This window comes from Flavobacterium sp. (assembly GCF_039595935.1).
Classification (GTDB): domain Bacteria; phylum Bacteroidota; class Bacteroidia; order Flavobacteriales; family Flavobacteriaceae; genus Flavobacterium.
This window is the reverse complement of the sequence record NZ_JBCNKR010000006.1, coordinates 2,808,087-3,164,631: the sequence shown is the minus strand read 5'-3', so window position 1 is coordinate 3,164,631 and position 356,545 is coordinate 2,808,087. Positions and strand designations below refer to the sequence as shown.

Below are 356,545 nucleotides of genomic sequence, written 5' to 3'. Positions count from 1 at the left end.
CTGATATCCTTTTGCTTGTAATAAAATCAAATAATGAAATAACAAATCAGCGCTTTCGCTAAGGAATAAATCGTCGTTATCATCTTTTGCTTCAATAACTACTTCTACCGCTTCTTCACCAACTTTTTGTGCAATTTTATTGATTCCTTTTTCGAATAAAGAAGCAACGTAACTTTTCTCAGAATCAGCATTTTCTCTACGTGTTTTAATCGTATTTTCTAAATGAGAAATAAAACCATAATTCGCCTCATTTGGTTCCTGCCAGCATGTATCTGCACCTGTATGACAAGTTGGCCCAACAGGTTCTGCCTGAATTAAAAGCGTATCGCCGTCGCAGTCATTTTTTATACTTACTAACTTTAAAAAGTTTCCACTCTCCTCGCCTTTCGTCCAAAGTCTTTGTTTTGAACGGCTAAAGAAAGTTACTTTTTGAGTTTCTATTGTTTTTTGAAGCGATTCTTCGTTCATATAACCCAACATCAAAACGTTTTTAGTTTCTGAGTCTTGAATTATCGCCGGAATCAATCCGTGTGCGCTTTTGATATCGATATCCATTTTAATTTTAGATTTTAGAGTTCAGATTTTAGATTCTCTGAATTCTTGTTATTTTAGATTAAATCTTCTCTTTCTTCTTGTCTCTTTCTTCTTTTACAATCTCACTTCAATTCCATTCCCTCTCAATTCCTGCTTCAAAGCTTTTATCTCAATTTCTTTAAAGTGAAAAACACTCGCTGCCAATGCCGCATCTGCTTTTCCTTTTTGAAACGAATCTACGAAATGCTGTATATTTCCTGCACCGCCCGAAGCAATAATTGGAATATTTACTAATTCTGAAAGTTTTGCCAAAGCTTCATTTGCAAATCCGTTTTTAGTTCCGTCGTTATCCATTGAAGTGAAAAGAATTTCTCCTGCACCGCGTTCCGCAACTTCAACGGCCCAATCAAATAAGTTTAATTCAGTTGGTACTTTTCCACCAACTAAATGCACAATCCATTGTCCGTCAATTTGTTTGGCGTCGATTGCAACTACAACGCATTGACTTCCAAATTTCTGCGCCAAATCGTTTATCAATTGCGGATTTTTTACTGCTGATGAATTGATAGAAACTTTATCTGCTCCGTTATTCAGCAGAATATCAACATCTTCCACGGATGAAATTCCGCCGCCAACTGTAAACGGAATATTGATTTTTTCCGCCACACTTCGCACCATATTTACAAGTGTTTTGCGTCTTTCTTCGGTTGCCGAAATATCCAAGAAAACCAATTCATCTGCACCTTCAGCCGAATAGATTTCTGCCAATTCTACAGGATCACCGGCATCGCGCAAGTCAACGAAATTAACGCCTTTTACCGTTCTTCCGTTTTTTATATCTAAACAAGGTATTATTCTTTTTGCAAGCATTTTTATTTGTTGTTTCACAGAGATTCGCAAAGATTCTCAGAGCTACGCAAAATTTTGTGAATCTTTGCGTTTTGCTTTGTGCAACTTTGCGGAATATCTATTTATTTAAAATATAGTTTTCAAGTTGCTTTAATGTAATTCTTCCTTCGTAAATTGCTTTTCCGATAATAGTTCCTTCACAGCCTAATTCTGCTAATTTTGGTAATTCGTCAAAAGTTGAAATTCCGCCGGAAGCGATTAGTTTTACGCCTTTTGCTTTTGCTAAAATTTTACTGTACAAGTCAAAACTTGGCCCTTGCAACATTCCGTCTTTTGCAATATCTGTACAAATAACATACTGCATTCCTTTCGATTGATAATCCTGAATAAACGGAACTAAATCTTCATTTGACTCTTCTAGCCAACCCGAAACCGCTATTTTTTCATCTTTTGCATCAGCGCCTAAAATGATTTTTTCTGAACCATATTCTGAAATCCATTTTTCGAAAATGGTTCTGTTTTTTACAGCAATACTTCCGCCGGTAATTTGGTTGGCACCGCTTTCAAAAGCAATTCTCAAATCATCATCTGATTTTAATCCGCCACCGAAATCAATTTTCAGACTTGTTTGCGTTGCAATTTGTTCCAAAATCTTATAGTTGACAATTTTGCTTGATTTTGCACCGTCTAAATCTACTAAATGCAGATATTCAATTCCGTGCGCTTCAAATGATTTCGCCACTTCAAGCGGGTTTTCATTGTAAATTATCTTGGTATCATAATCACCTTTGGACAAACGAACGCATTTTCCTTCAATGATATCTATGGCTGGTATTATTCGCATTTAATTTTAGATTTTAGATAAACGATTTTAGATTTTTGATTCTCCAAAATCGATTAATATTTTTATTGAATTTTTGAATTTTGATATTTAAAATTGGACTTTGGAATTTAAATTTTGGAATTTAATTTAAGAAAGTTCCTCAGAATCTTTTCCCCAACATCCCCGCTTTTTTCTGGATGAAATTGTGTTCCGTAGAAATTGTTTTTTTGCAATGCAGATGCGTATTCAACATCATAATTGGTTTTTGCTACAGCAAATTCGCAATTTGGTGCGTAAAAACTATGAACTAAATACATAAATTCATTTTCAGAAACATCTTTAAATAAATCGGTTTTCAAATCATAAATCTGATTCCATCCCATTTGAGGCACTTTTACGTTGTTGGAAAATTTCAAAACATCAACGTCAAAAATTCCTAAACCTTTGGTATTTCCTTCTTCGGTTTTATTACACATTAACTGCATTCCAAGACAAATTCCTAAAACAGGCTGTTTCAAATTCGGAATTAGGTTATCCAAACCGCTTTCACGAAGTTTTGTCATTGCCGAACTCGCCTCACCAACGCCAGGAAAAATAACTTTATCAGCCGATTTAATTTCTTCACGGTCATTACTTAAAATGGCTTTAAACCCCAGCCTTTCAATAGCAAACATAATGCTTTGAATATTTCCTGCTCCGTAATTTATAATTACTATTTTCATTCTATTTAGTTGTTGGTTGATGGTTATTGGTTGATGGCTAACAACTATCAACCAACAACCATAAACTTTAAAGCATTCCTTTCGTCGAAGGCAAAATCATTTTTTCGGTATCTCTTTTTACGGCTACTTTTATGGCTTTCGCGAAAGCTTTGAAGATCGCTTCAATTTTGTGATGCTCGTTAATTCCTTCTGCTTTGATATTTAAGTTGGCTTTTGCTCCGTCTGTAAATGATTTAAAGAAATGATAAAACATTTCAGTTGGCATTTTCCCAACCATTTCACGCTTGAATTCCGTTTCCCAAATCAGCCAGTTTCTTCCTCCAAAATCAATTGCAGCTTGCGCTAAACAATCATCCATTGGCAAGCAGAATCCGTAACGCTCAATTCCTAATTTATTTCCTAACGCTTTTGCAAAAACTTCACCTAAAGCAATTGCAGTATCTTCGATTGTGTGGTGTTCATCGACTTCTAAATCGCCTTTTACAGTGATTTCTAAGTCCATTTGACCATGACGTGAGATTTGGTCTAACATGTGGTCAAAAAAAGCAATTCCAGTGTCTATTTTGCTTTTTCCAGTTCCGTCAAGATTTAGATTGATGTAAATATCCGTTTCATTCGTTTTTCTTGTAATTGAGGCTGAACGCGCTTCTAATTTTAAAAACTCATAGATTTTCTTCCAATCCATTGTTTGTAAAACGATTGTCTCGTTTAATTCTTCACGTTTTGATGAAATTTCATTGCTTCCAATTCCATCCGTATTGTTCATAAAAATAGCTTTTGCACCCAAATTTTTAGCCAGTTCTACATCTGTCAAACGATCTCCTAAAACAAAAGAATTTGCTAAATCATATTCTGGATTATTCAAGTATTTAGTCAGCATTCCAGTTCTCGGTTTTCGTGTTGGCGCGTTTTCTTCCGGAAAAGTTCTATCGACGAAGATTTCATCAAAAACAACTCCTTCGTTTTCAAATGCTTTTAGAATAAAATTTTGGGTTGGCCAAAAGGTATCTTCTGGAAAACTATCTGTTCCTAATCCGTCCTGATTGGTTACCATTGCCAGTTCATAATCTAATTCATTAGCAATTTTAGCCAGATATTGAAAAGCTTTCGGATAAAATTCCAGTTTATCCAAACTGTCCAATTGGTAGTTTTCAGGTTCTAAAACAATCGTTCCGTCACGATCGATAAAAAGTACTTTTTTCATATTTTTTTGTTTTGCCGCAGATTTCATAGATTAATATGATTTTTTTTAGCCACAAATTCACGAATTCCTCTAATTTAATTCGTGGCTAAAAATCACGCACAGAAAGAAATCATTTTAATCTTTCTAATCTGTGGCTAATAATTTCTAGTTCAATAATTTCAATTCTCTAATTACAACCGTATTTTCTTCTTTTGTTCCAATTGTAAAACGAAGGCAATTTTCACATAAAGGCTGTGTTGTTCTGTTGCGAATAACGATTCCCTTTTCGATTAATTGATCGTATCTTTTATTCGCATCATCTACTTTTGCCAAGATAAAATTAGCTTCTGTGGGATATACTTTCTCAACAAAATCTACTTCAAGTAACACTTTAAGCAATTCTTCTCTTTGCTCAATAATAGAAGCTATTTCTTGTTTTATTTTATCTGAATCTTTTAAACGCTCCTTAGCTTTTTGCTGCGTTAATTCGTTTACGTTATAAGGCGGTTTAATTTTATTTAAAACCGAAATTACTTCTTCAGATGCATAGCAAATTCCTAAACGAATTCCAGCTAAACCGTAGGCTTTTGAAAGTGTCTGCGTAATTACTAAATTCGGATATTCATCAATTTCTGTCAGCCAGCTTTCTTTATCCGAAAAATCAATATAGGCTTCATCAATTACAACTAAACCTTTAAAGTTTTGAAGCAGCTTCACCACACTTTCATCTGAAAAAGAATTTCCTGTTGGGTTATTTGGCGAACATAAAAAAATGATTTTTGTATTCTCGTCAACTGTTTCTAAAATCCTTTCAACTTGTGGCTGAAAATCATTTGTCAGCAAAACTTCTCTGTTTTCAACAGCGTTGATGTTTGCCAAAACACCATACATTCCGTATGTTGGCGGAAGCGAAATAATATTGTCTTTTTTAGGTTCGCAGAAAGCCCTGAAAAGTAAATCTAAAACTTCATCACTTCCGTTTCCTAACAAAATCTGGCTTTGTTTCGTATTATTGTTTTTGGCTAAAATAGCTTTAACTGAATTCTGCTGCGGATCCGGATAACGATTCACACCATTTTGATATGGATTTTCGTTGGCATCCAGAAAAATCATATCGGCTGTGTCAAAATCCTCAAACTCATCTCTCGCAGAAGAATACGGTTTTAAAGATTTTACGTTTTCACGTGTTATTGTATTTATATCGAATTTCATTTTTTTATTTTTTAAGAAGAAAGAAACAAGATTCAAGAAGAAAGACTTTATTAAAATCTTGGTTCTTGCCTCTTTCATCTTTCTTTGTCTTTTATTTTAAACTCTTCAATCTTAAGGTTACTGCATTTTTATGCGCTCGTAATCCTTCGGCTTCAGCCATCAATTCTATAGCTTTTCCAATATTTTGAATTCCTTCTTTAGAAATTTTCTGAAACGTCATTGATTTCATGAAACTATCTAAGTTTACACCGCTGTAATTCTTCGCATAACCATTTGTTGGCAGAGTATGATTGGTTCCTGAGGCATAATCTCCCGCACTTTCTGGAGTATAATTTCCGATAAAAACTGAACCCGCATTTACAATTCCATTGCAGTAGAAATCATCGTATTCTGAACAGATTATAAAGTGTTCAGGACCATATTCATTGATTAAATCTAAAGCAATCTGATCATTTTCAACATAAATTAATTTCGAATTTTCGATTGCTTTTTCAGCGATTGCTTTTCTTGGCAGTACTTCTAACTGTGATTGGATTTCTTTCTCAACATCATCAATTAGTTTTTTTGAAGTAGAAACTAAAATTACCTGACTATCTGTTCCGTGTTCTGCCTGCGATAATAAATCCGAAGCTACAAAAGCCGGAACTGCAGTATCATCAGCCACAATTAATAATTCTGATGGGCCGGCCGGCATATCGATTGCCACTCCAAATTGCGTTGCCAATTGTTTTGCCACCGTCACAAATTGATTTCCTGGTCCGAAAATCTTATATACTTTTGGAATTGACTGCGTTCCAAATGTCATTCCGGCAATGGCCTGAATCCCTCCAACTTTTAAGATTTTTGTTACTCCGCATAAATTTGCTGCGTATAAAATCGCTGGATTTATTTTTCCTTTTTTATCTGGCGGAGAACACAATACAATTTCTTTACAGCCCGCAATTTCTGCAGGAACCGCCAGCATTAAAACGGTTGAAAATAAAGGCGCTGTTCCGCCCGGAATATACAATCCAATTTTTTGAATTGGTCTTTTTTCCTGCCAGCAGTTTACACCATCGATCGTTTCAACTTCAATTTTGTTAGTTTTCTGAGCGCTGTGAAATTTATAAATATTATTTTTTGCTAACTGAATTGATTCTTTTAATTCATTCGGAATCAAACTAATTGCTTCTTTTATTTCTTCTTCGGTTACCTGATAATTTTCTAACGAAATTCCATCAAAAATTGAAGTATATTTTGCCACAGCTTCATCTCCTTTTTTCTGAACTTCTTTGAAGATTTCTTTTACTGTAACTTCAATATCATCAATAGTTTGGGTTGGTCTTTTTAATATTTCAGACCATGTATCTGGTTTTGGATTGTTTATTTTATTCATATTTTTATGCTTTTTTTTGCTTTAGGCTATAAGCTGTAGGCATTAGGCTTTATTATCGTTGTGTTTTTTTAACGCAAAGTTCGCAAGGCTTTTTTCTCTTCTTTATATTGAAAAATATTAAGTTCGCAAAGCTGTTGTCTTCAATTGAAATTTGATGTTCTTCATGCTTAAAGCTTAAAGCCTATTGCTTACTGCCTAAAGCGTGCGAAGCACTTTAAAGAACCATTTTCTCAATTGGGCAAACTAAAATTCCTTCTGCTCCTACTTCTTTTAATTGGTCGATTACATCCCAAAAAGTGTCTTTGTCAATTACAGAGTGCACACTGCTCCAGCCTTCCTGAGCTAATGGCAGAACGGTTAAGCTTCTTAAAACTGGAAGGATTTTTCCAACTGCGTCGATTTTCTCATTTGGAATATTCATTAAAATATACTTTGAATTTCTTGCTCTTAAAACAGACTGAATTCTGAATTTTAACGTGTCAATGTGTTTTTGAATTTCAGGAGAAACTTTAGGAGAAACTGCCAAAACTGCCTCACTTTTCAGAATAACTTCAACTTCTTTCAGGTTATTTTTGAATAAAGTACTTCCGCTTGACACGATATCAACTATAGCATCTGCAAGACCTATATTTGGTGCAATTTCTACAGAACCTGAAATTTGGTGAATATCAACTGTAAGTCCGAAAGAGCTGAAATATTCGGTTACCGTGTTTGGGTAAGAAGTTGCGATTCGCAGATTTGCCAAATCTTGTATTGAATTGTATTCAAATGTTTTAGGAACCGCTACTGAAACTTTACATTTAGAGAATCCTAATCGCTGTACGACTTCGATATTTTTTCCTTTTTCTACCAAAAGGTTGTCGCCAACAATAGCTAAATCTACTACTCCGTCGATTAAGTATTGCGGAATATCTGAATTTCTAAGGTATAGAACTTCAAGAGGAAAATTTGAAGCTTCGGCTTTTAACTGATCGATTCCGTTGTTAATTGAAATACCACAATCTTTCAGGATTTGAATACTGTCTTCGTTTAAACGACCAGATTTTTGAATTGCAATTTTTAAAGTACTCATTTTTTAGTTGTTGTTTGATTAATAGTTTGAGTACAAAGAATTGGTATAAAAAAACCCGTTTGATGTACTCAAACGGGTTTTAAAATATGATGATTTACACGCATACCATTAACACATCGCTTGAGAGCAATAATGTAAATGATGATGATGTAATTGATTTGAAATCATTGTTTGGTTTGTTTTATAATTCTTTGATTCGGATGCAAATATACTAGTTAATTTCATAAAAAAGCAATTTTTAATATAACTTAACGATAGTTTATTGTTAAAAAAAATATGAAGCCGCTTTTCTATTGAAAATTTTCAATTTACGATAACGTTTTCAAATCCTCATTAAATCCTAAAGTTACGGTTGTTCCCTGTCCTATTTCGCTTTCGATTTTAAACTTAATATGAAGCAGTTCAGTAATTCTTTTTACAATAGACAATCCTAAACCAACGCCTTTAATTTCAGGATGATTCGTATGATTTGCTCTAAAAAACGGATTGAAAATCATTTCTAAATCAGCTTTTGCAATACCAATTCCTTTGTCTGAAATTTTACAAATTATACTGGCACCTTCTTTAAAAAGAAGAATTGATATTTCTTCACCCGCATTTGTATATTTAACAGCATTTGAAATAATATTTCTAAATATGGTTATTACTAAAAAATTATCAGATTGAATGTAAAAATTAGTTCCGGCATCAAATTTTACGTTTAGGTTTTTGGCTTTAATTTTCTCTGAATTTAAAGTCAGAACGTCTAAAATTACCGAATTTAAATACACCGTTTCTTCGTTAACCTGCTGTTTTTGATTCTCAAATCTTGCCATTGTCAATAGCTGATCTACGAGCATATTCAAATGATCTACTTCATTAATACAATAGTTAATTTTATCTTCGTATTCCTTATTATCTCTGGGTTTACGAATAAGCACTTCAAGTGTTCCTTTAATGACTGTTAGAGGCGTTCTTAACTCATGCGAAGCGTCAGATGTAAACTGTTTTTCACGTTCTATAGCGTCTTCAATTCTGTTTAATAAATTATTTATGGTATCAGAAAGTGTATACAATTCGTCACGTGTTCTGGGCAGAGGAATCCTGGCTTTTAAATTGTCTTTTGTAATAACTTCTGAAGTGTTTATTATTGCATTTATCGGTTTAATACTTCTGCCGGCAAAAAAACGGGCAATAAAAAACAATAAGATTAAAATACCCAGAAAAGATAAACTCATAATATCAAAAAGGTTATTTAAAACCATTTTTGAATCAGCTAATGACATTGCTATGATTATATATCCAAATTTCTTGTTTTGCACATTTAGTTCAACCTGAATCTGACGAATGGCATGATCTCCCATTTTGGTATCAAAAAGCTGATTATTCATAACCGAATCATGAAATTCGAGCGTTTGGGTTTTTAAATTAGGCGCTTTTTCAATAATTTTTTTATTTAAATCCAAAAACTCAACAAATACCGGGTTTACATCTACTGTATTGTGTTCACGTTCATCCCATTCTTCTTCATCAATAAGAATCACTTTTCCGTTTTCGACTTTGATTTCGTCTAAATGATTTTGAATTTCTACTTTGATTTTTTCATCGATATGACTGTAAACGGTATGTTTTACAATAGAATATATAACCGAAAACACAATCAGAATAAGAAGTCCGGTCGTTATGATATAATTTAAGGCAATTCTGTTTTTAAAGGAAAGTGGATTCATTTATAATTCGTTAGCAATATAACCTACGCTTCTTATGGTTTTTATATAATCTTCTTCAATTTTCAGGTTGAGTTTTTTACGAATAGCATTCATAAAAACATCAATAACACCGGTATCGTATTCAAAATTAATTTCCCAAACATCTTTTAAAATTTGGTTTCGGGTGCATACTTTTCCTTTATTTCTAATTAAATACGTCAGTAATTCAAATTCTCTTTGCGTTAGAGCAATTTCTTCGTCATTTTTTAAAACAATATGTTTAGAAAGATCAATTGTTATGGTACCTAAAGTAAGCTTTTCTGTTCCTCCTTTATGACGAAAATGCACTTTAATTCTTTCAACCAGTTCTTCAAAACTAAATGGCTTTTTGATATAATCATTGGCCCCGGCTTTGAGTCCTTCGATAGTTTCCTGAACTGTATCTTTTGCGGTTAAAAAAATAATTGGGGTTTTGCTGTCTTTAATTCTAATTGCTTTGCATAAATCAAGTCCGTTAATTTTAGGCAGCATCCAATCAAGTAAAATCAAATCAAATTTATGATTTTGAACTAATTCAAAACCTTTTGAACCATCATTTGCCGTTGTAACCAAATAGCCTTCTTCGCGAAGTCCTTGTTCTAAAAACTGAACAATTCCCAGTTCGTCTTCAACAATTAAAATATGCATATCGTTTATTTTTACTCCAAGATTTGTATCTCTTTTATTCTTCAAAGATAGAAATTTAAAGCTCAGAAATGACTTAAAATCACATCAATAGATCAAATCACTACTTCTTAAGCAAAGATTAAGTTTAAGCTAAGCAAGGTAAAAGCCTAACTTAATCTGGCATTCATAATTCGAAATTAATTTTGTAAAAAATAAACACCATGACTTTTTACAAAAAACTTTCGCCTTTTTATAATCTTGCAATATTCTATTTTTCAATAAGTTTGATGCTTAGAATTGTATTATTATTCCATCCTATAACGCAGAGTTCTTTTAGTTTCCTCGAAAGCTTAAAGATTTTTGGTTTAGGACTGATCTCAGATTTTTTTGTTTTTGTAATTGCCTCGGCTTTTCTTTGGCTGTACCTTATTTTCTTATCAAATTCAAAATACAATAAACCGTCTGGTTATATTATTTTGGGATTTTTAATCGCTGCTTTTTTATATGTTTTATCAGGAAAAAGCATTTTTGATGAATATGGAGGCGCTTTACCCCGAATTGTTTTAATATTTATCGGTTTAAAAACTGCCCTTTTTACCCTTTTTCTTTTTCTGCCAGAATGGCGAACAAAGTTTAGATTCTGGCTTTTTTCTTTTGTGATATTTTTATACGTTTTGCTGATTCTCCAAAACGGTTTAAGCGAATATTTTTTCTGGAATGAATTTGGTGTAAAATATAATTTTATTGCTGTAAATTATCTTATTTATACCAATGAAGTTATTGGTAATATTATGCAGTCTTATCCGGTAATTCCAATATTTTCAGCACTGTTTCTTGTGAGTGGTATTGCTTCGTATTTCATTATAAAAAGATCTAAGAATTATATTGATCAAATTCCTTCTTTTAATGAAAAAATCCAGATATCTGTTTTTTACAGTCTTTTATTTATAGTATCACTTTTTGCTATTCCTAGTTTAGCCAAAACAGAAAATTCAAAAAATGTGTTTGTAAATGAACTGCAGTCTAATGGTTTGTACAAATTTTTTCTGGCTTTTGAAAACAGTAAATTAGACTATTTTAAATTTTATAAAACCATGCCAAATCAGGAAGCTTTTGCTATTTTACAGAAACAGTTTCCTGCTATTTCGGGAGAAAATACAATGCAGAAAATCTCTAATGATTCTGTAGAAAACCATAAAAATGTTGTTTTAATTACCATAGAAAGTTTAAGTGCCGATTTCATGAAAACGTATGGAAATGAAAATAACATAACGCCGTTTTTAGACAGTTTATCTCAAAAAAGTCTTCAGTTTACGAATTTGTACGCAGCCGGAAACCGTACGGTGCGCGGACTTGAAGCTGTAACTTTATGTATTCCGCCAACTGCGGGAGAAAGTGTGGTAAAAAGAGATGATAATAAAAACAAATTTTCTACAGGAGCCGTTTTTAAAGACAAAGGTTATAATGTGAAATTTATGTACGGCGGAGATGCTTTTTTTGATAATATGCAGGATTTTTATACTGGCAACGGTTACGAAATTGTCGACAAATCGAGTTTTTCTCCAGAAGAAATTACTTTTTCTAATGTTTGGGGCGTTTGTGATGAAGACATGTACAATAAAGCGATCAAGATAATGAATGGCGAAGCCAAACAGAAGAAACCATTCTTTAATCATATTATGACGGTAAGTAATCACAGACCGTTTACGTATCCGAATAATAAAATTGATATTCCGGGCGATATTAAATCCCGTGACGGCGGCGTAAAATATACTGATTATGCTCTTAGAAAGTTTTTTGATATGGCTCGCAAACAGCCTTGGTTTAATAACACGGTTTTTGTAATTGTTGCTGATCACTGCGCTTCAAGTGCTGGAAAAACGGAACTTCCGCTGGATAAATACAGAATTCCGGCTTTTATTTATATGCCTAATGAAAAACCTGAAAAGTTTAATAAATTAATGTCGCAAATTGATCTTATGCCTACGCTTTTCGGTTTACTGCATTTTGATTACAACAGCAAATTTTATGGTCAGGATGTTTTTAAACCTTCTTATAAATCAAGAGCTTTTATCGCTACTTATCAGGATTTAGGTTTAATAAAAGATAATGTTTTGACAATTTTATCTCCAAAGCAACAAATAAAACAGTTTCAATTAAAATTAAAACCTGAAGCAGGTATTTCTCCTGAATATCAAATACATTATGATGAAATTCCGCTGAAAACAGTAAACAAAGATTTAGTAAACGAAACTATATCCTACTATCAGTCAGCTTCGTATGTATTAAAAGAAAAAGAATATCAATTCAAAGACTTAAAAAAAGATAAGCTTTATGCCAAAATAAAATAAGCATATTAAAAAAGCCTCAAATTCTGTGAACTTGAGGCTTTTGTTTATTAAAGTGAAATGAAAATTAATCGTTTTGATTTTTCATTCCGAATAAATTTCCATTTTTGTATAAGATCAAATCGTCTCTTAAAGCCTGATTGTTTCTTTGTGTAACGGCAGAAGAATCTAAATCACTTAAATCTGGTTTTCCTGCATTTACCCACGCAGTGTACCAAAAACTTGCTGTAGCTTCAATAGCTTTTCTCATTTGGCTTTCAACCATTCCGTTCAATTGTTCGTGTAGTTTTTTAGCATAATCATCAGAGAAAACAGCCGTATTGTATTTTGTTTTCGTTACGTTACCATTTGCATCAAGTACAAAAACCTGATTTTGAGGTGTTGCTGTTCTTAACTTTTTGTCAATATCCAATAATGGCTGAGCTAAACTGTGTGTATCATTAATCATATCCCAAATGGCTTTATGAACATCTTCATAATAATGCGCCTGAGGAACATTTAATTTATAGTTTTTAACAAATAATTCAGGAAGTCTGCTTTCCCAAAGAGAATGAATTCCTTTTTGATCAGTCAATTGTCCGTCGTGATTAGCAGAAGTATGCAAAGGCATGTGTGCATCACCAATATAATGACCTAAATCTGCAGCAAGAAATAAAATTTCTGCTCTGTTTTTATTTTTAAAAGCGTTAGTTAACTTTGCCATCATATCTTCAATATACCATGGCAAAATTCCGTTATCGCTTAAAAATTTAGCATCGTATTTTTGCTTTGCTTCTTCTAATGTCTGCGGATAAGTATCAGCTGCACCGAAGTTTTCCATGTCAAAATAATGTCTCGGACCTTCTTCTTTATAATTTAAAGCATATTTACGAATGTCCGGAACAGAAGCTTCTTGTGTAATAAAATCAATGTGATTGTAAAAAAATACCTGAAGTTGTTGTGGTAATGCCATTACGGCTGCTTTGTTGATTCTTTCATGGCCAACAATTCCCCATGACAGGGTAAAAAAACCAATGATTAATACGAAGAATGTAATTAACCTTGGTCTCATTTTGAAGTTTTTCATTTGTATTTGTATTTGGAAGGCAAAGTTACCTTATTTAAAGATAATTTAAAAGACATGCCTTTAAGATTATTTTAATTTAATTATTATAATTTTTTAAAGCATATATTAGATATAAGCTTAAGTTCGATTTTTTTCTTCGTATGTTTGTTAAGACATTAAATCTTACAAATATGCGCCTTAAATTTTTGATTAAAATTTCTATTTTTTCCCTGCTTTTCGTATCAATATCTTATGGACAAGTTGAAGATATTCAGTTAAAAAACGTAAGCGATACTATTTTAAACCCGAAAAGAGTTCTTAAAATTTCCGATCCGTTTGATGGAGTAAAAACAATGCAGAAATTGTTTCCAGGAAAAATTTATAATCTTTCTGACCATAATACTTTTATAAGCTGGAATTGCAAATCTTGCAAACCTTCTTCTTTTACTGATGTGAACGAAGTCGAAGGCGATCAGTTATTTCCTTACGGAAGCGGCGTTGCAACCAGACTTCTGGCTAATATTGATTATTCTGATTCTAAAGAAAACCAGTTTAAATTATTATTTTTTAATCATTCTTATTATGATGCGGATGGTTTACAAACCGGACGTTTTTCCGGCGGTCTAATAGGCGTAGCAAAATTTGCCAAAAACGGAAATATCTGGGAAATGAGATCTTTTCAGCCCGCAGTTGCAGCATTTGGCGCTTTCTCACAGGCACCAAAACCCAAACTTGTGGAAATTGGCGAAGATCAGTTTGCTTTTACTTTATTGCATGTTAACGGAGGCGCTGGCGGACCTTTTGAAGGATATCTTTATCTTGTAGCCGGATTTGAAGGCAAATATCAATCAATATTAGAAGTTCCTCAATATCAACTTACAAATGTCGCAAGCATAAATATTTCAGGATTTTACACGGTTGTTAACGATAACACTAAAAAGCATTTTAGAGATATAATCATCAAAACAAAGGGCTCTTTTGATAAAGCAGCACAAGCAAATGATGAATTTGAAGCGCCAATCCCAGATGAAATTGCAGCAATGGCAAAAACAAAAAAGTCCTTCAATTTTGAAATTGAAAGACGTTTTTCGTTTAAAGGAAAATCATATAAAATGATTGATAAACCAATCGTAAAATTCACAAACGTAAAATAATCTAAGCCAGATAAATAATAGCAGACAAGCTTAATCCTGCGATAAATATCCAAAGAAAAACACCTTGCAGTAAAGGCTTTACTCCTACTGATTTTAAAGTATTTACATTTAAAGTCGCACCAATTAAAAACAGTGTTATAGTTAATCCTATTTTAGCTAGGTTTACAATATGCGGCGTAAAAACACCAACTTGCGGAACATAAGAATTTATAAGCATGGCTAAAACAAACAAACCAATAAAATACGGAATTTTGATTTTGGAGTTTTTATTTTTGAAAACAACTGCTGTTAAAAGCGAAATTGGAATTATCCATAAAGCTCTTGCTAGTTTTACGGTTGTGGCAATCTGCAAAGCTTCTGCGCCGTATTTATTGGCCGCGCCAACAACAGAACTTGTATCGTGAATGGCAATTGCACACCATAATCCGAAATCTTTTTGAGATAAACCCAGCTGATGGCCAATAAAAGGAAAGACAAAAAGTGCAATTGAGTTGAGAATAAAAATAACGCCTAAAGCAATTGATGTCTGGTTTTCATTTGATTTTATTACAGGAGAAATTGCTGCGATCGCACTTCCGCCGCAAATTGCAGTTCCGCATGAGATTAAGTGCGATGTTTTTCTCTCGGTTTTTAACCATTTTCCTAAAAGAAAACCGAAAGTTATTGTACTGAAAATTGAAAAAACAGTTAGAGCGAAACCTTCTTTTCCGGCAGAAAACGCGTTTGAAGCATTCATTCCGAAACCTAAACCTACTACTGAAAACTGTAATAAAAATGTAACGGCTTTATGGTTGAATTCTAAAAATGGATTCCCAAAAACATTTACCATTATAACGCCAAGTAATAAGGCTGCTGGCGGCGAAATTATCGAAAATAAACACAATATTATTATGACTGCGAAAATGAATTGCTGCAGAAAATGATTAATTTCAAATAATTGTGAAGTGGTTTGTTGTTTTGTTTTCAAAATAGAGTAATTGATATTTACTCTGCAAAGTTGCAACGATTAAATGGAAATCGCCAATCGCAAAATACAATCGGCTATAACTTCAAGTTATAATGATTGGCAATGTTTTGAATAAACAATTCTGATAAAGGGTCTGATTTTCCTAATAAAGTAATAATATAAAAGTATCTTTCTACAGATAATTTTTCGACATCTAAAACAATCAATTCTTTGTTTTTCAATTCTTTACTTACAGCATGAATCGACATAAACGCAAAACAATCCGAATTCAAAAGATAGGATTTTATACTTTCCGTGCTTCCTAACTGCATTTCGATTTGTAAATCTGAAAATTTTAAACCTGCGTTTTTCAATGCAAATTCTATAACTTCAAGTGTTCCGGAACCACGTTCACGTGTTATAAATTTCATTGATTTTAAATCGTTTAACGAAATCTCATTTTGCTTTACAAACGGATTTTTACTGTTACAGACTAAAACCAATTCGTCTTTTAAAAACGGAATATATTTTATGGATTGATTTTTTGACTGTCCTTCGACAATGCCAATTTCGATTTCTTTATTGATCAAAGCATTTTCAATTTGTTCTGTATTTCCATTTAACAAATTGACTTTTATGTCTTTTTGCTTTTGATGAAAACGTGCCAAAACGGGAGAAATGATATATTGGGAAATTGTCGTACTTGCTCCTAACCGCAGTAAACCTTGACGTTCGCTGATAAAAGAGCTCATTTCAAAATCGATTTCTCGGTAAATTTCGAAGATTTCTTTAGTATGTTTTAGCAGAATTTCTCCGGCCGGAGTTAAGGCAATTTTAGAACCGTTTCGTTCAAAGAGTTTGGTTTTATAGGTTTCTTCGAGTTCCTGAATGTGTTTTGAAACTGCCGGCTGTGTAATATACAATTCACTTGCAGCCTTAGTAAAATTAAGACGGAGCGCAACGGTATAAAATACTTTTAGCCTGAAATCCATATTATTATTTAATGTGAAACACTGATTTCACGAATTTACACGAAATTAAATTTAGTATAGTTAGTCCCCTACGGGACAAATTTATTTGGTGGTCATATTTTTTTCTACCGATATGAAACTCCTAACGGAGTTTTTTTTATGTAGAATTCTTGATAGAATTTTATTTCATGAAATAGCAAAAACATGTAATGAAAAAATTAGCAAACCATATAACGAAAAAAATCTCGTAGAGATTAAATATCGGTAGCAAAATCAATATTTTATGCTCATTTTGTCCCTTAGGGACTTTATAGATTAACATTACAAAAGCCCATTATATTTTCTAACAAACCATTCTGTTGTCAATAAAGCCGCAATTAAGATCAATAACCAAACCCAATCAATTATTGGCGTTTTTGTAGAAACGTTTTTCTCTATTGATTTGTATTCTTTGTTTTCTAAAAGTGTATTAATCAAATCATCTGCCTGATTTTCAAAATAGGCTTTTCCGTTGGTTTGTAACGCTAATTGCTTCAATTTCAAAACATCCGGATTTACGAATTGTTTTTCGATATCAAAATCTAAAATTTCAAAATGGCTTGAATATGATGTATTTGAATTTAATTCTTTTACTGTAAAATTATATTTTCCGGCTGTTAATCCTTCTAAATTTACTGAGAATGAATTGTTTCCTTTTAATAAATCGTAATTTTTAACCTGCTTGGTTTCAGCATTTGTAACTGTGATTGTTAATCTTGCTTTTTCGTCGAACTCATAATTCTTGTTGAAATACTGTGCGTTGATCACAATTTCTTCTCCAGAATTATAAAAACTTTCATGTGAAACTACCAAAGATTTTTTTGAAGCCGATGTTGCTAAATACTGAATTATTTTGTCTACAAAAACATCATATTTTTCAAATGACTGATTATCAATATGACTTTGCAAACGCCATTTCCAGCTGTTTTCTCCTAAAAGAAAAGCAGTTCGTTTGCCTTGGTTTTCGGCGAATGCCAATAAAGGCGCATTTGTAGAAACATTTCTGATTTTTGAAGAAAGTAAAACCGATACATTTCCGTTTGTAGAAATGGTTCCGAATGCATTTTGTAATGGCGGGAAATTTTCAAAACCAATATTATCAATAGCAAACAGATTAAACTGCGGTTGAAATTCTGATAAATAATCTTCGATCTGTCCGCTCATTTTGAAAATCAGATTGTTTTGCTGCTGATTTAAAAAATTAAAATCGGTACTGTTTCCTGTTATGATTAAGGTGTTTCTTCCTGCAATTTTGTTGTTGTCAAAAATGGGTTTGAAAGCAAATGTCGGCTGATACAAAACCAGAACAGAAGCTTCTTGTAATTGATTGATATCATTTGGTTTAACCAAAATCACTTTACGCTGTGCATTAATTTCAATTGAGCGTTTTAAAGCTGCAATATCAGGATGATTTATCGCAGAAACTATTGCTATTATTGATTTTTGATCGATGATTTCGACTGCAAAATTTTTGATGTTATTGTAGCTGTTTTTTTCTTTTGATCCAGATGAAATATTGGCTCTAAAAATCTGCAGTCCTACTTTATCAGCTGGTAAAAGTAAATTTAAAGAAGCTGTTTTTTTGGATGGTGAAAATGAAACTTTTTCTTTTGCTACAATAGAATTTCCTTGTGAGATTGTAAAATCAGCAGTTGTAGGTTTGTCTCCGGCATATTGCAGAAAAACTTCTACCGGAAATTTATTTTTATGAAAGGCGTATTTGTTTACGTTTAGCTGATTTATTTTTAAATCAAAAAACGTGGTTGTATCTCCTACAACCAAAGGATAAACTTTATTAGCAGGATCGAATCTGTAAACGTAGTCGTTTCCTGTAGTTTGATTTCCATCGGTAATAATTACGGTTGGGAAAGTCAGGTTTTTGTTGATGCTTTTTAAATTCCTGGCAACTTCATCCAGATTAGTTTGTTTTCCTTTGAAATCAAATTTATCTGAAGTTTTGAATTCGTCGTCGAACTGATAAGACTGAATTTCGAATTTTTCTTTTAATGCCGGATTTGAAATCAGTTTTTGATATAACTCAACTACTTTTTTATCTGATTTTAAAGCTGTTATCGAACTTGAATTATCTACCGCAATTGCTAATGGCGTTTTGGTAATTTCAAGAGAACTTTTAGATATTATCGGATTTATCAATAAAACCAATAACCCAAAGATGGCAAGAAAACGTAAAAAAGCCAAAAACCAAATCAGATTTGATTTGTTTTTGGCTTTGTAAAAATATTGAAAGTACGACAAACCACCTGCTATTACTAAAGAAAGTAATAATAATAAAATTGTGTTTGTAGTCATATTTATTTTTAGTTTTTGGTTGTTAGTTTATGGTTTATGGTTGTTAACTATAAACTAAAAACCATCAACAATCAACTTATTAGGTAAGCATTCCTCCACAAACATTTAGAACTTGTCCTGTAACGTATGCACTCATGTCTGAAGCTAAGAAAAGACAAGCGTTTGCTACATCTTCCGGGCTTCCGCCGCGTTTCAACGGAATACCTTCTCTCCATCCTTTTACTACATCTTCTGATAATTTTGCCGTCATTTCAGTTTCGATGAAACCTGGTGCGATTGCGTTGCAGCGAATGTTACGAGACCCTAATTCAAGAGCTACAGATTTTGTAAAACCAATTGCTCCTGCTTTTGAAGCTGCGTAATTTGTCTGACCTGCATTTCCAGAAACCCCAACTACTGAACTAATATTGATAATAGAACCTGCACGTTGTTTTAAGAAAGTTTTTTGGATTGCTTTTGTCATATTGAAAACAGATTTCAAGTTAACATCAATAACCTGGTCAAAATCAGCTTCAGACATACGCATTAATAAGTTGTCTTTTGTGATTCCGGCATTGTTAATCAAAATATCAACTGTTCCAAAATCAGCTAAAACAGCGTCAACAAAAGTCTGCGCTTCATTAAAATCAGCTGCGTTAGATTGGTAACCTTTTGCTTTTACTCCTAAAGCATTTAATTCTGCTTCAAGTGCTTCTGCAGATGCAGCAGATGAACTATATGTAAATGCTACGTTTGCTCCGTGTTTAGCAAAAACTTCTGCAATTCCTTTACCAATTCCGCGGCTGGCGCCAGTAATGATTGCTACTTTTCCTTCTAGTAATTTCATATTAAGGTATTCGTTTTTATTTTTTGAATTACAAATATAGAGTATTTGGGCATTTAATAAAATTTGAATTGTAAAAAACGTAAGTAATTTTCTTTTATCAGAAATAAAAAAAAACAGCTCAATAAAAAAATTGAACTGCTTTCCTCAAAATAAATAAAACTAAATTTTTATACGTGATTTTGCTTTGTAATATAAAATATCATGATAAGAACTGCCGACATAAATAGCATTCTATAAATTGCTTCTTTAAATAATGTTGTGCCGTTGATTTTATCTTCTCTTCTCATTTTTATCATTTTAATAATTGCTAATGGAATCATTATTGAAATAGAGAGAATTAAATAACCTGTAACATATTCTGGAAAAAACCATGATAATACCAGAAGGACTAAACCCCATAAAAGGAAAACAATGTTTGTCGATGTTATATATTTTTTCATGAATAATTCTATTTTAGAAACCACTTTAAGTCTTAATAGAAAAAAACAGCTCAAATGAATGAGCTGCTTCCTCCAAAATAAAAATTAAAACTAAAAATTACTATAATTGATATGTTGTGATTCTAAAGTTACTTGCAGCGCTTGTAAGCGTGTAAACGGTGTTAGAATAGGTAATTTTAAATGATTCTTTCTTAATGTAAAGACCAGCAGCGTTGAAAAACTGATCGTCAAGATTTTTCAGGAATGCCGGAGCCGGAATATACGCCGCACCATTATCCCATGAATCATGAGTAAACAAAATGGTTTTATTTGTATCATCAGCGCTTGTGGTAAAGTTGTGGTACAAACTTGGTTTTCCGCCAGAAAAACGATATTCAATGTAATTACCGTAAGGAGAGTTGAAATAAATTTGAACTCTGCTTATTTTTTGGTTTGCAGGTAATGTTGCATTTACTTCATCTAACAATGATTTAGCTAATGTTGAAGTAGTTGGCGCTGTATACAGGTTGGCAGCAATATATCCTAAAACCATTTGAGGTTTAGCATCTAAGAAATTCTTGTAATCGTCTGTTAGAATTAATGGTTTACTAGAATATTTAATTGTTGCTTTAACTCCGCCTGTTCCGGTTGCAGTAAAACTTCCGTCAGCATCATTGTATACAAATGTTGTCAGCTTCTGTCCTCCTACTTCTACAGCCGGGCTTACTACAATTCCGGTTGGAGAATATCCTACTCCTAAATTATAGCTTACCGAATAACCGCTTTCGATAGAATTTGACTCTGCAAAACGAGTTACTTCACTAAAAGAAAAATCAAATTGATGTGTAGTTGTTCCGTCAGTTGTCTCTAATAATCTGAAAAGTGGTCTTTCTTCGCTTCCAATAACGTTTTGTTCCATTACCAGATTTTGAGACAAATTTGTCCAGTCATCTGCAGTTGCTTTTACAAAACGAATTTCAGTTCCGTTTCTGTTTGCTTTAAAAATGATTTCGCCATTTTCTTGTCCGTAGTATAAAAACTGAAAATCTCCTAAATATCCTTTTGCTCTTAATGCCGGAATTGGATAATTATCAGATTCTGATAAAAGGTGAATTCTGTTTTTTGTTGTAAATGTCAAACTTACAGTACTTCCTAACTGAATCGCATATTCACTTTCGTAAACGTTAGTATCAGCATCAAAATCTGAAGCCATTTCTACAGTTCCGTCCTGAGCAAACTTAAATAAGTGTGTATATCCTCCTAAAACTGTATTATCTGTAAAATAAACTGCTTTCCATCCAAATTGAGAAGAAAGTAAAGCTTCGCTTAGTTCAGATTTCTGAGCGTTTAAACGTTCAGTTGGCGTTTCATTAAATAATTGTTCAGCATCTGTATTATCATTACAGGCGCTTAAATGCAGTATCAGAATAGCTGCAAATAAATACTTAAATATGTTTTTTATTTTCATGATACTTCTTTTAGTTGTTTATTACACTTGTTGTGTTTTTCTCAGCTTCGTCTCTTAAAGCATAAAAATCCATATTGAATGCTTCTTTGAAATATTTCACTACAAGAGCTTCTTTTGTTTTCAATGCCTGATAAGCAAAAGGGCTTTGAATTCCGTCTAAAAATTCCTCATATTGTGCTTTTGTATAAATTAAAATCATTGAAGCTGTTTCAGCAAAATCCTCATTAATATTTGATCTGGCGTAACTTGTAATAAATCCGATTTCGTTAGATTCCGGAATATCATAGTTATACCAGTCTGCAGTATATCCTACAGGAGTTACTGCTGCCCACGATTTCTCATCAAAAGGTTTATTTTGATTTAAGATATGGATGTACTCGTGCTGAATGGTATGGATAAATTCAGAAACATTATCACGATCAGATTTATCAATATAATCTGTTTCAAACAATGTTACTCTTTGTCCGCCTTCGGCAAGACCTAAAGTTCTTGTTCCTACGCTGTTTAAGTTTACTCCTCCAACTAAAACAATTTCTCTTGGCGCAATTTTTTTAACAAAATCTGCTCCTCCAATTGTTGAGTAGCTTTTCAGCCAGATTTCTTCAACGATTTCTAGTGCCGGTTTTACTTTATCTACTGTTGGCGGAAACAAATAACGGCTGTTATCGACTGTATTTTGGTTCCATTTGTATTGTACATTGATATTGTAAGGATTCAAATAAGTAGTTGTAATCCAGTTATCAAGAGCAGTTTTTGTTGGCTGTGTAAAATCTAATTGACTTTCTCCCGGCTGATCATCGCTTGCACACGAAATTAGAGCTGCAGAAACCATAGCCATAAAAGCAAATTTATTGTATTTGAATAGTTTCATAAGTTTTTAATTTTTAAGATTATCTAGGATTTAATTCAACTCCAGTGTTTGATGCATGCAACGGAATTTGTAATGCTCTTCTGTTGTCGTCTTTTACTAAAGTATTTACTGGTTTGTTTGCTGTTTCGTGGTTGACAACTATGTTGAAACGTTTTACATCAAACCATCTCATTCCTTCGTGTACAAAATCTCTTCTTCTTGTTTCTGCAATTGCTTTAATGTAAGATGTCTGCACTGGTGTTAACGTATAAAATGGTGTGAATTCATCTGCAATTACAGGATATTTTGCTACAACTTTTGCTTCTGTTAATTTATCAGCAGCAACATACCCAACAGTTCTTGTTGATAAGAAATAATCTAATTCATCATTTGCAAGTGCGATATCTCCTTTCATAACGTGAGCTTCGATTCTGTTTAAGAAAAACTCGTCGTTACTTAATAAAACTTCTGCAACATATGGATCCCCAATTCCTGCTGTTACATTCGAATATTTGAAATATTCATAAAATTTAGGCATAAATACCGTTATACTGCTGTTTGATGAATAGAAATTATAATACCAAGGTTTTAGGTATGGGCTTGTTGCTGTACCAAAAATCTCTGGGTATCTTGCTCCTGAAAGATAAAAACGGTTTGAATAGTAAGATCTGCTCACGATTGAATTTGCTGAAACGATTAATAAGTTTGTTTCGGCATTACTATCTGCATAAGCTAATCTCTGATCTACAGCACTTAATAAATCATAAGATGGAAAGTCTCTTAATTTTCCTACTGGTTTAGAACCTAAATCTGCTGATAACTCTATAACTCTGTCCCAATCTCCTTTTACTAAATAAAAACGGCTGGCAAAAGCTTTTGATGCGTTTACATTGAAGTGGAATTTTGGTTGTTTGTAGTTATTAGTAACTAATTTTAAACCGTCTTCAATATCTTTTTCAATAAAATCAAAAACTTCTCTTACTGTGTTTCTTTTGTATTTTGTGATCAATTCTGTTTCCGGTTTTGTAACGTACGGAACTCCTAAATCTGTAGAAGCTGTAGCCGGATTATAACGTTTTGACCAAAATGAAACCAGCATAAAATGAGAATATGCTCTTGCCATTAATGCTTCTCCTTTTTGTGGATTTAAACTTGCAGGGCTTCCTAAGTCTTCGATTGCTTCTAATGCTTTATTAGCGTGAGCAATAGCTCTGTAACATGCATCCCAATAGTAAGCCTGAGTATCTATATCTGTAGTTTCTGTCTGCATTTCCCAGTTATAGTTCTGCTCATTTTTTATAAGAGTCTGAACCATTCCACTGTCAAAAACATTATCCGACATTGTTTCAGCAATATCAAAATAACTCATTTGCGGATAGGCTTCAACTAACAATTCTGAAATTTTTTCAGGCGTGTCAATTTCTGTTCTGTTATCTGGTTTTTCCGAAAGGAAATCATCACAGCTAGTAATACTTATTAGTATTAATAGGGATAAAGCTATTTTTAAGTTTTTCATGTTTTTGACTATTATAATGAAAGGTTTAAAGTAAAAGTGTATTGAGATGTAACAGGTAAAGCAACTCCTCCTGAATTACGGAACTCAGGATCCTGACCGTTTAATCTCTTATCTGAATAAATTAACCATGGGTTAACTGCAGAACCTTTTAATGTAAAAGTACTTAGTCCCAGTTTTTTCTTGAAATCTTTTGGGAATTCCCAGCTTAATGAAATGTTTTTCAAACGAATGAAATCTCCATCTGCAATACGAGCATCTGAATAGTTGTATGTATTGTATGCTCTTGCTAATGTACGCTCTCCTCCATAGTTTGCATTTAAACGTCTGTCTGCAATAACCGGAACGTTTGTAAAGTTTTCATCTCCAGGGTTAATCCAACGATTTGTGAAATCTTTTGTAAATACAGTTAAATCATCATAAGTACTGTCATACACAGGGTTTAAACGTACTTTGTTTCCTCCAGAACCTACGAAAAACACGTATAATGACCAGTTTTTGTATGTAAATGTATTGGCTAAACCAATAGATTTGTTTGGTTCGATTGATCCTTCGTATTTCAAGTATTTAGTAACATCTAAATTGTCCTGAAAGTTGGCATCTGTAATGTTATTTTCTGCACCCGGCTGTAAAATAAAAGTTGGTAAACCTTGATTATTTAAACCTGTAAACTGGTAAGAATAAATTGAATTTCTTGGATGTCCTACTGTATTTCCTCCGTTAGAATCTACTAAATCAAATGCTGTTGGTGTGTTTTCTAACTTAGTAATTTCCTGGTGGTAAACAGAAAAGTTAAGAGATGTTGACCATTTAAAATCTTTACCGTCAAAGTTTTTAGTTGTAATTCCAACCTCTAAACCTTTAGTTTCCATATCGGCATTGTTACCTTGTCTAACTCTTTGTCCTCCAATACCTGAAGTAATTACGTAATCAACCAGGTCAAATGCTTTACGACGGTAAACATCTGTTGTTAATTGTACTCTGTTGTTGAACATTCCAAGATCCATCCCGATGTTCGTTTCGAATTGTTTCTCCCAAGTTAAATCACCGTTTTGTAATTCATCAATTCTGATAGAAGTTTCTCTGTCATCAAGATTAAAACGATCTGTAACATAACTTTTGTAAATCGCTAAAGAGTTTGTAGCCGGTCCAGCTGTAGCTGTTAAACCGTAAGAAGCTCTAAATGCTAATGTATTGATAGATTCAACGTCTTTCATGAATTTTTCTTCAGCAACATTCCATTTTCCACTGAAAGTATAGGTTGGTAACCATCTAGATGAATCGCTGTTTCCTTGTCTGTTAGATCCGTCATAACGTCCTGTAACAGAAGCTGTATAACGACGATCGTATGTATAACCTACTTTTCCGAAGAAACCTACTGTTCTTTCTTTTTCTTCATTAAATCCATAGTAAGAATCTCCTCCGTTGATGATTTTTTCGATAATTCTAGGATCTGTAAATGCTGTTAAACCTCTGTCGTATTGTAAACCTGCTGCTGTAAACTGATCGCTTGTTCTGTCTACAACTCTCATCTCTGTACCAAATAAACCTTCTACTTCGTGTTTATCTGCAAAAATATTTCTGTAATTAACACTATTTCTTAAGTTATAAGATGTCATGTCGTTTGTGAATTTTCTTAAGAAACCTCCATTTGGTAAAACAGAAACTTTTGGTGCTGTTAAATCATTTGGATCTTGGTATAAGAAAATATTTTCATCTCTTACTAAAGTATTTACACCATCTTCTCCATCAGGAGTTCCAGCTTTATACGCTCCAACTACGTTTGAGTTTTCTAAGATTTTGTGCTCACGGCTTGTGTTTGCATAACGAGCAGAACCTGTTAAGTTATACGTTAAATGCGGCGTAATTTTGTAATCTAAATCTAATTGGAAACGAATATCTTTTACTTCAATTTCCATAAAGTTGTTTGCCAATTCGTTGATGATGTTCATCTTAGCCCAGTTGTTTCTGTAATACTCTAAGTTTCCGTTATCATCATAAGGTCTTAAAGTTCTGCTTGTATTTAATACATAGTTGAATGGGTTGATGTCGAAATCACGAGTTACTTTACCAAAAACAACGTCTTTTTCACTTTCGTAACTTCCAGGAGCTCCCTGATCACGAACAGATGCCAATGTAGATAAGGTAATATTCAATTTATCATTTACATAAAATGTTCCTTTGATGTTACTTGAAATTTGTTTTACATCATCAGCAATAGTCCATCCCGGATCTGTATAATATCCTAAAGACGCATAGAATGTGTTGTTTTTTCCACCACCAGAAAAACTTAAAGAGTGGTTTTGTGTAATAGATGGCCTAAACAAAACATTAAACCAATCTGTATTGGCTAACTCGTATTTTTTCAAGAAATTATTACGGCTAACAGGATCATTATTAACTAAATATCCTCCAGTTTCAGGTACATAAGTATTGATTGCTCTTCCTAAAATGTTATATGCTCCACCATATCTTCCATTTACTGTTGAAGGCAAATCTAAATACCCTTTTTGTTCCATTTCTTTTAAGATACTCATAGATTCCTGAGAATTTAAAATATCATATTGGCCATAGTTTGGAACTGTTCTTACTGTCTGTTCTAAACCATACGTGATTTTTAAAGGAGCATCTCTACGTCCTTGTTTTGTTGTCACAACCACTACTCCATTTAATGATCTTGAACCATAGATGGAAGTAGCCGATGCATCTTTAAGGATTTCAATACTTTGAATATCGTTTGCATTTAAACCTGCTACTGATGAACTTAATAATGTTTCTGAGTTTCCAGATGCTAAATCTGCAAATGACATGTTGATGATATCTTCCTGAACAACACCATCAATTACCCATAAAGGTTTTGTATCTCCAAAAATTGAAGATGATCCACGAACTGTAATTTTTGGAGCTGTACCAAAAGTTCCTGTTACGTTTTGTACCGTAACCCCTGCCGCTTTACCTTCGATCATTCTGCTCACATCAACAACCCCGTCAACTTTTAATTCTGCTCCGGAAATTTTGCTGATTGCTCCTGTAAAAGTTCTTTTGGATGTTTTTTCGTAACCTGTAGTTACCACAACCTCTTTTAGGTTTTGCCCTACTTCACTAAGAACAATAGTTGGTGTTACATTTTCAATACCAATTTCTTTCGTATCCATACCTACGTAAGAAATAACAAGTCCTGTTGAGTTTGCCGGCATTTCGATAACGAAATTACCATCAAAGTCTGTTAACACAGCCACTTTAGTGCCTTTTGCCATAACTGTTGCACCCGGAAGTGGACTTCCTGACTGATCTGTTACTTTTCCTTTGATGATTGGACCTGCAGTTAATACTTCAAAAAGTGATTCATGATTGTCACCACTTGCAAAAGGATCAGTTGTTGTTTTCTGCAAAATAATTTGATTACTAACTTCAGAAAAAGTGATATTAAAAGGCACTAAAATTCTGCTCAGAATACTTGAAAGTGTTTCCTGATTTGCCTCAATACTTACTTTTTTACTCAACTGAGGAAGTCTTGAATTATACGAAAATTTTACATGCGCAGACTTTTCAATTTTAGACAAAGCATTATCAAGAGTCAAATTTTCAACTGTAATTGTAACTTTGGTATCTAATTTTTTTGCCCATTTACATTATTTGCCATTGCAAAGCTTGAAAACACAAGTGCCAAGACAAACTGAAATAGTGTTATTTTCATGATTCTATGGAGTAATCGTTGTTTAACAACTGGTTTTTTCATAATTTTGATTTGTTTTGATTAATACTGATTCGAGTGTATTTTAAGAAACAATTGAATTGCTCTTTACAGAGAGAAATTCAACTTTATAAGTGTCGATAATGTTACAGCATTTCGGCACTTTTTTTTATGGTATTCATTTTTACATAGGCATTTTGGTTGTTTTTGGTTGAGTTTAGTTTTTGTTTATTTTGGCGAATTATTAAAAGAAATAAATTACATTTTTCCTGAAAAATGAAAGGTATTACTTGAAAAATTTATGTATTAAAAACAAGAATCTTTTCCGTGCAATTACAGTTACACCAAAAGAAATTAATTACAACCGTCTGAGGTAATAATTATCTGGTTTCCATTCATCTCAAAACTGGTGTTGTTACCAATACTTTTACAAACAATTTTTAATTTTTCTGTTAAAGGCTGGTCACTCAGTGATGTTGTTAAATGGCAGTCTGTCAACTTGTTTTTTGGATAATCGATATTTACTAAATAAGCCTGCTCGATAGTTTCAAAAATTTGAGATACCGGAATATCATTAAATTCAAAACTCAACTGCTCTATATTCCCTACACTTTGAACCAAAACGGCATCTTGTGTAATGTTTGTAATTTTATTGAATTTCAAATCACTTCTCTGAAAACGCAATGCCTGATTAGGAAGCAGTACTATTTCTTCATTCTCGGATTTTGAAACAAGGTCATTTGATTTAACCTTAACTTTACCGGTGCGAACAAGAATTTCAACATCAGGTCTGTCTGAATAAGCCTTAACTCTAAAACTAGTTCCGACTACTTTTGTTACAATTTCGTTTGCATAAACGAAAAAAGGCTTCTGGGGGTTTTTACTAATTTCAAAGAATCCTTCTCCTGATAAGTATACCTTTCTTTCGTTTCCGGTAAAGATCTTAGGATAACTTAATTTACTTTCGGGCTGTAATAAAACAGAACTCCCGTCTGATAATGTGATAATTTGCGGTTTATTTGAATTATTGGTCTGTTCAACCAAACCTTCGTTATTTTCTTCAATAAGTTCTTTATAAGTAACTATCTGAGTATCTGCTTTAAAGTAATTGGTATAAAACCAGGCAGACATTAAGCCGATAAGCAATGCTGCAGCAACTCCAGAAAGGAATTGTCTTCTTATTGATCTAACTTTAAGATTTTGTAAAGTTTCCTGATTTTCTTTTTCGCGAATTTTATTCCAGGTTTCCTGCAACGCTCTGTGAATATCAGAATTCGAAAGTTCGCTTTCCTGAACTTTCATCGCCAAAAGCATTAATCGTGCATCTTCAACTAATTTGGCACGCTGGCGGCTTTCTAAAGTCCATTCTTCCCAACCATCTTCATCGATTTTAAATAAAACCCACGATTGAAATGATTCGTCAGATAAAAAATCTTCTATTTCGGTATATTTATTACGTTTTTGCATCTAAAAATAAGGTTACAAAAACATAGAGGACAGTTTTCTTATTATATACTCACCAAATTAAGATTTTTTTTAAGTTTTCTTAACTTTTTCTAAAGAGTGCTTGAAAATAGTAGTATTATTAAGGCTAAATTACCTTTCCATTCTTTACGAAGTGTAAGCAAACCACGATATAAAAGGTTACTTGCCGACTGATAATTAACATCAAGCATTTCGGCAATCTGCTCGACAGATAAACCTTGATGGTAGCGTAAATAAAGTGCTTCTTTTTGTCTTGGAGGTAATTCGTTAAGTAATTTGTTAAGATAAATTACTTTTTCTTTAGTTGCATAATCGTCGTCTAATAGTTCATTTTCTACCGAAAATTCTAAAAGAAACGCTATAGCATCTGTACTTGCTGTTTTTCTAAAAATATGATCTCGTTCGAACAAACGGGCTATTCTTTTACGAACGCTTGATAATAAATAAGCTTTTACCACAACAGATTCCTGTAAGGAACTGCGGTAAACCCAGATATCTGTAAAAACATCCTGTACGCAATCCTGAACCTTTTCAGCATACGGAGAAAGTGAATTTCCATAACTAACAAGATCACTGTAATATCTTTCAAATAAAAGTGAAAATGACTTCTCATCTCCAATTCTTAAATTATTCCAAAGTGTAATATCATCTATTGAACTGACTGGCAAGATTCGGGTTTTCATAATCGCGGGGGGCTTATAAATGGATAAAAAAGACAATATCTCTTAATGCATAGAATACATTATTTTAACATTATCATTTTATTTTGTGCGATAAATATATAAAAGCAAATATTTAAAAACAATTATTTTACACAAAAGAGGCAGTTTCTTAATACAAGAAACTGTCTCTTTTAATTGCTATTACTGGGTTCTTAAGGAAATGTTAAAATTACAATCTGTATAAAAACCACATCATAATTAATAGGATTATACTCTATTAAACATATCAAGTTTAAGTATTAAAATTATTTAATGATGCATAAAACACAAAAAAAGCCCTGCTTAAATTCAAGCAGGGCTTACTGTATTTCAACATAAAAATTTATTCTTAAAATGCCACATTCCATCTAGGTAATTTTGCATTTTCATTTAAGAAATTTTGCAAAACCTGTCCTTCAACTGCCGTTGGAATTGCTTTTACATCTGCATTAAAAGTTTCGTACCAAACTACTTCAAGAACAGATATATTTTCTAATTTCATTTGTGCCGGCCAAGAATATTTTCTTCCTGTTTTAGCAAACTGATGTCCGTTTACTATCTTATCATATAAGCCGCCGTTTTTTGTTTTTAAAGTTCCGTCATTTTGAACAGTTCCTGTAGAACCCACCATGATTAATTCTTTTGAATCACCATCAATTTCATAAACTACAAAAATTCCAGCGCTTCCTTCCGGAGCATTGCAAACTTCTTCTAAACTATCATTTACAGTAAAAGTAAAACTATTACTTGATTTAAACTTTTCTAATTCTTTATACATATTTCTTTTTTAAAGCTTCTAAGATACTGAGGTTCTGAGATGCTAAGTTTTTTTCATTTTCGCCTCAGTCTTTAAAATGTAAAAAAGTCTCAACAAAATATTGAGACTTTTTTGGAATTTATTATTTTGAGACTTGAAGATTATCCAAGTACTTCTTTTACTTTTTTACCAATTTCAGCTGGTGAATCAACAACGTGAATTCCGTTGTCTCTCATAATTTGTTTTTTAGCAGCAGCTGTATCATCAGAACCACCAACAATAGCACCTGCGTGACCCATTGTTCTACCTGCAGGAGCAGTTTCTCCAGCGATAAAACCAATAACTGGTTTACGGTTACCATCAGCTTTTACCCATCTTGCAGCATCAGCTTCAAGCTGACCTCCAATTTCACCAATCATGATGATAGCTTCAGTTTCAGGGTCGTTCATTAATAATTCAACAGCTTCTTTAGTTGTAGTTCCAATGATTGGATCTCCACCAATACCAATAGCTGTAGTGATTCCTAAACCTTGTTTTACAACCTGGTCAGCAGCTTCGTAAGTTAAAGTTCCTGATTTAGAAACGATACCAACATTTCCTTTTTTGAAAACGAAACCTGGCATAATTCCAACCTTAGCTTCTCCCGGAGTAATAACACCTGGACAGTTTGGTCCAATTAATCTAGAATTTCTTTCTTTAACATAATTATTTGCTTTAATCATATCTGCTACAGGAATTCCTTCTGTAATAGCAATAATTACTTTAATTCCGGCATCAGCAGCTTCCATAATTGCATCAGCAGCAAAAGCTGGCGGAACAAAAATGATAGAAGTATCTGCTCCAGCTTGGTCAACAGCATCTTTTACTGTATTAAAAACCGGACGGTCTAAGTGGCTTGTTCCACCTTTTCCCGGAGTTACACCTCCAACAACATTAGTACCGTACTCAATCATTTGAGAAGCGTGGAAAGTTCCTTCACTTCCTGTAAATCCCTGAACAATTATTTTGGAATCTTTATTAACTAAAACACTCATGATATATATTTTATGTAGTTTTTAAAATTGTGTTGCAAAAATAAGGTTTTGTAATGTATTTTGTCTCTTTTATTATCAAAAAAATATTAAGAAAATTGACTCATCTGATAACCTCTGTAAAGTTTGTCGTCTTTTATCTGCCAGATAGTAGAAAAATGTGCCAGTAACATCTCTTCGCGAGGATTCTCGATTGTTTTTACATAATGAGAATAACGTACTGAAACCAAGTCATTTTCGGCTATAATATGACTGATTCTAACTTTAGAACGTACATATGCCCTGCTTAGTTCGTTCGCCATTTCAACTATCGAATCATAATTCATTTCGATAAATCCTTTACTACTATTCCATTCAATGATAACATCAGGATGCAAATAGGTTTTTAGAACTTCGCTATCAATTAAGGCATCCGACTTATAAAATTTTTGAACAAACTCTTTTATAGACATATTACTTCAATTTATTTAGAATTTCAGGAATTTTCTTAATATTGGCTAATTGTTTCAACTGTTCTCTTGATTCTATTGCCGGAGTTCCAAAATAGGTTTTTCCGCCTTCAATTGATTTTGTTACGCCGCTTTGTGCCAAAACAACAGCTTTAGTTCCGATAGTTATACCGCTTGTGCTTCCAACTTGTCCCCAAATCGTAACTTCGTCTTCTATAACAACACATCCGGCAATACCTGTTTGAGATGCAATTAAACATTTTCTTCCTACTACAGTATCGTGGCCTATATGTACTTGGTTATCAAGTTTTGCACCTTCTTTAATAGTCGTATCACCGGTAACTCCTTTGTCTATTGTACAAAGAGCACCAATTCCTACGTTGTCTTCTATCACTACTCTGCCGCCAGAAATTAACTGGTCGAAACCTTCCGGACGTTTTTTGTAATAAAAAGCATCAGCTCCTAAAATAGTTCCCGAATGTATAATTACGTTATCACCAATAACAGTATGATCGTAAATAGAAACGTTTGCATGAATCAAACAGTTTTTACCAATCTTAACATTATTTCCAACAAAGGTATTAGGCTGAATTATAGTTCCTTCCCCAATTTGAGCAGATTTAGAAATCGCTGCATTAGAAGATTGAAAAGGTCTGAAATGTTTAGTAAGAGTATTAAAATCCCTGAACGGATCATCAGAAATTAAAAGGGCTTTACCCTCTGGACAGTCAACTTTTTTATTAATTAAAACAATAGTTGCTGCAGACTGCAAAGCTTTGTCATAGTATTTTGGGTGGTCAACAAAAACAATATCACCTGGTTCTACCACATGAATTTCGTTCATGCCTAAAACCTCAAAGTTTTTATCACCAATAAATTCGCAGTTAAGCAAATTTGCAATTTCTTGTAAAGAATGACTCTTTGGAAATTTCATATATTATAATTAGAAAATTTGTCAATTAGAAAATGAGTCAATTAGAATATGAATATACAAATTTTTGTCGATTCACAAATTTTCTAATTGACTCATTGTCAAATTATCTTAATTAAAAATTATTCTTTTACACGCTCCATGTAAGAACCTGTAGCCGTGTCAATTTTAATTTTGTCTCCTTCATTAATAAACAAAGGAACGTTAATATTAGCGCCTGTTTCTACTGTAGCATTTTTAGTAGCATTTGTAGCAGTGTTTCCTTTTACACCTGGCTCAGCATAAGTAACTTCAAGAATTACAGAAGTTGGCATATCTACTGATAATGGCAAATCTGTTTCAGTATTAATCTGAACCATTACGTTTGTTCCTTCTTTCAATAATTCCGGAGCATCCAAAATATTTTTGTTTAAAGAAATCTGCTCAAACGTCTCAGCATTCATAAAGTGAAATTCATCACCTTCTGGATATAAAAACTGGAATGTATGTGTTTCAACACGAATAACGTCAATTTTGTGACCTGCAGAAAAAGTATTATCTAATACTTTTCCAGAAGTTAAACTTTTCAACTTTGTTCTTACGAAAGCTGGTCCTTTTCCAGGTTTTACGTGAAGAAATTCAATAATTTTATAGATATCGTGATTAAATTTAATACACAATCCGTTTCTAATATCTGATGTAGATGCCATTTGTTTTTATTTTAGATTTTTGAATGTAGATTTTAGATTTAAAAACTGATCTACATTGTATTTTATAATATGATTAAAATTTTATTTTACAGCTTAGAAATCTAAAATCAGAAATCTAAACTCTAAAATTAATAATTACCTGAATAACCTTTCATAATTCCTCGTGATGAGTTTCTGATAAAATCAAGAATTTCATCTCTCTCAGGAGTAGCTTCCATTTCTGCTTCAATAATACTTAAAGCTTGTGTTGTATTGTAATTCTTTTGATATAAAATTCTGTAAATTTCCTGAATTTCTCTAATTTTTTCAGTACTAAATCCTCTTCTTCTTAAACCAACTGAATTGATACCTACATATGATAATGGTTCTTTAGCTGCTTTTGTGTAAGGCGGAACATCTTTTCTAACCAAAGATCCTCCAGAAATCATAGCGTGATCTCCAATATGAATAAATTGGTGAATTGCTGCCAAACCTCCAATTACGGCGTGATTACCCACAACTACGTGACCTGCCAAAGCAACTCCGTTTACAATAATGGCATTGTTTCCAATTTCACAATCGTGTGCAATGTGGGCATAAGCCATAACTAAACAATTGTTACCCAGAATAGTCTGTCCGGAAGCAATTGTACCTCTGTTTATAGTAACACATTCTCTAATTGTACAATTGTCTCCAATAATTGCCAAAGAATCTTCTCCACCAAATTTTAAATCCTGTGGTACAGCAGAAATTACAGCTCCCGGAAAAATATTGCAATTTTTACCAATTCGAGCTCCTTCCATAATGGTCACGTTTGAACCAATCCAAGTACCATCACCAATAACAACATTATTGTGAATTGTTGTAAATGGTTCGATTACAACATTTTTAGCGATTTTCGCGCCAGGATGAACATATGCTAATGGTTGATTCATCTATGTTTTATATTTTAAAATTAAAATAATCTAATTTGAAGGCAACAAACCTAAACAATAAATTTGATTATTTATTATTGTTTTCTTGCAATTTGTGCCATTAATTCTGCTTCGGTAACTAATTTTCCGTTTGCGTAAGCATTTGCCTGCATGTGGCAGATTCCTCTTCTGATAGGAGAAATCAATTCGCATTTGAAAATTAACGTGTCACCTGGCAATACTTTATGTTTGAACTTAACATTATCGATTTTCATGAAATATGTTAAGTAATTTTCAGGATCCGGAACTGTACTTAAAACTAAAATCCCTCCAGTTTGTGCCATCGCTTCAACGATTAAAACTCCCGGCATTACCGGCGCTTCAGGGAAATGCCCTACGAAGAAATTCTCATTCATAGTAACATTTTTCAAACCTACAACGTGACGATCAGACATTTCTATAATTCTGTCAATCAACAAGAATGGAGGTCTGTGAGGAAGCATTGACATGATTTTGTGAATATCCATCAATGGCTCCTGATTTAAATCATAAACAGGAACATGGTTTCTTTGTTCGATTTTAATGATTTTTGCCAGTTTTTTAGCAAACTGTGTATTTACGAAATGACCTGGTTTGTTTGCAATGATTTTTCCTTGAATACGAACTCCAATTAGAGATAAATCTCCAATAACATCAAGTAATTTGTGTCTTGCAGCTTCGTTTGGATAATGCAAAGTAAGGTTATCTAAAACTCCGTTTGGTTTTACAGAGATTTCTTCTTTACCAAAAGCTTTCTTTAAACTAGCCATTGTAGACTCTGAGATTTCTTTATCTACATAAACAATAGCATTATTTAAGTCTCCGCCTTTAATTAAACCGTGCTCTAATAATGATTCTAATTCGTGTAAGAAACTGAAAGTTCTTGAACTTGCAATTTCTTCTTTAAAATCAGAAAGGCTTTTAAGTGTAGCATTTTGAGTTCCTAAAACTTTTGTACCAAAATCTACCATTGTAGTAACCTGATATTCATCGCTAGGCATAACAAGAATTTCACTTCCTGTTGCTTCATCAGTAAATGAAATAACTTCTTTTACAACATAAACATTACGCTGTGCGTCTTGCTCTTCAATCCCTGCTTTTTCAATCGCTTCAACAAAATATTTTGATGAACCATCCATAATAGGTAGTTCAGAGGCATTCAATTCAATAATAATATTATCCAAATCGCAGCCAACTACAGCAGCTAAAACGTGTTCTGGAGTTTGTATTTTAACACCTAATTTTTCTAAATTAGTTCCTCTTTGCGTATTAACAACATAATTAGCGTCAGCCTCAATGACTGGCTGGCCTTGCAAATCTACTCTTACAAAAGTGAAACCATTATTAATTGGAGCTGGTTTAAAAGTCATTGTAACTTCTTTACCAGTGTGTAATCCAACTCCTGTTAGTGAAATTTCATTTTTGATGGTTTTCTGTTTAACCATTATTTCCATTTTTTGGGTTTATTATTTGTTTTTTTAATTCTTCAACTTCAGCTACTATCTTAGGAAAGTTTTTAAAGTGAACATACGATTTATTAAAATCACTATATCCAAGAGATGGTGAACCTTGTAAAACTTCATCATCTTTAATGTTTCTTGCAACTCCTGACTGTGCCTGAAGTCTCACATTATTTCCTATAAGTAAGTGGCCTGCGATACCAACTTGTCCGCCAATCATACAATTTTCGCCGATTTTAGTAGAACCTGCAACCCCGCTTTGAGCAGCAATTACAGTATTTTTACCAATTTCAACATTATGAGCAATTTGTATCTGATTGTCTAATTTAACTCCTTGTCTGATAATCGTAGAACCCAGAGTTGCTCTGTCTATTGTTGTATTAGCACCAATATCAACGTTATCTTCGATAATAACATTTCCAATTTGAGGTACTTTACTATATACACCTTCCTCGTTTGGAACAAATCCAAAACCATCTGCGCCTATAATTGTTCCTGAATGAATTGTGCAATTATTTCCAATTACAGTTTCTGAATAAATTTTTGCGCCGGCAAAAATAAACACATTATCACCAATAACAACATTATCGCCAATAAAACTGTTTGGATATATTTTTACATTATTTCCTAAAACTACATTGTTTCCTACGTAACTAAAACTTCCTAAATATAGATTTTCTCCATGTTTAGTTCCTTCAGACATATAGGATTGCGGTTCTATTCCGCTTTTATTCAGTTTTACCTGATTGTAAAAATGCAATAGTTTAGAGAAAGACGCATAAGCATCTTCAACCTTTATTAATGTAGTAGAGATTTCCTGTTCAGGGATAAAGCTGTCGTTAACAATTGTAACAGTTGCTTTTGTTGTATATATAAAATTGATATACTTGGGGTTAGCCAAAAAAGTAAGAGATCCTTCTTCCCCTTCTTCTATCTTAGAAAGCTTAGAAACTTCTGCGTTGGGATTTCCAACAACTTCTCCTTCTAAAATTCCTGCTATTTGTTCTGCTGTAAATTTCATCGCGACAAAAATATAAAAAATAGATTTTAAATGTTAATTTTAGATAAGTTGTTTTGGAAAACAGATGTAATATTTTGTCACCAATTTAGATAACGATTTCAAATTCAACTGATCAGAAGCTTCAACAACGTCTTCAATTGTTTTATCTTTTTTCAAAATTCGTATTGGTTCAGCAGCTTTACTATAGGCCTGATTCTTAATTTTCCCTCTAAAAATAAAATAACCCGCATCTAATGCTGAAATATTGTGTGCTTCTGCAAATTCTTCTTTTAAAGACTGCGATTCTTCCATCGGAATTTTGTCTGCACTTAATTTAATTTTCAGCAAATCTCTGTTAATAATCATTTTACTTAAAGTAGAAAGAATGAAATCACTATTTCTTTGCCATGCTTTTAAAGCACTTATAATATCAAAGTCATCTAGTTGAGAGAACAAATCCAGTTTTTCAGCATCAAAATCTTCAAGTGTAATTTTGTTTTGCATAAAATACATAAGCGGTTCGCTGCAAGGCAGTTTAACACCTTTTAGAGTTAGTTCTTTAGCTCTTTTTAGTACTTTCATTAAAATTAATTCGGCTACCAGACTCGTTTTATGCAAATAAGCCTGCCAGTACATTAATCTCCTCGAAAGCAGAAATTTTTCTACAGAATAGATTCCTTTTTCTTCGATAACCAAAACATCATCTACTACATTCATCATCTGAATCAAACGTTCAGAATTCACATTTCCTTCTGCAACTCCGGTATAAAAACTATCTCGTTTAAGATAATCCATTCTATCCATATCTAATTGACTTGAAATCAATTGCAACATGAATTTTCGATGATATTCTCCTCTAAAAACCTGAATTGCTAAACTTAATCTTCCTCCAAATTCATCATTCAGCCTATTCATAAACAATAATGAAATAGCTTCATGATTTACATCTTCAACAATGCTTTTTTCCATAGCATGCGAAAATGGCCCGTGCCCAATATCATGCAGTAAAATCGCAATCAACAGAGCACATTCTTCATCATTTGAAATCGCAACACCTTTAAAACGAAGGCTTTCAACAGCCTTTTGCATTAAATGCATACAGCCCAGCGCATGATGAAAACGTGTATGATTTGCACCCGGGTAAACCAAATACGACAACCCCATTTGCGAAATACGTCGCAAACGCTGAAAATAAGGGTGCTGGATTAAGTCGTAGATTAGTTCGTTCGGTATTGTTATAAACCCGTAAATTGGGTCATTAAATATTTTTAATTTGTTAATTTGAGTCACTCGTTGGTTATTTTTTGGTCAACAAATATAAGTAAATAAGTATAAATTCATTTCAGTTTTTAACTTAAAAAGTTGATATTTACTATAAGTATTTTCTTAAACATTAAAAAAGAGCAAAAAATGAATTTAAAACTTTTTTAAAATGATCATTCTTAATTTTATACTATTTTTAATACTTTTTAAGTTCTATACTTTTAAATTGCATTAAAATTAAAATTGCTTATGGATAAGATAAAAATACTTTGGGTTGATGATGAAATCGATCTTTTAAAGCCTCATATATTATTTCTCGAAAAAAAGAATTACGCTGTTACTACATGTAATAATGGCCTTGACGCTATTGCATTGTTTGAAGAAGAAAATTTCGACATTGTTTTTTTAGATGAAAATATGCCCGGAATGAGCGGTTTGGAAACGCTTTCTGAAATGAAAGAAAAAAATCAGCTATTCCGATGATTATGATTACTAAAAGCGAAGAAGAATATATAATGGAAGAAGCCATTGGTTCTAAAATTGCTGATTATTTGATAAAACCTGTAAATCCGAATCAGATTTTATTGAGTTTAAAGAAAAACCTTGACGATTCGAGATTAATTACCGAAAAAACAACATTAGATTACCAGAAAGAATTTCGTAAAATTTCTATGGAATTAGCGATGGTTAATTCGTATGAAGACTGGGTTGAATTGTATAAAAAACTGCTTTTTTGGGAATTAAAACTGGAAGACATCAACGATCAGGCGATGATTGAAATTCTTGAATCTCAAAAAGTTGAAGCCAATTCTCAGTTCGGAAAATATATCGAAAGAAATTATGAAGACTGGTTTGCTCCAAAAGCTGATAAACCTATTCAGTCTAACACTCTTTTTAAGGAATTAGTTGTTCCTGAAATCAAGAAGAAAGACAAACCAATTTTGTTTGTTGTAATTGATAATCTACGTTACGACCAGTGGAAATCTTTTGAAACTGTGATTTCAAACTATTATAAACTTGAAAAAGAAGTTCCTTACTATTCTATTCTTCCAACAGCAACGCAATACGCCAGAAACGCTATTTTCTCTGGCTTAATGCCTTTGGAAATGGAAAAACAATTTCCGCAATACTGGAAAAATGATGTAGAAGATGGTGGAAAAAACCTTTATGAAGCTGAATTTCTTTCGGCACAAATTAAACGTTTGGGATTAAACATTAAAGAAGATTATTTCAAAATTACTAACTATTCCGGTGGAAAAAAACTGGCCGAAAACTTCAAAGCTTTAAAAGGCAATGATTTAGTAACGGTTGTTTACAATTTCGTCGATATGCTTTCGCACGCTAAAACCGAAATGGAGGTCGTAAAAGAACTGGCTTCTGATGATAAAGCGTATCGTTCTTTGACTTTGAGCTGGTTTAAAAATTCGCCTTTATTAGAAATTATTCAGCAGGCACAGCTTTTAGGCTTTAAATTGATTTTAACCACAGATCACGGAACAATTAATGTAAAAAATCCGTCGAAAGTTGTGGGAGATAAAAATACAAGTCTAAATTTGCGTTACAAAACCGGACGTAGTTTAACATACGAACAAAAAGATGTTTATGTGGTTAAAGAACCTAAAACAATAGGTTTACCGGCTATAAATATGAGCAGTTCGTTTATTTTTGCCAAAAATGATTTTTTTCTGGCTTATGTAAACAACTATAATCATTATGTAAGTTATTATAAAAACACATATCAGCACGGCGGAATTTCGTTAGAAGAAATGATTATTCCGTTTTTGGTATTTAACCCTAAATAAAGTTTTCAGTCTCGGTTTTCAGTTTACAGTGAGTACTTGAAATTGATTTAAAAATAGATTTTGCCACAGATTAAAAAGATTAACACAGATTAAAAAATTCTTTAAAATCCTTTAATCTGTGGCAAAAAAATAATTTCGCTTTCGCGGAAGACAATTGAATAAACAAAAAGTTTTCAGTCGCAGTTTTCAGTCTCAGTCTGGAAACTGAAAACCGCGACTGAGACTTATAGATAAATAAAAACACAATGAACATCGTTTTTTCATTAGATCAAATAAAGGAAGTTGCCCAGCAAATTTTAGATTCAAATCCTAAAAAAATCATTCTTTTTAACGGCGAAATGGGTGTTGGAAAAACCACTCTCATTAAACAATTATGCAAAAATTTAGGAGTTGAAGACGCAACCAGCAGTCCAACTTTTTCATTGGTAAATGAATATTATACTTCTAATAATCAAACTGTTTATCATTTTGATTTCTATAGATTAAATAAAGAAACAGAAGCGCTTGATATGGGTGTGGATGATTATTTATATTCCGGAAACTGGTGTTTTATTGAATGGTCTGAAAAAATTGCAAGTTTACTTCCGGAAGATACTTCAACTATTACAATTGAATTATTGGCGGATGGAAAAAGAGAATTAAAATTAGCTTAAAAAAACTCTGTGAACCTCTGTGATTTTTTTGTGAATCTTTGTGGTAAAAATTTACACCAAGAGAAACGAAAAATAACTTAACATTAGAGCTTTAGTATTAGCAGAATTTTTGCATTAATTTTAAAACTTTTTACGTAATTTGTACCCTTAATTTTTTGCACAGTCCATGTCAATTACCTTAACTCCATTTACAAAACAACAATTAATACCACAAGAAGAAAAACTTGAGGTTGGTCGTTTTAAAAGAGAACTTTTCATAGGAATTCCTAAAGAAACAAGTTATCAGGAACGTCGTATCTGTTTAACGCCAGATGCCGTAAATTCTCTGACATACGAAGGTCATCGCGTGATGATCGAATCTGGAGCTGGAGAAAGTTCGAGTTATACCGATAAGGAATATGCAGATGCCGGTGCAGAAATTACAAAAGACACCAAAAGAGTTTTTGGATGTCCATTTTTATTAAAAGTTGAGCCGCCTACATTGGCCGAAATTGAAATGATAAATCCTGAAACGGTTATTATTTCTGCTATTCAATTAAAAACAAAAAAAGAGAATACTTCGAAGCTTTAGCACAAAAAAAGATCACAGCTTTGGCTTTTGAATATATTAAAGACGAAGACGGATCTTATCCTGCTGTAAAATCCCTTAGTGAAATTGCCGGAACTGCTTCTATCCTTATTGCTGCAGAATTAATGATTACTGACGAATTTGGAAAAGGACTTTTATTTGGAAACATTACCGGAGTTCCTCCTACCGAAGTTGTAATTTTGGGTGCCGGAACTGTTGGCGAATTTGCTGCAAAAACCGCAATTGGTCTGGGAGCAAACGTGAAAGTATTCGACAATTCGATTACAAAACTTCGTCGTTTACAAAACAATTTAAACCAACGAATTTTCACATCAACCATACAGCAAAAAGCTTTATTAAAAGCTTTAAGACGTTGTGATGTTGCGATTGGTGCAATGCGAGGAAAAGAACGCTGTCCAATTGTGGTTACTGAAACCATGGTTGAACACATGAAAAAAGGCGCCGTAATTGTAGATGTAAGTATCGATACCGGCGGATGTTTTGAAAGTTCTGAAGTTACAACTCACGAAAAACCGACATTCATAAAAAATAATGTTTTGCACTATTGTGTGCCAAATATTCCTTCACGTTATTCTAAAACAGCCTCATTATCAATAAGTAACATCTTAACACCTTACCTGCATCAGATAGCCGAAGATGGTGGTTTAGAAAGCGCTATCAGATGTAATAAAGGGCTTAAAAACGGAATTTATCTGTATCATGGAATTCTAACAAACAAGGCTATTGGCGACTGGTTTGACCTGCCAGACAACGATATTAATTTACTTGTATTTTAAAGGAACTTTAATGTACCTTTGCAAAAATTTTATTTCATGAAGTTCGTACATCGTTTTGCATATTATTTGATTGGTCTCGTAATGGGATGTTTTATTGTTTCTGGATTTTTTATTGGTAAAGATACCCGCTGCAATTATTTTCCGAATGCCCGAGTTTTAAACAATCTAAGAACTAAACCTTTTCAATATTCTGACAAAGCTGTTCAGACCTTAAATGAAAAATGGGTTGATACGGCTGATGTAAAAAATACTTTAACATACGGTGATGTTGATTTTGACCAAAGCAATATTCCGTACAAAAAAGGGAAATTGTACACAATTGAAGGAAAAACAGTTAAAAACCAAGAAATTACACTTAAAGTAGTGAATTACGAAGACAAAGCTGTTTTAGAAGAAATCATTAAAAAATAATTCCTAATTTATTTTTTGGCTCATGAGCAAAACCAATAGAATCTTCTTTTATGATAATCCATACCCGCTGGGTCATACTTTAGAAGAATTTGTTTGGAGTGCAAGAGTCGATCCTGAAAGAGGATTATTATTTGATTTTCACCTGATAACCGATTCTTATTATGCCGAAGATGATTCTGATGATGATGAAGATGTTGAGTCAGATTGGAAAGCAAAAATAGTTTGGGGAAATTATCACAATTGTATTTTATCCTCAACCGAATGGCATTCAGGCGGAATCGTGATGGGAACTCCGGAGAATAAATTTGATTTTTCTAAATTTAATCATGGAATTCTAACTGCTGATAAATTTCCTTTAGAAGATAATTTCGATTTTCAGGATTTAGCTTTTTATATCTATTTATTAGGACATGACAGCTGCTGCGACCATAAAATAGTTTTAGACAGAAATGCTGATAATACTTTCGAAATTTCCTGGACTGGCAAAATTGCCCGAACGTATTATGGCGATTATGAATTCAAACATTCGTTTGAAGCCAATATCAGCAAAGTAAAATTTGACGGAATATATTTTAAGTACGGTCTTAGTTTAGAAGAAAATCTAAAAATCCTTCAGGATTGCACAGTAGATCCAAGTATTTTTAAAATTGGAGATAACAAATTTGAGGTTCTAAATTATTAGAATAAAATAGAACCTGATTTTGTATTACCACTCAATTTCTTTAAGTCCTTTTGATTTCAGGAAAGCATTTGTTTGGCTAAAATGCTTATTTCCAAACCAAAAACCTCTATTCGCACTTAAAGGAGAAGGATGACCTGATTTTAAAATATGATGTTTTGAAGAATCGATCAATGCCGCTTTCTTTTGAGCAAAACCGCCCCAAAGCAAGAAAACAACATTTTCTTTTTCGGCAGAAATTTGTTTGATAACAGCATCGGTGAATTTTTCCCAGCCTTTTCCCTGATGACTTCCAGCTTCAGATTGTCTAACCGTTAAAGCAGCATTTAAAAGAAAAACACCCTGATCTGCCCAGCGTTCTAAATTTCCGGTTGGCGGAAGCGGCTTACCAAGATCGGTTTCTATTTCTTTGAAAATATTATATAACGAAGGCGGGAACGGAATCCCATCATTAACTGAAAAACATAAACCATTGGCCTGATTTGGACCATGATACGGATCCTGACCAATGATAACCACTTTAACCTGATCAAAATGACAATGATCAAAAGCTGAAAAAATCTGGCTTCCTTTAGGATAACAAACCTTAGAAGCATATTCTGATTTTACAAAATTAATTAACTCGTCGAAATAAGGCTTTTCAAATTCTTCTTTCAAAACTGGCTTCCATGAAGAATGCATTTTTACGTCCATGTCTTTTTTTTTGCGAATTTCAGAAAATTTTAAGTAAAATCATACTTTAACAAACAATAAAATTAGATTAAAACTTTACAGTGTTCAATTATACATTTTCGTATTTTTGCCTGTACTTTCTTAAAGAAATTAAATGATTAGTATTACCGATAAAACATTACAAGACTTACAATTTCCAACTGTTCTTGAAACCATCTCTGATGGCTGCAACACCGATATTGGAAAAGAAAAAGCTTTACAAATAAAACCATTTAGAGACAAAGAAGAACTAATGTCGGCTTTAATGCAGACATCTGAATATGTGTCTTCTTTCCAAAATAACAACGCAATTCCAAATCATGGTTTTGATGCTATTTCGCATGAAATTAAGTTTTTAGCAATTGAAGACAGTTTTCTTGAAGTAGGAAGTTTTAGAAAAATTTCTACACTTTCTTCTACTACAAATGTACTTTTGACTTTCCTTAAAAAGTTTGACGATTATTATCCAAATCTAAATGCAAGAGCGTCGAGAGTAGAATATACAAAAGAAATTGTCACTTTAATTGATGCGATTGTAGATAAATATGGTGAAATTAAAGACAACGCCTCGCCTGCTCTTTTGAGCATTCGCCAAAACATGAATTTGGTTCGCGGAAAAGTAAACCAAAGTTTTGGAGTTGCTCTTACACAATATAATAGCTTAGGATATCTTGACGATATTAAAGAAAGTTTTGTTCAAAACCGAAGAGTTTTGGCCGTTTTAGCCATGTACCGCAGAAAAGTAAAAGGTTCCATTTTAGGAAGTTCAAAAACAGGAAGCATTGCTTACATTGAGCCCGAAGCTACTTTAAAATATTCTCGCGAACTGGCAAATCTTGAATATGAAGAAAAGGAAGAAATTACAAGAATTTTAAAACAGCTTTCAAATGCTGTTCGACCATTTTTACCTTTACTTATTGAATATCAGGATTTTTTAAGTGACATTGATGTCGTTGCCGGAAAAGCTAAATATGCAAATCGCATAAACGGAATTTTGCCGACAATTACAGAAGAACGCCGATTATTTTTTAGAGAAGCGTATCACCCAATTTTGTATTTGAACAATAAACAAAAACAAGAAGTTACGCATCCGCAGACTATTGAACTAAAACAAGAAAACAGAATTATTGTAATTTCCGGACCGAATGCCGGAGGAAAAACCATTTCGTTAAAAACAGTTGGTTTATTACAATTAATGCTGCAAGCCGGAATTTTAATTCCTGTTCATGAGCGAAGTGAAACTTTCTTGTTTGACAGAATTTTAACTGACATTGGAGACAATCAATCTATTGAAAATCATTTAAGTACATATTCATATCGTTTAAAAAACATGAATTATTTCTTGAAAAAATGCAACAAGAAAACCATGTTTTTAATTGACGAGTTTGGTACAGGTTCAGATCCTGAACTAGGTGGAGCTTTGGCAGAAATATTCCTTGAAGAATTTTACTATCGTGAAGCTTTCGGAATTATTACAACGCATTATGCCAACCTAAAAATTCTGGCAAACGAGTTACCTCATGCAACAAATGCGAATATGATGTTTGACGAAAAATCTTTAGAACCAATGTACAAATTGGCTCTTGGTCAGGCGGGTAGTTCGTTTACATTTGAAGTGGCACAAAAAAATGGTATTCCGTTTGGATTGATTAATCGTGCGAAAAAGAAAATCGAAGTTGGAAAAGTTCGTTTTGATAAAACTATTGCCAATCTTCAAAAAGAAAGATCGAAGCTTGAAAAAACTTCTCTTAATTTAAAAGAAGAAGAAACTCGTGCGCGCGAGGAAAGCAAAAAGATGGAAAACATCAATACCAGAATTCAGCAGAAACTGGAAAGTTATCAGGAATTGTATGACAGCAATCAGAAAATCATTTACATAGGTCAAAAAATCGATGATATTGCTGAGAAATATTTTAACAACAAAAACAAAAAAGAACTTATTGGTGAATTTTTGAAAATTGTTGAAATTGAAAATTCTAAGCGTAAAAAAGCAACTCCTAAAGAAGTTAAAGCCAAAGTTGAAAAACAAAAAGAAGTTCTAGCAGAAGTAAAAGTAAAAGTTGAAGAAATACGTCAGGAGAAAAAAGAGAAAAAACTTAAACCTGTTGTAGAAAAACCGAAACCAATATTAAAAGTTGGTGACAGAGTTAGAATGCTCGACGGAAGATCTGTTGGTAGTATTGATTTAATTGAAAAAAATAAAGCAACTGTTAATTACGGAATTTTTACTTCGAAAGTAAGTTTGGACGAATTGGAATTGGTAGAAGCAGTTAAGAAATAAGTTTTCAGTCTCAGTAACAGTTTTCAGTCTTAAAAAACAGTGTTTTTTAGCTAAAATTAAAATAAAGCGATTTAAGGGGTGATTTTTAAAATTACAACTGCAAAGATGTAAAAAAATCAAAAATCGTTTAAAAATAATTTATTGAAGCCGATTTTGATTCATAAAAACTATACTTCTTTTAAAATTTATAACAAAAATAAATAGTAGTAAAAATATTACAATTTAAGTTTTTTGTTTTTTAGTTTTGTCATTGCGAGGAACGAAGCAACCACACTAAGCATTGATAAACAAAAAGTTTATCAAATTAAGTTATTGTTTCTTCCTCTAATGTCTTAACAATTAAAATATGAAACCTGGATTTGTTTATATAATTACAAATAAATATCAAACTGTTGTATATACTGGTGTAACCTCAAATCTGCCTAAAAGAATTTTAGAGCACAAAAACAAAAAATATCCAAAATCATTTTCAGCTCGTTATGATGTAAATATTTTAGTTTATTATGAACAGTTCCAATGGATTGAAGATGCTATTACAAGAGAAAAACAAATTAAAGCAGGATCTAGGAAGGCAAAAAATAATTTAATTCGATCAATGAATCCAACTTGGAAAGATTTATTTGAAGAAATTGAAGATGTAATGATTATATAAAAATCAAATTGAAAAACATCGTGAGATTGCTTCGTTCCTCGCAAAGACACACACGCAAGGTCATTGCGAGGAACGAAGCAACCTCACTAACATGAACAACTATAACATATGAAAACTCAAAATCAGATTGCTTCGTTCCTCGCAATGACTGCCGAAAACAAAAAAATAATTCTCTTTGATGGTGTCTGCAATTTATGCAACGGAGCGGTTCAATTTATCATCAAACATGATAAAAAAGATATTTTCCGTTTTGTAGCATTACAATCTGATTTGGGAAAAGCAATCTGTGATTATATTGGTGTTGACCAAACAAAAATCGACAGCATTATTCTATATAATCCGGGAGTCGCTTATTATTACAAATCTTCGGCTGTATTAGAAATTGGTAAAGATTTAGGTGGAGTTTATAGCTTTTTTTCAGCTTTTAAAATTTTACCCGAAAATCTTCGAAATTACATTTACGACTATATTGCAAAAAATCGTTACAAATGGTACGGCAAAAAAGAAAGCTGTATGATTCCTACTCCGGAATTAAAAGCAAAATTTCTTTAAATTCCTATTTTTAGACAATATTGTCATTTCGACGAAGGAGAAATCTCCGCAAGTAACTCCGTAACGAAAACCCAATCTTTGTCGAGCTTCTCACGAGATTTATCCTTCCTCGAAATGACAAATAAAAAATCCCAAATTCGCAAAATCGGAATTTGGGATTTTTTTATTGAAAATTATCAGATCTTATTATCTAATTAATTTTCTATACTTAATACGTTTTGGAGTTAAATCACCACCAAGACGTTTCTTTTTATTTTCTTCATAATCAGAGAAACTTCCTTCGAAGAAATAAACTTCAGAGTCTCCTTCAAAAGCTAAGATGTGCGTACAAATTCTGTCTAAGAACCATCTGTCGTGCGAAATAATTACGGCACAACCAGCAAAATTCTCCAAACCTTCTTCAAGTGCACGAAGTGTATTAACATCCAGGTCGTTCGTAGGCTCATCCAGTAAAAGTACGTTTCCTTCTTCTTTCAATGTCATTGCTAAGTGTAAACGGTTGCGTTCTCCACCAGAAAGCATCGAAACTTTTTTGTTTTGCTCTCCACCACCAAAATTGAAACGAGATAAATAAGCTCTTGAATTAACTTGCTTACCTCCCATCATAATTAATTCCTGACCGTCAGCAAAGTTTTCCCAAATAGATTTATTCGGATCAATATTAGAATGTGACTGATCTACGTAAGCAATTTTTACAGTTTCTCCAACCGTAAATTCACCGCTGTCTGTAGCCTGCTCGCCCATAATCATTTTGAAAATTGTAGATTTACCAGCACCGTTTGGCCCGATAATTCCAACAATTCCGGCTTGTGGCAAAGTAAAGTTTAAGTTATCGTACAATAATTTGTCTCCAAAAGCTTTGGCAACATTTTTTGCTTCGATAACATTTGTTCCTAAACGAGGACCATTCGGGATATAAATTTCCAGATTTTCATCTAGTTGTTTTTGGTCTTCATTTAATAATTTGTCGTAATTCTGTAAACGAGCTTTTTGTTTTGTCTGACGACCTTTTGCTCCCTGACGAACCCATTCTAACTCGCGTTCTAAAGTTTTTCTACGTTTAGAAGCTACTTTTTCTTCCTGAGCCATACGGTTTGATTTTTGATCTAACCAAGAAGAATAGTTTCCTTTCCATGGAATACCTTCTCCTCTATCCAACTCAAGAATCCAGCCAGCCACATTATCAAGGAAATAACGGTCGTGCGTTACAGCAATAACTGTTCCTGCATATTGTGCTAAGTGCTGCTCTAACCAAAGAACTGACTCAGCATCAAGGTGGTTGGTAGGCTCATCCAGAAGTAATACATCTGGCTGTTGTAATAATAAACGACATAAAGCTACACGACGACGCTCTCCTCCTGAAAGGTTTTTGATAGGAGTATCTCCATCCGGAGTACGAAGCGCATCCATTGCGATTTCTAATTTGGTATCGATTTCCCAAGCTCCAAGTGCATCAATTTTATCTTGTAATGCCGCCTGACGATCCATCAATTTATCCATTTTATCCTGATCTTCGTAATATTCCGGAAGACCGAATAAGTCATTGATTTGGTTGTATTCCTCTAAAACTGCCATAGTTTCTGCAGCTCCTTCACGAACTACTTCGATTACAGTTTTAGAATCATCAAGAATTGGCTCCTGCTCTAAATATCCTACAGTGTAACCCGGCTGAAAAACAACATCACCCTGATAGTTTTTATCTACACCTGCAATGATTTTTAAAAGAGAAGATTTTCCAGAACCGTTAAGTCCTAAAATACCAATTTTTGCTCCGTAAAAGAAACTTAAATAAATGTTTTTAAGTACCGGTTTGTCTGCTCCCTGATAGGTTTTACTCAATTTTTGCATTGAGAAAATTACTTTCTTATCGTCTGACATATTATGTTTATTGTTTTTAGTTTATTGTTTTTATTAATTTTTGAATATTGCAATTGATTTTTACAATTGACATTGAATAGAATTAAACTCTGCCTTTTAAAGCATTAAAAACCCAGGCATTAGCAAGAAAACCAACACCTGTAGCAGCAAATCCCCAGCCAGATACTTCACTGTATCTAAAAGCCCCAAGACCTATAAGCAACAATCCCATAAGTACCATTATAAAAGTAGCCCATCCTAAAACGGTATTTTTATTCATTCCCATAATTGTGTAATTAATTTTTTAAAGCAGTAATTTTTTTAGAAACGCAAATATCGTGAATTTTAATGGCTTAATTAAATATTTTATAAAGCATTTCTTTAAGTAAATCAGATTGTGGTAACGCATTGGCTCCTACTCCTTTACTTTTAACATCAATATCACGTAAAGCGCCAACAATCTGACTCACTTTTCGCATTGGGTAATTTTTTATAGCTAAATCATATTCTTTTAGAAAAAAAGGATTTACACCTAAGGCACTCGCTACATTTTTAGGATTTTTATCTTTTAATCCATGGTATTTTAAAAGCTGAACAAAAAATCCAAAAACCAATCCGGTAGTCATTACAAGCGGATATTCTTTAGGATTATGAGCAAAATTCTCCGCTATTTTGTAGGCTTTTAGCTGATTACGTTCTCCAATTGCTTTTCGAAGTTCAAATACATTATAGTCTTTACTGAAACCAATATTTTCTTCAATATGCTGAGGCGTAATCATGGTTCCCTGCGGTAAAATGATTTGCAGTTTTTCTAATTCGTTATTGATTTTACTTAAGTCTGTCCCTAAAAACTCCACCAGCATAGCGTTTGCTTTTGGATCGATTGTGTATTTTTTTCCGGCCAGAACGCGTTTAATCCAGTCTCCTACCTGATTCTCATATAACTTTTTACTCTCATAAACAATTCCTTTTTGCGCTATAAGTTTAGTAACTTTTTTACGTTTATCAAGGGTTTTATATTTGTAACAAAAAACTAAAACTGTTGTATCCAGCGGATTCTCAACATACGATTCTATTTTATCAATTGTTCTTGACAAATCCTGAGCTTCTTTTACAATAACAACCTGACGATCAGCCATCATTGGGTAACGTTTTGCTGTCGAAACTATTTCATCAATGGTTACATCTCTTCCGTAAAGAACCGTTTGATTGAAACCTTTTTCTTCTTCAGCCAATACATTCTGTTCAATATACTCAGACAGCTTATCTATATAATAAGGTTCTTCACCCATAAAAAAATAAATAGGTTTTATATCTCCTGCCTTAATATCATTAACAATTTTTACAACTTCGTCCATTCAAATATTTTTGTTTCAAGTTCAAGGTTTCAGGTTACAATTCCAAAACTTGAAACTTTAAACCTGAAACCTCAAACTATTTTATATTTTTGCTTTATGCTAAAACTAAATTTCCCTACTTATACTTTCCGATTCAAAAATAGCGAAAATAAAGTGTCTATTTTTGATGAAATCAGGAAAAAATTTATCATTCTTACTCCCGAAGAATGGGTTCGTCAGCATGTAGTTCATTATTTAATTAATGAAAAAAAATACCCAAAATCGCTTATCAATGTTGAGAAAGTTTTAACTATCAACGGATTAAGAAAAAGATACGATGTTGTAGTTTTTAACCCGGATGGTTCTATACATATATTAGTTGAGTGTAAAGCACCTGAAGTAAAGATATCACAAGCCGTTTTTGACCAGATTGCCCGCTATAACATGACTATGCAGGCACGGTTTTTGAACGTTACAAACGGACTGAATCATTATTATTGCCAAATGGACTTTGAAAATGAAAAATATCAGTTTTTACCAAGCTTACCAGATTACCATAATATTAAATAATTAAAAGAATACTTTTGGATAAAATAGCAGTTGTCATTTTAAATTGGAACGGAGTTAAATTGTTGGAGCAATTTTTACCTTCGGTTCTGCAATACTCTAAAGAAGCCACTATATATGTTGCTGATAATGCATCTACAGATACTTCTGTAAATTTCGTTAAAGAAAATTATCCTTCAGTAAAAATCATTCAAAATAATGGAAATCATGGTTTTGCTAAGGGCTATAATGATGCTCTTCAAAATGTAGATGCCAAAATTTATGCTTTGGTTAATTCTGATATTGAAGTTACAGAAAACTGGTTAAAACCTATTATTGAAACTTTTGACAGAGAAAAACAAACAGCCATTATCCAGCCAAAAATTCTCGATTTTAAAAATAAGGAATATTTTGAATACGCGGGAGGTGCCGGTGGTTTTATTGATAAGTATGGTTTTCCATATTGCAGAGGCCGAATTTTTGATACTTTAGAAAAAGATAACGGACAGTATAATGATAATTGTGAATTATTCTGGGCATCGGGAGCTTGTTTTTTTATCAGAAGAGAGGTTTATCATCAATTAAAAGGTTTTGATGAAGGCTTTTTTGCTCATCAGGAAGAAATTGATTTATGCTGGCGTGCTTTGAATGAAGGACATATTATAAAATACAATTCAGAATCAGTAGTTTATCATGTTGGAGGAGCAACTTTACAACAAGGAAATCCGAGAAAAACGTTTCTAAACTTTAGAAATTCTTTATTAATGCTCGTTAAAAACCTGCCTAAAAAAGGAATGTTTTCTGTGATTTTCTTCCGAATGGTTTTAGACGGAATTGCAGGTATCCGTTTTCTTACACAAGGTAAATTTGGGCATACTTTTGCTATTTTGAAGGCACATTTTTCTTTTTATTCGCTATCTTTAAAATATCTTAAAAAACGTAAAAATTCTCAAATAGACCAATACTATAGTGTAAAAAGTATCGTTTACTTGTATTACGTGAAGAAAATAAAGGTTTTTAAAGAAATCTTTAACAGTAATCAAAATATTAAAAACTAAATTTGTAATCAACGTTTAATTAAATATAATACCTATGAGAAAAATAGTTATCGCACTATCAGTATTAATGGCCTTAACTTCGTGTGTATCGAAAAAGGAATATGCGGCACTAGAAGCTAAGCAAAAAGAGACACAAGATTTATTAAACTCTTGCACAGTTAAATTAAACTCTTGTCTTGAAGAAAAAGCAGGATTAGCAGCAACAGCTGAAAGCTATAAACAACACAATCAAGATTTAATTAACAGCTCTAAAGACCTAACTGTTTTAACTACTAAAGGTGCTGAAAATCTTGAAAAATCTCTAGAAAGTTTAAAAGAAAAAGATTTAAAAATCTCTAGACTTCAGGATGCACTTACTAAAAAAGACAGTGTAACTTTAGCATTAGTTACAAGTTTAAAAGGTGCAGTTGGAATCAACGATCCGGATATCGAAGTAAATGTTGAAAAAGGAGTTGTATTTATTTCTATCGCTGATAAATTATTATTTAAAAGCGGAAGCTACGAGGTTAGCGACAAAGCAAAATCTGTTTTGGCTAAAGTAGCAAAAGTAGTAAACGACAAACCTGATTTCGAATGTATGGTTGAAGGTCATACTGATGATGTTCCTTACAAAAGCAACGGAGTATTGTTAGACAACTGGGATTTAAGTGTTAAACGTTCTACTTCTATCGTTCGTGTCTTAACAAATGACTTAAATGTTAACCCTGCAAAATTAATTGCTGCTGGTAGAAGTTCTTATGTACCATTAGTAGCTAATGATTCAGCAGAAAACAAAGCTCGTAACAGAAGAACTCGTATCGTTGTTATGCCGAAAATTGATCAGTTCTATGACATGATCGAAAAAGAAATGAAAAAACAAGCTAAATAATAGCAGCTTTCTCATAAAGAAAAAGCAGGTCGATTGACCTGCTTTTTTTATGTATTCGTAATTTTTTTCTAATATCCAATTAGACACAAATTAAGAATAACATTATTTTTATTAACTAACTAAATTTTAACTATACTAAAGTTAGTCATAATTTTTCAACTTTTATATGATTTCAGTATTTTTTTACAGAATATCTATATCGCCTTTTCCTTCTCTCACAATAACTGGTTCATATTCTGATAAATCAATAATTGTTGAACCTACATTATCCCCGTAACCTCCGTCAATTACAACATCTACTAAATTTTGCCATTTTTCAAAAATCAACTCAGGATCTGTAGTATATTCAATTACATCATCTTCATCCCTTATAGAAGTAGAAACAACCGGATTTCCTAACTGACGTACTATTTCCAGAATAATATTGTTATCAGGAACACGAATACCAACTGTGGTTTTCTTTTTAAATTCTTTAGGAAGATTATTATTTCCGGGTAAAATGAAAGTATAAGGTCCTGGTAAAGCCCTTTTTAAAATTTTAAAAGTCGAAGTATCGATTTGACGAACATAATCTGATAAATTGCTCAAATCATGACAAATGAATGAGAAATTTGCTTTCTCTAATTTTACTCCTTTGATTTTTGCAATTTTTTCTAACGCTCTCGAATTGGTAATATCACAGCCTAAACCATAAACAGTATCAGTTGGATAAATTACCAAACCACCATTCTGAAGCACTTTTACAACTTTTGCAATTGCAGCTTCACTAGGTTTATCCGGGTATATTTTTATGAATTCAGCCATTTTATTTTTGTTTCAAGTTTTGTTTGTTTCAAGTTTCAAGTTCTATGCTATCAGTCTGAGCGAAGTCGAAGCCCACGTCCTATTGGAGCGCCCTTCGACTATGCTCAGGGTGACAATCTTTTTCAAAACCTAAAACTTTTATTTATCCTACGACATCTAATTTAGCAAATCTTAAGAGAAGTTTTTTAATTCCTCCTACTTCAAATTTAATTTCAGCTTTTTTATCGGCACCAACACCTTCCAGATTAATAACTTCACCTTTTCCAAAACGTTCGTGCATTACGACATTTCCAACTGTAAGCTTGTTATCAAATAAATTAGCATTGCTATTTGTTGGAGCATTTCCAGAAACTGGTTTTAGTTTTCTAATATTTAAGTCCGGTTTCGGATTATTATCTGTAACATGTTTTGGCGGGGTTCCGCTTACTGGTTTAGCCAATCGCAATTTTGATTTATCTACATCACCAAAAATATCACCATCGATAGGCGATTTGTATCTGTAATTACTTTCAGCAGGCGTTAAATATTCTAAATACTGTCCGTCAATTTCCTCAATAAAACGAGAAGGTTCACTATCAGTCAATTTACCCCAACGGTAACGAGATTGTGCATACGTCAAATAAGCTTGGTGTTCGGCACGAGTTAAGGCTACATAAAACAAACGACGTTCTTCTTCAAGTTCGCTTCGTGTGCTCATACTCATCGCACTCGGAAACAAATCTTCTTCCATACCTACAACAAATACATGCGGAAACTCAAGTCCTTTTGCTAAGTGAATCGTCATCAGCGCCACACGATCTTCGTCGGTTGTATCCTTATCTAAATCAGTGGCAAGCGCTACGTCTTCCATAAATTCAGACAAAGCACCTCTTGCACCATCAATTTCTCTTTGGCCTTCGGTAAAATCCTTAATACCGTTTAAAAGTTCTTCGATATTCTGAATTTTAGCCATTCCTTCCGGCGTGGCATCTTTCTTTAATTCCTGAACCAAACCTGTTTTTTTGGCAACGTGATCAGTTACATAAAATGCATCCTGATTTTGGTCGATAACCTGAAAACTCTGAATCATCGTTACAAAATCTTTCAGTTTGTTTTTAGTTCCGGCATTCAGTTTTAAATCAATTTTATCAATATTAACCATCACTTCCCAAATCGAACGTTTGTAATGATTGGCAGCAATCGTTAATTTCTCTACAGTTGTATCTCCAATTCCACGCGCCGGATAATTGATAACACGTATTAAAGCTTCTTCATCTTTTGGATTGATTACCAAACGCAAATAACACAAAACATCTTTTATTTCTTTACGCTGATAAAAAGACAAGCCTCCATAAATTCTATACGGAATATCTCTTTTTCTCAACGCATCCTCCATTGCACGCGATTGTGCATTGGTGCGGTATAAAATTGCAAAAGCTCCATTATGAAGCTGATTTTGCATTTTCTGTTCAAAAATTGTACTGGCAACAAAACGACCTTCTTCTGCATCGGTCAAACTTCTGTGGACTTTAATCTTTGGACCAAATTCATTAGCTGTCCAAACAACTTTGTCTAATTTGGTTTTGTTATGATCCATAACCGTATTAGCCGCTTCAACAATATTTCGTGTCGAACGGTAATTTTGTTCTAATCGATACATTACAACACCTTCGTAATCCTTCTGGAAATTCAGGATATTATTGATATTTGCTCCACGAAACGCATAAATACTCTGTGCATCATCACCAACCACACAAATATTCTGAAACCTGTCTGATAAAGCCCTAACGATCAAATACTGAGAGTGATTCGTATCCTGGTACTCATCAACCAAAATATAACGAAAACGATCCTGATATTTTGCTAAAACTTCTGGAAAACGAGTTAATAATTCATTGGTTTTCAACAACAAATCATCAAAATCCATTGCTCCGGCTTTAAAGCAGCGCTCTACATACTGCTGATAGATTTCTCCCAAACGAGGCCTTTTTGCCATTGCATCGGCCTCTATTAATTCCGGATTATTGAAATAAGCTTTTACTGTGATTAAACTATTTTTATAACTTGATATACGACCTAAAATTTGCTTAGGCTTATAAATATCTCGATCCAGCTGCATTTCTTTAATAATAGCAGAAATCAATCTCGCCGAATCCTGAGAATCATAAATTGTAAAATTGGATGGATAACCTAAATGATCCGCTTCCGAACGAAGAATACGGGCAAAAATAGAGTGAAATGTTCCCATCCAAAGATTTTTAGCTTCAGAAGCTCCCACGATATCAGAGATCCTGTGTTTCATTTCACGAGCCGCCTTATTGGTAAAAGTCAGCGATAAAATATTGAAGGCGTCAATTCCCTGAGCCATCAAATAAGCAATTCTAATTGTTAAAACACGGGTTTTTCCCGAACCTGCACCAGCAATAATAATCATTGGCCCGTCTTTCTGTAAAACGGGTGCTCGTTGCGCTTCGTTGAGCTGGTCAATATATTTCTGCATGTAAATTTTCTCCTTTTATGCAAAAATAAGAATTATAGATTTAATAAGCTACTATCCCGATAACTATCGGGACTGAGGTTCTAAGGTTCTAAGTTTTTTTCATTTTTTGAAGCCAAACAAAAGGCCTTTTTTCTGGCATGGGTTCCCGCTTTCGGCTTTATCTCTCTGGTTCTCTACGAGGATATCCTCAATCGGGGCTAGGCTCAAGCAATTGGATTTTTAATATAAATTGCGAGAAAATTCTTTAAAAATAATATATTTGCTGAATATTTTGATAGCAATGAAAATAGTACTAACAGAAAATGCTGAAAAAACTTATTTTGAAATCGTAAATAAATTTTCAAAAACTAAAGCTGTTTTATTTTCACAAAAGACTATTTCAATTCTTGATATAATTAAAGACAACAATCATATTGGTTCAAAATATAAAAAAACTTCTTATAGAAAAATAAAAGAAATCCTTTGAATTTAGATATTATACTTAGCTCTTAATTTTTCTTTAAAATCAGAAAGATCAACTATCCTTCCGGCTTTTATATCATCTTCACTTTTCTGTAATTCCTGCATTAAAATTTCTTCAGGAAATAATATCGTAGTAATAAGTTTAACTTCTTGATGTGTAAAGCTTTTTGATCTAAGTTTTCTGTAATATGTAGCATGTTTTAAACCTAATTTTTGCATAAAAAATTCAGCTTTATAGTAAGATTTACCTATTAATTCAGGTAAACTATTAATGTAATTCTCGTAATTTTCAACTATTTCTATCATAAAATGATACTTTTAGTATTATTATTTCACAAATATACTCTAACAAAATGATAATTGAAACAGAAATTAAGTTAAAAATAATTCCTCATTTTAGAATCTTATTTAAATATATTCTTGCATATAATTATATAAAAGAAGAATCAAAAATATGCCGTTAGGCATTAAATATCGGTAGAAATTATTAATACGAATAGATTAAGCGTGCCGTAGGTACGCAATATTATTGTTATTGCGTACCTACGGCACGTCAATGAAATTAAATTCTATTTAGCTACCGATATTTAGTGCCTAACGGCACAAATTTTACATCTTTATTTTATAAGTTATTTATAAAAAACATCATAAGCAAATCTAATAAGCGTTCCCACAACCACAACCAAAAAGAAAATTCTAATAAAACCGTTTCCTTTATTGATTGCCACTTTTGCTCCAAGCCAGCCGCCCAATCCGTTACTTACTGCCATTGGAATTGCGATTGCCCAAATGATTTTTCCTTTTATCATAAACAGGCAAATCGAACCAAAATTCGTTGCCAGATTTACCATTTTAGCATTTGCAGAAGCGTTTAAAAAATCGAAACCTAAAAGCGCAATAAAACCTACAACTAAAAAACTGCCTGTTCCGGGTCCTATAAAACCATCATAAAAACCAATTATTATACTCATCAAAACAGCATAGATTATTTGCTTTGTTTGCGAATGATCTTTAGCAGCATGCTGTCCGAAGTTTTTCTTTGCATAAGTATAAATAAACAGTAATGATAAAACCACAAGCAGAAGCGGTTTCATAAAATCATTACTCACAAGTGTTAATATCGCTGAACCCAAAAATGCCGACGGAAATGCCAAACACATCATCAATAAAAGCAATTTCCTTTCTATGGCTACTTTTTTTAAGTATTGAAAAGCCGCAAATGCAGTACCGCTGAAGGCTGGAATTTTTAAACTTCCAATAACGGTAGAAACCGGAAGATTTGGCAATAAAATTAATCCCATTGGAGTTTGGATTAATCCGCCGCCGCCTACAATTGCATCAATAAATCCAGCGGCAAAAGCTGCTAAACAAAGAAAAAATATTATATATGAGTCCATTAAAACAATATTACATTCATTAAAAAGCAAAGTGCAAAAGTAAGTTTTAGTATTTGTTTATTCGGATAAATTTAAAGTGGATTTCTCACCAAAAAGTATATTTTTGCTAAAAAATTTTACCCAAATGGATTTTACCAGAATTATCGAATTAGCAAGTTATACATTGCCGGCAATTGTTACCGGATTTGTAGCCTACAGTTTTTTTGAACTGCATATTAAAAACAATGATAAAAAACGTGCTTTTTTATTAAACAAACAAGCTCATAAAGAGTCATTACCAATACGTTTACAGGCTTACGAGCGTATGACATTGTTTTTAGAACGTATCAATCTAACGAAATTATTGATTAGAGTTTCTCCAATTTCTCAGAATAAACATGACTACGAAAATTTCGTAATCGATCAAATCGAACAGGAATTTGAGCATAATTTAACTCAGCAAATTTATATGTCTGAAGAATGCTGGACTATTATTACGACAGCAAAAAACACAACGATTCAAATGATTCGTAAAGCTGCTATGAGCGATCGTGTTGAAAATGCTGATAAACTTCGAGAAGTTATCTTGAATGATTTACTGGAAAAACAATCTCCAAGCAACGCCGCTTTAAGTTTTATTAAAAATGAAGTTGCAGAACTTTGGTAGAATCAAATTTTAGAGTTCAGATTTTAGATTATTGAGGGTATATTTCCATCCCAAGAACAATCTAAAATCTAAATTCTGAAATCTAAAATCTTAAATCAATATCTTATTATCACTCATAACCTCAGATTTATTCTGAGCATATTCATAACCTTGTTTCCACCACTCTTTCATTATTTCTTTATTAAAAATCAAAGCGTTATCAGTTAATTTTGTAGGCGTGTAATATAAATTAAGTTTTACATCTTTACTATTTGCCATAAGTTTTCCTATAGCAATATCATGTTTTTCGACCTGATCTAAGGCAATTCTAAACAAATCAATCATCAGTGAAAATGGATTTTTTCCAATCACCATTTTACTGGTATTGACTTCTGTTTCCAAAATAATTACATCAATTTCAGTTGCACCGCGATTGATAGCTTCACGAATTGGAACTAAACTTGAGAAACCTCCGTCACCATATTCATAATTGTTTTTGGTAGCCAGACTCATAAACGGAATATAATTACTCGATATCCAGGACCATTCACAAAATTCTTCGTAAGTACAATCTTTAACGGATTTATATTCAGCTTCGTTTTTTGTTAAATTGGTTACGGTAATTACAACATCACAATGAAGCTTTTTCAGCTTATTAAAATCGGTTAGAGAAAAGTTATTTGTAATGTATTTTTTCAATCCTTTACTTTCTCCAAAGGTTCTTTTTCCTCTAAAAAACTGACGCAAAACGTTAAAGTGATTAATAGTCACAATATCAATTCCGTCCTTTACTTTTACAACAAAAGGGCAGATATTGAAAATCTTACTCATGCTTACGTTTGTATATACGGAATGTATTTTCTTGATGTGACCGAGAGCTAAATGCGGAATTAAAAGACTTCCTGTAGAGGTTCCGATGAATAAATCGTATTCATGTCGTTTTTCTTCTATTAAATACTGTGCAACTCCTCCGGCAAATGCGCCTTTACTTCCGCCGCCAGAAATAACTAATGCTCTCATAAATTTTATAGTAGGTTTTGTTTTTGGATTTTTTTTAAGAGGAAAGATAATAGAAACAAGAGACAAGATTTAAATTCAGTCTTTATCTTGCTTCTTTATTCTACCTCGCTCTACTCTTTCAACAAACGATTCAATTGAAATTGTTCATCGGGGTTCAAATTAGGCAAAATTCTATTAAATGAAGCACGCATTTCTGAATTTTTCAATAAAACTCTGATCGAGTCTCTTCCAAATTTTGAAAACTGCCACATATGGTGCGTTGTAGCGTTTACTAAATTGGTTAAAACTTCATCATTTATAAACTTAAAAGCAATGAGTTTTTCTAAAGCATTCTGGCGTGTTGTGGCTTCGTATTTTGTGGTCGAAAATGCTACTAATTCATTCACAAGTTCTTCAGGATTATCGCTGTAATTCATTGTTGATAAAGCAAGCGACAACCATAATGTTCTCAGATTATAATCGTTAAAACCAATCCAGTTTTTCGATTTATCCAGATATTCTGTTCTATGACTTGGAAAGTTTTTCCATAAATAAAACAATGTAATTTCCTGTGTTTCATATGATTTATCATCCAGAAGCGTTTCATATTCTGTTCTAAAATCTTCGGGAATTGTCGATAAAGTTTCTGCCAGAGTCTGTCGCAATTGCAGGCTGTTTTGGTGAAGTGCTTTTAGTAATAATTCTTTTTTATTTTCATATTTTTCGTTTTGAATCTGAGAAATAACTGCTTCTTTTACAGAATAATGAATATCTGAATCTAAAGTTTCTTTGAAAAAATTTATCTTTTCATTTAAAGGCGTTTTCTTCAATTTATCCACTTCTAAACGCACTTGAATAGCTTTGTTTTTACTTAGTAAGGCATTTGCCGTTGAGGTATCAAAAGCAGTTGATTCCAGCCATGTTTTTTGAAACTGAACTAAATCAAAATCAGAAACTTTTTTTACTTCATCAAAGAAATTTTGTGTATTGACATTCTTAAAGGCGTATTTTTTTAAATAATTTTTTACTGCTTTTTTAAAAGCTTTATCACCAATTGATTCATGCAAAACAAAAAGCGCCCAAGCTCCTTTTTCATAAAAAGTAAGCGAACTTGCTTTGGCATTCAAAACCGGAATTGTATCGGTTCTTGATGCAAATTTTATCTGCTGTGCTGTATCATATAATTTGGCGTAGAAATAATCATCTCCAAAAATTGATCTTTCTGCCAGCAAAGCATAATAAGTCGCAAAACCTTCCTGAAGCCAATGATGTGTACTGCTTTCGGCTGTAATTAAATCACCAAACCAATGATGTGCTAATTCATGAGCGTCGACATTTGTATAATTTCTGTCTAAAAATGCGATATCATCAACCACGTAGCGGGTTGTAAAAAGTGTAGTCGTTGTGTTTTCCATTCCGGCATATAAAAAATCACGAACCGGAATTTGTCTGAATACTTTCCACGGATATTTTACGCCAATTTCTTTCTCCAGAAAATCAAAAATACGCTTAGAATAACGATAAGTTGATTCAAAACGCGCTGTATCTTTATTCTCTAAATAATATTCTAAAGGGATTTTTGATTTAGACTTAAATTCTTTTTTATCATATTTTCCAATGGATAGAACCAATAAATAAGAACTCATTGGATTTTCCATTTCGTATTGCCAGTGCACAAGATTATCTTTCTCGGTTTTACTTTTTAAAACTCCGTTTGATACAACCTGATAGTCTTTCTTATAAGTAATTCCGAGATTGAAGATTACTTTTTCGTTTACATCATCAAAACTCGGAAACCAGTTACTGGTATATCTTCCCTGCCCTTGCGTCCAGATTTGAATATCATCATTTTCTATGTTTACAAAATACAACGCTTGTTTTGGTTTTGCATTGTAGCTGAATGTCAAATGATTATTCCCTTTTTGAAAGTGATTTATTATTTGAAGTTCTTTTCCTGTATTCACAAAAACTGCCTCTTTTCCGTCTATTTTAACGTTTGAAAACTGCATGTTTTTTGCGTCAATTTTTATGGTATCAATAGGTTGTAGAACTTCAAAATTATAATCAACCTCTCCGAAAATTATTTTTTGGGTCTCAACTATCTTTAATTGGCCTGAAACAGATTTAAAATCAACATATTGGGTTTGTTGGGCGAAAACAAAGGTGGTTATTAAAAGAAAAATATATTTCATTGAAAAAAAATTAGTGGCAAAATTCAAAGTTACAAAGGTTTCATAAACAAATCGAATGAAATTTGTAAGTTTACCATACAAAAATAAACAAACGTGTCTACACCTAAAAAAGCTTTATTTAACTGGAGCAGCGGAAAAGATTCTGCTCTGACTTTATATAAAATTCTTCAAAATCCGGAATACAAAATTGAATATTTATTGACGAGCGTCAATCAGCAATACCTCCGAATTTCGATGCATGGTGTTCGTGTTGAATTATTGCAGGCACAAGCAGAAAGCATTGTGATTCCATTAAAAATCATGCAGATTCCTGAAATGCCAACCATGGAAGTTTATGAACAAGTGATGATGGATACATTAACCCAATTAAAAAATGAAGGAATTACACATTCTGTCTTTGGGGATATTTTTCTGGAAGATTTAAGAAAATATCGTGAAGAACAGCTTGCCAGAATTGGTTTTACGGGTGTTTTTCCTATCTGGAAAATTCCTTCTCACGATTTAATTCAGGAATTTATTTCGCTTGGTTTTAAAACCATAGTGGTTTGTGTAAACGAACGTTATTTAGATAAAAGTTTTGTGGGTCGAATTATTGATCAGAGTTTTATTGATGATTTGCCTGAAAATGTAGATGTCTGCGGTGAAAATGGAGAATTTCATACTTTTACTTTTGATGGTCCGATTTTCTCAAAACCTATCGATTTTGAAATTGGAGAAATCGTATATCGTAAATACGAAAAACCTAAAAATACAAATTCATCAGATACAGCCTGTGATACAAGTGCTCCTGACGCTTTTGATTATGGATTTTGGTATTGTGACCTTGTTTAATTTACCGATTATAAAATAAAAACATGTCATTAAAAGAAACTACAGATGTAAAACTAGTTCTTCGCTTTTTAGATGAAATAGGTATTACAGTTATTGAAAAGGATTTGGGCGACACTTTTTTACCCGGATTAGACTTGGGTTCTAATTGTATTTATATCGATTATGATAAATTACTTTATCCTGGAGATATTTTGCATGAAGCCGGACATTTGGCCGTTACCACATCTGCAGAAAGAAAACTTGTGGGCACAAATGAAATCTCAACCGACTGGCCAACGCAGGGAGAAGAAATCGCAGCTATTTTATGGTCATTTGCCGCTGCAAATCATTTAGAACTGCCTCTAGAATTTGTATTTCACCCTAATGGTTATAAAAATGATTCTGAATGGCTGATTTCTAATTTTAGCAATAAAAATTATTTGGGTTTACCCCTTTTAGAATGGATGGGTTTATGTCTGGGAAATGAGCGTGCGGAAAAAGAAAATAAAAAAGCTTTCCCGGCCATGCAGAAATGGCTTCGGGATTAGCTTTTATTCTTCATACATTTTCAGCAGGTTTGTAACCGTATTTAAGTTTCGCATTGTTCCTATTATATTGAGTTTTTTCTCAATATATTTGAGTTCCAATCTGGTTTTTCCGGCTCCAATATTATATTTAATAAAAATTCGGTTTTCGTCAATGCTGGCTTCGTCCGGTTTAAACTGACTGATTTTTAAATCGTGTATATTTTCTTTTTTTAAGACAATAGAAGAAAAAACAACATACAGTTTTTTCTCGTCAATTTCTTTTTCTTTCAAATACGGATTGTTTGTAAAACACAATTCAAGATCTTTTTTTGAAATTACAACAACAGGAACTTCATGCCCAAAAACCTTAAAAATTTCCTGTTTAATCATAAAACCCACTTTTGGCGCATCTTCGTCACTATCTACAAAAACATTTCCTGATTGCAGATAAGTTCGAACATTTTTAAAACCAAGATTTTCCAGCATTGATTTCAAAGCTTCCATTTTAATCATGTTGTGTCCGGAAACGTTAATTCCGCGTAAAAGTGCTAAATGTGTTGCCATTTTTTAATTTTTATTCAAAGATAAATAATGCAAAGTATATAGTTTTAAAAACTATTCATCATCTTCACCAATTTCAATATCAAATTTGGTTAAGAAATCATTCAGACGTTTTTTGTATTTTGCTTTGGCTTCAACTACAATTACGTCAGTTTCTTCATTTGTTTCGATTGGGTCTAGATTAAACTCATTTTTAACCCATTCCTGAAATACTTCTTTGTTTTCACTTTCTTCGTAATATCCTTCATCCTGATAGAAATAAGCCTTATCAAAATCAACTGAAATTTCAGTATCTAAAGTCAAAAGATGAATTAGTTTTCGGGTATTTTCTGCTACGACATGAATTCCGCCTTCGTCTCCAAAAACAACTATCGGACAGTTATTCAAATCTTTATCAATAAGCCAGTAAGCATACGAACTTCCTGAACCATTTGCGCCGGCAAATTCAATAAAACTATTATAAAACTCTTCTTTTTCAGACCAGGATTTTATACCTGTTTTATCATTCCACACCAATAATCCAAAACATTCAGAATAAGTATCTGATCCGTATTTTTGATCAAATTCATATAATTTCACCAAATCTTCCGGTAAAGCATAACCGCCAAACTGAACCGAATATTCTTCTAAAGTAAAAGTGTTGCTATACTCCTGATACTCTCTTTCATCTTCTTCTTCGTCTTCAACAACTTCTGCAGTAAGCATTTCAAAGGCATTTACTGCTGTACATTTTACGCAGAACATCTCAATTCCGGGTGCAGTTTCATTATTTGCCCACTGAAATTTTGGATTTCCGTCATCATAAAGGTATTCCAGAACAAGCGTGATTTCTTCATCATCATGGCACCATAAAGCACGCATTCTGATATTGAAACCATTTCCTATTTCTTCTGAAATCTGACTGTATTTTTTGCCTTCATATTCAAAAGGAAGAAATTGATATAACGTATTTCCAATATTTCTGATGATTTTTCCTTCGCTCAAAAATTCCTCATTTTCAGACAATTCCTCAATCATATTTATAAACTGATTTCGAAAATCAGCATACATATATTTATCTTTTTTATCGTGATCAAGAATAGAAAGCCCTTTTTTGAAGGCATCCAGATAATCATTTCCTAGTATTTCAGTGCCATACTTTGTATATTCAATAAACGAATCATCAACAATATCAGATAAATTATTGGTTGAAGGAAAGTAGTTTTCGAAAGTTAAAAGATTTCCGTCAGCATCACTAACGTTACTGCAAATCATCACATCTGGTCTGTTTACATTAATGATCGCCTGAATATCGGTAAAACGTTCAAAATGCATTGGCATATCATCGCTGTAAATTAATCTGGAAACAACATCGCCTTTTACGAAAAGTTCTCCGTGATTGTATTCACCAACAATAGTATCGCATTTTAAACCGCCGCCTAAATAATGTACGCTTCCAAACAAATGTATGTTTACTGCGGATGTTTCTCCCAAAACAATTAAAGCAGGAGAATTATCTGTATCGTAAGAACTTATTAGTTTTTTTACCTGAAGATTTCCTTTAAAAATAAATCCAAGAATGAAAATATCCTGATGTTCTTCTGTACTGAAATCCATCTCAAATAAATCCATTTCAACATCTTCTTCTGCTAAAAGAAATATTGGATTTTCTTCATAATCCGGAAAACGCCAGGTATCTTCAAAAACATTGTAGATTTTTTGATTGTCAAAATTGGTAAGTTCACCAATTATTTCGTGAGCTGCGTGACGATTTATAACTTTAAAGGTAATACCTGAAAACTCAAGGGTTTCAAAAGGAACTTTTTCTATTTTACTCATTTTTTTAGTGGCATATATTTCAACAAATCTAATAATTATCTTTATTTATTAAAATAATTCTGACTTCAAATAATAAAAAAACTCTGCCGAAAATGCAGCAGAGTTTTTCAAGTATTTATAGTTTAGCAAATTCAAAAAATTATTTCGTTTTTTCATAAACCAAGTCCGGACCGTCACAATTTCGCCATGTGCTGGTTAGATCACCGGCGTCGTTGATAAATAATTCTTCACTTAAATTTCCGGTACAGCTGCCAATAATAGTACTTGTACTGGCATACGTTAACTGAAAATGAGGTTTGTTCTGAATTTCTACAATCGAAAAAGTTCCTGATGCTGTAGTCGTTACACCATTTTGCGTTCTGGTTTTTACAAAAGTATTATCTCTTTTAAAGTCATAAAACTCTTGATATTGCGGTTCGCCAATGATATAAATAGCCTGAATAAAAGAACCAGTCATACTCGTTAATTTCCATTTTCCGTAATAAGCAGAAGAATTTCTGGAATCGGCATCATCGTTTGAACAGGAAAGAATACTAAACATTAATATAAAAACTGCGGTAATTTTTTTCATTTTGCTTTATTTTAAGGTTTATCTAATTAAATAGATAAGTTTTTTCTTAAAAGGTTGCTTATCTGAGTAATAAATTTTCAAGACTATCTCGCTTTCAAATTTCCCAATTAAAATTTATCTTCGCTTTTTTAAATAGAGAAAAGAGTAAAGAATAAAGAAAATAGAGATAATCTAGTCTATTTTCTTTATTCTTTACTCTATATTATCTAAAAATCTAAAATCAACAATCTAAAATCTAAAATCCCAACTCCCTTCATGTCTAATAATCTTCTTGAAACTCCTATCGAATACTTAAAAGGTGTTGGCCCGAGTCGTGGTCAATTGCTTCGTAAGGAATTAGGAATTCATAAATATGGAGATTTAGTCAATTTTTACCCAAATCGATATATTGACAGGACACGGTATTATAAGATCAATGAGTTACAGAATACTGGAACTGAGGTTCAGATTATTGGGAAAATCATCAACATCAAAACAGTTGAATTTGCTAAGAACAAAAAGCGTTTAGTTGCCAGTTTTGTTGATGAAACCGGAATGATTGAACTGAACTGGTTTCAGGGTCATAAATGGATTCGGGAGAGTTTAAAGCTTAATGAACAGTTGGTTATTTTTGGAAAATGTTCTCTGTATGGAAGCCAGTTTAGTATGGCGCACCCCGAAATTGAATTATTGAGCGAGCACGAGAAAAGTCTTCGTTCGGCGATGCAGCCTGTTTATCCTTCTACAGAAACGTTGACAAACCGCGGAATTTCAAACAGAACCATCAACAAAATGATGGAACAATTGTTTATAGAAACTCAGGCTTTGTTTACAGAAACTTTTCCGCCTTATTTAATTGAAGAATTAAAACTGATTTCTAAAAGAGCCGCTTTATTCAACATACATTTTCCTAAAAGTGCCGATGCTTTGGCAAAAGCCCAATTTAGATTAAAATTTGAAGAATTATTTTTCATTCAGCTTCAGTTAATTACCAAAAATCTAATTCGGAAACACAAAATAAAAGGCCATCCTTTTACAAAAGTGGGAACGCTTTTTAATGAATTTTATCAAAATCACCTGCCATTTGATTTAACCAATGCCCAAAAAAGAGTGTTGAAAGAAATCCGCTCAGATATGGGCAGCAACGCTCAAATGAATCGTTTACTGCAGGGTGATGTGGGTTCAGGGAAAACAATTGTGGGTTTTATGAGCATGCTTTTGGCTATCGATAATGGATTTCAGGCTTGTTTAATGGCGCCTACAGAGATTTTGGCTAATCAGCATTTTCTTGGTTTGTCTGAATTTGCGAATACTTTAAATATCAATATTAAAATCTTAACCGGATCGACTAAAACTTCTGAAAGAAAAATTATTCACGAAGAACTCGAAAATGGAAGTCTGCAGATTTTAATTGGAACTCATGCATTACTTGAAGATAAAGTGCAATTTCAGAATTTAGGTCTGGCAATTATTGATGAGCAGCATCGTTTTGGTGTTGAGCAAAGATCGAAATTATGGAAGAAAAATGATATTCCGCCGCATGTTTTAGTAATGACGGCAACGCCAATTCCGCGAACTCTGGCGATGAGTTTGTATGGCGATTTGGATGTTTCGGTTATTGATGAATTACCACCTGGACGAAAACCAATCCAAACCGTGCATCGTTTTGACACTAATCGTTTAAAAGTCTGGAAATTCCTGCGTGATGAAATCGCAAAAGGAAGACAGATTTATATTGTTTATCCGTTAATTCAGGAATCTGAAAAAATGGATTATAAGGATTTGATGGACGGTTATGAAAGTATTTCGAGAGATTTTCCGCTTCCGCAGTATTCCATTTCAATTGTGCACGGAAAAATGAAACCGGCTGACAAAGACGCCGAAATGAAACGTTTTTCTGAAGGAAAAACCAATATTATGGTGGCTACAACGGTTATTGAAGTGGGTGTAAATGTATCCAATGCCAGCGTTATGATTATCGAAAGTGCTGAACGCTTTGGTTTATCACAGCTGCATCAGTTACGCGGCCGTGTAGGTCGTGGCGCAGAACAGAGTTACTGTATTTTAATGACCGGACATAAATTAAGTACCGACAGTAAAACCCGAATGGAAACGATGGTGCAAACCAACGATGGTTTTGAAATTGCAGAAGTCGATCTTAAACTTCGCGGTCCCGGAGATTTAATGGGAACGCAGCAAAGTGGTGTTTTAAACCTTCAAATCGCAGATATTGTTCGCGATCGTGATATTTTGTCTTTGGCACGAAACTATGCCATGAAAGTCCTTAAAGAAGACGCTCCTCTTCAAAAACCTGAACACGCTATTCTTAAAGCTGTTTTTATCGAATTGACCAAAAAGAAAAATATTTGGAATTATATTTCTTAAAGAGGCTAAGGTTCTGAGGTTCTAAGATGCTAAGTTTTTTTAGATTCAAAGTTACAAAGGCTCAAAGTAGAAAAGTTCATTCAAACTATTGTCATTCTGAGCGAAGCGAAGGTTCACAGAGCATAAAATCTTAGCATCTTAGAACCTCAGAACCTTAGAATCTTAAAAAAAAATATACTCCACTGCATCTAACTCTTAAAAAGTTATGAATATTCAGGTGACTAGATTTGTTGGGGGGCAAATGTTTTTATCGAATATAGTGATGCAATGAAGTACATATTTTTTTTCTTAATTATTTTTTTGGAGGACTTTTATCAAATAAACCACTGAATAATCCTTTGCTGACTTTATTTTTATCGTCTTTTCCGGTTGCAATTAAATGATCTACATATTCCATGTATGATTTTTTTCGCTCTTCTAAAAATCCGACTAAATATTCTTCAGAAGCAATTATGCCGCTGGTTTCTTCTATCTGCAAAAGTTTTCTGTATAACGGCTCTATAAATTTTGTAATAATAGGCTCAGGAACCGATTTTCTGGTTCCGAAATACCCCACAATATCGCCATTTTCATCGGCAACAATTTTAAAATCAGTAACTACCCAGTAATATCGGCCGGTTTTGGCCATATTTTTTATAATTACATGAATATTTTCACTTGATTTAATACTGTCCCATAAAAATTTGAAAATAACTTTTGGCATATCAGGATGTCTCACAATATTGTGAGGTTGTCCAACAAGTTCAAATTCATCATATCCTGAGACATCTATAAAATCTTCATTGGCATACAGAATTGTTCCGTTTTTATCTGTTTTACTAAGTAATACTTTATTTTTATTCCAGTCGACTTCGCGGTCTGAAGGAGTTGGCCGGTTAAATCTGGTATCCATAAATTTTCAATTAACAATTAATAATAATGGTGATTCTGCGTGTATTTTTGGAAGTTGGTTCTGAGAGAGTTTAATGCCTTGTATTAGTTGATTTTACATGAATATCATTCACTAAATCATCAATTTTTTTAGCACTGTCTCTCATCATGTCTAAATAAGTCAGCAGTTTGTCATTATCTGTATGACCTTTAGAAACATCAATTAACTTAAGAACAGAATTAACCGGAAGTTTTAAATCTAAAGTCGTTCTGTGCACAAAATCATTATATTCTTTAGTTGCAGTCATCGAACTAAATTTAGCCGAAGCCAGCTTCATGTTTTCTAACTCATATTCATCAGAAATTTTAGAAATATGATTATGGCTGTGTTCTTTAAAATAATAAGCCCAATATCCGTTCATAAAAAACACAACAGCCGCCAAAACGGTATGGATAATCAGCGTTTCGAGATCAAAATTTACCTGAGAAAAATACACCTGAAATCCGTTTGCATCATTGTAAATAAAGTTTTGGAGATAAGCCAAGCCCGCGTGATGCAGTACAACCAAAAGCGTAAGCGGAATCTGCAGTTTCCAGTTTTGATAAATAATCAGGATTGTACTGGCAATGAAAACCGTAAAATGCATTTCGAATAAACCATGCATCTGGTAAATATACTGCGCCATAAATATAGCCAGTATCACAGATAAAACGTATTGATAAAATTTCGAATTTTTAATAAAAAACTTGGCAGAATAATAGGCCAAAAGATTTAGAGTTCCTACTCCTACTCCAATTTCGAAAGTATCATATTTAAAAGATAATCCAATCCCGAGAAGGAAATAAACTGCAAGAACATAATTAATGATTGAATCTGATTTTTGTGTCATTGTAGACATAAAACTATGCAGATAATCTTGCTCATTTAAACTGGCTTTTGTTTTCATAGGTTTAATTTTTTAGTTAGTGGATAGATTTATTTAGTGCAATTTGGTAACGAACATCCGTAAGCTCTTAGAGCTAAAGCATTAAATGAGGGCGAATTTTTTTGTTTCAACAGCATGTCAATTGCCATTTGCGCATAATTACTGTTTGCATCTGTGCAATATCTTGTTTTATTGTAATTTCCACGGTAATATAAATTATGATCTGAATCCAGCAGCACTGCCTGCGGGGTCGAGATCACGCCGCATTTTTTGGCAATTCCTTCATCAAAATATACCGGAATCTGAGCTCCGAATTTTTGCTGAATTTCTTCTATGGAAAAATTTTTCTTTTTGTTTAAGACTACGATTTTAAAATTGACTTTGTCTCCATATTGTTTAATCAAATCGCTTACATGAGGAACATTGAACCTTGAACATGGACAATCCGGATTAAAAAAGTGAAAAAAAACAGGTTTACTGTCATAAGCGCAGCATTGCGATAAATCAATTTTTGAGCCCATCGCTATGGCATGATAATTTTTAGGAACTGGAGTTGGCAGGCTGTATTTAAATTCGTTTTGCCAAAAAAGAAACCCTATCGAAAAGAGTAATAATGTAAACCACAAAGCTAAGAGTATTTTTTTCTTCATATAATTTTTGTTTAGTAATTAAGAGCAAAAAATATAAACACTTGTTAATACAATTATTGATTAATTTCTGTGAAAACCTAAAAAAACAACACCTAATTCACTTTTTTAACAATAAAACTTACAACATATTCTAATAAACTATAGAGGAATTGACATTTTGTTTAACATAGTAATGTTACAAATAAATTCGATAAAGTGCAAAAAAAATCGGACAAAAGAGAAAAAAAAGTTACCATCTGAGGTATTCATTGGGGATAACAACTTATAAATAAAAAAACTTAAAATTATTTTCCAAAATCTAAAAACAACACAACAAGTTAATTATCAATTAAATAAATTAAAAACTTGAAATTATTTCAAAAAAATCAATTTTCATTTTAAACCTTTTTCTGAGAAGAATATCTAAATGCAAACTTTTGCATTTACAGCGAATAAAAATGACTTTGAAATTATTGTAATCCAAGTGTTAAATAAAAGCTAACGCCTTTTGGTTTCGGTACAAAAAGTTAAATTTGCTAGTTGCAAAAAACATAAATCAAAAACACATTCACCTAAATTTTATGAAATTAAAACATCTAATCTACGCCTTAATAATCATTGTTTTAGGAGGATTTATTACCTACAGAATAATATCCAACAAAGGCAAAAACGACGAATCGAAAAAGTTTGGCGATAAAGACAAACCAACAACCGTAACGGGACTTGTTGTTAAAACTTCGACTTTTGACAATAATTTATCTTTATCAGGCTCTATCGAAGCAAACGAACAAATCGAAATTCACAGTGAGGTTTCAGGAATTGTAGAAGGTATTTATTTCAGTGAAGGTACTTATGTAAATAAAGGACAAGTACTTTTTAAAGTGAATGACATCGAATTAAAAGCACAGTTAAGACAAGCTGTAACTAAAGAAAACTTAGCTGCCGAAAACGAAAGAAGAGCAAAACTATTACTTCAAAAAGAAGCCATAAGCCAGGAAGAAGCTGATGTCGCAAAAGCAGATTATGCTTCGGCACAAGCTCAAAGTCAATTAATTAGAGCACAAATATCTAAAACATCTGTAAAAGCACCATTTTCCGGAAAAGTGGGTTTACGTTCTATTTCACCGGGAACATATATTACACCAACAGTTGTAGTCGCAAAATTAGTTAATACAGGAAAACTGAAAATCACATTCTCAATTCCTGAAAAATATGCAGCAGAAGTAAAAAACGGATCTATAATTGATTTTACCGTTTCTGGTTCTGATAAAACCTACAATGCAAAAATCTATGCTATAGAACCTGAAATAGCTGTAGCAACACGTACGTTACAAATTCGTGCCATTGCTGATAATACCGACGGAAAACTTTTTCCGGGAACTTTTGCCGATGTAAAATTACCTTTAAACATTATTAAAGATGCAATCGTTGTACCTTCTCAAGCCATTGTTCCGGTACAGGATGGTAAAAAAGTATACATTGCCAATATAGGAAAAGCCAAAGAAGTTATGGTTGATGCAACAACAAGAACTGATGCTTCTATTTTAATTTTATCAGGATTAAAAGCCGGAGATACTTTAATAACAAGTGGTGTTATGTCATTAAAAAACGAAGCACCTATAAAAGTTAAAGTAAAATAGTCATAAAGCCGAAAGTCATAAAGTCACAAAGACTTGAATATAGATTTAAAGATGGCAGTAAGATTTAGCAATAAATCTGAAATCAACAATCTAAGATCTAAAATGACTTTAATATAGATTTAAAGATGGCGGTAAGATTTAGCAATAAATCTGAAATCTAAAATCAACAATCTAAAATCTAAAATCACAAATGAGTTTATCAACCACAAGTATCAGAAGACCTGTTTTAACCATTGTACTGAATTTATTAATCATATTATTCGGTTTTATTGGTTATACCTTTTTAGGTGTTCGAGAATTTCCCTCTATCGACCCGGCTCAGGTTTCTATCAGAACCAGTTATACCGGAGCCAATGCAGATATTATTGAATCGCAAATTACAGAACCTCTTGAAAAAGCAGTAAATGCAATTGACGGAATCCGAAATATAACTTCTTCCAGTAATCAGGGAAGCAGTAACATTACCATTGAGTTTAATCTTGATAAAGATTTAGAAGAAGCCGCAAACGACGTTCGTGACAAAGTTTCGCAGGCTATTAGAAGTTTACCGCAGGATATTGATGCCGCTCCGGTTGTATCAAAAGCAGATGCGGATAGTGATGCTATTATTTCGATGACAGTTCAGAGTGACACACGTAACTCTTTAGAATTAAGTGATTACGCTGAAAATGTTATTTCACAGAGACTGGAAACAATTCCGGGCGTAAGTACCGTTCAAATTTGGGGACAAAAACGTTACGCAATGCGTTTATGGATTGACCCTGTAAAACTTACCGCTTACGGCTGTACGGTTGCCGAGGTTCGTGATGCATTAAACGCACAAAACGTAGAATTACCTTCGGGAAAACTAACTGGAAATAATACCGAATTAACCGTAAAAACAATTGGTAACTTATCAAAAGCAGAAGAATTCAACAATATTATTATTCGTACCGATGGAGATAAAATCGTTCGTTTAAGTGATGTTGGAGGAGCTGAATTAGGCCCTGAAAATTTGGAAACAAAATTAAGCCAGTCAGGGCTTCCGTTGATTGGTTTGGCGATTGTGCCAATGCCAGGAGCCAATTATCTGGATATTTCAAAAGAGTTTTACAAAAAATACGAAGCGCTTAAAAAGGATCTTCCAAAAGATATCAAACTGAATATAGCACTTGATAATACTATTTTCGTAAAGAAATCAGTTCTTGAAGTTGCCGAAACCTTAGGAATTTCGATTATTCTCGTAATCATTATTATCTATTTATTCTTTAGAGACTGGGCAATTGCTTTCAGACCTTTGATTGATATTCCGGTTTCGTTAATTGCTACTTTCTTTATAATGTGGCTTTTCGGATTCTCAATTAATGTATTAACATTATTAGCCATTGTTTTAGCAACCGGATTGGTTGTGGATGACGGAATTGTGGTTACGGAAAATATCTTTAAAAAAGTCGAAGAAGGAATGTCACCTATCGAGGCTGCAATTAAAGGTTCGAATGAAATTTTCTATGCCGTAATTTCGATTTCGGTAACATTGGCAGCGGTATTTTTACCGGTAATTTTCTTAGAAGGTTTTGTAGGCCGACTCTTTAGAGAATTTGGAGTTGTAATTGGGGCCGCCGTTTTAATTTCTGCTTTTGTATCGTTGACTTTAACGCCAATGTTAAACGCTTATTTAATGAAAGGCGGAGAACAGAAAAAATCTAAATTCTACATTAAAACCGAACCGTTTTTCGAAAAAATGAACAGCGGTTATGCCGAAGCTTTAACGAAATTTATGGACAGAAAATGGATAAGTTTTCCAATTTTAATTGTATGTTTTGGATTGATTTATTTATTCTTTACAATCCTGCCAAAAGAAACTGCTCCTTATGATGACAGAAGTGCTGTAACCATGCGTATGACAACTCCAGAAGGATCTTCATACGAATATACAGATCGTTTTATGCAGGAAATCTCAAAATTAATTGATGATTCGATTCCGGAGAAAAAAGTAAGTTTGGTTATTACCTCGCCGGGATTCAGCTCAAACTCTGTAAACAGCGGATTGGTAAGACTTACATTAAAAGAAGTCGATGAAAGAGAAAAATCTCAAAAAGATATTGCTGATGAATTAACAAAATGGACCAAACAATATCCGAATGCTAAAACATCTGTAACACAACAACCTACAATTGCCGTAAACAGACGTGGTGGTTTACCAATTCAGTATATTATTCAGGCTCCGAATTTTGAAAAATTAAAAGAAAAAATTCCGGTGTTTATGGATGAAGTGGGTAAAAGCGATGTTTTCTCTACTACCGATGTGAATTTGAAATTCAATAAACCTGAAATCAACGTAAGCATCGACCGAGCAAAAGCAGAAAGTTTAGGAATTTCTATTATTGATATTGCGCAGACTTTACAGCTTTCGTTAAGCGGACAGCGTTTTGGATATTTCATCAAAAACGGAAAACAATATCAGGTTATTGGTCAGTTTGATCAAAAAGACAGATCAAAACCACTTGATTTAACTTCGATGTTTGTAAAAAACAAAAAAGGTGAATTAATTCAAATGGACAACGTGGTAAATGTTGTTGAGCAAAGTAATCCACCGCAATTATACCACAATAACCGTTACATGTCTGCAACCGTTTCTGCAGGTTTGGCACCGGGAAAAAGTATCAGCGACGGTATTCAGGAAATGGACAGAATTAAAGCAAAAGTGCTAAACGATACTTTTACAACTGATTTAAGTGGAGAATCAAGAGATTTCGTTGAAAGTAGTTCAAATACTTCATTTGCATTTGGATTGGCATTATTGTTAATCTTCCTGATTCTTGCCGCACAATTTGAAAGTTTTATTGATCCGTTTATTATCATATTAACAGTACCAATGGCGGTTGCCGGAGCTTTATTCTCGCTTTGGTTGTTCAATCAAACCTGGAATATTTTCAGTCAGATTGGTACTGTAATGTTGATTGGTCTGGTTACCAAAAATGGTATCTTAATTGTGGAATTTGCCAATCAGTTACGCGAACAGGGCAAACCAAAAATGGAAGCCATTCTGGAAGCATCAGAAGCACGTCTGCGTCCGATTTTAATGACGAGTTTAGCCATTGCATTAGGAGCTTTACCAATTGCAATGTCGCTTGGAGCAGCTTCTACAAGTAGAATTGGTATGGGAGTTGTAATTGTTGGAGGAACTATTTTCTCTCTTGCGTTAACTCTTTTCGTTATTCCGGCTATTTATTTTATGTGGTCAAAAGCAAGAAAACACTATCCGGAGTTTGACCGTATCGACGAATACGAAAGAGAAAGTAAATAAGAATGTATTAGTCCCGAGTTCAGAAATTAATTCAATAAAATTTCTGAACTCGGGACAAAAGAAAAACAATATGAATATTAAAAATTTATACTGCACTCTAATAGTTTTATTCTTCTGCATTGCAAAAACAAATGCACAAGATGTTTTGACTATTGAAGAAGCAATGAAAATCGCTTTAGAAAACAATTTTGAGATAAAAATTGCCAAAAATAATTCTACCATAAGCGAAACCAATGTTACAATTGGAAATGCAGGAATGCTGCCAACAGCAACAGCTTCTATCACTGATAATAACAGTGTTACAAATTCAACTCAGGTGCGTCAGGATGGAACTTCTACTACATTAAATAATGCCAAAAACAACAGTTTAAATTATGGTGTGAGTTTAGGCTGGACTGTCTTTGACGGAATGAAAATGTTTGCCAGATTAGATCAGTTAAAAGAACTTCAAAAATTAGGAGACGCAGAACTAAAAAGAACCATTTTGGTAAAAATAGGTCAGGTAAATTCTGCTTATTATGATTTGGTTCAGCAGCAGCATCAATTGGCTGCTTTAGACACTACAATTGTAATTTCTAAACAAAGAGTAGAATTGGCACAAAACCGTTTCAGTATTGGAAAAGCTTCAAAATTAGAAGTTTTAAATGCGCAGGTAGATTTAAATACAGATCAGGTTACTTTATTAAGACAAAAAGAATCGTATGCAAATGCTAAAATATTATTGAACCAATATTTAGCGCGTGATCCAAAAATCAATTTTACAGTTACAGATGTAGTAACGGTTGATAATAAATTAGTTCTGGCCGATTTATTAGATTTAGCTCAAAAACAAAACCCTGCTTTAGAATCGCAGATAATCAACAAACGAATTGCAGAACTCCAGCTTAAACAGGTAAAAGCTGACCGCTACCCTACTTTAAGATTAACATCGGGTTATAATTTTGCCGAAAGCCAGTCGAGTTTAGGTTTTACGAGTGAAACATCTTCCAGAGGTTTAAGTTATGGTTTTACAGCCAGCATGAACATTTTTGACGGGTTTAACCAGCATCGAAACGAAAAAGTAGCCAAACTTCAAATCGAAAATTCTCAAATTGCGATTGAACAGCAAAATATGATTTTAAACACGCAGTTAAGCACTGCTTTTCAAACGTATTTGACCAATTTAGAATTAATTGATTTAGAAGAAGATAATGAAGCTATTGCCAAACAAAATTTGCAGATTACTTTAGATAAATTCAGAATTGGAACTATCACAACACTTGATTTTAGAACAGCTCAACTCAACTATGTAAATGCCAAAGTGCGCTACAGCAACGCACAGTATGAAGCAAAATTATCTGAAATTGCTTTAAAAGAATTAGCAGGAAATATGAATTTTTAATTTTTTACCTAATAATTAAAAGAACTAGAAGCACTTACATCTAAAACACAACGCATTAGTTGCAACTCATCTTCATCTACTAAATCTCCTGAATCTGCGGGAAAAAAATCAGCTCGCAGATTCAGCAGATTTTTTTTCATTTTACAACAAATTAGGACGATTTTTAATTTAAATTTGTTTCCAAACAAATTTTAGATGATCTCATACAATACCAAAGAATGGTTTACATTTATATTCCATTTTCACAAATCAGACACAGTTAGAAAACTATTACCAATCATGCTTGCGATTGGTGTTTATGCTGCAACAGTTGGTTATCTGGAAGTTGAATATTTTAAAATTACCAAAAACGATTACATCCATAACATTCCTATTATGCACGGAATGCTGGGTTTCGTAATTTCGTTATTACTGGTTTTTAGAACCAATACCGCTTACGACCGCTGGTGGGAAGGCCGCAAACTTTGGGGCGGACTTGTAAACAGCAGCCGTAATCTGGCGATAAAACTTTCGGCTATTTTAAAAGACGAAAATGACAGAAGTTTTTTTAGAAAATTTATTCCACTCTATGCTGATATTCTGCACAAACATTTAAAAGATGCGGATACAAGTAAACAGCTTTTTGAAGATGTTGATTTAGAAATCGATCATCATAAACACAAACCCAATCAGTTAAAAAGAATAATGTATCATAAAATCAATGATTTATATGATGCAAAAAAAATATCGGGCGAACAGCTGATTACTTTAAATGACGAACTAACCGCTTTTACAGATATCTGCGGCGCTTGCGAACGCATCAAAAACACACCTATTCCCTACTCTTACAGCGCTTTTATCAAAAAGTTCATTTTCTTTTATACCATGACACTTCCGTTTGGGTATTCAGTAAGTTTAGGGTATCTGGTGGCTCCCGTAGTGGTTTTTATTTTTTACGTTCTGGCGAGTTTGGAGCTTATCGCAGAAGAAATCGAAGATCCGTTTGGAGATGACGAAAATGACCTGCCAACAAGAAAGATTTCAGAAAACATTAAAAAACATATTGAAGAGCTGATTTAGAGCAAAAAAGTAAATTCAAATTACTCAAAAAATAACGAAAAACAGTTGTAAAAAACGTCTATTTAAACAAAGCGGCAAGAAAAAACCAAATAATTTCTTTCTTACTACAACTGGCAATTCTTATATTTGTACCTCATAAAAGAATAAAACTAACATGAAAATATCTTACAACTGGTTAAAACAATTTATTAAAACTGACTGGACATCTGAACAAACTTCTGAGCTATTGACAGATTTGGGTCTTGAAGTTGAAGTTGTTGAAAAATACCAGTCTATTAAGGGCGGATTAGAAGGTGTTGTGGTAGGTCATGTACTTACTTGCGAAAAACACCCAGATGCTGACAGATTAAAAGTTACTACCGTAAATATTGGTTTAGAAGCTCCTGTGCAAATTGTATGCGGCGCTTCGAATGTTGCTGCCGGACAAAAAGTACCGGTTGCTACTATTGGAACCGTTTTATATGATAAAGAAGGCGTTGAATTTACTATTAAAAAAGGTAAAATTCGCGGACAGGAAAGCCACGGAATGATTTGTGCCGAAGATGAATTAGGTCTTGGATCTGGTCATGACGGAATTATGGTTCTGGATGAAAATCTGGTTCCGGGAACTAAAGCTTCTGAAGTTTTTCAGATTGCTGATGATGAAGTTTTCGAAATTGGATTAACGCCAAACCGTGCTGATGCGATGAGCCACTTTGGTACAGCGCGTGATTTAAGAGCCGGAATGCTTCAAAGAGGTGTAAATATCGAATTGATTACACCATCTGTAAGTAATTTTAGAGTGGATATGCGTACGCTTAAAATTGATGTGAATGTTGAAGAACCAACTTTAGCACCAAGATATTGCGGACTTACCATTTCTGGAATTACGGTTCATGAATCACCAAAATGGCTGCAAGACCGTTTAAAATCTATTGGCTTAACTCCAAAGAACAATATTGTCGACGTTACTAATTATGTTTTACACGAATTAGGTCAGCCTCTTCATGCTTTTGATGCTGCGAAAATCAGCGGAAAAGTAATTGTAAAAACATTACCGGAAGGAACAAAATTCGTGACTTTAGACGATGTTGAAAGAACATTACATGCTGAGGATTTGATGATTTGCGACGAAAAAGGACCTCTATGTATTGCAGGTGTTTTTGGAGGAAAAAAATCCGGAGTTTCAGATACAACAACCAGCATTTTCTTAGAAAGTGCCTATTTTGATGCCGTAAGTGTTCGTAAAACAGCAAAAAGACATCAATTAAATACAGATGCTTCTTTTAGATTTGAAAGAGGAATTGACCCAACAATTACAGAATATGCTTTAAAACGTGCTGCTATTTTAATTCAGGAAGTTGCGGGTGGAAAAATTACTTCTGACGTTGTAGAGGTTTATCCTAAAAAAGTAGAAGATTTTTCAGTTTTATTGAATTTCAGCCACGTTTCTAAAATAATCGGACAGGAAATTCCAAAAGATACTATCAAAAAAATACTGGTTTCTTTAGATATTAAAGTAAACAGCGTTTCAGATACAGGTTTAGGATTAACCATTCCGGCTTACCGTGTAGATGTACAAAGAGAAATTGACGTTATCGAAGAAATTCTAAGAGTTTATGGTTACAACAATATTGAGTTTTCTAAAAAATTCAATGCAACGGTAGCTAATTCTCCAAGAACGGAAGATTATAAAGTTCAAAACGTTATTGCTTCACAATTGAATTCTCAGGGATTTCATGAAATGATGGCCAATTCATTGACAACTGCTGCTTATGCAAAATTATCAAACGTTTTAAAAGAAGAACATAACGTTACGATGCTGAATCCTTTAAGCAGTGATTTATCAACAATGCGTCAATCTTTATTATTTTCTGCTTTAGAGGCTATTTCGTATAACATCAACAGAAAAAATTCAGATTTAAAATTATTCGAATTCGGAAAATCATATCATAAATACCTTAACGGTTACGAGGAGCACAAACATTTAACTTTGTCAATTTCCGGAAACAGAAACAAAGAAAGCTGGACAACGCCGCAAAAAGGAACTGATTTCTTCTTGTTAAAAGGATATGCAAAAGGTGTTCTGGCACGTTTAGGAATTGAAAAAATCTCAAACGCTCCTGTGCAGTCTGATGTTTTCTCTGAAGGAACTTCTATTTGCTACAACAATGATACATTAGTTGAAATGGGAGTTGTAAAAAAATCAATTTTAAAGCATTTCGGAATTAAACAAGATGTGTATTATGCTGATTTCAACTGGGATTTAATTTTAAAAATTATTACCGGAAAAATTAAATACACTGAGATTCCTAAATATCCGGAAGTTCGTAGAGATTTAGCCTTATTAATTGATGAAAAAACAACTTACGAAAGCATCTTTAATTTGGCAAGACAAACAGAAAAAGCGCTTTTAAAAGATGTTAACTTATTTGATGTTTATCAGGGAGATAAATTACCTCAGGGGAAAAAATCGTATGCTTTGAGTTTTACAATTCAGGATAACACCAAAACCCTTACTGACTCTCAGATTGATAAAATCATGTCGAAATTACAACAGACTTTTGAAACTGAACTTGGAGCAACTTTGAGATAAATCTTAAAAGTTCTAAATATAAAACCCGACAAGCTTTAAAACTTGTCGGGTTTATTTTTGGTTTTAGTTTTTTTTGCCTTCAGATCAATCAATTAAAGTTTAATGTTTTCCCGTAAAACTCGCAAAGAATTTCACAAAGATTTTGAAAGTTTTGTGACCCACATCTTAAAACATTTCTTTCTTTACGTAATCCTTTGCGGACTTTGCGGTTAATTATAACTTTTCAATAAAAACTGACGCAAAACCCTAACTAATTAAATATCTGTTCCAAATATGATCTCCTAGTTTTTGAATTCCGGTTCCCAAATTTTCTGTTTCCAGTTTTTGTCTTGAACCATCATCAAAAATAACCTCGAGATATATTTTTCCGTTTTCTTCGCACACATCCCAATTTCCGTTATCTCTTTGCGAAGACTGACTCGGCAGCGACAATCCTCCTCCGGAAACACTTCTGAATGATTCTTTTACATAAAGGGCACTAAAATCTGAATACAGATAAATAGCGTACTTTATTTCTTCATACCACCCTCCACCAGAATAATCTCTATCACTGTTTGCACGCTCCAAACGAAGCACTTTATTGGATAAAGTATTTATCATTTGATTGACTAAATAACTCATAATCTCATTATTAATGTTAATTATTGATTATCAATCATTATTTATAATGTAAGTTTAAGCTTAAACTGTTTGTTTTTGGACTTTAAACCAACACTGTAAAATTATTTAAATACAAAATGATTTGAAACGGTACTTTAACCCATTTTTTTGGATAAATTTACCTATAAAAAAAGGGTATATTTCCCCTTGACACCGTTTTGGCATTCAAATAATTTTGTCTGCTGTAACAATCAAAAAAAACTGTAAACTAAACCATTAACCAATTAAATTTTAAACAATCATGAAAAATCCACCAAAGCCAACTCAATTAATTACAAAAGAGTTTGCAAAACAATTGAATGCTAATTACAACAAAAAAAAAGGTACCACATTAACAACTGCTAAGGGAGTTAAAAAAGAAGATGCAAATGCAGTTTGGTACTCATTAGAAGCATTAGAGAGCTATATTCATTATATAAAAACGAATGGTGCACAAGAAGGATATAACGTAGACGGAATACGCTTTTATTTTGGCGTGTACCCAGACGACGAAAAGCATGGCGAAAAAGCCGGATTAACAACCTTATTCTTGGTTCCTACAGGGAAAAAGATCGAAGATAATACCGCAAAAGTTCAGAGTTTTGCTTTAGTTGCTGAACCAGCATCTGTTGACATTCAAAGCCTTGACCCTATGAATTACGGTAACATCGGCAGACCGCCAAGTTTAGTATATTAATAAAAAATATGTTTGAATTTTTAAGATCTTATATCATTTATTTAGCTTTATTATCAGGAAGCATCGGATTAATTTCAATGCATAAATTACCTGGTAAGAAAGCTAAATTTTTAGTAATTTTAATCTGGTTTTCTGCATTAATAGAACTAGTTGGATATTATTTTACTTATTGGACAGGCTTATTGAATTATTATGTTTATAATTTCTATATGTTTGTCAGTTTTACCGCCTATATACTCCTCATTCGAAGTCTTCTGCAAAAATTAAATTACAGAGCGACGGCGATTTTCTTTTTGGTACTATTTATTGTTTCCTTCTTTTTAAATATTATTTATTTTAAAGAAGATACCAATCGATCTTTTACATACAGTTTTGCTATAGGCGTAATGCTGGTTTTAATTTTATCCTGCTTATATTTGGTAGAGATTTTTAATTCAGACAAAATTTTAAATTTCAAACGATCTGTATTTTTTTGGTACGTTTTAGGAATATTGGTTTTCCATGTTCCTTTTACGCCATTTATGCTGGCTATAAATTGGTTCCTTATTAAACAAGACGAATCAGTATTCAGCCTGGTTTTGTTTATCTTAAATTTTTTGGCACATAGCTGCTATATTATTGGGTTTTTATGGAGCGAAAAGAAATACAATTATTAGTTATTTCATTAGGTATTGTTTTTTTTACTTTACTGGTAGTTGTACTTGTTCTTTTCTTTTATTTTTTAAAGAAAAAGAATAATTATCTGGTCGAAAAAATGGAAGCCGGAATGTATTTTCAATCAGAATTGGTAAAAACCCGTATCGAAATTAAAGATCAGACACTCTCTGAAATAAGTAAAGAACTTCATGACAATATCGGTCAAATTATTTCGGTAGGAATTATGCAGCTTAATATGTCTATAAGCAGCAAAAGTATCGAAGTAAAAGAATTAAAAGACCTTAAAGAGGTTCTGGCAAAAGCATTAGACGAACTCCGAATTTTATCACGCATCATAAACAAAGACAATTTACTGCAGAGCAATTTCTTAGAAGCCATAAAACAAGATCTGGAGCGTGTAAAAAAACTTAAAAAAATTCAATATCGTTATACCTTAACAGGTGAAATTCCGAAAATTGATCAGGAACACGATTTGTTTATTTACAGAATTTTTCAGGAAGCCCTGCATAATAGTTTAAAACATTCACGCAGTGATTTATACGAAGTAAATATTACAACAACCGAAACTCTTTTTCAGTTAAAATTTAAAGATTTCGGAATTGGCTACGATCCCAGCGAAGCAAATTCGGGATTAGGATTGTCCAACATGAAATTGAGAGCCAAACTAATTGGAGCTCAATTAATCATGGAATCAGATTCATCAGGAACTACCGTAACTTTAGACTACCCATTAACCAAAACCAATGAAACCGAAGACTAAAAGTAAAATTATTATTGTTGATGATCATCAGCTTTTTTCTCAATCGCTTGAGCTATTAATAAAAAGTTTTGGAGATCACGAAGTTATAGAACGTTTTGAAAACGGAAAGTTATTTATATCTTATTTAGAAGAAAACCCGGAAACACATATTGATTTAGTATTACTTGATGTAAACATGCCGGTTATGGATGGCTTAAGCGCTATGAAATGGGTTAAAGAAAACCGTCCGGATTTAAAAGTAATTGCACTTTCTGTAAATGACGACGAAGAAATTATCATCAAAATGATTACAAACGGAGCAAAAGGATATCTCTTGAAAGACACTTCACCGGAAATCTTTAAAGAAGCCATAGAATCTGTTATTGAAAAAGGTTTTTACTTTACGGAACTCGTTTCGGGAATGCTGGTTAACAAGGTTAACAAAGACGATAAAAAAATCAGTTTAAAAGAAAAAGAAATTGTTTTTATAAAACACGCCTGTACCGAAATGACTTATAAAGAAATAGCTTCAGAAATGTGCTTAAGTCCAAAAACCATCGATGGTTACAGAGAATCTTTATTTGATAAATTAGAGATAAAAACGAGAATTGGGTTGGTTTTGTATGCGGTAAAAAACAAAATTGTTTTTGTTTAATTAATACGTCAGGGCTGCAAAAACCGGGTATTTTTTTATTTTTTCTCTACCGTTAAGAAAAGCCAGTTCCATTAAAAAATTACATTGTACAATTTCACCGCCCAATTTTTCAACCAGTTCACAAACCGCTTTTGCAGTTCCGCCTGTAGCGAGAACATCGTCATGAATTAAAACGCGATCACCTTTTTTGATGGCATCTGTATGCATTTCCAAACTATCTGTTCCGTATTCAAGTTCGTATGAAGCCGAAATAGTTTCAAAAGGTAATTTTTTAGGCTTTCGAACCGGAACAAATCCTGCATTTAATTCCTGAGCCAACAACATACCGAAGAAAAAACCACGGCTTTCTGCTCCCACTACCTTATCAATTTTTTGATTTTTTAAAGAATTTACCAAAAGAGATAGGCATTCTTTTCTCGCTTCGACGTTATTTAAGAGTGGTGTGATATCTTTAAATAAAATTCCTTCTTTAGGAAACCCTTGAATATCACGTATATAATTTTCAATCTTCATTTTTTTTTATTTTTCTGTGTTTTTTTGCTTGTTTATCTCGTATTTATCTCTATATTTGCACCCGCAATAAGCAATCAACAAAGCTACGAAAAATTAGCTTAATGATAACAAAAAGGCCTCGTGGCGCAACTGAATAGCGCATCTGATTACGGCTCAGAAGGTTACAGGTTTGAATCCTGTCGAGGTCACTTCTCGGGACAAAAGATAAAAATCATCTTTTGTCCCGTTTTTTTTGCTTTTAACTGTTTGTTAATGAGATAAATAGACTCCACTATTTTGTTCACTCTAGCGGTTTGTACTTTATTTTCGTGAATTGTGAAATTTTCGGGGTAAACTAAACCAATTAGGCTTCTTGCATCAGATAAATCCCTTTTCAAATATGAATCACTAAGCTTGATAAGGTTGTCAACCCCCTTTATCAGTAGCTCTTCAATACTATGCTTATCTTTAGTAACTGTTGATAGCTCACGTTCAAGGTTTGCAATTCGTGCACCATAGTCATCTTTCATTAGCTTATAATCATCAGCTTCAATTTTTGATGTAAGGAGAAGATCTCTTGCATTGCTTAATCTGAGTTCAAAATCTTTTATCTGTTCTACAAGTCTTCTTTTCTGTTCGCCGGCATTATTTGCGATATCACGATGTGTTTCATATAAAATCGAACTGTATAATTTCTTAACTTCAGCTATAGGCTGATACTTATTAAGATCTTCAATAAAAAGTTCATTGGCGATTTCTGAGTTAATTCTAAACTTACATTGCGCTTCACAGTGGTAATAATGATAGTATTTGTGTCTTCCTTTACATTTACTTCCTTGCAGCTTCTTTTGGCACTTTGGACAGATAAAAAAGCCTCTTAACGGGAAATCAACGACAGTTTTAATTTTAGGTCTGTAAAGGCGTGATTTGCCATCTAAGATATCCTGTACATTATAAAAAAGGCCTTCAGAAATAAGTGGCTCATGCTGCCCTGTAACAAATCTGCTTTCTTCATCTTTATATTTCGGTATAAATATTTTACCGCAATAAACAGGATTTCTTATTAGGCCCCACATGTTATTTTTAGTTCTTTTAAATCCTCTTCTGCAAGCCATATGATATATCTGCTCTGTATTGAATATTCCTTTAGCTAATTCTTCAAATATCCAGCGCATAACAGAAGCGGCAGGTTCTACAAGTGCAATATATTTACTTCCGTCTTCTTTGGATTTATTAGCATATCCAAACGGTGCAATACCCATATATCTACCTTCTTTTTTCGCCCTTCTCATTCCATGAAAGGTATTTAAAGCCCTACGATCGTTTTCAACTTCAGGAGCCGCTAAGTAAAAAGCCAGCATCATTTTATTTTCTGGAATTGCCAAATCAAGAGGTTGCTCAATCGCTTGAGGTTCTACACCTAACTTTCTTAATAAACTTATCATCTGATAGGCATCTCCGGCGTTTCTGCTAAAACGATCCCATTTGGTAAACAAGACCAGATCAGTTGTGTTTTTCTGTTTTTTCAGATTCAGTAAAAGCTTATTCCATTGTGGCCTATTAAATGTCTTAGCGGAATGATCCTCATAAATAACGTTACGCACTTCAATATAATTTATTGAGCAATATTTCCTTAAAACTTCTTCCTGATTTCTTTGCGAATAACCTTTTTCTGCTTGTTCGTCCGTGCTTACACGTATGTATAAATCTGCTATAATACTCATGACTCCAAAAATTTAGATACGGCTACATGTGCCATTTTTCGTAAAAATAGCAAAATTTCAGTTGCTTCTTCGATTGTAACATTCATACCCTCAGAGTTTAACATATTCATAGCTTTCTCTGGGGTTATTTTCCCTCTTGTGTTTTCCTCTTCATCTTCCATCTCTAAAAATATTTTATATAAAAAAAGCCCTTATTAAGGGCTTTAGTTTTTTATTATTACATTACTCAAAAAAATAAATCTTACTCCCTTGTGTTTTCTTGAACGACCGCTCGTACTTTATATAACCATAAGTACTCAATTCCTGAATACATTTATGATAAGTGTAAGCTGAAGATATTTTTGCCAAAGGAGTTATTTCATGTCTATAGACCTGTATAGGATTCACGAAACCTTTTTCAACTCTATACTTTAGCAGTGCGGCATAAATTGCAATATGAGTGGAACTAATTCGAAAATCATTTTCAATTGCAGAAAAGAAGTCCAGTAAGCTTTTCAGATTTTCCATAGCCTTTATTTTATATTTTTCTGCATTTACTTTTGACTTTGATATCTTGACTTTTTAAACTTGATTGTAATTTGAAAGAGACTTCCCTTTTAACTCTAAACAAACTTTCAATTGTCACCTTCCTTAGGTTTTCATTGTAGATATTCAGACACTTATTTTGAGGATTAGCTTCGATATAGACCTTACATTCCTTTCCTTCTTTGGTTAAAGTCACTGCTTCTCTTCTCCCCTCTTTAAGAGAATCTAATAAAGAATTGATTTCCGATTGACCCGAAGTCTTCAGAAATAATTCAGATACACTTTTTTCAATGTTGAAGCCATATGATTCATGAAATTCTTTTAATTGATAATTATTATCAACTCCTTTTTGATTAAAGTCTAATTGTTTCCAAGTCCCTGCTGTTAAAACTGCTCTACCTGATAGTAATTCGTAAGCCTGCTCTGAATTAAAAGCTTTTACCTCATCAACATCAAAATAATATTGCCTAGTCTCATTATTACCATTCTGATGATGGAGATTAGAATTAAAACCTTTAAAATCATAATGTCCCTGGTCATTTTTTATAAAATGAAGAGAATGATTCATCTGGTCATGCTCATTAAGATAATAAGATATCGGAACAGTAAATTTATCCTGCCCCAGCCTCATATACCTATCAACTTTATTGTATGCATCTTTAAAGCCAGTACGTTCTAGATTATCTCTAAGCAACTGATTGCTTTTTAGCTCCTCTCTGCTTTCTTTTTGAGCATTGATTCTTTCTACAACAAGTTTAGTAATTAGTTTATAAAAATACTGCCGAAGCCTGTCCGGATAAATTTTCTTAATTAAAGTATTTCGTTCGTTTTTTATAATCTGCAATGCAGTACGTTCATCTAATTGATTTGTATTCTTATACTTCAATAAAATACTTTCATAGAATCTGAGTTTCTCTTTTAAAAGAGAATTTTCTAACGATGAACTTGATTTAAAAAGTTTCTTCAGTCGGTCTTCTTTAGAATTCCAACCAGCAATCTCTGACTCCAATCTATTCGCATGAAACTCATTATTCATAATTTCAAACTTTAGGGTTTAAGAATTTCTAAACAGATTTACCGGCCTTTCTTTTATGGGCGGCAGTTTTCTTTTCCCTTTGAACAGGTTCATCATCACTATCTTGATTCTGAGATTTATCTTTCGAAACTGACTTTTCTTTTGACTCCGTCTGTTTTTGATCCTTGCTCTCGCGATGATTAATCCTTTGTAAATTACCGTCGTAAACATTTACAGTTTTAAATTGTGGGTTTGCCTCTACATACTGTTTACTTTCAACTCCACTAACAACAAAAGTTACGGACTGAAGATTACCTTTTTTAAGTGAATTTAAAAGATCTTCTTTGTACTTAGGTGTTTCAAGTTCTTTTATAGAGTGCTTTGCCAAACTTGCTTCCAAATCGTATCCATAATTTTGATGGTAATGATTTATTTTAAAGTTTCCATTATTATCGGATTCCTTAAAGTCAATTTTGAGCCATGAATTATACACTTCACCTTCCTTAGTTTTAAGATCTTTATTTACAGAACGTCCTTCCATTAAATTATAGGCTTCTTTAAGAGTAATATTACTGCTGTTGTTATTAATATAAAAAGTCTGTTCTAATCCTTCTTTCGATTCTTCTTTTTTAAGGTTTACATGATAAGAATTAAAAAAGTACAGATCACTTTGGTCGGATTTTTTAAAATTCAATTCGGCAGTCATTGCATCTTTTCCATAAACACCTTCTTTTATAATCTTAAACTCTGTCTCTCCTTTTAGCATCTTTTCTTTCAGATCCTGATCGAACGTTTCTCCAAATCCAGTATATTTCAACTGATCTTTTAGGAATTCTAAATTTTTCTGATTCATGATAAATTATTTTAATGTTATTATTCTTTTAAAAGCTGTTAAGAACATCAAGATCAATTAGATCATTATTCTTGATGTCTATTTCTAATTGTCTGCCTCCATTCTTTTCAATAAGTTGAATCGTGAGGTATTTTTTCTCAGGGATAGTAAACTTTGATAAAGCATAGACTAAGTTCACTTCAGATTTATCTGGAATCAGCATGGAGTTGGAAGTTGAAAAAAGCGGAAGTATTTCTATTTCCTGTGAAGCAGTACGTTTAGATTTTCTCTGATCCCGAATAAAAAAACGAAGCTGGTCTATGTCGTAATTTATCTTTGAAGTATTACCTAAAACAAGTCTGAAGTAAAGAACATCCTGATGAATAAATATGCCGTTCACACTAAGATTAATATCAAATCTGGAGCTCTTTAAACCGCCTATTTTTTTCTTTTTAAACAAAGCAAGCTTTGAATACTGCTCAATTTTCTTTTGATTTTCATTATCGAGTGAAAACAAAATATCATTATTTACAATTGCACTATTGTCAGCTTTAATGTTTAAATCCGGGCATACCTCATCATAATTCAAAACAAAGACATACAACCTGCTGTCGGCTGTAACTACAGTAATATTGGTCTGTATAAAATTCTCTTTTGCAGCTTTAAGCAGTAAAATATTTTCTACTCCTTTCGCTTTTTGCATTAAGATATCCGGACTGCCCTTATCAATACTTTTTATCGCATAAGGAAACACTATGCTTGTGGTTTTAGAATAAGCAATCTGCACGTTTTTAAACTGATCATGATTGAAATCAACATCTCTGTTTATTAATTGTGCATAGCCTGAAAATACAATTAAAAGCAGGCAGACCAAATTCATCCAATTATTATTTTTCATTTTTTCAAGATTTAATTATTTCAAATTCTTTTGTTTTTCATCGTAGAGTAAAACCTGATATCCAGCCTTTACGACAACTTTTATAAGTTTTATCTTTTTGCTCATCAGGCTTTTTGCAGCTTCAATTCCCATCTCTGCAGCCTGTACCCCCCAAGAGTCAGTAACACCATTTAGTCCTAAAGTCTGAAGAGAGCGGTCTGCAGAGGTCTTAGCTACGTCTCTGCTTATTGCTCCTGGAATATAGATGCCGTCAATTCCATCCAAGTCGTAAACAGAGAGTTCAACAGGGAAAATTGAATTTCGATATTGGATATTATTGATTTTAACCTCCAGCCTTTCTCCTTTTAAAGATGCAATACCATACAAAAAAGTGTTCTTAGGAATAAGGATGCCCTGGAGAAATACGTCAGTTTTTAATCTTAATTTTATAATTGACCCGTTTATGATAGTTTGTGTCTCATGAATTATTGCTTCGATTGAATTCTGCTGCTGTTCCGAATCTAAATTTTCATCAACTGAATAAAACGAGTTTGATTTTAAAAGATTTGGAGATGGTGTATTTTGCTGTAGTGAAGTGGTATTATCTACATCTTTTTTACGATTAACAGTGAAAACTTTTCCTTTGTTTATCTCTGAAGCTTGCTTTAACTTTTCTTGTACACGTGATGGATGCTGAATATCCAGAATGTTTTCCAGCATACCACCAAGTTGTTTTAGTTCAGGATCAGGTTCCTGTGAAGTGCCCATTTGTGACATCATCTGCTCTAAGTTTTTTATCGCATCTGATTCACCTTTTGATGATCCATAATTTTCAAACTCCCTCATATCCTGACCATAATTTTCAGGGACAGCAGGCTGGCTGATCACTTTTTGAAGTACTTTAAGTTTTTCAAAAACTTTCTTTTCGTTTGCATCTTGATAAGAGGATGTATTAAATGAACTGTGTCTTCTACCGAAATCGCTATCCGTAACATCTATTGATCCTTCTAATGTTTTTTGATTTGAGTAATTAGGGTCTTTTTTTATTTGTTCCAGCAATTTGATGGAATCTACTGCCGCCTGGTCGTAGTAACTCATTTTATCGAGTGACGAATCTTCTTTAAATTTCGGAATGGGAAGATTAAAGTTAAATCCCTTTTTTACTTCCCTTTTTGCGGTTTCTGCTTCCATCCTTCCACCACCTAAAATGTAAAATAATATGGTTATAAAAGGAAGTGTTATAAGAGGCAGAACTAAAAGCATTTTTCTTCTTTTAGATTCTTTGAGTGATATTATTTTTTGCTCCATGACTTTACTTTTTAAAATTGATTTTTTTAATTTTTGAAATGGTTGCCCGGTTTTTATTTATTTCAGAATTTTTCTTTGAGAACGCTGCGTAAATGTTATAGAGAAAATACCCTCCCTCCAAAACAGTAAACAGAACCAGCAGATAAATGATGGCTCTTTTAGAAAGTCTGCCCGTCAAAAATTTCATTTTTTGCACCCACTTATCTTGTGCAGATAAATAATACTTATTGTAAATAAATGGCTCTTCTCGCTTTTTAATTAGTGGTTTCATAGCTGTCTATTTTCTATTTTCAACAGTCAAATCTTTGTTTTCGATGGTATTCCATCTCTCGATTAAGAAACCATGTGGATTGTTGTCGCTTCTAGATACATTACGAATGCTTCCTTGGGTTATAAGGCTTCTTTTCAAGATACTGGTAGTTCTTATTATGCTTTGTTTGGCATAGCATTGAAAGCGGTACGGGTATTCTTTGATATCTATAGTTATGCTGTCAATCTGGATTGTCTGGCTTATATTTCCTGAAATGATTCCAGAGTAGAAACCATTCTCTTTTAGATCATCATAAATTCGTTTTGCACTGTCATCAGCCAGATAAAGAGCTTTTGTAACATTGGTTTTAATTACTTTATCATCAGGATCAAGGGTAAAGAAAAATTTATGAAATGTTTTTACATGATCTCTTGCTTCCACAGGTACATTATCCCTTCTATCTGATGCATATGCTTCCATAGCTTTCCCATTGGCAAGAATATAAACCTTATCCTGCATCAGGGCAACAGACTCAAAGCTTTTATAAAGTGTGTAACAACAGATGATAATACATCCTGCAATTATCAGCATTGTAAATCCTCTAACATATCGGAATGCAGTATCTATATTTTTCATTTTAGTAAACATCTTTTATCTTTTTAGGTTACTATGAATTTCCTTTTAGCTTATCATTCATGTAATTTCCTCTCTCTTTGAAATACGGAGTATTACCAGCTGATGAGGACATGCTTTGTGACATTTGGCCTGCAGCATTTCCCATTGAGTCCATTACCATACCAGCGCCTTGAGAAGTTTTTGTAATAACTGAATTAGTAGTACTGCTAAACATACCAGTAACTTTCTGCCCTAAGGCTCCGCCTCCACCTGCGTGAACGATGTAATTAGCTACTGATGGGACAGTAAAATATCCGATGATCCCAATAATCATAAAAATGAGATATGACATATCAGTCCTGCTAAAGAAAGTATCACCAGTAGCTTCGACCTGTGATAAATCCAGCTTGAGCATTAGTTCCTGGATTTTACCGATGATGCTTCCAAAGATATTTGCAACAGGAAGCCATAAATAAATATTGATATATCTTGCCAGCCAAACAGTAAGTGTATGCTGAAATCCATCAAAGACCGCTATCCCAAATACAAGGGGTCCAAGTATTGAGAGTACCACCAATTGAAAAGTCCTAAGCGTGTCAATACACAAGGCAGCAGCTTCAAACAAGACTCGCAGTACTTCACTCATCCGCCTGCAAAGGGGAAACCTGCGGTTATGATGAAATCCTGCTTACCCTTTTAAAGGAACAGGTGCGCTCAAGCAAAAAAAACAAAATACTTATTGTGCTTCATACCAGTACCAGCCATGGCCCTAATTACTCCAAGAAATACCCCTCCCAGTTTGAAAATTTCAAACCGGTCTGCAGCAGCGTCGAACTTGGTAACTGCACACAGAATGAATTACTAAATGCTTACGATAACACAGTTGTCTATACTGACTTTATACTCAATTCCGTTATTAAGGAGCTGGAGCAGCTCAAAGAATACAACAGCACAATGATTTTTGTCTCTGACCATGGTGAATCACTTGGAGAAAAAAATCTTTATATGCATGGTCTTCCCCTGAGCATTGCCCCGAAGGAGCAGTATGAAATTCCTTTTATTGTGTGGGTTTCCCAAGGTTCTAAAAAACTTAAATCCAACCAGAACTTGACACAAGGCCATGTATTTCACAGCGTCTTGAATTTTTTGAATATCTCAAGTCCGGTTTATGATCAAAGTAGGAGCATTTACAAATAGTGACCGTAATGTTTACAACAAACAAAAAGTTGAATAAGCCTAAAAATGCGACAACATGTCATAATTCCAGCTGGCCGGAAACAGGAAAATAAAAATAATCTGCAATTGAAATTGATATGGATATAAAAGCTAAAATAAATAAACTAAGCCATGGCATAAGATTTATTATATCTGCGGCAGCGGCAGGAATTACAGCACTGGTTTTCGCCGGAGTTGACAAAACGCCGGTACATTGGATGGCAGTATGGCTTGCATTTTCCTTTACCCACTTATTTTTTGCATGGTTTACAATACTCACCTGTCACGTCCAGGAACTTAAAAAGATTGCAAAAGACCAGGATTCAAACAGGACAGTCCTTTCTCTGTTCATACTTTTGACAACAGCAGTCAGCCTGCTTGGCATCTTATTTCTATACATCTCAGCTGATGAAAAAACAGGCATTACCTTGCTTGCTCATATATTGATGACCCTCACATCTGTCGGCACGGCATGGGCGATTGTCCATACTACTTTCGCCTTTAAGTATGCACATTTGCATTATTGCCACAGTGGTCTTGATTTCCCAGGAGACCAGGAGCCGGATTATCTTGATTTTGTATATTTTTCTTTTGTTATCGGTACTACTTTTCAGGTCTCAGACGTAGCAATTCTGGAAAAAAAAATAAGGCGTACTGCCTTGGTCCATGGTGTACTTTCCTTTATTTTCAATACAACAATTCTGGCCCTGACAATCAATATCGTCTCCAGTATTGCCCAAAAATAAAACCTTTGCATTCGGGCTGAAGGTCAATACTTTCACTTAAAAAAAAATATAAGAACAACGCATTTTTTATAACTATTACTGAATCAAAAACATTTTACCTTTAACTGCCATGACTAGAGTCCTCCTAGCTGAAGATGACCACCGAATAGCTTCACTGATTAAAAGAGGCTTGGAGGAACATCTCTTTGAGGTAAAACATGTCGCGGAAGGTTTTCAAGCAATAAAGGAGGCAGTCGAAAATACTTACGACATTCTTATATTGGACATCATACTTCCCGATATAGACGGCTTTAGGGTTTCCGAGGTTCTGAGAAATCAAAAAATACTTATACCTATCCTTATCGTGAGTGCCTTGAGTTCGCCCCAGGAAAAAGTAAAGGGGCTTAAAGCCGGAGCCGACGACTATCTTTCCAAACCATTTTCATTTGACGAACTTCTGGCACGTATTGATGCACAGCTGCGCCGTGTCGAATTCTCGCGCGGCATAGTAGATTTTCAGATATATGCAGGAATAGAATTAAACATGAAAGAGCAGTGCGCCTCAAGGGATGGAAAACAGCTTAATCTTTCATCAAGGGAATTAAAACTTTTGATTTTCCTGATGAAAAACCGCGAAAAAGCATTATCACGGACCGCTATTGCGCAGGCTGTTTGGAATATGGAACTTAATATGGCTACAAATACCGTTGATGTTTACATCAATTACTTGAGAAACAAGCTGGATAAACCCTTCCCCGTTCCGTTAATCCATACCATAAAAGGTACCGGATATATGCTTAAGCATAAACTGTGAAACTCAAAATAAAATGAAATACTGATCTATCGTAAGAAACATAGCCTTTTTCTTTTAATTCTAAAATTTCAAAATAATTTCAAAAATTAACACTCTAAATTAAGCAAAATTCAGGATTAATTCAAAATTGAATTGTAAACTTAGTGGTTTTGGAAAATCCGATCCGTAGTTTCTAAATTAAGATCTCAATAGGGGCAGCTGTCTCTTTTAAATTTCTTAAATTTATTAAGTATATATCTGTTTTTCAATTGTAATTTAATTTTTTATATGAAAGTTCTAATTATAGAAGACGAGCAGGAAATAGCTCAGATAATCAAAAGTTATTTTAAGGACAACGGTATCCAATGCGAAACCGTGCATAGTTATGTGCAGGCCGTTCATAAAATCGATAATTACGATTATGACTGCATACTTTTAGATCTGGCCCTGCCGGATGGCAATGGCTTTGATATTTTAAAGGAACTCAGAAACAAGGATAAGACCGATGGGGTTATTATAATTTCAGCCAAGGAAACCCTCGAATCCAGAATTGAGGGGTTCAGCCTGGGAGCGGACGACTATCTCACTAAGCCTTTCCACCTTGCGGAACTTCTGGTGAGGATGCAGGCGCTCGTGAGAAGAAGGAACTTTAAAGGGATCAACTCAATTGTCTTTAAGGAAATCCGCATTGAGATTTTCACTAAGACCGTGCTTGTAAATGAAGAAAAAGTGGATTTGACAAGAAAAGAGCTCAACCTGCTACTTTTCCTCGTCGGAAATAATGACAAGGTACTCTCCAAGGCGGCGATTGCAGAACATATTTCAGGAGATATGGCCGATATGCTGGACAGCCACGATTTTATATACGCGCACATCAAGAATCTAAAAAAGAAATTGGCTAAAGCCGGATCTGGAGACTACATCAAAACAGTCTACGGTGAAGGATATAAATGGGGAAAATGAATAAAAATAAATTACTGCATAAAACAACACGGGATTTCCTTGCCCTGGCAGCCGTTACACTTTTTGTCTGTGCGCCTATATTCTATTTCGTAAGCCAGTGGCTGTATATTTATGAAACCGAAGAAGTGCTCCAGCAGCATAAAAATGCCTTTGTTAACCAGAGCAGTAAGAACTTTACAACTGACGATATCAAAACGTGGAACAGGTTCAATCTGCACTTTACAATTCTGCCCGACATGGGAATTACCAGAGACTCAATCGTAGGGACAACGATGGAAGACTCAATAGCGGAAGAGAAAGAACCATTCCGCATCATTTACGCACCTGTAGAAATTGCAGGCAGGAAATATACCTATACAGAGAAAATACATCTCTTGGAAATGGAGCGCCTTGTATACAGTATTGCCGGAATGTTTACTTTTATAATCGTAATACTTTTTATAGGCATTGTCTGGCTATCAAAAAAAACCGCTTCCAAACGCTGGAAGCCGTTCTATAATACGCTGGATCAGATTCATGAATTTGAGATCGATAAAAGCAAACCCCCTCATTTCGTCGAAACCGACATCGATGAATTTGAACGCCTCAATAAAAGCCTTGAAACACTCATAGAGAAGAATACTGCCATTTATAAGAGCCAGCGAGAATTTGTCGAGAATGCTGCGCATGAACTCCAGACGCCCCTTGCTCTGTTCCAAAACAAAATCGATGTATTATTTCAGATGCAGCTCAACAAGGAACAGACAAAGGTTTTGGGATCGTTAAGCAGGGATGTGGTCAAGTTAAACCGATTGAACAAAAACCTGCTTCTTCTTTCCAAAATTGAACACGAGATTTATCTTGAAAAAAATACAATTTCGATTAACGAGCAAATTGAAAAACACCTTGATTTTTTTACTGAACAGGCAAATCTTAAAAATATAGAAATAAATGTGCAGACTTCCGAAAAACTGCTGATAAGCGGAAATCCCACCCTTACGGAGATTTTAATTAACAACCTCGTACTTAATGCCATAAGACATAACCGCACTAACGGCACCATCATCATAAGGATAATGAAAAACGAACTGCTTGTATTAAATACAGGAGATGACAAATCGCTTCCAATAGACAAACTTTTTAATCGTTTCTTTAACAGCGGATCTTCTTCCAAAGGAAATGGACTTGGGCTATCCATAATAAAAAAGATTACTGAACTTAGCGGCTGGAAGATCAATTATTCATTTTACAATGGTTTTCATTCCTTCAGCATTCATTTCTGAAGATCGTTTTCATATCCTGAACATATCAAAAAATACGAATTTTACTACGATAAACTACAAGATTTCTTAATAAAAACCAAAATTCAGGATTAATACAAAATTGGGTTGTAAACTTTGTTGTGTTATTAATAGTTTATGAGTAAATTGTCTTTTAGAACCGGCAGGTACGCACTGCTGGTTCATTTTATGATCTGGTTTTTAATCGTTTCACAAATCCTAAGAATTGTTTTTTTTATCTGGCAGTATGATGAAGTTTCATGGAATATTGCAGATGTGCTGAGAACACTTTTAACAGGTTTGTTTTTTGACACCGGCACCATTATTTTCATTTCACTGCCCGGAATACTTTTTTATACTTTTATGCCTGATAAATGGGCCGGTTCTATTGCTGATCGAATAATAATCACTTTTTTCACTTCCTTAAATGTATTCATACTGGTATTTACATTTTTTGCCGAGCTGACATTCTGGGATGAGTTTAAGACGCGTTTTAATTTTATTGCTGTCGACTATCTTATATATACCCATGAGGTGGTTGCCAACATTCAGCAGTCCTACCCTCTGCCTGTACTGATTTCTGGAGTGCTCTTTCTCTCTGTGATGGTATTGTATATATTTTTTAGAAGCGGTGCTTTCAAACAGACATTTTCATCGTCGTCTGATATAAGACTTAGGCTGGCAGTGCTGGGCATATCTGCTGCAACTGCGGTGTTCTTTGCTTCGTTTATTTCCAATAGCCACGCAGAATGGTCTTCTAACAGATATAATTCGGAAATATCCAAATCAGGCATCTACTCCTTTTTTGCCGCATTTCGAAACAATCAGATGAAATATCCCGATTTTTATACCACAATTGACAATGACACTGCCTTTGAAATTGTCAAAAATAAACTAAAAGACTCAACAACCACTTTTGCCACAACCGGTTACTCAATCCATAGAAGCATTAAAGACAGCAAGTCAGCGTTGCAGCGTAAAAATGTGGTCTTTGTGCTGATGGAGAGCTTCAGCGCAAGCTTTTTGAAAGAATTTGGAAATAAAGAAAACATTACTCCCTTTTTGGACAGTCTGGCTCAGGAAAGCATCTTCTTTAACGATTTATATGCCACCGGAACCAGAACGGTTAGAGGAATGGAAGCGGTTACCCTGTGCATACCCCCGACACCTGGACAGTCAATTGTAAAAAGGCCAGATAATCAAAACTTGTATACAGTCAGCAATGTGTTTAACTCAAAGTCTTATGACTGTAATTTTTTCTATGGCGGGGACGGATATTTTGATAATATGAATTCATATTTCGGGGGTAATGGTTTTACGATATATGATAGGGGCCGGGGAAGCGTTCTGAGCGACAAAATTAAAACAGTCCGTCACAATATTTCTGATAAGGAAGTGACCTTTGAAAACGCATGGGGAATCTGCGATGAGGACATTTTCAATAAAATGCTGACCGTTGCTGACAAACAGTATAAGGATGGAAAACCTTTCTTTAATTTTGTCATGACCACATCCAATCACAGGCCTTTTACGTATCCTTCGGGTAAAATCGACATCCCCTCAGGAACCAGCCGCGAAGGAGCCGTAAAATATACCGATTATGCACTTAGACAGCTATTTGCCAAGGCACGCACTAAGCCTTGGTATAAAAACACCGTTTTCATAGTTATTGCCGACCATTGCGCCAGCAGCGCCGGAAAAGATGAAATCGATGTTGCCAACTATCATATTCCAGCCTTTATTGTTAATATGCCTGAAGGATATAATCAAAAAATCCAGAAACAATGTTCACAGATCGACCTCTGGCCAACGGTATTTTCATTGTTTAAGTGGCATTACGAATCTGATTTCTTTGGAAAAGATGTACTTGCGCCCGAATTTGAGCAACGGGCCTTTCTGGGTACATACCGCAAGCTGGTGCTGATGAAAAAAGAAAAAGTAATGATTCTTTCAGACCAGAAAAGACAGGCTTTCTATAACTGGAACAAATCCGACAATAGCCTTGTCAAGATTCCTATCGATAAATCTTTCCTTGAGGAGACCATTGCATGGTATCAGTCAGCAGATTATCTATTTACAAACAAACTCTTAAACTAATAATGACCTATATACATTTCATAATCAATCCCGTCTCCGGCGGAGCAAGGCACAATCTCTCAGAGTTTTTCATCAAGGAGTTCTTTCCGCCGGAAAAATATAAAATAAAGACAGATTACACCCTGAATAAAAAACATGCAATTGAACTTACCCAAAAAGCCGTATCAAAACATCCGGATATAGTTGTGGCCTGCGGGGGCGATGGAACTATTAATGAAGTAGCATCGTGTCTGTTGGGAACTAATATCAAACTGGGCATTATACCCGTTGGTTCTGGCAATGGCCTCGCTTCGCACCTGAATATACCCCGCGATGTTAAAAAGTCTCTTGAAGTAATTAAAAGTGGCAATAAAATATTGATTGATGCTGGAAAAATCAATCAGCACTATTTTTTCAGCAATACCGGAATCGGCATTGATGCAATGATCATAAAAAAATACGAACATTCTGCAAGTCGAAAACTCTATTCTTACATTAAGGCAGCTATTCTTTCGAGTTTTGAATACAGGACACAGCCGGCCGTAATTTCATTTGATGACAAAATCTTGAACTTAAAGCCATTTATGGTTTTTATTTCCAATTCAAATGAAATGGGATATGGCATGACCCTTACGCCCAATGCCATGCTGACTGATGGATTACTGGATCTTATTCTTATTCCTGATTTATCATTTGCAGAGAAACTTACTTTGGGATTTCATGTCCTGCGGGGAACTGTGGGTAAATTTGAAAAAGCCCAGCACCATCAGGTGCAGAATCTTAGAATAGCAATGCCCCTGAAAATCTATACAGACGCGCAGATAGATGGGGAACACTATAATCTTAAAACCAATTTTTGTAAAATTTCAATAATTCCAGGAGCACTAAACGTGCTTGTATAAAGGCTTAGTTTGGTTTTTCCAGATTTTCCTTCCCCTAGGGGAAGGTTATCTGGAAAATATTTTTTTAATCAGCCCAGATTGGAAATACAATTTCCACTTTGGTCATTTTGCGATGGAGACAGTTTATAGCGGTATTGAACATTCATCGGTTTCAAAGTCTAAAACAATCATTTTCTGATCATCTAAAAATATCAGGAAATCTAAGACAATCGCCTGATTTTCCTTTTCCTCCTCCTTACCATCCATTGGAAAAATAATTTGGACCAGTTCATCAAGCTTAAAGATTTTTCCCCTGTTATCCTGAAGAACTTGAAGGATCAGACCAGATATATTAATATTTTTTTTCATATTTAATTTGTCTAAAGTCAATAAAATAAGAAGTTTTGTATAGTACACTCTAAAATAAAAATAGCCGCAGTTTCTGCAAAACTGCGGCTGGGAATTAACTATTTAACCTTCTGCTGTAATCTTATTTGCTTCCATTTCTTTTCAAATTATCCTGCAGCCGCTCTTTGGCGGGTTTTCTTTTAACAGTTTGCTCATGTGGCCTGCTCATCATGTGGTACAAAATAAAATGCCTTGCCCTGATGAAAATTCCAAGAACCATGGCAAGTCCCAGAATTACAAGAATAATAGTCTTTCCAATATTGACTACGGAGTATTTATTTTTCTTTTTTACAGGCTTTCCCTTTTGCTTTCTTCCTGTTTTCTGCACATTTGGATAATATTTTTTATTCCTTTTTTTCATTTCCACTAAAATTCAAATGTGAGTTTTAAATCTTGTAAAATCAGCTTTCATGTGCCATAAACACTGACAAACCTGACTGATTGATAGTTCGCATTTTGCATCTGCAGATCGCATTGTAGAAGACAAAATCTATTGGAATTAGGCAAGAGTAATCCATGCTGTCCTGACCACCTGAAAATCCGGTTTAAAGATTTTATCTCGTCAGCAGCAAAAAATAGAATTTATAGGATATGAATTTAGAAACCCTTCCCCTTTTTTGTTAGAATTTCATTTTCTGAATGCGTACCGCATTTAAGATCGCGATAAGTGATACGCCAACATCAGCAAATACCGCTTCCCACATTGTAGCAAGTCCGCCGGCTCCCAGAATAAGAACTACTCCTTTGACAACAAATGCAAGTGTAATATTCTGCCACACGATTTTCTTTGTCTGCCTTCCAATGTTTATAGCCATTGGTATTTTCGATGGTTTGTCATCCTGTATAACTACGTCAGCAGTTTCAATAGTAGCATCACTTCCAAGTCCTCCCATTGCAATTCCCGCATCGCTCAAAGCAACCACAGGAGCATCGTTTACTCCGTCCCCTACGAAGGCAACTGTTCCATACTGCGCTTTGATTTCCTTAACCTTGTTTACCTTGTCTTCAGGCAGAAGATCTCCGTAAGCATTGTCGATTCCTAATTTATCAGCAACAAATTTTACAACACTGCTTTTGTCCCCGCTCAGCATTGTAGCTTTAATGTTCAGCTTGTGAAGAAGGTCAATTGTCTGCTGTGAATCTTCCTTGATACTGTCGGCAATTGTAATATAGCCTACATATTTTTTGTCGTAGCTCACTGCAATGGTTGTGTAAACTATAGTTGCTGGATCAACATCATAACTGATGGAGAACTTATCCATTAGCTTGAAATTACCTGCAAGAAGTTCTTTTCCGTTTATGACGGCCTTCAGTCCGTGACCCGCAATTTCTTCGGTGCTTTCCAATTTGATAGAACTGTCAACTTCACCAACAAATTCATGAATTGCTGTGGCAACAGGATGCGAGCTCTGGCTTTCCACGGCATTAACCATTTTTAAAATCTCATCCTTATCAAACTCCGGTTTGAAAACAGTTTCCTGAACCTTAAAGACACCCTCGGTCATCGTCCCTGTCTTATCCATAACAACGTTCTGGATTGAAGCCATAACATCCAGGAAATTACTTCCTTTGAATAGGATGCCGTTTCGGCTCGCTGCACCGATTCCGCCAAAATAACCAAGGGGTATTGAAATCACAAGTGCGCAGGGACAAGAAATTACAAGAAATACAAGTGCTCTGTAAAGCCAGCTGTTAAAGTCATAATTGTCTACAAAGAAATAAGGCACTAAGCATATTGCTATTGCCAGAAAAACTACAATTGGCGTATAAATTTTCGCAAATCGTCTTATAAAAAGTTCTGTCGGTGCCTTTTGGGCCGTCGCATTTTGAACAAGTTCCAGTATTCGGCTGAGTTTGCTTTCTGTATAAGCTGCAGTGACTTTTACCTGCGCCGCCACATTTAAATTAATCATTCCCGCCAGAACTGTCTCGCCTTTAGATTTGGTATCAGGCTTGCTTTCTCCGGTAAGCGCCGCAGTATTAAAAGAAGCGCCGTCAGTCAGCAATTCGCCGTCAAGTCCTAATTTCTCACCTGGCTTTAACTGGATAATATCACCAATTCCAGCTTCTTCTGCTTTTACCGTTTTAGGCTTTCCATCTACAAGTATGGTTACTTCATCCGGCCTCTGGTCCAAAAGGCTTTTAATGTTTCTCTGTGCTCTTGAAACTGCAAGTGTCTGGAATACCTCACCTACGGCATAAAAAAGCATTACGGCAACACCTTCGGGATATTCTTTGATTATGAATGCTCCGACTGTAGCTATGCTCATAAGCAGGAATTCTGAGAATACTTCGCCTTTTGTAATGCTTTTAAAGGCATCCTTAATTACTGGAAAACCAACAATAAGGTAGGCAATTAGATACCATACAAACCTTACCGCACCCGAAAACCAGGGAAGTTTTATCCAGTTGTCAAAAGTAATTGCAAGAAGCAGCATAACCAACGAAATAATGGAAGGAAGGAACATTTTAAAAGGTCCGCCTTCCACATTGCCGTGATCATGTCCATCATCATCGCTATGACCATGGTTGTGTCCGTCGTTTTTACTATGTGCATGATTATGGCCATCATTTGCACTGTGCCCTTTTACTAATTCCTTGGCGCCCGCCTTAACATACACTTTCTCTGTCTGTGTACAGCAGATTTGCTTTCCGTCTTTATCATATTTATGTTTATGTTCCATGTTATTTAATTTATAAGGTTAAAAAATACAGTATCGCCATCCATAAGATTTGTAATACCGATAAAAGGAAATCCATTGGTCTAGTTAGTCCTTTTTTTACTCTTAATTAATTTGTCTACTAGTTTTCTGTACCATGGAAACTGATTTATGGTGAAAATTAGCAGTATTATAAGCGTCGACGCCACCGCAATAACAAACATGTTTAGTGCAATAGCCATTCCAACTGCCGATGTCGTCCAAAGACCTGAAGCAGTAGTCAGCCCTTTAGGAAGATTTTTATCATCTCTGAAAATTAGTCCTGCCCCTATGAATCCAAGTCCAGTCGCAATTGCAGCCAGCATTCTGGCAATTGCTGACTTATCGGCGGTCAAATGGGCTGAAATCGAAACAAAAAGACACGAAGCGACACATATGCACGCAAATGTCCGTACTCCTGAATTTTGCTGTTCACGTTCCCTTTCAAGGCCTATTATCCCGCCAAGAAAAACAGCAAGCAGTAATTTGGCGGAAAGCAGCAGTTCAAACTCGATATCCATAGCAGACTAATTTTAGGTTTATAATAATTTACATTTCGTAATACTCATTATTTTTAGGCTTTACGGGTATATCCTGTGCACCTGTCATCTCAAGGAGGTTGATTTCAATGGTCTGCGCAAGTGAGGTCATTGGTGTATCAACAGGGGTATTTTCAAATGGATCCTGCATGATAATTGCAGTTTTTTCAATTGAGATAAACAGAAGCGGAATCATTATTGTCATAAGGACTTCTACGGCAAGCTGGGAATCTTCCAGCCCGAAAGGAAGTATGGCCGCAAAAACATATATTAGGGTATGCACCAGAAGACTGTAGGATTTAGGGAAAACAGTGTTTTTAATTCGCTCACATTTACCCATACTGTCACATAATCTGGCAAGCGTCTCATTTAACTGCACCTGCTTAAAATCTGAAATAATTCCTTTCTGTTCCAGAAGGGCAATATCATGGGAATGTTTGTCAAGAAGCGCATTTGGAATATTGGCTCCGCTGATCTTGTGAAAGTTAAGATAGGCCTGAACTTTTGGAGAAAAAGGCTGCCTGCGAAGCGCTTCGCCTAAGGCATAAACCCAGATGATCTGTCTTTCCGTGAACTGATCTGCAATTTGTTTATTATCTTTTGAAGTGAACTGCGTTACCTGTCTTATAAAAGTACGGGAATCGTTCACTATTGCACCCCATACCGTTCTCGCTTCCCACCATCTCTCATAGGATTGGGCTGTCCTGAAGGCAAGAAGAAGTGAAACGGCGGTACCCACTAAAGCAGGAATACTAAGCGGGAGGGCTATCTCCTTGAATATCGGCAGATTATCCAGCAGGCCTATTGCCGCTGCAAATACTACAATGAGAATTATCTGAGACTTAATCTGTTTGACAAAGTAAATTACCGATATTTTTTTATCTAACAACATTTCATTTAATAATTAAAATTCAACAATCTCTTTTAAAATTCTCTGCTTCTGCTACTTTTTTATGCTAAAACGATTTTAGGCATTTTTCACAGATTCCTTTTGCCAAGATCTGCACCTCATCAATTTGAAGACTTTCTTCCAAGCTTTTGGGCAGAATAATTTCGTCCCGGCAGGTTGTCTCATTGCACTTTTTGCAGTAAAAATGCAGATGTCTGTCATTGTGGTCATCTTCAACGCAGGATTCCGCGCAGAGTTTGTACTTAACAACATTTTCGTCAAGGATCTTATGGACAAGTCCTTTCTCCTGAAATGTCTGAAGAGTCCTGTAGATTGTTACCTTATCCGCTTTATGAAAAAATTTCTCAATTTCCGCCAGGGACAGTGCAGCGGTAACGGTTTCTAAATATTCATAAATCAGGATACGCATCGTCGTGAGGCGTATATTTTTACTTTCAAAGACGGCTTCTGTTGCTTTTTTCATATAAATTTTCACTTTAAAAAGTAAACCGGAAATAGATGCATTCGGCAGCTACTCTAGTAAATTTACGAAGCTTATTTTTAACTTCAGCTTAATTGGTTTAATTTTTAACAATCAAATCCGTACACATTGATAATATGAAGAGCAATTTAAATTAATACAGGTCCTGGATCGAGAACTAGGAATTAAAGAAGTAAGGGGGCAAATCTTTACATCCATAGTTTATCAATGGCAAACATTACTCTCAAACAGGAACCTGCATTAAACTCTTGGGATTTCTTAGTGCTCGTGCCCTCCTGAATTGCTCAGTTTAGCATTGACGAAAAAAGTGCCCTTGGTCACAATCTGTGTTCCTGAAGGTATGTCCTTAACAGGAGTTACAGCCGTGTATCCAAGCTCTGAAACTCCCTTATTAACCTCGACTTTTTCAAAGTTCATGCTTGTTGCTGCAATCTTCTTTTCCTCTTCCGGGCTGTGTTTTTCTCCAGCTTCAGCACCTTCGCCTCCTTCCGCTTCTTCATGCTCTTCGGGTTTTTTGTCAGTTTTTACAAAAATGTAGAACTTGCCGTCTGCCTCTGCTATGGCGTCATTTGGAACTGCAGCTGTAAGAGCTGTGCCGACACTAACCATGGCTGTAATATTCATTCCGTCGATAAGTCCTGTTTTATTACCTGTAACGGTACAGTGCACCGCCACAGTCTTGCTTTCATTTTCAAAAGAAGAACCAATATTGAACACCTTTGCTGTATAAGAAGCTGTCGGATTATTTGTCAGGGTAAAATTTACGTTCTGTCCCACCTTCACCATAGGAAGATCTTTCTCAAATACCTGAAGGTCTAAATGGATCAATTGATTGTCCACGATCTCCACAACAGGAGACGAAACATCAACATAACTTCCAATTTTGGCAAACTCGGCACTTACCGTACCGGTCACTGGACTTGTAACTGTTAATGCCGCTCTTAAATTCGACGCAGATACTGATGCTGGATTAATCCCCATAAGCTGGATCTGCTTTTGAAGCGATGCCTTACGCGCACGAAGTGCATTTACTTCCGCCGTTGCATTCTGCAGATTTTTTAATGCACCTGCATTTCCTGCCTGAAGATCTCTCTGACGCTGCAGTTCCTGCTCTGCGTTTGTAATTCTGCTGTTGATCGTAATGTACTCTTCCTGCTGCTGGATAAACTGCGGATTTTCGATAGTCGCAATAACCTGTCCTTTTCGAACATGATCTCCCAGCTGTACCTTTAAGGTTTTAATAACCCCTCCATAGAGTGAAGTTGCATTTGCTTTATTATTGTTAGGAACCCTTAAAGCTCCGTTGGCTTTTATTGCAGCAGTCAGATTTTTGCTCTCAATAGTTCCCAGTGTTATACCAACAGATTTAATCTGATCCTGGGTTAATACGGCAATTGTCGCAGCTTCTTCCTCACCATGTCCCTCTTCTTTTGCTCCTTCAGCCTGTTCAGTTTTGGCTCCTGTTTCGCTTTCATTGCTTTTTTGCCCGCAGCTTACAAGTGAGAAGACCGCCGCAGCCGCGATTAATAATTGAATTTTGACTTTCATTTATGCTCTATTTTAAAATTACCCTGTGAGATTGTGTTTCTCTCACAGGTTTTACATTATTTATTTATTATTGAAGTAATCAAACTGTACCGCAGAAAGGTTAAATTGATTTAAAACATCAAGATAATTCTGGCGGATCCCTACAGCCTGGCTTAAAAATTGTCCAAGTTCAGCAAAACTGATTTCACCCGAGCGGTAACTTAGTGTCGATGCTTTAATAATATCTTCAGCTTGTTTGAGACCTGAAGTCTCATAAAAATTAAGAAGCGAAAGGTTCTTTTCAATCTCAGCTGCAGAAGAATTCTTCTGGGTCTGAAGAAGCTGGGTCTGATAGGCAAGATTTTTTTCCTGTACTTCTTTTTCCGCTTTTGCCACCTTTACCTTGTTATGCGCCGATACGGCCCCGAAAAGCGGGAAGGATGCAGTGGCTGAAAACCCTGTGTAAGGATCATCCAAACCGTATAGCCTCTGACTGAAAACCCTGCCTGAAAGCTCTGGCATATTGCTGTTTTTCATAACTGAAACGTTGGAAGATGCTATCTTTACATTTTGCTCCTGTAATATTAAAAGCGGATGCAGTCCGTTGCTTTCGGAAAAATTGACTTCGGCCTTGCCAAGCGGCGCTTCCACAGGAAGCAGCCATTCATTAAGGTTTAAAAGCATCATAAGCTGCTGTTGCTGCACAGTCATGTCTTTCCTGTTCTGATCCGAAAAGGCTTTTAATTCCAGAAGTTTTGCATCCGCCGCAATCTTATCCAGCTGCGCCACATCTCCAGCTTTTAAACGCACTTCTGCAGTTTTTGACAGCAGTGTATAAATACTGTCCAGACGCTGGTACAAAAGCTGTTTGTCCTGCAGGTACCAAAGCTTGTAATATGCAGTTCGCACATCTCTTTTTATCGTTGCATTTAATAGTGCCGTATTAAGCTGGGTATATTTAAGCTGATCTTTGAAATAGCTTTTTCTTGCAGCATAAAGACCGGGCCATGCAAAACTCTGAGAGATACCTATTTTTAAAATTCCTGTCTTATCAGAAGGTCTTAAATCCTCGTTCTCCGCGAAGACACCCGTTTTAGGGATGTCAACGGCAGTTTTTACATTCAGCCCGGCAGCTTGGATTTCAGTTTTATTAATATCCAGCTGCTGATTGCTCTGCAGGGCAGTTTCAACAGCTTTGTCAATTGGAATCCTCTGCTGCGCATTTGCAGATCCTACACCTGCAAGTAACAAGATAAGTACAACTGTTGCATTTCTCATTTTAAATCGGCCTTTAAAGTCAAATTTAGTATTAAAGATTATATACAGTAATGGGAGAACAAACAATGTTAGGAATGTAGCTGTTACAAGACCTCCAATTACGACTGTTGCAAGCGGTTTTTGAACCTCTGCACCCGCGCTGCTGCTGATTGCCATCGGTAAGAATCCTAATGATGCTACCATTGCCGTCATAAGTACAGGACGAAGCCTTGTAATTGTTCCCTCTTTAACTCTTTCAAAAATGTCATTCATACCCTCCTTTTCAAGCTGGTTGAACGTTCCAATCAGTACGATACCATTAAGTACCGCAACTCCAAATAATGCAATAAATCCAATGCCGGCACTGATACTAAACGGCATGCCTCTAAGCATAAGGGCAAAAATCCCTCCTATGGCACTCATAGGTATTGCAGTAAAGATCAGCATAGCCTGTTTGAAAGAACGGAATGTGAAATAAAGCAATCCAAAAATCAAAAGAAGCGAAACCGGCACTGCAATCATAAGCCTTGCGCTTGCTGCCTGCAGGTTCTCGAACTGTCCACCATAAGTGAAATAATATCCTGGCGGAAGTTTCACCTTTTCAGCCAGCTTTTTCTGGATGTCCTGCACCACGCTCTGCACATCTCGGCCCGCCACATTAAATCCTATTACAATTCTTCTTTTACCAGCTTCCCTGCTGATCTGTGCCGGACCCAGTTTATAGTCAATTTTAGCTACCTGAGATAAAGGCACCTGAATTCCTGTATTGGTAGGAATCATAAGATTGCTTACATCGTCAATACTGCTTCTATGAACACTGTCAAGACGCACAACAAGGTCGAAACGTCGTTCGTTTTCATATACCTGACCGGTACTTTTACCCGCAAATGCAGTGCTGACAACATCATTTACATCTTCAATAGTAAGTCCGTAGTTGGCAATTCTGGTCCTGTCATATTCGATGTTGATCTGCGGAAGACCGCTCACTCTTTCAATCTGCGGCGAAGTTGCTCCGGGAACACTCTGGATCACCGCGCCCACTTCCTTGGCGTACTGTGAAAGCGTATCTAAATTTTCACCAAATATTTTTACCGCAACGTCCTGTCTAATACCGGTCATAAGCTCGTTGAAACGCATCTGGATCGGCTGGTTCTTTTCAAAGAATACTCCAGGAATAACTTCCAGTTTTTCCATTATGGCATCTGCAAGTTCGGCGTAGTTCCTGCCTGACTTCCATTCTTTCTGCGGTTTAAGCACCACCATCAAATCTGTGGCTTCAGGAGGCATCGGATCTGTTGGCACTTCGGCCGCTCCTGTTTTACCAACCACCATCTTAACCTCATCAAACTGCTTGATTATTCTTGAAGCCTGCATTGAGGTTTCAATACTCTGATTCAAAGAACTTCCCTGCGGCAGTATACAGTGAAACGCGTAATCGCCTTCCTGAAGCTGTGGAATAAATTCGCCTCCCATTCTTGTAAAACAGAATATAGCAGTCAAAAATATAACTCCCGTAACACCAACCACAACATATTTAATGTCGATTACCTTTTTAAGCAGCGGCTGATAAATACTCTGAATTTTGTTCATCATTTTATCACTGAAAGTCTCTTTATGCTGTGGTTTCTTAGATAAGAACAGCGCACACATCATCGGGATATACGTCAGTGACAAAATTAAAGCTCCAAATATTGCAAATCCTACAGTCTGCGCCATCGGGCGGAACATTTTTCCTTCAACGCCAACAAGGGTAAGGATCGGGATGTATACAATTAAGATTATGATTTCTCCAAAGGCCGCACTGGTACGAATCTTAGATGCAGACTCAAAAACTTCTTCATCCATTTCATCCTGAGTAAGATTTTTGAGTGACTTTCGCAGTGCCAGATGATGAAGCGTGGCTTCTACCACAATTACCGCACCATCAACGATTAAACCAAAATCAATCGCTCCTAGGGACATTAAATTGGCGCTCACTCCAAATACATTCATAAGCCCAAGGGCAAAAAGCATTGCAAGAGGAATAGCAGAAGCAACGATTAAACCTGCACGGAAATTTCCTAAAAATAATACCAGTACAAATATTACGATTAAAGCTCCTTCAACAAGATTTTTTTCAACCGTGCTGATAGCACGCCCTACAAGGTCTGTACGGTCAAGATAAGGCTCAATGACAACATCATCCGGTAGAGATTTCTGAATGGTTGGAAGTTTTTCCTTAATACGCTTAACCACTTCGTTACTATTTTCACCTTTCAGCATCATTACAACACCACCAACAGCGTCAACTTCACCATTATAAGTTAAGGCTCCGTATCGTACAGCTTTTCCAAATCTTACCTCAGCAACGTCACTTACATAGATAGGTGCTGCGCCCGTATTTTTAACGACAATCTTTTTAACGTCATCTAATGAAGTTACTAAACCGATTCCTCTAATGAAATATGCGTTAGGTTTTTTATCAATATAAGCACCTCCTGTATTCTGATTATTTTTCTGAAGTGCAGTAAAAATATCAGGAATACTGACCCCCATAGCTCTAAGTCTGTCTGGATTTACAGCAACTTCATACTGCTTTAATTCACCACCAAAACTGTTTACTTCGGCAATCCCTGGCGTTCCATACAATTGTCTTGCTACAATCCAATCCTGCATTGTTCGCAGATCTTTGGCGTTATATTTATTTTTACTTCCTTTTTTAGGGTGGATAATATATTGGTATACCTCACCAAGTCCGGTACTTACAGGAGCCATTTCAGGTGTTCCTGCGCCTTGCGGAATCTTATCAGCAGCTTCTTTCAATCTTTCATTGATAAGCTGTCGGGCAAAGTATATATCTGTTTCATCATCAAATACAACTGTAATAACAGAAAGCCCGAATCTTGAAATACTTCTGATTTCTTGAATTTTTGGAACAGTTGCTATACTCTGCTCTATTGGAAATGTTACGAGCTGTTCTACTTCCTGCCCGGCAAGTGTTGGGCAGCTTGTAAAAATCTGAACCTGATTGTTTGTGATGTCAGGTACGGCATCTATGGGCAGTTTTGTTGCGCTCCATGCGCCCCATATTATAAGAACCAAAGTCATTAAACCAATAATGATTTTGTTTTTGATACTGAATTTAATTATACTATCTAACACAATGTAATTAATTTTAACGTTTAGAAAATAATGTGATCACCAGTTGCTACCGGAGAAAAATTAGAATGTGCGTGAAGCATCCCTGAAATGAGTCAGAGATCAAACATATAGCGCCTACCAGGTAATTACTGCATACCAGCGATTACCAAGCATCAAACGCACAATTCAAAAAACTTAAACGAAAAATTTGGGTGGCTGCCAAATACTTCCAGTATAACTGGAAATTACCTGACAGTTTTTAATAACAGTATTTTTAACACTGATTAGCTGCGGAGGAGTATGTAATTCCGGCATCTTAAAACTAAATTTTACAGCCGAAACACTGCAGCACGAACATTGGCAGAAAGGACTGCAATGATCGTCCTTATCTTCACTGTGGCTATGCGCTATTTCTTTCTGCTGAGATCTCACTTCAAGACAGGTATTATATACATCACTGCATGGAACTGCAAGCAGCCCCAGAATGTATATTAATAATATCGTTGTTTTCCATCTCATACAGGACAAATTTATAAAATAGTTTGTGCAATCGGATTGCAAAGTCGCTTTTATCAAATTAATTTATTAGCAGACAATAACATAGTCTTTAATAAAGTTATAAATTATTTTTAAAAAGCCAAAACTAATTTAAGATTTAATTCGCCTTATGGAATTAAACATATCTATTTACTTTAAAAAAATACTGCTTTAACTAGTTGTATTTTTTTTATATCAACTAATAGCGCAAAGTTAAGATACAATTTTGTAGTAATTCTGTATTTTTGCTTGTAAGCTTATATAATTTGGTATTTTTCTCATTTAGGGCCTAATTACCTAAAAAAACCTCATCGTTCAAAGTTTTCATGAACACAATAAGGTCAGCCTTTTCTGCGTCGGTAAGAGGAATTCTTCTACCATTGGTTTTAATTGTTGGATCAAGATTACCAGAATCAAGAACACCATTATCAAAATAATCCAAAACAGATTTCAGGTCAGCAAACTGACCGAAACTGCCATAAGGGGCCGTAAACTCGATATTTCTTAAAGTAGGCACACGAAAGCTCATATAATCAGTCGCAAGACCCGTAACCCGCGCGCGACCTGCTTCATTAGTATTGGTGTTTATTGGAAAGCCTACATTTCTGAAACTCTGATCCGTAAACAATTCCCCACTATGACAACTTGCACATTTATCCTTAAAAATTTGATATCCTTTCATTTCATCATCTGTAAAGGAAGCTTCATTTCGTTTTACTCTGTCATATTTGCTATTGGCAGAAATTAGCGTATATTCAAATTGTGCAATACTTTTATAAATTCTATCTGGTGTGACATTCCCATCTCCAAAAGCTTTTTTGAATAAATCTTTATAAGTAGGATCCTCTTTAATTTTACCGATAACTTCCAGAATCGAAGAATCCATTTCTTCATGCGTTATAATAGGAACCAAAGGCTGATTCTCCAAGTGCAGTTTGCTTCCGTCCCAATTGTAAAACTTCAAAAAAGCCAAATTTTGAAGCGACGGCGTATTTCTCAGACCGACTCTGCCTTCAATACCGATCGCTTGTGGATTATGATCAGCAAAAGAATTTGCCTGAATATGACATGTAGAACACGAAATGGTATTGTCTGCACTAAATCTCTTTTCAGAAAACAATTTTTCGCCCAATTCTACACCATATTTTGTCGGTTTGTTTTGGCTTACAAAAGCATTTAATTCCGGAAATCCAGACGGAATAATTAAAGTAACTTCGGAATTTTCAATAGAGATCATATCCGTACCATCGCTGCTACAAGAGGTAAAAAACAAAAAAAGCAATATGAAGCCAATTATTTTTTTCATTTGAATGAACTTAAAAACAGAACCGTTTTTAATCAAACGGTTCTGAAATATGAATTTAATTTTCTACACTAGATACACTGAACATTCCTGTAATGTCGTTAGATCCGTTTCCACCCAAATTATCAACGAATTTTACCATTTGGGCAGCTGTATGAACATTTGGAGTCGCATTATCGTTCATTCCAGTTCCTGTTGAAAGTGTGATGGTATTTACTTTTCCGCTTAGTAATTTATCAAAATCTGCTTTGATTTTAATTCTCGGAGCTGTATTTCCAACAATTGCATTTTTAGAAAGGTTTAAAGTAATATCCCTGTAAGCATTAACACCTTGCGTGTAGTTTGGAGCAGTTCCCTCAACCGTACTTCCGGTATGGATAGACATCGTCTTATTATCGGCATCATAAAAACCTTCGACTTTTGTAAAACGGTATCCGCTTCCCCATTCCCACATCATTGCAGTATCATTTGCTCCGGCCGACGCGTAAAAATTAGGAAACCTTACCTGATCTAAAGTATTTTGTTCTGGTTTAATCCCCAATCCAAACTTAATTTGCTTGTAAGTCGCAGAGGGCACATTGCTTAGAACATAACTTAACGAAGTCAACTTGGCCTGATCGATTACTGTCGCACCTTTATCTAAATCATTTATGTTGTAAGGAACTTCATCTCCATTATCTTTTACAAGACGAATATTACTGATAACATATTTCAATTCCGAAAAATGATGTACTTGTCCTGCCGCTGAAGTATTTGTTGTGGTTGTTGTTGAAGCTGCATTTCCTAAAACTATTGTAGTGTTTTTGAAAGTGTTATTGAATTCCAATGTTAAATTGTTTGCAACCGGGTTGTCATCGTCACTTGAACATGATACGAATGCCAAAGAGGCAATTGATAATAAAAGGTATTTTTTTAAATTTTGCATTTCTTTTAATTTTTGTATTTCTATTTAATATTAAATCGATGTAATAAATTATAAATTGGTGGCGGTACAAAAATTTCTAAACAAAGTTCTAACAATCCAAATTCTTTATGAATCACTATTTTACTTGATTTCATAGCTTTTATAATCTGAATTATAAATTGAAAATCTGAAATCAAAACCATATCGATCCTTTTTCCAATGCTGGTCAATTCTAAATCGTCATTATCTGATTTTTCCAGTTCTTTTTTCAAATGACATTTACCATGACATTGCAGTTCTGGTTTGGCTTTATTGATACAAAATTCCTGTTCTATACTTTGCTGATTCAGTTTAAAGTGTACAATAATCAATGCCTGCTGGAAAGAAACCAGCAGAAAAATCAATGTCATTGTAATACTAAAAACTTTTCTCATTTTTATTAGAAATTGAATTCTAAAGAAGTAAAAATATTACGCCCCATTCTCGGAATATTCCCCCAATCGGCGTAGGTGCTGTAATATTCATTTAATAAATTTTCTGCTCCCATCTGAACTACGGTTTTTACTTTATTGATATTAAAAGAATAATTGGCTGAAATATTCCAGATGGTGTAAGGGGAAGTCAAATCTTCTCCGTATTCGGGACTATAATTAATCTGCTCAAAATCGCCATTTACAGAAGTCTGGATTCCGAAATTTTTATACATGTAATGAAGCGAAGTCTGATAACTCAACGGACGAATAAAAGGCAGATTTCCTTCTTTATTATCCGTTCCGCGTGCATAAGTTAGCGTTCCTTTCCAATGAAGATGCGCCAGAATATCATAACTTACATTCATAGATATATTCAAAAGTGTCGCATAATCTAATGAAGTATAACCTTTTACTCCAACCGACTGATAATTCATCGGACTTCCCATACTTAAAATTCTTCCAATGATATAATTCTCAATATAGAAGTAATTAATTTTTCCCTGAATACTTAATTTTTCGCTTTTAAATCCTGCGCTTGCATTTCCTTCATACGAAATTTCATTTTTCAAATTAGGATTTCCAATATAATCATAACGGTCAAAACTGTTGTAAATGTAATACCCGTATCCTTCAGAAACAGAAGGCGCTCTGTGTCCGTAACCCGTTCCTACAGAAAAATTAAAATGATCGATATCTAAATTATAACCAGCATGAAGACTTGGCAAAAACCTTGTTTTTTCCCGCGGAGCTCCAGGATGAAAAATCCAGTTGAATTCTACATATTTGGAATAGTTGTAATTTACTCCCAAAGAGCCGCCAACATTTACCTGACTTTTTTCAGAAAGACCCCAGGAATTATTCATAGAAAGTCCCGCATAACGTGTTGTTACCCAAGGCCAGCTGTAAGCAAACATCGTTCTTTTGCTTCTGTCCTGCGGATACATTCTCATTTCTGCAATTGAAAGGTTATCATAAGCATTCAATTGTATTTCAGACGAATAACTATTCTCTTTCAAATTGGCTCTTGAAACCAAACCATACGTTGTACTCCAGCCCGGCATATCCATATGAACCAGATTTTCAGGACGAGTTGTATCATCCATATAATGTTCGATGGCGTTGAAATAGATTTTAGAATCAATTAATTTTACCAATCCATCTTCAAATAATTGTTTATAAGAAGCCGATGTAATTAAGGCACGAGAAAGCGATAAATCCATTGGCAAAGCCGGATAACCTACATCTTTTGCCATATCAAAAATCGCGTCTAATCTTACCGATGATAAATCGCTTGTTTTATAAGCAAAACCCAATGAAATATTGAACTTTTTGTATTGCGAATGTTTTACTTCATTATCATTTCCATCATAATAATCATCTGCTTTTCGATATGAAATACTTCCTTCGGCAACAAATTTTTCTCCTGAATAAGCCACATTTCCAAGATTGAAAAACTGTCTGTTGTTAAATTCAAATCCGCTTTGGTACGCACCATTCCATTTTTTGGCAAGACCAAACGGAGTGCTTTTTCTTTTCAAATCGATACTTCCGGCAACAGTTGCGCCGTGAAGACTTCCTTCCTGTCCTGATTTTATATCAATTGTCGCAAGATTATTGCTTTCTACATACGACGTTATTGGGTCCATTTTATCAGTACAAGCGCCAAAAACATGCATTCCGTCAATCGTAACTGTCGAACGTTCTGTACTCATGTTGTTTAACAAAGGTTCCCATGCATAAGCGCCACGTTTTATAAAGCTGATATTATCAGAAGAAGACAGAAATTCATCTACTGAAACTGCCATTTTCATTTCGGTTTCGATTTTCTTTTTTGTTGCGTTTTTTACTGTTACTTCTTCTAAGTTTTTGATGCTGTCGTGTTGCGCGTGCGTATTTTGCGCTGTTGCAGACATTCCTAAAAAAGTAACATTAGTATATATTTCATGTTTTTAGAATAAAGTATCAATATAAAGTTCACTTTTAACGCCTTCAACTCCCGGCGTAAAATCTGTTGGAACAACAGTTCCTTTTATGATCAACCCATTTTGATTCATCATGATTAAATTCAAGGTCCAGTTTCCTGTCATTGTGTAGTTTACAACTCCGTGATACAAACCGTCATTTTCTTGTGTTAAATCCTTATTATTTGGCGAAGAATGATTTCCCATTGAAGGTTCGGGCATTCTTGGGTCTAATTTTAAAGTATAACCGCTTACTTCTGAATACGAAAACTGAGCTGGATCTGGAAAAGTTCCCGCAGAAAGGGTTGGTTTATTGTATTTATAAATACCAGCAGTCAATTTATTCTCGGAAACGGTTGGTTTTTGAGGCGAAACCAATGCAATAACATATTGTTCGTCATCTTTTCCTGTAAAGGTTGTCATATTCAGGTTTTTATTACTTTGCTTTTCAACCAAAACATCTTTACTAATATCAAACTTCTGATTATCAGCCGTAAAACTTACATATAATTTCCAGCTGTCTGCTGTAGTACTTTCATTTGTAAATACAGAATATCCGGCGAAATATTTATTTGCTGCATCATATTCTGGATTATATTCGTGCGGACAAGAAGTTTTGCTGCCGCTTGTATTACTTAGAATTGGTAAAAAAGTAATATCTGACGTACTTATATTCTGATTAGTCTGCGTATTTAAAACTTTCAAATGAAGTTCATTATATCCTTTATAAAAGGTTCCGTTTAAGGCTTCTACGCTTATTTTATAGTTACCGCTGTTAAACGAAACGGCTTCTTTAAACTCATAATATTCAGGAACTTCAGCGTCAATTTCGGCTTCGTAATCTGTTTTGTCGATTGTACAGGAAGTAATCACACAAAAAAGTGCGATCACTAAAATTTTAAAAGATTTCATTTGTAATGAATGTATAAAAACGGTTTAAAATGCAGCACATAGCCATCAGATTTTGAAAGCCAAAATGCCGTGAAATTTTAATGGATTTTTAAACTGAAAACTCCTTTCTAAAATGCATTTTCAATTATAAAAGAAAGATCAGTGCTTTTCGTAGTAAAGAATTATATGCGTCCAAAAACAGAAATCAATTGTATTAACTGAGTTTCTGAAATAAATTCAAATCATTGCTGACAGGAAAATACAACACATATTTATTGCATCATTGTATAATGATGTAACACTATTTTTAAAACAAAAAAATTGATCTGTAGAATTACACCAGCGGCGGGTGAAAAGTAAGGTTTGAAGCTCCAACAGGTTTCTTTTCGAATAAGAAAGAAGTATTTTCTTTTGATTCTATTGGAGATATGATATCTAAATTGATTTCAGCACTATTTTGAACATATACAAGCTCTAATTTGTCTTTTAGGCTGTCTTGCATTTTGCGTTCGTTATCAGAATATTTTTTGATGCTTTTTTGAAGCTCGCATCGCCCATTACAAGTGTTATACGTCAGTTTACGCTGTACACAAATAGTTTAAGAAATTTCTTTCTGATTTAATTTAAATGCAGTGTACACAAACAGGCTGCCAAAAGAAGGCGATAAAATTAAAATGGAAAGTACTATGACGATTGACCTTTTCAATTGGTTCTTGCTTATTTTGTCCGCAAAAATACGCACATTTTTGCATTTATCTCTGAATTTGTGAAATTTAAAATGTTTTTTTTACATAAACGTCCCCATAATTTATTTTTCGTACTGATTATCATTACAATCCAAATCCAAAAGTCCTTGCCCGCTATTTTCAAAGTGATTTGCAGTAGATTTTTTTAAGGCTTATATGATTTATCAAAAAATATTTTTAGTTTTGTCTAAAAATAAAATAATGTGCAATTTAAATATATTTTTAAAGAAGGCTTTTATATTACTAATCTTAATTATGGGACATGCTTCCTGCGAGTCCAGCTTTGTGGATGTGCCGGAAGATGATAAGCTTTTGGATGGACCTATCGATGGATTGTCATCTTCTGAATCTGTTCAATTTTTGAAAGGTGATCAGGCGGTAAATGAAGTTTTTAATAGAGGTTCCGGCCTTGGCACCACCTTTGTTAGCAACAGCTGTATAAGCTGCCATGCAGGAGACGGAAAAGGTCATCCTTTTACCAGTTTGGTTCGCTTTGGACAGATTGATGAAACAGGTAATAAATTCCTTAACATGGGAGGACCGCAGCTTCAAAACCGTGCTTTACCTGGTTTTATGCCTGAAGTGATTCCATCAGGCGCCACCTTCTCTACATTTATGCCTCCTGCCATTACAGGTCTGGGGCTTTTGCAATATGTTTCAGACGCAGATCTAATTGCTATGACAGATCCACAAGATGCGGATGGTGATGGAATTTCCGGGAATGTAAACTGGATTACAATACCAAATTACTCCCTTGCCTCACCAAATGTAATATCTAAAGAAGGCAAATATATTGGGAGGTACGGCAAGAAGGCTTCTGCATTTGATTTACTTCACCAGACTGTTAATGCCTACAATCAGGATATGGGAATTACATCTGTATTTAATCCTATAGATCATTATACTAATTTAGAAATTGATCCTGAAGTTTCCACTCCTAAAGTCAATGATGTTGTATTTTACCTAAAAACATTAAAACCTCCCATTCAAAGAAATCAAAATGATCCGGTTGTCATTCGAGGTAAAGATATTTTTAAACAAATAAGCTGCACAAGCTGCCATAAATCAGAATTAAAAACCAGTTACTCTCCCATAAACTCACTTTCCAATAAAACTTTTGCTCCATACACGGATCTGCTCCTGCATGATATGGGCGCTGGACTGGATGATGGCTATACGGAAGGAAGTGCAAAAACCTCTGAGTGGAGAACCCCGCCCCTCTGGGGCATAGGCCTTTCTGAGAATTCGCAGGGAGGTAATTTATTTTTAATGCACGATGGTCGTGCACAAACAATTGAACAAGCCATAGTAATGCATGGCGGCGAGGGACAAAAAAGCAAAAATGCATTTGAAAAGCTTTCCAAAGAAGACAAGCAGGCTTTGCTGAAATTTATAAAATCATTATAATATGGACAGAAAACAATTTTTAAAAGCGTGCGGTTTCGGTTGTCTTGCGGCAATATCTGGAACAACAATACTGAATGGCTGCTCATCTTCTCAAATTTCAAGAGAAATAAAGGAATCAGATCTTTTAGTCCCAATTTCTGATTTTATAGTTCAAAAAGGAGCAAAGACGCAATTCAAGAAATATATTGTCATACAAAATGATATACTTAAAGCTCCAATATGTGTCTTTAGATTTAGTGAAAATGATTATTCTGCCATATTTATGCTGTGTACGCATCAGGGAGCAGAATTACAGGTGTTTGGAGATAAACTTCAATGTCCTGCTCATGGAAGTGAATTCAACAGCCGCGGAGACCTTGAAAGCGGCCCTGCAAGTTCAGCCTTAAGAAAATTCCCTGTATCAATAGAAAATAATATCTTAAAAATATCTTTGAAATGAGATTTGAAATAAAAGTAATTATAGTACTGTTCACTGTACTCTTCTCTACATATTGCTCCGCACAGATCGACCCCAGCTTATTGAAAAGGATTCCAAAAGATACAGTAAAAAACATCTTAAACATGGATGCTCTTTACAACAGACCAGCCTTAAGTATAAATAAAACACCCATATCCATTGGAGGTTATCTCGAAATGAACTGGCAGAAAATGACTATCGATGGCATCTCTAAAGGTCATCAATTCCAAGCAAGAAGGCTATCTATTTTTATGTCTTCTGCAATAAGCAAAAGAGTTAAATTTTTGAGCGAGATTGAGTTTGAAGATGGCGGTAAAGAAATTTCAATCGAATTTGCTTCCGTAGATGTAGAATTTGACCCACTGATAAATCTTCGAGCAGGAATCATTCTAAATCCGATCGGGTCTTTCAATCAAAATCATGACGGCCCAAAATGGGATTTTACAGACAGACCAATATCAGCTACTCAGATGCTTTCTGCAACTTTCAGTAATGCGGGAGTTGGTCTTTTTGGAAAAGAATATTCCAAGAATTGGATGTTTGGGTATGAAGCATATCTGTCAGGAAATTTCGATAACTCTATAATTGAAAATACGGAAAATAAAACTTTCTTGCCAGCAGCAAAAGAAAACCCTGAAAGATTTGAAGAAATCAATAGTGGAGAACCCTTGTTTACGGGAAAAATTGCTCTGCGGAATTCTAAAGTCGGAGAACTTGGAATTTCTTATATGGACGGTATCTATAATAAATTTGAGGACGATGGCATTACAATAGATAAGAAGAGACGTGTATCTATTTTTGCTTTAGATTTTAATACAACGCTTCCAAGAATAAAAACTTTTATCACTTCTGAATTTGCATGGGTTTATGTTGATGTGCCTGACACCTATTCGCAGCAATTTGGCAAAAAACAAAAAGGAGGATTTATAGATATTGTTCAGCCTATATTGACAAAAACGATTTTAGGCTGGCAGAAAGCTGCGATAACTGTTGCATGTAGACTGGAATATGTAGATTGGAATGTTGGAAACTTTAAAGAAACGGACGGTAATATTGGGGAAGATTTGTGGAGCATAATGCCTGCTGTTAGTTTTAGGCCAACGTCCCAAACAGTAATCCGCCTTAATTACCGATATTTGAAACAACGGGATATTTTTTCCAACCCACCTACTATTACTGACGGGTTTAACTTAGGAATTTCAACTTACTTTTAAATATTTTGACAGAGAAATTAATCAATTTTTAACTTCAGTGGAACAACATCTAATAAGTAAAGGAAATATTTTTATACGAAAAATCAGAAAAATATAATCATCGCATTTTGACTAGAATAATCTTAAATATTTTATTTAATTTTGCTAAAAATACTGATCTAAATTCTTCATTTAAAGACCTGGTTGAATATTTAGATTTGATTTTTAATTTATAAATCGAGATCACTTTTTTTTTAACGATTTTAACATTTAACCCTCACGATACATACAAACCGTTTACTAATAAAAACTTAAAATAATTATCTTATAAATTAACTTGAAAGTAAGCCAATTTCTTCAAATCATCCAAAAAAAATGTTGAAATTTGTCCCGTCGGGGTCACAAAGCCAAATGGCGCCAATTGTCTTCAATTGGCGCCATTTTTTTTCATATATCCTCTAAATATAAGTTTTACTCGTTTTTACTAATTTGTTTTTTAAAACGTCAATGAAGACCTTAAAGGAAAATTTTACCAATAAAGGCGAAAACAATGCTTAAAAAAGAAATGCTAAATGTTAGATTTGAGCAAGCAAACTAAACCAAATTTTCCAATCCAAAAGCAGCTATTTGATCTATAATTGGTAAAGTCTTCAAACCCAGTTCTGTTAATGTATATTCTACTCTTGGAGGGATTTCAGGATAGGCCTTTTTACTGACCAGTTTGTTTTCTACAAGTGCATTCAATTCCTGAATCAGCATTTTTTCACTAATACCCACTACAGCTCTTTTAAGTTCACCATATCTAATGGTTCTGGAGTTAATCTGAAACAAAATCATCATTGTCCATTTTCCTCCCAATAAGCCTAATGATTTTTTTACGGGGCAATTTTCATCACAAGCATTAATAATTTTTGGATTTTTTATCATTGATTCTCAATATTTCTAACTATTTGGTAAGTACCCAACTAAAACGTAAGTACTTGTACAAAAGTAAGTTATTAATTAGTTTTACCAAAAAAATTAAAACAATTAAATAAAAAAATAAAATGAAAGTATTAGTATTTGGAGCCACAGGTTCACAGCAATTTCATGTAATTGGAGAAGCAAAAAATAAAGGCGCAATTGTTTATGCTGCTACAAGTTCAGAAAAAAACTTTTCAAAACTAGAAGACGCTGGTGCAATCCCTGTATTAGGCGATATGTCTGATGCATTAAAAATGAAAGAAATCACTAAGGAAATTGATGCTGTTGCTTTGCTGATTCCTGTTTCCTTGCCTAATCCGGCAGATGGATTTCAACTTGCAAAAAATGTAATTGATGCAGCTAAGGAAAATGGCGTAAAAATGATAGTTTGGAATACCAGCGGATTTCTGGCACCGCAAAAATTAGGAATTCCTATGGAAGATGTAAAGCTGGATACCAAGGAATATCTTCAAAATTGCGGAGTACCCTATGTAATTATTGAGCCATCTATTTATGCTGAAAATTTACTGGCTCCTTATACAACCGATTATGTAAAAAGTGAAAGAAAAGTAGCTTACCCAACTCCGGAAGATATGCCTATTGGTTATATTGCATCAAGAGATGTCAGCGCTTTTGTGGCAGAAGCTTTATACAAACCAGAACTATCTGGACAATCCTTTCTTGTGAGCGGTTTGGATAACCTGAAAGGAAATGGTCTTGCCGAAAAATTCTCTCTTGGTTTGGGCGAAAAAATTGATTTCTACGCAATGCCTCCGCAAGAATTCGGGGATAAATTAAGTATTCTTGTAGGAGAAGAAAGCGCCAGAGGTGTGCAAGGATATTATGAAATGTTGGCAAGTCTGCCAGTATATCCCACAAAATTTAATCCTAAATTGCAGGAGGTTTTAGAAAAACTGCCTGTAAGAATGACTCCAATAGAAGAATGGGTTAAAATTCATAAACATTTTTTTATTAACTAAATTGTAAAAAAAAAGCAGCAAGAATAGACTCTTTTTGCTGCTTTTTTATGCCTTAAATTCTAAAAGGACTTTGTACTTTAATGATAGAATTTATAAATTATTTTTCCAAAACTTTATTTATTACATATCGAAATCTTAAATACAGTAAGGCAGATGATGTTAACAACCCCAAAGTCAAACCGTACCAGATTCCCTTTACTCCTGCATTGAAATAAATGCCTAAAATGTAGGCCACAGGCAGGCCAATAAGCCAATAAGCAACAAAGGTTATCAAAGTAGGAACGTTTACATCTCCCATTCCTCTTAGTGTTCCCAGTCCAACAACCTGAGTACCATCAAAGAGTTGGAATAGCGCGGCAATTATCAATAATTGTGCAGCCAGCGCTACAACACTTGTATCATTTGTTATCAAATAAGGTAAATATTGATTTAAGAGTGTAAAAATTAGAGCAAAGAACATCATAAAAATGATAACTAGATGATAAGACGCATAAGCAAATTTCTGAAGTCTTTTGTAGTTCTGATTTCCAAAACTAATTCCAACTTTAATAGTTGCCGCCGATGCAATTCCCCCTGCCATCATGTAGGTCATTGCCGCAAGGGTTATTGCTGTCTGATGAGCAGCTTGCTCCGTTGCGCCTATATTGCCAGCCATTAAAGCCGCAACTGCAAATACTCCAATTTCAAAAACATACTGCATCGCTACAGGTAATCCTATTTTTACCACTTTTATAATTTTTGAAAAATCAACAAACTTAACAACGAAATGCTTTATGTAAACCCTGAAATTCTCTGATCGAAGTACATACCACATCATAACCAGCATCATTAAAACCCGATCTATCAATGTTGCAATTCCTACCCCTCGAACGCCCATTGGCTCAATTCCAAAAATTCCCTTTACCAAAATCACTGCTATAATTACATTGAGCACATTTCCCCATATTGTGATCGACATTGCTTGTTTTGTAAAACCCAGCCCTTCTGCAAACTGTTTAAAGGTTTGAAATACCATTAAAGGCAAAATAGATAAACTCAAAATAAGTAAGTAAGGTTTTGCCGTTGCAACCACCTGAGGATCCTGATCCGCATGCTGCATGGCAAACATAGAACCATAGTACACTACTAAAAAAAGAAATACTGCAGCTGCGACATTTAGCCATAAGCTGTTTGACAGAAGCTCAGCGCATTCCTTAAAATTTGATTTTCCATTTTCTTGCGCAATCAATGGTGTTAATCCGTACGCCACACCTAATCCTATGACTAAAACGACCATAAAAACAGAATGAACCAGTGAGACTGCCGCCAAAGAAATAGTTCCTGCATAGTGTCCTATGATGATGGTATCAAAAGTCTGTACCAGTGTATGTCCCAACTGAGAAATTACCACAGGTCCTGCAAGTGTTATTGTGCTTTGGTAATATATCTTATTGGATTTATATTTTTTGAGCATATTAAAAAATTAACTGCCTCAAGGCAGATTGAATGTATTGAAATTAGTATACTGTAAATTTTTATTTTTAAAGTATAACAATTCTTTTGTTGCAAATTTATCTCATTCTATAAAAAATCAACTAAAATGCTATGAAAATATACCATTTTGATAATCTGACAGGAACTGCGTGCTGGTAATTCCTGTTTGGGTTTTAAAAAACCGCATCATATGTCCGGGTTCTGAAAAATGAAGATTATAGGCAATCTCAGCGACATTCTTTCCTGAATGTATCAGATCATTTTTTATTTCGAAGAGCAGTCTTTGTTTTAAGAGTTCTGTAGCGGTAACATTAAACTGTTTTTTTACACACGTATTAATTGAAATCCTGCTCACATTTAATAAAGCTGCATAATCGTCAATTCTCTGCTTATCCCTGATATGCGTTTCGAGTAACTGTTTAAATTGGTATGCATAATTATTTTCAGCCCTTTCAATTGAGAGATTATTTTTCTGGGCATATATCCTGTTGAACTTCAAAAGCAGGTAATAAGTAAGAGAGCGGATGATATGAATACTGTCTGTCCTGCTCTCTACCAGCTCTGATTTGATTTCCATAAGCTGCTCAAGTGCTTTTTGCAGTTCTTCCTTTTCAATACTAATTATTAAAGGATAATTCAACTGATAAAAATAAAGAAGGCGATATGTAAAGAATTTATCTGAGAAAAAATCGTTTAGAAAATTTTCCTGAAAAACCAGAACAGTAAAATCCAATCCTTCTTTCTCCAAAGTCCATTTTCTTTTTTGAAAAGGAGAAATAAAAACCATCGTATTATCAGTTATATTGATTTTCTGCTGATTTAAAATCAGAGTTCCCTTCGCCTTTTTAAAAAGCAAAATTTCAAAAAAATCAGTGTTAAAAGTATCTCGCTCCAAATATCTTTCGCTTAGTACATCTCCATGCAATACATTAAGAAGCATCTCAACACCACATTCTGCTTTATGAAATTTTATTGTTTTCATTCCTTTCTCATTCCTTTTTAATCTCTTAAAATCGTTTTATTACTTTCAGCCTGCTTTAGTAAATTTACAACTTCATTTGCAAATAACTGCCAAATGCAAAAATGAGCCATAATAAATTACAGCCCATTTTATAAAATTGAGTTCTAAATTTATTTAAGAAAGCAGGTATTGATCAGTTGTCTGAATTTTAGCGTAAAAGAATTCTAATGCTGCTAAAAATGCATTGTGTACATCGACAGATTTTACTTTTTGTCCGCTAATCTGAAGGTCCATCGTAGCACAGGCATCGCCAATTACAGTACATTCAAATCCAAAATCAACAGCTGCTCTTGTTCCCGCATCTATACACATATGAGTCATCATTCCTGCAATAACCAAATGCGTTATTTCCTTTGACTGTAAATATTCTAATAGATCGGTGTCTCTAAAACTATTAGGAAATTGTTTAGTGATTACTTTCTCGCCTTGTAGTGGTTTTACATTTTCATGGATTTCCACTCCTTGAGTTCCAGAAACAAAAAAGGGAATGCCTGCGCCAGATATATGCTGTACATGAACAATAGTATCATTTTCTTTTCGGAAATGTTCCAGTATTTTTTTTGCATTTTCACTTGCCGGAATTGGATTTACAAGTACTAATGCGCCATTTTCAAAATATTCTTGCTGTATATCTATTAGTAGTAATGCCTTTTTCATTTTAATTAATTTTTTAATTTTTATATATGTCAAAATTAAAAACTCCTGAACCAATATCTGCTACCAAAACACTTTCAATACATGCCATTTTGATAAGCAAGATTTTCTATCTATGCAATTCTCAATTTCATAATCCTATTTTTACTCTTAAAACTTCAGTCCTAATTATAAACAAAAAAGAAGCCCTGCGTGTGTCAGCATCAACAGGGCTCCAAACTATCAAAATTTAAAAGAAACTTCTTTTGGTGGACAACCTTGGCTAATACAGTCCCTTAATAAATTGATAATTCTTTTCTAATGGGTTTTCTTTGTTATTCAATTCTTTAGACTTAATAAGCTGCAGTGTTATTGATTTTATTCTTATCAGAAAAACAATGGCAAGAAGCACAAAAATTAAAATCATAATGGAAAAAACTTGTATCATACTATTTTATTTTTAAGTTAAAAATCGATTAAGGCTGTCAATTATATTTACTATTATTATTTTCTAAACATTGAGCGGAAACGCTATGCGATCTCTCTATTATGCTCTTTGGTCTTTTTTTTGTTATACTTTCATACTTATTTACCTTGTATAAAATGCCTGTAACACACATAAAACTATTATTGGAACCAGATAACAGAAACGAATCATAGAGAATTGTTTTTTATTTTATTTTATGTTCAAAATATATTCCGCCAGCTGATCGAGTTTCTGCTGATCCAACTGAGATTCAAAACCTGGCATCTGTGGATAGTCGGGACGTTTTTTACCTGGATTTTTTATCCATTTCTGCAAATCAGCCACGTTACCTTTATAGATTTTCGCCATTTCAAAAACTGGAGGCCCGACTAATTTTTCATCTATTTTATGGCAGGAGGCACAATACTGGCTGAATACCTTCTGCCCTTTCTCTGCTTCTGACATATCTGCCGAAGCTGCTCCGGCTTCTTCTGCTTTCATTTTGGTTGCAGCTTTCTTTTTCAGGATTTGAAATTCATCGGTTTTAATTTTTACCAGTTCTTTATGTTTTTCCAGCGAATTTGCCCTGTAGATCTGCCTTCCTGAGCCCATACACAAAACCGTAATTCCAAGCAACATTGCTATTTTATAAAAGTCTTTTTCAATGTTTTCCTTTTCGCCTGTCAATCTCTTCCAAATAAGCCACATAGCAGGAACGGCGAATGCAACTCCGGAGAAAATCACCAAAATCAGGTTCCACCCCATACCTTTAGACGGTAATGTCAGCAATACAAGAGGACCAATCATACACTGGCATAAAGAGGCAGTTAATGCCAAAGAGTAGCCTTTCTTTTGAATATCGTATCGGGTAAATTCTTGATATATCTCTTCAAAGGGGTAACTCTTGCGGCTGTTGTACCAAAATATAAACAATCCCGTAACTGCCAGTGAAGACAGGATAAAATGCAGGTATCTGGGGAAAACATTCGGCAGAAACAATGCGTCTACAAAGCCTTTTACTAAAGCCCATTTTTCAGGGAAAAGCATTAGATTAATATTGGTCAGAAAGATAAATGGGATAAAAAGAAAGATAACAGTTGCCAAGGCCAGAATCGAAATATGAACCGCCTTGTGATTCTCCAAGGTTTCCCATGTATATTTGTGCAGGTAAGTGAGCAGAAACGCCACTGTAACGAGCGGTATTACCGCAATCCACATTAAACCGGTAAGAGCATTTGCCGAATAAAAGTAAATCGTATATAATACATTAATGCTCAAAAGAGGCGCAATTCCTAATACAACGGCTATACTTTTATTTACTGTTATGGTTTTGGCTATTTCGTGTGCCAGTATATCGTATTCTTTATTTTTAAGTCCTTTTATTTGGGCAATCAAAGCCAAAATAGAACCTCCAAGCATTAGGTTTACAAAAAGGATATGCAATAGAAATGACAGTACCAGAACAACTACAAAAAACCATTCAGGCATTGGCAGCGGCAAGGGAATATCTTTTGGAACGGGAACGTTGTTTTGCAACGCAATATATAAATTGATCATTTTTAAACTTTTGTTATTTTTTATTTGCTAAAACTGCTTTTGTATCTTGGAGTCCACTTACCTCTACACCTTCTGACTGTGCCCCTTCGAGAACATCTCCTGTATCCTGAATACTGCGGATATAGGTGGCCAAGGCTTCACTTTCTTCTTGGGTGCCAGGAAAAGGAGGCATATAGGTTCTTCCATTATGCATATTGGGTATATAAGATGCCATCGAGTTAATATCCAAAGGCTTTCCAACTCCATACATACGCTCAAAAACATCAACTACACTATTAACTCCCTGAGTGGTATGACAGCGGCTGCAGGCAATTGCAAAAACATTTCTGCCGGCTTCTACTTTATTCTCTGGCGTAATCTCGGTTACTGTGGTATAGGTCGCATTTTTAAGAAGCCCGTATTGCTGGTAAACAGGATAATCTTCCTCCAGTAATAAGTTAGAATACATATAACCTCCAATTACATAAGGTTTACGGACAAATTCACGCACCCTTTCAAAAAAACCAAGATATCCAAAAGCCATAACTACGGGAAACAATACCAAATAACTTCTAATCCATCTGGTTTTAAATAAACCTAAAACTGCCATTATCAGAGAAGACGAAATTCCAAATAGTATAAAATATTTCATTAAATCGTAATACTTATTGAAATCCATCGTACCCACAGCCGTGCTCATATTGGCAGTCATGGCCTCGGGAATTGCACGATAGTAAATTACTGCTCCCAAAAGCGAAATCGGAGCCCATAGAATAATCCACTTTGAGACATATTTCACCGCTTTGAGCCTTATATCCGTACCTTTTTTAAAGAATAGAGTTACCAGCATCTTTCCAAAACTTCCTGCTACCAGCATGGCTGTAGGAGTCCTAAACAATAACTGAGGCAGATAAATTGGATTGGTAAACCCATTGAGCAGACTCTTATGTGTATTCCAGTTTCCGGGATCCATCATAAAGCTCAAAATAGAAACAATAATTGCCATAGTAATCCAGGAGAATAAACTTAAAAACCATCCAAACCGGATGTGCAATAATTTAGCCCTCAGTGAGGTATTACTGCTCTTCCATGTCAAAAAATAAATCATGATCAAAATTACCTCAGTAACAAATACCAGCCATTCAACAAACCATGCCCAGTAAAAAACACGTATTAAACTTCCAATCGATGTTGGGCTTACAAGTGCAACGGAGAACCATATCCCCACTCCTGTCATTGCACCAAGTGTTGTAGTTATGATAAAAGCAACTTTCATCATATTATAGATTCTGTTGTCCCAGTCTAAATCTGTAATTTGTTCCCTGCCGCTATTCTTAACACCTTTCTGTTCCAGCCAGGTTATAAGAGGCATAAAACCCACAGCTAAACCATGATTAATCATCACGTGAATAATGGCAATGATGGCAATAAGCATCCTATTGTTGAGCCAGTCTAAATGAAAAATTGGAAAGTCCATAAATTATTCTGTTTTTTTTACTGCAAATTTCGGTCAGTAATCCAGAAATTGCTAAAAACAAAAAAGCAGGAAATTTTAATAAACGTTACTTCCAGATTCGTTAAAATCACTATTTACATTGCATTTTATTCTACTGAATTTAGCTTTTCACTCAATTGATTTTACTAGTTACACCTCATTATCAGATTGCTGGGCTGTATATTATTTTCCGTTTTATTATTAAAAATATAAAACACTAAAAAAGAATAATTTAAAATTCAAAATTCCCTTTTTAGTCATACTTCCTCCTGTTTACCCACCTCTGCTATTTTAATTAACGCAACTTGTTTGAATTCAGGTAATTTTGTATCTCTAAACTATCCTAATACAAGGATTAAAGGGGCTGCCACTTTACACTTCAGGAAAAAAATTAAATTTACGGACAGCTTTCAGGTAGGGAAAAAACCTCTTTTACTGTTTTATATAACAGTATAAAAAATAATAAACGGACATGCTGAACACCGTTTTACAAAGTAGGCACACTTAATCTAAAACAAAGAAATGGACAATCAACTCAGATCATTAGTAATGCTTTGCACAGCAGTATTATTGGTTTCTTGCAACAATGGTACAAAAACAGAAAAATCAAATTCAACTTCTATTCCTGCAGAAGATTTAAAACCGGTAGTGTCTCATGTAATGACGAAGGAAGAGCAAACCAGACTTACACCTGATGCTATCTTAGAGGATTTTATAGCAGGAAACAAACGATTTCAAAGCGGTGTAACTACGGTTCGCGACCATAGTAAACAAGCCCGAAAATCGGCACCGGGCCAGTTCCCAAAAGCTGTTGTACTAAGTTGCGTGGACAGCCGAGTACCAGTAGAAGACGTATTTGATCAGGGCTTGGGTGATATTTTTGTGGGACGAGTAGCCGGCAATTTTGTAAATGAAGATTTACTGGGCAGTATAGAATTTGCTTGTAAGGTATCAGGCGCAAAATTGGTTTTAGTGATGGGACACCAGCATTGCGGCGCTATAAAAGGTGCTATCGATGATGTAAAATTGGGAAATATAACTGCCATGCTTTCAAAAATAAAACCAGCTGTAGCAATGAGTCAGGATTTTAATGGTGAAAAAACATCTAAAAATGATAAATTTGTAAAACACGTTTCAGAAAACAACGTGCTTTATGCTATGGATCAAATTCGTAAAAAAAGTCCAATTCTTAAAGAAATGGAAGATGAAGGACAGATAAAAATTGTAGGTGTGTTTTACAATTTGACAGACGGAACCCTTGAATTCTTAAAATAATGAACAAGAAAAATTATGTACTAATCCTCGTTTTTGTAATTGGCGGTATACAATACGCAATCGCGCAGAATAATCGTATTACTACCAATAACAGCATTGGATGGTATAATTTTTTTGGAACATTCAAAATCTCAGAAAAATTTGGAATACATACTGAATACCAATGGCGCAGAAATGAAACCATTACCGAATGGCAGCAAAGTTTATTAAGAGTGGGCCTAAATTATAATTTAAATTCAAGAGTGCAGTTCCGGGTTGGTTATGGCTGGATCGAAACCTATCCTTATGGAGAAATACCTCTAAATGGCATGGGCAGAGATTTTACAGAACATAGGATTTTTGAAATGGTACAGCTAAGTCACAAAGAAGGAATTGTTGATTTATCCCATAGATTTATGTTAGAACAAAGATTTGTTGGCAGGTACAGTTCCATTAATGAGACAACAGAAGACGAATTTCCGCTCTTAAACCGAATTCGATATATGATTAGAGTTCAGGTGCCTTTAAAAGGAAATGAGATAAAAGACAAAACACCCTATTTAGCTTTCTATGACGAAATTTTTGTTGGATTTGGAAAAAATGTTAATATGAACGTTTTTGATCAAAACAGAATTGGAATTTTATTAGGCTATAGGTTTAATAAAAACATTAGAATTGAAGGTGGTTATCTAAATCAAACTGTACAGTTAGGAAGGCAGATAGAGGGTCAAAATGTTTTTCAGAACAATAACGGAGTAATTTTGAATACTAATTTAAACTTTGACCTGACTAAAAACAATAAATAAAACCATAGCAAATAGTCAATAATAATTAAGAAGGCTGAAAAAATTTGATTTTTCAGCCTTTTTTTCCTAAAATTATCAAGAAAAATTACTTCTGATTTTTTGCCAGATATTCATCTGGTTTTTTCATAAAGTCATCTTTACATACCGTTGAACAAAAACCGTATAATTTCCCTTTATAAGTAACAGTATCACTAACGCCATACTTGCTGACATCCATATTACAGCTAAAGTCTATGTTGCTGACATAGGTTAATTTATTGAGCGGGTTTTTAGGATCTTTATACATTGTTTCAGATTCCATAGTATGAGGATGATCATGAGGATGTGCTTTTTCCTCTTTTTTATTACAGCTTAACACAGCAGTAATAGTGGCAATTAGAAGGATTTTTTTCATAATAGTATTAAAATTTTATTATTTTTTACTAGTTTGATAATCTGCGGAACTGCTCGGGTGTCTTGTTTGTCTGTCTTTTAAAAAAAGTAATAAAATAGGACGCATTTTCAAAACCGAGCTGATCAGCAATTTCATTTATAGAATAATTGGTAAAATGAATAAGCCGCTGTGCTTCTATTACGATACGCTTTCGTATCAAATCACCTGCTGTATAATTGGTTACTTCCTTGCATATCTTGTTCAGATAATTCGGAGTTACATTGAGCAGGTCCGCATAAGCGGCAGGCATTTTTTTAATTTTAAAATCTTTATCGATGAGTTTCTCAAATTCTTTTATTTTCTGCTGTTTAGGTGAATTGTTTACCACAAACCCTGAGGGATCATAAAGCCGTTCCAAATCGAAAAGCAGAATATTAAGATACGATCGAAGCACTTTTGCAGATTCTCTGCGATGCAGATTAAACTCTTTGAAAAATATTTCAAGCAGATATTCCCACTTGTCTGCTTCCTCTTCACTAAGCCTGACAAATAACTTAGAGGTATCATCAAGAAATGAAAACTGGTCTAAAATGTTATTGTTGTAACGCAGGGAGAAAAAATCTTCTGTGAAACAGATAATTTTTCCTTTGGCCTTTCTGTTAATGTCTATAGAACTAATGCAGCGGGGCTTTATAACGATGACCTTGGCACTATCGAGACGGATTTTCTGATTGTCAATACTAATTTCCCCTTCTGCATCATCAATAAAGAGAAGCATGAAGAAATCCTGCTTGTGAGGATATTCCAAAAAAGGAAAACGTTGCAGCAGGTTAGCCGTTTTATCCATCCAGAAATGACTCTCATCACCTGTGAATAGACTCAGGTTGCGGTCCGGTATTTCTGATATTTGCATTTTTTTGATTTTATGATTAATACTAAAACGAGAATATTAACCCCATCTGGGAGGATGGTAAATCGAAAAAATGTAATCTGAATTTTGACTTTTGCTCTGCAGTGCAGGATACTTTTTTTTAAAGACAAAGCGCACTGCTTTGAATGAAAACTGATCTGGATGCTGCAAAAACAGCTGTACTTCTTTATAGGTTACCGTTGGATATTTCTGTTCCTGTTTGTCATTTGCTTTTAATTTATATTCGAGATAGCATTTTCCGTTGCAAATGGGGATTGTATCAAATCTGTTTATGCAGACATTTTTGACAATATAATCCTGATTGATGTAAAAATCACCAATAATCCAAGTACTGCCTGCATTTTGAAATGCGAGCAGCATAAGAATAAATAAAGTGATGTATTTTTTCATCAGTAGACTGTTATTTGGCCTCACTTTCTTCTAAAAGAGTTTTTACATCAGCAATTAGTCTTTTGGTTTCCTTTGGATTTGTGCCATCATAAACCCCCCGAACGTGCCTGTCTTTATCTATAAGCAGAAATCCGCCGCTGTGCACAAAACCTCCCGGCTCATTTTTATCCGGATATGCCGTTGCAAAATAGCTTTCGGTTGCAATTTTATAGATACTTTCTCTGTTTCCCGTAACAAAATGCCAATTCTCTTTTATGTCGTGATCCACCGTATAAGCTTTAAGCCGCGGTATTGTGTCATGATCAGGATCAATGGTATGCGAGAGAAACAATACCTCGTTATTGGTTTTGTAAACATCATACACTTTTTTAAGTTGTGTGTTCATTTTCGGACAGATTGAAGGGCAGGAAAGAAAAATAAAATCGGCTATATAAATCTTGTCGTCAAAAGTATTATTGGTAATTTTCAGACTATCCTGATTCGTAAACGAAAAGTCTTTGATACGCGGATACTGCGTTTCATTTCCTTTTACTATTGGATTTCCTAATATTGGAAGTTTCTCCTGAGCTTTCTCACATGATATTACAAGTAGAGAATGCAAAAGAATCAAAGCTATTTTTTTCATTTTTTATTATTTAAATATTTAACCAAGCAGATTATTTTATAAACTGCTGACTTGTTTGCATGTATAATTTCAATGAAGATTCATCAATAAAGTCCATTGGGTTTTTCAAATAAGGATATTGCAAAGCCTATAACAAACAACGCTAAATAAAGTTGTTGTTGTAGATTGATGAGGATATGACTTCATAAAGCCAACTGACCAAAACTTTTAAATTTTCTATGTTAATCTTTTATCTTATTAAGAATAAATGAATACAGAAAAATCAATTTAGTTCATAGCAATAGCGGTATTGTCAAGTTGCAAAAGGCAATGACAAATTTTTCTTAATGAATTTGAAAAGAAATTTAGATGTATAAATTAGTGGCGGGCGGGCGAAAAGTAGCAGAGGAAATTCCAATTGGTTTGCTTCTTAAAAAAGCAAAAACATTTTTGTGATATCCTACAGGAGGTAAAAAAGTAAAGTTTACTTCAGAGTTGCAGATATAGACAATCTCTACTTTTTCTTTAAGACTGTCCTGCATTTGTTTTTCGTTATCAGAATATTTTTTAAGACTTTTTTGCAGTTCACATCGACCATTACAAGAGTTAAAAATCTGTTTGCGCTGTACACAGATTGTTTTGGCAATTTCCTGCTGATTTAGTTTAAATGAAGCATATACAAACATGCTTCCCAAAGAGGGAAGAAAAATTAGACCACAAAGTACTATGATAATATACTTTTTCAAGATTGCCAATTTGTTTATAAATGCAAAAATACACTAATTTTGTTTTTATTCTGAAGAAACTTCTTGTTTCCTTTCAACAAAAAATATTGATCAACATTATAGAAATAAACCAATTTTTAACTCCGGTCAAACAACAATCAATAAGTATGGACTTCATACTTTTTCTCTCCCAAAAAGCTTAGACGAATGTGGAAAAATTTTTGCTATTTAATTATGAAATTTTTACTACAAAATTTGAGGAAGACTTATTTAACCAAATAAATAATCATTTTGTTCAAAAAGATTTCGAAAATCAAATAAATTTATTTTAAAATCCCAGACGATAATTCATAGAGCCAATGAAAGACAATTCTGCCTTAAGTATAACAATATTTTCAAATACTTCATAATAATTGTAGAATTGTCTCCCAAATTAATACCGCAAACAAATTGAGTTTTTATATTTTTTTACACCAATCCCCAACAGGACATCTAAACCAAATTTACAAAGCCAATGAAAGACAGACAACTACATATGCATTGGAATTGCAGCTATGTTTACTCCTTTCCATCCCCACCTGCTCAGAAGGACTCCTGCTGAAAGGCTCGAAATGCTCATGATAATGTAAACAAAAAAATCATGAAAAGCCTGGACTTTTTCTTTTTCATCTTCTCGATATACCTTTGACAATAAAGTTGAGCCGCCTACAAACATAAAGTTCCAGCCTATTCCAAGAAAGATAAGACCGGACACAAAATGAAGAAAATCAGTGCCTGTCAGAACCAGATATAAATGCAAAAACAGTATGCCTACACCAGACAGAATTATTCTGCCCGTGCCAAATTTCTCAATCAAAGTGCCGGTAAAAAAAGAAGGCACAAACATTCCAAGCACATGCCACTGTATCACAACAGACGAATCATCGCCGGAATAGCCGTAGTGGTGCATTGCCAAAGGTGTTGCGGTCATAATCATTATCATCACGGAATATCCTACTGCCGAGGATAATAAAGCCAAAATGGTTTTATTCTGTCCCATAATTTCCCCCAGCGGTCTTGATTGCTTAAACTGAAAATCCTTCTGCTGCGCCGTTATACGTTTTTTCTCTTTTAGACCAAAATTAACCAGAAAAGAAATGATACTCAAAAAAGAGATGGATAAAAAGGAATAGGCAAATGAAACCGCGCCAATATTCTGGGTAGATCTGGCTAAGGCCGGTCCCGCAATTGCGGCCACAACTCCGCCTCCGATCACAAATGATATTGCTTTTCCTTTGATCTTCTGAGGAACCGAATCGGCGGCTGCAAAACGATAATATTGTGTAAAAGCCTGGCAGACTCCTATAAGGGTGTTTCCTAAAACAAATAGAACAAATGAGTTTTTTAAAATAGCGTAAAATGAAAGCATTCCCGCAAGCACGCCGATGATTGTCCCAATAAGAAATGCTTTTCTCTGGCCCATCTTTTAATAATAAGAGAAGCGAGAATCATCATAAGAACGGTTCCAACTGAAATCATAGCAATGGGCAGCGTAGCCAGACTTTTCTCTGGCGCAATCTCTAAACCGACAAGACCAGATAAAGCCATAACCAATATAGAGCCCGTCTGAAAAAGAGCTTGGGCAGATGAAAACAATAAAACTGTACTCCATCTTTTCTTTATTTTATTCCTCATACTCTTTTTAAAATTAAATGACAGTTCCGCAAAAAGCGATTCCCCGCGATCATTGTTGTACCAGTTTTGCAGAGCAGCCTTTCCAGTTTCAAAACTGGCATTCTCAGCTTTCATCTTTTCCATAGGTTGGGATATATCTGGCGAAATTGTAGAAAAAACGGAAGGTGCCGATGGTTTTGAAGTAGGCGAAGCGGTTTTTGCACTTTCACCAAATGCCCGTGGCTATGCCGAATATGTAGCGGTGAAAGTTGATTTTTTAGCTAAAAATATTAGGAGAAAGCAAAAATAAGCAAAACGGTTAAGACCGTTCATATACAGTGGTTTATAAAACGTGAGGCAAAATTTGGAAGTAGGTGTCCGACAAGTTTTGGGCTTAAAATGACAAGGTTAGGTTACTAAATCGTTCAGGCAAATCGGTTTCTTACACCAATGCCGCCCCAACAGAGTTTACCGAAAAACTAAAGCAGTTTGGCGTTCACGAATTTGCCATTTTACTAACCGCCGGTTTTGCCGAAGATCAGAAAAACCACCAGTTTGAAGAGGTAACAAACGATCTGGAAAACCTTTTGGGAAGAAAACCTTTGGCATTGAAAGAAGCATTAAAAGAAATCTATGAGTTGTAACAGCCCATACGACCTCATTAATGGTAAAATCTTACACCACCACACTCAGCATTTGCCGCGTGTGGTGGTGTATTTTAGACTGTTTTTTTTTTGTTAGTTTTGCATATATAATTCATCTGACAGATTGATTAAGAATATCCAATATTTCTTCCCAGGTCAGATGCACATAAAAACGATGCAAGATTTTGAGTACATAAAAATTGTTCCTGACAAACGGCTCTCCGGTTTTGTGGAGAGTTTCCTGCTATGCGCCAATCATACCGATGAAGATAAAGAAGTCATTATTTTTCCCGATGGAAGAGTGGACATTATGTTTAGCTGTACAGATCAGGAACCATTGGTAGCCGAATTATTTAATCTGGATAAAAAAGCAAGGCGGTATATTTTCAAAAAGCAAACAAAGCTTTTTATGGTATGTCTTACCTTGCTCGGTGCCGAATACCGGCTCGGATACAACGGGACAGATTTTGGAAAAGATGAGATTCGGCTTCCCGCAGGTTTTTGGGATATTTCTAAAGAAGACCTTACAAGCTTAGATAGCTTTGCAGAAAAGGTTTCGGAAAAACTTTTGGAAATATTCCCGAAAAAGATGGATGAAAGAAAGCAACAGCTTTTTGAGCTTATCTATTCGTCAGGTGGTAAGGCGTTATCAATTACCCTTCTTACAGCAAGAAAAAACTCAAATGGCTAAAATCGCTTTTGGAACGAATTTTTTAATGACACAACCAAAGAACACTCCGTAAAAAATCAATTTAATTTTGACGATGGACATTACAAACCTTCCCGAAGATCTATGGGAACATAACGAAACTCATACTTCGGATTTGCAAATTTTCAATTACGAAGTGTATAAGAACGGTTCTAGAAACAAGATTGGCCTGAATAAAAATGTATTCAGTTTCTTATTGGATGGTCAAAAAAACATTCACTTTTCTAATGATATCATTTCAATCAATGAAACACAATCGCTACTTATCACATCTAATAATGTTTTGGTTACCGAACTGGTAGGTGTAAGCTCATACCGTTGTTTACTCTTCTTCTTTTCTCACAAAAACATCACCGATTTTTTATTGAAACATTCCCATTCTTTCAGTCAGAATGCCTCAGATAAAAAGATAACGGATATACCTTATTTCCTCTTAGAGAAAGACAATTTTATCATCCATTATATTCATTCGCTCCAACAGATTTTTGGTTTGCAACAATCTATCTCTCAAAAGATTTTGGAACTGAAATTTGAAGAAATAATGCTTTATCTGGCTGATAAATATGGGACGGTATTTTTAGATTACTTACATTATTTACTAATCAATGAAAGAGAATTATCATTTAAAATGGTAATTGAAAAGAACCTTTATACGAACTTGAATATTGACGAAATAGCCTTTCTGTGCAATATGAGTGCCTCTACTTTTAAGAGAAAATTTATAAGTATATACCAGAAATCTCCAGGGAAATGGTTTCAGCAAAAACGGCTTAACAAGGCCAAAGAATTGTTACATAATAACCAAGTCACACCTTCCGAAATTTTTATGGACTTTGGCTATGGCAGCTTGTCAAATTTTAGTGCAGCCTTTAAAAATGAATTTGGGTATAGCCCCAACCACATCCACTCTAATTGACCTCTTTTCATAACTTATTGAACCAAACTAATAAACGAAGCAGCGCTGGTTTTTTCTAATTTTGTCTGATTAAAGAATTGTTTAACTAAAAAATAAAAACAATGAAAAAATTAGGATTGTTAGTTCGGTTGGAAGCAAAGGTCGGCCAAGAAAAAAACGTTGAAGATTTTATTACAGGAGCATTACCGCTTGCTCTTGAAGAAGCCGGTACCGTTACGTGGTATGCATTCCGTATTGATGCTTCTACCTTCGGTATTTACGATACTTTTTCAAACGAAGAAGGCAGAGAGGCACACCTTGGCGGTAAGATCGCAAAAGCATTAATGGAAAATGCACCAGACCTATTGGCAACACCTCCGTCTATTGAAAAATTGGACATTTTAGCTGCCAAATAGCCTAAGATAATACCATTATATTTAAGGGAGGATTTTGCAAAAACTCAGCAAAATCCTCTCTTAATTGTTCAAAAAAATATCTTCTCTTCCTCATTTTTTACATATCTAAAAAATCAACCCAAAAAAGCTTACGTCCTTTGTGGAAAAAGCGGTCAAATTGACCACACTTTTTCAGCATAAAGTGACCATCGATTTCGGGTCAAACTGACCACTCCTTTTCAATTTAAACTGACCACCTTGTTTCGGTTCAAATTGACCACCAAACACTACTTCTTTTCATGCTGTTAAACCATGGATCTGTATAAAAACTACAGACTATGGCAAATAACAAACTAGACATGAACAAAATCAGAAAAGTCATTAAGTTGCACTGCAACGGCAAAAGCAAGCTGTTTATAAGCCGATATTTATCTCTTTCCAGAAATACTGTGAAAAAATATATCTCTTTATTTGAAGTGCTGGGATTAAGCCTGGAAACTGTCAACAAGAAAACTGACACTGAATTGGACGAGCTGTTTTCTCAGGGTCCGACAGAAGTTGTTTCCTCAAGAATCGAAGATCTGTATGCTTATTTTCCTCAGATGGAACGGGAATTAAAAAAGGTGGGCATCACCATACAAACTATGTGGGAAAGGTATATTGAAACCCATCCCGATGGTCTTAGAGTAACGCAGTTCAGGAATCGCTTCAGAGACTGGAGCAACAAGGTAAACCCTGTGATGCATATGAATCACAAGGCTGGCGATAAAATGTATGTGGATTATGCTGGAAAGACACTCTCAATTATAGACAAAAACACGTCCGAGGTTCAGGAAGTGCAATTTTTTGTTGCCATACTCGGTGCCAGCCAGTATACTTACGCAGAAGCTTCAATGAGCCAGCAGAAGGAAGATTTTGTAGCTTCGGTGGAGAATGCAATGCGCTTTTTTCAAGGAACGCCTGCCGCAATTGTGCCCGACAACCTAAAATCTGCCGTAGTCAGAACCAGCCGCTTTGAACCTACCATTAATGAAACTCTTGCAGATTTAGCTGAACATTATGAAACTACTATTCTGCCTGCAAGAGCATACAGGCCCAGAGACAAATCTTTAGTCGAGGGCGCTGTTAAGATACTTTACAGAAGAATTTATGCAAATCTGAAAGACTCTAAATACTTCAGCATAGAAGATCTGAACCAGGAAATATGGAATCTGCTCGATGCGCATAATAACAAGAAACTTACCGGAAGACCATACTCTCGTTTTGAACTCTTCATGGAAGATGAAAGGCATGAACTGCAGCCTCTTCCTCTGGAACGCTTTGAGATTAAATACCAGTCTCTGGCAACAGTAATGCAGAACGGGCACGTCCAGTTAAGCCAGGACAAAAACTACTACAGCGTGCCTTATCAATATTTAAAGAAAAAAGTGAAGCTGCTGTACACCAGCTCTACTGTCGAAATATACTTCAAATACAACCGTATAGCCACACACATGAGAAATCCAAAGCCCTACATCTATACCACAAATCCAGAACATATGGCAAGCACACATCAGTTTGTAGCGCAGTGGAATGCCTTAAGGTTTATTGAATGGGCCAACAGCATTGATCCGGCAGTAGGAGAATATATTATGCAGATAATAGAAAGCAGGAACCACCCCGAGCAGGCCTATAAAAGCTGTCTAGGCATATTGTCTTTTGAAAAGAAAGTAGGTGCAGAAAGATTAGCAAATGCCTGCAAACGTGCTCTGGACTTTAAGATTTATAATTTTAAAACCATACAGAACATCTTAGAAAACAGTCTGGATAAGATACCTATGGAACACGAAAAGGAAGAAGATCAGGATCTTCCCGACCACGGCAATATCAGAGGAAAAAATTATTATAACTAAAATCAATTTACAATGAATGAATCTACTGTAGCAAAAATGAAACAGATGAAGCTTCATGGAATGCATAACGCCTTCATGACAGCTATCGAGAGCGGTAAAACCGATCATTATACCATTGACCAGTTTATGTCAATGATAATAGATGCCGAATGGGATGAACGCCACAACAGGCGTATTGAACGCAGTATTACCAATGCACGCTTCCATTACAAATCAAATATTGAAAGCATCAATTTTGACCAGTCCCGGAACATTGACAGAAATCTTATACTCCGGCTTGCAGAATGCAGTTTTGTAGAAAAGAATGAAAATATACTAATCACAGGAAGCACAGGTGTCGGCAAAAGTTTTTTAGGAACAGCACTTGGTTATCAGGCCTGTATTGAAGGCTATAAAGTAAGTTATTTTAATACTGCAAAATTGTTTGCAAAGCTGAAAATGGCCAAAGCAGACGGTACATACCTGAGAGAACTGATGAAAATACAAAGGCAGGATGTTATCATACTAGATGACTTTGGACTCCAGGCATTGGACAGCCAGAACAGAATCACACTTTTAGAGATCATCGAAGACAGGCACAACAATGGTTCTATTATTGTAACCTCGCAGATCCCCGTTCAGGGATGGTATGACATAATCGGCGAGAAAACCATAGCAGATGCAATCCTTGATAGATTAATACATCAGGCCCACAGGGTTGAGCTGCATGGGGAATCAATGAGAAAGAAAAAAAGCATAATCAAGGAATAATTATTTATCTATATTTGAAACAATAATTAACACACGAAAAAAAGTAGTTTTTTAGGTGCTCACTTTGCACCGAAATTAGATGGTCACTTTAAACCGAAACGAAGTGGTCACTTTAAATTGGAAAACAGTGGTCAATATCACTGAGTTTTACACACAGCCAGTGAATCAGCCAATATCTCCTTAATGTGTATTTTCTCCAGATTGAGCAGGTCATAATACTTATTTAAAAACACTAATGCCTCTTTTCCTGTAAAGCCAATAGCTGCTCCCAGAGTCTCAAGAGTCTTCTTCTCGGCTATTTCTTCCGATAATGTCTCAATGGTAAATTTGCGGCAGTCTTTCCAGAGCACTTTATTCCAATGCCGCACATCACTTTTAACCGGCACTGAAGAAGGATAAAGCTGAGAAGCCAGTTCCCATAATTTATCTATGACATTATCCGAACCTGCACTTGGAAAAAATACCTGCTTATCTCCGAAATCATCAAGAATCGAAATTCTGCCGCCATCCACAGCATCAACAAGTGATGCATACAGCAGTTTATTTCTGATCGGATGCAGCACATTTGCAGAATACCATTCCGAACTGATCCATGAATGGCTTTTCGGTGAACGTATATTGGCAAGATTATATAAATCCTTCCAGTCACCTTTAGACTCTACGTAGGATAAAAACACAATATAAAGATTCGCTGCCCGAACCATTATATCACCGTTTATTTTTGATACAGGGTTTTCTTCGCCCATCAGACTGATGCCGTCTCTGGGTTCAGTCGGTTCAAACAGACAGCTGTTAATCACAAAAGGCAGATGTAAATCTTCAGTTCCTATCAGCGGAAAATCAAGATGTATTCTTGGAACACCAGAATCTAGTTCAAGAACCGATATCACCCCATTTTTAAGAGAAACAGGTATAATGATCTGAAGCTCCTCATCCTGGACCGCAATAAAATTCTTTGTGGAAGGCTTGCCGTTAATAACAAGATTATACGAAGAAAATGGCCAGCCCTCAAATTCAAATGTTTTACCCCTGCTGATTGTATAGGTATCGGAAGATAAGTCCAAGTCAATGTTTAACGAGCTGATTTCCGGAACATTTATTAAGGTATACGCAATTCCCTTTTCCGCCTCCTCGCAGGCAATTTCAGCAAGTTCCATTTTTTCAGCACTTAACGGATACTTAAATGCAGTCCGAAAAGATTCTTTGCCCATCACAGCGCCTTGTGACCTTTTTATGCTTTCCTCTGCCTGATCAAATGCATTATTAATTCCATTGATGATATCCTTTTCGCCTTTTCCGCTTCTGTCCAGCCAGAAGCTGAATTTATTGAAATTAATATCCTCGTTTTCATTTTTATAAAAACTTTCCACCTCAACAGATTCCGAAAGCAGATGGGTAGTCATAAAACCTGTTCCGAATCGTCCTGTAGTTTTATAAATCTGTCCTGAAAGTTCAGGATCACGTTCTTTATCTCCTGACGAATATTTGCGTATAAGGCCTCTTATGTGTTCATTGGTAAAATAACCTTTGGTATGGGAAAAAATAAACTCATCACCGCTTAGCTGAATCTTAATATCAACTTTTTCCCCATCTTCATTGCACAGTGCAGCATTGTCTTTAGCATTCTGCATCAGCTCCCATACCAGTCTTCTTGCAGTAAATTCTACATTAATTGACTGTCTTATGCTCATTAATTTTTCAAGAATAGATTTTGCTGTTATTTTATTGAGCTCATCTCTTTCAAACTTTGAAAAAATACCGTCTGCCATATCAAATTATAGTATTAAGAAATTGTATTAAACAGAAATTTATTATGAATTTAATTCTGCTTAAAAATATCAAAATTATCAATAGCTGCGGAGGCATTATCAGTTGATGAATAATATTCTGCACGGCAGAAATGTAAGAAATTCAAAAGGCTTTGCTCCTAAAGCCTTAATCAATAAGCAATAGCTGAAAAAGAACTGCCCTATACACTGAAAATTATCCGTTGAAAAACCGTATAAATACGTAGGGCATTCAGCATACGATAAACAAAAACATAATAAGCAGAACCAAAAACCTGTGGCTTCTCTTCACTGAAATCTTCACTAAAATCTTCACCAAAATCTTCACCAAAATCTTCACTTAAATCTTCATATAAATCTTCATATAAATCTTCATATAAATCTTCATATAAATCTTCATATAAATCTTCATATAAATTTTCCATTTAGATTTCCAAAATTCACAGTCTGATTTTATTTTCCATTCGGCATCCCGCTGAATCCAGATCAGCAGCAATAATCATCCGAATATGAAATTGATATGTCTTTTCAGCAGGCTGCCCAAATGCCCGACGGAGACGGTATTTAGTAAAGATCATTTTCATTCGAAACGGCATAAAAAGGCAGCCAAGATAGTGCCCGCCGTATGCTGCATGCGCATAATGGCGCCGCTTTCGCTTGCCACCCTTCGGGACTTATAGCACTCCACATCCTCATAACCGGCCACTTGATTCTTGCTTTCTTTTTTCCCGTTTTTTCTTTTGAAAACAATTTTTGGGAGTGCAGGGAGAAAGAAATTTTAAATAACAGTAACGCTAAAATTTAAAATCATGGAAATCACAGGACGTATTACAAAAGATGCATTAGCCCGTAAAGTGGGAAATAAAAAACAGGTCGTTAACTTCTCCATTGCCATCAATGACAGCTACAAACCCAAAGGAAGCACCGAGTACAAACAGATTACAACTTTTATCGACTGCTCGTATTGGCTCAATGCCAAACTTGCCGAATGGCTTAAAAAAGGGGCGCTAGTTCAGCTCTTCGGGCGTGTGGGGCTGAGTACTTATATCGGTCACGACGGCTCGGCTATGGGGTCTTTAACCTTTCACATCAACAGCCTTAAGATTTTGGCTTTTGCCAAAAAAGAGGACACATCTGCGAGCGCAGTTTCTGCACCTAAAAAACAAAATTCCTCAGACGATCCCGATGACCTGCCTTTCTAAGGCAGATACTAGGATTGTATTTATAAACGCCAAAAAATCACATTATGAAAGCCTTAGACAAAAACGAGTATACGGACTACGATGTAAGCCATGTATTCAACGAAATCATTTTAAGCCATTTGGATAGCTATAACGGAAAGAAAAAACAGCAGTTGAAGTCTTTCCTCGAAGACTTACAGAAAGGGGGCTGTATCAGCGGTATGATAGGGGAATTTATCTACCACAACGACTGCAAAGCTTTTTACATCAAACACCTTGAAGATTTGGAAGGCATCAAAGAGGACTTGGAAGAAGCATTCGGAGAGCCTGTAGCCAACCGCTATAAACTGCCCCACTATACTTTTTTATGCTGGCTCTGCTTTGAGGAGTACTGCTACGGCATTTACAGAGATGTCTTTGAACAATAGCTATTAATCAAACTTTTTCCATCATGAAACCATCTGACGACTTTAAAACTGCTATAGAGAATTATCTCAATACAACTGCGCAGGGCGATTCAGCCTTTGCCCAAAGCCTTGCCAAAGAAACCAAAAACATCGAGAGCTGTTGCAGTTACATTTTTGGCGAGGTCAAAAAAACAGGATTGTGCGCCTTTGACAATCAGGAAATCTTTGATATGGCACTCAAATATTATAACGATGACAGTATTGGTGCGCCTGCACCAATCAACTGTAAAGTGGTGGTAAATCAGCCTGTAAAGGCTGATTTATTCAGCTCTGCTCCTGAAATGACTCCGCAGGTCGCAAGACCTGAAACTGTAGTGTTGCATACAGCGAAACCCGTACAGCAAACCTTAACACTTTTTGACTTATGAAACCGCATACCGCCATAGAAAAACAGATAGTCGCATTAAGCGAATCCCTTGCGCCCATTACCCCCGAAATACACTCATGGGCAGAAAAGACCATTTTTCTGAAATGGGGCGTTTTATCACGTGGAAAATTTCACTGTCTGGACTGTGGAAACGCTTGGAAACCCGAATCCGAAAAACAGTCTGCGAAATTTACGGCTTGCTTAGCCTGTAAAGGAAAACTTAAAATACACGGTTGCAATCAATTGCATTTCAAGGAAATAGAATACAGCGCAGTAGTAACTTGTCTTTCGGATTTTCAAATAGTGCGCATCATTTGTTCGACCAAACAGATGAAGAAGAACTGTCTGTCCTCCTATTCCCATACCGAAGTGATGCAGCATTGGATAAACCCAAAAGGCGAAGTGCGCACCATGTCACGCAGTACAAATGTTTTTTCGCACGCATACGATGCATGGCAGTACTATTCGCCCCTTGAAATCCGCCCAAAGGATTTTCAGAACTCTCCCAAGTACCGAATCAACCCCTACAGGTTTTATCCACGCTTGAAAGTGCTTCCCGTATTGAAACGAAATGGCTTTAAGACAAGTTTTTATGAGGTAGCACCTCAGGTGTTGCTTTCATCATTATTAAAAGACCACTGTGCTGAAACTCTGCTGAAAACTAGGCAGATTTCATGGCTCCGCTATTACCTTGAATCTCCCCATCAGCATGTCCTGCGTAACTGGCAGGCCGTAAAAATATGTCTTAAAAAGAATTATACAGTTTCCGATTTTGGAATTTGGGAGGATTATATCGAACTTTTGCGTTGGTTTAAAAAAGACATAACCTCCGCCCTGCTCGTCTGTCCTGCTGATTTACACTTGGAGCATGACAGATTGGTGGAGAAAAAACAGCAGTTGCTGAGAAAAAAATATCTTGTGAAAATGCGTGCGGAAATAGAAAAAGCGCAAGGTCTGTATGCTGAGGAGAAAAAACAGTTTTTCGGGTTATGCTTTTCAGGGGCAGGAATTACTATTTCAGTATTGGAGAATGTTTCTGAATTTATGACCGAAGGCGACAGCCTGAGACACTGTGTTTTTACCAATGAGTATTTCAAAAAGATAGATTCCCTGCTCTTCTCTGCACGCATTGACAACAAACCAATCGAAACTATAGAGGTTTCTCTTTCTAAAATGGAAATAGCACAGTGCCGTGGTTTGAGGAATCACAATTCAAAACATCATAAAGCTATTTTCAGTTTGATGAAAAAAAACCTTTATCAGATTCGCTCCCGAATGAAAAAGAAGAAAGCAGAACAATGCTAAAAGCGGAAAAACCGAAGAACTTTCGGTTTTTCCGCTTTATAACATTTCAGACACTGAAATTTTCCTTGCTGATTTATAGCAATCTTCCTCTTAGATTGTTCAAATCAAAAAAAAATAATTACTGTTCAATAGCGTACTGCCTTCAATGCAGACTATTAAACAGGGGAAGAAAAATCCATTTCTAAATAAACTATGAAAAAATAACAATTTTAACATTTCATTTATAAACAGAGATATTTTTATAATTATCTTTGTTTACGATTTTACATGTCTTATGAAAAGATTCCACATCATAGTAATTATTACCTTAGGTTTCTTCTTGATGCCAATGGCTACTTTTGCTTGTGGAAAACTTTCTGGAAAGATTTCTTATACTAAAGAAGCTTCCAAAAATCATGACAATGATTGCTGCTCGAAAGATGGCAGTCATTCCAAAAAAAATAATGATGGCTGCTGCGGTCATAAATGTGGGCACAAGTCATGCGGTTGTGTCTCAATCTGTAACGGAGGAATTACTTTCTTTAACCAACTTGACTTTAAAAACATCACTATAAGTGTTTTTTCTAAAAAACAAAAATTCCACAGTTCAGAAACCTCCATTCTCTCTGGTTTCTATACTATCTGGCTTATCCCTAAAATAAGCTAAATACCTTTTTTGACAGCCATACGTGTGTCAAAAAAGGAAGCCTAACTGCTTCATTTTTTTATTTTTCGCTTTTTGTAGAATAATTCTCTATACAGTTCTTGTATGCAATTATTTCTCAAAAGCAATATTCACTTCAAATACATTTTAAAATGAAATCAATTCAAAAAGGATTGATGGCAATCACTCTATTGCTGTCAGTCATAGTGTTTGGCGCACCTATAAAAAATGCAAAAAACATAAATGCAAAAATTTATGGTAATTGTTTAATGTGCAAAACTGCTATTGAAAAAGCAGGAAACATCAAAAATATCGCTTCGGTAAACTGGAATGAAAACACCAAAATAGCGGCTATTACCTATGATGAGAAGAAAACAAATCAGGATGAAGTCCTGAAAAGAATTGCCTTAGCAGGATATGACAGCGACCAGTTCTTAGCTCCTGGTGACGCCTATGCAAAACTTCCACAATGCTGCCAATATGAAAGAACAAATATGGCGGCTCCAATAAAAAAATCCGAAATGGATATGGGTAAAATGGATCATTCACAGCATACAGCCGCAGTTCCTGCAGATGCACAAGAAAACAGTCCTTTTAAAGCAATTTTCGACAGCTACTTTGATGTAAAAGATGCTTTGGTGAAAACAGATGCTAAAACTGCCGCATTGAAATCTAAAGAGCTCCTTACTGCAATCAATGCTATTAAAATGGAGAACCTAAAGCCAAAAGAACATACTGCATGGATGAATGCAATGAAAAGTTTAGCTTCAGATGCCACAAATATTTCTGAAAACCAAGATGTAAAAAAGCAAAGGGAATCCTTTAAAAGCCTTTCCAAAAACACGTACGATCTTATAAAAACTGCTGATCAGCCGCAGCCGGTTTATTATAATCATTGTCCAATGGTTGATGCGAATTGGCTCAGCAAAGAAAGCGGCATCAAGAATCCGTATTACGGTTCACAGATGTTAAGCTGTGGATCAACTATAGAAACAATCAAATAATCCCAAATCAAAAAATGAAAAATATAATAACCGTTAGTTCAATGCTTGGAGTTTTAATTTTAGGGACCGTTTCGCTGTTTTCTTGCAGTAAAATGGATGATATGAATATGTCCGATCCAAAACTGAATATAAACTATCCTGCCGCTTATGTGGTCAATGGTCAGGACGGCACAATTTCAGTAATCAAATTGGAAACTAATGAAGTTACAGAAACCTTAAGCCTAATGGGCAGCGGCAACGATATGATCATGTGGCCGCACCACATTTCTTTACATTCCAATCATCTGGCTATCGGTGTACCCGGAATGGACTTCTCTGCAGGCCATACCGCAGGTATGGGAGGAATGACAGGTAAACTCCTTGTAATTGACCCAGCCAGTGGGGCAACAGTAAAAAATATCAGCCTGCCAATGATGAACCACAACACAATATACAGCCCAAATGGTTCAGAAATCTGGGTGCCGCAAATGGACATCAATGGAAAAGTTCTGGTTTATGACGCCTTAACATACGCATTGAAAAGCACCATTGCAGTTGGCATGATGCCCGCTGAGCTTACCTTTTCTTCTGATGGGACTAAGGCTTATATTGCTAATGGAGATGACAATACTGTGTCAGTTATAAATACCGCAACCAAGCAGGTTACAGCCACAGTTGCTGTGGGAAAAAACCCTGTGGGTGCCTGGACAGGAACTGACGCCAGAATGTATGTTGATAATGAAGACGGGCAATCTATCTCGGTAATCAATGTGGCAACCGATGCCGTAGGCCAAACCATTGATCTAGGATTTATGCCTGGAATAGCGTCTCACAATGGAAATAAGAAAGAACTTTGGGTAAGTGATCCTGTCAATGCAAAAGTCCATTATTGGACCTGGGACCAGACTAAGATGATGTGGGTTCATGGAGGTGTATTCACTACTGGTGCCGGTGCACATGCTATAACATTTACAGCAGATGGAAATACTGCCTATGTGACCAATCAGACCGCCAATACGGTCTCTGTTGTTAATGTATCAAACCATACGGTCTCTAAAACGATTAATGTCGGTAGAAAACCCAACGGATTGGTGCTGAAAATATAAATCTGATATAAAGGCATTTAAAAGGCAAAATAGAGATTGGATTTGCAATCAAAAAAAGAATAATTCTTATAACACTCAAACAAAGGAATGTTAGACAAAAAAACATTCATTAGAGATAAAAACTAAAAAAAATGAAAAAACTAATTTTCTCAACCCTTGTAATGGCAATTGTACTTACAGCTTGTAATTCAAAAAACAAAGAAACTGCAGCTCCTGAAGCGGCTTCCGGGACAGCTCAGAATGACTCGCAATTGTATGCCTGTTCCATGCATCCTGAAATTACAGGAAAAAAAGGAGACAAATGTTCCAAATGCGGAATGGAATTAACCGAGCCAGTAAAGGAAACGGCCGGAAAAAGTGCAGAAGTAGAAACAGCCCAGACTGCTCAAGGAACATTTTCTATAAACGAAATCGTGAGTAATTATCTGTCCCTAAAAAATGCATTAACCAAAGATGATACAAAAGGAGCTGCAGATGCAGGCAAGGCATTATATGCAGTTTTTAACAGTGTAAATCCCAATTCGATAGATGCGAAATTAAAAGCAGAATATCTTGATATTGCTGATGATGCCAAAGAACACGCAGAACATATTGGAGCTAACGGCGGAAATATTGAACACCAGAGAGAGCATTTTGCCGTGTTAAGTAAAGACATGAATGATTTGATAAAATCTTTCAAATCAGAACAAAAATTGTATCAGGACTTTTGTCCTATGTATGATGGCGGAAAAGGAGCTATTTGGATAAGCGAAACCAAGGAGATCAAAAACCCATATCAAGGAAAAAAAATGTTAACCTGTGGTTCTATGAAAAAAGAACTATAGTACAGCTAAGTACTAATAAATTTATCGGGCTGTTTACATAATGACCACTCAATTTTCTCGTGACTAATGATGTTCATAATTTATTGAAATGTATCTAATTTTTTTAGACTACGCCGTGCGATACTCTTTGCTGAATATTCACTTATTTCCCATGTGTTTATTGTGTAGACAGTCCAATAGATATTTAGAAAAAAAATCAATAGCAACCTATTTTTTAAACAATTTAAAATATAATTAAAATGAAAAATACAATTCTTTCAGCCATATTAATGGTATGCGTAATGGTTTCTGGCAATGCGCAAAGCAAAAAAACAGAAGCAAAATTTTCAACTCAGCAAATTGTTGCAGATTATTTAGCGTTAAAAAATGCACTCGCAAAAGATGACAGCAACGGGGCCGCTAAAGCTGGCAAGGCACTGTATTCGGCTTTCAAAACCACAAATGTAAAATCGATAAATCCAAAATCCAAAGCTGAATATCTTGATATAGCTGACGATGCCAAAGAGCATGCAGAACATATTGGGGCCAATGGCGGTAATATTGAGCATCAAAGAGAGCATTTCGCTCTATTGAGTAAAGACATAAATGATTTGATCAAAACTTTTGGAGCTGCAAAAACACTATATCAGGATTCTTGCCCTATGTATGATGGTGGAAAAGGAGCTATCTGGATCAGTGAAACAAAAGAGATAAAAAACCCTTACTATGGTTCTAAAATGCTTACCTGCGGTTCAATGAAAAAACAATTGTAAAATGAAACGGTTCATCAGAAAGATTCTTTTTATTGGGTTAATTATTTTTCTACTGATGCAATTGTATCAGCCTGCCCGCAATTCCGATTACGGGCAGGTTTTACCAATTCACATTTCAAAAGTCTATCCCATTCCCAAAAATATACAAACGATTCTTAAGACTTCTTGTTACGATTGTCACAGCAGCAACACGCAATATCCATGGTACTCCTACATCCAGCCGGCACGTACCTTTATGGAAGGACATATCAAGGAAGGAAAAGAAAATTTGAATTTCAGCCAATGGGGAAGTTATTCGAAACGAAAACAGGAAAATAAATTAGACCGAATTGCCAAGCAGATAAAAGCCAATCAAATGCCTTTGGCTTCCTATACGCTGATCCATAAAGATGCAGTACTGAATACTGTTCAGAAAGAACAGCTACTCAATTGGATTGAAAAAGTAAGTGATAGTCTTTCAAAAATAAATTAAATCTATGGTACACAAATTAATAGAATGGTCCCTGCGCAACCGTTTCATCATATTACTATTATCAGCAGGAATATTTGTTTGGGGTATTATCTCTATTCAAAAAAATCCTATTGATGCTATTCCAGATCTATCTGAAAATCAGGTAATCGTTTTTACAGAATGGATGGGACGTGCTCCACAGCTCGTTGAAGACCAGATCACCTATCCCTTGGTTACCAACCTTCAGGGATTGCCTAAAATTAAATATGTAAGGGCTGCTTCCATGTTTGGAATGAGTTTTATCTATGTCATTTTTGAGGATGATGTTGATGTATACTGGGCAAGATCAAGAGTACTGGAAAGGCTCAGTACAATTAGCAGCACCCTGCCCAAAGGAGTTGCACCGCAATTGGGACCCGATGGAACCGGAGTTGGCCATATACTCTGGTATACTTTGGACGCTCCCGGCATTGACCTTGGCGAACAAAGGGCACTGCAGGACTGGTATGTCAAATTTGCTTTGCAAAATGTCCCCGGAGTAAGTGAAATTGCTTCTTTTGGAGGATTTCAAAAAGAATACCAGGTTACCATTGATCCAAACAAACTGCTATATTATAAGCTGTCTGTCCCTGAGGTTATAAGCGCCGTACGAGCCAATAATAACGAAAGCGGCGGAAGAAAATTCGACATGAGTGATATTGGCTATATCATTAAGACATCCGGTTATCTGAAATCCATAAAAGAAATTGAGGATATTCCACTGAAAAACCAGAATGGTATCCCTATAAAAGTCAGCGATATAGGAACAGTCCAGATGAGCGGAGAAACCCGATTGGGAATCTTTGATCATAATGGTACAGGCGAAGCTGTTGGAGGCATCGTCGTGATGCGTTACGGTGAAAACGCCGATGCCGTTATTGATAATGTGAAAGAAAAGATGAAAGAAGTCGCAAAAGGGCTTCCTAAAGGGGTAAAATTCAATATTGTATATGACCGAGGGCATCTGATCAAAGAGTCTATTGATTCGGTTAAGCGCACCTTAATTGAAGAGATGATTGTGGTTTCGCTTATCGTTATTATTTTTCTTTTCCATTGGCGCAGCGCATTAAGTATCATAATCCAGATCCCAATTACAATTGCCGCGAGTTTCATACTTCTAAATGCCTTTGGAATATCCTCCAATATCATGTCCCTTACCGGTATCGCACTTGCCATTGGGGTAATAGTTGACAACGGTATTATTATGAGTGAAAATGCCTACCAGCATCTCTCACAACGGTATGCACAATGGGAATCCGAACAAAAAACTGAAACAAACTCTGATGAAAAGAATTAAAAATATATTTCGCAAAAAAACACAGTGGATATCCGAAGAGGAAAGGCTTAAAGTAATTGAGAAAAGCAGCAAGCAGGTTTCTCGCGGGGTATTCTTTGCCACCATAATTATAATTACTTCTTTCCTGCCTGTATTTATGCTTACCGGACAGGAAGGAAAGCTATTCCATCCCTTGGCTTATACAAAAACTTTCATACTGATTGTGGATGCCTTGTTGGTACTTACATTAGCTCCGGTACTGATCTCTTTTTTTATGAAAGGGAAATTCCGTCCAACTGATGCACATCCCGTAAATCGTTTTTTGGAAAAAGGTTATGAGCCTATCATACGCTGGGTCCTAAAATGGAGAAAAACAACCCTTACGGTTAATATTTTGGCGTTATTGATTTCCATTCCATTATTGATGCGGCTGGGAACAGAGTTCATGCCCCCACTGGATGAGCAGAGCATTTTATTTATGCCTGTTACCCTGCCTGATGTATCCAATGGAGAAATCAAACGCATCTTGCAGGTACAGGATAAAATAATAAAATCAGTTCCCGAAGTAGAAAGTGTTTTAGGCAAAGCCGGACGGGCTAATACAGCTACCGATAATTCCCCAATGAGCATGATTGAGACCATTATCATGCTAAAACCAAAATCAGAATGGCGTAAAGGAATAGACAAAAAAGACATTATTAAGGAACTCGATACCAAACTGCAGATCCCGGGTGTGGTAAACGGTTGGACACAGCCTATCATCAACCGTATCAATATGCTCGCTACAGGAATTCGTACCGACGTGGGTATTAAAGTCTACGGTCAAAATCTCGATACCATTGCGCGAGTATCAGAAAGAGTAAAAATGGCTTTAGAGGGAACCCCTGGAGTGTCTGACTTATTTGTGGATCCTATTACTGGTGGCAAATACCTGGATGTTGATGTCAATCGTTCCGAACTGGCCCGTTATGGACTCACTGTAGATGACGTAAACCAAACCGTGGAATTTGCCTTAGGAGGAGCGTCCATCGGCAATACCGTTGAAGGACGAAGACGATTTTCAATAAGCGTTCGTATGGCACAGGACTATAGAAATAGCGTAGAACGCATTAAACGCATTCCCCTGCAGTCTCCAACCTTTGGAGAGGTACCCCTATCTTCTGTTGCCGATATTAAATTCGTAGATGGCCCTCCAATGATTAGTTCAGAAAATGCACTCCTTCGCGGGGCAGTCATGTTCAACATACGTGATCGTGATATGGGGGGAACCGTACAGGAAGCTATGAAAAAATTAGAAAGTGCCAAAAATATACTTCCCGAAGGGTACTTTATAGAATGGAGCGGACAATATGAGAACCTGATCAGCGGAGAAAAGACCCTTAAAATCATTGCACCGATAGTATTGCTTATTATTTTCTTCTCCCTCTATTTTGCCTTTAATTCCCTTAGAGAAGCCTTCTTAAGTCTTATAACAGTGCCTTTTGCTTTGATTGGAGGTGCCTATATAATTTTTTTCTGGGATGTCAATCTATCAGTGGCAGTAGCTGTAGGTTTTATAGCCTTGTTTGGTATTGCCGTGGAAACCGGAATTGTGATGGTTATCTATCTCAATGATGCAATGGAGCAGCTTATCAAGGCCAAAGGTAATTCAAGAGAAACCATTACTAAAGACGATCTCAGAGAATATGTGGTACACGGCGCCGCAAAGAGATTACGCCCAAAACTAATGACCGTCTGTGTCTCATTATTTGGATTAGTGCCTGTCCTTTGGTCCAATGGTGTCGGAATGGATGTAATGAAACCAATCGTATTGCCTATGATTGGCGGCGTATTTACCTCTGCCGTACATATCTTATTAGTAACCCCGCTTATTTTCCTAATGTCTAAAGAATATGAATTACGAAAATATGACAAACTTGAAGTACATGATGTCAAACATTAAAATACTGGCAGTACTATTGCTTTTACTGCCATTACAGCTATTGAGCCAGACCCAACAGGTCTTGTCTCTTGATACAATCCTTCACAGGATTGATAAAAAAAACGTGCTCCTGCAAAGCTATAGCCTAAAGGCTGAAGGGTACAAATATAGTGCTGATGCCGCAACGGCATGGATGGCACCAATGGTGGGTGTTGGGACATTTATGACACCCTATCCTTTTCAGGAAGTTATGGATGACCGCGACAAAGGATCTTTAATGTTCAGAGTTGAACAAGATATCCCCAATATAGGAAAGCTAAACAAGAAGAAAAAATTTATCCAGTCCCAAGGAAATATTGAGAACGCTACGCGGACCGTTACCCTTAACGACTATAAAGCGCAGGCCAAACAGCTCTACTACAGCTGGATGGTAGCCGAAGAGCGAATGAAAGTTTTGGATCAGAACGAAAAGATAATGTTGACCATGAAAAAGATTGAGGAAGTACGCTATCCTTACAATCAGTCGCAATTGGGTAATGTATACAAGATTGACGCAAGGATTGAAGAGAACAAAAATATGATCCGCATGCAGGAAGGTGAAATCGCAAAAGCAAGAGCATGGCTCAACAGCTTGATGAACCAGCCTGGCAATGCTGATTTTTCAATCGACACAAGTATTATTCCTGTCTTCAACCCTGCTTTGCACGACACCACAAGTCTTGCTGCTGTGCGGGGAGATATTAAAAAGATGGATGCGGGAATTGAATCGATGCAGCTCAGTATTCAGGCGATGAAAGCGGAGAAAAATCCCTCTTTTAAAATCCAGTTTGACCACATGAATTCTTTCGATAAAATGATGCCCAAAGCCTATTCGGTAATGGCAATGATGTCTATTCCTATTGCTCCATGGTCATCAAAAATGTATAAATCAGATGTTAAAGCAATGCAATATAATGTACAGGCAATGGAGAAAGAGAAATCCGCCATGCTGCAGGAAACCCAGGGTATGTTATATGGTATGCAATATGAAATACTGACCATGCAAAAAAGAATCCAGGGACTCGAAACAAAAATAATCCCTTCAATGCAAAAATCGCTGGATGTAAACTTTCTGAACTATCAGGAAAACAAACTGCAGATTCCTGTAGTAATTGACTCCTGGGAAGCTTTAAATATGCTGCAGAATAACTTATTAGATGAAAAATTAAAACTATATCAAATGATTGTCGATTATGAAAAAGAACTCTATCGCTAAGTTAGTCGGATTGTTATTCGTTTCGATATTAGTATTGACAGCCTGTAACAAGAAAACAGAGCATAACAGTAAGCCCGCACATCAGCATAGTACAAATCAGGAATATACTTGTCCAATGCATCCCGAAGTTATTCAGGATAAGCCCGGCAGCTGCCCAATATGCGGGATGGAATTGGTTGCAAGACACACTCCTGGAACGGAAACAGCTATAGACAGCAGCCTGAAACACCTTTTAAAACCAGTTAACGAACAAGTTGTTTCAAACATATCTGTCATAAAACCTGACGAGGGTACTAAAATATTCTCTATGCAGGTACAGGGAATTATTACCTACGATACCCGCGAGCAGACCAGTATCTCCAGCAGGGTAAGCGGAAGGATTGAGCGTCTGCTGATTAAGTACAATTATCAGCCCGTAAAAAAAGGACAGTTAATCATGGAAATCTATTCCCCTGATCTGGCTGCCGCGCAAAGAGAGTTGTTATTTATTTATCAATCTGACCCAAACAATCCGATGCTTCAAAAAGCAAAAGACAGACTCTCTCTGCTGGGTATGCAACAGGGGCAAATTCAACAGGTATTAAAAACAGGTAAAATCTCCTATCGCATTCCTGTTTACAGTAATGCCACCGGGTACATCTTAGACAACACGGGAGCGGCAAATGCTTCTGCAACAGCTCCTGCGGCTTCGCCTCAAAGCGCACCGTCAGATGATGGTATGGGCGCAATGGGTTCAAGTAGCAGTGCAGCATCAAATAGCAGCGCATCTGCCCCTGCTTCCTCTGCTATTATGCTAAGAGAAGGACAATATGTTGGTGCAGGACAATCTCTTTTTACAATATATACCAACAAAAACCTTATCGCTGAGTTTGCTTTTGATCCATCGGTATCATCCCAGATTAAAAAAGGACAAAAGTTGGTGTTTTATGAACCCTCAGATAAGCAAACCGTGTATACTGGTACTATCGGACTCATTCAACCCGTCTTTAAAGAGGGAAGCAACTTTACCATAGCCCGAATTTATTTGCAGGATAATAAATTTCAGACCGGAAAATTAGTAACTGCAGCCATTCCTATTGTCAGTAAAGGCTGGTGGCTTCCACAAAGCGCCGTTCTTAATTTAGGAAATAAATCCATCGTTTTCAAAAAAGAGCAGGACGTGTTTGTTCCCAGAGAAGTTAAAACGAAAAATAATGGTGATGGAATGGTGCTAATAGACCAAGACATCAATAATTGGAATATCGCCAGTAATGCGGCTTATATGATAGACAGTGAGAGTTTTATCAAGACAGCTTCAGAAAATAAATTAAAAAATTAAGCCATGAACAATAAACTAATAATTCGTACTATTTTGCTCATTGCAATGGTTTTTCCACTTCTATTTACAGCATGTGCCCAAAAAGAAGAAAAAAAAACCAGTCAGGAAAAAGCTCAAACCTATACCTGCCCCATGCATCCGCAAATTGTAAAAGATGGCCCCGGCTCATGCCCGATCTGTGGAATGGATTTAGTGCCTTTCGAAAAAAACAACGCACAGGACTTTCTAACCTTGGGACCCAGCCAGCAGGCACTAGCTAATCTGACTACAATAACTGCTGGGGAAAATGAATTTTCAAATTCTTCTCATCTTAACGGACGTTTGGTTACTGACCCTGAGCAAACTATTTACATTTCAAGTCGTGTGGCAGGAAGGATTGAAGAGTTGTATGTAAAAGAAACTGGTGTTCCCGTTCGAAAAGGCCAGCCTTTGTACAAAATATATTCAGAGCAGCTTTCAGCCCTGCAGCAGGAGTACCTTCTAGCTACGGCGCAGGCTGCAAGCTTTACTGAGGATAAACGATTTGCCCAAATAAAAAATGCTGCAAAACAAAAACTATTATTATATGGACAATCTGAAGCACAGCTTAATGAATTATTAAAAAAACAAAAAGCTTCTCCTTATGTTGTTTATTATGCCCCGGATTCAGGAATAGTTGCAGAACTTTCCATAACAGAAGGCCAATATGTAGCAGAAGGAGGCTCTATTATGAAACTGGAAGATTATACCCGTTTATGGGTCGAAGCTGATGTCTATCCCGCAGATGCTGGTAAAGTTAAAATAGGCCAAAAAGTAAAAGTTATAGTCTCGGGTTATGAAGATCAGCCCCAAACAATGACAGTAGATTTTATAAATCCTGCCCTGCAGACAAGCAAACAGCTCATACAGCTGCGAGGTGCTATTGCCAATCCAAACAAGCAATGGCAGGCAGGTCAACAGGCAATTGTTTTACTGCCTTCATCAGAACAAAAAATGAAATTAACCATACCTGTAGATGCCGTAATAAGAGACGGCAGCGGTACACATGTGTGGATTGAAATTGAAAAAGGCAAATATCAGCCTAGAATGGTGGCTATTGGTTCTGAAACCTTCGATGAAGTCGAAATTACCAGTGGCTTAACAAAAGGTGATATTGTGGTTGCAACTGGCGCCTATCTCTTGTACAGTGAATTTATATTAAAAAAAGGCAAAAACCCAATGTCAGGAATGAAAATGTAATAATTAATCAAGCAAATAATGAAAGAATTAATCAAATCAGGAATCTCCATATTATCAATCTTGTTGCTTATTGCCTGTGGTAATAATGAAAACAAAAAGAAAGAGATTCCACAGAATAAGAAAACGTCAGTCGCAATTACTAAGGAATCCGAAGTAAAGATAAATGATGATCTTTTAAACGCAATTTACAGCCAGTATACTCATTTAACAGTTGCCCTTACTCAAGGTAATATCGCAGAGGCAAAACTGGCAGCTAATGCGATTGAGGCGGGAGCGCAAAAAATCAGCGCCAACAGTAATCTTGTTACAAGTGCTGGGGCAATCGTTTCAGCTCCGGATATTGAAAAGCAGCGAATAGCTTATTCTCAACTAAGTAATGAAATGGTTGGCTTGCTGAAGAAAGCAGGAATGGCTGACGCTGAGCTGTATGTGCACTATTGTCCAATGGCTTTTGATAATAAAGGGGCAGTATGGATTAGTACTACCAAAGAAGTGCGTAACCCTTACTTTGGAGAAAAAATGCTTAAATGTGGTGAGGTGAAAGAAACAATTAAATAATCAGAATCTAAGATTGAAGACGGTTTGTAATTATTTTTTAGTGTTAAACAATTGGTTGAAACAGCTGATGAGAAACAAGCCATTTGAAACAAGTTTAAAATACATATTAGCTTCAAAAAAAAACACTAACTTTCTATATACTAAACAAATAACACATCGTATCTAAAAAAACAACCTTATGACACATACCTATACAATATCAGGAATGACTTGCGATGGATGCCGCACCAAAGTAGAAAAAACATTAAATGCAGTCGAAGGAATAAAGGCAAATGTCACATTAGATCCACCGATGGCAACCATTACGATGGAAAAACATATTGCCACCGAAGAACTTCAAGCCGCATTAACTGCCGTTGGAAAGTACACCATTGAAATGACTCATGCTACTCATTCCCACGAAAAAACAGCTGAGAAATCATGCTGTAGTACTGCTAATGATCATCAACACAACAAGGATCATAAAAAAATAGCGGTACCTCATAATCATGCCGGTGGAAAATACTATTGCCCAATGCATTGTGAAGGTGATAAAATGTATGATAAAGCCGGAGATTGTCCTGTGTGCGGAATGGATTTGATACAAGAGCCAGCAGCTATTCAAGTACAGCAATATACCTGTCCGATGCATTCGGAAGTTATTACCAATGCGCCTGGTTCATGCCCAATTTGTGGAATGGACTTAGTGCCTATGGAGCCAACGGATACAGAGGAGAACAAAGTATATAAGGAGTTGCTGCAAAAAATGAAAATAGCAATACTCTTTACGGTGCCTATCTTTTTTATTGCTATGATAGAGATGATGCATGACAATCCATTATTGAAAATAATGGACGTTCAAAAATGGAATTGGGTTCAGCTGATTTTCTCACTCCCCGTGATGTTTTATGCCGGTTGGATGTTTTTCGTTCGCGGATGGAAATCAATTGTAACTTGGAATTTAAATATGTTTACCCTTATCGCAATTGGTACTGGGGTAGCATTTTTGTTTAGTATTGTTGGAATGTTTTTTCCGGATGTATTTCCGGAGGAGTTTAAATCGGAACACGGAACAATTCATCTTTATTTTGAAGCGGCAACGGTAATTCTTACACTGGTATTACTAGGACAATTGCTTGAAGCAAGAGCGCACAGTCAAACCAGTGGTGCCATAAAAGAATTATTGAAATTAGCACCTACCGAAGCTACTTTGGTTCTTGAAGGAGTCGATAAAATAATCTCAATCCATGATATCAAAAAAGGTGATTTATTACGGGTAAAACCCGGAGACAAAATTCCTGTGGATGGGAAGATAACCGATGGTGAAAGCACAATAGACGAATCGATGATTACCGGCGAACCAATTCCTGTGGATAAAAAAATGGGAGATGCGGTATCATCAGGAACCATCAATGGAAACAGATCATTTGTTATGATTGCCGAAAAAGTAGGTTCGGAAACTTTGCTTTCGCAAATTATACAAATGGTCAATAATGCAAGCCGTTCCAGAGCACCAATACAGAAACTAGCAGATAGTATCGCCAAATATTTTGTGCCGATTGTTGTTGTTATCTCTGTTCTTACTTTTTTCATTTGGGCAAAATTTGGCCCGGAACCGGCAATGGTTTACGGATTTATCAACGCCATTGCCGTATTGATAATTGCTTGTCCATGTGCACTGGGTTTAGCAACACCGATGTCTGTAATGGTAGGGGTTGGTAAAGGAGCACAATCGGGAATTCTCATAAAAAATGCCGAAGCCTTAGAAAATATGAACAAAGTAAATGTTCTGATTACTGATAAAACGGGGACAATTACCGAAGGAAAACCTTCTGTAGAGAAAATTGTTGCTTTCGAGTATTCAGAAGAGGAACTGTTACAATTTATTGCTTCTTTAAATCAATATAGCGAACACCCTTTGGCACAGGCCGTAGTGAAATTTGCAAAAGCGAAAAATGTCTCTTTGACAAAAGTCAATGATTTTGAAAACATCGCAGGTAAAGGAGTGATTGGAACTGCTATTGGTAAGAAGACGGCATTAGGCAATAAAAAATTAATGGAGCAAGCAGGGGCAATTGTTTCTGCTGTCATAGAAGAGAAAATTATTGCCGAGCAAAAATTAGGAAAGACGGTTTCTTACATCGCTGTAGATAAAAACGTGGTGGGATTTGTAACGATAACCGATGCCATAAAAGAAACCAGTGCTGCTGCTATAAAAGAATTAATGCGTCAAGGAGTTGAAGTAATCATGCTTACGGGAGATAATATAAATACTGCCAAGGCTGTTGCCGACGAATTGCATTTGACTTCTTTTCAAGCAGGCTGTTTACCAGAGGATAAATTAAAAGTAATCGAGAAATTACAAGCTGAAGGAAAAATTGTTGCTATGGCGGGTGACGGTATAAATGATGCGCCGGCTTTGGCACAATCGGATATCGGAATTGCGATGGGAACAGGAACAGATGTTGCAATAGAAAGTGCCAAGATTACATTGGTAAAAGGAGATTTGCAAGGAATTGTAAAAGCTAAAAACCTGAGCCATGCTGTAATGAGCAATATAAAACAAAATCTCTTCTTTGCTTTTATATACAACGTATTAGGGGTTCCTGTTGCAGCTGGAGTTTTATATCCGTTTTTCGGAATATTACTTTCTCCTATGATTGCTGCCCTGGCAATGAGCTTTAGTTCTGTATCTGTTATTGTCAATGCATTGCGATTAAGAAGTTTAAAACTCTAAAGAATAAATAATTTACTATACAAACAAAGATGACCAATCTAGGACAAATTATTCTGCAGTATAAAATTGATAACGAAAGTGTCTACAATACCTGGTTTATATATAACGATCAACGATTAAAGGCATTTCGCACTATAAGACGCGGTGTTCTGCAAGTCATTGAGGATATTAAAAGCAAAACCTTTCCTAATGATTTCAAAGAAAGCAGCCTAGAATTTGTACTGAGCTGCATTGCTGAACAAAAACAAGTCTTTGCCGGAGTTTCACATCCGTTTTACTGGAAACCCAAATTACGCATTCCAGATATCTATGAAAATCAAAACAATAAATTGGCTTTTGGTCAGTTTCTTGAAAATTGTATCAATGCCAAGTCTGAAGAACAGGTTGTAAAAGAAATCATAAGACTCGATGAATTAAAAATTAAAGGCTTAGGGCCAGCGGTTGCCAGTATTCTATATTTCATACACCCAACCTGGTTCCCACCATTCAACACTGCTATTCTAAATGGTTTTAATTTTCTTTTTAAAGACAAAAAAAAATTGGGAAGCTGGACAGAATATCTTAAAATAAGAGAAGTTTTAATGGAAACTAACAGTTTGCATAAATCTCAGCTCTCAAATGATTTGGGTGCCATCGCTGGATTGTGTTTTGAAATTGGAACTCAGAAAATGCTAATAGGCAATGATGAATATTTAAGCGAAGTAGAACGTGCAAGATTCGAAAAAAACGTACACAAACGTCAGAAAGAAATACTTGACGAAAAACTAGAAGAAAATCTGCATAGTGAAATGCAGTACCATTTATTAAAAATTGGAGTTTCATTGGGTTTCGATGTTACTCCGGCAAGCAATGATAAAAGCAAATCGTTTGATGGGCAGAATTTCTCCTTTATTTCACTTGGAAAATTCCCTGAGCTGCCTACTGACAAGGACACTCAAAATACCATCAAGTTAATTGATGTGTTGTGGTTCGAAAAAGGCACAAACAAAATTATAGGAGCCTTTGAAGTAGAAAAGAGCACTAGTATCTATTCGGGCATACTACGGTTGTCTGACCTATATTTTACTATTTCAAACGGACAGGAAGTTTTTTATATTATAATTCCAAATAATCGGGAAAAGGATTTAGTCCTTCAACTCAATAGACCTGTTATAAAAAACTCTAAAATGAATATTAAGTATATCCTGTTTTCTGAACTAAGAGCCAATTGTGATGCTATATGCAAATTTGGCAGCGACCATTCGATAATGGAAAAAATATCAAAATCAATTTAAAATTAAAAACTATGAAAAAAATAATTCTGCTAAGCTTCATTATTATGCAATCGTTATCAATTTCTGCACAAGAAAAAATTCAAATTAAACTTACCCCTGCAAGTCCCTCTGCATCATTTCAACAAGAAATCGGAAGTTCTACAGTCAAAATATCCTATAGCAGACCCTTAGTAAGAGGGCGAAAAATATTTGGCGAATTAGTGCCTTTTGGTAAACTCTGGCGAACAGGCGCCAGCGATTGTACGACCATAAGTACTAATGAAGATATTGCTTTTGGAAACAATATTTTAAGAGAAGGAACTTATTCTGTATTCTCAATTCCTTCAGAAAATGAGTGGACTATAATTATCAATAGTGATATTACTTTACATGGCGAAACTGGTTATGATGAGAAAAAAGATGTTATGCGTTTTACCGTTCCCACAGAAAAAACGATTGGTTTTTATGAAACTTTTACCATTGAATTAAATGACATCAACAGTAAAGGAGAAGGCTTCCTTAAAATAGAATGGGAAAACACAATGGTTAAAATACCTATGAAAAGCAAAGCTGACAAAGAAATTTTAGCCCTAATTGACAAATATATTATTAAAGAAAAAAGTCAAAATGCTACTTTATTGTTTCAGGCAGCAAATTATTATTCAGCCACGTGCAGAGCAAACAACCAAGCAGTATCGTGGTTAGCTGAAGCTGAAAAATTAGATCCTGAAAATTTTTATTATCCGACTTTAAGACAGAAAATCTCAGTAGAACTCAAGGATTATCCCAATGCCATCGAGGCTGCAAAAAAAGCCCTTGCAATTGCAGAACAGAAAAAAATGAAAGGCACGGAAAAATTAAAAAACCAGCTTGAAGAGTTACAATTATTACTTAAAAGCAAATAAATATTAAGCTATTACAATATCACATTGAAAAATACAAGCGCAGAAAAAATCCCCGCCACTTAAGCTAATGCTGTATTATATTATAGTGCCATTAGATTTGTTTTGGAGGAAAATTTATTAATCTAAATAACTTTTAAAGGAAAAAAATCATGAAAATGGAACACACAACACAGCAGCATTCAAAAGAGAAAAACCCAAAAATGTACAAAAAATTAGCATTTATGATCGTATTGTCATTTATTGCTATGTACATCCTAATGTACTCGATGGTAGATGTTTTTGCTAATGTCATTCCCAATGTAAATCAATTTTACATGGCAGGACTAATGACTATGCCGATGCTCATAATTGAGATTATTGTAATGGGCAGTATGTATATGAATAAAAAGTGGAACATGGCATTACTTGCCATAGGCGGCCTTGCTGCAATTATTTTTTTTTCCTGCATCAGACTGCAAGCGGCTGTTGACGATAAAGAGTTCTTAAAATCAATGATTCCACACCATGCAGCGGCAATCCTCATGGCCAAAGAGGCTTCCCTTCAAGATCCAGAAATAAGTCAGCTTGCACAAGACATTATAAAAGCACAAGAAGCTGAAATTGCGCAGATGAAAGCCAAGTTGGGTGAAATGAAAAAAAAATAACAGAACAATATTCTATAAAAATAGCAATATGAAAAATATACTTACAATACTAGTTTTTATCATGCTTCCTGTCCTAATTTATGCTCAGGATATGAAAACAATGGAAATGGATAAAAAGCCTTCGAAAGAAGAGTCAAATCCCACTACGTATACTTGTCCAATGCATCCCGAAATTCATGAAGCCAAACCAGGAAACTGCCCCAAGTGCGGTATGAAACTAGTTCCGGAAAAGTCAGACAAGCAAACAAAAACAGCAGAAAATAAAGCCACCAAGCAAACTGACCAAGGTAATAAGACACTTCAGGACGGCAATAGTAGTTCTATTTCTCAGAAAAGAGCTGAAGAAAATACTTCGCCACCGCGTGTAGTCCGATATGACCTGTATATAAGAGACACAATTGTAAATTTTACAGGAAAAGCAAAAAGGGCCATTGCCGTTAACGGACAAATACCTATGCCTACTTTGACCTTTACAGAAGGAGATACTGCGGAAATCTATGTTCACAATGAGCTGGATGAAGATACTTCCTTGCATTGGCATGGCTTATTCTTACCCAATCAATATGATGGTGTGCCAAATCTAACTCAAATGCCAATTAAACCCCATACGACGCATCTGTATACTTTTCCCATTATTCAGCATGGCACACACTGGTATCATAGCCATACGGAACTTCAGGAACAGATAGGCATGTACGGTTCGTTCATTATGAATAAAAGGACAGATGATCCGACCTTTCGCAAGGGAATCGATGATTTGCCTTCCGTTCCCATAATACTAAGTGAATGGACAGATATGAAACCTGAAAATGTACATCGATTACTGCACAATGCATCAGACTGGTTTGCTATTAAAAAGGGCACTACACAAAGTTATGCAGAAGCTATAAAACAGGGGTATTTCAGCGACAAAATAAAAAATGAATGGAAGCGAATGAATGCCATGGATGTCAGTGATGTTTATTACGACAAATTTTTAATCAATGGGAAAAATGAAAATCAGCTTTCCCAATTTAAAGCAGGTGATAAGGTCCGATTACGGGTTTCCAATGGAGGTGCATCAACCTACTTTTGGTTAACCTATGCCGGTGGGAAAATTACGGTTGTGGCAAATGATGGGAATGACGTAGAACCCGTTGAGGTTGATCGACTAATTATTGCAGTTTCTGAAACCTATGACATAGTTGTTACTATTCCAGCTGATAAAACAGCTTATGAATTTTTAGCAACACCCGAAGACCGAACAAAATCTACGTCCCTTTACATCGGAAGCGGAATTAAGCAATTAGTAGCTCCTTTGCCAAAACTTAAATATTTCGAAGGAATGAAAATGATGAACGGCATGATGAAAATGAATGGCGATCTGGATGACATGGGAATGAGCATGAGCCTTAATAAGATGGATATGAATGTAGTAATGTATCCTGAGATTACAGGTGAAACAAAGCCTAAAACCAGTACAAAGATGGAAGGAATGAAAATGGATGCTGAGCAATATAATGCCAATGCACTTTCGGATATTACAACACTAAATTATGCAATGCTTAAATCACCTACAAAAACTACGCTTCCCGAAAATGCCCCTGTTAAAGAACTAAAATTTGAACTTACGGGGAATATGAATCGATATGTATGGAGTCTGGACAATAAGGTGGTTTCAGAAGCTGATAAAATATTAATTAAAAAAGGTGAAAATGTACGTATAATTTTGCATAATAATTCTATGATGCGCCATCCAATGCACTTGCATGGACATGATTTCAGGGTTCTTAATGGACAAGGAGAATATGCACCATTAAAAAATGTGATTGATATAATGCCTATGGAAACCGATACTTTGGAATTTAATGCCAATGTTGATGGAGACTGGTTTTTTCACTGCCATATTTTATATCATATGATGAGCGGAATGGGCAGGGTTTTTACTTATGAAAATCAGCCGGCCAATCCTGAAATACCAAACCCAAAACTAGCACAGCGAAAACTTTTTGCCGACGACAGAAAATTCCACTTTATGGCAGAAAATGATTTTGCCACCAATGGAAATGACGGTGAAGCAATGTATCAAAGTACACGCTGGAGCATTGGAACCGAATGGAGGTTAGGATACAATGACATGCATGGTTATGAAACAGAAACACATATTGGTCGATATATTGGAAAAATGCAATGGTTAATGCCTTTTATAGGATTTGACTGGAGATATAGAAGAATGGGAGAAGATATACAAGAAAATAATCTTTTTGGACAAACCAATACTAAGGATAAACGTGCAGTGGTAAGTCTAGGGGTTAACTACATCCTACCTATGTTAATAGTAGCACAAGCTGAAGTTTTTACCGATGGTAAAGTCAGATTACAATTTGAACGTAAAGACATTCCCGTTTCTAAACGGCTTAGAATGAATTTGATGTGGAATACAGACAAGGAATATATGGCAGGACTACGCTATATAATTACCAGATGGGGTTCTTTGTCTTCACACTATGACAGTGATATGGGCTTTGGTGCAGGATTTATTTTAAATTACTAGCTTATAAGTACAATAGTAAATTATTGTAAGACCAAATTCTAGAATTAAGATTAATCGGTTAATATTGAAGGATATCAATTTTTTTAAATTGTCTTTCATTTGAACGGTGTGGAAGTCCATTCAAATTAATGATCGAAATTGAACCAGTATGAAAATCTAATAATACCAATTTTAAATTTAAAATTGGTATTATTAATAACAAATAACTGCAAATGCTGAACATCTTTCTAATTATGGGTTGTTCAGTTTGTATTGTATTTATATAATATCAGCTAACGATAAACCATGTAATTATTGCTTTATACATTGGTTTGATAAAACTAGCATTCGGGTAACAAACAATATTATAAAACCATATGCATCGAATCTTTTTCTTAGCCGATGCCTTCATCTTCATAAAAATAAATCTTTATATTTTTTTTTATTTAAATTATTATCGTAATATTGCAATATAAATATAAAACGATGGGAGCAACAAAAACAGATCACTTTACAGAAAGCCAGAACGAGCTGGCTGTTTTAGCAAAAGCATTAGGCCATCCTGCGCGTATTGCTATTATGGAATATTTATTAAAAGTGGATGCTTGCATCTGCGGAGATATTGTAAACGAACTTCCCCTTTCACAGCCGACCGTTTCACAGCATTTGAAAGAATTGAAAAATGCGGGACTGATTAAAGGAAGCATCGAAGGAAATTCTATCTGCTACTGCATCAACGAACCTGGACTTGAAAAGATAAAAGGTTTCTTTGAGCATATATCAGATCATTTGGCAAAAAAGCGAAGTGAATGCTGCTAATCTATAAAAATATGGAAATCAGAAAACTTTCGGATAAACACTGGGATCAGGTAAAAATAATTTACCAAAAAGGGATAGATACCGGCAATGCCACTTTCCAGACCAGCGCCCCTTCATGGGAAGACTGGGACCAGTCACATCTTAAGTCATGCCGGGTTGTGATGCAGGAAGATGGCAAGGTAATTGGCTGGGCTGCCCTTACACCTGTTTCTTCACGCTGCGTTTATGCGGGGGTTGCAGAGGTGAGCGTATATGTGGATCCAGCACATTCAGGAAAAGGAGTCGGGCTTACCCTTTTAAATGAACTTGTCCGACAGAGCGAAACAGAAGGAATCTGGACGCTTCAGGCAGGAATCTTTCCTGAGAATACAGCAAGTCTCCGCATCCATGAAAAAGCAGGCTTCCGAATACTTGGAACAAGAGAAAAAATCGGAAAACAGAATGGTATCTGGAGAAATACTGCGCTTCTTGAAAGAAGAAGCTCCGTTATTAATTAATAAAAAATATAGTTTAACTAAATATAAAAAATTATGAAACTTTCAGAAATTAAAGAAGTGCTTAAAACAGTGGAAGCTGTAAATTTTGAATTGCCGGACGGCACATTTGTACCAGAATATTTTCACGTAACTGAAGTAGGCTTGGTTACCAAAAACTTCATCGACTGCGGAGGAACAGTAAGAAAAGAAACAGTTGTAAACTTCCAGCTTTGGGATGCCAACGACTACGAGCACAGGCTTAAACCTCAGAAACTGATCCACATCATTGAGCTTTCAGAAAAAGTCTTGGGAATTGAAGACAATGAAATTGAAGTGGAGTACCAGAACACTACAATCGGGAAATACGATTTGGATTTTAACGGCAAAAACTTCACTCTGCTTAATAAACAGACAGCCTGCTTAGCTCAGGAGCAGTGCGGTATTCCATCTGATAAGCCTAAAGTAAAATTATCTCAGCTAAATACTGATAATGTTTCTTCATGCACTCCGGGCGGAGGATGCTGCTAATCATTAAACAGATAATCAATAAACCTTTACAGCCAAAAAACTATGTTATATCCACAAATTGAGAATACCGTTAAATCATTTGATTTTAAGCAGATCTCTGAAGATCGCAAAGCAGTCCTGCAGCCATTAATCGACTTCATTCAGACCAAAGTGGACAGTAAGCTGGAAACCAGACTAAACCTGATCTGCACGCATAATTCCAGAAGAAGCCACTTATCGCAGGTTTGGGCGCAGACTGCCGCCGCCTATTACGGCATCAAAAACGTTTCATGCTATTCAGGAGGAACCGAGGCTACTGCCCTTTTCCCGATGGCAGCGGAGACTTTGAAGGATTCAGGATTCAACATCAAAACCCTTTCAGAGGGTTCAAACCCCGTTTATTCAATAAAATATTCAGCTGACGAACTTCCTGTTATCGGTTTTTCCAAAACCTATGATGATGATTTCAATCCTGAAAGCGGATTTGCCGCAATAATGACCTGTTCGCAGGCTGACGGTGGATGCCCGTTTATAGCAGGCGCTGAGAAAAGAATCCCGATCACTTTTGAAGATCCAAAAATTTCCGACGGAACGCCTCAGCAGAAAGAAACTTATCTGGAGCGCAGTCTGCAGATTGGAACTGAAATGTTTTACATATTCTCACAAATAAAAAAATAAAATGTCAGCAAATAACTGTGCACCAGCTGTCGGACGCAAAAAGTTAAGCTTCCTTGACCGCTTCTTGACCCTTTGGATTTTCCTTGCTATGGCTATAGGCGTGGCTATAGGATACTTTATTCCTTCCAGCGGAGATTTCATCAATTCTTTCTCCAGCGGAACAACAAACATTCCATTGGCAATAGGACTTATCCTGATGATGTACCCGCCACTGGCAAAAGTAAAATACGAACAGATGGGACAGGTTTTCAAGAACACTAAAGTCTTGGGCGCCTCTTTATTCCTGAACTGGATTGTAGGCCCTGTCTTGATGTTTTTGTTGGCGCTCCTGTTTTTAAGCGGATATCCTGAATACATGATCGGGGTGATCCTGATTGGCCTGGCACGTTGTATCGCAATGGTTGTGGTATGGAACGATCTGGCAGACGGACACCGCGAATATGCTGCAGGACTAATTGCCCTAAACAGTATTTTTCAGGTACTGCTTTATAGTGTATACGCTTACATTTTTATAACCATTCTACCTCCCTATTTTGGATATGATGGTTTTGAAGTCAATATCATCATTGCACAGATTGCCGAGAGTGTGGGTATCTATCTAGGTATTCCATTTGCTCTGGGAATCATAAGCCGCTATGCTTTGATAGCTTTAAAAGGCTCTGAATGGTTTGAGGATAAGTACGTGCCGTTTATCTCACCGATTACTCTTATTTCACTGCTCTTTACGATCATTGTAATGTTCAGCCTGAAAGGGGAACTTATTGTTCAAATCCCGATGGATGTCGTGCGTATTGCAATACCGCTTGTCATATACTTTACTTTAATGTTTGTCATCAGCTTTTTTACAGGAAAATATTTTGGGGCTGACTATTCAAAGGCTACATCTATTGCGTTTACAGCCACCGGCAATAATTTTGAATTGGCTATTGCCGTGGCAATTGGAGTATTCGGAATAAACAGCGGACAGGCATTTGCAGGTGTTATTGGTCCTTTGGTAGAAGTACCTGCTCTTATAGCACTGGTAAACCTTGCATTTTGGTTTAGAAAAAAGTATTTTACAAAACAACTGCCTGCAGAAACTGCTTAAAAGAAATATGAGAATTGCAATAATATCGGATATACATGCGAACTTCCCCGCATTGGAGCAGACCCTAAAAAGTATTGAAGAGCAGAATATTGATGCCGTTTACTGCTTAGGAGATTTAGTAGGCTACAATTTATGCCCCAATGCCGTGATCAATGAGATTCGTAAAAAGCATATCCCTACCCTTGCAGGAAATCACGATGTCAAAGCTGTCGAGATACATAATGACGGTTCAAATGACATTCAAAGCTACGCATATCAGATTGTGGGCAAAGAGCAGATCAAATATCTTTCTGCTCTTCCTGCCCATATTAAACTTGAATACCAGACGGCCAGCAGACTTATAAAAATTTTGATGGTCCATGGGAGTCCTTACAGCAACAGGGAATATTTGCTTGAGGATAAAAATGAGAAAGATTTTACCGACATCTTTCTTGATTCCAATACGGACATTCTTATCTGCGGACATTCTCATCTGCCGTATCATCGCATATTGGAAAATCCAAATAAAAAAGGCACTTATTTTCACGCCATTAATGCAGGGTCGGTTGGAAAACCTAAAGATAGAAATCCACACTGCTGTTATGCTGTGATAACAATTGAAAAAAGCAGCAATATTTCCAAAAAAGACGGCATTAAAGTAGAATTCATAAGAGTTCCGTATGATATTGAAAAAGCAGCCCGCGCTATTGAAGAGAGTCCTCTTCCGGACATTTACGCCTTTATGCTTAGAAAAGCATATTAATGTATTGAAATAAAACCTGCTATGGAAAGTTTTAAATTATTTTTAAAGAGCATTGTCCCTCTAAGCGATCAGGAATTTGAAAAGTACAGTCAGTATTTCAAAACAAGGACATTAGCCCGAAACAGTTATTTTGCAGAGATCGGCAAAACCTCTCATGAAGCGGCTTTTATTAAAAAAGGTTTGCTAAGGACATATTACATAAATGAAAAATCCGAAGAAGTGACTTCCTGCTTCTGTGCAGAAAATAATCTGACAGCTTCATATAAAAGCTTTATTTCGCAGCAGCATTCGGAACTTTCCATTCAGGCAGTGGAAGATACGGAACTTATAACAATCAGTTACAATGACCTGCAGAATCTCTATCAAAAGAGCCCTCTCTGGCAGAATATCGGAAGGACAATTGCCGAACGGCAGTATATGGTAATGGAACAGTATGCCAGTGTTTTGTGCAATGAAACTGCAAAGGAAAAATACATGCGCATGCTTAAGGAACAGCCTGCTGTTGTAAACAAGGCTTCAGTAAATGATATTGCAAGCTATCTTGGAATAACACGCAGGACGCTGAGCAGGATCAGAAAAGAAATTAGTCTGTAAATTCGAGGACATTTGTCCTTTTTGCTAATTATACTTTCCAATAGTTTTGCTTTTATAATCAATCAAAAATAAAATGGAAACAGCAATTATCATTTCATCCTTCTTTCTTGTCCTATTTGCGGTCTTGGCCTTATATGACGGCTTTTATCTGCATATTTTCAAATACCAGCTTCACGATCGAGAAGAAAGTAAAACCGAGCACATTACCCATACTTTGAGAGCTGTCTTCTTTCCGGCAATCCTTTATTTTCTGTTCTTGAAACAGGATAATCATACTAGTTTTGTAATAGGCTTGACCATTGTCATTCTGGATATACTGGTTCTCGGTTACGATGCTTTTATAGAAAAAGACAGCAGGCAGTTTATGGGAGGGCTTCCCCGCTGGGAATACATTGTCCATTTATTTGTAAATGGTTTTCATTTTGCGTCAATTGCAGTTTATCTCTCCATCAGGTTTACTTTTCAAAATGGGGAAATTATGATTTACAATATAAATCAATCTCCAGGATTCTTTAATCTGTTAATTGTAAATCTTTTGCCGGGAGCTATCCTAATGGCAATTCTTCATCTTTTCTTATGCATTCCAAAAACGGCCAACTTATGGAATAATTTCAGAAGTAAAATCAATTGTTGTTAATCCATCTTATTGCATAAGCAGAAGATAAATTTTATGAATTTGGAAATAAATACTATTCACAATCAGTTTTATATCATCTTGGGCAGATATATAAAGGCTCGTATAAATGATACCGACGATGCATCCGATGTTTTGCAGGAAGTTTTTATAAAGATAAACGAGAATTTAGGATCACTTACCGACGAAGGCAAACTAAAAAGCTGGATTTTCACAATCACAAGAAATTCCATTATTGATTATTACCGAAAAGATTCCAATCATAAGAAATCAGAGCTGACCGAATGTATGATGCAAAAGATTATGCATGAAACAGATTTTGATACTTCGGAAAGTCTGGACTGCTGTTTAATAAAATTCATTGAGCGGCTGCCGGAAGACTATCGGGACATTATCATGGATAGCGAAATACATGGAATTAAACAGAAAGACTTAACAGAAAAATACAGCCTTGCCTACCCTTCCATCCGTTCTAGAGTGCAAAGAGGCAGATCCAAATTAAAGGAAATGCTTCTGGATTGCTGCAGTATTGAATTAGACCGCCGTGGAAATATTATGAACGTTACCTCTAAAAAATCATGCAGCGGAGGAAAATGCTGATAACACCGAATCATTTTTGAAAACTTCATATATAGAAAATTCAGGCTGTTAAAAAAAAAAAATCAGCAAAGCCTGCATCATTTTTAGATTAGTGCGTCTTAAGTAGTATTAATCATTAAAATTAAAATTATGAAAAACAAAATGTACATTACTCTTGCAGCATTGGTATTGTCTGCTGGAAGTATCTTCGCTTATGCGAACTTATCAAAAACTGATGCAAAGAAAAACTGCACTGAAAAATGTTCTACGCATTGCTGTAGTGACGATTCGGGAACTTGTGCTCCGAAAGATTGCAAAAAGTAATATTTCGCTTTACTGTTTAAAAGACAACTCAAAAAGTTGTCTTTTTTTATGGGCAGGAATCATTCAAAATTTTAATTCAATTATTTTGTATTTTAGCATTTGCTTAAATAAGCAAAAAGTATAAATTTGCATTATGGAAGATATAATTTGTATACGACAGCAAGCAGATATTAAACAAATAATCCGCTGTAAAGACAGAGTATCAGAACTCAATACCTCATTTGACTATTTATCAAGTGGGCTTGAATTGGCTGGCAATAATGTGAGATTAAGAATTCTCTTTTTACTTTATGAAGAAAAACAGCTCTGTGTCTGTGACATAAGTGATATTCTTGAAATGAGTATTTCTGCAATTTCACAGCACTTACGGAAACTAAAAGACAGAAAACTTATTGAAACTAAACGGGAAGCGCAGACCATTTTCTATTCATTGACAAAGGAATATGAAAAAATGCTGAAACCTTTCTTCGAAATTTTAGCACAAAATGAAATTTTAGAAAAAATATGAAAACAGAGAATAAAATGATCGGAGCCGGATTTTTCACAGCATTAGCTGCTTCATTGTGCTGCATTACTCCCATATTAGCATTAGTTGCCGGAACAAGCGGGATTGCTTCTGCTTTTTCATGGCTTGAACCAATGAGGCCTTATTTCATCGGCCTGACTGTTATAATTATTGGTTTATCTTGGTATCAAAAGCTGAAAACTAAAAAGCTGATAGACTGTAACTGCGATAGAGAAGAAAATCCGAAATTCGTTAATTCAAAAATGTTTTTAGGAATAATTACAGTAATTGCAGCCCTCATGCTTTCGTTTCCTTACTACTCAAGCATTTTTTATCCAAATACAGAAAAGAAAGTCTTGGTCGTGAAAAAGACCAGCACTCAAAAAGCTGAGTTTAGAATAAGCGGAATGACTTGTGCCAGCTGTGAAAAACACGTGAATCACGAAGTGAATAAATTGATTGGAATAATAAATTCAAATGTAAATTATACTAATGGTAACGCAATTGTAGAATTTGATAATTCCAAAACTACTATTAATGAAATTGAAAAAGCAATAAATTCAACAGGCTATACAGTAACTAACAAAAAATTAAAATGAAAATCGTTCTACAATCAATAATAACCTGCCCCCTTTGCTCCCACAGTAAAGAAGAAACTATGCCAACTGATGCATGCCAATTTTTTTACGAATGTGAGAACTGCAAACAAACTCTTAAACCAAATCAAGGTGATTGCTGTGTATATTGCAGTTATGGAACTGTGCCATGTCCACCAATTCAGCAAGATAAAAAATGTTGCTAAATTGAATAATTTCTAATGGACAATAGATTATCATATACAAATTTTGATTATAAAATTTTAAGAATAATAATTTAAATTTACTGATGACATTTTTTTTCGCTCTCTTCAACTTAAATCTATAAGTTATTATGACAGAAATCACATCTATTACTGAATTAACGATTTTTAACATTTAACCCTTACGATACATACAAACCGCTTATCAACAAACTTTTAAAATAATTATCTTACAAATTCACTTGAAAATAAGCTAATTTCTTTAAATCGTTCATAAAATGATTTGTAAATTGTGAACTAAACGTCACTTCTTAAAAAAACGTTAATTCCGAGGAATTAGCGTTTTTTTTATGCTTTTAAATTGTATTTAACCAGACTTTTACCTATAAATATATATGGTTTGAATATTTTAAAAGGTGACTTGACAGAATACAAACCACTTTAATCCTTGTTATATAAGACTAGCACAATAATTTTATATTTATATTAACAAAAAAACAGAAAACTTAGCCGAAAGAAAAACAATTACATGAAATTACTAAGTAAAATATTTATAATTTTGACGCGTGAAAATATGGGTAACAATATTATCGTTCATTGTACTGTTTCTTTCGACAGTACCTTGCTCTGCGTTTGCTAAACACTCTGAGTGTAGAGTGGAAAAAAACTGCAAGGGTGAGTATCATGACTGCGGTGATGAATGCAATGGAAAATGTTCGCCATTTTATTCCTGTGGAACCTGTATTGGTTTTACAATAAACTTTAATTCTTCAATTATTACCGAAAAATTAGAATTCACAATTGAAGAAGCTTCACAGACACTATCATACTATAAATTTGTCGATTCTTCTTTCATCTGCAAAATCTGGCAGCCTCCTAAAATTTCTTAATAAAATACCGCTTTTACCTGCTTAACTTCAATTAAGCGGGCTTATCACCTTTATTAACATTAAGAAATCACAAATGTTTAAATATATTTTATTGATTGTGGCAATAGCATCTATTGGCACTGTACAGGCACAGAATAAAATCACATTCCATATAAAAAATACATCAACCAATGAACCTGTAAAAGGTGCTTCAGCTAAAATTGAAGAAACCAATGAAGTTTTGTCATCAGATAATAATGGTAACATCATTATCGAAAACCTTAAAAATGGAGACTACACATTATCGATCTCAATAGAGGGTTATGCTCCCAATAAAACACTTTTTAAAGTGCCTGCAGCTGTCAATTTTATAGAAATTGCATTGCAAAGTGAAATGGAAGAAGAAGCCGAAGAAATGAAAGAAATAGTGGTAACTTCTACAAGAGGTACAAGAACAATCAGCAATATTCCAACCAGAGTTGAGTTTATAGCAGGAGAAGAACTTGAAGAAAAAGCAAATATGAAACCGGGGGATATCCGTATGATGCTTAATGAAAGTACCGGAATCCAGACCCAGCATACTTCAGCTACTTCTGGAAATTCTTCAATCAGAATTCAGGGACTAGACGGACGATATACACAAATCTTAAAAGATGGTTTTCCTGTATACTCAGGTGCATCAAGCGGACTGGGATTGCTGCAGACTCCTCCGTTAGATTTAAAACAGGTTGAGATAATTAAAGGTTCTGCCTCTACCCTTTACGGAGGTGGTGCAATTGCAGGTTTGGTTAATCTTGTATCTAAAACCCCTACCGAAGAAAGAGAATTGCGATTTCTAATTAATGGGACTTCCGCTCTTGGTTTGAATATTAATGGTTTTTATTCCCAGCAGTTTGATAAAATTGGATTGACTGTTTTTGCATCTCATGACCGAAACGCTCCTTATGACCCTGCTGATATACAGCTTACTGCGATTCCAAAATTCGAACGCTTTAATTTTAATCCAAAACTTTTTGTCAATTTTAATGAAAACACTAAACTAAATTTTGGCATTAATACAGTTTTTGAAAATCGTATCGGCGGGAATATTGACTATATAAAAGACGAAAATAAATACCCTGACAGTTATTTCGAAAAAAATAAAACGCAGAGAATAAGCACTCAGTTCACCCTTACTCATAAATTTAATGATCAGGAATCTATTACCATTAAAAACAGTTTTAATAATTTCAGCCGCATTATAACTATTCCTGACTATATTTTTGATGGCCTGCAGAACAGTACTTTCTCAGAAATCAGCTATTCTAAAAATGGAGAAATTGCAGAATGGGTTGCTGGTGGAAATTTATATACTGACAAGTTTACTGAAAACAGCCAGACAGCTTTTCCATTAAGAAACTATAATCAGATCACTTATGGTGCTTTTGTTCAGAATACCGTCAAAGCTAAAGAATGGCTGGATATCGAGACTGGTCTTCGAGGTGATTATGTTGTTGATTACGGATTCTCATTATTACCTAGAATCTCAGCTTTATTTAAAATTAATTCCAAACTTACTTCACGACTTGGTGGCGGTTTAGGCTACAAAACACCAACTATTTTTACCGAAGAAAGCGAGCGTATTCAATATCAAAATGTACTCCCTATTAATAGTGATTTCAATAAACTTGAAAAAAGTTACGGACTTAACTTTGATGTGAATTATAAAACTAAAATTACCGAAGATATTTCATTATCATTGAATCAATTATTCTTTTATACAAATGTTGATAATCCACTGATTTTAACTTCGCTTCCTAATGACCTTTACCAATTTGTAAATATTAATGGATATTTAGATACAAAAGGAACAGAAACAAATGTGAAATTAGGCTATAAAGATTTTAAACTATTTGTTGGGTACACTTTTACTGATGCTTCGATAGACAACAATGGCATAAAATCTCAAAATCCTTTAACTGCTAAACACAGATTAAATAATGTTTTGATGTATGAAGTCGAAGATAAATGGAAAGCTGGTTTAGAAGCTTATTATTACAGTCCTCAAAAGTTAAGTGATGGTACAACTGGAAGGGAATATTGGATTTTCGGCTTCATGGTAGAAAAGCTTTGGGAAAATTTTTCAATTTTTGCCAATTTTGAAAATTTTACTGATACCAGACAGACAAAATTTGGAAGTATCTACACAGGACCAATTTCAAATCCTGTTTTCAAAGATATTTATGCACCGTTAGACGGATTTGTTGTAAATGCAGGTATTAAGATTAAAATATAGTCTTATGAAAAAAAGTATATATAATATAAGAAAAATGGATTGTCCCAGTGAGGAACAATTAATACGAATGAAGCTCGCTGGTTTAGAACAAATCAAACAGCTTGATTTTGACATTGCAAACAGAAGATTAAAGATCTATCATACGGACGACGACACTCTTATAACAAATGCAATTGATACTCTTAATCTGGACAGCACTCTGCTGGCATCAGAACATACATCAGAACATGTAGAGACAAACAGTGACTCACAGCAAAGTAAGTTATTATGGCAGGTTCTCATTGTAAACTTTTCATTCTTTCTAATAGAGATAATTACAGGTTTTATATCCAATTCGATGGGATTGGTTGCCGACAGTTTGGATATGTTCGCCGATAGCATTGTATATGGTTTAGCTCTGTTTGCTGTCGGGAGCACAGCTTCAAGAAAAGGAAGTGTAGCAAAAATAAGTGGTTATTTTCAGATTGGTCTTGCAGTTTTGGGACTTATTGAAGTTTTAAGAAGATTTGTAGACTCAGACCATATTCCTGCATACGGAACTATGATAATAGTTTCATTATTTGCACTTGTAGGTAATTCGTTATGCCTTTACCTGCTTCAAAAATCTAAAAGTAAAGAGGCACATATGGAAGCTAGTATGATTTTTACTTCGAATGATATTGTAATTAATATGGGAGTCATAATTGCTGGTATATTAGTATACTTTACTAATTCAATGGTACCCGATCTTATTATTGGTGTTTGTGTGTTTTTCATAGTCGCTAGAGGAGCATTAAAAATATTACAGTTATGATATTTGGTAATTTAAAAGTATAGAATGTTCTTCAAAATTATTTTTTTTATCGCTGCACCAATAGAGAAACCAAAAAAAATCTGTTTCACACAAATTGTGAGACAGATTTTGATCTTCTTTAACAGCGACGGGCAGTATTTTCCAGCTTAACATTGCTGCATGCATGGAGTATTGGTAATAATCATCGTTCAGGCTTTTGCATTTGTCATAGATTCTTTGGTAGAAGTGCCGGCTCTAATCGCATTACTGATTTAACAGAACAAATTATAAATGCGGATTATCAAACGTAATTATAATATTGTAAATATGAATACTATTATTACTTTTATACACTAATTCTATAGGATATTAGAAGTATGATAGTCAAAATACTTGCGAGTAAAAAAATCTTATTACTTTTTATTAATTTATGTGTATTTCAATTATACGCACAGCAAAAAAATAGCTTATCCCAACAGTTTCTAATGAATATTGAAATCAGACCAAGAGTCGAATATACTTCAAATTATTTTCTTCCTCCCAACGATTCAATTGATCCTTATTTTATTATTACCCAGAGAAACAGAATTTCTATGCAGTATGCTAGAGAAAAATGGCTTATTAAATCCGATTTACAGGAAATTCATCTTTGGGATGAAAACAGCAAAGCTTCCAAAGTTGGAAGCATTAATTTTTATCAATTGTATTTTGAGACTAAGATTAAATCTCTAAATGTACGATTGGGAAGGCAAAGTGTTTTATTAGATAATGGCAGATTATTTTCTGATGCTCCTTGGGCACAGCAAGGGAGAGCCCATGAAGGAATACGGATAATGAAATACTCAAAATATTTCTCTAATGATTTTTTCTTTTTGTTTACCAGAAACTACAGCACTGAATTTGAGTCAGCCTACTCTCCTGTTGCATCAAATAGGTATAAATACCTGTTGGTAAATAGTCTCAATTACAATAACAATCATGGATTTTCATTTAATTCATTGAATGCTGTTGATTTTTTAGAAAACTCAAGTTCAGGGAAATTGTATACTCGTGCAACAGCAGGCGGAAGAATAGAATTTAAAACGAAACAATGGTATTATACTTTAAATTCATATTGGCAGTTTGGACGTAATTCAAAAGGTCAAAAATTATTTGCTTACTATTTTCAACCTGAAGTTAAATTATCTCTATTGAAATCTACTTGGCGTTTAGGTGCAGAAATAATTAGTGGCAGCAGTCCTAATCTATCATGGAAGTTCAATGGAAATATGAATGTCTTTACCCGTTTTCCCTCCGACGTTAACGGAAAAGGTTTAGTAAATCCTTATCTATTTACCGTAATTCCCTTAAATAGTAAACTATCTCTTCGTTCTGATTTTCACCTTTTTTATACTCGATACCCGCTTTTAAATAATTTGGGTCAAAAAATGACAAAGTTTCTTGGATATGAAAATGATTTTTCTTTGAAGTACTTACCTGTCAAAGAACTGGAAATTAATTATGCCTTTTCTTTTTATAAATCAACAAACGCAATGCAATATCTGCCAAAAATACAAGATGAAAATAAACTTGCTATTTGGAGCTACTTAATGATTTCATATTCTTTTAACGCGATCAATTTAAAGCATTATAAAAATTAAATAAAATAATATCCTGTATTAAATCTTACACAATTAAAAAATCTAAAGTTTGTTTTATCTGAAAGGTTGAATTATATCATCAACAAATTTTGATATTCATTTTCTTAAATAAATATTTTATTTTTAATCACTATATTTTATCTAGATATGCAAGTATCTACCCAACAAATAATTATTACAGCTAAAAGATAAAAGCATAAAGTTATTTAACGTTTTTCAATACATACCCTAACGATACATGCAAACCGCTTCAAAACAAAAAATCAAAAAATTATCTTACAAATTCACTTGAAAATAAGCCAATTTCTTTAAATCGTTCATAAAATGGTTTGTAAATTGTTCAGTAAGGTCACTTAAGGAGACAACTATATAATAGTTGTCTCTTTTTTTATGCACAAATTTGTAGATTTTTCAAGCCTTTACGACCTAATATTTTATGGTTCGAATTTTTCACAAGGAATTCTTAGTCTGTTAGAAATAAACAGTCTAAAAGTGGCTTTATCTGAGATTTAATCGAAGCTGAATGATGGTTCGAAGTCCCGTTAAGGATATAGGATTTTTTTCTCTTTTGGTTTATCGTAATTTTTTGAAACTAAATATAGTAATTCCAAAATAATTTTGGCTTCCTTCTCATCTACCTGAATACCATTCTTGGAAAGAATAATAGCGGCTTTTTCTACTGAAACATTCTTCTCAATGAAATTCATTTTTTTTATTGTTTTTTCGGTTACTTTTTTTTGATAGTATTTTTAAAAATGCCTGATTTAGATTTAAAGAAAGTGCTCCTGTTTTAAAATCAATATCAGTCGGTGGAATAAGATTTACAAGATGCCTTTTGTCTGAGACATCAAATTCAGAAAATCTTTGAAAGATTTCGACTAACGCGTTCTCTTCTACTTAATTTTTTTTATCAATGGCTTTTAATTTAACGACAATATCACGTGCTTCCTTTTTAAGATTTTTGGTACTGACTTGATTCTCTTTTTTTAATTCATTATAGTCATCAATTTTTAATATTCCGGCAATAAATAATTTTCTGCCTCGAGAAAGGGTTACTCCCTCCTCTTTTATTTTCCTCTCTAATACTTTTTGAGCATATAAATAACTTGCTTTCTGTGTCTTTATATTTTGGTCTTCTAAAATGTTCTTAAATAATTCAACTGTATTATTTGAGAGTATTAATCGTTGAAGTTTATTTTGATAACAATCATTAAGAAAGAGTGCATCTATCCTTGTCTTACAGCCATCACGACAATGATAATATGGATATTTTTTTGATCGTCCTTTTGAAACACTTCCGCCAAGTTTTCGATCACAAACAGGACAGGTTAAAAAACCTCTAAGAAAAAATAATGATTGTAAATCATTTCTTTTGGCAGTAGTTCTTCTCTTTGTATTAATTACAGACTGAACCTGCTTAAATAAAGACTCAGATATCAATGGTTCATGTAATCCTTTCACCACTTTCTCTTCACTAGAATCAAGTTTGATCGGTATAAGCCCGCAATAAACTGGGTTGTGCAAAATCCTGAAAAAGTGTGATCTTGAACATATTAACCCTTTATCATGAGCTATTTTCATGATTTCAGTTATTTTATGATCATTCTTGGCAACTTGATAAAAAGCCCATTTTATAATTTCGGCTTCAGGTTCTTTAGGAGCAATAGCTTTTTTGCCATCCGTTGATGTCAAATTGATAAATCCTAATGGTGCCTTACTTGGATGTCTGCCCATAAGCTTTGCCCGTCGAATGCCGTTTGCTGTGTTTTGGGCTCGCCGCGTATTTTCTGCTTCCGGAACAGCTAAATATACTGCCAGCATAACTGTGCTTTCCGGCACAGAGAAATCAATTGGCTGATCAATAGCCTTTGCTGTTGTTTTATATCTCCGAAGCTTTCCAATCATTTCGTACGCATATTCAATATTACGGCTAAATCGATCCCATTTGACAAATAGTATATTTTTATCTTCTCCTGATGATTTCTTTTTAATTTCTGAAAATAATCGGTTCCATTCTGGCCTATTGAAATTCTTGGCTGAGTAATCTTCGCGATAAATTCCTTTGACTTCTATATCGTAATATTTACAATATTTCAATAGCTTGTCCTCCTGTTCTGGTAAGGAGTATCCTTTTCTCTTTTGTTCGTCCGTACTCACACGAACGTATAAATAGGCTGATTTCATATTACATAATGTATTTGATTTATTTACTACCGAATACTCTTCATCAAATGAAATACTTAATTGAAAAAATATTCCATGTGTTATCAAATACAACGTAACAAACAGTAAAAGATTTGAATACAATTGCCTTAAGTTAACATCCAATTCTTTCTTAACTTGTATTACTACTACTCCGTCCACACTTCTTTACAAGTATCATAAGATCTATTTAAATACTTAAATATCACAACATTTTTTAAACTAAGTGTTAATAAACAATAACTTATCGTAATTCAAAATAAAAACTTCAACTCAGAGTAAACAGGTATTTTTACTCGATGTATAATATTATTTAAGCGATATTTTTGAAACAAGGCTTTAAATTGTAAGAACGGACCACCTACTTCGACTGCGCCTACTGGATTAGCCCAAAGGTTGCAGACATCCTGATCAAAGACATACTTGTGGGAAGTGGATAAGAAGCTGCATCTCTCCTATGCCTATCTCCAGGGAAAAATCCGCAAGGAATATGAGACGCAAGACCTGCTGTGAGAAGCACAATGATCTGATATCCATATCGGTTATCAGCATCATGTTTCTGTTTATCGCATTCGGTATAATATGTTTCTTTAGAATCAAAAGCGAATCGCGCAGGAAGTATGAAAAACTGCTCCAAAAAATTGAACAGGCCGACAAAGCAAAAGCGGAAAAAAAACGATGACACTGATTTCGTAATCAGCAGGGATGCCGAACAGGCCGTGCTGCAGTCTCTGAAAAAATTTGAATCCGGCAGGAAATTCCTGGAAAAGGATCTTGACCTCACCAAACTTGCAGGCCATTTCAATACAAACACCAAATACCTGTCGCTTATAATTTTACGCCACAGAAACCTAAAATTCTACCAGTACATCAACTCCCTTAAGATAGACTATATAGCCAAGAGGATCAGAAATGAAAAGATCCTTCAGAACTACACGCACGAAGCTCTTGCCCTGGAAGCCGGCTACTCCACAACCCGACGTTTCGTAAACGCTTTTGTAAGCTATACGGGGATTACGCCTAAATATTTCATTGAAGAATTAAGGAAGGAAGAAAATATAGGTTAAAACTAATTAATAGTTTATTCATCCTGTAAAATTTCAACATTTTTCATCGTATCCTGGTTATAGTAAGCTCTCTTAGTGTTCTTCCTTACTTCTTCATCATTGCAGACAATTCTAATTACAGTTGCCTGATTTACATAATTTTCCACAACAACATCGTCTACGTCGCCTGCAACTTCTTCATTCCAGTATTGCAATGCAATGGCATTTCTAATTCCACCATCCGTTTCGAGTGCTAAACTTTCAACCAAAGGATAATTCCCCCGATGCAGTATATCATCTTCCGCGATTTCAACCTCGTAAAATTTTGAATCAGTATCTAGAATCCAATATTTTTTTGCAGCTGAAAACGAATCAAATAATTTAACTATCTCATTCCTGTTTGGTTTTGCTTCTGGACGGTTCATTTCCAATAAATCTTCTATTGCAGTACGTGCAGCATTAATATTATTGATGAATGCAGCATTTGCACGGATTATATCTCCAATCGCGAAATCTCGTCGGTCTATTCTATAATAACTCATATTTTTTTCTTTCTAAATTAGCTTGAGGTAACCTGCCTTTGCAGATGAGATTCTATTTTTACAAATGCTTTGGTCATCTGACTAAGAACAATTGCTTCCTCACTCGAAATTGAAGGTGCCTCCAAACTTCCATGTCCGGAAAGCGGCTCAGAATTTCTTTTTCTGTAGATTTCTAAAATATAATCCAAAATAGAACCAGGCAATAAAGATTCATTTCTATACCTATCAAAGAAACCTCCTAAAGTCTGATTCTGGATGCCATCAGTGCCTATTACTTCTTTGGCCATAGTTTCAAAAATGCTTGCGCTGGAATGCAAAACATTTGAATAATCTTCCCTCTGCAAAGAATTTTCCATTCGATCAACCAATAGACGAATATTTGGATGTTCATCGTTAAAGCTTTCTTTTTCTATATCCCCAATTGGAAATACTTCTATTCCGTAGGTCCTATCTGCATACACAAATTTAAAGGAAGCATTTTCTTCCTTTAGGGCATCATTGATAAAGCTCAAATCCAAAATTCCCTTCACAAGTAATTCGCCTGCAAATTCAATAAATTCTATTGTATTTAACCTGCGGACTGATAAAAGGAAATTACTCTCATGCCACGCATATTCAGCATCTTGATAATATCCGTCATCATCTGATTCTAAAACATAGATACTTTTTGATAATAAGGTGCTGGACAAGTTTATAATAGTATTTTTTCGTGAAATTATTGTTTCACTATACTCAGGTTCTTCTGTCCACCGCATTAAATGTCTTGTGACAAAACCATAAAATTCCTGAGAAAGGACTTCATATTCTAAATCCTTCTTTTGCTCTTTAGTAGAGTAAATTGTAAATTTCATTTCTTTTTATACATTAAAATTTTAGAAAGTCTCTAATTAAGTCAATCCCATTATCTAAAGCGGCGTATGCATGACGACTTGTGTAATGTCAATTGTGTAATATGCAAGAATGCCAAATTTGTCCAGCTTGATGTGGATTCTGTTCCCTGTTATTGCTGTAACTTCCCAAAACTCATCATGATTGGTTTGAGCTTCTGTAGAATTAAAAATTACTTCATCTCCGACTTTTATGTCACTTATATTATAAATCATTTCAATTGTTTTAAATTATTTTTCTTAATACCATTAACCAATTTAATAGCTCAGATTTCAACAATCTGCAATATTAAAATTTCGTACTTTATATACAAACAACACTTATAAGAAATAGATCTTGTAAAATATCATTCTTATATTATTTATTATCAGAAAATTTCCGAAACATCTTTTCTACATTCTCTCTGAAAATATTGATAATTTACTTCCTTTATTTCTACGACCTCCGCTTCTTCAAATGTATAATGTAACAGCTCAGGTTCGAAAACAACCAAATTTTCACCTGTACCGACAGAACTTGCAAACAGGATGCCGTCAAAATCCAGTTTTCTAATACAATCTGCGATCAATTGTGTTATGCTGTATACATGCCTTTCCGCAGGTGGAATGACCTGCTGCATCAATTCACTAAATGTATTCAGCTTTCCGAACTCTCGCAGCCTCTTATCACTTTGATAAAAATTCAAAAATTGACTGTCAGTAAGATCGAAAATTCTCAAATCCCTATTTGTAATAAATTTGCCTATGGAAACCACATCACCCGGATGAGGACGTATTTCTGATATCGCGGTGTATTTGTCAGTAGCACAATAAAGATAAGTGACCCCTGCTCTATTTAATCTCCCAATACCCGCAATTCCAGGTGGAGGAGCGCCAATCTTTGTGCCAGAAAATGGAACAAATATGTCTTGTCCTTCAAATCCCCCAGTTATCACGCTCCTTTTTTTATCTTCAACTCCTGTTCTAGCCCTGTAAAAACCGGTTTCTTTCTTTATAAGCATTTCTGCGCAGTCTGCATACTTCGACAGCATTTTGGTTATTTGATCTTCAAATTTGAAGTAATTCTCAGTTTTTAGTTTTTCTGCAATCTCGGTTATGGAATAATCTAAATTTGTCTTAATAGCCTGAAGAAGAGGATTTTGTTGACCATCGTAATGACCAGCAAATATTGAAACGCCCTTGTCAGAATCTTCGTATGCTTCAAACGAATCTATAATATCCATCAATTCATCGCAAATATCTTGATTCTTAAAATTTTCCTTATTTATAAAATTTTCTTCAATGAGCGCAATATATCCATCTCCTCCCCAATGCTCGTTGTAGTCCCACTCGGAAAAATGATAACGGATCAAGGCCTTAATCATCTGAATAAATTCGTTGCTCTCAGCACCTATGACAAATTCATTATTTTCACAGCAGGTGCACAACCCTTTTATTCCGATGTTACTAATCAGTTTTTTTAGTCGAATATCCTTTGCGCATTCGATACAGAGTTGTATCTGATCATTATCTTTTATTTCATTCATGTCTTGTTGTTTATACTTCTAAAATCTTAAACCATTTATAATATTTCATATTACATTAAAATCAAGTCCATAATCATCTTAACAATTGGGAATAAGTAACCTTTTGCAGCTATAGAAAGTCAAAATAATTTATGAACATTTAATATTTTAAACCTTTCGTTATCGTTACTTAACACTGATTACCTTTTGGTAAACATACACCCAGTTTCCGCTTTTTGGATAGAAAAATCTGTTGACCTGAGAATATCCTTTCCTTGAAAAAAGACGGATACTGCTATCATTGCTGGTTCTGATGGTGCATTGCAGAACTTTTGCACCGCCATCTTGCGCTTTGGCTTCTGCCAGTGCAAGGATTTCATTACCGTAACCTTTCCCCTCGTATTCTTCTGCAACTACGACATGTGAAATTTCCCATTGATACCATTGAACCTTCTTGCTTTCAGCTAAGGCAATAATTTTTCCGCTATCCACCAGATAAACATAATTAGCTCTCGATTTTAAAATGCATTCACCTGTATAAGTGTTGACTAATTGGTTTCTTGCATTCAGCAGATCGGCAATTTGATCGGCAATTTGTTTCGTCATAACAATTTTATCTTTATCGTTTTGTCATCGCTTTTACCCAGCTCTCTATTTCCTTATTCTCAGCAAACTGCAGGGGATATTTTCTAATGGCAACCACCTTTTTGCCTCCAGTAGCAACCCTGGAGGTCGTGGCTATAAGCCCTTTTACTGCACCTTCAAACTGGACATCCGAGTAGAATGATTTAACCGTTTCAATTTTGACATCATTCGTTTCTTTATGCCTTTTACACTGGATTATTATATAAGGCTTTATGCTATCATTTTTATCGAAAACCCTTATGTCAATACCGCCATCATTTGAACCAGGTCCAAGTTCTACTGAATAATCCTGTCTGTTAAAAAACTCAGCCGTTAGTCTTTCAAAATTTCGCCAGTGCATATATTCCAATTTCTCTGGATTGACAGCCAGATAATTAATAAATTTTTGATCAATAAATTGGGAAGCGACAAGAGGTATGTGTTCATCTTGAAACAATTTGTTTAATTCAATTCCACCGTCCCATAAAATTTCTTCAACAGGTTTTATATTGTTCGACATTTTTTGATTATGCATGATATTTTCTAACGCATTTATAACAACTTCAGCAGGAGCAATTTTTTCCTCTAAAATTTTATCAACTATGGGATTAGGATCTATTAACGTTGGATTTTCGTGATCATATGCTTCGGCCATTAATTCCATGAACCTTTCATGAACCCCAACAATATTATATCCCTTGCTATCCCATTCCAAATATTTTTCTAAATCATTTAACAATAATGGCGAATCACTCTCGTCAAGTTCTCCCAGTCTCTTCCGCACCAACCAGCAATATTCATCAAAATTCTCGGATCGCATTCTTATGGTCATTCCTTTTTTAGAATTATAATCTTTAAACATTTCCTCATCAGGATAGCCCTGTACAAGTATTCCAATAAGAAAATCTTCTGAAATCACTAATCCAGACTTGACCACGACAATATCTAACAAAGTATTTATTAAGGTCTCCAACCTCCAATTTATAGCTCCCATATTTGTAAAAAATTAAATTAAAACATCCTTAATATTTAAAGACCTTATTTGTCAGCAAGGCGTTTACTTGAAAAGTAGAATAATGAAGTATCAATACCCAGACCAAATCCAAACCAATATTTATTGCTATAAATCCATTTCTTAGAAGTGTCAGAAAATCCTATATCTGCACCGATGGGAAGAAATGCTAAATTAATTTTATCGTACACGGTTAGCATGACTCCGCTACTGAGGCTTAAATAGACCTGACTTGTGGGAGCGCTATCCAAAATCTGTCCGTTTGTATTTCCAGCCTTTAAGGTTTCAACTGATGGCCCTGCCAGTCCAACTACTCCCCATCTGAAACGGGTTTTCTTTCCTGTGTAATAATATTTGTCGCGAGTCCTGAAATATCCAAAAGTTAAAGAAACATTTTTTATGCTGGCACTTGATTCCGAAGGTATGTCACCAACTCTTCCACGCACTTTAAACGGAACGGACATAAGACCTATGCCCAATTCTTGTTCCTTTATAATCTCCGGACTATTAGGATAAGCCAATTCCGCAAAAACCATAATTCTTCCTGCACCTTCTTTTATTATTCTGGATGTTTGTACTGTTCCATTTCTTATAATCTCTGAGTTGACAATTGTACTATTATCTTTCAGTCCTCCGTCTGGCACATCTCCTTTAAAATTGAAGTAATAGACCCCATTTTTAACCTCGACCGAATGAATGTATCTGTTGGTAATTTTGTAATAGACATCTAAATCGACAATAGTGTCAAGCCGCATCATAACAGCCGTAGCTTTGGCTTTTTTTGCCGCTTCGGCCTTTGATTCCGTTTGGCGATTTGATTCTTCCTGCAAGGCCTCTTTTACCGCTGAAGTGATAATTGCCTTGTCAGATTCCTTAAGAATCTGGGAATAAGATTTCAATCCAAATAATAATAAAAAGAGTAAAACTTTTTTCATGGTTACATTTTTAAAATTAGATATTCTGTTTTTTTATCTCCCAAATCAAGACCGGGTTCATTCGAGCGTATGGTATTTACTCATAAATTTTTCTACTTCATCGACTTTGAAAAAATTGGTCTTGTAGTCTTTATTTTCAAAATAACCGCAAACAATATCACCGTCCTTATAACCTTGCATATGGCATACCTTATTAAAATTTATTGGGCTATTGCCTAATTGATCCTGTCCTACGATCCAGTTGATTGTCATCTCATCATCTGTCAAACGATGCTTCACGACATTTCCTACTTTTAGTTCACTATTTATAGCAGGTATTCTATCTGCCAGATTAGCTATCAAGCTGTTTCCTGGAATTGTGGCTTTTTTATTCTTGCCGTACTTGACTGCTATATCTCCCGTTTGATAATCGGGCCTCATCATTAAACCTCTATTTACATCGATTGGCAATCCGGCACTTTCTGTAACTCCTACTACCCATGTAATCATTAATTTTTCAGTACTTGCCTTCAAGTATACTATGTCATTTAATTTCATATTATTTTTTTAAGTTTTGTGTTATAACTGGATATTACATTTTAAATTCATGAATTTTCCAATCTCCTCTAATTCTCTAAGTTTTAATCTAAACCATTCGCCTCGAACTCTGCTTTTACTGTATTTTTTATGAAGCTCTCTTTCTAAGGCTTTGTCGCAACACCATACTGCAATTATGAAGATTTTTGGCTCCTGTGAATGAAGCGTCTTTTCACGATAATGTGGTTTTATGCTTGTACCTATTTTAATTAATGATGTTTCTTCATTTACCATCAAATAAACATATTCTTTATCTTCTTCGGATTTCAGTTCGTAATTATTGTCAAATAATTCTCGAAGGAATTCAACTTTGTCAATTAGTCTAATCACTTTGATAGGTCTTGAAGAAGCTCCAACCGCGTTTTTACACTCGAACATTTTCAGCTCAATTGTTGTTGTGGTAAAAAATCCCATTTTTTCTAGAAAAGATCTCAAGCGCGTTTGGAAAATATTAAATGCATTGATAGCATCAATTTCTTCGTAATCATCGGCAATCATTAGGCAGAATCGGAAAAGAAGAGTAAAATATTCAGGGTCATCAATTTCTAGGCAGATGATATCCCCTTTTAATTGATTCAGATTGTTTATAAAAAACATATGAACTAGAAGTGATGCTTGATCATCAAATAATTTAACCCCAAAGCAATTGCGATTAATTCCAGATATAACATTATGTATTGCGCCATTGTCTTCCTTATCTAATTCCAGAATATCTTCTCTGGATAAAGTAAAACAAATATCGGCAAATCTATCTATTAAGTTTTCCATAGTCTATATAATTCTTCTAGTGGTTCCGCTTAAAATTAATTTTTCGGAATTAATTGTTCCACTGAAAAATAATAAAATTCATCATTGATTGGATTTCTTGTTTGCTTATCCACTACTCTTACCGGAATATTATATTTGGTTCCAATATTAGCAGTAGAATCATCACCTTCAAAAAATTTGCTGACTAAATTATCCCACAAAGATTGCTCCTGATTTGGATTTTCAAGATGGAACTGCTCTACCTGAATATGCGCAGTAGCCCTACTCAAATAGAAGTTGTGATATTCATACATTCGTTCCTTAAGATCAGGATTGTTATCCAATCGATTATAGGATCTAGAAAATATAACAACCTTTCTCCTTTCAAACGCAGCTAAAAGTTCTGCAACAAAATGCTTCGCCTCGACCTCGTTTTTCACAATAAATGTTGTTGCGAAATGAATTATGGCATTGCAATTCAAATCTTCAAATCTAATTTCTAAAAAAAATTCCATTTCTTTTATTCTTTTGATTAATGTTAATATTTCAAACTTTTTTAAATTAATTTTCCATTAATAGACCGTTAAATTATTTCATCTGACATTTTTAAACTATATATGGTTGGTTATTTTGAAATTTAAATATAAGAAACAATTAAATAATTAATGTACTCTTACAATCCTAGATTCAGGAAAATCGACATCAAGGTATTTTTTTATAAGCCCGGTAATAACATCAATGCGGGTTCCTATAATTATATATCTGTTTTTTACAGGCCAATCGGTCATTATTGCAGTTAGTTTAGGTTTTATGACTCCTGAAACTAAATGTGAAGGATCTGTATACCATAGACCGCACCCGCTGATACCGTGGAGATCAGGGCCAGTTCCAAAAGTATTGTTTTTGCCGTTATAGGCAAGTTTTTTATTATAGAATGCCGCAACATTGATTGCCGGATTACGATTTAATTTTGAATATTCCTCATTTTTTGCCGGCGAAGTAAAATAAAAAAAAGTAGTAGCATCGAAAATATCGGTTTTGTACAAAACTTTTGATTTTGATGTGGGATAACCCAGAAATGTGTAGCATTCCCCATCTCTGAATGTATGATTGATAGCCAAATCCTCCGCCTGTACAAAAGTATATCTCCTTAAAATATGCGAAACACAATTGTCATCCAATTTCAAAACAGCAACATCAATTCCATCTTTATCTCTATTTGCTGGATTATTATAAAAGATAGTGCCGCCAGGCTTAATTATTTCATAGTCTTCTGATAAAAAAATAAATAAATCCCTGTACCTGTCGAAAACATGAGCTGCGGAAACAAGGAAATAGTGCTCTTGAATCTGAATAAAAACACCTGTCCCGTGAACTTTATAATTCGAGGTGTCCGTTAGCAGCATGCATGTGCAGCTCCTCATTGATCCCAGGCTCATTAATTGGAGTTCTCTATACATTTCTTCTGGTGTTTCCATATGTCAAAAGATTAACATTACTAATTCAATTTTTTATAGACTTAAATTTCAGCTGCGCCGTAACTTCTGAATTTGATGAATCCGCCAAAAACATCACTAAAACAATCATTTCCTTTGTACTATCTGTACAATTCCTGATTTCTGTAATTCATCAAAAATAACTTTGATCTTATTAATAGACTGCTTCTGCTCTCCAAATCTGCCCGTTCTTTTCTTGCTTAAGGTGAACATTACTTTTTCTTTTGCTCTTGACAGGGCGACAAAAAAAGCGCATTTATCTTCGTCAGGCTGTTGGTCGAATGACCAGAATGCGCCGTCTTCCAGACCTATAAATACAACCGTATGATATTCCAGTCCTTTGCTTTTGTGGATTGTCATAACAGGTATCGTATCTTTTCCCATCACCATATCTAATGCTTCACACATATCATTTACTGAAAGGTAATCTTTAATCAGTTCTGCTTTCAATAAGCCCAGAATCCGGTTAAATTCCACGATATTTTTATAATGTGGATAATTAGCCCTTATCCTGTCAATTCCCGCAAATTCGATTATTTCATCAATTAGGCTTTTGACCTGGACTTCCGAAAGGCCATTTTTCTTCCATTTCTCCCTCAGTCCCTTAATAAATCCTGAAAGAGCTATTTCGAGCTTTAGCAGCTGTTCATCTTCAAGTTCAGTATGCAGGTTTCTCAAAAAGTTGAAGGCATTTTCTTTGGCATTCCCTGATTTGCTCTTGAATATGACATAAAGGGTATCAATGACATAATTGCATAATTCCTGAGTTAGTACATCCTGCAGAACGTTTTCGTCTCGGGCTTTAATTCCGTTCTGATTAAAGAAATCAATAAGTTCCCCTGCATAGACGTCAAGCTGCTGCTTTACCAGTATGCATATACATCTTGGATCAATTCCATCCTCATTAATCCACTTTTGAATATCCTTAAACAGTATTTCCATTTCTGATTCAGGATTCTCGAATATCCAAACCTGACATTCTCCCTGATCTTCACGCCATTTAGGGGAAGGCAGTGCTAAATCATCTTTTCCCAGCAGATGTTTGGTAAGATGGTTCAGCAGGGCAACGAGTCTGGGGGCGCACCTGAAATTCATATTCAAAGGTATCCTTTCCGCTCCCATTTCATTTATAAAATCTTCAAATACAGTTTTCCGGGCTCCTGCCCATATCATAATTCGCTGTTTGTCGTCTCCAACTGCTGTAAAGAAACTGCTGCTTCCCAAAAAACAGCTTTTAAAAAAATCATACTGGATTTCAGTAGTATCCTGAAATTCATCCAGGAAAACGAATTGATAAGTCTGCTGCAGGTATGACCTGATTTTGGGATTGCTCACCATAATGTATTCTGCTAAGCGCATCACCATAATAAATGAAAGTTTTGACTCCCGCATCATTCTGCTCCATACTTTACCCTTCAAAACTTCTTCTGAACTGTCTTTAGAAAATGGCAGCTGCACGTTGTGCAGCTTTATGATTTTATCTTTATTGGTAGAACCGTAAAAATCAATATCTTCAGCCCTATAGTATTCTAAAACAGACTTTTCATTTAATAGGATATCGTATTCCGGAACTAATCTAAATGTATCTGGAAGCGCTGAGAGAAAACGATCCAGAATTTGCTTGGCAAATGAATCAAATGTCAAAGAATCAAATCGTTTTGACAATTCATCACCGCATCGAAGCCTCACACGCTCCTTTAGATTACTGGCCGCATCCCTTTTAAAGCTTATTGCGAGGATTTTATGAGGATAGCGGCAGGTGTTGGTCTGTAGTAAGAAGCATGCCTTCTGTGCTAAAAGTTCTGTTTTGCCAGCTCCGGGACCAGCCACCACTAGACTGTTTTTAACTTCGGTTGCGACATTGTGCGCATTCTTTTCGAGCTCAAGTCCATCTGCAGGAATCCACTCGTCAGTTTTAATGGGCTTCATCTGCTTGTTCTGTATCTAAAATTTCTTTTATGCGCATAAAAAATTCATTAAAAACGGGCGGCAGATTTTCTCTAATCTCTCTGACCCTCATTGAAGACAATACCTGAATATGAGTTGCCGGTTTTCCTCTTCCTAAAAAGTGGTAATTGTACCAGATCATCAATTTCTTTTCTTCGTGAGAATATGTATCCCCATTGGCTTTTTCAGACTTTAAGACAGCATGCACAGCCGAAATTACCTTTTTGCCAAATTTCTCTGCTTCCGCTTCCTCATTCGGAATCTGCGGTCCGCCATTTTCCGGCACTGCATTTTTATAAAAGTCAGGATAGTGTGTAAGCATTAAAAAATCAAGATCTAGTGGAGCGGAATAAAAAACATCAAAACACTTTAGTCTTTCTACCCAACTATTCAGGCTTTTAATATTTTCTTGCTTATTTAATGCCCTTGTATGCATACTCTCTAGTTTATTATCTTGCATTACCGTATCATCAGATAACAATAAAACTTCGTTTTTATCTGTGCCAGATTCTATTAATTGTTTTATTGCATATTTAATCCTTCCCCATCCGCCTCCATCTCTTCCAATATCAAGATCCAGAAGAGTCACATAAGGAATACGAAGAGCCTGAAGCAGTTTCCAAATATGATTTACAAAACGGTGTCCTAGCGGAGCAAATGTTATAATGTTATCATCGAAATCGACCTTCATTACCTCCATTAGACGGTTAAATATTACCTCCTCACTATCCCCTTCTCCAATGACAACCAGCTTTGCAAAATAAATTTCGGGATAATTATGCACGGCCTCTTTTATATATTTGTAAGCTTCGTCTTTTCTGTCAGGAAGCAAAATCCTGTTGACTTCTGTTTCGTAATTTTGATTGATTCTGAAATGCAGTATGCATTCAGGTCTTAATCTTTTCACAATCGCCGGTGTATGTGAGGAAAGCAGTACCTGTGAACTTTCATTGCGACTGATTTTCTTTAGAATTTTTATAACCCTACCCAGCAGCTGCGGCGCAATATGATTTTCAGGTTCTTCCACTGCAAGGATTGTAAGCAAAGGACGGTTTATCCCGATATTCTCTTGATCTTCCTGTTCTGAAAGTTTTTCTTCTATATCCAGCAGCGCGCACACCAGGGTAAGATAAAACAGTGAACGATAACCCTCTCCAAGTTCATCAATCTTATAGGATTTATAAGTCCCCGTAGGACTGAAAGAAATCTCTATTTTTTTTAATATAGAATCTAGATCACTACCTCCAAAACCTAGCGCAGTATCCTTATAACGTTCATCTTTATGGAACTGCTGCCATAATTCTGTTATGGATTCCTGAACTGTGCCGAACTCATTCAGCGAATTGAAAAGACCGTTTAATTCAGTCACTTTCTTATCAAATTTTCCTTTAAAAGCGTCACTCCATTTAATCTTTTTTAAGACACGAAATAAAATCGTACCCGAAGAATATCGTAATTGTTCAGTAGGTCTTCTGATAGCAGGAACATACAGCAATTGAATCAAACTTCGGAAATGACTTGGAAAAAGCCTTTTGCTGTCTTCAGTTTCCTGAACTCCTTCAGCAGTTTTTATAAAATACATTTTAGAATCGATTTCCCCTTCAGGAATAAAATTCGATTTTTTCCAATAAGCTTCTAATCGTATTCGCAGATAAGGATCCCCGTCTTCTTCGTCTACAACCATTTCAGAAAAAAAATGCGGGATCGCCTCTTTTTCTTCCTCTGAAAAATCAATTACCGCTTCAATGGAAGTTTTCTTCTCCTCAGCAAAATCAGGATTTTCATCCTTGCCAACATGAAAATCCTGACGAAAAAGCTCCCGATCGGCAGATGTCTGCCCAAACAATTTCTTTAACGCTTCAAGACAAGTGGTTTTGCCCGCACTGTTTAGCCCTATCAACCCCACCAGATCATCTTCAATTGGAATCAAAACTTCATTAGGTCCAAACGATCTGAAACCTTTAATTTTTATTGTGCTTATCTTCATATTTCATTTTTTGGTAATTCAAATATCATCTGTTTCAGCTGATTTTTTTTACGGAAAACCATATTCGTATCAAATATAAGAATGAGTAAAAAATGAACACTAAGTATTTACACGTGTTTTGGTTATCTTTTGACACTTAACATATCTAAACAATCTAAATTCAATAAATTATAATGGAAATATTCTATATTTGGTAATAAATATTGTGTGATAGGTATCACAAATATCTATCTAACTCTAGGTGGCTTTGTGTGATTTTGTCGCACATCTAAATAAGTTATATGATATCTTAAAACTACATGGACAAAATTAATTTTAACGAAGCTGAAATATTAGGAGCCCTTGGAAGGTCAGGCTATCTCTTTGAATCAGAAATTTCAAAAATGTTAAGTGAAAAAGGTTTTTTTGTTGAAACAAATACTGTTATCAAAGATCCAATTACAGGAAAGAGTAGAGAAATTGATTTGATTGCTGAATTATATGAAGCAAATGTTGATTATAAGAAAAATAAATGCTTTACTAATGTTAAATATGTTTTTGAAATAAAAAACAATTCTGCTCCTCTAGTTTTACTTACTGAATTTGAAAATAATCCAAACATTCAAGATTGGGAGGCATTTAAACAACGAATAACTATTCCTCCAGAAATGGAAGATTATTTTTCAAGTCATTATTGGGATAAAATAGTGATGGAAAACAAATTCTCAATATTTACCCAATATTGCTCCTTCCAACATAAAAAAAACAACGCAAAAGACGAATTAATGGCTCTTCATCCTGATAATATTTATGAAGGATTGTCGAAAATTTCTCAATATTGTGAGCAAAAAATTAAACCTGAAGACAATAATGAAGCTGACCAATATTTTCGCCTTTTTTTATATCTGCCAATTCTTTTAATTACTGATGATTTATATGAATTAAAATATGATGAGATAAAAAATCCCAAATTAATGAAAACGGAATGTTCTTTATTGCTTTATAATTATCATTATGAAAATAATCCAACAATGGCTTACATATTTGTTGTAACTAAAGACGGGTTGCCTAAACTACTTAACTTTATGATGGAAACTGAAAAAGAAATCTTTGAAGATTTAGTAGAACGTAGAAAAAAAGGGATGAAATAACAACTACTATAATTGATTTAGGCAATTTTCTTAATAGAATTTGAATGATTTGGCAAATCCGAAAGCAAGGACTTAATTTACTTCAAACCAACTATCTATGCAAAAAAAAATTAATGCAATTTACTGATATAGAAAAGGAATTTCACCGAAAAATGAAAACAAAATAAATCATTCTTCGTTTTAATTTGAAAGTGCACTGTTATTAATTATAAACAAGTTAAGATTGTTTCTTTCTAAATAATCATTGATAAATTTTGATGTGAATATTTTAAGAATTATAATTTAAATTTACTTGGAAACAAATGACAAACTATTTATCAAAGATTTATCCTTACGATCATCATTTTATTGAAATCATATCTTCGTTGAATTAACATTTTTTAACATTTAACCCTTACGATACATACAAACCGCTAATAAATAAAAATTCAAAATAATTATCCTACAAATTCACTTGAAAGTAAGCTAATTTCTTTAAATCATTCATAAAATGGTTTGTAAATTGTATCGTAGAGGTCCCCCATTTTAAACTCATTTTAATGAGTTACAAAAAAACTTCTTAGCCCCAGAGCAGGACATAGATTTGAACGAGTTTTAAAATCACAAAACAGATATCTTATTATTTGTATTTTTTAGATATTTCTTTTCTGCCTTTTCTTCTCCAAAGAATAAATCCAGTAATAGAAAGTACTGCAGGACTGAATCCGGCAATTACATACAGAATTTTTATCCAAACACTATCATAATCCCCCCTGTGGAGCTGTTTCATCATCCAATAAAACCGGTCGGAAAATGATTTTTCTTCAATCCGTATTGTTTTAATCCAATTTCCATTATTACTGTCATAATAAACGTCACTGCCTTTCCCAAAATACAGCGGGTTTTGGGTATCAGAAAACTCACCGCTTACTATAATATCCGTTTTTTTATCAGCAGCTATTTTTACGGCAATTGGATTAAAATTCGGAATCTCCCGTGCCTGTTTTATCACCTGGTCAATATTTGCCCTTGTCCGATAATTCTGTTCTTTCTTAGAAATTAATTCCCATTCAGAAGGTAAAAAAAGACTTTTATTCATCCAGAAACCTGTAAAAAAAAGAATAAAATTAAGCAACAGGGTCCAGACACCAATAATCCTGTGCAGCGAAGAATAAAGGGTTCTGGAAGATTTACGATTTAACTTCTCTTTAAAAACAAGTACAGCAAATATCTTTTTGCGATAAATGATCACACCTGTAATTAAGTTTAAAATTAATGCAATGGCCGCAATGGCCGTTATAAGCCTGCCTGGTTTATCAATTAAAAGGGAATAATGCGCAGCATACAGCCAGCGGAAAAAAGGCGATTGTAAAGAGCTAAAACTGCCTTCTGCTACAATTTTTCCAGAATAAGGGTCTACCATACAGCAATAGAGATAATTATCGCTGACATTATCCTGATAATTAAAAATCATAAATTCATAGGTGTCGCAGCTATTTCTGGGAAAAGTCTGCAGCATGATCTGCCGCGCCTGGGGATACCTCTCAGAGACTTTATGATACATCTGGTTTAATGAAATGGTTTTACTGCCCTTTACACAGCAATGCATTGGCGGATTATTGAAATACTCAATCTCTTTTTTAAAAACCAATAAAGCGCCCGAAATTCCAAAAAACAGATACAGTACCCCGAAAAACAATCCGAGGCAGCTGTGCAGTTTAAATGAGGTCTTTGTAATTTTTTTCAATGGAAGTTCTGAATTACAGCATTACAATTTTAATTTCAAAGATAAAATCACCTGGCGAAGGGTTCCCGGAGTAACCATACCACGGCCGCCATACCAATAATGTTCGTTGAGCAGGTTATTGGCAGAAAGTGAAAATACATAACGGGTTTTCTCAAAACTCAGCACCGAGTTGATTACCGTATAAGGATTCGTATAAAAAGAGCCATTGATATTATTGATCATCAGATCTTTACCATAATGACTGCCGCCTATACCTAATGAAAAGCCATTTAAAGCTTTTGACTGCGGAGCGTAATTCACGTACCAGGTTCCGGAAAGTTTGGGACCGGCATCTACAGGCCTTAGCCCTTGAGTAAGTGCATCGGAAACAATAAGTTTACTGTCATTATAAGCAAAACCAGCATGCAAAAACAGTCCTTTCATCGGATTTGATTCTAAATCTGCTTCAAAACCTTTACTGCGCTGCTCGCCATCCTGCAGATAGGAAGCCGTATCATTTGGATTTTGTCTTACCGCATTGGTTAGATCAATATTATAATAGCTCAAAACGGCATCCAACAGGTTCTTTTTCAGGGAAACTTTAACTCCCGATTCCCACTGGTTTCCATAAACGGGCTGGAAATTGGTCATCTGCCCGTTTACCGACTGCGGTGCCTGCGGCTGAAAACCATTCATATAATTAGCAAATAATGCTATTCTTTCAGGGATAATCTGGTAATTGATTCCCAATTTCGGAGAAACAGCCGTTTGTGTGTAATCCCCGGTAGTTGTCGCTGTTAATAAATCCTCAGTCCCTTTGTTATTGATGTAATTGATTCGGGCACTAAGCATTACACTTAAATTCTCCAAAGGGTTGATAACGTCTGAAATATATAGGGAATAATGATCCTGAATTGCCTTATAATTCTCTCCATAGGGTTTTAAGGCCAATTGACCGGAAATGTATTCATTATTAAAATTAGCATTCTCAGGATCTGTCCCAGCAGCTGAAACTTTAGTAAAATTCATAGATTTACTGGCAATCCCATAGAGATAATGATAGTATTCAACCCCCGCAATCAGCCGGTTTTTCACACTGCCAATTTTGAAATTCCCCACAAAATCCTGCTGGATCTGCTGGCTGGTAATGTTTTCCGGATACATTCTGTACACTCTTCGCGTCACATTCTGGCTGTTATCATCTAATCTTAATCGGATGTAATCGCCCGGAGTTTTATTATTGACTGAAATTAAATTGGTTTCCGATTTCCAATTCTCTGAAAGCCTGTAAATGACTTTTCCGTAAATATTTACTGCCTTATTATTGAGTGTAAGTGAGTTGTCATTGAAAGAACGGTAATAATCCAAATGGAGTTCATCTGCTGATTTAGCAGTCCCCAAAGCCACCTGGTAAAGCGGATTGTTGGTAGCGGTTTTGTTTAAAATTTCGGCATCAAGCTGAATATTTAAATCATCGCTGATTTTATAAGAAATACTTGGAGCTAAAAAAAATGTTTTTGAAAAACCCTGGTCCTGAAAAGTATCATTGTAGTTATAAGCGCCGGTTAAACGGGCAAGAACCTTTCCATCTTTGTCAAGAGGTGTATTGATATCAAGAGTTGCACGTTGCAGATTGTAAGATCCGCCCATTACAGTAATGTCAGCAAAAGTGGTCTGTTGTGGTTTTAGGGTAACCCGATTAATTAGTCCTCCAAAAGTAATCATAGTTGCGCCGCCTCCGCCAAAAATTACAGCGCTTGGTCCTTTAATTACTTCTAACTGGGCGATGTTTGCCGGATCCATATCAGAGGCCACATAACCGTTTACGCCATTTCTGAAGCTCGATCGGGTACGAAATCCCCGGATGGAATAATAAGGTGAAATTCCTGCCCAGCTGGGCGCAACACCTGTGGCATTTTTGAGCATTTCGCCTTGAGTGAAAAAATTTCTGTTTTTAATAAGCTGCGGTGAGACCGAAGCGGTCACCTGAGGATTTTCCAGGTTCTTGAGTGGCAATTTAGAAGCCAGTTCACTGGAAACATCTTTGGACTTTCTGACTCCTTCAATAATCACCTCGTCCATTAAGGTATATTTGCCCGATATGCTGTCTTTTTTTTGCGCATAGATTTGTAGTGAAGCCGTCAAAGCTGCCGCAAAAAATAGTACTTTTTTCATTTTGTAATTTTTATATAATTTTAATTTTATTAAAGTGCAAGCAATCTTTCATTGTTATACAACAATGAAAAATTATTCCAATAGGAATTGCAATGGAAATTATAATTTATATAAAAAGAGAAGGGGGACGGAAAGTCTCTGTTAAAACAGAAACAGGCTTATTGTCGAATCTAGCCGAAAAGCCAGCTTTGATTTCAATAGGTTCTAATAATTTGAAAGTCTTATTTGAAGTGTTTAAAATGTAAACCAACTCTGTTTTTTCTTTAAGGTTGTTCTGCATTTTCTTTTCGTTGTCGTCGTATTTCTTTAGACTTTTTTGAAGTTCACAGCGTCCGTTACAGGTATTAAAAACCATTTTTCGCTGTACGCAGATTGTTTTTACAATTTCTTGCTGCTCTAGTTTAAAAGATACATAAACAAAAACACTGCCAAATGATGGCACTAAAATAATGCAGCCAAGCAATACGATTAGATACTTTTTCAAAGTTATTGTTTTGTTTATGGAGCGCAAAAGTACTCTTTTTTGTTTTTATCTTAAATAAAGTTCTTGTTTTCTTTACCAAAAACACCACTTTGTCTATTTATAATACTTGGGATTAAAACGGTTCTCTCATACCTGTTTTTTTTAACATAATTCAAGGTGTTAACATTAAAAAGTTAATCTAATAAAGAACAATTGCATAACCATAATAATGCGACCGTCAAGACATAATTGAAGATCAATTGTCGTGGCAATGTCACGACAATCTTACCCAATAAATAGGTTGTTTTTTTCATTTTACATCAATCCTTAACAGGATAACTAAACCAAATTTGTAAAGCCACTGAATTTCCCGCTCTCGTTTTTTCAAATATAACTGTTGCTTCACTAAAGCAAAAAATTGGTTTGTTTCCGAATTGTCTTTTTAACTTTTTAGCCCCGATAGCAGTGGAAATCCTTTTTCGGCGGGGTTCGGCGCAAAAGATTGGAACGTATAGCGGGAAGAGCTCCTAAAAATTCTTCAGTATAACCCCACGAAAATTGGCATTTTGAAAGTGATATCCTTTATTTCTGCTTTTGGGCCAGTTACGTAAAAAATAAATTACCTTTATCCGGCATTACCACTTTCTAAGAAATCAAAATTTATTTAAGCTTTAAATCCAATCCTATGAGCCAAGAAGAATTATTGGTATTAATCCGCAAAAAAGATGAAAGGGCTTTCACCCATCTCTATGATATGTATTCAAAAAGCTTGTTTTCGGTCATAAATGTTCTGGTAAAAAACCGCGAAGAAGCCGAAGATGTCCTGCAGGAAGTCTTTGTAAAAATCTGGAAAAACATCGATAGCTACAGCGAAAGCAAGGGCCGGTTCTACACTTGGATCCTTAATATTGCAAGGAATACATCTATTGACAAGCTGCGATCCAAAAATTTCAACAACACCCAAAAAAACCTTTCTTCGGATAATTTCGTAAATCTGTTAGATGACAGTAATAAATTAGCTAATAAACTAGATGCAATTGGCATTCAGGAGTTCGTTAAAAAACTGAAACCAAAATGTATCGAGATTATTGATCTGCTATTCTTTAAGGGATATACCCAGCAGGAAGCTTCAGAAGAATTAGCTATACCTTTGGGAACTGTAAAGACACAAAACAGAAACTGTATCAACGATTTAAGAAATTATTTAAAGATATAATGGAAGATAAGCAATATATTGAATCAGGCATTTTAGAACTTTACGTTTACGGCCTGCTGACAGAAAAAGAGAACCTGGAAATTGCCGAACTGGCCAGAGAAAACCCTGAGATTGAAAGTGAAATCATTTCTATAGAAAAAGCTGTTTCAGCCTTATCATCAAGCTTCTCACCTTTCCATTCGGCTGCCAATTTCGAGAAAACAAAAGCGCGTTTAGAGCTTAAACATACTAAAGTTGTCGATATAAAACCAGCATCAAAACGTCCGCAGTACCTGGGCTGGGCGGCTGCAGTATTATTATTGTTAGGTTTTGGATATCAGACTTTAGAACTGACAAAATCCAAACAGGCAGTCTCTGAGGCTGGAGGGGAAAAAAATAAAATTGAAAGAGAATATGCTATTTTAGACCAGCAGAATAAACAGACTGAGAAAAATCTGAGCATTGTGAGAGACATTAAAAATACAAGCGTTACTCTGGGCGGACAATCAGTATCTCCGGCATCATTTGCAAAAGTGTATTGGAACAGAGAAACAAAAACGACTTATATCGACGCGGCAGGTCTGCCAAACCCTCCAAAAGGAATGGTTTACCAGGTTTGGTCTTTAAAACTAAGTCCGGTGCTTACCCCGACAAGTATTGGTCTGCTGGATAATTTTGAAGAAAACTCTCAAAAAATCTTCGCTGTAAGCCAAACCGATTCAGCTGAAGCTTTTGGCATCACGCTGGAACCTGCAGGGGGAAGCCTCACACCTACAATGGAACAGCTTTATACTTTAGGAAAAGTCTAATTCCATAAAAAGACCTAAATAAAAAGCGCATATTGATCCTGTTCAATATGCGCTTTTTGGGATTCAATACTGCACTCTGGCGGAACTTTACACAACCCCCTTAGCCATAGTAAAAAAGCTAAAATCATCTTCCAAATTCACTTTAAAAATAAGATAAACTGAAGCGCAGGCTAAGTTAAAAGCCAACAGGATTCGAACACCAAAAATGGAATAGCCCCATACTCCTTTTATTTAGATTTCTATTTAATTGAAATAATGAAAATCCATTATAAATGGTTAACTATTTATAATTTATTGAATTTTCCGCTCTCACTCTCCGATTATCAATTATTGCTCAGCTGAGACAAAAAATTAGTTTTCTCCTGAAGCGTTTGGTGCGACGGCCCGCCTCTTTTATAACATGAATCAATGATGTGAAGTAATTTATAGTAGAAAAGCTAATTATAAAATTAATTAATAATTATGTAATTATCACCAAATCAATTAGTCTAACTTTACAAAATGAGGAATTGATTACTCCCATGCAGAATTAAGTAAACATTTTTTGGAAGATTATGTTTATGGACAAGCCCGTCGCAGCGTGCAGCGCAGCTGACGGGTTCTATTTTTGCATGTCTTGTTTCAGTACTCTGGTAAGCTTTGAAACTGCAGCTGATTAAGCATTTATGACAGATTGATTTTGTATTTTTCTTCTATTGGTGAAGAAGCCTTATCCAGTGCAAGATGCCCTATCTGAAATACTTTTTCAATAAATTCAATGCTTTGATCCACTGAAGTGTTTTCATTTTTTAAATGGCTGGCAAAATGGTTTGTTAATTTTTGAATAATTCTTGAACTGATTAAATCCATCTGTGCATCATCAAAATGGGTTGTTTTCCTTTTTTGAAAAGCAAATTCTGCTGATACAATATCATTTAGCTTGGATTTTAAGGCATGAATAGTCGGAGCACATTTTCGGCCGTTCACCCAGGTATTCAGTTCTAATTTCAGATCATCAATAATGGCTTCTGCAGCAGGAATATGCTGTTTTCTCTTTTCCAGCGTGTCATCCGTAATTTGAGACAGATCATCCAGATGTATTAAAGTTACACCGGGGATTTCTTCTACATTGGCATCTACATTGCGCGGGATGGATAAATCCAGAATCAATAAGGGTTTCTGTAAAGCAAGCGATGTTTTGTCAATAGTGGGATTTTGTGCTCCTGTAGCTACAACCAGCACATCGGCCTGCTGCAGTTCCTGTTTTAAATCAGCATAATCTTTTACAATAACATTCAGCTTGCCAGCCAGTAATTCGGCTTTGTTTTTTGTTCTGTTTATAAGGGCAATATGGCTGTTTTTAGTATGTTTTACTAAGTTTTCGCACGTATTTCTTCCTATTTTCCCCGTTCCGAACAGCAAAATATTTTTGTTTCCAATATCCGCCACATTTCGGATAATATACTGCACTGATGCAAAAGAAACCGATGTTGCACCAGAAGAAATTTTCGTCTCCGTTTTAACTTTTTTGCTCGCCTGAATAACTGTATTTACCAGCCGGTCCAGAAATGTATTGACCAAACCTTCCCGTTTACTATTGTTAAAGGCGGTTTTAATCTGGCTGATGATTTCAAAATCACCCAGAATCTGACTGTCTAAACCTGTTCCTACCCGGAACATATGGCTGACAGCTTCTTCATTCTTATATATATAAGCAGCCTGCCGAAATTCTTCTACAGAGCCATTGCTGTTCTCGCAAAGCAGTTTGATGAGTTGATAAGGATGATGGGCAAAACCATAAATTTCAGTTCTATTGCAGGTAGAAGTAACTACCAATGATTCTATCCCTTCTGCCTTGGCCTGCAGCAATAAATCAGATTGTGATTTAGCATCTAGACTAAATTTTCCTCTGATAACTGCATCTGCTTTCTTGTAGCTTAACCCCAATGCATAAAAAGTGGAGGATCTGGACATATTAAAATTTTCCATATTTATGGTTTCCTTAAAAGGTTCAAAAATTATTGCCTGCAGATTTATATAACAGCGCCGGAAATGCTTTTTAGATCACTATGGAATAAATGGACCTAAACTGCGGTTTTAGATAATTTCCAGGAATTATAAAGCTAACTAACAGGTTTTGAAAAATATTTATATACTTCAAATAGTATTGAAATATAAAACGCTGCCTTTTTCAGGCAGCGTTTTGAGAAGAAATTTATTTTTGAACTATAGGAGTTCTCAATGATTCTAAAACAGCAACAATATCAGTATAAAGTTCTGTATTCGAAGCAACGCCATTCGCATTGGCCGCAGCTCCAACATATCCTTCAAATTTCGTATAATCTGCATTGCTTGATTTTGTTCCCATACGAGGATTTTTTGCGGGATCATGCGCAGCCGACATACTCAAACCAGAATATGTATTTACAGCATTGGTACCTCCGGTATTAAACGAAAAGAAATCAGTAAGGTTATCTGATAATTTAGCAATATTGGTAGACTGGGTAGTTCCAGTTTCTGCTAATAAAGGGGCAAAATGTGCCTGCAGATTACCCGACGCGTTCGATTGGATATCAGCAACAATCAATCCGATAGTTGAATTTACCACTTTGCGGAAACTCAAACGCCCCTGCTCGATCATCTGGCCGGAATTATCAGGATCAGAAACCATTTTAGTTCCGCCTAAACGCTCGTAGATAGAAGCCTTAACCGGTGCTGGGGTTTCGTCGTCATTACTGCTGCAGGAAATCATAGCTGCCGATGCAGCAATTAGTACACTAAGTGTAAGTTTTGAATAAACTTTCATAAATTTAAAGTATTAAAGGGTTAATTAAAAAAACGATTTATCTTTTGAGACAGTTTATAGCTCAAACTATTTTGATTCATTGGGCAGACTTCTTTGTCTGCTAAATTTGCCGGTAAAATATAGCGCTGCGCATCGTAACGTCCTTTAGCCATCAACTCGTTGAAAACTTTCTCCGAGTTTGTAATTTTATTATTGTGGAAATACACCACAACATTTCTTTTAACGATGATAGAGTCTGATGTCAGGCCTTTTATGCTTCTAAGGTCGGCACAAATTTTTCTGGCCTGCAGAGAATCAATATCTGATTTAAAATCGATTCTGCTTACTTGGAGATTTGGGGTGTCATAAACGGGCGGTTTGGCCGTTATAATGTGAAAAAGCAAAATCGCGGCAAACAGTACAAATATGCCGCTCAGAATTAAAAGTCCTTTTTTGATTATTTTATTAGTCTTCATAATTTTTTTATGGTTTTAAAATTATCTACGTGTACTTTAGAGCTGCGGTTTTAGAAATAATAGAAAATCGATTAATTTAGAATCATTTTAAATACAGAAATTACCTAATAATTTAATTATAAAGTAGATACTAGAAAACCCTGGCAAGATTAAATCCAAAAAATATATCTCCTTTTGTCCAGTCGCCAGTGGTTCTTCCTAGATATCCAGCCTCATCAATTGCCTGTGAACTGGTAAAATGCATCTGGAAAACATGTCCGCCCGTTTCCAGATCAAAACCAATAGACAGCGGATTTTTATAAAGTGAATTTGGCGCTCTGTTTAAATGCGCCGCATAATCCATATTTAAGGACCAGCGCTTAGCGAATTTATACCTCCCTCCAAATCCTATGGCATATTGGGAATTGCTTTGATCTACATCTTCAACAAAATTTTGATGAAAGAATGACGGCACAATTTCTAAAGACAGCTTTTCAGAAAATTTTCTTGAAATCAGCAGCTGCGCAACATAAGTCAGCCTGTCTTTAAATTGAAGTTTCGGATACAGACTTTCTTTTAATGTGTTATTAATAGATAAACTATTAAAACCGGCAATAGTAACAGGAAAGCCGTCTTTTATTTGAGGAAACAGCATATATTTTGTTGCAAAGTCATAAGCAAATTCACTTCTGGCGGCACTTACGTTGAGTCCATTTGTTAGACCGTAAATAAATTTAATCTGCGTATTGGCATTATCCAGTCCATAGAAACCTTCAAAGCCATCTTTAATAGAGCCGAATCGGTGTGCAACAACAAAATACAAATCGCCTTTTGCTGCCAATTTTGTAGATTCGAGATTAACGATTTTTAAGGCTTTGAATGCAGATGTCACTTTTTCTTTTGCAGAAGGAGTTTCTACCCCGGACAATAAATCGGTTTGGGAGAAGGTTAACAGCGGAAATAAAAAAAATAATAGGATAAAGTTTTTCATGAGGTTAGTTTTAAATTGTTATTTGTATTAGTGTACAACTGAAGATTGGTCTATTTTAAATTCCTGGAGCAGTTCGTCATATCCTAAAAAACGCCCTTTAATTTTTAGGGTTTTCCCGGATATAATATTTTGCGGCAAACGGTTTTTGAATGTCACAAATACTTTTTCGCTCATAACAATTCCATTGCCGGCTTTATCAATACTTGTTACCCGTGCAGATAGTTCAATTGTTTTGTCCTGATATTTGATGTAAGCCAGACTGTCGTTTGAAGTAAACTCTCTTTCTAGTTCATTAACGGTTACAACATAATCGGCAGTTTCTGATTCTATATTTCTATGCCCTTTGTAGATGTAGAGGTACGCTGAAATTCCGATTATTATAAAAAGGAAAATTGTAATTAGTATTTTTTTTCTCATAACTGGTTTTTAGTATTTCAAATTATCTACGTTAAAAAATACCTATTGGATTTAAATCATTAAATATGCCTCCTTCGAAATCTGGATTATTCATTTCATCGTATATGATTTTGAAATGCCTGGTAATTCTTAAAGTCATGCATTTATTTATAACTAAAAACCAATCTTATGAATCTAAAAACCCTTCTGGCCATCTCATCATTAGCTTCAATTTTTGTAAGCTGTGCCAATGACGACCCAAGCACCCTAAGCGACACTGCACCAATTAATGGTTTGGCAACATACAACCAAAATGTAAAATCTATTATTGATAATAACTGTGTTGTATGCCATGCAGCAGTTCCTAAAAATGGCGCGCCAATGTCTTTAGTTACTTATGAACAGGTGAAAAATGCAGTTTTAAACCGAGGACTCCTTACACGAATTTCTTTAGAAAATGGAGATAGTTCCTTAATGCCGCAAGGTGGACCAAGATTGCCTCAAGCTACTATCGACATTATAAAAAAATGGAATCAGGATGGATTATTAGAAAAATAATCTATAACAGCAACATGAAGAAAATCATAATAATGCCAATGCTATTGGCTTCTTTTATTGTTTTTTCACAGGAAAAAATAGTAACTAAATCTGCAACAATAACTCTGGAAGCTTCAGTACCTTCTTTTCAGCCGGTTGCAGGAACTAACAGCAAGGTAACTTTTGTTTTGAATCCCGCAACTGGAGAAGTGGCAAGTCTGGCTTTAATGAAAGGATTCCAGTTTGAAATGGCATTAATGGAAGAACATTTTAATGAAAATTACATGGAAACCGATAAATATCCAAAAGCTATTTTTAGAGGGCAAATAGAAGGATTCGACATTAAAAATCTAACTGAAGATTATAAAGATTACACGATAAAAGGAAAATTAGAAATGCATGGAAAATCCAAGGATATAAGTGCCGATGCAAAAATTACAAGATCGGGTTCCAGAGTCACCTTTATATCTGATTTTGAAGTAAATGCAAGTGATTTTAACATTCCGATTCCAGCGCTTATTAAATATAAACTGGATAATAAAGTCAAAATTCAAATTATTGCAGTTTTAAAATAAGAGCTGCACAAAATAGATAATGATCTAAAAAAAATAAAGGCGAAATAAATGAAAAAAACAATACTTATTGCAATGCTGAGTGTTTACGCTATTGGCGTATCACAAGAAAAAATGGTCAGTAAATCGGCAAAAGTCATTTTTGAAGCTTCCGTTCCTTCTTTTGAAGAAGTTAAGGCAGTAAATCGGAATGTTACTTTTGTTTTGAATCCAGCAACAGGAGAGATTGCAAGTTTAGCCCTGATGAAAGGTTTCCAGTTTAAGGCTGCCTTAATGGAAGAACACTTCAATGAAAATTATATTGAAAGTGACCAATATCCAAAAGCCGTATTTAAAGGAAAGATAGAAGGATTTGATCTTCAAAGCCTAAGCGCAGATGCTAAGGATTTTATCATTAAAGGCAAATTACAACTCCACGGTAAATCCAGGGATATAAATACTGCTGCAAAGATAAGCAGATCACCATCAGGGGTCAGCATTTCATGTAATTTCAGCGTAAATGCCAGTGATTTTAATATTGAAATCCCAAATTTGGTTAAAAGCAAGCTTTCCAATAAAATAAATATCCAGTTTGCCGCAGTTTTAGAAGCCAATAGACAATAACCAGCTGGAAACTATCTCGAAAAGTCAATAATTTTTTATATCAAAAAAATGGAGGAAGAAATACAAATTGAGGACGGCCTTACCCTTATCCGTTTCCAGAACGACAGCTCAGAATCTTTTTCTGCACAGCACGAAATAGGTGCCGGCCTGATACAGTTTCATTTCGCACTAAAAGGTAATGCATTTTTTTTGTCCAGTCAGGATCATTGCACATTAGAATTGAAAGAGGAAAAATCACTGATTTTGTGCAATCTGCAGCATCAGTCATTGCTTAAGTTAGAACTTTCTCCAAATTCATGGATGATTTCTGTTATTGTTTCGATTAATAAATTTCACTCGTTATTTTCCCTTCAAGCAGATTATATTTCTATTTTAAGCCCCGATAAGAAGAAAAAAAAGTATTATACCGAAGGGTACATCAGTCCTGCTATGGCTGTTGTTTTGAGCCAGCTGTTTCATTACAGCCTTCATCCTTCCCTAAAGAACCTTTATTATAAAGGAAAAGCATATGAATTATTGAGTCTGTATTTCAATAAAATGGAAGATCCAAACGCAGTGCAATGTCCATTTTTGACTGATGAAGATAACGTGCTGAAAATCAAAAAAGCCAGAGAAATACTTATCGCCAATATGGCCGAACCGCCAGGACTGCAGCAGCTGGCAGATGAAATTGGGCTGAATATGAAAAAATTAAAAACAGGCTTCAAACAAATTTATGGTGATACGGTATACGGTTTTCTGTTTGACTACAAAATGGATTTCGCCTTAAAACTATTGGACAGCGGTTCTTACAATGTAAATGAAGTCGGGCTGAAAATAGGATACAGCACCGGAAGCCACTTTATTGCGGGATTCAAGAAAAAATTTTCCACAACCCCAAAAAGATATATAATGTCCATTAATACCAATCATAAAAACAGTTTCGCTTTTATAGATTAAGGCATAAATAAAAATATATTTGATTAATTTTAAGAAGCAACAAGTAATGAGTTTGAGGAAAATTAAAATAAAAACGATAATGAAAGGCGTATTATTAGTAAATTTGGGATCTCCCGAAAGTCCCGCACCAAAAGATGTTAAACCGTATTTAGATGAATTTTTAATGGATAAATACGTGATCGATGTTCCGTATTTATTGAGAGTTTTATTGGTTCGCGGCATTATTTTAAGAAAAAGGCCAGAAGAATCTGCGCACGCTTATGCGAAAATCTGGTGGGAAGAAGGTTCTCCATTAGTTGTTCTTTCAGAAAGAATGCAGAAAAAAGTACAGACTTTAGTAAATGTACCGGTTGAACTTGCAATGCGTTACGGAAGCATGACAATCGAGAAAGGACTCCAGCAATTGCATGATAAAGGCGTTACTGAAGTACTGCTTTTTCCGCTGTATCCGCAATATGCAATGGCTTCGACTTTGACTATTTTGGTAAAGGCCGAAGAAATCCGCAAGAAGAAATTCCCGCACATTACATTTACTGATGTTCCGGCATTTTATAACAAACCGGATTACATCAAGAATTTGGCAGATTCAATTCAAAAACATTTAGTTGGTTTTGAATATGATCATTTGTTGTTTTCTTATCACGGAATTCCAGAGCGTCACATTCGCAAAACCGACGTTACAAAATCACATTGTAAAATTGACGGTTCTTGTTGCAGTGCGCCATCTCCGGCACACGATTTCTGTTATCGTCACCAATGTTACGAAACAACAAGGCAAGTTGTAAAATTATTAGGGCTTCCCGAAGATAAATACAGTCTGACATTTCAATCGCGTTTGGCGGGAGATAAATGGTTAGAGCCTTATACTGATATTGAAATTGACAAAATGCCGGCAAAAGGAATTAAAAATCTGGCTGTTGTAACACCTGCTTTCGTTTCGGATTGTTTAGAAACGCTCGAAGAAATCGCCATGCGCGCCAAAGAAGATTTTGAGAAAAATGGAGGGGAAAATTTCCTGGCTATTCCCTGTTTGAATGACGACCAGAAGTGGTGCCAGACTGTTAGCAACTGGATTAATGAGTGGGCTGAATAATGCTAAAATAACAATAGGGAATATTGGAGCTTTCATTATTAATATATCAATTCGCCTCTTGTATTCATTTTAATTTATTTTTTTACCTCTTTTAAAACCAAAAAGAATATTAAAGCGTAAATGACTTTATAACTTAAAAAAAGTAATTATGAAAACTAGAAAATTTTTAGCAGCAGCAATCCTGGCATTAGGATTTGGATTGACATCATTTGCACAAAAAACAGTAATGGTTGGTGGAGCAGCTATGTATCCTAATAAAAATATTATAGAAAATGCGGTAAACTCAAAGGATCATACCACCTTGGTAGCAGCAGTAAAAGCAGCAGGATTAGTTGAAACTTTACAAGGTAAAGGCCCATTTACTGTTTTTGCACCAACAAATGAAGCATTTAGTAAATTGCCGGCTGGAACTGTTGAAACATTATTGAAACCTGAGAATATTAAATCATTACAAACTATATTGACATATCATGTAGTGGCCGGTAAAATGAATAGTTCTGATATTGCAAAAGCAATAAAAGCTGGTAAAGGAAAAGCTTCTTTAAAAACAGTTAGCGGCGGAACTCTAACTGCCTGGATGGATGGAAAAGATTTGTACATTAGTGACGAAAGTGGCAATAAAGCTAAAGTTACAATTTCAGATGTAAATCAATCTAATGGTGTCATACATGTAGTGGACGCAGTACTGCTTCCAAAAATGTAGTTTGCTGAAAATAAATTACAATTAAGCCCTGAAATTTCAGGGCTTTTTATATAATTACTATGCGACAAAATAGTAATAGTCAATTGTATTAGAGATTTTGATTACCATTTTATTGCCAGCTCAAAACTTTAAATATAAGGAATTGATATCTTTTTTTTGCAAAAGATTAAGGCTGTCTCTTTTTATTTTTGGTAAAATAATACATAAAACTAAATATATTTTTGCTTCAATCCCCAACAGTACATCTAAACCAAAACTCTAAAGCCAATGAAAGACAAACATTACATGTAGTAAGCCAATTTCTTCAAATCATCCAAAAAAAATGTTGAAATTTGTCCCGTCGGGGTCACTCTTAAAAAAACGTTAAAACATAAGTTTTAGCGTTTTTTTTATACTTTTTTATAGAATTTAACCCGCTTTAACTTATAAAAATTAGTGGTTTGTAAATCCTGTACAGTTAAATCTAAAAGACACAAACCGTTATTAAAAGCCCGTAAACATTAAGATTAAAGAAATTTCATTATTATTATATTAACAATAATTAATTCTCGTAGAAAACTAATTTGAATTTAGGTGCAGAATCGGTGCAACATTTTAAAAACCAAATTAAAACTCTGTGAAACAAATATTTAAAGTATAAGTTCGAAACATTACTAAAACCCCACTTATTGACAGCTAAAAATAAAAAAACAGCCGAAGAAAAACATAACTAAATAATTGTCAATAAAATACCTTTACTCATTGATGTTTTCTCTCTTTTATTCCATTTATAATATAAAAAAAAAGATTTCACTTTATAGCCCAGATAGCAGTGAAATCCTTTTGTGCCGGAGTTTGGCGCAAAAGATTGAAACGAATAGCGGGAAGACCTCCTAAAAGCATTTTTAAACTCCAAAATTACACTATCGCTGGTGTCGTAAAAAAGGCGCTTCCAAAATTCACCTGCCTCTTTGAAGATAAAAAATTTAATTCCCAGAAAACCCTCACAGGGTTTTTAGACTCAACAGGCGATCCAAAAGAAATCCAGTTGCTCCAGAAAATGGAAAAAATGGCTCACCCTGTACCACAGCGAAAAAATAAGCGGCTGACTCGGCAAAGGCCTTTAGGAATCCACCTAGGATACATTCTTTTCCGAAACAAAAAACAGTTTCCTGACCGGAGCAAGTAAAGCTTTTGCCCAGTGCAGAAAGAACACTTTTTTGAGGATCAAAACAAAGCCGGCAAAAGAATTCGGCTTCTGCACATAAAGATCCGCCCCCTTCGCAAAAGCATCTTCAACATCCAAGGGATGGTCCCAGGTAGAGAGCATAACGGCCGGGATATCCTTAAGGTTTTCATCGCCCTTAATTTCTTCCAGCGCCTGCACGCCTCCTTTAACGGGCATATTGATATCAATAAAAATCATATCAGGATCTGACTGGGATTCATCTTTGAGATTATCCAATAGCTCCTGCCCGTTCTCCACCACGGTCACCTCAGAATCAACATCAGTTTCTCCAAGGGCATCAAGGAATAATTCCTGGTCCTCTTTATCATCTTCTGCTAGTATAATTTTCAGCGGCTCTTTGCCGATTTCCCCATCAGGGACGGGTTGTGAATTTTCGGAACTTATCATCTCAAAGGTTTTTATAAGCACCAAATGTAGCATATAAATAGATAAAAGACTTCGATGTGGCAAAAATATTAAAATAAGCAGCAAATCCAGTGTATTGACTTTACGGCGCACGGGGCACAAGGCAGCCTGTAAAACTAAAAAACCGAAAAAAAAGAGTGGTAAGAAATCCGTGGCAAAATGGAATTTACAAAACAAGTCTGTTAATCATTCCATTAATTAATCCCTACAGCTCCCACTGCTTATGTTAAAACCGTCCCTCGCCTACAAGGAGTCGCTCTGCTGGCGCAGGGGAAGCTGCAGGGTAAAGACAGACCCTTTGTCCTTCTGCCCGGATGCATTTATGGTTCCCCCGTGGCGCTGGACAATCTTTCTGCAGATTGAAAGACCCAGACCGCTGCCTTCAAACTGGTCTTTGGAATGAAGCCTCTCAAAAGCCGTGAAGATCCTCTCTGTGAAGGCCTCATCAAGACCTATGCCGTTGTCCTCAATGCAGATACGCACCCCCTTGGCTCCATTTTCATCAATAAGCTCAGAACTGATAGTGATCCTTGGAGGCACTTCGGCCCTTGAAAATTTCAGGGCATTGTGCACCAGATTATAGAAAAGCTGCTGGAGTAGAATACTTGAGCCCTGTATTTCAGGCAGCTCAGAGGCGATTAAAACAGCACCCTTCTCCTGGATTACCAGCTCCAGGTCGGTCTTGATATCGCGCATCACTTCATTAAGGTCCACCCATTCCACAGGCTGCGTTTTCTTATCGGCGCCTGAATAGGCGAGAATACCTTCAATGACATTATGCATCCGCTGGGCGGTATGATCCATTTTCTGTAGATACCACTGCTGCTTTTCAGAAAGCCCCCCGGAGCTTTCGCTTATAATGCGGCTGATAAAAGTCTTGATCTTCCGCAGAGGCTCCTTGAGGTCGTGGCTGACCAGATTGGCAAAATGAAGCAGCTCCTCATTGGAGCGTCGGAGCTCCTGATTGCTCTTCTGCGCTTCTTCCCTGAGCTGCTGCTCCAGGGCTTTCTGGCGTCCGATATCCTCTATTATACCAGTGATTTTAACGGCGCTGCCGTTCTGATCCTTGATTATTTTTCCGTTTATCTTAGTCCACCGCACCGGCTGGTGCTCCTCCACTATTCTTGCCTGATAGCTGATAAGACCGGTATGCTCGGCCTCTCTGTGCGCCTGCTCTCTTACAGCAATGTCATCAGGATGCAGCCTTGAGATAATTTTCTCATTTGTAATGGGCCCTTCTATATTCCATATGGCCTTAAAATTGCCAGAGGTGGCAATATTTCCGTTTATCAGATCGATCTCGTAGGTGCCCAGACCTGAAGCCTCGACAGCCATGCGGAGCTGTTCGGAGGAGCTCTGCGCCTTCTCACGTGCAAGATGAAGGTCCGTGACGTCCATTCCGGTATTCATCAACCCATAGACCTGTCCCTGAGCATCGAAAAGCGGTATGAAACAGTAATTGAAATAAAAGGTCTTCTCTGTGCCGTCATGTACCAGATCCACTCTTTTGTCCACCGCATGGAAAGCATTCCCGCTGTCATAGGCCTTCAGGGCTTCATCAAAAATACGCTGCTTTTCAATCTCGGGGACCACCTCGAAATAAGTCTTTCCTATCACCCCGCTGCCCTTTCCCCAGGTTTTTACCATCGCCTGATTGGCAATTACTATCCTTAATTCTCTTCCTGCATACACCCCGATGGGAAGCGGGGCATTATCCACTATGTCTTTTAAAAGGTGTAAAGTTCTTTCCATTACGGCATGTTTTTTAAAAGCAATTTACCCTGTTATCCGAGGGGGGATGTTACATTAATATATGGGAATGTTTCATAATTCCTACCGGGTTAAAAAAGTGTTAAACAGGCCGGCATGATGCCCTGTCTGCATAGATGGCTTCACGGCATAAAAATCCGAACCGCCTCCTGGCCTGCTCCTGTCCATGTGTGCAGCTTTCAAGGTCATTAATAAGAATTTCCTCCGGGCGCCGCTGACGGTTCTTGAGCTCCACCGCAGATTAGACATCCGCATTGTATAATAAGTTGTATATACCCCGTTTTATATAGCGCGGCACTGCTCTGCAGATACTTTAGAAATAAATTATAAACCTTATCCAGCTGCTAATGAATTGAAACTAAAACTTCTGGCTGGCCTTTCCAAACTTATCTGAAAAAATTACATAATTTCCATTCCAAAGATGGGAATTATGTAAAGTTCCCTGACACTCTTATTTTACTTTTAATTGCATTAGAGACCACATAGTATGGTTTAAAATATGGGATAGATAAATAGCAGAAGAGCGCAAAGCTGCCGATGTACCGCTTTTTTATTAAAGAAACAAAAAATGTTTAAATATGCCGCAAAAACAAGCTGAAAACTTCTATCTGTCTTATTTGGAAGGGGCCTTCCGGCCTACCGCCTTTTCTTTTTTTTCATTGTTACAAGGTATCCGTAAAGCAAAGCCGCTGCCATCAAAATCAAATCATAATCTCCCGTGACGCTGAAAGCTCCCATATTTTTGTGTTTATAAATGCGTGTCCGGAAACCCGCTAAATTATTTCTCCGGCACCTTCTTGCTGTTTTTGTAATATTACGAAGTTTCAGCATGCGAAGTCCCACGGCCTGGAAATAAAATATAACCGCAGGGGCATAATTCATGCATGGATCCACAGAGCTGCGCAGAAAAATAAAATGGGTCTCTCTGCCGACTTTCCCAAATGCGCAGCACTAAAAGAAAAACGATACCCAGCTGATGAAATTTTCCGCATCACTGAGTTCCGGCAATGCAATGAGATCCAAATTTCAGCAGCGCAGCCTCCGTAATCTCTGCAGGTCCTCTCACAAGTACAACTGCCTTGAAAAGGCAAGGCTTTAAAATAAAAAACTAAATCTGCAGACCAGAACAGAGAAATAAAGCAACCTAAAATTTTTATAAGGGACAATAGTGCTATAAATGAAGTATTCTATCCTAGCATTATATCTGCTGCAGGCTTACTTTTGCATAAAATAAAACAGAACTTTTAAAAACTATCGGTTTAGTTTTAAATCGTTTTATCCCATAAAAGATATAACAGAATAATCCAGGGCAAAACCAAGGGTGAATGATGCGCATAAATAAAGGACGCATTTATCCGTTGATAAAATTACAGGCATCAGCCGCCGCAGAAACATCCTGCATATCACTGCCGTTAAAGCCTTAATAATGTCTGAAGATAAAGAGACTTTCCAAATCTTAAAAAAGTTAAACAGGAGAACCCGGCCATTATGGAGATAAAAGGTTAGAAATTTAATAAAGATCCGGCAAACCCAAAACAATTGCTTAACAAAGTTGCAGCTTAGGAATCTGCTTATAACTATAATTAAAAAACAACATGAAGCCTGACATGGTTTACCGAACCTGACCAGGGACTTAAATTTCGCGCCCACCGGTCCTGGCCGCCCTATCCTATCCATAAAACCACATGACAGAATCAATAAAGAATAAAATTAAAAATATAAGGGAGCTGAGAAATTACACCCAGCAGTATATGGCTGATCAGCTGGGCATTACGCAAGCAGGCTACAGTAAAATTGAAAAAGGAAAAACCAGCATATCATACGCTAAATTACAACAAATCAGCATAATCCTGGAAGTCAGCACAGAAGATATAATAAATTTTAACAGCCAGACATACATTAAAAATTTAAATGCGGCGGACCATGCCGATAAGGTAAATTTTAATGAATGCAAAATTTTAAAAGGGCTGTACGAGGACAAAATAAAACTTTTAGAAAAACTTTTAGACAGGACAGAACTCGAATTGGAATATTGTAAAAAGAAACATAATCCCTGCTGCTGTTAAATCTCAAATATCTTTAACTGGCAGCCAAAATTTAGAAGTGGAACCGGCTTGATTATGCCGGAACAATCCATGCCGGATCAGAGAAAAGAGTGAATGGTTTGTTATTTTGATGCTGTTTGGAGCGGCCGCAGATATGCAGCTGAAATTAAGCCTGCTAATTTCCAAACTATTTTAAAAAATTTCGAATCGCTTTTCCGATTTCAGCTGAATTTAATGGTTGATTCTATAGAAACCTTTTGTTTTATTCTAATGTTCAGAAACGGTGCTAAAGGCAGTTTTTGAATATTTAATCCAGCTTTAAGCCGTACTGTTTTGGAAAACATACACCCACAGTAATACAGTAAATCTCCAAAGTCAAAACCCTCCGCAGAACTCCTGCAGCCCCGATAGGGGTGAAATCCTTTTGTGCCGGGTTTCGACGCAGAAGATTGGAACATATATCGGTAAGAGCTGCGAAAATAATTATAGCTACTGCCTTCGGTGCAAATCGCATTCAACAGCAGGAAATTTGTAAGGCTCCAATTCTAGATTATTAATTGATGCTCAGCTGATGCAGAAAACTGATTTAGTCCTCTACACATCTGGTTTATTTCAACGGCTCTTTATTCCTAACCCTATAATGCAGCAATATTCAGCAGCCTCACCATTAATGATCTATCCATAGTCTGGCAATTTAAAATTAAATAGTCCGTTTGAATTTCCATATCTTTGATCTGATAAACGATTCAGGAAAAACATTCCGAATTGTAAAAATGTTTAATCAAACATTCAGCAACTGCCTGCTTTTCAACAGCAAACAAACTTTAATCCCTAATCAATGCAGCTTCAAACCAGTCAGGAACCAATTCCAATTTACAGCTTAAAGCCAGATGAGAGCGGAAATAAGCAATTCAGGATGTATAGCTTTAACAGAGACTTTCCGGACCGTTCAGAAGTTCTGCTTCCTCATCGAAAAGATTACTACCTCCTTGTATTGATTCGTCAGGGCGGAGGACGGCAGTGGATCGATATGACACCTTATTCATTAAAGGACAATGCTATTTACTTTATGGGTCCCGATCAGGTAATAGTAAAAGAGCAAATGGTCCAGTTAACAAGTATAGGAATTGCTTTCACAAAAGATTTTTTGACATTTCAGGAAACATCTATAGCAACATTGCCCATTATCAAAAATCCCGGAACATTTCCGGAATTGGTCCTTGAAGAAACGAACATGATTCTGGTTGAAGATATCATTTCAAAAATTATGCTTGAATATCAACAGCCAAGCCAGTGGCAGAATAGAATGCTGGGCGCCTACTTAACTGTTTTACTAACCCACCTCAGTCGTCTATATGATGAACAGGCTTCGGACAGCGGCATCGCCGCCGATAAAACTTTGCTGAAAAGTTTTTTGGCAAAAGTCAACGAGCGCTTTGCCGAACTCCATGAAGTAAGCCATTATGCTTCGCTGCTCCATATATCTGCAGGGCATTTAAGTGAATCCGTAAAAAAACAAAGCGGCAAACCGGCCATCAAGCATATTCATGACAGGCTGGTTATGGAATCAAGGCGGCTGCTGATGCACACTAACAGTCCAATAAAAGAAATTGCATATAATCTAGGGTTTACCGATGCCTCTTACTTCAACCGTTTTTTCAAACGTGAAACAGGATTGACCCCGGTGGAATACCGTGTCGACATCCGAAGAATGTCCCATTAATGCCGCTGTATGTACAGCATTGGTATATCATTCCTTCAATAAATTTGCACTGTAATTTAAATTAAAGTCATAATGAAAACTATTGAGGAAAGAATATTGATTCTTGAAGACGAATCAGCAATCAGAAATCTTGCTGCAGAATTTGCAGATGCCGCCACCACTGCGGATTACGACAAATTAAGGCTGCTTTGGAAAGATGATGGCGTTTTCACGATCAACGAACCGGCAAATGTTACCAAAACAGGTGTGGATGATATCTGCGCCCACATAAAATTCCTTCGTGACGAAAGGGACTTTTTTGTCCAGTTTGTTCATTCAGGCGTTATCAACGTTAATGGAAACCAAGCTGCCGCCAGATGGATTATTCATGAGGTAGGACAAGGCCCTTCTGAAAAATATTACAATAATTACGGTGTATTTAACGACACGATGGAAAAAATAAACGGCAAATGGTTTTTCTGCAGCAGGATTTATGATTATATGTGGGTCGATTTCGGCAAATTTGAAGGAAAGGCAATAAATAATCTCAACGCGGCAAAAAAATAGATTAAAATCTCTTTAGAATAAAATCTGTTAATACTAATAAGAGGTTGTCTCGACTTTTGAGACGGCCTCTTATTTTTTTGGGCTTTACTTCAAATAAATAAAAAACCAGAACAAAGGGCAGCGTCATATGATTTTGGAAAAACAGCGAAGGCCTCCTGCCGCTGTTTCTGCTTTCACGGACAAGCGGTTTCTTATCTATCCTTGAAAAGCTGATATACAACCGGCCGTCTTCTGCCTTTATCCACAAAATGCTGATGCCATGCTAGAGCGCGGATAAAAACTGTGACAAATGTCAATTTCAAATTGTGTCATTTGACATCGTTGCAGCTTACTGATATTACCCAACTTTGTTCTGTCTTCTTATGGAAAGGAAATTAGAGAGAGACAAGACAATACAGTGATACAGTAAAATAGTAAGATTATGAAAAATCAAGATGAAATTTATTATCAGGATGCCACAAAGCTTGCAGAAATGATCCGCAGACGTGAGATTTCTCCCGTCGAAATAGTAAAGGCGCACCTGGACCGGATTGAGGAGCTCAATCCAAGCATCAATGCAGTTGTTTCGGTTGCCCAGGATGCCATGAAAGACGCACAGGCCGCAGAGGCAGCCGTTATGAGAGGAAATGAGTTGGGCCCTCTGCACGGCGTACCCTTTACCGTTAAGGATTCCATAGACACGGCAAATGTGCTGACCCAGCGAGGTTCGCCGATTTTCAAGGGACGAATCCCTGAAAAAGATGCCACCAGCGTAGCGCGGCTAAAAGGTGCCGGAGGCATCCTTTTGGCAAAAACCAATCTTCCGGAATTCTCGTACTGGATTGAAAGTGACAACCTGCTTAGCGGCAGGTCCAACAATCCTTGGGATCTGAGCCGCACTCCAGGCGGTTCCAGCGGCGGGGAGTCAGCTGCCATTGCAGCGGGCATGTCCCCGCTCGGACTGGGTACCGACCTGGCGATTTCTGTCCGCGGCCCGGGAGCGCAGACTGGCATTGCGTCCCTTAAAGCCACCCACGGGCGTGTACCTATGACAGGGGTCTGGCCCCGCGCTCCGCGCCGTTTCTGGCACACTGGACCTATGGCGCGCAGCATCCGTGACCTTGCCTTAAGCTTTTCGCTGCTTTCAGGCCCTGACGGCCTGGACGGCTACTCTTCAAGTACGGTGCAGTTTGACGCAGGTATCGGAAAGCTGCCCTCACGCCGGCTCAAAGTAGGCTGGATGGTCGGACCCGGTTTCGGACCTGTAGACCCTGAGGTTGCCGCTGTGGTGGAAACTGCATCAAGGGCCCTTAAGGAATTAGGCATACTAGTAGAACCTGTGCGCATACACGCGCTTGAAAAAGACTTTGCCCTTGATGTTTTCAACCGCCTGCATGTAATGGAGATGAAACCCGCTTTTCTTGAGGCCGTCGCAGGAAGAAGCGATGATGAGATTTATAAAATGGCCAAAACGATGCTTTCGCTGCCCGACACTTCAATGAAAGACTACATTGAAGCAGAACAGGCATCAGAACGCCTGAAAGACGGATTTGCGGCATACTTCCAGAAATATGACGCGCTTCTAACCCATGTGCTTCCAATACCAGCCCATAAGCATGGTGCTGGGGATTTCCTTATAAATGGGCAGAAGGTCGATGCCACCTATCTTCAGGGGGCAACCGTGCCGCTTAACATTACAGGACTGCCGGGCATCTCGATGCGCTTTGGAACGAGCACTGACGGCATGCCCATCAATATACAGCTTGTCGGAAGCTGGCAGGCCGAAACAACCATCCTGCATATTGCCTCGCTGCTGGAAAGCGTCAGCAAAGTGGGCGGCCTCCACCCCATTCTTTAATGATCCACATGCTGATTGAAAAACCTTCAAAGAAATTTTGAAGGTTTTTTCATTTACGATTTGTGAAATTTTTCCTGAGCCTGCTGACCGTTTCCCTTGATATCCCCAAATAGGAAGCCACCATATGAAGGGGCACCCGATTAAAAATAGTGGGGTATGTCTTTTGGAATTCGGTATACTTTTCTTCTGCCGAAGAGCTTATTAAAGAATATATGCGACGCTGGCTTGCTTCATAACTGCTGGCCGTCAATCGATCCTGAAATGCCTTTAATGCTGGTATTTCTCTCATCAGTGAGGTCCATTTCTCCTTTGTCCAGACAATAACGGTGCTGTTCTCCAATGCTTCGATGTTGTAAAGCGAAGGCTTCTCCATATTGTAACTCTCTGCATCTGTAACCCACCATGTTTCAACCCCGAACCTAAATGTATGTTCTCTGCCATCATCTGAAATCCTGTAAATTCTTAAAGACCCGCTGGCAATAAAACAATTGATCTTCCATATTTCTCCATCCTGGAGCAAGGGCTGCCATTTACGCAGGTTTCTCTGAACGCCTGCCGCGCAGATAACTTCCAGATCTTCATCTGAAAAGTCTGTATGGTCACGAAGGTATGTGGCAAAAACTTCAAACATCATAAGTAAAAGTAATAAAAAGCAAAAAACCAATACATCTAAACCCCATAATTTTAATAAAAAACTGCCCCCATAAACTTTATCAAATAATTATAAAAGGCTGATTGCTTTGCGCCAGTTAAATACTTTTTTTTAATTTGGAGCTGCTGTTTTGCTGGGGCATAAATTTTAAGGCTGTTTCAATAAAAAATAAATATATTAGGATTTATGAGAAATCAAGTTTACTGTGCTGAGTTTAAATCATCAGCAGTACGATTACGTTACGAGCTGGTAGACATCAAGAATTAGAAGATGAACTAGGTTTTCAGGCATAGCGCATTTATAAATGGAGGTGCCCTGAAAAAACATTTACTAATCCAAAACCACTTCTTTAGCATGCCCAAATATGTCATTTCCACTTGAATACAGCTGAGAATTAAAAATTGAAAAGCTTTATCTATTTAAATAGCAAAGCAGCAACCACGTGAATAGAAGTTTTCATATAGTAAACTTATAGCATAATAATCGATATAAATAATAAAGGCACCTGCTTAGCAGATGCCATTATAAGTTAAATGTGATAGTATGGTTATGCTACGACTACGTTTACTGCGTTTGGACCTTTACGGCCTTCCTGTATGTCGTATCGTACTTGATCATCCTGGCGGATGTTTTCTGATAGACCTGAAGCATGAACAAAAACTTCGGCTCCTCCGTTATTAGGAGTTATGAATCCAAATCCTTTTTCTTCATTGAAAAATTTTACTGTACCTTCTTGCATTTTTATGTATTTAATTGCTCAAAGATAACATTAAAAAAATGGGAAACCTGCTAATATTCAATATTTTATTTTTTTTATTAATTAAAATACGTTTTTCAGCAGCAAAATTAAAACGCGGATAACAGAATGGCTTAAAGACTCAAAAAAAGTGGTTGCAAATTATAATCTGAAACATATTCACTACTATCCATAAAACAAAAAACGCCGAACCATTGATTTATGGTCAAAAAAAGACTGCTGTAAAACTACTCACGCAGCTTTCCCCATAATGCTAAGAAATCAAATCCTAAAATTCTATCATTTTACGTATGATTTCTCTACCATAGTAATTTTTATATCATCTTCCTGCAGCGAATTTAAAAAATCGCCCGCTGTAAATGCTTCTCCCAGTGTCTTTACACCGCTTGAAGCTGCTTTTCCAGATAAAATTCCGTTTACCGCCTCTACAACCAAGGGAGCAGTCACAGCATAAATATCTTGGCCTTGAGCCGAAATTCTTCTTTCTTCATTACCTTTTACAGCAACGACTTCAAGGCTAAATTGCTGTGAAGATCTGTTTTTTTCATCTGTCGGTTTTGGCTCTGGCGTATTGTTGTTTCTAAGATCGTCTAAAGAGTTCTGACTCAAATACGTATTAACCGTATTCACGTTTAAATGGTTCGAAATCGTAATGATTTCCGAAAGAGGCAGGCTCACCACTTCTTTGCTGCCTATTGGTTTTTTAAAATTCCATTCTTTTGAAGGAGTTGGTTCTAGTTCCTTCAAGCGATTGTCTTTGAACGTTAATCTTTTGTAGTGGTTTCTATCTCCTGTCAATCTTGTCCCTTTTGTAGGATGCCAGGAATCCAGACCAATATACACGTTGATTTCATCTGTATGCTCCCACTCCTTTGTTAATTGAGTCGCCAATACATCAGCCAACCCGCCATAAAAGGCGGCTGCTGGAATGATTAAGATTTCTTTATTTTTGGCTTCTTCTGAAAATTCATCAATAATATCCAACACAGGTTTTTGTTCTGCCGATAAATCAATATAATGACTGCCAGATCTTAAAGCCGCTTTAATTATGGGCGCCGAAGTATCCAAATATGGACCAGCAGCGTTTATAATAATTTTGATGTCTTTAAAAGCTTCATCTAATGATTTTGGATCATCGATGTCTGCCGCTTTTATTTCTGAATCCGGAAAAAACGGAAGCAAAGCAGCCAGTTTTTCCAAATCTCTTTCAGAGAGAATCAAATTTCTATAGCCTTGTCTGTAAAGTTCTGCTACAATAAATTTTCCTGTATGTCCGTATGCGCCATAAATTGCAATAGTATTTTCCATAAACTATATTTTTTTAGACATCATCCTGTCAGATGAGTAATAAATATTTGAAAAGTTGTTTTTTTATTGAACAAGCAATAAAGCATTTTGTGTCGTGATTAATTGCTGCATCGATTGTTTCAGGTGGTTGTCCATTTCATTGATCAATTTTTGTTTTAATTGATAGTCTTTTTCATTTTCAAAAGATGAAATAGAAACCAAAAGATTTTTGTCCTGAAAAACTGGAAGTCTGGGAAAATCATTTTCTTGCATTTCACTGACCCAAAGTGTTGTATTTTTAATCTCTATGCTTTCTAAAAATGGCATATATTCAGTATTAAAAAGAGCAATTACTTTGTCTAGTGTACTGTTGCAGCTATAAAAATTCACCACAACAATTTTATGACTCGCGTCTAAGAAATTGGTAGAAATACTTGTGGCAAGTGGACGCAGCAAATAAATGTTGTCTGAATTGATCATCATCTCATTGGCTCCTTTTCCAAAGTCTTTCCAAGTTTTACTGTCAACATAAAAATCATTTAAGAATTTTATTCTTGTTTCCATATTATTAAAACTTCTAAACCATACAAATCTATCATTTACGCTGTCAATTTTAAATTGTCCCAAAGTAAAACCGCCAAGATTATGCATTGGAGCAACAAAATGAGCATTGAAGTACTTTTTAAACTCGTCTGTCATATTAGGCTTTAATAAATAATTGCGAAGCTCTAATACCGTAATTTCTTGATTATTTGATTCCTGGGTGTTTGTCATAATTCTTAGTATTTAAAATGATTAAAACGTAGTAAAAAACAATCTATCGCGAATGAAAATCAGAATCTTTTTAATAAAATATATTAATAATTCCTCTAACAAAGAAAACAATATAATATCTTTACCACAAGTACATACAAATAAGTACCTTACATACCAAAACCATACTAATACTGAAAATCAGCATTTTAAAAACAAAAAAAAAAAAAAATGGCAAAAAAAATAAACATAAAAGCATATTGCCCAGTTGATTACGCTTTTCAGCGAATTGGAGGAAAATATAAAGGCCGAATTTTATGGTCGCTAAAAGATGACATCTTACGCTATGGCGAACTAAAAAGGAACATTGAAGGAATCACACCAAAAATGCTCACACAGACTTTAAAAGAATTAGAAGCTGATGGATTGATTTTCAGAAAAGTATATCTCGAAGTACCGCCTCGAGTTGAATACTCGTTGTCTGAAACAGGCATTGAGTTAATTCCTTTCATCAACCAAATGAGTGCTTGGGCTGAAAAACAAATGGCTTTGATTTCGATTTAAAATGCAATAAAATAGCATTTAGAATGTGGAAGTTGCTGTGAAAAAAAAAGTCTTAATAATCAACGATTTCTATCAATCCCTAACAGTACATCTATACCAAATTCAGAAAGCCAATGGAAGACAGACACTAAATACCCCATTAATAAAAGAAGTGTTTATATAAAAAGCTAGGCAAATTTAGAATCAGCGTTTTATTAAACACTAACCAAAATAATTTCTCTATTTGGAAAATCGGATTCTTTTCTAAAAAATGCCCCAAATATTGCCTAACTTTTTGGGGCATGTTCATTTTGATATCAGGCTTAACTTCAAAAAAACAAGTATGGCAATTAATCAAATACCATGAGTCTTTTTGTAAATAACTTAAATTTTAGTTGCAGCCATTAAATTTTCAATCTTAGAATTTGGAACTTCCGGATTTGCGCCAGGCGCTTCAGCAACAAGCGCACCTACAGCGCAGGCAAAATCAATTGAATTCTGAGGATCTTTCTCGGTTAACAATGAAGTGATTAAAGCAGCCAAGAAAGAATCACCGGCACCTACCGTATCGGCAACCTCGATTGGGTAACCGCCGTTTTCATAAATTTTTCCTTTCCACAATAACAATGCTCCATGTTTTCCTTTTGTTACACACATTGCAGTCGCTTTCGTTTTTTCTTCAATGAAAGTCATGTTTTCTTCCAGACTTTCAAAAGGAGATTTCATGGCTTTTGCAATTTCGAGCAATTCTTCATCATTAAATTTTATAAAATCAGCCGATAGCATAAGCTGGTTCAGAATTTCATAGGTATAATGAGGTTTTCTTAGATTCACATCAAACACCTTATAAACATCATTGTCAAGCAGTTCTTCCAAAGCTTTTCTTGAAACATCGTCGCGACAAACCAAACTTCCATAAATCAAAACATCAGCCGCTTTTACCGTTGCTTTTGCCAATTCATTCAATTCAATTTTATCCCAGGCAGACGGATAACTGATTTCATAAGTTGCCGATCCACGCTCATTCAAGGTAACATTAACCAAACCAGTTGGAAAATCTTCAGAAACTACGATTGTATCCGTTTCAAGTCCCAGTTGTTTCACTTGCTCTTTTATTGCTCTCCCGTCTTCATCATTTCCTACACAGCTTATCATGGCCACTTCGCAACCTAACGTTTTCATGCGCAAGGCTACATTCAATGGAGCTCCGCCAATCTTTTTTTCATTGGCAAAAACATCCCAAAGTACCTCTCCGTATGCCACCGCCTTAAGGTTTTTTCCGTTATTCATTCTAAAATATTTTATTATTGTTCTTATTCAGGCTGGGTTATCTGAAGATTTGAGATTGTACTCGTTTGTCCTTCAGCAATTAAACCCCATTTGTTTTTGTCTCTTCCATAAATGCGGTTGGTGAGTGCTACTTTTCCGTCAATATAAACTACGACAACACTTCCTTCAGCAATTATTTCAATAGTGTATTTTGTATTGATTTGAAAAGCAAATGGCAAGCGTGTCATTTCCTGTGAAGCCGAATTATAACCGCTTATTTTAGCATTAGCAATATCTAAAACTACTTTATAATAGCTTCCTGTATCATTGGTATGAAAAACAAATCCGGTTGTTCCGCTAGCTTTCGCTAAAGTGACTTCGGCTTTTATTTTGACTTTCTTTCCAACGCTTTTAAAAGTAACCATTGCTTTTTCTGCCTCTCCTGATAAAGAATAAGTTCCATTATTAGCTGTTGCATTTGATGAAATTGCATCTACCTCTACAGTAGCATTCTTTTTCGAAAATAAATCCTTAACCGATTTCGGCGATTGCGCTCCCAAAGTTCCATCTGAATTTTGAATCAATTCATGAATAACCATATTTCCTGCCCAATCCTTGTTTCCTAAATCATTCTCAGGCGTTTTTCTCGCATTCCAACCAAAAACATATCTTTTATTTCCGTCAGAAGCTGTTTTTCCAGCATAAAAATATTCTCCGTCAATTCTGTCATTTTCCGGTTTTGTCCACGGACCGTTTATAGATGATGAAATTCTGTAGTGCGTTCCTTTATTGCCACTCCAATTCTCAGAAAAAATCAAATACCAATTGCTTCCCATTTTGAAAATATCCGCACATTCCATCATCAGATAATTATCTTCAGGCGTTGTGGTATAAATTGGAGCTTGAACATCCCATTTTCCTGATGCAGGATCTGCGCTTGTAAAATGCAGCAAAACAGCTTTTCTTACCGGTTCTGTCTGCGTACTTACCAGCATTGAATATTTTTTCAATTCATCATTATAAAACACATGCGGATCTCTGAAATCATAATTGTAATACCCCGCTGGCGCAGTAATCTTAAAAGACTGCACTTTTGTCCATTTTTTCAAATCGCTGCTGGTTGCACATAAAACACTTTCTCTTGCATTCGACTGGACAAAAGCCGGATTTTCATTGTGCCCTGTATAATAAAAGTAATAAACATTCCCCACTTTGAGAACCGATCCTGTACCTATTGCAAAATCTGGTTCTAGAGCTGTACCATACGGAATAGTTTGACCTTCATATGTAAAGTGCGATAAATCTGTGCTCTGGTATTCATGAATATCGTGAAATCCTTTTCCAGCAGGCTTATTCTGTGCGTCATGCAAAAAATAAATATGAAATTTTCCGTTATCGAAAAAAGGCATAATATCTCCGGTATAACCTGCACTATAATAGGGATCTGTTGTGCCCATCCATTGCGCTGGCGGAACAGGAAAAACACTTGTAATTTCCGAATTCCCTCCTGAAATAGAACCTCCAATATAATTTTCATCCTGACTGCAAGAAACAAGTGAAAAGAAAACCGAGGCGATTGTGATTATATTTCTATATTTCATTTTAATTAAATTCAAAGTGGGTTATTTTGCTGCTAAGTAATTGATACTGTTTTGTGTCAGTAGTTTGATATTTGTAATAAACTCGTTTGCCTGACTTGGCACTCCGCTACTATTCGTTTCATTGTACCAATCGTAAGCTCCCATAGAAATAACTATTACATTTTTGTTGTTGCTTGTATTTGGAAATTCCGCAATGGTAACTCTTCCGTTCAGTTCATTATCCCAAGCTTCACTTGCCAGATTGGTTCCTCCGGTCTGGTTTCTCCAACCTTCTCCATTATTGTATCCGCCCCATTCCGGTAAAAACCACCACGCTGTATGGTTTAATCTGAAAGTGCCGCTTTGCAATAAATTGGCTTTTCCCGCTTCAAAAGTGATTAAACCTTGAAATATTGGATGGCCTTCATGACCAACGAATGACATTCCCCATGAATTTCCGTCTACAAAACCGTTTGGAAGAAAATCTCCAAAAACATTATTCGGTCCTTTTCCTGACGGAACAATTCCTAAAGCATCAACATATTGAGAAGCAAAAGAAGTCAAAAGCAAGTTTCCTCCATTTGTTCTGAAATTTTTCAATGCATTAGTAACGTTAGGATTATAAGCCACAGAAGGTAAATTTGTAGCCGAATCAAAATGCCACCAAATCACATCAATATCACTTAAATCGGCACCGTTTTGAATACTTTCAAAAGAAATGTATTTCGCTCCCGGGAAATTATCAAACAACCAGTTTGAAGCCGTAACTTCATCCATATTTGTAATTCCGGATCTTGTAGCCGCAGTTCCTAAAAATGCAACCGTTAATCCTGTAACTGGAACTCCAACGTTTGCCGTATAATTAACGCTTTTCCCCTTTGATGTTATTACAAAAGTCACAGCATTAGTAAAATCAATTGTTGCTCCTGATGCTGGTGAAATCGTAACTCCATCTGTTGTTTCAATTACTGGTTTTAGCACTGTTAAATCGGTACTTTCTGGAAGCGTCATGGTAATCGTTTTGCTAATGTCGTTTACTGTTGCTGCAACGCCATTAATTGTAAAACTCTTAATCGGACTTAAAACGGTTGTCGTTACTGTATAATCTTTATATAAATTATCATTAACCACTCTAAACTTTACCGGATTTGTAAAATTCATAGCCGAATTTAATTCCGGATTTGAAGTTGCGCCATCGACAAAAACAACTTCCGGTTTTATGGCTGTTATATCAGATCCGTAAGGCATTATAACCGTAATTTTACCTGTCGCCTGATCAATGTTCCCTGAAACTCCATTTAATTTAAATGAAAGCACATTTGATGGCGAACTCACATCAAATCCGCCAGTTTCAAAACTATTTTCGCAGGCAGTAATCATAAAAATCATTGCGAATACTATAGACACTTTGATCCAATATTTATTTAAAGCTTTTTTCATATTGCTGATTCTTTAAAGATTAATAACCTGGATTTTGTTTGTACAATCCCTGACTGAAATTAATTTGCTTCAACGGAATTGGACAATATTCTTCTTTATGTGCATCAAAAAAAGCATCCTGATAATAGGTACGTTTTGTTTTTTCTTTTGCATAAAAATCATTCATGACCTGATCTGTAATTCCCCAACGAACAAGGTCAAAGAATCGGCTTCCTTCCATGGCCAATTCCAAACGACGTTCCCAACGCAAAGCTTTACGGGCAAAATCCTGTGTCCAGTTGCAATTGCTTCCGTCAACATAAGTACTAATTTTGAAGTTGCTTACATACGGAAGTCTTCCTGTACTCTGCGCCGCTCTTTTTCTGATTTCATTAATCAACGGCAAAGCTTCAGATTGTCTTCCTAACTCAATCAAAGCTTCGGCACGCATCAAAATCACATCGGCATAACGAATCTGAATTCTGTTTTTAGAATTTCCGTAAAATGGATCAATATTTACAACACAGCTGCAATTTGGGGCAACATTTTCTTTTAATGAAGCATAATAACCATACGTTCCTGGAGATCGTACCCAAGCTTCAACATATAAAAATTCTGGATCATATTTATAAGGCAAACCAGGCATTGCAACGGTATGATATAATCTTGGATCAACTGTATTTGCATCTATATTTTTATAATCAAAATCTTCGTTGTTGTATGTATCAAACTCTGGCAAACCATTTGCTCCAGTTTTAAAAGCATTCACCAAATTCTGGCTTGGTTTATGAAAATCGCAACAGCCTAAACCTTGCGGTGTAGAAAGAACGTCTGAAAAATTCAATCTTCCATATAAAGTTCCATCGTTGTCTGAAAACTGAATGGAGAAAATAGATTCCGGTCCGTTTTCATAAGTTCCCGGCAAGAAGTTATTGGCAAAATCAGGTTCTAAAGAAGCTTTTCCAATTACTTTATCCGTTGCTGCAATTACTTCCTGTAAATGCTGCTGATTGATTCCTGTAACTTTAAACGTTTCGTCCTGAGTATAGGCCTGATACAATCTTGTTTTTGCCAAATATGCATAAGCCGCCTTTTTAGTCGCGCGGCCAACTTCTGGTTGCGCATCGGGTAAATTTTCGGCTGCAGCCTGAAAATCTTCAGCGATTTTACTCCATAGCTCTTCGTTTGAAAGCGCTTTGTTTGAAATTGTTTTGTAATCTTCTACTGCAATATCCTCAGTAATATAAGGCACATTTCTAAACATGATTTTCAGCATAAAATAAAAATGCCCTCGTAAAAAACGCATCTCAGCCATTCTTGTTTTCTTCAACGGATAATCGGCTTCTGAGATTTGTTCCAAAGCTTTCAATGCTTTATTGGCTCTTGAAACACCAACATAACTGATGTACCAGAAACTATCCAATTCGCCGAAATCTGGACGGATATTATTGGATACTTCAAAAAAGTGAAAATCCTGAATATCATTAGTACCGCTTCCGCCTTTGTAGGCATCATCTGAACGGACATTTCCAAATGGCCATAAACTGTACGGAGAATCATAATGGTCATTTCCTAACTGCGCGTAAGCTGCGTTCATAAATCCTTCAACATTTTCAGGCGTAACAATATCTTTTTCCGATAGTACGCCACGGGGATCATTTTCTAAAAAATCGGAACAGGAAGCGAAGAAGCCCATCGCTGCAAATCCTGCTATATATAGTAGTTTTTTCATTTTTAAATCTTTTATTATAAAGTGAAATTAAGGCCAGCAGTAAAAGTTGTCGGCTGCGGATATCCAAAACCTGCATTTTCAGGATCTACGCCTGTGAAGCTTTTCGCATCAAGAATCAATAGGTTCTGACCGCTTATGTATAGTCTGAAGCTTTCCATGCTTAATTTTTTCAATAATTCTTTTGGTAGACTGTAGCCAAACTGTAAAACTCTAAGTTTAAGGTAACTTCCGTTTTCTACATAATAAGTCGAGAATCTTGACTCCGCATTTCTATCTACTGTTGTCAATGCCGGAATAGTTGAATTTGGATTATCCAAAGACCAAGCATTCAGCAGACGGGTTCCTTTATTTGATCCAACATCATCGACACTCCAGAAATCAGTTTGATACTTTGTGTTATTGATGACATCAACATCTGTCGCACCTTCCCAAAAGGTAGTGAAATCAAAGTTTTTATAAGACAAATTCAAATTGATGCCGTACAGCAATCCTAGGTTTGGGTTTCCAATCCATGTGCGGTCTTTGTCTGTAATTACGCCATCTCCATTTAAGTCTTTATAGCGAATTCTGCCAAGTCCTTTTCCTTCCTGAATTGGCGAATTATCAACCTGATCCTGACTTGTAAACAATCCATCAGTAACATATCCGTACATCGAATTAATTGGTCGTCCTAAAATATTATCATCCAGTCCGTTTCCTCCATAATTGTTTTTTACTTCATCCGGCAGTTTTGTGATTTTATTTTTGTTTGCTGAAATGTTTCCTGAAATATCATATTTCAATCCAAATGAAGTTTCGTCATGATACCCCAAAGAAAATTCCCAACCTTTATTTTCCATCGAAGCTCCGTTTACCCAACGATTTCCACCTTCTCCTATAACTCCTAAATACGGTGGCAATACCAAAATATCATCTGTTTTTTTGATATAATAATCTACAGAACCGCTTAGTTTTTGCTTGAATAAACCAAAGTCCAAACCAACGTTGGTCTGTGTCGTAGTTTCCCATTTTAAATCATCATTTCCTGACTGCGTTGCGATAAAACCAGACGGAAGCAATCCGTTTCCGTTTCCTGCGATATCGTAAGCCGTTCCATAAGAAGTGGCCCAGGTTGGGCTTCCGCCCGCGTAACTTGCCAGATAAAGCGAATAGACTGCTGTATTGCTGATTTCCTGATTACCGGTCTGTCCCCATCCTGCTCTTAATTTTAAATCAGAAATAGCGGTTATTTTATCTTTTATAAAACTCTCATTGCTAATTCTCCATCCTGCAGAAACCGCGGGAAATGTTCCAAACTGATTGTTTTTACCAAAACGGGAAGAACCGTCACGGCGAATAGTAGCCGAAACCAGATAACGGTTGTCAAACTCATAGTCTGCTTTTCCAAAATACGAAAGCAAAGAATATACGGTTGAAGTTCCGCTGGTGAAAGATTCTCCTGTTCCTGCATCCGGATACATATAATCCGGCGTTTCGATCAGAAAGTCATTTTTGCGCAATGTATTTGTATCATAAGTATCTTTATACATCTCCGTTCCCGCCATCAAATTAAGATTGCTTTTTCCAAAGTTTAAACTATAAATTGCTGTATTCGTCCAAGTCCATTTGTCGCTGATTGACTGATCAATTGTAACAGAAGTCTGATCATTTTGGAGATAACCCGATTTGTAACTTCTTTGCAGCGTGCGTTTTTTATAAAAACCATAATCCATTCCGAAACTCGTTTTAATGTGCAGGTTTTTAATGATTTCCAAATCGGCGTAAGCATTGCCAAAAAGACGCAGATAATCGTATTTGTTGTCTTTGTTATACTCTAAAAGACGAACCGGATTTTGTCTGTCGTTCATTCCTCCAACAGGTCCTCCCCATCCCTTTCCATCTACAGTATGCACCGGAATAATTGGAAGTGCTCGCAATGCCGGATCTAAAACGCCTGGATCTGTCACTTCGTTAGTGCGGTTTAAGCTGAAATTTTCCCCAATAACTAATTTTCCGTCAAAGTACTTGTATGAACTGTTCATTCTGGCAGAAATTCTTTCGAAATCAGTCGTTTTTACCACCCCTTCATTTCCGTAATATCCTAAAGAGAAAACATAATTCCCTTTCTCAGAAGCATTTGAAACCGATAAATCATAAGAATTGGCAACTCCGGTTTGAGAAATCGCATCGTACCAATCGGTATTTGAAGATTTTAGCGTTTGCTGAGCATCTAAATATTCCGGAACCAAAACTTTGTTCAATTGCGGTTTATTGTTGTTTACTGACCAGTCAAACTGATAACGCAAATTGTTATTATTCGGATTCAATCCGTCGTTAATATTTGCCTGCCAAAGTGCCTGTCCAAACTGGTTTGCATTTAGCACATCCAACTTTCTTGAATAATCAGAAAATGAGGCATACGTACTGAAATTGATTCTCATTTTTCCTTCTTTTCCTTTTTTGGTTGTAATGATAATTACACCGTTTGAAGCTCTAGAACCGTAAATACTTGCTGAAGAAGCATCTTTTAAAACCTGAATAGTCTCAATATCATTAGGATTCAATTCGTGCATTCCCGATTTGGTTGGCATTCCGTCGATTACATAAAGCGGATCTGTATTGTTCAAAGTTCCAACACCGCGAATCACCACTTTTGTATTTCCTCCGCTTGGCGAGCCGTCAGACGACACTTTTACTCCGGCAATTCTTCCCTGCAAAGCTTTGATTGGGTTTGGCTCCGGCTGTTTCATAACGTCTTTCATGTTTACAACGGCAACTGCCCCTGTAATATCCGTTTTCTTTTGTTTAGAATATCCTGTTACCACAACTTCATTCAGTTGATTGTTATCGACTTTCAGCGTTATGTTGATTGTTTTTTGCCCTTTAACTGAAATGGATTGCGGACTGTAACCTACAAAAGAAACTACAAGTACAGCATCTGAAGCAACGCTGGGAAAGGAAAAATTCCCGTCAAAATCGGTAACCGAACTGGTATTGGTTCCCGAAATCATTACTGTGGCACCTGGAAGCGGCATTCCGTCATCAGAGGAAATTACCGTTCCTTTTATTCCGTTTTCCTGTGCCATCATGAGCATTGGAAAAAAGAAAAATAGAAAATAAAAAATCTTATTTCTCATAAATTTTGGTTTGGTTAAGGTTATTTTAATAGTTAGTGATGTTTTACTGCCATTCCCTAGCAGTTTTTTTATTTTGCAAATAGATGCAACGAGCCTGAAAGAGATTATCCTTCTAACGGTTGTACGATTTGTTTTTGGATTGAATTAGAAAAATTCTATTCGATTTTCTTATTGCTTTTTATTAATGTCTAATACTTGAATAATCCCATTTTTTAGTTCTATTTTCTGCTTTGAAGAAATAGTAAGGGCTGAAAATGGTTTGTTCAGGAAAAAGATCTCCGTCATCACTTTCTCGCCATTGTTATAAAAAATTTCAATTGAAGTTTTATCCAGAATAATTTTAAAAGCGACATTTTTTTGGCTTCCTTTCAAAAATGCTTTGCTTACTGGTGTCGCAAACTTATCCGAGAAATCAATTCTTCCCGCTTTAGAACGATCAATGAACAAATAATTTTCTTTATTGTTTAGACCAAAACTTAAAGATTCTCCATTTGCATTTGAAAGTGTAAAAGTATAATCTTCCTGTTTCAAGTTTTTTAAGTCTAAGCTAACAACTGCCTGTGTTAAATCTGCTTTTCCGCTCTCAATTAAATTAATTTCTTTACCGTTTAAACTTTTTGTTTTAATTGTTTTAGAAACATAATTATTGATTTCTTTTACGGGTTTGCTTACCAAATTATAACAAGTTCCTTTTTTAACCAATTGCAGTTCGCGCGGAATTGTGGTGCTGCTTCTCCAAGTCGTTGTTGGAACCTGCTGTGCATATTCCCAGTTTGACATCCATCCGATAAATAATCTTCTTCCGTCTGAAGACGGAATATTATTCCATGTCACTCCTGCATAATTATCTTTTCCGTAATCTGCCCAAACTGCTTTTTCGTTTTGTACTCTTTCAGCAAAACCGGCGTCCATAGTAAATGTTTTTCCATCAAAATCGCCAACAAAATATTGAACTCCGGAACCTCCATTTGGCCCGCCGGGATTCAGATTTACTATTAAAACCCATTTGGTTTCCTTTGTTCCTTCCACTTTTATTTCGAAGAAATCAGGACATTCCCAAACGCCGCCATGAGCACCGATATTTTTTCCGAATTCAGCTGCAAATTCCCAATTTTTCAGATTTGACGATTTGTAAAACTGTATTCGATCCTGTGCGGCCAAAGCCATGATCCATTGTTTGTGTGTCTTGTCCCAGGATACTTTTGGATCTCTAAAATCTCTAATTCCAGGGTTTTTCACGACAGGATTTCCTTCCTCAAATTTCTGCCATGTAAAACCATTATCGTTAGAAAAAGCAATATCCTGCTGTTCCACATCCATTTTGCCTGCTTTTTCCTTTGTCACATCATGCAACGTATAAATGGCAACAATCGGAGCTGTTTTTCCTGTTCCTAAGCCAGATGTGTTTTCCGTATCGACAACAGCACTTCCTGAAAATATATATTTGTCCTTATCTGGGTAAAGCGCAATTGGCTGTTCTTCCCATTTAATTAAATCTTTAGAAATCGCATGTCCCCAATGCATTGGTCCCCATGTGTTTCCATCAGGATAATGTTGGTAAAACAAATGATAATATCCGTTGGCAAAGAACATTCCATTAGGATCGTTCATCCAGCCTTTTTTTGGAGTAAAATGAAAATGTGGGCGATACATTTGTTCTTCCGCTGTGTTCGATACAGTTGTGGCAACAGTTTGTGCAATTGCAAAAGATGGTTTTAATCCTATTATCGACAGTAAGGCAGCACTATAAAGAGCTAACGGCAGATGTTTCTTTGATTTCATTTTTGTGGTTGTTTTTGTTAGTTAGTGTTTCGCTTAAAGCTTCTAAAGAGAGTCCTTTTGTTTCCGGCATTAAAAACATCACAAATAATAATTGCAATACCATCATCAATGTAAAAATAAGGAATACAACTTCGGGGCCGATTTCTGAGAACAACATCGGAATTAAAGACGGAATAATAGCTGCCAAAACCCAATGTACGGAACTTCCAAACGCTTGTCCGGATGCGCGAATATGATTTGGGAATATTTCGGAAATAAAAACCCAAATTACAGCGCCCTGACCAATTGCATGTGAAGCAATAAAAAGGAAAAGAAAAATAGGAACCGATAAACCTCCCCAATTGTAATAAAAAGAAGCCGATACTAATCCGAGTGAGATAATATATCCAACAGAACCAATGTACATTAACAACTTTCTTCCTAATTTGTCGATTAATGCCACACCAATTAAGGTGAAAATAAGATTTGTAACTCCAATTCCGATACTGCTTAGCAATGCTGTATTTTGTCCTAAACCAGCTTCTTCAAAAATTCTTGGCGCATAATAAAGAAATGCATTAATTCCTGAAAACTGATTGAAAAAGGCAATTAAAAAAGCCAGAATTAAAGGGAAACGATATTTCTTCATGAAAATGTTTTCGTGTTTGGCAACACCGTTTTCACGGGAATCGTCTATTAAGTCAGTAATATTTGCAGACGGATCAATCGTATATAAAACTTTACGAGCTTCTTCGTCACGGTTTTTAGACAAAAGCCATCTTGGACTTTCGGGAATAGTCAAAATAAAAAGAATATAAATTAGAGAAGGAATTGCCTGAACGCCAATCATCCATCTCCAGGCATTTTCGCCAATATCTTTTAGAAGGTAATTAGATATAAAAGCAATTAAAATTCCTAATACAATATTAAACTGATACAAGGCTACCAATCTTCCGCGTTTGTCTGCCGGAGCAATTTCTGATACGTAAGCCGGAGCAGCAATAGTAGAAGCACCAACTCCTAAACCACCAATAAATCTAAAGGCAGCAAAAACAAACGGGTCATTAGCGAAAGCGGCACCGATTGCTGAAGCGAAATATAAAATTCCAATCCAGAACAACGTTTTTTTACGTCCTATTTTATTAGTTGGGATTCCTCCAAAGATTGCACCAACTACAGTTCCCCATAATGCCATTGCCATAACAACTGAACCATGAAAGGCATCTGACGAGTGCCACAGAAGCTGTAATTGTTTATCAGCTCCAGAAATAACTACGGTATCAAAACCGAAAAGAAAACCTGCCAGTGCAGCAGTAACAGACCAAATCAATATCTTATTCATTGTACATGTATTAAAAACTTGTTGCTAAGATATCTGCAAAAAAAACAACTTATTTTTAATGATGTTACAATTTATTTCTATAAATATTGATATTTTAGCATTTTAAACCCAAAGCCTTTATTTACAAGATTTTACGTAAATTAAAAAACTTTTACGAAAACCATGTAGTTTCAATTATGTTACATAACCTTCAAAATTGATACTTTAAATGAAACAATTTTAAAGACAAATTAGCTTGACGTTTTATATTCTTTAGGAGAAATTCCAAATTTATTCTTAAAGGCTGTAGAAAAATAGTTTGGAGAAGAGAAACCTAATGAGTACGCAATTTCAGAAATATTCATCTCATTTGCCTTCAAAAGTTCTGCGGCTTTCTCTAATTTGATATTATTAATATGATCGCTAATATTAATTCCAATAATTGCTTTCACCTTTCTATACAGCTGAACTCTCGAAACGCCCAATTTGTCCGCCAAATCTTCAACTGAAAACTTTGGATTTTCGACATTCTTTTTAATGATGTCATTCATTTTGGTAATAAATGACTGTTCCTGATTTCCAAACTTAGATTCAGGTTCAACTCTGTAAATATTATTGGTGTAATAATAACGTAGTTTTTCTCTGTTGAAAAGCAAACTCGATAGCGATTGTTTTAGAATTGAAAGACTAAAAGGTTTTGTCAAATATTGATCTACTCCACTCTGCAACCCTTTTAGAACCGATTCTTTATTGCTTTGAGCCGTTAGAATTATAATAGGAATATGTGAAGAACGGAGATCTTTCTTTAGTTCTTTGCTAATTTCGTAACCATCTTTATCTACTAAATTAATATCACAGATAATAATGTCTGGAATAATTTCTAAAGCCTTTTCAATCGCATCGCTTCCGTCCGAATTATAAACTACATATTCATTGGAAAGTTTGGCTTTCAAAAAGTTAACCAGATCTACATTGTCTTCTATAATTAATAGCGAATGTTTTTCAGCATCAGAAATTAGGTTTGAATTTTTTAAATCGGGTTCTATGTTTAAATTATCGGTTATTAAACTTGGAATACTGGTTAGATTTTCCACTTTCTGAGTAATCTCTGCTGGTTGCAAATGACTGCTTCCTTTTAATAAGGTAATCACAAATTCACTGCCTTGTTTTGATTTCAATTCAATCGTTCCCTGATGCAAAAGCACAAACTCTTTTGAGAGATGAAGCCCAATTCCTGAACTATTCTTATTGTTATTTGAAGCCCTGAAAAAGGGATCAAACACATTTGAAAGTTCATCATCAGGAATTCCAATTCCGGAATCTTTAAAATGTATTTTGACTGTATTATCCTGATTTTCGACAATTGAAATACTAATTTTACCATTGTCAGGCGTAAATTTAAAGGCATTTGACAATAAATTGAAATACACTTTATCCATTAAACCGCGATCAATAAACAGTTCCAAATTTTTGTTTTTACAAACCAATTGAAAATCAATATTTCTTCGGGCCGCTTCGCCTTTAAAGTTTGCCATGACTTCGTTTGTGAAATCGTAAATCTTTGTATTGGAAGCTCTCAGCGTGAATTTTTGCTCTTCAATTTTCCTAAAATCCAGTAATTGATTGATCAATCGAAGCAATCTGTTTGAGTTCTTGTGAATCAGTTTTACTTCATCTATCAATGCGGTACCTTTAATTTTCTCATTTTCGATTAACGATTCCACATAACTCATTATTAGTGTAATAGGCGTTTTAAATTCATGCGAAAGTCCAGTGAAGAAATTCAGTTTTGCTTCGTTGCTTTTATCTGCGATCTGAGCCATTTCCTGAATTTCATTGTTTTGGTCAATTACAGTTTGATTGATTCTTTCCAGTTGTTTTTTCTTTTTTGAAATCGAAATTGTAGAATAAATACTGTAAATCGTCAAGCTCAAAATAATTACAAGAAAAAAACTAAGCAGTCTTACCAAATTATTCTGCGAAGCATATTCTCTTTCCTGTACTTTGATTGCTCCTTGCTGCGATTCGATAACCAACTGTTGCTGATCGACTTTATCCATTTGGTTTTCGATAATTTCAGCATTGTTTTTGTCAATAACAATCGTATTTAGAATGTTGTTTCTTGGGATTGACTCATTGTTGTACATTTTCAGCGCCAGCTTCAGCGCTTCATTTCCTCCTGTCGGATATAAAATGGTTCCGTCAAGCACACCGTTTTTTACTAGCTCAATACCGCCATTTACGGAGTTCAGGGCATCCACGCCAATAAACTTGATTTTCTTTTCAAGCCCGAGGGTTTTGGCAGTTTCCCAGGCGCTTAAAGCCATTCTGTCGTTATGAGCGAAAATATATTCAATATTTGGATTTTGCAGCAGAATTGCCTTCAAAGGCGCCTTAACAGATTCTTTTTCCCAGTCGCCCTGAATGGTGTTTACAATCTTAAAACGCTTATTCTCGTTGATAATCTGATTGAAACCAAGTGTTCTTTCATAAGCTGGAGATGATCCGCTGGCACCAGTGATTTCTATAATATTACCGGAACCTTTACTGTGCGAGATAATGTAACGACCAGCGATTCGGCCAATTTCAATATTATCGGCTCCGAGATAAGCCGTATAACTTTCCCCTTCAATTTTGCGATCGACAATAAGAACAGGAATTCCCGCTTTCATCGATTTTTCTACAACTGCCGTTAATGGTTTGGACTGAATTGGCGATACAATAATAACATCCACTTTATTCGAAATAAAACGTTCGATATCTTCGATTTGTTTCGCAACGTTATTATGGGCGTCTTTGATTGTTAAATCTACTTCAGGATGCAAGGAAGCTTCAATTTTTATTGAACTATTCATTTGCTTGCGCCAATCATCGGTCGTCATCGCCTGTGAGAAACCAACTCTAATTTTGTCACCCTGTTTTTGTCTACAGGAGATTAAACTTAAAGATGCCAAAAAGAGCATCAAAATATATTTTACAAATTGATACATGAAATTTTGAGTTTTGTAAATAAAAAATAGGCATTTAAAATGCATTCTTTAATCTAGTTTGTCTAAACAATTAGGAAGGATTATTTTTTAAATGACAAACTGGAAAAGGTGTATAGTTTAAAAAGTAAAATTAAACTTTTATTTCATGTACACAAATGAGCAAACGATATATCTGATGCGATATAATAAAAATACTTATATTCATTTAATCAATTTAGAATCAAATAAATTTTCGATTGAATCCTCGACAGGGCATCTAAACCAAATTTACAAAGCCAATGGAAGACAGATCCTAAATATAGTAAGCCAATTTCTTCAAATCATCCAAAAATGATGTTGTAATTTGTCCTGTCGAGGTCACTCTTAAAAAAAAGTTAAAATGAAAGTTTTAGCTTTTTTTTTTGGCTTTTTTCTGCCTATTTAACCAGTTATACCTCTAAAAATAAATGATTTGGGTGCCCTATAGAGTTGGCCTTACTGGAATCAAATCGCTTCAAAAACACTGTAAATGTGGTACTTACAAAAATCCCTTGTCTTTATATTAACAATAATTTAGGTTTATGGAATTTGAGGAAGAAAAGGTCATACGAAAGTTACACTCTCAGAAGGTTCAAAAAAATACTTAATGATGATGAAAAGGATTTTACTCTGGAACAAGCAGCAGAAATTTTAGATTTTCTACAAAAAATAACGGAAGATAAATAAAGTATTAGGGATTAGTTGCAGAATCGGTGTATTTAGTTTAATATACAAACCAAAAACACTCAAAAAATGCGACTTATAAGTTTAAGTTCGAATCATTACGTCATCAAAAAATGTTATAGTATTCAATAGTTTTAGATTAGCGGCAGAAACGTGGCACAGCACAATTTGAAAATCTAAACCATAAGGTCAAAACTTAACAAACATAGGTTTGATTATATTAAAATACTCGAATTTCCTCTCTAGATGACAGCAGATATGAGATAAAATCATTTCATTTTCATTCTTCCCCTATGTTGCTTTCCCCACTGCTCCATTGATTCCAGTACTTCAGTTAAGGTATGACAATATGCCGTCAGCGTGTATTCAATTCGTGCTGGATAATCATCATAAACTTTTCGCGAAATCAATTCGTTTTCCTCAAGATGCCTCAATTCTTTTGACAGTACCCGATTTGTAATTTTAGGTATAGAAGAAAGAATTTCATTGAATCTCTTATTTCCATGATAGATTGAAATAATAATGGGCAGTTTCCATTTACCGCCAATTACATATTGCGTGTCTTGTACAAATTTGATTTTATCTTCGAAATTTAATTCTTCTCTAATGCCCATTTAAGTATCCTTTTGTATACAAGTATCAAATGTATACCATTTTATCGATAATTTTGATTTGTATAAGCAACAATTAAACATATAGCATTAAAAAAAAAGAAAAATGGAAACAAATAGTAAAGTCTGGTTTATAACTGGTGCTTCTAATGGCTTTGGATTAACATTGGTAAAACAATTATTGCAACGAGGCGATAAAGTTGCAGCGACTTCGAGAAATAAAGCCAGTATTGAAGAAAAAACAGGCAAAAATACCAATCTTCTTGCAATTACTTTGGACATAACTAACGACGATGAAGTGAAAACAGCAGTTGAGCAAACTGTAAAAACATTTGGCAAAATTGATGTTGCCGTTAACAATGCCGGCTACATGCTTCTTGGCGCACTAGAAGAAGTTTCTGCAAAAGAATTTCAGGATTCTGTCGGGGTAAATATAATTGCCTATCAAAACGTAATTAGAAACGTAATGCCATATTTCCGCAAACAAAAAAGTGGGCATTTTTTCAATTTTGCCTCTTCTGCGGGGTATTCAGCCGATGCTTGCGCGGGGAGTTACAACGCCGTTAAATCTGCTGTTATAGGCTTCTCAGAAGCTTTAGCCAAGGAAACCGGGCTATTTAATGTAAAAGTGACCATTGTTTCTCCCGGACTTTTTAGAACAAATTTCCTAGGTGCGTTTCCGACAGCTCAAAATACTATTGAAGTTTACGGCACGCAGCATTTAGTTGATGCGATGAATAAATTTAACGGTAATCAGCCGGGAGATCCTGAAAAACTGGTTAAGGTATTGATCGATAGTGCAGGGAAAGATAATGCTCCTCTTCATTTAATCATGGGTACAGATTCTTACGATAGAGCCCTTAAATATTACCAGTCTCAGATTGAAAACCTAAAAAAGCTAAAAGAGCTAAGCTGTTCAACAAATTTTGAGTAAATTCCTGTATATGAACACAATCCTAAGAGATTTGGATACAGCCGGCCTGTTCATATTTCACAATTTTGCATTATAATTTAGAAGGGATAATTATCAGGTAATTTGGAACATTTGATGATAATTACGGAAGAAAGAATTAATCTATAAAAAATGCGCAAAACAAATCAATTTTTTCGGAGTAGTAATTTGAAATATAATACTCTAAAAGTAATTATTGCCATGTGTGTTTCCACTGCCGGATTTTCCCAAAATAAACTAAATAGTAATTTAAAAAGCAATAAAATGAACAATCATCAAAATGTCCTGTCTGTTGATTACGGACAGCTGAAAGAAGGGAAAAACAGCTTATACTTCATGAGCCAAGGTTATAAATTGGCCGGGGACTTGTATCTGCCTAAAGATTTTAATTCAAATAAGAAATATCCAACAGTTATATATACTCGTGTTGGTACGCAGGTAAAAGAGCAGACAGGTGCAACCTACGGAAATAAGCTTGCTGCAAAAGGTTATGCATTCTTTGTCTTTGATCCCAAAAATTTTGGAGACAGCGAGGGAGAAGTCCGAAATTATGAATCCATTCACAATATGGTTCCAAACACTACAGATGCAATAAGTTTTTTGAGGACCTTAACTTTTGTGGACAGGGAAAAATTTTATGGTCTCGGAGCCTGCGCAGGAGCTCCTTACATCTGCAATGTTGCTATAGGAGATACCCGCATTAAAGCAGTAGCGACGCTGGTTGGTAATTTTGATGCCGCAGCTAGCTTGTTTGGTGCTTACCCGAAAGAAATGCTGGATAAAATGCTGCAAACTGCGGCAGAAGCAAAACAGAAATATTATGAAACGGGCGAATATGAGATGGCGCCTATTTTCGGCGGGATGCCTCTGCCTCCGCCGGACACAGCCTCTAAAGCAATGAAAGACGCTTATGGATATTATTTTCTTAGAGCAGGACAGGATAAATGCCCAAACTATACTACAAATTATCCTACGATAGGCCTTCCTGTTGACCCTTCAAGAGTATTTATGAACCAGGCAAAGTTTTTTACTACTCCTTTTTTAGTTATTGCGGGCAGTGAAGCCTTTACACATGATATGGATAGAGAAGTTTACGAAATGGCAGCAGGGAAAAAAGAATGGATGGATATCGAAGGTGCCTCACATATGGACTTATATGACAATGATAAATACCTTGATCCTGCAATGGATAAGGTTGATGATTTTTTTAAAAAATACTAAATAACCCTCATAGGATTGAGCAAAAACCAATCCTATTTTTTTAAAGCGTATTAAACGAAACAATAATCGGAATGGAAAATCAGAAAATATGGTTTGTCACAGGTGCTTCCAAAGGAATGGGACTGCTGCTTACCAAATTGTTATTAGATAAAGGACATAAAGTTGCGGCAACATCGAGAAGTTTAGATTCGTTAAAGAAAAACGTCGGTACACAAAACCATCATTTCCTTCCTATTGAATTAGATATCACTAATAGTGATGATGTCAAACAGGCAATTAATGTAACTATCAGCTACTTCGGAGGTTTAGATGTCGCTGTCAATAATGCAGGATTTTCATACATAGGAAGTCTGGAAGAACTGACAGACGCAGAATTCAGGGGAGCCCTGGATGTAAATTTATTCGGAACCGTCAACGTGATTAGGGCTTCAATGACTCATTTTAGAAAGCAGAGGTCTGGCCGCATAATTAATATTTCTTCTGCCGCCGGATACCTTGGGGGTCCAAATATAGGGAGTTATGTGGCATCAAAATTTGCAGTAGTCGGCCTTACCGAGGCACTGGCTATGGAATCTGCACATCTAAACATCAAGCCTACAGTAGTGTTACCCGGTTCTTTCAGAACCAATTTTTTAGGTGATGATTCTCTGAATTATGCTAAAGACCCAATTGATGAATATCAGAGTTCGAATACGTATAAGAGTTATGCAGAAAGAGCAGGAAAGCAGCCCGGCGATCCGATAAAGCTGACTGCAGCTTTGGTTGAGCTGGCAGATATGAAAAAACCTCCCGTTCATTTAATTTTAGGTCCTGACAGCTTTAAAATGATAATGGATAAAAGGGAACGTGATTTAAAGGAGTTTGAATCTTTTAAAGAAATATCATTATCTACAAATTTGCAGTAAGTTCCCAATATAAAAAATATTTTTATCAAATAGCATTCAAAATATGAAAACGGAAAAGCCTTATAATATAAAATCAATATCAGAATATCATGCCTTGTTAGGTATTGGAAAACCACAGCATCCTTTGATTAGTTTGATCAACCATGAAGATATTAAAAATTTAACTGACGAAAGGCTTAAAAGTAAAACCTATGAATTCTATACAATTAGCAGGAAAATACATTACGAAGGTACAATGAAATATGGACAGCATTACTATGATTTTCAGGAAGGGGCAATGGTGTTTCATGGACCTAATCAGGTAATTGTTTCTCAACTGGCCGACAATGTAAATTTACAAGGCTGGACACTGCTGATACATCCCGATTTCATAAGAACCTATCCACTATCAGTGAAAATTGCTCAGTTTGGCTTTTTTTCATATGCAATAAATGAAGCTTTACATTTATCCGAAACAGAATCAATTACTATAGAAGATGTAATGAACACTATTCGTAAAGAATACAGTTCACGCATAGACATTTACAGTCAGGATATACTTATTTCACAAATTGAAATGCTGCTGAACTACTGCAATCGATTTTATAATCGACAGTTTATAACACGTAAAGCAGCAAACAGCGACCTTCTAATAAGCTTTGAAAAGCTTTTATCAGACTATTTTCAGAGCGAAAATCTTTCCTTAAAAGGTATTCCTTCAGTTCAATACTTTTCAAGTGCATTAAATATGTCAGCTAATTATCTTGCTGATATGCTGCGAAGTCTAACAGGTCAAAGTACGCAGCAGCATATTCATGAAAAACTAATTGAAAAAGCGAAAGAGATTCTGGCCTCAACAAACATGACTGCTACTGAGATTGCCTATGAATTAGGTTTTGAATATCCCCAGTCGTTTAGCAAATTATTTAAGAAGAAGACAGGTTTTACGCCTCTGGAATATCGCCAGTCATTGAATTAGAGATTTTTTATAATAGGTATTCAAATTAGCAGAGAAAAAGTATTTCCAATTATATAATAGAATAAAATAAATTTTATAGTAATTGATAAAAATAACATTATCCATATTGTTTAATGCTGAACTATTATCAAGGCGGGTGCATACTATATTATAGATTAAGTTCTGCAAACTTCACTTCATGAATGTTACTTTACATCTCGCTTCATAATAACCATTCTTTTAAATTCATCTTTCAAAAAAGGATAAGACAAATCTGCTTCTCCAATGGTTAAGAAGTCTTGTTTTTGATAAAACTTTACTGCATCTGCAGTCTTCATTGCTTTCAGCCAGATATTTTTTTTCTTTTCGGAAGCCGCTAGCTCTAAAACCATTTCAAGAGTAGACTTTCCTAAACCTTTTCCTGCAGCCTCTTTTAAAAAATATAATCTCTCAATTTCTAAACTATCATTATTTATTGCTCCGTTAAAAGATTTACTATCATTGATTTTGAGTACACCCACTGGTAATTTCTCACTATAAATAAGAAAGAATCGAGTATTGTTATCATTCATTTCAGAGAATATTTTTTCTTTTGTGAAACTCATATTCATATAATTTTCACCATTATCAGTCCATAAATAGGTATAATGCTCCACATATGACTGTCTATATATTTTCAAAATCTGAGGAATATCATCTTCTGAACAAATTTTGTAAATAGTTTTTTGCGTCATGCTAATAAAAGTTTTTAATCTTGATTTTTATAAAAATATAATTACTTGTTTATTCTTTTACTGATCTGTTGAGTTTTTGTATTGTTCCATTTTATTTTATTCACAATGAAAGAAAAATAAATATTTACTTCAGTAAACAAGATGTAATGAGTTACATAAATATTCTCACACCAAAAATTAGCAAATATAATGATCTTATTTTGTCCTGAATAATACCATACCTTCTATTTAATTTTGCATTAACCGATCTAAATATTTTATTTTAATAACGCATTGTATAATTAGATTTAAACCTTATTTATAAATTAAAATCACATCGTTTAGCATTTTATAACGTTTAGCCCCTACGATACATACAAACCGCTTAGAAATGAAAATTCAAAATAATTATCTTACAAATCCAAAACAGCAACCAAAGAGCTGAGATTACAATTTGTTTTAGCAACAGACACTACCGCCTGAGGTTCTTGAGATTAATTATCATCATCATTACTGCATGAAATACTGAAAAAAGCAATTAATTTAAATTTGATCATTTTCATAATATTTTTTTTTGATTTGTCATACGAAGTCAATTATTTTTTGTTTAAAAAAGCTATAAAAAAAATTAAAAAAAATTAAACAAAATTAAAACTTTAACATTTTTAAATCACTACAGTTCAAATAGTTATAATTAATAAAACTAAATACATATTGATTTATATACTATACTTTTTAATAGATTAAAAAAAGTTTTTTTTTCGATATTTATACTTATATTTAGTTTCACTTATAAATCAGACAATGAGAAAACTGCATATGATTTTAGTTGCGCTAATGCTTTCACATTATATCTGTGCTCAAAATCAGGTTAGTGATAGTATTCAACCTGATACGGTGCAAAACATAAAATTCAGCTATAAGCAGCTCATAATTCCTGGAATTCTGATTGGATATGGTTTTTGGGGAATGGAAAGCGGCCAGATAAAAAGTTTCAATTTTCAGATTCGCGAAGAATTAACCGAAAACATCGACCGTAAAGTAACAATAGATGATTTCTCCCGATATGCGCCTGCTGTTTCTGTATATGCGCTGAATGCTTTTGGTGTTGAAGGCAAGAACAATCTCAGAGACCGTTCTGTAATTTTAGCAACTTCTACAATTTTTACGGTCGTAACCGTTTTTGGCTTAAAATCGATTACAAATGTTGAAAGACCGGACGGAACTTCAAATGATTCTTTTCCCTCGGGACATACCGCAATTGCTTTTGCTGGAGCTGAATTTTTATATCAGGAATATAAAGATAAATCTGTTTGGTATGGTATTGCCGGATATGCTGTTGCTGCAGGAACAGGAATTTTTAGAATGTACAATAACCGGCACTGGCTAACCGATGTTGCTGCAGGAGCCGGAATCGGTATACTAAGCACTAAAGCAGCGTACTGGCTAAATCCATACATAACCAGAAAACTGTTTCATAAATCTGAAAATAAAACTACTTTCTTCCTGATGCCTTCTTATGATGGTCAATATTTTAGAATTTCATTGGCAAAAAGTTTTTAAATACTGTCAGAAAAAAGGAACTTAAAGACACTTTTAAATTATTTATTTATCTTATTTCAGGTGCTGATCTGTTAATTTATTAATCATGCCGTTAAAAATAAAACCATGAAAAGGCAGCACAGCATACCAGTACAGCTTTCCCGCAATCCCTTTTGGCCTGAAGGTTGCAGCCTGATATAAAGTATCGTTAAAAATTTTAAATTCCAGCCAGGCATCACCGGGCAATATCATTTCGGCAAACAGAATTAGTTTTCCCTGCTCTTTATCAGCATAAACAACACGCCAAAAGTCAAGTACATCTCCAGCATGAATATCATGTCTGTTTGTTCTGCCTCGTCTTACTCCTACACCTCCAAAAATTTTGTCTATAAAACCCCGAAGGCTCCATAACCAGTCTGCATAATACCAGCCAGTCTCTCCGCCAATTGACCAGATTTTTGCGATAACTGCGTCCCGGTCTTTAATTTTTCTTTTTCTTCTGTCAATAAAACAATCTTTTTTAGGCACTTTTAGATAATATCCTACGCTTCCTTTAAACCGCCCGCTGATTTGCGAATCCTTCCAGCTGGAAGCTACAGCATCTTCATCAATTTTTATCAATGCGTTTTGCAGCGCCTGCTGATATCTTATAGGTCTAATATCCAATAAATCATTTATTCTATTATCCCTGCAGACCACTTCTACTTTCATACTGCTTACTAAAGCTGATGCAAGTTTAAAAGAAGTAGAGGTTATGAAATACAGCCAGTACGAAGATAATTTTGGCGTCATTACAGGTAAGGTAAAAATGAATCTTTTGAGTTTTTTAACCTCAGCCAGTTTTAAGAGCATTTCTTTATAAGAAAGTATATCCGGTCCGCCAATATCAAAACTTTGACTATATGTTTTAGGATTCAGCAAGGCTTTCATTAAAAACTCTAAAACATCAGCAATACCAATAGGCTGGCATTTGGTGTTAAGCCATTTTGGAGTAACCATAACCGGCAGTTTATTAATTAAATCCAGCATAATTTCAAAAGAGGCACTGCCAGATCCCACAATTATTCCTGCTCTGAGGGCCGTAACAGGTGTGGTTCCTTTTTTTAGAATTTCCTCGACTGCTTTTCGGGATGACAAATGCTTAGACAATGACTTTTCATTTACAATACCACTTAAATAAATAATCTGTTCTGCGCTGGTCTTGTTAATTTTTTCTCTGAAATTAACCGCCGAAATACTTTCGAGTTCATCGTAATTTGAAGCTCCTGACATGGAATGAATTAGATAATAAGCAGCATTAATATCAGCAGGAATTTTCTCTGTACTCTGCTGATCCAAAAAATCAACTTCAATGAGCTGTATATTTTGCCTGTATTTTCCTCCGTAATAAAATCTACTTTTATCCCGTACACAGCATATTACTTCGTGCCCTTGTTCAAGAAGCAAAGGCAGAAGTCTTTTGCCAATATATCCTGTTGCACCGGTTAGTAGAATTTTCATTTCTTAAAAATTATAATTTAAAACTCACCAGTCCATAATCCATTTGAAAAATCTGGCCCGAAATTGATCCGGCGGCTTTCGAAATGAGATAATCTGCCATCTGTGCTGCTTCCTGAGGTTTCAAATAGCTTTTTAGTGGATGACGCTCAGCCATATTCTCTTTCATGCGGTCATTTCTCAAAATAGAAGCAGACAACGAAGTTTCGGTAATCGTAGGCGCAATAGCATTAATACGAATTGTAGGAGCCAGCTCTGCTCCTAATGATTTAACAAGACCTTCTACCCCTCCCTTTGCAGCGGCAATACTGGCGTGAAAAGGCATTCCCAGTTTTACTGCAACAGTACTAAAAAGAACAATTGACGGATTTGTTGCTTTTTTTAAAGCGGGAAGATAATGCTGTATCACTTTTACGGCGCCAATAACGTTAATTTCAAAATCATTTCTAAAATCATCAGCATTTAAACTTAAAATAGGTTTCAGGTTTATAGATCCCGGACAATAAATAAGCGAATCTATACTTTCAATTTCGGGTAGATTATCTTTCAAAACGTCTGCCGTATAATGGATTAAATTAAGATTAGAAATTTCAGGAGCACTCCTGCTGATGTTATAAACCTGCTTATTTTCTAATTGGTGCGATACTATTGCACTGCCAATTCCTTTACTGCCTCCAATAATTAATACTTTTTCCATTTTTAAAAATTTAAATTAAAGGTTTTTACTGACAGCTTAAAGGTAATAATTGTTTAACTTTTATCAAAAAATATTAAACAAAATAAATCTAATTAATTATCTTAGGACTGGAATTTTTCATTTTTTGAAAGTCAAAACACTTATTCATAAGAATACAAAACACAATAACTTTTCTGTTATTGAACTCGATAGTATAAATAAATAGTTCTACAATCATCATCTAATTTTGATTTGAATAGTTTTATGATAATTGTTTAATTGGGTCCAGTCAAATTAGAATATTATAATTCTCATCCAAAAGCAAAAGCAAAAATCACATGGCATTGTAAATGTCATCCTGCCAATTCTTATGCTCTTTTCTGGAAAAAATAAGATACAAAGGGCATTACGGTCTAAGATAATTTCCCGAGTAAAAGAATTTTGCAACATCAAGTGCCTATTTAGATTGGGCCAATTGCGTATTTCGGGTATACATAAAAAACTATTATGTTAACTAATTTCCAATAAAAAAAACAAACAGTCATTTGCTGGCCGAAATCATAAGCTAACTTAAGGATTAAATGCCTTTGATAATAAATTCTATAAATTTAGAATCATTCTATTGTCCGAAGCGTGACAAGCTTGGACATTTTGAAGTAATTTTATTTAAAATTACAGCTAATAATGAGCAGTGAAGGAATTGAAAAAATGGATCTGAACAACGCTCTTGCAGCAATAGATAAAAAAATCAGCCGATTAAACGACCAGAAAATAACGGCGCTGTTTGAATCTCTCGGGCTCCTTGAAAGGGAGGACACGCCTAAAGATTACCTGAATTGGGAGACAATTCTCGTTGTGGTTCCCAGCCGTGGCATTTTGGAAGAAATAAAGAAATATAAATACTCCATATTGCGGATTTCTTTTGTCATAAATACCAATTCAGACCGGATTCGCATTTATGATTTCAATGAATGGAAAAACAGCACGCGCAATAAAACACAATTTCAAATAAGGGAATTGCTGAGAAGCAATTTTGGAGGCGTTCCTAAAACCGCTGAAAATCGAGACTGGGTAAAACTAATGAAAAAAAAAGATGGAGACTGAAATTCATTACATCAATAGAAGCGGATGGCTTAGGGCTGCCGTACTGGGAGCAAATGACGGAATTCTTTCCACCACAAGCCTGGTTATCGGCGTTGCAGCGGCAAGCGTGACCAGAGAGCCCATATTATTGGCGGCTGTTGCCGGAGTGGTAGCCGGTGCCCTTTCTATGGCAGCAGGCGAATATGTATCCGTAAGTTCCCAATCTGATGTTGAATCAGCTGATTTGGAAAGAGAAAAAATGGCGCTTCAAAATATGCCGAAAGAGGAACTTGAAGAATTAACAGAAATTTATATCCGAAGAGGATTAAATGAAAAATTAGCCAGGCAGGTAGCTTCTGAACTTATGGCCCATGATGCCCTTGAAGCACACGCGAGGGATGAACTGGGAATTAATGAAATCACGCAGGCCAATCCCCTTACTGCTGCCCTGGCATCGGCAGTATCCTTTATTGTTGGAGGTGTGCTTCCGCTTTTAGTGGCCATTTTCGCTCCAATAAATGAAATGATTTTCTATCAATATGGCTTTTCAATACTCTTTTTGGCTTTTTCTGGAATAATGGCCGCCAAAGCGGGCGGGTCTAATATCTGGAAAGCTGTTTTGCGCATTTGCATTTGGGGGACTTTTGCAATGGCGGCTTCGGCACTAGTCGGATATGTTTTTGGAGTTCAGACTGCTTAAAAAACAAATGATATCTGCCCTGAAAATTAATCCAATCTTAAGCGAGCAAAAAAAATAAGATCGCCAACTATTCGTTATTTCGTATATATCTAAAAACAAATCCGTCAGATGAAACTAATCACGTTGTTTCTGTTATTAGCAGCGCTTTCCATAAACTGGGAACCTGATTTTAATAATGCAAAAAAAACTGCAAAAGAAAAACACAAATTAATCCTCTTGAATTTCTCGGGTTCTGACTGGTGCGGGCCTTGTATCTTGACGAGAAGGGACTATCTGGAAAGCGCAGTTTTTACTGCTATGGCAAATGAAAATTTAGTATTGGTCAATGCTGATTTTCCCAGAAAAAAGAAAAATATTGGAACTCCGGAGCAAGTAAAGCGAAACGAGGATTTAGCCGAAATTTATAATAAGGAAGGAAGTTTTCCTCTTACGCTTCTTCTGGACGCAGATGGCAAAGTAATCAAAACCTGGCATGGAAAACCAGAAAAGACTCCTGATGAGTGGACAGCCGAAATAAAAGCGATCTGTGAGAGCCGAAAATAACATATCTGAAAATCAAAAATATTCCGAGTCCCTAAAACTCATGGGCAACAACTTTACCATTACGGTTGTCGCCCATAATGAGAAAACAGGAAATGAGAATATCAGCCTGGCCATTGAAGAAATCAAGCGGATTGAAAAACTTCTGACTACTTACAAAGAAGACAGCCAGACCAATCTGATCAATCAAAATGCTGGAATTAAGCCTGTCAAAGTAGATCTGGAAGTTTTTAATCTTATCGAAAGATCGATAGGGATTTCTAGAATTACACAAGGTGCATTTGATATTTCTTACGGAAGCATCGACAAAAGTCTTTGGAATTTTGATAAAACAATGACCAGCCTTCCTGATGCGCTTACAGCAAAAAAGATGGTGCATCTTATTGATTACAGAAACATAATTCTGGACAAAGAAAATACAACTGTATTCTTGAAAGAAAAAGGAATGCGGATTGGTTTTGGAGGTATCGGAAAAGGTTATGCCGCCGAAATGGCAAAAAAAGTACTGCTTAAAAATAATGTCCAGAGCGGGATTATTAATGCAAGCGGAGATCTTTCGGCCTGGGGACTGCAGCCAGACGGCCGGAAATGGACCATCGGCGTGGCAGATCCCGATTCGCCAAACGCAGCATTCTCCTATATGGAAATCTCCAATAAGGCAGTGGCAACCTCTGGAAATTATGAAAAGTTCGCAATAATTAACGGCAAAAAGTATTCTCATACTATTGACCCGAAAACAGGACTGCCGATAAGCGGAATAAAAAGTGTGACCATCATAGCTTCAAATGCAGAATTTGCGGATGCAATGGCAACTCCAATAGCGGTTATGGGCATTAAAGCCGGTCTGTTTTTAATAGATCAGATACCAGATCTCTACTGCATCATCATAGACGACAACAATAAAATTTACACTTCAAAAAACATTAACCTGAAATGAAAAAGCCAAAGCAAAAAAATCTCGTGCTTCTATGCAGTATTGCTTTAATGGGCATACTGTCCGCGTCCTGTACTTCGGTAAAGGAATATCAGAAAGGAAAAATCAATGATTCTGAAATGGTACTTTCTAATAGGAAAATCGAAAAGACAGAACTCAGTTTTCAATCCTACCGTGAAGGAGCTTCCGGGGCAAATTCAGGAAAAAGCGGCGGTGGCTGCGGCTGTAACTAATTTTCACACAATCAAAAAAAATGAAAAGAATATTCATTACAGGATTTGCCTTACTGGCTTTGTTTCAGACAAGAGCGCAAAATGTCCCTGCTGATTCTACGGGTTATAAAAGCAAAAAATTAAAATTGGAAGAGGTAAATCTGGTTTCCAGTTACTATAAACAGGACGGAAATAATTCGGCTGTTACCGGTGGAATTGGCTCTGAACATCTTACTGATATTGCGAATACTATAGATGTTACGCTTGTAAAATATGGTGAAACCGGAATAAAACATACCCTTGATATCGAGGCAGGTATTGACCATTATACTTCTGCATCATCAGATATGATCGATTTGAGCGCAAATTCGTCTGCTTCATCTTCAGACAACCGCTTCTACCCTTCCCTGACTTATCTGAGGGAAAATGAAGAAAAAGGAAGAACACTTGGAATCGGCATTTCATCATCTACCGAATTTGATTATCAGTCCTTTGGAGGAAACATCAGCTTTTCCCAAAAAACAAAAGACAGGAATGGTGAATTTACTGCTAAATTCCAGACATTCATCGATCAATTGAAACTGATTATGCCAGTAGAACTCAGACCGCCTGGCCAGGAAGGCTACGATAGCGCCAACCGTAATACTTTTGCAGGAACTTTGAGTTATTCTCAGGTTATAAATAAAGATCTTCAGGTCATACTTGTTGGGGATGTTATCAGCCAGAACGGCTATTTAAGTCTTCCTTTTCACAGGGTTTATTTCCAAGATGGTTCTGTCCATCAGGAAAAAATGCCCGATACACGACTTAAAATCCCACTGGGGATCAGAGCCAGTTATTTTATGGGAGACAATGTAATTATCCGTGCCTATTATAGATATTATACTGACGACTGGAGCTTAAAAGCGCATACAGCCGATCTTGAAATTCCGGTGAAATTAACTCAGGCTTTCTCCCTGAGTCCATTTTACAGGTATTACACCCAGAGCGGAACGAAATATTTCAAACCATACGGGGAACATACTGCAGCTGATGAATACTACACCAGCAACTATGATTTGTCTAAGTTTGACAGCAGTTTTTTCGGAATGGGAATGAAATTTACCCCGCTTAACGGAATTTTTGGCCTTAAGCACTGGAATACCTTGGAGATACGTTACGGGCATTATACCCGAACCACCAATATGACTTCGGATATTATCTCCATTAATATAAAATATAAATAGTCAAAGTTAAAAAACGCCAGCATCAAGTAAAATTCCTGTCCTAAACAAATTTTGATATTTATTTAGTACAAAGATTTATATAATTTTAAATATTATTTGAATCAAATTCTTGTAATAATAAATCAAATAATCTTATGGATTTTAATCTAATAAATATTCTTTAAAGATTCAATTATATTTAAATAACCTTTTTAACTTTTAACCTCTACGATACATACAAACCGCTTCTAAGTGAAAATGCAAAATAATTATCTTACAAATTCACTTTAAAATAAGCTAATTTCTTTAAATCATTCATGAAATGGTTTGTAAATTGTTCAGTAAGGTCACAAAGCCAAATGGCGCCAATTGAAGACAATTAGCGCCATTCTTATTTTATCATTTTATCATTTTATCATTTAATCCTTTTCGATAATGATATCTCCGTTTATAGTTTAAAACTATTTTGCTATTTTTATTATAGCTGGCGGAGTCCATTTTCCATTTACTACTTCCTCCTTTGGCCAATAAGTACGGAGATAAAGCGAAAAATCTCCTTTTTCAACAGCCGGGAGCCAGTTGTTTTGGGTTTTCGCATCAGTCGGAGCTGATTGAATATAAATGGTCAGCGAACCGTCCGAATTGTATACCATTGCCTTGTTCTTTGTTCCCAATGAATATCTGTTGAGCTTATTAATCTCAAAAAAGTGATGCTCATTATATAGTGTAAGCGACCAAAATCCATTAACAGGTGGCAGCTGCCCTTTAGCAAAAGTAATTTTATATTTGTTCAAGCTGTTCAATCGGATACCTGCTGAATCCAGATCCTGATAAAAATAGCGTGTTTCATTAGGTGCATTAACCAGAATATTTGATTTGGCAACCGCGGTCCGCGTGAAATAATCCGTTCCCCACGACGCGCCGTTTGTTACCCCTGACCAGTGAAATGGCAATTGGATCCCCCAGTTGCGGAATTCCATTAAAGGCTTTATTACCTGATGCTCTGTTTCAACAGCTGCATCGATCATCGCCTGTTTCAGTTTTGGGTCTTTCTTGGCGGCTTCCATTACAGCAAGTATTTGCTTGTATTTCGCCTCCTCGCCTGGCAATGGCTTTGCATCTGCCAGAACAATAGGCAGCTCTTCAAAGAATGTCTGGGGGTTTACCCATACAGCTTCTTCTTTCCCTGAGCTGCCTCCGGGAATTTTTTTAATATTGGCCCAATCAATAGTTTTCATTTTGCCGTCATAATCAGATAAGGGATACATTACCACTGATTTCAATACCTCCTGAATTGCTTTTCTGTCTTCTTTCGTGTCATCCAAGAAAACGCGGGGTCCCACCAATCCAGTGTTAGTGGACGAGCGGAAAACTTCTATTATTCCTTTCGGCACCTCGCCTTTCCAGTTTGGTCCTGCCAATAAATAAAAGCCCGGTTTATTATCGTACATCTTTCCCAATTTTGCGAAGCTTTCTGTCCGCAGATCAACTATCTGGTATACCCAGAAACGCTCGCCAAAATCAGGCACTTGTATTACCACCGGCGACTGGTCCAAGGCAAGGCATCCAATACCGTAAACCACATCTTGATTTGGACAGGCTACAGCGCGTTCCGTAGGTATCACATAATCGGTAAGCATGGTAAACTGATTGAGCGGAGCCATTAAAAGAGGCCCTGACAAGGCCAGCTCTTTTACATCCTTGAAAGCCATTCGGCGGTTGTACATGTTTACTAATGGCCATGCCCAAAAATAGGCATCTTTAGCCGCCAAAGAGGCATATTCCCGGGTGATTTTTACATTCGTGTCGGGACCCGTTGGCAGCTGACGTACTGCTTGAGCTGACGTTAGGCTGTCAATTCCATAAGAATTTGATGCTTCCGCATCACTGTTTTTATTTTGACTGCATGCCGTCAAGACAGCAATTAAGATCAGGCAAATGAGTTTGTTTTCCATTGGTTTAGCAATATTAATTATTTGACCTCTTCTATATCTCCAAGTGTACATGCCTTCTCAAAAAAAGGCTTTTCTGGGCCATAAAGCTTAAATAATACTTCAAATTTTCCTTTAGGATCCGTTGGGATCCAATTTGATTCTTTACCTGCAGGGGATTTTATAATCTCTTTCACAACAAAAAAACAAATGCCAAAGAGTACATTAGGTTATACAAAAAACAAGATAATTTCGAGTTCGGGACCCAGCCCTAAATGCCGCTTAAATGACCTGTAACTTGTAGTCCTACAGGGAAATCCTGAAGCTTTTGTCATCATTTTGACTGTAAACCATTCCATTCGGATATTTCCAATCCAGTTTTTCCCAGCTTCTTATCGTGCAATCAAAAAATGACTTGAAATTGAAAAATAGCCTGCCAATTTCCGATTAAATCTGGTCTCACTACATTATAAAAAGCTTGAGCGCCTGCAGAATAAAAAAGTTTGCTTTTTTGTCCTATTTGGAATGTTTTTCCTGGGCCTCCGCCAATGGGAACCAGCCATTTATCATTGTCTGATGCCAGCCAGTTGACTTCAACCGTAGCATTGCTTTCAATAAACCATCCTTTAGAAAAGTTATAATAAGCGATATATTGAATACTTCCTGAATTTACTTTATTTGCTTCATCACCTCCGAGCGACCAATAGTTTTGCGCTACAATTCCGCCTGAAAATTTATCTCCTGCTAGATACAATAAAGCAGTTGGCCCAATGCTCAATTGGTTGCTTCCCAAAGCTGGATTTGTTCGGGTAGGAATTTGCATTGCTGGCCCTATTCCCCAACTAAATTTTCCTTTTTTCTGAATGCTTGAAAAATAACCGTTAAACAATATATTTCCCATTCCTCCTTCATGTGTACCCCCAGGAGTTAAAGGCGGTACACTTTGAAAAGGAATAATGGTATACGTTATTAATTTTAGATTACTTCCTAATTTAAAAGGATAAACGGGTTGTATCGAGAATGAACTTGCTGTGCCATCTGCAACGGGCAATAAAACCTCCTGCAGAAAAACACTTCGCAAACCACTTACGGGATCTTGCCTTTTTTTGCTCATTTCTTCGATAGAAGTTTTTTCTGGTTCATTCTCTTGGCTGAAAACCGGAAGCCAAAAGAAACTAAATAAAAAGATTAAAATATATGATTTTAAATTCATTGCTTATCATTTTATTAGTCATGTAGGTTTAACCAAACTATTCAAATTTTTCAAAATCGCCCGGCACCCAAGAGTTATCCAGTGCTTTTTCGGTTGGGCCATATAAACGTAGAATAGCGAAATAGCCTTTGCCCGGAATTGTTTTTAGCCAATTTTTCGTTTTACCCTCTGGTGCTTTTGGACCAACATATAAATCAGTAGAACCGTCTGCATTTTGTACCGGTTTATCTTTTGAACCAAGTGAAGGGAAAGGTTGTCCATTAGCATAACCAGAAGCATTTCCGCTTCGTAAAGTGTTAGCGACCAGAAATTAGCAGCCGGAACATTTGCAGGAAGTGTTACTTTGTACGTTGTAGAAGGATTAAGGTATTTGCCTTCTTTATCGCGGAAACCTACCACATATTTAGCACCTTTACCCGGTGTTTGCGATGCCATTCCAGGACTCCAAGAATAATAATCCGTAAAGAACCATATACGTGTATCAAGATCCATATATCCTCCTTCTTTACGTTTCCAGTCTAACTCTTTCGTAAAAGGCCCAGAAATATTATCGCGAGTAGCGCCAGTCATTGGATTTACCCATTGGCGATCAGGATACATTAAAAACGAACGTCCACTAACTTTGTTGCTCATACCTACTACACGACTCATTCTATAAGCGGCTTTGGCTGCTTTATCAAGAATATCCTTAGTATGCTGATCAGGATTAAAAGGCTGTCCTTTTATTATACCCAATGAAGCCAACATTCCTAGCCAGTCTGCTGAACCAACGTTTGCAGAATCTTCTGTATCAACAAGATGTTTTAATTGTTCGAATGCTGAAAAATCACGAGCCGGAAGCATATTCGCCTTTACACCCGAAGCATCCGGAAATTTCATTGGCAATGCACTGCTTTCTTTACCCAAAGGATAAATTTTAGATTTCTCTACCAAAGAAACTGCAGGTGTCAATTCGGTAGGCAATTCATAAAAAGAACGAAGGAAAATAAATAGATTATTAGTTTGCGAACGATACACAAAATAACCTGAAGGTACGGTTCCTTTGTAATTTGGTGGCAATATCAAAAATTTACCTCCTTTACCCGCATCTGGACCAAAAAAGCCAAGATCTCCAAAATATTTGCCTCCATCTACTGGAATTGGACGTTGCCAAAAATCCAATAAAATTCCTTGCAACATGGGCGGTGCTTCAAAAACGATTGGTCCATCTTTACCCAGATCAACATAACTCATTGCATAAATAACATCTGAATTGGGTGTTGTTACTAACGTATTAGCATCCAATCGTTTTTTCCATATTGGCAAAACATTATAGCCTGCACCAAAGTTTTTTTCTGAACCTTCTTTCATACTAATTGTATTGATTAAAGGCAAAGCCCAAAGATAGGTCTGGCAAGCGCGTTGAAATAATAATTCATCTGCCAAAGTTTTTGCCTGTTCTTCTGTTGGACGGTTTTCTTCAAAAGACATATTGGCCAATTCATCAAATTTTGAACTTCCATCTGATGAAGTGGTTTGCGTTTCTGTAGTCTTATTTTCCTTGCAGCCTATAAATAGTGCAATTGATAATACTGCCAATACAATTTTCTTTTTCATAAGGTAACTTTTTAATATTTGCTAAATCATTTATTAAATTTTTGCAATAGCTGGCGGCGTCCATGTGCCTTTGGTAATTCCTTCTTTGCCCCAATACGCGCGGATATATAATGAAAATGTTCCGCTTGGCGATGGAAGCCAATTGCTTTCCTTATCAGCTCCAGGAGATGTTGAGCTTACATAAATCGTTAAAGAACCATCTGCATTCTTTTTAAGGCCTTTGTTTTTTGTGCCTAGTGAATATCGGTTTATTTTATTTTTGGAAAATAAATGGTGCTCATTGTACAAAGTCAGCGACCAAAATCCCTGTACAGGAGGTTCTTCTCCTTTTGCAAAAGTTACCGTATAATTATTCTTGCCGTCCAGCTGCGTTTTATCTGAAGCATTATCTGTGTAGAAATACTGTGTCTCATTTGGTCTGTTATCAAACATGTTTGATTTAGCAGTTGCAGCTCTGTTGTAGTAATCATAACTTCCTGAACCTTCCCAGTCTGCACTATAATACGAACGATTCCACCCGTTTCCTGCTGCTACTCCATTATTTTTCCAAAGAAAGAAACTATGAATGATACTTTCTTCTGTTTTTTGAGCTGTTTTAACAAGTGCTTCTTTTATTGCCGGATCTGATTTTGCTGCCGCCAATAATTCTTTAAGCTGTGAATATAATTCTTCTTCCCCTTTAAGCGGAGGCAAAATTTCCAGCACTTTACCTAATTCATTTTCATCAAAAAACTTTTCAGGAACAACCCATTTTGTTTCTTTACCATCAGAAGCTGGACCTTTTATAGATGGCAGATTTTTATATATAACAGTTTTCATTTTACCATCAAATTCAGCAGCAGGATAAGCAACAATCTGATTTATGGTAGCCTGAATGGCTTGTTTGTCTTCTTTTGAGTCATTTTGGAATACTCTAGGGATAATATTTGCTAATGTTGTTGGACATTTCACAACATCTGTAATTCCTTTAGGTGTTTCACCTTTCCAATTAGGTCCGGTTAACAGATAAAATCCCGGTTTGGTGCCATAAGGCTTACCCAATTGCCCAAACTGATTTGTTCTATGATCGTACATTGCATATACCCAAAAACGGTCTCCAAAATCTGGAACTTGAACGACTACAGGCTGTGAATCTAAATCAAAAAATCCAAGACCATAAACCACATCCTGATTGGGACAGGTAACAAACGTTTCATCTGGAGTAATATAATCGTTAAGCATCGCCAATTGTCCCTGAGGAGCTACTGGCAAGACGCCATTTAAATAAGCTGGCTTAGGCGCTTGGGTTATGGCTGTGCGTCTGTTTAGCATATTTATCATTGGCCATGCCCAAACGTAGGCAAACTCTCCTAGTTTTTGTGCGTATTCTACGCTCATTTTCTCCTTTTTTGGAAGTACTAGAGAAAAATCACTGCCTGCTTCTGTATTTTTTATTTCTAAAGCGGCTGCAACTGTTGCTGCTTCCTCTGTTTTAACGATTTCCTCATCGGATTTTTTTTTGCATGAAGTCGTTACTCCAACTGCTAGCAAAAATAGCAGGGCTATTTGTAATAGTTTCTTTGTCATGATATGGTTTGATTAAATTATCCTTATATGTTACAGTTTATTTGAAACATAAATTTACAACTGCGCGCTTTATAATATCAAAAAAAATGGTTGCAAATTATAATTTGAAACATCAAAATACATGCATACAAACTGAAACCGAATAAAAACACAGACTAATCATCTAACAAATTCAATTGAAAAGAAGCTAATTTCTTTAAATCATTCTTGCTTTTATTTTTTTTCTTTAAAATAATGCTTTAGTAAGTAAACTAATGTGATGATTCTAGGTAATTTGTGCAAGTGGCACTTGCACAAAATCATTTTCTGATTATGCCAGCGGACTAATTGAGAAAAAGAGATGATAATTCACTAATAATAGTTTGCAGGAGTGTCAAAAAGTACACAACGACAATTCTTCTGACTGCAAAAGTTGGTAAATCATATAATATTGTAGAATTGTATATTAGTTTACTTCCATAAACCAATTTAGTTTTTATAATTTTTACATCAATCCCCAACAGGACATCTAAACCAAATTTACAAAGCCAATAAAAGACAGACACTACATATAGTAAGCCAATTTCTTCAAATCATCCAAAAATGATGTTGTAATTTGTCCTGTCGAGGTCACAAAAAGAGACAACTAGTTAATAGTTGTCTCCTTTTTTATACACAAACATATAGATTTTACAGGCCTTTACAGTCTAATATTTGTAGTTCGATTTTTTTACAGGAAATTCTTAGTCTGTTTGAAATAAACAGTCTTAAAGTAGAAATAATAAAGATTTAATCGAAGCTGAACGATTTTAGCTTCCTTCCCACCTATATGGGCGACTCTTTTTAAACAATCAGCTTTTTCATTTTATCGGTCAGCTGATCAATAAAAGCCTGTTTATCTTTCTTAATTTCTTTTAAAAATTCAATATGTTGCTCAGAAAGGGTAAAATACTTTTCGCCCCAGATATACATCTCGATTAATACTGGAAGCAGATCAATACCCTTCTCAGAAAGTTGATACAAAAATTTTACTTTGCTTTCGGGGTGATCCTGCTTTACAATGATACCTGCGTCTTCAAGAGATGACAATCTTGCAGCAAGAATGTTAGTCGCAATTTTTTCATCCGATTTCAGAAAATCACCATAGGTGCATTTCTTATAATACATCAGATCACGTACAATTAACAGTGACCATTTATCTCCTAACAAATCAAGTGAACTGCTCACAGGACAGCCCGACCTTTTTTTAATTTCTTTCATTCTTATTTTAATCACTTGCATTTTGCAAGTAAATTTATTTATATTTGTACTTTCAATTTGCAAGTAAAATTACAAAAAATTAACCAAAACGACTACATTATGATTTTTACGACACACAAAATTACAAATGGATACTGGAAAATCAGTTTCAATAATCCTCCTATTAACATGTTTGATACCGAATTTTCTAAACAGCTAATGATTGTGATGGACGAACTGGAGTCAAATGAAAACCTGAAAGTTGTAGTCTTCGAGAGTGAAAATCCAGATTTTTTTGTTGCTCATGTTGAGCTGCTAAATGTTGGAAGCTTTCCAAAAGGAACCGGAAAAACAGGTCTGTCTATAGCCTGGCCAGATATTGCACGCAGACTGGAACTTGCCCCTTTTGTAACCATAGCTTCCATCCGTGGCCGTGCCAGAGGACTTGGAAGTGAATTTGCACAAGCATTTGATTTACGCTTCGCCAGCAGGGAGAAAGCATTCTTGGCTCAGGTAGAAATAGGGATCGGTTCATTTCCTGGTGGCGGAGGACTTGAACGCCTGCATCTTCTTACAGGACGCAGCCGAGCTCTTGAAATTATTTTAAGCGGTAATGATTATGATGCAGATACAGCCGCATTCTACGGCTGGATAAACCGCTCGATTCCAGACGCTGAACTGGATAAATATGTTGAAAAATTTGCAAAGCGCATAGATTCATTTGACAAAAAACCAATTGCTGCCATAAAGCAAATCATTAACCAAAGAGCCAAACTTCCTTCAAATGAAGAAATTTTAGACACACAGGTTAAATTCTTTGCTTCACTCGAGGAGCCTGAAGCGCGTGGCCGTATTAAAAATTTATTTGAAAAAGGACTCCAGCAAAATGGCGATCTGGAACTAAATCTTGCTGATAACATCTAAAAAATATGAAAGCTTATATCTTACCTAAATACGGCAAAGAAGAAAAGTTACTACTCAGCGATGTAAAAATACCTGAAATTGGAGATTATGAGGTGTTGGTAGAAATTCATGCTGCCAGCATCAACCAGCTGGACTTAAAAATAAAAAACGGGGATTTCAAGTTAATCCTTCCTTATCAATTACCTTTAATATTAGGTCATGATATTGCAGGAATAGTAGTAGAAACCGGCTCAAAAGTCAGTCACTTTAAAATTGGAGACGAGATTTATGGGCGAGCAGCCGATTTTCATATCGGTTCCTTCGCGGAATATATTGCTGTGAATGAAAATGATCTGGCACTAAAACCTAAAAATATATCAATGGAGCAGGCAGCATCAATTCCATTGGTTGGACTAACTGTATGGCAGGCTTTCGCCGAAAAAGCGAAACTTGGTAAAGGGCAGAAAGTTTTTATTCAGGCAGGTTCTGGCGGAGTTGGTACAATAGCAATTCAGTTTGCCAAACATCTTGGAGCATTTGTCGCCACAACAGCCAGCGAAAAGAATTTTGACATGCTGAAAGCCCTTGGAGCTGATATTATAATAGATTACAAAAAGGATAACTTTGAAAATATTCTTAAAGATTATGATGTAGTGCTTAACAGCCAGGATGTTAAAACACTTGAAAAATCATTAAAAATTTTAAAACCGGGAGGCAGTATTATTTCAATTTCCGGGCCTCCTACTCCAGAGTTTGCAAAATCAATTGGCGCATCAGCACTAATACGTTTTATCCTTTGGCTGACCAGCATGAAAATCCGTAAAAGGTCTAAAAATTTACATATTAATTATTCCTTTTTATTCATGAAGGCAAGCGGAAAGCAACTGGAAGAAATCGGTAATTTACTCGAATCTAAAGCGATTAAACCAGTTGTCGATAAAGTATTCTCTTTTGAGCAGACCAACAATGCTTTTGAATATATGGAAAAAGGACATGCAAAAGGAAAAGTGGTTGTGAAAATAAAATGATCACATACTTCTCTTTAATCATCATCAATAAATTTTGATTCAAATATTTTCCTAAATTATATTAAGCCAATAAAGTTATTCTAAAAAATACTTTAAAAAAAAAGCCCTGAAATTTCAGGGCTTTAAAAGATTCGATAATATAATCAAATTACATTTTTGGCAATAATACGGTATCAACCACATGGATCACTCCATTTGACTGGTTCACATCTGCGATGGTAACTTTAGATTTATTTCCGCTTTCATCACTTACATACAAATCTTTTCCATCCATCCATAATGTTATCGAACCTCCGCTTACAGTTTTTAAAACTGCTTTTCCCTTTCCTGCTTTGATAGCTTTGCTGATATCTGAACTGTTAAGCTTACCCGCTACAACATGATAAGTCAAAACAGTCTGAAGCGTTTTGATATTTTCAGGTTTTAATAAACTTTCAACTGTGCCGGCAGGCAGTTTGCTGAAAGCTTCATTTGTTGGAGCAAAAACTGTAAAAGGGCCTTTACCCTGTAATGTTTCTACAAGGCCTGCGGCCTTAACTGCTGCAACCAGCGTAGTATGATCTTTTGAGTTTACGGCGTTTTCAACAATATTTTTGTTAGGATACATTGCTGCTCCTCCTACCATTACTGTTTTCTGAGCATTAACTGCAGAACCAAATCCTGCTGTCAGAATTACAAGAGCTAAAATTTTTCTAATTTTCATAATTGCATTTTTTTTTAGTTATAATTTCATTTACGGTGTTATCAGCTTTATGGTTTTAAAAATTCTAAAGCTCTTTTTAAGTTTATTTATGAAAGATTGATTTTGTATTTTTCTTCTATTTGTGAAGAAACCTTATTTGGTGCAAAGTGTCCTATTTGAAATACTTTTTCAATAAACTCGATACTTTGATCTACTGAAGTGTTTTCATTTTTTAAATGGCTGACAAAATGGTTTGTTAATTTTTGAATAATTCTGGAACTGATTAAATCGATCTGAACATCATCTAAATTGGTTGTTTTCTTTTTTTGAAAAGCAAATTCGGCTGATATAATATCATTTAATTTGGATTTTAATGCATGAATAGTTGGTGCACATTTACGACCATTTATCCATGTATTAAATTCTAATTTCATATCGTCAATAATAGCTTCTGCAGCAGGAATATGCTGTTTTCTTTTTTCCAGCGTATCATCCGTAATTTGAGATAAATAATCTAAATGTATTAAAGTTACACCTGGTATTTCTTCTACATTAGTATCTACATTTCTCGGAATCGATAAGTCTAAGATTAATAAAGGTTTCTGTAAATTAAGCGATGTTTTGTCAATAGTTGGATTTTGTGCTCCTGTAGCTACAACCAGAACATCTGACTGTTGTAATTCTTCTAGTAAATTATCGTAATCTTTTACAATAACATTGAGTTTTCCTGCCAATAATTCGGCTTTATTTTTTGTTCTATTTATAAGAGCAATATGGCTGTTTTTAGTATGTTTAACTAAGTTTTCGCAAGTATTTCTGCCTATTTTTCCTGTTCCGAATAACAAAATATTTTTGTTCCCAATATCTGCAACATTTCTGATAATATATTGTACTGATGCAAAAGAAACTGATGTTGCACCAGAAGAAATTTTAGTCTCCGTTTTAACTTTTTTGCTCGCCTGAATAACAGTATTTACTAAACGATCCAGAAATGTATTTACCAAACCTTCTTGTTTACTATTATTAAAAGCGATTTTAATTTGGCTGATAATTTCAAAATCACCCAAAATCTGACTGTCTAAACCTGTTCCTACCCGAAACATGTGGTTAACAGCTTCTTCATTCTTATATATATAAGCAACTTCCTGAAATTCTTCTACAGAACCATTGCTGTTTTCGCAAAGTAATTTGATTAACTCATAAGGATGATGGGCAAAACCATAAATTTCAGTTCTATTACAAGTAGAAGTAACAATTAATGATTCTATACCTTCTGCTTTAGCTTGTAACAATAAATCAGATTGTGCTTTAGTATCTAGACTAAATTTTCCTCTTATAACTGCATCTGCTTTCTTGTAACTTAACCCTAATGCGTAAAAAGTGGTGGATCTGGACGTATTAAAATTTTCCATATTTATGGTTTCCTTAAAAAGTTCAAAAATTATTACTTGCTAATTTATACAAGAACGCTAGTTGTACTTTTTCATATCACTATGAAATAAATTGATTCAAACCGGCGATTTTGTATAATTTCCTGATATTGTAACAATAGCAGGTTTTCAAAAATATTTATATACTTCAAAATGATATTGAAATATAAAACGCTGCCCTTTTCAGACAGCGTTTTGATAAGAAAATTATTTTTGAACTATAGGAGTTCTCAATGATTCTAAAACAGCAACGATGTCTGTGTAAAGTTCTGTATTTGAAGCAACACCATTTGCATTTGCTGCAGCTCCAACATATCCTTCAAATTTTGTATAATCTGCATTACTAGATTTTGTTCCCATACGAGGATTTTTTGCAGGATCATGTGCAGCTGACATACTCAAACCAGAATATGTATTTACAGCATTTGTCCCTCCAGTATTGTACGAGAAGAAATCTGTCAGATTATCTGATAATTTAGCAATATTAGTAGACTGAGTAGTTCCAGTTTCTGCTAATAAAGGAGCAAAATGTGCCTGCAGATTTCCCGAAGCATTCGATTGAATATCAGCAACAATTAATCCGATAGCTGAATTTACTACTTTACGGAAATTCAAACGTCCCTGTTCAATCATTTGACCCGAATTATCTGGATCAGAAACCATTTTAGTTCCGCCTAAACGCTCATAAATAGAAGGCTTTGCAGCTGGCTCTGGGGTTTCGTCATCATTACTACTGCAAGAAATCATAGTTGCAGATGCAACAAGTAATACACTAAGTGTAAGTTTTGAATAAATTTTCATAAAATAAGGTATTAAAGGGTTAATTAAAAAAACGATTAATTTTTTGAGATAATTTATAGCTCAAACTATTTTGATCCATAGGGCAAACTTCTTTGCTTGCCAGATTTGCTGGTAAAATATAACGCTTGGCATCATAATGTCTTTTAGCCATTAACTCATTGAAAACTTTCTCAGAGTTTGTAATTTTATTATTGTGGAAATACACCACAACATTTCTTTTAACAATAATGGAGTCAGATGTCAGACCTTTTATACTTCTTAAGTCAGCACAAATTTGTCTGGCTTGCAGAGAATCGATATCCGATTTAAAATCGATTCTGCTTACTTGCAGATTTGGAGTATCATAAACGGGTGGTTTTGCTGTTATGATGTGAAAAAGCAAAATGGCGATAAATAATCCAAGTATTCCGCTCAGTATCAAAAGTCCTTTTTTGATGTTTTTATTGATTTTCATAATTTTTAGGTTTTGAAAATTATTTACGAATACTTTATTCCTGTGGTTTTAGAAATCGTTATAAATCGGTCAATTTAGAATTATTATAAATACAGAAATTACCTAATAATTTAATTATAAAGGAGATACTAGAAAACTCTGGCAAGATTAAATCCAAAAAATATATCTCCTTTTGCCCAGTCGCCAGTAGTTCTCCCAAGATATCCCGCTTCATCAATTGCTTGTGAACTGGTAAAATGCATTTGAAAAACATGTCCGCCGGTTTCTAAATCAAAACCTATAGATAGCGGATTTTTATAAAGTGAATTTGGTGCTCTGTTTAAATGCGCCGCATAATCCATATTTAAAGACCAGCGCTTAGCAAATTTATACCTACCTCCAAATCCTATGGCATATTGAGTATTGCTTTGATCTATATCTTCAACAAAATTTTGATGAAAGAATGACGGAACAATTTCTAAAGACAGCTTTTCAGAAAATTTTCTGGAAATTAACAACTGCGCAACATAAGTCAGCCTGTCTTTAAATTGAAGTTTCGGATACAGACTTTCTTTTAATGTATTATTAATAGACAAACTATTAAAGCCGGCAATAGCAACAGGAAAGCCATCTTTTATTTGAGGAAACAACATATATTTTGTTGCAAAATCATAAGCAAATTCACTTCGGGCGGCACTTACATTAAGTCCATTTGTTAAACCGTAAATGAATTTTATTTGTGTATTAGCATTATCCAATCCGTAGAAACCTTCAAAACCATCTTTAATAGAACCAAATCGGTGTGCAACAACAAAATACAAATCGCCTTTTGCGGCCAATTTTGTAGACTCAAGATTAACGATTTTTAAGGCTTTGAATGCAGATGTCACTTTTTCTTTTGTAGAAGGAGTTTCTACTCCAGACAGCAAATCGGTTTGAGAGAAGGTTAATAGCGGAAATAAAAAAAGTAATAGAATAAAGTTTTTCATGAGGTTAGTTTTAAATTGTTATTTGTATTAGTGTACAACTGAAGATTGGTCTATTTTAAATTCCTGGAGCAATTCGTCATATCCTAAAAAACGCCCTTTAATCTTGAGAGTTTTTCCGGATATAATATTTTGCGGCAAACGATTTTTGAATGTCACAAATATTTTTTCGCTCATAACAATTCCATTACTGGCTTTATCAATACTTGTTACTCGTGCAGATAATTCAATTGTTTTGTCCTGATATTTGATGTAAGCCAGACTATCGTTTGCAGTAAACTCTCTTTCTAGTTCGTTAACGGTTACAACATAATCGGCAGTTTCTGATTCTATATTTCTATGCCCTTTGTAAATATAGAAGCAAGCCGAAATTCCGATTATTATAAAAAGGCAAATCGTGGTTAGTATTTTTTTTCTCATAACTGGTTTTTAGTATTTCAAATCATCTACGTTAAAAAATACGTATTGGATTTAAGACATTAAATATGCCTATTGCCAAATCTGTATTATTCTTTTCAACGTATATGATTTTGAAATGCCTGATGATTTTAAAAAAATCACGCATGTATTTATAACTAAAAACCAGTCTTATGAATTTAAAAACCTTTTTCGTCATCTCATCGGTAGCTTCAATCTTTGTAAGTTGTGCCAACGATGATCCAAGTACTTTAATTGACCCTACACCAATTAATGGTTTGGCAACATACAACCAAAATGTAAAATCTATTATCGATAATAACTGTGTTGTATGTCATGCAGCAGTGCCTAAAAATGGAGCACCAATGTCTTTAGTTACTTATGAACAGGTGAAAAATGCAGTTTTAAATCGAGGATTGCTTACACGAATTTCTTTAGAAAATGGAGATAGTTCCTTAATGCCGCAAGGCGGGCCAAGATTGCCTCAAGCGACTATTGATATTATAAATAAATGGAACCAGGATGGATTATTAGAAAAATAATCTATAACAAGAACATGAAGAAAATTATAATAATGCCAATGATATTGGCTTCTTTTATTGTTTTTTCGCAAGAGAAAATAGTAACTAAATCTGCAACAATAACTCTGGAAGCTTCGGTACCTTCTTTTCAGCCGGTTGCAGGAACTAACAGCAATGTAACTTTTGTTTTAAATCCCGTGACAGGAGAAGTAGCAAGTCTGGCTTTAATGAAAGGATTCGAATTTGAAATGGCTTTAATGGAAGAACATTTTAATGAAAATTACATGGAAACCGATAAGTATCCGAAAGCCATTTTTAGAGGACAAATTGAAGGTTTTGACATTAAAAATCTAACTGAAGATTATAAAGATTACACTATAAAAGGAAAATTAGAAGTGCATGGAAAATCTAAGGATATAAATGCCGATGCAAAAATTACAAGATCGGGCTCCCGAATTACTTTTATTTCTGATTTTGAAGTAAATGCAAGTGATTTTAGTATTCCAATTCCGTCGCTTATTAAATATAAACTGGATAATAAAGTCAAAGTTCAAATTATTGCAGTTTTAAAATAAAAGCCGAACAAAACAGAATGATTTTATAAAAAAATAAAAGACAGAATAATGAAAAAAATCATACTCATTTCAATGTTATGTGTTTGCACTATTAGTTTTTCACAAGAAAAAATGATTAGTAAATCAGGGAAAGTTACTTTTGAAGCTTCTGTTCCTTCTTTTGAAGAAGTCAAGGCAGTAAATAAGAATGTTACTTTTGTTTTGAATCCTGCAACAGGAGAAATTGCGAGTTTAGCCCTTATGAAAGGTTTTCAATTTAAGGTTGCTTTGATGGAGGAACACTTTAATGAAAATTATATTGAAAGTGACCAATATCCAAAAGCTGTATTTAAAGGAAAAATAGATGGTTTTGATCTTAACAGTCTAACTACTGATTTTAAAGTTTTTACCATAAAAGGAAAACTGGAACTTCACGGAAAATCCAAGGATATAAAAGCCACAGCAAGAATACGCAAATCTGCAAATGGCATTACTATTTTATCTGCTTTTACTGTAAATGCGAGTGATTTTAGTATTGAGATACCAAGTATTGTAAAAGACAAGGTTTCGAACAAAATAAATATTCAAACTGATGCGGTTGTAAATTGATAGGCCAAAGAAATTCTTAGTGTGCTTGAAATAAACAGTATAAAAGTAGTAGTTAAATATAAAATATTCCAAATGGGCTTAAATACATTTTCTGCCAAAAAAGCTAAGGTGAATTTCAAAAATAAGCCATCGCGGAACTATCCATACATATTTTTTATCTCCGACATAACAAAGGTACTTTGGGTACTCCCTATACTTTCAACTGATCCTAATTTATTAAACACAAAATCCTGATAATGCTTCATATCTTTGGCAGAAACTTTCATTAAAAAATCATAATCTCCTGAGATATTATAACATTCTACAACTTCTTCTATTTTCATAATATCGTTAACAAACTGATTTCCAATATTACGATCGTGCTGTTTCAATTTGATATTACAAAAAACAATAAACCCTCTGTTTAATTTTTCTGCATCTAACAAGGCTATATATTTTTTAATATAACCATTGTTTTCTAATCTTTTAATCCGCTCAAAAACAGGCGATGCTGAAAGATTTACCATCTTAGCAAGTTCTTTTACAGTGTATTTAGAATTATCGTGTAATATATTTAATAACTTAAGATCAATATCGTCTATTTGTTCCATAGAATATTTTTGGTTTAATTTATTTGTAATACAGAATAAAATTCTTCAAATATAATTAAAAACAATACAGAAATCTTATTTTAAATAAATCACAAAAACTAAAACCTGAAAGACTCACTTTAACAGTATAAAAAATTAGACTTCTTTTCGTCGAGCCATCCCCTGAGCAATGATGCTGGCGGCAATCAACTGCAAGGCATGGTAAAGCATTAATGGCAGCAATACGATTCCGGTAATGGTACTGTGCTGAAAAAGTACTTTTGACATGACGGTGCCGTGTACCAATGACTTTTTAGATCCGCAGAATAAGACTGTAATACGGTCTTCATCTGAAAAGCCAAGCAGGCGGCTGAGTAGTCCGACACAAAAGAATACAGCAAAAAATAAGGCCATCATTCCTGCAGCGAGTCCGGCAAGTTCAGGGGCGGTGAAGCCTTCAAAAAGATGTTCAGAAAATGACTTGCAAAACGACGTGTAAATAATCGTTAGAATAACTGCCTGATCGAAATATTTGAGCTGTTTTTTGTATTTTTCGGCAATGGAACCAAAACGGGAGTTGAGGCTGATACCAATAATGACAGGAAGCAAAACTTGAAGAATCAACTTTATGACGATAGTACTGACATCAAAATCGCCCGTTGCAGAAGCTATAAACAGCCCAACCCAAAGCGGCGTAACCACTACTCCGATCAAACTGGAAATACTCGCATTGAAAATGGCAGCAGGAATGTTTCCCTTAGCGATAGAAACCATGACTACAGAAGAGGATACTGTAGACGGTAAAGCTGCCAGAAAAAATACACCCAGCCAAAGCAACTCAAAGCCGTTATTGACAAACAACGGGCGAAATGCCAAAACAATAAGCGGAAAAAATAAAAAGGTGGTCAACTGAACGACAATGTGCATTTTCCAGTTAGAAAGTCCGGCTTTTAGTTTCTCAACACTCAACCGCATGCCATAAAATAAGAAAATCAGGGAAACGCCAGCATTCGCAATTTCCTCCAATGAAACGGGTTCTTTGATCATGCCTGGTTTCGGCAAAAAATAAGCCATCAGAATCATTGTGGCTATCATTAGCAGGAAACCGTCGAAACCTGCTTTTTTTAATACTTCAAATAATTTGTTCAATGTGTTTTAAATATTATTCCTCCGTAGAGGTACGGATTCCATTAATAATATATTGAGACTAAATCCCAAGTTCTTTGCGTATAATTTCTGCTCCTGCGCTTAAAGCATTTAACTTGCCACTGGCTACGCTTCGAGACAACGGAGCCATACCGCAGTTTGTAGAAGGGTAAAGATTTTCAGCATTTACAAACTCAAGAGCTTTACGCAGGGTATCAGCTACTTCTTCGGGTGTTTCGATAGTATTGGTTGCGACATCAATGGCTCCTACCATTACTTTTTTGCCGCGAACCAATTCCATTAAATCTAAAGGCACATGGGAGTTGTGGCATTCTAAAGACACTATATCAATTTTAGATTTTTGAATTTTCGGAAAAATTTCCTCGTATTGACGCCACTCAGAACCTAATGTCTTTTTCCAATCCGTATTGGCCTGTATTCCATAACCGTAACAAATATGAACCGCAGTCTGGCAGTGTAAACCTTCAATAGCTCTTTCTAATGCTGCCATTCCCCAATCGTTTACTTCATCAAAGAACACATTAAATGCAGGTTCATCAAACTGGATAATATCTACTCCTGCATCCTGCAATTCTCTTGCTTCTTCATTGAGTGCTTTTGCAAATTCCCAAGCCAATTTTTCACGGCTTTTATAATGGTCGTCATACAAGGTATCTACCATTGTCAATGGACCTGGCAATGCCCATTTTATAGGTTTGTTTGTCTGTTTACGAAGAAATTTAGCGTCTTCAACAAAAACTGCTTTCTGGCGTGCAACCTCATCTACAACCATAGGAACACTCGCGTCATAACGGTTACGGATTTTTACTGTTTTACGATTTTCAAAATCTACGCCGCTTAAATGCTCAATAAAAGTAGTTACAAAATGTTGTCGTGTCTGCTCGCCGTCACAAATGATATCCAAACCTGCCAATTGTTGTTCCTGCAGAGAAATGCGCAGCGCATCCTGTTTTCCTTCAAGCAATTGCTCTCCTTCTAATTTCCAAGGCGACCAAAGTTTTTCAGGTGGTGCCAGCCACGCAGGTTTGGGTAAACTTCCAACAATTGAGGTTGGTAATAATAACTTCTTCATAATAGTATAATTTTAATGCGTTGTAATCAATTAAAGGGTAAAATTAGCAGACCACTGCTCCAGAACATTTTTATAAGGTTTAATAAAATGCTCTTCTGCATATTTGCCTTGTTCAACAGCCAGTCGGCTTCGCTCTTCGCGGTCATAAACTACACGAGTCAGCGAATAATCTTCGTGTTTAAGACTAGGTTGATAGATTTTCCCAGCCACTGAATTTGCATTGTAAATTTCAGGGCGATAAATCTTCTGGAAAGTCTCCATCGTACTGATTGAGCTGATTAATCCAAGATCAGTATAATCAGCTAGCAGATCTCCGGAATGGTAAAAAGCCATTGGTGCCGCACTGTTCGGAGGCATGAAAAAACGAACTTTTAAACCCATTTTAGAAAAATATTCATCAGTGAGAGAATACTCGTTCTGCAGATATTCAAAACCCAAAACCGGATGCTGATATTCAGTGCGGGTATACGTTTTGTTGCTCGATACACTTAAACAAATGATCGGTGACATTTTAAAGTACTCTTTATAAGTAGTTGAATTAACGAAGCACTTATAAAGTTTTCCGTGCAAATCACCAAAATTTTCAGGAATAGAAAAAACAGATTTATTTTTATTATGCTCGATCAATAAAATACTGAAATCATAATCCCGAACATACGAGGAATAATTATTTCCGGCAACTCCTTCGATTTGCTGGCCAGTCTTACGGTCAATAATATTCGTTTTTAAAACTTCAATCATCGGTAGATCGTTACTGCCATTCTTATCATCAATACTCATCGTTACTGTGAGAATTTCAAGTTCCACATGGTAACGATCCCCTTTTGGATTATCCAAATGAGCCAATGCATTGAATCGATTGTTAATCATATTTAAGGCATTACGCAAGTTTTGCTGGCGATTAGCTCCTCTTGCCAAGTTGGCAAAATTGGTTGTCAGACGCGTTTTACTTGAAGGGTGATAATTTTCATCTAAACAAGTACTTTTTAGCGTGAACACAAAATCATTTTGGATTGTATTCTGGGTGTTTTCAATATCCTGATTTTTGTTTCTTAAATCTTCTTGTATGTTCGCTTTCATCTGATGACAAGGTTTAGTTTTTTTACCCTGCAAATTTGAAACTAAAAGAATTAATATTTTACAAAACATAAAAATTAAGATAATTATTCTTTTTTCAAATACTTTTAAAGATTATTAATCTTTTTACAAATATAATAATAAGGAAAAACAGATAATTATTCTTTAGAGAACCAAAATATGACCTATTTGAAGTTTCCCATAGCAATTCAAGCCTCGAAAAAGAAAACAATATCATTTATATTTGCTGAAAATTAAGATAGATGCAGCAATGAATTTAATAGAAAATTTAAAATGGCGCTACGCCACAAAAGCTTATAATAACATAAAAGTAGCAGAAGAAAAGATCGATCAAATCTTAGAGGCTATAAATCTTTCAGCATCCTCTTGTGGTCTGCAATCTTACCGTGTTTTTGTTGTAAGCAATCCGGAAATCCAAAAGAAATTAGGTACTGATTCGTATAATAGACAAATTGAATCCTGTTCTCATTTGCTGGTCTTTGCAGCCTACAATGACATGACTACGACTTACATTGACAATTACATGGCAATGACAGAAAAACAAAGAGGTCTTGATGCTGGTGCCTTATCAGGATTTAGAAATGGCTTGCATTCCTATTTTGGCGCTATTGATACAGAACAAAAAGCTATTTGGGCCTCTAAACAGGCTTATATTGCACTAGGAACTGCACTTATTGCTGCAGCAGAATTGAAAGTGGATGCCACTCCTATTGAAGGTTTTAATGCCTCCATTATCGATAAGGTTTTGGGTTTGAAAGAAAAAGGATTGCATTCTACAGTTATCTTGGCTTTAGGATATCGAGATTCGGAAAAAGACTATATGGCAGCAACGAAAAAAGTTCGTTTGCCTATAGATGAAATGATAACTAAAGTTTACTAATTATTAGATACCTTAATTACCTACGGTAAAAGTATATGTTCAGATAATTAATTATATATCCTTTTTTAATTATAAACATCGTCTTACTATTAAATTACTAAATTCTTATTAATTAACGTTGTAAGACGTCACAAAAATTAAAATCATTTTTAATGAAATGGAATTATTTTAAATTTTTTTTGAGAAATTTTTCTAAATCTTCAGGACTAATATTGCTTGCCACTATTTTACCTTCAGGGCTAATTAAAAAATTTGAGGGGGTAAAAGAAATATACTTTTTTACAGCTTCGCTATCGTCAATACCTCTTTTTTCAATCAAATTTTTCCATTTTAGGTCATGTGTTTTCAAGAAATTCTGCCATTTTTTCAAATCTTTATCAACGGAAACTGATAAAATTTCAAAATTCCTGTCTTTATATAAATCATGAATCTTTTGTAATTTAGGAAATGCAGCGATACAAATACTACAATAGGTGGCCCAAAAATCTATAAGATACCATTTCCCTTTTAAAGACACTGTTTTAAATACAGTATTGTTTTCATCCGGCAATTCAAAATCATAAACCATATCGTTTACATTTATGTCGTTTTTGGGATACAGCTTTTTTTCTATAACATAAATATTGCCTCTTCGTTGATTTTTTTTATCTAATTTACTGTATATTTTTTTTAATTGATTTTTATCCAACGTGCTATCCCAACACATTTCCTCTATTAAATTACCCACATAATAATTTTTTGGGTCTTTAACTGCCATTGTGTTTAGCTTTCTGTATAGCTTTTGATGACGGTCTTTAGCATATAAATTACTAGCGGCAAACCTTTCATAATCGTCCTGAATTAGAGCTGTTTTTGTACCCACAATTGAAGTTGCATGAAAAAAGACTGTCGTATCTTTATTTTGGATTTCTTCATAAAAAGCTAAGTTGATTTTAACATTTTTATTTTCGAGAAAAAATTCTTTTTTCATAATACAAGTTTTTCCTTTCAACCAGAAAAATACATTTGTCATGTCTCCAGGTATATGCCCTTTGAAAGAAAATTTATTATTTTCTACAAAACAGCTATCTTTTTTATCAGCATAAGAAACATATAAATATCCTTTATAATTATTTTTTAAAACACCATTTAATGCAAAATAATCCGGACTATTCTTTTGTGCCTGAATTAGATTAATAAAAAAAAATAGGACAATAATGTAGGTTTGTTTTTTCATGGACAATCTTCTTGTATTTACAATAATTATAAAGTGAGTTTTTAATTTTTGTTGGAACAACTTAAAATAAACGATCTTACATCAACGCTAAATACTGTTCCTGTATTACCTAAATAAAGCATGTGACCCGATTCGTATTCTTTAAAAATGACTCTGTCAGCAGGGAAATTTGCTTTTTCTGTCGTTATTTTAGCATAACCCACAGGAGTAGACAAATCCAAACTTCCTCCCGCTATAAATACTTTTAAATTTGGCGTTCTGCGTAAAACGACATTTAAATCGTCAGTAAAATCAGGACCTTCTTTGGTCTCTTTACGTGCCCATTGCCATTGAAACGAAATATTTTTCCAATCAATAGTTTTATACGGATCCTGAATGTCAATTTTTAATTTTGAAGCTAATAATTCTCTAAAAGCAGCCGTAAATCCGGGAACGTATCTTCCCATTGCCGGATCGTCTGCAACTGGATCATTACCAGAATGCTCAAGCGAAAGATTGTATCTTGTATCGTATAATCCAATCTGTAGATTTTCTTTCGACAAAAGACTGTCGACGAAATTTTTTGGAGCTATTTCTAGTGTTGATGAAAAAAAATCTTTAGGCAATCCTGTGTATTTGCAAAGTTTTTCAATAATAACATTCCTTTCTGTTTCCGAAAGTTTTTGCTGATTGTCCTGTAAAAGTGCATTCAAATATTCTTTTTCTGCAAATGCTGAAACTTCTTTTTGAAACTCTCCGTAAGATACCGTTTTATCAATTTTATTATAATACCAGGCTGTTTTTGATAAAGTTGGAAGTAATGATGCCGCTCTTTCTAATTTTTCTTCGGAGGTTAACTTTTTTAAAGGCGATTCAAGCGTAGTTCCCAGCATAATAATACCGTTTAATGTAATGCCTCTCATTACACCAGAATAAGTTACTCCGCCCATAAGCGCTCTTGGAAGAACTGAAACCCGCTGGCTTCCATAACTTTCTCCAATAAGAAACTTTGGAGAATTCCATCTATTATTTTTTATCAGCCACTTTTCTATAAACTGCGCCATTGATTCAGCATCCTGATCTACTCCATAAAAATCTTGTGGCGTCCCTGGGGAAATTATTCGGCTAAAACCAGTTCCTACAGGATCAACAAAAACTAAATCGGCTACGTCCAGTAAAGAATCTGTATTAGCTTCTAATCCAAATGGAGGTAAGTTAGAAGAATTAATTTCCGGAGTTAATTTTACTTTCCACGGTGCAATACTGCTCAAATGCAGCCAGATAGAAGATGAGCCCGGGCCGCCATTGAACACAAAAACAACAGGTCTGACTCCATTCTTTTTATTTTGTTTTATATAAGAAAAACTAAATACACTGGCTATAACTTTATTATCATCATTTTTAAGAAATATTTCATCTGCAATTGCTGTAAAATTTATGGGCTTTCCATTAATGTCAATTGTATGTTTTGAATTAAAGAAAAGCGGTTTTTTAATCATCATTTCTTCCTTTGCATTTTCCTGACTAAAAAGAGATAATGACACTAAAGAAAAAAAGTTGATTAGAAAAAATCTTGCAATATTTGGCATGTAATAATTGATTTAAATGAGTAACAAAAATGAGTTATTTTTTTGAAAATTCCCGTCTGATTCTACTTAATGATGTATCGGTAACATTTAGATAAGATGCTATTTGTTTGAGCTGTGCAAATTGAAATATCTCTTTATTGGTCGTAATAAGATTTTCATATCGGGCTTCACCACTAAGATTAATTAATTCCAGCGCCCGTTTTTTAAACATCATATATTCTTTTGCAAGCATTTTCACTCCATAAGCCCTAAACTCCGGAACGGTATGCAGCAATGCGTTTAATTGATCATAACTGATGGCAAAACCTCTGCAATCTGTAACTGCTTGTATATTTTCAGATGACTTGGTTTTTAAATAAAAGGATGACACTTCAAATACCACACTATCTTTTTGATAAAAATTGGTAGTGATTTCATTTCCATCAATATCATGCGTAAACGCTCTCATAAAACCGCTCTGCAAAAAGAAATAATGTTCATTTATTTTTCCTTCTTTAAGAAAAAATTCATTTTTTTTAATAGTAATTTCTTCAAAGAATTCTACCACTTCATCTAAAGTACGATCTGGAAATGGTAAATTTTTTATGATATAATTTTTTAGTCCTTGTTTGTCCATTGGTTTCTTTGTTAATATTATACGCAACAGCTTCTTTACAAGACCGTTGCAGATCAAAAATAGTCAATTACCAAATAATTAGATAAAACACAGTATTAAAACATCTGAAAAAAAAGGAGACAATGAAAAGACAAATGAGAGACATTTTTTCTAAATATTTGAGAGATAAGAGTATAAAGTCATATCCTCAGGAAGTTTTATCTTCGAAATAATTCTCTCTTTCCTTTTTTTACTTGCATATATGGTTATACTCAAAAGATTTGAAATCTCTTTGGTCGTTAAATTCATATAGATATAAGCAATATAACGCATATCATTTGAGGTTAATTCAGGATGTAATTTTCGAAGTCTTGCCAGAAAACCTGGATTTACTTCTTCAAAATGAAAAACAAATGTTTCCCATTCATTGTCACTTCTTAAATAATCTTTTAAGTGTTTAATATGAATATCTAAAGCGGGAACTTTCGAGAGTTTTGGTATATTTTCTATAGATAAAATTAAATTATTTATCAGCTGATTTCTGCCCGAAAGATATAATGCTCTCGCAGAAAGTTTCCTGTTTCTCAATTCAATTTCTTTTTGCAGAAGTTCCCGTTCACTCTTCATTTCACTAATTTGCTTTTCCAGTTCCAGATTTCTCCTTTGCGCTGTCAGCATTTTTTTTCTTTGAAAGAAGATCAAAACCGTGAAAATGAGCAGGAATATTATATGTATTGAATAACAAAATTTATGTTCTTTTTGCAATTGCATAAACCAATCGTTTATTGTTTTTTTTTAACCGATTACTGATGCTATTTCTTCAACCATCATCTCAAACAATAGCACAGCAACCGGTTTTCTTTTATAAATTATCTGCTTCAATTTGATCTTAATTCAATAAGAATGAATTTACTTCCTGCGAAAAATCTTTGGAATACTGAAAAATCCCGCCATGACCTGAATCACTCCAAAGTACTAGTTTTGAATTCGGAATATTCTGAAGCATGATATAAGAATTGATAGAATCGACCATATTATCCTGATTTCCATTAACAATAAGCACAGGCTGTTTAATAGCTTTAAGCTGTGAGTTGTTTTCATCTGTTGCTAAACCGTAATTTATAATGGCTTTAGCCTGACTTGCAATTGTATCCTGGCTCGTTGGTAAATCCCTGTCTACTTTTCTTTCAGATAGTCTTTCTAAGAAAGCTTCACCCGCTTTAATACTGCTTGGCGTTTTGCTGAAAAAAAGATTAATCAATACCCTTTCAGGTCCGTCAACAAAAGCTTTTTCTAAATGCGACTCCAGTTGCGCAATTGCCTTTCCTCCTATTGATCCTGTGCCTGCCAATATAAGTTTATTCACCAATTCGGGATAATTTGCGGCGATCTCCTGCCCTATAAATCCGCCAAGAGAAAAACCTAAAATATTAACCTTATTGTAGCCCAAAGCACGGATAAAAGCAACAGCATCTTGTGCCATCTCCGATACATTCTCAGGAGTGGTTCCGTTTGAACTTCCCACGCCTCTGTTGTTAAATAATATTACAGGATAATTACTCGCAATTGCATTTGTTACTTCAGGATCCCAATTATCCATGTTTCCTGTAAAGTGTTGTAAAAAGATAACCGGTATGCCTTCTTTCTTTCCAAAAGAGCGATAAGTAAAATCGGCTCCATTTACGTTTATCGATTTTGTTGGTGCTGTTTTATGGGTGAATTCACCCTCTAAAATTTTTTCTTGTGTTTCCATTTGTTCTTAGATTTTATTTAATGATTAGGATAAGAACCACCATTTGTCGGTGAAAGCGCTATTAAAATTGTTATTGACTAACAATAATTCTTACCTGTGATATTTAATTTAAGTTGTAATTACTTAGCTTCTACAGCAATGATTTGAGCCAAAACATGTGGGAACATGATAAAAGGTGTGTGACTTGACGGAAGAGCATATAATCTTTCTATACCCGCCTCTTTTGTCATTTTTTGCTGCAACGAATAACCTATTGTGTGATCATTTAAAGTGTAAACAAATACTTTACTGATTTTTCCAAATCTGCCTTCAGTTAAAGTTACCGGAGTCGCTAAAGGTGCTAATGGTTCTGGTTTTAAATTATTGCTTACATAATCTGCAACTTGTTTAGGAGCATCCGCAAGGAAAACATCAGCAATACCTTCTTTTTTGATGCTTGCAATTCCTGCTTTCTCATCTACAATAAGATTTTTTCCAATATGACTTTCTCCATCAGTTTGCGCAAGAGACAATAAGCTTTCTCCATTTTTTGGTACGTAAGCCGCTATATAAACTACCTTTTTGATCTGAGGAGCAATGTCTTCAGCCACCTGACTTGCTATGATTCCGCCAAAACTATGCGCAACAAGAATTACATTTTGTTTGTTTCCAATGGCTTTTTTAACGTCTTCAACATAAAGCTTTAAACTGATAGTTGAAATTGCTGTATTATCGCTTCCATGTCCCGGAAGGTTCACGGAAATAACGGAGTTTCCACCAGCAGTTAAATCTTCTGAAACGTGCTGCCAATCATTTGATGATGACCATGCGCCGTGGATGATTACAATTGTGTTTTCGTTTTTAACTTTGTTCGTTTGTGAGAAAGCTGTAATAGTTGTAAAGAATAGTACTGCTAGTAATAAAATTGAATTTTTCATGATATATATTTGTTATTTGTTTATAATTAGTTTGTTGCTATTTTTGTTAATATTGATGATAAATCATCTGGTTTTGAAAGGAATGGACTATGTCCTGTATTTATTTCGTACACCGATTCAACTTTTCCTGCTGCAATCATTTTGTTTTGTAAATACGGCGACACAACACGATCCTGTAAAGTTTTGATGTAAGCTTTTTTCACTGATCCAAAATTTTGATCAGTCAGTTTTACAGGATTAATAAATGGAGTTAAAGGCTCTGTTCTATAGTTTTTTAATACAAGATTCTGAACTTCCGAAGTGCCATCAGGAATAAACAAGTTCACGATTTGATCCTGCTTTACATCTACAGTACCACCATCATAATTAAAAATTAGGTTACCCGTAACACCAAGCTGAGAATCAGGATCCATGTGTGCTAACTCATCTAATGTCTGGCCTGAAGTCGGTAGATAAGCTGCCACATAAACCAGTTTTTCAATTTTAGAAGGAACAGCTTCTGCAACAGAAGAAATTATCATGCCTCCCAAACTATGACCTACTAAAATCACTTTTCCGTCTATTGTTGAAAGTGCATTTATTACTTTCTGTTTATACACATCCAGCGTTATAGCACCTGGAAAAGTATTATCAGTACCATGGCCCGGCAGCTCAACAACAATTACTTTATTGCCTTGTTTCTCTAAATTAGTTTTAACTGACTTCCATACATACGGAGCCTGCCATGCGCCATGAACGAGTACATAATTTTTAGATTCAGGTTGTGTATCATCATTTGAACAAGATGATAAAATCAGGGCGCAAGCTGCCATGACAAATTGAATCAATTTGAATTTTTTCATGATTGTAAATTTTAAAATGTTATTTGTGAAATGTTTTTTATTTAGCTTCTAAGGCTATAATTGAAGAAAGTATTTGAGGAAATACTATAAATGGAGTATGACTAGAAGGAAGTGAGTACGTTCTTGAGATTCCGGCATTTTCAACCATTTTTTGCTGAAGTGAATATCCAATCGTATGATCATTCTGACTATGAACATATACTTTAGCCACTTTTCCGAAGTTTGCATCAGTTAATGTAACCGGAGTAGATAACGGTGCTAAAGGTTCTGGTCGCAGATTATTGGTTACATATTCTGCTACTGGTTTTGGAGCATCAGCTAAAAATACATCTGTAATTGCTTCTTTAATAATAGAAGCGATTCCCGCCTGCTCATTTACAATAAGGTTTTTACCTACATGACTCTCTGAATCCATTTGCGCAAGCGACAATAAACTATCCCCGTTTTGAGGAACAAAAGCGGCAATGTAAACTAGTTTTTTGATCTGCGGAGCAATCAGTTCAGCGACTTCGCTTACTACTATTCCGCCAAAACTGTGACCTACAAGTGTAACATTAGTTTCGCTGCCAATGGCTTTTAAAACTTCATAAACATAAAGCTGCAAACTAATCTTCGAAATGGGTGTCTCATCAGTTCCGTGCCCCGGAAGATTTACAATGATTAGATTGTTTTCTGCAGAGTTAAGGTAACCCGCAACATGATGCCAGTCATTAGCAGATGACCATGCTCCGTGAACAATTACAATTGTGTTTTTACTTTTTGATGATGAATTTAATTCGTTCTGTGTGTTTGTTTTTTCGGTTTCCATACTATTTGTTTGTTTAATACTATGCAAAGAAAGAGCGAATAAAACCTGTGGCACTTGTCTTGTGACAAGTAATGAAATTTTAGCGCTTTTTTTTAATTGCAATGCAGGGAAAGTAGACAGACGCCTGGATTATCCCCTTATATTTCTGCAACATATAGCTGTAATTCTATAAAAATCATATTTGAGCCTTATCTATATTTGACTGATTATCAATTACTCTTTAAGAGATAAAACTTAAAATAATAGCATTATGGAAATTAAAAAAGCAATATCACGCCGCAGCGCCATAACTGGTATGGGAGCTGTGCTTGCAACGGCAGCAATTAATCCTATGATGGCAAATGGATTAAATTTAGGAGAAACGCAATTATCAAATGGATCAGAAGACCCAACTACAAAATATCCAAGACCACCATTTAAAGAACAAAAACAGCCATGGCCTGGCCTTGTGAGCAAAATGGATCCACGTCCCGATCATGGTGAGAAAAGCTATAAAGGAACAGGAAGATTAAAAGGCCGTAAAGCTTTAATAACAGGAGGTGATTCTGGTATGGGAAGAGCTGCCGCAATTGCTTATGCTAGAGAAGGCGCTAATGTAGCCATCAATTATTATCCTACTGAAGAAGAAGATGCAAAAGAAGTAATCGCATTAATTAAGGCCGAAGGACGCAAAGCCATTGCAATTCCCGGAGATTTGCGCGATGAATCTTTCTGTACTTCACTTGTTCAAAAAGCTGCAAAGGAATTGGGCGGACTCGATATTGTAGTCAATAACGCAGCCAGACAACAAACACATGCCTCAGTATTAGATATTTCTACAGAAGATTTTGATGCTACAATGAAAACCAATATTTATGCTCCTTTCTGGATCATCAAAGCTGCGCTTCCCTATCTCAAAGCCGGATCTTCCATAATCGGAACAAGTTCTGTACAGGCTTATGCGCCTACTGAAGATTTATACGATTATGCACAGACAAAAGCGGCTACTACAAATTACATTAAATCGCTGGCAAAACAACTTGGACCAAAAGGAATTAGAGTAAATGGTGTTGCTCCGGGACCTATTTGGACTCCGCTGCAGGTAAGCGGTGGTGCTACAATGGAAAAACTAAAAGAATTTGGTTCACAAACTCCAATGGGAAGACCGGGACAACCAGCCGAACTTGCGTCAATTTATGTTCAGCTTGCTGCCAATGACGCCAGTTATGCCACAGGTCAGATTTATGGTGCGAGCGGCGGCGAAGGAAATCCATAAATATCAGATTATCATAGCAATAATATAATAACCGTTTCAACATTCTATAACAGGCTTACAGATTGGAGTTGTAATTTTATTTGTAAGCTTTTTTAAGCGTAAGGAATTTTAACTCTAAATAATAAGATTATGCCTTGGTACAACGGAGACTTTCCTCCATCTTATAAAAATCAGCCGGCTGAATTAAGAGAAAAAGCGGTAGAAATAGCCAATGCTTTACTACAGGATGGCGCCGAAGAAGGAATTGCTATTGCCACTGGGCTAAAGCAGGCTCGTGAACTTTTAAAAAATCATAAAAGTCAACATGATGAGGATTCCATAGAAGAGCAAATGGAAGAAAATATGAAAGGAAAAAGTATTGAAGAAGCAACAGATCCTTCAAAACTATCTGATATTTAAATAGTCCATATTGGAATTTATCAATCTCAATCAATTTAAAATCAAATATTAACAACATTAAAAACTACAGTTATGTCTAGAGAAAATTATGATAACTACGATCAGGAAGATCTTATTTATCACGCAGCAGATCATTCGGCCAGTGAATCTATTAATTCTGAAACCATGGAGAAAAAAGATCCAGCTATCAATCAGCATGAGAATGATTCACAAAGGCACAAACACACGCCTGAATATCATGACCGGGAAGAAAATGAAAATGATACCGATGATCCTTTCTTTCAAAAAAATGCAGAAATTGCCCAGGATCTTGATGAAGATCTTAAAAGCAAAGACAAAGATGATGATGACGATTTTGACAACGATGCCAACAGAAGAACACTTGACGAGTCAAAAGCGGATGAAGACGAAGATGATGATGAAGATTAAACTTCAGTAATAAAGAAAAATCCTGAAAAGAACTTAATTTAAAATTCTTTTCAGGATTTTTTTATGCTTTAATTAAAATTAATCTGCTGCATATTTATTATTCCAATACAGCATCAATAAAAGTGTTACGATAATACACGATGCTGTTCCTTCAAAAAACAGAGACAAACTGTATGTCATAACCGAAGGTTTTCCTCCGAACATAAAAGCTGACGATAATGATTTTACATAGTTATCGCCGCCTTTAGCATAACTGTAAATTACAAGTGCAATAATGCTGATCACCACAGCTGTAAACGAAGTTAGTATTGACGAAATAGCATTAGGAACAAAACCATTCTTTCCTTCTGCAAGATTCATTTGCAGACTTCTGTTTACACCATAAAAAATGAAAAGAACATTGAGTAATCGTAAATAAAAAAGATGAGAAAGATTTAAAACCTCCATCAAAAGGAAATATAATGCAATCCCTGCAAATATTAAAAAGCCGTTAATAATTTCTTTAGGTAATTTCATAGCTGTTATTTTAGTTTTACAAATAGTAAGCATTTAGTAAACAATGCATTAAAACAAAATAACTAAAGTTAAAAGGAAAGAAATTTTAGAATTCGGCTTATTAATTACAAGATGTCCATTATTACATTACTTTTTAATCGAATCAGTTCTAACATTTTGATTTCCTTTTTGTGTTGAACCCGCAGTTCCGGATCCTGTAGAACCTTCGCCTGTTGCCCCTGTTGTTCCATTTTGACCATGCTGATCTGAATTTAAAGTTGCAGCTGAATCTATTGCCGGACCAACTGTATCAACAGACATATTCATACTGTCGGTTTCAGAGTTATACTGAGGATCTGTATTGTTTTCATTCTTTTTACAGGCAAATGCCAAAATTCCTAAAAGAATCACCATCAGGATTCTAAATTTAAATAACGTTTTCATAAATAATCTTTTTAGTTAATAATAAACCCAAAAGTAAAACCTTCATTTACAGCATATTTATACAATTACAAGAATCATTTACAGGAATCAGGGACAATTCAAATACAAATGAAAACCATCCGCATAATTGTATAATCAATCCTGAAAATCCTGTAAACAAAATTTTCATAAAGACCTTAATTTTAATCTATTATAATTAACAATTTAAATCGAATAATTATGATCACAACAGCAATACCACAGCAAGGACAAAAATCAAAATTTGAGTTAAAGAAAAATGTTTCAACATTAGAAAGAGTTTTAATGGTAACAAGCGGGGCTTATTTGTTATACAATGCTTTATCAAAAGAAAACAAAAGTATAAGCAAAGCCGGAGCGGGAGGCGCAATGCTTTTAAGAGGAATTTCAGGATATTGTCCTATATATGATGCTGCAGGACATTTAATGAATGACAAAGCATCAAACATAAATATCAGATTAAACACTGTAATTAATAAACCTGTGGGCGAAGTATATGATTATTGGCGAAATCTTGAAAATTTACCACAATTTTTGAGTCATCTTGCGAGTGTTAAAACCATTGATGAAACAACCTCTGAATGGACGGCAAAAGGTCCAGGCGGAATTGGATCTATAAGCTGGAAAGCCAAAATTGTAAAAGACAGAAAAGATAAACTTCTAAGCTGGATTTCTCTTGATGGTTCGACTATAAGAAACGCCGGAAAAGTAATTTTTAAACCTCATGGCAATATTACCGAACTTGATATAACAATTTCATATCATGCTCCGCTTGGAATTGCCGGTGAAAGCGCAGCCAAATTTTTAAATCCGTATTTTGAAAAATTAGTTCAGACTGATCTTGCGAATTTAAAAAATCATTTAGAATCAAATTAATATTAATTTTACTTGTAAGAACATGGATATAATGTTGAAAAAAGGGCAGCACGTACGTCAGGAATTTGGCGGGCCGGTTATGAAAGTAATTGGTTTTGAGCCCGACCTTATAGAAAATGTTATTACTCAGTGGGAAGACGAACAGGGAACTATCATAACTGCTAAGTTTATGGATTCTCTGTTGGTGCCGGCTGAGGATTAAACAATTATTATAAATGACAGATTAAAAAATGGCAGAAAACTTTGCAGTGTATCCCAATAAAATACCTTATTCCTATTATTTGAATCCTGATGTAATTTTTCTGGCAAAAGACCTTTTAGGAAAAGTACTTTACACTCAAATAAACGGAGAAATAACCGCCGGTATTATTGTTGAAACCGAAGCTTATTTTGGCATACAGGATAAAGCTTCGCACGCATACGGAGGCCGCCGAACCAATAGAACCGAAACAATGTACAGCAGCGGCGGAGTTTCTTACGTTTATTTATGTTACGGTATTCATCATCTTTTTAATATCGTAAGTTCTGTTGAAGGTGAACCGCATGCTGTTTTAATAAGAGCAATTGAACCATTAATAGGAAATGAAATTATAGAATCCAGACGAAAAATGCCTGTATCAAAAGCGGCTATTTCTTCTGGTCCCGGTTCTGCCGCAAAAGCATTGGGAATTGATGCTTCTTTTAATAAAAAGGATTTAAACGGAGAAGAAATCTGGCTGCAAGATCACGGCATTAAATATTCTGAAGAAGAAATTGCAGCCGTACCCCGCGTAGGAATTGCTTATGCACAAGAACACGCACTTTTGCCCTGGCGATTTTTTGTGAAAGGAAATAAATACGTGAGCAAACCAAATAAGATATAATCTAAATTTTCGGTTATAAATCTGTAAATCGAAAATTTAATTATGTAAGCATTCAGAAAAATCTTTCATCAAATTTGTTTAAAAACAAATAAGAAATGAAAACATTTTTAAAAAATAATGGATTATGTATCTGTTTTATACTGCTTTTCATTGGCTCTCTTATCGGACAGATATTTTTAGGTTTTAAAGAACATAATAAAGAATTGATTGAAGAAGGCGGAAAAATAATCAGCCTCAGTTCTTACCTCACATCAGGGCATTTTTTTCAGTCTACTTTTGAAAATTGGGAAAGTGAATTTCTACAAATGGCTCTTTTTGTAGTTTTTACTATTTTCTTAAAACAAAAAGGCTCATCAGAATCAAAAAAAATTGACGAACCTGAAGAAGTTGACAGAGAACCAGATCCGAACCGAAAAGATGCTCCGTGGCCTGTTAAAAAAGGCGGATTTATTCTACAGCTCTACAAACATTCTCTCACAATTATTTTGCTTTTATTATTTGCAATTTCGTTTGTCTTTCATTTTTACGGAAGTTTAAAAGATGAAAACGAAAAATTGCTTTTAGAAGGAAAACCTTTAGAAACCATTACATCTTACATAGCAAATTCAAGATTTTGGTTTGAATCATTCCAAAACTGGCAAAGCGAATTTCTTTCCGTTTTCGCCATAGTTATGCTATCTATTTATTTCCGACAAATAGGATCCTCACAATCAAAACCAGTCGATGCACCGCATATGGAAACTGGAGAATGAAAATTTGTTTCAGGTTTCAAGTTTCGGGTTAAACTGAACTTATACGCAAAGTATAAACTTGAAACCTGAAACTAAAAAAAACAAAAAACTATGCACACAATTTCTCCCTGGAGTATAACAGCTCAAACTGATATTGACAATAGTACTGCTTTAATAAGCAAAGAAATCTGCAATTATATTTATGAAGTATATAATTGCGATGATTCGGTATGGATTGTGGTTATTGGTCCGAAAAAAGAGAGAATGGCATTTCGGGCAGCCTTTGCCATAAACAGCAGTTTCGAAGTCGAAGATTTAATTAAAAATGAAAATGACTTCAGGCTCAATCTCAAAACAGAATTAGGAGAATATGAAATTACAATTGATTTCCCTGAAACCGAATCACATTTACTTCATTTTAAAACCACATTAAAATTAAACAAACCATTATTAATTCCGTTTTGGCCGAGAGATATTCTGCCTTTAACCGATAACGGAAATATCGAAAATACAAACGGAAAAATACATTTACATCAGGTTGGAACACGATCTGGAATTCTATATGCCAGTATTATAAGTCCGAAAAAAAGCAATTTATTTTACTTCCAAAATCTCACTTCAATTTCAGATTATTGCGAAGCGACCAAAACTTCATTAGCAGAAACCGTTGGCGGAACATGGCCTGAAATTGGTTTTCAGCTTCCGGCCGCGATCGAAGAACCGCTTCCGGCAGGAAAAACATTTACCATTTCAGATGCGTATGTTTTAATGGGAGAAGAAATAAAAAATGATCCATCGAAACTTTGTATCGATTTTCTGGAGAATTTAGCTTTAGTGTACAAACACATTCAACATCCTGAAATTGAATATCATAACTGGACAGAAATTGCTCAAAATACGATAACCGATTTGTATTATAATAAAGGATGCTGGACACAGACCAACGGAATTCCGTATCTAAATGCGTATTTATGCGATTATGAAACGCCGGCCGAAAGCATGGTACAACTTGCCGTTTTGATTCCGTTAATAGAATACGAAAAGTGGAACGGCAAAAAAGAACCTTTATCAAAAGATATTGAAAGCGGATTAAGCAGTTTTTACGATGAAAAAATAAAAAGCATAACCCGTTGGCTTCCGGCGCTTCATGATAAACTCGACAAATCTGAAGAGCAGAAAAAAGAAACCACAATGGATTCCTGGTATCTTCATCATCCGCTTATCAATTTAACCCGTTATGCCCTTTCGGGAAATGAAACGGCTAAAAAACTGGTTCTGGATTCGATTGATTTTGTTATAAAAGCCGCGCATCATTTTAAATACGAATGGCCAGTTTTTTACAATGTAGAAACTTTTGAAATTATAAAAGAAGAAACTCAGCCCGGGCAAGGCGGAGAAAAAGATGTTCCAGGAGCTTATGCGCATTTAATGCTTTTGGTTTACGAACTTACAAAAGAGGAAAAGTATTTAAAAGAAGCCAAAAAAGCAGCCAAACAACTGACGCAATGCGGTTTTGATATTTTTTATCAGGCCAATAATACTGCCTTTGCTGCAAATGCTTTATTAGAATTATATAAAATTACCAATGAAGAATTGTATCTCAAAACCAGTTATATGTGCCTTGCCGGGATCTTTAAAAACATGCAGATTTGGGATTGCCAATACGGATTTGGAAAAAACTACAATAACTATTTTGCCATGTTTCCTTAAATGATGCGCCCTACACTGCTGCATACGAAGAATTGGAAGTTTATGCCGCCTTATCTGAATTTATGACGCAGGCAAAAGATATAGATATTTTACCGGCACTGCGAATTCTAATTCCTGAATTTGTAAAATATGCTATAAACCGAATTCCGTATTATTATCCTTTATTACTTCCGGAAGATATGATTTCTGAGGAAGTAAAAACAGGCGAAATTCAGCGCAATCTTTGGGTTCCGCTTGAAGATTTATATACAGGCTGGGAAAAAAGCGGACAAGTCGGACAAGAAGTTTATGGCGTTGGATCGGCTTTTGCGGTTGTTCCGAGGCAATATCTAAAACTGAATGAGGATTTAATGGTTTTTGTTGATTATCCTGTAATTTCTTCTTCTAAAAGACAAAATACGATGACCATAAAATTGGATGGAAATCCAGAAATGCAATGCAATTTGAAAATTATTTCTGTAGAAAATAAAAAAATTACGGCAAAGGTGTTTCAGGAAAATGAAATTTTAAAAGCATTTAAAAAGACTTCTGAAATGCACGAATATAAAATTTCAGGAAAAGGGAGTTTTAAAATTAAATATTAAAAAAGGATGAAATTCTAATCGATTAGAATTTCATCCTTTTTTATTTTATTTCCACGGATCCAAAACGACTTTGACGCAACCGTCTTCTTTCTTTTTGAAAATATCGTAAGCATGCGAAATTTCAGAAAGCGGCATTCTGTGTGTAATAATATCATCTAGTTTTACTTTTCCCTGAACCACATATTCCAGTAATTTATCAATATGTTTGTGTGCTGGAGCCTGACCCCCTTTTAGGATAATTCCTTTATCAAAAAATTGTCCCAGCGGAAAATTATCATAATTAACAGGATAAACTCCTAAAACCGAAACAATTCCGCTTCTGCGAACGGCACTCATACAGGCTTCTAATACTTTAATAGAACCTTTTTCAAAATTAATTGTCGCTTTAATTCTGTCGCCTAAATTTCTGTCTGGTTCAAAACCTACTGCATCAATACAAACATCGGCACCGCGTCCTTGTGTAAGTGCACGAATTTGTTCAACAACCTCTTTAGGTCCATCTTCCCAAAGAATTGTAGTAGAACCCGTTGTAACTCGTGCTTTATCCAATCGATACTGCAGCGTATCAACAATAATAACCTGCGAAGCACCACGAAGCCAGGCACTTTTTGCTGCCATAATTCCAACCGGGCCAGAACCAAAAATAGCAACTGTTTCACCTCCCTTCACTTCTCCCCAATCAACTCCCGTATAACCAGTTGGAAAAATATCGGTTAAAAAAAGAACTTGCTCATCTGATAAATCTTCAGGAACAATTCTTGGTCCATAATTCGCATACGGCACGCGAACATATTGTGACTGTCCGCCATCATAACCGCCGTAAAGATCAGTGTAGCCAAAAAGCGCTCCTCCTTTTTCTGTTGTGATTCCGCCTTCAGGGCCATAATGTTCTGGATTACTGTGTTCGCAATTTCCCGGAACATCGTGGTTGCAGAAAAAACAATTTCCACAAGCAATCGGAAATGGAACTACAACACGATCGCCTCTTTTTAAATGAGTAACCGCAGAACCTGTTTCTTCGACAATTCCCATAAACTCATGTCCCAAAACCATTGGTCTCGGCTGAGGAAATCCGCCAGAATAAATATGAAGGTCAGATCCACAGATTGCGGTTGAAGTAACTTTCAAAATAATATCGTCTTTTTCTTTTAAAATCGGATCATCGACTGTATCGTATTTTATAGAGCCCGGACCGTGTATAACTGCTGCTTTCATAATAAATATTTTAGATTAATTCCAGCTAATTAACTATTAATAAAGAAGTTAAACTTATACTATTTCTCATCAATCTTACATAAAACACGACTGATAATCCTATAAAAATTAAAACTAAAACTGTAAAAAAGCCATATTAGTTGTCAGTAGCTTTGATACTGAAAATCAATTCAATTATTAAAATCTTAAAAAAAATCAAGATGGATGAAGCAGCAGACAAAATAAATGAAGGAAGCATTACTTCTGGAGATAATGTTTCTTTTTGGATTGACACCACCTCAATTTTAGCTTTTGATAAACCTTCTCAAAATATTTCAACAGAAGTACTTATAATTGGCGGCGGAATTGCCGGACTTACCACAGCGTACAAACTTTTAAAAGCCAGAAAAAAAGTAGTTCTGGTTGAGGATGGCTTTTTAGGAAGCGGTGAAACAGGACGAACTACAGCCCATTTAACCTGTGCTCTCGACGATCGTTATTATTATATTGAAAATACTTTTGGTAAAGAAAATGCCAAACTCGCCGCCGAAAGCCATACTGCAGCTATTGATGAAATAGAAAAAATAGTCACGGATTTAAATATTAACTGTGATTTTAAAAGAGTTAACGGATATTTATTTCTCCATCCTAATGACAAAGAAAACAACCTGGATAAAGAATTTCAAGCTACAATTAATGCGGGACTAGATACTTCTCTGCTTCCGGATACTCCTTTTTTAAGCGGAACAGAAAATCAAAGATCAATTGAATTTAAGAATCAGGCTCAATTTCACATCTTACACTATTTAAAAGGGCTTGCCGAAGCTATAATTGCTCTCGGTGGAACCATTTACACTGAAGCACATGCCGATAATATTACGAAAGAAGGAGCTTCAGTCAATGGTTTCAATTTTAATGCAAAACATATTGTCGTGGCAACCAATACGCCTGTCAATGACATTCTTACCATGCATACCAAACAACATGCCTATCGCACTTATGTAATTGGCGCTAAGATTCCTAAAGGTTCTTTACCGTATGCACTCTGGTGGGATACCGGAGATGTAAAGTCCAAATGGGTTTCACAGCCTTATCATTATGTCCGTTTACAAAGTTTTGATGACCAGTACGACTTATTGATTTCAGGCGGCGAAGACCATAAAACAGGACAAGCTGATGAAGAAGGGATTTCTGAAGCAGAACGTTACGAAAGATTGGCTGTCTGGACAAAACAATATTTTCCTATGATAGATGATATCAGTTATAAATGGTCTGGACAAGTTATAGAACCTTATGATTCTTTAGGTTTTATGGGAAGAAATCCAGGAGATAAAAATATTTATATCATTACAGGTGATTCCGGAAATGGTATGACACACGCCACGATTGGGGCAATGATTATTACCGATCAGATTACAGGCATTAAAAACAAATGGGAAGATTTGTACAATCCGTCCCGAATTACTTTCAAAGCTTTTGGAGACTTTATAAAAGAAGCAGGAAATATGGCATCTCAATATCTGGACTGGATTAAAGCATCTGACTTAAAAAATACAGCAGATTTAAAAGCTGGTGACGGCGGAATTCTTACCGCAGGAACAAAAAAAATAGCGGTTTATCGTGATTATGATAATACACTTCAGGCTTTTTCTGCCGTTTGTCCGCATTTAGGCTGTATCGTAAAATGGAATTCAGACGAAAAAACATTCGACTGTCCGTGCCACGGCTCAAGATTTGCGACCGACGGAACGGTTACAAATGGACCTGCAGAAAACAATTTACACAAAATTGAAGTTAAATAAACTGGAATATGAAAGCGATTATACTTTTGGCTACCTTAAAAAACAAAGGCCGTTCTAATACCGAAGCTTTAGTCGATTTTTTCGGTGAATATCTTTCGGAACAAAAAATTGATTTTGAAGTAATTCGGCTGGCAAACCATCATATTGTTTCAGGAACTTACACGCACATGAACAAAAAAGATGATTGGCCGGAAATCTATCAAAAAATTCTGGATGCCAAAATTCTTTTGTTTGCTACACCTATTTGGTGGAACAATCATTCTTCTGAATTACAGCGTTGTATCGAACGTCTGGATGAAGTTTATGACATTATTCTTTCGGGTAAAGATTCTCCGCTTGACGGAAAAATTGGCGGCGTAATTGTAACCGGCGATTCCGACGGAGTGGAACATATCACGGGAAATATTGCTAATTTCTTCTGTTCAATTGGCGTTACGGTTCCACCCTATACTTCACTTGGGGTTATTTGGGAAGGACATTCTAAAGATGCCAAAAAAACGAAATCACAATTGCAGAAATATTATAAAAGAATGTATCACAAAGACGCACTGGCAATGGCCGAATCTTTGAAAAAAGCAACGAAATAAAATCTCATAATTATAAAATCTATGGAAAACATATCAAACTACTTTGGACAAAACATTAATCAAAAAAGAATTGTAGTAACCGGCGGTACAACCGGAATTGGAAAAGCTATTGCAGAACTTTTAGTCTCGCTTGGCGGACGCGTTTTCATCTTTGGAAGAGATGAAAATGATTTTAATACTGCTATCCAAGACATCAAAACAAAATCTTTTACAGGTGAAATTTTTGGCGTAAGCGCTGATATTACCAAAAAAGAAGACATTGATATGATTTGGGAAAAAGTGGACAGCGTTCTCGGCGGTATTGATATCCTGATTAATAATGCCGCTTTGCCCGCAAAAGGTATTATTGAAGGCGATTATGAAGACTGGAAATACATTTTAGAAACCAATATTCTGGGTTATATCGCTTTTGCAAAAGAATCTGTTAATCGAATGAAAGAGCAAAAATCCGGACATATCATCAACATTGGTTCTATGAGTGCTGAGGTAAAAGAAAAAACAGGTGTAATTTATGTTTCCACTAAAACTGCAATCAGAGGTTTTAGCACGGCACTTCGAAAAGAAATAAATCCGCTTGGTATTAAAGTTTCGCATGTAGAGCCCGGAGCCGTAACAAGTGATATGCAGCCGGACCCGAAAGAAGTGCAGCAGGAAAAAATAGAAAAAATGGAAATGCTTGAAGCAGAAGATATTGCCATGAGTGTTTTGTTCTGTTTATCACAGCCAAAACGCTGCGATATTGTAAGCATGCAAATCAGACCGCATTTGCAAATTATTTAAAAAAGAAAAATATAGAAATTCATTTCAGAAAAAATTAAAAGGCATAAGTTAAAAATTGTAGTATATTAGTGAAAGAATTACTAATACTGCAAAAGATTGTCCGTAATTCGTACCTCATTACACTATATATAATGACTTTACAAAATACAATTCAAACTGAAAATATTTCTCCAAATTTCCCAATAACAGCAATTGCAGGTTCTACGGGCGAAATAAAGGCTTTACAAACCATCGTTTCGCAAATTCCCGAAGATTCTGGAACTGCGTATGTTGTATTACAGCATTTAGCCGCAGAGCAATCAGATAATTTAAAAGAAGTCTTAACACTTTCGGCAAAAATTCCGGTTGTGGAAATCATCAGCGAAATTAATTTTCAGCCGAATCATATTTATATTGTACCTGAAAATAATTATCTGCTTGCAGAAGAAGGTGTTTTGAAAATGCATGCTATAAAACGCATTGACAAAATCAGTAAAAACATTGATATTTCTTTAGAAGCCATTGCTCTGGTATATAAAAGTTTTGCTATTGGTATTGTTCTTTCGGGAACTTCGTTTGACGGTACAAACGGGTTGAAGAAAATAAAGGAATTTGGCGGTGTTACCATTGTACAGAATCCGGAGAATGCCGTTTATAAAGCAATGCCTCAAAATGCCATTGATGCTGATGCTGCCGATTTTATTTTGGCTCCTGAAAACATTGTTTTACAAATAGCAAACATCCATAAAAGTTATCTTAACAATCACGCTTACAGCGAAGAAGAAAATATTCCCAAAAAAGAAGAAAATGTACTCAATCAGATTTTGAATCTTGTTTTACAGAAAACCGGAAATGACTTTTTTCATTACAAACAGCCTACGATAATAAGACGTATTACACGCCGAATGCTGGTTTTAAAAAAAGAAACCATTTCTGATTATTATAATATTCTTCGCATTGATAAAAACGAGCAGGAATTGTTATTTAATGATTTATTGATTCCGGTAACCTACTTTTTTAGAGACGAAGATTCTTTTGAATCACTTTCAAAAAATGTATTTCCGCAGTTAATTCAAAATTCTGTCAACAATACTTTACGTGTCTGGGTTCCGGGTTGTTCAACTGGCGAAGAAGCCTATTCTCTTGCCATTGTTATTTGCGAGTATTTATCTCAAAATAACATAAAAGATCTTAAAGTTCAGATTTTTGCATCAGATATATCCGAAAAATCTATTGCTAAAGCCAGATCTGCCATGTATTCTGCTCAGGATATTCAGCACATTTCAGAAACGAGATTAGAACATTATTTTACAAAACGCGACGGAAATTATCACGTAAATAAAGTAATTCGCGATATGTGCATTTTTGCTACGCATAACTTTATCAAAGATCCGCCATTTGCCCGAATTGATTTGGTTTCATGCCGAAATGTGATGATTTATTTTGATTCATTTCTGCAGGAAAAAGTGTTAAGTTCTTTTCATTATTCGTTAAAAGAAAAAGGATTTTTATTTCTAGGAAAATCAGAATCAGCCAACAATGCCCAGCATTTATTTGATACCGTTGTAAAACAAGATAAAATTTACGCCAAGAAATTTGCGCCAGCACGTTATGTTCCGCAGGCTTTTAAACCAGCTTACAATAATGTTCCGCAAAAAATCAAAACATTTGATAATAATCCAGAAGGTGATTTTAGAAAAATTGCTGATGATATTTTGTTTTCAAGATATACGCCGGCAAGTGTTATTATTAATGAATATCTGGAAATTATTCATTTTCATGGAGATACAACTCCATTTTTGCTGCCAGCACCGGGAAGACCGAATTTTAATATTCTGAAAATGGCGCGCGAAGGCATTAGTTTTGAACTTCGTAATGCAATTTCTGAAATCAAAAAAAATAAAGAGAATATCATTCAGGAAAATCTTTCTGTAAAAGACCAGAATTATCAGGCTTCTTTTGAAATTTTGACGCTTTCAAACGATGAAGATCATTTGATGGTTCTTTTTCATAAAAACCCGCTTCCTGAAACAGATTCGAATTCGAAACAAAACAAAAAAAATGCCGATCAGCTTCGAATTGCTGAACTTGAAAGAGAATTATTGCAATTGCGTGAAGATATAAAACGTGTTACAGAAGATCAGCAAATCGCCTTTGAAGAACTGCAGACTACAAACGAAGAATTATTAAGCAGCACGGAAGAACTTCAGGCTATGAATGAAGAACTGGAAACTTCTACAGAAGAACTTCAGTCTAATAATCAGGAATTAATGTGCACCAATGACGAACTTTTGGACCGTCAGGAACAATTGCTTTCGATGCGTTATTATGCCGAATCTATTGTAGAAACGATTAGAGAACCTTTGATTATTATTGATAAGGATTATAATGTAAAAAGTGCCAATCCGGCGTTTTACAAATACTTTACAACAACTGAAAAAGAAACGGAAGGATTTTCGTTTTTTGAAATTGGAAAATGCCAATGGGATATTCCGGAATTTAAGGATTTGATCTTTAAAATGATTATTCAGAAGCAGACTATCGAAGATTATAAACTGGAAATTGTATGCAGCGAAACTGACAGAAAAACATTGATGGTAAATGCACGTTTGATTCAAAACTCGAAACAAGACGGAATGATTCTACTTGCATTTGAAGACATTACAGATTTAATTGCTGCGAATGAACTTCTAAATAAAAGAAATGCGGAACTACAGATTTATAATGAACAGTTAGAAAATTTTACTTCGGCGGCGAGTCACGATCTTCAGGAACCGCTTAATAAAATTCATATGCTTTGTCATCGTATTTTTGAAAAAGAAAATGCATTGTCTGAAGATGGAAAACATAATTTAAAACGCGCCATGATTTCGGCAAAAAATATGAGTCAGCTGGTTGCCGATCTTATTAATTATTCGCGAATAAATTTTGCCGAGAAAAAGTTTAAAAAAACCGATTTGAATCTGCTTTTCAAAAAAACAATCAACGACATAAAAGATTCGATCGAAGAAAAGAAAGCGCTTGTTGAAGTAAATCTAACTGAAAATTCAGTAAACGGAATTGGTTTTCAAATTCAGCAGTTACTTACCAATTTGATTTTAAATTCTATAAAATATTCTAAAGAAAATATTGCGCCCGAAATCAAAATAGAAACCTTAAAAGCTTCGGATGCAGAAATAGCAGAACTTGGCGGAAGTCCTGAAAACAAGTACGTTAAAATTAATGTAAGTGATAATGGTATTGGTTTTAGTCAGGATTTTGCAAACCGTATTTTTGATCCTTTTTACAGACTGCACAGTAAAGATCAATATGAAGGAAGCGGGCTGGGTTTAACGTTGGTAAAAAAAATAGTCTCGAATCATAATGGCTTTATTAAAGCTGCAAGTAAAGTGAATGAAGGCACCATTATGAGTGTATATTTTCCGTCTTAATTTTCATTCATAAAACTTAATAATGGAAATTATGAAACTCTTTAATGTAATTATTAAAGCTTATTTTTAAAAGTAAGCATATATTTACAATTAAAGAAATTAAATTTATCATTTAGAAACTTTCACGCCTATATAGCAATGTTTCAATGGCCTGATAAACTAGTCCAGAGTGTGAATTTGGGACATCTATAACAGCAATTGTTAAATCAAATAATGTGAATAAAGAACAATAAAGTCTACTTGCAATACATAAAATAGACTTTAAAGCGACAGGTACGTCATAATTTTTATGGTCTGTTAATTGAATCTTTTCGCTGCGGAGTCATATCTCTATTAGACTTTGTAGTTCCTTTTTTGTCAGTACGCTGTCTGTTGATTGTATCTCCTTTTTTGGTATTCGATTTTTGAGTAGTGTGTTTACTTTTCTTATGCTGAATAGTATCTGTACTCTGTTTTTTCTTTGCAGGAGTTTCCTGTGCTGAATGCCAATCCAAAACAAAAGATCATACAAAAGCTTACTATTAAATTTCTCATAATTTCATTTCTTATAATTAATAATTTGATTTTCAAAATAATAGAACAATTGTTTCGCTACAAATGTTGCTGTTTTGGTAATCAGTTATTTACATCCAAAAACATTTAAATTATAGGATTGCCATAAAATTTTGAAAAATGAAAACCGAATCAGCAATACAAAACAAAATAGCAAATTCTCATTTTCCGGTTGTTGCCATTGGAACGGCTGCCACAGAAATTGATTTATTAAAAAAGATTCTATCGGATTTTCCGTCAGATTCAGGAATGGCTTACGTAGTTTTTGAAAATTTATTTTCACCACAAACTAATGAACTTGCCGAAATACTTTCGCTGAATACAAAAATTCCAGTTGTAGAAATTGTTCACAATGTTGATATACAACCCAATACCATTTATATAATTCCCAAAAATAATTTTTTGGTTCACGAAAACGGCTTATTAATACTTAAACCTCAAACGCGAAGCAGTCGGGAAAATAACAGTCTTGACCTCTTTTTTGAATCCATATCCTTAAAGTATCAAAGTTACGCTGTTGGTTTAATGCTGACCTGGACAACCATTGACGGATCGGCAGGGCTTAAAAAACTCAAAGAAGCAGGCGGATCTACAATGGCGGTTCTTGCTAAAAAGGGATTTATTCAAAACGCTGTTACGTCTGAATATATAGATTATTTTACTCCTCCAAATGAAGTTTCAGACAAATTGCTTCAAATTCATGAACGAAATTTAGTAACGCATTCTTATGAAGAAAAAGAAAATACGCTGCATGAACAAGAACTTCTGGAAGAAATTATTAAAATTTTACTCTTAAAAACAGGCACAGATTTTCAGCATTATAAACATACGACATTACGAAGACGAATCGCCAAAAGAATGGTAGTAACGCAGGCAGATTCGATTGAAAAATATTTGAATCTGCTGAAAAACAATACCAAAGAACAAGATTTATTGTTTAATGATATTTTGATTCCTGTCACATATTTTTTCAGGGATCAGTCAGCTTTTGATAATTTATGTAAAAATGTCTTTCCTTTTCTAATCGAGAATTTAACGGACAATACATTCAGAATCTGGTCTGCAGGATGTTCTACCGGAGAAGAAGCGTATTCGATTGCCATTTGTATTCATGAATTTCTGGAAGAGATTAATAGAAATGATATTAAAGTTCAGATCATCGCTTCTGATTTATCTGAAAAATGTATTTCGAAAGCCCGTTTGGCTGTTTATACCGCACAAGACGTAAAAAATATTAGCGAAAAAAGGCTGGAAAAATATTTCTCAAAAAGAGATAATAGTTTACATGTCAATAAAGTAATTCGGGACATGTGCGTTTTTGCCGTTCACGATTTAACCAAAGATGCTCCTTTTGCAAAAATTGACTTTGTTTCCTGCCGAAATGTTTTGATTTATTTCAATACTGACTTGCAAAATCAGGTTTTAGCCTCATTTCATTATGCACTTCGGGATAAAGGATTTCTATTTCTCGGAAAATCAGAATGGGCACATCATGTGCCGCATTTGTTTACAGCAGTAGACAAACAGTATAAAATCTATACCCGAAAAACGGCGGTACAATTTCTTCCAAAAGAAATATTCCGTTCTAATTACAACATAATAAATAAGGAAAAACCAGCGCAGGAAATTGTTTCTCCCGAAAAAGAGTATAAAAAAATTGCCTCAGATATTCTTCTCGAACATTATTCTCCAGCAGCAGTAATAATTAACGAAGACCTCGAAATTGTCTATTTTCATGGAGATACAAGTCCGTTTTTGCAGCCAGCGCCCGGAAAACCTAGCTTTAATATTTTAAATATGGTTCGGGATGAAATGGGTTTTGAACTTCGAAATTTTATTTTAAAAGCCAGAAACGAAAAGAAGAATTTTTCGGGAGAATTTACAGCGATGAAAAAACAGCCTTTTATAACTTCTTTTGAAATTATTTATCTTTCGTCACATACCGAATTACTGCTCATTATTTTCTGCAAAAAAAACATTCATTCTGCAGATTCAGGAAATAAAAATCATTCTTCTGAAATAGAAAAAGAATTGCTGCAGCTTCGCGGCGATTTTAAAAGAGTGACTGAGGAACAGCAGATTTATTTTGAAGAGCTTCAAACAACAAATGAAGAATTGGTTGCCAGTAACGAAGAATTACAAGAAGCAAATCATCAGCTTGAAAATTCTTCTCAGGAGCTTATGTCTAATAATCAAGAACTTTCCTGTTTAAATGATGAATTAAAAGACCGACGGGAAGAGCTGGCATCGATGCGAAATTACTATGAATCGATTGTAAAAACCATTCGGGAACCTTTACTTATTATTGATAAAAATTTTATCATTAAAAGTGCCAATCCTTCTTTTTATAATTATTTTAAAACTACGGAAGAAGAAACAGAAGGTTTTTCGATTTTTGAAATAGGAAATTCCCACTGGAACATTCCTGCATTTAAAGATTTTGTATTAAAGAAAGTGAGTCAAAATGATAATGTAGCCAATTTTAAAATACAATTGAATTTTGATGTTATTGGTAAAAAAACAATGCTCATAAATGCTTCGCCCATTATAGATTCTACTCCAAACGGAATGATTTTAATTGCATTGGAAGATATTACTGATTTAGAACAAAGCAGTGAATCTTTAAAAGTAAAAAATCAGGAACTTCATACGTATAACAAACAGTTAGAATCTTTTACAGCTGCGGCAAGCGAGAGTTTGCTGGAGCCGATTCGTAAAATTTCTATGTTTGCCAAAAAGGTTTTGGTTACCGAAAAAGCATTAACAGAAAACGGAAGACACAATCTGAACCGTTTGTTAAATTCGGCTGTCAACTTAAATCAGCTTATTGAAGATGTGATAGATTATTCGAAAATAAATTTTGGACAGAAAGAACTAAAAAAAATAGATTTAAATGTTGTTTTAAAAAAAACAATAACAGACTTAAAACCTGTTATCAGCCAGCAAAAAGCAGAAATAGAAATTGATGCTCTTCCAACGCTTCGAATTATTCAGTCGCAAATGCAGCAGCTTTTTAATCATTTGATTTCGAATTCTATTAAATATGCAAAGCAAGACAGTACAGCAAAAATCAGAATTGGTGTTGAAGATGTTTCTGCAGAAGAAATAATCGATTTTGGAGCTGATCCTGAAATTCATTACATCAAACTTTTTATTAGCGATAACGGAATTGGTTTTCATAAAAACTTTGAATCCCTCATTTTTAATCCGTTCTACAAACTTCAAAACAATGATACCCAATATGGCAGCGGACTTGGATTAACTTTGGTACAAAAAATCGTCTACAATCATAAAGGTTTTATAAAAGTTAACAGCGAGCCGAATAAAGGGACTACAGTGTTTATCTACCTTCCCTCTTAAAATTAAATATTAAATCTCCAGAAATGGAGATTTTTTGTTTTAAAAATCATCATGGCAATTGTAGAAAATTCATACAAAATTGTATAAAAATGATTTTTTTTCAACAAGTAAATTTGAAACACTTGATAATTAACGGTCTACAAATACCTAATAACCCAAAGTCCGAAAATTTATTTAAAGTTTTTAACTAATAAGAAACACCATGAAAAACTTTCAAGACGAAAAACAACGAGATTTATCCATCAATACTTCTGATGGAACAAACAAATTTTTAACTACAGATCAGGGCGTGAAAATTAACGATGATAATAATTCACTTAAAGCCGGAAATCGCGGTCCATCATTGTTAGAAGATTTTATTTTAAGGGAAAAAATTACACATTTTGATCACGAACGAATTCCGGAAAGAATTGTTCACGCACGCGGTTCAGGCGCACACGGATTTTTTGAAGTAACAAATCCAATCCCGGAATTAACAAAAGCAGGATTTCTTCAGGAAAAAGGACAAAAAACACCCGTTTTTGCCCGTTTTTCTACCGTTGCAGGATCAAGAGGTTCTACGGATTTGGCCAGAGATGCGAGAGGATTTGCAGTAAAATTTTATACGCAGGAAGGAATTTATGATTTAGTGGCCAATAATATTCCGGTATTTTTTATCCAGGACGCTTCAAAATTCCCTGATCTTATTCATGCTGTAAAACCGGAACCACATAACGAAATGCCTCAGGCAGCATCTGCGCATGATACTTTTTGGGATTTTATTTCACTCATGCCAGAATCTATGCACATGATTATGTGGGTAATGTCAGATCGTGCAATTCCGAGAAGTTATAGAATGATGGAAGGTTTTGGCGTTCATACTTTTAGATTGGTAAATGCTCAGGAGGAATCGGTTTTTGTAAAATTTCACTGGAAACCAAAATTAGGAACCCACGCTGTTGCCTGGGATGAAGCACAGAAAATTTCAGGAAAAAACCCTGATTTTCACCGACAAGATTTATGGGAAGCTATAGAAATGGGAAATTTCCCGGAATGGGAATTAGGCGTTCAGGTTATTTCAAACGAAGACGAACACAAATATGATTTTGACTTACTTGACCCAACGAAAATTGTTCCCGAAGAATTGGTTCCTGTAACGATTGTGGGAAGAATGGTTTTGAATAAAAATCCAGAAAATTTCTTTGCCGAAACAGAGCAGATTGCTTTTCATCCCGGGCATGTTGTGCCGGGAATTGATTTTACAAATGATCCGCTTTTGCAGGGAAGATTATTTTCTTATACCGATACACAATTATCGAGATTAGGAAGTCCGAATTTTCATGAAATTCCAATTAACAGAAGTATTGCTCCTATTCACAACAATCAGCGTGACGGACACATGCGTCAGGAAATTAATAAAGGACGTGTAAGTTATCATCCTAATTCTTTAGGCGGCGGCTGTCCGTATCAGGCAAAAATTGCCGAAGGCGGATTTGCAAATTTTAACGAGCGCGTGGATGCACACAAAGTGAGAGAAAGAAGCGAGAGTTTTACAGATCATTTTGGACAGGCAAAATTATTTTTTAACAGTCAGACACCGGAAGAAAAAAGCCATATTGTAAAAGCTTTGCGTTTTGAACTTGGAAAAGTAGAAACAACTGCCATAAGAGTTCGAATGCTGGGATTATTATCTCAGGTTGACAAACAACTTGCCGAAAAAGTAGCACAAGGACTTGGAGCGACTGTTCCGCCTGTTTTAGAAACACCAATAAACAAAGGCGTGTCTCCGGAAACGGAAGAAGCCGGAACTCAGGAACCACAAACAGTTGAATCTTCTACAGAATCTTCACAAGCTTTGAGCATGGTTAATAATCCAACGAACTCGCCAACAATTGAATCCAGAAAAGTTGCGATTTTAGTTTCTGACGGAGTTTCTGAAGCTGCTGTCGCAAATATGAAAAATGCCTTGAAAAAAGAAGGTGCTAAAGGTTGTGTCGTTGCGCCGCATTTAGGTTCTGTAACAACAGATGCTGATGGGGCAATTGCTGCTGAATTTAGTTTTTTAACGGCTTCTTCTGTATTATTTGATGCTGTTTATGTTCCGCACGGATTGGGACTTAATGCTTTGGCAGAAAATGATGATGCTCTGGAATATTTAAATGATGCTTACAAACACTGCAAAGTAATTGGTGCCGATGGTGAGGCTTCGGAAATTATCAGCGGAGCGCCTTTTGCCGCAAAAATTACCAATGATGATCCGGGTGTAATTGTTACGAGCGAAATTGCTTCGGAAGCTTTTGCACAGGAATTTATTACGGCTATGAAAATGCATCGTTTTTGGCAGCGTGAACCTAACTTATACATTTAATCTCAAAAAAAAATAAAAATGAAAAATTCAGAAAAACAAGGTCAGACTAATGTAGCAAAACCAAAAGCAAGTCAGACAAAAGACATAAAAAACAACGCAAAATTTAATATCGTAGAACCTGCACCTGATGCGGCCGAAGAATTGAAAGATTTGTTTATTGACAGCCTGAAAGATATTTACTGGGCAGAAAATGCTTTGGTTAGTGCTTTGCCAAAAATGGCTGCCAATGCTTCATCATCAGGACTTTCAGGAACTATTTTAGAGCATCTTTCTGTAACTCAAAACCAAGTGTCAAGACTAGAAAAAGTTTTTGATTTATTAGGAGAAAAAGTTGAAGGAAAAAAATGCGAAGCCATGGCCGGATTATTAAAAGAAGGCGACAATATTCTTTTGGAAACTACTCCGGGAGCAGTTAGAGATGCGGGGATTATTGCTGCTTCGCAAAAAATAGAGCATTATGAAATTGCATCTTACGGAACTTTGGTTGCTTTTGCAAAAGCGATTGGCGAGAATGATGCAGCAAAATTATTGACGCAGACTCTTGCAGAAGAAAAAGAAGCAGATTGTTTACTAAACGATGTAGCACTAAATTTAGTAAACATTGTAGCGGCAGAATAGTCTAATACTTTCTTGTTACTTTTTTTATTTTACCTGAAAAACACCTGTACTTTGTATGGGTGTTTTTTTATTTAACTAAAAAGTAAAACCCTTTTTTTTTGTTTATTTAAATAACTGTAAATTATATAATTAGAAATACGAATATGTATAAAATAATGATTTTTAGTCACTGTAAATTTGGCTTATAACAATCTAAAAAAATATATTATGGCAACTTCAACCACAAAAAAAAGCATAGAGAGTGCTAAGGCATCAGATAAAAAAACTGATAAAAAAGAAACGGCTTCAAAAGGCACTTCTAAATCTGCTTCGAGCACAAAAAAAGAAACAGGCTCAATGAAAAAATAACTTTTAAAAAGAATTATTATGAGTATAGACGAAAGAGAAAATTACAATCAGAAAGATCAGAATTTTCAAAATAGAGAACAATATGAAGATCCGGATATTGATGCACCACCAGTAGATCATTCGATATCTAATAATGCTGAACCTGATTATGGAAATGATCTGGACAGCAAGGAATTTGGCACAGAGGAATTTGATAATGAAAACCTTGGCCGGGAAACTGATACTGACGAATTTGACGATGATGAATTGAATGACGACGAATTGGATGATGAGTTTGACAATGAAGACATCGACAATGACGGATATGACAATGAAGATTTAGTAGATTTAGATGACGAAGATGGCACTAAACCCGATAGAAATTTATAGCACAAATAATAAGCCGTCCTGAAGAGACGGCTTTATTTTATATATTTTGCTTTTTTTTCTGATTTGTTTTCGTCTTTATTGAATACTTTTTTCCCGAGCCAATATTCTACAATGGAATTGAGGACTAACTTAAACTTTTCTTCGTTATAAGGACGTACAAAATAACTTTGAACAGGAATTGAATAAGAATCTATAACAAAACAATGCGTAAATAAAATGGAAAAAAACAAACAAGGGCAGTTAAATTCCAGGCAAATACTATTATAATTTTTATAATTGTCCTGCTTATTGTCTTCATGAAACTGAAGTACATTCGAAAAAAGTAAAAAAGGTTCAATTTGATTGGAGATTATGTATCTATGCGTTTCATTAAGAGTAGTAAAATAAAGCATTTCATTATTTAGACCCAGCTCCCAAAAAATTTGCGCAAATAAATTACGATCGGCTTCGTTTTCCTCGATAATTATGATAGGCCCTGTTTTATTCATGATAATTATCTTTTTTAAAGTTTATAATTATTGAATATTGAATCTTACAAATTTCTATATAACATATCCGGAAATTTATATAATTTCTGTTCTCATGTTATATAATTCCCATGTTTGTAGTAATTCTACCTCATAAATAGTATTGATTTTAGCTTTCAAAAGGAAGCTTTAGGTTAAAAACTGCTATTTAAAATATGGAAATCATATAAACGTAAACTGTAAATTATATAAATTGGATTAAAGTGCCGGATTAACTTTGCGAACTAATTCTCACAAAAACAATCTATGAAAAATCTATTCTCATATATCATCCCAATTATTTTAATAGCAATCAATTTTAATTGTGCACTTCCTTGTGATGATGAAGATGAAAAACGAGATCAAAAAGAAGCATTTCTGCAAAAAAAGACACTTTAAAAATTAATAATATCGACTGACCCCCATCTATTTAATTAAAATCACAACACTAAGAAATTATGGAAAATGTAAAAGAAAATCAAAATGCAAAATATTGCTGTACAAAGATTTATGAAGGAGATAATAAGGAATTAGTATGCGTAAAAATTTATAAAGGAGACTGGGGAGACTGGGATGAACCAAAACAAAAGACTCAGGACAATCCGGATTCTCAAGATAATGAAGATTCTGGCCAATAGTGATTATAATAAATAATTCTGAAGCCTTTCTTGTTCAGTAAGAAGCAAAAAAAAATCCCATTTCTAACGAAATGGGATTTTTTTTTAAATTAATTTTTTTAACAATCTAGAATAGAATGTGCCTCATAAGATTAACTTTTACGGACCAAATAAAAAAGTATTTCTTCTTCGAGCTCTTTTGATAAGTTTTCACATTCGTGTTCTTTAAAAAAATTCTTTTCCTTTTTTTTCCTGTACATCTCCATATCAGCAACATTACTGCAGTAATTATCACAAATCTCTTTGAATTTTTCATCCTGCAGATACATCCTGCGCATCGAATCAAAATATTCTGCAAATTTCATATTATATAATTTATCAGGTAAAGACATCTTTTGAAAATTTAAATATTTACTTAGATTAATGATTCAAAACAGCTGTTAAAATTAAAATTACCTATTTCGTTTTAGTGTTTTTTGAAGACTTGGATTCTTTGGAATCACCAAGAAACATTTTGAGCAACTTTTGGAGTTTCGGTTTTATTTGTTTCCTGCGAAAAACAAAAATTAGAGGTCGTAACTAATAAAATTAATGCAGCTGTTTTTCTTCTTGTCAGTTTTTGAAAACAGAAAAAAGACTTTTTTAAAATTAAAATTGTTTCCATAATTTGCTCATGTATTGGTCAGTTAAATTTACAACCAACTAGTGAACAAATATTTACAAACATGTTTCATCTTATAATTTGAAACCATTTTTAAGATAACCTTACAGGAAATACAAATCTCAAAAAAATATAGCTGATCAGGCAGCTGTTCTAAAAAAGCTTATTTTAATAACATCCTTTCTGTAATTGTTTTATTAGAAGAAGCATCAATTCCGGTAACTTCTACATACTTTACATTTGGCAGCCAAAAAGAACCGCCTTCAATACGTACAAATATTTTTTCTACCTGTATTTTTTTCTGATTTACATTTACAAAAACATGATATTTTTGATCTGAATCTACCTTTTTTAAGAATAAGGATAATTTTTTATACGATACAAATTGAAGCTCAAACTCCTCATTATTTAAGGTTTTACTTTCTATTCCGTAAGCAAATTTGCGCTGTATATAATTAAAATCTTTTTTTTCACCTTTCTCAGCATATCGAATCCAATATGATTTTATAGGATTACTTTTGTCTATTTTCCCATTTTCCTGATAGTTTATGGCATAAATAGCAGTATTTATATTTGGGTCGCGCTGAACGTAAAATAGCATATTATCTACATTTTTAGGCGTTGGAAAATTTAATGGAGATGGATTTTTGGATTGTGCCAATAGCTTTCCGGATATTATATTTACTAAAATCGTTATAACGATTAGTAATTTTGTAAAATATTTAAATGATAATTTGTTCATAAATGAAATATTTATAATGTATTGGGTGGATTTTTTAACACACTTCGACTCCGCTCAGTGCAGGCTAGAAACATAGATTTTGTGCGCTCAAAAAGGCGTTTCACTTGTTTAAAATAAACATAGCCAGCTATGTGTTAAGAAACTAGTTTCTTTTTTTATTCTTTTTACACATCTAAAAACTATGTTTCTATGTGTTTAAAAAAAATTGTACACAACGGATTAATTTGATTCGACTATGTTCTGTTTTTTGTTTATTCTAAAAACCCAGTATTTAATCAGTGGATAATTAAATCCATAAGAAACAAAACTATCCGTGATTAGTCTTCCAATTCTATAATCGATTTGAAATAGATTATGCAAAATAAACGTACCAAATGATTTTAAAGAAATGCTTCCCAATACAACCATCGCAAATTTAAAAAGCTGACTATTGATGCGGCTGCTATAATCACATTGATTTTTAAATACCCAAAATCTATTAATGCTGAAATTCATAATGGCGCCAACAGTTCCGGAGATTAGAATAGAAAAGGTAAAATGCAGTTTAAATACTTCTGTCAATAAAATCATTAAACCATAATCGGTAATGCCACCTAAAAATGCTGCAACCTGAGCTTGCAGAAAAGTAAAAATAGATTTTTTACTGAACATATCAGTCTGGGTTTTGATCTTTTATATCGCCTTGCTTTAAAAGTTTCAAACTATCAACAGTATTGATTATAAGCAATATAAAAGTGATTAATCCAGCCAGATATGCAATTGATCCGTGAAACAGAACTTCTATTATTAAAATTAAAGCAATTATAAACCTGAGTTCTGTTGGCCCAACAAAACCTGAATCTATACTGTATTCATTTGTAATTTTATAACGTAACTGACTGATGATGATAGACCAGCCGTACAGCGCAACAAAAGCAAAGGCTAATACTTGTGTGCCATTTTCAGCATAAATGTAGTAGCCAAAGCCTATAAGTACAATACCAATCCAGTCGGCAATGATATCGAGCGCAAAACCATACCAGCGGCGTGGAATATTTCTATAGTAAGCCAATCTTCCGTCTAAAGAATCACCTAACCAATTTATTCCTAACCCGATAATACCTAAAAGTAAATACCAGTTTGTGAAATAACTTCCTAAAACAAAAGCCAGAAAAACGAATCCGGAACCCAGCGTACCCATTAAAGTAAGTAAGTTCGGCGAAATATATCCAGGCACTTTTGGAAGTAAAAATACAATCGTTGACTGTTCTGCTCTTTTTAAAATATTAGTTCGCTTACGGTCAGAAAAGGTTCTTTGTGCAATTGCAGTATAATCTTCAATTTGTGTTTCTTTTCCCATTATTAGCCCAATATTTGTAAGCCGGATAGTATAGCCAATTCCAGTTTTGCAATTTTTAATTTGATTTTTCTGTGCTTATTTTTAAAAAAATCTGAGGTACTTTTTAGCTTACCTGATCTAACCAGATAACTAAATGCAATAATAAACAGCATAATTATTTAACAATACCTGCAAAACGTTGATAGAAAACCGTTGGACTGTTCTCATTTTTAGGAGCATATTTTCCTGCAATAATCGGAATATAAATCACCCTTCTTCTACTCTCTTCACCACGAATAGTTGACTCAGCAACTCTGTGCCACAAACGGCCATCGTGAATGGTTAAATCTCCCGCTTCCGGATTGATGGAAACTTCCTCCGGATCGGCCTGATGATCTAAAAAATATTTTTTTCGGAAAAGCATTTGGTAAATACTCTGTTTGTGAGTTCCCGGAATGATTTTTAAACCTCCGTTTTCTGGTTTTAAAGTACTTAAATGAATGCCCACATTTAACATCGGATTTAATTTAGTACCATAAAAAATATCTCTTAAACCATCTGTATGCCATCCCATTTTAGAAAACTTACTTTCGGGTCCATTGATGTAATGATTGAAAACCATTCCGTCTTTTTCTTCAGTACCTAATCTTGCGCCATCGCCCGCCAGTTGTAATAAACTACTAAATCTTGGGTCAAGCAAAAGTCCGCTTAAGGTTTGATGATGTTGATTGATAAAAGCAAAACGCTGTACAATAGGAGAACCGTCTAAATCTTTTCCAAATTTAATAGGCACGCCATTTATTTTTTTAACGTCATCTTCAATCCATTTTTGCTGTACTTGTTTGGAAGCATCAATGATTGAGGAAACCGTTTCAGGATTTATAAATTTTTTGAAATGGATGAAGCCATGCTCGTTAAAAAAGTTTATTTGCTCATCTGTTAATTGATTTGTAAGGGTAAAGGTTTTATAAGAAGATACCATGATAATATAGATTTAATAAATGAAAGAATAGTGTTTTTAATTTTATCTAAAAGACTGCAACAGCAACAACAGCAATAACATATTACCGTATTTGCGTGCATTCGACCTTTAGGAAAATTAAAAATGTTTCTTTTATTTGACATACTCTATAGAATTAGTAGATATTAATGCGAAGATAATATAATTTCTTTTTCGTAAAGAATATTTTTTTAGTTTTTTTCGAAAAAAAATTAAATTTTGTAAATCCCGGCTGCTGTTTTTTCGATGAAAGCCTTTGGCAGTATACGATTGGCATATACTGAAATGATATTCGTAAATCCCGGAATAACTTCAGATTTTTTGCTGAACATAGCTTTTACAGCCATTTTTGCAACCTCATCTGGCTGCATATTAAACTTTTCAGCCATTTTATTTAAAGCACTTAAACCTGCCCTTGCAGCAAAACCGGTATCAACCGGACCCGGACTAAAACAGGTTACAGAAATTGAAGTTTGGGCAAGTTCAAAACGCAAAGCACGGGTAAAAGATAAAACAAAAGCTTTTGTAGCCGAGTAAACCGCCAGCGTAGGTACCGCCTGATATGCAGCTGTACTTGATATATTTAAAATGTAAGCTTGTTTTTCTTGTGAAAGTATAGGTACTAATAAATGTGAAAGTTCTACAACAACATTCATGTTGAGCTGCATCATACCAAGCTGATCGCTTAGTAAGGACTTGCTAAAATCCCCCCAAATACCATAACCAGCATTATTAACCAGAATACCAACCGGATAACTATTCGTTTTTATCCAATCGGTCACTTTTTGTGAAGCACCGTTTTCCGAAAGATCAATCGGGAAAATAAAAGCGTTGATACCGTATTTCACCTGAAGATCATTTGATAATGCTTTTAAATCTTCTTCACTTCTGGCAGCAAGTAATAATGGATAACCTTGTTTAGCCAATTGATAAGCAATAGATTTTCCGATGCCTTTGCTGGCGCCGGTTATTAAGGCATATGGTTTCGTTTTTTCGCTCATTTTCTTAATTTCATTATCAAATATAAAGATTAATCCTAAACATTTACATCGCAATAAAAATAATAAATACCTCCCTTCCCCTATCTTTTGTCGTTATTTCGATTGCGCATCTTTCTTTAAGAATTATCATGGCAGACTGCATTTTATTTTTAAAAATGTATCTTAGCAGAGATTCTTAAAAAGCTTTTTTGATTTATGAAATGGATCACCAGAGAAAGACCGAAAATAGACCGTATTGCCTGTCCCTGGCTTATTAAAAAATTTGTGGATAAGGATGCGGAATTTATCTATGTGCCATTTGAGCAGGTTCTCGAAAAAGCGGTTGAGTTTAATGCAATACCTTTTGATATACCGGATGTTGAATTTACACATTACAAGGAAGAATGCACCTTTGACTATATCGTAAAAAAATATAAGATAGAAGATCCGGCAGTTTTGATAATAGCCAAAATTGTACGCGGTGCCGATACTGACCGACATGACATTGCCGCTGAATCTGCAGGGCTCTGGGCAGTTTCAGCCGGACTTGCACATAACATCACCGACGATTACAAGCTTCTTGAAACCGGAATGATACTTTATGACGCTCTTTACAGCTGGGCAGCGCATCTGTACAAGCAGAAACACCTGCAAAACAGTCCCTTTGAAAATCTGCTGCACGAGGTTTACAGTAAATTTCTTAAAGACAAAAAAACAGCCGGAAAAACTCCATCCTGGGTAAAAGACCTTAAAAATCTTATTCAGGACCAGATTGATGCACAATTCACTTTTGATCTCAAGAAAATATCAGGTGAACTCGATTTAAATCCATCCTACCTGTCCAGAGAATTTTCCAAATATTTTGAAGATTTAAATTTTGGTGATTATGTCAGAAAACAAAGAATTGAAAAGGCTGTAAATCTTATTGAAAACTCTTCTTATACCCTGACTGAAATTGCCTATATGACCGGATTTTCTGACCAGAGTCATTTCACGAGGATTTTTAAAGCCCAGACAGGCAGAAATCCATCCGCTTACCGAAAAAAAATCAATAAAAAGTAATCAATATACAAAACGTAAAAAGCATTCTATTTAAAGATGTTTTATGCTGATAATTTTGTTTTTATAACTTATAAAAACAAAACCAATGCCTCTAAGATTTCTTTTTCTTTTTATTTTGTTCGTATTTAGCTTTCCAAGCTTTTCCCAAACTACTTATCCCAAGATTACGGGATACTTTGGGATAATGCACCCCATAGTGACCGTCAATAAAGACGAGACAATGGTAAATTTCAGGGACTACTATGCCGTAGGTTTCCCAACAGGTATTAACATCTGGAAAAACGAGAAAATCGGGTTCTCTTTTGAGGTAGTTCCTAATATTGACGATCAGGGAACCAGTAAGGTAACCAATTTACTATTTCATCCCGGAGTTCTGGTAGCTTTGGGACATGGCTATACTTTTGCAGGAAGGGCTGCTTTTGAATCTTCGGGAAGATATGGTTTTACACCCGTTCTAAACAAAACAATTATAAAAAGCACCAATTGCAGCTACTTTGCGGCCATCCCCCTGCCTGTTCGTTTTGGCAATGACCATCCGGCTTCTTTTACAGTAGGCTTTCAGTTTGGAATTGCATTTTAATATTTAGATTATGACCGTAAATCCAACATACACATTAAAAGAACTGGCTGTTTATTTTTTAAAACTCGGCACAATCGGTTTTGGAGGGCCTGTTGCACTTGTAGGTTATATGTACAAAGATTTAGTGGAAGACCGAAAATGGATAACCGAAGAAGAATACCGCGAAGGTCTTGCGCTGGCACAGCTCGCTCCCGGACCCCTTGCGGCTCAGCTTGGAATTTACCTTGGATTTGTACACTACCGTTTTCTGGGAGCCACATTAATTGGATTTGCCTTTGTACTGCCTTCTTTTTTAATGGTATTGTTGTTAGGGATTCTCTATCAGGTATACGGAGGACTTTCCTGGATTCAGGCTGTATTTTATGGGGTTGGTGCTGCTGTTATCGGAATTATAGCTTTGAGTTCTTATAAACTTACATTAAAGTCTATTGGTCAGCCAAATCTAGAATCTATAAAATCCAAATGGCTTTTGTGGCTGTTCTTCATTCTTGCTGTTCTTATTACCTATATAACAGAAAAAGAACACGTATTACTCTTTATAGCAGCAGGTCTTTTGTATATGCTTGTTTATGCACGCCCTAAATGGTGGAATACCAAGACCGCAAACTCTTTTTCTTTATTTGCTTTACTGGCAGGATTCTGGACTTATGAAAGTTCTACCCTCACTAAAATAGCAGTCTTTTTTACAGAAGCAGGAGCTTTTGTTTTTGGAAGCGGTCTTGCCATTGTACCATTTCTTCATTCAGGCGTTGTAACAGAAAATCAATGGCTCACAGAACAGCAGTTTTTAGATTCTGTTGCTGTTGCCATGATTACGCCAGGCCCAGTAGTGATAACAGTAGGATTTATAGGTTATCTGATTAACGGATTTTTAGGAGCGCTGGTAGCGGCGCTGGCCACCTTTCTGCCCTGTTATTTATTTACCATTGCAATGGCACCGTCATTTAAAAAAATTGCACAAAATAAACCCGTTAAAGCTTTTGTAGAAGGCATTACCGCTGCCGTAGTAGGCGCGTTGGTTGGATCTGTTATTGTGATCGCTAAAAGGAGTATAATTGATATTCCTACCGCTCTTATCGCTGTTGTTACCATTTTTGCGTTACTGTATATAAAGAAAATTCAGGAACCTTATATTATTTTAATAGCAGCTGTTTTAGGTATCATCATTAAATTAGCGATAATATGAACAGAAAAGACTTTTTTTCTTATTTGAAAATAATTTTGTTTTTGCAACTCGAATAAAACTCGAACAACAATCTGTCAACAATGCAAAAGAAAAGAATAACAATATTTATTATTCAGAATTTAAGAAATGTTATTGAAGATAATTTCAGAACCAAATATTCTGTAAACGATTTAAATGCCCGAATCAAAGCGGGCATTTTTTTAGGCAGTAATTAATTCTAAACCTTATTTTTAAAACAAAATTATTTAGGAAGAGTTTCCAGAAACTTTAAAATATCATTCCCAATTTCCTGAACATGAGTTTCTAAGGCAAAATGACCTGTATCATAAAATTTTACGGTTGCGTCTGGAATGTCTTTTTTATAGGCTTCTGCACCCGGAGGCAAAAAGAAAGGATCTTTGTTACCCCAAACTGCTAAAAGTTTTGGTTTGTATGTTCTAAAATAGTCATGAAATTTAGGATACAAGATTACATTAGATTTATAATCTTTAATTAAATCCAGCTGTATTTCAAGTGATTCCGGGCGATCCAGAAAATACTGGTCAAACGTATACGATTCCGGTGCAATTAACGATGGGTCTGAAACTCCTGTAAAATACTGAAATTTAGTACCTTCAATAGTATAAATATCTTTAAGAGCATTTCTGTTTTCGGGTGTGTCATGCTGCCAATATTTTTGAATTGGATCCCAAATTTTACTTAAACCTTCTTCGTAGGCATTTCCGTTTTGAGAAATGATTCCGGTAATTTTTTCCGGATTTGCCACTGCCAGACGAAAACCAACCGGAGCGCCATAATCGAAAACATAAATCGCAAATCTCTTAAGCCCAATCTGGTCTATAAACGACTGCATAGTTTTTGCCAGATTATCAAATGTGTAGGCGTATTTCGTTCTGTCTGGCATATCGCTATAACCAAAACCCGGCAGATCTGGTGCAATTACATGATATTTACCACTTAACATTGGAATAAGGTTACGAAACATGTGCGATGATGTTGGATATCCATGCAGTAATAAAATAACAGGCGCTCCCGGCTGACCCGCTTCACGATAAAAAATGGTTTGCCCGTTAACATCTGTGTGACGATAATGGATATTTCCCACAGCTGTTTTTGCTGCATTCTGTGAATTTGTTTTTACTTGTCCCATACTTGTAGAATTTACTGAGATAAAAGCCAATAGTGTTACGGCTGTTAATTTCATTTGTTTAATTTGATTCATAATTCAATTTTTTTTTATCAAAAGTAAACCCTATATTTGATCATTCAAAATGATTTAAAAAGATACAAACTATCACAAATTATGATTTATGAATACAAATGACTTGAAATTGTTCGAAGCAGTAGCACATCACGGCAGTTTTACAAAAGCAGCAGAAGCTATGTTTACTGTACAATCGAATGTAACGGCACGTATAAAAAATCTGGAAGAAGAGTTTGGTGCGTCTTTATTTACGCGTTCAAACCGAAAAGTAGAACTTACAACAGCCGGAGAAACTTTGATGCTGTACAGCAAAAAACTCAATCATTTAATTGATGAAGCCAAACGTTCTGTTGGTAAAAATGATGTGATAAAAGGTCAGATAAAGATTGGATCACTCGAAACTATGATGACCATCAAAGGACCAGAATTAATCAATTACCTGGCGCTTAAATTTCCTTATGTTGATCTGGAATTAAAATCGGATATGCGGGCCGGGCTCATAAACGATGTAGTGAATTATAAACTCGATGCTGCTTTTGTTCCTGCTCCTTTAGATATTCCCGAATTAGATCAGCTTAAAATAAAAGAAGAACAAATTGTTGTGGTAGCGCCTTCCAATTTTGAAAGTCTGGATGATCTTCTTAAAAAAACGCCGCAAAAAGCCATTGTATTCGATCAGGGCTGCGTTTTTAGAGCCAGACTAGAATCGTGGCTCGTTAGCAAGGGAATATCGCAATACCATAAAACGGTAATGAATTCAATTGAAGGCGTAATTAATTTTATTGAATCGGGTATTGGGTTTAGTGTTTTACCACAAGATATTGTGACAAAATTTTACGGCAGCAGAAATATCAAAACATTTCCGCTTCCGCCTGAACTTGCTTTAATGACAACTATTTTAATTTTTAGAAAAGATGTTCCGCCCTCGCCTGCGTTAAAAGCTTTTATAAACTTGTGCGAAAGCCAATTAGACAACTTCTAATCAGCATTTTATTATATAATAACGCTAGTTTTGATTTAATAGTTCAGTTTTCCTGATTTTCTCCACTCCTCTTTCTCTTATTTGTGCTGCGGCGTCGAGCATTTTGATTATATAAATATAAGGCGTCGTCACGTCAGATTCCGGGTCTTCGGTGTGGGGAGACAAGGAATGTTCGAGAATCTGGGTTAGAAAAAATTTGAATTCTTCGAGCGGTTTTTCATCAAATACTTTTTGAAATACCATAAAAGGATTTTCGTATTCTTCCTTCGTTAAAGATGAAAAATGAAAAACTTTTTCGGTACGCAAAGACGCTGTAACTTTCCATTTTTTGCTTTTCTTTTTCAGGCTGTAACATACTTTGATAAAAAAGCTAAAAGCATTATATAACACAAAAACATCCGAAGGATTATCTTGTTTAAGGACTTCTTTTTTATAACTGTACATTACCGCCTGGCTTAAATTGTGTTTATAATAATCAAGATCTGCAAAGTCAAAAAAGGCTTCGACAGCCTTAAATGGATTTCCTGCTTCAAATCCTGCCCAAAATCCAATTTCGAAGGATATTTTATTCTTTTTCATACTACGGGGATTTAAAATTGAAGCACGAAAATCTATTCTTTCGAAAGGATAATCTATTCGCAAAGCGGATATATTACCTGACAAAATTGATGTATTATGGGATATTTTTTTATCTTTGAAACTCAGGATTTTTAGCCCAAATGGCTTTATCTTTGAGCTTTTAGAAAATTGATATTCGTTATGGAACAGAAAATACATCAGGGAAGAAACGTAAAACGTTTCAGAGAAATGCTTAACATCAAACAGGAAGCTTTGGCTTATGATTTGGGCGAAGACTGGAACCAAAAGAAAATTTCTTTACTGGAGCAGAAAGATGTTATTGAAGATAACTTGCTGAAACAAATTTCTGCTGTTTTAAAAATTCCTGTTGAAGCTTTTCAGAATTTTGATGAAGAACAGGCTGTAAATGTTATTTCTAATACTTTTGGTGATAATGGCATTGGATATCAGAGAAATGACAATCCCATTTTTAATCAAATTGATCAGTTTATTAAACTACACGAAGAAAAAATTGCTTTGTATGAAAGAATGTTGAAGGAGAAAGATGAGATGATGGTTAGGCTTGAGAAATTGATTGGGAAATAACTGTTTATAAAGATATATAAAAACAAAAAAGAGACTTTCGAAGTCTCTTTTTTGTTTTTATATAATTCTACTCTACTACTTTTTATTATCCTTACGGAATTAAATGTCTAAATAAATTTGGATTAGCATTTTGAAATAACGTATTTGATAATTCTTTTGACATACCAATTTCAAACAAAAAACCACTGACTAATAACATTTTTAATCTTTCAGATAAAAACAATAAATCTCTTTCAGGAATAACCTTTTTTTCTAGGCTTTTACTATAATGTGTATAATAATTTCTCAAATCCTTAACTTGTTTAACAAAAATAGATTTTTCTGGAATTATTCTATCAATTATATCATTTGAATATTTCTCAGTCAATTCTGTCAGCCTTTGAGATAAATCCAGATAATTACCAAAGTGTAATTGTTCACTCATCCAGCTATGGTATTTAACAGGTAATATTTCTAAAATTTCCTTTTTCATCGCATTGTATTCATTCTTTGGCATTTTTGTATGATCATATATTCTTGAATGCAGTGTTTCCGCTGATTGTGCCAAATTAAGAAATGTATTTTCATTGAATACAGCACCATTATAAAATTGATCAAATAAAAGATTAAAAGCAGGACTTAATTTATCATACTTTTCAAACCAGTTTTTTATAATTGACGGAAAATTATCTTTAATTTTTGTGTAGTTAAAAAGCATTTCAAAAGAATGTCTTTCTTTTTCATTTCTTCTTTTACGGATAGTTTGATAAAATTCAATTTGCTTTCTATATTTACCAGCTATCCCAAAATCGTTTTGGATACTATTATTGTAAAGAATTATTTTGTTTGGAAAGACACTTCTATATATTCCAAGTATGAGGAAGTTTTGAAAGCGTGTCAATAATTCACGTATTTCTCTTAAACTTTTTTCGTTACTACAACTAAGTTCTAACCAAACTTCTTGAATAATATATTCGTGTTTTTGAGAATAAACATTCGGTCTCGAAACACTAAAAGTAAATTTTCCTTTATGATTGCCATGAAGATCAAATTCAATATCTTTTGGTTTAATATAATTAATACTATATGAATTTTCAATCGTTGTTTCTGAATCATTCTGAAAACCTGTTATATTGAGCCACTCATCAAAATTTTGTAATGAACTTGCAATAGTATTAAATTTGAGAGATTCTTCATTATCAAAATGGTAACCTTTTAAAATAAAATTGACATAAAACGTTTCTTTCGTTGGACCTACTACTTCATTGCTTAATGATTTTCTTTGTCTAGAACTTAAATAGCATTGATAAAGTGTAATTGACTCACTATCAACTGAAGTCCCTAAAATTATACTACAATTTTCTAATGAGAAATTAAAATCTTCAAAACTTTTATTTTCGTCTAAAGAACCTATTAATTCCAAATAGGAACCTTCAATAGGATCAAATCTTAATATACCAGATACCTTTTTGCCTTTATTAGAAGGTAAAAACCATAATCCCTTTATTTCAAATTTTTCTGTCATCGATTATACATGATTATTAAGTTTTTATATTAAATCACACATCCAAAAATATAAAACAAGTTTGAAATGATTTTGTGCATGCGTGCAAGAGCGATACGCGCGTCAGCAAGGGATTCTCTCACTTCAAGCGGATCGTTTAACCTTTTTTGTATATTCTAATAATTCACTATTTGATTTTTCATAAAGAATATCCAAAGTTTCAATATTAAATCTTTGTTTTAAAATATTAATCATTGAGCAAATAGAAATATTTAACTGTTGTAAAATTAGTGTTGCCAATTTTTCTTGATGTTCTCCAAAAAAAATTGCAGCTTCTTTACTGCTTTTAAAAGAAGACATATCTTTTTGTTGCATCCCTAAAAAGATTCTTACTCCGTAATAACTATTGTGTATAATTTCTGAAACATCACGATAGATAGAAAAGAAAGCAAAACTCAATAGGCTATTTACATATTCCCCATATACTTTTCCGATTACTTCAAGTTTTGCTTTCGCCGTTTCTGGCGTCCAACTAATGACTTCTTTTCCGCTCTTAGTTGTAAAATCCGAAAGAGCTTCTTTCATTGGTGTGGGGGCGGCATTTTCAAATTCTGAAATGTAATTCATTAAATTAGATTTCATTTTGAAACCATTTATTTCTATATCACGAAACAAATCCCTATATCCTTTTTGATAAGCATATTTTTTTGAATTTGTAATTGCATTCTCATCTGCACAAATAAATCCGACATTCAGTACTGATTCTAAAAATGGTCTTGAAAGAATTATTAAATCTCTGTAATGCTTATTTTCAGCAAGTAGTATTATACTTTGTAAACTACTTTCATTAAGAGTTAACATTGGGCCAATAACAGACGTTAACTCTGAATAACCAAATTCAGAAATTAAATTAATCGAATCTTTATAGAATCCTGTTTGAATTTTTAAATGCTCTATTTCTATTTGTATATTCATTTCCTTTTATATTATTGTTAAATCTCTAATATTATAGCTACTTTTCTATTAAATTAAATCCATCATTATTTTTTAATTTCTTACAATAAAAATTCTGGGGCAAATTCTGTAAATTCTGCTATTTGTCCATCATATTTATTTCGCATGCTTCCTCCCTTTACTATTTCTTCTCTATGAATTACAGATCCAACACTAATGTAAATTGAAAATCCTATATCAGGCATTTCCATGTAATCTTTTTTATTCTCTCTATTCAGTAAATAATTATTATAAAAAAGACCTGCATCTTTGTTAATAACAGCTTTACTATATACAGTTATGGACTGACCGCAACTTTGTGTATTGCAAATAAAATTTTCCAAATAATTGATTGTATAATCTAATTCAGCTATAAATTGATTAATGTAAAAGCCTATAAAAATCGGTTGTTTAATTTTATCGTAATATCTAATTTTAAAAGCCTTTTCTAGTATTTCTACAAAAACAGGATCAAACCCTTGAGTTACGTCACTATTAACTTTCTCCAGCAGATATTTGAGCTTATCGAATTTATCAAAATGATAATTATACCATTCTTTCTCCTGAAGGTTAAAAGCAATTACAGCTTTCAAATATTTCTCTACAGCTGTACTTGCAAGAGTCAGCCCTTGGACTATCAAATGGTTATTAAGTAAAAAACGCGCTGCAATATAATCTCGATACCCAAGATCAGCAAACGAATAACCAGTGGTTAACTTTTCCCCAAATGTAATTGATCTTTTCATAATGTTATATTTTATAATTTATAAATTCAGTCATAACGATTAATGATTCAAAGATATGTAAGTAGTACGCAATGATTTTGCGCAGTTAAATGATACTTATACAATTTATTAAAAGAAATTCATCAATTACAAAAACAAAAGCCCATTTCTTATGAAATGAGCTTCTTTTGTATCTTTTTAGTAGACAACAACAAAATAAAAATAATCCTTAAAGACTTAAGCACCCCAGATCGAGAACTAGAAATACTAGAAAGCAATTCTAAAGGCTCTACATAATGTGGTTTTTTGCTAATTTTCCGCCCTTGATTACGTACGGATGTGTAAGCAATATATCTGTAAGTGTACTTAGGCTGAAACTATATACAGAATTAGTTTTTAACAAATCAACAACAACCTAAATTCTCCTTCATTTTCTATTGGCGCTCTGTGAATACAAGGCAGCACTTGTTGTTTTGGATGATCTACAGCCAGACGCCAAAGATGTCCTAATCCTAAATTAACAGGTTCTGCATTTTCATGAAGCTGATAATGCAAATCGAAATAATTTTCTTTTAAAAAGTCTTCAAACTCCTCTTCTGCTCCATCATGCAGTTCTTTTAGCTTTTCTCGTATTTCCGGAATCAGGATTTTTTGTTCTGCCTGCGAATTAGCAACAATATCGCTTGCTGCTCCGTGATAGGTACATAAAAAAGTATCGGTTGCAATGGGCGAACGATCTACATGAAATGAATATACATCGGTCGAAATGAAATCAAATTCATCATCGCGTTCGTAACATTTCAGTAAATTAAGCGAAGGCGAAGCGCCAAAATCAGCTAATAATTGCAAATCGTTTAAAATTGTTTTTCTGGCTGTATTTCCTTTTTCTGAGAGTTGGAGTGCGATTAAATCTTCGGGAGAAACTTCGGTTATATTTTCTTTTAAAGATAACTTGGTTACAATTTCATTAAAATCGCTATCTAAATTTCTGTACCAGCATAGTGCATTCATTTCTCCTTTGAAATTGGTTTGTACAAGTTCAGAAAAAGCAGATACGACTCCAATTTGGTTGTTGTCAGAAAATATAGGGCTCATTTTATATAGTAAGGAATTAGCAGTTTTGTTTATTACAAAATTATATAATCGATCATAAACAGAAAAGCCCATTTCCGGCGAAATATTTTTTTATGTGGATATTGGTTTCATCCAGTATTTAATTAGAGACTAAACTTGTTATCTTTAAAAAATATTTTAGTTGTCCCAACCTTTTTAGATTTAAAACCCTCTATGTAATAAAAGAGATTATTATACTCTAATATTAAAGCTTATATGAAAAACTTTATCTGAAATCATATCACTATTTATCAACTGATCTCAAAACCAAAAATCATGAAAATCAAAATCTTATTCTTTTTAATACTTATTGCCACAGCATCGCAGGCACAAACCAAAGTAATTGCGCACAAAAGCCACAGTGGTTCTAATAAGTCTTTTTCTAAAGCATATAAAAATAGTCTGTTTGATATTAGTAGTTCAAATTTTGGGCTTCCCGAACATAAAATTATAGTATTAGATACTGTTATTGCTCTTGATGATTCTCATGTAATACTAAAAATAAGAGAATCAATTGACAGTTTTCCTATAAGAATGGATTATAGAGATATAGATAAATCGGCTTTTAGAACTAAGACCAGAATAATAAAGGACAGTTTATTTAATGCAAAAAATTCAATTTCATACATAAAATTAGCACCTCCTTACAGATACCCGTTATATTTTGTTAACCCTATAGAAAGTGTTGTGTTTATAGGTTTTAAAAAACCTTTTTAAATGGAAAAAATAAAGGATTACATATACCAGATTATCTTATTGTTTGCGCTTTTAGGGATTGTATTTATTCCCTTTTCTTTTCAATACCTGACTATTCAGTCTGAGGTAACAAAATTCTTGTTTGAAAATTTGATTAGCTATACAGCTGCAAAAATGGGTAATATTCTTATTGTGAATCCTGAAATTTCATCAGATTCTTCAACTTTGTATCTGCTGTTTTTTATATTATTTCTGATTGCCGTAATTACAGTTTCAATTCTTTCCTTTTTTGATTTTTGGAAAACCTATAAAGGTTCTATTTTTAAATTGATCCAACTGGTAATAACTTATTATCTGGCTTGCGTTATGCTAAAATACGGTTTTGATAAAATCTTTAAATCTCAGTTTTATCTTCCGGAACCCAATACTTTGTACACACCGCTGGGCATGCTCGACAAAGACATTCTTTTTTGGAGTACAATGGGAACTTCGTATTCTTATAACATTTTTATGGGGCTGATGGAAGTTATTCCAGCTTTAATGCTTTTATACTATCGAACCAGAATTTTAGGGCTTTTTATTCTTTCAGGCATTTTGCTAAATGTGGTTTTTATAAATTTCGGATTTGATATTTCTGTCAAGCTGTATTCGACATTTTTGCTGCTTTTGTGTCTGTTGCTGCTTTTTCCTTTTCTAAAAAAAATAGGACAGTTTTTTGTTTTGCATAAAGAAACAAAGCTAAATAATTGGACAGAAAGAAAAATAATTACTTCAAAATCAGTAAGGGTTATTATAAAAACAGTCGTGATCTTTTTTATTTTTATGGAATGCCTTTATCCTCATTTGCTCCGAACTGAATATAATGATGATAATGAACCCCGAAATGAATTGCATGGCGCTTATCAGGTTCTAAAAACGGAATCAGAAAACACGAAAAACAACCTTGTCAATCAAAATATCAAGCGCATTTTTATTCATCGTCAGAATTATATAATCTTTCAATATGAAGATGATACAATGGAAGATTTTTACATGGAAATCAATCCAGACAAAAAACAATTGCTGCTAAAAGGTTATAATAATGAAACCATTACATTAGAATACCAATATTCTCAAGTTTCAAAAATATTAGAACTTAAATCTATTGCAGCCGGAACAACAATATATTCTAAATCTTTAGACTGGAAGAAACTTCCGGTATTAAGACCTCTTTTTCATTGGACAGTTGACGAAATCTGATCCTTGAATTACAAATCTAAAAAAGCCTCTAATAAAGAGGCTTTTTAAACTATAAAGTTGTTATATCCAGTTTAACTCCATTCCGGAAACTGGGTTTTATTTAAGTCAAGCTTTTCAATTGCTTTTATATCAGCATCATCAAGTTTAAAATCAAATATATTAAGGTTTTCCAGAATATGTACTTTTTGAGAAGATCTCGGAATAGCCACAATACCACGCTGATAATGCCATCTCAGGCTTACCTGTGCGGTAGTTTTGTTATGTTTTTTTGCTATTTGGGTTAATGTTTCATTAGTAAAAAGGCCATTGCGGCCTTCTGCAAACGGAGCCCATGCTTCTGTATGTATATTATGCTTTTTCAGCACATTATAATCATTCGTTTGTTGAAAAAAGGCATGTGTTTCTATCTGATTGATAACGGGTTTTACCTCAGCATAAGACAAAAGATCGGCCAGCTGAGCCGGATCAAAATTACTTATACCAATTGCTTTTATTTTTCCGGCTTTGTAAAGTTCTTCCATTGCTTTCCAGGATCCTTTTACATCGCCTCTTGGACGGTGAATCAAATACAAATCAAGATAATCAAGCTGTAATTTTCTTAGCGTTTCCTCAAAACCTTTTTTAGCATTTTCATAACCGGCATCATCGACCCATAATTTTGAAGTAACAAAAAGCTGTTTTCTGTCAATTCCGCTTTGCTTTATCGCTCTGCCTACAGCTTCTTCATTTCCATATACTTTTGCGGTATCAATAAGACGATAGCCAGCCGAAATAGCATCAGCAACAGATCTTTGACAAACGTCTCCGCTAAGACCGTAAGTTCCAAATCCGAGGATCGGCATTTTTAAACCGTTATTTAGTTTAACATCTGGAATACCAGCAGCAGCATCTTTATACATTATAACATTTCCGAATAAATCAGGCATACCAAATGCGCCTATATACATTCCGACAGCTGCCAGTTTCACAGTATTTTGTAAAAATCTGCGTCGGTTCATTTGATTTTTTTGGTCTTTAGAATTCATATTTTTTTGGTCTATTGTCAGTTAGTAATCAGCTGCTAAAAGTATAGATTATATTTTAAACAGAAGGGTTAATTTTTCTAATACTGATCAATTATTAGAAGAGACTAAAAAGAATTACTAATCAAAAAATAAAGAATATGTTAGCAAGGATCTGGACAATCATTATTTTTGAAATTTATCATTATATCAAACAAATCATTAAATGAGCTAGCCAAAGCACTTGTAATTATAAAAATTCCTATAATTAAAAATAAGCAAGACCCAAATAATAACCACTTGCAAAGATTTAAATCTCTTTCAAAACTTAGTTCTTCATTTTTTAAAGAATTTTCAAGACTAGTTAGTCTTGTTTCATAATTTAATTCGGTGTTTTCAATTTCTGATATTTTTTGTCGTAAACGAAATCCTCGTATGAAATGCGTCATGCAGTCGGTTGAGAAATAACGATGACCTAAACTTACTAAAGCCGTTAATATCAAAGTCACAGCACCAAGAAACAATAATGTTTTATTAATTGAAAATGGCTTAATGAATATATATTCTTTTTTATTCTCTGAAATTTTAAATATTACGTTCGTTATCAGAAAACCATAAACTGTCAGGCCGAGCAAAGAAAGTCTTAATATTTCTGCAGAAAAACTTTGGTATTTTTCTAAAATTATAAAGTCGACTTTATAATTATCCTCATTAATAGGAATACTGCTTAAATACTTTGTTCGAAGCGTTCTCATAAATTAGTTTTTAAATAACCTCTTTTTAAACAAAACTAAGTAAAAACGAAAGATTGGAGTCAAGTATAAATACGTATTGTTAGTGTCTAATATTTAACAGAAAATAGTGCTTACTTATTTTTGACTGCAGATTACTTAAATTTTATTCTATAAATTTTTCCTTACTTTTTTTGAAGATAGTGTATTTTTTTAAGTTAAAAATTTAATTAAACCTATTACCAGTACTTTTTTACACCCTAAAACGTATTTTATTTCTCCTTCCTAAATTCATTATTAATCATTTTTGCGAAGTAAAATCATAAAGCGATATATCCACTCTACGCTGTGATTTTATAAACTAACTAATTAATTAACCACAAATTACGACCAAAAATGAAGAATTTTATTAGGATTAAAAAAAATCCTAATGGTGTTTCCTTTTTTAATTTGAATAAGAAAATGATGATGCTCTGTGTCTTGTTTTCTTTGTTTCAAATCAACGGATACGCCGTTAGTTCAAAGAGTACAACAAACCTAAAAAATGTACTGGAAGACAAAAACATCAACGGACAGGTTGTTGATGAAAATGGTATGCCTCTTCCCGGTGTAACTATTTTAGAAAAAGGAAGTAAAAATTCTGCCTTAACTGACTTTGACGGAAAATTTACTTTAAAAGTAGATAATGAGAATGCAGTCCTGGTATTCTCTTTTCTAGGCTATTCAAATACAGAAGTTTCTGTAAAAGGAAAAGCAGTCATTAATGTAAAAATGCAAAGATCAACCTCTTCATTAGAAGAAGTTGTAGTTGTAGGGTACGGGAAAATGAAGAAAAAGGATTTAACGGGAGCAGTCGTTCAGGTTTCTCCAGATAGATTGGCCAATCAAAATCCGCAGACTGTTCAGGATATCTTAAGAGGTACACCCGGAGTTAGAGTGGGTTATGATCCTTCTGCAAAAGGAGGCGGAAATATCCAAATTCGAGGGCAGACTTCTGTTTATACAGCTGGTAGTCATAATTCACCGCTTATTATTTTAGATGGAATGCAGTTTTATGGTGAGCTTTCAGAAATTAATCCTGATGATATTGCACAGCTTGACATTTTAAAAGATGCTTCGGCAGCATCTGTATACGGTTCGAGAGCGGCTGCAGGGGTTATTCTTATCTCAACTAAAAAAGGTAAAACAGGAAAACCTATGGTTAGTTTTACGACTAATACAACCATTAGCAGTAAGAGTGCTTATCGTGGTGTGTATTCTCCGGAAGGATACTTAAAATACCGTGAAGACTGGGAAACAGCACAGACTTACGGAGTTAACAAAACAACAGGACAATATGAAGCGTGGATATCAGGAACTGTTGCTAATGGCAAACCGGGGTATTTTTCAAATCCAAATGATTTAGAAAAATGGGGAATTACTGAAGCACAATGGTTAGCATATCAGCCCGCTGCACAAACAACAGGAAAAAGCAGTAAAGAAGTTTGGGGAGCGCGTTTAGGATTAAATTTTGATCCTTCGCTAATGGCCAATTTCCTTGCTGATAAAACACATGACTGGAGTGACAGCTCTTTTAGAACAGGAATTAATCGTGATAATAATTTGAGTATTTCCGGAGCAGGTGACAGAGTAAATTATTACATGTCTTTTGGTTATTTAACTTCAGAAGGAGCCATTGTTGGAAATGATTATAAATCTGCCCGCTCTAACATGAAGGTGGATGCTAAAATTACAGATTGGCTTGACATGGGATTAAACGTTAACTTTCAGGACAGATCAGATGGAGACGTTACCCCTTCATTAGGTACAAATGCCGGGGATAATAATATGATGAGAACCAGCCCATTTGGAACTTTTAAAGATGAAAACGGCAATTATGAAAGACAGCCAATGGGGAAAAATGTTTCTGGTCAAAATTATAACTACTATTACGAACGTCAATTCATCGATAAAGAAACTGGATATACTACATTGAATACTATTTTCAATGCAAAAGTAAGTTTACCTTTAGGAATCACTTATGCGTTTAACATTGCTCCTCGTTATCAATTTTTCCATGATCGTTATTTCAGGTCAACACAAAATCCGAACTGGCCAGCAGCCACTACAGGGGTTAATAGAAATAGCTCTATACGATTTGAATATAACCTGAATAATACAATTACATGGGATTATACAATTGCAGAAAAACATCACTTTATTGCCACATTTGTTCAGGAAGCTGAAGAACGTCGTTTTTGGTCAGATGGAATGGATGCTTATAACATTCAGCCTTCAGATGCTTTAGGTTTTCACCTTGTAAATACGGCAACAATGGCAAACAGCGCATTGAGATCAAACGATACGCATGAAACAGCAGATGCCTTAATGGCCAGACTTTTCTATTCGTTTGATAATCGTTATATGCTTACAGCAACGGTTCGTCGTGATGGATATTCGGCATTTGGAGCTTCAAATCCTTACGCAGTTTTCCCATCTTTTGGAGTTGCATGGAACTTTAAAAATGAAAAATGGTTTGATTGGGATCCGATAAGCACTGGTAAATTGCGTTTGTCGTGGGGTAAAAATGGAAACAGATCGCTTGCTGATCCTTATGTTTCTTTGGCAAACCTTGTAAATACCGGAACAATGGGATATATAGATGCTTCTGGAAAAGCGCTTGAAATAAAGTATTTAGCTCTAGACCGTATGGCAAACCCAAATCTGGAATGGGAAAAAACGACATCAACCAATATTGGTCTTGATTTAGGTTTCTTAAACGATCGTATTACGGCTACTGTAGATTTATACAAGGCATCAACTCATGATATGATTATGAGCCAGTCGCTGCCTGGTTTTACAGGATTTTCATCAATTGCTACCAATCTTGGAGAAGTTCAAAATAAAGGTATTGAATTGAGTCTTAGTACTCTTAATATGAAAAAACCAAACTTCGAATGGCGCACATCATTTGGTATCTCATATAATGAAAATAAAATTATCTCATTGTATGGAAACATGGTAGATATTAAGGATGAAAATGGAAATGTTATTGGACAAAAAGAAGGAAATGATTCAGCAAATGGATGGTTTATTGGCAGACCTATTAGTCAAATCTGGGATTACAGAGTAACGGGAATCTGGCAGAAAGACGAATGGAAAGAAGCTCAAAAATACGGACAGCGCCCTGGTGATCCAAAAGTAGCCAACAGCTATACGGCAGACGATGTGGATGCAGTAGACGCAGATGGAAATCCTTATAAAAAAGCGGTTTACAATGAAAAAGATAAACAGTTTTTAGGAAATACAAATTCTCCTGTACAATGGTCAATGCGTAATGATTTTAAAATCTATAAAAATTGGGATTTAGGTATCAGCATGTATTCTAATATGGGAGGCAAATCGCTTAATTCAAATTACATGAATACGTTTAATGATGCGAGTTTGTATAAATTCAACTTCAATCCATACGTAAATCCATATTGGACACTTGACAATCCAACTAATGAATGGGCACGTCTTGATGCTAAAGGACCTGCAGGAACTCCGGTTGCTCCGGGAAGATTGTATGATCGTACTTTTATTCGTCTGGACAACGTTTCATTAGCTTATACACTTCCTAAAGATCTTTTAGACCGAGTGCATATTAAAACTATAAAAATTTATGCTTCAGTTCAAAACGTGGCAACATGGGCAGCTTCTAAAGAATGGAAATATTTTGGAGATCCGGAAACTGGAGGATTGGCAACGAGACAATTTAATTTAGGTTTAAATGTCCAACTTTAAAATTATTTAACGATGAAAAAATATATAACAAACAAAATTTCAAGACTAGTGCCTTTTGTATTATTGGCAGCGCTGTCTAGTTCTTGTTCAAAAGATTTTCTTGATTCTGATCCGCTTTCGTTTTATGAACCAGAAAACACCTTTTCTACCGAAGCCGGTTTGCAGGCAACTCTGGCATTATGCGATAAACAGCTGCGTAATAATTATATTCATTACGGATTTTCCGGAGTAAGTGTGCCGATTGGTACAGAATATCTTTTCTCAGATATGGCGCAGTATGGAAAAACAGATACCGGAAGTAATATTGCCGATTATGCTAATACCATTGTTCCTACTGTTGATTTTAGAAGAGACCCAAGTGGAGAATCTATTTATCTTGGATTTATGTGGACAGAAGCTTATACAGGTATTAAAAATGCTAATACCGTATTAACATATATCGATAAGGTAACCAGTTTATCAGAAGAAGTAAAACGCAAATATATCGGTCAGGCGTATTTTCACAGATCATACCGTTATCTTAACCTGGTGTATCAATTTGGAGACATCCCTTTGATTACTAAAATTTTAGATGTTCCAAAACAAAGTTATTATTCAACTAAAAAAGAAGCCATCATAGAAATGATTACGGCTGATATGGAAAAAGCTGTTGAATGGGTTCCGGAACAGTCAAAAATAGGTTATGTAGGTATGATTAGTAAAGGTGCCTGCCGCCAACTATTAATCAAATGTTATTTAGCATCCGGCCGTTTTGCTGAAGCTGAAGCGCAGGCTACTATTTTGATTAACCAATCTGGTTATTCTTTGGTACAAAATAATTTAGGAATATTTGATCCGGGAGGAAATCCTACGGCATGGCCAATTACCAGAAATGTAATTTGGGATTTACACAGACCTGAGAACAAAGTAATTTCTTCTAATACCGAAGCTATATTAGTAGCACCAAACGGAGGAGCACAATCATTTCTAGCATTTGCCTCAATGAGAATTTTTGGTCCAAACTGGAATGACGCCAACTTAATTACGCCTGATGGTAAAACAGCTGCTCCTCGTTTTCCGCTGACGGATAAAACAAACTACAATGCAAAATACGATTACCAAAGAGCAATCGGGCGTGGTATTGGTACAATCAGTGGTTCTTATTATTCTCAGCATCCTATGTGGGTTGTAAATGGTGTTGAAGATAAAGTTGATCTTAGACATAACAGTACAGTTGGTAACTGGGTAAATATGGAAGACCTTAAATACGCTCCCGGCGCAGGTGGAAGTGCTGCATGGGCAGGTCAGAATTTTAGAATGAGAGAAGCTGGTAAATTATTAGCACAAGATTCTATTCGTGACTGGTTTGATTTTCCACACTATAAAATCTATTATCATGATGTTGTAGCCGAAGCGAATCCGGCAGCAAATGATTTTCAGGGAGCTACAGCCGGTGCAAGTGCACACATGTATATCTATCGTTTAGCCGAAACTTATTTATTACGTGCAGAAGCTCGTTTTTATCAGGGAAATGCTTCTGGAGCAGCTCAGGATGTAAACGTTGTGAGAGCAAGAGCAAAAGCTTCACAAATGTACAGCACCGTAACTATTGGTGATATTTGTGCAGAAAGAGGAAGAGAACTTTACATGGAAGAATGGCGAAATGTTGAATTAAAACGTATTTCGCACTGTCTGGCTCTTAGCGGAAAACCAGACGAATGGGGTCATACTTACAGCATAGCCAACTGGGATAAACAATCTGGAACAGATGCTGCAGGCGGAAGTTATTGGTGGCAGCGTATTGTACACTATACGCTTTACAATAAATATCCGGCAGGTATTTCTTTAAAACCGGGTGTAAAGTTTTATTCTATGGACAAACGTAATAATTACTGGCCAATTCCTTTTAGACTTGCTATAGAGCCTAATATCAAAGGTCAGTTAAGTCAAAACTTTGGTTATGATGGATATAACCCGGGAGTTAAAGTATGGGATAAATGGCAGGATGCTGTTGGAGACGAAAGTAAACTTTAATTGAATTTCGGAATTTTAACGAATTATAAAAACAAAAACGAGTTAGATAACACTAACTCGTTTTTTTTTATGGGAAATAGAGAGACTAAGCATCCTAAAATAAAAATGAATTCATATCCATATTCTACAAATTTCAAACACTATTATATAACACTCATGTTTTAAATAAAACTAAATTTGAGGTAAATTATTAAAAAGACAAACCATGAAAAATATCTCTTTACTCTTACTATCAGTTCTTTTATTTTCATGTCAACAAAAGCAAACTAAAAACGATTCTGTTTCTAGTTCAGATTCAATTGCTGCGAAAGATTCAGTTGTTGTAAATGAACCCAAACAAGAGAACAAACAAATAAGCGATACTATTTTCATGAATTTCAAAAATGAAAAAGGTTTTTATGTAGCTGAAGGTACAATAGATTCGCTTAATTCAAGAGTATATGTAAAATTCAAAAATGAAGATTTAGGTGAATTGAATGGAAAGATTATCCCAGCCGGAGGAAAAGGAAATATCCGCTTTAATCAAATTATTTTTCCTGATAAAAGTTCAGACGGACCTTTTGGAATGGATTTGAGTACAAATCTCGAACAGAAAGGAAATTATATTTTAGTAATAGGACATTCTCAAATGGCAGATAATCCTTTTTATGGTAAATTCACGGTGCAGTTGGAGAATAAAAAGAAATAATTCAAATTTCTTAAACCAAAACCCTTTTCCATCTACCTCTTCTATAAACAATTACACTCAAAATCGTGATTAACGTTTCCGCAGCGGGAATAACGATAAAAACGCCTGTTGGTCCCATTTCGTGATAATAAACCAAAAAATAAGCAACCGGAACCTGAAAAACCCAAAAGCCCAGAATATTAATCCATGTTGGTGTCCAGGTATCTCCTGCTCCATTAAAAGTATTGTTTAAAACCATTCCGAGACCGTAAAATATAAAACCAACACTCATAATTTGCAGCGCATTTATAGCAATTTTAATAATGGTGGGATCATTTGTGAAAAACGAAATCATATAGTGTGTACTAAAAAGACAGAACAACATAATAATTCCCATAAAAATCATATTGTATTTGGCCGTTTTATAAACAGCCTCTTCTGCCCTTTCGATTTCATTGGCACCCAGATTCTGCCCAACCAAAGTAGCAGCAGCATTACTAAGTCCCCAAGCCGGAAGAATAAAAAACATCATAATTCTAATAGCCGTCTGATAGCCTGATGATGCATAATCACCACCCGTAACCGCAACCAGATTCGCAAGAAAAATCCAGCTGCAGGAAGCAATTACATATTGCAAAACACCCGGAGCAGCTAATTTCAGGATGCTTTGAATTAATTTAAATTGAGGCAAAAAATAATTCCATTTGATTTTTAAAACTCCCTGTCCGTAAAAAAGAAAATAACATTGATACAAAACGCCAATTCCTCTCCCGATAGTGGTTGCAACCGCAGCGCCCGTAATGCCCATCGCAGGAACAAACCAAAATCCGTTTATCAAAATTGGACATAAAATAATATTCGAAATATTCGCAATCCATAAACTTTTCATCGCAATAATGGCATTTCCGGCTCCTCTGAAAATTCCGTTAATCAGGAAAATCAACATTACGAAAACACTTCCTGCCATCATAATTCTGGTATAATTTACACCGTAAACGACCGAAGATTCCGAAGCGCCCATTAACATCAGAATTTCTTTGGCAAAAATAAATCCTCCTAAACTGATTAATACATTTATAGCTATTGCAATTATAATGGCTTGTACGCCTGATTCTGCCGCTTGTTGGGTTTCTTTTTCGCCAATACGCCTCGCAACAATTGCCGTTGTTGCAATACTAATTCCGATGGCAATCGAATAAATAATTGCAAAAACGGATTCAGTTAAGCCAACAACCTGAATCGCATAATTGCTTTCTTTTAAATGTCCGACAAAATACAAATCGACCAAAGCAAAAACAGATTCCATCGCCATTTCTAAAACCATCGGAATCGAAAGAATCAGAATTCCTTTTCTGATGCTTCCTTTTGTAAAATCAAATGATTCTGCGTATTGCATTATTTTATTTAAACGTTTGAACATAGATTTATTTTAGTTGTTACAAAGGCGTTACAGCGCAAAGTTTTTTTGCATAATCTTGTCATTTCGACGAAGGAGAAATCTGCGCAAGAAGCTCTACAAAGATTGGACTATCATTGCGGAGTTACTTGCGCAGATTTCTCCTTCGTCGAAATGACAAAAAAACGTAGCCTTTGCAATTAATAATTATTAAATAGCTATTGTTTGCTGACTAAAAACAGCTACAGGGTTCTTTAATTTCCCCACAAACTGAAGGCTTTCAATAGGATCTGCTAAATCTAACATTTGTTTATTGTTTCGCAATTGCAAACGGTTCAGACAACACGAATCAAATTCTGAAACAAACAAATTGTATTTTTTAAATTGTTCCTGCAAATGCGGATGCGCTGATTGATATTCGTGAATACAATCGGCAACGGCAGACCAAAAATCTTCTTCAGAAAGTGTTTTAGTTTCAGATAAAATGGCAGAAAGAAAACGGAAATAAAACTGAAAAACATCATTAAAAATGCAAAGAATTCTCAACGGTTCTTTCATATCGATATAAATACGTTTTACTTTTTCCGGCAACGGAATTTCTGCATTAAAAACCATCACTTCTTCTGTAATATCTTTCATGATGGCTTTTACCGGAATATAATTTTCTAAAACCAAAATCAGGTTTTCACCATGCGGCATAAAAACCATTTCGTGTTGATAAAAACAATGTAATAATGGTGAAAGATAAGCGTCTAAATAACGGCGAATCCATTCTTTTGCGCTAATTCCAGATTTCTGAATTAATTCTGATACAAAAGCATTTCCTGATTGATCTACGTGCAATAAAGCAGCCATTGTCATAATGTGCTGTCCTTTCGATAATTTAGGAATTGGGCTTTCGCGCCATAAAGTGGCTAACATTTTATTGTGCGGAATACTTCTTCCCAAAGGTTCGTACAAGAAATTGCGATAGCCAACTGTTGCGACTTCGCCTAAAAGAGTAAACCCTTTTTGCTGTAAATACGAATCATTTTCGACTAAATCTGCAACCCATTCTGTAATGGCAGGCGTACTTTCCATATAATACGGCGAAAGTCCGCGCATGAATCCCATATTGATTACAGAAAGCGCTGTTTTAGCATAAAATTTCTCTGGTGATGAGGTATTAAAAAAAGTACGAATCGATTGCTGTGCTGAATATTCATCATCACCATAACCCAGACAAACCAAATGATTTTCGGCAATATCAGGCGCAAAAATCAAAGCCAGTTTATTAAACCACTGCCACGGATGCACAGGAAAGAAATAATAATCGTCGATATTTAAACCTTGAGATTTTAATACATTTTCGAACGATTTAATATTCTCTGAAGATAATTCCTGATGCAATACTTTTTGATAATCTAAAGTTTCAATGGCTGTAAAAGTGGCTTTGCTCCTATGTCCGGCAATCCATAACAATTTTACAGGCGAATTGGCTTCTGGAGAAAACGTCGCAAAATCATCAATATTAAAACCATTTTTACCCGAGTTCGCCACAAAACACGGATGTCCTTCGGTCATAGCATGTTCGATTTTTTGATAATCTAATTCCAGTAAATCTTTTGATGCATATTTTTCGTTTGCGATTTTATATGCCGTACTGTATAACGTACTTGTCATTTCTTCTAAATAAGTTGGCAGTAAACTTTCGCTGATTCCTAAAACATCTTTAAATTCAATAATAAATTCTAATAAACGCAAAGGCGAATTCTTTCCTTCAATTGTTTTTTGAATAGAATTTATCGGGATAGACCAATGATTTAGAGCTAAAATTTCGGCATCAAAAGTATATTCAACTTTTTTATCAGGAGAAAAAATATGGTATGAACCTGAATCGTTTTTTATCGGAATAATTAATAATTCATGAGCAAATTCGCTTAGCGTTTTTCTCAGTAAAATGGCATTTGCTTTATCCCAATTCTCTTTTGTTAAATGCTGTATATTTTGGGTTGGTGTTTTCATTTTATATTAATTAAGCCAATTGTAATGCCTTGTAATAATCTTCGCGCGTGCAAAATTCCAGATGCGCCTGTTTGTGCGGCAAATCAAGAACACGCTGAAAAACAAATCCGGCTCTTTTATTCAACAAATGAATTTTATGATTTCTAGCATCTGGTTCTACTACAATACGCTGGTTTTTGGCATCGCTAAAGATAAAATCCAGAATTACCGTAAAAATATTCCAGGTAAAATTCGGAATTGGTTTTTCTGACGGCGCAACCAGTATGTGCATGCCTTTATCGCCTTTTTGCGATTCATAATATTTGCCCACAATATCGTCTTTAGGATCATAACATTCCAGTAAAAAAGCTACGTTGTTATTGAATTTTCCAATATAAACCTGCGCTTTTTCCTGAATATTATAGTAGGTATTTTTTACTTCTTCTACAGAAAATCCATTCATTTCCCAATAAACGGCGTAATCGCGATTTACCCAATTGTGAATTATCGGAATATCTAATTCCATATCAAGCGGACGCAGCTCAAAAACCCCTAAACCGGGAATCGTTTTTAAAAAAACAATATCTGCTGCGATATCATTTTCAGGATGAGTTATTATACTATTCATCTTTAAGGAATTAAGCTGTTACTTTTTTATACGGAGCGATTGGGTTTTGCAGTTTTCCCTGAAATTGTAATAACGCCACAGGATCATCAAGATCGATCATCGTTTTGTTATTATTCAATTGTAAACGGTTCAGGCACGAAAGCTGAAATTCATTGGCAAACAAATCGTATTTCTCGAATTTAGCTTCCAAATGCGGGTTTTGTTCCTGATAATCAGAGATACATTCTGCCACTAATTCCCAAAAACGATCTTCTGAATAATTATCACTCGAAACTAAAATTGCCGACATGAAACGGAAAAATCCATCAAAAACGTCAATGAAAATAGAAAGTAATTTTACGTCTTCCGGAACTTCAGCATAAATTCTGTCAATGTTTTTAGGGATTTCAACATCCGGATTTAGAATCACGGCTTCTTCGGTAATATCTTTCAGGAAAGAACGCACCGGAACGTGATTTTCTAAGCCTAAAATAAGATTTTCGCCGTGTGGCATAAAAACCAAATCGTATTGATAAAAACAATGCAATAACGGACTCAAATACACTTTAAAATATTCTGTAAGCCAATTATCTATTGACAACGAAGATGCTTTTATAATTTCAGATAACAGCGAATTTCCATCTTTATCCAAGTGTAAAAATGCTGCCATTGTCATCAATTGCTCCTCGTTTTTGAGTTTTGCAACCGGACTTTCTCTCCATAAAGAAGCAATCATTTTGTTGTACGGATTGTGTTTTCCAAAGCTTTCAAAATACGGATTAATATAACTCACAGAAGCAACTTCGCCCAGCATTCCGAAACCTACTTTTTGCAGGTATTCATCACCGCTTAATAATTGATCCAGCCATTCTGCCATTTCTGGCGCTGTTCCTAAATAATAAACCGGTAAACCGCGCATAAAGCCCATATTTAGGATTGAAAGTGATGTTTTGGTATATAATTTTTTAGGATTACTTAAGTTGAATAAAGTTCTAATCGATTGCTGAGCCTGATATAAATCTGGTCCGTAACCTACACAAATCAGTTTTTGTTTGGCGATTTCAGGCGAAAATAAATTAGCCAGTTTGTTAAACCATTGCCATGGATGTACGGGAATAAAGAAATAATCGTTTGGATTTTGTCCTTTTTCTGAAATCACGGAATTGAATTTTGCAATGGTTTCCGTTCCTAATTCCTGCTGAATTAGAGTATCATAATCCATTTTTTGAGTTCCGGCATAAACCGTTCTGTCGCGGTGTCCTGCCAGCCATAAAATTTTAAACGGATTTCCGGCTTCAGGTGCGTACGCTTTGTAATCCATGCTGTTGTAGCCAATTCTTCCATTATTGGCTACAAAGCCCGGATGACCTTCCATCATGGCTTGTTCAATTGTCTGAAAATCAGAATTGGCCAATGATTTTGAAGTCGAATTTTCTTTTAATAATTTATAACAGCTTCCGTAAAGTGTGCTGATAATTTCTTCTATATAAGACGGAAACAGTTGTTCTGAAATGCCTAAACTGGTTTTGAATTCCTGAATAAAATCAACTGCATCTAAAGGTATTAGTTTTTCATTTTTATATTTTGAAATCGAATTAACTTCAATATTCAAATGATTCATCGCCAATAATTCTCCTTTAAAAGTATACTTTACAGATTGATCGTCGGAAACTAATGAATATTGATTATCTGATTCTAATTTTGGCTGTATTAAAAGTTCATGCGAAAACTCACAAATTGCTTTTTTAACCAATAAACGATTGGCTTTTTCCCAAACTTCGGGCTGAATATGCGTTATGGCTTTTTCTGGAAATTCTAATTGATTTTCGGTATTCATTTCGGTAAAATTGAGGTTGAATGAATCTATTTTTTTAATGAATTGTTCGCGCATACAAAAGGCTAATAGTGCCGTTTTGTGCGGTAAATTGACGACATCACCATCTTCAAAACCTACGCGATGGCAGATATCGAACATTTTTTTGTTACGAATGTCCGGCTCAACAAGAATTCTTTCGATGGTAAGATCTCTGAAAATAAATTTCATGATACTCGAAAAAATATGCAACGTAAACTGATGTACAGGTTTTGCTGGCGGCGCAACAATTATATGTATTCCGCAGTCGTAATCCTGAACTTTATAATAGCTACCGATAATATCTTGTTTTGGATTGTAACGTTCTAATAAAAAGGAAACTTCGCCATTTACCAATCCGATAAATACATCAGAATCTTTGGTTATTTTTTCATATTCTAAACGGACTTCTTCGAGATTTTTTCCCTGCATGCCCCAATATTGTGCATAATCGCGATTAACCCAATCATGAATTATGGCAGCATCAACAGGCAATTGCAGCGGACGAAAATCTATAGTCCCAAAATTTGGAATTGTGGTGCTGTATATAGGTTTATAGGTAGACATTTTTTAAATTTTAAATTTTAGATTGTAGAGTTTAGATTTTTAATTATTCTGTTCCTTGATCAAGACCTGACAGGTTTTAAAAACCTGTCAGATCTAATCGCACGGATATAATTTTTAATCTTTAATTTTTAATTCTTAACCGTTTGAGCCATAACATTTCTACTGCTCCATTTAGCTTTCAACAATACTTTGATTACATTATAAACAAGCTGAACGCAGATACTTAATGAAATTACAACTGGGAATAAGCATAAAACAAACCATTGATCGTGCTGCCAGAAACCTAAAACATACATTCCCCAGTTAATTAAAACCCATTGAATTACATATAAACTTGTTACATGTTTACTACAGAAAATCAACAACTTGAATACTTTATTATTCTCTTTAAACAGATTTACTACAAGGTTTATAAACCAATAGAAAACAAGATTTACGCCAAGGAGTAAAATACTTCCGCCAGGTCCTAAATGGTAATAATCTCCAAAATGATATTCTGGATTTGAAAAGTTTAAAATTCCGCCAACGGCCATAAAACCTAAACCTACCAACAGCATTTTCTTAAAAAATACTTCCTGATTTTCGTTTAGTTCTTTATACCATCTGCCTAAAAACATTCCAATTAAAATGAAAGCACTCCATGGAAAAACCGGGAAATAAACATTAAACTGATTGCTGAAAAACAAATCACAGATGTAATCTAATCCCACGATTCCAACTCTGAAACCGCTTAATTCTTTTGAAACCGCAATAATTGCCAAAGCCACAATCAACGGAACATATTTACTTTTACTATAATGATTAATAAGCCCCATAATGAACAATGTGAGTCCGGCCAATTGCAGAATATCTCCCAAAAGCAAAAAGAAAATTCCGGTTTCTAATGTTCCCGATTTTAAGTCATAAGCCGAAACAAAGGCTTCCGGAAGTCCGCCAAAAACGAATTCAGGAACCAGAAATTTTAAAAAGTTCATTCCGTAACCAATGGCCAAAATGTATAAAGCTCTTTTGCAAACGGCAGTAAAAGTCTGTCTTCTTGATAATACAAAAGAAATTCCCATACTTACCAAAAACATGGTTGTACCGCGGCCTAACCACAAAATAATTTCGCCTAAAACGGTTTTAGTCTGCGTTTCAATTGTTCCGTAAATCAACATCGTGTGAATCATCATCATAAAAATCACACTCATTCCTCTGGCAATATCAATTGCCAAAACTCTCTTTTTTTGCTGTACTGTTTCCATAATTATGCAATGATTTCAAATGCCGGAGATTCAATCACTTCTGCAGCCGGAACACCAAATTCCTGAAAAGCAATTTTAGTTTCTACAGCATAATGTTCAATTCCCGTTAATTCTTTAATGATGTATGAGTTTCGGTAACAAACCATTCCTAAATCTGGTGTTACAAAGCCATGCGTATGTAATTCAGCATTTTGCACAAATATTTCACTTCCGTTAGTATCAATCGTATAATTTCTGTTGGCAGCAAAACGTCCTTTTTCATCCCATTGAATTCTGTTGGCAATTCCTTCTAAAAACTGAGGCAGTTTATAGCCGTAGCCCGTTGCCAGAACCAGTGCATCGGTTTTATGGCGATATCTTTTATCCTGTTCAACCTGATGTAATTCTAATTCAAAAGATTGATTTTCTTCATTATAAGTTCCTTTTGTGCATTCTGCATTCGTTCTTAAATTCACATCAATATTGGCTATTACTTTTTTGCTGTAAATGGTATCGAAAATGCTTCCAATCAAGTCTTTATTGATTCCTTTGTATAATAATTTCTGGTCTTTAAGGAGATAATCTCTCTTTTCTGAAGGAAGATTGTAGAAATAATCGACGTATTCCGGAGAAGTCATTTCAAGCGTTAACTTGCTGTAATCCATTGGAAAAAATCTTGACGATCTCGTAATCCAGTTCAATTGATATCCATAAACATCAATTTCCTGCAATAAATCGTTGAAAACCTCGGCAGCGCTTTGTCCGCTTCCTAAAACGGTAATGGATTTTTGTTTTTGCAGTTCCGATTTATTCTGAATATAAGCCGAAGAATGGATTGCTTTTCCTTTTAATGACTGACATGATTTTGGAATATGCGGAGCCGTTCCGGTTCCTAAAACAATCTTTTTGGTTTTGTAAATCGTTTCAGCATTTGTTTTAGAAGAAAACGTTGTTACAAAATAAAGCTCTTGATTTTCATCATATTCAATCACTTTAACTTCAGTATTAAAATAGATATTTGGCAGTTTTTTAATCGCCCACTGACAATACTGATTGTATTCGTTTCTTAACAACAAGAAGTTTTCACGAATGTAAAACGAGTATATTTTTCCTTGTTCTTTAATGTAATTCAGAAAACTAAAAGGACTCGTAGGATCTGCCAAAGTCACTAAATCAGCCAAAAACGGAATTTGTAAAGTCGTGTCCTGCAAAAGCATTCCCGGATGCCAGTTGAAAGATTCGTTTTTATCGAAAAACAATCCGTCAAGGTTTTCAATTGGTGCGGTCAAACAAGCCAGACTTAAATTGAAAGGTCCTACTCCTACTGCGATGAAATCATGTATTTTGTTTTGCATTTTATTTTAGTTTTTTAATAAATATTCATTTCCGTGATACACGATCAAATCGATGACTTCTTCGATATCTTTTGAAGTTGTTAAAGGATTTAATAATGTGAATTTCAGGAATACTTCGTTGTAGACTTTTGTACTCGTAATGATGGCTTTACCTTCATTAAAAATGGCTTTTCGAATGTAACTGTTGATGCCGCAATACGAATTTTCATTTCCGGTAAAAGGCGTATAACGAAACACAACAGCGCTGATTTCAGGTTTATGAATGATTTCAAAATCGTCTCTGTTTCTTAATAAATCAGCTGTAAATTGGGCATTCGCGATAGCTTTTTCCATATACGAACTCAAACCTTCTGTACCGATCATTCTCAGCGTAAACCACAATTTTAACGCATCAAAACGACGAGTTGTCTGGATTGATTTTTTTACCATATTCGGAATTCCTTCATCTTCCTGCTCTTTTGAGTTTAGATAATCAGCGTGATATTTGATGTAATCAACAAATGATTTATCTCTCATAAAAAACCCGCTTGAACTTACAGGCTGATAAAAAGTTTTATGATAATCGATTGTAACAGAATCTGATAATTCGATACCATTTAATTTTTCTTTGTGAAGATTGCTGATTAACAAACCGCCGCCGTAAGCTGCGTCGACATGAAACCAGATATCATTTTCATTGGCAACCGAAGCAATTTCTGCCAGAGGATCTATAGAACCAAAATCAGTTGTTCCGGCTGTTCCTACAATGGCGATTGGAATATTCCCAAGGTCTTTTTGCTGCTGAATTACCTTTTTTAAAGCACTTGTATTCATCTTAAAATCAGGATCAACAGCAACGGGAACTACGGCATTTTGTCCTAAACCTAAAAGACTTAAATTTTTCTTTAAACTAAAATGACTTACTTCTGAACATAAAATTCTGAATTTTGAAGCTTGAGCAGGAATTCCGTCCATTTTTGGGTCAATTCCGTAATGTTTTTTAATGTAATGATCTCTGGCCAAAAGCAGTCCCATCATGTTCGACTGCGTTCCTCCGCTCGTAAAAATTCCATCGGCATTTTCAGGATAACCCAATTTTTCAATTGTCCACTCAACCAATTTAAGTTCGATAAAAGTAGCGCCCGTACTTTGATCGTAAGTATCCATCGAAGAATTTAAAGATGATATAAAAGCCTCGGCCACAAGTGTTGGCGTTAGAATTGGGCAGTTAAGGTGTGCAATGTATTTTGAATTGTGAAAATGGATACAATCATCTAAATAAATGTCTTTTAATTCTTCTAAAACATAATCCAGGCTTTTTCCTTTTTTATTTTCTTCAAGATAAATGTTGTCGATTTTTTTCTTGATTGTCGAAATACTGGTTCCCGTAAATGGAGTATCTCTTTCTTTTAAATGATTTCCAATTGCCTTAATGGCCTTTTTCATGCTTTTCTTATAAATCCCGATCGATTTAGTATTGTTCGAAAAAACATGTTTATCGTGTACATTATCAATTGCAGCTTCTTGCAGTATGGTTTCTAATTTCTCTTGTGCCTCCATTTGTGGTATTTATTTAGATTAGTTCTAAAGAATAATTTTGACAAATGTAGATTTGTACGAAAATTAAATCAATACCATAAAAAAGTGAAAAACATTTCTATAATTGAGGTAGAAAATATACCTCATTTATAGTAGGAAATAGATCAAAAAAAAATAGTAATATATAAGAATTCACTTTATTTTATTTTCTAAAGCATACAAAATAAGCTCAGGAGTCGTGTGTCTGCCTGTTTTTTTCATGATATTCTTCCGGTGCGTCCTGAAAGTATGAATGCTGATAAAAAGCTGCGATGCGATTTTTTTCCCATTATTTCCTTTGGCAATTTGTTTGAGAATTTCAAACTCTCTTAAAGTTAGTTTTTCATCACTTTCGGGTGCGGGTAAAGAAAAAACATCAATAAGTGTGTTCAACGTTTTTGGGCATAAATAACGTTCTCCTTGCTGAATTTTATATAAAGCATTGTAAATCGTCTGCTCTTCGCAATCTTTTGATATAAAACCATTTATATTATCTTTTAAGAAACTGTTTATAGTTTGTTTGTTCTTAAAATACGAAAGGATTATGATTTTGCATTTAGGAAACTTTGTTTTAATAACCTTTAAATCATCATCATAAAACAAAAAAATATTATTGGGATCAACAATCAAACATTCTACTTCATATTTATCCAAATACTTAAACAACTCTTCTCTTGAATTTACAACTTTCAAGTTAAGTGCTTTTACTAACTTTTTAAGTATGTGCCTCAATCCAATTATGTGCAGGTTTTCAGAATCGGCAATAAGGAAATTTTTCATTTTTATTATTTAGAATTGGTCTAAACAAAATTAATACAAAAAAGGTTTATAAAATAAACTCAATTTAAAAAAATAGTTATTTTCTTATAATCAAAAGAAAAACTGTAAAATTAACATCGAATTTGCTGCGCTGGAGTTAAAAAACGACGAAATATCGTTGGTATTCAATTTTTGAATATTTTAAATTTAAATTCATAATTATCAATACCTTCGTATAGCCAGTTTAATCCTTACGAAAATGATTTCCAATAGACACAAAATAATTTTGTTTCTCCTTGTTTTATTAGCATTTGGAGACGCAGATGCATTGGATTCCAGAACGGATAAAAAAATTGAAACAATCAATAAAAATCATATTTACAAGACCAGTCCTGTCGTTTTTAATCGTTCGCGTATTACTTATTTTGAAGAACCGGGTTTTACAGATTTTGAAGTAAAAAAAGCAGAAGCTTCATTAAATCAACTAGGCAAAAACATCTATAAAATAAAAGTGCTGCTGAAACTCAGCGACTGGTATGAGCTTTCATATAACAATCCAAAAACACTGGACAAGGCGCTTATTTATGCCAATCAGGCTCTTAGTCTCAGTCAGTCATTACATTCTGTTATTTATGCCGGTAAATGTTATCTTCAGCTGGCCATGGTTTATGAGCTAAAAAATAATAACGCCATGATTGAAACCTGCGCCAGAAATGCCATAAAATTATTAACTCAAACCGATGATGTGAATGATCTGGCAGAATCCTGGGTTATGGTTTGGTCTGCAAAAATGCGAACCAATGCACCGCTTCACGATAGATTTATCCCTATTTTTAATGCCGCCGCTTTATTTGAAGCCATAGGAAATAATAAAAGATCCGGAGATTGTTACCGAGAAATAAGTGAACTCTATTTTTCTAATTCAGATTTTCATAATTCACTTAATGCACTCAAAAAAGCCGAGTCATTTTATAAGGCTGCCAATCTGGAGGTAAAAAACATTTACCCTATTTCGTCGAGATTAGATATTCTTTACAAAACAGATAAAAAGGAAAAGGATTTCCTCAAACTTAAAAACGAAACACTCATACAGCAGGCAAAGCTTAAAAATGAGGCTTTACTGCGAAATTCAATGATCACTTTCCTGGTGCTTTTACTTATAATTTTAGGATTATTATACAAAAGTTATGCGTTTAAGAAAAAAACAAATAACGCATTAAAAGCCCAGCAAGAAGAGATTAATAAAAAAAATAAAGCTCTTGAGGATCTTGTTGTTGAAAAAGAATGGCTGTTGAGAGAGATACACCATAGAATAAAAAACAACCTTCATATGGTTGTGGGATTATTGGCAAGCCAGACAGAGTTTTTAAAAAATGAAGAAGCTGTTCAGGCCATAAATGACAGCCAGAACAGGATTCAGGCCATGTCGTTAATTCATCAAAAATTATATCAGTCTGAGAGTTTATCTATTATTGATATGCCATCTTATATTTTCGAATTAACGGAATATCTGAAAGATTCATTCGAAATCAGAAGTTCAATCCGGTTTCTTTTAGATATAGACAGTTTTAATCTTCCTTTGTCACATTCAATTCCAATTGGACTTATTTTTAACGAAGCCGTTACAAATGCTATTAAATATGCCTTTCCGAATCAAAAAAACGGCATAATCAATATTTCACTTAAAGCAGTTGAAGACGATAAATATATCCTGATTATTCACGATAATGGTATTGGACTTCCACCCGATTTTGACCCTTACAATAACCCTTCATTAGGAATAAAATTGATGTACGGACTTTCTGCCGATATTGACGGGGAGTTTTTAATTGCGAATTCAAACGGAACCAAAATAACTTTGAAATTCCTTTTCAATGAAAATTATTCTCATTAATTAAATGTAAAATGGCAAAACCACTAAAAATACTTATTGTTGAAGATCAGTTTGTTGAGGCAAATCATTTGCGGTTAATGCTGAAAAAAGCCGGGCATACCATAATAGGGATGGCGCGATCAGTATCTGATGCAAAATTTTACATTTCGCTGCAAAAACCTGAATTGGTTCTGCTGGATATTTTTCTTTCGGGAAAAGAAACCGGTATTGATCTTGCCGAAATATTAAAAGAAGACAACATTCCTTTTATTTATCTTTCTGCTAATTCTAATGAAGAAGTTCTCAATAAAGCGAAATCAACGCATCCCTATGGTTTTTTGGTGAAACCATTTCGGGAAAAAGATTTATTGGTTACTATCGAGATTGCCGAATATCATCAGGAACACGGCATTGAATCTTCAATCAGAAAAGAACTTTTATTTCAAAAACAATTAAAAACAATAATAACTAAAAAAGGTACTTGGGATGACAGAGTTCTTTCCATTATAACTTCTTTACAGTCTTTGATTTCTTTTGATCTTGTAATGGCTGTTTTTTATATCGATGATAAATTGTCGAGCCGGGTTTTAGGTTATGCCAGAACGGGTTTGCATGAATATCAAAAAATTGGAATTGAAGAATTACAAAATATTACGGCTTTAAAAGAATCTGAAATAAACGAATTACGAAACAAAAGCCAGGTTGAAACAGAAGCTACTTTTTATAACGATGAAGATTTTATAAAAATCTGCGATAAAACACCTATCAAAAAAATGATTGCGACCTCAATGAATATGAAGTCCAATCTGATGCTTCCTGTTCCTTTGTCTATTAGTGAAAAAGGCGGACTTTATTTGTCTTTTTTCAGCAGACAGCCTAATAATTACAATAAAAATCATTTAACGCTCTGTGAGAGACTTCAGGAACCTTTGATATTTGCGATTGAAAATTTAATCAGCCATGATAAAAAATTGGACAAAAAAAATAGTTCATCGGTATCTCAAACCAAAAACACAAAAGTATCAGGTTTTGAATCTATTGTGGGCAAAAGTCCCATGCTGTTACGATTGTTCGATCATATATTACAAGTTGCGCCAGCCGATACCACCGTTTTAATTACCGGAGAAAGCGGTACAGGAAAAGAAAGCATCGCTCACAGCATTCAGCAGCTTTCGAATAGAAAAGAAGAGCCTTTTGTAAAAATTAACTGTTCTGCCCTGCCGCCAAGTCTTATTGAGTCTGAGTTATTCGGACATGAAAAAGGAGCTTTTACAGGTGCCGCCGAAAGACGAATTGGTAAATTTGAACAAGCACACAACGGTACTTTATTTTTAGATGAAATTGGCGATATGCCGCTGGAAATGCAGGCAAAACTTCTGCGTGCCATTCAGGAAAAAGAAATTGAACGTGTTGGAGGTAATCTTCCCATAAAAGTAAACGTTCGCATCATTGCGGCAACCAATTGCAATCTTGAAAAAGAAGTTGCCGACGGTCGTTTCCGCCTTGATTTATATTACAGACTGAATGTTTTTCCTATTCAGCTTCCGCCGCTGCGCGAACGAAAGGAAGATATTGGTCTTCTGGCTCGTCATTTTATTGCTGTATATAGTTCTAAAACGGGGAAAAATGTAAAAGAAATTGCCGAAAGTGCTCTCAAAAGCCTTTTATCGTATCAATGGCCGGGAAACATTCGCGAACTTGAAAATCTTATCGAGAGAAGTGTTCTTTTGGCAAAAACAGATACTATTGAACATATTCCGCTTCCTGCTTTAGATGAAATAAAAGTAAATAATTCGTCTAATGAATGGTTTTTTAAAACGATTCAGGAAAACGAAAGAGAACATATTATCAACGTCCTGGAGAAATGCAACGGAAGAATCAGAGGCGTCGGCGGAGCATCAGAAATTCTTGGGCTTCCACCTACTACGCTTGCCTCCAGAATGCAAAAACTTGGTATTAAGAGAAGCCATTTTTAATTGTTAATGGTTGATGGTTAATTGTTGATGGTTTATTGTTGGTGGTTTGTGTTGGTGGTTAATGTTGGTAGTTAATGTTGGTAGTTGATGATTGATTGTTTATGGTTGACTATGAGTTATCTATTTCTTGTGCCGTTAGGCACTGAATATCGGTAGCCCAAAATATATTCGAAATTCCTTTGCGTGCCGTAGGTACGCAATTTTTTTGTGTACCTACGGCACGCTAATTTATTGACATTTATGTTTCTACCGATATTCAGTGCCTAACGGCACAGGCAATTGATAATTGATAATCGATAATTGATAATTCATAATTCATAATTCATAATTCATAACTCAAAACTCATAACTCTTAACTCTTAACTCAAAAAACGGTATTACGTTGCTAATTTTTCGTTGTCCGACGAAATATAGTTTGTTTGAAATTGGCATTAATTTATAATTAACTAAAAATCAATAACTTACAAAAAAGGTTCGGTTTTAGTTTACAGTTTGGCATAACATTAAAATAGGTAATTATGCTGACTGAAAACCCTACTACAATACTTTTTATAACAGGTGCATTTGTGAGTAATAAATGCTGGGATGAATGGAAAGTTTTTTTTGAGAGCAAAGGCTTCAAAACTCTGGCTCCTTCATGGCCTTACAAAGATGCTCCGGTTGAAGTGCTTCGCGAACGCCATCCGGATCCTCAAGTCGCCGGATTAAGATTAACGGAATTAACAGCTTATTTTGAAAATATTGCTGCAAATCTGCCTCAAAAACCTATTATAATTGGCCATTCAATTGGCGGGCTCATTGCTCAAATACTTTTACAGCGTAATCTTGCCGCTTCTGCAATCGCCATACATTCTGTTCCGCCACAGGGAATTATGACTTTTAAATTCTCTTTTTTAAAAGCCGGATGGGGACCGCTTGGCTTTTTTACTTCGACTAAAAAAACATTTATGATGAGTTTTGGTCAGTGGCAATACGCTTTTACAAACGGAATGCCCGAAGAATGGCAGGAAAAAGCCTATTGCGATTTTGCAATTCCGGAATCTAAATTAATTGTTCGCGATACCATAACTTCTGCAGCAAGAGTAGATTTTCATGCACCGCATAAACCTTTATTACTAATTGCCGGATCAATAGATCATACTATTCCCGAATCACTTAACTATTCCAATTACAAAAAATACTCAGATAAAAACTCTATAACCGATTACAAGGTTTTTACAGAGAGAAATCACTTTGTATTAAATCAGCCGGGCTGGCAGGAAATCGCTCTTTTTATCCAGAACTGGATCGAAAAACTTCCGGCTCAAAATTCATAATAACCAATTATTTTTTAACTAATTAAAATTTTAAAATCATGAAAACGAATTTATTAAACAGGGCATTTTTAAACTTTAAGAGCAAAACGGCTCAATTTTTTGCTTTTGCAATCTTACTATTGACTTTAATTTCCTGCAATAAAAAAGCAGAAGAAACTCCTGCTGCAGAACCACAACCTGGCGCACCAACAGAAGCGGCACAAGCAGCACCGGCAAACCCTCCGGCAAATTTTAAACACGCCACAGCAACCGTAAACGGAATTAAAATTCATTACGTAATTGGCGGTCAGGGCGATCCGCTGGTTTTAGTTCACGGATTTGGACAAAACTGGTACATGTGGAATCGTTTACTGCCTGAATTATCAAAACATTTTACCGTTATCGCTCCAGATTTACGAGGCGTTGGCGAATCTGATAAACCAGAAAGCGGTTACGATAAAAAAACTATGGCGTCTGATATTCACGAACTGGTAAATCAGCTTGGATATAAAAATATCAATCTGGCAGGACACGATATCGGATTGATGGTTGCTTACGCTTATGCTGCACAATATGGCGACAGTGTAAAAAAAGTCGCTTTAATGGATGCACTTTTACCAGGAATTGAGCCAGTTTGGTCTAATGTGAAAGGATCTGCATGGTGGTTTGGATTTTTTGCATGGCCAGCTTCCGGAGATATTGTAAAAGGAAAAGAAAAAGAATTCTTAACGAATTTCTGGCCAGTTGTAGGTCACGTAAAAGATCCTTTTACTGCCGAAGAATCTGCAGAATTTATCAGAGCTTATGCTACTGAAGGTGGAACAACTGCTGCTTTTAAATGGTTTGGCGCATTTGATCAGGACGGAAAAGATAATTTAGTTTTTGCTAAGAAAAAACTAAAAATGCCATTATTGGCAATGGGCGGAGAATATTTCGCGGCTGCTTTCCTTAAAGATCATTCTAAATTGGTTGCTGAAAATGTTTCTGAGTCTAAAATTGCAGGTGCCGGACACTGGCTGGTTCAGGAAAATACGGCACAAGTACAAAAAGATTTACTAGCCTTCTTTTTGGCTAAATAACAATAATCATGAAAAGGTTAATTCTATTTTTTCTGTTTTTTACTGCGCTTTTGTCTAAAGCGCAGCAAAAGGCAGACTTGATTATCTACAACGGAAAAATTGCAACAATGCAGAAACAAGGAGAGTTTGTTCAGGCAATTGCAATAAAAGACGGAATTATTCTGGACACCGGGTCTGAAAAAAATATTTTGGCTTCTTATAAATCTTCGGAAACCAAATTAATTGATGCCAAAGGGAAAACGGTAATTCCGGGATTGAATGACAGCCACATGCACGTGATTCGCGAAGGTTTGAATTACAATTCAGAATTGCGATGGGACGGCGTAAAAACCTTAAAACGTGCCATGGAAATGCTGAAAGAACAAGCCGCCAGAACGCCAGATGGTGTTTGGATTAAAGTTATTGGCGGATGGAACGAATTTCAGTTTGAAGAAAAACGACAGCCTACAATTGATGAAATCAACGCTGCAGTTCCTGATAAACCTGTTTTTATTACGTATTTATATGGAAAAGCTTTCCTGAACAAAAAAGGGATCGAAGTTTTAAAATATACCAAAGACACCAAATACGAAGGAAGTCTTTTAGAACAAGATGCTAACGGAAACTTAACAGGTTTAATGTATGCCAAAGAAACGCCAAAAGCGATTTACACCACTTTGGGATTAACTACCAAATTAACACCGGAAGAGCGCATCAACAGTTCGATGCAGTTTAATCGTGAACTCAATCGTTTCGGACTTACGAGTATAATTGACGCTGCGGGCGGAAGTCAAAACTTTCCTGCTGATTATGTGACTTCTTTAGAACTGGCGAAGCAAAACAAACTGAGTCTAAGAATTTCGTACTACTTATTTGCACAGCAAAAAGGCAAAGAATTACAAGATTATGAAAAATGGGTTGCGACAACTCAAATCAACAAAAACGATAATCTGATAGTGCCAAATGGTTATGTTGAAGAAGGCGCCGGAGAAAACATTGTGGCTTCTGCTGCTGACTTTGAAAATTTCCTTGAGCCGAGAATTGTTTTATCTGATGAAATGGAAACGGATTTAGAACCCATTATTCGATTATTGGCTAAAAACAAATGGCCTTTCAGACTTCATGCGACTTACGGCGAATCTATCGACAGAATGCTGAATGTTTTTGAAAAAGTGAATAAAGAAATTCCGTTTAACGGATTGCGATGGTTTTTCGATCATGCTGAAACTATAACACCATCTGAACTGGAACGTGTTAAAAAGTTAGGTGGCGGAATTGCAGTACAGTTTAGAATGTATTATCAGGGAGAATTATACAACAAACTATACGGAGCGCCAAAAACGCAATTGCCTCCTATCAAAAAAATGCTCGAATTAGGAATTCCGGTTGGTATGGGAACCGATGCTACCCGAATTTCAACCTACAATCCGTGGATGTCATTGCATTGGCTTTTAACCGGAAAAACAATAGGCGGAATGCAGTTCTGGCCAAAAGATCAGGTTTTGGATAAATTCACGGCTTTGCAATTATATACTTCCGGAAGTGCCTGGTTTTCTGGTGAAGAAAAAGAAAAAGGAAAGCTGGTAAAAGGAATGTATGCTGATTTAGCGATTATTTCTGATGATTATTTTTCGTTGAAACCAGATGATATCCGAAAAATCGAATCGGTTTTAACGGTTGTAAATGGTAAAGTTGTTTACGCTTCCGCGGAATATAAAGACCTGAATCCTGAAATTCCTGCTGTAATACCAGATTGGTCTCCGGTGAAATATTTTGGCGGTTACCAGAAATAATGAAAATGAGAATTACACGCAGATGGCACTGATTTAGGCAGATTTAAGCAGATTTTTTTATCTCATTTGCGAAAATCCTTTTAATCCTCATAATCTGTGGCTCAATTTTTTTAAAACTTAAATATAAAATCATGAAAAGATATAATTCTCTTGTAATTATCATACTTTTTTTTGCTACTTTTTTTTCGGCACAAAAAATTTATGCACAATTTCCGATGCCTCCCGAAGTACCGATTTGGGATGCTAATAAAGTGACTTTGAAGCTGCATAAAATTTCGAACAATGTTTATGCGGTTTCACCTTCGACAACCGAAACTGAAACTACAAAAGGAATTCCGCAGGCTACTTCAGCGGGATTTATTGTGGGCGATAAAGGCGTTTTGTTGATTGAAACGATGTTAAGCAAAAGATTATACGATCAATTGTATAAACTGATTCGTTCTGTTACGCCAAAACCTATTGTATATGCTGTAAACACAAGTGATCACGGCGATCATTGTTTTGGAAATTATTTACTTCCAAAGGAAACAATTCTGATACAAAACGAATTCTGCAAAGAAAATCTCGCCAAGAACTACGACGGAATCAAACAATTTATGATCATGCTTTTTGGAAAAGACCGCGGAATCGAACAAAGTGTATATCGTCCTGCTGATCTGACAATTGCCGTAAATCAAAGTTTAAAACTGGATTTGGGTGGAGGAAAAATTGTAGAAATCATAAATGTTGGAACGGCACAGTCTCCGGCAGATTTGTTTGTTTTTCTAAAAGATTCAGACAAAAATGTTTTATGGGCAGGAAATCCCTTTATTGCCGAAAGTCCAACAATTCCGTGGCTTTTTGACGGTTATTTTCTGGAACCAGTTCGTAATCTTCAAAAAATATACGACATGGTGGGCGACAATGATGTTGTGGTTCCCGGTCATGGTCGAATCACGAACAAAGCAGGAATTAAATACACTATTGATTATGTAAATGCTTTGAAGAAAAATGTTGAAGAAGCCGTTAAAAAAGGTGAAACTTTAGACGAAGTTAAAGCCACTGTTACGATGAAAGAATTTGACAAAGGTTATGTACTTTTTAACTGGCTTCATTACAATTTCAACATTCCAAATGCGTACAACGATATTAAGAAAAACAGTTTAGGCAAATAGCCATGAAAAAATTTATTCTATTATTTCTTATTTGTATTCAGCTTCACGCGCAGTCTTATCCTGATTTTAAGCCTCTGCGTTTTGATGAAAATTATGAAGTTTTACAAAAAGATACGGTTAAAAACTGGTATAAAACCATGAAATACCTGCCTCTCTCCTCCTCGGGGAAAACGTATTTGAGTTTTGGAGGAGAGATCAGATATCAGTATTTCTATGCCAAAAATGAAAAATGGGGCGACGATCCGCAAGATCCCGACGGTTATATTTTAAACCGTTTGCTGCTTCACGCTGATTTTCATGCCAGTAAATATTTCAGGGCATTTGTGCAATTACAAAGCAGTAATGCAAACGGCAGAATCGATCCGAGTCCGGTTGACAGCGATCCGCTTGAAGTGCATCAGGGTTTTATTGACATTAATCTGCTTTCAGAAAAAAATAAACAATTGATTTTTAGAGCCGGAAGACAAGAATTAAGTTACGGTTCTCAGCGTTTGGTTGCCGTTCGCGACGGACCAAATAACCGTCAGTCATTTGATGCCGTGAAAACTATTTTTGGCTTTAATAATTATAGGGCCGATTTATTTTACAGTCATTATGTGGTGGCACAAGACGGCATTTTTGATGATGAGTCGAATAAAAATAGAGAGTTTTGGGGAAGTTATTTTGTGATTAATAAAATTCCGGCAATTAAAAACATCGACCTTTATTATCTTGGCTATCAAAGGGCAAATGCCAATTTTGATGATGCCAGCGGAAAAGAACTTCGCCATTCTGTCGGGACACGAATTTGGGGAAAATACGATGAATGGCGTTATGATGCCGAAGCGGTTTATCAATTTGGAAATATTGATTCTAAAGATATTAAAGCATGGACAGTTTCTTTAAATACAGGTTATCGCTTTACTTCTGTGGTTTTAAAACCTGAATTTGGATTTAAAATCGAATTAATCAGCGGTGATAAAACCAATGGCGACAGTAATTTAAATACCTTTAATCCACTATTTCCAAGAGGTGCTTATTTTGGACTGGCTTCTGTTATCGGACCTTCAAATTTGGTAGATTTTCATCCTTCGATAAGCCTTGAACTGGCCAAAAATATTGAGTGGGAAATTGATTATGATATGTTTTGGAGATACAGCAGCGAAGACGGAATTTATGGTCCGAACACGATTATGATTTATCCGGGCGATGCAACCGATGCCAAGGAAATTGGAAAACAATTAGAAAGTGAAATTATCTACACGCCAAATCAATATCTCTATTTTAGAGTTGAAGCTACCTGGTTTAAAGCCGGAGATTTCCTTAAAGCGGCTGGAACCGGAAAAAATATGTTTTTTACCGGAGTTACAGCGCAGATTAAGTTTTAAGCATAATTTTTAGAATTATTTCACGCAGATTTAAAATGATTTAAGCAGATAAACACAGATCAAAAATATTTAATCTGCTCAAATCTGCCCAATCTGCGTGAAACTAAAAAATATCAACGTAAAGTGTTATTGGGATTATGTAAAAGAAATGTATTCTTGTTTTTAAGTTTATGATAATCAAAAATAAACGCAAGAAAAACATCTCCTTTTGAATTGCCTTCAGCTTTAGCTGGAGGTTAAAAAACAGAATAAAAAATTGGCTTTAGCCAAAACCACATATTGGGCTAAAGCCTTTCTTTTTTATTACTGGAGACATCCAGCTAAAGCTGGAGGCAATTCATAAAATTTTAATAAATGTTTAAAAATATACGAAATGACAACAAGAAGAGATTTTATAAAAATGGCTGGTTTAACAGGCGCTGCGGTGATGGCAAATCCTGTTGATACATTTTCGAATTCGATAAAAAAAGAAAAAATGGAATTAGAAACACAAAATAAATGGTTAGATGGTTCGCGATTAGTGGTTTCGGTTTCTATGCAGTTTGAAGCCGGAGGTCAGCCGCAAAATGCTGAAAGTCCGTTTCCGCAAAACATGCAGAAAGGCTACAATGATTTTCCTGCTGAAACCTGGTATCAATACGGTTATAAAGAAGGAATTCCGAGAATGCTGGATAACTGGGACAAACACGGAATTAAAGTTACTTCGCACATGGTCGGTTCTGCAGTTTTGCAAAATCCGCAGCTGGCAAAAGAAATTGTACAGCGCGGACACGAAGCGGCTGCTCACGGTATGAACTGGAGTTCGCAATACGCTATGCCTTACGAAGAAGAAAAAAAATTCATTAAAGCCGGAGTCGACGCTATAAAAAGTGTTACGGGTTTTACGGCTGTTGGTTATAATGCTAACTGGCTTCGACGTGGTGAAAATACCTTGAAAATCCTTCAGGAATTGGGTTTTACGTATCATATCGACGATTTAAGCCGTGATGAACCTTTTATTATTCAGGTCAATAAAAAAGACTTTACAGTTGTACCTTATACTATTCGCTGTAATGATATTGTTTTGATTGAAGGAAAACACTTTTCTTCAGATCAATTTTTTAATCAGGTAAAAGCTGAATTTGATCAGCTTTATGCCGAAAGTGAATTTAAACGCAGACAACTTTCGATAAGTTTTCATGACCGAATTGGCGGTACTCCGCAAATGGTTAAAATGACATCTGATTTATTAGAATACATTAAAAAACATAATGGCGTGACTTTTAAACGTAAAGATGAAATTGCGAA

The 356,545-nt window shown here is 35.0% G+C and carries 331 protein-coding genes, 1 tRNA gene and 4 pseudogenes (1 of these 336 running past the window's edge); 155 read left to right on the top strand and 181 right to left on the bottom strand.

The annotated features are described in order from the left end of the window. From hisIE to ABDW27_RS23535, 10 genes are all read right to left on the bottom strand, one after another. On the bottom strand, nucleotides 1-561 hold a 561-nt coding region (gene hisIE, locus ABDW27_RS23580), incomplete at its 3' end, for a bifunctional phosphoribosyl-AMP cyclohydrolase/phosphoribosyl-ATP diphosphatase HisIE (RefSeq protein WP_343698151.1). 87 nt (nucleotides 562-648) lie between these two features. Further along, nucleotides 649-1,404 carry an imidazole glycerol phosphate synthase subunit HisF gene (gene hisF / locus ABDW27_RS23575; RefSeq protein ID WP_343698125.1) on the bottom strand — a complete coding sequence of 252 codons (756 nt, stop codon included), beginning with the start codon at nucleotides 1,402-1,404 and terminating at the stop codon, nucleotides 649-651. Between the two features lie 97 nt (nucleotides 1,405-1,501). Continuing rightward, a complete protein-coding gene (gene hisA / locus ABDW27_RS23570; protein ID WP_343698124.1) occupies nucleotides 1,502-2,227 on the bottom strand; it encodes a 1-(5-phosphoribosyl)-5-[(5-phosphoribosylamino)methylideneamino]imidazole-4-carboxamide isomerase in 726 nt (241 codons plus the stop codon). Nucleotides 2,228-2,334: 107 nt separating this feature from the next. Then, nucleotides 2,335-2,928: an imidazole glycerol phosphate synthase subunit HisH gene (gene hisH / locus ABDW27_RS23565; RefSeq protein ID WP_343698123.1), complete on the bottom strand. Its 594-nt coding sequence runs from the start codon at nucleotides 2,926-2,928 to the stop codon at nucleotides 2,335-2,337. Between the two features lie 67 nt (nucleotides 2,929-2,995). Continuing rightward, the gene (hisB, locus tag ABDW27_RS23560) at nucleotides 2,996-4,132 is read right to left on the bottom strand and encodes a bifunctional histidinol-phosphatase/imidazoleglycerol-phosphate dehydratase HisB (protein WP_343698122.1); all 1,137 of its coding nucleotides are present in this window, start codon (nucleotides 4,130-4,132) and stop codon (nucleotides 2,996-2,998) included. Between the two features lie 144 nt (nucleotides 4,133-4,276). After that, nucleotides 4,277-5,323: a histidinol-phosphate transaminase gene (hisC, locus tag ABDW27_RS23555; RefSeq protein WP_343698121.1), complete on the bottom strand. Its 1,047-nt coding sequence runs from the start codon at nucleotides 5,321-5,323 to the stop codon at nucleotides 4,277-4,279. A 91-nt stretch (nucleotides 5,324-5,414) separates the two neighbouring features. Then, complete coding sequence (gene hisD, locus ABDW27_RS23550) at nucleotides 5,415-6,698, bottom strand: histidinol dehydrogenase (protein ID WP_343698120.1); 1,284 nt, start codon at nucleotides 6,696-6,698, stop codon at nucleotides 5,415-5,417. 214 nt (nucleotides 6,699-6,912) lie between these two features. Then, nucleotides 6,913-7,770: an ATP phosphoribosyltransferase gene (gene hisG / locus ABDW27_RS23545; protein ID WP_343698119.1), complete on the bottom strand. Its 858-nt coding sequence runs from the start codon at nucleotides 7,768-7,770 to the stop codon at nucleotides 6,913-6,915. 308 nt (nucleotides 7,771-8,078) lie between these two features. Further along, complete coding sequence (locus tag ABDW27_RS23540; protein WP_343698118.1) at nucleotides 8,079-9,479, bottom strand: HAMP domain-containing sensor histidine kinase; 1,401 nt, start codon at nucleotides 9,477-9,479, stop codon at nucleotides 8,079-8,081. Then, the gene (locus ABDW27_RS23535; protein ID WP_343698150.1) at nucleotides 9,480-10,145 is read right to left on the bottom strand and encodes a response regulator transcription factor; all 666 of its coding nucleotides are present in this window, start codon (nucleotides 10,143-10,145) and stop codon (nucleotides 9,480-9,482) included. Between the two features lie 200 nt (nucleotides 10,146-10,345). Here ABDW27_RS23535 and ABDW27_RS23530 point away from each other — a divergent pair, with 200 nt between their 5' ends. After that, on the top strand, nucleotides 10,346-12,475 hold the full coding sequence (locus ABDW27_RS23530; protein WP_343698117.1) for a sulfatase-like hydrolase/transferase: 2,130 nt from the start codon (nucleotides 10,346-10,348) through the stop codon (nucleotides 12,473-12,475). A 64-nt stretch (nucleotides 12,476-12,539) separates the two neighbouring features. Here ABDW27_RS23530 and ABDW27_RS23525 read toward each other — a convergent pair whose 3' ends face one another. After that, nucleotides 12,540-13,538: a zinc dependent phospholipase C family protein gene (locus ABDW27_RS23525; protein ID WP_343698116.1), complete on the bottom strand. Its 999-nt coding sequence runs from the start codon at nucleotides 13,536-13,538 to the stop codon at nucleotides 12,540-12,542. A 170-nt stretch (nucleotides 13,539-13,708) separates the two neighbouring features. Between ABDW27_RS23525 and ABDW27_RS23520 the strand changes: the two genes are divergently transcribed. Beyond that, the gene (locus ABDW27_RS23520) at nucleotides 13,709-14,671 is read left to right on the top strand and encodes a hypothetical protein (protein ID WP_343698115.1); all 963 of its coding nucleotides are present in this window, start codon (nucleotides 13,709-13,711) and stop codon (nucleotides 14,669-14,671) included. 1 nt (nucleotide 14,672) lies between these two features. Here the strand turns inward: ABDW27_RS23520 and ABDW27_RS23515 are convergent, their stop codons facing one another. The 20 genes and pseudogenes from ABDW27_RS23515 to ABDW27_RS23420 form a co-directional block, all read right to left on the bottom strand. Continuing rightward, nucleotides 14,673-15,638 (bottom strand): putative sulfate exporter family transporter, encoded by a 966-nt coding sequence (locus ABDW27_RS23515; RefSeq protein ID WP_343698114.1) that lies wholly within the window; start codon nucleotides 15,636-15,638, stop codon nucleotides 14,673-14,675. A 74-nt stretch (nucleotides 15,639-15,712) separates the two neighbouring features. Continuing rightward, entirely contained in the window at nucleotides 15,713-16,609 is an 897-nt protein-coding gene (locus ABDW27_RS23510; protein WP_343698113.1) for a LysR family transcriptional regulator, read from the bottom strand. Nucleotides 16,610-16,909: 300 nt separating this feature from the next. Then, nucleotides 16,910-18,937 (bottom strand): hypothetical protein, encoded by a 2,028-nt coding sequence (locus tag ABDW27_RS23505; RefSeq protein WP_343698112.1) that lies wholly within the window; start codon nucleotides 18,935-18,937, stop codon nucleotides 16,910-16,912. Nucleotides 18,938-19,016: 79 nt separating this feature from the next. After that, nucleotides 19,017-19,763: a 3-oxoacyl-[acyl-carrier-protein] reductase gene (gene fabG, locus ABDW27_RS23500; protein ID WP_343698111.1), complete on the bottom strand. Its 747-nt coding sequence runs from the start codon at nucleotides 19,761-19,763 to the stop codon at nucleotides 19,017-19,019. A gap of 167 nt (nucleotides 19,764-19,930) precedes the next feature. After that, on the bottom strand, nucleotides 19,931-20,203 hold the full coding sequence (locus tag ABDW27_RS23495; RefSeq protein ID WP_343698110.1) for a hypothetical protein: 273 nt from the start codon (nucleotides 20,201-20,203) through the stop codon (nucleotides 19,931-19,933). Between the two features lie 100 nt (nucleotides 20,204-20,303). Then, nucleotides 20,304-21,650, bottom strand: a complete 1,347-nt coding sequence (locus ABDW27_RS23490) for a DUF4302 domain-containing protein (RefSeq protein ID WP_343698109.1) — start codon at nucleotides 21,648-21,650, stop codon at nucleotides 20,304-20,306. Nucleotides 21,651-21,660: 10 nt separating this feature from the next. After that, nucleotides 21,661-22,521, bottom strand: coding sequence for a substrate import-associated zinc metallohydrolase lipoprotein (locus tag ABDW27_RS23485; RefSeq protein ID WP_343698108.1), 861 nt, complete (start codon nucleotides 22,519-22,521; stop codon nucleotides 21,661-21,663). Between the two features lie 19 nt (nucleotides 22,522-22,540). Further along, nucleotides 22,541-24,016 carry a RagB/SusD family nutrient uptake outer membrane protein gene (locus ABDW27_RS23480; protein WP_343698107.1) on the bottom strand — a complete coding sequence of 492 codons (1,476 nt, stop codon included), beginning with the start codon at nucleotides 24,014-24,016 and terminating at the stop codon, nucleotides 22,541-22,543. 11 nt (nucleotides 24,017-24,027) lie between these two features. Further along, a pseudogene (locus ABDW27_RS23475) lies at nucleotides 24,028-27,752 on the bottom strand (SusC/RagA family TonB-linked outer membrane protein). A 309-nt stretch (nucleotides 27,753-28,061) separates the two neighbouring features. Then, a complete protein-coding gene (locus tag ABDW27_RS23470; protein WP_343698106.1) occupies nucleotides 28,062-29,174 on the bottom strand; it encodes a FecR family protein in 1,113 nt (370 codons plus the stop codon). A gap of 89 nt (nucleotides 29,175-29,263) precedes the next feature. Further along, nucleotides 29,264-29,875 carry a sigma-70 family RNA polymerase sigma factor gene (locus ABDW27_RS23465; protein WP_343698105.1) on the bottom strand — a complete coding sequence of 204 codons (612 nt, stop codon included), beginning with the start codon at nucleotides 29,873-29,875 and terminating at the stop codon, nucleotides 29,264-29,266. Nucleotides 29,876-30,242: 367 nt separating this feature from the next. Beyond that, nucleotides 30,243-30,671, bottom strand: a complete 429-nt coding sequence (locus tag ABDW27_RS23460) for a hypothetical protein (RefSeq protein ID WP_343698104.1) — start codon at nucleotides 30,669-30,671, stop codon at nucleotides 30,243-30,245. 140 nt (nucleotides 30,672-30,811) lie between these two features. Further along, nucleotides 30,812-31,684, bottom strand: coding sequence for a succinate--CoA ligase subunit alpha (gene sucD / locus ABDW27_RS23455; RefSeq protein WP_091497690.1), 873 nt, complete (start codon nucleotides 31,682-31,684; stop codon nucleotides 30,812-30,814). A gap of 86 nt (nucleotides 31,685-31,770) precedes the next feature. After that, the gene (locus ABDW27_RS23450) at nucleotides 31,771-32,133 is read right to left on the bottom strand and encodes a nuclear transport factor 2 family protein (RefSeq protein WP_343698103.1); all 363 of its coding nucleotides are present in this window, start codon (nucleotides 32,131-32,133) and stop codon (nucleotides 31,771-31,773) included. A gap of 1 nt (nucleotide 32,134) precedes the next feature. Then, nucleotides 32,135-33,064: a UDP-3-O-(3-hydroxymyristoyl)glucosamine N-acyltransferase gene (locus ABDW27_RS23445; RefSeq protein ID WP_343698102.1), complete on the bottom strand. Its 930-nt coding sequence runs from the start codon at nucleotides 33,062-33,064 to the stop codon at nucleotides 32,135-32,137. 119 nt (nucleotides 33,065-33,183) lie between these two features. Then, a complete protein-coding gene (efp, locus tag ABDW27_RS23440; protein ID WP_343698101.1) occupies nucleotides 33,184-33,750 on the bottom strand; it encodes an elongation factor P in 567 nt (188 codons plus the stop codon). Between the two features lie 128 nt (nucleotides 33,751-33,878). After that, nucleotides 33,879-34,664: an acyl-ACP--UDP-N-acetylglucosamine O-acyltransferase gene (gene lpxA / locus ABDW27_RS23435; RefSeq protein WP_012024961.1), complete on the bottom strand. Its 786-nt coding sequence runs from the start codon at nucleotides 34,662-34,664 to the stop codon at nucleotides 33,879-33,881. 74 nt (nucleotides 34,665-34,738) lie between these two features. Next, nucleotides 34,739-36,127: a bifunctional UDP-3-O-[3-hydroxymyristoyl] N-acetylglucosamine deacetylase/3-hydroxyacyl-ACP dehydratase gene (locus tag ABDW27_RS23430; RefSeq protein ID WP_343698100.1), complete on the bottom strand. Its 1,389-nt coding sequence runs from the start codon at nucleotides 36,125-36,127 to the stop codon at nucleotides 34,739-34,741. Continuing rightward, complete coding sequence (gene lpxD, locus ABDW27_RS23425; protein WP_343698099.1) at nucleotides 36,120-37,163, bottom strand: UDP-3-O-(3-hydroxymyristoyl)glucosamine N-acyltransferase; 1,044 nt, start codon at nucleotides 37,161-37,163, stop codon at nucleotides 36,120-36,122. Before lpxD ends, ABDW27_RS23430 begins: the two co-directional genes overlap by 8 nt. Nucleotides 37,164-37,202: 39 nt before the next feature. Then, complete coding sequence (locus ABDW27_RS23420; RefSeq protein WP_343698098.1) at nucleotides 37,203-38,432, bottom strand: HD domain-containing protein; 1,230 nt, start codon at nucleotides 38,430-38,432, stop codon at nucleotides 37,203-37,205. 222 nt (nucleotides 38,433-38,654) lie between these two features. Between ABDW27_RS23420 and ABDW27_RS23415 the strand changes: the two are divergent. The 5 genes and pseudogenes from ABDW27_RS23415 (at nucleotide 38,655) to ABDW27_RS23395 (ending at nucleotide 43,318) form a co-directional block, all read left to right on the top strand. Continuing rightward, nucleotides 38,655-40,207 (top strand): annotated as a pseudogene (locus ABDW27_RS23415) (bifunctional response regulator/alkaline phosphatase family protein). A gap of 245 nt (nucleotides 40,208-40,452) precedes the next feature. After that, the gene (tsaE, locus tag ABDW27_RS23410; protein WP_343698097.1) at nucleotides 40,453-40,860 is read left to right on the top strand and encodes a tRNA (adenosine(37)-N6)-threonylcarbamoyltransferase complex ATPase subunit type 1 TsaE; all 408 of its coding nucleotides are present in this window, start codon (nucleotides 40,453-40,455) and stop codon (nucleotides 40,858-40,860) included. Nucleotides 40,861-41,026: 166 nt separating this feature from the next. Continuing rightward, nucleotides 41,027-42,225, top strand: a pseudogene (locus ABDW27_RS23405) (alanine dehydrogenase). Between the two features lie 36 nt (nucleotides 42,226-42,261). Then, entirely contained in the window at nucleotides 42,262-42,636 is a 375-nt protein-coding gene (locus ABDW27_RS23400; protein WP_343698096.1) for a DUF4258 domain-containing protein, read from the top strand. A gap of 22 nt (nucleotides 42,637-42,658) precedes the next feature. Then, nucleotides 42,659-43,318 carry a hypothetical protein gene (locus tag ABDW27_RS23395; RefSeq protein WP_343698095.1) on the top strand — a complete coding sequence of 220 codons (660 nt, stop codon included), beginning with the start codon at nucleotides 42,659-42,661 and terminating at the stop codon, nucleotides 43,316-43,318. A 24-nt stretch (nucleotides 43,319-43,342) separates the two neighbouring features. Here the strand turns inward: ABDW27_RS23395 and ABDW27_RS23390 are convergent, their stop codons facing one another. After that, nucleotides 43,343-44,008, bottom strand: coding sequence for a uracil-DNA glycosylase (locus ABDW27_RS23390; RefSeq protein WP_343698094.1), 666 nt, complete (start codon nucleotides 44,006-44,008; stop codon nucleotides 43,343-43,345). A 133-nt stretch (nucleotides 44,009-44,141) separates the two neighbouring features. On the opposite strand from ABDW27_RS23390, the gene ABDW27_RS23385 reads away from it, so the two are divergent. From ABDW27_RS23385 to ABDW27_RS23375, 3 genes are all read left to right on the top strand, one after another. Beyond that, entirely contained in the window at nucleotides 44,142-46,307 is a 2,166-nt protein-coding gene (locus ABDW27_RS23385; protein WP_343698093.1) for a DNA mismatch repair protein MutS, read from the top strand. 346 nt (nucleotides 46,308-46,653) lie between these two features. After that, nucleotides 46,654-46,959: a GIY-YIG nuclease family protein gene (locus ABDW27_RS23380; RefSeq protein WP_343698092.1), complete on the top strand. Its 306-nt coding sequence runs from the start codon at nucleotides 46,654-46,656 to the stop codon at nucleotides 46,957-46,959. A gap of 108 nt (nucleotides 46,960-47,067) precedes the next feature. Next, nucleotides 47,068-47,511 (top strand): thiol-disulfide oxidoreductase DCC family protein, encoded by a 444-nt coding sequence (locus tag ABDW27_RS23375; RefSeq protein WP_343698091.1) that lies wholly within the window; start codon nucleotides 47,068-47,070, stop codon nucleotides 47,509-47,511. A 186-nt stretch (nucleotides 47,512-47,697) separates the two neighbouring features. Here the strand turns inward: ABDW27_RS23375 and ettA are convergent, their stop codons facing one another. The 3 genes from ettA to holA all read right to left on the bottom strand — a co-directional run bounded on the left by ettA (nucleotide 47,698) and on the right by holA (nucleotide 50,726). Continuing rightward, complete coding sequence (ettA, locus tag ABDW27_RS23370; RefSeq protein WP_073417276.1) at nucleotides 47,698-49,389, bottom strand: energy-dependent translational throttle protein EttA; 1,692 nt, start codon at nucleotides 49,387-49,389, stop codon at nucleotides 47,698-47,700. 82 nt (nucleotides 49,390-49,471) lie between these two features. Next, complete coding sequence (locus tag ABDW27_RS23365; RefSeq protein ID WP_208326824.1) at nucleotides 49,472-49,648, bottom strand: CAL67264 family membrane protein; 177 nt, start codon at nucleotides 49,646-49,648, stop codon at nucleotides 49,472-49,474. Nucleotides 49,649-49,721: 73 nt separating this feature from the next. After that, nucleotides 49,722-50,726, bottom strand: coding sequence for a DNA polymerase III subunit delta (gene holA, locus ABDW27_RS23360; protein ID WP_343698090.1), 1,005 nt, complete (start codon nucleotides 50,724-50,726; stop codon nucleotides 49,722-49,724). Nucleotides 50,727-50,822: 96 nt separating this feature from the next. Here holA and ABDW27_RS23355 point away from each other — a divergent pair, with 96 nt between their 5' ends. From ABDW27_RS23355 to ABDW27_RS23345, 3 genes are read left to right on the top strand one after another with little or no spacing between them, the layout of a single operon-like run. Then, nucleotides 50,823-51,275, top strand: coding sequence for a type I restriction enzyme HsdR N-terminal domain-containing protein (locus ABDW27_RS23355; RefSeq protein ID WP_343698089.1), 453 nt, complete (start codon nucleotides 50,823-50,825; stop codon nucleotides 51,273-51,275). A 14-nt stretch (nucleotides 51,276-51,289) separates the two neighbouring features. Continuing rightward, nucleotides 51,290-52,309 carry a glycosyltransferase family 2 protein gene (locus ABDW27_RS23350; RefSeq protein ID WP_343698088.1) on the top strand — a complete coding sequence of 340 codons (1,020 nt, stop codon included), beginning with the start codon at nucleotides 51,290-51,292 and terminating at the stop codon, nucleotides 52,307-52,309. Nucleotides 52,310-52,343: 34 nt separating this feature from the next. Then, entirely contained in the window at nucleotides 52,344-53,177 is an 834-nt protein-coding gene (locus ABDW27_RS23345; protein ID WP_343698087.1) for an OmpA family protein, read from the top strand. 183 nt (nucleotides 53,178-53,360) lie between these two features. Here the strand turns inward: ABDW27_RS23345 and ABDW27_RS23340 are convergent, their stop codons facing one another. Both ABDW27_RS23340 and ABDW27_RS23335 read right to left on the bottom strand, forming a co-directional pair. Then, nucleotides 53,361-53,981 carry an L-threonylcarbamoyladenylate synthase gene (locus tag ABDW27_RS23340; RefSeq protein WP_343698086.1) on the bottom strand — a complete coding sequence of 207 codons (621 nt, stop codon included), beginning with the start codon at nucleotides 53,979-53,981 and terminating at the stop codon, nucleotides 53,361-53,363. A 142-nt stretch (nucleotides 53,982-54,123) separates the two neighbouring features. Continuing rightward, on the bottom strand, nucleotides 54,124-56,460 hold the full coding sequence (locus ABDW27_RS23335) for a UvrD-helicase domain-containing protein (protein WP_343698085.1): 2,337 nt from the start codon (nucleotides 56,458-56,460) through the stop codon (nucleotides 54,124-54,126). Between the two features lie 280 nt (nucleotides 56,461-56,740). Here ABDW27_RS23335 and ABDW27_RS23330 point away from each other — a divergent pair, with 280 nt between their 5' ends. Beyond that, complete coding sequence (locus ABDW27_RS23330; protein ID WP_343698084.1) at nucleotides 56,741-56,926, top strand: hypothetical protein; 186 nt, start codon at nucleotides 56,741-56,743, stop codon at nucleotides 56,924-56,926. A gap of 2 nt (nucleotides 56,927-56,928) precedes the next feature. Here the strand turns inward: ABDW27_RS23330 and ABDW27_RS23325 are convergent, their stop codons facing one another. Both ABDW27_RS23325 and ABDW27_RS23320 read right to left on the bottom strand, forming a co-directional pair. Continuing rightward, nucleotides 56,929-57,228: a hypothetical protein gene (locus ABDW27_RS23325; protein WP_343698083.1), complete on the bottom strand. Its 300-nt coding sequence runs from the start codon at nucleotides 57,226-57,228 to the stop codon at nucleotides 56,929-56,931. A gap of 323 nt (nucleotides 57,229-57,551) precedes the next feature. After that, nucleotides 57,552-58,319, bottom strand: coding sequence for a TSUP family transporter (locus ABDW27_RS23320; protein WP_343698082.1), 768 nt, complete (start codon nucleotides 58,317-58,319; stop codon nucleotides 57,552-57,554). 124 nt (nucleotides 58,320-58,443) lie between these two features. On the opposite strand from ABDW27_RS23320, the gene ABDW27_RS23315 reads away from it, so the two are divergent. After that, entirely contained in the window at nucleotides 58,444-58,965 is a 522-nt protein-coding gene (locus ABDW27_RS23315) for a hypothetical protein (protein WP_343698081.1), read from the top strand. A 90-nt stretch (nucleotides 58,966-59,055) separates the two neighbouring features. Here the strand turns inward: ABDW27_RS23315 and ABDW27_RS23310 are convergent, their stop codons facing one another. Continuing rightward, on the bottom strand, nucleotides 59,056-59,964 hold the full coding sequence (locus tag ABDW27_RS23310; protein ID WP_343698080.1) for a patatin-like phospholipase family protein: 909 nt from the start codon (nucleotides 59,962-59,964) through the stop codon (nucleotides 59,056-59,058). Between the two features lie 110 nt (nucleotides 59,965-60,074). Beyond that, entirely contained in the window at nucleotides 60,075-62,135 is a 2,061-nt protein-coding gene (locus tag ABDW27_RS23305) for a M1 family aminopeptidase (protein ID WP_343698079.1), read from the bottom strand. Nucleotides 62,136-62,228: 93 nt separating this feature from the next. On the opposite strand from ABDW27_RS23305, the gene ABDW27_RS23300 reads away from it, so the two are divergent. Next, the gene (locus tag ABDW27_RS23300; RefSeq protein ID WP_343698078.1) at nucleotides 62,229-62,966 is read left to right on the top strand and encodes a diphthine--ammonia ligase; all 738 of its coding nucleotides are present in this window, start codon (nucleotides 62,229-62,231) and stop codon (nucleotides 62,964-62,966) included. Nucleotides 62,967-62,989: 23 nt separating this feature from the next. Beyond that, the gene (locus tag ABDW27_RS23295) at nucleotides 62,990-63,493 is read left to right on the top strand and encodes a hypothetical protein (protein WP_343698077.1); all 504 of its coding nucleotides are present in this window, start codon (nucleotides 62,990-62,992) and stop codon (nucleotides 63,491-63,493) included. A 3-nt stretch (nucleotides 63,494-63,496) separates the two neighbouring features. Here the strand turns inward: ABDW27_RS23295 and ABDW27_RS23290 are convergent, their stop codons facing one another. The 3 genes from ABDW27_RS23290 to ABDW27_RS23280 all read right to left on the bottom strand — a co-directional run bounded on the left by ABDW27_RS23290 (nucleotide 63,497) and on the right by ABDW27_RS23280 (nucleotide 66,422). Next, the gene (locus tag ABDW27_RS23290) at nucleotides 63,497-64,036 is read right to left on the bottom strand and encodes a DUF1697 domain-containing protein (protein ID WP_343698076.1); all 540 of its coding nucleotides are present in this window, start codon (nucleotides 64,034-64,036) and stop codon (nucleotides 63,497-63,499) included. Nucleotides 64,037-64,087: 51 nt separating this feature from the next. After that, nucleotides 64,088-65,851, bottom strand: a complete 1,764-nt coding sequence (locus ABDW27_RS23285) for a hypothetical protein (RefSeq protein WP_343698075.1) — start codon at nucleotides 65,849-65,851, stop codon at nucleotides 64,088-64,090. Between the two features lie 139 nt (nucleotides 65,852-65,990). Then, nucleotides 65,991-66,422, bottom strand: coding sequence for a hypothetical protein (locus ABDW27_RS23280; RefSeq protein ID WP_343698074.1), 432 nt, complete (start codon nucleotides 66,420-66,422; stop codon nucleotides 65,991-65,993). Nucleotides 66,423-66,677: 255 nt separating this feature from the next. Between ABDW27_RS23280 and recG the strand changes: the two genes are divergently transcribed. Continuing rightward, nucleotides 66,678-68,786: an ATP-dependent DNA helicase RecG gene (recG, locus tag ABDW27_RS23275; RefSeq protein ID WP_343698073.1), complete on the top strand. Its 2,109-nt coding sequence runs from the start codon at nucleotides 66,678-66,680 to the stop codon at nucleotides 68,784-68,786. 292 nt (nucleotides 68,787-69,078) lie between these two features. On the opposite strand, the gene ABDW27_RS23270 is transcribed toward recG, so the two are convergent. The 3 genes from ABDW27_RS23270 to ABDW27_RS23260 all read right to left on the bottom strand — a co-directional run bounded on the left by ABDW27_RS23270 (nucleotide 69,079) and on the right by ABDW27_RS23260 (nucleotide 71,232). Next, entirely contained in the window at nucleotides 69,079-69,678 is a 600-nt protein-coding gene (locus ABDW27_RS23270) for a PAS domain-containing protein (RefSeq protein ID WP_343698072.1), read from the bottom strand. A gap of 70 nt (nucleotides 69,679-69,748) precedes the next feature. Then, nucleotides 69,749-70,603 carry a hypothetical protein gene (locus tag ABDW27_RS23265; RefSeq protein ID WP_343698071.1) on the bottom strand — a complete coding sequence of 285 codons (855 nt, stop codon included), beginning with the start codon at nucleotides 70,601-70,603 and terminating at the stop codon, nucleotides 69,749-69,751. Between the two features lie 29 nt (nucleotides 70,604-70,632). After that, nucleotides 70,633-71,232: an AhpC/TSA family protein gene (locus ABDW27_RS23260; protein WP_343698070.1), complete on the bottom strand. Its 600-nt coding sequence runs from the start codon at nucleotides 71,230-71,232 to the stop codon at nucleotides 70,633-70,635. 560 nt (nucleotides 71,233-71,792) lie between these two features. Between ABDW27_RS23260 and ABDW27_RS23255 the strand changes: the two genes are divergently transcribed. The 3 genes from ABDW27_RS23255 (at nucleotide 71,793) to ABDW27_RS23245 (ending at nucleotide 77,518) form a co-directional block, all read left to right on the top strand. Beyond that, nucleotides 71,793-72,851, top strand: coding sequence for an efflux RND transporter periplasmic adaptor subunit (locus tag ABDW27_RS23255; protein ID WP_343698069.1), 1,059 nt, complete (start codon nucleotides 71,793-71,795; stop codon nucleotides 72,849-72,851). Nucleotides 72,852-73,041: 190 nt separating this feature from the next. Further along, nucleotides 73,042-76,137, top strand: coding sequence for an efflux RND transporter permease subunit (locus ABDW27_RS23250; protein WP_343698068.1), 3,096 nt, complete (start codon nucleotides 73,042-73,044; stop codon nucleotides 76,135-76,137). 70 nt (nucleotides 76,138-76,207) lie between these two features. Continuing rightward, entirely contained in the window at nucleotides 76,208-77,518 is a 1,311-nt protein-coding gene (locus tag ABDW27_RS23245; protein ID WP_343698067.1) for a TolC family protein, read from the top strand. An 8-nt stretch (nucleotides 77,519-77,526) separates the two neighbouring features. On the opposite strand, the gene ABDW27_RS23240 is transcribed toward ABDW27_RS23245, so the two are convergent. After that, on the bottom strand, nucleotides 77,527-77,658 hold the full coding sequence (locus ABDW27_RS23240; protein ID WP_343698066.1) for a hypothetical protein: 132 nt from the start codon (nucleotides 77,656-77,658) through the stop codon (nucleotides 77,527-77,529). A gap of 55 nt (nucleotides 77,659-77,713) precedes the next feature. Between ABDW27_RS23240 and ABDW27_RS23235 the strand changes: the two genes are divergently transcribed. Further along, nucleotides 77,714-78,577 carry a bestrophin family ion channel gene (locus ABDW27_RS23235; protein ID WP_343698065.1) on the top strand — a complete coding sequence of 288 codons (864 nt, stop codon included), beginning with the start codon at nucleotides 77,714-77,716 and terminating at the stop codon, nucleotides 78,575-78,577. Nucleotides 78,578-78,731: 154 nt separating this feature from the next. Beyond that, nucleotides 78,732-81,152 carry a phenylalanine--tRNA ligase subunit beta gene (gene pheT / locus ABDW27_RS23230; protein ID WP_343698064.1) on the top strand — a complete coding sequence of 807 codons (2,421 nt, stop codon included), beginning with the start codon at nucleotides 78,732-78,734 and terminating at the stop codon, nucleotides 81,150-81,152. Between the two features lie 246 nt (nucleotides 81,153-81,398). On the opposite strand, the gene ABDW27_RS23225 is transcribed toward pheT, so the two are convergent. Next, nucleotides 81,399-81,773: a hypothetical protein gene (locus tag ABDW27_RS23225; protein ID WP_343698063.1), complete on the bottom strand. Its 375-nt coding sequence runs from the start codon at nucleotides 81,771-81,773 to the stop codon at nucleotides 81,399-81,401. Nucleotides 81,774-82,053: 280 nt separating this feature from the next. On the opposite strand from ABDW27_RS23225, the gene ABDW27_RS23220 reads away from it, so the two are divergent. From ABDW27_RS23220 to ABDW27_RS23205, 4 genes are read left to right on the top strand one after another with little or no spacing between them, the layout of a single operon-like run. After that, nucleotides 82,054-82,488 carry a hypothetical protein gene (locus tag ABDW27_RS23220; RefSeq protein WP_343698062.1) on the top strand — a complete coding sequence of 145 codons (435 nt, stop codon included), beginning with the start codon at nucleotides 82,054-82,056 and terminating at the stop codon, nucleotides 82,486-82,488. Between the two features lie 8 nt (nucleotides 82,489-82,496). After that, nucleotides 82,497-83,144 carry a hypothetical protein gene (locus ABDW27_RS23215; protein WP_343698061.1) on the top strand — a complete coding sequence of 216 codons (648 nt, stop codon included), beginning with the start codon at nucleotides 82,497-82,499 and terminating at the stop codon, nucleotides 83,142-83,144. Further along, complete coding sequence (locus ABDW27_RS23210; RefSeq protein ID WP_343698060.1) at nucleotides 83,117-83,905, top strand: ATP-binding protein; 789 nt, start codon at nucleotides 83,117-83,119, stop codon at nucleotides 83,903-83,905. Before ABDW27_RS23215 ends, ABDW27_RS23210 begins: the two co-directional genes overlap by 28 nt. Further along, complete coding sequence (locus ABDW27_RS23205; protein ID WP_343698059.1) at nucleotides 83,889-84,539, top strand: response regulator transcription factor; 651 nt, start codon at nucleotides 83,889-83,891, stop codon at nucleotides 84,537-84,539. The genes ABDW27_RS23210 and ABDW27_RS23205 overlap by 17 nt, the downstream gene beginning before the upstream one ends. Here the strand turns inward: ABDW27_RS23205 and ABDW27_RS23200 are convergent, their stop codons facing one another. Further along, nucleotides 84,540-85,052: an adenine phosphoribosyltransferase gene (locus ABDW27_RS23200; protein WP_343698058.1), complete on the bottom strand. Its 513-nt coding sequence runs from the start codon at nucleotides 85,050-85,052 to the stop codon at nucleotides 84,540-84,542. 114 nt (nucleotides 85,053-85,166) lie between these two features. Here ABDW27_RS23200 and ABDW27_RS23195 point away from each other — a divergent pair. After that, nucleotides 85,167-85,240, top strand: a tRNA-Arg gene (locus tag ABDW27_RS23195). On the opposite strand, the gene ABDW27_RS23190 is transcribed toward ABDW27_RS23195, so the two are convergent. From ABDW27_RS23190 to ABDW27_RS23145, 10 genes are all read right to left on the bottom strand, one after another. After that, complete coding sequence (locus ABDW27_RS23190) at nucleotides 85,238-86,755, bottom strand: recombinase family protein (RefSeq protein ID WP_343698057.1); 1,518 nt, start codon at nucleotides 86,753-86,755, stop codon at nucleotides 85,238-85,240. The genes ABDW27_RS23195 and ABDW27_RS23190 overlap by 3 nt on opposite strands. Next, nucleotides 86,752-86,916, bottom strand: coding sequence for a hypothetical protein (locus ABDW27_RS23185; RefSeq protein WP_167443804.1), 165 nt, complete (start codon nucleotides 86,914-86,916; stop codon nucleotides 86,752-86,754). Before ABDW27_RS23185 ends, ABDW27_RS23190 begins: the two co-directional genes overlap by 4 nt. A 61-nt stretch (nucleotides 86,917-86,977) precedes the next feature. Further along, nucleotides 86,978-87,262 (bottom strand): hypothetical protein, encoded by a 285-nt coding sequence (locus ABDW27_RS23180; RefSeq protein ID WP_289877151.1) that lies wholly within the window; start codon nucleotides 87,260-87,262, stop codon nucleotides 86,978-86,980. Nucleotides 87,263-87,272: 10 nt separating this feature from the next. Continuing rightward, the gene (locus ABDW27_RS23175) at nucleotides 87,273-88,316 is read right to left on the bottom strand and encodes a hypothetical protein (protein ID WP_343698056.1); all 1,044 of its coding nucleotides are present in this window, start codon (nucleotides 88,314-88,316) and stop codon (nucleotides 87,273-87,275) included. Between the two features lie 28 nt (nucleotides 88,317-88,344). Further along, nucleotides 88,345-89,148, bottom strand: coding sequence for a hypothetical protein (locus ABDW27_RS23170; protein WP_343698055.1), 804 nt, complete (start codon nucleotides 89,146-89,148; stop codon nucleotides 88,345-88,347). A 28-nt stretch (nucleotides 89,149-89,176) separates the two neighbouring features. Next, entirely contained in the window at nucleotides 89,177-90,025 is an 849-nt protein-coding gene (gene traN / locus ABDW27_RS23165; protein WP_343698054.1) for a conjugative transposon protein TraN, read from the bottom strand. A gap of 15 nt (nucleotides 90,026-90,040) precedes the next feature. Further along, nucleotides 90,041-91,312 carry a conjugative transposon protein TraM gene (gene traM / locus ABDW27_RS23160; RefSeq protein WP_343698053.1) on the bottom strand — a complete coding sequence of 424 codons (1,272 nt, stop codon included), beginning with the start codon at nucleotides 91,310-91,312 and terminating at the stop codon, nucleotides 90,041-90,043. A 4-nt stretch (nucleotides 91,313-91,316) separates the two neighbouring features. Further along, complete coding sequence (locus tag ABDW27_RS23155) at nucleotides 91,317-91,583, bottom strand: hypothetical protein (protein WP_343698052.1); 267 nt, start codon at nucleotides 91,581-91,583, stop codon at nucleotides 91,317-91,319. 6 nt (nucleotides 91,584-91,589) lie between these two features. Continuing rightward, a complete protein-coding gene (gene traK, locus ABDW27_RS23150; RefSeq protein WP_343698051.1) occupies nucleotides 91,590-92,198 on the bottom strand; it encodes a conjugative transposon protein TraK in 609 nt (202 codons plus the stop codon). A gap of 31 nt (nucleotides 92,199-92,229) precedes the next feature. Further along, on the bottom strand, nucleotides 92,230-92,823 hold the full coding sequence (locus ABDW27_RS23145) for a hypothetical protein (RefSeq protein ID WP_343698050.1): 594 nt from the start codon (nucleotides 92,821-92,823) through the stop codon (nucleotides 92,230-92,232). 5 nt (nucleotides 92,824-92,828) lie between these two features. Here ABDW27_RS23145 and ABDW27_RS23140 point away from each other — a divergent pair. The 7 genes and pseudogenes from ABDW27_RS23140 to ABDW27_RS23110 all read left to right on the top strand — a co-directional run. After that, nucleotides 92,829-93,374, top strand: a pseudogene (locus ABDW27_RS23140) (sulfatase-like hydrolase/transferase); the annotation flags it as partial. 116 nt (nucleotides 93,375-93,490) lie between these two features. Beyond that, a complete protein-coding gene (locus tag ABDW27_RS23135) occupies nucleotides 93,491-94,138 on the top strand; it encodes a DUF1345 domain-containing protein (protein ID WP_343698049.1) in 648 nt (215 codons plus the stop codon). Between the two features lie 109 nt (nucleotides 94,139-94,247). Continuing rightward, nucleotides 94,248-94,931, top strand: coding sequence for a response regulator transcription factor (locus tag ABDW27_RS23130; protein ID WP_343698048.1), 684 nt, complete (start codon nucleotides 94,248-94,250; stop codon nucleotides 94,929-94,931). 267 nt (nucleotides 94,932-95,198) lie between these two features. Next, nucleotides 95,199-95,873, top strand: a complete 675-nt coding sequence (locus tag ABDW27_RS23125) for a response regulator transcription factor (protein ID WP_343698047.1) — start codon at nucleotides 95,199-95,201, stop codon at nucleotides 95,871-95,873. Continuing rightward, nucleotides 95,870-97,135: a HAMP domain-containing sensor histidine kinase gene (locus ABDW27_RS23120; protein ID WP_343698046.1), complete on the top strand. Its 1,266-nt coding sequence runs from the start codon at nucleotides 95,870-95,872 to the stop codon at nucleotides 97,133-97,135. Before ABDW27_RS23125 ends, ABDW27_RS23120 begins: the two co-directional genes overlap by 4 nt. Nucleotides 97,136-97,270: 135 nt before the next feature. Continuing rightward, a complete protein-coding gene (locus ABDW27_RS23115; protein ID WP_343698045.1) occupies nucleotides 97,271-99,229 on the top strand; it encodes a sulfatase-like hydrolase/transferase in 1,959 nt (652 codons plus the stop codon). A 2-nt stretch (nucleotides 99,230-99,231) separates the two neighbouring features. Next, a complete protein-coding gene (locus tag ABDW27_RS23110; RefSeq protein WP_343698044.1) occupies nucleotides 99,232-100,110 on the top strand; it encodes a diacylglycerol kinase family protein in 879 nt (292 codons plus the stop codon). A 123-nt stretch (nucleotides 100,111-100,233) separates the two neighbouring features. On the opposite strand, the gene ABDW27_RS23105 is transcribed toward ABDW27_RS23110, so the two are convergent. The 14 genes from ABDW27_RS23105 to ABDW27_RS23040 form a co-directional block, all read right to left on the bottom strand. Beyond that, complete coding sequence (locus tag ABDW27_RS23105; RefSeq protein ID WP_343698043.1) at nucleotides 100,234-100,458, bottom strand: hypothetical protein; 225 nt, start codon at nucleotides 100,456-100,458, stop codon at nucleotides 100,234-100,236. A gap of 121 nt (nucleotides 100,459-100,579) precedes the next feature. Next, nucleotides 100,580-100,858, bottom strand: a complete 279-nt coding sequence (locus ABDW27_RS23100) for a hypothetical protein (protein WP_343698042.1) — start codon at nucleotides 100,856-100,858, stop codon at nucleotides 100,580-100,582. Between the two features lie 259 nt (nucleotides 100,859-101,117). Beyond that, nucleotides 101,118-103,181: a heavy metal translocating P-type ATPase gene (locus ABDW27_RS23095; RefSeq protein WP_343698041.1), complete on the bottom strand. Its 2,064-nt coding sequence runs from the start codon at nucleotides 103,179-103,181 to the stop codon at nucleotides 101,118-101,120. An 80-nt stretch (nucleotides 103,182-103,261) separates the two neighbouring features. Next, nucleotides 103,262-103,717, bottom strand: coding sequence for an MgtC/SapB family protein (locus tag ABDW27_RS23090; RefSeq protein ID WP_343698040.1), 456 nt, complete (start codon nucleotides 103,715-103,717; stop codon nucleotides 103,262-103,264). 28 nt (nucleotides 103,718-103,745) lie between these two features. Continuing rightward, nucleotides 103,746-104,627 (bottom strand): bestrophin family ion channel, encoded by an 882-nt coding sequence (locus tag ABDW27_RS23085; RefSeq protein ID WP_343698039.1) that lies wholly within the window; start codon nucleotides 104,625-104,627, stop codon nucleotides 103,746-103,748. Between the two features lie 64 nt (nucleotides 104,628-104,691). Beyond that, nucleotides 104,692-105,108 carry a transcriptional repressor gene (locus tag ABDW27_RS23080; protein ID WP_343698038.1) on the bottom strand — a complete coding sequence of 139 codons (417 nt, stop codon included), beginning with the start codon at nucleotides 105,106-105,108 and terminating at the stop codon, nucleotides 104,692-104,694. A 276-nt stretch (nucleotides 105,109-105,384) separates the two neighbouring features. Further along, nucleotides 105,385-106,674 (bottom strand): efflux RND transporter periplasmic adaptor subunit, encoded by a 1,290-nt coding sequence (locus tag ABDW27_RS23075; protein ID WP_343698037.1) that lies wholly within the window; start codon nucleotides 106,672-106,674, stop codon nucleotides 105,385-105,387. Between the two features lie 60 nt (nucleotides 106,675-106,734). After that, nucleotides 106,735-111,051 (bottom strand): CusA/CzcA family heavy metal efflux RND transporter, encoded by a 4,317-nt coding sequence (locus ABDW27_RS23070; RefSeq protein WP_343698036.1) that lies wholly within the window; start codon nucleotides 111,049-111,051, stop codon nucleotides 106,735-106,737. Between the two features lie 805 nt (nucleotides 111,052-111,856). Then, nucleotides 111,857-112,873 (bottom strand): cytochrome c peroxidase, encoded by a 1,017-nt coding sequence (locus tag ABDW27_RS23065; protein WP_343698035.1) that lies wholly within the window; start codon nucleotides 112,871-112,873, stop codon nucleotides 111,857-111,859. A 55-nt stretch (nucleotides 112,874-112,928) separates the two neighbouring features. Beyond that, on the bottom strand, nucleotides 112,929-113,795 hold the full coding sequence (locus tag ABDW27_RS23060) for an MbnP family protein (RefSeq protein ID WP_343698034.1): 867 nt from the start codon (nucleotides 113,793-113,795) through the stop codon (nucleotides 112,929-112,931). 20 nt (nucleotides 113,796-113,815) lie between these two features. Next, nucleotides 113,816-114,208, bottom strand: coding sequence for a hypothetical protein (locus tag ABDW27_RS23055; RefSeq protein WP_343698033.1), 393 nt, complete (start codon nucleotides 114,206-114,208; stop codon nucleotides 113,816-113,818). Between the two features lie 5 nt (nucleotides 114,209-114,213). Next, nucleotides 114,214-116,160 carry a TonB-dependent receptor gene (locus tag ABDW27_RS23050; RefSeq protein WP_343698032.1) on the bottom strand — a complete coding sequence of 649 codons (1,947 nt, stop codon included), beginning with the start codon at nucleotides 116,158-116,160 and terminating at the stop codon, nucleotides 114,214-114,216. 36 nt (nucleotides 116,161-116,196) lie between these two features. After that, nucleotides 116,197-117,120 carry a hypothetical protein gene (locus ABDW27_RS23045; protein ID WP_343698031.1) on the bottom strand — a complete coding sequence of 308 codons (924 nt, stop codon included), beginning with the start codon at nucleotides 117,118-117,120 and terminating at the stop codon, nucleotides 116,197-116,199. Nucleotides 117,121-117,433: 313 nt separating this feature from the next. Next, nucleotides 117,434-117,601 (bottom strand): hypothetical protein, encoded by a 168-nt coding sequence (locus ABDW27_RS23040; RefSeq protein WP_343698030.1) that lies wholly within the window; start codon nucleotides 117,599-117,601, stop codon nucleotides 117,434-117,436. Nucleotides 117,602-118,001: 400 nt separating this feature from the next. Between ABDW27_RS23040 and ABDW27_RS23035 the strand changes: the two genes are divergently transcribed. From ABDW27_RS23035 to ABDW27_RS23025, 3 genes are read left to right on the top strand one after another with little or no spacing between them, the layout of a single operon-like run. Next, a complete protein-coding gene (locus ABDW27_RS23035) occupies nucleotides 118,002-119,252 on the top strand; it encodes a di-heme oxidoredictase family protein (protein ID WP_343698029.1) in 1,251 nt (416 codons plus the stop codon). Nucleotide 119,253: 1 nt separating this feature from the next. After that, nucleotides 119,254-119,691, top strand: coding sequence for a Rieske (2Fe-2S) protein (locus ABDW27_RS23030; RefSeq protein ID WP_343698028.1), 438 nt, complete (start codon nucleotides 119,254-119,256; stop codon nucleotides 119,689-119,691). Then, nucleotides 119,688-120,923, top strand: a complete 1,236-nt coding sequence (locus tag ABDW27_RS23025; RefSeq protein WP_343698027.1) for a hypothetical protein — start codon at nucleotides 119,688-119,690, stop codon at nucleotides 120,921-120,923. The genes ABDW27_RS23030 and ABDW27_RS23025 overlap by 4 nt, the downstream gene beginning before the upstream one ends. A gap of 573 nt (nucleotides 120,924-121,496) precedes the next feature. On the opposite strand, the gene ABDW27_RS23020 is transcribed toward ABDW27_RS23025, so the two are convergent. After that, nucleotides 121,497-121,829: a helix-turn-helix domain-containing protein gene (locus tag ABDW27_RS23020; RefSeq protein WP_343698026.1), complete on the bottom strand. Its 333-nt coding sequence runs from the start codon at nucleotides 121,827-121,829 to the stop codon at nucleotides 121,497-121,499. Between the two features lie 119 nt (nucleotides 121,830-121,948). On the opposite strand from ABDW27_RS23020, the gene ABDW27_RS23015 reads away from it, so the two are divergent. Continuing rightward, nucleotides 121,949-122,845, top strand: coding sequence for an NmrA family NAD(P)-binding protein (locus ABDW27_RS23015; RefSeq protein WP_343698025.1), 897 nt, complete (start codon nucleotides 121,949-121,951; stop codon nucleotides 122,843-122,845). A gap of 97 nt (nucleotides 122,846-122,942) precedes the next feature. On the opposite strand, the gene ABDW27_RS23010 is transcribed toward ABDW27_RS23015, so the two are convergent. From ABDW27_RS23010 to ABDW27_RS22990, 5 genes are all read right to left on the bottom strand, one after another. After that, nucleotides 122,943-124,298, bottom strand: coding sequence for an MATE family efflux transporter (locus tag ABDW27_RS23010; RefSeq protein ID WP_343698024.1), 1,356 nt, complete (start codon nucleotides 124,296-124,298; stop codon nucleotides 122,943-122,945). 129 nt (nucleotides 124,299-124,427) lie between these two features. After that, on the bottom strand, nucleotides 124,428-125,300 hold the full coding sequence (locus ABDW27_RS23005) for an AraC family transcriptional regulator (RefSeq protein ID WP_343698023.1): 873 nt from the start codon (nucleotides 125,298-125,300) through the stop codon (nucleotides 124,428-124,430). A 153-nt stretch (nucleotides 125,301-125,453) separates the two neighbouring features. Further along, the gene (locus tag ABDW27_RS23000; protein ID WP_343698022.1) at nucleotides 125,454-125,996 is read right to left on the bottom strand and encodes a cysteine hydrolase family protein; all 543 of its coding nucleotides are present in this window, start codon (nucleotides 125,994-125,996) and stop codon (nucleotides 125,454-125,456) included. A gap of 652 nt (nucleotides 125,997-126,648) precedes the next feature. Next, nucleotides 126,649-127,995, bottom strand: coding sequence for a cytochrome c (locus ABDW27_RS22995; RefSeq protein WP_343698021.1), 1,347 nt, complete (start codon nucleotides 127,993-127,995; stop codon nucleotides 126,649-126,651). A gap of 13 nt (nucleotides 127,996-128,008) precedes the next feature. Next, nucleotides 128,009-129,451, bottom strand: coding sequence for a cytochrome c (locus ABDW27_RS22990; protein WP_343698020.1), 1,443 nt, complete (start codon nucleotides 129,449-129,451; stop codon nucleotides 128,009-128,011). A 540-nt stretch (nucleotides 129,452-129,991) separates the two neighbouring features. On the opposite strand from ABDW27_RS22990, the gene ABDW27_RS22985 reads away from it, so the two are divergent. Further along, the gene (locus ABDW27_RS22985; protein WP_343698019.1) at nucleotides 129,992-130,744 is read left to right on the top strand and encodes a carbonic anhydrase family protein; all 753 of its coding nucleotides are present in this window, start codon (nucleotides 129,992-129,994) and stop codon (nucleotides 130,742-130,744) included. Then, nucleotides 130,744-131,529 (top strand): DUF2490 domain-containing protein, encoded by a 786-nt coding sequence (locus ABDW27_RS22980; protein WP_343698018.1) that lies wholly within the window; start codon nucleotides 130,744-130,746, stop codon nucleotides 131,527-131,529. The genes ABDW27_RS22985 and ABDW27_RS22980 overlap by 1 nt, the downstream gene beginning before the upstream one ends. A gap of 85 nt (nucleotides 131,530-131,614) precedes the next feature. On the opposite strand, the gene ABDW27_RS22975 is transcribed toward ABDW27_RS22980, so the two are convergent. The 7 genes from ABDW27_RS22975 to ABDW27_RS22945 all read right to left on the bottom strand — a co-directional run bounded on the left by ABDW27_RS22975 (nucleotide 131,615) and on the right by ABDW27_RS22945 (nucleotide 136,349). After that, entirely contained in the window at nucleotides 131,615-131,923 is a 309-nt protein-coding gene (locus tag ABDW27_RS22975) for a YHS domain-containing protein (protein ID WP_343698017.1), read from the bottom strand. A 28-nt stretch (nucleotides 131,924-131,951) separates the two neighbouring features. After that, nucleotides 131,952-132,815 (bottom strand): helix-turn-helix domain-containing protein, encoded by an 864-nt coding sequence (locus ABDW27_RS22970; protein ID WP_343698016.1) that lies wholly within the window; start codon nucleotides 132,813-132,815, stop codon nucleotides 131,952-131,954. Between the two features lie 36 nt (nucleotides 132,816-132,851). Continuing rightward, nucleotides 132,852-133,223 carry a hypothetical protein gene (locus ABDW27_RS22965; protein ID WP_343698015.1) on the bottom strand — a complete coding sequence of 124 codons (372 nt, stop codon included), beginning with the start codon at nucleotides 133,221-133,223 and terminating at the stop codon, nucleotides 132,852-132,854. Nucleotides 133,224-133,233: 10 nt separating this feature from the next. Continuing rightward, nucleotides 133,234-133,848, bottom strand: a complete 615-nt coding sequence (locus ABDW27_RS22960) for an SCO family protein (protein ID WP_343698014.1) — start codon at nucleotides 133,846-133,848, stop codon at nucleotides 133,234-133,236. Nucleotides 133,849-134,192: 344 nt separating this feature from the next. Beyond that, nucleotides 134,193-134,573 carry a hypothetical protein gene (locus tag ABDW27_RS22955; RefSeq protein WP_343698013.1) on the bottom strand — a complete coding sequence of 127 codons (381 nt, stop codon included), beginning with the start codon at nucleotides 134,571-134,573 and terminating at the stop codon, nucleotides 134,193-134,195. 508 nt (nucleotides 134,574-135,081) lie between these two features. Further along, complete coding sequence (locus ABDW27_RS22950; RefSeq protein WP_343698012.1) at nucleotides 135,082-136,014, bottom strand: MFS transporter; 933 nt, start codon at nucleotides 136,012-136,014, stop codon at nucleotides 135,082-135,084. Continuing rightward, nucleotides 135,936-136,349: a hypothetical protein gene (locus tag ABDW27_RS22945; protein WP_343698011.1), complete on the bottom strand. Its 414-nt coding sequence runs from the start codon at nucleotides 136,347-136,349 to the stop codon at nucleotides 135,936-135,938. The genes ABDW27_RS22950 and ABDW27_RS22945 overlap by 79 nt, the downstream gene beginning before the upstream one ends. A gap of 675 nt (nucleotides 136,350-137,024) precedes the next feature. Here ABDW27_RS22945 and ABDW27_RS22940 point away from each other — a divergent pair. The 5 genes from ABDW27_RS22940 to istB all read left to right on the top strand — a co-directional run bounded on the left by ABDW27_RS22940 (nucleotide 137,025) and on the right by istB (nucleotide 141,490). Further along, entirely contained in the window at nucleotides 137,025-137,540 is a 516-nt protein-coding gene (locus tag ABDW27_RS22940; RefSeq protein ID WP_343698010.1) for a hypothetical protein, read from the top strand. Nucleotides 137,541-137,613: 73 nt separating this feature from the next. Continuing rightward, nucleotides 137,614-138,474 carry an AraC family transcriptional regulator gene (locus ABDW27_RS22935; RefSeq protein ID WP_073411757.1) on the top strand — a complete coding sequence of 287 codons (861 nt, stop codon included), beginning with the start codon at nucleotides 137,614-137,616 and terminating at the stop codon, nucleotides 138,472-138,474. Nucleotides 138,475-138,575: 101 nt separating this feature from the next. Then, a complete protein-coding gene (locus ABDW27_RS22930) occupies nucleotides 138,576-138,869 on the top strand; it encodes an antibiotic biosynthesis monooxygenase (RefSeq protein ID WP_073411759.1) in 294 nt (97 codons plus the stop codon). Nucleotides 138,870-139,186: 317 nt separating this feature from the next. Next, complete coding sequence (gene istA / locus ABDW27_RS22925; protein ID WP_343698009.1) at nucleotides 139,187-140,740, top strand: IS21 family transposase; 1,554 nt, start codon at nucleotides 139,187-139,189, stop codon at nucleotides 140,738-140,740. 12 nt (nucleotides 140,741-140,752) lie between these two features. Beyond that, entirely contained in the window at nucleotides 140,753-141,490 is a 738-nt protein-coding gene (istB, locus tag ABDW27_RS22920; protein ID WP_243236491.1) for an IS21-like element helper ATPase IstB, read from the top strand. A gap of 137 nt (nucleotides 141,491-141,627) precedes the next feature. Here istB and ABDW27_RS22915 read toward each other — a convergent pair whose 3' ends face one another. After that, complete coding sequence (locus tag ABDW27_RS22915) at nucleotides 141,628-143,259, bottom strand: hypothetical protein (RefSeq protein ID WP_179006620.1); 1,632 nt, start codon at nucleotides 143,257-143,259, stop codon at nucleotides 141,628-141,630. Between the two features lie 200 nt (nucleotides 143,260-143,459). Further along, complete coding sequence (locus ABDW27_RS22910) at nucleotides 143,460-143,702, bottom strand: hypothetical protein (protein WP_343698008.1); 243 nt, start codon at nucleotides 143,700-143,702, stop codon at nucleotides 143,460-143,462. Nucleotides 143,703-144,086: 384 nt separating this feature from the next. Between ABDW27_RS22910 and ABDW27_RS22905 the strand changes: the two genes are divergently transcribed. From ABDW27_RS22905 to ABDW27_RS22720, 38 genes are all read left to right on the top strand, one after another. Then, a complete protein-coding gene (locus tag ABDW27_RS22905; RefSeq protein ID WP_041515717.1) occupies nucleotides 144,087-144,479 on the top strand; it encodes a single-stranded DNA-binding protein in 393 nt (130 codons plus the stop codon). Nucleotides 144,480-144,523: 44 nt separating this feature from the next. Continuing rightward, entirely contained in the window at nucleotides 144,524-144,886 is a 363-nt protein-coding gene (locus ABDW27_RS22900) for a hypothetical protein (RefSeq protein ID WP_343698007.1), read from the top strand. Between the two features lie 23 nt (nucleotides 144,887-144,909). Continuing rightward, nucleotides 144,910-145,293, top strand: coding sequence for a Cas9 inhibitor AcrIIA9 family protein (locus tag ABDW27_RS22895; protein WP_343698006.1), 384 nt, complete (start codon nucleotides 144,910-144,912; stop codon nucleotides 145,291-145,293). Beyond that, the gene (locus ABDW27_RS22890) at nucleotides 145,290-146,597 is read left to right on the top strand and encodes a PcfJ domain-containing protein (RefSeq protein WP_343698005.1); all 1,308 of its coding nucleotides are present in this window, start codon (nucleotides 145,290-145,292) and stop codon (nucleotides 146,595-146,597) included. Before ABDW27_RS22895 ends, ABDW27_RS22890 begins: the two co-directional genes overlap by 4 nt. A 274-nt stretch (nucleotides 146,598-146,871) precedes the next feature. Continuing rightward, on the top strand, nucleotides 146,872-147,243 hold the full coding sequence (locus ABDW27_RS22885; RefSeq protein WP_035690951.1) for a hypothetical protein: 372 nt from the start codon (nucleotides 146,872-146,874) through the stop codon (nucleotides 147,241-147,243). A 149-nt stretch (nucleotides 147,244-147,392) separates the two neighbouring features. Continuing rightward, nucleotides 147,393-148,244, top strand: a complete 852-nt coding sequence (locus ABDW27_RS22880; protein ID WP_008463764.1) for a DUF3347 domain-containing protein — start codon at nucleotides 147,393-147,395, stop codon at nucleotides 148,242-148,244. A 14-nt stretch (nucleotides 148,245-148,258) separates the two neighbouring features. Then, nucleotides 148,259-149,329 (top strand): hypothetical protein, encoded by a 1,071-nt coding sequence (locus ABDW27_RS22875; RefSeq protein WP_008463763.1) that lies wholly within the window; start codon nucleotides 148,259-148,261, stop codon nucleotides 149,327-149,329. 131 nt (nucleotides 149,330-149,460) lie between these two features. Continuing rightward, nucleotides 149,461-150,153 (top strand): DUF3347 domain-containing protein, encoded by a 693-nt coding sequence (locus ABDW27_RS22870; protein WP_008463762.1) that lies wholly within the window; start codon nucleotides 149,461-149,463, stop codon nucleotides 150,151-150,153. Nucleotides 150,154-150,392: 239 nt separating this feature from the next. Then, a complete protein-coding gene (locus ABDW27_RS22865) occupies nucleotides 150,393-150,905 on the top strand; it encodes a DUF3347 domain-containing protein (RefSeq protein ID WP_008463761.1) in 513 nt (170 codons plus the stop codon). 1 nt (nucleotide 150,906) lies between these two features. Further along, nucleotides 150,907-151,377 carry a heme-binding domain-containing protein gene (locus ABDW27_RS22860; protein ID WP_008463760.1) on the top strand — a complete coding sequence of 157 codons (471 nt, stop codon included), beginning with the start codon at nucleotides 150,907-150,909 and terminating at the stop codon, nucleotides 151,375-151,377. 4 nt (nucleotides 151,378-151,381) lie between these two features. Then, the gene (locus ABDW27_RS22855) at nucleotides 151,382-152,692 is read left to right on the top strand and encodes an efflux RND transporter permease subunit (protein WP_008463756.1); all 1,311 of its coding nucleotides are present in this window, start codon (nucleotides 151,382-151,384) and stop codon (nucleotides 152,690-152,692) included. After that, nucleotides 152,679-154,613 carry an efflux RND transporter permease subunit gene (locus tag ABDW27_RS22850; protein ID WP_343698004.1) on the top strand — a complete coding sequence of 645 codons (1,935 nt, stop codon included), beginning with the start codon at nucleotides 152,679-152,681 and terminating at the stop codon, nucleotides 154,611-154,613. Before ABDW27_RS22855 ends, ABDW27_RS22850 begins: the two co-directional genes overlap by 14 nt. Further along, the gene (locus ABDW27_RS22845) at nucleotides 154,597-155,847 is read left to right on the top strand and encodes a TolC family protein (protein WP_240475519.1); all 1,251 of its coding nucleotides are present in this window, start codon (nucleotides 154,597-154,599) and stop codon (nucleotides 155,845-155,847) included. Before ABDW27_RS22850 ends, ABDW27_RS22845 begins: the two co-directional genes overlap by 17 nt. Continuing rightward, nucleotides 155,825-157,165, top strand: a complete 1,341-nt coding sequence (locus ABDW27_RS22840; protein WP_041515713.1) for an efflux RND transporter periplasmic adaptor subunit — start codon at nucleotides 155,825-155,827, stop codon at nucleotides 157,163-157,165. The genes ABDW27_RS22845 and ABDW27_RS22840 overlap by 23 nt, the downstream gene beginning before the upstream one ends. Before the next feature lie 3 nt (nucleotides 157,166-157,168). Next, nucleotides 157,169-158,383 (top strand): efflux RND transporter periplasmic adaptor subunit, encoded by a 1,215-nt coding sequence (locus ABDW27_RS22835; RefSeq protein ID WP_041515712.1) that lies wholly within the window; start codon nucleotides 157,169-157,171, stop codon nucleotides 158,381-158,383. 18 nt (nucleotides 158,384-158,401) lie between these two features. Beyond that, complete coding sequence (locus tag ABDW27_RS22830) at nucleotides 158,402-158,941, top strand: DUF3347 domain-containing protein (RefSeq protein ID WP_343698003.1); 540 nt, start codon at nucleotides 158,402-158,404, stop codon at nucleotides 158,939-158,941. A gap of 178 nt (nucleotides 158,942-159,119) precedes the next feature. Further along, nucleotides 159,120-161,657, top strand: coding sequence for a heavy metal translocating P-type ATPase (locus ABDW27_RS22825; protein WP_041515710.1), 2,538 nt, complete (start codon nucleotides 159,120-159,122; stop codon nucleotides 161,655-161,657). Between the two features lie 29 nt (nucleotides 161,658-161,686). Then, nucleotides 161,687-162,931 (top strand): hypothetical protein, encoded by a 1,245-nt coding sequence (locus ABDW27_RS22820; RefSeq protein WP_041515709.1) that lies wholly within the window; start codon nucleotides 161,687-161,689, stop codon nucleotides 162,929-162,931. 11 nt (nucleotides 162,932-162,942) lie between these two features. Beyond that, nucleotides 162,943-163,815 (top strand): DUF2911 domain-containing protein, encoded by an 873-nt coding sequence (locus ABDW27_RS22815; RefSeq protein WP_041515901.1) that lies wholly within the window; start codon nucleotides 162,943-162,945, stop codon nucleotides 163,813-163,815. 155 nt (nucleotides 163,816-163,970) lie between these two features. Next, entirely contained in the window at nucleotides 163,971-164,459 is a 489-nt protein-coding gene (locus ABDW27_RS22810) for a DUF305 domain-containing protein (protein ID WP_241687386.1), read from the top strand. Nucleotides 164,460-164,487: 28 nt separating this feature from the next. Next, nucleotides 164,488-166,992 carry a multicopper oxidase domain-containing protein gene (locus ABDW27_RS22805; RefSeq protein ID WP_041515707.1) on the top strand — a complete coding sequence of 835 codons (2,505 nt, stop codon included), beginning with the start codon at nucleotides 164,488-164,490 and terminating at the stop codon, nucleotides 166,990-166,992. Between the two features lie 465 nt (nucleotides 166,993-167,457). Next, nucleotides 167,458-167,790 (top strand): metalloregulator ArsR/SmtB family transcription factor, encoded by a 333-nt coding sequence (locus ABDW27_RS22800; protein WP_041515706.1) that lies wholly within the window; start codon nucleotides 167,458-167,460, stop codon nucleotides 167,788-167,790. An 11-nt stretch (nucleotides 167,791-167,801) separates the two neighbouring features. Next, on the top strand, nucleotides 167,802-168,287 hold the full coding sequence (locus tag ABDW27_RS22795; RefSeq protein WP_223705941.1) for a GNAT family N-acetyltransferase: 486 nt from the start codon (nucleotides 167,802-167,804) through the stop codon (nucleotides 168,285-168,287). Between the two features lie 33 nt (nucleotides 168,288-168,320). Beyond that, nucleotides 168,321-168,794: a DUF6428 family protein gene (locus ABDW27_RS22790; protein ID WP_041515704.1), complete on the top strand. Its 474-nt coding sequence runs from the start codon at nucleotides 168,321-168,323 to the stop codon at nucleotides 168,792-168,794. Between the two features lie 42 nt (nucleotides 168,795-168,836). Beyond that, nucleotides 168,837-169,451 carry a protein-tyrosine-phosphatase gene (locus ABDW27_RS22785; protein ID WP_223705942.1) on the top strand — a complete coding sequence of 205 codons (615 nt, stop codon included), beginning with the start codon at nucleotides 168,837-168,839 and terminating at the stop codon, nucleotides 169,449-169,451. Nucleotide 169,452: 1 nt separating this feature from the next. Further along, entirely contained in the window at nucleotides 169,453-170,538 is a 1,086-nt protein-coding gene (gene arsB / locus ABDW27_RS22780) for an ACR3 family arsenite efflux transporter (RefSeq protein WP_289877171.1), read from the top strand. Between the two features lie 7 nt (nucleotides 170,539-170,545). Beyond that, nucleotides 170,546-171,280: a metallophosphoesterase family protein gene (locus ABDW27_RS22775; protein ID WP_129053267.1), complete on the top strand. Its 735-nt coding sequence runs from the start codon at nucleotides 170,546-170,548 to the stop codon at nucleotides 171,278-171,280. Nucleotides 171,281-171,301: 21 nt separating this feature from the next. Then, nucleotides 171,302-171,874, top strand: coding sequence for a Crp/Fnr family transcriptional regulator (locus ABDW27_RS22770; protein WP_072953528.1), 573 nt, complete (start codon nucleotides 171,302-171,304; stop codon nucleotides 171,872-171,874). A gap of 73 nt (nucleotides 171,875-171,947) precedes the next feature. Further along, nucleotides 171,948-172,511 (top strand): hypothetical protein, encoded by a 564-nt coding sequence (locus tag ABDW27_RS22765; RefSeq protein ID WP_072953530.1) that lies wholly within the window; start codon nucleotides 171,948-171,950, stop codon nucleotides 172,509-172,511. 33 nt (nucleotides 172,512-172,544) lie between these two features. Next, nucleotides 172,545-173,108, top strand: coding sequence for an RNA polymerase sigma factor SigZ (sigZ, locus tag ABDW27_RS22760; protein WP_072953532.1), 564 nt, complete (start codon nucleotides 172,545-172,547; stop codon nucleotides 173,106-173,108). A gap of 129 nt (nucleotides 173,109-173,237) precedes the next feature. After that, the gene (locus ABDW27_RS22755; protein WP_157498527.1) at nucleotides 173,238-173,411 is read left to right on the top strand and encodes a hypothetical protein; all 174 of its coding nucleotides are present in this window, start codon (nucleotides 173,238-173,240) and stop codon (nucleotides 173,409-173,411) included. Nucleotides 173,412-173,544: 133 nt separating this feature from the next. Next, entirely contained in the window at nucleotides 173,545-173,919 is a 375-nt protein-coding gene (locus ABDW27_RS22750; protein WP_008463711.1) for a metalloregulator ArsR/SmtB family transcription factor, read from the top strand. Further along, on the top strand, nucleotides 173,916-174,515 hold the full coding sequence (gene merTP / locus ABDW27_RS22745; RefSeq protein ID WP_072953533.1) for a mercuric transport protein MerTP: 600 nt from the start codon (nucleotides 173,916-173,918) through the stop codon (nucleotides 174,513-174,515). Before ABDW27_RS22750 ends, merTP begins: the two co-directional genes overlap by 4 nt. Then, nucleotides 174,512-174,718, top strand: coding sequence for a GDCCVxC domain-containing (seleno)protein (locus ABDW27_RS22740; protein ID WP_012025078.1), 207 nt, complete (start codon nucleotides 174,512-174,514; stop codon nucleotides 174,716-174,718). Before merTP ends, ABDW27_RS22740 begins: the two co-directional genes overlap by 4 nt. Nucleotides 174,719-175,281: 563 nt before the next feature. Further along, nucleotides 175,282-175,605, top strand: a complete 324-nt coding sequence (locus ABDW27_RS22735) for a DUF6660 family protein (protein ID WP_343698002.1) — start codon at nucleotides 175,282-175,284, stop codon at nucleotides 175,603-175,605. 73 nt (nucleotides 175,606-175,678) lie between these two features. Continuing rightward, a complete protein-coding gene (locus tag ABDW27_RS22730; protein WP_343698001.1) occupies nucleotides 175,679-177,859 on the top strand; it encodes a TonB-dependent receptor plug domain-containing protein in 2,181 nt (726 codons plus the stop codon). A gap of 4 nt (nucleotides 177,860-177,863) precedes the next feature. Next, nucleotides 177,864-178,652, top strand: a complete 789-nt coding sequence (locus tag ABDW27_RS22725; protein ID WP_035691042.1) for a cation diffusion facilitator family transporter — start codon at nucleotides 177,864-177,866, stop codon at nucleotides 178,650-178,652. A 464-nt stretch (nucleotides 178,653-179,116) separates the two neighbouring features. Next, nucleotides 179,117-180,271: a hypothetical protein gene (locus tag ABDW27_RS22720; RefSeq protein ID WP_343698000.1), complete on the top strand. Its 1,155-nt coding sequence runs from the start codon at nucleotides 179,117-179,119 to the stop codon at nucleotides 180,269-180,271. A 542-nt stretch (nucleotides 180,272-180,813) separates the two neighbouring features. Here the strand turns inward: ABDW27_RS22720 and ABDW27_RS22715 are convergent. Further along, a complete protein-coding gene (locus ABDW27_RS22715; protein ID WP_343697999.1) occupies nucleotides 180,814-180,978 on the bottom strand; it encodes a PTS sugar transporter subunit IIBC in 165 nt (54 codons plus the stop codon). 190 nt (nucleotides 180,979-181,168) lie between these two features. Beyond that, on the bottom strand, nucleotides 181,169-182,635 hold the full coding sequence (locus ABDW27_RS22710) for a recombinase family protein (protein WP_343697998.1): 1,467 nt from the start codon (nucleotides 182,633-182,635) through the stop codon (nucleotides 181,169-181,171). A 458-nt stretch (nucleotides 182,636-183,093) separates the two neighbouring features. Here ABDW27_RS22710 and ABDW27_RS22705 point away from each other — a divergent pair, with 458 nt between their 5' ends. Next, the gene (locus ABDW27_RS22705) at nucleotides 183,094-183,540 is read left to right on the top strand and encodes a helix-turn-helix domain-containing protein (protein ID WP_343697997.1); all 447 of its coding nucleotides are present in this window, start codon (nucleotides 183,094-183,096) and stop codon (nucleotides 183,538-183,540) included. Between the two features lie 14 nt (nucleotides 183,541-183,554). Here the strand turns inward: ABDW27_RS22705 and ABDW27_RS22700 are convergent, their stop codons facing one another. The 13 genes from ABDW27_RS22700 to ABDW27_RS22640 all read right to left on the bottom strand — a co-directional run bounded on the left by ABDW27_RS22700 (nucleotide 183,555) and on the right by ABDW27_RS22640 (nucleotide 195,777). Then, on the bottom strand, nucleotides 183,555-184,061 hold the full coding sequence (locus tag ABDW27_RS22700; RefSeq protein WP_343697996.1) for a hypothetical protein: 507 nt from the start codon (nucleotides 184,059-184,061) through the stop codon (nucleotides 183,555-183,557). Nucleotides 184,062-184,078: 17 nt separating this feature from the next. Further along, nucleotides 184,079-184,912 carry a hypothetical protein gene (locus tag ABDW27_RS22695; protein ID WP_343697995.1) on the bottom strand — a complete coding sequence of 278 codons (834 nt, stop codon included), beginning with the start codon at nucleotides 184,910-184,912 and terminating at the stop codon, nucleotides 184,079-184,081. 54 nt (nucleotides 184,913-184,966) lie between these two features. Next, on the bottom strand, nucleotides 184,967-185,164 hold the full coding sequence (locus ABDW27_RS22690) for a hypothetical protein (RefSeq protein WP_343697994.1): 198 nt from the start codon (nucleotides 185,162-185,164) through the stop codon (nucleotides 184,967-184,969). 152 nt (nucleotides 185,165-185,316) lie between these two features. Beyond that, nucleotides 185,317-186,474, bottom strand: coding sequence for an RES family NAD+ phosphorylase (locus ABDW27_RS22685; protein WP_343697993.1), 1,158 nt, complete (start codon nucleotides 186,472-186,474; stop codon nucleotides 185,317-185,319). Between the two features lie 165 nt (nucleotides 186,475-186,639). Then, nucleotides 186,640-187,059: a GNAT family N-acetyltransferase gene (locus ABDW27_RS22680; protein WP_343697992.1), complete on the bottom strand. Its 420-nt coding sequence runs from the start codon at nucleotides 187,057-187,059 to the stop codon at nucleotides 186,640-186,642. Between the two features lie 13 nt (nucleotides 187,060-187,072). Beyond that, entirely contained in the window at nucleotides 187,073-188,071 is a 999-nt protein-coding gene (locus ABDW27_RS22675; protein WP_343697991.1) for a restriction endonuclease, read from the bottom strand. A gap of 44 nt (nucleotides 188,072-188,115) precedes the next feature. Then, complete coding sequence (locus ABDW27_RS22670; protein ID WP_343697990.1) at nucleotides 188,116-189,024, bottom strand: hypothetical protein; 909 nt, start codon at nucleotides 189,022-189,024, stop codon at nucleotides 188,116-188,118. A 57-nt stretch (nucleotides 189,025-189,081) separates the two neighbouring features. Beyond that, nucleotides 189,082-189,561, bottom strand: a complete 480-nt coding sequence (locus ABDW27_RS22665; protein ID WP_343697989.1) for a hypothetical protein — start codon at nucleotides 189,559-189,561, stop codon at nucleotides 189,082-189,084. 21 nt (nucleotides 189,562-189,582) lie between these two features. Beyond that, on the bottom strand, nucleotides 189,583-190,368 hold the full coding sequence (locus tag ABDW27_RS22660; RefSeq protein ID WP_343697988.1) for a GIY-YIG nuclease family protein: 786 nt from the start codon (nucleotides 190,366-190,368) through the stop codon (nucleotides 189,583-189,585). Nucleotides 190,369-190,403: 35 nt separating this feature from the next. Next, entirely contained in the window at nucleotides 190,404-190,862 is a 459-nt protein-coding gene (locus ABDW27_RS22655; protein WP_198855783.1) for a hypothetical protein, read from the bottom strand. 147 nt (nucleotides 190,863-191,009) lie between these two features. Further along, the gene (locus ABDW27_RS22650) at nucleotides 191,010-191,825 is read right to left on the bottom strand and encodes a hypothetical protein (RefSeq protein WP_343697987.1); all 816 of its coding nucleotides are present in this window, start codon (nucleotides 191,823-191,825) and stop codon (nucleotides 191,010-191,012) included. Between the two features lie 105 nt (nucleotides 191,826-191,930). Further along, on the bottom strand, nucleotides 191,931-193,772 hold the full coding sequence (locus ABDW27_RS22645) for an ATP-dependent helicase (RefSeq protein ID WP_343697986.1): 1,842 nt from the start codon (nucleotides 193,770-193,772) through the stop codon (nucleotides 191,931-191,933). Beyond that, a complete protein-coding gene (locus tag ABDW27_RS22640; RefSeq protein WP_343697985.1) occupies nucleotides 193,759-195,777 on the bottom strand; it encodes an AAA family ATPase in 2,019 nt (672 codons plus the stop codon). The genes ABDW27_RS22645 and ABDW27_RS22640 overlap by 14 nt, the downstream gene beginning before the upstream one ends. Nucleotides 195,778-196,076: 299 nt before the next feature. Here ABDW27_RS22640 and ABDW27_RS22635 point away from each other — a divergent pair, with 299 nt between their 5' ends. Next, nucleotides 196,077-196,907: a hypothetical protein gene (locus tag ABDW27_RS22635; RefSeq protein ID WP_343697984.1), complete on the top strand. Its 831-nt coding sequence runs from the start codon at nucleotides 196,077-196,079 to the stop codon at nucleotides 196,905-196,907. Nucleotides 196,908-197,526: 619 nt separating this feature from the next. Here ABDW27_RS22635 and ABDW27_RS22630 read toward each other — a convergent pair. The 3 genes from ABDW27_RS22630 to ABDW27_RS22620 all read right to left on the bottom strand — a co-directional run bounded on the left by ABDW27_RS22630 (nucleotide 197,527) and on the right by ABDW27_RS22620 (nucleotide 201,271). Next, nucleotides 197,527-198,633, bottom strand: coding sequence for a PepSY-associated TM helix domain-containing protein (locus tag ABDW27_RS22630; protein WP_289877079.1), 1,107 nt, complete (start codon nucleotides 198,631-198,633; stop codon nucleotides 197,527-197,529). A 21-nt stretch (nucleotides 198,634-198,654) separates the two neighbouring features. After that, nucleotides 198,655-200,787, bottom strand: coding sequence for a TonB-dependent receptor plug domain-containing protein (locus ABDW27_RS22625; RefSeq protein WP_278021739.1), 2,133 nt, complete (start codon nucleotides 200,785-200,787; stop codon nucleotides 198,655-198,657). A gap of 106 nt (nucleotides 200,788-200,893) precedes the next feature. After that, complete coding sequence (locus tag ABDW27_RS22620; RefSeq protein WP_236673041.1) at nucleotides 200,894-201,271, bottom strand: hypothetical protein; 378 nt, start codon at nucleotides 201,269-201,271, stop codon at nucleotides 200,894-200,896. A gap of 664 nt (nucleotides 201,272-201,935) precedes the next feature. Between ABDW27_RS22620 and ABDW27_RS22615 the strand changes: the two genes are divergently transcribed. Beyond that, nucleotides 201,936-202,466, top strand: a complete 531-nt coding sequence (locus ABDW27_RS22615; protein WP_109193296.1) for an RNA polymerase sigma factor — start codon at nucleotides 201,936-201,938, stop codon at nucleotides 202,464-202,466. Then, nucleotides 202,466-203,254, top strand: a complete 789-nt coding sequence (locus tag ABDW27_RS22610) for an anti-sigma factor (RefSeq protein ID WP_343697983.1) — start codon at nucleotides 202,466-202,468, stop codon at nucleotides 203,252-203,254. The genes ABDW27_RS22615 and ABDW27_RS22610 overlap by 1 nt, the downstream gene beginning before the upstream one ends. Before the next feature lie 663 nt (nucleotides 203,255-203,917). On the opposite strand, the gene hemA (ABDW27_RS22605) is transcribed toward ABDW27_RS22610, so the two are convergent. The 5 genes from hemA (ABDW27_RS22605) to ABDW27_RS22585 form a co-directional block, all read right to left on the bottom strand. Then, nucleotides 203,918-205,222 (bottom strand): glutamyl-tRNA reductase, encoded by a 1,305-nt coding sequence (gene hemA / locus ABDW27_RS22605; RefSeq protein ID WP_343697982.1) that lies wholly within the window; start codon nucleotides 205,220-205,222, stop codon nucleotides 203,918-203,920. Between the two features lie 226 nt (nucleotides 205,223-205,448). Then, nucleotides 205,449-206,039: a hypothetical protein gene (locus tag ABDW27_RS22600; RefSeq protein WP_091490987.1), complete on the bottom strand. Its 591-nt coding sequence runs from the start codon at nucleotides 206,037-206,039 to the stop codon at nucleotides 205,449-205,451. Between the two features lie 20 nt (nucleotides 206,040-206,059). Then, nucleotides 206,060-206,494: a hypothetical protein gene (locus ABDW27_RS22595; RefSeq protein WP_109193293.1), complete on the bottom strand. Its 435-nt coding sequence runs from the start codon at nucleotides 206,492-206,494 to the stop codon at nucleotides 206,060-206,062. A 130-nt stretch (nucleotides 206,495-206,624) separates the two neighbouring features. Continuing rightward, nucleotides 206,625-207,464, bottom strand: coding sequence for a DUF5777 family beta-barrel protein (locus ABDW27_RS22590; RefSeq protein ID WP_109193292.1), 840 nt, complete (start codon nucleotides 207,462-207,464; stop codon nucleotides 206,625-206,627). 27 nt (nucleotides 207,465-207,491) lie between these two features. After that, on the bottom strand, nucleotides 207,492-207,881 hold the full coding sequence (locus ABDW27_RS22585) for a hypothetical protein (protein WP_202002382.1): 390 nt from the start codon (nucleotides 207,879-207,881) through the stop codon (nucleotides 207,492-207,494). Between the two features lie 168 nt (nucleotides 207,882-208,049). Here ABDW27_RS22585 and ABDW27_RS22580 point away from each other — a divergent pair, with 168 nt between their 5' ends. From ABDW27_RS22580 to ABDW27_RS22555, 6 genes are all read left to right on the top strand, one after another. Continuing rightward, nucleotides 208,050-208,418, top strand: a complete 369-nt coding sequence (locus ABDW27_RS22580) for a hypothetical protein (RefSeq protein ID WP_202002379.1) — start codon at nucleotides 208,050-208,052, stop codon at nucleotides 208,416-208,418. After that, complete coding sequence (locus ABDW27_RS22575; protein WP_343697981.1) at nucleotides 208,388-208,972, top strand: YceI family protein; 585 nt, start codon at nucleotides 208,388-208,390, stop codon at nucleotides 208,970-208,972. The genes ABDW27_RS22580 and ABDW27_RS22575 overlap by 31 nt, the downstream gene beginning before the upstream one ends. Nucleotides 208,973-209,020: 48 nt before the next feature. Beyond that, nucleotides 209,021-209,572 (top strand): YceI family protein, encoded by a 552-nt coding sequence (locus ABDW27_RS22570; RefSeq protein WP_289877074.1) that lies wholly within the window; start codon nucleotides 209,021-209,023, stop codon nucleotides 209,570-209,572. A 48-nt stretch (nucleotides 209,573-209,620) separates the two neighbouring features. Next, nucleotides 209,621-210,511 carry an AraC family transcriptional regulator gene (locus ABDW27_RS22565; RefSeq protein ID WP_289877072.1) on the top strand — a complete coding sequence of 297 codons (891 nt, stop codon included), beginning with the start codon at nucleotides 209,621-209,623 and terminating at the stop codon, nucleotides 210,509-210,511. 79 nt (nucleotides 210,512-210,590) lie between these two features. Further along, nucleotides 210,591-211,604 (top strand): ferrochelatase, encoded by a 1,014-nt coding sequence (hemH, locus tag ABDW27_RS22560; RefSeq protein ID WP_109193287.1) that lies wholly within the window; start codon nucleotides 210,591-210,593, stop codon nucleotides 211,602-211,604. A gap of 148 nt (nucleotides 211,605-211,752) precedes the next feature. After that, nucleotides 211,753-212,307 carry a fasciclin domain-containing protein gene (locus ABDW27_RS22555; protein ID WP_109193286.1) on the top strand — a complete coding sequence of 185 codons (555 nt, stop codon included), beginning with the start codon at nucleotides 211,753-211,755 and terminating at the stop codon, nucleotides 212,305-212,307. Between the two features lie 1,114 nt (nucleotides 212,308-213,421). Here the strand turns inward: ABDW27_RS22555 and ABDW27_RS22550 are convergent. Further along, on the bottom strand, nucleotides 213,422-213,922 hold the full coding sequence (locus tag ABDW27_RS22550) for a response regulator (RefSeq protein ID WP_343697980.1): 501 nt from the start codon (nucleotides 213,920-213,922) through the stop codon (nucleotides 213,422-213,424). Between the two features lie 261 nt (nucleotides 213,923-214,183). Continuing rightward, a complete protein-coding gene (locus ABDW27_RS22545) occupies nucleotides 214,184-215,692 on the bottom strand; it encodes an ATP-binding protein (protein WP_343697979.1) in 1,509 nt (502 codons plus the stop codon). A gap of 1,703 nt (nucleotides 215,693-217,395) precedes the next feature. Here ABDW27_RS22545 and ABDW27_RS22540 point away from each other — a divergent pair. The 4 genes from ABDW27_RS22540 (at nucleotide 217,396) to ABDW27_RS22525 (ending at nucleotide 221,861) form a co-directional block, all read left to right on the top strand. Further along, nucleotides 217,396-217,776, top strand: a complete 381-nt coding sequence (locus ABDW27_RS22540) for a helix-turn-helix transcriptional regulator (RefSeq protein WP_343697978.1) — start codon at nucleotides 217,396-217,398, stop codon at nucleotides 217,774-217,776. Between the two features lie 817 nt (nucleotides 217,777-218,593). Beyond that, the gene (locus ABDW27_RS22535; RefSeq protein ID WP_343697977.1) at nucleotides 218,594-219,478 is read left to right on the top strand and encodes a helix-turn-helix transcriptional regulator; all 885 of its coding nucleotides are present in this window, start codon (nucleotides 218,594-218,596) and stop codon (nucleotides 219,476-219,478) included. 72 nt (nucleotides 219,479-219,550) lie between these two features. Next, nucleotides 219,551-220,024 carry a nuclear transport factor 2 family protein gene (locus tag ABDW27_RS22530; protein WP_343697976.1) on the top strand — a complete coding sequence of 158 codons (474 nt, stop codon included), beginning with the start codon at nucleotides 219,551-219,553 and terminating at the stop codon, nucleotides 220,022-220,024. 421 nt (nucleotides 220,025-220,445) lie between these two features. Next, nucleotides 220,446-221,861: an amidase gene (locus ABDW27_RS22525; protein ID WP_343697975.1), complete on the top strand. Its 1,416-nt coding sequence runs from the start codon at nucleotides 220,446-220,448 to the stop codon at nucleotides 221,859-221,861. Between the two features lie 49 nt (nucleotides 221,862-221,910). Here the strand turns inward: ABDW27_RS22525 and ABDW27_RS22520 are convergent, their stop codons facing one another. From ABDW27_RS22520 to ABDW27_RS22505, 4 genes are all read right to left on the bottom strand, one after another. Continuing rightward, nucleotides 221,911-222,495 carry a Crp/Fnr family transcriptional regulator gene (locus ABDW27_RS22520; protein WP_343697974.1) on the bottom strand — a complete coding sequence of 195 codons (585 nt, stop codon included), beginning with the start codon at nucleotides 222,493-222,495 and terminating at the stop codon, nucleotides 221,911-221,913. Between the two features lie 565 nt (nucleotides 222,496-223,060). Further along, complete coding sequence (locus tag ABDW27_RS22515) at nucleotides 223,061-223,252, bottom strand: cold-shock protein (RefSeq protein WP_343697973.1); 192 nt, start codon at nucleotides 223,250-223,252, stop codon at nucleotides 223,061-223,063. Nucleotides 223,253-223,549: 297 nt separating this feature from the next. Then, nucleotides 223,550-224,578 (bottom strand): saccharopine dehydrogenase NADP-binding domain-containing protein, encoded by a 1,029-nt coding sequence (locus tag ABDW27_RS22510; RefSeq protein ID WP_343697972.1) that lies wholly within the window; start codon nucleotides 224,576-224,578, stop codon nucleotides 223,550-223,552. A gap of 63 nt (nucleotides 224,579-224,641) precedes the next feature. Further along, on the bottom strand, nucleotides 224,642-225,331 hold the full coding sequence (locus tag ABDW27_RS22505; RefSeq protein WP_343697971.1) for a hypothetical protein: 690 nt from the start codon (nucleotides 225,329-225,331) through the stop codon (nucleotides 224,642-224,644). Nucleotides 225,332-225,541: 210 nt separating this feature from the next. Between ABDW27_RS22505 and ABDW27_RS22500 the strand changes: the two genes are divergently transcribed. Beyond that, complete coding sequence (locus ABDW27_RS22500; protein WP_343697970.1) at nucleotides 225,542-225,874, top strand: helix-turn-helix domain-containing protein; 333 nt, start codon at nucleotides 225,542-225,544, stop codon at nucleotides 225,872-225,874. Between the two features lie 363 nt (nucleotides 225,875-226,237). On the opposite strand, the gene ABDW27_RS22495 is transcribed toward ABDW27_RS22500, so the two are convergent. The 9 genes from ABDW27_RS22495 to ABDW27_RS22455 all read right to left on the bottom strand — a co-directional run bounded on the left by ABDW27_RS22495 (nucleotide 226,238) and on the right by ABDW27_RS22455 (nucleotide 242,357). Next, entirely contained in the window at nucleotides 226,238-227,143 is a 906-nt protein-coding gene (locus ABDW27_RS22495; RefSeq protein ID WP_343697969.1) for a carbohydrate kinase, read from the bottom strand. Nucleotides 227,144-227,166: 23 nt separating this feature from the next. After that, nucleotides 227,167-228,723: a glycoside hydrolase family 32 protein gene (locus tag ABDW27_RS22490; protein ID WP_343697968.1), complete on the bottom strand. Its 1,557-nt coding sequence runs from the start codon at nucleotides 228,721-228,723 to the stop codon at nucleotides 227,167-227,169. A 21-nt stretch (nucleotides 228,724-228,744) separates the two neighbouring features. Continuing rightward, nucleotides 228,745-230,142 carry a DUF4960 domain-containing protein gene (locus ABDW27_RS22485; protein WP_343697967.1) on the bottom strand — a complete coding sequence of 466 codons (1,398 nt, stop codon included), beginning with the start codon at nucleotides 230,140-230,142 and terminating at the stop codon, nucleotides 228,745-228,747. Between the two features lie 19 nt (nucleotides 230,143-230,161). Then, nucleotides 230,162-231,853, bottom strand: a complete 1,692-nt coding sequence (locus ABDW27_RS22480) for a RagB/SusD family nutrient uptake outer membrane protein (protein ID WP_343697966.1) — start codon at nucleotides 231,851-231,853, stop codon at nucleotides 230,162-230,164. A 14-nt stretch (nucleotides 231,854-231,867) separates the two neighbouring features. Next, nucleotides 231,868-234,969: a TonB-dependent receptor gene (locus ABDW27_RS22475; protein WP_343697965.1), complete on the bottom strand. Its 3,102-nt coding sequence runs from the start codon at nucleotides 234,967-234,969 to the stop codon at nucleotides 231,868-231,870. A 168-nt stretch (nucleotides 234,970-235,137) separates the two neighbouring features. Then, nucleotides 235,138-236,751, bottom strand: a complete 1,614-nt coding sequence (locus ABDW27_RS22470; RefSeq protein WP_343697964.1) for a glycoside hydrolase family 32 protein — start codon at nucleotides 236,749-236,751, stop codon at nucleotides 235,138-235,140. After that, complete coding sequence (locus tag ABDW27_RS22465; protein ID WP_343697963.1) at nucleotides 236,714-238,072, bottom strand: sugar porter family MFS transporter; 1,359 nt, start codon at nucleotides 238,070-238,072, stop codon at nucleotides 236,714-236,716. Before ABDW27_RS22465 ends, ABDW27_RS22470 begins: the two co-directional genes overlap by 38 nt. A 230-nt stretch (nucleotides 238,073-238,302) precedes the next feature. Further along, nucleotides 238,303-241,041, bottom strand: coding sequence for a substrate-binding domain-containing protein (locus tag ABDW27_RS22460; protein WP_343697962.1), 2,739 nt, complete (start codon nucleotides 241,039-241,041; stop codon nucleotides 238,303-238,305). Nucleotides 241,042-242,012: 971 nt separating this feature from the next. After that, nucleotides 242,013-242,357, bottom strand: coding sequence for a helix-turn-helix domain-containing protein (locus ABDW27_RS22455; protein ID WP_343697961.1), 345 nt, complete (start codon nucleotides 242,355-242,357; stop codon nucleotides 242,013-242,015). A 103-nt stretch (nucleotides 242,358-242,460) separates the two neighbouring features. Between ABDW27_RS22455 and ABDW27_RS22450 the strand changes: the two genes are divergently transcribed. From ABDW27_RS22450 to ABDW27_RS22435, 4 genes are all read left to right on the top strand, one after another. Next, on the top strand, nucleotides 242,461-243,288 hold the full coding sequence (locus ABDW27_RS22450; protein ID WP_343697960.1) for an SDR family oxidoreductase: 828 nt from the start codon (nucleotides 242,461-242,463) through the stop codon (nucleotides 243,286-243,288). Nucleotides 243,289-243,507: 219 nt separating this feature from the next. Next, nucleotides 243,508-244,527 (top strand): alpha/beta hydrolase, encoded by a 1,020-nt coding sequence (locus ABDW27_RS22445; protein WP_343697959.1) that lies wholly within the window; start codon nucleotides 243,508-243,510, stop codon nucleotides 244,525-244,527. Nucleotides 244,528-244,598: 71 nt separating this feature from the next. Further along, on the top strand, nucleotides 244,599-245,432 hold the full coding sequence (locus tag ABDW27_RS22440; protein WP_343697958.1) for an SDR family NAD(P)-dependent oxidoreductase: 834 nt from the start codon (nucleotides 244,599-244,601) through the stop codon (nucleotides 245,430-245,432). Between the two features lie 43 nt (nucleotides 245,433-245,475). After that, a complete protein-coding gene (locus tag ABDW27_RS22435) occupies nucleotides 245,476-246,390 on the top strand; it encodes an AraC family transcriptional regulator (RefSeq protein WP_343697957.1) in 915 nt (304 codons plus the stop codon). A 185-nt stretch (nucleotides 246,391-246,575) separates the two neighbouring features. Here the strand turns inward: ABDW27_RS22435 and ABDW27_RS22430 are convergent, their stop codons facing one another. Further along, the gene (locus ABDW27_RS22430; RefSeq protein ID WP_343697956.1) at nucleotides 246,576-247,103 is read right to left on the bottom strand and encodes a GNAT family N-acetyltransferase; all 528 of its coding nucleotides are present in this window, start codon (nucleotides 247,101-247,103) and stop codon (nucleotides 246,576-246,578) included. Between the two features lie 783 nt (nucleotides 247,104-247,886). Here ABDW27_RS22430 and ABDW27_RS22425 point away from each other — a divergent pair. Then, nucleotides 247,887-248,645, top strand: a complete 759-nt coding sequence (locus ABDW27_RS22425) for a phosphatase PAP2 family protein (protein ID WP_343697955.1) — start codon at nucleotides 247,887-247,889, stop codon at nucleotides 248,643-248,645. Nucleotides 248,646-248,696: 51 nt separating this feature from the next. Here the strand turns inward: ABDW27_RS22425 and ABDW27_RS22420 are convergent, their stop codons facing one another. Continuing rightward, nucleotides 248,697-250,124 carry an SDR family oxidoreductase gene (locus tag ABDW27_RS22420; protein ID WP_343697954.1) on the bottom strand — a complete coding sequence of 476 codons (1,428 nt, stop codon included), beginning with the start codon at nucleotides 250,122-250,124 and terminating at the stop codon, nucleotides 248,697-248,699. A 10-nt stretch (nucleotides 250,125-250,134) separates the two neighbouring features. After that, nucleotides 250,135-250,818, bottom strand: a complete 684-nt coding sequence (locus ABDW27_RS22415; protein ID WP_343697953.1) for an SDR family oxidoreductase — start codon at nucleotides 250,816-250,818, stop codon at nucleotides 250,135-250,137. Between the two features lie 663 nt (nucleotides 250,819-251,481). Here ABDW27_RS22415 and ABDW27_RS22410 point away from each other — a divergent pair. From ABDW27_RS22410 to ABDW27_RS22385, 6 genes are all read left to right on the top strand, one after another. Further along, entirely contained in the window at nucleotides 251,482-251,901 is a 420-nt protein-coding gene (locus ABDW27_RS22410; protein WP_343697952.1) for a hypothetical protein, read from the top strand. Further along, nucleotides 251,891-252,580 (top strand): VIT family protein, encoded by a 690-nt coding sequence (locus tag ABDW27_RS22405; protein WP_343697951.1) that lies wholly within the window; start codon nucleotides 251,891-251,893, stop codon nucleotides 252,578-252,580. Before ABDW27_RS22410 ends, ABDW27_RS22405 begins: the two co-directional genes overlap by 11 nt. Nucleotides 252,581-252,688: 108 nt before the next feature. Further along, complete coding sequence (locus tag ABDW27_RS22400) at nucleotides 252,689-253,123, top strand: thioredoxin family protein (RefSeq protein WP_343697950.1); 435 nt, start codon at nucleotides 252,689-252,691, stop codon at nucleotides 253,121-253,123. 40 nt (nucleotides 253,124-253,163) lie between these two features. Further along, nucleotides 253,164-254,057 (top strand): FAD:protein FMN transferase, encoded by an 894-nt coding sequence (locus ABDW27_RS22395; RefSeq protein ID WP_343697949.1) that lies wholly within the window; start codon nucleotides 253,164-253,166, stop codon nucleotides 254,055-254,057. Between the two features lie 47 nt (nucleotides 254,058-254,104). Continuing rightward, entirely contained in the window at nucleotides 254,105-254,287 is a 183-nt protein-coding gene (locus ABDW27_RS22390) for a DUF4266 domain-containing protein (protein WP_313771890.1), read from the top strand. Nucleotides 254,288-254,307: 20 nt separating this feature from the next. After that, nucleotides 254,308-255,492: a DUF3570 domain-containing protein gene (locus ABDW27_RS22385; protein ID WP_343697948.1), complete on the top strand. Its 1,185-nt coding sequence runs from the start codon at nucleotides 254,308-254,310 to the stop codon at nucleotides 255,490-255,492. A 440-nt stretch (nucleotides 255,493-255,932) separates the two neighbouring features. Here ABDW27_RS22385 and ABDW27_RS22380 read toward each other — a convergent pair whose 3' ends face one another. The 5 genes from ABDW27_RS22380 to ABDW27_RS22360 form a co-directional block, all read right to left on the bottom strand. Beyond that, nucleotides 255,933-257,426 (bottom strand): DUF1254 domain-containing protein, encoded by a 1,494-nt coding sequence (locus tag ABDW27_RS22380; protein WP_343697947.1) that lies wholly within the window; start codon nucleotides 257,424-257,426, stop codon nucleotides 255,933-255,935. A gap of 379 nt (nucleotides 257,427-257,805) precedes the next feature. Beyond that, on the bottom strand, nucleotides 257,806-258,615 hold the full coding sequence (locus ABDW27_RS22375) for a hypothetical protein (protein ID WP_343697946.1): 810 nt from the start codon (nucleotides 258,613-258,615) through the stop codon (nucleotides 257,806-257,808). A gap of 144 nt (nucleotides 258,616-258,759) precedes the next feature. Further along, entirely contained in the window at nucleotides 258,760-260,211 is a 1,452-nt protein-coding gene (locus ABDW27_RS22370; protein ID WP_343697945.1) for a DUF1254 domain-containing protein, read from the bottom strand. Between the two features lie 33 nt (nucleotides 260,212-260,244). After that, nucleotides 260,245-261,777 (bottom strand): DUF1254 domain-containing protein, encoded by a 1,533-nt coding sequence (locus tag ABDW27_RS22365; protein ID WP_343697944.1) that lies wholly within the window; start codon nucleotides 261,775-261,777, stop codon nucleotides 260,245-260,247. Nucleotides 261,778-262,599: 822 nt separating this feature from the next. Continuing rightward, nucleotides 262,600-263,016 (bottom strand): helix-turn-helix domain-containing protein, encoded by a 417-nt coding sequence (locus ABDW27_RS22360; RefSeq protein ID WP_343697943.1) that lies wholly within the window; start codon nucleotides 263,014-263,016, stop codon nucleotides 262,600-262,602. 99 nt (nucleotides 263,017-263,115) lie between these two features. Here ABDW27_RS22360 and ABDW27_RS22355 point away from each other — a divergent pair, with 99 nt between their 5' ends. Both ABDW27_RS22355 and ABDW27_RS22350 read left to right on the top strand, forming a co-directional pair. Continuing rightward, entirely contained in the window at nucleotides 263,116-263,919 is an 804-nt protein-coding gene (locus ABDW27_RS22355; protein ID WP_343697942.1) for an enoyl-CoA hydratase/isomerase family protein, read from the top strand. Between the two features lie 5 nt (nucleotides 263,920-263,924). Next, nucleotides 263,925-264,926 (top strand): NADP-dependent oxidoreductase, encoded by a 1,002-nt coding sequence (locus ABDW27_RS22350; protein WP_343697941.1) that lies wholly within the window; start codon nucleotides 263,925-263,927, stop codon nucleotides 264,924-264,926. Nucleotides 264,927-265,074: 148 nt separating this feature from the next. Here the strand turns inward: ABDW27_RS22350 and ABDW27_RS22345 are convergent, their stop codons facing one another. The 6 genes from ABDW27_RS22345 to ABDW27_RS22320 all read right to left on the bottom strand — a co-directional run bounded on the left by ABDW27_RS22345 (nucleotide 265,075) and on the right by ABDW27_RS22320 (nucleotide 269,678). Then, nucleotides 265,075-265,629, bottom strand: a complete 555-nt coding sequence (locus ABDW27_RS22345) for a fasciclin domain-containing protein (protein WP_343697940.1) — start codon at nucleotides 265,627-265,629, stop codon at nucleotides 265,075-265,077. An 86-nt stretch (nucleotides 265,630-265,715) separates the two neighbouring features. Then, the gene (gene hemA / locus ABDW27_RS22340) at nucleotides 265,716-267,020 is read right to left on the bottom strand and encodes a glutamyl-tRNA reductase (protein ID WP_343697939.1); all 1,305 of its coding nucleotides are present in this window, start codon (nucleotides 267,018-267,020) and stop codon (nucleotides 265,716-265,718) included. Between the two features lie 225 nt (nucleotides 267,021-267,245). Further along, a complete protein-coding gene (locus ABDW27_RS22335; protein WP_343697938.1) occupies nucleotides 267,246-267,839 on the bottom strand; it encodes a hypothetical protein in 594 nt (197 codons plus the stop codon). Nucleotides 267,840-267,858: 19 nt separating this feature from the next. Further along, nucleotides 267,859-268,293 (bottom strand): hypothetical protein, encoded by a 435-nt coding sequence (locus tag ABDW27_RS22330; RefSeq protein ID WP_343697937.1) that lies wholly within the window; start codon nucleotides 268,291-268,293, stop codon nucleotides 267,859-267,861. A 128-nt stretch (nucleotides 268,294-268,421) separates the two neighbouring features. After that, nucleotides 268,422-269,261 (bottom strand): DUF5777 family beta-barrel protein, encoded by an 840-nt coding sequence (locus ABDW27_RS22325; protein WP_343697936.1) that lies wholly within the window; start codon nucleotides 269,259-269,261, stop codon nucleotides 268,422-268,424. Nucleotides 269,262-269,288: 27 nt separating this feature from the next. Next, nucleotides 269,289-269,678: a hypothetical protein gene (locus ABDW27_RS22320; RefSeq protein ID WP_343697935.1), complete on the bottom strand. Its 390-nt coding sequence runs from the start codon at nucleotides 269,676-269,678 to the stop codon at nucleotides 269,289-269,291. A 170-nt stretch (nucleotides 269,679-269,848) separates the two neighbouring features. On the opposite strand from ABDW27_RS22320, the gene ABDW27_RS22315 reads away from it, so the two are divergent. The 3 genes from ABDW27_RS22315 to ABDW27_RS22305 all read left to right on the top strand — a co-directional run bounded on the left by ABDW27_RS22315 (nucleotide 269,849) and on the right by ABDW27_RS22305 (nucleotide 271,359). Continuing rightward, the gene (locus tag ABDW27_RS22315) at nucleotides 269,849-270,217 is read left to right on the top strand and encodes a hypothetical protein (RefSeq protein WP_343697934.1); all 369 of its coding nucleotides are present in this window, start codon (nucleotides 269,849-269,851) and stop codon (nucleotides 270,215-270,217) included. Between the two features lie 14 nt (nucleotides 270,218-270,231). Then, complete coding sequence (locus ABDW27_RS22310) at nucleotides 270,232-270,771, top strand: YceI family protein (RefSeq protein WP_343697933.1); 540 nt, start codon at nucleotides 270,232-270,234, stop codon at nucleotides 270,769-270,771. A gap of 111 nt (nucleotides 270,772-270,882) precedes the next feature. Beyond that, complete coding sequence (locus tag ABDW27_RS22305; RefSeq protein ID WP_343697932.1) at nucleotides 270,883-271,359, top strand: YceI family protein; 477 nt, start codon at nucleotides 270,883-270,885, stop codon at nucleotides 271,357-271,359. Nucleotides 271,360-271,496: 137 nt separating this feature from the next. Here ABDW27_RS22305 and ABDW27_RS22300 read toward each other — a convergent pair whose 3' ends face one another. The 4 genes from ABDW27_RS22300 to ABDW27_RS22285 form a co-directional block, all read right to left on the bottom strand. Beyond that, a complete protein-coding gene (locus ABDW27_RS22300) occupies nucleotides 271,497-271,949 on the bottom strand; it encodes an Lrp/AsnC family transcriptional regulator (protein WP_343697931.1) in 453 nt (150 codons plus the stop codon). A 135-nt stretch (nucleotides 271,950-272,084) separates the two neighbouring features. Further along, nucleotides 272,085-273,077 carry a bile acid:sodium symporter family protein gene (locus tag ABDW27_RS22295; protein ID WP_343697930.1) on the bottom strand — a complete coding sequence of 331 codons (993 nt, stop codon included), beginning with the start codon at nucleotides 273,075-273,077 and terminating at the stop codon, nucleotides 272,085-272,087. Between the two features lie 58 nt (nucleotides 273,078-273,135). Next, nucleotides 273,136-274,167, bottom strand: a complete 1,032-nt coding sequence (locus ABDW27_RS22290; RefSeq protein ID WP_343697929.1) for a methionine synthase — start codon at nucleotides 274,165-274,167, stop codon at nucleotides 273,136-273,138. A gap of 30 nt (nucleotides 274,168-274,197) precedes the next feature. After that, nucleotides 274,198-275,247 (bottom strand): DUF1852 domain-containing protein, encoded by a 1,050-nt coding sequence (locus ABDW27_RS22285; RefSeq protein ID WP_343697928.1) that lies wholly within the window; start codon nucleotides 275,245-275,247, stop codon nucleotides 274,198-274,200. A 268-nt stretch (nucleotides 275,248-275,515) separates the two neighbouring features. On the opposite strand from ABDW27_RS22285, the gene ABDW27_RS22280 reads away from it, so the two are divergent. Next, nucleotides 275,516-276,145, top strand: coding sequence for a nitroreductase family protein (locus ABDW27_RS22280; RefSeq protein ID WP_343697927.1), 630 nt, complete (start codon nucleotides 275,516-275,518; stop codon nucleotides 276,143-276,145). 163 nt (nucleotides 276,146-276,308) lie between these two features. Here ABDW27_RS22280 and ABDW27_RS22275 read toward each other — a convergent pair whose 3' ends face one another. The 8 genes from ABDW27_RS22275 to ABDW27_RS22240 form a co-directional block, all read right to left on the bottom strand. Beyond that, a complete protein-coding gene (locus ABDW27_RS22275; protein WP_343697926.1) occupies nucleotides 276,309-277,361 on the bottom strand; it encodes a TlpA disulfide reductase family protein in 1,053 nt (350 codons plus the stop codon). Nucleotides 277,362-277,402: 41 nt separating this feature from the next. Continuing rightward, a complete protein-coding gene (locus tag ABDW27_RS22270; protein ID WP_343697925.1) occupies nucleotides 277,403-278,929 on the bottom strand; it encodes a hypothetical protein in 1,527 nt (508 codons plus the stop codon). 34 nt (nucleotides 278,930-278,963) lie between these two features. Further along, a complete protein-coding gene (locus ABDW27_RS22265; protein WP_343697924.1) occupies nucleotides 278,964-279,545 on the bottom strand; it encodes a Crp/Fnr family transcriptional regulator in 582 nt (193 codons plus the stop codon). 150 nt (nucleotides 279,546-279,695) lie between these two features. Further along, nucleotides 279,696-280,202 carry a hypothetical protein gene (locus ABDW27_RS22260; protein WP_343697923.1) on the bottom strand — a complete coding sequence of 169 codons (507 nt, stop codon included), beginning with the start codon at nucleotides 280,200-280,202 and terminating at the stop codon, nucleotides 279,696-279,698. Nucleotides 280,203-280,413: 211 nt separating this feature from the next. Beyond that, nucleotides 280,414-281,277 (bottom strand): alpha/beta hydrolase, encoded by an 864-nt coding sequence (locus ABDW27_RS22255; RefSeq protein WP_343697922.1) that lies wholly within the window; start codon nucleotides 281,275-281,277, stop codon nucleotides 280,414-280,416. A 119-nt stretch (nucleotides 281,278-281,396) separates the two neighbouring features. Then, entirely contained in the window at nucleotides 281,397-282,194 is a 798-nt protein-coding gene (locus tag ABDW27_RS22250; protein ID WP_343697921.1) for an alpha/beta fold hydrolase, read from the bottom strand. 26 nt (nucleotides 282,195-282,220) lie between these two features. Continuing rightward, complete coding sequence (locus tag ABDW27_RS22245; RefSeq protein WP_343697920.1) at nucleotides 282,221-283,006, bottom strand: alpha/beta fold hydrolase; 786 nt, start codon at nucleotides 283,004-283,006, stop codon at nucleotides 282,221-282,223. 67 nt (nucleotides 283,007-283,073) lie between these two features. Next, a complete protein-coding gene (locus ABDW27_RS22240) occupies nucleotides 283,074-283,844 on the bottom strand; it encodes an alpha/beta hydrolase (protein ID WP_343697919.1) in 771 nt (256 codons plus the stop codon). Between the two features lie 250 nt (nucleotides 283,845-284,094). Here ABDW27_RS22240 and ABDW27_RS22235 point away from each other — a divergent pair, with 250 nt between their 5' ends. From ABDW27_RS22235 to ABDW27_RS22225, 3 genes are all read left to right on the top strand, one after another. After that, nucleotides 284,095-285,099, top strand: coding sequence for an SDR family oxidoreductase (locus tag ABDW27_RS22235; protein ID WP_343697918.1), 1,005 nt, complete (start codon nucleotides 284,095-284,097; stop codon nucleotides 285,097-285,099). 129 nt (nucleotides 285,100-285,228) lie between these two features. Continuing rightward, nucleotides 285,229-285,498 (top strand): hypothetical protein, encoded by a 270-nt coding sequence (locus ABDW27_RS22230; RefSeq protein WP_343697917.1) that lies wholly within the window; start codon nucleotides 285,229-285,231, stop codon nucleotides 285,496-285,498. A gap of 72 nt (nucleotides 285,499-285,570) precedes the next feature. Beyond that, nucleotides 285,571-285,927, top strand: a complete 357-nt coding sequence (locus tag ABDW27_RS22225; RefSeq protein ID WP_343697916.1) for a hypothetical protein — start codon at nucleotides 285,571-285,573, stop codon at nucleotides 285,925-285,927. Between the two features lie 78 nt (nucleotides 285,928-286,005). On the opposite strand, the gene ABDW27_RS22220 is transcribed toward ABDW27_RS22225, so the two are convergent. From ABDW27_RS22220 to ABDW27_RS22210, 3 genes are all read right to left on the bottom strand, one after another. Next, a complete protein-coding gene (locus ABDW27_RS22220; RefSeq protein ID WP_343697915.1) occupies nucleotides 286,006-286,443 on the bottom strand; it encodes a hypothetical protein in 438 nt (145 codons plus the stop codon). A gap of 126 nt (nucleotides 286,444-286,569) precedes the next feature. Beyond that, entirely contained in the window at nucleotides 286,570-286,866 is a 297-nt protein-coding gene (locus tag ABDW27_RS22215; RefSeq protein ID WP_343697914.1) for a hypothetical protein, read from the bottom strand. Between the two features lie 46 nt (nucleotides 286,867-286,912). Beyond that, nucleotides 286,913-287,035: a hypothetical protein gene (locus tag ABDW27_RS22210; RefSeq protein WP_343697913.1), complete on the bottom strand. Its 123-nt coding sequence runs from the start codon at nucleotides 287,033-287,035 to the stop codon at nucleotides 286,913-286,915. A 50-nt stretch (nucleotides 287,036-287,085) separates the two neighbouring features. Between ABDW27_RS22210 and ABDW27_RS22205 the strand changes: the two genes are divergently transcribed. From ABDW27_RS22205 to ABDW27_RS22180, 6 genes are all read left to right on the top strand, one after another. Continuing rightward, a complete protein-coding gene (locus ABDW27_RS22205) occupies nucleotides 287,086-287,760 on the top strand; it encodes an SRPBCC family protein (RefSeq protein WP_343697912.1) in 675 nt (224 codons plus the stop codon). Nucleotides 287,761-287,791: 31 nt separating this feature from the next. Further along, nucleotides 287,792-287,962, top strand: a complete 171-nt coding sequence (locus ABDW27_RS22200; RefSeq protein ID WP_343697911.1) for a hypothetical protein — start codon at nucleotides 287,792-287,794, stop codon at nucleotides 287,960-287,962. A gap of 28 nt (nucleotides 287,963-287,990) precedes the next feature. Continuing rightward, nucleotides 287,991-288,623 (top strand): DNA-3-methyladenine glycosylase, encoded by a 633-nt coding sequence (locus ABDW27_RS22195; protein WP_343697910.1) that lies wholly within the window; start codon nucleotides 287,991-287,993, stop codon nucleotides 288,621-288,623. A 95-nt stretch (nucleotides 288,624-288,718) separates the two neighbouring features. Then, a complete protein-coding gene (locus tag ABDW27_RS22190; RefSeq protein WP_343697909.1) occupies nucleotides 288,719-289,375 on the top strand; it encodes a DUF6766 family protein in 657 nt (218 codons plus the stop codon). A gap of 90 nt (nucleotides 289,376-289,465) precedes the next feature. Continuing rightward, nucleotides 289,466-291,064: a hypothetical protein gene (locus tag ABDW27_RS22185; RefSeq protein WP_343697908.1), complete on the top strand. Its 1,599-nt coding sequence runs from the start codon at nucleotides 289,466-289,468 to the stop codon at nucleotides 291,062-291,064. Between the two features lie 32 nt (nucleotides 291,065-291,096). Then, entirely contained in the window at nucleotides 291,097-291,648 is a 552-nt protein-coding gene (locus ABDW27_RS22180) for a hypothetical protein (RefSeq protein ID WP_343697907.1), read from the top strand. A gap of 45 nt (nucleotides 291,649-291,693) precedes the next feature. On the opposite strand, the gene ABDW27_RS22175 is transcribed toward ABDW27_RS22180, so the two are convergent. Next, a complete protein-coding gene (locus tag ABDW27_RS22175; protein WP_343697906.1) occupies nucleotides 291,694-292,863 on the bottom strand; it encodes a zinc-dependent alcohol dehydrogenase in 1,170 nt (389 codons plus the stop codon). Nucleotides 292,864-293,063: 200 nt separating this feature from the next. Between ABDW27_RS22175 and ABDW27_RS22170 the strand changes: the two genes are divergently transcribed. From ABDW27_RS22170 to ABDW27_RS22155, 4 genes are all read left to right on the top strand, one after another. Continuing rightward, nucleotides 293,064-294,644: an FAD-dependent oxidoreductase gene (locus ABDW27_RS22170; protein WP_343697905.1), complete on the top strand. Its 1,581-nt coding sequence runs from the start codon at nucleotides 293,064-293,066 to the stop codon at nucleotides 294,642-294,644. 8 nt (nucleotides 294,645-294,652) lie between these two features. After that, nucleotides 294,653-295,231 carry a flavodoxin family protein gene (locus ABDW27_RS22165; protein ID WP_343697904.1) on the top strand — a complete coding sequence of 193 codons (579 nt, stop codon included), beginning with the start codon at nucleotides 294,653-294,655 and terminating at the stop codon, nucleotides 295,229-295,231. A 21-nt stretch (nucleotides 295,232-295,252) separates the two neighbouring features. Then, nucleotides 295,253-296,011 (top strand): SDR family oxidoreductase, encoded by a 759-nt coding sequence (locus ABDW27_RS22160; protein WP_343697903.1) that lies wholly within the window; start codon nucleotides 295,253-295,255, stop codon nucleotides 296,009-296,011. Between the two features lie 131 nt (nucleotides 296,012-296,142). Continuing rightward, nucleotides 296,143-299,421, top strand: a complete 3,279-nt coding sequence (locus tag ABDW27_RS22155) for a CheR family methyltransferase (protein ID WP_343697902.1) — start codon at nucleotides 296,143-296,145, stop codon at nucleotides 299,419-299,421. A gap of 287 nt (nucleotides 299,422-299,708) precedes the next feature. Here the strand turns inward: ABDW27_RS22155 and ABDW27_RS22150 are convergent, their stop codons facing one another. Further along, complete coding sequence (locus ABDW27_RS22150) at nucleotides 299,709-299,915, bottom strand: hypothetical protein (protein WP_343697901.1); 207 nt, start codon at nucleotides 299,913-299,915, stop codon at nucleotides 299,709-299,711. A 178-nt stretch (nucleotides 299,916-300,093) separates the two neighbouring features. Between ABDW27_RS22150 and ABDW27_RS22145 the strand changes: the two genes are divergently transcribed. The 5 genes from ABDW27_RS22145 to ABDW27_RS22125 all read left to right on the top strand — a co-directional run bounded on the left by ABDW27_RS22145 (nucleotide 300,094) and on the right by ABDW27_RS22125 (nucleotide 307,015). After that, complete coding sequence (locus ABDW27_RS22145; RefSeq protein WP_343697900.1) at nucleotides 300,094-303,333, top strand: CheR family methyltransferase; 3,240 nt, start codon at nucleotides 300,094-300,096, stop codon at nucleotides 303,331-303,333. A 202-nt stretch (nucleotides 303,334-303,535) separates the two neighbouring features. After that, nucleotides 303,536-305,680 (top strand): catalase, encoded by a 2,145-nt coding sequence (locus ABDW27_RS22140; protein ID WP_343697899.1) that lies wholly within the window; start codon nucleotides 303,536-303,538, stop codon nucleotides 305,678-305,680. Between the two features lie 18 nt (nucleotides 305,681-305,698). Continuing rightward, nucleotides 305,699-306,298, top strand: a complete 600-nt coding sequence (locus ABDW27_RS22135; protein ID WP_343697898.1) for a ferritin-like domain-containing protein — start codon at nucleotides 305,699-305,701, stop codon at nucleotides 306,296-306,298. A 207-nt stretch (nucleotides 306,299-306,505) separates the two neighbouring features. Then, nucleotides 306,506-306,646, top strand: a complete 141-nt coding sequence (locus ABDW27_RS22130; RefSeq protein WP_343697897.1) for a hypothetical protein — start codon at nucleotides 306,506-306,508, stop codon at nucleotides 306,644-306,646. An 18-nt stretch (nucleotides 306,647-306,664) separates the two neighbouring features. After that, the gene (locus tag ABDW27_RS22125; protein WP_343697896.1) at nucleotides 306,665-307,015 is read left to right on the top strand and encodes a hypothetical protein; all 351 of its coding nucleotides are present in this window, start codon (nucleotides 306,665-306,667) and stop codon (nucleotides 307,013-307,015) included. Nucleotides 307,016-307,047: 32 nt separating this feature from the next. Here the strand turns inward: ABDW27_RS22125 and ABDW27_RS22120 are convergent, their stop codons facing one another. Further along, nucleotides 307,048-307,503, bottom strand: coding sequence for a hypothetical protein (locus ABDW27_RS22120; protein WP_343697895.1), 456 nt, complete (start codon nucleotides 307,501-307,503; stop codon nucleotides 307,048-307,050). A gap of 285 nt (nucleotides 307,504-307,788) precedes the next feature. Here ABDW27_RS22120 and ABDW27_RS22115 point away from each other — a divergent pair, with 285 nt between their 5' ends. Together ABDW27_RS22115 and ABDW27_RS22110 are read left to right on the top strand one after the other, a co-directional pair. Next, entirely contained in the window at nucleotides 307,789-307,920 is a 132-nt protein-coding gene (locus ABDW27_RS22115) for a hypothetical protein (RefSeq protein ID WP_343697894.1), read from the top strand. Between the two features lie 59 nt (nucleotides 307,921-307,979). Continuing rightward, the gene (locus tag ABDW27_RS22110; RefSeq protein WP_343697893.1) at nucleotides 307,980-308,159 is read left to right on the top strand and encodes a hypothetical protein; all 180 of its coding nucleotides are present in this window, start codon (nucleotides 307,980-307,982) and stop codon (nucleotides 308,157-308,159) included. 131 nt (nucleotides 308,160-308,290) lie between these two features. Here ABDW27_RS22110 and ABDW27_RS22105 read toward each other — a convergent pair whose 3' ends face one another. The 6 genes from ABDW27_RS22105 to ABDW27_RS22080 form a co-directional block, all read right to left on the bottom strand. Further along, entirely contained in the window at nucleotides 308,291-308,530 is a 240-nt protein-coding gene (locus tag ABDW27_RS22105; protein ID WP_343697892.1) for a hypothetical protein, read from the bottom strand. Nucleotides 308,531-308,962: 432 nt separating this feature from the next. Beyond that, complete coding sequence (locus tag ABDW27_RS22100; protein WP_343697891.1) at nucleotides 308,963-309,541, bottom strand: DUF4833 domain-containing protein; 579 nt, start codon at nucleotides 309,539-309,541, stop codon at nucleotides 308,963-308,965. Between the two features lie 219 nt (nucleotides 309,542-309,760). Continuing rightward, the gene (locus tag ABDW27_RS22095; protein ID WP_343697890.1) at nucleotides 309,761-310,192 is read right to left on the bottom strand and encodes a GtrA family protein; all 432 of its coding nucleotides are present in this window, start codon (nucleotides 310,190-310,192) and stop codon (nucleotides 309,761-309,763) included. A 1-nt stretch (nucleotide 310,193) separates the two neighbouring features. Further along, on the bottom strand, nucleotides 310,194-310,880 hold the full coding sequence (locus ABDW27_RS22090; protein ID WP_343697889.1) for a CDP-alcohol phosphatidyltransferase family protein: 687 nt from the start codon (nucleotides 310,878-310,880) through the stop codon (nucleotides 310,194-310,196). Nucleotides 310,881-311,034: 154 nt separating this feature from the next. Further along, nucleotides 311,035-311,841 (bottom strand): phytanoyl-CoA dioxygenase family protein, encoded by an 807-nt coding sequence (locus ABDW27_RS22085; protein ID WP_343697888.1) that lies wholly within the window; start codon nucleotides 311,839-311,841, stop codon nucleotides 311,035-311,037. Nucleotides 311,842-312,071: 230 nt separating this feature from the next. Further along, nucleotides 312,072-312,860 (bottom strand): SDR family oxidoreductase, encoded by a 789-nt coding sequence (locus ABDW27_RS22080; RefSeq protein ID WP_343697887.1) that lies wholly within the window; start codon nucleotides 312,858-312,860, stop codon nucleotides 312,072-312,074. 195 nt (nucleotides 312,861-313,055) lie between these two features. Here ABDW27_RS22080 and ABDW27_RS22075 point away from each other — a divergent pair, with 195 nt between their 5' ends. The 4 genes from ABDW27_RS22075 (at nucleotide 313,056) to ABDW27_RS22060 (ending at nucleotide 315,882) form a co-directional block, all read left to right on the top strand. After that, entirely contained in the window at nucleotides 313,056-313,901 is an 846-nt protein-coding gene (locus ABDW27_RS22075) for a chromate resistance protein ChrB domain-containing protein (protein ID WP_343697886.1), read from the top strand. A 220-nt stretch (nucleotides 313,902-314,121) separates the two neighbouring features. Continuing rightward, complete coding sequence (locus ABDW27_RS22070; RefSeq protein ID WP_343697885.1) at nucleotides 314,122-314,481, top strand: hypothetical protein; 360 nt, start codon at nucleotides 314,122-314,124, stop codon at nucleotides 314,479-314,481. A 10-nt stretch (nucleotides 314,482-314,491) separates the two neighbouring features. Continuing rightward, nucleotides 314,492-315,667, top strand: a complete 1,176-nt coding sequence (locus ABDW27_RS22065; RefSeq protein WP_343697884.1) for a chromate transporter — start codon at nucleotides 314,492-314,494, stop codon at nucleotides 315,665-315,667. Nucleotides 315,668-315,747: 80 nt separating this feature from the next. Next, complete coding sequence (locus tag ABDW27_RS22060) at nucleotides 315,748-315,882, top strand: hypothetical protein (protein WP_343697883.1); 135 nt, start codon at nucleotides 315,748-315,750, stop codon at nucleotides 315,880-315,882. A 26-nt stretch (nucleotides 315,883-315,908) separates the two neighbouring features. On the opposite strand, the gene ABDW27_RS22055 is transcribed toward ABDW27_RS22060, so the two are convergent. Beyond that, nucleotides 315,909-316,889, bottom strand: a complete 981-nt coding sequence (locus ABDW27_RS22055; protein WP_343697882.1) for an alpha/beta hydrolase — start codon at nucleotides 316,887-316,889, stop codon at nucleotides 315,909-315,911. 88 nt (nucleotides 316,890-316,977) lie between these two features. On the opposite strand from ABDW27_RS22055, the gene ABDW27_RS22050 reads away from it, so the two are divergent. Next, nucleotides 316,978-317,853 carry a LysR family transcriptional regulator gene (locus tag ABDW27_RS22050; protein WP_343697881.1) on the top strand — a complete coding sequence of 292 codons (876 nt, stop codon included), beginning with the start codon at nucleotides 316,978-316,980 and terminating at the stop codon, nucleotides 317,851-317,853. Nucleotides 317,854-317,877: 24 nt separating this feature from the next. Here ABDW27_RS22050 and ABDW27_RS22045 read toward each other — a convergent pair whose 3' ends face one another. After that, nucleotides 317,878-318,432, bottom strand: a complete 555-nt coding sequence (locus ABDW27_RS22045; RefSeq protein WP_343697880.1) for a hypothetical protein — start codon at nucleotides 318,430-318,432, stop codon at nucleotides 317,878-317,880. A 180-nt stretch (nucleotides 318,433-318,612) separates the two neighbouring features. Here ABDW27_RS22045 and ABDW27_RS22040 point away from each other — a divergent pair, with 180 nt between their 5' ends. Further along, nucleotides 318,613-319,017, top strand: a complete 405-nt coding sequence (locus tag ABDW27_RS22040) for an XRE family transcriptional regulator (protein ID WP_343697879.1) — start codon at nucleotides 318,613-318,615, stop codon at nucleotides 319,015-319,017. 91 nt (nucleotides 319,018-319,108) lie between these two features. Here the strand turns inward: ABDW27_RS22040 and ABDW27_RS22035 are convergent, their stop codons facing one another. From ABDW27_RS22035 to ABDW27_RS22020, 4 genes are all read right to left on the bottom strand, one after another. Continuing rightward, nucleotides 319,109-320,521: a HEPN domain-containing protein gene (locus ABDW27_RS22035; protein WP_343697878.1), complete on the bottom strand. Its 1,413-nt coding sequence runs from the start codon at nucleotides 320,519-320,521 to the stop codon at nucleotides 319,109-319,111. 123 nt (nucleotides 320,522-320,644) lie between these two features. Next, nucleotides 320,645-321,475 (bottom strand): DUF5677 domain-containing protein, encoded by an 831-nt coding sequence (locus tag ABDW27_RS22030; RefSeq protein ID WP_343697877.1) that lies wholly within the window; start codon nucleotides 321,473-321,475, stop codon nucleotides 320,645-320,647. A gap of 80 nt (nucleotides 321,476-321,555) precedes the next feature. Then, nucleotides 321,556-322,239 carry a hypothetical protein gene (locus ABDW27_RS22025; RefSeq protein WP_343697876.1) on the bottom strand — a complete coding sequence of 228 codons (684 nt, stop codon included), beginning with the start codon at nucleotides 322,237-322,239 and terminating at the stop codon, nucleotides 321,556-321,558. A gap of 375 nt (nucleotides 322,240-322,614) precedes the next feature. Beyond that, on the bottom strand, nucleotides 322,615-323,313 hold the full coding sequence (locus tag ABDW27_RS22020; RefSeq protein WP_343697875.1) for a DUF1826 domain-containing protein: 699 nt from the start codon (nucleotides 323,311-323,313) through the stop codon (nucleotides 322,615-322,617). Nucleotides 323,314-323,607: 294 nt separating this feature from the next. Between ABDW27_RS22020 and ABDW27_RS22015 the strand changes: the two genes are divergently transcribed. Then, nucleotides 323,608-324,048, top strand: coding sequence for a hypothetical protein (locus ABDW27_RS22015; protein ID WP_343697874.1), 441 nt, complete (start codon nucleotides 323,608-323,610; stop codon nucleotides 324,046-324,048). Further along, nucleotides 324,049-325,266: a hypothetical protein gene (locus tag ABDW27_RS22010; protein ID WP_343697873.1), complete on the top strand. Its 1,218-nt coding sequence runs from the start codon at nucleotides 324,049-324,051 to the stop codon at nucleotides 325,264-325,266. It begins immediately after the preceding gene. A gap of 71 nt (nucleotides 325,267-325,337) precedes the next feature. On the opposite strand, the gene ABDW27_RS22005 is transcribed toward ABDW27_RS22010, so the two are convergent. Both ABDW27_RS22005 and ABDW27_RS22000 read right to left on the bottom strand, forming a co-directional pair. After that, complete coding sequence (locus tag ABDW27_RS22005; protein ID WP_343697872.1) at nucleotides 325,338-326,291, bottom strand: aldo/keto reductase; 954 nt, start codon at nucleotides 326,289-326,291, stop codon at nucleotides 325,338-325,340. Between the two features lie 140 nt (nucleotides 326,292-326,431). Further along, nucleotides 326,432-327,022, bottom strand: coding sequence for a hypothetical protein (locus ABDW27_RS22000; RefSeq protein WP_343697871.1), 591 nt, complete (start codon nucleotides 327,020-327,022; stop codon nucleotides 326,432-326,434). Nucleotides 327,023-327,394: 372 nt separating this feature from the next. Here ABDW27_RS22000 and ABDW27_RS21995 point away from each other — a divergent pair, with 372 nt between their 5' ends. The 3 genes from ABDW27_RS21995 to ABDW27_RS21985 all read left to right on the top strand — a co-directional run bounded on the left by ABDW27_RS21995 (nucleotide 327,395) and on the right by ABDW27_RS21985 (nucleotide 333,464). Next, complete coding sequence (locus ABDW27_RS21995; protein ID WP_343697870.1) at nucleotides 327,395-330,763, top strand: SusC/RagA family TonB-linked outer membrane protein; 3,369 nt, start codon at nucleotides 327,395-327,397, stop codon at nucleotides 330,761-330,763. Nucleotides 330,764-330,775: 12 nt separating this feature from the next. Next, nucleotides 330,776-332,776, top strand: coding sequence for a RagB/SusD family nutrient uptake outer membrane protein (locus ABDW27_RS21990; protein ID WP_343697869.1), 2,001 nt, complete (start codon nucleotides 330,776-330,778; stop codon nucleotides 332,774-332,776). Nucleotides 332,777-332,981: 205 nt separating this feature from the next. Further along, nucleotides 332,982-333,464 carry a hypothetical protein gene (locus tag ABDW27_RS21985; RefSeq protein ID WP_343697868.1) on the top strand — a complete coding sequence of 161 codons (483 nt, stop codon included), beginning with the start codon at nucleotides 332,982-332,984 and terminating at the stop codon, nucleotides 333,462-333,464. Nucleotides 333,465-333,474: 10 nt separating this feature from the next. Here the strand turns inward: ABDW27_RS21985 and ABDW27_RS21980 are convergent, their stop codons facing one another. The 8 genes from ABDW27_RS21980 to ABDW27_RS21945 all read right to left on the bottom strand — a co-directional run bounded on the left by ABDW27_RS21980 (nucleotide 333,475) and on the right by ABDW27_RS21945 (nucleotide 344,763). Further along, the gene (locus tag ABDW27_RS21980; RefSeq protein ID WP_343697867.1) at nucleotides 333,475-334,839 is read right to left on the bottom strand and encodes an MATE family efflux transporter; all 1,365 of its coding nucleotides are present in this window, start codon (nucleotides 334,837-334,839) and stop codon (nucleotides 333,475-333,477) included. Nucleotides 334,840-335,049: 210 nt separating this feature from the next. Then, complete coding sequence (locus ABDW27_RS21975) at nucleotides 335,050-336,843, bottom strand: IucA/IucC family siderophore biosynthesis protein (RefSeq protein ID WP_343697866.1); 1,794 nt, start codon at nucleotides 336,841-336,843, stop codon at nucleotides 335,050-335,052. Between the two features lie 10 nt (nucleotides 336,844-336,853). Then, nucleotides 336,854-337,450 (bottom strand): GNAT family N-acetyltransferase, encoded by a 597-nt coding sequence (locus ABDW27_RS21970; protein WP_343697865.1) that lies wholly within the window; start codon nucleotides 337,448-337,450, stop codon nucleotides 336,854-336,856. A 10-nt stretch (nucleotides 337,451-337,460) separates the two neighbouring features. Next, nucleotides 337,461-339,848, bottom strand: a complete 2,388-nt coding sequence (locus ABDW27_RS21965) for a GNAT family N-acetyltransferase (RefSeq protein WP_343697864.1) — start codon at nucleotides 339,846-339,848, stop codon at nucleotides 337,461-337,463. Nucleotides 339,849-339,976: 128 nt separating this feature from the next. After that, a complete protein-coding gene (locus tag ABDW27_RS21960; RefSeq protein WP_343697863.1) occupies nucleotides 339,977-341,092 on the bottom strand; it encodes a heparan-alpha-glucosaminide N-acetyltransferase domain-containing protein in 1,116 nt (371 codons plus the stop codon). A 2-nt stretch (nucleotides 341,093-341,094) separates the two neighbouring features. Then, on the bottom strand, nucleotides 341,095-342,426 hold the full coding sequence (locus ABDW27_RS21955) for a lysine N(6)-hydroxylase/L-ornithine N(5)-oxygenase family protein (protein ID WP_343697862.1): 1,332 nt from the start codon (nucleotides 342,424-342,426) through the stop codon (nucleotides 341,095-341,097). A gap of 6 nt (nucleotides 342,427-342,432) precedes the next feature. Beyond that, nucleotides 342,433-343,965: an aspartate aminotransferase family protein gene (locus ABDW27_RS21950; RefSeq protein WP_343697861.1), complete on the bottom strand. Its 1,533-nt coding sequence runs from the start codon at nucleotides 343,963-343,965 to the stop codon at nucleotides 342,433-342,435. Nucleotides 343,966-344,136: 171 nt separating this feature from the next. Beyond that, entirely contained in the window at nucleotides 344,137-344,763 is a 627-nt protein-coding gene (locus ABDW27_RS21945) for a response regulator transcription factor (protein ID WP_343697860.1), read from the bottom strand. 238 nt (nucleotides 344,764-345,001) lie between these two features. On the opposite strand from ABDW27_RS21945, the gene ABDW27_RS21940 reads away from it, so the two are divergent. The 8 genes from ABDW27_RS21940 to ABDW27_RS21905 form a co-directional block, all read left to right on the top strand. After that, nucleotides 345,002-346,636 carry a sensor histidine kinase gene (locus tag ABDW27_RS21940; protein WP_343697859.1) on the top strand — a complete coding sequence of 545 codons (1,635 nt, stop codon included), beginning with the start codon at nucleotides 345,002-345,004 and terminating at the stop codon, nucleotides 346,634-346,636. A gap of 11 nt (nucleotides 346,637-346,647) precedes the next feature. Beyond that, on the top strand, nucleotides 346,648-348,591 hold the full coding sequence (locus ABDW27_RS21935; protein ID WP_343697858.1) for a sigma 54-interacting response regulator: 1,944 nt from the start codon (nucleotides 346,648-346,650) through the stop codon (nucleotides 348,589-348,591). Between the two features lie 518 nt (nucleotides 348,592-349,109). Next, nucleotides 349,110-349,907 carry an alpha/beta hydrolase gene (locus ABDW27_RS21930; RefSeq protein ID WP_343697857.1) on the top strand — a complete coding sequence of 266 codons (798 nt, stop codon included), beginning with the start codon at nucleotides 349,110-349,112 and terminating at the stop codon, nucleotides 349,905-349,907. A 38-nt stretch (nucleotides 349,908-349,945) separates the two neighbouring features. Beyond that, nucleotides 349,946-350,965, top strand: a complete 1,020-nt coding sequence (locus ABDW27_RS21925) for an alpha/beta hydrolase (RefSeq protein ID WP_343697856.1) — start codon at nucleotides 349,946-349,948, stop codon at nucleotides 350,963-350,965. Between the two features lie 8 nt (nucleotides 350,966-350,973). Then, complete coding sequence (locus ABDW27_RS21920) at nucleotides 350,974-352,737, top strand: amidohydrolase (RefSeq protein WP_343697855.1); 1,764 nt, start codon at nucleotides 350,974-350,976, stop codon at nucleotides 352,735-352,737. A gap of 131 nt (nucleotides 352,738-352,868) precedes the next feature. Further along, on the top strand, nucleotides 352,869-353,891 hold the full coding sequence (locus ABDW27_RS21915; RefSeq protein WP_343697854.1) for an MBL fold metallo-hydrolase: 1,023 nt from the start codon (nucleotides 352,869-352,871) through the stop codon (nucleotides 353,889-353,891). A 2-nt stretch (nucleotides 353,892-353,893) separates the two neighbouring features. After that, nucleotides 353,894-355,258 carry an alginate export family protein gene (locus ABDW27_RS21910; RefSeq protein ID WP_343697853.1) on the top strand — a complete coding sequence of 455 codons (1,365 nt, stop codon included), beginning with the start codon at nucleotides 353,894-353,896 and terminating at the stop codon, nucleotides 355,256-355,258. Nucleotides 355,259-355,631: 373 nt separating this feature from the next. Next, nucleotides 355,632-356,545 carry the 5' portion of a polysaccharide deacetylase family protein gene (locus ABDW27_RS21905; protein ID WP_343697852.1) on the top strand. The gene runs 37 nt beyond the window's last position, so only the first 914 of its 951 coding nucleotides appear in the window; the start codon lies at nucleotides 355,632-355,634; its stop codon lies off the right edge, out of view.

Bases quoted from the DNA above. Each gene is read 5' to 3' on its own strand.
- ABDW27_RS22330 (WP_343697937.1), bottom strand. From the start codon at position 268,293: ATGAAAATCAATAAAAACATCAAAAAAGGACTTTTGATACTGAGCGGA.
- ABDW27_RS22375 (WP_343697946.1), bottom strand. From the start codon at position 258,615: ATGAATTTAAAATCATATATTTTAATCTTTTTATTTAGTTTCTTTTGG.
- ABDW27_RS22425 (WP_343697955.1), top strand. From the start codon at position 247,887: ATGAGAAAACTGCATATGATTTTAGTTGCGCTAATGCTTTCACATTAT.
- ABDW27_RS22775 (WP_129053267.1), top strand. From the start codon at position 170,546: ATGAGAATTGCAATAATATCGGATATACATGCGAACTTCCCCGCATTG.
- ABDW27_RS22100 (WP_343697891.1), bottom strand. From the start codon at position 309,541: ATGAACAAATTATCATTTAAATATTTTACAAAATTACTAATCGTTATA.
- ABDW27_RS22535 (WP_343697977.1), top strand. From the start codon at position 218,594: ATGCAGCTTCAAACCAGTCAGGAACCAATTCCAATTTACAGCTTAAAG.
- ABDW27_RS23075 (WP_343698037.1), bottom strand. From the start codon at position 106,674: ATGAAAGTCAAAATTCAATTATTAATCGCGGCTGCGGCGGTCTTCTCA.
- arsB (WP_289877171.1), top strand. From the start codon at position 169,453: ATGTCAGCAAATAACTGTGCACCAGCTGTCGGACGCAAAAAGTTAAGC.
- ABDW27_RS22940 (WP_343698010.1), top strand. From the start codon at position 137,025: ATGCAAGATTTTGAGTACATAAAAATTGTTCCTGACAAACGGCTCTCC.
- ABDW27_RS22195 (WP_343697910.1), top strand. From the start codon at position 287,991: ATGGCAGAAAACTTTGCAGTGTATCCCAATAAAATACCTTATTCCTAT.
- ABDW27_RS22490 (WP_343697968.1), bottom strand. From the start codon at position 228,723: ATGAAATATAGAAATATAATCACAATCGCCTCGGTTTTCTTTTCACTT.
- ABDW27_RS21950 (WP_343697861.1), bottom strand. From the start codon at position 343,965: ATGGAGGCACAAGAGAAATTAGAAACCATACTGCAAGAAGCTGCAATT.
- ABDW27_RS22235 (WP_343697918.1), top strand. From the start codon at position 284,095: ATGGAAATTAAAAAAGCAATATCACGCCGCAGCGCCATAACTGGTATG.
- ABDW27_RS22415 (WP_343697953.1), bottom strand. From the start codon at position 250,818: ATGGAAAAAGTATTAATTATTGGAGGCAGTAAAGGAATTGGCAGTGCA.
- ABDW27_RS22705 (WP_343697997.1), top strand. From the start codon at position 183,094: ATGAAAAACTGCTCCAAAAAATTGAACAGGCCGACAAAGCAAAAGCGG.
- ABDW27_RS22900 (WP_343698007.1), top strand. From the start codon at position 144,524: ATGAAAGCCTTAGACAAAAACGAGTATACGGACTACGATGTAAGCCAT.
- ABDW27_RS23395 (WP_343698095.1), top strand. From the start codon at position 42,659: ATGAGCAAAACCAATAGAATCTTCTTTTATGATAATCCATACCCGCTG.
- ABDW27_RS22060 (WP_343697883.1), top strand. From the start codon at position 315,748: ATGCAAAAGAAAAGAATAACAATATTTATTATTCAGAATTTAAGAAAT.
- ABDW27_RS23305 (WP_343698079.1), bottom strand. From the start codon at position 62,135: ATGAAATATATTTTTCTTTTAATAACCACCTTTGTTTTCGCCCAACAA.
- ABDW27_RS22585 (WP_202002382.1), bottom strand. From the start codon at position 207,881: ATGAGAAAAAAAATACTAATTACAATTTTCCTTTTTATAATAATCGGA.
- ABDW27_RS22995 (WP_343698021.1), bottom strand. From the start codon at position 127,995: ATGATCAATTTATATATTGCGTTGCAAAACAACGTTCCCGTTCCAAAA.
- ABDW27_RS22660 (WP_343697988.1), bottom strand. From the start codon at position 190,368: ATGGAAAACTTAATAGATAGATTTGCCGATATTTGTTTTACTTTATCC.
- ABDW27_RS23085 (WP_343698039.1), bottom strand. From the start codon at position 104,627: ATGTTGTTAGATAAAAAAATATCGGTAATTTACTTTGTCAAACAGATT.
- ABDW27_RS23105 (WP_343698043.1), bottom strand. From the start codon at position 100,458: ATGAAAAAAAATATTAATATATCTGGTCTGATCCTTCAAGTTCTTCAG.
- ABDW27_RS22975 (WP_343698017.1), bottom strand. From the start codon at position 131,923: ATGAAAAAAATCCTTCTAATTGCCACTATTACTGCTGTGTTAAGCTGT.
- ABDW27_RS22835 (WP_041515712.1), top strand. From the start codon at position 157,169: ATGAACAATAAACTAATAATTCGTACTATTTTGCTCATTGCAATGGTT.
- ABDW27_RS22980 (WP_343698018.1), top strand. From the start codon at position 130,744: ATGAACAAGAAAAATTATGTACTAATCCTCGTTTTTGTAATTGGCGGT.
- ABDW27_RS22395 (WP_343697949.1), top strand. From the start codon at position 253,164: ATGGGCAACAACTTTACCATTACGGTTGTCGCCCATAATGAGAAAACA.
- lpxA (WP_012024961.1), bottom strand. From the start codon at position 34,664: ATGAATCAACCATTAGCATATGTTCATCCTGGCGCGAAAATCGCTAAA.
- ABDW27_RS23295 (WP_343698077.1), top strand. From the start codon at position 62,990: ATGTCATTAAAAGAAACTACAGATGTAAAACTAGTTCTTCGCTTTTTA.
- ABDW27_RS23530 (WP_343698117.1), top strand. From the start codon at position 10,346: ATGACTTTTTACAAAAAACTTTCGCCTTTTTATAATCTTGCAATATTC.
- ABDW27_RS23095 (WP_343698041.1), bottom strand. From the start codon at position 103,181: ATGGAACATAAACATAAATATGATAAAGACGGAAAGCAAATCTGCTGT.
- efp (WP_343698101.1), bottom strand. From the start codon at position 33,750: ATGGCATCTACATCAGATATTAGAAACGGATTGTGTATTAAATTTAAT.
- ABDW27_RS22160 (WP_343697903.1), top strand. From the start codon at position 295,253: ATGGAAAACATATCAAACTACTTTGGACAAAACATTAATCAAAAAAGA.
- ABDW27_RS22650 (WP_343697987.1), bottom strand. From the start codon at position 191,825: ATGGAAACACCAGAAGAAATGTATAGAGAACTCCAATTAATGAGCCTG.
- ABDW27_RS23060 (WP_343698034.1), bottom strand. From the start codon at position 113,795: ATGCAAAATTTAAAAAAATACCTTTTATTATCAATTGCCTCTTTGGCA.
- ABDW27_RS23250 (WP_343698068.1), top strand. From the start codon at position 73,042: ATGAGTTTATCAACCACAAGTATCAGAAGACCTGTTTTAACCATTGTA.
- ABDW27_RS22475 (WP_343697965.1), bottom strand. From the start codon at position 234,969: ATGAGAAATAAGATTTTTTATTTTCTATTTTTCTTTTTTCCAATGCTC.
- ABDW27_RS21955 (WP_343697862.1), bottom strand. From the start codon at position 342,426: ATGCAAAACAAAATACATGATTTCATCGCAGTAGGAGTAGGACCTTTC.
- ABDW27_RS22690 (WP_343697994.1), bottom strand. From the start codon at position 185,164: ATGATTTATAATATAAGTGACATAAAAGTCGGAGATGAAGTAATTTTT.
- hemH (WP_109193287.1), top strand. From the start codon at position 210,591: ATGAAAGGCGTATTATTAGTAAATTTGGGATCTCCCGAAAGTCCCGCA.
- ABDW27_RS22615 (WP_109193296.1), top strand. From the start codon at position 201,936: ATGAGCCAAGAAGAATTATTGGTATTAATCCGCAAAAAAGATGAAAGG.
- ABDW27_RS22725 (WP_035691042.1), top strand. From the start codon at position 177,864: ATGAAAAAAAGTATATATAATATAAGAAAAATGGATTGTCCCAGTGAG.
- ABDW27_RS22185 (WP_343697908.1), top strand. From the start codon at position 289,466: ATGCACACAATTTCTCCCTGGAGTATAACAGCTCAAACTGATATTGAC.
- ABDW27_RS22905 (WP_041515717.1), top strand. From the start codon at position 144,087: ATGGAAATCACAGGACGTATTACAAAAGATGCATTAGCCCGTAAAGTG.
- hisC (WP_343698121.1), bottom strand. From the start codon at position 5,323: ATGAAATTCGATATAAATACAATAACACGTGAAAACGTAAAATCTTTA.
- ABDW27_RS22445 (WP_343697959.1), top strand. From the start codon at position 243,508: ATGTGTGTTTCCACTGCCGGATTTTCCCAAAATAAACTAAATAGTAAT.
- ABDW27_RS23270 (WP_343698072.1), bottom strand. From the start codon at position 69,678: ATGGATACCAGATTTAACCGGCCAACTCCTTCAGACCGCGAAGTCGAC.
- ABDW27_RS22685 (WP_343697993.1), bottom strand. From the start codon at position 186,474: ATGAATGAAATAAAAGATAATGATCAGATACAACTCTGTATCGAATGC.
- ABDW27_RS23485 (WP_343698108.1), bottom strand. From the start codon at position 22,521: ATGAAACTATTCAAATACAATAAATTTGCTTTTATGGCTATGGTTTCT.
- ABDW27_RS21945 (WP_343697860.1), bottom strand. From the start codon at position 344,763: ATGAAAAATTTCCTTATTGCCGATTCTGAAAACCTGCACATAATTGGA.
- ABDW27_RS21935 (WP_343697858.1), top strand. From the start codon at position 346,648: ATGGCAAAACCACTAAAAATACTTATTGTTGAAGATCAGTTTGTTGAG.
- ABDW27_RS23005 (WP_343698023.1), bottom strand. From the start codon at position 125,300: ATGAAAACAATAAAATTTCATAAAGCAGAATGTGGTGTTGAGATGCTT.
- ABDW27_RS23495 (WP_343698110.1), bottom strand. From the start codon at position 20,203: ATGAAAAAATATATAACATCGACAAACATTGTTTTCCTTTTATGGGGT.
- ABDW27_RS22270 (WP_343697925.1), bottom strand. From the start codon at position 278,929: ATGCCAAATATTGCAAGATTTTTTCTAATCAACTTTTTTTCTTTAGTG.
- hisH (WP_343698123.1), bottom strand. From the start codon at position 2,928: ATGAAAATAGTAATTATAAATTACGGAGCAGGAAATATTCAAAGCATT.
- istB (WP_243236491.1), top strand. From the start codon at position 140,753: ATGAATGAATCTACTGTAGCAAAAATGAAACAGATGAAGCTTCATGGA.
- ABDW27_RS23430 (WP_343698100.1), bottom strand. From the start codon at position 36,127: ATGGTTAAACAGAAAACCATCAAAAATGAAATTTCACTAACAGGAGTT.
- ABDW27_RS22700 (WP_343697996.1), bottom strand. From the start codon at position 184,061: ATGAGTTATTATAGAATAGACCGACGAGATTTCGCGATTGGAGATATA.
- ABDW27_RS23180 (WP_289877151.1), bottom strand. From the start codon at position 87,262: ATGGAAAATCTGAAAAGCTTACTGGACTTCTTTTCTGCAATTGAAAAT.
- ABDW27_RS22250 (WP_343697921.1), bottom strand. From the start codon at position 282,194: ATGAAAAATTCAATTTTATTACTAGCAGTACTATTCTTTACAACTATT.
- ABDW27_RS23505 (WP_343698112.1), bottom strand. From the start codon at position 18,937: ATGACTACAAACACAATTTTATTATTATTACTTTCTTTAGTAATAGCA.
- ABDW27_RS22565 (WP_289877072.1), top strand. From the start codon at position 209,621: ATGGAGGAAGAAATACAAATTGAGGACGGCCTTACCCTTATCCGTTTC.
- ABDW27_RS23190 (WP_343698057.1), bottom strand. From the start codon at position 86,755: ATGAGTATTATAGCAGATTTATACATACGTGTAAGCACGGACGAACAA.
- ABDW27_RS23100 (WP_343698042.1), bottom strand. From the start codon at position 100,858: ATGAAAAAAAGGAATAAAAAATATTATCCAAATGTGCAGAAAACAGGA.
- ABDW27_RS22420 (WP_343697954.1), bottom strand. From the start codon at position 250,124: ATGAAAATTCTACTAACCGGTGCAACAGGATATATTGGCAAAAGACTT.
- ABDW27_RS22970 (WP_343698016.1), bottom strand. From the start codon at position 132,815: ATGCAAATATCAGAAATACCGGACCGCAACCTGAGTCTATTCACAGGT.
- ABDW27_RS22810 (WP_241687386.1), top strand. From the start codon at position 163,971: ATGGAACACACAACACAGCAGCATTCAAAAGAGAAAAACCCAAAAATG.
- ABDW27_RS22200 (WP_343697911.1), top strand. From the start codon at position 287,792: ATGTTGAAAAAAGGGCAGCACGTACGTCAGGAATTTGGCGGGCCGGTT.
- ABDW27_RS22820 (WP_041515709.1), top strand. From the start codon at position 161,687: ATGACCAATCTAGGACAAATTATTCTGCAGTATAAAATTGATAACGAA.
- ABDW27_RS22110 (WP_343697893.1), top strand. From the start codon at position 307,980: ATGGAAAATGTAAAAGAAAATCAAAATGCAAAATATTGCTGTACAAAG.
- ABDW27_RS23390 (WP_343698094.1), bottom strand. From the start codon at position 44,008: ATGGACGTAAAAATGCATTCTTCATGGAAGCCAGTTTTGAAAGAAGAA.
- ABDW27_RS22720 (WP_343698000.1), top strand. From the start codon at position 179,117: ATGAATATTGAAATCAGACCAAGAGTCGAATATACTTCAAATTATTTT.
- holA (WP_343698090.1), bottom strand. From the start codon at position 50,726: ATGGACGAAGTTGTAAAAATTGTTAATGATATTAAGGCAGGAGATATA.
- ABDW27_RS21980 (WP_343697867.1), bottom strand. From the start codon at position 334,839: ATGCAATACGCAGAATCATTTGATTTTACAAAAGGAAGCATCAGAAAA.
- ABDW27_RS22930 (WP_073411759.1), top strand. From the start codon at position 138,576: ATGAAAAAATTAGGATTGTTAGTTCGGTTGGAAGCAAAGGTCGGCCAA.
- ABDW27_RS23330 (WP_343698084.1), top strand. From the start codon at position 56,741: ATGAAAATAGTACTAACAGAAAATGCTGAAAAAACTTATTTTGAAATC.
- ABDW27_RS22095 (WP_343697890.1), bottom strand. From the start codon at position 310,192: ATGTTCAGTAAAAAATCTATTTTTACTTTTCTGCAAGCTCAGGTTGCA.
- ABDW27_RS22225 (WP_343697916.1), top strand. From the start codon at position 285,571: ATGTCTAGAGAAAATTATGATAACTACGATCAGGAAGATCTTATTTAT.
- ABDW27_RS22050 (WP_343697881.1), top strand. From the start codon at position 316,978: ATGAATACAAATGACTTGAAATTGTTCGAAGCAGTAGCACATCACGGC.
- ABDW27_RS22465 (WP_343697963.1), bottom strand. From the start codon at position 238,072: ATGAATAAGATATTGATTTGGTCTGTTACTGCTGCACTGGCAGGTTTT.
- ABDW27_RS22530 (WP_343697976.1), top strand. From the start codon at position 219,551: ATGAAAACTATTGAGGAAAGAATATTGATTCTTGAAGACGAATCAGCA.
- ABDW27_RS23385 (WP_343698093.1), top strand. From the start codon at position 44,142: ATGATTAGTATTACCGATAAAACATTACAAGACTTACAATTTCCAACT.
- ABDW27_RS23020 (WP_343698026.1), bottom strand. From the start codon at position 121,829: ATGATAAAAAATCCAAAAATTATTAATGCTTGTGATGAAAATTGCCCC.
- traK (WP_343698051.1), bottom strand. From the start codon at position 92,198: ATGAAAAATATAGATACTGCATTCCGATATGTTAGAGGATTTACAATG.
- ABDW27_RS22875 (WP_008463763.1), top strand. From the start codon at position 148,259: ATGAAAAATATAATAACCGTTAGTTCAATGCTTGGAGTTTTAATTTTA.
- ABDW27_RS22485 (WP_343697967.1), bottom strand. From the start codon at position 230,142: ATGAAAAAAGCTTTAAATAAATATTGGATCAAAGTGTCTATAGTATTC.
- ABDW27_RS23010 (WP_343698024.1), bottom strand. From the start codon at position 124,298: ATGCTCAAAAAATATAAATCCAATAAGATATATTACCAAAGCACAATA.
- hisF (WP_343698125.1), bottom strand. From the start codon at position 1,404: ATGCTTGCAAAAAGAATAATACCTTGTTTAGATATAAAAAACGGAAGA.
- ABDW27_RS22030 (WP_343697877.1), bottom strand. From the start codon at position 321,475: ATGAATATACAAATAGAAATAGAGCATTTAAAAATTCAAACAGGATTC.
- ABDW27_RS22665 (WP_343697989.1), bottom strand. From the start codon at position 189,561: ATGAAATTAAATGACATAGTATACTTGAAGGCAAGTACTGAAAAATTA.
- ABDW27_RS22360 (WP_343697943.1), bottom strand. From the start codon at position 263,016: ATGAAAGAAATTAAAAAAAGGTCGGGCTGTCCTGTGAGCAGTTCACTT.
- ABDW27_RS22055 (WP_343697882.1), bottom strand. From the start codon at position 316,889: ATGAATCAAATTAAACAAATGAAATTAACAGCCGTAACACTATTGGCT.
- ABDW27_RS22215 (WP_343697914.1), bottom strand. From the start codon at position 286,866: ATGAAAACGTTATTTAAATTTAGAATCCTGATGGTGATTCTTTTAGGA.
- ABDW27_RS22555 (WP_109193286.1), top strand. From the start codon at position 211,753: ATGAAAACTAGAAAATTTTTAGCAGCAGCAATCCTGGCATTAGGATTT.
- ABDW27_RS22570 (WP_289877074.1), top strand. From the start codon at position 209,021: ATGAAAAAAACAATACTTATTGCAATGCTGAGTGTTTACGCTATTGGC.
- ABDW27_RS22435 (WP_343697957.1), top strand. From the start codon at position 245,476: ATGAAAACGGAAAAGCCTTATAATATAAAATCAATATCAGAATATCAT.
- ABDW27_RS22025 (WP_343697876.1), bottom strand. From the start codon at position 322,239: ATGAAAAGATCAATTACATTTGGGGAAAAGTTAACCACTGGTTATTCG.
- ABDW27_RS23200 (WP_343698058.1), bottom strand. From the start codon at position 85,052: ATGAAGATTGAAAATTATATACGTGATATTCAAGGGTTTCCTAAAGAA.
- ABDW27_RS21940 (WP_343697859.1), top strand. From the start codon at position 345,002: ATGATTTCCAATAGACACAAAATAATTTTGTTTCTCCTTGTTTTATTA.
- ABDW27_RS22125 (WP_343697896.1), top strand. From the start codon at position 306,665: ATGAGTATAGACGAAAGAGAAAATTACAATCAGAAAGATCAGAATTTT.
- ABDW27_RS22470 (WP_343697964.1), bottom strand. From the start codon at position 236,751: ATGAAATCAAAGAAACATCTGCCGTTAGCTCTTTATAGTGCTGCCTTA.
- ABDW27_RS22590 (WP_109193292.1), bottom strand. From the start codon at position 207,464: ATGAAAAACTTTATCCTATTATTTTTTTTATTTCCGCTGTTAACCTTC.
- ABDW27_RS22300 (WP_343697931.1), bottom strand. From the start codon at position 271,949: ATGGAACAAATAGACGATATTGATCTTAAGTTATTAAATATATTACAC.
- ABDW27_RS23115 (WP_343698045.1), top strand. From the start codon at position 97,271: ATGAGTAAATTGTCTTTTAGAACCGGCAGGTACGCACTGCTGGTTCAT.
- ABDW27_RS22635 (WP_343697984.1), top strand. From the start codon at position 196,077: ATGGACAAAATTAATTTTAACGAAGCTGAAATATTAGGAGCCCTTGGA.
- ABDW27_RS22310 (WP_343697933.1), top strand. From the start codon at position 270,232: ATGAAGAAAATTATAATAATGCCAATGATATTGGCTTCTTTTATTGTT.
- ABDW27_RS23175 (WP_343698056.1), bottom strand. From the start codon at position 88,316: ATGAATAATGAGTTTCATGCGAATAGATTGGAGTCAGAGATTGCTGGT.
- ABDW27_RS22960 (WP_343698014.1), bottom strand. From the start codon at position 133,848: ATGAAAAAAATAGCTTTGATTCTTTTGCATTCTCTACTTGTAATATCA.
- ABDW27_RS22115 (WP_343697894.1), top strand. From the start codon at position 307,789: ATGAAAAATCTATTCTCATATATCATCCCAATTATTTTAATAGCAATC.
- ABDW27_RS22275 (WP_343697926.1), bottom strand. From the start codon at position 277,361: ATGAAAAAACAAACCTACATTATTGTCCTATTTTTTTTTATTAATCTA.
- ABDW27_RS22515 (WP_343697973.1), bottom strand. From the start codon at position 223,252: ATGCAAGAAGGTACAGTAAAATTTTTCAATGAAGAAAAAGGATTTGGA.
- ABDW27_RS22750 (WP_008463711.1), top strand. From the start codon at position 173,545: ATGGAAGATATAATTTGTATACGACAGCAAGCAGATATTAAACAAATA.
- ABDW27_RS23265 (WP_343698071.1), bottom strand. From the start codon at position 70,603: ATGAAAACAAAAGCCAGTTTAAATGAGCAAGATTATCTGCATAGTTTT.
- ABDW27_RS21915 (WP_343697854.1), top strand. From the start codon at position 352,869: ATGAAAAGATATAATTCTCTTGTAATTATCATACTTTTTTTTGCTACT.
- ABDW27_RS22830 (WP_343698003.1), top strand. From the start codon at position 158,402: ATGAAAGAATTAATCAAATCAGGAATCTCCATATTATCAATCTTGTTG.
- ABDW27_RS23290 (WP_343698076.1), bottom strand. From the start codon at position 64,036: ATGGCAACACATTTAGCACTTTTACGCGGAATTAACGTTTCCGGACAC.
- ABDW27_RS22230 (WP_343697917.1), top strand. From the start codon at position 285,229: ATGCCTTGGTACAACGGAGACTTTCCTCCATCTTATAAAAATCAGCCG.
- ABDW27_RS23000 (WP_343698022.1), bottom strand. From the start codon at position 125,996: ATGAAAAAGGCATTACTACTAATAGATATACAGCAAGAATATTTTGAA.
- ABDW27_RS22355 (WP_343697942.1), top strand. From the start codon at position 263,116: ATGATTTTTACGACACACAAAATTACAAATGGATACTGGAAAATCAGT.
- ABDW27_RS22120 (WP_343697895.1), bottom strand. From the start codon at position 307,503: ATGAATAAAACAGGGCCTATCATAATTATCGAGGAAAACGAAGCCGAT.
- ABDW27_RS22645 (WP_343697986.1), bottom strand. From the start codon at position 193,772: ATGAAGCCCATTAAAACTGACGAGTGGATTCCTGCAGATGGACTTGAG.
- ABDW27_RS23400 (WP_343698096.1), top strand. From the start codon at position 42,262: ATGAAGTTCGTACATCGTTTTGCATATTATTTGATTGGTCTCGTAATG.
- ABDW27_RS23490 (WP_343698109.1), bottom strand. From the start codon at position 21,650: ATGAAAATAAAAAACATATTTAAGTATTTATTTGCAGCTATTCTGATA.
- ABDW27_RS22370 (WP_343697945.1), bottom strand. From the start codon at position 260,211: ATGAAAAAGAAAATTGTATTGGCAGTATTATCAATTGCACTATTTATA.
- ABDW27_RS22895 (WP_343698006.1), top strand. From the start codon at position 144,910: ATGAAACCATCTGACGACTTTAAAACTGCTATAGAGAATTATCTCAAT.
- ABDW27_RS22350 (WP_343697941.1), top strand. From the start codon at position 263,925: ATGAAAGCTTATATCTTACCTAAATACGGCAAAGAAGAAAAGTTACTA.
- ABDW27_RS22600 (WP_091490987.1), bottom strand. From the start codon at position 206,039: ATGAAAGTTTATTCAAAACTTACACTTAGTGTACTAATTGCTGCATCG.
- ABDW27_RS22410 (WP_343697952.1), top strand. From the start codon at position 251,482: ATGAGCAGTGAAGGAATTGAAAAAATGGATCTGAACAACGCTCTTGCA.
- ABDW27_RS22670 (WP_343697990.1), bottom strand. From the start codon at position 189,024: ATGAAAAAAGTTTTACTCTTTTTATTATTATTTGGATTGAAATCTTAT.
- ABDW27_RS22380 (WP_343697947.1), bottom strand. From the start codon at position 257,426: ATGGAAAACAAACTCATTTGCCTGATCTTAATTGCTGTCTTGACGGCA.
- ABDW27_RS21995 (WP_343697870.1), top strand. From the start codon at position 327,395: ATGAAGAATTTTATTAGGATTAAAAAAAATCCTAATGGTGTTTCCTTT.
- ABDW27_RS22580 (WP_202002379.1), top strand. From the start codon at position 208,050: ATGAATCTAAAAACCCTTCTGGCCATCTCATCATTAGCTTCAATTTTT.
- hisA (WP_343698124.1), bottom strand. From the start codon at position 2,227: ATGCGAATAATACCAGCCATAGATATCATTGAAGGAAAATGCGTTCGT.
- ABDW27_RS23520 (WP_343698115.1), top strand. From the start codon at position 13,709: ATGCGCCTTAAATTTTTGATTAAAATTTCTATTTTTTCCCTGCTTTTC.
- ABDW27_RS22105 (WP_343697892.1), bottom strand. From the start codon at position 308,530: ATGTCTTTACCTGATAAATTATATAATATGAAATTTGCAGAATATTTT.
- ABDW27_RS22860 (WP_008463760.1), top strand. From the start codon at position 150,907: ATGAAACGGTTCATCAGAAAGATTCTTTTTATTGGGTTAATTATTTTT.
- merTP (WP_072953533.1), top strand. From the start codon at position 173,916: ATGAAAACAGAGAATAAAATGATCGGAGCCGGATTTTTCACAGCATTA.
- ABDW27_RS22680 (WP_343697992.1), bottom strand. From the start codon at position 187,059: ATGACGAAACAAATTGCCGATCAAATTGCCGATCTGCTGAATGCAAGA.
- ABDW27_RS22675 (WP_343697991.1), bottom strand. From the start codon at position 188,071: ATGGGAGCTATAAATTGGAGGTTGGAGACCTTAATAAATACTTTGTTA.
- ABDW27_RS22695 (WP_343697995.1), bottom strand. From the start codon at position 184,912: ATGAAATTTACAATTTACTCTACTAAAGAGCAAAAGAAGGATTTAGAA.
- ABDW27_RS22175 (WP_343697906.1), bottom strand. From the start codon at position 292,863: ATGAAAGCAGCAGTTATACACGGTCCGGGCTCTATAAAATACGATACA.
- ABDW27_RS22800 (WP_041515706.1), top strand. From the start codon at position 167,458: ATGGGAGCAACAAAAACAGATCACTTTACAGAAAGCCAGAACGAGCTG.
- ABDW27_RS23335 (WP_343698085.1), bottom strand. From the start codon at position 56,460: ATGCAGAAATATATTGACCAGCTCAACGAAGCGCAACGAGCACCCGTT.
- ABDW27_RS23110 (WP_343698044.1), top strand. From the start codon at position 99,232: ATGACCTATATACATTTCATAATCAATCCCGTCTCCGGCGGAGCAAGG.
- ABDW27_RS22405 (WP_343697951.1), top strand. From the start codon at position 251,891: ATGGAGACTGAAATTCATTACATCAATAGAAGCGGATGGCTTAGGGCT.
- ABDW27_RS22400 (WP_343697950.1), top strand. From the start codon at position 252,689: ATGAAACTAATCACGTTGTTTCTGTTATTAGCAGCGCTTTCCATAAAC.
- ABDW27_RS22890 (WP_343698005.1), top strand. From the start codon at position 145,290: ATGAAACCGCATACCGCCATAGAAAAACAGATAGTCGCATTAAGCGAA.
- ABDW27_RS22285 (WP_343697928.1), bottom strand. From the start codon at position 275,247: ATGAAAGCGAACATACAAGAAGATTTAAGAAACAAAAATCAGGATATT.
- ABDW27_RS22145 (WP_343697900.1), top strand. From the start codon at position 300,094: ATGAAAACCGAATCAGCAATACAAAACAAAATAGCAAATTCTCATTTT.
- pheT (WP_343698064.1), top strand. From the start codon at position 78,732: ATGAAAATATCTTACAACTGGTTAAAACAATTTATTAAAACTGACTGG.
- ABDW27_RS22335 (WP_343697938.1), bottom strand. From the start codon at position 267,839: ATGAAAATTTATTCAAAACTTACACTTAGTGTATTACTTGTTGCATCT.
- ABDW27_RS23015 (WP_343698025.1), top strand. From the start codon at position 121,949: ATGAAAGTATTAGTATTTGGAGCCACAGGTTCACAGCAATTTCATGTA.
- ABDW27_RS21990 (WP_343697869.1), top strand. From the start codon at position 330,776: ATGAAAAAATATATAACAAACAAAATTTCAAGACTAGTGCCTTTTGTA.
- ABDW27_RS22785 (WP_223705942.1), top strand. From the start codon at position 168,837: ATGTTATATCCACAAATTGAGAATACCGTTAAATCATTTGATTTTAAG.
- ABDW27_RS22265 (WP_343697924.1), bottom strand. From the start codon at position 279,545: ATGGACAAACAAGGACTAAAAAATTATATCATAAAAAATTTACCATTT.
- ABDW27_RS22840 (WP_041515713.1), top strand. From the start codon at position 155,825: ATGAAAAAGAACTCTATCGCTAAGTTAGTCGGATTGTTATTCGTTTCG.
- ABDW27_RS22045 (WP_343697880.1), bottom strand. From the start codon at position 318,432: ATGAAAAAGAATAAAATATCCTTCGAAATTGGATTTTGGGCAGGATTT.
- ABDW27_RS23450 (WP_343698103.1), bottom strand. From the start codon at position 32,133: ATGTCTATAAAAGAGTTTGTTCAAAAATTTTATAAGTCGGATGCCTTA.
- ABDW27_RS22155 (WP_343697902.1), top strand. From the start codon at position 296,143: ATGACTTTACAAAATACAATTCAAACTGAAAATATTTCTCCAAATTTC.
- ABDW27_RS23510 (WP_343698113.1), bottom strand. From the start codon at position 16,609: ATGGATTTCAGGCTAAAAGTATTTTATACCGTTGCGCTCCGTCTTAAT.
- ABDW27_RS23130 (WP_343698048.1), top strand. From the start codon at position 94,248: ATGACTAGAGTCCTCCTAGCTGAAGATGACCACCGAATAGCTTCACTG.
- ABDW27_RS23025 (WP_343698027.1), top strand. From the start codon at position 119,688: ATGAGATTTGAAATAAAAGTAATTATAGTACTGTTCACTGTACTCTTC.
- ABDW27_RS22190 (WP_343697909.1), top strand. From the start codon at position 288,719: ATGAAAACATTTTTAAAAAATAATGGATTATGTATCTGTTTTATACTG.
- ABDW27_RS22510 (WP_343697972.1), bottom strand. From the start codon at position 224,578: ATGGAAAATACTATTGCAATTTATGGCGCATACGGACATACAGGAAAA.
- ABDW27_RS22205 (WP_343697912.1), top strand. From the start codon at position 287,086: ATGATCACAACAGCAATACCACAGCAAGGACAAAAATCAAAATTTGAG.
- ABDW27_RS23080 (WP_343698038.1), bottom strand. From the start codon at position 105,108: ATGAAAAAAGCAACAGAAGCCGTCTTTGAAAGTAAAAATATACGCCTC.
- ABDW27_RS23380 (WP_343698092.1), top strand. From the start codon at position 46,654: ATGAAACCTGGATTTGTTTATATAATTACAAATAAATATCAAACTGTT.
- ABDW27_RS21910 (WP_343697853.1), top strand. From the start codon at position 353,894: ATGAAAAAATTTATTCTATTATTTCTTATTTGTATTCAGCTTCACGCG.
- ABDW27_RS22795 (WP_223705941.1), top strand. From the start codon at position 167,802: ATGGAAATCAGAAAACTTTCGGATAAACACTGGGATCAGGTAAAAATA.
- hisD (WP_343698120.1), bottom strand. From the start codon at position 6,698: ATGAATAAAATAAACAATCCAAAACCAGATACATGGTCTGAAATATTA.
- ABDW27_RS21970 (WP_343697865.1), bottom strand. From the start codon at position 337,450: ATGAATAGTATAATAACTCATCCTGAAAATGATATCGCAGCAGATATT.
- hisG (WP_343698119.1), bottom strand. From the start codon at position 7,770: ATGAGTACTTTAAAAATTGCAATTCAAAAATCTGGTCGTTTAAACGAA.
- ABDW27_RS23535 (WP_343698150.1), bottom strand. From the start codon at position 10,145: ATGCATATTTTAATTGTTGAAGACGAACTGGGAATTGTTCAGTTTTTA.
- ABDW27_RS22655 (WP_198855783.1), bottom strand. From the start codon at position 190,862: ATGGAATTTTTTTTAGAAATTAGATTTGAAGATTTGAATTGCAATGCC.
- lpxD (WP_343698099.1), bottom strand. From the start codon at position 37,163: ATGAAATTTACAGCAGAACAAATAGCAGGAATTTTAGAAGGAGAAGTT.
- ABDW27_RS23235 (WP_343698065.1), top strand. From the start codon at position 77,714: ATGATCTCATACAATACCAAAGAATGGTTTACATTTATATTCCATTTT.
- ABDW27_RS23155 (WP_343698052.1), bottom strand. From the start codon at position 91,583: ATGAAACCACTAATTAAAAAGCGAGAAGAGCCATTTATTTACAATAAG.
- ABDW27_RS22325 (WP_343697936.1), bottom strand. From the start codon at position 269,261: ATGAAAAACTTTATTCTATTACTTTTTTTATTTCCGCTATTAACCTTC.
- ABDW27_RS22345 (WP_343697940.1), bottom strand. From the start codon at position 265,629: ATGAAAATTAGAAAAATTTTAGCTCTTGTAATTCTGACAGCAGGATTT.
- ABDW27_RS22020 (WP_343697875.1), bottom strand. From the start codon at position 323,313: ATGAGCCCTATATTTTCTGACAACAACCAAATTGGAGTCGTATCTGCT.
- ABDW27_RS22845 (WP_240475519.1), top strand. From the start codon at position 154,597: ATGATGTCAAACATTAAAATACTGGCAGTACTATTGCTTTTACTGCCA.
- ABDW27_RS22220 (WP_343697915.1), bottom strand. From the start codon at position 286,443: ATGAAATTACCTAAAGAAATTATTAACGGCTTTTTAATATTTGCAGGG.
- ABDW27_RS22140 (WP_343697899.1), top strand. From the start codon at position 303,536: ATGAAAAACTTTCAAGACGAAAAACAACGAGATTTATCCATCAATACT.
- ABDW27_RS22730 (WP_343698001.1), top strand. From the start codon at position 175,679: ATGTTTAAATATATTTTATTGATTGTGGCAATAGCATCTATTGGCACT.
- ABDW27_RS23030 (WP_343698028.1), top strand. From the start codon at position 119,254: ATGGACAGAAAACAATTTTTAAAAGCGTGCGGTTTCGGTTGTCTTGCG.
- ABDW27_RS23050 (WP_343698032.1), bottom strand. From the start codon at position 116,160: ATGTCTGCAACAGCGCAAAATACGCACGCGCAACACGACAGCATCAAA.
- ABDW27_RS22815 (WP_041515901.1), top strand. From the start codon at position 162,943: ATGAAAAAAATAATTCTGCTAAGCTTCATTATTATGCAATCGTTATCA.
- ABDW27_RS23345 (WP_343698087.1), top strand. From the start codon at position 52,344: ATGAGAAAAATAGTTATCGCACTATCAGTATTAATGGCCTTAACTTCG.
- ABDW27_RS23320 (WP_343698082.1), bottom strand. From the start codon at position 58,319: ATGGACTCATATATAATATTTTTTCTTTGTTTAGCAGCTTTTGCCGCT.
- ABDW27_RS23205 (WP_343698059.1), top strand. From the start codon at position 83,889: ATGAAACCGAAGACTAAAAGTAAAATTATTATTGTTGATGATCATCAG.
- fabG (WP_343698111.1), bottom strand. From the start codon at position 19,763: ATGAAATTACTAGAAGGAAAAGTAGCAATCATTACTGGCGCCAGCCGC.
- ABDW27_RS23315 (WP_343698081.1), top strand. From the start codon at position 58,444: ATGGATTTTACCAGAATTATCGAATTAGCAAGTTATACATTGCCGGCA.
- ABDW27_RS22135 (WP_343697898.1), top strand. From the start codon at position 305,699: ATGAAAAATTCAGAAAAACAAGGTCAGACTAATGTAGCAAAACCAAAA.
- ABDW27_RS22280 (WP_343697927.1), top strand. From the start codon at position 275,516: ATGAATTTAATAGAAAATTTAAAATGGCGCTACGCCACAAAAGCTTAT.
- ABDW27_RS22170 (WP_343697905.1), top strand. From the start codon at position 293,064: ATGGATGAAGCAGCAGACAAAATAAATGAAGGAAGCATTACTTCTGGA.
- ABDW27_RS22855 (WP_008463756.1), top strand. From the start codon at position 151,382: ATGGTACACAAATTAATAGAATGGTCCCTGCGCAACCGTTTCATCATA.
- ABDW27_RS22390 (WP_313771890.1), top strand. From the start codon at position 254,105: ATGGGCATACTGTCCGCGTCCTGTACTTCGGTAAAGGAATATCAGAAA.
- ABDW27_RS22640 (WP_343697985.1), bottom strand. From the start codon at position 195,777: ATGAAGATAAGCACAATAAAAATTAAAGGTTTCAGATCGTTTGGACCT.
- ABDW27_RS22040 (WP_343697879.1), top strand. From the start codon at position 318,613: ATGGAACAGAAAATACATCAGGGAAGAAACGTAAAACGTTTCAGAGAA.
- ABDW27_RS22130 (WP_343697897.1), top strand. From the start codon at position 306,506: ATGGCAACTTCAACCACAAAAAAAAGCATAGAGAGTGCTAAGGCATCA.
- ABDW27_RS22255 (WP_343697922.1), bottom strand. From the start codon at position 281,277: ATGGAAACACAAGAAAAAATTTTAGAGGGTGAATTCACCCATAAAACA.
- ABDW27_RS22450 (WP_343697960.1), top strand. From the start codon at position 242,461: ATGGAAACAAATAGTAAAGTCTGGTTTATAACTGGTGCTTCTAATGGC.
- ABDW27_RS22545 (WP_343697979.1), bottom strand. From the start codon at position 215,692: ATGGAAAGAACTTTACACCTTTTAAAAGACATAGTGGATAATGCCCCG.
- istA (WP_343698009.1), top strand. From the start codon at position 139,187: ATGGCAAATAACAAACTAGACATGAACAAAATCAGAAAAGTCATTAAG.
- hemA (WP_343697939.1), bottom strand. From the start codon at position 267,020: ATGGAAAATTTTAATACGTCCAGATCCACCACTTTTTACGCATTAGGG.
- ABDW27_RS22430 (WP_343697956.1), bottom strand. From the start codon at position 247,103: ATGACGCAAAAAACTATTTACAAAATTTGTTCAGAAGATGATATTCCT.
- ABDW27_RS22385 (WP_343697948.1), top strand. From the start codon at position 254,308: ATGAAAAGAATATTCATTACAGGATTTGCCTTACTGGCTTTGTTTCAG.
- ABDW27_RS22850 (WP_343698004.1), top strand. From the start codon at position 152,679: ATGAAAAGAATTAAAAATATATTTCGCAAAAAAACACAGTGGATATCC.
- ABDW27_RS22965 (WP_343698015.1), bottom strand. From the start codon at position 133,223: ATGAAAAAATACATCACTTTATTTATTCTTATGCTGCTCGCATTTCAA.
- ABDW27_RS22260 (WP_343697923.1), bottom strand. From the start codon at position 280,202: ATGCTGACAGCGCAAAGGAGAAATCTGGAACTGGAAAAGCAAATTAGT.
- ABDW27_RS23065 (WP_343698035.1), bottom strand. From the start codon at position 112,873: ATGAAAAAAATAATTGGCTTCATATTGCTTTTTTTGTTTTTTACCTCT.
- ABDW27_RS22305 (WP_343697932.1), top strand. From the start codon at position 270,883: ATGATTAGTAAATCAGGGAAAGTTACTTTTGAAGCTTCTGTTCCTTCT.
- ABDW27_RS22440 (WP_343697958.1), top strand. From the start codon at position 244,599: ATGGAAAATCAGAAAATATGGTTTGTCACAGGTGCTTCCAAAGGAATG.
- ettA (WP_073417276.1), bottom strand. From the start codon at position 49,389: ATGTCAGACGATAAGAAAGTAATTTTCTCAATGCAAAAATTGAGTAAA.
- ABDW27_RS21975 (WP_343697866.1), bottom strand. From the start codon at position 336,843: ATGAAAACACCAACCCAAAATATACAGCATTTAACAAAAGAGAATTGG.
- ABDW27_RS21920 (WP_343697855.1), top strand. From the start codon at position 350,974: ATGAAAAGGTTAATTCTATTTTTTCTGTTTTTTACTGCGCTTTTGTCT.
- ABDW27_RS23090 (WP_343698040.1), bottom strand. From the start codon at position 103,717: ATGGATATCGAGTTTGAACTGCTGCTTTCCGCCAAATTACTGCTTGCT.
- ABDW27_RS23035 (WP_343698029.1), top strand. From the start codon at position 118,002: ATGATTTATCAAAAAATATTTTTAGTTTTGTCTAAAAATAAAATAATG.
- ABDW27_RS23145 (WP_343698050.1), bottom strand. From the start codon at position 92,823: ATGAGTGAAGTACTGCGAGTCTTGTTTGAAGCTGCTGCCTTGTGTATT.
- ABDW27_RS22910 (WP_343698008.1), bottom strand. From the start codon at position 143,702: ATGGAAAATTTATATGAAGATTTATATGAAGATTTATATGAAGATTTA.
- traM (WP_343698053.1), bottom strand. From the start codon at position 91,312: ATGGAGCAAAAAATAATATCACTCAAAGAATCTAAAAGAAGAAAAATG.
- ABDW27_RS22315 (WP_343697934.1), top strand. From the start codon at position 269,849: ATGAATTTAAAAACCTTTTTCGTCATCTCATCGGTAGCTTCAATCTTT.
- ABDW27_RS22505 (WP_343697971.1), bottom strand. From the start codon at position 225,331: ATGACAAACACCCAGGAATCAAATAATCAAGAAATTACGGTATTAGAG.
- ABDW27_RS22520 (WP_343697974.1), bottom strand. From the start codon at position 222,495: ATGATGTTTGAAGTTTTTGCCACATACCTTCGTGACCATACAGACTTT.
- ABDW27_RS23285 (WP_343698075.1), bottom strand. From the start codon at position 65,851: ATGAGTAAAATAGAAAAAGTTCCTTTTGAAACCCTTGAGTTTTCAGGT.
- ABDW27_RS23135 (WP_343698049.1), top strand. From the start codon at position 93,491: ATGGATATAAAAGCTAAAATAAATAAACTAAGCCATGGCATAAGATTT.
- ABDW27_RS22080 (WP_343697887.1), bottom strand. From the start codon at position 312,860: ATGAGCGAAAAAACGAAACCATATGCCTTAATAACCGGCGCCAGCAAA.
- ABDW27_RS22625 (WP_278021739.1), bottom strand. From the start codon at position 200,787: ATGAAAAAAGTACTATTTTTTGCGGCAGCTTTGACGGCTTCACTACAA.
- ABDW27_RS23210 (WP_343698060.1), top strand. From the start codon at position 83,117: ATGGAGCGAAAAGAAATACAATTATTAGTTATTTCATTAGGTATTGTT.
- ABDW27_RS22035 (WP_343697878.1), bottom strand. From the start codon at position 320,521: ATGACAGAAAAATTTGAAATAAAGGGATTATGGTTTTTACCTTCTAAT.
- ABDW27_RS22090 (WP_343697889.1), bottom strand. From the start codon at position 310,880: ATGGGAAAAGAAACACAAATTGAAGATTATACTGCAATTGCACAAAGA.
- ABDW27_RS23215 (WP_343698061.1), top strand. From the start codon at position 82,497: ATGTTTGAATTTTTAAGATCTTATATCATTTATTTAGCTTTATTATCA.
- ABDW27_RS22075 (WP_343697886.1), top strand. From the start codon at position 313,056: ATGAAATGGATCACCAGAGAAAGACCGAAAATAGACCGTATTGCCTGT.
- ABDW27_RS22945 (WP_343698011.1), bottom strand. From the start codon at position 136,349: ATGGAAAAGATGAAAGCTGAGAATGCCAGTTTTGAAACTGGAAAGGCT.
- ABDW27_RS22870 (WP_008463762.1), top strand. From the start codon at position 149,461: ATGAAAAAACTAATTTTCTCAACCCTTGTAATGGCAATTGTACTTACA.
- ABDW27_RS22495 (WP_343697969.1), bottom strand. From the start codon at position 227,143: ATGAATAACGGAAAAAACCTTAAGGCGGTGGCATACGGAGAGGTACTT.
- ABDW27_RS22500 (WP_343697970.1), top strand. From the start codon at position 225,542: ATGGCAAAAAAAATAAACATAAAAGCATATTGCCCAGTTGATTACGCT.
- ABDW27_RS22010 (WP_343697873.1), top strand. From the start codon at position 324,049: ATGGAAAAAATAAAGGATTACATATACCAGATTATCTTATTGTTTGCG.
- ABDW27_RS22805 (WP_041515707.1), top strand. From the start codon at position 164,488: ATGAAAAATATACTTACAATACTAGTTTTTATCATGCTTCCTGTCCTA.
- recG (WP_343698073.1), top strand. From the start codon at position 66,678: ATGTCTAATAATCTTCTTGAAACTCCTATCGAATACTTAAAAGGTGTT.
- tsaE (WP_343698097.1), top strand. From the start codon at position 40,453: ATGAACATCGTTTTTTCATTAGATCAAATAAAGGAAGTTGCCCAGCAA.
- ABDW27_RS23465 (WP_343698105.1), bottom strand. From the start codon at position 29,875: ATGAAAACCCGAATCTTGCCAGTCAGTTCAATAGATGATATTACACTT.
- ABDW27_RS22290 (WP_343697929.1), bottom strand. From the start codon at position 274,167: ATGAAGAAGTTATTATTACCAACCTCAATTGTTGGAAGTTTACCCAAA.
- ABDW27_RS22610 (WP_343697983.1), top strand. From the start codon at position 202,466: ATGGAAGATAAGCAATATATTGAATCAGGCATTTTAGAACTTTACGTT.
- ABDW27_RS23525 (WP_343698116.1), bottom strand. From the start codon at position 13,538: ATGAAAAACTTCAAAATGAGACCAAGGTTAATTACATTCTTCGTATTA.
- ABDW27_RS23310 (WP_343698080.1), bottom strand. From the start codon at position 59,964: ATGAGAGCATTAGTTATTTCTGGCGGCGGAAGTAAAGGCGCATTTGCC.
- ABDW27_RS23225 (WP_343698063.1), bottom strand. From the start codon at position 81,773: ATGAGTTATTTAGTCAATCAAATGATAAATACTTTATCCAATAAAGTG.
- ABDW27_RS23260 (WP_343698070.1), bottom strand. From the start codon at position 71,232: ATGAAGAAAAAAATACTCTTAGCTTTGTGGTTTACATTATTACTCTTT.
- ABDW27_RS23170 (WP_343698055.1), bottom strand. From the start codon at position 89,148: ATGAATCAGAAAAATTTAGAATTCCTAAAAGATCAGTTGAAATATACT.
- traN (WP_343698054.1), bottom strand. From the start codon at position 90,025: ATGAAAAATAATAATTGGATGAATTTGGTCTGCCTGCTTTTAATTGTA.
- ABDW27_RS22915 (WP_179006620.1), bottom strand. From the start codon at position 143,259: ATGGCAGACGGTATTTTTTCAAAGTTTGAAAGAGATGAGCTCAATAAA.
- ABDW27_RS21965 (WP_343697864.1), bottom strand. From the start codon at position 339,848: ATGTCTACCTATAAACCTATATACAGCACCACAATTCCAAATTTTGGG.
- ABDW27_RS22245 (WP_343697920.1), bottom strand. From the start codon at position 283,006: ATGGCAGCTTGCGCCCTGATTTTATCATCTTGTTCAAATGATGATACA.
- ABDW27_RS23055 (WP_343698033.1), bottom strand. From the start codon at position 114,208: ATGAGAAAAGTTTTTAGTATTACAATGACATTGATTTTTCTGCTGGTT.
- ABDW27_RS22595 (WP_109193293.1), bottom strand. From the start codon at position 206,494: ATGAAGACTAATAAAATAATCAAAAAAGGACTTTTAATTCTGAGCGGC.
- ABDW27_RS22525 (WP_343697975.1), top strand. From the start codon at position 220,446: ATGAAAAATCAAGATGAAATTTATTATCAGGATGCCACAAAGCTTGCA.
- ABDW27_RS23375 (WP_343698091.1), top strand. From the start codon at position 47,068: ATGAAAACTCAAAATCAGATTGCTTCGTTCCTCGCAATGACTGCCGAA.
- ABDW27_RS22210 (WP_343697913.1), bottom strand. From the start codon at position 287,035: ATGAAAATTTTGTTTACAGGATTTTCAGGATTGATTATACAATTATGC.
- ABDW27_RS23120 (WP_343698046.1), top strand. From the start codon at position 95,870: ATGAATAAAAATAAATTACTGCATAAAACAACACGGGATTTCCTTGCC.
- ABDW27_RS22885 (WP_035690951.1), top strand. From the start codon at position 146,872: ATGAAAAGATTCCACATCATAGTAATTATTACCTTAGGTTTCTTCTTG.
- ABDW27_RS23480 (WP_343698107.1), bottom strand. From the start codon at position 24,016: ATGAAAAACTTAAAAATAGCTTTATCCCTATTAATACTAATAAGTATT.
- ABDW27_RS23325 (WP_343698083.1), bottom strand. From the start codon at position 57,228: ATGATAGAAATAGTTGAAAATTACGAGAATTACATTAATAGTTTACCT.
- ABDW27_RS23280 (WP_343698074.1), bottom strand. From the start codon at position 66,422: ATGAAAAAAATTACCGCAGTTTTTATATTAATGTTTAGTATTCTTTCC.
- ABDW27_RS22865 (WP_008463761.1), top strand. From the start codon at position 150,393: ATGAAAAATACAATTCTTTCAGCCATATTAATGGTATGCGTAATGGTT.
- ABDW27_RS22480 (WP_343697966.1), bottom strand. From the start codon at position 231,853: ATGAAAAAACTACTATATATAGCAGGATTTGCAGCGATGGGCTTCTTC.
- ABDW27_RS21960 (WP_343697863.1), bottom strand. From the start codon at position 341,092: ATGGAAACAGTACAGCAAAAAAAGAGAGTTTTGGCAATTGATATTGCC.
- ABDW27_RS23245 (WP_343698067.1), top strand. From the start codon at position 76,208: ATGAATATTAAAAATTTATACTGCACTCTAATAGTTTTATTCTTCTGC.
- ABDW27_RS23040 (WP_343698030.1), bottom strand. From the start codon at position 117,601: ATGCAAGACAGCCTAAAAGACAAATTAGAGCTTGTATATGTTCAAAAT.
- ABDW27_RS22540 (WP_343697978.1), top strand. From the start codon at position 217,396: ATGACAGAATCAATAAAGAATAAAATTAAAAATATAAGGGAGCTGAGA.
- ABDW27_RS22770 (WP_072953528.1), top strand. From the start codon at position 171,302: ATGGAAAGTTTTAAATTATTTTTAAAGAGCATTGTCCCTCTAAGCGAT.
- ABDW27_RS21930 (WP_343697857.1), top strand. From the start codon at position 349,110: ATGCTGACTGAAAACCCTACTACAATACTTTTTATAACAGGTGCATTT.
- ABDW27_RS21925 (WP_343697856.1), top strand. From the start codon at position 349,946: ATGAAAACGAATTTATTAAACAGGGCATTTTTAAACTTTAAGAGCAAA.
- sucD (WP_091497690.1), bottom strand. From the start codon at position 31,684: ATGAGTGTTTTAGTTAATAAAGATTCCAAAATAATTGTTCAGGGATTT.
- ABDW27_RS23340 (WP_343698086.1), bottom strand. From the start codon at position 53,981: ATGGCTGAATTCATAAAAATATACCCGGATAAACCTAGTGAAGCTGCA.
- ABDW27_RS22005 (WP_343697872.1), bottom strand. From the start codon at position 326,291: ATGAATTCTAAAGACCAAAAAAATCAAATGAACCGACGCAGATTTTTA.
- ABDW27_RS23185 (WP_167443804.1), bottom strand. From the start codon at position 86,916: ATGGAAGATGAAGAGGAAAACACAAGAGGGAAAATAACCCCAGAGAAA.
- ABDW27_RS22755 (WP_157498527.1), top strand. From the start codon at position 173,238: ATGAAAAACAAAATGTACATTACTCTTGCAGCATTGGTATTGTCTGCT.
- ABDW27_RS22715 (WP_343697999.1), bottom strand. From the start codon at position 180,978: ATGAATTTCATTGAGAAGAATGTTTCAGTAGAAAAAGCCGCTATTATT.
- ABDW27_RS22460 (WP_343697962.1), bottom strand. From the start codon at position 241,041: ATGTATCAATTTGTAAAATATATTTTGATGCTCTTTTTGGCATCTTTA.
- ABDW27_RS22950 (WP_343698012.1), bottom strand. From the start codon at position 136,014: ATGGGCCAGAGAAAAGCATTTCTTATTGGGACAATCATCGGCGTGCTT.
- ABDW27_RS23460 (WP_343698104.1), bottom strand. From the start codon at position 30,671: ATGTATAAAGAATTAGAAAAGTTTAAATCAAGTAATAGTTTTACTTTT.
- sigZ (WP_072953532.1), top strand. From the start codon at position 172,545: ATGAATTTGGAAATAAATACTATTCACAATCAGTTTTATATCATCTTG.
- hemA (WP_343697982.1), bottom strand. From the start codon at position 205,222: ATGGAAAATTTTAATATGTCCAGATCCTCCACTTTTTATGCATTGGGG.
- ABDW27_RS22065 (WP_343697884.1), top strand. From the start codon at position 314,492: ATGACCGTAAATCCAACATACACATTAAAAGAACTGGCTGTTTATTTT.
- ABDW27_RS23355 (WP_343698089.1), top strand. From the start codon at position 50,823: ATGCTAAAACTAAATTTCCCTACTTATACTTTCCGATTCAAAAATAGC.
- ABDW27_RS22935 (WP_073411757.1), top strand. From the start codon at position 137,614: ATGGACATTACAAACCTTCCCGAAGATCTATGGGAACATAACGAAACT.
- ABDW27_RS22240 (WP_343697919.1), bottom strand. From the start codon at position 283,844: ATGGAAACCGAAAAAACAAACACACAGAACGAATTAAATTCATCATCA.
- ABDW27_RS22990 (WP_343698020.1), bottom strand. From the start codon at position 129,451: ATGGACTTTCCAATTTTTCATTTAGACTGGCTCAACAATAGGATGCTT.
- ABDW27_RS22455 (WP_343697961.1), bottom strand. From the start codon at position 242,357: ATGGGCATTAGAGAAGAATTAAATTTCGAAGATAAAATCAAATTTGTA.
- ABDW27_RS22880 (WP_008463764.1), top strand. From the start codon at position 147,393: ATGAAATCAATTCAAAAAGGATTGATGGCAATCACTCTATTGCTGTCA.
- ABDW27_RS22000 (WP_343697871.1), bottom strand. From the start codon at position 327,022: ATGAGAACGCTTCGAACAAAGTATTTAAGCAGTATTCCTATTAATGAG.
- ABDW27_RS22070 (WP_343697885.1), top strand. From the start codon at position 314,122: ATGGTAAATTTCAGGGACTACTATGCCGTAGGTTTCCCAACAGGTATT.
- ABDW27_RS23470 (WP_343698106.1), bottom strand. From the start codon at position 29,174: ATGCAAAAACGTAATAAATATACCGAAATAGAAGATTTTTTATCTGAC.
- ABDW27_RS23045 (WP_343698031.1), bottom strand. From the start codon at position 117,120: ATGAAATCTTTTAAAATTTTAGTGATCGCACTTTTTTGTGTGATTACT.
- ABDW27_RS22765 (WP_072953530.1), top strand. From the start codon at position 171,948: ATGGAAACAGCAATTATCATTTCATCCTTCTTTCTTGTCCTATTTGCG.
- hisB (WP_343698122.1), bottom strand. From the start codon at position 4,132: ATGAAAAAAGTACTTTTTATCGATCGTGACGGAACGATTGTTTTAGAA.
- ABDW27_RS23240 (WP_343698066.1), bottom strand. From the start codon at position 77,658: ATGAAAAAAAATCTGCTGAATCTGCGAGCTGATTTTTTTCCCGCAGAT.
- ABDW27_RS22825 (WP_041515710.1), top strand. From the start codon at position 159,120: ATGACACATACCTATACAATATCAGGAATGACTTGCGATGGATGCCGC.
- ABDW27_RS22015 (WP_343697874.1), top strand. From the start codon at position 323,608: ATGAAAATCAAAATCTTATTCTTTTTAATACTTATTGCCACAGCATCG.
- ABDW27_RS22165 (WP_343697904.1), top strand. From the start codon at position 294,653: ATGAAAGCGATTATACTTTTGGCTACCTTAAAAAACAAAGGCCGTTCT.
- ABDW27_RS22575 (WP_343697981.1), top strand. From the start codon at position 208,388: ATGGAATCAGGATGGATTATTAGAAAAATAATCTATAACAGCAACATG.
- ABDW27_RS22985 (WP_343698019.1), top strand. From the start codon at position 129,992: ATGGACAATCAACTCAGATCATTAGTAATGCTTTGCACAGCAGTATTA.
- ABDW27_RS22550 (WP_343697980.1), bottom strand. From the start codon at position 213,922: ATGATAAGTTCCGAAAATTCACAACCCGTCCCTGATGGGGAAATCGGC.
- ABDW27_RS22085 (WP_343697888.1), bottom strand. From the start codon at position 311,841: ATGGTATCTTCTTATAAAACCTTTACCCTTACAAATCAATTAACAGAT.
- ABDW27_RS23125 (WP_343698047.1), top strand. From the start codon at position 95,199: ATGAAAGTTCTAATTATAGAAGACGAGCAGGAAATAGCTCAGATAATC.
- ABDW27_RS22320 (WP_343697935.1), bottom strand. From the start codon at position 269,678: ATGAGAAAAAAAATACTAACCACGATTTGCCTTTTTATAATAATCGGA.
- ABDW27_RS23445 (WP_343698102.1), bottom strand. From the start codon at position 33,064: ATGAAATTTCCAAAGAGTCATTCTTTACAAGAAATTGCAAATTTGCTT.
- ABDW27_RS23365 (WP_208326824.1), bottom strand. From the start codon at position 49,648: ATGAATAAAAATACCGTTTTAGGATGGGCTACTTTTATAATGGTACTT.
- ABDW27_RS22790 (WP_041515704.1), top strand. From the start codon at position 168,321: ATGAAACTTTCAGAAATTAAAGAAGTGCTTAAAACAGTGGAAGCTGTA.
- ABDW27_RS22740 (WP_012025078.1), top strand. From the start codon at position 174,512: ATGAAAATCGTTCTACAATCAATAATAACCTGCCCCCTTTGCTCCCAC.
- ABDW27_RS22365 (WP_343697944.1), bottom strand. From the start codon at position 261,777: ATGACAAAGAAACTATTACAAATAGCCCTGCTATTTTTGCTAGCAGTT.
- ABDW27_RS23220 (WP_343698062.1), top strand. From the start codon at position 82,054: ATGAAAAATCCACCAAAGCCAACTCAATTAATTACAAAAGAGTTTGCA.
- ABDW27_RS23255 (WP_343698069.1), top strand. From the start codon at position 71,793: ATGAAATTAAAACATCTAATCTACGCCTTAATAATCATTGTTTTAGGA.
- ABDW27_RS21985 (WP_343697868.1), top strand. From the start codon at position 332,982: ATGAAAAATATCTCTTTACTCTTACTATCAGTTCTTTTATTTTCATGT.
- ABDW27_RS23540 (WP_343698118.1), bottom strand. From the start codon at position 9,479: ATGAATCCACTTTCCTTTAAAAACAGAATTGCCTTAAATTATATCATA.